413 protein-coding genes, 8 tRNA genes, 1 other RNA gene and 7 pseudogenes (2 of these 429 only partly in view) are annotated in these 456563 nt (G+C 71.3%); 269 read left to right on the forward strand and 160 right to left on the reverse strand.

Annotated features, from left to right (window positions below):
- From R2B67_RS25040 to pepN, 3 genes are all read right to left on the reverse strand, one after another.
- Window positions 1-612, reverse strand: the 5' portion of a protein-coding gene (locus tag R2B67_RS25040) for a S8 family serine peptidase (RefSeq protein ID WP_317821205.1). It extends 2697 nt beyond the left edge of the window; the window shows 612 of its 3309 coding nt (coding positions 1-612); its start codon is at window positions 610-612; the stop codon falls past the left edge of the window.
- A gap of 251 nt (window positions 613-863) precedes the next feature.
- The gene (locus R2B67_RS25045; RefSeq protein ID WP_317821206.1) at window positions 864-1961 is read right to left on the reverse strand and encodes a hypothetical protein; all 1098 of its coding nucleotides are present in this window, start codon (window positions 1959-1961) and stop codon (window positions 864-866) included.
- Between the two features lie 240 nt (window positions 1962-2201).
- Window positions 2202-4814, reverse strand: a complete 2613-nt coding sequence (gene pepN / locus R2B67_RS25050) for an aminopeptidase N (RefSeq protein ID WP_317821208.1) — start codon at window positions 4812-4814, stop codon at window positions 2202-2204.
- Window positions 4815-5004: 190 nt separating this feature from the next.
- On the opposite strand from pepN, the gene R2B67_RS25055 reads away from it, so the two are divergent.
- The 4 genes from R2B67_RS25055 (at window position 5005) to R2B67_RS25070 (ending at window position 9069) form a co-directional block, all read left to right on the forward strand.
- Window positions 5005-5655: a mycothiol-dependent nitroreductase Rv2466c family protein gene (locus R2B67_RS25055; RefSeq protein ID WP_018511453.1), complete on the forward strand. Its 651-nt coding sequence runs from the start codon at window positions 5005-5007 to the stop codon at window positions 5653-5655.
- An 82-nt stretch (window positions 5656-5737) separates the two neighbouring features.
- Window positions 5738-6085 carry a VOC family protein gene (locus tag R2B67_RS25060; protein WP_018511454.1) on the forward strand — a complete coding sequence of 116 codons (348 nt, stop codon included), beginning with the start codon at window positions 5738-5740 and terminating at the stop codon, window positions 6083-6085.
- A gap of 61 nt (window positions 6086-6146) precedes the next feature.
- Window positions 6147-7544, forward strand: coding sequence for an MFS transporter (locus R2B67_RS25065; protein ID WP_317821210.1), 1398 nt, complete (start codon window positions 6147-6149; stop codon window positions 7542-7544).
- Window positions 7534-9069, forward strand: coding sequence for a pyridoxal phosphate-dependent decarboxylase family protein (locus R2B67_RS25070; protein WP_317821211.1), 1536 nt, complete (start codon window positions 7534-7536; stop codon window positions 9067-9069). Before R2B67_RS25065 ends, R2B67_RS25070 begins: the two co-directional genes overlap by 11 nt.
- 64 nt (window positions 9070-9133) lie before the next feature.
- Here R2B67_RS25070 and R2B67_RS25075 read toward each other — a convergent pair whose 3' ends face one another.
- Both R2B67_RS25075 and R2B67_RS25080 read right to left on the reverse strand, forming a co-directional pair.
- Entirely contained in the window at window positions 9134-10036 is a 903-nt protein-coding gene (locus R2B67_RS25075) for a GNAT family N-acetyltransferase (protein WP_317821213.1), read from the reverse strand.
- Between the two features lie 408 nt (window positions 10037-10444).
- A complete protein-coding gene (locus R2B67_RS25080; protein WP_317821214.1) occupies window positions 10445-11986 on the reverse strand; it encodes an MFS transporter in 1542 nt (513 codons plus the stop codon).
- A gap of 104 nt (window positions 11987-12090) precedes the next feature.
- Here R2B67_RS25080 and R2B67_RS25085 point away from each other — a divergent pair, with 104 nt between their 5' ends.
- Window positions 12091-13035, forward strand: a complete 945-nt coding sequence (locus R2B67_RS25085) for a helix-turn-helix transcriptional regulator (RefSeq protein WP_317821215.1) — start codon at window positions 12091-12093, stop codon at window positions 13033-13035.
- Window positions 13036-13176: 141 nt separating this feature from the next.
- Here R2B67_RS25085 and R2B67_RS25090 read toward each other — a convergent pair whose 3' ends face one another.
- Window positions 13177-13818, reverse strand: a complete 642-nt coding sequence (locus R2B67_RS25090; RefSeq protein ID WP_018511460.1) for a superoxide dismutase — start codon at window positions 13816-13818, stop codon at window positions 13177-13179.
- 324 nt (window positions 13819-14142) lie between these two features.
- Between R2B67_RS25090 and tkt the strand changes: the two genes are divergently transcribed.
- The 3 genes from tkt to R2B67_RS25105 all read left to right on the forward strand — a co-directional run bounded on the left by tkt (window position 14143) and on the right by R2B67_RS25105 (window position 19252).
- Window positions 14143-16389 (forward strand): transketolase, encoded by a 2247-nt coding sequence (tkt, locus tag R2B67_RS25095; RefSeq protein WP_317821217.1) that lies wholly within the window; start codon window positions 14143-14145, stop codon window positions 16387-16389.
- Window positions 16390-16444: 55 nt separating this feature from the next.
- Entirely contained in the window at window positions 16445-17125 is a 681-nt protein-coding gene (locus R2B67_RS25100) for a Dps family protein (RefSeq protein WP_317821218.1), read from the forward strand.
- Between the two features lie 243 nt (window positions 17126-17368).
- Window positions 17369-19252 (forward strand): hypothetical protein, encoded by a 1884-nt coding sequence (locus tag R2B67_RS25105; RefSeq protein ID WP_317821219.1) that lies wholly within the window; start codon window positions 17369-17371, stop codon window positions 19250-19252.
- Between the two features lie 71 nt (window positions 19253-19323).
- Here R2B67_RS25105 and R2B67_RS25110 read toward each other — a convergent pair whose 3' ends face one another.
- On the reverse strand, window positions 19324-20766 hold the full coding sequence (locus R2B67_RS25110) for an amino acid permease (RefSeq protein WP_317821220.1): 1443 nt from the start codon (window positions 20764-20766) through the stop codon (window positions 19324-19326).
- A 181-nt stretch (window positions 20767-20947) separates the two neighbouring features.
- On the reverse strand, window positions 20948-22378 hold the full coding sequence (locus R2B67_RS25115) for an amino acid permease (RefSeq protein WP_317821222.1): 1431 nt from the start codon (window positions 22376-22378) through the stop codon (window positions 20948-20950).
- Window positions 22379-22690: 312 nt separating this feature from the next.
- Between R2B67_RS25115 and R2B67_RS25120 the strand changes: the two genes are divergently transcribed.
- On the forward strand, window positions 22691-23284 hold the full coding sequence (locus R2B67_RS25120; RefSeq protein WP_317821224.1) for a biotin transporter BioY: 594 nt from the start codon (window positions 22691-22693) through the stop codon (window positions 23282-23284).
- 18 nt (window positions 23285-23302) lie between these two features.
- Here the strand turns inward: R2B67_RS25120 and R2B67_RS25125 are convergent, their stop codons facing one another.
- Both R2B67_RS25125 and R2B67_RS25130 read right to left on the reverse strand, forming a co-directional pair.
- Window positions 23303-24631 carry an FAD-binding oxidoreductase gene (locus R2B67_RS25125; protein WP_317821226.1) on the reverse strand — a complete coding sequence of 443 codons (1329 nt, stop codon included), beginning with the start codon at window positions 24629-24631 and terminating at the stop codon, window positions 23303-23305.
- 125 nt (window positions 24632-24756) lie between these two features.
- On the reverse strand, window positions 24757-26196 hold the full coding sequence (locus R2B67_RS25130) for an amino acid permease (protein ID WP_030563688.1): 1440 nt from the start codon (window positions 26194-26196) through the stop codon (window positions 24757-24759).
- A gap of 261 nt (window positions 26197-26457) precedes the next feature.
- Between R2B67_RS25130 and R2B67_RS25135 the strand changes: the two genes are divergently transcribed.
- Window positions 26458-26946 carry a ribose-5-phosphate isomerase gene (locus tag R2B67_RS25135; protein WP_010062974.1) on the forward strand — a complete coding sequence of 163 codons (489 nt, stop codon included), beginning with the start codon at window positions 26458-26460 and terminating at the stop codon, window positions 26944-26946.
- Window positions 26947-27039: 93 nt separating this feature from the next.
- Window positions 27040-27858 carry an Fpg/Nei family DNA glycosylase gene (locus R2B67_RS25140; protein WP_317821233.1) on the forward strand — a complete coding sequence of 273 codons (819 nt, stop codon included), beginning with the start codon at window positions 27040-27042 and terminating at the stop codon, window positions 27856-27858.
- Between the two features lie 19 nt (window positions 27859-27877).
- Here the strand turns inward: R2B67_RS25140 and R2B67_RS25145 are convergent, their stop codons facing one another.
- A complete protein-coding gene (locus R2B67_RS25145) occupies window positions 27878-29113 on the reverse strand; it encodes a GNAT family N-acetyltransferase (RefSeq protein ID WP_317821235.1) in 1236 nt (411 codons plus the stop codon).
- 105 nt (window positions 29114-29218) lie between these two features.
- On the opposite strand from R2B67_RS25145, the gene R2B67_RS25150 reads away from it, so the two are divergent.
- Window positions 29219-30364: a PP2C family protein-serine/threonine phosphatase gene (locus R2B67_RS25150; RefSeq protein ID WP_164239136.1), complete on the forward strand. Its 1146-nt coding sequence runs from the start codon at window positions 29219-29221 to the stop codon at window positions 30362-30364.
- Window positions 30365-30503: 139 nt separating this feature from the next.
- Here the strand turns inward: R2B67_RS25150 and R2B67_RS25155 are convergent, their stop codons facing one another.
- Window positions 30504-31715, reverse strand: coding sequence for a cation:proton antiporter (locus R2B67_RS25155; protein WP_317821236.1), 1212 nt, complete (start codon window positions 31713-31715; stop codon window positions 30504-30506).
- Between the two features lie 226 nt (window positions 31716-31941).
- Here R2B67_RS25155 and R2B67_RS25160 point away from each other — a divergent pair, with 226 nt between their 5' ends.
- Entirely contained in the window at window positions 31942-32457 is a 516-nt protein-coding gene (locus R2B67_RS25160) for an HD domain-containing protein (protein ID WP_317821237.1), read from the forward strand.
- A gap of 53 nt (window positions 32458-32510) precedes the next feature.
- Here the strand turns inward: R2B67_RS25160 and R2B67_RS25165 are convergent, their stop codons facing one another.
- Entirely contained in the window at window positions 32511-33656 is a 1146-nt protein-coding gene (locus R2B67_RS25165) for an acyltransferase family protein (RefSeq protein WP_317821238.1), read from the reverse strand.
- 445 nt (window positions 33657-34101) lie between these two features.
- On the opposite strand from R2B67_RS25165, the gene R2B67_RS25170 reads away from it, so the two are divergent.
- Entirely contained in the window at window positions 34102-34296 is a 195-nt protein-coding gene (locus R2B67_RS25170) for a hypothetical protein (RefSeq protein WP_026241379.1), read from the forward strand.
- A 79-nt stretch (window positions 34297-34375) separates the two neighbouring features.
- On the opposite strand, the gene R2B67_RS25175 is transcribed toward R2B67_RS25170, so the two are convergent.
- Window positions 34376-34449 (reverse strand) — tRNA-Gly (locus R2B67_RS25175).
- A 166-nt stretch (window positions 34450-34615) separates the two neighbouring features.
- Between R2B67_RS25175 and R2B67_RS25180 the strand changes: the two genes are divergently transcribed.
- From R2B67_RS25180 to clpX, 5 genes are all read left to right on the forward strand, one after another.
- Window positions 34616-34692 (forward strand) — tRNA-Pro (locus R2B67_RS25180).
- Window positions 34693-34843: 151 nt separating this feature from the next.
- On the forward strand, window positions 34844-36226 hold the full coding sequence (gene tig / locus R2B67_RS25185; protein ID WP_073873516.1) for a trigger factor: 1383 nt from the start codon (window positions 34844-34846) through the stop codon (window positions 36224-36226).
- A 323-nt stretch (window positions 36227-36549) separates the two neighbouring features.
- Window positions 36550-37155: an ATP-dependent Clp protease proteolytic subunit gene (locus tag R2B67_RS25190; RefSeq protein ID WP_018511477.1), complete on the forward strand. Its 606-nt coding sequence runs from the start codon at window positions 36550-36552 to the stop codon at window positions 37153-37155.
- 79 nt (window positions 37156-37234) lie between these two features.
- The gene (locus R2B67_RS25195) at window positions 37235-37918 is read left to right on the forward strand and encodes an ATP-dependent Clp protease proteolytic subunit (RefSeq protein WP_026241380.1); all 684 of its coding nucleotides are present in this window, start codon (window positions 37235-37237) and stop codon (window positions 37916-37918) included.
- 158 nt (window positions 37919-38076) lie between these two features.
- Window positions 38077-39375 (forward strand): ATP-dependent Clp protease ATP-binding subunit ClpX, encoded by a 1299-nt coding sequence (gene clpX / locus R2B67_RS25200; RefSeq protein ID WP_161263655.1) that lies wholly within the window; start codon window positions 38077-38079, stop codon window positions 39373-39375.
- Between the two features lie 84 nt (window positions 39376-39459).
- On the opposite strand, the gene R2B67_RS25205 is transcribed toward clpX, so the two are convergent.
- A complete protein-coding gene (locus tag R2B67_RS25205) occupies window positions 39460-40509 on the reverse strand; it encodes a hypothetical protein (RefSeq protein WP_317821242.1) in 1050 nt (349 codons plus the stop codon).
- A 138-nt stretch (window positions 40510-40647) separates the two neighbouring features.
- Between R2B67_RS25205 and R2B67_RS25210 the strand changes: the two genes are divergently transcribed.
- The 21 genes from R2B67_RS25210 to R2B67_RS25310 all read left to right on the forward strand — a co-directional run bounded on the left by R2B67_RS25210 (window position 40648) and on the right by R2B67_RS25310 (window position 73353).
- Window positions 40648-43269: a valine--tRNA ligase gene (locus R2B67_RS25210; protein WP_317821243.1), complete on the forward strand. Its 2622-nt coding sequence runs from the start codon at window positions 40648-40650 to the stop codon at window positions 43267-43269.
- Window positions 43270-43555: 286 nt separating this feature from the next.
- Window positions 43556-45079, forward strand: coding sequence for a bifunctional tetrahydrofolate synthase/dihydrofolate synthase (folC, locus tag R2B67_RS25215; RefSeq protein WP_317821245.1), 1524 nt, complete (start codon window positions 43556-43558; stop codon window positions 45077-45079).
- Window positions 45080-45086: 7 nt separating this feature from the next.
- The gene (locus R2B67_RS25220) at window positions 45087-45458 is read left to right on the forward strand and encodes a DUF4233 domain-containing protein (protein ID WP_317821247.1); all 372 of its coding nucleotides are present in this window, start codon (window positions 45087-45089) and stop codon (window positions 45456-45458) included.
- Window positions 45459-45566: 108 nt separating this feature from the next.
- Window positions 45567-45980 carry a nucleoside-diphosphate kinase gene (gene ndk, locus R2B67_RS25225; protein ID WP_109165697.1) on the forward strand — a complete coding sequence of 138 codons (414 nt, stop codon included), beginning with the start codon at window positions 45567-45569 and terminating at the stop codon, window positions 45978-45980.
- Window positions 45981-46268: 288 nt separating this feature from the next.
- Complete coding sequence (locus R2B67_RS25230) at window positions 46269-47288, forward strand: rod shape-determining protein (RefSeq protein WP_015608503.1); 1020 nt, start codon at window positions 46269-46271, stop codon at window positions 47286-47288.
- Window positions 47289-47459: 171 nt separating this feature from the next.
- Entirely contained in the window at window positions 47460-48530 is a 1071-nt protein-coding gene (gene mreC, locus R2B67_RS25235) for a rod shape-determining protein MreC (protein WP_018511484.1), read from the forward strand.
- Window positions 48531-48541: 11 nt separating this feature from the next.
- Window positions 48542-49207, forward strand: coding sequence for a rod shape-determining protein MreD (gene mreD, locus R2B67_RS25240; protein WP_317821249.1), 666 nt, complete (start codon window positions 48542-48544; stop codon window positions 49205-49207).
- On the forward strand, window positions 49204-51423 hold the full coding sequence (gene mrdA / locus R2B67_RS25245) for a penicillin-binding protein 2 (RefSeq protein ID WP_317821250.1): 2220 nt from the start codon (window positions 49204-49206) through the stop codon (window positions 51421-51423). Before mreD ends, mrdA begins: the two co-directional genes overlap by 4 nt.
- Window positions 51423-52616: a rod shape-determining protein RodA gene (rodA, locus tag R2B67_RS25250; protein WP_109977676.1), complete on the forward strand. Its 1194-nt coding sequence runs from the start codon at window positions 51423-51425 to the stop codon at window positions 52614-52616. The genes mrdA and rodA overlap by 1 nt, the downstream gene beginning before the upstream one ends.
- 29 nt (window positions 52617-52645) lie before the next feature.
- Window positions 52646-54172 carry a CYTH and CHAD domain-containing protein gene (locus R2B67_RS25255; RefSeq protein WP_317821251.1) on the forward strand — a complete coding sequence of 509 codons (1527 nt, stop codon included), beginning with the start codon at window positions 52646-52648 and terminating at the stop codon, window positions 54170-54172.
- 52 nt (window positions 54173-54224) lie between these two features.
- Entirely contained in the window at window positions 54225-56153 is a 1929-nt protein-coding gene (locus R2B67_RS25260) for a TIGR03960 family B12-binding radical SAM protein (protein ID WP_317821253.1), read from the forward strand.
- Window positions 56154-56220: 67 nt separating this feature from the next.
- The gene (locus R2B67_RS25265; RefSeq protein WP_317821255.1) at window positions 56221-57363 is read left to right on the forward strand and encodes a phosphatidylglycerol lysyltransferase domain-containing protein; all 1143 of its coding nucleotides are present in this window, start codon (window positions 56221-56223) and stop codon (window positions 57361-57363) included.
- 124 nt (window positions 57364-57487) lie between these two features.
- The gene (locus R2B67_RS25270) at window positions 57488-58267 is read left to right on the forward strand and encodes a TIGR03936 family radical SAM-associated protein (protein ID WP_109977673.1); all 780 of its coding nucleotides are present in this window, start codon (window positions 57488-57490) and stop codon (window positions 58265-58267) included.
- A 235-nt stretch (window positions 58268-58502) separates the two neighbouring features.
- Window positions 58503-62771, forward strand: a complete 4269-nt coding sequence (locus R2B67_RS25275; protein WP_317821257.1) for an Rne/Rng family ribonuclease — start codon at window positions 58503-58505, stop codon at window positions 62769-62771.
- A gap of 331 nt (window positions 62772-63102) precedes the next feature.
- Entirely contained in the window at window positions 63103-64221 is a 1119-nt protein-coding gene (locus R2B67_RS25280; protein WP_317821259.1) for a DegT/DnrJ/EryC1/StrS family aminotransferase, read from the forward strand.
- A complete protein-coding gene (locus R2B67_RS25285) occupies window positions 64218-65237 on the forward strand; it encodes a Gfo/Idh/MocA family protein (protein WP_018511494.1) in 1020 nt (339 codons plus the stop codon). Before R2B67_RS25280 ends, R2B67_RS25285 begins: the two co-directional genes overlap by 4 nt.
- Window positions 65227-66810 (forward strand): glycosyltransferase, encoded by a 1584-nt coding sequence (locus R2B67_RS25290; protein WP_317821262.1) that lies wholly within the window; start codon window positions 65227-65229, stop codon window positions 66808-66810. Before R2B67_RS25285 ends, R2B67_RS25290 begins: the two co-directional genes overlap by 11 nt.
- The gene (locus tag R2B67_RS25295; RefSeq protein ID WP_317821263.1) at window positions 66807-68477 is read left to right on the forward strand and encodes a glycosyltransferase family 2 protein; all 1671 of its coding nucleotides are present in this window, start codon (window positions 66807-66809) and stop codon (window positions 68475-68477) included. The genes R2B67_RS25290 and R2B67_RS25295 overlap by 4 nt, the downstream gene beginning before the upstream one ends.
- Window positions 68474-69760, forward strand: a complete 1287-nt coding sequence (locus tag R2B67_RS25300) for a nucleotide sugar dehydrogenase (RefSeq protein WP_317821265.1) — start codon at window positions 68474-68476, stop codon at window positions 69758-69760. The genes R2B67_RS25295 and R2B67_RS25300 overlap by 4 nt, the downstream gene beginning before the upstream one ends.
- Before the next feature lie 135 nt (window positions 69761-69895).
- Window positions 69896-71221, forward strand: coding sequence for a glycosyltransferase family protein (locus R2B67_RS25305; protein ID WP_317821267.1), 1326 nt, complete (start codon window positions 69896-69898; stop codon window positions 71219-71221).
- Window positions 71218-73353, forward strand: coding sequence for a glycosyltransferase (locus R2B67_RS25310; RefSeq protein ID WP_317821269.1), 2136 nt, complete (start codon window positions 71218-71220; stop codon window positions 73351-73353). Before R2B67_RS25305 ends, R2B67_RS25310 begins: the two co-directional genes overlap by 4 nt.
- 10 nt (window positions 73354-73363) lie before the next feature.
- On the opposite strand, the gene R2B67_RS25315 is transcribed toward R2B67_RS25310, so the two are convergent.
- Window positions 73364-73978, reverse strand: a complete 615-nt coding sequence (locus R2B67_RS25315) for an acyltransferase (RefSeq protein ID WP_109977665.1) — start codon at window positions 73976-73978, stop codon at window positions 73364-73366.
- Between the two features lie 293 nt (window positions 73979-74271).
- Between R2B67_RS25315 and rplU the strand changes: the two genes are divergently transcribed.
- From rplU to R2B67_RS25375, 12 genes are all read left to right on the forward strand, one after another.
- Entirely contained in the window at window positions 74272-74592 is a 321-nt protein-coding gene (rplU, locus tag R2B67_RS25320; protein ID WP_018487143.1) for a 50S ribosomal protein L21, read from the forward strand.
- Window positions 74593-74606: 14 nt separating this feature from the next.
- Window positions 74607-74864, forward strand: a complete 258-nt coding sequence (gene rpmA, locus R2B67_RS25325) for a 50S ribosomal protein L27 (protein WP_015608479.1) — start codon at window positions 74607-74609, stop codon at window positions 74862-74864.
- Window positions 74865-75021: 157 nt separating this feature from the next.
- Entirely contained in the window at window positions 75022-76458 is a 1437-nt protein-coding gene (gene obgE / locus R2B67_RS25330) for a GTPase ObgE (protein WP_317821278.1), read from the forward strand.
- 365 nt (window positions 76459-76823) lie between these two features.
- Window positions 76824-78323: an SDR family NAD(P)-dependent oxidoreductase gene (locus R2B67_RS25335; protein WP_317821279.1), complete on the forward strand. Its 1500-nt coding sequence runs from the start codon at window positions 76824-76826 to the stop codon at window positions 78321-78323.
- Window positions 78324-78550: 227 nt separating this feature from the next.
- The gene (locus tag R2B67_RS25340; RefSeq protein ID WP_317821280.1) at window positions 78551-80686 is read left to right on the forward strand and encodes a CDP-glycerol glycerophosphotransferase family protein; all 2136 of its coding nucleotides are present in this window, start codon (window positions 78551-78553) and stop codon (window positions 80684-80686) included.
- 172 nt (window positions 80687-80858) lie between these two features.
- Window positions 80859-82100 (forward strand): glycosyltransferase family 2 protein, encoded by a 1242-nt coding sequence (locus R2B67_RS25345; RefSeq protein ID WP_317824956.1) that lies wholly within the window; start codon window positions 80859-80861, stop codon window positions 82098-82100.
- A gap of 175 nt (window positions 82101-82275) precedes the next feature.
- Window positions 82276-85038, forward strand: a complete 2763-nt coding sequence (locus tag R2B67_RS25350) for a CDP-glycerol glycerophosphotransferase family protein (RefSeq protein ID WP_317821283.1) — start codon at window positions 82276-82278, stop codon at window positions 85036-85038.
- 231 nt (window positions 85039-85269) lie between these two features.
- Window positions 85270-86388, forward strand: a complete 1119-nt coding sequence (gene proB / locus R2B67_RS25355) for a glutamate 5-kinase (RefSeq protein ID WP_317824957.1) — start codon at window positions 85270-85272, stop codon at window positions 86386-86388.
- Between the two features lie 127 nt (window positions 86389-86515).
- Complete coding sequence (locus R2B67_RS25360; protein WP_026241384.1) at window positions 86516-87007, forward strand: DUF8830 family protein; 492 nt, start codon at window positions 86516-86518, stop codon at window positions 87005-87007.
- 107 nt (window positions 87008-87114) lie between these two features.
- Window positions 87115-88398, forward strand: coding sequence for a glutamate-5-semialdehyde dehydrogenase (locus R2B67_RS25365; protein WP_317821284.1), 1284 nt, complete (start codon window positions 87115-87117; stop codon window positions 88396-88398).
- A gap of 147 nt (window positions 88399-88545) precedes the next feature.
- On the forward strand, window positions 88546-89109 hold the full coding sequence (locus R2B67_RS25370; RefSeq protein ID WP_317821286.1) for an SCO2584 family spore wall biosynthesis protein: 564 nt from the start codon (window positions 88546-88548) through the stop codon (window positions 89107-89109).
- A gap of 235 nt (window positions 89110-89344) precedes the next feature.
- Entirely contained in the window at window positions 89345-90517 is a 1173-nt protein-coding gene (locus R2B67_RS25375) for an SCO2583 family membrane protein (RefSeq protein ID WP_317821287.1), read from the forward strand.
- On the opposite strand, the gene R2B67_RS25380 is transcribed toward R2B67_RS25375, so the two are convergent.
- Window positions 90435-91571 (reverse strand): M48 family metallopeptidase, encoded by a 1137-nt coding sequence (locus R2B67_RS25380; RefSeq protein WP_109977658.1) that lies wholly within the window; start codon window positions 91569-91571, stop codon window positions 90435-90437. The two genes, R2B67_RS25375 and R2B67_RS25380, sit on opposite strands and share 83 nt — an antisense overlap.
- A gap of 112 nt (window positions 91572-91683) precedes the next feature.
- Between R2B67_RS25380 and R2B67_RS25385 the strand changes: the two genes are divergently transcribed.
- The 7 genes from R2B67_RS25385 to R2B67_RS25415 all read left to right on the forward strand — a co-directional run bounded on the left by R2B67_RS25385 (window position 91684) and on the right by R2B67_RS25415 (window position 95952).
- A complete protein-coding gene (locus R2B67_RS25385; protein ID WP_317821289.1) occupies window positions 91684-91836 on the forward strand; it encodes a hypothetical protein in 153 nt (50 codons plus the stop codon).
- An 84-nt stretch (window positions 91837-91920) separates the two neighbouring features.
- Window positions 91921-92082, forward strand: coding sequence for a hypothetical protein (locus R2B67_RS25390; RefSeq protein WP_018511513.1), 162 nt, complete (start codon window positions 91921-91923; stop codon window positions 92080-92082).
- A 38-nt stretch (window positions 92083-92120) separates the two neighbouring features.
- Window positions 92121-92738, forward strand: a complete 618-nt coding sequence (gene nadD / locus R2B67_RS25395; protein WP_063738414.1) for a nicotinate-nucleotide adenylyltransferase — start codon at window positions 92121-92123, stop codon at window positions 92736-92738.
- 19 nt (window positions 92739-92757) lie between these two features.
- The gene (locus R2B67_RS25400) at window positions 92758-94584 is read left to right on the forward strand and encodes an LCP family protein (protein WP_317821291.1); all 1827 of its coding nucleotides are present in this window, start codon (window positions 92758-92760) and stop codon (window positions 94582-94584) included.
- 74 nt (window positions 94585-94658) lie between these two features.
- Complete coding sequence (gene rsfS / locus R2B67_RS25405) at window positions 94659-95090, forward strand: ribosome silencing factor (RefSeq protein WP_030563602.1); 432 nt, start codon at window positions 94659-94661, stop codon at window positions 95088-95090.
- On the forward strand, window positions 95087-95740 hold the full coding sequence (locus R2B67_RS25410) for a histidine phosphatase family protein (protein ID WP_026241386.1): 654 nt from the start codon (window positions 95087-95089) through the stop codon (window positions 95738-95740). Before rsfS ends, R2B67_RS25410 begins: the two co-directional genes overlap by 4 nt.
- 139 nt (window positions 95741-95879) lie before the next feature.
- Window positions 95880-95952: transfer RNA gene (locus tag R2B67_RS25415), tRNA-Ala, on the forward strand.
- Between the two features lie 47 nt (window positions 95953-95999).
- Here R2B67_RS25415 and R2B67_RS25420 read toward each other — a convergent pair.
- Entirely contained in the window at window positions 96000-96503 is a 504-nt protein-coding gene (locus R2B67_RS25420) for a winged helix-turn-helix transcriptional regulator (RefSeq protein ID WP_109977656.1), read from the reverse strand.
- Between the two features lie 148 nt (window positions 96504-96651).
- Here R2B67_RS25420 and R2B67_RS25425 point away from each other — a divergent pair, with 148 nt between their 5' ends.
- Window positions 96652-97008, forward strand: coding sequence for a nuclear transport factor 2 family protein (locus tag R2B67_RS25425; protein WP_317821294.1), 357 nt, complete (start codon window positions 96652-96654; stop codon window positions 97006-97008).
- 34 nt (window positions 97009-97042) lie between these two features.
- Here R2B67_RS25425 and R2B67_RS25430 read toward each other — a convergent pair whose 3' ends face one another.
- On the reverse strand, window positions 97043-97429 hold the full coding sequence (locus R2B67_RS25430) for a nuclear transport factor 2 family protein (RefSeq protein WP_317821296.1): 387 nt from the start codon (window positions 97427-97429) through the stop codon (window positions 97043-97045).
- Between the two features lie 102 nt (window positions 97430-97531).
- Here R2B67_RS25430 and R2B67_RS25435 point away from each other — a divergent pair, with 102 nt between their 5' ends.
- The 4 genes from R2B67_RS25435 (at window position 97532) to R2B67_RS25450 (ending at window position 98702) form a co-directional block, all read left to right on the forward strand.
- A complete protein-coding gene (locus R2B67_RS25435; RefSeq protein WP_317821298.1) occupies window positions 97532-97909 on the forward strand; it encodes a winged helix-turn-helix transcriptional regulator in 378 nt (125 codons plus the stop codon).
- 106 nt (window positions 97910-98015) lie between these two features.
- A complete protein-coding gene (locus R2B67_RS25440; protein WP_317821299.1) occupies window positions 98016-98222 on the forward strand; it encodes a hypothetical protein in 207 nt (68 codons plus the stop codon).
- Between the two features lie 3 nt (window positions 98223-98225).
- On the forward strand, window positions 98226-98459 hold the full coding sequence (locus R2B67_RS25445) for a hypothetical protein (protein WP_015608461.1): 234 nt from the start codon (window positions 98226-98228) through the stop codon (window positions 98457-98459).
- A 170-nt stretch (window positions 98460-98629) separates the two neighbouring features.
- Window positions 98630-98702 (forward strand) — tRNA-Ala (locus R2B67_RS25450).
- A 66-nt stretch (window positions 98703-98768) separates the two neighbouring features.
- Here the strand turns inward: R2B67_RS25450 and R2B67_RS25455 are convergent.
- Together R2B67_RS25455 and R2B67_RS25460 are read right to left on the reverse strand one after the other, a co-directional pair.
- The gene (locus R2B67_RS25455; RefSeq protein ID WP_018511524.1) at window positions 98769-100346 is read right to left on the reverse strand and encodes an NADH-quinone oxidoreductase subunit NuoF family protein; all 1578 of its coding nucleotides are present in this window, start codon (window positions 100344-100346) and stop codon (window positions 98769-98771) included.
- The gene (locus R2B67_RS25460; RefSeq protein ID WP_317821300.1) at window positions 100343-101977 is read right to left on the reverse strand and encodes a ferric reductase-like transmembrane domain-containing protein; all 1635 of its coding nucleotides are present in this window, start codon (window positions 101975-101977) and stop codon (window positions 100343-100345) included. The genes R2B67_RS25455 and R2B67_RS25460 overlap by 4 nt, the downstream gene beginning before the upstream one ends.
- 420 nt (window positions 101978-102397) lie before the next feature.
- Here R2B67_RS25460 and leuS point away from each other — a divergent pair, with 420 nt between their 5' ends.
- From leuS to R2B67_RS25485, 5 genes are all read left to right on the forward strand, one after another.
- Entirely contained in the window at window positions 102398-105271 is a 2874-nt protein-coding gene (gene leuS / locus R2B67_RS25465) for a leucine--tRNA ligase (protein ID WP_317821301.1), read from the forward strand.
- Window positions 105272-105406: 135 nt separating this feature from the next.
- Window positions 105407-106198 carry a hypothetical protein gene (locus R2B67_RS25470; protein ID WP_317821302.1) on the forward strand — a complete coding sequence of 264 codons (792 nt, stop codon included), beginning with the start codon at window positions 105407-105409 and terminating at the stop codon, window positions 106196-106198.
- Window positions 106199-106369: 171 nt separating this feature from the next.
- A complete protein-coding gene (locus R2B67_RS25475; RefSeq protein WP_317821304.1) occupies window positions 106370-107215 on the forward strand; it encodes a DegV family protein in 846 nt (281 codons plus the stop codon).
- A gap of 466 nt (window positions 107216-107681) precedes the next feature.
- Window positions 107682-108569, forward strand: coding sequence for a ComEA family DNA-binding protein (locus R2B67_RS25480; RefSeq protein ID WP_317821305.1), 888 nt, complete (start codon window positions 107682-107684; stop codon window positions 108567-108569).
- On the forward strand, window positions 108566-111145 hold the full coding sequence (locus R2B67_RS25485; RefSeq protein WP_317821307.1) for a ComEC/Rec2 family competence protein: 2580 nt from the start codon (window positions 108566-108568) through the stop codon (window positions 111143-111145). The genes R2B67_RS25480 and R2B67_RS25485 overlap by 4 nt, the downstream gene beginning before the upstream one ends.
- Here R2B67_RS25485 and R2B67_RS25490 read toward each other — a convergent pair.
- On the reverse strand, window positions 111128-111628 hold the full coding sequence (locus R2B67_RS25490; RefSeq protein ID WP_317821309.1) for a pyridoxamine 5'-phosphate oxidase family protein: 501 nt from the start codon (window positions 111626-111628) through the stop codon (window positions 111128-111130). The genes R2B67_RS25485 and R2B67_RS25490 overlap by 18 nt on opposite strands.
- A gap of 81 nt (window positions 111629-111709) precedes the next feature.
- Window positions 111710-111955 (reverse strand): hypothetical protein, encoded by a 246-nt coding sequence (locus R2B67_RS25495; RefSeq protein ID WP_026241389.1) that lies wholly within the window; start codon window positions 111953-111955, stop codon window positions 111710-111712.
- A gap of 91 nt (window positions 111956-112046) precedes the next feature.
- On the opposite strand from R2B67_RS25495, the gene holA reads away from it, so the two are divergent.
- Entirely contained in the window at window positions 112047-113033 is a 987-nt protein-coding gene (gene holA / locus R2B67_RS25500) for a DNA polymerase III subunit delta (protein ID WP_018511533.1), read from the forward strand.
- Window positions 113034-113327: 294 nt separating this feature from the next.
- On the opposite strand, the gene rpsT is transcribed toward holA, so the two are convergent.
- A complete protein-coding gene (gene rpsT / locus R2B67_RS25505; protein WP_003969243.1) occupies window positions 113328-113594 on the reverse strand; it encodes a 30S ribosomal protein S20 in 267 nt (88 codons plus the stop codon).
- A gap of 228 nt (window positions 113595-113822) precedes the next feature.
- Here rpsT and lepA point away from each other — a divergent pair, with 228 nt between their 5' ends.
- Both lepA and R2B67_RS25515 read left to right on the forward strand, forming a co-directional pair.
- Complete coding sequence (gene lepA / locus R2B67_RS25510) at window positions 113823-115697, forward strand: translation elongation factor 4 (RefSeq protein ID WP_237325818.1); 1875 nt, start codon at window positions 113823-113825, stop codon at window positions 115695-115697.
- Between the two features lie 304 nt (window positions 115698-116001).
- Window positions 116002-117891, forward strand: coding sequence for an AMP-dependent synthetase/ligase (locus R2B67_RS25515; RefSeq protein WP_317821314.1), 1890 nt, complete (start codon window positions 116002-116004; stop codon window positions 117889-117891).
- A 119-nt stretch (window positions 117892-118010) separates the two neighbouring features.
- Here the strand turns inward: R2B67_RS25515 and R2B67_RS25520 are convergent, their stop codons facing one another.
- Both R2B67_RS25520 and R2B67_RS25525 read right to left on the reverse strand, forming a co-directional pair.
- On the reverse strand, window positions 118011-118649 hold the full coding sequence (locus R2B67_RS25520; RefSeq protein ID WP_317821315.1) for a dihydrofolate reductase family protein: 639 nt from the start codon (window positions 118647-118649) through the stop codon (window positions 118011-118013).
- Window positions 118650-118764: 115 nt separating this feature from the next.
- Window positions 118765-119739 (reverse strand): MerR family transcriptional regulator, encoded by a 975-nt coding sequence (locus R2B67_RS25525; protein ID WP_317821317.1) that lies wholly within the window; start codon window positions 119737-119739, stop codon window positions 118765-118767.
- Window positions 119740-119974: 235 nt separating this feature from the next.
- Here R2B67_RS25525 and R2B67_RS25530 point away from each other — a divergent pair, with 235 nt between their 5' ends.
- Both R2B67_RS25530 and hemW read left to right on the forward strand, forming a co-directional pair.
- Window positions 119975-122089, forward strand: a complete 2115-nt coding sequence (locus R2B67_RS25530) for a SpoIIE family protein phosphatase (RefSeq protein WP_317821318.1) — start codon at window positions 119975-119977, stop codon at window positions 122087-122089.
- The gene (gene hemW / locus R2B67_RS25535; RefSeq protein ID WP_317821319.1) at window positions 122055-123296 is read left to right on the forward strand and encodes a radical SAM family heme chaperone HemW; all 1242 of its coding nucleotides are present in this window, start codon (window positions 122055-122057) and stop codon (window positions 123294-123296) included. The genes R2B67_RS25530 and hemW overlap by 35 nt, the downstream gene beginning before the upstream one ends.
- A gap of 21 nt (window positions 123297-123317) precedes the next feature.
- Here hemW and R2B67_RS25540 read toward each other — a convergent pair whose 3' ends face one another.
- Both R2B67_RS25540 and R2B67_RS25545 read right to left on the reverse strand, forming a co-directional pair.
- A complete protein-coding gene (locus R2B67_RS25540) occupies window positions 123318-124139 on the reverse strand; it encodes a DUF3097 domain-containing protein (protein WP_317821321.1) in 822 nt (273 codons plus the stop codon).
- 83 nt (window positions 124140-124222) lie between these two features.
- Entirely contained in the window at window positions 124223-124954 is a 732-nt protein-coding gene (locus R2B67_RS25545) for an MBL fold metallo-hydrolase (RefSeq protein ID WP_317821323.1), read from the reverse strand.
- Between the two features lie 178 nt (window positions 124955-125132).
- Between R2B67_RS25545 and hrcA the strand changes: the two genes are divergently transcribed.
- From hrcA to R2B67_RS25580, 7 genes are all read left to right on the forward strand, one after another.
- On the forward strand, window positions 125133-126149 hold the full coding sequence (hrcA, locus tag R2B67_RS25550) for a heat-inducible transcriptional repressor HrcA (protein ID WP_018511542.1): 1017 nt from the start codon (window positions 125133-125135) through the stop codon (window positions 126147-126149).
- Window positions 126150-127289, forward strand: coding sequence for a molecular chaperone DnaJ (gene dnaJ, locus R2B67_RS25555; RefSeq protein ID WP_018511543.1), 1140 nt, complete (start codon window positions 126150-126152; stop codon window positions 127287-127289).
- A 132-nt stretch (window positions 127290-127421) separates the two neighbouring features.
- Window positions 127422-128495, forward strand: coding sequence for a nitronate monooxygenase (locus tag R2B67_RS25560; RefSeq protein WP_317821325.1), 1074 nt, complete (start codon window positions 127422-127424; stop codon window positions 128493-128495).
- Entirely contained in the window at window positions 128492-129235 is a 744-nt protein-coding gene (locus tag R2B67_RS25565) for a 16S rRNA (uracil(1498)-N(3))-methyltransferase (RefSeq protein ID WP_317821326.1), read from the forward strand. Before R2B67_RS25560 ends, R2B67_RS25565 begins: the two co-directional genes overlap by 4 nt.
- Window positions 129236-129310: 75 nt before the next feature.
- A complete protein-coding gene (locus R2B67_RS25570; protein ID WP_018511546.1) occupies window positions 129311-129670 on the forward strand; it encodes a histidine triad nucleotide-binding protein in 360 nt (119 codons plus the stop codon).
- Between the two features lie 37 nt (window positions 129671-129707).
- Complete coding sequence (locus tag R2B67_RS25575) at window positions 129708-130622, forward strand: ribonuclease Z (protein WP_317821328.1); 915 nt, start codon at window positions 129708-129710, stop codon at window positions 130620-130622.
- 68 nt (window positions 130623-130690) lie between these two features.
- Window positions 130691-131683: an adenosine deaminase gene (locus R2B67_RS25580; protein WP_109977637.1), complete on the forward strand. Its 993-nt coding sequence runs from the start codon at window positions 130691-130693 to the stop codon at window positions 131681-131683.
- Here R2B67_RS25580 and R2B67_RS25585 read toward each other — a convergent pair.
- Complete coding sequence (locus tag R2B67_RS25585) at window positions 131647-132996, reverse strand: MFS transporter (protein WP_317821330.1); 1350 nt, start codon at window positions 132994-132996, stop codon at window positions 131647-131649. The genes R2B67_RS25580 and R2B67_RS25585 overlap by 37 nt on opposite strands.
- Before the next feature lie 413 nt (window positions 132997-133409).
- Here R2B67_RS25585 and R2B67_RS25590 point away from each other — a divergent pair, with 413 nt between their 5' ends.
- The 8 genes from R2B67_RS25590 (at window position 133410) to era (ending at window position 140334) form a co-directional block, all read left to right on the forward strand.
- Complete coding sequence (locus R2B67_RS25590; RefSeq protein ID WP_317821332.1) at window positions 133410-134555, forward strand: carbohydrate kinase family protein; 1146 nt, start codon at window positions 133410-133412, stop codon at window positions 134553-134555.
- A 154-nt stretch (window positions 134556-134709) separates the two neighbouring features.
- A complete protein-coding gene (locus tag R2B67_RS25595; RefSeq protein ID WP_317821334.1) occupies window positions 134710-135774 on the forward strand; it encodes a PhoH family protein in 1065 nt (354 codons plus the stop codon).
- Between the two features lie 12 nt (window positions 135775-135786).
- Window positions 135787-136284, forward strand: coding sequence for an rRNA maturation RNase YbeY (gene ybeY, locus R2B67_RS25600; protein WP_237325805.1), 498 nt, complete (start codon window positions 135787-135789; stop codon window positions 136282-136284).
- Window positions 136281-137576, forward strand: a complete 1296-nt coding sequence (locus tag R2B67_RS25605) for a hemolysin family protein (RefSeq protein ID WP_317821335.1) — start codon at window positions 136281-136283, stop codon at window positions 137574-137576. The genes ybeY and R2B67_RS25605 overlap by 4 nt, the downstream gene beginning before the upstream one ends.
- Entirely contained in the window at window positions 137573-137929 is a 357-nt protein-coding gene (locus tag R2B67_RS25610) for an MmcQ/YjbR family DNA-binding protein (protein WP_317821336.1), read from the forward strand. The genes R2B67_RS25605 and R2B67_RS25610 overlap by 4 nt, the downstream gene beginning before the upstream one ends.
- Window positions 137930-138079: 150 nt before the next feature.
- On the forward strand, window positions 138080-138787 hold the full coding sequence (locus R2B67_RS25615) for a TRADD-N-associated membrane domain-containing protein (RefSeq protein WP_317821337.1): 708 nt from the start codon (window positions 138080-138082) through the stop codon (window positions 138785-138787).
- Window positions 138788-138893: 106 nt separating this feature from the next.
- On the forward strand, window positions 138894-139274 hold the full coding sequence (locus R2B67_RS25620; protein WP_317821338.1) for a cytidine deaminase-like protein: 381 nt from the start codon (window positions 138894-138896) through the stop codon (window positions 139272-139274).
- An 85-nt stretch (window positions 139275-139359) separates the two neighbouring features.
- Entirely contained in the window at window positions 139360-140334 is a 975-nt protein-coding gene (gene era, locus R2B67_RS25625) for a GTPase Era (RefSeq protein ID WP_380945419.1), read from the forward strand.
- A gap of 23 nt (window positions 140335-140357) precedes the next feature.
- Here era and R2B67_RS25630 read toward each other — a convergent pair whose 3' ends face one another.
- The gene (locus tag R2B67_RS25630; protein ID WP_018511558.1) at window positions 140358-140639 is read right to left on the reverse strand and encodes a protealysin inhibitor emfourin; all 282 of its coding nucleotides are present in this window, start codon (window positions 140637-140639) and stop codon (window positions 140358-140360) included.
- Between the two features lie 94 nt (window positions 140640-140733).
- Window positions 140734-141813: a M4 family metallopeptidase gene (locus R2B67_RS25635; RefSeq protein WP_317821340.1), complete on the reverse strand. Its 1080-nt coding sequence runs from the start codon at window positions 141811-141813 to the stop codon at window positions 140734-140736.
- 292 nt (window positions 141814-142105) lie between these two features.
- Between R2B67_RS25635 and leuA the strand changes: the two genes are divergently transcribed.
- The 4 genes from leuA to R2B67_RS25655 all read left to right on the forward strand — a co-directional run bounded on the left by leuA (window position 142106) and on the right by R2B67_RS25655 (window position 146537).
- Window positions 142106-143902 (forward strand): 2-isopropylmalate synthase, encoded by a 1797-nt coding sequence (gene leuA / locus R2B67_RS25640; RefSeq protein ID WP_018511560.1) that lies wholly within the window; start codon window positions 142106-142108, stop codon window positions 143900-143902.
- 205 nt (window positions 143903-144107) lie between these two features.
- On the forward strand, window positions 144108-144812 hold the full coding sequence (locus R2B67_RS25645) for a TerB family tellurite resistance protein (RefSeq protein ID WP_317821343.1): 705 nt from the start codon (window positions 144108-144110) through the stop codon (window positions 144810-144812).
- Window positions 144813-144898: 86 nt separating this feature from the next.
- Window positions 144899-145645, forward strand: coding sequence for a DNA repair protein RecO (gene recO, locus R2B67_RS25650; RefSeq protein ID WP_026241394.1), 747 nt, complete (start codon window positions 144899-144901; stop codon window positions 145643-145645).
- 61 nt (window positions 145646-145706) lie between these two features.
- The gene (locus R2B67_RS25655) at window positions 145707-146537 is read left to right on the forward strand and encodes an isoprenyl transferase (RefSeq protein ID WP_109977627.1); all 831 of its coding nucleotides are present in this window, start codon (window positions 145707-145709) and stop codon (window positions 146535-146537) included.
- Between the two features lie 81 nt (window positions 146538-146618).
- Here R2B67_RS25655 and R2B67_RS25660 read toward each other — a convergent pair whose 3' ends face one another.
- The 4 genes from R2B67_RS25660 to R2B67_RS25675 form a co-directional block, all read right to left on the reverse strand.
- Window positions 146619-147053, reverse strand: a complete 435-nt coding sequence (locus R2B67_RS25660) for a Fur family transcriptional regulator (protein ID WP_018511564.1) — start codon at window positions 147051-147053, stop codon at window positions 146619-146621.
- 65 nt (window positions 147054-147118) lie between these two features.
- Window positions 147119-148018: a metal ABC transporter permease gene (locus R2B67_RS25665; RefSeq protein ID WP_317821344.1), complete on the reverse strand. Its 900-nt coding sequence runs from the start codon at window positions 148016-148018 to the stop codon at window positions 147119-147121.
- Window positions 148018-148800 carry a metal ABC transporter ATP-binding protein gene (locus R2B67_RS25670; protein WP_317821345.1) on the reverse strand — a complete coding sequence of 261 codons (783 nt, stop codon included), beginning with the start codon at window positions 148798-148800 and terminating at the stop codon, window positions 148018-148020. The genes R2B67_RS25665 and R2B67_RS25670 overlap by 1 nt, the downstream gene beginning before the upstream one ends.
- Window positions 148801-148829: 29 nt before the next feature.
- Entirely contained in the window at window positions 148830-149849 is a 1020-nt protein-coding gene (locus tag R2B67_RS25675) for a metal ABC transporter substrate-binding protein (protein WP_317821346.1), read from the reverse strand.
- A gap of 177 nt (window positions 149850-150026) precedes the next feature.
- Between R2B67_RS25675 and R2B67_RS25680 the strand changes: the two genes are divergently transcribed.
- The 3 genes from R2B67_RS25680 to R2B67_RS25690 all read left to right on the forward strand — a co-directional run bounded on the left by R2B67_RS25680 (window position 150027) and on the right by R2B67_RS25690 (window position 152180).
- Window positions 150027-151409 carry a glycine--tRNA ligase gene (locus tag R2B67_RS25680; protein ID WP_237325792.1) on the forward strand — a complete coding sequence of 461 codons (1383 nt, stop codon included), beginning with the start codon at window positions 150027-150029 and terminating at the stop codon, window positions 151407-151409.
- Between the two features lie 132 nt (window positions 151410-151541).
- Window positions 151542-151745 carry a hypothetical protein gene (locus tag R2B67_RS25685; protein WP_161269031.1) on the forward strand — a complete coding sequence of 68 codons (204 nt, stop codon included), beginning with the start codon at window positions 151542-151544 and terminating at the stop codon, window positions 151743-151745.
- 177 nt (window positions 151746-151922) lie between these two features.
- A complete protein-coding gene (locus tag R2B67_RS25690; protein ID WP_317821351.1) occupies window positions 151923-152180 on the forward strand; it encodes a DUF6243 family protein in 258 nt (85 codons plus the stop codon).
- 94 nt (window positions 152181-152274) lie between these two features.
- Here R2B67_RS25690 and R2B67_RS25695 read toward each other — a convergent pair whose 3' ends face one another.
- Both R2B67_RS25695 and R2B67_RS25700 read right to left on the reverse strand, forming a co-directional pair.
- Window positions 152275-154161, reverse strand: a complete 1887-nt coding sequence (locus R2B67_RS25695) for an FG-GAP-like repeat-containing protein (protein ID WP_317821352.1) — start codon at window positions 154159-154161, stop codon at window positions 152275-152277.
- 85 nt (window positions 154162-154246) lie between these two features.
- Window positions 154247-154978 (reverse strand): hypothetical protein, encoded by a 732-nt coding sequence (locus tag R2B67_RS25700; RefSeq protein WP_026241395.1) that lies wholly within the window; start codon window positions 154976-154978, stop codon window positions 154247-154249.
- A 422-nt stretch (window positions 154979-155400) separates the two neighbouring features.
- On the opposite strand from R2B67_RS25700, the gene R2B67_RS25705 reads away from it, so the two are divergent.
- Window positions 155401-156498: a hypothetical protein gene (locus R2B67_RS25705; protein ID WP_317821354.1), complete on the forward strand. Its 1098-nt coding sequence runs from the start codon at window positions 155401-155403 to the stop codon at window positions 156496-156498.
- A 42-nt stretch (window positions 156499-156540) separates the two neighbouring features.
- Window positions 156541-157017, forward strand: a complete 477-nt coding sequence (locus tag R2B67_RS25710) for a hypothetical protein (RefSeq protein WP_317821355.1) — start codon at window positions 156541-156543, stop codon at window positions 157015-157017.
- 66 nt (window positions 157018-157083) lie between these two features.
- Here R2B67_RS25710 and R2B67_RS25715 read toward each other — a convergent pair whose 3' ends face one another.
- Together R2B67_RS25715 and R2B67_RS25720 are read right to left on the reverse strand one after the other, a co-directional pair.
- Window positions 157084-158625: an NHL domain-containing protein gene (locus R2B67_RS25715; protein WP_381073737.1), complete on the reverse strand. Its 1542-nt coding sequence runs from the start codon at window positions 158623-158625 to the stop codon at window positions 157084-157086.
- A gap of 206 nt (window positions 158626-158831) precedes the next feature.
- Window positions 158832-159296: a MarR family winged helix-turn-helix transcriptional regulator gene (locus tag R2B67_RS25720; RefSeq protein WP_317821357.1), complete on the reverse strand. Its 465-nt coding sequence runs from the start codon at window positions 159294-159296 to the stop codon at window positions 158832-158834.
- A gap of 30 nt (window positions 159297-159326) precedes the next feature.
- On the opposite strand from R2B67_RS25720, the gene R2B67_RS25725 reads away from it, so the two are divergent.
- A complete protein-coding gene (locus R2B67_RS25725) occupies window positions 159327-160391 on the forward strand; it encodes a GNAT family N-acetyltransferase (protein WP_317821358.1) in 1065 nt (354 codons plus the stop codon).
- Window positions 160392-160623: 232 nt separating this feature from the next.
- Here the strand turns inward: R2B67_RS25725 and R2B67_RS25730 are convergent, their stop codons facing one another.
- Window positions 160624-161577, reverse strand: a complete 954-nt coding sequence (locus R2B67_RS25730; RefSeq protein WP_317821360.1) for an SDR family oxidoreductase — start codon at window positions 161575-161577, stop codon at window positions 160624-160626.
- A 288-nt stretch (window positions 161578-161865) separates the two neighbouring features.
- On the opposite strand from R2B67_RS25730, the gene R2B67_RS25735 reads away from it, so the two are divergent.
- Window positions 161866-162708: a helix-turn-helix transcriptional regulator gene (locus R2B67_RS25735; RefSeq protein WP_317821362.1), complete on the forward strand. Its 843-nt coding sequence runs from the start codon at window positions 161866-161868 to the stop codon at window positions 162706-162708.
- A 98-nt stretch (window positions 162709-162806) separates the two neighbouring features.
- Window positions 162807-163535 (forward strand): alpha/beta fold hydrolase, encoded by a 729-nt coding sequence (locus tag R2B67_RS25740; protein ID WP_317821364.1) that lies wholly within the window; start codon window positions 162807-162809, stop codon window positions 163533-163535.
- Window positions 163536-163567: 32 nt separating this feature from the next.
- Here the strand turns inward: R2B67_RS25740 and R2B67_RS25745 are convergent, their stop codons facing one another.
- From R2B67_RS25745 to R2B67_RS25760, 4 genes are read right to left on the reverse strand one after another with little or no spacing between them, the layout of a single operon-like run.
- Entirely contained in the window at window positions 163568-163993 is a 426-nt protein-coding gene (locus R2B67_RS25745) for a hypothetical protein (protein WP_317821365.1), read from the reverse strand.
- The gene (locus R2B67_RS25750; RefSeq protein ID WP_317821366.1) at window positions 163990-164433 is read right to left on the reverse strand and encodes a hypothetical protein; all 444 of its coding nucleotides are present in this window, start codon (window positions 164431-164433) and stop codon (window positions 163990-163992) included. Before R2B67_RS25750 ends, R2B67_RS25745 begins: the two co-directional genes overlap by 4 nt.
- A 25-nt stretch (window positions 164434-164458) precedes the next feature.
- A complete protein-coding gene (locus R2B67_RS25755) occupies window positions 164459-164827 on the reverse strand; it encodes a hypothetical protein (RefSeq protein ID WP_317821367.1) in 369 nt (122 codons plus the stop codon).
- 49 nt (window positions 164828-164876) lie between these two features.
- Entirely contained in the window at window positions 164877-165140 is a 264-nt protein-coding gene (locus tag R2B67_RS25760) for a hypothetical protein (RefSeq protein WP_317821368.1), read from the reverse strand.
- A gap of 106 nt (window positions 165141-165246) precedes the next feature.
- Between R2B67_RS25760 and R2B67_RS25765 the strand changes: the two genes are divergently transcribed.
- The 3 genes from R2B67_RS25765 to R2B67_RS25775 all read left to right on the forward strand — a co-directional run bounded on the left by R2B67_RS25765 (window position 165247) and on the right by R2B67_RS25775 (window position 166644).
- Window positions 165247-166086, forward strand: coding sequence for a helix-turn-helix domain-containing protein (locus tag R2B67_RS25765; RefSeq protein ID WP_317821370.1), 840 nt, complete (start codon window positions 165247-165249; stop codon window positions 166084-166086).
- On the forward strand, window positions 166083-166292 hold the full coding sequence (locus tag R2B67_RS25770; RefSeq protein ID WP_317821372.1) for a DUF397 domain-containing protein: 210 nt from the start codon (window positions 166083-166085) through the stop codon (window positions 166290-166292). The genes R2B67_RS25765 and R2B67_RS25770 overlap by 4 nt, the downstream gene beginning before the upstream one ends.
- 145 nt (window positions 166293-166437) lie before the next feature.
- Window positions 166438-166644: a DUF397 domain-containing protein gene (locus R2B67_RS25775; protein WP_317821373.1), complete on the forward strand. Its 207-nt coding sequence runs from the start codon at window positions 166438-166440 to the stop codon at window positions 166642-166644.
- A 100-nt stretch (window positions 166645-166744) separates the two neighbouring features.
- Here R2B67_RS25775 and R2B67_RS25780 read toward each other — a convergent pair whose 3' ends face one another.
- Window positions 166745-166945, reverse strand: coding sequence for a hypothetical protein (locus R2B67_RS25780; protein ID WP_317821375.1), 201 nt, complete (start codon window positions 166943-166945; stop codon window positions 166745-166747).
- A gap of 130 nt (window positions 166946-167075) precedes the next feature.
- Between R2B67_RS25780 and R2B67_RS25785 the strand changes: the two genes are divergently transcribed.
- The 3 genes from R2B67_RS25785 (at window position 167076) to R2B67_RS25795 (ending at window position 168846) form a co-directional block, all read left to right on the forward strand.
- The gene (locus R2B67_RS25785; protein WP_317821377.1) at window positions 167076-167285 is read left to right on the forward strand and encodes a DUF397 domain-containing protein; all 210 of its coding nucleotides are present in this window, start codon (window positions 167076-167078) and stop codon (window positions 167283-167285) included.
- A 215-nt stretch (window positions 167286-167500) separates the two neighbouring features.
- A complete protein-coding gene (locus R2B67_RS25790) occupies window positions 167501-167935 on the forward strand; it encodes a hypothetical protein (RefSeq protein ID WP_317821379.1) in 435 nt (144 codons plus the stop codon).
- Window positions 167936-168123: 188 nt separating this feature from the next.
- Entirely contained in the window at window positions 168124-168846 is a 723-nt protein-coding gene (locus tag R2B67_RS25795; RefSeq protein ID WP_237325775.1) for a hypothetical protein, read from the forward strand.
- A 105-nt stretch (window positions 168847-168951) separates the two neighbouring features.
- Here the strand turns inward: R2B67_RS25795 and R2B67_RS25800 are convergent, their stop codons facing one another.
- Both R2B67_RS25800 and R2B67_RS25805 read right to left on the reverse strand, forming a co-directional pair.
- Complete coding sequence (locus R2B67_RS25800) at window positions 168952-169647, reverse strand: DUF2238 domain-containing protein (RefSeq protein ID WP_317821381.1); 696 nt, start codon at window positions 169645-169647, stop codon at window positions 168952-168954.
- Between the two features lie 150 nt (window positions 169648-169797).
- Window positions 169798-170934: a hypothetical protein gene (locus R2B67_RS25805; protein WP_317821382.1), complete on the reverse strand. Its 1137-nt coding sequence runs from the start codon at window positions 170932-170934 to the stop codon at window positions 169798-169800.
- A 208-nt stretch (window positions 170935-171142) separates the two neighbouring features.
- Here R2B67_RS25805 and R2B67_RS25810 point away from each other — a divergent pair, with 208 nt between their 5' ends.
- Window positions 171143-172099 carry a glutaminase gene (locus tag R2B67_RS25810; RefSeq protein WP_317821383.1) on the forward strand — a complete coding sequence of 319 codons (957 nt, stop codon included), beginning with the start codon at window positions 171143-171145 and terminating at the stop codon, window positions 172097-172099.
- Between the two features lie 25 nt (window positions 172100-172124).
- On the opposite strand, the gene R2B67_RS25815 is transcribed toward R2B67_RS25810, so the two are convergent.
- Entirely contained in the window at window positions 172125-172634 is a 510-nt protein-coding gene (locus R2B67_RS25815) for a pyridoxamine 5'-phosphate oxidase family protein (protein ID WP_317821384.1), read from the reverse strand.
- 167 nt (window positions 172635-172801) lie between these two features.
- Here R2B67_RS25815 and R2B67_RS25820 point away from each other — a divergent pair, with 167 nt between their 5' ends.
- Together R2B67_RS25820 and R2B67_RS25825 are read left to right on the forward strand one after the other, a co-directional pair.
- Window positions 172802-173062 (forward strand): hypothetical protein, encoded by a 261-nt coding sequence (locus R2B67_RS25820; protein WP_317821385.1) that lies wholly within the window; start codon window positions 172802-172804, stop codon window positions 173060-173062.
- A 46-nt stretch (window positions 173063-173108) separates the two neighbouring features.
- On the forward strand, window positions 173109-173645 hold the full coding sequence (locus tag R2B67_RS25825) for a 2'-5' RNA ligase family protein (RefSeq protein ID WP_317821387.1): 537 nt from the start codon (window positions 173109-173111) through the stop codon (window positions 173643-173645).
- A gap of 64 nt (window positions 173646-173709) precedes the next feature.
- Here R2B67_RS25825 and R2B67_RS25830 read toward each other — a convergent pair whose 3' ends face one another.
- The gene (locus R2B67_RS25830) at window positions 173710-176559 is read right to left on the reverse strand and encodes a phosphatidylinositol-specific phospholipase C domain-containing protein (RefSeq protein ID WP_317821388.1); all 2850 of its coding nucleotides are present in this window, start codon (window positions 176557-176559) and stop codon (window positions 173710-173712) included.
- Between the two features lie 188 nt (window positions 176560-176747).
- Window positions 176748-177143 carry a hypothetical protein gene (locus tag R2B67_RS25835; protein ID WP_317821389.1) on the reverse strand — a complete coding sequence of 132 codons (396 nt, stop codon included), beginning with the start codon at window positions 177141-177143 and terminating at the stop codon, window positions 176748-176750.
- 261 nt (window positions 177144-177404) lie between these two features.
- Here R2B67_RS25835 and R2B67_RS25840 point away from each other — a divergent pair, with 261 nt between their 5' ends.
- Together R2B67_RS25840 and R2B67_RS25845 are read left to right on the forward strand one after the other, a co-directional pair.
- Entirely contained in the window at window positions 177405-177764 is a 360-nt protein-coding gene (locus R2B67_RS25840; protein ID WP_317821390.1) for a hypothetical protein, read from the forward strand.
- Window positions 177765-177856: 92 nt separating this feature from the next.
- A complete protein-coding gene (locus R2B67_RS25845) occupies window positions 177857-178129 on the forward strand; it encodes a hypothetical protein (RefSeq protein ID WP_018511602.1) in 273 nt (90 codons plus the stop codon).
- 77 nt (window positions 178130-178206) lie between these two features.
- On the opposite strand, the gene R2B67_RS25850 is transcribed toward R2B67_RS25845, so the two are convergent.
- From R2B67_RS25850 to R2B67_RS25860, 3 genes are all read right to left on the reverse strand, one after another.
- Window positions 178207-179064, reverse strand: a complete 858-nt coding sequence (locus R2B67_RS25850) for a SigB/SigF/SigG family RNA polymerase sigma factor (RefSeq protein WP_317821391.1) — start codon at window positions 179062-179064, stop codon at window positions 178207-178209.
- Between the two features lie 148 nt (window positions 179065-179212).
- Window positions 179213-179650 carry an ATP-binding protein gene (locus R2B67_RS25855; protein ID WP_317821392.1) on the reverse strand — a complete coding sequence of 146 codons (438 nt, stop codon included), beginning with the start codon at window positions 179648-179650 and terminating at the stop codon, window positions 179213-179215.
- Between the two features lie 33 nt (window positions 179651-179683).
- Window positions 179684-179962 (reverse strand): DUF5133 domain-containing protein, encoded by a 279-nt coding sequence (locus R2B67_RS25860; protein ID WP_018511605.1) that lies wholly within the window; start codon window positions 179960-179962, stop codon window positions 179684-179686.
- A gap of 125 nt (window positions 179963-180087) precedes the next feature.
- Here R2B67_RS25860 and R2B67_RS25865 point away from each other — a divergent pair, with 125 nt between their 5' ends.
- Both R2B67_RS25865 and R2B67_RS25870 read left to right on the forward strand, forming a co-directional pair.
- Entirely contained in the window at window positions 180088-180654 is a 567-nt protein-coding gene (locus tag R2B67_RS25865; protein ID WP_317821394.1) for a DoxX family protein, read from the forward strand.
- A gap of 134 nt (window positions 180655-180788) precedes the next feature.
- Window positions 180789-181142 carry a PRC-barrel domain containing protein gene (locus R2B67_RS25870; protein WP_317821395.1) on the forward strand — a complete coding sequence of 118 codons (354 nt, stop codon included), beginning with the start codon at window positions 180789-180791 and terminating at the stop codon, window positions 181140-181142.
- Between the two features lie 113 nt (window positions 181143-181255).
- On the opposite strand, the gene R2B67_RS25875 is transcribed toward R2B67_RS25870, so the two are convergent.
- Entirely contained in the window at window positions 181256-184225 is a 2970-nt protein-coding gene (locus R2B67_RS25875) for a 3-keto-alpha-glucoside-1,2-lyase-like domain-containing protein (RefSeq protein ID WP_317821396.1), read from the reverse strand.
- Window positions 184226-184485: 260 nt separating this feature from the next.
- Window positions 184486-185301: pseudogene (locus R2B67_RS25880) on the reverse strand (MFS transporter); the annotation flags it as partial.
- Between the two features lie 126 nt (window positions 185302-185427).
- Here R2B67_RS25880 and R2B67_RS25885 point away from each other — a divergent pair.
- Window positions 185428-186066, forward strand: a complete 639-nt coding sequence (locus tag R2B67_RS25885; protein ID WP_317821398.1) for a hypothetical protein — start codon at window positions 185428-185430, stop codon at window positions 186064-186066.
- Between the two features lie 89 nt (window positions 186067-186155).
- Here the strand turns inward: R2B67_RS25885 and R2B67_RS25890 are convergent, their stop codons facing one another.
- The 3 genes and pseudogenes from R2B67_RS25890 to R2B67_RS25900 form a co-directional block, all read right to left on the reverse strand.
- Window positions 186156-186311 (reverse strand): hypothetical protein, encoded by a 156-nt coding sequence (locus R2B67_RS25890; RefSeq protein ID WP_317821399.1) that lies wholly within the window; start codon window positions 186309-186311, stop codon window positions 186156-186158.
- A gap of 42 nt (window positions 186312-186353) precedes the next feature.
- A pseudogene (locus R2B67_RS25895) lies at window positions 186354-186452 on the reverse strand (RHS repeat-associated core domain-containing protein); the annotation flags it as partial.
- A gap of 357 nt (window positions 186453-186809) precedes the next feature.
- Window positions 186810-190058 (reverse strand): RHS repeat-associated core domain-containing protein, encoded by a 3249-nt coding sequence (locus R2B67_RS25900; RefSeq protein ID WP_317824958.1) that lies wholly within the window; start codon window positions 190056-190058, stop codon window positions 186810-186812.
- Window positions 190059-190454: 396 nt separating this feature from the next.
- Between R2B67_RS25900 and dusB the strand changes: the two genes are divergently transcribed.
- On the forward strand, window positions 190455-191603 hold the full coding sequence (dusB, locus tag R2B67_RS25905; RefSeq protein ID WP_109977594.1) for a tRNA dihydrouridine synthase DusB: 1149 nt from the start codon (window positions 190455-190457) through the stop codon (window positions 191601-191603).
- 76 nt (window positions 191604-191679) lie between these two features.
- Here the strand turns inward: dusB and R2B67_RS25910 are convergent, their stop codons facing one another.
- A complete protein-coding gene (locus R2B67_RS25910) occupies window positions 191680-192435 on the reverse strand; it encodes a GntR family transcriptional regulator (protein WP_317821401.1) in 756 nt (251 codons plus the stop codon).
- 265 nt (window positions 192436-192700) lie between these two features.
- On the opposite strand from R2B67_RS25910, the gene R2B67_RS25915 reads away from it, so the two are divergent.
- The 8 genes from R2B67_RS25915 to R2B67_RS25950 all read left to right on the forward strand — a co-directional run bounded on the left by R2B67_RS25915 (window position 192701) and on the right by R2B67_RS25950 (window position 202845).
- Entirely contained in the window at window positions 192701-193879 is a 1179-nt protein-coding gene (locus R2B67_RS25915; RefSeq protein WP_317821403.1) for an ABC transporter substrate-binding protein, read from the forward strand.
- Entirely contained in the window at window positions 193879-194835 is a 957-nt protein-coding gene (locus R2B67_RS25920; RefSeq protein WP_317821404.1) for an ABC transporter permease, read from the forward strand. Before R2B67_RS25915 ends, R2B67_RS25920 begins: the two co-directional genes overlap by 1 nt.
- The gene (locus tag R2B67_RS25925) at window positions 194823-195731 is read left to right on the forward strand and encodes an ABC transporter permease (RefSeq protein ID WP_317821406.1); all 909 of its coding nucleotides are present in this window, start codon (window positions 194823-194825) and stop codon (window positions 195729-195731) included. The genes R2B67_RS25920 and R2B67_RS25925 overlap by 13 nt, the downstream gene beginning before the upstream one ends.
- Before the next feature lie 6 nt (window positions 195732-195737).
- A complete protein-coding gene (locus R2B67_RS25930; RefSeq protein WP_317821407.1) occupies window positions 195738-196901 on the forward strand; it encodes an ABC transporter ATP-binding protein in 1164 nt (387 codons plus the stop codon).
- Window positions 196898-197605 carry an HAD family hydrolase gene (locus R2B67_RS25935; protein WP_317821408.1) on the forward strand — a complete coding sequence of 236 codons (708 nt, stop codon included), beginning with the start codon at window positions 196898-196900 and terminating at the stop codon, window positions 197603-197605. Before R2B67_RS25930 ends, R2B67_RS25935 begins: the two co-directional genes overlap by 4 nt.
- A 365-nt stretch (window positions 197606-197970) precedes the next feature.
- Window positions 197971-200682 carry a pyruvate, phosphate dikinase gene (ppdK, locus tag R2B67_RS25940; protein ID WP_109977591.1) on the forward strand — a complete coding sequence of 904 codons (2712 nt, stop codon included), beginning with the start codon at window positions 197971-197973 and terminating at the stop codon, window positions 200680-200682.
- A gap of 557 nt (window positions 200683-201239) precedes the next feature.
- Window positions 201240-202277: an ArsR/SmtB family transcription factor gene (locus R2B67_RS25945; RefSeq protein ID WP_317824959.1), complete on the forward strand. Its 1038-nt coding sequence runs from the start codon at window positions 201240-201242 to the stop codon at window positions 202275-202277.
- A 157-nt stretch (window positions 202278-202434) separates the two neighbouring features.
- Window positions 202435-202845, forward strand: coding sequence for a VOC family protein (locus tag R2B67_RS25950; protein ID WP_026241404.1), 411 nt, complete (start codon window positions 202435-202437; stop codon window positions 202843-202845).
- Between the two features lie 82 nt (window positions 202846-202927).
- Here R2B67_RS25950 and R2B67_RS25955 read toward each other — a convergent pair whose 3' ends face one another.
- From R2B67_RS25955 to R2B67_RS25970, 4 genes are all read right to left on the reverse strand, one after another.
- Window positions 202928-204094 carry an alkaline phosphatase PhoX gene (locus R2B67_RS25955; protein ID WP_317821411.1) on the reverse strand — a complete coding sequence of 389 codons (1167 nt, stop codon included), beginning with the start codon at window positions 204092-204094 and terminating at the stop codon, window positions 202928-202930.
- 134 nt (window positions 204095-204228) lie between these two features.
- A complete protein-coding gene (gene nirD / locus R2B67_RS25960) occupies window positions 204229-204588 on the reverse strand; it encodes a nitrite reductase small subunit NirD (RefSeq protein ID WP_317821412.1) in 360 nt (119 codons plus the stop codon).
- Window positions 204588-207161 carry a nitrite reductase large subunit NirB gene (gene nirB, locus R2B67_RS25965; protein ID WP_317821413.1) on the reverse strand — a complete coding sequence of 858 codons (2574 nt, stop codon included), beginning with the start codon at window positions 207159-207161 and terminating at the stop codon, window positions 204588-204590. Before nirB ends, nirD begins: the two co-directional genes overlap by 1 nt.
- 1 nt (window position 207162) lies before the next feature.
- Window positions 207163-208395, reverse strand: coding sequence for an NAD(P)/FAD-dependent oxidoreductase (locus R2B67_RS25970; RefSeq protein WP_317821414.1), 1233 nt, complete (start codon window positions 208393-208395; stop codon window positions 207163-207165).
- Between the two features lie 146 nt (window positions 208396-208541).
- Between R2B67_RS25970 and R2B67_RS25975 the strand changes: the two genes are divergently transcribed.
- On the forward strand, window positions 208542-209333 hold the full coding sequence (locus R2B67_RS25975; protein ID WP_317821416.1) for a TSUP family transporter: 792 nt from the start codon (window positions 208542-208544) through the stop codon (window positions 209331-209333).
- Between the two features lie 69 nt (window positions 209334-209402).
- Here R2B67_RS25975 and R2B67_RS25980 read toward each other — a convergent pair whose 3' ends face one another.
- From R2B67_RS25980 to R2B67_RS25995, 4 genes are all read right to left on the reverse strand, one after another.
- Window positions 209403-210035, reverse strand: a complete 633-nt coding sequence (locus R2B67_RS25980; RefSeq protein WP_317821418.1) for a class F sortase — start codon at window positions 210033-210035, stop codon at window positions 209403-209405.
- A gap of 159 nt (window positions 210036-210194) precedes the next feature.
- Window positions 210195-210740, reverse strand: coding sequence for a GVDTG sorting domain-containing protein (locus R2B67_RS25985; RefSeq protein ID WP_026241407.1), 546 nt, complete (start codon window positions 210738-210740; stop codon window positions 210195-210197).
- A gap of 371 nt (window positions 210741-211111) precedes the next feature.
- Window positions 211112-211603 (reverse strand): DUF5990 family protein, encoded by a 492-nt coding sequence (locus R2B67_RS25990; RefSeq protein WP_317821421.1) that lies wholly within the window; start codon window positions 211601-211603, stop codon window positions 211112-211114.
- A gap of 77 nt (window positions 211604-211680) precedes the next feature.
- Window positions 211681-212505: an aminotransferase class IV gene (locus tag R2B67_RS25995; protein ID WP_317821423.1), complete on the reverse strand. Its 825-nt coding sequence runs from the start codon at window positions 212503-212505 to the stop codon at window positions 211681-211683.
- Window positions 212506-212580: 75 nt separating this feature from the next.
- On the opposite strand from R2B67_RS25995, the gene R2B67_RS26000 reads away from it, so the two are divergent.
- The 3 genes from R2B67_RS26000 (at window position 212581) to R2B67_RS26010 (ending at window position 214139) form a co-directional block, all read left to right on the forward strand.
- Window positions 212581-213204, forward strand: coding sequence for an NADPH-dependent FMN reductase (locus R2B67_RS26000; RefSeq protein ID WP_317821425.1), 624 nt, complete (start codon window positions 212581-212583; stop codon window positions 213202-213204).
- 84 nt (window positions 213205-213288) lie between these two features.
- Entirely contained in the window at window positions 213289-213630 is a 342-nt protein-coding gene (cutA, locus tag R2B67_RS26005; protein WP_317821427.1) for a divalent-cation tolerance protein CutA, read from the forward strand.
- An 8-nt stretch (window positions 213631-213638) separates the two neighbouring features.
- Window positions 213639-214139 (forward strand): gamma-glutamylcyclotransferase family protein, encoded by a 501-nt coding sequence (locus R2B67_RS26010; RefSeq protein WP_317821428.1) that lies wholly within the window; start codon window positions 213639-213641, stop codon window positions 214137-214139.
- Here R2B67_RS26010 and R2B67_RS26015 read toward each other — a convergent pair.
- Window positions 214102-216180: a molybdopterin oxidoreductase family protein gene (locus tag R2B67_RS26015; protein ID WP_317821430.1), complete on the reverse strand. Its 2079-nt coding sequence runs from the start codon at window positions 216178-216180 to the stop codon at window positions 214102-214104. The genes R2B67_RS26010 and R2B67_RS26015 overlap by 38 nt on opposite strands.
- 141 nt (window positions 216181-216321) lie before the next feature.
- Entirely contained in the window at window positions 216322-217119 is a 798-nt protein-coding gene (locus tag R2B67_RS26020) for a SanA/YdcF family protein (RefSeq protein WP_381073765.1), read from the reverse strand.
- A gap of 290 nt (window positions 217120-217409) precedes the next feature.
- Here R2B67_RS26020 and R2B67_RS26025 point away from each other — a divergent pair, with 290 nt between their 5' ends.
- The 7 genes from R2B67_RS26025 (at window position 217410) to R2B67_RS26055 (ending at window position 226238) form a co-directional block, all read left to right on the forward strand.
- A complete protein-coding gene (locus tag R2B67_RS26025) occupies window positions 217410-218261 on the forward strand; it encodes a sirohydrochlorin chelatase (protein WP_317821431.1) in 852 nt (283 codons plus the stop codon).
- A gap of 176 nt (window positions 218262-218437) precedes the next feature.
- Window positions 218438-219853 (forward strand): deoxyguanosinetriphosphate triphosphohydrolase, encoded by a 1416-nt coding sequence (locus R2B67_RS26030; RefSeq protein ID WP_317821432.1) that lies wholly within the window; start codon window positions 218438-218440, stop codon window positions 219851-219853.
- A gap of 136 nt (window positions 219854-219989) precedes the next feature.
- Window positions 219990-221249 carry an NAD(P)/FAD-dependent oxidoreductase gene (locus tag R2B67_RS26035; protein ID WP_317821434.1) on the forward strand — a complete coding sequence of 420 codons (1260 nt, stop codon included), beginning with the start codon at window positions 219990-219992 and terminating at the stop codon, window positions 221247-221249.
- A gap of 66 nt (window positions 221250-221315) precedes the next feature.
- Window positions 221316-221924, forward strand: coding sequence for a type II toxin-antitoxin system RelB family anti-toxin (locus R2B67_RS26040; protein WP_317821435.1), 609 nt, complete (start codon window positions 221316-221318; stop codon window positions 221922-221924).
- A 146-nt stretch (window positions 221925-222070) separates the two neighbouring features.
- On the forward strand, window positions 222071-222940 hold the full coding sequence (locus R2B67_RS26045) for a methyltransferase (protein WP_317821437.1): 870 nt from the start codon (window positions 222071-222073) through the stop codon (window positions 222938-222940).
- Between the two features lie 70 nt (window positions 222941-223010).
- Entirely contained in the window at window positions 223011-224954 is a 1944-nt protein-coding gene (gene dnaG, locus R2B67_RS26050; protein WP_317821439.1) for a DNA primase, read from the forward strand.
- 159 nt (window positions 224955-225113) lie between these two features.
- The gene (locus R2B67_RS26055) at window positions 225114-226238 is read left to right on the forward strand and encodes an RNA polymerase sigma factor (protein ID WP_109977574.1); all 1125 of its coding nucleotides are present in this window, start codon (window positions 225114-225116) and stop codon (window positions 226236-226238) included.
- Window positions 226239-226265: 27 nt separating this feature from the next.
- Here R2B67_RS26055 and R2B67_RS26060 read toward each other — a convergent pair whose 3' ends face one another.
- The 4 genes from R2B67_RS26060 to R2B67_RS26075 all read right to left on the reverse strand — a co-directional run bounded on the left by R2B67_RS26060 (window position 226266) and on the right by R2B67_RS26075 (window position 231873).
- Window positions 226266-228194: an ABC transporter ATP-binding protein gene (locus tag R2B67_RS26060; protein WP_317821441.1), complete on the reverse strand. Its 1929-nt coding sequence runs from the start codon at window positions 228192-228194 to the stop codon at window positions 226266-226268.
- A complete protein-coding gene (locus R2B67_RS26065) occupies window positions 228194-229927 on the reverse strand; it encodes an ABC transporter ATP-binding protein (protein WP_317821443.1) in 1734 nt (577 codons plus the stop codon). The genes R2B67_RS26060 and R2B67_RS26065 overlap by 1 nt, the downstream gene beginning before the upstream one ends.
- A 131-nt stretch (window positions 229928-230058) precedes the next feature.
- Complete coding sequence (locus R2B67_RS26070; protein ID WP_018511649.1) at window positions 230059-231504, reverse strand: FGGY family carbohydrate kinase; 1446 nt, start codon at window positions 231502-231504, stop codon at window positions 230059-230061.
- A 60-nt stretch (window positions 231505-231564) separates the two neighbouring features.
- Entirely contained in the window at window positions 231565-231873 is a 309-nt protein-coding gene (locus R2B67_RS26075; RefSeq protein WP_030564731.1) for a hypothetical protein, read from the reverse strand.
- Between the two features lie 182 nt (window positions 231874-232055).
- Between R2B67_RS26075 and R2B67_RS26080 the strand changes: the two genes are divergently transcribed.
- The 3 genes from R2B67_RS26080 (at window position 232056) to R2B67_RS26090 (ending at window position 232507) form a co-directional block, all read left to right on the forward strand.
- Window positions 232056-232128, forward strand: a tRNA-Asn gene (locus tag R2B67_RS26080).
- Between the two features lie 5 nt (window positions 232129-232133).
- Window positions 232134-232206 (forward strand) — tRNA-Asn (locus tag R2B67_RS26085).
- A 224-nt stretch (window positions 232207-232430) separates the two neighbouring features.
- A tRNA-Ile gene (locus tag R2B67_RS26090) sits at window positions 232431-232507 on the forward strand.
- Window positions 232508-232587: 80 nt separating this feature from the next.
- Here R2B67_RS26090 and R2B67_RS26095 read toward each other — a convergent pair.
- Both R2B67_RS26095 and R2B67_RS26100 read right to left on the reverse strand, forming a co-directional pair.
- Window positions 232588-234150, reverse strand: a complete 1563-nt coding sequence (locus R2B67_RS26095) for a site-specific integrase (protein ID WP_317821447.1) — start codon at window positions 234148-234150, stop codon at window positions 232588-232590.
- A gap of 3 nt (window positions 234151-234153) precedes the next feature.
- On the reverse strand, window positions 234154-234984 hold the full coding sequence (locus tag R2B67_RS26100; protein WP_317821449.1) for a helix-turn-helix domain-containing protein: 831 nt from the start codon (window positions 234982-234984) through the stop codon (window positions 234154-234156).
- Window positions 234985-235183: 199 nt separating this feature from the next.
- Between R2B67_RS26100 and R2B67_RS26105 the strand changes: the two genes are divergently transcribed.
- The 47 genes from R2B67_RS26105 to R2B67_RS26335 all read left to right on the forward strand — a co-directional run bounded on the left by R2B67_RS26105 (window position 235184) and on the right by R2B67_RS26335 (window position 272852).
- A complete protein-coding gene (locus R2B67_RS26105) occupies window positions 235184-235390 on the forward strand; it encodes a helix-turn-helix domain-containing protein (RefSeq protein WP_317821450.1) in 207 nt (68 codons plus the stop codon).
- Window positions 235387-235674 (forward strand): DNA-binding protein, encoded by a 288-nt coding sequence (locus R2B67_RS26110; RefSeq protein ID WP_317821452.1) that lies wholly within the window; start codon window positions 235387-235389, stop codon window positions 235672-235674. The genes R2B67_RS26105 and R2B67_RS26110 overlap by 4 nt, the downstream gene beginning before the upstream one ends.
- Before the next feature lie 13 nt (window positions 235675-235687).
- A complete protein-coding gene (locus R2B67_RS26115; RefSeq protein WP_317821454.1) occupies window positions 235688-236071 on the forward strand; it encodes a hypothetical protein in 384 nt (127 codons plus the stop codon).
- Complete coding sequence (locus R2B67_RS26120; RefSeq protein WP_317821455.1) at window positions 236068-236958, forward strand: DUF6907 domain-containing protein; 891 nt, start codon at window positions 236068-236070, stop codon at window positions 236956-236958. Before R2B67_RS26115 ends, R2B67_RS26120 begins: the two co-directional genes overlap by 4 nt.
- Window positions 236955-237182 (forward strand): hypothetical protein, encoded by a 228-nt coding sequence (locus tag R2B67_RS26125; RefSeq protein WP_317821456.1) that lies wholly within the window; start codon window positions 236955-236957, stop codon window positions 237180-237182. The genes R2B67_RS26120 and R2B67_RS26125 overlap by 4 nt, the downstream gene beginning before the upstream one ends.
- The gene (locus tag R2B67_RS26130) at window positions 237179-239749 is read left to right on the forward strand and encodes a DUF927 domain-containing protein (RefSeq protein ID WP_317821458.1); all 2571 of its coding nucleotides are present in this window, start codon (window positions 237179-237181) and stop codon (window positions 239747-239749) included. Before R2B67_RS26125 ends, R2B67_RS26130 begins: the two co-directional genes overlap by 4 nt.
- A gap of 346 nt (window positions 239750-240095) precedes the next feature.
- Window positions 240096-241706, forward strand: coding sequence for a DEAD/DEAH box helicase (locus R2B67_RS26135; protein WP_317821459.1), 1611 nt, complete (start codon window positions 240096-240098; stop codon window positions 241704-241706).
- Between the two features lie 14 nt (window positions 241707-241720).
- Window positions 241721-242026: a hypothetical protein gene (locus R2B67_RS26140; RefSeq protein ID WP_317821462.1), complete on the forward strand. Its 306-nt coding sequence runs from the start codon at window positions 241721-241723 to the stop codon at window positions 242024-242026.
- A gap of 96 nt (window positions 242027-242122) precedes the next feature.
- Entirely contained in the window at window positions 242123-242656 is a 534-nt protein-coding gene (locus R2B67_RS26145) for a hypothetical protein (protein ID WP_317821464.1), read from the forward strand.
- Complete coding sequence (locus R2B67_RS26150) at window positions 242653-243300, forward strand: zinc finger domain-containing protein (protein ID WP_317821466.1); 648 nt, start codon at window positions 242653-242655, stop codon at window positions 243298-243300. Before R2B67_RS26145 ends, R2B67_RS26150 begins: the two co-directional genes overlap by 4 nt.
- Window positions 243301-243340: 40 nt before the next feature.
- Window positions 243341-243577, forward strand: a complete 237-nt coding sequence (locus tag R2B67_RS26155) for a hypothetical protein (protein WP_317821467.1) — start codon at window positions 243341-243343, stop codon at window positions 243575-243577.
- A gap of 155 nt (window positions 243578-243732) precedes the next feature.
- Window positions 243733-244152 (forward strand): RNA polymerase sigma factor, encoded by a 420-nt coding sequence (locus R2B67_RS26160; protein ID WP_317821468.1) that lies wholly within the window; start codon window positions 243733-243735, stop codon window positions 244150-244152.
- Window positions 244149-244448, forward strand: a complete 300-nt coding sequence (locus tag R2B67_RS26165) for a hypothetical protein (protein ID WP_317821470.1) — start codon at window positions 244149-244151, stop codon at window positions 244446-244448. Before R2B67_RS26160 ends, R2B67_RS26165 begins: the two co-directional genes overlap by 4 nt.
- Complete coding sequence (locus tag R2B67_RS26170; protein WP_317821472.1) at window positions 244448-244828, forward strand: DUF6907 domain-containing protein; 381 nt, start codon at window positions 244448-244450, stop codon at window positions 244826-244828. Before R2B67_RS26165 ends, R2B67_RS26170 begins: the two co-directional genes overlap by 1 nt.
- Entirely contained in the window at window positions 244825-245727 is a 903-nt protein-coding gene (locus R2B67_RS26175) for a DUF2637 domain-containing protein (protein WP_317821473.1), read from the forward strand. The genes R2B67_RS26170 and R2B67_RS26175 overlap by 4 nt, the downstream gene beginning before the upstream one ends.
- Window positions 245724-246140 carry a hypothetical protein gene (locus R2B67_RS26180; protein WP_317821474.1) on the forward strand — a complete coding sequence of 139 codons (417 nt, stop codon included), beginning with the start codon at window positions 245724-245726 and terminating at the stop codon, window positions 246138-246140. Before R2B67_RS26175 ends, R2B67_RS26180 begins: the two co-directional genes overlap by 4 nt.
- Window positions 246137-246643: a hypothetical protein gene (locus tag R2B67_RS26185; protein WP_317821479.1), complete on the forward strand. Its 507-nt coding sequence runs from the start codon at window positions 246137-246139 to the stop codon at window positions 246641-246643. The genes R2B67_RS26180 and R2B67_RS26185 overlap by 4 nt, the downstream gene beginning before the upstream one ends.
- The gene (locus R2B67_RS26190) at window positions 246643-247251 is read left to right on the forward strand and encodes a hypothetical protein (protein ID WP_317821481.1); all 609 of its coding nucleotides are present in this window, start codon (window positions 246643-246645) and stop codon (window positions 247249-247251) included. Before R2B67_RS26185 ends, R2B67_RS26190 begins: the two co-directional genes overlap by 1 nt.
- 77 nt (window positions 247252-247328) lie before the next feature.
- A complete protein-coding gene (locus R2B67_RS26195; protein ID WP_317821483.1) occupies window positions 247329-247565 on the forward strand; it encodes a hypothetical protein in 237 nt (78 codons plus the stop codon).
- 272 nt (window positions 247566-247837) lie between these two features.
- Window positions 247838-248008: a hypothetical protein gene (locus R2B67_RS26200; protein WP_317821485.1), complete on the forward strand. Its 171-nt coding sequence runs from the start codon at window positions 247838-247840 to the stop codon at window positions 248006-248008.
- Between the two features lie 125 nt (window positions 248009-248133).
- Window positions 248134-249105: a hypothetical protein gene (locus tag R2B67_RS26205; protein ID WP_317821487.1), complete on the forward strand. Its 972-nt coding sequence runs from the start codon at window positions 248134-248136 to the stop codon at window positions 249103-249105.
- A gap of 376 nt (window positions 249106-249481) precedes the next feature.
- Window positions 249482-249799: a hypothetical protein gene (locus tag R2B67_RS26210; protein ID WP_317821489.1), complete on the forward strand. Its 318-nt coding sequence runs from the start codon at window positions 249482-249484 to the stop codon at window positions 249797-249799.
- 114 nt (window positions 249800-249913) lie between these two features.
- Window positions 249914-250402 carry a P27 family phage terminase small subunit gene (locus R2B67_RS26215; protein ID WP_317821491.1) on the forward strand — a complete coding sequence of 163 codons (489 nt, stop codon included), beginning with the start codon at window positions 249914-249916 and terminating at the stop codon, window positions 250400-250402.
- On the forward strand, window positions 250380-252113 hold the full coding sequence (locus R2B67_RS26220; RefSeq protein ID WP_317821493.1) for a terminase large subunit: 1734 nt from the start codon (window positions 250380-250382) through the stop codon (window positions 252111-252113). The genes R2B67_RS26215 and R2B67_RS26220 overlap by 23 nt, the downstream gene beginning before the upstream one ends.
- A 12-nt stretch (window positions 252114-252125) precedes the next feature.
- A complete protein-coding gene (locus tag R2B67_RS26225; RefSeq protein ID WP_317821495.1) occupies window positions 252126-253598 on the forward strand; it encodes a phage portal protein in 1473 nt (490 codons plus the stop codon).
- Window positions 253595-254566 carry a VG15 protein gene (locus R2B67_RS26230; RefSeq protein ID WP_317821497.1) on the forward strand — a complete coding sequence of 324 codons (972 nt, stop codon included), beginning with the start codon at window positions 253595-253597 and terminating at the stop codon, window positions 254564-254566. Before R2B67_RS26225 ends, R2B67_RS26230 begins: the two co-directional genes overlap by 4 nt.
- Window positions 254567-254642: 76 nt before the next feature.
- Window positions 254643-255344: a hypothetical protein gene (locus tag R2B67_RS26235; RefSeq protein ID WP_317821499.1), complete on the forward strand. Its 702-nt coding sequence runs from the start codon at window positions 254643-254645 to the stop codon at window positions 255342-255344.
- A gap of 41 nt (window positions 255345-255385) precedes the next feature.
- A complete protein-coding gene (locus tag R2B67_RS26240; protein ID WP_317821501.1) occupies window positions 255386-256333 on the forward strand; it encodes a major capsid protein in 948 nt (315 codons plus the stop codon).
- 21 nt (window positions 256334-256354) lie between these two features.
- Window positions 256355-256684, forward strand: coding sequence for a hypothetical protein (locus R2B67_RS26245; protein ID WP_317821503.1), 330 nt, complete (start codon window positions 256355-256357; stop codon window positions 256682-256684).
- A 1-nt stretch (window position 256685) separates the two neighbouring features.
- A complete protein-coding gene (locus tag R2B67_RS26250) occupies window positions 256686-257243 on the forward strand; it encodes a hypothetical protein (RefSeq protein WP_317821505.1) in 558 nt (185 codons plus the stop codon).
- Window positions 257243-257584 carry a hypothetical protein gene (locus R2B67_RS26255; RefSeq protein ID WP_317821507.1) on the forward strand — a complete coding sequence of 114 codons (342 nt, stop codon included), beginning with the start codon at window positions 257243-257245 and terminating at the stop codon, window positions 257582-257584. The genes R2B67_RS26250 and R2B67_RS26255 overlap by 1 nt, the downstream gene beginning before the upstream one ends.
- Window positions 257581-257922: a hypothetical protein gene (locus tag R2B67_RS26260; RefSeq protein WP_317821511.1), complete on the forward strand. Its 342-nt coding sequence runs from the start codon at window positions 257581-257583 to the stop codon at window positions 257920-257922. Before R2B67_RS26255 ends, R2B67_RS26260 begins: the two co-directional genes overlap by 4 nt.
- Window positions 257919-258329: a hypothetical protein gene (locus tag R2B67_RS26265; protein WP_317821513.1), complete on the forward strand. Its 411-nt coding sequence runs from the start codon at window positions 257919-257921 to the stop codon at window positions 258327-258329. The genes R2B67_RS26260 and R2B67_RS26265 overlap by 4 nt, the downstream gene beginning before the upstream one ends.
- A gap of 32 nt (window positions 258330-258361) precedes the next feature.
- A complete protein-coding gene (locus R2B67_RS26270) occupies window positions 258362-259333 on the forward strand; it encodes a phage tail tube protein (protein WP_317821514.1) in 972 nt (323 codons plus the stop codon).
- Window positions 259334-259436: 103 nt separating this feature from the next.
- Window positions 259437-259757 carry a hypothetical protein gene (locus tag R2B67_RS26275; protein ID WP_317821516.1) on the forward strand — a complete coding sequence of 107 codons (321 nt, stop codon included), beginning with the start codon at window positions 259437-259439 and terminating at the stop codon, window positions 259755-259757.
- 227 nt (window positions 259758-259984) lie between these two features.
- On the forward strand, window positions 259985-260164 hold the full coding sequence (locus R2B67_RS26280) for a hypothetical protein (RefSeq protein ID WP_317821517.1): 180 nt from the start codon (window positions 259985-259987) through the stop codon (window positions 260162-260164).
- Window positions 260165-260184: 20 nt separating this feature from the next.
- Window positions 260185-264567: a phage tail tape measure protein gene (locus tag R2B67_RS26285; RefSeq protein ID WP_317821518.1), complete on the forward strand. Its 4383-nt coding sequence runs from the start codon at window positions 260185-260187 to the stop codon at window positions 264565-264567.
- Window positions 264568-264574: 7 nt separating this feature from the next.
- Window positions 264575-265990 (forward strand): hypothetical protein, encoded by a 1416-nt coding sequence (locus R2B67_RS26290; protein WP_317821519.1) that lies wholly within the window; start codon window positions 264575-264577, stop codon window positions 265988-265990.
- 1 nt (window position 265991) lies between these two features.
- On the forward strand, window positions 265992-267146 hold the full coding sequence (locus tag R2B67_RS26295; protein WP_317821520.1) for a phage tail protein: 1155 nt from the start codon (window positions 265992-265994) through the stop codon (window positions 267144-267146).
- Window positions 267143-268072, forward strand: a complete 930-nt coding sequence (locus tag R2B67_RS26300) for a hypothetical protein (protein WP_317821521.1) — start codon at window positions 267143-267145, stop codon at window positions 268070-268072. Before R2B67_RS26295 ends, R2B67_RS26300 begins: the two co-directional genes overlap by 4 nt.
- Before the next feature lie 11 nt (window positions 268073-268083).
- Entirely contained in the window at window positions 268084-268710 is a 627-nt protein-coding gene (locus R2B67_RS26305) for a hypothetical protein (RefSeq protein WP_317821523.1), read from the forward strand.
- Window positions 268711-268723: 13 nt separating this feature from the next.
- Window positions 268724-270691: a right-handed parallel beta-helix repeat-containing protein gene (locus R2B67_RS26310; RefSeq protein WP_317821525.1), complete on the forward strand. Its 1968-nt coding sequence runs from the start codon at window positions 268724-268726 to the stop codon at window positions 270689-270691.
- Window positions 270692-270756: 65 nt separating this feature from the next.
- Entirely contained in the window at window positions 270757-271506 is a 750-nt protein-coding gene (locus R2B67_RS26315) for an N-acetylmuramoyl-L-alanine amidase (RefSeq protein ID WP_317821527.1), read from the forward strand.
- Window positions 271503-271844, forward strand: coding sequence for a hypothetical protein (locus R2B67_RS26320; protein ID WP_317821528.1), 342 nt, complete (start codon window positions 271503-271505; stop codon window positions 271842-271844). Before R2B67_RS26315 ends, R2B67_RS26320 begins: the two co-directional genes overlap by 4 nt.
- A gap of 15 nt (window positions 271845-271859) precedes the next feature.
- Window positions 271860-272069 carry a hypothetical protein gene (locus tag R2B67_RS26325; protein WP_317821529.1) on the forward strand — a complete coding sequence of 70 codons (210 nt, stop codon included), beginning with the start codon at window positions 271860-271862 and terminating at the stop codon, window positions 272067-272069.
- Complete coding sequence (locus R2B67_RS26330) at window positions 272069-272572, forward strand: hypothetical protein (RefSeq protein WP_317821530.1); 504 nt, start codon at window positions 272069-272071, stop codon at window positions 272570-272572. The genes R2B67_RS26325 and R2B67_RS26330 overlap by 1 nt, the downstream gene beginning before the upstream one ends.
- Window positions 272562-272852, forward strand: coding sequence for a hypothetical protein (locus tag R2B67_RS26335; RefSeq protein WP_317821531.1), 291 nt, complete (start codon window positions 272562-272564; stop codon window positions 272850-272852). The genes R2B67_RS26330 and R2B67_RS26335 overlap by 11 nt, the downstream gene beginning before the upstream one ends.
- Window positions 272853-273371: 519 nt before the next feature.
- Here the strand turns inward: R2B67_RS26335 and R2B67_RS26340 are convergent.
- The 3 genes from R2B67_RS26340 to R2B67_RS26350 are packed head-to-tail and all read right to left on the reverse strand — an operon-like array spanning window position 273372 to window position 275011.
- The gene (locus R2B67_RS26340) at window positions 273372-274223 is read right to left on the reverse strand and encodes a helix-turn-helix domain-containing protein (RefSeq protein WP_317821533.1); all 852 of its coding nucleotides are present in this window, start codon (window positions 274221-274223) and stop codon (window positions 273372-273374) included.
- Between the two features lie 25 nt (window positions 274224-274248).
- The gene (locus R2B67_RS26345) at window positions 274249-274779 is read right to left on the reverse strand and encodes a DUF6879 family protein (RefSeq protein ID WP_317821535.1); all 531 of its coding nucleotides are present in this window, start codon (window positions 274777-274779) and stop codon (window positions 274249-274251) included.
- On the reverse strand, window positions 274748-275011 hold the full coding sequence (locus R2B67_RS26350) for a hypothetical protein (protein ID WP_317821536.1): 264 nt from the start codon (window positions 275009-275011) through the stop codon (window positions 274748-274750). The genes R2B67_RS26345 and R2B67_RS26350 overlap by 32 nt, the downstream gene beginning before the upstream one ends.
- Before the next feature lie 608 nt (window positions 275012-275619).
- Here R2B67_RS26350 and R2B67_RS26355 point away from each other — a divergent pair.
- Window positions 275620-275916 carry a hypothetical protein gene (locus R2B67_RS26355; RefSeq protein ID WP_317821537.1) on the forward strand — a complete coding sequence of 99 codons (297 nt, stop codon included), beginning with the start codon at window positions 275620-275622 and terminating at the stop codon, window positions 275914-275916.
- Window positions 275917-276662: 746 nt separating this feature from the next.
- Here R2B67_RS26355 and R2B67_RS26360 read toward each other — a convergent pair.
- Window positions 276663-279509 carry an FG-GAP repeat domain-containing protein gene (locus R2B67_RS26360; RefSeq protein WP_317821538.1) on the reverse strand — a complete coding sequence of 949 codons (2847 nt, stop codon included), beginning with the start codon at window positions 279507-279509 and terminating at the stop codon, window positions 276663-276665.
- A 388-nt stretch (window positions 279510-279897) separates the two neighbouring features.
- Here R2B67_RS26360 and R2B67_RS26365 point away from each other — a divergent pair, with 388 nt between their 5' ends.
- The 5 genes and pseudogenes from R2B67_RS26365 to R2B67_RS26385 form a co-directional block, all read left to right on the forward strand.
- Window positions 279898-286299, forward strand: coding sequence for an RHS repeat-associated core domain-containing protein (locus tag R2B67_RS26365; RefSeq protein ID WP_317821539.1), 6402 nt, complete (start codon window positions 279898-279900; stop codon window positions 286297-286299).
- 14 nt (window positions 286300-286313) lie between these two features.
- Entirely contained in the window at window positions 286314-286601 is a 288-nt protein-coding gene (locus R2B67_RS26370) for a hypothetical protein (RefSeq protein WP_317821541.1), read from the forward strand.
- A 330-nt stretch (window positions 286602-286931) separates the two neighbouring features.
- Window positions 286932-287876 carry a hypothetical protein gene (locus R2B67_RS26375; RefSeq protein ID WP_317821543.1) on the forward strand — a complete coding sequence of 315 codons (945 nt, stop codon included), beginning with the start codon at window positions 286932-286934 and terminating at the stop codon, window positions 287874-287876.
- 407 nt (window positions 287877-288283) lie between these two features.
- On the forward strand, window positions 288284-288667 hold the full coding sequence (locus R2B67_RS26380) for a hypothetical protein (protein ID WP_317821544.1): 384 nt from the start codon (window positions 288284-288286) through the stop codon (window positions 288665-288667).
- 323 nt (window positions 288668-288990) lie between these two features.
- Window positions 288991-289239: pseudogene (locus tag R2B67_RS26385) on the forward strand (transposase family protein); the annotation flags it as partial.
- Here R2B67_RS26385 and R2B67_RS26390 read toward each other — a convergent pair.
- The 5 genes from R2B67_RS26390 to R2B67_RS26410 form a co-directional block, all read right to left on the reverse strand.
- Window positions 289239-289670 carry a hypothetical protein gene (locus R2B67_RS26390; RefSeq protein ID WP_317821546.1) on the reverse strand — a complete coding sequence of 144 codons (432 nt, stop codon included), beginning with the start codon at window positions 289668-289670 and terminating at the stop codon, window positions 289239-289241. The pseudogene R2B67_RS26385 and the gene R2B67_RS26390 sit on opposite strands and share 1 nt — an antisense overlap.
- Before the next feature lie 191 nt (window positions 289671-289861).
- Window positions 289862-292162, reverse strand: a complete 2301-nt coding sequence (locus tag R2B67_RS26395) for a hypothetical protein (RefSeq protein ID WP_317821547.1) — start codon at window positions 292160-292162, stop codon at window positions 289862-289864.
- A 37-nt stretch (window positions 292163-292199) separates the two neighbouring features.
- Window positions 292200-292697, reverse strand: a complete 498-nt coding sequence (locus R2B67_RS26400; RefSeq protein ID WP_317821548.1) for a hypothetical protein — start codon at window positions 292695-292697, stop codon at window positions 292200-292202.
- Window positions 292698-292926: 229 nt separating this feature from the next.
- On the reverse strand, window positions 292927-293268 hold the full coding sequence (locus tag R2B67_RS26405) for an STAS domain-containing protein (RefSeq protein ID WP_317821549.1): 342 nt from the start codon (window positions 293266-293268) through the stop codon (window positions 292927-292929).
- The gene (locus R2B67_RS26410; protein ID WP_317821550.1) at window positions 293265-293417 is read right to left on the reverse strand and encodes an ATP-binding protein; all 153 of its coding nucleotides are present in this window, start codon (window positions 293415-293417) and stop codon (window positions 293265-293267) included. Before R2B67_RS26410 ends, R2B67_RS26405 begins: the two co-directional genes overlap by 4 nt.
- 153 nt (window positions 293418-293570) lie before the next feature.
- On the opposite strand from R2B67_RS26410, the gene R2B67_RS26415 reads away from it, so the two are divergent.
- Complete coding sequence (locus tag R2B67_RS26415) at window positions 293571-294845, forward strand: MFS transporter (RefSeq protein WP_317821552.1); 1275 nt, start codon at window positions 293571-293573, stop codon at window positions 294843-294845.
- Window positions 294846-294850: 5 nt separating this feature from the next.
- On the opposite strand, the gene R2B67_RS26420 is transcribed toward R2B67_RS26415, so the two are convergent.
- The gene (locus R2B67_RS26420; protein ID WP_317821553.1) at window positions 294851-296242 is read right to left on the reverse strand and encodes a carboxyl transferase domain-containing protein; all 1392 of its coding nucleotides are present in this window, start codon (window positions 296240-296242) and stop codon (window positions 294851-294853) included.
- Window positions 296232-297707 carry an acyl-CoA synthetase gene (locus R2B67_RS26425; protein WP_317821554.1) on the reverse strand — a complete coding sequence of 492 codons (1476 nt, stop codon included), beginning with the start codon at window positions 297705-297707 and terminating at the stop codon, window positions 296232-296234. The genes R2B67_RS26420 and R2B67_RS26425 overlap by 11 nt, the downstream gene beginning before the upstream one ends.
- Window positions 297708-298047: 340 nt before the next feature.
- Between R2B67_RS26425 and R2B67_RS26430 the strand changes: the two genes are divergently transcribed.
- Together R2B67_RS26430 and R2B67_RS26435 are read left to right on the forward strand one after the other, a co-directional pair.
- Window positions 298048-300564: a PQQ-dependent sugar dehydrogenase gene (locus tag R2B67_RS26430; protein ID WP_317821556.1), complete on the forward strand. Its 2517-nt coding sequence runs from the start codon at window positions 298048-298050 to the stop codon at window positions 300562-300564.
- On the forward strand, window positions 300561-302729 hold the full coding sequence (locus R2B67_RS26435; RefSeq protein WP_317821560.1) for a ThuA domain-containing protein: 2169 nt from the start codon (window positions 300561-300563) through the stop codon (window positions 302727-302729). The genes R2B67_RS26430 and R2B67_RS26435 overlap by 4 nt, the downstream gene beginning before the upstream one ends.
- A gap of 68 nt (window positions 302730-302797) precedes the next feature.
- Here the strand turns inward: R2B67_RS26435 and R2B67_RS26440 are convergent, their stop codons facing one another.
- Window positions 302798-304030 (reverse strand): nitrate/nitrite transporter, encoded by a 1233-nt coding sequence (locus R2B67_RS26440; RefSeq protein WP_018511663.1) that lies wholly within the window; start codon window positions 304028-304030, stop codon window positions 302798-302800.
- A 138-nt stretch (window positions 304031-304168) separates the two neighbouring features.
- Between R2B67_RS26440 and R2B67_RS26445 the strand changes: the two genes are divergently transcribed.
- Window positions 304169-304600, forward strand: a complete 432-nt coding sequence (locus tag R2B67_RS26445) for an Lrp/AsnC family transcriptional regulator (protein WP_018511664.1) — start codon at window positions 304169-304171, stop codon at window positions 304598-304600.
- A gap of 56 nt (window positions 304601-304656) precedes the next feature.
- Here the strand turns inward: R2B67_RS26445 and R2B67_RS26450 are convergent, their stop codons facing one another.
- The 3 genes from R2B67_RS26450 to R2B67_RS26460 all read right to left on the reverse strand — a co-directional run bounded on the left by R2B67_RS26450 (window position 304657) and on the right by R2B67_RS26460 (window position 307902).
- Window positions 304657-306147 (reverse strand): GAF domain-containing sensor histidine kinase, encoded by a 1491-nt coding sequence (locus R2B67_RS26450; RefSeq protein ID WP_317821563.1) that lies wholly within the window; start codon window positions 306145-306147, stop codon window positions 304657-304659.
- Window positions 306148-306153: 6 nt separating this feature from the next.
- On the reverse strand, window positions 306154-307191 hold the full coding sequence (mreB, locus tag R2B67_RS26455) for a rod shape-determining protein (RefSeq protein ID WP_317821564.1): 1038 nt from the start codon (window positions 307189-307191) through the stop codon (window positions 306154-306156).
- A 144-nt stretch (window positions 307192-307335) separates the two neighbouring features.
- Window positions 307336-307902, reverse strand: coding sequence for a hypothetical protein (locus R2B67_RS26460; protein WP_317821565.1), 567 nt, complete (start codon window positions 307900-307902; stop codon window positions 307336-307338).
- Window positions 307903-308026: 124 nt separating this feature from the next.
- On the opposite strand from R2B67_RS26460, the gene R2B67_RS26465 reads away from it, so the two are divergent.
- The gene (locus tag R2B67_RS26465; RefSeq protein ID WP_317821567.1) at window positions 308027-308764 is read left to right on the forward strand and encodes an SCO2400 family protein; all 738 of its coding nucleotides are present in this window, start codon (window positions 308027-308029) and stop codon (window positions 308762-308764) included.
- A 35-nt stretch (window positions 308765-308799) separates the two neighbouring features.
- Here R2B67_RS26465 and R2B67_RS26470 read toward each other — a convergent pair whose 3' ends face one another.
- Window positions 308800-309225, reverse strand: coding sequence for a MarR family winged helix-turn-helix transcriptional regulator (locus R2B67_RS26470; protein WP_018511669.1), 426 nt, complete (start codon window positions 309223-309225; stop codon window positions 308800-308802).
- A gap of 117 nt (window positions 309226-309342) precedes the next feature.
- Here R2B67_RS26470 and R2B67_RS26475 point away from each other — a divergent pair, with 117 nt between their 5' ends.
- The 4 genes from R2B67_RS26475 to R2B67_RS26490 all read left to right on the forward strand — a co-directional run bounded on the left by R2B67_RS26475 (window position 309343) and on the right by R2B67_RS26490 (window position 312402).
- Window positions 309343-310362, forward strand: coding sequence for an NADP-dependent oxidoreductase (locus R2B67_RS26475; RefSeq protein ID WP_317821570.1), 1020 nt, complete (start codon window positions 309343-309345; stop codon window positions 310360-310362).
- A gap of 132 nt (window positions 310363-310494) precedes the next feature.
- Window positions 310495-310923: an organic hydroperoxide resistance protein gene (locus R2B67_RS26480; RefSeq protein ID WP_030564702.1), complete on the forward strand. Its 429-nt coding sequence runs from the start codon at window positions 310495-310497 to the stop codon at window positions 310921-310923.
- 97 nt (window positions 310924-311020) lie between these two features.
- Entirely contained in the window at window positions 311021-311797 is a 777-nt protein-coding gene (locus R2B67_RS26485; RefSeq protein ID WP_317821572.1) for an EI24 domain-containing protein, read from the forward strand.
- Complete coding sequence (locus tag R2B67_RS26490) at window positions 311794-312402, forward strand: LysE family translocator (protein WP_018511673.1); 609 nt, start codon at window positions 311794-311796, stop codon at window positions 312400-312402. The genes R2B67_RS26485 and R2B67_RS26490 overlap by 4 nt, the downstream gene beginning before the upstream one ends.
- A 10-nt stretch (window positions 312403-312412) precedes the next feature.
- On the opposite strand, the gene R2B67_RS26495 is transcribed toward R2B67_RS26490, so the two are convergent.
- Window positions 312413-312997, reverse strand: coding sequence for a TetR/AcrR family transcriptional regulator (locus R2B67_RS26495; protein ID WP_317821574.1), 585 nt, complete (start codon window positions 312995-312997; stop codon window positions 312413-312415).
- 187 nt (window positions 312998-313184) lie between these two features.
- On the opposite strand from R2B67_RS26495, the gene R2B67_RS26500 reads away from it, so the two are divergent.
- Window positions 313185-315701 (forward strand): glycoside hydrolase family 3 protein, encoded by a 2517-nt coding sequence (locus tag R2B67_RS26500; RefSeq protein ID WP_317821576.1) that lies wholly within the window; start codon window positions 313185-313187, stop codon window positions 315699-315701.
- On the opposite strand, the gene R2B67_RS26505 is transcribed toward R2B67_RS26500, so the two are convergent.
- The gene (locus R2B67_RS26505) at window positions 315689-316825 is read right to left on the reverse strand and encodes an amidinotransferase (RefSeq protein WP_317821578.1); all 1137 of its coding nucleotides are present in this window, start codon (window positions 316823-316825) and stop codon (window positions 315689-315691) included. The two genes, R2B67_RS26500 and R2B67_RS26505, sit on opposite strands and share 13 nt — an antisense overlap.
- A gap of 93 nt (window positions 316826-316918) precedes the next feature.
- Window positions 316919-317824, reverse strand: a complete 906-nt coding sequence (locus tag R2B67_RS26510; protein WP_317821579.1) for an SGNH/GDSL hydrolase family protein — start codon at window positions 317822-317824, stop codon at window positions 316919-316921.
- Between the two features lie 400 nt (window positions 317825-318224).
- Here R2B67_RS26510 and R2B67_RS26515 point away from each other — a divergent pair, with 400 nt between their 5' ends.
- Complete coding sequence (locus R2B67_RS26515; RefSeq protein ID WP_026241418.1) at window positions 318225-318719, forward strand: DUF3145 domain-containing protein; 495 nt, start codon at window positions 318225-318227, stop codon at window positions 318717-318719.
- A gap of 109 nt (window positions 318720-318828) precedes the next feature.
- On the opposite strand, the gene fabF is transcribed toward R2B67_RS26515, so the two are convergent.
- The 5 genes from fabF to R2B67_RS26540 all read right to left on the reverse strand — a co-directional run bounded on the left by fabF (window position 318829) and on the right by R2B67_RS26540 (window position 323730).
- The gene (fabF, locus tag R2B67_RS26520; RefSeq protein ID WP_317821580.1) at window positions 318829-320091 is read right to left on the reverse strand and encodes a beta-ketoacyl-ACP synthase II; all 1263 of its coding nucleotides are present in this window, start codon (window positions 320089-320091) and stop codon (window positions 318829-318831) included.
- A gap of 76 nt (window positions 320092-320167) precedes the next feature.
- Window positions 320168-320416, reverse strand: a complete 249-nt coding sequence (locus R2B67_RS26525) for an acyl carrier protein (protein ID WP_014045780.1) — start codon at window positions 320414-320416, stop codon at window positions 320168-320170.
- Between the two features lie 62 nt (window positions 320417-320478).
- Window positions 320479-321510 carry a ketoacyl-ACP synthase III gene (locus tag R2B67_RS26530; protein ID WP_018511684.1) on the reverse strand — a complete coding sequence of 344 codons (1032 nt, stop codon included), beginning with the start codon at window positions 321508-321510 and terminating at the stop codon, window positions 320479-320481.
- 13 nt (window positions 321511-321523) lie between these two features.
- Entirely contained in the window at window positions 321524-322441 is a 918-nt protein-coding gene (locus R2B67_RS26535; RefSeq protein ID WP_317821587.1) for an ACP S-malonyltransferase, read from the reverse strand.
- 89 nt (window positions 322442-322530) lie between these two features.
- Window positions 322531-323730, reverse strand: a complete 1200-nt coding sequence (locus R2B67_RS26540; protein WP_015608300.1) for a PucR family transcriptional regulator — start codon at window positions 323728-323730, stop codon at window positions 322531-322533.
- Between the two features lie 132 nt (window positions 323731-323862).
- Here R2B67_RS26540 and R2B67_RS26545 point away from each other — a divergent pair, with 132 nt between their 5' ends.
- On the forward strand, window positions 323863-324519 hold the full coding sequence (locus tag R2B67_RS26545; RefSeq protein ID WP_317821589.1) for a pirin family protein: 657 nt from the start codon (window positions 323863-323865) through the stop codon (window positions 324517-324519).
- Window positions 324520-324541: 22 nt separating this feature from the next.
- On the opposite strand, the gene R2B67_RS26550 is transcribed toward R2B67_RS26545, so the two are convergent.
- Window positions 324542-324847, reverse strand: coding sequence for a hypothetical protein (locus R2B67_RS26550; RefSeq protein WP_317821590.1), 306 nt, complete (start codon window positions 324845-324847; stop codon window positions 324542-324544).
- A gap of 76 nt (window positions 324848-324923) precedes the next feature.
- Here R2B67_RS26550 and R2B67_RS26555 point away from each other — a divergent pair, with 76 nt between their 5' ends.
- The 3 genes from R2B67_RS26555 to R2B67_RS26565 are packed head-to-tail and all read left to right on the forward strand — an operon-like array spanning window position 324924 to window position 325700.
- Window positions 324924-325268 (forward strand): hypothetical protein, encoded by a 345-nt coding sequence (locus R2B67_RS26555; protein ID WP_026241419.1) that lies wholly within the window; start codon window positions 324924-324926, stop codon window positions 325266-325268.
- 25 nt (window positions 325269-325293) lie between these two features.
- On the forward strand, window positions 325294-325503 hold the full coding sequence (locus R2B67_RS26560) for a hypothetical protein (protein ID WP_317821591.1): 210 nt from the start codon (window positions 325294-325296) through the stop codon (window positions 325501-325503).
- Window positions 325500-325700: a hypothetical protein gene (locus R2B67_RS26565; protein ID WP_109977548.1), complete on the forward strand. Its 201-nt coding sequence runs from the start codon at window positions 325500-325502 to the stop codon at window positions 325698-325700. Before R2B67_RS26560 ends, R2B67_RS26565 begins: the two co-directional genes overlap by 4 nt.
- A gap of 146 nt (window positions 325701-325846) precedes the next feature.
- Here the strand turns inward: R2B67_RS26565 and R2B67_RS26570 are convergent.
- A pseudogene (locus R2B67_RS26570) lies at window positions 325847-325996 on the reverse strand (Scr1 family TA system antitoxin-like transcriptional regulator); the annotation flags it as partial.
- 23 nt (window positions 325997-326019) lie between these two features.
- On the opposite strand from R2B67_RS26570, the gene R2B67_RS26575 reads away from it, so the two are divergent.
- Window positions 326020-326256 (forward strand): ATP-binding protein, encoded by a 237-nt coding sequence (locus tag R2B67_RS26575; protein WP_317821592.1) that lies wholly within the window; start codon window positions 326020-326022, stop codon window positions 326254-326256.
- Here the strand turns inward: R2B67_RS26575 and R2B67_RS26580 are convergent.
- Entirely contained in the window at window positions 326222-327037 is an 816-nt protein-coding gene (locus R2B67_RS26580) for a serine hydrolase domain-containing protein (RefSeq protein WP_317821593.1), read from the reverse strand. The two genes, R2B67_RS26575 and R2B67_RS26580, sit on opposite strands and share 35 nt — an antisense overlap.
- Window positions 327038-327183: 146 nt before the next feature.
- Here R2B67_RS26580 and R2B67_RS26585 point away from each other — a divergent pair, with 146 nt between their 5' ends.
- The 3 genes from R2B67_RS26585 (at window position 327184) to R2B67_RS26595 (ending at window position 329366) form a co-directional block, all read left to right on the forward strand.
- Window positions 327184-327723, forward strand: coding sequence for a hypothetical protein (locus R2B67_RS26585; protein WP_317824961.1), 540 nt, complete (start codon window positions 327184-327186; stop codon window positions 327721-327723).
- Window positions 327724-327831: 108 nt separating this feature from the next.
- A complete protein-coding gene (locus R2B67_RS26590) occupies window positions 327832-328338 on the forward strand; it encodes a MerR family transcriptional regulator (protein WP_043184951.1) in 507 nt (168 codons plus the stop codon).
- Complete coding sequence (locus R2B67_RS26595; protein ID WP_317821594.1) at window positions 328338-329366, forward strand: aldo/keto reductase; 1029 nt, start codon at window positions 328338-328340, stop codon at window positions 329364-329366. Before R2B67_RS26590 ends, R2B67_RS26595 begins: the two co-directional genes overlap by 1 nt.
- A gap of 80 nt (window positions 329367-329446) precedes the next feature.
- Here R2B67_RS26595 and R2B67_RS26600 read toward each other — a convergent pair whose 3' ends face one another.
- From R2B67_RS26600 to R2B67_RS26630, 7 genes are all read right to left on the reverse strand, one after another.
- Entirely contained in the window at window positions 329447-330676 is a 1230-nt protein-coding gene (locus tag R2B67_RS26600; protein ID WP_317821596.1) for an acyltransferase family protein, read from the reverse strand.
- Complete coding sequence (locus R2B67_RS26605) at window positions 330673-331734, reverse strand: alpha/beta hydrolase (RefSeq protein ID WP_317821598.1); 1062 nt, start codon at window positions 331732-331734, stop codon at window positions 330673-330675. The genes R2B67_RS26600 and R2B67_RS26605 overlap by 4 nt, the downstream gene beginning before the upstream one ends.
- A gap of 219 nt (window positions 331735-331953) precedes the next feature.
- Window positions 331954-332643 carry a response regulator gene (locus R2B67_RS26610; protein ID WP_018511697.1) on the reverse strand — a complete coding sequence of 230 codons (690 nt, stop codon included), beginning with the start codon at window positions 332641-332643 and terminating at the stop codon, window positions 331954-331956.
- Complete coding sequence (locus tag R2B67_RS26615; RefSeq protein ID WP_317821599.1) at window positions 332640-334010, reverse strand: sensor histidine kinase; 1371 nt, start codon at window positions 334008-334010, stop codon at window positions 332640-332642. Before R2B67_RS26615 ends, R2B67_RS26610 begins: the two co-directional genes overlap by 4 nt.
- 151 nt (window positions 334011-334161) lie before the next feature.
- The gene (locus R2B67_RS26620) at window positions 334162-335130 is read right to left on the reverse strand and encodes a DUF4429 domain-containing protein (protein WP_018511699.1); all 969 of its coding nucleotides are present in this window, start codon (window positions 335128-335130) and stop codon (window positions 334162-334164) included.
- An 86-nt stretch (window positions 335131-335216) separates the two neighbouring features.
- On the reverse strand, window positions 335217-336425 hold the full coding sequence (locus R2B67_RS26625; protein WP_317821600.1) for an alpha/beta hydrolase: 1209 nt from the start codon (window positions 336423-336425) through the stop codon (window positions 335217-335219).
- A gap of 148 nt (window positions 336426-336573) precedes the next feature.
- Window positions 336574-337230 carry a TetR family transcriptional regulator gene (locus tag R2B67_RS26630; protein WP_018511701.1) on the reverse strand — a complete coding sequence of 219 codons (657 nt, stop codon included), beginning with the start codon at window positions 337228-337230 and terminating at the stop codon, window positions 336574-336576.
- Window positions 337231-337345: 115 nt separating this feature from the next.
- Here R2B67_RS26630 and R2B67_RS26635 point away from each other — a divergent pair, with 115 nt between their 5' ends.
- Together R2B67_RS26635 and R2B67_RS26640 are read left to right on the forward strand one after the other, a co-directional pair.
- Window positions 337346-338965, forward strand: coding sequence for an MFS transporter (locus R2B67_RS26635; RefSeq protein WP_317821602.1), 1620 nt, complete (start codon window positions 337346-337348; stop codon window positions 338963-338965).
- A gap of 192 nt (window positions 338966-339157) precedes the next feature.
- Entirely contained in the window at window positions 339158-339589 is a 432-nt protein-coding gene (locus R2B67_RS26640; RefSeq protein WP_317821604.1) for a peptidase inhibitor family I36 protein, read from the forward strand.
- Window positions 339590-339666: 77 nt separating this feature from the next.
- Here the strand turns inward: R2B67_RS26640 and aceE are convergent, their stop codons facing one another.
- On the reverse strand, window positions 339667-342399 hold the full coding sequence (gene aceE, locus R2B67_RS26645) for a pyruvate dehydrogenase (acetyl-transferring), homodimeric type (protein WP_018511704.1): 2733 nt from the start codon (window positions 342397-342399) through the stop codon (window positions 339667-339669).
- A gap of 506 nt (window positions 342400-342905) precedes the next feature.
- Here aceE and R2B67_RS26650 point away from each other — a divergent pair.
- From R2B67_RS26650 to R2B67_RS26675, 6 genes are all read left to right on the forward strand, one after another.
- Window positions 342906-343343, forward strand: a complete 438-nt coding sequence (locus R2B67_RS26650; protein ID WP_018486931.1) for a DUF3052 domain-containing protein — start codon at window positions 342906-342908, stop codon at window positions 343341-343343.
- A gap of 195 nt (window positions 343344-343538) precedes the next feature.
- Window positions 343539-343997 carry a peroxiredoxin gene (locus R2B67_RS26655; RefSeq protein WP_317821607.1) on the forward strand — a complete coding sequence of 153 codons (459 nt, stop codon included), beginning with the start codon at window positions 343539-343541 and terminating at the stop codon, window positions 343995-343997.
- A gap of 138 nt (window positions 343998-344135) precedes the next feature.
- Window positions 344136-344711: a TerD family protein gene (locus tag R2B67_RS26660; RefSeq protein WP_018511706.1), complete on the forward strand. Its 576-nt coding sequence runs from the start codon at window positions 344136-344138 to the stop codon at window positions 344709-344711.
- 168 nt (window positions 344712-344879) lie between these two features.
- Window positions 344880-345455 (forward strand): TerD family protein, encoded by a 576-nt coding sequence (locus tag R2B67_RS26665; RefSeq protein WP_018511707.1) that lies wholly within the window; start codon window positions 344880-344882, stop codon window positions 345453-345455.
- Window positions 345456-345526: 71 nt separating this feature from the next.
- Entirely contained in the window at window positions 345527-346687 is a 1161-nt protein-coding gene (locus R2B67_RS26670) for a DUF475 domain-containing protein (RefSeq protein ID WP_317821609.1), read from the forward strand.
- A 134-nt stretch (window positions 346688-346821) separates the two neighbouring features.
- Entirely contained in the window at window positions 346822-347556 is a 735-nt protein-coding gene (locus R2B67_RS26675) for a TerD family protein (RefSeq protein WP_018511709.1), read from the forward strand.
- Between the two features lie 63 nt (window positions 347557-347619).
- Here R2B67_RS26675 and R2B67_RS26680 read toward each other — a convergent pair whose 3' ends face one another.
- Window positions 347620-348549, reverse strand: coding sequence for a TerD family protein (locus R2B67_RS26680; RefSeq protein ID WP_317821611.1), 930 nt, complete (start codon window positions 348547-348549; stop codon window positions 347620-347622).
- Between the two features lie 254 nt (window positions 348550-348803).
- Between R2B67_RS26680 and R2B67_RS26685 the strand changes: the two genes are divergently transcribed.
- The 4 genes from R2B67_RS26685 (at window position 348804) to R2B67_RS26700 (ending at window position 354145) form a co-directional block, all read left to right on the forward strand.
- The gene (locus R2B67_RS26685) at window positions 348804-349976 is read left to right on the forward strand and encodes an HpcH/HpaI aldolase/citrate lyase family protein (protein ID WP_317821612.1); all 1173 of its coding nucleotides are present in this window, start codon (window positions 348804-348806) and stop codon (window positions 349974-349976) included.
- A 102-nt stretch (window positions 349977-350078) separates the two neighbouring features.
- Window positions 350079-352586 carry a phosphoribosyltransferase gene (locus R2B67_RS26690; RefSeq protein ID WP_317824962.1) on the forward strand — a complete coding sequence of 836 codons (2508 nt, stop codon included), beginning with the start codon at window positions 350079-350081 and terminating at the stop codon, window positions 352584-352586.
- Entirely contained in the window at window positions 352583-353407 is an 825-nt protein-coding gene (locus R2B67_RS26695) for an HAD family hydrolase (RefSeq protein ID WP_317821614.1), read from the forward strand. The genes R2B67_RS26690 and R2B67_RS26695 overlap by 4 nt, the downstream gene beginning before the upstream one ends.
- Before the next feature lie 78 nt (window positions 353408-353485).
- A complete protein-coding gene (locus R2B67_RS26700) occupies window positions 353486-354145 on the forward strand; it encodes an O-methyltransferase (RefSeq protein WP_317821616.1) in 660 nt (219 codons plus the stop codon).
- A 35-nt stretch (window positions 354146-354180) separates the two neighbouring features.
- Here R2B67_RS26700 and R2B67_RS26705 read toward each other — a convergent pair whose 3' ends face one another.
- The 3 genes from R2B67_RS26705 to R2B67_RS26715 form a co-directional block, all read right to left on the reverse strand.
- The gene (locus R2B67_RS26705) at window positions 354181-354396 is read right to left on the reverse strand and encodes an FmdB family zinc ribbon protein (RefSeq protein WP_317821618.1); all 216 of its coding nucleotides are present in this window, start codon (window positions 354394-354396) and stop codon (window positions 354181-354183) included.
- A 70-nt stretch (window positions 354397-354466) separates the two neighbouring features.
- Entirely contained in the window at window positions 354467-355762 is a 1296-nt protein-coding gene (locus tag R2B67_RS26710; protein ID WP_237325687.1) for a hypothetical protein, read from the reverse strand.
- Between the two features lie 261 nt (window positions 355763-356023).
- Entirely contained in the window at window positions 356024-356824 is an 801-nt protein-coding gene (locus R2B67_RS26715) for a DUF4097 family beta strand repeat-containing protein (protein ID WP_317821619.1), read from the reverse strand.
- A gap of 264 nt (window positions 356825-357088) precedes the next feature.
- Here R2B67_RS26715 and R2B67_RS26720 point away from each other — a divergent pair.
- The 8 genes from R2B67_RS26720 to R2B67_RS26755 all read left to right on the forward strand — a co-directional run bounded on the left by R2B67_RS26720 (window position 357089) and on the right by R2B67_RS26755 (window position 364074).
- A tRNA-Val gene (locus R2B67_RS26720) sits at window positions 357089-357163 on the forward strand.
- A gap of 262 nt (window positions 357164-357425) precedes the next feature.
- Window positions 357426-360254, forward strand: coding sequence for a CDP-glycerol glycerophosphotransferase family protein (locus R2B67_RS26725; protein ID WP_317821621.1), 2829 nt, complete (start codon window positions 357426-357428; stop codon window positions 360252-360254).
- 172 nt (window positions 360255-360426) lie between these two features.
- Window positions 360427-360729 (forward strand): TraR/DksA family transcriptional regulator, encoded by a 303-nt coding sequence (locus R2B67_RS26730; protein WP_381073904.1) that lies wholly within the window; start codon window positions 360427-360429, stop codon window positions 360727-360729.
- A gap of 113 nt (window positions 360730-360842) precedes the next feature.
- The gene (locus tag R2B67_RS26735; protein ID WP_317821623.1) at window positions 360843-361484 is read left to right on the forward strand and encodes a GNAT family N-acetyltransferase; all 642 of its coding nucleotides are present in this window, start codon (window positions 360843-360845) and stop codon (window positions 361482-361484) included.
- 97 nt (window positions 361485-361581) lie between these two features.
- A complete protein-coding gene (locus tag R2B67_RS26740; RefSeq protein WP_073873920.1) occupies window positions 361582-361800 on the forward strand; it encodes a hypothetical protein in 219 nt (72 codons plus the stop codon).
- A 141-nt stretch (window positions 361801-361941) separates the two neighbouring features.
- Window positions 361942-362391: a DUF7144 family membrane protein gene (locus tag R2B67_RS26745; RefSeq protein ID WP_317821625.1), complete on the forward strand. Its 450-nt coding sequence runs from the start codon at window positions 361942-361944 to the stop codon at window positions 362389-362391.
- A gap of 1 nt (window position 362392) precedes the next feature.
- On the forward strand, window positions 362393-363775 hold the full coding sequence (locus tag R2B67_RS26750; protein WP_317821626.1) for a DUF1254 domain-containing protein: 1383 nt from the start codon (window positions 362393-362395) through the stop codon (window positions 363773-363775).
- Between the two features lie 62 nt (window positions 363776-363837).
- Window positions 363838-364074, forward strand: a complete 237-nt coding sequence (locus R2B67_RS26755; protein WP_018511724.1) for a DUF2277 domain-containing protein — start codon at window positions 363838-363840, stop codon at window positions 364072-364074.
- Window positions 364075-364104: 30 nt separating this feature from the next.
- Here R2B67_RS26755 and R2B67_RS26760 read toward each other — a convergent pair whose 3' ends face one another.
- The gene (locus tag R2B67_RS26760; RefSeq protein ID WP_317821627.1) at window positions 364105-364908 is read right to left on the reverse strand and encodes a DedA family protein; all 804 of its coding nucleotides are present in this window, start codon (window positions 364906-364908) and stop codon (window positions 364105-364107) included.
- Between the two features lie 202 nt (window positions 364909-365110).
- On the opposite strand from R2B67_RS26760, the gene R2B67_RS26765 reads away from it, so the two are divergent.
- Window positions 365111-365863, forward strand: a complete 753-nt coding sequence (locus tag R2B67_RS26765; protein ID WP_317821628.1) for a superoxide dismutase family protein — start codon at window positions 365111-365113, stop codon at window positions 365861-365863.
- A gap of 55 nt (window positions 365864-365918) precedes the next feature.
- Here the strand turns inward: R2B67_RS26765 and R2B67_RS26770 are convergent, their stop codons facing one another.
- The 3 genes from R2B67_RS26770 to R2B67_RS26780 form a co-directional block, all read right to left on the reverse strand.
- Window positions 365919-366368, reverse strand: coding sequence for a DoxX family protein (locus tag R2B67_RS26770; protein WP_317821629.1), 450 nt, complete (start codon window positions 366366-366368; stop codon window positions 365919-365921).
- A 114-nt stretch (window positions 366369-366482) separates the two neighbouring features.
- The gene (locus R2B67_RS26775) at window positions 366483-368162 is read right to left on the reverse strand and encodes an alkaline phosphatase D family protein (protein ID WP_317821630.1); all 1680 of its coding nucleotides are present in this window, start codon (window positions 368160-368162) and stop codon (window positions 366483-366485) included.
- A gap of 119 nt (window positions 368163-368281) precedes the next feature.
- Window positions 368282-368926 (reverse strand): HNH endonuclease family protein, encoded by a 645-nt coding sequence (locus R2B67_RS26780; protein ID WP_030564595.1) that lies wholly within the window; start codon window positions 368924-368926, stop codon window positions 368282-368284.
- 323 nt (window positions 368927-369249) lie between these two features.
- On the opposite strand from R2B67_RS26780, the gene R2B67_RS26785 reads away from it, so the two are divergent.
- Window positions 369250-369984: an ABC transporter permease gene (locus tag R2B67_RS26785; protein ID WP_317821633.1), complete on the forward strand. Its 735-nt coding sequence runs from the start codon at window positions 369250-369252 to the stop codon at window positions 369982-369984.
- A 16-nt stretch (window positions 369985-370000) separates the two neighbouring features.
- Here R2B67_RS26785 and R2B67_RS26790 read toward each other — a convergent pair whose 3' ends face one another.
- Window positions 370001-370663 carry an HAD-IA family hydrolase gene (locus tag R2B67_RS26790; RefSeq protein ID WP_317821634.1) on the reverse strand — a complete coding sequence of 221 codons (663 nt, stop codon included), beginning with the start codon at window positions 370661-370663 and terminating at the stop codon, window positions 370001-370003.
- A 189-nt stretch (window positions 370664-370852) separates the two neighbouring features.
- Window positions 370853-371974, reverse strand: a complete 1122-nt coding sequence (locus R2B67_RS26795) for a peptidoglycan-binding domain-containing protein (protein ID WP_455679990.1) — start codon at window positions 371972-371974, stop codon at window positions 370853-370855.
- A 249-nt stretch (window positions 371975-372223) separates the two neighbouring features.
- Here R2B67_RS26795 and R2B67_RS26800 point away from each other — a divergent pair, with 249 nt between their 5' ends.
- On the forward strand, window positions 372224-374356 hold the full coding sequence (locus R2B67_RS26800; protein ID WP_317821636.1) for an MDR family MFS transporter: 2133 nt from the start codon (window positions 372224-372226) through the stop codon (window positions 374354-374356).
- Between the two features lie 21 nt (window positions 374357-374377).
- Here the strand turns inward: R2B67_RS26800 and R2B67_RS26805 are convergent, their stop codons facing one another.
- A complete protein-coding gene (locus R2B67_RS26805) occupies window positions 374378-374866 on the reverse strand; it encodes a GNAT family N-acetyltransferase (RefSeq protein WP_317821637.1) in 489 nt (162 codons plus the stop codon).
- A 61-nt stretch (window positions 374867-374927) separates the two neighbouring features.
- Here R2B67_RS26805 and R2B67_RS26810 point away from each other — a divergent pair, with 61 nt between their 5' ends.
- Both R2B67_RS26810 and R2B67_RS26815 read left to right on the forward strand, forming a co-directional pair.
- Window positions 374928-376058 carry a serpin family protein gene (locus tag R2B67_RS26810; RefSeq protein ID WP_317821638.1) on the forward strand — a complete coding sequence of 377 codons (1131 nt, stop codon included), beginning with the start codon at window positions 374928-374930 and terminating at the stop codon, window positions 376056-376058.
- A gap of 132 nt (window positions 376059-376190) precedes the next feature.
- Entirely contained in the window at window positions 376191-378272 is a 2082-nt protein-coding gene (locus R2B67_RS26815) for a bifunctional glycosyltransferase 87/phosphatase PAP2 family protein (RefSeq protein WP_317821639.1), read from the forward strand.
- Between the two features lie 121 nt (window positions 378273-378393).
- Here R2B67_RS26815 and R2B67_RS26820 read toward each other — a convergent pair whose 3' ends face one another.
- Window positions 378394-379644 carry a cytochrome P450 gene (locus R2B67_RS26820; RefSeq protein ID WP_018511737.1) on the reverse strand — a complete coding sequence of 417 codons (1251 nt, stop codon included), beginning with the start codon at window positions 379642-379644 and terminating at the stop codon, window positions 378394-378396.
- Between the two features lie 325 nt (window positions 379645-379969).
- On the opposite strand from R2B67_RS26820, the gene R2B67_RS26825 reads away from it, so the two are divergent.
- Window positions 379970-381148, forward strand: coding sequence for a steroid 3-ketoacyl-CoA thiolase (locus R2B67_RS26825; protein ID WP_237325588.1), 1179 nt, complete (start codon window positions 379970-379972; stop codon window positions 381146-381148).
- Window positions 381149-381175: 27 nt separating this feature from the next.
- On the opposite strand, the gene R2B67_RS26830 is transcribed toward R2B67_RS26825, so the two are convergent.
- The 6 genes from R2B67_RS26830 to R2B67_RS26855 all read right to left on the reverse strand — a co-directional run bounded on the left by R2B67_RS26830 (window position 381176) and on the right by R2B67_RS26855 (window position 388355).
- Window positions 381176-382003 carry an ECF transporter S component gene (locus tag R2B67_RS26830; protein WP_317821641.1) on the reverse strand — a complete coding sequence of 276 codons (828 nt, stop codon included), beginning with the start codon at window positions 382001-382003 and terminating at the stop codon, window positions 381176-381178.
- The gene (locus R2B67_RS26835) at window positions 382000-383712 is read right to left on the reverse strand and encodes an ABC transporter ATP-binding protein (RefSeq protein WP_317821642.1); all 1713 of its coding nucleotides are present in this window, start codon (window positions 383710-383712) and stop codon (window positions 382000-382002) included. The genes R2B67_RS26830 and R2B67_RS26835 overlap by 4 nt, the downstream gene beginning before the upstream one ends.
- A complete protein-coding gene (locus R2B67_RS26840; RefSeq protein WP_317821643.1) occupies window positions 383709-384884 on the reverse strand; it encodes an energy-coupling factor transporter transmembrane component T in 1176 nt (391 codons plus the stop codon). Before R2B67_RS26840 ends, R2B67_RS26835 begins: the two co-directional genes overlap by 4 nt.
- Entirely contained in the window at window positions 384881-385612 is a 732-nt protein-coding gene (locus R2B67_RS26845; RefSeq protein ID WP_381073832.1) for an SCO2322 family protein, read from the reverse strand. The genes R2B67_RS26840 and R2B67_RS26845 overlap by 4 nt, the downstream gene beginning before the upstream one ends.
- Window positions 385609-386877: an SCO2321 family membrane protein gene (locus R2B67_RS26850; RefSeq protein WP_317821645.1), complete on the reverse strand. Its 1269-nt coding sequence runs from the start codon at window positions 386875-386877 to the stop codon at window positions 385609-385611. The genes R2B67_RS26845 and R2B67_RS26850 overlap by 4 nt, the downstream gene beginning before the upstream one ends.
- A 422-nt stretch (window positions 386878-387299) precedes the next feature.
- Window positions 387300-388355, reverse strand: a complete 1056-nt coding sequence (locus R2B67_RS26855) for a Strvi_7410 family MBL fold metallo-hydrolase (RefSeq protein ID WP_317821646.1) — start codon at window positions 388353-388355, stop codon at window positions 387300-387302.
- A gap of 199 nt (window positions 388356-388554) precedes the next feature.
- On the opposite strand from R2B67_RS26855, the gene R2B67_RS26860 reads away from it, so the two are divergent.
- Both R2B67_RS26860 and R2B67_RS26865 read left to right on the forward strand, forming a co-directional pair.
- Window positions 388555-390024, forward strand: a complete 1470-nt coding sequence (locus R2B67_RS26860; RefSeq protein WP_317821647.1) for an aldehyde dehydrogenase — start codon at window positions 388555-388557, stop codon at window positions 390022-390024.
- Complete coding sequence (locus R2B67_RS26865) at window positions 390024-390257, forward strand: ferredoxin (RefSeq protein ID WP_317824963.1); 234 nt, start codon at window positions 390024-390026, stop codon at window positions 390255-390257. Before R2B67_RS26860 ends, R2B67_RS26865 begins: the two co-directional genes overlap by 1 nt.
- A gap of 18 nt (window positions 390258-390275) precedes the next feature.
- Here R2B67_RS26865 and R2B67_RS26870 read toward each other — a convergent pair whose 3' ends face one another.
- The 3 genes and pseudogenes from R2B67_RS26870 to R2B67_RS26880 all read right to left on the reverse strand — a co-directional run.
- Window positions 390276-390608, reverse strand: coding sequence for a hypothetical protein (locus R2B67_RS26870; protein WP_317821648.1), 333 nt, complete (start codon window positions 390606-390608; stop codon window positions 390276-390278).
- Window positions 390609-390778: 170 nt separating this feature from the next.
- Window positions 390779-391285 (reverse strand): hypothetical protein, encoded by a 507-nt coding sequence (locus R2B67_RS26875; RefSeq protein WP_317821649.1) that lies wholly within the window; start codon window positions 391283-391285, stop codon window positions 390779-390781.
- Window positions 391286-391769: 484 nt separating this feature from the next.
- Window positions 391770-394346, reverse strand: a pseudogene (locus tag R2B67_RS26880) (RHS repeat-associated core domain-containing protein); the annotation flags it as partial.
- Between the two features lie 258 nt (window positions 394347-394604).
- On the opposite strand from R2B67_RS26880, the pseudogene R2B67_RS36070 reads away from it, so the two are divergent.
- Together R2B67_RS36070 and R2B67_RS26885 are read left to right on the forward strand one after the other, a co-directional pair.
- Window positions 394605-394667, forward strand: a pseudogene (locus tag R2B67_RS36070) (hypothetical protein); the annotation flags it as partial.
- 1 nt (window position 394668) lies between these two features.
- Entirely contained in the window at window positions 394669-394899 is a 231-nt protein-coding gene (locus R2B67_RS26885; protein WP_317821652.1) for a hypothetical protein, read from the forward strand.
- Window positions 394900-394923: 24 nt separating this feature from the next.
- Here the strand turns inward: R2B67_RS26885 and R2B67_RS26890 are convergent, their stop codons facing one another.
- Complete coding sequence (locus R2B67_RS26890; protein WP_317821653.1) at window positions 394924-395565, reverse strand: TetR family transcriptional regulator; 642 nt, start codon at window positions 395563-395565, stop codon at window positions 394924-394926.
- Between the two features lie 239 nt (window positions 395566-395804).
- Here R2B67_RS26890 and R2B67_RS26895 point away from each other — a divergent pair, with 239 nt between their 5' ends.
- The 3 genes from R2B67_RS26895 (at window position 395805) to R2B67_RS26905 (ending at window position 399002) form a co-directional block, all read left to right on the forward strand.
- Window positions 395805-397127, forward strand: a complete 1323-nt coding sequence (locus R2B67_RS26895) for a glycosyltransferase family 4 protein (protein ID WP_317821655.1) — start codon at window positions 395805-395807, stop codon at window positions 397125-397127.
- 73 nt (window positions 397128-397200) lie between these two features.
- Entirely contained in the window at window positions 397201-397932 is a 732-nt protein-coding gene (locus R2B67_RS26900) for a class I SAM-dependent methyltransferase (protein ID WP_018511751.1), read from the forward strand.
- On the forward strand, window positions 397929-399002 hold the full coding sequence (locus tag R2B67_RS26905; RefSeq protein WP_018511752.1) for a prenyltransferase/squalene oxidase repeat-containing protein: 1074 nt from the start codon (window positions 397929-397931) through the stop codon (window positions 399000-399002). The genes R2B67_RS26900 and R2B67_RS26905 overlap by 4 nt, the downstream gene beginning before the upstream one ends.
- 21 nt (window positions 399003-399023) lie before the next feature.
- Here the strand turns inward: R2B67_RS26905 and R2B67_RS26910 are convergent, their stop codons facing one another.
- Entirely contained in the window at window positions 399024-399317 is a 294-nt protein-coding gene (locus tag R2B67_RS26910) for a hypothetical protein (protein ID WP_015608233.1), read from the reverse strand.
- Window positions 399318-399457: 140 nt separating this feature from the next.
- On the opposite strand from R2B67_RS26910, the gene R2B67_RS26915 reads away from it, so the two are divergent.
- Together R2B67_RS26915 and R2B67_RS26920 are read left to right on the forward strand one after the other, a co-directional pair.
- Window positions 399458-400048, forward strand: a complete 591-nt coding sequence (locus R2B67_RS26915; protein ID WP_317821657.1) for a hypothetical protein — start codon at window positions 399458-399460, stop codon at window positions 400046-400048.
- Window positions 400049-400131: 83 nt separating this feature from the next.
- A complete protein-coding gene (locus R2B67_RS26920; protein WP_317821659.1) occupies window positions 400132-400911 on the forward strand; it encodes a maleylpyruvate isomerase family mycothiol-dependent enzyme in 780 nt (259 codons plus the stop codon).
- A gap of 19 nt (window positions 400912-400930) precedes the next feature.
- On the opposite strand, the gene R2B67_RS26925 is transcribed toward R2B67_RS26920, so the two are convergent.
- The 5 genes from R2B67_RS26925 to R2B67_RS26945 all read right to left on the reverse strand — a co-directional run bounded on the left by R2B67_RS26925 (window position 400931) and on the right by R2B67_RS26945 (window position 406398).
- Window positions 400931-401941 (reverse strand): LLM class F420-dependent oxidoreductase, encoded by a 1011-nt coding sequence (locus tag R2B67_RS26925; RefSeq protein ID WP_317821661.1) that lies wholly within the window; start codon window positions 401939-401941, stop codon window positions 400931-400933.
- 132 nt (window positions 401942-402073) lie between these two features.
- Window positions 402074-402928 carry a hypothetical protein gene (locus R2B67_RS26930; RefSeq protein ID WP_317821662.1) on the reverse strand — a complete coding sequence of 285 codons (855 nt, stop codon included), beginning with the start codon at window positions 402926-402928 and terminating at the stop codon, window positions 402074-402076.
- A 222-nt stretch (window positions 402929-403150) separates the two neighbouring features.
- Window positions 403151-404032 carry an N-acetylmuramoyl-L-alanine amidase gene (locus tag R2B67_RS26935; protein ID WP_317821663.1) on the reverse strand — a complete coding sequence of 294 codons (882 nt, stop codon included), beginning with the start codon at window positions 404030-404032 and terminating at the stop codon, window positions 403151-403153.
- A gap of 93 nt (window positions 404033-404125) precedes the next feature.
- Window positions 404126-404785, reverse strand: coding sequence for a class I SAM-dependent methyltransferase (locus R2B67_RS26940; protein ID WP_317821664.1), 660 nt, complete (start codon window positions 404783-404785; stop codon window positions 404126-404128).
- Window positions 404782-406398 (reverse strand): MFS transporter, encoded by a 1617-nt coding sequence (locus tag R2B67_RS26945; protein WP_317821666.1) that lies wholly within the window; start codon window positions 406396-406398, stop codon window positions 404782-404784. Before R2B67_RS26945 ends, R2B67_RS26940 begins: the two co-directional genes overlap by 4 nt.
- Before the next feature lie 204 nt (window positions 406399-406602).
- Here R2B67_RS26945 and R2B67_RS26950 point away from each other — a divergent pair, with 204 nt between their 5' ends.
- The 6 genes from R2B67_RS26950 (at window position 406603) to R2B67_RS26975 (ending at window position 414994) form a co-directional block, all read left to right on the forward strand.
- On the forward strand, window positions 406603-408927 hold the full coding sequence (locus R2B67_RS26950) for an acyl-CoA dehydrogenase family protein (protein WP_317821667.1): 2325 nt from the start codon (window positions 406603-406605) through the stop codon (window positions 408925-408927).
- Window positions 408928-408952: 25 nt separating this feature from the next.
- Window positions 408953-410143, forward strand: a complete 1191-nt coding sequence (locus R2B67_RS26955) for a lipid-transfer protein (RefSeq protein ID WP_317821668.1) — start codon at window positions 408953-408955, stop codon at window positions 410141-410143.
- A 181-nt stretch (window positions 410144-410324) separates the two neighbouring features.
- The gene (locus tag R2B67_RS26960; RefSeq protein ID WP_317821670.1) at window positions 410325-411806 is read left to right on the forward strand and encodes an MFS transporter; all 1482 of its coding nucleotides are present in this window, start codon (window positions 410325-410327) and stop codon (window positions 411804-411806) included.
- Between the two features lie 240 nt (window positions 411807-412046).
- Window positions 412047-412904, forward strand: coding sequence for an enoyl-CoA hydratase ChsH3 (locus R2B67_RS26965; protein WP_317821672.1), 858 nt, complete (start codon window positions 412047-412049; stop codon window positions 412902-412904).
- A gap of 31 nt (window positions 412905-412935) precedes the next feature.
- The gene (locus R2B67_RS26970) at window positions 412936-414012 is read left to right on the forward strand and encodes a Zn-dependent alcohol dehydrogenase (protein WP_317821674.1); all 1077 of its coding nucleotides are present in this window, start codon (window positions 412936-412938) and stop codon (window positions 414010-414012) included.
- 34 nt (window positions 414013-414046) lie between these two features.
- Complete coding sequence (locus R2B67_RS26975; RefSeq protein WP_317821676.1) at window positions 414047-414994, forward strand: 3-oxoacyl-ACP reductase; 948 nt, start codon at window positions 414047-414049, stop codon at window positions 414992-414994.
- An 88-nt stretch (window positions 414995-415082) separates the two neighbouring features.
- On the opposite strand, the gene R2B67_RS26980 is transcribed toward R2B67_RS26975, so the two are convergent.
- On the reverse strand, window positions 415083-415256 hold the full coding sequence (locus R2B67_RS26980; RefSeq protein ID WP_199784474.1) for a hypothetical protein: 174 nt from the start codon (window positions 415254-415256) through the stop codon (window positions 415083-415085).
- 111 nt (window positions 415257-415367) lie between these two features.
- Window positions 415368-416744, reverse strand: a complete 1377-nt coding sequence (locus R2B67_RS26985) for a hypothetical protein (protein WP_317821677.1) — start codon at window positions 416742-416744, stop codon at window positions 415368-415370.
- A gap of 212 nt (window positions 416745-416956) precedes the next feature.
- On the opposite strand from R2B67_RS26985, the gene R2B67_RS26990 reads away from it, so the two are divergent.
- From R2B67_RS26990 to R2B67_RS27010, 5 genes are all read left to right on the forward strand, one after another.
- Window positions 416957-417994 (forward strand): ABC transporter substrate-binding protein, encoded by a 1038-nt coding sequence (locus tag R2B67_RS26990; RefSeq protein WP_317821679.1) that lies wholly within the window; start codon window positions 416957-416959, stop codon window positions 417992-417994.
- A gap of 190 nt (window positions 417995-418184) precedes the next feature.
- On the forward strand, window positions 418185-419021 hold the full coding sequence (locus R2B67_RS26995; RefSeq protein WP_317821680.1) for a Nif3-like dinuclear metal center hexameric protein: 837 nt from the start codon (window positions 418185-418187) through the stop codon (window positions 419019-419021).
- Complete coding sequence (locus R2B67_RS27000) at window positions 419018-419761, forward strand: zinc ribbon domain-containing protein (RefSeq protein ID WP_199784477.1); 744 nt, start codon at window positions 419018-419020, stop codon at window positions 419759-419761. Before R2B67_RS26995 ends, R2B67_RS27000 begins: the two co-directional genes overlap by 4 nt.
- The gene (locus R2B67_RS27005) at window positions 419761-421110 is read left to right on the forward strand and encodes a bifunctional RNase H/acid phosphatase (RefSeq protein WP_317821681.1); all 1350 of its coding nucleotides are present in this window, start codon (window positions 419761-419763) and stop codon (window positions 421108-421110) included. Before R2B67_RS27000 ends, R2B67_RS27005 begins: the two co-directional genes overlap by 1 nt.
- Before the next feature lie 18 nt (window positions 421111-421128).
- Window positions 421129-421923, forward strand: coding sequence for a sulfite exporter TauE/SafE family protein (locus tag R2B67_RS27010; RefSeq protein ID WP_317821683.1), 795 nt, complete (start codon window positions 421129-421131; stop codon window positions 421921-421923).
- 27 nt (window positions 421924-421950) lie between these two features.
- Here the strand turns inward: R2B67_RS27010 and eda are convergent, their stop codons facing one another.
- Together eda and yaaA are read right to left on the reverse strand one after the other, a co-directional pair.
- Window positions 421951-422610, reverse strand: a complete 660-nt coding sequence (eda, locus tag R2B67_RS27015) for a bifunctional 4-hydroxy-2-oxoglutarate aldolase/2-dehydro-3-deoxy-phosphogluconate aldolase (protein WP_317821685.1) — start codon at window positions 422608-422610, stop codon at window positions 421951-421953.
- Window positions 422611-422694: 84 nt separating this feature from the next.
- Window positions 422695-423495, reverse strand: coding sequence for a peroxide stress protein YaaA (yaaA, locus tag R2B67_RS27020; protein WP_317821686.1), 801 nt, complete (start codon window positions 423493-423495; stop codon window positions 422695-422697).
- Between the two features lie 218 nt (window positions 423496-423713).
- Between yaaA and R2B67_RS27025 the strand changes: the two genes are divergently transcribed.
- A complete protein-coding gene (locus tag R2B67_RS27025) occupies window positions 423714-425162 on the forward strand; it encodes an RNB domain-containing ribonuclease (protein ID WP_317821687.1) in 1449 nt (482 codons plus the stop codon).
- Here the strand turns inward: R2B67_RS27025 and R2B67_RS27030 are convergent.
- Entirely contained in the window at window positions 425113-426024 is a 912-nt protein-coding gene (locus R2B67_RS27030; RefSeq protein ID WP_317821688.1) for a hypothetical protein, read from the reverse strand. The genes R2B67_RS27025 and R2B67_RS27030 overlap by 50 nt on opposite strands.
- Entirely contained in the window at window positions 426021-426776 is a 756-nt protein-coding gene (locus R2B67_RS27035; RefSeq protein WP_317821690.1) for a MerR family transcriptional regulator, read from the reverse strand. The genes R2B67_RS27030 and R2B67_RS27035 overlap by 4 nt, the downstream gene beginning before the upstream one ends.
- A gap of 173 nt (window positions 426777-426949) precedes the next feature.
- Between R2B67_RS27035 and R2B67_RS27040 the strand changes: the two genes are divergently transcribed.
- Window positions 426950-427519 (forward strand): Uma2 family endonuclease, encoded by a 570-nt coding sequence (locus R2B67_RS27040; RefSeq protein WP_317824964.1) that lies wholly within the window; start codon window positions 426950-426952, stop codon window positions 427517-427519.
- 39 nt (window positions 427520-427558) lie between these two features.
- Window positions 427559-427967, forward strand: an RNA gene (gene rnpB, locus R2B67_RS27045) — RNase P RNA component class A.
- Between the two features lie 86 nt (window positions 427968-428053).
- Here the strand turns inward: rnpB and R2B67_RS27050 are convergent.
- The 3 genes from R2B67_RS27050 to R2B67_RS27060 all read right to left on the reverse strand — a co-directional run bounded on the left by R2B67_RS27050 (window position 428054) and on the right by R2B67_RS27060 (window position 431281).
- A complete protein-coding gene (locus tag R2B67_RS27050; protein ID WP_317821692.1) occupies window positions 428054-429202 on the reverse strand; it encodes a Fic family protein in 1149 nt (382 codons plus the stop codon).
- A gap of 317 nt (window positions 429203-429519) precedes the next feature.
- Window positions 429520-430422 (reverse strand): glycosyltransferase family 2 protein, encoded by a 903-nt coding sequence (locus tag R2B67_RS27055; RefSeq protein WP_317821693.1) that lies wholly within the window; start codon window positions 430420-430422, stop codon window positions 429520-429522.
- A gap of 76 nt (window positions 430423-430498) precedes the next feature.
- A complete protein-coding gene (locus R2B67_RS27060; protein WP_317821695.1) occupies window positions 430499-431281 on the reverse strand; it encodes a GNAT family N-acetyltransferase in 783 nt (260 codons plus the stop codon).
- 152 nt (window positions 431282-431433) lie between these two features.
- Here R2B67_RS27060 and R2B67_RS27065 point away from each other — a divergent pair, with 152 nt between their 5' ends.
- Window positions 431434-432462, forward strand: coding sequence for a hypothetical protein (locus R2B67_RS27065; protein WP_317821696.1), 1029 nt, complete (start codon window positions 431434-431436; stop codon window positions 432460-432462).
- A gap of 37 nt (window positions 432463-432499) precedes the next feature.
- On the opposite strand, the gene R2B67_RS27070 is transcribed toward R2B67_RS27065, so the two are convergent.
- The 3 genes from R2B67_RS27070 to R2B67_RS27080 form a co-directional block, all read right to left on the reverse strand.
- A complete protein-coding gene (locus R2B67_RS27070; RefSeq protein ID WP_317821697.1) occupies window positions 432500-433384 on the reverse strand; it encodes a PhzF family protein in 885 nt (294 codons plus the stop codon).
- A gap of 142 nt (window positions 433385-433526) precedes the next feature.
- Complete coding sequence (locus tag R2B67_RS27075; protein WP_018511785.1) at window positions 433527-434006, reverse strand: lamin tail domain-containing protein; 480 nt, start codon at window positions 434004-434006, stop codon at window positions 433527-433529.
- Window positions 434007-434158: 152 nt separating this feature from the next.
- The gene (locus R2B67_RS27080; RefSeq protein WP_317821699.1) at window positions 434159-434914 is read right to left on the reverse strand and encodes an SDR family oxidoreductase; all 756 of its coding nucleotides are present in this window, start codon (window positions 434912-434914) and stop codon (window positions 434159-434161) included.
- Window positions 434915-435067: 153 nt separating this feature from the next.
- Here R2B67_RS27080 and R2B67_RS27085 point away from each other — a divergent pair, with 153 nt between their 5' ends.
- Complete coding sequence (locus tag R2B67_RS27085; RefSeq protein ID WP_317821700.1) at window positions 435068-436759, forward strand: alkaline phosphatase D family protein; 1692 nt, start codon at window positions 435068-435070, stop codon at window positions 436757-436759.
- 11 nt (window positions 436760-436770) lie between these two features.
- Here the strand turns inward: R2B67_RS27085 and R2B67_RS27090 are convergent, their stop codons facing one another.
- Window positions 436771-437766, reverse strand: coding sequence for a Gfo/Idh/MocA family protein (locus R2B67_RS27090; protein ID WP_317824965.1), 996 nt, complete (start codon window positions 437764-437766; stop codon window positions 436771-436773).
- Between the two features lie 89 nt (window positions 437767-437855).
- On the opposite strand from R2B67_RS27090, the gene R2B67_RS27095 reads away from it, so the two are divergent.
- Entirely contained in the window at window positions 437856-439277 is a 1422-nt protein-coding gene (locus R2B67_RS27095) for a multidrug effflux MFS transporter (protein WP_317821702.1), read from the forward strand.
- Between the two features lie 149 nt (window positions 439278-439426).
- On the opposite strand, the gene R2B67_RS27100 is transcribed toward R2B67_RS27095, so the two are convergent.
- Window positions 439427-440740 (reverse strand): hypothetical protein, encoded by a 1314-nt coding sequence (locus tag R2B67_RS27100; RefSeq protein WP_317821704.1) that lies wholly within the window; start codon window positions 440738-440740, stop codon window positions 439427-439429.
- Window positions 440741-440966: 226 nt separating this feature from the next.
- On the opposite strand from R2B67_RS27100, the gene R2B67_RS27105 reads away from it, so the two are divergent.
- Entirely contained in the window at window positions 440967-441965 is a 999-nt protein-coding gene (locus R2B67_RS27105; RefSeq protein WP_317821706.1) for a small ribosomal subunit Rsm22 family protein, read from the forward strand.
- On the opposite strand, the pseudogene ddaH reads toward R2B67_RS27105, so the two are convergent.
- Window positions 441962-442798 (reverse strand): annotated as a pseudogene (gene ddaH / locus R2B67_RS27110) (dimethylargininase); the annotation flags it as partial. The gene R2B67_RS27105 and the pseudogene ddaH sit on opposite strands and share 4 nt — an antisense overlap.
- A 273-nt stretch (window positions 442799-443071) precedes the next feature.
- Between ddaH and R2B67_RS27115 the strand changes: the two are divergent.
- Entirely contained in the window at window positions 443072-443743 is a 672-nt protein-coding gene (locus tag R2B67_RS27115; protein WP_317821710.1) for a TetR/AcrR family transcriptional regulator, read from the forward strand.
- Between the two features lie 152 nt (window positions 443744-443895).
- A complete protein-coding gene (locus tag R2B67_RS27120; protein WP_317821711.1) occupies window positions 443896-444642 on the forward strand; it encodes a bifunctional DNA primase/polymerase in 747 nt (248 codons plus the stop codon).
- 102 nt (window positions 444643-444744) lie between these two features.
- On the opposite strand, the gene R2B67_RS27125 is transcribed toward R2B67_RS27120, so the two are convergent.
- From R2B67_RS27125 to R2B67_RS27140, 4 genes are all read right to left on the reverse strand, one after another.
- Window positions 444745-445773 carry an SCO2278 family lipoprotein gene (locus R2B67_RS27125; RefSeq protein WP_237325530.1) on the reverse strand — a complete coding sequence of 343 codons (1029 nt, stop codon included), beginning with the start codon at window positions 445771-445773 and terminating at the stop codon, window positions 444745-444747.
- A gap of 130 nt (window positions 445774-445903) precedes the next feature.
- Window positions 445904-446740 (reverse strand): heme ABC transporter ATP-binding protein, encoded by an 837-nt coding sequence (locus tag R2B67_RS27130; protein ID WP_317821712.1) that lies wholly within the window; start codon window positions 446738-446740, stop codon window positions 445904-445906.
- Window positions 446737-447915, reverse strand: a complete 1179-nt coding sequence (locus tag R2B67_RS27135; protein WP_317821714.1) for a FecCD family ABC transporter permease — start codon at window positions 447913-447915, stop codon at window positions 446737-446739. The genes R2B67_RS27130 and R2B67_RS27135 overlap by 4 nt, the downstream gene beginning before the upstream one ends.
- On the reverse strand, window positions 447912-448988 hold the full coding sequence (locus R2B67_RS27140; protein WP_317821715.1) for a heme/hemin ABC transporter substrate-binding protein: 1077 nt from the start codon (window positions 448986-448988) through the stop codon (window positions 447912-447914). Before R2B67_RS27140 ends, R2B67_RS27135 begins: the two co-directional genes overlap by 4 nt.
- A gap of 151 nt (window positions 448989-449139) precedes the next feature.
- Here R2B67_RS27140 and R2B67_RS27145 point away from each other — a divergent pair, with 151 nt between their 5' ends.
- From R2B67_RS27145 to R2B67_RS27155, 3 genes are all read left to right on the forward strand, one after another.
- Window positions 449140-450621, forward strand: a complete 1482-nt coding sequence (locus R2B67_RS27145; RefSeq protein WP_317821717.1) for an HtaA domain-containing protein — start codon at window positions 449140-449142, stop codon at window positions 450619-450621.
- Window positions 450622-450711: 90 nt separating this feature from the next.
- The gene (locus tag R2B67_RS27150; RefSeq protein ID WP_317821719.1) at window positions 450712-452346 is read left to right on the forward strand and encodes an HtaA domain-containing protein; all 1635 of its coding nucleotides are present in this window, start codon (window positions 450712-450714) and stop codon (window positions 452344-452346) included.
- 78 nt (window positions 452347-452424) lie between these two features.
- Window positions 452425-453096, forward strand: coding sequence for a PhzF family phenazine biosynthesis protein (locus tag R2B67_RS27155; RefSeq protein WP_317821721.1), 672 nt, complete (start codon window positions 452425-452427; stop codon window positions 453094-453096).
- Between the two features lie 31 nt (window positions 453097-453127).
- On the opposite strand, the gene R2B67_RS27160 is transcribed toward R2B67_RS27155, so the two are convergent.
- Together R2B67_RS27160 and map are read right to left on the reverse strand one after the other, a co-directional pair.
- A complete protein-coding gene (locus tag R2B67_RS27160) occupies window positions 453128-453793 on the reverse strand; it encodes a biliverdin-producing heme oxygenase (protein WP_109977464.1) in 666 nt (221 codons plus the stop codon).
- Between the two features lie 205 nt (window positions 453794-453998).
- Window positions 453999-454856: a type I methionyl aminopeptidase gene (map, locus tag R2B67_RS27165; protein WP_317821722.1), complete on the reverse strand. Its 858-nt coding sequence runs from the start codon at window positions 454854-454856 to the stop codon at window positions 453999-454001.
- A gap of 59 nt (window positions 454857-454915) precedes the next feature.
- Between map and R2B67_RS27170 the strand changes: the two genes are divergently transcribed.
- Complete coding sequence (locus R2B67_RS27170) at window positions 454916-455173, forward strand: hypothetical protein (protein WP_317821723.1); 258 nt, start codon at window positions 454916-454918, stop codon at window positions 455171-455173.
- Window positions 455174-455260: 87 nt separating this feature from the next.
- Here the strand turns inward: R2B67_RS27170 and R2B67_RS27175 are convergent, their stop codons facing one another.
- A protein-coding gene (locus tag R2B67_RS27175) for an MFS transporter (protein WP_317821724.1) crosses the window boundary here: on the reverse strand, window positions 455261-456563 show its 3' portion. 5 nt of this gene lie beyond the right edge of the window; the window shows 1303 of its 1308 coding nt (coding positions 6-1308); its start codon lies off the right edge, out of view; the stop codon is at window positions 455261-455263.

Raw genomic sequence — 456563 nt, forward strand, 5'->3', positions numbered from 1 at the left:
GCCGTCGGCCGTCGGGTTCTTCTCGACGAACTCGACCGCACCCGTCTCGAAGGAGGGGTTGTACGGGTTGACGGCCGGGGTGTTCTTGTTCGGCGCCGTGTAACTGCCCGTGGCCTTGAGCTGCTTGGCCCCCGCGGCCCGGTCGCCCGAGGGCGTCGGGTCGTCCAGCTTGATCTCCTGCTTGAGATCGATGCCGAGCACGGACTTCAGCTTGGAGGCCGCCTCGATGGTGGCCTCGGCGGTGCCGGTCGGCACCGTCGCCCGTACGTACCCGAGCTTGTCGTAGGTCTGGCCGAGCACGGAGCCCTTGACGGCGTCCAGCTGCTCGGTGACCTGCTCGGTCGCCCCCGGGGTGGTGGCGACCATCATCGTGACGTTCTTCTCGCCCTTGGCCTCGGCCTTGGCCAGAACCTCGGCGTCAGCCTTGCCGAGCTTGTCGCCCCGGTCGCTCGTGGCGGCCGGTTTGACGGGTGCCGGTGCCGGGTCGTCGACGGCGAACACCGGCGCGGCGCCGGCGGCCGCGAGGGCGGCAGCCAGGCCGGCCGCGGCCGCTATGCGCGCGGCGCGTCTCGTCCCGGGTATGGAGCTGGGGGATTCCTTGGTCATCAGCATCCCTGTAATTGAAAGAGAGAGTCCGGAATTCGGTACCGGATGACCGCTCAGCCTGTCGTAAATGACAGGGCTTTGTGGAGAGTTGACGGAGACGAGACAGGTACATGGCATAGATCCGCCACCGGGGACGATGCGTCACGCGGGATGAATGAGGCCAAAGCGTCTGCTGGAACGGTTGATTCCGGGTCTGCGGTCCGGACCACGCGTCTGGTGGTCCGGACCAGTGGCACCGGGAACACCTCGCCCCCGGCTCACCGAGGCAGCACCACCAGGTACGCGGCCGGCTCCCGGTCGTTCGCCGCCATCAGTGCCGTACGCACCACCGTGGCCTGCTGGTCCATCGCCTCGCGCAGCTTCCTCGGGGTGAGGTGGACGACCGTGACCCCCAGCCGCTCCAGCCGGTCCCGCCGGGCGGCGTACGCGGACCACTGCGGGTCCTCCACGCGTCCCGCGCCCCGGTTCCCGCCCCGCCGCCCCTCTTCCGGCGCACCGGACCGGGGCGCCCGGGTGTCCAGCTCGACGGCGACGGCGAGATCCGGCCAGTACGCGTCGACCCCGCCCAGCTCCGGCCCGCCCGGCAGCCGCAGCTCCACGTTCCACAGCGGCTCCGGCAGCCCGTGCTCGCGCACCATCGCGTACAGCCGCTCCTCCGCCACCGCCCGCCCCGCCGCCAGCAGCGCCTCCACCGCACCCGCCACCGCCGGCCGCCCCAGCAGCTTCGCCGCGCTCAGCTCCCGCACCACGGCGGCCGGTTCGCTGTGCCCGGCCCGCACGGCCTCGGTCAGCAGCCGGCTCACCTCCTCCGCATCCCCCAGCCCCGCCACCGCGTCGGCCAGTGCCCGCTCCACCGGGGCGACGGGCACCCCGGCCAGCCGCACCGGCACGGGCGGCGCGACGGTCGCCCGCACCACCTCCACGAACCGGGTCGAGCGCAGCCGTCGGGTGCGCGGCACCAGGACGTCGATCCGGTGCAGCGCCCCGAGGTCCGGCACCGTGGCGAAGCCGTACAGCGCGAGCGCCGCCTGCCCGGTCACCATCGCCTCGCCGAACCCCGTGTCCGCGGGCGCCGGGACCGTACGCCGGGAGGAGACCGGCGGGCGGCCCGCGTACAACAGGGCGCCGTGCAGCCGCTCCTGGCCGCTGGGCGGGCCCGGGTGCAGCAGATAGACCCCGGGGAGCAGGTGCTGCCAGGGGCCGCCGAGCAGGCAGTGCGCGGACGTCTGCGCGGCGGAGACGCCCCGTGCGCGGAGCTGGGCCGCGGACAGGACGCGGTGCGTCACGTCCTGGAGGTGGTGCGGGGGGCGGGGGAGGCGCGGGGACGGAGGGGAGAGCGGGGTGTTCTGGGTCATGGTCGATGATTTCCCGCCGGCCGAGGGTGCCCTAACCCCTGTTACACGCCCGTCGACAATTCCGGACAACACCGCCCTAAAGTACGGGCGTTCGAGGACCGAAAAGGGCCGTCAAGCGGAGAATGGGGAGGGGGCGCGCCGGGCGGGTGTACGAGCGCTGCTTTCGCGCCGCGCACACACCTGCCCCGCGCGCCCCCTGGGGAACCCTGCGACGGCCCGCTGAGGGTCGCCCACGCCCGTCTACGCCCGAGCGTCGCACTCCTGGCCGCGCAGCACCCGCGCCAGGTCGTCCCGGGCCTCAAGGACCAGCCGGCGCAGCGCCGGAGCGGCCTCCGCGTGCTCGGTCAGCCAGGCGTCGGTCGCCGCGAGGGTCTCCGGGCTGTCCTGGAGTGCGGGGAAGAGCCCCTTCACCACATGCATGCCGATCTGGATGGACCGCTCCGCCCACACCCGCTCGATCACCTCGAAGTAGCGGCTCGCGTACGGGGCCAGCAGCTCCCGCTGCGAGGGCTGCTCGAAGCCCGCGATCGTCGCCTCGACCAGGGCGTTGGACAGCTTGTCCGACTCCACGACAGCCGCCCACGCCTGCGCCTTGACCGCCTCCGAGGGGCGCGAGGCCAGGCACCGTACGTGGTGGCGCTTGCCGGACGCCGTGTCGTCGCGGGCCAGTTCGGCGTCGATCGCCGCCTCGTTCGCCACCCCGTGGGAGGCGAGCGGCGAGAGGAAGGCCCAGCGCAGCTCCTGGTCGACCTCCAGCCCGTCGATGCGGGCCGTGCCGTCCAGCAGCCCGCCCAGCAGCTGGAAGTCCGCCTCGGAGCCCGCGACGGCCGCGAAGAACCGGGCCCACGTCAGCTGGTGCTGGCTGCCCGGCTCGGCTCCCCGCAGCTCGCGCAGCGCGCCCTCGGCCAGTGCCCGGCCGCCCTCCTCGCGCCAGGCGGGGGCGGCGTAGTTCACCAGCGCCGACTGGGCCCAGGCGTGCAGCATCTGGAGGACGCCGATGTCGCTCTCGCGCCCGGCGTGCGCCAGCACCAGCGCGACGAAGTCGCGGGCGGGCAGCAGGGCGTCCCGGGTGAGGTTCCACAGCGCCGACCAGCACAGGGCGCGGGCCAGCGGGTCGGTGATGGAGCCCAGGTGGTCGCGGAGGGTGGCGAGCGACCCCTCGTCGAAGCGGACCTTGCAGTACGTGAGGTCGTCGTCGTTGACCAGGATCAGATCGGGCCGCTCGGAACCCGCCAGCTCCTTCACCACCGTGCGCTCCCCGGCCACGTCCACCTCGGCCCGGGCGTACCGCGTCAGCTCACCCTCCGGCGTACGCCGGTAGAGGCCGACGGCGACCCGGTGCGGGCGCAGCTCCGGATGGGAGGCCGCGGCCTCCTGTACGACGACGATCTCCGTCAGCTTCCCGGCCTCGTCATACGACGCGACGGGCGTCAGCACGTTGACGCCGGCCGTCTGCAGCCAGGAGCGCGACCAGGCCGTCATGTCACGCCCTGAGGTCTCCGCCAGCACCGAAAGAAGGTCACCCAGGCGCGTGTTGCCGTACGCGTGGCTCTTGAAGTAGCGCCGCGCGCCCTCAAGGAAGGCGTCGCGTCCCACGTACGCCACGAGCTGCTTCAGTACGGAGGCGCCCTTGGCGTACGTGATGCCGTCGAAGTTCAGCTTGGCGTCCTCCAGGTCACGGATGTCGGCCGTGATGGGGTGCGTGGAGGGCAGCTGGTCGGCGCGGTAGGCCCACGCCTTGCGGTTGTTGGCGAAGGTGATCCAGCCGTTGGTGAAGCGGGTCGCCTCCGCCATCGAGAAGGAGCCCATGAAGTCCGCGAAGGACTCCTTCAGCCACAGGTCGTCCCACCACTCCATGGTGACGAGGTCGCCGAACCACATGTGCGCCATCTCGTGCAGGATGACGTTGGCGCGCCGTTCGTAGGCCGCCGAGGTGACCTTGCCGCGGAAGATGTACTCCTCGCGGAAGGTGACCATGCCCGGGTTCTCCATCGCCCCGAGGTTGTACTCCGGCACGAAGGCCTGGTCGTACTTCCCGAAGGGGTACGGATAGTCGAAGTTGTCGTGGAAGAAGTCCAGGCCCTGCTTGGTGACCAGGAAGACGTCGTCCGCGTCGAAGTGCTTGGCGAGCCCCTTGCGGCACATCGCGCCGAGCGGGATCTCCAGGGTGGTGCCGTCCTCGAACGTACGGCTGTAGTGGTCGGTCACGTAGTGGTACGGACCGGCGACGACGGCCGTGATGTACGTGGAGATCGGCTTGGTCTCCGCGAACCGCCACACCTCGCCCTCGTGCGACTCCTCAGCCCCGTTGGACCAGACCCGCCAGCCGTCGGGGGCGGTCACCTGGAAGCGGTAGGGCGCCTTGAGGTCGGGCTGTTCGAAGTTGGCGAAGACCCGGCGGGCGTCGGCCGGCTCGTACTGCGTGTAGAGGTAGACCTCGCCGTCCTCCGGGTCGACGAAGCGGTGCATGCCCTCGCCGGTCCTGCTGTACGCGCACCGGGCGTCGACCACGAGGACGTTCTCGCCCTCCAGGAGGCCGTCCAGGGCCACCCGGGCGCCGTCGAAGACAGCAGCGGGGTCGAGGGCCTTCCCGTTCAGCGTCACGGCGTCCACACCCGGCGCCACCAGGTCGGCGAAGGTCGAGGCACCCGCGCGGGCCGAGCGGAACCGGATCGTGGTGAGCGAGCGGAACGTACGCGGACCGGAGTCGCCGTCGCCCCCGCCGTCGCCCCCGTCGGCCCCCTCGGGCCCGTCGACGGCGGAACGCAGGTCGAGCTCGACCTCGTAACCGTCGACGGTCAGCAGCTCGGCCCTCTTCTGGGCCTCGTCGCGGGACAGGTTTTCACCGGGCACGGGCACTCCTTCGTGACGCGCGTCATGTGTCGTGTTCGAACCCATTGATCCTTGCACGCGTCCCCGGCGGCCGGTATCCGGTCAGGCCGTAGTGGCCGGTACGGGGTCGGCACGGGGCAGGCACGGGAATGGAAGGCCCCTCGGCGGCGTTCCCGCCCACAGCAGCAACAGGCCTTATCCGAGGAGAGAGATGTCCCAGAACACCCCCGCGAACGGCAAGACCCCGGCCGACTTCTGGTTCGACCCGCTCTGCCCGTGGGCGTGGATGACCTCCCGCTGGATCCTGGAGGTCGAGAAGGTCCGCGACATCGAGATCCGCTGGCATGTGATGAGCCTCGCCGTCCTGAACGAGGACAAGCTGGACGACGTACCCGAGGAGTACCGGGACATGCTGGAGAACAAGGCGTGGGGCCCGGTCCGGGTCGTCATCGCCGCCCAGCAGCTCCACGGCGACGAGGTCGTCGGCCCCCTGTACACGGCCCTCGGCACCCGCTTCCACAACAACGGCGAGGGCCCCACCCGCGAGGCCATCGCCGGTGCCCTGAAGGACGTCGGCCTGCCCGAGGACCTGCTGGAGTACGCCGACAAGGACACCTACGACACCGAGCTGCGCGCCTCCCACCAGGAGGGCATCGACAAGGTCGGCCAGGAGGTCGGCACCCCGGTCGTCGCCGTGCCCGGCGCCGACGGCGAGCAGGTCGCCTTCTTCGGCCCCGTCGTCACCCCCGCCCCCAAGGGCGAGGAGGCCGCGAAGCTCTGGGACGGCACGCTGCTGGTCGCCTCGATCCCGGGCTTCTACGAGATCAAGCGGACCCGCACGCAGGGCCCGATCTTCGACTGAGACCGGTCCTTCTGCCTGGTCGGGCCGGGAGCGCGGCCGTGCTCCCGGCCCGTTGTCAGTGGCGGCCCGTACGGTGAGGACCATGCGCTTCTCACCTGAGATGATCACGATCGACTGTCCCGACCCCCAGACGCTGGCCGCCTGGTGGGCCACCGCGCTGGGGGTGGACGGAACGCAGGACTACGGCGAGTTCGTCATCGTCCCGGCCACGCCGCTGGTCCTCGGCTTCCAGCGGGTGCCCGAGCCCAAGTCCGTCAAGAACCGGGTGCACGTCGACTTCGCGTCCCCCGACCGCCCGGCGGAGGTGGCGCGTCTGGTGGGGCTGGGGGCGACGGTGATCGGCGAGCACTCCATGCACGGTCTGGCGTGGAATGTTCTCCAGGACCCGCAGGGCAACGAGTTCTGCGTGGCGGACGAGGGCACGCAATGACCTGAGGGGTCTCCGGCCCACCCCTTGCCCGGCGGTCGAACTCTCGTTCATGATCTGCCCCATGCCGACCGAGAGCCGCCACGACAGCGGTACGGAGCGGGGTCCGGGAAGTCCGGGCAGTCCGGGCCCGCTCCTCCCGCGCCGGGTGCGGATCGGATACGGCCTCGGCTCGCTGTGCACCGGGACCTTCGCCACCGTGCCCGGCCTGATCCTGCTGTACTACCTGACCAACGTGCTCGCCGTCTCCCCGGCCCTCGCCGGGGCAGCGGTCTTCCTGCCCAAGGCCTGGGACGTCCTGATCAACCCGCTCGTCGGCGCGCTCTCCGACCGCAGCCGGCTGCGCGGCGGCCCGCGCCGCCCGTTCCTCCTCATCGGCGCCTGCACCCTGCCGCCGCTCTTCGCGCTGATCTTCGCCGCGCCCCCGCTGCGCGGCATGGCCGCCGCCGCGTACGTCGCCGCCCTCTTCCTGCTCGCCGCGACCGCCTACGCGGTCTTCCAGGTCCCGTACGTCACGATGCCCGCCGAGATCACCGACGATCCGGCCGAACGCCGCCGGGTGCTGAGCTGGCGGGTCGGCTTCCTGGGCGCCGCGATCCTGCTCTCCGGCGCGTTGGCCCCCGCCATCGCCCATGCGGACGGCGGCACTCCGGCGAGCTACCGGCTGATGGGCATCGCGGTCGCGGTCCTGCTCGCGGTGGGCATGTTCGGCGCCTGGTTCACCACCCGGTGGGCCCCCGCAGTGGCCCGCTCCACCGCCGAACCCTCCCTCCGCGCCCAACTGGCCGTGGCCCGCACGAACCGGCCGTTCCGCTTCCTGGCCGGCATGTGGTTCCTCCAGGCGCTGGCGGTGGGCGTGATGCTGGCGGGGGTCCAGTACTTCGCCACGTACACCCTCGGCTCACCGGGCGCCGTGACCCCGCTCTTCGCGTGCCTGATCGGCCCGTTGGTCCTGCTCATGCCGGTGTGGACGAGGCTCGCCCGGCTGCGCGGCGCGAAGTACGCGCAGGGCTGCGCCACCGTCCTGTACGTCGCCGGGGCGGCGGCCCTCGCCCTCACCGGCCAGGTCGGCAACGCCCTCGGATACGCCGCCGTCGCGGTCATCGGCATCGCCTACGCGGGCCTCCAACTCCTCCCGCTCACCCTGCTCGCGGACACGCTGGCCGCCGACACCGCCCGTACGGGCAAGCGCCGCGCGGCCACGTTCACCGGCCTGTGGACGGCGGCCGAGACGCTGGCGTTCGCGCTGGGCGCGGGCGTCTTTGCTTTGGTCCTGGCCCTGACCGGTTTCCGCTCCTCGGACGCCGACCACGAGGTCGCCCAGCCGGCCGCCGCGCTGACCGGCATCACGGCGGGTATGAGCCTGCTGCCCGCACTCCTCGCCGCCGCGAGCCTGTGGCTGCTCCACCACTACCGCGAGGACCCCGCCGACGCCCCGGAGGACGCCACCCGTGCAGCCTGACCCCGCAGCAAGCGCCCACGAGACCCCCGCGCTCCCCGCAGGCCGCCCGGCGGCGGAGATCCTCACCGAACTCAAGGCGCTGCGCACCGCCGACGCCCCCACCCGGGGCGGCCGGACCTTCGCCTACGTCTACGACGCCGGGCGCGAGGGCCTGGACGAACTGGCCGCCGAGGCCTACGCCGCGTACGCCACCGTCAACGGCCTGGACCCCACGGTCTTCCCGAGCGTGGCGCGCCTGGAGAACGACCTGGTGGGCGCGGCGGCGGCCCTCCTCGGCGCGCCGGCCGGAGTCCAGGGCACCTTCACCAGCGGCGGCACCGAATCGATCCTGCTCGCGGTCAAGACGGCGAGGGACCACGCCCGTTCGACCCGAGGCGTGAGTGACCCGCAACTGGTACTCCCGTCCACCGCGCACGCCGCGTTCCACAAGGCCGCCGCCTACCTGGGCCTGGAACCGGTGGTGGTCCCGGTGGACCCGGTGACGTACAAGGCCAACCCCACCGCCATGGCCGCCGCGATCACCCCCCGTACCGCCCTGGTGGTCGCCTCGGCCCCCTCGTACGCGCACGGGGTCATCGACCCGGTGGCGAGGATCGCGGAAGCGGCGGCCGGGCACGAGGTGCTGTGCCATGTGGACGCCTGCATAGGCGGCTGGCTGCTCCCGTACCTGCGCAAGGCGGGTCGCACGGTGGAACCCTTCGACCTCTCCCTCCCCGGCGTCACGTCCCTCTCGGTCGACCTGCACAAGTACGGTTACGCGGACAAGGGCGCCTCCGTGGTCCTCTACCGGGACGCCGAACTCCGCCGCCACCAGTACTTCGCCCACGCGGGCTGGCCCGGCTACCCGGTGGTCAACCCGACGGTCCAGGGCACCAAGTCGGCGGGCCTGCCGGCCCAGGCGTGGGCGGTGCTCCAGCACATAGGCGAGGACGGCTACACGACCTTGGCCGCCAGGGTGGCGGAAGCCTCCGACCACTTGCTGGAGGGCCTACGCACCACCCCGGACGTCCACATCCTCGGCGAACCGGAGGCGGGCCTGGTCGCGTTCACGGTCCTCACCCCCGCCACCCCCGACGGCACCGCCGCCACACCGGACCTGAGCCTCCTCCTGCACCTGGCCGACGAGATGCGCGTACGCGGCTGGTACCTCCAGCCCCAGCTCTCCTTCGACGGCCTCCCGCCCAACCTCCACCTCACCCTGACCCCCGCCACGGTCGACCGCGTGGACGCCCTCCTCACCGACCTGGCCACCGCCCTGACGACAGCCCGCACCCTCCCCCCGATCACCCCCGACCCGGCCCTCACGGACCTGGCGGCGACCCTGGACCCCGACACCCTCACCCCGGAGGACGTGGCGGGCATCCTGGCCTTCGCGGGCCTGGGGCAGGGGCCGCCGGGAGGGCCCGGCGCACTCCCGGAGAGGATGGCCCCGGTGCTGTTCCTGCTGGACACCCTGCCGGTCCGGCTGAAGGAACGGCTGCTGACGGAGTTCGTGGGGTCACTGTTCCGGCGGCACACACCGTGATCAGGCGGCCCGCGCAGCCGTTTCACTGCCGACTCACCCGAAGCTTTCCGGAACCTCCGCCGGATCAGACGCCGATCCGCTTTCGGTAGCGGACGTATTCGTTCTGGCGCCGGAACCCCACGCTCTCGTAGAGGTCGTAGGACCGGTGCGGATTCGCGGTCCCGGTGTACAGCCGGGCGGTCTCCGCGCCGTGCTCACGCAGGCATCGCAACCCGTCCAGCAGCAGAGCCCGCCCAAGGCCCAGACGTCTCGACTCCGCCCGAACGCTCAACTCTTCGACCTCGCCCACCGCGGGGTCCTGCCGACGGATGGAGCACAAGGCGACGCCGCCCATGTGCTCCCCGTCCCAAGCGGCCCGCCAGCACGTCGGATCCGCCGCGGCGAGGAAGCTCTCGAACGTCCACCTCTGGGTGAAGGCGGCATCCGCGTACGAATCGACGACCGTCTTCCAGGCCGCGCGATAGCTGCCCGGATCGACGGCACCCACGCGCATACCGGCCGGCAACCGTGTGCTGTCGGGGAGCTTGCGGAGCTCGGCCAGCTCCAGCTCCACCAGACTGAAGACGCGCCGGTAGCCGGTTGCGAGGAGCAGCGCCGTCGCATCCTGTTCCGAGGCCATGGCGTTCGCGCCGAACACGGCTGTCTGCGCCGTTCCATGCTGCCGCACAAGTTGGTGGATCCGGCCTTCTGTCCAGCTGAGCATGGCTGAACCGATGCCCTGGTTACGGTGGTTGGGTAGCAGGTAGCCACGGTGCAGGTACAACCACGTGCCGTCCCGCTCCCGCCACCACCTGATCGTCGCGTAGCCGATGACGCCACCGGCGTGCTCCACCAGGATCTGGTTCTCGGACGGGTCGTCCGACGCGGCGCACGATTCCGCGATCTCGGCCGCTGTCGGGAGTCCTTCCACGACCGAGCGGGCGTCGATCCGGTCCCGGTCCGCACAGCCCCGCCGCACAGTGGCCATCGCGCCGTGGTCTTCGTGGCCGCGACAGGGCCGGAAGACGTACCCAGGCAGGTGTTCCGGCGAGGCAACTCCGCTGCCGCTGTTCACACCCTCCCACCAAGCCCTTCCGTCACGTCGGACACGCAGTGCCGACCGTCGGTCAGCGAGCGTATGCCGTGCTGATCTGGGAGAGGAACTCGTTTTCCGTGGCATGGGCGGCTTCGCGTGAGGGGCCGGGCAGGGCCGACTTCATGTCTGCCGCAGATCACCGCTGCCGCGAAGCCGGATGCCGATTCCCTGCGCTTCGTGGCGGGGCCCCGGGGCTCATGGAGCGCCACCAGGCTCGGAGGAGGGAAGGGTGGAACGAAGGTCATCGTGGCAGTCCGGCCGGATCGGTGCCGGGTATTTTCCCGTTCAGGGCATGGCGGCCTACCTTGACCCGTCCGCGGTGACTGCCTCCGCCACGGCAGCCTTCGAGCCCTCGCCGCCCGGGCCGGCCTCCCCCTCGTCCTCCAAGGCTTTCGGAAGCCTGCGCAAGGTGACGAGGCCGAGGACGACATGGAGGAGGGCGGCGGTGACGGCGACCACGCGGAGACCGGTGACGAAGGCGTCCTTCGCCTGGTCGATCACCGCGGGCGCGAGGCCGGGGAGGCCGAGCGTCTCGCCGAACGTACCGGCCAGGTCAGGGCCTTGAAGGCGGAAGACGAGGACGGACAACGAGCCGAGCAGCGCGATGCCCAGGGCGTTGCCGAGCTCGTTGCTGGTCTCGGCGATCGCGGCCGCCGACCCGGCCCGTTCGGCCGGAACCGCGGCGACGGCCGTCTCGGCGACGAGGCTGAACGAGATGCCGTACCCGACCCCGGCGAGCACCGTGGACGCGATGTACCAGCCCACCCCGCCGGAGGACGCGACGGGCAGCAGCAGGAGCAGACGGGCGGCCACGAGGGCGTGGCAGGTGACGAGCGCCGTCCGCTTGCCGATGCGCGCGACCAGCATCGGCGTCACGATGCACGTGACGGTGAGCAGCAGGGCCCCGGGGAGGGCGAGCAGCGCGGCGCGCAGGATGGGGATCCCCAGTACGGACTGGAGGTAGACCCCCGACAGGTAGGCGGTCGCCGACCACGCGGCGAGCGGCAGAAGCCCGGTGATGATCGCGACGGTGAACACCCGGTCCCGGAACAGCCTGAAGTCGATCAGCGGATGCTCCAGCGTGAGCTGCCGCCGGACGAACCACACCAGCACCGCCAGGCCGGCCACTCCCACGGCCGCGACCGTCGCCGACCAGCCCTCCGCGGCCAGGTGCTTGACGGCGTAGATGCTCAGCAGGAGGCCGGCCACGGACTGCACGGCGCTCAGCACGTCGATGCGGCCCGCCCGCGAGGTCGCCACCTCGCGGAGCAGGAACGGGGCCAGCACCAGGAACAGTACGAGGACCGGAAGGTTGACCAGGAAGACCGAACCCCACCAGAAGTGGCTCAGCAACTGCCCGCCGACCGCCGGCCCGATCGCGAACCCGGCGGCGAAGGCGGCGGCGAAGATCCCGATCGCCTGGGCCCGCTGCCTCGGGTCCTCGAACAGTTCGCCGAGCACCGCGAGTGCCGAGGGCAGCAGCGTCGCCCCGGCCAGGCCCATGAGCGCCCGGAAGGCGATGAGCAGGTCGGGGCTCGACGCGAACGCCGCTCCCAGCGAGGCGAGACCGAACAGGGCCACCCCGCTCATCAGCAGCTTGAGCCGGCCGTACCGGTCACCGATGCCGCCGAAGGTGATGAGCAGGGAGCCCACGACGAATCCGTAGATGTCCAGCGTCCACAGCGCCTGCCCGGCGGTCGGCGCGAGGGCTTCGGTGACCTTCGGCATGGCCAGGAACAGCACCGAGCCGTCCATCGCGACCAGCAGAACCGGGCCGAGGATCACCGCCAGGCCGAGCCATGCCCGCGGACCGGGCCTGTGGATGTCAGTAGTTCGCTTCATGGGCACGAGCTTGGGATTCGCCATGACGCGCAGCCATCCCCACGCCATGGGTACACCTCGCAGGGATACCCAGGACCCCGCCGTGCCCTCCTACACTCGCAGCCATGGCCATGGAACTGGAGAGCCTCGGGACGTTCCTCAAGTCCCGCCGCGCCCGGGTCACACCGGAGGACATCGGACTTCGCACCTACGGCACCTCCCGTCGCGTCCCCGGACTCCGGCGGGAGGAGCTGGCCCAGCTCGCCGGGGTGAGCGTCGGCTACTACACCCGGCTGGAGCAGGACCAGGCCGGGGCCGCCTCCCGGCAGGTCCTCGACGCACTCGCCCGCATCCTCATGCTCGACCCCGCGGAGAGCGCCCACCTGCACAACCTCGCGCTCCGGCGGGCGGAACCGCGCATGGTCCGCCATCAGCGCCAGCGGCTGCATCCGCGGGTGCTCGCGCTCCTGGAGTCGCTGGGCCGCAACACCCCGGCCGTCGTCCTCGGCCGCCGGGGCGATGTGCTGGCGTGGAACCGCACCGGGCACGCCCTCACCGCCGAACACGTCGACTTCGAAGCGCCGCAGGACCCGGCGCGACGGCCGTCCGTCCCGCGGATGTTCTTCCTCGACTCCCACACCCGTGCCCTGCACGAGAACTGGGACGAACTCGCCCGGATCCATGTGGCCTACCTGCGGTTCACCGCGGGGCGGTACCCCACCGATCGCCGGCTGGCCGAGCTCATCGGCGAACTCGTCATGCGCAGCGACGACTTCGCCAGGCTGTGGGCCACCGGCGATGTCGCCGACTGCACCGTGGGCACCATGCGGATGCGCCACCCGACCGTCGGCAGGGTCAGCGTCGACTACCAGGTCTGGCTCCAGCCCGACATCCCCGACCACCGGCTGGAGATCTACACCGCCAACGACGAACCCTCCGCCGACGCACTGCGCCTGCTCGCCGACGGCCAGGGTTCGGACCGGCCCGGCGGGCACCGCTCGGACCGGCCCGACGGGCAGGGCTCAGGCGGGCACCTTCCCGAGGCCGTGCCCTCAGCCGCACCCCGGTGACCCGAGGCGCGAGGCGCCGCGCGGGGCATGGGAAAGCCCCCGCGAGTCACGTCCTCGCGAGGGCTTTCCGTTCATCCGCCTGCCGCGGTGAAGGTTGAGAAGACGATCACGAGGCAGGACGCATCAACCGCCGGAGCGGAGTCAGGGCGCGAGCAGCAGTACGTCCGTGCGCTCCTTGGCGGCCGCGTAACGCTTCGCCACGTCCTGCCAGTTGACGACCCGCCACATCGCCTCGATGAAGTCCACCTTCTGGTTCTTGTACTGAAGGTAGAAGGCGTGCTCCCAGGCGTCGAAGACCAGGATCGGGACCGAGCCCTGGCCCACGTTGCCCTGGTGGTCGTAGACCTGCTCGACGATGAGCTTGCCGCTGAGGGGCTCGTACGCGAGCACGCCCCAGCCGGAGCCCTGGGTGGTGGCCGAGGCCTTCGTCAGCTGGGACTTGAAGCCCGCGAACGTGCCGAACGACTCGGTGATCGCGTCGGCGAGGTCGCCCACGCCGTCCGCCGCGAGGGGCTCGCCGCCGCCGTCGCCGGTCATGTTGTGCCAGTAGATCGAGTGCAGGATGTGGCCGGAGAGGTGGAACGCGAGGTTCTTCTGGAGGCCGTTGATCGCGCCCCAGGCCTCCTTGTCGCGGGCCTCTTCCAGCTGCTCCAGGGTGTCGTTCGCACCCTTGACGTAGGCGGCGTGGTGCTTGTCGTGGTGCAGCTCGATGATCTGCGGGTTGATGACCGGTTCGAGCGCCGCGTAGTCGTACGGGAGTTCCGGGAGCGTGTACGTGGCCATGATGCGAGCCCTCCGACTGCTGGGAATGCCGTCCAGTTGTTATTGCAACCTATATGCAGGAGCAGGCTAACAGCAGGAAGGTTCCCGAGTTGATCAGCCCTTCGGCCTAGGACCTGCGGCCCCGCTCTTCGCTCCTTCTCCCGCAGGTCTTCCGCGCTTTGTCCCGCAAGGGTGATTTGCTCCTCCTGTCGTGCTGCGTACGCCATCGCAGGTTTGGACCCGTCGTTCCGGGGGACCCGGCCAAGCGGCCGGGCGTCGTCGCGGAGCCGGGGTCCGCAGGCGCGCCGCTCGCCGCTGACCGCCCCACCGATGCAGGAGGACTTGATGGCACCCCGCAATGCCCCCGACGCCCCCGATGCCCCGGGCGGCGGCCCCGACCGCGGCCGCGACCCGAAGCTGGCCCTGCCAGTCGCGGACGCGGCTGGCTGGGGCCCGCTCGACGTCCGCGCCGTCGACACCGTCCGGCTGCTGGCCGCCGACGCCGTGCAGAAGGCGGGCCACGGCCACCCCGGCACCGCGATGAGCCTGGCGCCGCTGGCGTACCTGCTCTTCCAGCAGGTCATGCGCCACGACCCGGCCGACGACCAGTGGCTCGGCCGCGACCGCTTCGTGCTCTCCTGCGGCCACTCCAGCCTCACCCTCTACATCCAGCTGTACCTGAGCGGGTACGGGATGGAGCTGACGGACCTGGAGGCGCTGCGCACCTGGGGGTCGAGCACCCCCGGCCACCCCGAATACCGCCACACCCGGGGCGTCGAGATCACCACCGGGCCGCTCGGCCAGGGGCTCGCCTCTGCCGTCGGCATGGCCATGGCGGCCCGCCGCGAGCGCGGCCTCCTCGACCCCGACGCGCCGGCCGGCACCAGCCCCTTCGACCACCACGTGTACGTCGTCGCCTCCGACGGCGACCTGATGGAAGGCGTCACGTCCGAAGCCAGTTCGCTGGCCGGGCACCAGGAGCTCGGCAACCTCGTCGTCTTCTACGACTCCAACCACATCTCCATCGAGGACGACACCGACATCGCCTTCAGCGAGGACGTGACCGCCCGCTACGCCGCGTACGGCTGGCACGTCCAGACCGTGGACTTCACCCGGACCGGCGACTACGTGGAGGACGTCGACGCCCTGCTCGCCGCCGTCGAGGCCGCGAAGAGCGAGACCGGCCGTCCCTCCCTGATCCTGCTGCGCACGATCATCGGCTGGCCCGCGCCCACCAAGCAGAACACCGGCAAGGCCCACGGCTCCGCCCTCGGCGACGACGAGGTCGCCGCCACCAAGAAGCTGCTCGGCTTCGACCCGGACGCCGACTTCACCGTCGAGGACGACGTACTGACCCATGCCCGTGCGGTACGGGAACGGGGCGCCGAAGCCCATCGCGCCTGGGAGCCCCGCTACCAGGAGTGGCGCACCGCCCACCCCGAGCGCGCCGCGCTCCTGGACCGGCTGCTGGAGCAGAAGTTCCCCGACGGGTGGACCGACAGCCTCCCCGTCTTCGACGCCGACCCCAAGGGCATCGCCACCCGCAAGGCCTCCGGCGACGTGCTGACCGCGCTGGCGCCCGTGCTCCCCGAGCTGTGGGGCGGCTCGGCCGACCTCGCGGGCAGCAACAACACCACCATGGAGGGCGAGCCGTCCTTCGTGCCCGAGGGGAAGCAGACCGGTGAGTTCCCCGGCAATCCCTACGGCCGCACGCTCCACTTCGGCATCCGCGAGCACGCCATGGGCGCGACCCTCAACGGCATCGCGCTCCAGAGCCTCACCCGCCCCTACGGCGGTACGTTCCTGATCTTCAGCGACTACATGCGCCCCGCCGTCCGCCTCGCCGCCCTGATGAAGCTCCCGGTCACCTACGTCTGGACCCACGACTCCATCGGCCTCGGCGAGGACGGCCCCACCCACCAGCCCGTCGAACAGCTGGCCGCACTCCGCGCGATCCCCGGCCTCGACGTCGTACGGCCCGCCGACGCGAACGAGACCTCCGTCTGCTGGCGCACCGTCCTGGAGCACCACGACCGCCCCGCCGGCCTCGCCCTCACCCGGCAGCCGCTGCCCGTCCTGGAGCGGGGCGAGGGCGAAGGCGCCTACGCTCCCGCCTCCGGAGCGGCCCGGGGCGGCTACGTCCTCGCCGACAGCCGCAAGGAGACGCCCGACGTCATCCTCATCGGCACCGGATCCGAGGTCCACATCGCCCTGGAGGCCCGGGAGTTGCTGGCCGCCGAGGGCCACGACGCGCGGGTGGTCTCCCTGCCCTGCCGCGAGTGGTTCGCCGACCAGCCGTACGCGTACCAGGACGAGGTCCTGCCGCCCGCCGTACGGGCCCGGGTCAGCGTCGAGGCAGCCGTCGCCCAGGGCTGGCGGGACATCGTCGGCGACGCGGGCCGCATGGTCAGCCTGGAGCACTTCGGCGCCTCGGCCCCTTACGAGCGGCTGTACGAGGAGTTCGGCATCACCCCGCGCGCGGTGGCCGACGCCGCCCTCGCGAGCATCCGTGCGGCGGCGGGCCCCGTCCGGCCCGGCGGCGAGCGCCCCGGCGCCACCCCGACCGAAGGCGGCACCGGCGACGCCGGTTAGACCGCCATCCCCCCACTCACCCACCCACCGGCACATCACCAGGAACAGGAGCCCCATGTCCCCCGCACGCACCCCCCGCTACACCGTCCCCGGCCTCGGCGTCGACGAGGGCCGGCAGGTCATCGACCTCCTGACGCTGCGCCTGCACGCGCTCAACGACCTCGCCCTGACGCTCAAGCACATCCACTGGAACGTGGTCGGACCGCACTTCATCGCCGTCCACGAGATGCTCGACCCGCAGACCGCCGCCGTACGGGACATGGCCGACGCGGCCGCCGAGCGCATCTCCGCCCTCGGCGGCGAGCCGCAGGGCACGCCGGGCGTTCTGGTCAAGGAGCGCACCTGGGACGACTACAGCGTCGGCCGCGCCGACGCCATCGCCCACCTCGGCGCCCTGGACCTGGTCTACACGGGGATCATCGAGGACCACCGCGCGGCGGTCGAGAAGGCCGGTGAGATCGACCCCGTCACCGAGGACCTGCTCATCGAGCACCTGCGCGGCCTGGAGCAGTTCCAGTGGTTCGTCCGCGCCCACCTGGAGAGCAGCTCCGGCTCCCTGTCGAACGCCGGCGCCGACACCGAGGAGGCGGCGGCCGCGGCCGCGTCACCGAAGCGCGCGGCCGCCAAGCGCACCCCGGCCAAGAAGACGGCGCTGCCCGCCCCCGCCAAGAAGACGACGACGGCGGCGGCCAAGAAGACCGCCAAGAAGACGGCGAGCAAGCGCACCACCCGCTGAGAACCTCCCCTTCACCCCGCCGCACACGCGTCCGCGAAGAGCGTGTGCGGCGGGCGGCGTAAGGGGAGACTTGTGCCTTACCTGGGACGGAACCGCCGACGTCAGGCCCCGGCCTCGAACCGGCCCCGGACCTGCCCAGGCCTGGACCTGCCCAGGCCTGGACCTGCCCAGGCCTGGACCTGCCCAGGCCCCGGACCGGCCCCGGCCCGGGTCCGTGCACCAGCCCTGGACATAATTGCCCTGGTGAACAGTCCTCCCGTGCCGCTGCCCGCCGAACACATACCCCCCGGCACCGCCGACTGGCGGACCCCCGACGCCGAGCGCTGGCTCGCCGCCGTGCCCGCCCGGTGGGCACACCCGCTCTGGGCGGTGCTGGCGCTGGTCGTCTCGATGTTCTGGTACATGGGGGAGGCTCCCCTCGCCCCCTGTACGTCCGCCGAGCCGTGCGGCACCGACTGGTCGGGGCTCGGGATGATGGTCGTGCTGGTGGTGACCCCGTACTGGGTGTGGCGGCAGCCCCGGCTCGCCCTCGCGGGGCTGGCGGCCGGGCTGGCGGGGTTCGCCGAGGACGGCGGCTTCACCGAGTCGTTCGGCGAACCGTACGCGCTGGCCTACCCCGTGGCCGCCGCGTTCACCACCGCCGGAATCGTCCACCGGCTCACCCTCGCCGGGCGGCAGCGGGCGCTGGCCCTGGAGGCCGCCGGGCCGGTCGCCCAGCGGCTGCCCGCCGCCGCGCTGACGTTCCGCCGGGGCCGGTTCTCCTTCGTCCTGGCCGCCCTGATGCTCGCCGCCGCCGGGTTCGGCTCCTGGCAGGCCCAGCAGGTCGCCGACGCGTACGAGGAGCGGGCCGCGGGCGCCACGCACCTGTCCGGCCTCGTCGTGGCCCAGGAGCAGGACGACGACGGCAACGACATCCTGAAGGTGGAGGCCGACGAGCGGACCCATCGCTTCGAGACGGCCTTCCCCGAGGACTTCCCCGAGGGCAGCCGGGTCGACATCGTGGTGGACGGCGACTGGGCGGCGCTGGTCGCGGAGCCGTACGACGCTTTCGGGTGGGAGACGCTGGCGCTGGGCGGCGCCGCCGCGGCGCTGGGGTTCTTCGCGAACGGCGTGGACGGGCGCACGCGGTCGGCGCGGCTGCGGCGCCGGCCGCTGCCGGTGCTGCGCGTGCTGGTGCGTGAGGGACATGAGGATGCCCGTACCTGGGTGTTCGCGGCCGACGACCGGCAGGGACTCCAGCCCATCCTGCACTTCCACTCGCTGCACGCCTTCGAGGAGGAGGAGGACGAGGAGGAGCAGAAGGAGAGTGACGAGGGGGAAGCGGACGCCGTCGACCTCACCAAGGTCAAGCAGATTCTCCGCGGCGACGACCCGCCCCCGCCGCTGCGGGAGGCCGTCCTGTACGGCGTCCCCTACGCCGGCGCCGAGGTCGCCCTCGCCGCGCGCCTCGACGCGGACGAGCCGGAGGTGCTGGCCGAGTGCAGCGTCACCGCCGTGAAGCCGGCCGTCCCGGGGCTGCTGGCGCGCGGAGCGAAGAGCCGTAGGCGGAAGAACGAGCGGCGGTCCGTCGAGGACATCGCCGCCACCATGACGCCCGGCCCGGGCCTGCGGGTGTGGAAGGCGCACGGCTTCTCGCGCGCCGTGGGCCTCTTCCTGCTGGTGGTGCAGGGCGGCGGCATCTGGGCCATGCTCGACGACGGGCCGTCGTGGTCCTGGCTGTGGCTGCCCGTGGCCCTGGCGTGGCTGATCTCGACCGTGGCGACGATGCTCATCTGGCGGATCACCGCCGACCGCGACGGGCTGTGGGTGACCGGGGCGTGGCGCGTCCGGCGGGTCGAGTGGGACGCGATCACCGCCGTACGCCACCACGAGGACGGCATCCGCATCGGCACGGGCAAGGGCCACGACAACGTCGACCTGGCCCCCACCGGCTGGGCGTGGCTGGAGCGCCGCCTGGGCCGTGAGCCGTATGCGGTGCGCGCCGCCGACGAGGTGCGGGCCCTGCACCTCGACCCGGAGCTGCGCCCGGCCGAGGAGGCGCCGGCGTCCCGGCAGGGCATGCCGGCCGGGCCGCCGCTGGTGGCCCTCTCGGTGCTGTGGGGCGCGGCGGTGCTGCTTCTGCTGTGACCGAAGACGCCGGGGCGGAGGGTCGCCCCCTGCCCCGGCTCCACACGTCCCCGGATCACAGCAGCGGGCGACTACTTCCGCTGCGCCGGGATCTCGGCCGCGTCACTGCCGCGGAGCCGCCGCTGACGTACGACACCGATCCCGATCAGCACCGCCGTCAGCGCCCCTGTGGCCAGCAGCTGGTCGCGGGTGTCCGGCTGGCGCAGCATCAGCAGGAAGATGCCCGCCATGCCCGCCAGGGCGACGATCGTGAGGACCGGGAAGAGCCACATCCGTACGACCAGCTTCTCGGGCGACTCGCGCTCGGTGCGGCGGCGCAGGATCAGCTGGGAGACGGCGATGAAGATCCAGACGACCAGGATCACCGCGCCGATCATGTTCAGCAGCCAGGGGAAGACGTCGTCCGGCCGCCAGTAGCTGAGCAGCACGCACAGGAAGCCGAACACCGAGGAGAACAGCACCGCGTTGCGCGGCACCCCGGAGGAGATCCGGCCGAGTACGGCCGGTCCCTGGCCCCGGGCGACCAGGGACCGGGCCATCCGCGAGGCGCCGTAGATGTTGGCGTTCATCGCGGAGAGCAGGGCGATGAGGATGACCACGTTCATGATCTGCGCGGCGCCGCCGATGCCGAGGTGGTCGAGCATCGCGTAGAAGGGGCCGACCTCGGCGACCTTCGGGTTGTCCCAGGGGACCAGGGTGACGATGACGGCCATGGAGCCGATGTAGAAGACCGCGATGCGCCACATCGCCGTACGGACCGCCTTCGCGACGCCCTGCACCGGGTTCTCCGACTCGGCGGCGGCGATGGTGACGGTCTCCAGACCGCCGTACGCGAAGACGGAGGCGAGGAGCCCGATGATGAAGCCGTCCATGCCCTTGGGCAGGAAGCCCCCGTCGCCGGTGAGGTTGGTCAGGCCGGGCGCCTTCGTGTCCGGGAGCACGCCGAAGATCGCCAGCAGGCCGAGCACCAGGAACAGGGTGATCGCGATGACCTTGAGCGCGGCGAACCAGAACTCGAACTCGCCGAAGTTCTTCACGGCCGCCAGGTTCGTCCCCAGGAAGACCACCATGAACAGGGCGACCCAGGCCCACTCGGGCGTCCCGGGCAGCCAGCCGCTGACGATCTGGGCGGCGCCGATGCCCTCCAGGCCGACGGCGACGCAGAGCAGGAACCAGAAGGACCAGCCCGCGGTGAACCCGGCCCAGGGGCCGATCGCCCGTTCGGCGTGCACGGAGAAGGAGCCGGAGGCCGGGTTGGCGGCCGACATCTCGCCGAGCATGCGCATCACCATCATGACGAGCAGCCCGGAGAGCGCGTACGCGACGACGATCGAGGGTCCGGCGGCGGCGATCCCGGCCCCGGAGCCCACGAAGAGCCCGGCGCCGATGACGCCGCCGAGGGCGATCATCGAGAGGTGCCGCTGCTTGAGACCGTGGGTGAGCGCGGAGTCCGCCGAGGCTCCGGTGGGGGCCGCGGAGTCAGCGGTGGGGGGAGACACGGAGGTCCGAGACATGGACAAGCTCTGTTCGCTAGCTGAGACAGGGGACGAACCCACAGTCTGAGCATCCGCACCGCTCACACGGAACGGGTGTCCGCTATACGGGCACGAGGCTCACACAAGGTGCACACGCGCCTACCGGCCGGTAAGAGCCGACCCCTTGCGTCCCGACCCATGCATCCCGACCCTTGCGTCCCTACCGGCCGGTCAGCGCCGACCCCTTACGCTCCCGCCACTGACGCCCCACCGCCACCAGCAGCACCAGCGCCGTCGCCCCCGCCGACCACAGCACCTGCGGCCGCGCGTCGGCGTCCGTCAGCATCAGCACCAGCACCCCCAGCAGCCCCGCCAGCGTCAGCCAGCTCAGATACGGGAACCACCACATCCGCAGCGCGAGCGCCCCCGGCGCCTCGCGCTCCAGCCGGGCGCGCAGCCGCAGTTGGGAGGCGGCGATCAGCGCCCAGACGAACAGGAGCACCGCGCCGACGGAGTTGAGCATGTAGAGGAACACGGTGTCCGGCCAGAGCAGATTGAGCAGTACGGAGACGAAGCCGAAGGCCACCGAGGCCAGCACCGCCCGCCGGGGCACCCCGCCCGCCTTCCCCGGGGAACCGCCCGACACCTTGAGCAGCCCGCGCGGCGCCTCCCCGCGCTCGGCCAGCGAGAACACCATCCGCGAGGAGCCGTACAGATTGGCGTTGAGCGCCGAGAGCAGCGCCACGAACACCACGATGTTCATGATCTGCCCGGCCGACGGCACCCCGATGGAGTCCAGCACCTTCACATACGGGCTCAGCCCGGCCTGCTGGGCGGTCCACGGCAGCACGGTCACGATGACCAGCATCGACCCGACGTAGAAGAAGAGGATGCGCACCACCGCGCTGCGCACCGCGCGCCCCACCGCACGCGCCGGGTCGTCCGTCTCGGCGGCGGCGATGGTGACGACCTCCAGGCCGCCGAAGGCGAAGACCACCGTCAGCACGCCGGAGACGACCCCGCCCCACCCGTTCGGCAGGAAGCCCCCCTGCCCGGTCAGGTTGGTCATCCCGACCGGGTCGGTGTCCGGCAGCCACCCGAAGACCGCCAGCACCCCCAGCCCCAGGAAGACCACGATCGCGCCGACCTTCAAGGAGGCGAACCAGAACTCGAACTCGCCGAAGTTCTTCACCGCCGCCAGGTTGGCCGCGGTGAACACGACCATGAACAGCAGCACCCACGCCCACGGTTCGACCGCCGGCACCCACCCGTGGGCGATCTGCGCGGCGGCCGTCGCCTCCACGGCGAGGACCACGACCAGCAGGAACCAGTACAGCCAGCCGACGCTGAACCCCGCCCACCGCCCGAGCGCCCGCTCCGCGTGCACGGAGAAGGAGCCGGAGGCGGGCATCGCGGCGGACATCTCGCCGAGCATCCGCATGACCAGCATCGCGAGCGCGCCCGCGATCAGATACGAGACCACGATGGCGGGCCCCGCCACCGCGATCCCCGCGCCCGACCCGACGAACAGCCCGGCCCCGATCACCCCGCCGAGCCCGAGCATCGTGAGGTGACGCTGTTTCAGCCCGTGTTCGAGGGGCTCGGCGGGGGCCGTGGTGGGCCCGGACGGGGTGGGGGGAGCCTCGTGCATGGTGTGCGGGTCACTCTCGGATCATTTATGGGGAACCTACAGTCTGAGCCTCCAAGGCCTCTCCCGCCAAAACGGACCACCCGCCGCCCCACCTCCGTGACGAGCATCACGCCCAGAGGCGATTGCGCGGGGACCTTTGTGCGAATCCCACCAACCCGTCAACCACCGCTTTGTGGGCGGCTGATGGTGATCGGTCGTTCACTGCTGGGCTAACGTCGGCAGCAGTCCCACCATCTGCCCCACCCCACATGCCCCACCCCACCTGCCTGGCGGAGCCGTCCCAGCCCGCCTGCCCTCACCCGCGGAGTCCCGATGAGCACTGCTGCCGCCCCCGTCCGCTCCGGAGCGGTCCTCGCCGACCTGCTGCCCGCAGCCCGGCACCGCTACGCCGTCGACGCGGCCCTCGTGCTGGGCGGCGCCGCCCTCACCGGCATCGCGGCGCAGATCTCCGTCCCCGTCCCCGGCTCCCCGGTCCCCGTCACCGGCCAGACCTTCGCCGCGCTCCTCATCGGCACGGCGCTCGGCGCCCGCCGCGGCTTCCTCGCCCTCGCGGTGTACGCGGTCGTCGGCATGGCCGGGATGCCGTGGTTCGCCGAGGGCACCTCGGGCTACGCGATGCCGTCCCTCGGCTACATCCTCGGGATGCTGCTCGCCGCCACCGTCGTCGGCGCCCTCGCCCGCCGCGGCGGCGACCGCTCGGTGCTCCGCACGGCGGGCACGATGGTGATCGGCTCCGCGATCATCTACGCCGTCGGCGTGCCCTACCTGGCGCTCGCCACCGGTATGTCCCTGAGCGCCGCCGTCGCGGCCGGTCTCGCCCCGTTCCTGATCGGCGACGCGCTCAAGGCGGCCCTGGCGATGGGCGCGCTGCCCGCCTCCTGGAAGCTGCTGGGCCGCCGAGGCTGATCCCGTCCGCCCGAAGACTCAGGCCCCGTACGGGCCACCGAAGAGGCCCGCCGGATCGTACTGGGAGACCAGACCGGCGAGCCTCTTCGCCGTTTCCGCCTCATGGAAACCGGCGGTACGGTCCCCGCCGCCGAAGGAGAAGTTCAGCGACCGCCCCAGGACGGCCGGCTCCAGCACCCGCCCCACCTCCCCGTACAGCGCGCGCACCGCGCCCACCTCCGTACCGTCCAGCGGCGACAGCAGCCGCAGCAGGAACCCGGCATCGCGGTACGGCACGGCGTTCGGGACCTCCGGCCGCGCGGCCAGCGCCCCGCCCAGGTGGTTGAGCTGCACCACGGTCATCATCGGCGCCCGGGGCCCGGCCAGTTCAAAGGCCTGTACGGTCCGCTCCGCGTCCGGCTCGCCGAGCACCGCACTGTCCCCGTAGTAGGCGTGCGGGAACGGCGGGTCGCTGTGGATGGTGTGGCTCTCGGTGTACGGCATCTCCCGCAGCGAGTCCGACAGGACCGCCGCGGGCCCCCCGAGCGCCCGCAGCGGCGCCACCAGCCGCTCGCCCTCCGCCACGTCCCCCGTGAAGGCGACCCGCACGGAGATCACGTACCGGCCGCGCAGCTCCTCGGGCAGCTGGGGCAGGTCCGGGTACACGAGCGCGGCCAGCGAAGACGTCAGGGTCTCCGGCACGGTCCGCGTCCACTCCAGATAGCCGCGTACCACCTCGCCCGCCGCCCGCGTCCCGTCGAAGGCGATCGAGCCGCCGTAGAGCCGCTCCACCGCCACCAGAGCGATCTCCAGGCCGGTCACCACCCCCAGCCGGTGCCCGCCCCCGCGCAGCCCCCAGAAGAGCTCCGGCTCGCGCTCCGGCGTGACCCGGCGTGCGGTGCCGTCGGCGGTCACCACGTCCAGCGAGCGCACGTGGTCGGCGGCGTACCCGAACTCCCGGGCCAGGATCCCGAGCCCGCCGCCCAGCGTGTAGGAGACGGCGCCCACGGAGGGGGAGGAGCCGTTGAGCGGGGCGAGCCCGTGCGGGGCCGCCGCCTCGATCACCCGGCCCCAGCTCGCGCCCGCGCCGATCCGGGCGGTGCGGCGGACCGGGTCGACGGTGACGGAGTCCAGGGCGCGGGTGGCGATGAGGACCCCGCCCTCGACGGGGCCGGGGAGGCCGTGGCCGGAGGCGTGCGCGGCGACGTGCAGCCCGCGCCCGCCGGCGTACGCCACGGCCTCCCGTACGTCCTCGGGCGTGGCGGCCTCCACCAGCCGGCCGGGCCGGATCGGGAAGCCGGTCTGGAAGGTGGGCAGGGGCTCGGCCCGCCCGTTGTGCCCGGCGGACCCTTCGGATGCGGAAACCATGAGGGAGGCTCTCCTTCGCTCGCGCTTTCGGCGGTACGAAGGAAAGCCTCCCCGAGATACCTGACACCTACAGTCATGTATCTCTCACGCGCGTGTCACTCACATGCGTGTCACTCACATACGTGTCACTCGGCGGGGGTGACCGCCTTGCGGCTGCGCGCCTCCCGGACCAGCGAGATGCCCACCACCAGCGCCGCGACCAGCAGCGACAGCACGACCTGCTCGCGGGCGGTGTCGTCGGTCAGCATGTAGACCAGGACGAAGGAGATCGCCGCGATCGTCGCCCAGGTGAGGTACGGGAAGAGCCACATCCGTACGACCAGCTTGCCCGGGGTCTCGCGCAGGATGATCCCGCGCATCCGCAGCTGGGTGAAGCAGATGACCAGCCAGACGAAGAGCGCGACCGCGCCGGAGGAGTTCAGCAGGAACGCGAACACCGTGTCGGGCCACTGGTAGTTGAAGAACACCGCCACGAAGCCGAAGACGACCGAGGACAGGATCGCCGCCTGCGGCACGCCGCGCTTGTTGACCTGGGCGAAGGACTTCGGCGCGTCGCCCCGCTCGCCGAGCGAGAACGCCATCCGGGAGGCCGTGTACAGGCCGGAGTTGAGACACGACAGCACGGCCGTCAGCACGATGAAGTCCATGACGTTGCCGGCCTGCGGGATCCCGATCGAGTCGAGGGCGGCGACATAGCTGCCCTTCTCCTGGATCGACGGGTCGTTCCACGGCAGCAGCGTCAGCACGACGAAGATCGAGCCGAGGTAGAAGACGGCGATACGCCAGATCACGCTGTTGGTGGCCTTCGAGACGGCCCGCTGCGGGTCCGAGGACTCGCCGGCGGCCAGCGTCACGATCTCACTGCCCATGAACGAGAAGACGACCATCAGGACACCGGTCAGGATGGCCCCGGGTCCTTCGGGGAAGAACCCGCCGCTGTCCGTCAGATGCGCGAGACCCGACCCCGGGTTGTCCGAACCGGGCAGGAACCCGAAGACCGCGAGGAAGCCGACGACCACGAACGCGGCGATCGCCACGACCTTGATCCCGGCGAACCAGAACTCGAACTCGCCGTAACTGCCCACCGAGACCAGGTTGGTGGCGGTCAGCACGACCATCACGATCAGCGCCCAGGCCCACTGCGGGACGCCCGGGATCCAGCTCTCCAGGATCTTGGCGCCGGCCGTGGCCTCGACGGCGAGCACCACGACCCAGAAGAACCAGTAGAGCCAGCCGATGGAGAAACCGGCCCACCGGCCCAGCGCCTGGTCGGCGTAGGCGGAGAAGGAGCCGGAGCTCGGGCGGGCGGCGGCCATCTCGCCGAGCATCCGCATCACGAGGACGACCATCAGGCCGACCATCGCGTACGAGATCAGGATCGCCGGTCCCGCGGCCGCGATGCCCGCGCTCGATCCCACGAAGAGCCCGGCGCCGATCACGCCGCCGATCGCGATCATCGAGAGGTGGCGGTTCTTCAGGCCTGCCTGAAGCCCGCCCGACGAGTCCGGCCGGTCCGGCTCACCGGGCTCCTGGCCCGGCTTCGCCAGCGTCGTCTGCGACGTCATGGGGGGATTCCTTACCTTTTCGAGCATGAGGGTGTGCCCTGCTCCGCCGTCGGATCGTGCCCGTGGGGTGTGCGAAGACAAGGCCACGCATTCAAGCCCGATACAAGGCGGAAGGGGAACCCCCTCTTTCGGATCGTTTGCCTGATCGTTGCCCGAGTGGTGTTCGCCACATGAAATCGGGCTCGAACCTGCGAATCATCGAATGAGGGTGTGCGACCCCGCTGACGGCTACCCGGCGGAGTTCGTGCCACACTTCGCACCATGCGCGTGTACCTCGGATCCGACCATGCCGGTTACGAACTCAAGAACCACCTCGTCGAGTGGCTCGGTGCCCACGGGCACGAGGCCGTCGACTGCGGTCCCCACATCTACGACGCCCAGGACGACTATCCGCCGTTCTGCCTCCGTGCCGCCGAGAAGACGGCCGCGGACCCGGACAGCCTCGGCATCGTGATCGGCGGCTCCGGCAACGGCGAGCAGATCGCCGCCAACAAGGTCAAGGGCGTCCGCGCCGCACTGGCCTGGAGCGAGCAGACCGCCGCCCTCGGCCGCGAGCACAACAACGCCAACGTCGTCGCGATCGGCGGCCGGATGCACACGGTGGAGGAGTCGACGAAGTTCGTCGAGATCTTCCTCTCCACGCCGTACTCGAACGAGGAGCGCCACACGCGCCGCATCGAGATGCTCTCGGCGTACGAGAACACCGGCGAGCTCCCCCCGATCCCGGCCCACCACCCGCAGCAGGGCTGACCCCGACGCCCACCTGTGCCGCCGGGTCCCGGACCCGGCGGCACGGCCATGTCACCGCCCGCCCTTCCAGAGGAACCACAGGAGCAGCCCGCCGTGCCCGAGGGACACACGATCCGCCGCCTCGCCCAGGACCACGCCGAGCGGTTCACGGGCGGGCCGGTCCGGGTGAGCAGCCCGCAGGGCAAGTTCTCCGACAGTGCGGCCCTCCTCGACGGGCACACCCTCACCACCACCGACGCCCACGGCAAGCACCTCTTCCTGGGCTTCGGCTCCTCCGGCTGGGTCCACATCCACCTCGGCCTCTTCGGCAAGCTCGGCTTCGGCACCGCCCCGCCCCCGCCGCCCACCGACACCGTTCGCCTCCGCCTGGTCAACGCGGCCCACCACGCCGATCTGCGCGGCCCCACCACCTGCGCCCTGATCACCGAGCCCGAGAAGCGCGCGATACACGAGCGCCTGGGCCCGGACCCGCTCCGCGGCGACGAGGACGGCGAGCGCGCCTGGCAGCGGATCTCCCGCAGCCGGACCACGGTCGCCGCGCTCCTGATGGACCAGAAGGTCATCGCGGGCGTCGGCAACGTCTACCGGGCCGAGGTCCTGTTCCGCCACGGCATCGACCCGTACCGCACGGGCAAGGACCTCACCCGCGCCGAGTGGGACGCGATCTGGGCGGACCTGGTGGAGCTGATGCACGAGGGCGTGCGGAACAACCGGATCGACACCGTCCGCCCGGAGCACCTCCCCGAGGCGATGGGCCGCCCGCCCCGCAAGGACGACCACGGCGGCGAGGTCTACGTCTACCGCCGGGCCAACCTGCCCTGCCACATCTGCGAGAGCGAGATCCGGACGGCGGACCTCGCCGCCCGCAACCTCTTCTGGTGCCCGCGCTGCCAGGACCCGGGCGGCGCCTGACCGCTCGGGCAACGCCTGCTCAGAACCCGTGCGGCAGCCACGGCTCCACGTGCCACGAGAACGCCGAGGAGACCTCCTCCACCGCTCCCGGCCGCACCTCCCGCACCCGCCCCGCCGCCGCGAGCGAGGTGAACGACACCCCGCCCAGATAGGCGGCGCCCAGCTCCCGTACCGACAGCTCCAGATCCGGCGCACGATCCGGCGCACGCCGGCACGAGGCACCGCCCTTCGCGTCCGCCACCAGATGCCAGCGCCCCGCGTTCCACGGGCAGAAGTCGTCCGCCACCTCCAGCACCACATCCACCGGCGTCCGGTACGCGCGCGCCTCCAGCGCCGCCCCCACCTCCACCAGCCGTACGTAGAGCGAGTCCTGCACCCGCGCCTCGCACCGCCGCACGTCGGACACCAGATGCATCAGCGGCTCGTCCACCGGCCGCGAGCCCGCCTCCACCGACGACGTCAGGTCGATGCCGAACAGGAACCGCCACAGCGCCGCGTACGACGCCGGATCCAGCGCCGCCAGATCCCGCAGCGCCACCGTCCCCTTCGGCCCCGCCCGGTCCCAGTCGGGCCGCACCCGGAACGTGGCGTACCCGGTCACCTCCCCGTCCCGCTCGGCCAGCACGCACTGCAACGGCGAGGCGCCCGCCCGGTCCTTCTCCGTGTCGATCACCGCGGCCTGCTCCCACTTCGGCTGCCGCACCGGCGTGCCCGGACGCTCCGCGGCGAGCCGCCCGTACACCTCCTCGCACGCGGGCAGGGCCGCCACCGGATCCGTGTACCGCACCCGTACCTCGTCGGTGCCCGGCGGCAGATCCAGCTGTACGCGGGAGGTGTCGATGTTCACACTCAGGGCCCGGGTCGCGGCCCCGTACCCGAAGCGCCCGTAGATGGCCGGTTCCGAGGCCGTCAGCACGGCGAGCGGCTCGCCCCAGGAACGTACGTCGTCCAACTGGCGCCGCATCATCGTCCGCAGCAGCCCGCGCCGCCGGTGCGTCCCCGAGACGCTCACCGCCGTCACCCCAGCCGTCTCCACCGCGGCCCCGCCGGGCACGGTCAGCCGGAAGCTGTAGGCGCCCGCCGTACCGACGCACACCTCCCCGTCCCACAGCCCGATGGACCGGTCGTGCTCGGTCAGGTCCTGCCAGAGCGCACGCGACTCCGGGGCACTCGCCACGCCCCCGAACGCACGCTCCAGACAGGCGAACCAGGAGTCCCATTCAGCAGGTCGCAGCACACGGAGTTCTGAAGTCATAGGCCATCCCTACCAGGGTGAGCGGAAGCGGACGACCCGATTTCGCGCGGATCGTCACCGGGGTCCCCCTGCACCGGAGGCGTCCGGGTGGATAGGGTCCCGGCAATGGCCCGTCGCGGAGGAGTGGACGACTTCTGGGCCCGGTGGCGCAGATCGGCGCACCGGGCCCGCATCGGGCTGCGCAGATCCGGGGTGGACTACTTCCGGGGCGACGGCTCCGACTGGATCGCGATGGCCGGTCTGCTGCTGACGATTCCCGCCATCACCTTCGCCACCATCGCCAGCCCGGTCTGGATCGACCCGGCCGCCCTCGCCCTCCCCATCGTCGCGGGCGGCCTCCTGCTGCGCCCCGCCAGCCTGCTCGGCCTGTACGCCACGGCCGCCGGCGCCCTGATCGTGGAGGCGCTCACCCTCGGCCCGTACCTGGACGGCCCGGCCCGGGTCACCCCCGGCACCGTCCTCGTGGTCGCCGCCTGCGGGTTCTTCGGTCTGGTCCTCGCCCAGTTCCGGGCCCGGGTCGGGGTGCCCTGGCGGCGCGGCGGCACCATGCTCTTCGACCTGCGCGAACGCATCCGGGTCCAGAGCGCCCTGCCCCGGCTGCCCCAGGGCTGGCACCGCGAGATGGCCCTGCGCCCGGCCGGCGGGCAGTCCTTCTCCGGGGACTTCGTCGTCGCGGCCCGCACCCACGGCGGCCGGACCCTGGAGGTCGTCCTCACCGACGTCTCCGGCAAGGGCATGGACGCGGGCTCCCGGGCCCTGCTGCTCTCCGGCGCCTTCGGGGGCCTGCTCGGTTCGCTGCCGCCGCACGGCTTCCTCGCCGCCGCCAACGGCTATCTGCTGCGGCAGGACTGGGACGAGGGGTTCGCGACCTCGATCCACCTGGTGCTGGACCTGGACTCCGGCGACTACGAGATCTTCTCGGCCGGTCATCCGCCCGCGCTCCAGCTGCACGCGGGCAGCGGGCAGTGGGAGGAGAAGTCGGGGGAGGGGCCGCTGCTCGGCGTCTACGACGGGGCCGAGTTCGACGCGGTCAAGGGCTCGCTCGCCCCGGGCGATGTGCTGATGCTCTTCACGGACGGACTGGTGGAGGCGTCCGACCGGGACATCGCCGAGGGGATCGACCGGCTGACCGGCGAGGCCGACCGCTATGTCTCCGCCGGCTTCGAGGGCGCGGCCTGGCATCTGATCGAGGCCTGCGCCAAGGACGTCAACGACGACCGGGCGCTCCTGCTGCTTTCGCGCAGGCACTGAGAGAGCCTCGGCGGCACCGAGAGAGCCACGGTGGCACTGAGAGGGCCTCGTCAACGGAGAGGTGCCCATCACCCGCGAGTGATCATGTGGTGATCGTCACTCACGGGTGCGGTGTACGAGGACACCTCTCCGTCTCCGTTCAGACCGACACCGGGATCTGCTCCTGATCCTTGTCGCCGTCCTTCCCGCCACCGTCCTTGCCGCTACCGCCACCGCGTCCGCCGGGCAGGATCCGCGCCAGCCAGTGCGAGCGTCCGGCCGCCAGCGGGGCGAGGACGGCGAGCAGGAGCACGTAGCCGGCGATGAACGGCGAGAGCCGGCTGTCGAGTCCGGCGGCGGCCGCCATCGTCGCGAGGATGAGCGCGAACTCGCCGCGGGCCACCAGCGTGGTGGCGATGTTGGCCGTGCCCTGGGAGCCGAAGTCGTAGATCCGGGCGGCGGCGAGACCCGCCGCCACGTTCATCGCGAGCGTCAGGACGACGGCCGCCAGCACCGGCCAGAAGACGCTCGGGAGGACGCCGGGGTCGATGGAGAGACCGAAGGCGAAGAAGAAGATCGCGCCGAACGCGTCGCGCAGCGGGTGGACCAGCTTGAGGATGCGCTCGCCGGAGGTGGTCGAGCCGAGCATGAGACCGACCATGAAGGCACCGATCGCGTCGGCGACGCCGAACATCTCGGAGACACCGGCGACGAAGACCGCGACACCGAGGAAGGAGATGACGAGGAGCTCGTCGTCCCTGGTGTTCATCAGCTTGCCGATGACCTTCGTCCCGAACCGGGCCGCCAGGGCGAGCAGCAGCAGGAAGCCGAAGGCCTTGCCGGCGTCGACGAGCATCGCCGAGAGGCTGTCCGCACCGGACAGGATCGGCTGGAGAGCGGCGAGGTAGAGGGCGAGGAAGACGTCCTCGACGACGATGATGCCGAGGATCGGCCGGGTCTCCGGGTTACCGATCCGCCCCAGGTCCACCAGGATCTTGGTGACGATGGCGGACGAGGATATGCCGAGCACACCGGCGAGGACCAGCGCCTCGGACGTGCCCCAGCCCAGCGCGAAACCGAAACCGAGACCGGCGCCCACGTTCAGGACCAGATAGGTCCCGCCCGCGATGGCCATCTTCCGGCCGCCCGTCCTGAGGTCGTCCATGTGGAACTCGAGCCCCAGGTAGAAGAGCAGGAGGACGAGTCCCAGCGCGGAGAGCATCTCCAGGTCGTGCGGGTTGGAGAGAAGCGTGTAACCGGGGGTGTGAGGGCCGAGAAGGATGCCGGCCAGGATGAACAGGGGGATCGTAGGCAGCCCGATGCGGCCGCCGAGACGGGCGAGGACGGCAGCGGCCAGGAAGGCGCCGCCCATGGCGAGGAGGGTGTCTGCGTGTCCGATGAGCCTGTTCCTTAGGGAGTAGGTCAAGAGGGCGTCAAGGGGGCGTCAATAAACCATCAGTAATTAGTTTACCGAACGATTGACTCTGCAACTATGAAGCCGTCGTATTGTCAGCTTTTGTCTGTTTGGGGCATGACGGGTCTTCCCGACAACGCCGCAGGCCGGAGGGGTTGTTGACGCGCCGCCGTAGAGTCGGGCCATGTCCGGCAACCATCTGAACCTGGCCCAGGTCGAGGCTCTTGCCCGCGAGGCCCATGCGACGCAGACCGACAAGGCGGGCCGCCCCTACGCGGAACACCTGGCAGCGGTGGCCGAGGGCGTGAGGGTGCGCGGCGGCAGCGACCGGCAGATCGCCGCGGCCTGGCTGCACGACGCGATCGAGGACGGCGCGCTCTCGGCGCGCTGGCTGGCGGAGGCCGCGCTGCCGCAGGAGGTCAAGGACATGGTCCTGGCCGTCACCAAGCGGCCGGGGGAGGAGCTGTCCGCGTACACGGCCCGGATCCTCGCCACCCCGGGCGCCCTGCTCGTGAAGGAGGCGGATCTGGCCCACAACGCGGATCCGGCCCGCCTGGCCGTCCTGGAGGAGCCGACGCGTACCCGGTTGACGGCGAAGTATGCGCAGGTACGGGGGCTGTTGGGGCTGACCGGCGGGAAGTCACCCTCGGACCGAAAGGATTCGGCCAACCCGGAAGCGCGCAACCCCGAAACACACTGATCCACCCGCGGCCCCCGCCGACGGGTGGATCAGGTACGAGGAGGGGAGCGGTTTCAGCGCTTCGCGGGATCCTTCCGGAACGCCCACTTCATGTCCGGCTCGGTGGCGAACTTCAGGGCCCGGGCCACCGGCGGCGAGCACATGAGCGTCACCGCGCCCGCGGCCACGACCGAGACGAACACCAGGCCGACGGGGCCGGAGAGCCAGGTGTGCCGGTCGAACAGGCCCGTGTACACAGCGCCCTTGATCAGGAAGCCGTGGAGCAGATAGCCGCAGATCGTCCCGGCGCCCAGCACCGTGAACCACATGTTCCGGCGCGGCACCCAGGCCAGGAAGCCGATGGTCAGCGCCAGGGCGCAGCCGAACAGGGCCAGCGACATCACCGCACCCGACCACCACGGGGCGTCCATCTCCTGGGCGCTGTTGGCGCGGTAGAGCCAGCCGAGCTGCATCCGCGGGGCGATCCAGTACGCGAACAGCAGCGCGCCCGCGAACAGCGGCAGGGCGAGCAGCCGCACCTCGCGGCGCCGGATCAGCTGGAAGTGCTCGGACTTCATCAGCAGGCCGAGGACGAAGAACGGCAGGAACTGGAAGACCCGCTGGAGGTCCAGGTCGTCGCCGATGTCGGGGGAGACCGAGGCCAGCATCGCGATGGCGAGCGCCACCGGCAGCGGATGGCGCAGGGTGAGCCAGATCGGTGTGGTGACCCGCCAGATGAACAGGGCGATCAGGAACCACGTCAGGAACAGCGGATCGACCAGGGTGATCGAGGTGTCGGGTGAGTCGTCCACGTACCGCTTGAAGAGCGAATAGGCCGTCTCGAACAGCACGTACGGCACGGCCACCCCGGTGATCAGGCGCTTCACCTTGGGGGACGACATGTCGAACGTACGGGAGAAATAGCCGGAGATGAGGATGAAGGCCGGCATGTGGAACGTGTACACGATCATGTAGAGCGCCCGGGTGGCCCGGCTGCCGTCCATCACCGGTTCCCAGGCGTGCGCCACCGCGACCAGGACGATGGCCAGATACTTCACGTTGTCGAAGTAGGGATCACGCCGCTTCGCCGCCTTCGGCGGGACTTCGGTGGGGGCCGGGGCGGCGTTCGTGGGGGTGGGCGTCTGCTCGCGTCTGGGCTCCGGCTCCCGGGTCGCCGGGGGGAGCGGGGCCCTCGTGAATACGCTCGGAGCTTGGAACATCTAAGGCACCTTAGACCCGTCGATTGCCACGCGTAAAACCGCGATGAGATATCGCGTGTTCCCGCCTATTCGCAGGTGAAACAGTCGAACACTGCCCGCTATGACACACTTGATCCCGCTTAAACAGGGCATATCGGCGGCGTGTTGAGCGAGTGAATTACGTCGCTACCCGCCGCTCGAATTACCTGTGAACGACCTGTGGGAACAGGGAGAAGATCACCGCGGCCGGAGTCGGTGAATATGCGGCCGCACGGATTTCGCGGCGGAGGTGCGGCTGCCCGGCGTGGAGCCCCCGTGAGCTGGGCAGGATGGCGGGATCCGGTCAGTGCGATCCGTCACCCGGCAGCAGACACCCGGGAGTTGGTGGCACGATGGACGCGACGGGGCGCGCAGTGGTGCACGTTTCCGGGCCGGCAAGGCGGACCGACCGAGGGTGTGATCAGACGTGGCTATTTCACTGTCTATGGTGCTGCTGTTCGCGGTCATCCTGGTGGTGCTGATCCGTGGGGGCTCCATCAAGCCCGGCCCCGCGCTCGTCGCCGTGCTGTTCGGGTTCTTCCTGGCGTCGACCGGCATGGCCCCGTCGATCAACAGGTTCATGAACTCGATAGCGGACACGATCAACCAGATCAGCTTCTGAGCCGGTCCGGCTCCCGCACGCGGGAAGCCCCGCACGCAAGAGGCCCGGTCCGACGGAGATATCGGACCGGGCCCAGGCGTGGAGCGGGCGACGGGAATCGAACCCGCGTAGCTAGTTTGGAAGACTAGGGCTCTACCATTGAGCTACGCCCGCGAGCGGTGCACCGCAGGTCCACCGGACCGCGGCACGGACAGCATCGTAGCGGGTCGGCGGCGCTCTCCGCACACCCGTTGACGCCGGCCGCCGGACCATCCTCCGCGCCCCTCCGCAAAGCGGCCGACGCACGGCTCCGGTGCATGTACCCTACGTGTCGCACCGACGGGGTGTGGCGCAGCTTGGTAGCGCGTCCGCTTTGGGAGCGGAAGGTCGTCGGTTCGAATCCGGCCACCCCGACCACCAGCAAGATCGCATTGTGGGAGTCCTCCCCCTTGCCGTTACTATGCAAAATGCGTGCCCGTGTGTCTGATGTACCGGGCTCGGTCCGCGAAGCCACCAATCAGGCGGCCCAGCAGAACCCCAAGAAGTCAGCCACCAAGGAGACCGAACCGTGAAGAGCGCCGTGGAGACCCTGAACCCGACTCGGGTTCGGCTCAGCATCGAGGTGCCCTTCGAGGAGCTCAAGGACAGCCTCGACGCGGCGTACAAGAAGATCAACCAGCAGGTCACGGTGAAGGGCTTCCGCAAGGGCAAGATCCCCGCCCGGGTCATCGACCAGCGGTTCGGCCGCGGTGCTGTGCTGGAGGAGGCCGTCAACGACGCCCTCCCGAAGTTCTACACCGAGGCGGTCAACGAGGGTGAGCTGAACGTCCTCGGCCAGCCCGAGGTCGACATCACCGAGCTGAAGGACGGCGAGCTGCTGGCCTTCACCGCCGAGGTTGACGTACGCCCCGAGATCGAGATCCCGGACTACTCCGGCATCGAGGTCACCGTCGACGCCCTTGAGGTCACCGACGAAGAGGTCGAGAAGGCCGTGGAGCAGCTGCGCGAGCGCTTCGCCTCCACCAACCCGGTCGAGCGCGCCGCCGCCGACGGCGACGTCGTCACGATCGACCTGGAGGCCAAGGTCGACGGTGAGGTCCTGGAGGACGGCGTGGCCGCGGGTGTCTCGTACACCATCGGTTCCGGCGAGCTCCTCGACGGCATCGACGAGGCCGTGACCGGCCTGGAGGCCGGTGGCGAGGCCACCTTCACCTCCGAGCTGAAGGGCGGCTCCGCCGAGGGCAAGGCCGCGGAGGTCACCGTCAAGGTCACCGCCGTCGCCGCCCGTGAGCTCCCCGAGCTGGACGACGACTTCGCCCAGATGGCCAGCGAGTTCGACACGCTGGAGGAGCTGAAGGCGGACAGCCGCAAGCGCCTGGAGACCACCAAGCAGTACGACCAGGCCACGCAGGCCCAGGAGCGCGTCCTGGAGGAGCTGCTGAAGCTCGCCGAGGTCCCGATCCCGGAGAAGCTGCTCGCGGACGAGGTCCAGACCCGCAAGCACAACCTGGAGCACCACCAGCTCGGTCAGATGGGTCTCGACCTCGAGAAGTACCTGGAGATCCAGGGCAAGACCCTGGAGGAGTTCGAGAACGAGACCTCCGAGCAGGCCATCAAGGGCATCAAGACCCAGTTCATCCTGGACGAGCTCGTCAACAAGGAGAAGCTGAACGTCAACCAGGAGGAGCTCACCGAGCACCTCATGCGGCGTGCTGCCTCCTCCGGCATGAGCCCCGACCAGTTCGCCCAGGCCGTCGTCGAGGGTGGCCAGGTGCCGATGCTCGTCGGCGAGGTCGCCCGCGGCAAGGCGCTCGCCGTCGTCGTCGAGGCTGCCAAGGTCGTCGACACCAACGGTGAGGTCGTCGACCTCGAGGACGACGAGGAAGAGACCACGGAGGCGGCCGCCGAGGCCACCACCGAGGACAAGGCCGAGGAGAAGAACGAGGCCTGAGCCTCGCCCTGATCCGACGCCGGCCACACGTTGACCGGCACGACGGGCCCCGGACGCACCACATGCGTCCGGGGCCCGTCGCCGTACAGCGTCCGTATGCCGTCCGCATTCCCCTCCGTACCGCCGTGCGGGCCCGGAACCCCTGTGCCCCCTGCGGACCTTGCGCTCCCAGCGAACAGTTGCGGAACCGGGATGGCGTTGTCCCACCTGCGCGTTAGGGTCCATGAAGAGGAAGGGTGGGGGAGTCCCTCACCCGCCCGGTACGAAGACGCTGAGACGGCCGGAGCCGTCAGAGACGAGCAGGTGGATACGTGACGAATCTGATGCCCTACGCCGCCGGAGAGCCGTCCCTCGGTGGAGGCCTCGGTGACCAGGTCTACAGCCGACTGCTCGGCGAGCGCATCATCTTCCTCGGTCAGCAGGTCGACGATGACATCGCCAACAAGATCACCGCACAGCTCCTGCTCCTTGCCGCCGAGCCCGACAAGGACATCTACCTCTACATCAACAGCCCCGGTGGTTCGGTGACGGCCGGTATGGCGGTCTACGACACCATGCAGTACATCCCGAACGACGTGGTCACCATCGGGATGGGCATGGCGGCCTCGATGGGCCAGTTCCTGCTCACCGGCGGTGCCGCGGGCAAGCGCTTCGCGCTCCCCAACACCGACATCCTCATGCACCAGGGTTCGGCCGGCATCGGCGGAACGGCCTCGGACATCAAGATCCAGGCCCAGTACCTGCTCCGCACCAAGACGCGCATGGCCGAGATCACCGCCCACCACTCCGGCCAGACCGTCGAGACGATCATCCGCGACGGCGACCGCGACCGCTGGTACACGGCGGAGGAGGCCAAGGACTACGGCCTCATCGACGAGATCATCACGGTCGCGTCGGGCATCCCGGGCGGCGGCGGCACGGGTGCCTGATCCGGTTCCCACCGGACCGGCAGCACCTCCCGCACACCTCTCGTACGCCGAGACCCCCAGCCCACAGAACGCCACCAGGATGGTGAACACCCACATGAACAACTTCCCCGGCGCCTCCGCGAGCGGCCTCTACACCGGCCCGCAGGTGGACAACCGCTACGTCGTCCCGCGCTTCGTGGAGCGCACCTCGCAGGGTGTGCGTGAGTACGACCCGTACGCGAAGCTCTTCGAGGAGCGCGTGATCTTCCTCGGCGTCCAGATCGACGACGCCTCGGCCAACGACGTCATGGCGCAGCTCCTGTGCCTGGAGTCGATGGACCCGGACCGCGACATCTCGATCTACATCAACAGCCCCGGCGGCTCGTTCACCGCGCTCACCGCGATCTACGACACGATGCAGTTCGTGAAGCCGGACATCCAGACGGTCTGCATGGGCCAGGCCGCCTCCGCCGCCGCCATCCTGCTGGCCGCCGGCACCCCGGGCAAGCGCATGGCGCTCCCGCACGCCCGTGTCCTGATCCACCAGCCGTCCTCGCAGACGGGCCGCGAGCAGCTCTCCGACCTGGAGATCGCGGCCAACGAGATCCTCCGGATGCGGACGCAGCTGGAGGACATGCTGGCCCGGCACTCGACCACCCCGCTGGAGAAGATCCGCGAGGACATCGAGCGTGACAAGATCCTCACGGCCGAGGACGCCCTGGCGTACGGGCTCGTGGACCAGATCGTGTCCACCCGCAAGACCACCGCGGGCGCATCGCTCTGACGTCGGTCTTTCCCCTTGGCACATTCCGTTTGCACGGTCTCGGCCGTGTGAACCGTGCCAAGGGGGGCCCGAACGGGGGCCCAGGCAAGGTACCGTCGGATAGAGGCACCAGGAGCCGCTGAACCAGGCGGTCTCCCAGGCGAAGGGGAAGCAACCTCGTGGCACGCATCGGTGATGGTGGCGACCTGCTCAAGTGCTCGTTCTGTGGCAAGAGCCAGAAGCAGGTGAAGAAGCTCATCGCGGGACCCGGTGTGTACATCTGCGACGAGTGCATCGATCTCTGCAACGAGATCATCGAGGAGGAGCTCGCGGAGACGAGCGAGGTCCGCTGGGAAGAGCTTCCCAAGCCCCGCGAGATCTACGAGTTCCTCGAGGGGTACGTCGTCGGGCAGGAGCCCGCGAAGAAGGCCCTCTCGGTCGCGGTGTACAACCACTACAAGCGGGTCCAGGCCGGGGAGAACGGCGGCGGCGCGGGCCGTGAGGACGCGATCGAGCTCGCCAAGTCGAACATCCTGCTGCTGGGCCCCACCGGCTCCGGCAAGACGCTCCTCGCGCAGACCCTGGCCCGCATGCTCAACGTCCCGTTCGCCATCGCGGACGCCACCGCGCTGACGGAGGCCGGCTATGTCGGCGAGGACGTCGAGAACATCCTGCTGAAGCTGATCCAGGCGGCGGACTACGACGTCAAGAAGGCCGAGACCGGGATCATCTACATCGACGAGATCGACAAGGTCGCCCGCAAGAGCGAGAACCCGTCGATCACCCGCGATGTCTCCGGCGAGGGCGTCCAGCAGGCCCTGCTGAAGATCCTGGAGGGCACCACCGCCTCCGTCCCGCCGCAGGGCGGACGCAAGCACCCGCACCAGGAGTTCATCCAGATCGACACGACGAACGTGCTGTTCATCGTGGGCGGCGCCTTCTCCGGACTGGAGAAGATCATCGAGTCCCGGGCCGGCGCCAAGGGCATCGGCTTCGGCGCCACGATCCGCTCCAAGCTGGAGATCCAGGCGAGCGACCAGTTCCAGGAGGTCATGCCGGAGGACCTGGTGAAGTTCGGGATGATCCCCGAGTTCATCGGCCGTCTCCCCGTGCTGACCTCGGTCCACAACCTGGACCGCGAGGCGCTGCTCCAGATCCTCATCGAGCCGCGCAACGCCCTGGTCAAGCAGTACCAGCGCCTCTTCGAACTCGACGGCGTGGAGCTGGAGTTCGAGCGCGAGGCGCTGGAGGCCATCGCCGACCAGGCGATCCTGCGCCAGACCGGCGCGCGCGGCCTGCGCGCCATCATGGAGGAAGTCCTCCAGTCCGTGATGTACGAGGTCCCGTCCCGCAAGGACGTCGCCCGCGTCGTCATCACCCCGGACGTCGTCCGCAACCACGTCAACCCGACGCTGGTCCCGCGCGAGCCGCGCACGATCGGCAAGAACGACGGCGGCCGCCACGAGAAGTCCGCGTAACGACAGCGCAGTTACGTACGCCGAAGGGGCGCCCGACCGGTCAACCGGCGGGCGCCCCTTCGGGGTTGAGGCAGACCGGGCGCGTCAGATCTTGGTGCGCGAGGTGTTGTAGAGCTTGGCGGCGAGGGCGGCCACCTCGTCCTGCGCGATGCCCTTGCCGGTCAGGGCACCGCCGACGTCCACGGCGACGACCATCCCGACGGTGCTGTAGTCGGCCCAGATGCAGACCGGGGTGATGACCTCCTTCGGCCCCTTCGCGAGGGTGCCGTCGGCCTTGTCGTTGATCGTCTTGAGGTCCTGGCACCGCATCAGTGCGCCGTCGAATCCGGCCGGCTTGACGTCCTTGGGGCTGCCGATGAGCGAGACCTTGGCGCCGTTGCTGCTCTCGCTCATCTTCTTCTCGGCGTCATTGAAGGAGTTGTTGATGACCTTGGCCGGGTCCTGGACCTCACCCCAGTAGCCCTGGAGCAGGAGCAGCTTCTGCGTGAGCGGGTTGTCCTTCGAGCCGCTCTGGTACTCCGTGCCGGCCTGCTGCGGGTCCTTGACGCCCGCGGCCTCGGCATCGGCCTTCGACTTCCCCGTCAGCGGACCGGACCGGACCGGCTTGGCCGGGTCCTTCGCGTAGTCGTCCACGGAGGCGGCGGGCGTCAGCTTGTAGCCCTTGGTGGAGTCGGCCACATCACTGTTGCTCGCGTTGCCCGAGGTGAAGAACCACACCCCGGCGCCGATGACCGCCAGCGCCAGCACGGACGCCCCCACGATCAGCCCGGTCTTCTTCTTCGGCTGCTGCGGCGGGTACGGCGGCTGCCCCCCGTACGCGGGCTGGCCGCCGTACGGCGGAGTGGGCGGCTGCTGCCCGTACGGGCCCGGCTGCTGGGGCTGCGGGTAGCCGTAGCCCGGCTGACCCTGCGGCGGGGTGCCGTAACCGGGCTGGCCCTGCGGCGGCGCGCCGTACGGGCCCGGCTGCTGCGGCGGGACGCCCTGGGGGGCCTGCTGGGGGTAGCCGTAGCCGGGCTGGCCCTGCGGGGGGCCCTGCGGCGGCTGACCGCCGTACGGCCCGGGCTGCTGTCCGTACGGTCCGGGCTGGCCCTGCGGCGGCTGCCCGCCGTACGGGCCCGGCTGGTTGTAGCTCATTGCGGTGTCCCCTCCGAAATTCCTTATGCGTTGCCAACATCCTGACGGAAGCCGCCCTGACATGGGTCATCGGCCCGGACACCGTTACTGAACCAATCCGTTTCAGTGCAGACCTGTGACGGCCCTAAACTGTCCCCCGTGACCGAGAACTCATCGCAGCAGCCAGCCAGCAACCCCGAACTGCCGACCCAGTACGCGCCGGCCGATGTAGAGGGGAAGCTGTACGAGCGCTGGGTAGAGCGTGGTTACTTCGAAGCCGACGAGCACAGCGACAAGCCGCCCTACAGCATCGTCATCCCGCCGCCGAACGTCACCGGCTCCCTCCACCTGGGCCACGCCTTCGAGCACACTCTGATCGACGCCCTCGTCCGCCGGAAGCGGATGCAGGGCTTCGAGGCGCTCTACCAGCCGGGCATGGACCACGCCGGTATCGCCACCCAGAACGTCGTCGAGCGCGAGCTCGGCAAGGAGGGCAAGTCCCGCCACGACCTGGGCCGCGAGGCCTTCGTCGAGCGCGTCTGGCAGTGGAAGAACGAGTCCGGCGGCCAGATCTCCGGCCAGATGCGCCGCCTCGGCGAGGGCGTCGCCTGGTCCCGTGAGCGCTTCACCATGGACGAGGGCCTCTCCAAGGCTGTCCAGACCGTCTTCAAGCAGATGTACGACGACGGGCTGATCTACCGCGCCGAGCGCATCATCAACTGGTGCCCGCGCTGTCTCACCGCGATCTCCGACATCGAGGTCGAGTACCAGGAGGACGACGGCGAGCTCGTCTCCATGACGTACGGGGAGGGCGACGAGACCATCGTCGTCGCCACCACCCGCGCCGAGACGATGCTCGGTGACACCGCCGTCGCCGTCCACCCCGACGACGCGCGTTACCAGCACCTGATCGGCAAGCAGATCAAGCTGCCGCTGACGGACCGCACCATCCCCGTCGTCGCCGATCACCACGTCGACCCGGAGTTCGGCACCGGCGCGGTCAAGGTGACCCCCGCGCACGACCCGAACGACTTCGAGATCGGCAACCGGCACGACCTGCCGTTCATCACCGTCCTCGACGAGCGCGCGGTCATCACCGTCCCCGGCCCCTTCGAGGGCCTGGACCGCCTGGAGGCCCGCTCCGCCATCGTCGCCGCCCTGCGCGCCGACGGCCGGATCGTCGCCGAGAAGCGGCCGTACGTCCACTCCGTCGGCCACTGCTCGCGCTGCAAGACCACCATCGAGCCGCGCCTCTCCCTCCAGTGGTGGGTCAAGGTCGCCCCGCTCGCCGAGGCCGCGGGTGACGCGGTCCGCGACGGCAAGGTCAAGATCCACCCGCAGGAGATGGAGAAGCGGTACTTCGACTGGGTCGACAACCTCCACGACTGGTGCATCTCGCGCCAGCTCTGGTGGGGCCACCGCATCCCCGTCTGGTACGGCCCGAACGGCCAGGTCGTCTGCGTCGGACCGGACGACGAGGCGCCCACCGGCGAGGGCTGGACCCAGGACAGCGACGTCCTGGACACCTGGTTCTCCTCGGGCCTGTGGCCCTTCTCCACCCTCGGCTGGCCCGAACGGACCGACAGCCTCGCGAAGTTCTACCCGAACTCCGTCCTGGTCACCGGCTACGACATCCTCTTCTTCTGGGTCGCCCGGATGATGATGTTCGGCCTGTACGTCAACGACGGCACCCCGCCGTTCGGGACCATCGTCCTGCACGGCATGGTCCGCGACGAGCACGGCAAGAAGATGTCGAAGTCCTTCGGCAACGTGGTCAACCCGCTGGACTGGATGGACAAGTACGGCTCCGACGCCCTGCGCTTCACCCTCGCGCGCGGCGCCAACCCCGGCACCGACGTGCCGATCGGTGAGGACTGGGTCCAGGGTTCGGCGAAGTTCTCCAACAAGATCTGGAACGCCACCCGCTTCGCCCTGATGAACGGCGCCACGATCGAGGGCGACCTGCCCCCGGTCGAGGAGATGTCGGTCACCGACCGCTGGATCCTCTCGCGGCTCAACAAGACGGTCGCGGACGTCGACGCGTTCTACGACGACTTCCAGTTCGCCAAGATCAGCGAGGCGCTGCGCCACTTCGCCTGGGACGAGGTCTTCGACTGGTACGTCGAGCTCTCCAAGACCACGTTCTTCGCGGGCGGCCGTCCGGCCGAGGTCTCGGGCCGGGTCCTCGGCGAGGTCCTCGACGTGATGCTGCGGCTGCTGCACCCGATCGTCCCGTTCGTCACGGAGGCGCTGTGGACCGCGCTCACCGGGCGCGAGTCGATCGTCATCGCCGAGTGGCCGGGCGACTCCGGCTTCCGCGACGACGCGGCCGAGAAGGAGATCGAGCTCGTCCAGCAGGTCGTCACCGAGGTCCGCCGCTTCCGTAACGACCAGGGCCTCCAGCCCGGCCAGAAGGTCCCGGCCGAGCTGACCCTGACTGGCACGGCGCTCGCCCCGCACGAGGCGGCCATCCGCCAGCTGCTGCGGCTCCAGCCCGCGGGCGACGGCTTCCACGCCACCGCCTCCCTCCCGGTCGCCGGGGCCACCGTCGCCCTGGACCTCTCCGGCACGATCGACGTCCCGGCCGAGCGCAAGCGGCTCACCAAGGACCTGGAGGCGGCGCAGAAGGAGAAGGCGCAGGCCACCGGCAAGCTCGGCAACGAGGCGTTCCTGGCCAAGGCCCCGGACAACGTGGTCGACAAGATCCGCGGCCGGCTCTCCAAGGCCGAGGCCGACATCGAGCGGATCTCCGCCCAGCTGGCGGCCCTCCCCGCAAGCTGATCAGCCAGGGGGCGTCCGACAATTCGGCGCGGGCGGGCGACGCCCGGCACGGCGCCTCGCGGCGTTGCCGAAAAGCCCTAGTAGCTCCGCTACGAGGACTCTCCGGAGCCTTGCGATGCACCGCACCTGACGCCCCCCGCTGATCCACGCCGAATTGTCGGACACCCCCTGCGCGAAGCCCCGCACCCCCGACCGACCGGGGATGCGGGGGCTTCCCCGTACCGCCGCCGGGGCAGTGAGCCGGGCGCTGCGCGCGATGTCGGTGCCCATCCGTAGACTGGGCCCCGTGAGTGAGCCCCGCCCTTCAGACCGGCACGACGCGTCCCAGCCCGACGACACCTTCGAGGAGATCGTCGGCGAAGAGACCCAGCGCGACCCCGACCTGGCGGTGATCGAAGCCGGGAGCCGCACCCTGCGCACCTACGGGGGCGCCCCTCAGGCCGATGTGGTCCCCGCCCGGCCCGCCGACCCCGAGACCGACCAGGCGCTCCGCGCGGTGGAGCAGGAGCTCGCCGGACGCTGGGGCGAGACCAAGCTGGAGCCCTCCGTCACGCGCATCGCCGCCCTGATGGACGTCCTCGGCGAGCCGCAGCGCGCCTACCCCTCGATCCACATCACGGGCACCAACGGCAAGACGAGCACCGCCCGCATGATCGAGGCCCTGCTCAACGCCTTCGAGCTGCGCACCGGGCGCTACACCTCGCCGCACGTCCAGTCGATCACCGAGCGGATCAGCCTCGACGGCTCCCCGATCGCGCCCGAGCGGTTCATCGAGACGTACGAGGACATCAAGCCGTACGTCGAGATGGTCGACGCCCAGCAGCCCTACCGGCTCTCCTTCTTCGAGGTGCTCACCGGCATGGCGTACGCGGCCTTCGCCGACGCGCCCGTCGATGTGGCGGTCGTCGAGGTCGGCATGGGCGGCACCTGGGACGCCACCAACGTCATCGACTCCACCGTCGCCGTCGTCACCCCGATCTCGCTGGACCACACCGACCGCCTCGGCACCACGCCCGCCGAGATCGCCGGGGAGAAGTCCGGTGTCATCAAGCAGGGCGCGACCGTCATCCTGGCGCAGCAGCCGGTGGACGCCGCGCAGGTGATGCTGAAGAAGGCCGTCGAGGTGGACGCCACCGTGGCCCGCGAGGGCATGGAGTTCGGCGTCACCTCCCGCGAGGTCGCGGTCGGCGGCCAGCTGGTGACTTTGCGCGGACTCGGTGGCGAGTACGAGGAGATCTTCCTCCCGCTGTACGGGGCCCACCAGGCGCACAACGCGGCCGTCGCGCTCGCCGCCGTCGAGGCGTTCTTCGGCATCGGCGCCGAGCAGGCCCGCTCGCTCGACATCGACGCCATCCGCAAGGCGTTCGCCGCGGTGGTCTCGCCCGGCCGGCTGGAGGTCGTGCGCTCCAGCCCGACCGTCGTCCTGGACGCCGCCCACAACCCGGCGGGAGGCCGGGCCGCGGCGGACGGCATCTCCGAGGCGTTCAGCTTCTCCCGGCTCATCGGCGTGGTCGGCACCAGCGGTGACAAGGACGTGCGCGGGCTCCTGGAGGCCTTCGAGCCGATCTTCGCCGAGGTCGTCGTCACGCAGAACTCCACCGACCGCGCGATGGACGCGGACGAGCTGGCCGCCATCGCCGTCGAGGTCTTCGGCGACGACCGGGTCCAGGTCGAACCGCGGCTCGACGACGCGCTGGAGGCGGCGATCACGCTGGCCGAGGAGGACGACGAGTACGCGGGCGCCGGAGTCCTGGTGACCGGATCGGTGATCACGGTCGGCGAGGCCCGGCTGCTTCTGGGAAGGGGCTGAGTCCCGGATGCGTACGCTCTGCGCCTCGACACTGCTCGGTGAGTTCTTCGTGATCGGCTTCGCCGGACTCGTCGCGATGAAGCTGGACGACGTCTCCCAGGCCACGGTCTGGACGGTCTGCGGCGCCGGCATGGTGCTGTCCCTGCTGCTCTGCGGGATGCTCGGCCGGCCCGGCGGCGTCCAGCTCGGCTGGGCGCTCCAGGTCGCGCTGGTCCTCAGCGGCTTCGTGGTCCCGATGATGTTCATCCTCGGCCTGGTCTTCGGCGGACTGTGGTGGGCCTCCATCCACTACGGCCGCAAGATCGACGAGGCCAAGGCCCGCTGGGCGGACCAGCAGGAGCAGCAGGCTCAGCAGGAGGCAGGCGGGGCCACGGCCTGATCCGTCGGCCGACGCGAGGGTGACCCTGAGTGAACCCGGGCGCAGACCCCTCCCCGTATCCCTGTAATCTCGCCTCACCGCACCCGTAGTGTCTGCAAGGAGCCGCACATGACTCAGCGCACCCTCGTCCTGCTCAAGCCCGACGCGGTCCGCCGCGGCCTGATCGGCGAGATCGTCGGCCGGATCGAGCGCAAGGCGGAGTGGCGGATCACCGCGCTGGAGCTGCGCACCCTGGACCACGACACGCTGGAGCAGCACTACGGGGAGCACAAGGGCCGCCCGTTCTACGAGCCGCTCATGGAGTTCATGGCCTCCGGCCCGGTCGTCGCCCTGGTGGCCGAAGGTGAGCGGGTGATCGAGGGCATCCGTACCCTGGCCGGCCCCACCGACCCGATCGCCGCCGCGCCCGGGTCCATCCGTGGTGACTTCGGCACGATCACCCGGGAGAACCTCATCCACGCCTCGGACTCGCAGGAGTCCGCAGAGCGAGAACTGAAGCTTTTCTTTCCGGGACTTTCCTGACCCGATCGGCCAAACAGCGCTGCATGCCTGGGGCGACCGAAGTAATTCGGTCGCCCTTCGGCATAGGGTTTGGGATCGCGGGAACGCATCCCTCCGACGTAACGTCACCATGGGTAGAACGGGCACCCGTTCCGCCTACACCGGCGAAGGACCCTCGCGCTGTGTCCGTGCATACGGCACTACGATGGAAGCTTCCACGCCCGCAGCGCCAACCTCGCCTACCAGAACAAGCCATCTTCGCTACCTGGGAAGGCCCGACGCATCCTCATGGGGAACAAGGGGAACTCAATGTCGTTCATCGGCCGTGACATGGCTATCGACCTCGGGACTGCCAACACGCTGGTGTACGTCAGGGGGCGCGGCATCGTCCTGAACGAGCCGTCCGTCGTGGCCATCAACACCAACACCGGCGGGATCCTGGCGGTCGGCTCCGAGGCCAAGAAGATGATCGGGCGCACGCCGGGCAACATCGTTGCCGTGCGGCCCCTGAAGGACGGCGTGATCGCCGACTTCGAGATCACGGAGCGGATGCTCCGCTACTTCATCCTCAAGATCCACAAGCGTCGCTACCTGGCCCGCCCCCGGGTCGTCGTCTGCGTGCCCTCCGGTATCACCGGGGTCGAGCGCCGCGCCGTCATCGAGGCATCGACGCAGGCCGGCGCGCGCCAGGTGCACATCATCGAGGAGCCCATGGCCGCCGCCATCGGCTCCGGCCTGCCGGTCCACGAGGCCACGGGCAACATGGTCGTCGACATCGGTGGCGGCACCACCGAGGTCGCGGTGATCTCGCTCGGCGGAATCGTCACTGCCCAGTCGATCCGGACCGCCGGTGACGAGCTGGACAACGCGATCATCCAGCACATCAAGAAGGAGTACTCCCTCCTCCTCGGTGAGCGGACCGCCGAACAGATCAAGATCACGATCGGTTCCGCGTTCGACCTGGAGAAGGACGAGCACACCGAGATCCGTGGCCGGGACCTGGTCTCCGGGCTGCCCAAGACGGTCGTCATCTCGGCCGCCGAGGTCCGCAAGGCCATCGAGGAGCCGGTCAACGCGATCGTCGACGCCGTGAAGACGACGCTCGACAAGTGCCCGCCCGAGCTCTCCGGCGACATCATGGACCGCGGCATCGTCCTCACCGGCGGCGGCGCGCTGCTGCGCGGTCTGGACGAGCGGCTGCGCCACGAGACGGGCATGCCGATCCACATCGCCGAGGACCCGCTGGACTCCGTGGCGCTCGGCTCCGGCAAGTGCGTCGAGGAGTTCGAGGCGCTCCAGCAGGTGCTGGACGCCCAGCCCCGCCGCTAGGACGGCCACGACATCACCCGATCCGGCGCGCGGACGCTGCGGCTCCGCCCGCCGGATCGTTGATATAGATCGTTGCTGTACACGTACTGAAGTACGCAGGTGCTGACGCACGGACAGCCACGTACACACACAGGCACGAACATTCCGACGAGGAAGGCACGGCCGCCGCACGTGAGGGACACACGAGAGAGCCGGCTGCTCCTGGTGCTGCTGATCGCCATCGCATTCGCCCTGATCACGGTGGATATCCGAGGCGGCGAGGAGTCACCGGTCGACGGCGCACGGCAGGCCGCGGCCACCGTCTTCGGGCCGATCGAGAACGGCGTCGCGACGGCGGTCGACCCGGTGGGCAACGCCATAGGGGCGGTACGGGACTCCGGCAAGCGACACGACCGGATCTCCGCCCTGGAGCAGGAGAACGCCGCGCTGAAGGCGAAGCTCGGCAGCGACGACCGCACCAACAGCCGCGTCCGCCAGCTCGACGCCATGCTGAAGAACGCGGGCGCCGGTCAGTACGGCATCAAGGGCGCCGAGGTCATCGCCATAGGAGCGGCCCAGGGCTTCTCCTGGACGATCACCATCGACGCCGGGGCCAACGACGGCATCCGCCGCGACATGACCGTCCTCAACGGTGAGGGGCTGGTCGGGCGGGTCACCACCGTCGGCCCGAGCACCGCGACGGTCCTGCTCGCCAACGACCCGGACTTCACCGTCGGCACCCGGATGGAGAAGACCGACGAGCTCGGCTTCGCCACCGGCCAGGGCTCCCGCCCGCTCTCGGTCCAGTTCCTCAACGGCAAGGCCAAGGTGAAGGCGGGCGACCGCCTCGTCACCTTCGGCTCCAGCAAGGACAAGCCCTTCGTGCCCGGCGTCCCCGTCGGCGAGGTCGTCCGCGTCGACCCCTCGGGCGGCGCGCTGACCCGGACCGTCTACGTGAAGCCGTACGTCGGGTTCACCAAGCTCGACATCGTCGGTGTCGTCGTCCAGGCCCCCCGCCAGGACCCGCGCGACACGGTGCTGCCCAAGGCGCCCGTCAAGGCGAAGCCCAAGCCCACCCCCACGGTCACCGTCACCGTCCAGCCCAACGGCGACCTCGTCGACGGCTCGGGCAAGGTCGTCGGCAACATCAACGAGAACGCGGGCGACGGCGCGGCAGCCGGCGACGCGGCAGGCAACCAGCAGGGCAACGCCCAGCAACCGGGCGGCCAGCAACCCGACAACGCGGCAAACGACCAGGAGTAGAGCTGATCCCCATGCGCCTCAACCGGACTCTGCTCTCCACCGCCCTGGTCGTCGTCGCCCTCGTCGTCCAGGTGACCGTCCTCGCCCGCCTCCAGCTCCCCGGCGCCGTCCCCGACCTGCTGCTCCTCACCGTCCTCGGACTCGCCTTCGTGTACGGGCCCGTCAGCGGCGCGTTCATCGGCTTCGGCGCCGGCCTCCTCGCGGACCTCGCGCCCCCCGCCGACCACGCCGCCGGGCGCTACGCCCTGGTGCTCTGCGTCATCGGCTACCTCGCGGGCCTCGCCCGGCCGGAGAACGGGCAGCTCAAGTCGGCCTTCGCTCCGATGGCCGTGGTGGTCGCCGCCGCGCTCGGCTCGACCCTGCTCTACGCGGGCGTCGGCGCCCTCGTCGGTGACACGGCCGCCCGCCATGTGGGCCTGGGCAGCCTGCTGTTCACCGCCGCGCTCTACGACCTGCTGCTGGCACCCTTCGTCGTGCCGCTGATCATGGCCCTGGCCAGACGCACCGAGAACGACCCGCTCTCCGAGGCGTCCGGCGGAAGCAACGACGTCGCCGCCGGCTGGCTCGCCTCCGGCACCGGGCTGCGCATCGGCAACCAGCGCGGCGGCCTGCGCGCGAAGGCCGCCCGCAACCGGGCCTCCCGCGCGGGACGCATCAAGGGGGTCAAGCGACTGTGAGCAACATTCCCGAGACCGGGCGGACCCAGCGGGTCCAGATCCGGCTCATCGTCATCCAGGTTCTCGTCTTCTCGCTGCTCCTCACCCTCGGCGGCCGCCTCTGGTACCTCCAGATCCGCAACGGCGACGAGTACACCGCCGAAGCCGCCGGCAACGGCGTCCAGCAGGTCGTCCAGCCCGCCGTGCGCGGCTCGATCCTCGACGCGCGCGGCGTCCCGCTCGCCGACAACGAGACCCGCCTCGTCGTCTCCGCCAGCCGCACCGAGCTGCTGAAGATGAAGGACGACGGCGTCGGCGTCCTCACCCGCCTCGCCGACGTCCTGGACATGAAGGCCCAGGACGTCCGGGACAAGGTCCGCCTCTGCGACTCCAAGACCCCCCAGCCCTGCTGGAACGGCTCGCCCTACCAGCCGATCCCGGTCACCGACGAGGCCACCACCCAGCAGGCCCTCCAGATCCGCGAGCGCGCCGAGGACTTCCCCGGCATCACCGCCGAACCCACCGCCGTACGCCGCTACGCCGCACCCGGCAAGGCGAGGACCGCGCAGGTGCTCGGCTATCTGTCGCCCGTCACCGACGAGGAGATCCAGAAGGCGCAGGACGGCCCGTCGCCGTACCTGCGCTCGGACCAGGTCGGCCGGTCGGGGATCGAGCGGACGTACGACAAGGAGCTGCGCGGCAAGGCCGGCGTCACCCGCTACGAGGTCGACAACCTCGGCCGCGTCATGGGCGAGGCGGAGAGCGACCCCGCGGTGGCCGGCTCCACCCTCGTCACCAGCCTCGACGCCCGCGTCCAGGCGGTCGCCGAGTACGAGCTCGCGCAGGCGATGAAGACCGTCCGCCAGGAGACCGACAAGATCACCGGCCGCAAGTACGAGGCCGACTCCGGCGCCGTCGTCGTCATGGAGTCCAAGACGGGCCGCATCGTCTCCATGGCCTCCCAGCCCGACTACGACCCCAACGACTGGGTCGGCGGCATCTCCGGCAAGCAGTACGCCAAGCTCACCAGCAAGAAGTCCAACTACCCGCTGCTCAACCGGGGCATCCAGGGCCAGGCGCCCGCCGGCTCCATCTTCAAGGTGGTCTCCGCGAGCGCCGCCGTCCGCGGCGGCCACGCCTTCAACGACCGCTACAACTGCAGCAGCTCCTACAGCCTCGGCAGCCAGACCTTCGCCAACTTCGAGTCCCAGGGCCACGGCCCCATCACCCTCGGGGACGCGCTCAAGTACTCCTGCAACACCGTCTTCTACCGCCTCGGCCACGAGGAGTGGGCCAAGGACGGCGGCATAAAGCCGAAGAAGGACGCCAAGAACTGGTTCTACACCACCGCCCGCGACTTCGGTCTCGGCGCCGAGACCGGCATCGACCTGCCCAACGAGGTCAAGGGCCGCATCCCGGACCGCCAGTGGAAGCAGGACTTCTGGAAGGCGAACAAGGACGCCTGGTGCAAGGAGGGCAAGAAGGGCGGCACCTACGTCCAGCAGATCGCGTACGAGAGCTGCCTCGAAGGCAACCAGCTCAAGGCCTACGACAGCATCAACTACGCCATCGGCCAGGGTGACGTCCTCGTCACCCCCATCCAGATGGCCACCGCGTACGCCGCCATCAGCAACGGCGGCACCCTCCACGCCCCCACCGTCGGCAAGGCCGTGATCAGCCCCGACGGCAAGTCGGTCCAGGAGATCAAGCCCAAGTCCACCGGCAAGCTGCCCGTGAACGCCCAGACCATCAAGGACCTCGACAAGGGTCTGCGCTCGGTGGTCGAGCCCGGCGGCACGGCGGCCTGGCGGTTCGGCGGCTGGCCGCAGGACAAGATCCCGATGCGCGCCAAGACCGGCACCGCGCAGGTGTACGGCAAGCAGACCACCTCGTGGTTCGCGACCTACACCGACGACTACACGATCGTCATGACGATCTCCCAGGGCGGCACCGGCTCCGGCGCCTCCGGGCCCGCCGTCCGCAAGATCTACGACGCGCTCTACGGCCTCGACGCCGAGGGCAACCAGGATATGAAGAAGGCCCTGCTGCCCAAGCCCCAGAAGGCGCTGCCGAAGATCCAGCCCGACGGATCGATCCACGCCCCGAAGATCAAGCCGTACAACCCCGTCCCGACCCAGCCCGAAGGCCAGGAGGCGGACCCGGAGAACCTGGTCCCGCAGCCGCCGGGCCAGCCGGGACTCACCGGATCACCCGCGATGACCGGGAGGCGACCCTGATGGCCGGTGGCTTCTCCGTATCCCGTTACGCCCCCGATCAGGGCTCCTGGGCCAAGCTGACCGCCCGCGACTCCGTCGCCCGGCGGCTGGACTGGCCGCTGCTCGGGGCCTCGCTCGCACTCTCCGTGCTCGGCGCGGTGCTCGTCTGGTCCGCGACCCGCAACCGCGACCACCTCACCCAGGGCGACCCGTACTTCTTCCTCCTCCGGCACGCCATGAACACCGGCATCGGCGTCGCCCTGATGATCGCCACGATCTGGCTCGGCCACCGCACCCTGCGCGGAGCCGTCCCGGTCCTCTACGGCATCTCGGTGCTGCTGGTCCTGGCCGTCCTGACTCCGCTCGGCACCACCATCAACGGCGCCCACGCCTGGATCAAGCTGCCCGCCGGGTTCTCCATCCAGCCCTCCGAGTTCACCAAGATCACCATCATCCTGGTGATGGCGATGCTGCTGGCGGCCCGGGTCGACGCGGGCGACCAGCCCCACCCCGACCACCGGACCGTCGCCAAGGCGCTGGGCCTCGCGGTCATCCCGATGGCCATCGTCATGCTGATGCCGGACCTCGGCTCGGTGATGGTGATGGCCGTGATCGTCCTCGGCGTCCTGCTGGCCTCCGGCGCCTCCAACCGCTGGGTCTTCGGCCTGCTCGGCGCGGGCGCCGCCGGAGCCGTGTCGGTCTGGCAGCTCGGGCTGCTCGACGACTACCAGATCGCCCGCTTCGCCGCTTTCGCCAACCCGGCGCTCGACCCGGCCGGCGTCGGCTACAACACCAACCAGGCCCGCATCGCGATCGGCTCCGGCGGCCTCACCGGCACCGGGCTCTTCGAAGGCACCCAGACCACCGGCCAGTTCGTCCCCGAGCAGCAGACCGACTTCGTCTTCACCGTCGCCGGTGAGGAGCTGGGCTTCCTCGGTGCCGGGCTGATCATCGTCCTGCTCGGTGTCGTCCTGTGGCGCGCCTGCCGGATCGCCCGCGAGACGACCGAGCTGTACGGCACGATCGTCGCCGCCGGCATCATCGCCTGGTTCGCCTTCCAGTCCTTCGAGAACATCGGCATGACGCTCGGCATCATGCCGGTGGCCGGTCTGCCGCTGCCCTTCGTCTCCTACGGAGGGTCCTCGATGTTCGCCGTCTGGGTCGCGATCGGGCTGCTCCAGTCGATCAGGGTGCAGCGACCCATGTCCGCCTGAATCCGGCTCACGGGGGTAGGTGTCCGTATATGGCGGACACCAAGCGCGAGATCGAGCGGAAGTACGAAACCACCGACGCCACCCGGCTGCCCGACCTGAGCCGGGTGGCCGGGGTCGGCCAGGTCGTCGAGCGCGGCGTCACGGAGCTGGACGCCGTCTACTACGACACCGCCGACCTCCGCCTCGCCTCCCACTCCCTCACCCTGCGCCGCAGGACCGGCGGGGCCGACGAGGGCTGGCACCTCAAGTTCCCCGTCGCCACCGGCATCCGCGACGAGCTCCACGAACCCCTCGCCGACACCCTGCCGCCCTCCTTCGCCGCCCTGCTCCGCTCCCGCCTCCGCCACACCGAACCGGCCCCCGTCGTCCGCCTGCTCTCCTCCCGCGACGTCCAGCACCTGAACGACCCCGACGGCACCCTCCTCGCCGAGGTCAGCGTCGACACGGTGCTCGCCGAACGGCTCGCGGGGGAGGGGACCGGCACCACCGCCACCTGGACCGAGATCGAGGTCGAGCTCGCCGACGACGGCGACCCCGCCTTCCTGGACGCGGTCGAGAAGCGGCTCCGCAAGGCCGGGGTGCGCCCCTCGGAATCGCCGTCCAAGCTCGCCAGGGCGCTGGCGGAGACCGCTCCCGTACGCAAGGAGAAGGAGCCGAAGGCGGACGACCCGCAGACCACGGGCGACCACGTCCTCACCTACGTACGCAAGCAGATCCGCACCATCGTCGACCTCGACCCCGCCGTCCGCCGCGACCTGCCCGACTCCGTGCACAAGATGCGCGTGGCGACCCGCAGGCTGCGCAGCGCCTTCAAGACCTACCGCAGGATCCTGGACCGCGAGACCACCGACCCCGTCGGTGCCGAGCTCAAGTGGCTCGCCGGTGAACTGGGCGTCGACCGCGACCAGGAGGTCCTGGACGAGCGCCTCACCACCCGGGTCGATGCCCTGCCCACCACGCTGGCCCTCGGACCGGCGGGCAGTCGGCTGACGGTCTGGTCGGCCGCCCGCCGCACCGGATCGCGCCGCCGCATCACCGACGTACTGGACGGGAATCGGTATCTGGCCCTCCTCGACACCCTGGACGCCCTGGCCGCCGACCCGCCCCTGCGCCCCGCCGCCTCCCGCGCCCCCGGCAAGGAGCTGCCCCGCGCGGTGCTCAAGGACTACAAGAAGCTCGCGCGCCGCATGGACCACGCCCTGGAGCACCCGCCGGGCCCCGAGCGGGACGCCGCGATGCACGAGGCCCGCAAGGCCGCCAAACGTGCCCGGTACGCGGGCGACGCGGCCAGGCCCGCCCTCGGAAAGCCCGCCAAGCGGTTCGCCAAGCGGGTGAAGGCCGTGCAGACCGTCCTCGGCGACCACCAGGACAGCGTGGTCGCCCGCGACGCCCTGCGCACCCTCGCGATCGAGGCACACGCGGCCGGCGAGACCACGTTCACCTGGGGACTTCTGTACGGGCACGAGGAGGCGGCCGCCGACGCGCGGGAGCGCGAGCTGCCCGAGGTGTGGGCGCGGGCCTCGGACCCCGTACTGCGGGCGGATCTGAAGCACTGAGACGCGGGGTACGCTTGATGGTCACCCCTGCCGGCTCACGAAGGTTCGCGAGATGTCTGCCGCATCGGTCTTCCCACAGCTCGAAGCTCTGCTCCCGCATGTGCAGAAGCCCATCCAGTACGTCGGCGGTGAGCTGAACTCCACCGTCAAGGACTGGGACAGCTGCGACGTCCGCTGGACCCTGATGTATCCCGACGCCTACGAGGTCGGGCTGCCCAACCAGGGCGTCATGATCCTCTACGAGGTACTCAACGAGCGCGAGGGCGTCCTCGCGGAGCGCACGTACAGCGTCTGGCCCGACCTCGAAGAGCTGATGCGCGAGCACAACGTGCCGCAGTTCACCGTGGACAGCCACCGCCCCGTCGGCGCGTTCGACGTCTTCGGGCTGAGCTTCTCCACCGAGCTCGGCTACACCAACATGCTCACCGCCCTGGACCTGGCGGGCATCCCGCTGGAGGCCAAGGACCGCACGGTGGACCACCCGATCGTCCTCGCGGGCGGCCACGCGGCCTTCAACCCCGAGCCGATCGCGGAGTTCATCGACTGCGCGGTCATCGGCGACGGCGAGCAGGCCGTCCTGGAGATCACCGAGATCATCCGCGCCTGGAAGGCCGAGGGCCGCCCCGGCGGCCGCGACGAGGTGCTCTTCCGGCTCTCGAAGACCGGCGGCGTCTACGTCCCGCGCTTCTACGACGTCGAGTACCTCCCCGACGGCCGCATCGGCCGCGTCGTGCCCAACCGGTCCGGCGTGCCGTGGCGCGTCTCCAAGCACACCGTCATGGACCTCGACGAGTGGCCCTACCCCAAGCAGCCCCTCGTCCCGCTCGCGGAGACCGTGCACGAGCGGATGTCCGTGGAGATCTTCCGCGGCTGCACCCGCGGCTGCCGTTTCTGCCAGGCCGGCATGATCACGCGCCCCGTGCGGGAGCGAAGCATCACCGGCATCGGCGAAATGGTCGACAAGGGCCTCAAGGCGACCGGCTTCGAAGAGGTCGGCCTGCTCTCCCTCTCCTCCGCGGACCACAGCGAGATCGGCGACATCGCCAAGGGCCTCGCCGACCGCTACACCGACGACAAGGTGGGCCTCTCGCTGCCCTCCACCCGCGTCGACGCGTTCAACGTGGACCTGGCCAACGAGCTGACCCGCAACGGCCGCCGCTCCGGTCTCACCTTCGCCCCCGAGGGCGGCTCCGAGCGGATGCGCAAGGTCATCAACAAGATGGTCTCCGAGGAGGACCTGATCCGGACGGTGGCCACCGCGTACGGCAACGGCTGGCGTCAGGTGAAGCTGTACTTCATGTGCGGCCTGCCCACCGAGACCGACGAGGACGTCCTCCAGATCGGTGACATGGCGGTCAACGTCATCGCCAAGGGCCGCGAGGTCTCCGGCCAGAACGACATCCGCTGCACGGTCTCCATCGGCGGCTTCGTGCCCAAGCCGCACACCCCCTTCCAGTGGGCCCCGCAGCTGAGCGCCGCCGACACCGACGCCCGGCTGAAGAAGCTCCGGGACAAGATCCGCGGCGACAAGAAGTACGGCCGCTCCATCGGCTTCCGCTACCACGACGGCAAGCCCGGCATCGTCGAGGGCCTGCTCTCGCGCGGCGACCGGCGCGTCGGCTCCGTCATCCGCGCGGTCTACGAGTCCGGCGGCCGCTTCGACGGCTGGCGCGAGCACTTCAGCTACGACCTCTGGATGAACTGCGCCGAGAAGACGCTGCCCGAGTACGGCGTCGACGTCGACTGGTACACCACCCGCGAGCGCACCTACGAAGAAGTCCTGCCCTGGGACCACCTCGACTCCGGCCTGGACAAGGACTGGCTCTGGGAGGACTGGCAGGACGCGCTCGACGAGACCGAGGTCGAGGACTGCCGCTGGACCCCCTGCTTCGACTGCGGCGTCTGCCCGCAGCTCGACCTGGACATCCAGATCGGCCCGACGGGCAAGAAGCTGCTCCCGCTGAGCGTGGTCAACAAGTAGCAGCTCCGTGACACACCGCAGGCCCGGCCCGGCAACCCCGGACCGGGCCTGACGCGTCATTGAGGGCATGGACGACAGCAAGCACCAGGAACTGGAACGGTACGAGCCCCACACCGCCCTGACCCGGCTGATCAGGATCCCCGTGCGCATCGTGGTGCTGGTCCTGGTGCTGCCCGTCCGCATGGTCTGGGACCTGCTGGCCGCCGGCTGGCACGCTGCCGACCGGACCCTGCTCCGCCCGCTGGGCCGGGGCCTGGCCTGGCTGGCCGACACTCTGGTCCTGACCCCGCTGTCCTGGCTGTTCACCAACGTCCTCACCCCGCTGGCCCTGGCCGTCACGTGGCTGGCCACCGCCCTCTTCATCTGGCCCTGGATCGGCCTGTGGCGGTATGTGGTCGTGCCTGGGGCGAAGTACGGGGTCGCGGTGCCGCTGGTGTGGCTGTACGGGACGGTTCTCACGCCGCTGGGCCGGGGTGCGGCCTGGCTGTTCACCACGCTGGTGGTCGGGCCGGTGGTGGGCCTGTGGCGGTACGCGCTCGTCCCGGCGGCCCGGTACGGCGTGATCGTGCCGCTGGTGTGGCTGTACGGGGCCGTCCTCACCCCGCTGGGCCGGGGCACGGCCTGGGCGCTGGACAGGGTGTGGCAGGGGACCGCCTGGGTCGTCGGCGAGGTCTGGAAGGGGATCGCGGCCACCGGGCGCGGGCTGGGGATCGCGGTCACCTGGCTGGTCATGACGCTGCTCGTCGCCCCCGGCTCCTGGCTGTACCGCCGCCTCCTCGCCCCGGTCGGCCGGGAGATCGCGGACGCCGCCGAGGTCGCCTGGCGGATCGCCGGGTACCTCTCCCGGGCGCTGGGCCGGGGGATCGCCTGGCTCTTCCGGCACCTGATCGGCGTACCGGTCGCCTGGGCCTACCGCACGGTGTGCACCCCGCTCGGCCACTTCGTCCGGGACGCCCTCTGGGCCCCGGCCCGGCGCGCCGCCCTCGAAGCGGGCCGCGCCGCCCGGTCCGCCCTCGCCACCGCCCGGGAAACCGTGCGGCAGGCCCGCCGCGACGCCTGGCGCGCCCTGGTCGGCGGAACGGCCGGCGCGCGGTCCGGGGAACCGCAGGGGGTGCCTGCGCGTACTCTGGGTAGTACAACGACTGTCCCCAGCGCGGCGCAGGCGCCCGAGACCTCCCTGCTGGACGAGAAACTCGTCAAGCAGGGGTGAGCCGGAGCGGCACCCCGGGGACCACCCCGTATTTCGTGGGCGGCGCTCCACAGCGCCCGCCCCGCACCGAGGAGAAGAACCACTGGGCAAGCGACAGCCCGAAGGCCCGCCGCCCGCACCGGCAGTGCAGCGCATCCGTTTGCGCTACACCAAGCGCGGCCGCCTCCGGTTCACCAGTCACCGCGACTTCCAGCGGGCCTTCGAGCGGGCACTGCGCCGCTCCGAGGTGCCGATGGCGTACTCGGCGGGCTTCACCCCGCACCCCAAGGTCTCCTACGCCAATGCCGCCCCCACCGGCACGGGCAGCGAGGCCGAGTTCCTGGAGATCGCCCTCACCGAGGCGCGCGACCCCGACCTCCTGCGTCAGCTGCTCGACAGCTCGCTGCCGGACGGTCTCGACATCACCGACGCGGTGGAGGCCCGCACCTCCGGCCTCGCCGAGCGGCTGACCGCCTCCGTCTGGGAGATGCGCCTCGACGGCGTCGATCCCGACGAGGCGCGCAGCGCCGTCGACGCGTTCAACGCCGCCGAGAGTGTCGAGGTCCAGCGCAAGGCGAAGAACGGCATCCGCACCTTCGACGCCCGCGCCGCCGTCGCCGACCTGCAGGCCCTTGATCCACCGGCTGATAGGCCCGGGGACAAGCCCTGTGCGATACTGCGGCTGGTTGTTCGGCACGTGACACCTGCCGTGCGACCCGACGACGTCCTGTCCGGTCTCCGCGCTGTGGCCGACCTGGCGCCGCCCGTCCCCGCCGCGGTGACGAGGCTGGCGCAGGGGCTCTTCGACGAGGAGTCCGGCACGGTGACCGACCCGCTCGCGCCCGACCGCGAGGCCGCCCCGACCGCACATCCCGCGGTCGCAGCAGCCGTCGCGACGGCGCCGGAAGGTGCAGGTTCCGCGTAAGGCGGTCGTTGTAGCGCAGCCCTCCGACTCGGGAGCCACCTGGGTCGGGCCGCGCACTGACTGACCCGACAAGACTTTCGCCAGGCCGTCCGCAACACCGCGGACGGAACCGGCGAGCCAGACATCAGCTCCCGTGCGGCGCCCGCGCCCCGGACGGCCCTGCCGCACCACTGCGGACCGTGGCCGGACCGGAATCAGACGCGGCGCCCGGGAGCGCGACGGGAGAACCGCCCGCATGCCTCAGCCGAACGAACCCGCGACCAACGGGAACAACGAAGAGAACACCCCCGGGGACAAGCTGCCGCCGCGCCGCAGGCGCCGCGCCGCTTCCCGCCCGGCAGGCCCGCCCGGCGCGGTCCAGGCGCCCGCCGCCGAGGAGACCGCACCGGCCGCCGTCGTGGAGACCCCGGCCACCGCGCCCGAGGAGACGGCCCCCGAGTCGGCCGCCGAAGCCGCGCCCCCCGCCCGTACGCGCCGTCGCGCCGTGCGCAAGGCGACCGCACCCGCGGGCGCTCCGGAGACCGCCGAGGTGGTCGCCGAGACCGTCGAGACCCCTGCTCCGGTGGCCGAGGCCCCGGCCCAGGCCGCCGAGACCGCCGAGGAGGCCCCGGCGCCGCGTACCCGCCGCCGCGCGGTCCGCAAGGCGACGGCTCCGGCCGGTGCCCCGCAGGCCGCCGAGGTCGTCGAGGTCGTCGAGACCCCGGCCGAGCCGCTCGTGGCGGAGCCGGAGGAGGACGAGGAGCCGGTGGCCGAGGCAGTCGAGCCCGAGGCCGCCCCGGAGCCGCCCGCCCCGCGCCGCCGTCGCGCCTCCCGCAAGGCCACCGCGCCCGCCGGTGCCCCGCAGGCCGCCGAGGCCGCTGTCGTGGTCGAGCCGGCCGCGCCCGCCGCACCCGTGGCCGAGCCGGCCGCCGAGGCCGCCGCGCCCGTCGAGCCCGCGGCCCCCGCCGCCGAGGCCCCGCGTGGCCGTACCCGCCGCCGTGCCTCCGCCCCGGCCGGCACCCCGCAGGCCGCCGCCGCCACGGATGCGGCCGCGCCCGCCCTGGAGCCGGTCCCGGCCGCCGCCGAGGCCGCCGAGCCCGCCGAGGAGGCCCCGGCGCCGCGCAGCCGCCGTCGTGCCTCCCGTAAGGCCACCGCCCCTGCCGGAGCCCCGCAGGTCACCGAGGTGGCCGAGCCGGTCGCCGAGGAGTCGGTGGAGGCCGTCGAGGCCGCCGAGAGCCTGCCCGCCGCCGTGGCCGAGGAGCTCGCCGCCGAGGCGGAGGAGGTCGAGGAGGCCGCCCCGCGCGGACGCCAGCGCCGCCGGGCCACCGCCGCCGCGGGCCGCCCCGAGTTCACGACCAAGGCCGAGGAGCCGACCCGCAAGGGCCGCCGCGCCACGCGCCCCGCCGTCGCCGTGTTCCAGGCCCCGGTCTTCGCCGAGCCGATGTTCCAGACCCCGGAGACGGCCGCCGCCGCTGCCGCGGCCGGTTCCTCCTCCCCGTACGACGAGGTCGACGAGGCCGAGGAGCGGACCGCCGAGGTCGCACAGGCCCCCGCGCCCGCCGAGGCCGCGCCGCAGGGCGGCTCGCGCCGCCGTCGCCGCCGCCGTGGCGAGGCCGCCGAGCAGCCCGAGCAGACCGCCGCCCCGGTGGAGGCGCCCGCCGAGCAGCCCGCCGAGGAGGCCCCCGAGGCCGAGGCGGACGAGCACGAGGGCGAGGACACCGACGAGTACGGCGACCGCCCCTCGCGCCGCCGCCGTCGCGGTGGCCGCCGTCGCCGCCGTGGCGAGGCCAGCGACACGGACGAGGCCGAGCAGCACGCCGACGAGGCGCCCGCCCCGTCCCGCTCAGAGGACGACCAGGCGCCGGCCCAGGTCCAGGAGGCCGACGAGGAGGAGGACGACGACAACGACTCCGCCGCCTCCGGTTCGAGCAGCAGCCGGCGTCGCCGCCGCCGTCGCCGTCGCAGCGGTGAGGGCGGGTCCGAGGCCGACAACGGCACGGACGACCCGGAGCGTACGGTCGTCAAGGTCCGCGAGCCCCGCAAGAAGGAGGAGCGCGAGCCGGGCACCGGCTTCGACGAGGTCCAGTCCATCAAGGGCTCGACCCGTATGGAGGCGAAGAAGCAGCGCCGCCGCGAGGGCCGCGAGCAGGGCCGCCGCCGCGTCCCGATCATCACCGAGGCGGAGTTCCTCGCCCGCCGCGAGGCCGTCGAGCGCGTGATGGTCGTCCGCCAGAGCGGCGAGCGCACCCAGATCGGCGTCCTCGAGGACAACGTGCTCGTCGAGCACTACGTCAACAAGGAGCAGGCCACCAGCTACGTCGGCAACGTCTACCTGGGCAAGGTCCAGAACGTCCTGCCGTCCATGGAGGCCGCGTTCGTCGACATCGGCAAGGGCCGCAACGCCGTCCTGTACGCCGGTGAGGTCAACTTCGAGGCGCTCGGCATGGCCCACGGGCCGCGCCGCATCGAGACCGCGCTCAAGTCCGGCCAGTCGGTCCTGGTCCAGGTGACCAAGGACCCGATCGGCCACAAGGGCGCCCGCCTCACCAGCCAGGTCTCGCTGCCCGGCCGCTACCTCGTCTACGTGCCCGAGGGCTCGATGACCGGGATCAGCCGCAAGCTGCCCGACACCGAGCGCTCCCGCCTCAAGACGATCCTCAAGAAGATCGTCCCCGAGGACGCGGGCGTCATCGTGCGCACCGCCGCCGAGGGTGCCAGCGAGGACGAGCTGCGCCGTGACGTCGAGCGGCTGCAGCAGCAGTGGGAGGACATCCAGAAGAAGGCGAAGGGCACCAGCGGCTCCAACGCGCCGACGCTGCTCTACGGCGAGCCGGACATGACCGTCCGGGTCGTCCGCGACATCTTCAACGAGGACTTCTCCAAGGTCATCGTCAGCGGTGACGACGCGTGGGAGACCATCCACGGGTACGTCTCGCACGTGGCGCCCGACCTCACCGAGCGGCTCTCCCGCTGGACGTCCGAGGTCGACGTCTTCGCGACGTACCGCATCGACGAGCAGCTGATGAAGGCGCTGGACCGCAAGGTCTACCTGCCCAGCGGCGGTTCGCTGGTGATCGACAAGACCGAGGCGATGGTCGTCGTCGACGTCAACACCGGCAAGTTCACCGGCCAGGGCGGCAACCTGGAGGAGACCGTCACCAGGAACAACCTGGAGGCGGCCGAGGAGATCGTGCGCCAGCTGCGGCTGCGCGACCTCGGCGGCATCGTCGTCGTCGACTTCATCGACATGGTGCTGGAGTCCAACCGGGACCTCGTCCTGCGGCGTCTGCTGGAGTGCCTGGGCCGCGACCGCACCAAGCACCAGGTCGCCGAGGTCACCTCGCTCGGCCTGGTCCAGATGACCCGTAAGCGGGTGGGCCAGGGTCTGCTGGAGTCCTTCTCCGAGACCTGTGTCCACTGCAACGGGCGCGGTGTGATCGTCCACATGGAGCAGCCGACGTCCGTCGGTGGCGGCGGCGGTTCCAAGAAGTCCAAGAAGCGCCGTGGCGGCGCGGGCCAGGACCACGAGCACGGTCACGAGCAGGACCACGGCCACGAGCACGGTCACGACGACGACGCGGCCGAGCCGGTCGAGACCGAGTCCGAGGCCGAGCTGGCCGCCGAGGTCGCCGCCCCGGTGGCGGTGGAGCCCGAGGTCACCGCGGACGAGGAGTTCTACGGCAGCCCGGCCGAGGCCGAGGCGGCGGCCTCGCGTGGCCGTGGCCGCCGTCGGGCGTCCCGCAAGGCGTCGGCCCCGGCCGGTGCCCCGAGGACCGAGGCGCCCGCTCCGGTCGTCGAGGCGGAGCCGGTCGCCGAGCAGGTCGTGGAGCCGGTCGCCGAGCCGGTCCTCGACACGCCCGAGCCGGCGAATGCTCCGGAAGCCCCGGTCGCCCAGGAGGCCGCCGAGGTGGCCGAGGCCGCGCCCCAGGGCCGTACGCGCCGTCGCGCCACCCGTAAGGCCACCGCCCCGGCGGGTTCGCCGAAGCAGGCCGAGTCGGCGGAGCCCGTACAGCCGGCCGAGCCCGCCACGGACCCGGTCGCCGTCGAGGACCCGGTCGTCGAGGTGCCCGCCGAGGCCCCGGCCCCCGTCCAGGAGCAGGCCCCCGTGGCCGAGGCTCCCCAGGAGGCCGCACCGCCGCGGGCCCGCCGCCGGGTGACCCGTAAGGTCACCGCTCCGGCGGGTTCGCCCACGGGCTCCCAGGAGGCGGCGGTCCTCGTCGTCGAGTCCGCGCCCGAGCCGAAGGGAGCCGAGGCCCCGGAGGCCGAGGCCGCCGAGGCCCCCGCGTCCGGTGAGCCGGACGAGGCGCCCGTGGCGAAGAAGACGGCCCGCAAGGCCGCCGCCAAGAAGGCTCCGGCGAAGAAGGCGGTGGCCAAGAAGACGGCCGCCAAGAAGACCGCCGCGAAGAAGACGACGGCGAAGACGGCCGCGAAGAAGACGACGAAGAAGACCGTCGCCGCCGAGCAGTCGTCGCCTTCCGTGACCGCCTCGGCGCCGTCCACCGACGGTGAGGCGTCGACCGGCTGACGTCTCCCGGCAATCGGCTGTTCATTGTCCGTGGCCCGTCCCGTTACTTTCGGGGCGGGCCACGGGCTTTGTTCCAGAACTGATGCAAGGGCGGTTAACGTTCCCGAAATCAGTTGTGAAATCCCTGATAATGTGATGGCGGCTGTTGGACTGTCAGAGTTCTTCGCAGAAACTACAATTGGTGACCGGTTCGGAGATCCACGGACCGGATCGGATTCCCCGGCAGGGCGTCGGCATCGTGCCGGTGGCGTTTCGCGCGGCCTCGTAAGACGTCCCGCACCCCAGAATTCTGCCCGGTAACGAGCTCTTGCGGTGTTCAAGGAGGACGTCCATGACGAGCATCAACGAGCAGCCGATCCCCGCTGCCCGTCCGGTCATCGGGGAAGACGAGATCGAGGCCGCCGTACGCGTACTGCGCAGCGGCCGGGTCGTGCAGGGACCCGAGGTCGCGGCGTTCGAGGAGGGCTTCTCGCGCCTGGTCGACGGGCGGCACTGCATCGCGGTCAACTCGGGCACCTCGGCCCTCCAGTTGCTGCTCCTGGCCCTGGGGATCGGCCCCGGCGACGAAGTGATCGTCCCCTCGTTCTCCTTCGCGGCCTCCGCCAACGCGGTCCGCCTGACCGGCGCCGACGTGGTCTTCGCCGACATCGAGCCGGGCGGCTTCGGTCTCGACCCGGCGGCCGTCGAAGCCGCGATCACGCCCCGTACCGCCGCGGTCATGCCGGTCCACCTCTACGGCCACCCGGCCGCGATGGACAAGCTCATGCCGATCGCGGACAAGCACGGACTCGCCGTCGTCGAGGACGCCTGCCAGGCCCACGCGGCGGCGCTGAACGGCACCCCGGTCGGCGCGTTCGGCGCGGGCGGCACCTTCAGCTTCTACCCCACCAAGAACATGCACGCCCTCGAAGGCGGCATGGTCACCACGGCCGACGCCGCACTGGCCCGTACGCTGCGCCTCCTGCGCAACCAGGGCATGGAGCAGCGGTACGCCAACGAGATCGTCGGCGCCAACATGCGGATGACCGACGTCTCCGCCGCGATCGGCCGCGTCCAGCTCGCCAAGGTCGAGGAGTGGACCGAGCAGCGCCGTGCCAACGCCGCGTACTTCGACGCCCACATCACCGCCCCGACCGTCACCACGCCGCCGGTGGCCGAGGGCGCCCGGCACGTCTACCACCAGTACACCGTGCGGATCCGGGGCGACCGGGACGCCGCGATGGCCGGGCTCACCGAGGCGGGCGTCGGCAACGCGGTCTACTACCCGACGCCGATCCACCGCCTCAAGCCGTACTGGGAGCCGGACCAGAAGGCGGGCCGCACCTGGGAGCTGCCGGAGACCGAGAGGGCCGCGGCCGAGGTCGTCTCGCTGCCCGTGCACCCCTCGCTCACCCGGAACGACCTGGAGCGCATCGTGACCGCCGTGAACTCCCTGGGGGAGAACCTGTGACCGCCGCACTGAAGGCCGGGCTCATCGGCCTCGGCTCCATGGGCCGCAACCACGCCCGGATCCTCGCCGGACTGGAGGGCGTCGAGCTGGCCGGTGTCGTCGAGCCGGCGGGCGACCGGAACGGCTGGGCGCAGGGCGCCCCCGTCCTGTCCACCGTCGACGAGCTCCTCGCCCGCGGTGTCGACTACGCCGTCGTGGCCTGCCCCACCGGCCTGCACGAGAAGGTCGGCCTCCAGCTCGCCGACGCCGGTGTCTGCGCCCTGATCGAGAAGCCGCTCGCGGACACCGTCGAGGGCGCCCGCCGCCTCGTCGAGGCCTTCGAGTCCCGCGGCCTGGTCGCGGCCGTCGGCCACATCGAGCGCTGCAACCCGGCCCTGCTCTCGCTCCGCGCCCGCCTGGAGGCCGGTGAGCTGGGCGACGTCTACCAGGTCGTCACCCGCCGCCAGGGCCCCTTCCCGCACCGGATCGCCGACGTCGGCGTGGTCAAGGACCTCGCCACGCACGACATCGACCTGACGGGCTGGGTCACCGGCCAGGCGTACACCTCGATCGCCGCCCACACCGTCTCCAAGTCGGGCCGCCCGCACGAGGACATGGTCTCCGCCGTCGGCCAGCTCTCCGACGGCACGATGGCCAACCACCTGGTCAACTGGCTGAGCCCGCTCAAGGAGCGGTTCACCTCGGTCACCGGGGAGCGCGGCTGCTTCATCGCCGACACCCTCACCGCCGACCTCACCTTCCACTCCAACGCGGCGGTCGCCACGGAGTGGGAGGCGTTGCGCGCCTTCCGCGGGGTATCCGAGGGCGACATGATCCGCTACGCCATCCCCAAGCGCGAGCCGCTCCTTGTCGAGCACGAACTCTTCCGCGACGCTGTGCGGGGGGAACCGGTCGACGTCTGCACCCTGCGGCAGGGGCTTCTCACCGTCGAGGTGGCCGAAGCCGTACTGGAGTCCGCCTCCACCCGCACCACCGTTACTCTCACGGCTCCGGACCGGACGGAACATGGCACCTGACATTCCTGATTTCACCGACTTCACCGCGATCCCCCGCAAGGCGGGTTCACGCGGTCGTATCGTCATGCTCGTCGACAACAGCGTGCACGGCGACTCCCGCGTACAGAAGCAGGCGAGCTCGGCGGCCGAGGCCGGCTGGGACGTCATCCTGCTGGGCAAGTTCTCCGGCAAGGAGGAGGTGCGGGCCTGGCAGCTCGGTGACGCCGAGGTCCGCCTCCTCGGGGTCAAGGCCAAGATGTCGACCCGCCCCCAGGACCTGCGCGGTGCTCCGATCCGCCGACCCCTGGCCTACCCCTCCGAACGCGTGGCCGAATTCCGTACGCAGCAGGTCAAGGCCTGGCGCGCCGACCTCCGGGTCCGCGGCGCCGCGCTCAGGACCGGCGAGGACCGGTCCCCGCTCGGGTCCGCCGGCGGCCAGGTGTGGCTGGCGGCGCGCCGGGGCGCGGCCAAGGCCAGCAGCCGCTGGGTGAAGCTGCGCTCGCGGCACACCAGGAAGCTGCGCAGCATCCGCAGGACCCGGTCCGCGGCCCTCGACAAGGCGACCACCGCCTTCTGGCTGACGACCATGGGGGACCGCGCGTGGCGGCGGCTCGACCCGAGCGTCTGGGACTTCGAACTGAGTTACGGGCCCGTCATCGACGCGCTGGAACCGGACATCATCCACGCCAACGACTTCCGGATGCTGGGCGTCGGCTCCCGCGCGAAGCTCCGTGCCCGCGCGGCCGGCCGGCCGGTCTCCCTGGTCTGGGACGCCCATGAGTACCTGCCCGGAGTGCGCTCCTGGGTGAACCAGCGGAAGCTGCCGGCGATGGTGGCGTACGAGCGGGAGCACGCCAAGTACGCCGACGCGGTGGTGACCGTCTCCGGAGGCCTGGCCGATCTCCTGAAGGAGACCCACAAGCTGCCCGAGCGCCCGGACGTGGTGCTCAACGCGCCGGAGGCGGCCGAGGCCTCGCGCTTCACCGCTCTGCCGGTCCCCGACCTGCGCGACCTGTGCGGCATCGGCCCGGACGTGCCGCTGCTCGTCTACAGCGGCCTCGCCGCCCGCCAGCGCGGCCTGGACATCATGGTGGACGGGCTTCCCGAGCTGCCCGGCGTCCATGTCGCCTTCGTGGCCAGCCACCCCGAGCTGCCGTACATCCGTACGCTGATGAAGCGGGCCGAGGAGCTCGGCGTCGAGGACCGGGTGCACGCCATGCCGTACGTGCCGCACTGGCAGGTCGTCTCGTTCCTGTCGACCGCTGATGTCGGCGTCATCCCGATCCACCACTGGCCGAACCACGAGATCGCCCTGATCACCAAGTTCTTCGAGTACTCGCACGCCAGGCTGCCGCTCGTAGTCAGCGATGTGAAGACCATGGCCGAGATGACCCGCCAGACCGGTCAGGGCGAGGTCTTCGAGGCCGAGAACGTCACCGACTACGTCCGGGCCGTCCGGGCCGTGCTCGACGCACCCAAGCGCTACACCGCCGCCTACGAGGTCGAGGGCAGGCTGGACGAATGGACCTGGGAAGCCCAGGCCGAGGTTCTCGACGGGGTCTACACCCGGCTGATGCGAGGTACGGCGAGATGACCGCAACACCCGACGTCACGGTGGTCGTCGCCGTCTACAACACCATGCCGTACCTCACCGAATGCCTGAACTCCCTGGTGGCGCAGACCATCGGCGAGGACCGGCTGCAGGTCGTCGCGGTGGACGACGGATCGACCGACGACAGCGGCCGCGAACTGGACCGCTTCGCGGAGAAGTACCCGGACGTCTTCACCGTGGTCCACCAGCCCAACTCGGGCGGGCCCGCGGCGCCGAGCAACCGGGCCCTGGAGCTGGCCACCGGCCGGTTCGTCTACTTCATAGGGTCCGACGACCACCTCGGGGAGGAGGCGCTGGAGCGCATGGTCGCCTGCGCCGACGCCAACGAGTCCGACGTGGTCGTCGGCAAGATGGTCGGCACCAACGGGCGCTACGTCCACCAGAAGCTGTACTCGGACAACCAGCCCGACGTCAGCCTCTACGACTCGGCGCTGCCCTTCACGCTCGCCAACACCAAGCTCTTCCGCCGCGAACTGGTGGAGAAGCACAAACTGCGCTTCCCCGAGGACCTCCCCGTCGGCAGCGACCAGCCGTTCACCATCGAGGCGTGCGTCCGGGCCCGCAGGATCTCCGTCCTGGCCGACTACACGTACTACTACGCGGTCAAGCGCGGCGACGCGAGCAACATCACCTACCGGGCGGACCACCTGGCCCGGCTCCGCTGCACGGCGCGCATCATGGACCACACCGCCGGACTCATCCCGGCCGGCCCCCGGCGCGACGCCGTCCTCAAGCGGCACTTCGAGTGGGAGCTGTCCAAGCTCATGCTCGACGACTTCCCCGCGCTCCCCCTCGAAACGCGGCAGGAGATCTGCGCGGGGCTGGCCGCCCTCCAGGACACCTACTTCACCGACACCCTGCGCGACGCGAGCGGCGTGAAGAGACGGGTCCGTCTCGGCCTCGCCCAGCGCGGCGCCGTGGCGGAGCTCACCCGCGCCATCGCGGACGAGGCGGAGCACGGCGCTCCGCCCTTCCTGCTGGAAGGGGACCGCGCCTTCGCGCCCTACCCGGGCTTCCGGGACGCCGCGATCGGTCTCGACGACCATTGGTACGAGGCGCGCGAGACGGTCTCGGGCAGACTCGCGGACGGTACGAAGCTGGAGTCGGCCGCCTGGGAGCAGGACGGGGAGGATCTCACCCTCGCCCTGAAGGTGCGCGTCGGCATCACCGGCGACACCTCATCGGCCGTCGTCGCCCTCGCCCAGGGCGCCCTCCCGAAGAGCGCCGACAAGGCCGGCGCCCGCAAGCTGCCCAAGGACGCCGAGCGCCCGGAGGCGGTCGGCGAGCTGACCCGGGAGCCCGCCGCCGACGGCACCGGCACCCTGCTGAGCGCCCGCATCCCGGTCGACCGGATCCGCGCCAAGCGGGGCGTACGTGTCTACGTCGACGTCGCGGGCACCACGTATGAGATCCCGGTCCGCACCGGCGGCCTGCCGATGCCGCTGGCTCGCCGGTGGGGGAGCACCACTCCCTACCGGGTCTCGGCCAACCCGAACGCGAAGGGGCGGCTCGTGATCACGACGGCCCTGCTGTGGGAACCCAAGCCCGACCTGGGCACACGGCTGCGCCGAACGCTGGCCGGGCTGAAGCGGAAGCTGTCCGGGGCGAAGCGGAAGCTGTCCCGGCTGAAGAGGAAAGTGTCCAGATGAACATCTGTGTAGTCGCGCTCGGCAAGATCGGGCTTCCGCTCGCCGTGCAGTTCGCCGCCAAGGGCCACCGGGTCATCGGCGCGGACGTCAACGAGAAGGTCGTCGAGCTGGTCAACGCGGCCACCGAGCCGTTCCCCGGCGAGCACGACCTCGACCGCCTGCTCAAGGAGACCGTCGGCGCGGGCCTGCTCTCCGCCACGACGGACACCACGGCCGCCGTCGCCGCGTCCGACGCCGTCGTGGTCGTCGTCCCGCTCTTCGTGGACGCCGAGGGCACCCCGGACTTCGGCTGGATGGACGCCGCCACCAAGGCCATCGCGGCGGGCCTGAAGCCCGGCACCCTGGTCAGCTACGAGACCACGCTGCCCGTCGGCACGACCCGTACGCGCTGGGCGCCGATGCTGGCCGAGGGCTCCGGCCTCACCCCGGGCGAGGACTTCCACCTGGTCTTCTCCCCGGAGCGGGTGCTGACCGGCCGGGTCTTCGCCGACCTGCGCCGCTACCCCAAGCTCGTCGGCGGCATCGACGAGGCGTCCTCGGCGGCGGGCGTCGCCTTCTACGAGGCCGTGCTCGACTTCGACGAGCGCGCGGACCTGCCCCGCCCCAACGGCGTCTGGGACCTCGGCACGGCGGAGGCCTCCGAGCTGGCGAAGCTCGCCGAGACGACCTACCGGGACGTCAACATCGGCCTGGCCAACCAGTTCGCCCGGTTCGCCGACAAGAACGACATCGACGTCAAGAAGGTCATCGAGGCCTGCAACAGCCAGCCCTACAGCCACATCCACCAGCCCGGCATCGCCGTCGGCGGCCACTGCATCCCGATCTACCCGCGGATGTACCTGTGGAACGACCCCGAGGCCACCGTCGTCCGCGCGGCCCGCGAGGCCAACGCCGCGATGCCCGAGTACGCCGTCGACCTGCTGGCCGCCGCCTACGGCGACCTGGACGGCGTCGGGGTCCTGGTGCTGGGCGCCGCCTACCGCGGGGGCGTCAAGGAGACCGCGTTCTCCGGCGTCTTCGGGGTCGTCGAGGCACTCAAGGCGCGCGGGGCGGTGCCGTTCGTCTCGGACCCTCTCTACACCCCTGAGGAGCTGACCGCCCTCGGTCTCGTCCCGCACGACAGCCACCAGGCCGTCACCGCGGCGATCCTCCAGGCCGACCACGCCGAGTACCGCGAGCTCGCCGCGGCCGATCTGCCGGACGTCCGCGTCCTGGTCGACGGCCGCCGCACGACGGACCCGGAGAAGTGGGCCGGCGTACGACGCGTAGTGATCGGTGGCTGACCTTCCGTAGACAACGGGGGCAGGGGTGAAGGCCTGCCGTGCTAGCGTTTTGACGTGTCTAACACCCCTGCTCCCCACCATGTGATTTACCTGGCGATCGGGTTTCCCCCCGCTGCGAAGAGCTGCGCCTACCGGATGCGTGAAACAGCCAACCAATTCGTCTCACAAGGCTGGGACGTCACGGTGGTGACCATTGCCGACGAGTCCTGGGAGCGGGACTTCGGCCTCGACCACACGCTCTCCGAGCGGGTCGATCCGCGCGTTCGCATCGTGAAGCTGCCGCTGGTGCGCGAGGACCTGGAAACCGATATCCGGAAGTTCTCCGAGGACCGCGCGCTACGGCCGACGCAGTGGACGGCCGCGTACCGCAAAAAGGGGATGAAGGAATTCCCCGAGCCGATCTACGGCGGCTGGAAGGCCGACCTGGAGAAAGCCGTCGAGCGGATCCACCGGGAGAGGCCCGCCGACCTGACCGTGGCGACCTGCGTGCCGTACGTGAACATGGCCGCGGCCCTGCACCTGTGGGAGACCCACAAGGTTCCGTACGCGATCGACTTCCGGGACGGCTGGTCCGTCGACGTCATCGACGGCGGCGAGGCCTTCACCGCCGACTCGCCCTCCGGCGTGTGGGAACGCAAGGTGCTCAGCCAGGCGCTCTCCCTGTGGCTGGTGAACGACCCGATCGCCGAGTGGTACCGGGAGCGTCACCCCGATCTGGCCGACCGCGTCCACGTCGTGCGCAACGGGTACGACGAGGACAGCGTCCCGGCCCGTACGCGCGTCCCCGACGCGGACGCCGGGCTGACCTTCGGGCACCTCGGTGTGGTGACCTCACCGCCCCGCATCCTCAAGGCCGTTCTCGACGGCTGGCGCATCGCCCGCGAGCGGGACCCGCTCGTCGCCCGCTCACGGCTGGAGATCCGCGGCCAGATCGGCTCCGGGGCGACCCGCGAGGCCAACGCCCACATAGAGCTGATCCGGCAGGCGCAGGCCCGCGGCGAAGCGGTCAGCTTCGGGGGACCCGCCCCCAAGGCCGAGCTGGCGGACATCTTCGCGAGCTGGGACGTCCTGCTCCTCATGATCATGGGCGGGAAGTACATGACCTCCGGCAAGGTCTACGAGTACGCCGCGACCGGCCTGCCCGTCATGTCCGCGCACGCGGTGGAGCACGACGCGACCACCGTGATGACCGGCCACCCGCTGTGGACGGGAGCCTTCGGCTTCGACGAGGAAGCGCTGGCCGCCGCATACTCCGGCGCCGCGAAGCTCGCGGTCGAGGCGAGCGACGAGGACCGGGCGGCGGCCAGGGCCCACGCGGCGCAGTACGCGCGAGCGGCCCAACTGGGCCCCGCCGTACGCCGTCTCATCCGCCAGGCAGTCCCGGCCCCCGAGGGGGACGGGAGCTCCACGACGCCGTCCACGGCCTCGGGCACCCACGAGGTGGAGGACCTCTCCGTATGACGCACGTACTGCTGATCGCCGGAACACGGCCGCAGGCCGCGGTCCTCAAGGCGTCGCTGGAGAAGTTCCGCGCGGCGGGCGCCACCGTCGAACTGGCGGGGCTCTTCGCCCCGGACGACATCGACCCCGGCCTCGAACTGACCCGGTTGCGCTCCCTGACCGAGGCGGCCGCCGAACGCGGCCGGATGTTCGAGAAGCGCGTGGCCAAGCTCTCCGGCCCGCGCCGCGTCTGGGCCTCGGCCGAACGCGACCGGCAGGTGCGCGGCTCCGGCCGCCGGGCCCACGTCCTGGTCGCCCTGGACGCCACCGCCGTCTACACGGTGTGGCGGCTGGCCCAGCTGAACCGCAGGGCCCACGCCGTCTTCGGCATCGCGCCCGCCCTCAAGGCCGTCGAGGACCGCCGCGAGCGGCCGCTGCACTACGCCGTGCGGGCCGTCACCCGGTCCGTACCGACCCCGGCCACCGCCGCCCGCACCACCAAGCGGGCCGCCCGGCGCGTGGCCGGCGGGGCGCTGCGCCGCGCCTCCTCCCCGGCCGTCCTGCGCACCTCGGTCGGCGCCAAGTCGTGGCGCGGTGCGGTGGTCGCGCCCAAGGTGCCGGACCGGCTGCGGGCCAAGCTGGCCCGGCGCGTCAGCCTGAGCATGTCCGAAGGCGGCCGCAAGGCCGGCGCCACCCTGGTGCTGAAGGACGCCGCCCGGCTCACCGCCGACCGGGCCCTGCGCGCGGACCTGCTCGCCGAGGCGGCCAGGGCCGACCTGGAGCGCGGCCACGACGACGCGGCGCTGCGCCGCTCCGCGTACGAGGCGGCGCTCGCGACCGCCGACCGGTGGTACGCCAAGGACGAGGCGAAGAAGGCCGCGGCCTCGCTCTCCTCGGCGCTCACCCTCGCCTTCCCCCGGGCCGTGCACTTCGACTCGCTGACCTCGCCGCTGGCCGAGGACCCGGCCGGCTATCTGGCACCGTTCCGCGCGAGCACGGCCTTCCAGGCCATGACCGCATCCCGCGGCCGTGCGGCACCCGCCGCCGCCCCACCGGCCGGCCGGCCGCTGCGGCTGCTGGTCACGACGTACTCCAACGCCAACTTCCTCCAGTCGATCCGCGACCGGTACGCCGACCACCCGGGCGTCGAGATCCGCTTCCTGGAGGTGAAGGAGGACGAGACGCTGCGACCGCTGGCGCGCGGCGCCCAGCGGATGATGGAGTACGCGCTCGGCGGCGCGGCCACCCTCGGCGAGCGGGCCGAGAAGGCGCTCCGGCCCCACCTGGACTGGGCGGACACGGTCTTCGTCGACTGGTGCACCAACGCCGCCGCCCTGTTCACGCTGGTGGACCCGGGCACCACCCGGATCGTCGTACGGCTGCACAGCTACGAGGCGTTCACCCTCTGGCCGCACCTGATGGACCTGGACCGGGTCGACGACCTGGTCTTCGTCGGGGACCACCTGCGCGACCTGGTCGCCGACTGCCTGCCGCGGCTGCGGGAGCCGGGCGCACCGGCGCTGCACGTCATCGCCAACGCCATGGACCTGGAGCGGTTCCGGCAGGAGAAGACCGGCGGCGACACCCGCTTCACCGTCGGCCTGATCGGGGCGGGCGTCGTCGCCAAGGACCCGCGGTGGGCCGTGGAGGTGCTGCGGCTGCTGCGGGAACACGACGAGCGCTACCGCCTGGTCGTCATCGGCGACGGACTGGACCGCAAGGCCAGCGCCGCAGCCCGCGCCTACGACGACCTGCTCCGGCGGGACCTGGCCGAGCTGGAGCCCACCGGGGCGGTCCAGCTGCTGGGGCGCACCGAGGACGTACCGGGCGCGCTCACCGGGATCGGGGTGATCCTCAGCAGCTCGGTGCGGGAGAGCTTCCACTGCGGCTTGGTCGAGGGCGCCGCCAGCGGCGCGCTTCCGGTGGTCCGCGACTGGCCGTTCTTCGCGGGCAAGGACCACGGCGCCCGGACGCTCTTCCCCGCCGACTGGGTGGTCGGCTCACCGAGGGAGGCCGCCGACCGCATCCTCGCGCTGACGGCGACGGAGGAGACCTGGCGCAAGGCGGGCGCCGAGGCGGCGGAGCACGCGCTGACGACCTGGGACTGGCCGGTGATCAGCCCCGGGTTCGACCGGCTGCTGCTGGAGGACTGAGCGGCAGACCTCAGGGGGCAGGCGTGATCGGCTGCTCCCTGAGGACCCCGTCCTCCTCCTCGTACACCGCCCCGCTCCGCGGGCACTCCCACACCCCCGGCTCACCCTCGCGGGCCACCAGGCGCACGCCGCTGCGGCCCACCCAGCCGATCCGCCGGGCCGGTACGCCCACGACCAGGGCGAAGTCCGGGACGTCCTTGGTCACCACGGCGCCCGCCGCGACCATCGCCCACCGGCCGATCCGTACCGGCGCGACACAGACGGACCGGGCACCGAGCGACGCGCCCTCGGCGACCTTGACGCCCACGGCCTCCCAGTCGCCGCCGCGCTTCTGCTTGCCGTCGGGGTCCACCGAGCGCGGGTACTGGTCGTTGGTGAGGACCACCGCCGGCCCGACGAAGACCCCGTCGCCGAGCTCGGCGGGCTCGTAGACGAGGGCGAAGTTCTGGAGCTTGACGTTGTCGCCGATGCGTACGCCGCTGCCGACGTAGGCGCCGCGTCCGACGACACAGCCCTCGCCGAGCTTCGCGCCCTCACGGATCTGCGCCAGCTCCCAGATGCTGCTGCCGGCGCCGATCTCGGCACTCTCGTCGACCTGGGCGGTGGGCTGGACCCTGTAGTTCACGGTGTGTGCCTTCCGGAGAGCTGACTGGCCCGGAAAGCATAGGTGTGGCCGCGGCTCCGGGGGAGCCGCAACGGGGCCGCCGACCCGGTTTGACCCCCACACCCCCGCCCCGTAACCTTGACCCTCGGTGTGTTCACTTGACGCGCCTACCCCTGAGCACATCCCTCCCGGTAACGGTCGGTGTTCGCGCCGTCCGCCAGGAGAGGCCGCTCATCCTTCCGGATCGCCCCGGGCCTCGGCCCGTGCGAGCGGCTGGCATCAGGGGATCCGTTCCGAGCGAGAGAGAGATCCGCGTGTACGCCATCGTGCGCAGCGGTGGTCGCCAGCACAAGGTAGCTGTCGGCGACATCGTTGAGGTTGACAAGATTTCCACTGCCAAGGTTGGCGACACGGTCGAGCTCTCGACCCTGCTCGTTGTCGACGGTGACGCGGTCACCAGCGACCCGTGGGTGCTCGACGGCATCAAGGTCACGGCCGAGGTCGTGGACCACCACAAGGGCGCGAAGATCGACATCCTTCGCTACAAGAACAAGACCGGCTACCGCCGTCGCCAGGGTCACCGCCAGCAGTACACGGCGATCAAGGTCACCGGTATCCCCGCGGCTGCGAAGTAAGGGACTGAGAACACATGGCACACAAGAAGGGCGCATCGTCCACTCGGAACGGGCGCGATTCCAATGCTCAGCGGCTCGGCGTGAAGCGCTTCGGCGGTCAGGCCGTCAACGCCGGTGAGATCCTGGTCCGCCAGCGCGGCACCCACTTCCACCCGGGCACGGGCGTCGGCCGTGGCGGCGACGACACGCTGTTCGCGCTGACCGCCGGTGCGGTGGAGTTCGGTACGCACCGTGGCCGCAAGGTCGTGAACATCGTTCCGCTCGCAGTCTGATCCTTTCGACGCGCGCGTAACGGCACACAGCACCTTCCGAGGGCGGATCTCAGCTTTCCCGGCAACCGGGGAAGCGGGTCCGCCCTCGGCGTGTTACGACAGAGACAATTCCGCATTTTCCTGCTGTACCTGCACCTGTTATCTGGAGGCACCAACCATGACCACCTTCGTGGACCGCGTCGAGCTGCATGCCGCCGCGGGTAACGGAGGCCACGGCTGCGCCTCCGTACACCGTGAGAAGTTCAAGCCGCTGGGCGGCCCCGACGGGGGCAACGGCGGACGGGGCGGCGATGTGATCCTCGTCGTCGAGCAGTCCGTGACCACGCTGCTGGACTACCACCACAGCCCCCACCGCAAGGCCACCAACGGCCAGCCCGGCGCCGGTGACAACCGTTCCGGCAAGGACGGCCAGGACATGGTCCTGCCCGTGCCCGACGGCACCGTCGTCCTCGACAAGGCCGGGAACGTGCTCGCCGACCTCGTCGGCCAGGGCACCACCTTCGTCGCCGGACAGGGCGGCCGCGGCGGCCTCGGCAACGCGGCGCTCGCCTCCGCCCGCCGCAAGGCGCCCGGTTTCGCGCTGCTCGGTGAGCCGGGGGAGAGCCGGGACATCGTCCTGGAGCTCAAGACCGTCGCCGACGTGGCCCTCGTCGGATACCCGAGCGCGGGCAAGTCCTCGCTGATCTCGGTGCTCTCCGCGGCCAAGCCGAAGATCGCGGACTACCCTTTCACCACGCTCGTCCCGAACCTCGGCGTCGTCACCGCCGGTTCGACCGTCTACACCATCGCCGACGTCCCGGGCCTCATCCCCGGCGCCAGCCAGGGCAAGGGCCTCGGCCTGGAGTTCCTGCGCCACGTCGAGCGCTGCTCGGTGCTCGTGCACGTCCTGGACACCGCGACGCTGGAGTCCGACCGCGACCCCGTCTCCGACCTCGACATGATCGAGGAGGAGCTGCGGCTCTACGGCGGCCTGGACGACCGGCCCCGCATCGTCGCCCTCAACAAGGTCGACATCCCGGACGGCCAAGATCTCGCCGACATGATCCGCCCCGACCTGGAGGCCCGTGGCTACCAGGTCTTCGAGGTCTCCGCCATCGCGCACAAGGGCCTCAAGGAGCTGAGCTTCGCGCTTGCCGGGATCATCGCGAAGGCGCGTGCCACCAAGCCGAAGGAGGAGGCGACCCGCATCGTCATCCGCCCCAAGGCCGTCGACGACGCGGGCTTCACCGTCACCCTGGACGACGAGGGCATCTACCGGGTGCGGGGCGAGAAGCCCGAGCGCTGGGTGCGCCAGACCGACTTCAACAACGACGAGGCCGTCGGCTACCTCGCGGACCGGCTCAACCGCCTCGGCGTCGAGGACGCCCTGATGAAGGCGGGCGCCCGGGCCGGCGACGGTGTGGCCATCGGACCCGAGGAGAACGCGGTCGTCTTCGACTGGGAGCCGACCGTGAGCGCAGGCGCCGAGATGCTCGGCCGCCGCGGCGAGGACCACCGCCTGGAGGAGCAGCGTCCGGCGGCGCAGCGCCGCCGGGACCGTGAGGCGGAGCGTGACGACGCGGAGAAGGAGTACGACGAGTTCGACCCCTTCTAGGAGGGCTCCGGCTCCCCCCGGGCACATCTGTTCCATGACCGGACGGCTCGACTCCGTATGGAGTCCGGCCGTCCGGAGGCCTCGGGGCTGTGGCCTCAGGGCGTGGCCTCGGAGCGGATATGCGGTGGTCCGGCCCTCCTGGCAGGTCGCTCAGGAGCGCCGCAAGGGCCGCAGATGTGCAGATTATGCAACATCTCTGTGGATCGGATCACGCGCGTACCGGACCCGGTCCTTCCAACCTCCCTGGCCAGAGGGTGAACTGCCGGTTTCCGCAGGGGGTGGGGCGGGCGGCGTCCACCTTGCGAGACGGTCACGGAGAGTGCGAGCATCGCGCTGTTCCCCCGTCATAGCAAGGTAGGTCGTCTGTGTCTGAGCCGCACGAAGCCAAGCCCCGGACCACCGCGGTCGTACTCGCCGGTGGCACCGGGCAGCGCGTGGGACTGTCGATCCCCAAGCAGCTGCTGAAGATCGCCGGCAAGGCGGTCATCGAGCACACGCTGACCATCTTCGAGAACGCCGAGGACATCGACGACGTCATCGTGCTCATGGCACCCGGCTTCGTACCCGACGTCGAGAAGATCGTCGCCAGGGCCCAGCTGACCAAGGTCACGCGGATCATCGAGGGCGGCAACACCCGCAACGAGACGACCGAGCGTGCCATCGCGGCCCTCGGCGAGGGGCTGGCCGAGGGCGAGGACCGCAACGTCCTCTTCCACGACGCGGTGCGCCCGCTGCTGTCACAGCGTGTGATCAGGGACTGTGTCGAGGCCCTCGACCGCTACCAGGCCGTCGACGTCGCCATCCCCTCCGCGGACACGATCATCGTGACCCGCACCCACGGTGAGGACGGGGAGTTCATCACCGAGGTCCCCGACCGCTCCCGGCTGCGCCGCGGCCAGACCCCGCAGGCGTTCAAGCTCTCCACGATCCGCAAGGCCTACCGGATCGCGGCGTCGGACCCCAACTTCCAGGCGACCGACGACTGTTCGGTGGTCCTCAAGTACCTCCCCGACGTGCCGATCTATGTGGTCGCGGGCGACGAGTACAACATGAAGGTCACCCAGCCGGTCGACGTCTTCATCACGGACAAGCTCTTCCAGCTCGCCTCCACCGCCGCCCCGCGCCAGGCCGACGAGGCCGCCTACCGTGAACTGCTCTCCGGCAAGACCCTCGTCGTCTTCGGCGGTTCGTACGGGATCGGCGCCGACATCGCGGCGCTGGCCGAGCGCCACGGCGCGAGCGTCTACGCGCTGGGCCGCTCCACCACCGGCACGCACGTGGAGAACCCGGACCACATCGAAGAGGCGCTCGCCAAGGCGCACGCCGAGACCGGCCGCGTCGACTACGTCATCAACACCGCGGGCGTCCTGCGCATCGGCAAGCTGGCCGAGACGGACAACGAGACGATCCAGGAAGCGTTGAGCGTCAACTACCTGGCCCCCGTCCAGATCGCGCGCGCCTCCTACAAGTACCTCGTCGAGACCCGGGGCCAGCTGCTGCTCTACACCTCCAGCAGCTACACCCGCGGCCGCGCCGAATACAGCCTCTACTCCTCCACCAAGGCCGCGATGGTCAACCTGACCCAGGCGCTCGCCGACGAGTGGGCGGGCGACCGGATCCGGGTCAACTGCGTCAACCCGGAGCGGACCGCGACGCCGATGCGCACCAAGGCGTTCGGCCAGGAGCCGGAGGGCTCGCTGCTCTCCTCGGAGGCCGTGGCACACACCTCGCTGGACGTGCTGCTCTCCGAGATGACCGGTCACGTCGTCGACGTACGGCAGCAGGACCCCACCGCCGAGGCCTCGGCGTCCTCCGGGTTCGAGCAGGCTCTGGCCCACGCGCTGGACCGTCAAGGGGATGTGTAATAATTCTTGACCATTGTGTGTATACGGGCCTCTGTCTTCGCTTAGCGCGACGACAGAGGCCCGTGTTCGTGAAGTCTTCTCTTCATACTTTCCCCTTTGCGTGAATCCGACCGGCACCCCCCTGGAGCAGGTTCCTCGTGATTTCGACAGCTATTCGCCTGGCCCGTGTGGGCAGCAGGTCAGAACTCGCGGCAGCGTTGCTGATGGGGCTGGGATACCCCTGCGTCATGCTCGCCGCGCTCCTTCCGAACATCTGGTTCTTCGCGGCGGCCGCGGCTGTCACCTATGCCGCGGACTGGTATCTGCACCAGCGGGGGAGCTATCTGATCAACCGGCTCGGCAAGGTGCGGGCCGGACTGTCCATCCGGTTCCTGCTGCGCCAGCTCATGCTCGTCCTGCTGCTGGCCCGGATGGGGCTCGCCGAGGAGCCGCTCTTCTACACGGCGGTCGCCTGCTTCCTGATCTTCTACGGCCTGCAGGCCCCGCAGGGCGCGGTGACCACCCTGATCCGGCTGCGCCGCACCATGCCGGTCGTCACCCGCAACGTGGACCTGCACTCCGTACGCATCCCGGACGCCCCGCCGAGCGCGCTGCTGCACCGCGCGGGCGAGAAGATGCTGCACCTCGACATCGCGGCGATGGCCGGCATCCTGATCGCCGCCGGGACCGGTGAGGACCGGATCGGCTACGTCGGTGCCGCGCTCACCCTGCTGCTCGGCTTCGTCTACGTCGTGGCGCTCATCCCGTACGTGCGGCGCAGCCGGCTGGTGCCCCCGGCCGCCACCGTGCTCAAGGCCGTCGACACCTGGCTGCGCGAGTACCAGCCGACCGTGGTGCTCTACTTCTCCGGCTCCAACGAGTCCGCCTACCAGGGCAACATGTGGCTGGACACGATGGCCCGCGTCGAGGGCCGCCCGCTGATCGTCATGCGCGAGCGCAACCTGGTCCCGCAGCTGGCCGAGACCTCCGTCCCGGTCCTCTGCGTCCCGGCGGGCACACACCTGATGAACCTGGACCTCTCCACCGCCCGGGTCTGCCTGTATCCGGCCAACGTCGGCAAGAACATCCACATCCTGCGGGTGCCGACCATGAAGCACGTCTTCATCGGCCACGGCGACAGCGACAAGCTCGCCAGCGTCAACCCGTACTCCAAGGTGTACGACGAGGTCTGGACGGCCGGCCGGGCCGGCCGCGACCGCTACGCGCTGGCCGACGTGGGCGTCCGCGACGAGGACATCGTCGAGGTGGGCCGCCCGCAGCTGGAGCCCATCAAGAGCGGGACGGGCGAGGTCGGCAACCCCATCCCGACCGTGCTGTACGCCCCCACCTGGGAGGGCTGGGACGACAACCCCGGCAACACCTCCCTGCTCCTGGCGGGCGAGAACATCGTGCGTCGGCTCCTCGCCGCCGACGACCCGGTCCGCATCATCTACAAGCCGCACCCCTTCACCGGTATCCGCAGCCGCCAGGCCAAGGCGGTCGACGCGAAGATCCGGGCGATGCTGGAGAAGGCGGCCGCGGAGCGCGCCGCCGAGCCCCGCTGGTCGGCGGAGGCCGGGCGGACGGCCGCCGAGCGGAGCGCCGCCCAGGCCGAGCTGGTCCGGATCAACGCCCGCCTCGCGGAGCTCGCCGTCGTCGGCCGGGCCGGCGGGGATGAGGCCGAGGAGTCGCGGGTCTCGCTCGCCGATCCCGCCCGTGAGGCGGAGGCGGCGCAGCTGCGGGCCGCGTGGAACGAGGCCTACTGGCGCTCCTTCGGCTGGTGGGAGCACCGTACGGTGGTGGGCGCGGAGCCCAAGCTGTACGACTGCTTCAACGAGTCCGACGCCATGGTCTCGGACATCTCCAGCGTGGTCTCCGACTTCATCGCGAGCGGCAAGCCGTACGCGGTCACCGACTCCGCGGCGCTCGGGGCCGAGGAGTTCAAGCGGCAGAACACCGCCGTACGGGCCGCTGTCATCCTCTCCAACAGCGCCGAGGAGCTCGACGAGCTGCTGGCCGCCGTCGCCGACCCGGCGGCCGACGCGCTGGCCGGGGCGCGCCGCGAGCTGAAGTCGTACCTCCTGGGTCCGGACGAGCCGACCTCCATGGAGCAGTTCAACGCCGCCGTACGGGCGCTCGCCGCCAAGGCCGAGGCCCGCAACGCCGGTGTCGCCCAGCGGCTCGGCGACCAGGCCATCGCCGTCCCGGACCGGGAGGCGGCCGCCGGTGACGGCGCCGTCACCGGCGAGCCGGAGGCACCGGCCGAGGCCGAGGCCGGCTCCGTGGCGGACCCGGACGCGGTGGGCGTCTCCGTGGTGGCGCCGGAGGCAGCGGTGGAGGCGGCGGCGGAGACCGCGGTCACCGAAGGGGCCTCGCCGCGCTGAGGCGTTCGCCGGCCGGACTGGCCGAACCGGGCTGTCCGAAAGGGACGCAACCCTGACCGCGACCCGTACGTCTCCCTGAGGGAGGGATGTACGGGTCGTTCGGCGTGTCGGTGCATAGCAGGTGCATAGTCGGACAATCCACCTTCTTTCGTGATGGAATCGACGGGTGCATATGGCCGACATGCCCAGGACGAACCACGAGCCCGATGTCAGTGTGATCATCGGAGCGTATGACGCGATGCCCTACCTGGTCCGCTGCCTGGAGTCCGTGGAGGCGCAGACGATCGGCGCCGGACGCCTGGAGATCGTCGCGGTCGACGACGGCTCCACCGACGGCACCGGCGCCTGCCTGGAGGAGTTCGCCGCCCGGACCGCGATCCCCATGCGCGTCGTCCGGCAGCCCAACTCCGGAGGTCCCAGCGGCCCGCGGAACCTTGGCCTGGAGGTCGCCTGCGGCCGGTACGTCTTCTTCCTCGACGCCGACGACTACTTCGGCGAGGAAGCCCTGGAGCGCATGGTCGCCATGGGGGACCGGGCGGGCACGGACGTGGTGCTCGGAAAGATCGTCGGCGTCAACCGCGGTGCCGCGAAGTCGATGTGGAAAGAGACGCTCGACCACGCCGACCTCTATGAATCCAACATCAAATTCACCCTGAGCGCGCAGAAACTGTTCCGGCGCGACCTCCTCGTACGGCTCGGTATGCGCTTCGACGAGCGGCTGAAGACGGGCGAGGACGCCCTGTTCACCATGGAGGCGTATCTCCGCGGCAACGGGGTCTCCGTCGTCGCCGACTACACCTGCTACTACCTGGTGGGCCGCGAGGACGGCAACCAGCTGACCAAGAAGGGCGACCACCGGCGCCGCTTCGACTCGGCCCGCGCCCTCATGGAGCTCATCGCCGGCCTGGTGCCCCCCGGGCCGCGCCGGGATTCACTGATGGTGCGTCCGTTCGTCATCACGCTGCTGCCCCAGTTCGGACCCGGACTGGTGAATCAGTCCGACGCCGTACGCCAGGAGAAGGCGGCCCTCGCCGCCCCCCTGATGGACGCCTACTGGACCCCGGAGGTCGGCCGTCGGCTCAAGGTCCACGAGCGGCTGCGGCTCACCGCCCTGGCCCGGGGGCGGCTCGACCTGCTGCTCGACATCGCGGCCTTCCTGCGGGACAAGAAGGAGCCCGAGGTGGTCCGCGAGGGCGACCGCATCCTGCTCGCGTATCCGCACTTCGCCAAGGCGGGCAAGCGTTCCGTGCTGCCGAGGCGCGCGTACGAGGTGACCGTCACCGAACGGGTCGGCGGCCGGCGGATCGAGCCGCCGCAGCCCGAACCACGCGTCTCCCTCGCCCGGCGCGTGGTCCGCAAGGCCCGTCGTACGGTGCTCGGCGCCCGGCGCGCACCCCGCGCGCACCGCGTCTGACCGGACGGGTTCCAGGGGCCCCCGCGCCGTCCGCGCGGGGGTCGAACGACCCGTTCGTGTGATTGGCGTCACGTCAATCGGGGGTGTATCCATGAGACCGCTGTTGGCGTCTCCTCACACCCCGTATTCCCGGGGTTCACCCTCCGTACGTCCACCCCCGGAAAGGCACTCCTCCGTGGCGTCCCCCGAAGCGATCCCCGAAGAGCTCAGCCGGCTCATGAAGTACTTCCCGGAGACCCCGGCCGAGGAGCGTCCCGCTTTCCACAGCGCGGCCAAGGACTTCCTTGACCGAGCGGCCCCCAAGATCGTCCGGCAGTTCTCGCCGATGGCCCGGGTCAAGTGGCACCTGGCGGCCAGCGGACGCGGCGAGGAGCTGGCGGAACTCCTCCACTACGAACGGGAGAACCCCGGCGCCTTCTCCGTGAAGGGCCTGCGGCGGGCCCGGATCGAGCTGCCCGGCATCGAGAGCTCCTCGCTGCCCTCCTCGGTGCGCAACTTCAACCGCAGCGAACTCCCCGTACGCGGCAAGCTCCTGGACCTCGCCTGGCAGGACGGCAAGCTCCTCGTCAAGGGCTACGCCTACATCCCCAACGTCCCCTCCGCCACCGGCAGACGCTCCCTGCGCGTCGCCGTGCTCCGCCGCCAGGGCAGTCGCTCCACCCTCCCGTTGCGCCTGCGCACGGTCGAGGAGCCGCGCGCCACGGCCGAGGCCAAGGGCGCCCTCCACAGCTACGACTGGTCGGGCTTCGAGCTCGGCATCGACCCGGGCCGGCTGCGGGCGCGCGGCCGGTGGCAGTCCGGCACCTGGCGCCTGGGCATCGGCATCCCGCGCCCCGGCGGCATGTCCGTGGGCAGCGTCACCAAGAACAGCGCGGGCGCCGCCGGACACAGCCTCACCCGCGTCCTGGACGACGGCGTCCGGCTCGTCGCCGGCTTCGACCGCAACCGCCTCAAGCTCACCGTGGACGTCGTCCCCGCCGAGATCGAGGCCCAGGAGGCCGACGGCGACACCCTCACCGTCACCCTCCGCTCCCGGGTGACCGCCCCCGCCGCCAAGGTCCCCACCGGGCTGCGCATCGACCACGAGCCGAGCGGCTTCACCACCGACCTGCCGCTCCGTCAGGCCGGCACCGGCGACGACGGCTGGTTCCGCCACACCGCCGAGCTGCCCCTCGCCGCCCTTCCCGCCGACGGCATCGCCCCCGGCACCTCCCGCAAGTACCGCACGCTCATCGTCTTCGCCGACGGCACCACCCGCCGCGCCACCAACGGCGAGAGACTGCGCACCGGCGTCCACCCGCTCCCCGACGGGCGCGAGCTGGCGATCCTCACCGACGGCGCCGGGAACTTCACCCCCCAACTGCGCACCGTCCAGCCGGTCGTCGACACCGTCGAGTGGAGCGCCGACGGCGAACTCGTGCTCTCCGGCACCTACACCGGCCCGGCCGAGCGCATGACGATGGTCCTGCGCCACACCGGCCGCAACGAGGACCGCCCGCTGCCCGTCACCTTCGCCGACGGCCGCTTCACCGCCCGCCTGCGCCCGGACACCATGCCCACCTACGAGGGCACCGTGCCGCTGCGCGCCGGCCGCTGGATGCCCCGTCTGCGCCTGCGCACCGAGTGGGACCACACCCGCGACCTCCCGGTCACGCTCCGCCCCGACCTCGTCTCCCTGCTGCCGCTCTCCCACCGGAGCGAGCACCGCACGTACACCGTGGAGCGCGTCGACTTCGACCGGCTCTTCGTCGAGTCGGGCCCCGTCCTCGGCCCCGAACTGCGCGCCGCCTACCGCCAGCGCCTCATGCGCGACGTCCACACCCCCGAGCAGCGCAAGCTGCCGCTGCGCGAGGCCGTGCTCTACAACAGCTTCGGCGGCAAGCAGTTCTCCGACTCGCCCCGCGCGGTCTACGAGGAGCTCAAGCGCCGCGGCACCGAGGTCGAGCACATCGCGATGGTCCACGACCAGCAGGTCGTCCTGCCGCCCGGCGTACGCGGCGTGGAGTGGGGCAGCCAGGAGTGGTACGAGGCGCTGGCCCGCAGCCGGTACGTCGTCACCAACGGCGGCATCCGCGAGTGGTTCGTCCGCCGCGAGGGCCAGGTCGTCGTCCAGACCTGGCACGGCACCCCGCTCAAGCGCATCGGCGCCGACCTCCTCGGCACCCCGAAGGCGAACCTGGCCTACATCGCGAGCCTCCCGCAACGCTCGCGCCAGTACAGCCTGTTCATCACCCCGAACGCCTTCACCACCCCGATCATGACCCACGCCTTCCGCCTCGACTGCGAGGTGCTGGAGGCGGGCTACCCGCGCAACGACGTCTTCCACGCCCCCGACCGCGCCGAGCGCGCCGGAGCCGTACGGAAGAAGCTGGGCATCCCCGCCGACAAGAAGGTCGTGCTGTACGCCCCCACCTGGCGCGACGACCAGCGCTACGGCGGCCGCCGGTTCAAGCTGGACAACCGGATCGACGTCGAGGCCGCGCGGCGCGAGCTCGGCGAGGACCACGTGCTGCTCTACCGCAAGCACCACAAGGTCCTCGACTCCATCCCCGGCGCCGGACAGGGCTTCGTCCACGACGTCACGTACTACCCGGACATCGCCGACCTCTACCTGATCGCCGACGTGTTGATCACCGACTACTCCTCGGTGCTGTTCGACTTCGCCCACTCCGGGCGGCCGATGCTCTTCTTCACGTACGACCTGGAGCACTACCGCGACACCCTGCGCGGCTTCTACTTCGACTTCACCTCCCGCGCCCCCGGACCGCTGATCAAGACCTCCGAGGACCTGGTCGACGCGATCCGGAACATCGACACGGTGAGCGAGGAGTACCAGGAGAAGTACGCCCGGTTCCGGGCCGACTTCTGCGAGCCCTCCGACGGGCGCGCCGCCGCCCGCGTGGTGGACCGGATGCTCGCCATCGGGGACGCGCCTTAAGGGGGTGTCCACCGGGCGAAACCGGCAGGCAGCGGGGGCGGCCGCTCGCGTACTGTGCGTGCCGGGGGCGGCACGCGCGCCCCTCACCGGACACCGGGGCGATCCAGAGCGAGGAAGCACGTGGCAGAGCAGAGGCCGTCGGACCGTACGGCGGCGGACGGCACGGCGTCGGGACACGGACTCCAGGACCGTACGGTGCCGGGGCGGGGGCCGTCCGGCAGGGCGGCGGCCGTGACCGGCGCCCGCAGGATCGTCGTCAAGGTCGGCTCCTCCTCGCTCACCACCGCCTCCGGCGGCCTCGACGCCGACCGGGTCGACGCCCTCGTCGACGTCCTGGCCAAGGTCAGGGACGGCGGCGAACGCGAGGTCGTCCTCGTCTCCAGCGGAGCCATCGCCGCCGGACTCGCCCCGCTCGGCCTGGTCCGCTGGCCCAAGGACCTGGCCCGCCAGCAGGCCGCCGCCAGCGTCGGCCAAGGGCTCCTGGTGGCCCGCTACACCGCCTCCTTCGCGCGGTACGGCGTCCGCGTCGGCCAGGTGCTCCTCACCGCCGACGACACCAGCCGCCGCGCCCACTACCGCAACGCCTACAGCACCCTCGACAAGCTCCTGGAGATGGGCGCCGTCCCCGTCGTCAACGAGAACGACACCGTCGCCACCGACGAGATCCGCTTCGGCGACAACGACCGGCTCGCCGCCCTCGTCGCCCACCTCGTCCACGCCGACCTCCTCGTCCTCCTCTCCGACGTCGACGGCCTCTACGACGGCCCGCCCGGCCCCCCCGGCGCCTCCCGGATCGCCGAGGTCACCGGCCCCGACGACCTGGCCGGCGTCACCATCGGCAGCGCCGGCAAGGCGGGCGTGGGCACCGGTGGCATGGTCACCAAGGTCGAGGCCGCCCGCATCGCCACCGCCGCCGGCGTCCCCGTCGTCCTCACCTCCGCCAGCCGGGCCGCCGACGCCCTCGCGGGCCGCGACACGGGCACGTACTTCCACCGCACCGGCCGCCGCTCCGCCGACCGGCTCCTCTGGCTCGCCCACGCCTCCACCCCGCAGGGCGCGCTCACCCTGGACGACGGCGCCGTACGGGCCGTCGTGGAGCGCCGCACCTCGCTGCTGCCCGCCGGGATCTCCGCCGTCGAGGGCGAGTTCAGCGCCGGCGACCCGGTGGAGCTGCGCGACCTGCGCGGCACCCCGGTCGCCCGCGGGCTCGTCAACTTCGACGCGAAGGAGATCCCCCAGCTGCTCGGCCGCTCCACCCGCGACCTCGCCCGTGAACTCGGACCCGCTTACGAACGTGAGGTCGTACACAGGGACGATCTCGTCGTCCTCACGCCACGCCGTACCCCCTGAATCGGCTGAAAGTCCCGCCATCGGGCAGGGACCTTTACCAAAACCGCCCCACACCAGGCCGTGGACTGGTCCACTTTGTAGCGGGGAAACAGGGGTCCGCACAGCAACACATCACAGGAGGCCGCCGGTGAGACGAGCGCGCCCGGGGGCGTCGCCCCGAGGCACGGGCAGCCGCGCCCTGACGAGTGTCGGAGCGGGGGCTGATTTCGACCGGAACCCGCCCCTGGGAGGCACCGCCGAACAGGAGCCGGTGACGGCGGAACAGGAGGACCGCCCGCAGTCGAAGCTGTGGCACATCACCCTCAGCGTCTCGGGCACCGAGATTCCGCTGGCGGAGGTCAGGCGCGGCCTGGAACAGCTCGCGCACGACCACCCCTTCCTGCTGACCAGCCGTTATGCCAACGACCACGCGGAGATCCGCTACTGGGAAGAGGCCCGCGACCTGCACGACGCGGCCGCGGTCGCCCTGCGGCTGTGGGGCGAACACCGCTCCAGCGCCCAGCTGCCCCCGTGGAAGATCGTCGGCCTCGAAGTCATCGACCGCGAGACGTACCACCAGCGCATCGCCGAGGGATACGGACCGCCACCCGCCGCCCCCGTCGGCGTACACCCCTACTGAGCCCCCCCGGGCGGGGCGTCCGCCCGGGGCGTCCGCCCTTCGGGTCGGCCGTCTCGCATCACGGGATACGTGCCGTATGCCCGCAGAGCGCGCATTACTCTGCGGGCATGACCACGCTCTCGCCCTACGACAACCTCTCCCCGGTCGCGCAGACCGCCTACCGGGCCCGCGCCGCCGCCGCAGATATCGCGCCACTTCCGCGCGCTGCCAAGGACGACGCGCTGCTGGCCATCGCCGACGCCCTCGAAGTGCGGACCGCCGAGATCGTCGAGGCCAACGCGCAGGACGTGGAGAAGGCCCGCGAGGCCGGTACGAGCGAGGGCATCATCGACCGGCTCACCCTCACCCCGGAGCGCATCCGCGCCATCGCCGCCGACGTCCGGGACGTGGCCGCGCTGCCCGACCCGGTCGGCGAGGTCGTGCGCGGCTCGACCCTGCCCAACGGCATCGACCTGCGCCAGGTCCGCGTCCCCCTCGGCGTGGTCGGCATCATCTACGAGGCCCGACCCAACGTCACCGTGGACGCCGCCGCCCTCTGCCTGAAGTCCGGCAACGCCGTCCTGCTGCGCGGCTCCTCCTCCGCGTACGCCTCCAACACCGCCCTGGTCCGGGTCCTGCGCGACGCGGTCGGCGGCTCGGGCCTCCCCGCCGACGCGGTGCAGCTCGTCCCCGGCGAGAGCCGCGACTCCGTACGGGAGCTGATGCGGGCCCGCGGCCTGGTCGACGTCCTCATCCCGCGCGGCGGCGCCTCCCTGATCCGTACGGTCGTAGAGGAGTCCACGGTCCCCGTCATCGAGACCGGCACCGGCAACTGCCATGTCTACGTCGACGCGGAGACGGACCTGTCCATGGCCGTCGACATCCTGATCAACTCCAAGGCCCAGCGCCCCAGCGTCTGCAACTCCGCCGAGACCCTCCTCGTCCACAAGGACGTCGCCGACGCCTTCCTGCCGCTCGCCCTGGACGCGCTGGCCGAGGCCGGGGTGACGGTCCACGGCGACGAGCAGGTCCTCGCCCACGCCGAGGGGACCAAGGCGACCGTGGTCGCGGCGACGACGGAGGACTGGGAGACCGAGTACCTGTCGTACGACATCGCCGCCGCGGTCGTGGACTCCCTGGACGCGGCGGTCGCCCACATCCGCCTCTGGTCCTCCGGCCACACCGAGGCCATCGTGACCACCTCGCAGGCGGCCGCCCGCCGGTTCACCCAGCTGGTCGACTCGACCACGGTCGCCGTCAACGCCTCCACCCGCTTCACGGACGGCGGGCAGTTCGGCTTCGGCGCCGAGATCGGCATCTCCACCCAGAAGCTGCACGCCCGCGGCCCGATGGGGCTGCCGGAGCTGACCTCGACGAAGTACATCGTCACGGGCGACGGTCACACCCGCTAGCGGCGCCCCGTGCGCGTACGCCGGGCCTGGCACACCGCCCGGCGTACGCGCACGGGTCAAGGACCGGCCGCATGTTCCCCATCTCGCCCACCGGACGACTTTCCGGAGCACCTGCCCAAAAGGTCCCGGCCCGGCTACGCTGATTCCGTGCCGGACGACGTGGGGGGCAAGCCGTTCCCGGACGGCTGGGAGCCCGACGACGACCGCGGGGGCGCGGACAAGGACTTCGCCTCCGTGGTGTTCGACGAGGACTTCGTCCGGGCCGCCGTCGTCCATGAACCCAGCGCCGTGGAGCGCCTCCTGGCCGCCGCCGAGGCCCGCGCGCAGGCGGACGCCGCCCGGGCCCGCCGCAGCCGCCGCCCCACGGACGGCGAATACGGCTCCCACGGCCGCTCCAGGGCCCCTCACGACCCGCAGGACCTCGATTACGACCCCGACGGTGACGACGACGCCGGACCCGGCTGCTACGGGACGGCCGGCTATCGGGGCGCCGCCCGCTGGCACCGCCCGGTCGCCTGGCTGCTGGCCCTGGTGATGGGCGTCGGGATGGTCGCCCTCGCCTTCTCCGCGGTCTACCGGGGCGCCTCGGCCAACCGCCAGGATCCGGCGCCGCCGCCCGTGACCAGCGGCGTGGACCAGCCCGGGGCGATTCCGCCGGCCGCCGTGGAGCACTCCCGCCCGACGGTCTCCGCCACCCCCTCCGTTCCCTGAGCGGCCCCGCGCCCGTCCCCGCACCGGGGTCACCGGCCCGGCCATCACCCGTACGGCGGTAGCCCCGGCCCCCACTTCCCGACGCTCTCCGCGTTTACGTCACCGCCGATCGACCTAGTCTGAACATGTGACCCCTCGCTTCCCGGGGGGCTTCCCGCTGCCGGACGCCCGGCGGCCGAAGCAGACCGTTGCGCGCCGGGCAGACCCGGTGGTGCGGAGACGCGGGAGAGACGTCATGACAGGCCGCTCAGAACCGCCGAACGGCCCGCCCGAGAACTCCGAGGGCGGCGAGGACGAGTACCGCTCGCTCGTCTTCGACGAATCGTTCATCCGCAGTGCCCGCATGCAGGAGTTCTCGGCCCAGGAGCGGATGGGCGAGCACGCCCGTGCCGTGCGGACGCTGCCGGAGCCGGTGCCCCCGGCCGGCCACGGCTCCCGGGCCGCCATCGTGCTGGTCGTCCTCATCGCCCTGGCCTTCGCCACGGCCGTCTACATCGGCTTCCGCAATCCCTATCCGCAGCCCGTCACCCGGCGGGCCGAACCGCTGCGGACCACCGTGGTGCCGCTGGCCCCGCGCGGCTCCGTCCCCGCCGGATCACCCGAGCGGCTCTACCGGTCCGCCCCCGTCTCCGGCTTCCGGGTCGGCGCGGCGGGCATCAACTTCCCCTCCGTACGGCGCACGCAGAACTTCTCGGACAGCCAGATCACCACCGCCCTCGCCATCGTCAAGGACTACCTCGTGGAGTCCTCGCTCAACCCGGACGTCCTCACCGGCCAGGTCCGCCGGCCCGTCGAGCAGCTCCTGGACCCGGACCAGCGGGGCCAGTTCGAACGGTCCATGAGCAGCCCCGCCGACGACGGGCTCCACGCCGCCACCGGCTGGCTGGTGCGCTTCGACCCGGCCCAGGTGGAGCTCGCGGACACCCAGGCCCGGGTCCAGGGCACCCTCGCCTACGCGGAGGACGGCGCGGGCACCCTGGAGGTCGTCGCGGACCACACCTTCACCTACGCCCTGCGCCCTGCCACAGGCCCCCGGAAGGAGGACGGCGCCTCGCTCTTCACCGTCCGCCGCGAGCTGACCTTCCGCTTCGACCGGGAGGACCTGCGGCTGCACCGGCTGGAGCTGCGCACCGCCCACGTACAGGCCGGGCCGCAGTCCTGCTCGTCCGGCGCGACGGGGACGCTGCGCCCCCTCCTGGCGGGGGAGCGGGCGGACGACCGGGGCCCCGCGGCCACCGACCCGTACGCCCCGGGCCGGCCCGCGGCGGCACTCTGCGGGACCCTGGCACCGCTCGGCCCCCCTGCCGCCGCCCCCGCAGCGGCCCCTACGCCTTCCGGGGCCCCTCCTCAGGTCCCTCAGTCCCCTCAGGACCCGCAGTCCCTCCGGGAGTTCCGCCCCCGTCCGTAGCGGTCGGGCCCGCACCGCCCTTGGCGGCCCCGGCACCGCCGGTGAACTTGTCGCGCAGCTTGCCGCCCAGGTCCCCGGCGCCCCCGGCGATGTCTCCGACCAGCTTCATCAGCGGGTCCTTGCTGGTGCGCACCGTGTCGGCGTAGTGCGAGGCCGACTCCCGGAAGGAGTCCGACACGGAGGCGTCCTTGTCCTCGTCGCGCCGGGGGTAGTGGCCGTCCATGATCCGCTGGAAGTCGCGGGTCTCCGACCACTTCTTCAGCTCGGCGGCCCGCACCGTGGTGAAGGGGTGCGTCCGGGGCAGCACATTGAGGATCTTGAGGACCGAGTCCCGCAGGTCCCCGCCCTTCTCGTACTCGTCGGCCTGGGCGAGGAAGGCGTCCACGTTCATCTCGTGGAGGTGGTTGCCACCGGCGATCTTCATCAGCCCGCGCATCGAGGCCTGGATGTCCTGGCCCACCAGCAGCCCGGCCCGGTCGGCGGAGAGCTCCGACTTGCGGAACCACTCGCGCAGCGCCGTCACTATGGCCATGATCGCCACGTTCCCCAGCGGGATCCAGGCGACCTTCACGGCCAGGTTGGTCAGGAAGAGCAGTATCGTCCGGTACACCGAGTGACCGGAGAGCGCGTGGCCCACCTCGTGGCCCACCACCGCCCGCATCTCCTCCTCGTCGAGCAGCTCGACCAGGCCGGTGGTGACCACGATGATCGGCTCGTCCAGACCGATACACATGGCGTTGGGCTGCGGGTCCTGCTTGACGTACATCGGCGGGACCTTCTCCAGGTCCAGGATGTAACACGCGTCGCGCAGCATGTCGTTGAGGTGGGCGAACTGCGCGTCGCTCACCCGGACGGAGTCGGAGAGGAAGAGCAGCCGCAGGCTCCGCTCCGGGAGCAGCCCGCTGAGCGCCTTGAACACGGTGTCGAAACCGGTGAGCCGGCGCAGGGCCACCAGGGCCGAGCGGTCCGCCGGGTGCTCGTAGGCCCGGGAGGAAATCCCGGGGAATCGCCTGCGTGCCCTGCTCGGCACGTTTTCGTGACTGCTGTCGGTCATGGGTGGCCCCCTGTTCGTACGAGACGTCGCTCGTCCCCCGGACAAAAACCAGCGTATGCGCTGGCGCTACGGTGTGCGGGGGGCTGTGGACAACTATGAGGAGCACCCCGAAATGCCGCATACCGCCATCACTCTCGCCGCCGCGTCCAGCGATCAGGGACCGGGAGCCACCCTTCGGATCGTGCTGCTGGCCTCGATCGTCGGAGCGGTGCTGCTCGCCTGGTTCCTGCTGCGCGGTTACGGCAACAACGATGACAACGACTGAGTCGGCGTGAGCGTGCCCAAGGCGCCCGCATACGATGTGCCCGACGTCTTCCTTCCGACTCACGATCGATAGGTCCTGCCGAAGATGAGCCTCACGAGCACCGCACACGAGCTGGTCACCCTTGCCTCCGGAGGCGAGGGCGGCGGCAACCACGAAAGCCTCAACCCCTACCTCGTCGGAGGCCTGGCCTTCCTCGCGCTGATGTTCCTGCTGTGGATCACCACTCGCTTCAACCGCGACCGCTGAGTCAGAGGCGTACAGCTGTGCCAGTAGGCTCTGCACGCATGGGAGAGCAGGAAGTGCCTACCGGCCCCGAAAAGCGCCGGATCGGCGTCATGGGCGGGACGTTTGACCCGATTCATCATGGACACCTGGTGGCGGCCAGTGAAGTGGCCGCCCAGTTCCATCTCGACGAGGTCGTGTTCGTCCCGACCGGGCAGCCGTGGCAGAAGAGCCACAAGACGGTCTCCCCGGCCGAGGACCGCTACCTGATGACGGTCATCGCCACCGCGTCCAACCCGCAGTTCTCGGTCAGCCGCAGTGACATCGACCGTGGCGGACCGACGTACACCATCGATACGCTGCGGGACCTGCGCGAGGTCCACGGCGACGCGGACCTCTTCTTCATCACCGGCGCCGACGCGCTCTCCCAGATCCTCACCTGGCGCGATGCGGAGGAGCTGTTCTCGCTCTCCCACTTCATCGGTGTGACCCGGCCGGGTCACGTGCTCACGGACGACGGACTCCCCGAGGGCGGTGTCTCTCTCGTGGAGGTGCCCGCGCTGGCGATCTCGTCCACGGACTGCCGTGAGAGGGTCGCGCAGGGGGAGCCGGTCTGGTACCTGGTGCCGGACGGTGTGGTCCGCTACATCGACAAGCGCCAGCTGTACCGCGGCGACTGAGCCACGGAGAGGGGCACCGGTGAACGACCGACAGAACCCGTACGGCCACGACCCGTACTACCAGCAGCCGCAGATCATCGGCTACGACGAGTACGGGCAGCCGGTGTACCAGCAGCAAGGGCAGCAGGGCGGACAGCAGTACGACCCCTACGCCGCCCAGCAGGGACAGGGTCAGGGGCAGAGCCAGGCCCAGGACACGGGGTACGGATACGACCCGTACGGCCAGACCCAGCAGCCCCAGGCCTATGACCCTTACGCGGGGCATCACCCTCAACAGGACCAGGGCGGCCAAGGCACCGACCAGGGCTACGGTCAGGGCGCCGACCAGCGCTACGGCCAGAGCCAGGGGCAGGGGCAGGGTTACGGCTACGGGGGCTACACCGACTACGGCTACACCACCGGTCAGCAGCCCGCCGCCGTCGACACCGGCCAGTGGAACATCCCGCAGCAGGCAGCCGCCCCCGCACCGGAGCAGGCACCGCAGCAGCACGCCCCGCAGCCGGCCGCGCGGCCCACGCGTGAGCAGGCCCCCGAGGGGGAGCCGGCGGCCGAGGAGGACCCCGCCGTCCCCGGGCAGCGCGCCCCCGCGCCGGACTACCGCACCGAACAGTTCTCGTTCATCGAGGAGCCCGACGAGGACTCCGAAGACGTCATCGACTGGCTGAAGTTCACCGAGAGCCGCAGCGAGCGGCGCGAGGAAGCGCGGCGCAAGGGCCGCAACCGGATGATCGCCCTGATCGTCGTCGCCGTGCTCGTGGTCGTCGGCGGGGTCGGGTACCTCTGGTCCGCCGACATGCTCCCCGGCCTCTCCGGCAAGGAGGAGAAGAAGTCGGTCGCCGTCGGCGCGCAGCAGCGCGACGTGATCGTGGTGCACCTGCACAACACCAAGAAGGGCGGCACGTCGACCGCACTGCTCGTCGACAACGCCACCACCAAGCAGGGCACCACCGTCCTCCTGCCGAACACCCTCGCCGTCGCCGGTGACGACGGAGCCACCACCACGCTGGGCAAGTCCGTCGACGACGACGGCAGGACCGGCACCAGGGAGTCGATCGAGACCCTTCTCGGCACCAAGATCAGCGGTACCTGGCGGCTGGACACCCCGTACCTGGAGATCCTCGTCGAGCAGGTCGGCAACATCGAGATGGACACCGACATCGATGTTCCCGACGCCAAGAAGGGTGCCGCGCCCCTGGTGAGGAAGGGGGAGGCACAGACGCTCAGCGGCCCGATGGCCGTCGCGTACGCCACCTACCTCGCGCCCGGGGAGGCCGAGGCCAAGCAGCTGACGCGGTTCGGGGACGTCATGCGCGCGGTGCTGCGCAAGATCTCGGAGGACCCCAAGGCCGCGACCGTGACCGTGGAGACGCTGGCGCAGGTCCTGGACCCGTCGCTGCCCGAGAAGGACCTCGGCGCCTCGCTGGCCAAGCTGGCCTCGCGGGCCAAGGTCGGCGACTACAAGACGGCGATGCTGCCGGTCCAGAACGACGGCACTCTCACCGACGCGGCCACCCGGAGTGTCGTCAAGGACATCCTCGGCGGCACGGTGAAGGCTCCCGAGGAGGGCGCGCCCCTGAGGGTCGCCGTCCGCAACGCCACCGGGAAGGCCGACGCCGGCGAATCCGCCCGGATCACGCTGGTCAACGGCGGTTACGCGTTCGTGGACAGCGGCAAGGCCGAGACCGCGGCCGAGTCCGTGGTGCTCTACCGCGGCGCCGGGGACAAGGAGAAGGCCACGGAGGTCGCCAAGACCCTCGGGCTGCCCGCCGTTGCCGTGAAGAAGGGCGAGCCGGCCGCGAACGCGGACGTGTCCGCCGTACTGGGGCAGGACTACAAGAGCAAGTAATCGTCGGCGGGAGGGGTTGTCGGCGGTCCGTGAGACCCTAGAGGTTGCATCCGACCGCCGACGAAAGCCTGCATGTGACCGCCACGGACCGCTCCATCGAGCTCATCAACGCCGCCGCTCAGGCGGCCGCCGACCGGCTCGCGCACGACATCATCGCCTACGACGTCAGCGATGTGCTGTCGATCACCGACGCCTTCCTGCTGGCCTCGGCCCCCAACGACCGCCAGGTCAAGTCGATCGTCGACGAGATCGAGGAGCAGCTGCAGAAGCAGCTCGGCGCCAAGCCGGTGCGCCGTGAGGGCGACCGCGACGCCCGCTGGATCCTCCTCGACTACGTCGACATCGTCATCCACGTCCAGCACAGCGAGGAGCGCGTCTTCTACGCGCTGGAGCGCCTGTGGAAGGACTGCCCGGAGATCGCCCTCCCCGAGGACGCGATCAAGACCCGCGGCAAGGCCGAGGAGCACGCCCAGCTCAACGGCAGCACGGAAGGTGACCAGAGCTGAACGGCAGCCGCAGCGGCAGGGGCCGCAAGATCGTCCTCTGGCGTCACGGCCAGACCGCGTGGAACCTGGAGCGGCGCTTCCAGGGCTCCACGGACATCGAGCTCACCGAGGAGGGCGTCGGGCAGGCCCGCAGGGCCGCCCGGCTGCTCGCCTCGCTGAAGCCCGACGCCGTCGTCGCCTCCGACCTCCGGCGGGCGGCGGCCACGGCCGCCGAGCTCGCCGCCGTCACCGGTCTCACCGTGGCCCACGACGCCGCACTCCGTGAGACGTACGCGGGTGAATGGCAGGGCCTGACGCACGTGGAGATCGTCGAGCGGTACGGCGAGCAGTACGCCGCCTGGAAGCGCGGCGAGCCGGTGCGCAGGGGCGGCGGCGAGCTGGAGACCGAGGTCGCCGACCGGGCCGCACCGGTCGTCCTGGAGCACGCCGAGAAGCTGCCCGCCGACGGCACGCTCGTCGTGGTCAGCCACGGCGGCACGATCAGGACGACGATCGGCCGTCTCCTCGGCCTGGAGGCGCACCACTGGGAAGGGCTCGGCGGGCTGAGCAACTGCTGCTGGTCCGTCCTGGGCGAGGGCGCGCGCGGCTGGCGCCTGCTGGAGCACAACGCCGGCACGCTGCCGGAACCGGTGCTCGGCGACGACGACTAGGGCCCTTCCGGACCCCTGTTCAAGGGCCGTCGCAGGGCCGTCCCCGGGCGGCCGCGGCCGGATTTCACTTTCCGGCAGGTCACAGGCTAAAGTTCTTCTTGTTCGCAGCGCGGAAACGCAGGGAAACACAGCGGACAGCGGGGCTATAGCTCAGTTGGTAGAGCGCCTGCATGGCATGCAGGAGGTCAGGAGTTCAATTCTCCTTAGCTCCACTCAAGACAGGTGAAGCCGGGCAGTTCATGATCCTCCTCGATGAGGGTCACGAACCGCCCGGCTTTCCTCGTTCTCCCGCGTAGCGCGCTCGCATCTCCTCGCCCGCCGCCGGGCCCGACCGGAACGCGAAACGTGGGTCCGACACCGACAGGCCGGTGACCGGGTCGACCGTCACAGGCTCCACCTCGCGGCCGGTGTCGGTGTCGACGAGCACCATCGCGCGCTCGGACGGCGCCAACTGCTCGTTCCGCCACGCGGCCATCGCCACCAGGACCGGCCGCAGGGAGCGGCCGAAGTCGGTGAGCACGTACTCGTGCCGGACCGGACGCTCCTGGTAGACGCGCTTGGTCAGGATGCCGTTGTCGACGAGCGTCCTGAGCCGGGTGGTCAGCATGCTGGAGGACAGCCCGATGTTGGCCTCGAACTGGTCGAAGCGCGTGTATCCGTCGAAGCAGTCGTGCAGGAGCAGGACCGTCCACCACTCCCCGACGTACGACATCGCCGTCGACAGCGGGCACTCCCGGTCCTCGACGCGGACACGTGCAGGCATGCGCATTCCTCCTCGCTCGTCGCTCCGGCCAGTGACTGCTAATCTAGCAGCCATGATGACTGCGAAAATAGAAGTGACTGCATCCGGCGTGGAGCGCGCCCCGCACCATGTGCCCCCGGCCCGCCGACCCCTCGCAAAGGAGACCCTGATGAACGACACCTTCACCGCCTACGACCCCGCGACGCTGCCCGCGCCGGTGGTCGCCTACCTCGACGCGCACGACGAGAAGCGCTACGCCGACGTCGCGGCCCTGTTCGCGCCGGGCGCGACCGTTCTGGACGACGGGAAGACCTATGAGGGCATCGAGGCGATCCGTGCCTGGAGCGAGAAGTCCTCGGCCGAGTACACCTACACCAGCACCCGGATCGGCCAGCGGACCGTCGACGGGAGCCAGGTGACCGTGCGGGTGCGGCTGGACGGGAACTTCCCCGGTGGCACGGTCGTCCTCCGCTACCGGTTCACGCTCCGTGCCGGGCTCATCGGCGACCTGGCGATCGAGGTCTAGGCACGTGCCCGGCCAAGATCCGCCGGGCACGTGCCTAGCCCCAGAACCGGTCCTCGGCGGCTTGGTCCTCGCCGATCAGCCAGATCTCCGCGATCAGGTCGCCCTCGACGCGGAAGACGTCCACCCCGTGCTGGTCGAGAGAGCCCGCGCCCTCGCGCTCGGCCGTGAACCGGACCGTCGTGGCCACCAGGTCGCCGCTCTCGGTCGCCGACTCGGTCTCCAGCGCGAACGTGCCACCGCTGAGCTCCATGAACCTGCCCAGGTGCGCCAGTACGGCCTCGGGCCCCACATGATCACCCGAGAGCTGGTTCGCGCCGGGCTGATGCCACACCACGTCCTTCGTCAGCGTGGCCGCCAGCGCCACCATGTCCCCGGCCGCCGCAGCCGCCCCGTACCGTCCCACCACGTCCATGGCCGACATGCTCTTTCTCCGCTTCTGTTCGACAGGCCTCGATAGGCTGAGGGCTCGGTGTGCCGACGGGGTGCGCGGTTACCTCAACGTCACCACGGAGGAGGGGCGCGCATGACACCGGAGTGGACCGTGTTCTCCGCCAAGTGCCCCTCACGCCGGTCGTTGGCGCGTATCGCGAACAAATGGACCGCGATGATCGTCGTCCTCCTCCACGAAGAACCCCTCCGCTTCGGTGAACTGCACCGTGCGGTGGAGGGCATCACCAAGAAGGTCCTCACCGATACGCTCCGGGCCCTGGAACGTGACGGCATGATCGACCGCGCCCTGCACTCCGACGGCCATACCCGCTACGAGCTCACCGATCTCGGCCGCACGCTGCACGCCCCCTTGAGGGCGTTGCAGGTCTGGGCGGAGTCCCATGTCGAGGATGTTCTCGACGCACAGGACCGGTATGACGCCGCCGCCGATGCCCGGACCCTCGCGCCCTGAGAGCGGGAACCTTCCCCGGGAGGCGGCGAGCGGGCTGACCCTCTTGCGGGGCCATGGCAGAATCGGAGCGCCGGAGGGGGCGACGGACCGATCGGGAGGGAGCGCGATGCCTGCGAGTCGCGAACACGTCCCCGACCTGCCCCTTGTCGCCGCCTCGTCCCCCGGCCCCGTAACGTCCGAAGATCGATCCCGGCTCGGCTGTCCGTCCTGCGGTTCGTCCCACGTGGCCCAAGTGCTGGGCGACAACGGAGGGCTGGGCGACAACGGAGGGGTCTCCTACGTGTGCACGGCCTGCGGCCACAGCTGGAGCTGACTGATGGGTGCACACAGGCGTAAGTGCGACTGGTGCGGGAGCGGTACGCCCATTGTCAGGGACATGGACCCGATCAACCCGGAGTACCAGTACTGGTGCGAGGAATGCGCCCGGGCGCTGATCATAAAAGGCGACCCCATCGAGACCTACCGGGAGCTGGAGGGGGAGCCGATCTACGGGCGGCTCCTGGAGGAGCACTGCACCCTCAAGCGCTTCTACTCCTTCGCCACGGCGTGATCCTCCAGTGGTCCTCCAGGAATCCTTCAGGCCTCTGACCTGGGGCTGACGGTTCAATCCTCGGGATAATTCGGGCATATGCGTGCGCACCGGAAACGATTTGGTGAAGCACCGGGGGGACCGTGTAATGTTCTCGATGTCGCCAGGGGAAACCGGGCGGCGGACAACAAGGGGCTATAGCTCAGTTGGTAGAGCGCCTGCATGGCATGCAGGAGGTCAGGAGTTCAATTCTCCTTAGCTCCACAAGTTCCAGACGAAGAAGCGGGCCACCCGATCCGGGTGGCCCGCTTCTTCGTTCGTGGTGCCCGGTCAGTCGCGTCCGCTGCCCAGGGCCCGCCGGGTGACGGCGGGCAGCGCGGGACGCTGCTCGGCGGCCGGCTGCTCGATCCGGAGCGCCAGCGCGGGGCAGCGCCGTACGGCCCGCTGGGCGCGCCCGCGCAGATGCATCGGGACCGAGGCGTCCGCCACCGCCGGATAGCCGTCAGGGCCCAGCCTGATGAGCTCGGGGACGATGTCCGCGCAGAGGCCGTGGCCCTGGCAGAGCGTCCAGTCCACCGCCAGCTTCTCGCCGCTGGGGATCGACTCCTCCAGGTCCTGGTAGCCGGAGGCGGGCAGCGGCAGCACACCGAGCGTCTCGCGCCCGCAGCCGCCGTCCAGGACATGGGCGGCGAGGTCGTCGGTGAACGCCGACAGCGTCGACATCAGGAACCGCGCCGAACCGTCCGGATGCTTGCACGCGCCCCGGCCCTTCACCGCCTGGGTCACCTCGCGCAGGGCCTCCAGCGCGGCGGGCCCACCGCCGTTCAGTACGTCGGAGAGTCCGCCCGCCGCCGCCGGAAGTCCCAGCTTGCACGGGCCGCACTGGCCGGCGGTCTCGGCGGCCAGCCAGTTCGCGATCCGGAGGGACTCGCCGAGCGGGCAGGTCTCCGGCCCGATCGGCAGGATCGCGCCCGCGCCGAGCGCGCCGCCGACGGTGGCCAGGGACTCGCGGGATATCACCGCGTTGTGGGAGGCGACCGCGTCGATCCAGTTGCCGTGGTAGCCGCCGGTCAGGACCCCTTGGGGCAGCGGCGGCGCTCCGGCCAGCTGGAGGATGTACCGCAGCGGCACCCCGGTGGGCACCTCGATGACCATGGGCCGCGCCACGGCGCCGGAGACGGTGAGCAGGACGGTGCCGGGTTCGTTCGGCAGCCCGGTGTGCCCGTAGCGGCGGGGGCCGATCCGGGCGGCGACGGCGAGCTGGGCGTACGTCTCCGCGTTCGACAGCAGCGTCGGGGAGCCGCCGACCCCGGTCTCCGCCGCCCGCTCACGCCGCCCCGGGGGCATGGCGGGGCCGCCGTTGGCCGCACGGATCACCGAGGACGCCTCGCCGGAGACCATGCGCTCCGGGGTGCGCACCACGCGGGCGCGCAACTGCTGGCCGCGCCGGTCGGAGAGGCCGCGCTCGGCCAGTGCCGCGCGTACGGAGACCTCGGTGGAGTTACGGGTGACGGCGACGACCAGCGTGCGCGCGCCGAGCGCCTCGGCGGCGAGCAGGGCGCCGTCCAGGATGAGGTGCGGGGCGCGGTTGAGCAGGACAGTGTCCTTGCGGCAGGCGGGCTCGCCCTCGCTGCCGTTGATCACGACGACGGGCCGCACCCCACGCCGGATGGACGCCTTCGCCACGGCCCGCATCTTCTTTCCGAAGGGGAACCCGGCGCCGCCCCGCCCGCGCAGGGAGATCGCTTCGGCCAGCTCGGCCAGCCGCTCGCCGGTCATCGGTTCGAGGGGTCCGTGCACTTTCAGGTGCATCGCGAGGTCGAGCCGCTCCACCAGGTCGAACCCGGTGGTCAGTTGCGGCAGGCCGACGACGCGGACCTCGGGAACGTCGGGGAGGGGGGCATTCACGGTCGGTCTCCTGCGGGTGCGTGCCACGGTTCGCCGGCCGGGGGCGCGGAGAACGGTCCGGCCGGCGGTTCGGCGCCGGTGCCGGGGGTGGGTGTGATGGGGACGGCTGGGGTGGGGACGGCTGTGTCGAAGGGCTCGGGCGCCGGAGCGGCCCGGTACGGGTACGGGGTTTCGTAGGAGGCTTCGTAGGACGGAGCGGGGGCGCCGGGCATCGGGACGCTGCCGGTCGGGACGTTGCCGGTCGGCGCGCTGTCGAAGGAAGCCGACGCGCTGTCGAAGGAAGCGGGCGCGCTGTCGAAAGAAGACGTCGGGTCAGCTGTGCCGTACGCCGGGGTGCCGTAAGGGGACGTCGTGTAGAGCGGCGACGTGTACAGCGGTGGTTCCTGCGGGGGCGCGTAGGTGTGCTCGGCTCCTTGCGGGCCGTGGTGGGCCTGCGCGGGCGGGGCGGGGGAGGGGGCGGGCCACCTGGCGCCCGGTGGGCGGGTGGCGTCACCGGCCTGGGAGACGGCGCGGTATCCGGCCGATATCCCCGGCCCGCCCGACGCTCCGGTCCCGGGCCCGCCCGCCGGCCCCATCCCCGGCCCGCCCGCCGACCCGAGCCCGGGCCCGGCCCCCGGTCCGCCCACAGGGCCGTCGGCGAGCCGGTCGGAGCTGCGGGGCGGCGGTTCGTACGCCGGGGGCTGGACCCCGTACAGCAGTTCCGTCGGCGCCTCGTGCAGCGAGCCGGACAGCGGTACGGGTGGGGGCATCGGCGGGGGCAGCGGCGCCGACAGGGTGCGCGGGCGCACCGGAGTGCCCCGGACCTCCCGGGCGGGGGCGCTCCACCCCTCGGGGTCCGCCGCGGGCGGCTCGCGGTCCCGGCCGGACTCCCGCTCCGCGCCCGGCCGCGAGGACCCGCGCAGCACCGGGTCCGGCAGGTCGAGGTCCGCGTCCGGGCTCATCAGCGCGGTGATCCGGTCGGTGATCCGGCGCTTCGTCGGGCGGGGCAGCAGTCGCAGGCACAGGGCGCCGGCGACCGCGGTGAGGCAGAGGCTGTACATCACGACGACCCAGGTGGCGGGCGCCCGGCCCGCGTACAGGCCGTGGACCAGTGCGGCGCACCAGGCCGGATAGGCCAGGGCGTGCAGCGCGCGCCACCGGCCCGCGATCCCGCCCGCCTCCCGGGGAGAACCCAGCGACTGTCCCAGCCGGGTGGCCGCGGGGGAGGGGTGGGCGAACGCGCTGCGCAGGGCGCCGGTCGCGGCCGTGACGACCATGAGCAGTCCGGCCAGCGATCCGAAGCCGATCAGCCCCGCCGTACCCGTGACCCCGAGGCCGAAGGGTATGAGGGCGCCGATCAAGGACACATGGCCGAGCGCGATCTTCACGGTGCCGTGCAGCAGCAGGAAGCCGAGCGCGGCGATGGCCGTGGCCCGGTGGATGCCCTGGCAGATGATCCGCTGGCGGGTGGAGAGGAACAGCCGGTCGGTGGCCAGCAGGCCCCAGGCGACGGCCGCGCTGAGCGACACCAGCGACAGGACGCCGGTGGTGAAATCCAGGGTGGCGCGGAAGCTGTCGCTCCCCGCGACGGCGAGCAGAGGGACGAAAACCAGGGCGGTGACAGTCAGGCCGCCCTGTACAGGCCGACTCATTCCGGGGCTCATGCTGGGGGATACGCGGATCTTGCGATGAGAGTTCAGAGAGTTCAGAGGGTTCATAGGGGCGACTCCGAATAGTTCGGCAAAGCGGTCCCGTTGCCGCATGCTAGGACGCCCCATACCAACCAGTACGGGCTTTGCTCGGTTGCCCTGATAGAAGCCGGTACGCCGAGTAACCCCGTCTCCGAGTGCTCCGCCAAGCCATGCGATGTCCGCCCACCGGCCGCTCCCCGCTACCCTCCGGGCCCGTGCGGTACCCTGACGCCATGCGTGCCGTACGCCTTCTGCTTAGCGAGCCGCGCTGAAGAATCCCGACCGGTGAGAACGCCTGGTCGGAGTCAGCGCGGCGTCCCCTCCTGTGCGAGGGGATTTTTCGTTTCCCGGCAGATGACGATCGATGGAGCTTTGAGGATCATGAGCGAGACGAATTCCGCTGCCGAGACGGCCGCGCCGCACCGCTACACGGCGGCGATGGCCGCCGACATCGAGGCACGCTGGCAGGACTTCTGGGACGCGGAGGGGACGTACGAGGCACCGAACCCCACCGGTGACCTGGCGGGCGACCCGGAGCTGGCCGCCAAGCCGAAGAAGTTCATCATGGACATGTTCCCGTACCCCTCGGGTGCGGGGCTGCACGTCGGACACCCGCTGGGCTACATCGCCACCGATGTCTACGCCCGCCACCAGCGGATGACCGGCCACAACGTGCTGCACACCCTGGGCTTCGACGCGTTCGGCCTGCCCGCCGAGCAGTACGCGGTCCAGACGGGCACCCACCCCCGGGCCTCCACCGAGGCCAACATGGAGAACATGAAGGTCCAGCTGCGCCGGCTGGGTCTGGGCCACGACAACCGCCGCTCCTTCGCGACGATCGACGCCGAGTACTACAAGTGGACGCAGTGGATCTTCCTGCAGATCTTCAACTCCTGGTACGACGCCGAGGCCGGCAAGGCCCGCCCGATCGCCGAGCTGGTCGAGCAGTTCGAGAACGGCACGCGCGCGACCCCCGACGGCCGTGAGTGGAGCGCGCTGAGCGCCGCCGAACGCGCCGACCTGCTGGGTCAGTACCGCCTGGCGTACGCCTCCGACGCGCCCGTCAACTGGTCGCCCGGCCTGGGCACCGTGCTGGCCAACGAGGAGGTCACCGCCGACGGCCGCTCCGAGCGCGGCAACTTCCCCGTCTTCAAGGCCAAGCTGCGCCAGTGGAACATGCGCATCACCGCCTACGCCGACCGGCTGCTGGACGACCTGGACGGCCTGGACTGGCCCGAGGCCATCAAGCTGCAGCAGCGCAACTGGATCGGGCGGTCCGAGGGCGCCCGGGTCGAGTTCCCGGTCGACTCCGCCGGCGGCATCACCGTCTTCACCACCCGTCAGGACACCCTGTTCGGCGCCACCTACATGGTGCTGGCGCCCGAGCACGATCTGGTCGAGCGGATCATCCCGGCCGCCTGGCCCGAGGGCACCCACCCGGTGTGGACCGGCGGGCACGCGAGCCCGGCCGAGGCCGTCACCGCGTACCGCAAGCAGGCCGCCGCCAAGTCCGACGTGGAGCGGCAGGCCGAGGCCAAGGACAAGACCGGTGTCTTCACCGGCGCGTACGCCACCAACCCGGTCAGCGGCGAGAAGGTCCCCGTCTTCATCGCGGACTACGTCCTGATGGGCTACGGCACCGGCGCGATCATGGCCGTACCGGCGCACGACGCGCGCGACTTTGCCTTCGCGCGCGCCTTCGAGCTGCCGATGCGCTGCGTCGTCCAGCCCTCCGATGACCGCGGCACCGACCCCTCCACGTGGGACGACGCCTTCGGCTCGTACGACGCGAAGCTGGTCAACTCCGCCAACGACGAGGTCTCGCTGGACGGCCTGGGCGTCGTCGAGGCCAAGGCGAGGATCACCGAGTGGCTGCAGGAGCACGGCGTCGGTGAGGGCACCGTCAACTTCCGGCTGCGCGACTGGCTGTTCAGCCGCCAGCGCTACTGGGGCGAGCCCTTCCCGATCGTGTACGACGAGGAGGGCATCGCCCACCCGCTGCCCGAGTCGATGCTGCCGCTGGAGCTGCCGGAGGTCGAGGACTACTCGCCGCGCACCTTCGACCCGGAGGACGCCGACACCCAGCCGGAGACCCCGCTGTCGCGCAACGCGGACTGGGTCAACGTCACCCTGGACCTGGGCGACGGTGCCGGTCCGCGGAAGTACCGCCGTGAGACCAACACCATGCCCAACTGGGCCGGTTCCTGCTGGTACGAGCTGCGCTACCTGGACCCGACCAACGACCGGCAGCTGGTCGACCCGGCGATCGAGCAGTACTGGATGGGCCCGCGCGAGGGGCAGCCCACCGGCGGTGTCGACCTGTACGTCGGCGGCGCCGAGCACGCCGTGCTGCACCTGCTGTACGCGCGCTTCTGGTCGAAGGTGCTGCACGACCTGGGCCACATCTCCTCCGCCGAGCCGTTCCACAAGCTGTACAACCAGGGCATGATCCAGGCCTTCGTCTACCGCGACGCCCGGGGCATCGCCGTCCCCGCCGCCGAGGTGGAGGAGCGCGACGGCGCCTTCTACTACGAGGGCGAAAAGGTCAGCCGCGTCCTGGGGAAGATGGGCAAGTCCCTGAAGAACGCGGTCACGCCGGACGAGATCTGCGCCGAGTACGGCGCCGACACCCTGCGCCTGTACGAGATGGCGATGGGCCCGCTGGACGTGTCGCGCCCCTGGGACACGCGTGCCGTGGTCGGCCAGTACCGGCTGCTGCAGCGGCTGTGGCGCAACGTGGTCGACGAGGAGAGCGGCGAGGTCACCGTCGTCGACACGGAGCCCGGTGAGGACACCCTGAGGGCCCTGCACAAGGCCATCGACGGGGTCGGCCAGGACCTGGAGGGGATGCGGTTCAACACCGCCATCGCCAAGATCACCGAGCTGAACAACCACCTGACGAAGGCGGGCGGCCCGCTGTCGCGGTCCGTGGCCGAGCGGCTGGTCCTGCTGATCGCCCCGCTGGCCCCGCACATCGCGGAGGAGCTGTGGCGCCGCCTGGGCCACACCGACTCCGTCGTCCACCAGGACTTCCCGGTGGCCGACCCGGCGTACGTCGTGGACGAGACCGTCACCTGTGTCGTCCAGATCAAGGGCAAGGTCCGGGCCCGCCTGGAGATCTCGCCCTCGATCACGGACGAGGAGCTGGAGGCGCTGGCCCTGGCGGACGCGGCGGTCGTCGCGGCGCTGGGCGGGGCCGGGATCCGCAAGGTGATCGTGCGCGCGCCGAAGCTGGTGAACATCGTCCCCGCGTAGCCACCTCGGTACGCGGTCAGGGCCATCCCCTACGGGCAGGTTGGGGGTTCCGAAGGAACCCTCGGCCTGCCCGTTCCGTTTACGGTGGAGGGGCGACCGCTACCGGCAGCCGCATCGAGACACCGAGGGGCATTCATGGAAGCCGTGATCACGATCCTGGCGCTGCTCTTCGTCGCGTTCATCGCGCTGGGCGTCTATGCGACCGTGAAGGCTGTCGGCGCGGCCAAGCGAGGCGTGGACCGCACGATCACCCAGGCCCGCCGCACGGTGGAGGACACCACGCTCCGGGCCAAGAGCTTCGGCCAGACCGGTGTCGCGGGCGAGCTGGCCCAGCTCCGGCTCGCCCTGCGCACCTCGATGCGCGCCACCCAGGACGCCCTGCACGCCGGGGTGGCCGAGGACTCCTCGCTCGCGGAGTCGGTGGACCTCTTCCGGCGGCTGAGCGCCCACGGCCTGGAGCTGGACGAGGAGCTGAAGCGGCTGGAGCGCGAGCCGGACCGGGCGACGGTCGCCGGCCTGCTGCCGCAGCTGAGGGAGCGCACCGAGCGGATCACGCATTCGGCGGACTCGCTGCGCTGGGCGGCCCGGGACCGCGCGCGGCAGTTCGCCGACGACGACCTGGACGCGCTGAACGCGCAGATCGACATCGAGGCGGGGGCCCTGCGGCACTGGACCGTGGAGGAGCAGCGGCCCGGGCAGGCTCCTGGAGCCGCCTCCCAGGGGCCGGGCGCCGGGGCGACGCGAGGGCGCGACGCCGGGGTGGACTGGCCCGAGCCGGCCGCCGGGGGCGGCAACAGCAGCACGGCGGACGAGTCCTGGGGCGGACCGGCCCGCGAGGAGGCCCCGCAGGCGATCACCGCGCCGGACCCGCACCTGCGGACGAAGTACCCGTGGCAGAAGTCGGCCAGGCCGGAGACGACCAACTGACGGCAGGCCGTCCGGGCGTTCAGCCGATGAGTGGGGGGGCTCATGTCTGATGGCTGCGCGGCTCATGTCTGATGGCTGATGGTGACAGGACGCGTTCCGAAGTGACCACGAATGATCGGAGGGCCGGGGCCGGGCTCCCGCACTCCCACCTCGGCAGGTAACCTCCGGCTCATGTCCCGCCATGTCGCTATCGTCACTGATTCAACGGCCTACCTGCCGCGCCGGACGATGGAACGGCACGGCATCACCGCGGTGCCGCTGACCGTCGTCCTGGGCGATCAGGCGCTGGAGGAGGGCACGGAGATCTCTGCCCGCTCGCTCGCCCTGGCCCTGCAGAAACGCCACTCCGTGACCACCTCGCGCCCCAGCCCCGAGGTGTTCGCCGCGACCTACCGGGCGGCGGCTGACGGCGGGGCCGAAGCCGTGGTCTCCCTGCACCTGTCGGCGGAGTTCTCGGGCACGTACGACGCCGCGCTGCTCGCGGCGAAGGACGCCCCGATCCCGGTACGCGTGGTGGACACGGGCATGGTCGCCATGGCCCTGGGCTTCTGCGCCCTCGCGGCCGCGGAGAGCGCGGAGGCGGGCGGCAGTCCGGACGAGATCGTGGCGGCGGCGGAGAAGCGGGCCGCCGGAACATCCGCGTATTTCTATGTCGACACCCTCGACTACCTCCGCAGGGGCGGCCGTATCGGCACGGCCCAGGCGCTGCTGGGATCCGCGCTCGCGGTGAAGCCGATCCTCCAGCTCGACGGCGGCCGGATCGAGATGCTGGAGAAGGTACGGACGGCGTCCAAGGCCATCGCCCGCCTGGAGGAGATCGTCGCCGAGCGGGCCGGTGAGGCGGCGGTGGACATCGCCGTCCACCACCTCGCCGCGCCGGAGCGGGCGGAGCGCCTGGCCGAGCGGCTGCGGGAACGGGTGCCGGGGCTGGCCGACCTCCATGTCAGCGAGGTGGGCGCGGTGATCGGGGCGCACACGGGGCCGGGGCTGCTGGGCGCGGTTATCTCGCCTCGGTGATCGCTCCGCGGTGACGACGCCGGAGCCCACGGACGGGTGACCGGGATATCCACAACTGGCCGGTTGTCCACAGGAATCGGGGCTGCTCAGCGGGTTCGGGCGGGTGTGCCTAACGTCGTGAGGCATGGCCCTTCGAACTTCTCGGGTGTCGATCCCCGACCACGCTTCTGCCGCCGCTGACCACTTGTCCGCCGCCGCCCCGCCTGCGGCCTCTCCGTCTTCGTTGCTGTCTGCCGAACGTGCCCCGGCACCGGCTTTCGGTGATCCGGCCGCAGGAGCGGCGGCCGCCGCCGAACGTGCTCCGGCGGGAGGGCGCCGGGTGCGGCGCGGTCCCGGCAGCCGTCCGAGCGGCCGGGCGGGGGTCCGTCCCGGCGCCCGGTCCGGCGCCCGCTCTGGCAGGCAGGGGTCCGCGCGGGGCCGTGCCGCCCTGGCCGCGGCGGCCGCGAGGCGCCGGGCGGACGCGCTGATGGCGGGTGGACCGGGTGCGGAGGTGGCTGCTGAGCCGAGTCCAGGTTTGGCTCCTGAGCCCGGTCCGGGTGTGGTTCCTGAGTCCGGTCCCGGCACGTACCCACTGTCTGATGACCGCGAGGGAGAGGGCGTCCAGGGCCGGACAGCTGGTCCCTCACAGGCCGGGCGTGTGGTGTCGGGGCTCTGGGACCGGGTGCCCTTATGGGTGCGGATCAGGTGGGGGATGGCGCCCCGGACGCTTGCGGCGCTGGCCCTGGTGCTGGTGGCCGCCGTCGGCCTCGCCGCCTTCCACTTCTGGTCCGTGCGTCCGCAGGGGGTGCGTGCGCCCGAGACGGTGGAGGCGGGGGCCGCGGCGGTGGCCGGGGATCCGTTACGGGCCACAGGCGCGGACCCGGTGCCCCGGCCGGTCGCGGGCGCTCCGCCTTCCCCTCCTCCCGAACCGGTCGGGGAGATCGTCGTGGATGTCAGCGGCAAGGTGCACCGCCCGGGCGTCCAGCGCCTGCCTGCCGGCTCCAGGGTGGCGGACGCGCTCCGGGCGGCAGGCGGGGTGCGCGCCGGGACCGATGTGACGGGGCTCAACCGGGCGCGCGTGCTCATGGACGGCGAGCAGGTAGCGGTGGGGCTGCCCCAGGCCCCGGCCGCCCTCGGCGCGACCGGCGGGGCGGCGGGCGCACCGGGGACGGCCGGTCCTGCGGCACTGCTGAGCCTGAGCGTGGCGACCAAGGAGCAGCTCGAAACCCTGCCGGGGGTCGGGCCCGTGCTGGCCCAGCACATCATCGACCACCGCACGGAGAACGGCGGATTCCGGTCCGTGGACGAGCTCCGGCAGGTCAACGGCATCGGTGACCGCCGGTTCGCCGACCTCCGACCGCTCGTGCAGCCATGAACGGCCCCGAGGCGAGTGTGGCCGACCGGGGCGCCACCGCCACCCCGAGCGGAGTGCCGGGGACGGCTCGGGTCCGGGAGGAGGGGCCGACGGATCTGCGGCTCGTCCCACCGGCGCTGGCGGTCTGGGCGGCCGCGGCGCTCGCGCTGGGACTTCCGGGACGTTGGGTGGCCGTAGGGGTGGTGGTCTGTGCCGTCGTGGCGCTCACGCTCCTGGCGGCCGCGTCCGCCGGAGGCAGGCGGGCCATCGTGCCCTCCGGACCCAGGCGGGCCGCCGCACCGTCCGGGGGCAGGTCGGCCGCGGCACCTGCCGGACGCAAGCGGGCCGTCGCGGCGGGAGCCGTGCTGCTCTGCGCGGCGGCGGGCGGGGCCACGGCCGGACTGCACGGCGCCGACGTGCGGCGAGGGCCCGTCCCCGGGCTGGCGCAGGAGCATGCGCGGGTCGACGCCGAGGTGCGGGTCACCTCGGACCCCCGGCCGACCCGCCCCGGCGTGCGGGGCAGCCACAGCACCCCCGCCATGCTCCTGCTCAACGCGGACATCACCGAGGTGGCCGCCCCCGACGGCCGCCGCACCCGGGTCCGTACACCTGTGCTCCTCATGGTCTCGCCCGGGGACGACCGGGCGAGGTGGCAGGAGCTCCTGCCGTCCACCCGGCTCCGCGTCGGCGGCCGCCTCTCACCCCCCGCCCACGAGGGTGAACGCCTGGCCGCCGTCCTGCGGGTGGACACCGAAGGGCCGCCCCGGATCACCGGGCCCCCGACGGCCGTCCAGCGCGCGGCGGGGGAGCTGCGCTCCGGACTGCGGGAGGCGACGGACGGTCTCGACGCCGACGCGCGGGCGCTGCTGCCGGGGCTGGTGGTCGGAGACACCTCCAGGGTCCCGCCGGAGCTCCATGACGCTTTCAAGGCAACGGACTTGACCCACCTGCTGGCGGTGTCAGGAGCCAATCTGTCGATCCTGCTCTTCCTCCTCATCGGCCCGCCCGGATCGGCGCTGAACAGCGAAAGGCGAGGTCTGGCGCCGAAGATGGGTATCTCCCTGCGGGGGACCGCGCTGATCGGCGGCGGGCTGACGCTCCTCTTCATCGTCGTCTGCCGTCCCGAGCCGAGCGTCCTGCGCGCGGCGGCCTGCGGTCTGATCACCCTGCTCGCCATCGGGACCGGCCGCCGCAGGTCCCTGATTCCCGCCCTGGCGGCGGCCGTGGTGCTCCTGGTGCTGTACGACCCCTGGCTGGCCCGGAGTTACGGGTTCCTGCTGTCGGTCCTGGCCACGGGGGCCCTGCTGACGCTCGCGCCGCGGTGGAGCGCGGCGCTCCAGCGGCGGGGGATGCCGGTCCGGTTCGCCGAGGTGCTGGCGGCGGCAGCGGCGGCGCAGGCGGTGTGCGCGCCCGTGGTGGTGGTCCTGGCCTCGCGGGTGAGCCTGGTGGCGATTCCGTGCAACCTGCTGGCGGAGTTCGCGGTGGCGCCCGCGACGGTGTTCGGGTTCGCGGCGCTGGCCGTCGCCCCGGTCGCCCCTCCGGTGGCCGAACTGCTGGCGTGGGTCGCGGGCTGGCCGGCCGGGTGGATCGCCTCGGTGGCCCGCACGGGGGCGGACCTTCCCGGGGCGGAGGCCCCGTGGCCCGGGGGGTGGGCCGGCGCCGCTCTCCTCGCGCTCCTCACGGTCCTGTCCGTGCTGCTCGCCCCTCGGCTCATCCGCCATCCCTGGCTCTGCCTTGCCGCCGCGCTGCTCCTGGTCCTGGTGGTGCTGCGGCCGGTCCCGCTGACCCGGATCATGACCGGGTGGCCGCCGCCCGGCTGGGCGTTCGCGCTGTGCGACGTGGGGCAGGGCGACGCGATGGTGCTCGCGGCCGGGGAGGGGACGGGTGTGGTCGTCGACGCCGGACCCGACCCCCGCTCGGTCGACCGCTGCCTGCGCGATCTCGGGGTCACCCGCGTCCCGCTCGTGATCCTCACCCACTTCCACGCCGACCATGTGAGGGGGCTGCCCGGCGTGCTGCGGGGCAGGGCCGTTGGCGCGGTCCAGACGACGAGCCTCGACGAGCCGCCCGAGCAGGCCGCGTTCGTCCGGCGTACGGCGGCCGCCGCTCGGGTCGCGATGGTGCGGGCCGTGCCCGGTGAGCGGCGTCGGGCGGGGCCGCTGGAGTGGCGGGTCCTCTGGCCGCGCGACGGCCCTGGAGGAGTGGTGAAGGGGGTGGGCGGGCCGAACGACTCCAGCGTGACCTTGCACGTACGGGCGGCGGGCGGGCTGACGCTGCTGCTCCTCGGCGACCTCGAACCACCGGCCCAGCGGGGGTTGCTGCACAGCCCGGCGGGGCTGCCCCGGGTGGACGTCCTCAAGGTGGCCCACCACGGCTCGGGCTTCCAGGACGCGGGGCTGCTGGACAGCGTACGGCCGAGGCTGGCGCTCATCTCCTGCGGCGCTGACAACCCGTACGGCCACCCCGCCCCCCGTACCGTCGACGCGCTCAGGGCCGCCGGGGCGCGGGTCCTGCGGACCGACACCGACGGGGCCATCGCGGTGACGGGGGCGGGCAAGGAGCTGCGGGCGGTGGGCCGTTCAGGAGGGGAGGGCTGACCGGTCGGCGGTGGCGGGGGAGGAGGGCTGGACCAGCCAGGTGCCGGAGCGCATCAGGTCACGGCCGGCCTGCTCGTTCTCCTCCCGCCAGGCCTGGACGGTGTGCGGGGTGATGCGGAGGTACACACACGGAGCGCTCTTCCGCGGGTCCCACCCGAGCTTCGCCGCGAACGCGTCGCCGTCGTCGGTGGGGAGGGCCGTCCCCTCGACGATCTCCGCCTCCCCCTTGATGAGCACCACATCGCGGGGGGTGCCGAGGGTGACCCTGATCGCGCCGGTGGGGGTCACGTTGACCGCCGTCGGGTTGGTCCTCCGGGTCGCCATGAGCAAGGTGGCCCCGTCCCACGCGAACCACAGGGGCACCAGGCAGGGGATGCCGTCCGGGGACGCGGTGGCCACCCATGCGTCCTGGTCGTCGCGGAGGCGGCCGAGGGTGTCGCGCAGGCGCTGTTCCGGGCTGCGGGGAGGTTCCGGGGTGATCATGGCCGTCACGCTAACCGCCGCCCGGTGCGGTGCGCGTCGGCCACGGGACCTAGGTCTTTCGCTCCCGTTCGGGCCCGGGTGCTACGGCTTCTCCAGCCACCCCTCGTACTCCGCCGCGAACTCGTCCAGCGAGGCAGGGTCCAGGCGTCCGGCCGGGTCCTCCACGACCACCAGCCACTGGGCGTCCTCGGCGTCGTCCTCGCCGGCCAGGGCGTCCCGTACGAGCTGGGGTTCCTCGGCGACCCCGAAACGGTCCGCCAGCTCCCCGGCCACCTCCTCCGCGGCGTCGCGGTCGGGCAGCACCAGTACATGTCTCACATCGCTCACCCGGTCATTCTCCGGTACGGGCATCTGTGCCCCCGACCCCGGGGCGGCGGGGCATCCGGGCTGTCAGTGGGGCATGGGATGCTGGATCGCGATGGCCACCAGGAAGAATTCCACCGACGATCCGCTCGCCCCTCTCACCCTCGCCGTGGGCCAGGAGGACCTCCTCCTGGACCGTGCGGTGCAGCAGGTGGTGGCGGCGGCCCGCGCTGCCGACGCCGATACGGATGTCCGTGATCTGGCGTCCGACCAGTTGCAGCCCGGCACGCTCGCCGAGCTCACCAGCCCCTCGCTCTTCGCCGAGCGCAAGGTCGTGATCGTGCGTAATGCGCAGGATCTCGCGGCCGACACGGTCAAGGACGTCAAGGCGTATCTCGGGGCGCCGGTCGAGGAGATCACGCTCGTCCTGCTGCACGCGGGCGGGGCCAAGGGCAAGGGGTTGCTGGACGCGGCGCGCAAGGCCGGGGCCCGGGAGGTCGCCTGCCCGAAGACCACCAAGCCGGCCGAGCGGCTCTCCTTCGTACGGTCGGAGTTCCGGACCCACGGGCGGTCCGCGACGCCGGAGGCGTGCCAGGCGCTGGTCGACTCCATCGGCAGCGATCTGCGGGAGCTGGCCAGTGCGGTGTCGCAGCTGATCGCGGATGTCGAAGGGACGATCGACGAGGCGGTCGTCGGGCGCTACTACACGGGGCGGGCGGAGGCGTCGTCGTTCACCGTCGCCGACCGGGCGGTCGAGGGGCGGGCGGCGGAGGCGCTGGAGGCGTTGCGGTGGTCGCTGTCGACCGGGGTCGCGCCGGTGCTGATCACCAGTGCGCTGGCGCAGGGGGTGCGGGCGATCGGGAAGCTGTCCTCCGCGCGGGGCGGGCGGCCGGCGGACCTCGCCCGCGAGCTGGGGATGCCGCCGTGGAAGATCGACCGGGTGCGGCAGCAGATGCGGGGGTGGACGCCGGACGGGGTGGCCTCGGCCCTGCGGGCCGTGGCGGCGGCGGATGCGGGGGTGAAGGGTGGGGGGGACGATCCGGAGTACGCCCTGGAGAAGGCCGTCGTCGCTGTTGCGCGGGCTGCGAGGGCGGGGCGGTAGCCCTCACGGTTCACCACTGGGTGCGGGGCTCTGGCGTGTCCGGTTCCGTCCTCAAACGCCGGACGGGCTGGAAGGAATACCCCGGACGGGCTGGAAATGCCCCGTACGCACGGAAGCCCCGCAGCGCTGATCTGGGGAGATCGGCGCCCGGGGCTTCCGGGTCACGCTCTTGGTGCGTCGCACCCGCGTGGCGAACGCAGGTTCGGTGTGCGGCGCGGGGTGCCGGTCAGGGGCGGGAGAGAGGGCCCGTCTGGTCCGTTCCGGCGGTCACATCAGTGAGCTTCGGGAAGAAGCTCAGGCCTGCAGGGAGGCAACCTTGGACGCCAGCGCCGACTTCTTGTTGGCGGCGGCGTTCTTGTGGATGACACCCTTCGAGACAGCCTTGTCGAGCTGACGGGAGGCGTCGCGGACGGCCGTGGTGGCCTTCTCGACGTCACCGGCAACGACGGCCTCGCGGGCCTTGCGGATCGCGGTCTTGAGCGACGACTTGACGGCCTTGTTGCGCAGGCGCGCCTTCTCGTTGGTCTTGTTCCGCTTGATCTGGGACTTGATGTTCGCCACGAAAGAGCCTTTTCAGGTTCGATTGGATCTACTAGGTGAGCCGCGCCGCTCGTGAGAGCCACGAGGCACAGCTGTCCACGGTAGCAGTCACCCTCCGACCGGCCCAAACCGGTCGCGGTCCCGCAGGCGTGGGACGATGGAGCCTACGTATCGATCCGACCGACGATCCGACCGACCCGACATCGACCCGAGACACGGCGTTCGGCGTCTCAAGAATCAGGACCCTGCGTGCCCGCGACTCCTTCCAACGTGCCCGAGCCGAGCCGTACCGACCCGGCGCTGATCCGCAATTTCTGCATCATCGCGCATATCGACCACGGCAAGTCGACCCTTGCCGACCGGATGCTTCAGCTGACCGGAGTGGTCGACCAGCGGCAGATGCGTGCTCAGTACCTCGACCGGATGGACATCGAGCGCGAGCGCGGCATCACCATCAAGTCCCAGGCGGTCCGGCTGCCCTGGGCGCCCAACACGGGCGAGGACACGGGGACCACCCACATCCTCAACATGATCGACACCCCGGGCCACGTGGACTTCACCTACGAGGTCTCGCGTTCGCTCGCGGCCTGTGAGGGCACGATCCTGCTGGTCGACGCCGCACAGGGCATCGAGGCCCAGACGCTGGCCAACCTCTACCTGGCGATGGAGAACGACCTCACCATCGTCCCGGTGCTCAACAAGATCGACCTGCCCGCCGCGCAGCCGGAGAAGTTCTCCGAGGAGCTGGCCAACCTCATCGGCTGCCAGCCGGAGGACGTGCTGAAGGTCTCCGCCAAGACCGGTGTCGGCGTGGACGCGCTGCTCGACCGGGTGGTGCGGGACGTGCCCGCCCCGGTCGGCGTCGCGGACGCCCCCGCCCGCGCGATGATCTTCGACTCGGTCTACGACTCGTACCGCGGTGTCGTGACGTACGTCCGTGTCGTCGACGGGCAGCTCAACAAGCGCGAGCGCATCAAGATGATGTCGACCGGCGCCACCCACGAGCTGCTGGAGATCGGGGTGTCCTCCCCGGAGATGACCCCGGCCGACGGCATCGGCGTGGGCGAGGTCGGCTACATCATCACCGGTGTGAAGGACGTGCGGCAGTCCAAGGTCGGTGACACGATCACCTCCCTGCAGAACGGGGCGACCGAGGCGCTGGGCGGCTACAAGGACCCCAAGCCGATGGTCTTCTCGGGGCTGTATCCGCTGGACGGATCGGACTACCCGGACCTGCGCGAGGCGCTGGACAAGCTCCAGCTCAACGACGCCGCCCTGGTCTACGAGCCGGAGACCTCCGCCGCGCTCGGCTTCGGCTTCCGCGTCGGCTTCCTCGGCCTGCTCCACCTGGACGTGGTCCGTGAGCGGCTGGAGCGCGAGTTCGGCCTCGACCTGATCGCCACCGCGCCCAACGTGGTCTACCGGGTCGAGATGGAGGACGGCACCGAGCACGTCGTCACCAACCCGAGCGAGTTCCCCGAGGGCAAGATCGACAAGGTGCACGAGCCGGTCGTCCGCGCCACGGTGCTGGCCCCCAGCGAGTTCATCGGCGCGATCATGGAGCTCTGCCAGGGCCGACGCGGCACCCTGCTCGGCATGGACTACCTCTCCGAGGACCGGGTCGAGATCCGCTACACCCTGCCCCTCGCCGAGATCGTCTTCGACTTCTTCGACCAGCTGAAGTCCAAGACCCGCGGTTACGCCTCCCTCGACTACGAGCCCACCGGCGAGCAGTCGGCCCAGCTCGTCAAGGTCGACATCCTGCTGCACGGCGACAAGGTGGACGCGTTCTCCGCGGTCACCCACAAGGACAAGGCGTACGCGTACGGCGTCCGGCTCGTCGCCAAGCTGCAGAAGCTCATCCCGCGGCAGAACTTCGAGGTGCCGATCCAGGCCGCCATCGGCGCCCGGGTCATCGCCCGTGAGACGGTCCGCGCCATCCGCAAGGACGTCCTCGCCAAGTGCTACGGCGGTGACATCTCCCGTAAGCGGAAGCTGCTGGAGAAGCAGAAGGAGGGCAAGAAGCGGATGAAGATGGTCGGCAACGTGGAGGTCCCGCAGGACGCCTTCATCTCCGTCCTGTCGACCGACGAGTCCGCCGGCGAGGGCAAGGGCAAGAAGTAGCCCCCGCGCCGACGCCTGCCGACGATCAGGCCGACGCTCGCCGATGAGTCGTCCGAAGGGCCCTCACACCGCAGTAACGTGCGGAGTGAGGGCCCTTTCGTTATGAAAGCGGCGGCTCGTTGCCTCTTACGTGGCGGACGAGTGCCCTCTACTCTGATCACGCATCGATGGTTACTCGCCAGTTAAACAAGCCGAACAAGCAGGTTGCGCAGCAGGACAGCAGCACAGGACAGCGACGCTCAGTCGCAGTAGTCGCAGGATCAAAGAAGCCGGTCGGAGCAATGCCGCAGGCCCGGAGGACGTCGTGAGCGACACACAGACCTTGATCGATAACCGGCCGCCCTCCGTGGCGGCCCTCTTCATCGACCGCGTGGCGGCGACCCCGGACGGGGAGGCGTACCGCTATCCGGTGCCGTCGGCCTCGGGCGAGGGCCCCGACGACTGGAAGTCGCTGAGCTGGGGACAGGCCGCGAAGCGGGTCTACGCGATCGCCGCCGGGCTCATCGCGCTCGGCGTGCAGCCCGAGGAGCGGGTCGCCCTCTCCTCCGCCACCCGGGTCGAGTGGATCCTCATCGACCTCGGTGTGATGTGCGCGGGCGCCGCGACCACCACGGTCTACCCCTCGACGAACGCGGAGGAGTCCGCCTTCATCCTGGCCGACTCCGAGAGCCGCATCCTCATCGCCGAGGACGCCGAGCAGTTGGCCAAGGCCCGTGAGCGCCGCACCGAGCTGCCCGACCTCGCCCATGTCGTCGTCATCGACCCGGCCGGCGTCGAGCCCGCCGAGGGCGACCCCGAGGGCTGGATCATCACCCTCGACGACCTGGAGGCCCGGGGCAACGAGCTCCTCGCCAAGACCCCGGACGCGGTCACCGACCGGGTCTCCGCCATCACGGCCGACCAGCTCGCCACCCTCATCTACACCTCGGGCACCACCGGCCGCCCCAAGGGTGTACGGCTTCCGCACGACAACTGGTCGTACATGGCCAAGGCCACCGTGGCGACAGGGCTGATCACCGCCGAGGACGTGCAGTACCTCTGGCTGCCGCTCGCCCACGTCTTCGGCAAGGTCCTGACCTCGGGCCAGATCGAGGTCGGCCACGTCACCGCGATCGACGGCCGCATCGACAAGATCATCGAGAACCTGCCGGTGGTCCAGCCGACCTACATGGCGGCCGTCCCCCGGATCTTCGAGAAGGTCTACAACGGGGTCGCCTCCAAGGCCCGCGCGGGCGGCGGCGCCAAGTACAAGATCTTCCAGTGGGCGGCCGGCGTGGGCCGTGAGTACGCCAAGGTCTCCCAGGACAACTTCCGCCGTACCGGCAAGGCGTCCGTCCCCTTCGCGCTCGGCGCCAAGCACAAGGTCGCCGACACGCTGGTCTTCTCCAAGATCCGCGACGCCTTCGGCGGCCGGCTGCGCGCCTGCATCTCCGGCTCCGCCGCCCTCGCCCCCGACATCGGCTACTTCTTCGCGGGCGCCGGCGTGCACATCCTGGAGGGCTACGGCCTCACCGAGAGCAGCGCCGCCTCCTTCGTCAACCCGGGCGAGGCCTACCGCACCGGCACCGTCGGCAAGCCGCTCCCCGGCACCGAGGTGCGCATCGCGGAGGACGGCGAGATCCTGCTGCGCGGCCCCGGCATCATGCAGGGCTACCACAAGCTGCCCGAGAAGACCGAAGAGGTCCTGGAGTCGGACGGCTGGTTCCACACCGGGGACATCGGCGAACTGTCGGCCGACGGCTACCTGCGTATCACCGACCGCAAGAAGGACCTGATCAAGACGTCGGGCGGCAAGTACGTCGCCCCGGCCGAGGTCGAGGGCCAGTTCAAGGCGGTCTGCCCGTTCGTCTCCAACATCCTGGTGCACGGCGCGGACCGTAACTTCTGCACCGCGCTCATCGCCCTCGACGGCCCCACCATCCTGAACTGGGCCGCCGAGAACGGCCTGGAGGGCAAGGAGTACGCGGAGGTGGTCGCCGCCCCGCAGACCGTCGAGCTCATCGACGGGTACGTACAGCGCCTCAACGAGGGCCTCCAGCGCTGGCAGACCATCAAGAAGTTCCGCCTCCTGCCGCGCGACCTGGACGTCGAGCACGGCGAGCTGACCCCGAGCCTCAAGCTGAAGCGGCCCGTCGTCGAGCGGGAGTACCAGGGGCTGATCGACGAGATGTACGCGGGATCGCGCGAGGCGTAGTCCGAAGGGCCGAAGCGCCGAAGCGCCTTGTGTACGCGGACGGGGTGGCCGGACACCGACGGGTGTCCGGCCACCCCGTACGCCGTCCATGGCCCGGTCGGCGGTCGTGAACGAGCGCGCTAGCTTCCGGTGCCGCGGTCCGGTGCGCTCATGTCCCCCGTCGCGGGAGTGCCGTCGGCCAGCCCGTACCGCAGGTACACCGTGCCCTTCGGGCCGGCTGCCGGTGGGGCGAGGAGCGTCAGGTTGGTGGGCACCGCGCCCCCGTCGAACACCTTCTTGCCGACGCCGAGCACGATGGGGTGCAGCCAGAGGTCCAGGCGGTCGAAGAGCTTCTCGCGCAGGAGGCTCTGCACGAGGTTCAGGCTCCCGACGACTTTCACGTGTTCGTGCCGGTCACGGATCTCGCGCACCGAGGCAGCCAGGTCCGGGCCGAGCAGCGTCGACCCGGCCCACGAGAGGTCGGGCCCGCCGCGGGAGGCCACGTATTTCGGGACGCTGTTGAAGAGCGTGGCGATCCCGTCGTCCTCGCCGCCCTCCTGGTGAGGCCAGTGGGCGGCGAAGATGTCGTAGGTCCGCCGGCCGAGCAGGAGGGCGTCCGTGCCCTCGTACGCTCCACCGATCTGCGCCTCGGTGACCTTGTCCAGCAGGGGCGCCTGCCAGCCGCCGAACGGGAACCCGAGCGGGTCCTCGTCGGGTCCGCCGGGCGCCTGCCCGACGAGGTCGAGGGTCGCGAACAGCTCGATGTGGATGAGGCCCATGGCGTGCTCCTGGTGAGTCGGTCGTCTCTCCAGGGGTAGACCCGCGGACGCCCGCAGGCTCATCGCCGCGACGGAACCCGGTTTCCCCACTCCTGGCCGCCGGCCGGCCCGTGGTTCAGGCCGTGGGTGTGTCCTGGGCCGCGAGCTGTTCGGCCAGTTCCATGCAGCGCAGACGGGCGGGGGAGAAGTCGTACGGCATTCTGCCCACCGCTTCGAACGCGCTCATGGTGCGCGCCCTCCGTCCGCCGGAACCGCGGTCGCCGCCCCCGTCGTCGTCCTCTGCCTCCTCCTCGTCCTCCTCCTGGTCGGTGGTGGCGGAGTCCCGGGCGTCCCAGGCCTCGAACAGGGCATCGTCGTCCCCGGCCAGACCGGACTCCTCGATGAAGGCATCCAAGGCGCCTTCGAAGGCGTACCGCTCGGCGGCCACCCGGGCCACCCGCGGATCGTCGACGGCAACGGTGTCGTCGAGCGCCTCCTCGGCGGCGTCGACGCGATCGGACTCCGCCCGCAGGGCGGGATGGGTGGCCAGGGCGATGAAACGGGTGGCCTGGACGGCTGCGCCCAAGGGGCCGAAGATCCGCTCCGTGACCAGCAGCGTGTCCAGCTCCCCCTGGCGCAGGGACCCCTCTGGCAGGCTCTTGAAACGGTCGGTCACGACATCGGAGAGCAAGCCCATGCGGCTGCCCTCGGCGCGCATGCGCTGCACGGCGGTCCGCTGCCGGCGCAGCACGGCCTCCTGGGCGGCGAGGGAGTTTTCCAGGCGTTCCAGGCTGAGCGCGATCCCGTCACCGCCGTCAACGTCACCGCCGCCACTGTCGCCGTGTTCCCGGTCGTCGCCCACGCTCTCCGTGTCCGCCGTGAGGGCGTCCCGGATGTCGTCCAGGGCGATTCCGGCACCGGCCATCCTGCGGATCCACAGCAGCCGGATCATGTCCTGGTGGCCGTAGCGGCGGCGCCCGTCGCCGCCCCGCTCGGGCTCGGGGAGCAGCCCGATCGCGTGATAGTGCCGGATCGCCCGCGGCGTCGTGCCGGCGAACGCCGCCGCGTCACCGATCTTCACCCGGCGCGGCGGGACGAAGGACAAGTGCATGAGCGGGTGCCTTTCCTCGGTGGAGCGGGGAGGGAACCCACCGGACCACATGCCGTTACGGCAGATGCAAACCCGTACACCATCGCGCGCCGCCACAGGGGCGCCGCTGTGGGGCCGTTTTCCGAAGCCTTGCGTTCGAACTGCTCGATTTTCTGCCCACTTCGGTAACTCGGTGCTTATGGGCGCGTCCGGTCTGTCACTCTGTCGGAATCAGCGGACCCGGAGGAGCGGCACCGTGGCACCCATCCCCTTGCAGCGGGACCAGCGGGACCAGCGGGACGCCGTGCAGCGCCCCGGCACCGCCCGTGCCGGGTACGCGCACGGCCCGCGTCTGGCCAGCCGCACCAGCCTGCCCGGAATACCGCTCGCCCCGTCCGCCGCCCGCCGGTTCGTGCGGGCGGCGCTCGCGGAGTGGACCGGGCTCGGGGTGCCCGCCGCCGTGGGCTTCAGCGACCGGCTGGCCGACGACGCCGTGACCGTCACCAACGAGCTGGTCACCAACGCCGTCGTGCACGCCGGGACCACGGTCGACCTGGTGCTCCGGCTGGAGGAGGAGGGCGGCGACGAGCCCTCGGCCGCCCTCGTCCTGGAGGTCACCGACCACCACCCGGCCCGCCCGGTCGGCGCCGACGAGCCCGGAGATCCCGGCCGTACGCGTACGGAGACCGAGGAACCCGCCGGCCTCCCCGACCCCGCCGAGTACGGCCGGGGCCTCCAGCTCGTCGCCACCCTCGCCGAGTCCTGGGGCATCACCTACCGCACCGGCCTCAAGACCGTCTGGGCCCGCCTCCCCGTCGACGACTGGAGCGGCCCGGCCGCCCCGCCCGACCAGGACTCCCTCCGGCGCGGCCTGCGCGCCGCCGAGATCCTCGCCCCCGCCGCCCGGCGCACCGAACGCGACGACGCGGTCTGGGACAGCCGGGGCGCCCCCGCCTTCCTCGCCGAGGCGTCCGACCTGCTCGCCGGGCAGCTCGACGAGGACCTGGTGGCCGCCATAGCGGGCCAGCTGCTGGTGCCCCGGCTCGCGGACTGGTGCGCGATCTGGCTGGAGGCCGAGGGCGGGGGACCGGGGGCCGAACCCCGGCTGGCCCGGGTCTGGCACAGCGACGAGACCGGTACGGAGCCCCTGCGCACGGCCCTGGAGCGGGAGCCGCTGCGCCTCCCGGCGGGCGTCGGCTCCGGCCCCGTACCCGTCCCCGTGCCGTGGTCCGCGCACCCCGCAGAAGAGCACCCGCCCACGGAAGAGCACCCGTCCACGGACGAGCACCCGCCCTCCGATGAGCACCCGCCCACGGACGAGGCTCCGCAGCCCGGCGCCCGCGACGGCGCCGCCCTCGCCTTCCGGATCACGGCGGCCGGCCGGGCGCTCGGCACCGTGCTCGTCGGCCGGGAGGGCGTCGCCCAGGTGCCGGACGCCGTCGCCTCGCTCATCGAGGACTTCGTACGCCGTCTCGGCCTCGCCGTCGGCGCCGCCCGCGCCTACACCCGGCAGGCCACCATCAGCCGGATCCTCCAGCGCGGCCTGCTCCCCAGCAAGGTCGCGGAGATCCCCGGCGTCACCAGCGCCCTCGTATACGAACCGAGCGACGACGGCGTGGTGGGAGGTGACTTCTACGACATCTTCCCGTGCCCCGGCGACCGCTGGTGCTTCGTCCTCGGCGACGTCCAGGGCTCCGGCCCCGAGGCCGCCGTCGTCACCGGCCTCGCCCGCCCCTGGCTCCGCCTGCTCTCCCGCGAGGGCTTCGGCGTCGGCGAAGTCCTGGACCGGCTCAACCGCCTCCTCCTGGACGACGCCATGGAGGCCGCCGAGGCCGCCGCCCTGATGGTCGCCGCCGCCGGGGGCCAGCAGCTCCACGACGGATCCCAGTCCCGCTTCCTCTCCCTGCTGTACGGGGAGGTCGTCCCGCTCCCCGGCGGCGGCGTCCGCTGCACGGTGGCCAGCGCCGGGCACCCGCTGCCGCTGCTGCTGCGCCCCGACGGCTCCGTACGCCCGGCGGCCGAGCCGCAGGTGCTGCTCGGGGTCGTCGAGGACGTGGCGTACGAGAGCCAGGTCTTCGATCTCGCGCCCGGGGACACCCTGCTCTGCGTCACGGACGGGGTGACCGAGCGGCGGTCCGGGCCGCTGATGTTCGACGACGGGGACGGGCTGGCCCGGGTGCTGGCCGGGTGCGCCGGGCTGCCCGCCGACGCGACGGCCGAGCGGATCCGGCGAGCGGTCCACGAGTTCGCCGAGCAGCCGCCGGACGACGACGTGGCCCTGCTGGTGCTCCACGCGGACCAGCACGCGGACTTAAGCACTTCAGGCGCGAGCGACAATGGTCGGTATGCCTTCCGTACTGCCCGATGGTGAGCCCGTACCCGACGACGGGGCGCTGCCCCGCCATGCCCTGGAAGGCGCAGCCGACCGTCCGCTCGGCTTCTACCTGCACGTCCCGTACTGCGCCACCCGCTGCGGCTACTGCGACTTCAACACCTACACCGCCACCGAGCTGCGAGGCTCCGGCGGCGCGCTCGCCTCCCGCGACAACTACGCCGCCCACCTGATCGAGGAGGTCCGCCAGGCCCGCAAGGTCCTCGGCGACGACCCGCGCCCGGTCCGCACGGTCTTCGTCGGCGGCGGCACGCCCACGCTCCTGCCCGCGGCCGATCTCGTACGGATGCTGGCGTCGATCAAGGAGGAGTTCGGGCTCGCGGAGGACGCCGAGATCACCACCGAGGCCAATCCGGAGTCCGTCGACCCGGCCTACCTCGCGGCTCTCCGCGAGGGCGGCTTCAACCGGGTCTCCTTCGGGATGCAGAGCGCCAAGCAGCATGTCCTGAAGATCCTGGACCGCACGCACACCCCGGGCCGCCCCGAGGCCTGCGTCGCCGAGGCGCGCGCGGCCGGCTTCGACCACGTCAACCTCGACCTGATCTACGGCACCCCCGGCGAGTCCGACGACGACTGGCGGGCCACCCTGGACGCGGCGATCGGCGCGGGCCCCGACCACGTCTCCGCGTACGCGCTCATCGTCGAGGAGGGCACCCAGCTCGCCCGCCGCATCCGGCGCGGCGAGATCCCGATGACCGACGACGACGCCCACGCCGACCGCTATCTCATCGCCGACGAGGCCTTCGCCGCCGCCGGGTTCGACTGGTACGAGGTCTCCAACTGGGCCACCACCGAGGCCGGCCGCTGCCTCCACAACGAGCTGTACTGGCGCGGCGCCGACTGGTGGGGCGCGGGCCCCGGCGCCCACAGCCACGTCGGCGGCGTCCGCTGGTGGAACGTGAAGCACCCGGGCGCGTACGCCCAGGCGCTCTCCGAGGGCCGGTCACCGGGCGCCGGGCGGGAGATCCTCGCCGAGGAGGACCGCCGGGTCGAGCGCATCCTGCTGGAGCTCCGGCTCCGCGAGGGCTGCCCGCTGGACCTGCTCAAACCCGACGGCCTCGCCGCCTCCCGCCGCGCGCTCACCGACGGGCTGCTCGACCCGGTCCCGTACGAGGAGGGCCGCGCGGTCCTCACCCTGCGCGGGCGGCTCCTGGCCGACGCGGTGGTGCGGGACCTGGTGGACTGAGCCCCCGGGCCCTGCCTGGGATCAGTCCGGGACGGCCGTCACGAAGTCGATCAGCTCTTCGACCCTTCCCAGCAGCTGCGGTTCCAGGTCCTTGTAGCTGTGCACCTTGGACAGGATGTGCTGCCAGACCGCCCCGGTGTTCTCCGGCCACCCCAGCGCCCGGCACACCCCCGTCTTCCAGTCCTGGCCGCGCGGTACCACCGGCCACGCCTCGATCCCCACCGACGACGGCTTCACCGCCTCCCACACGTCGATGTACGGGTGGCCCACCACCAGCACATGCGGGTCCGAGACCTGCGCCGCGATCCGGGACTCCTTGGAGCCGGTCACCAGGTGGTCCACCAGCACCCCGAGCCGGGCGTCCGGCCCCGGGGAGAACTCGTCCACGATGGCCGCGAGGTCGTCGATGCCCTCCAGGTACTCCACGACCACGCCCTCGATGCGCAGGTCGTCGCCCCACACCCGCTCCACCAGCTCCGCGTCGTGCCGGCCCTCCACATAGATCCGCCCGGCCCGCGCCACCCGGGCCCGCGCACCGGGCACGGCGACGGAGCCGGAGGCCGTACGGGAAGGGCGCACCGGACCACCCGGCCCCGGGCGCACCAGCGTGACCACCTTGCCCTCCAGCAGGAAGGCGCGCGGCTCCATCGGGAAGACCCGGTGCTTGCCGAACCTGTCCTCCAGGGTCACCGTCGGACCCTGGGCCGTCTTCTCGCAGCGGATCACCGCCCCGCAGAAACCGGTGGCGACCTCCTCCACGACCAGATCGGGTTCGGCGGGGACCTCGGGCACGGGGGCGGACCTCTTCCACGGCGGGGTCAGGTCCGGCTGATAGCTGCGCATGGGCAGACGATAATCCTCACCCCGCCCCGAAGATCGTCACTCCGCCCGAGAACCCGCCACCCACCCCGGGAGCCCGGCAACCCTCACCCCGCCTTGAACCGCTCCGCCAGCGCCGCCCGCTGCTCCCGGACGAACGCCGCGTCCACCACCGCCCCGTGCCCCGGTACGTACACCGCGCCCTCGCCGCCCAACTCCAGCAGCCGGTCCAGGGCGGCGGGCCAGCGCGAGGGGATCGCGTCCCGGCCCGCCTGCGGTTCGCCCGACTCCTCCACCAGGTCCCCGCAGAGCACCACCGGAGGCTCCCCTTCCGTGCCCGGGACCAGCACCGCGAGGTCATGGCCGCTGTGGCCCGGGCCCACGTTGGCCAGCAGCACCTGACGGCCGCCGCCCAGGTCGAGGGTCCACTCGCCGGTCACCTCGTGGTGCGGCACCACCAGCGTGTCCACCGCCCGGTGGGCCTCGTCCTCCGCCAGCCCGTGGTGCACGGCCGACCCGGTCAGCTCGTCCGCCGAACGCTTCAGCAGCGCGGTGATCCCCACCGCCCCGTACACCTGCGCCCCCGCGAACGCCGCCGTCCCCAGCACATGATCGAAGTGCGGGTGGCTCAGTGCGATATGCGTCACCCTGCGGCCGAGCAGCGCCTCGGCCTGCCCGCGCAGCTCGACGCCCTCGCGCAGGGTCGAGCCGGTGTCGTACAGGAGCACACCGTCGGCCCCGGCGACCAGCGCGGCCGTGGCATCCCAGCCCGGCAGGCGCCGCCGCCCGATACCGTGACCCAACCGCTCCCAGCCGAAGTCTTCCCACAACACGTCCATGGGGCGACGCTATCGGCAACGTCCCGCACGGCTCGGCGGCGGCGTGGCCGGTCGCCCTTGCCCCCGCCCCACCTCACCCCCGTACACTGACCGGTGGGTAGCTGGCACTCGTACGCACCGAGTGCCAGACGGATACCGGAGTGAAGACACCGGAGAACGACAGCTGGAGGTGTGCGCCATGCTCAGCGAACGCAGACTCGAAGTGCTGCGCGCCATCGTCCAGGACTATGTCGGCACCGAGGAGCCCGTCGGCTCCAAGGCGCTCACGGAGCGGCACCAGCTGGGGGTCTCCCCGGCCACCGTCCGCAACGACATGGCGGTGCTGGAGGACGAGGGCTTCATCGCGCAGCCGCACACGAGCGCGGGGCGCATCCCGACCGACAAGGGGTACCGCCTCTTCGTCGACAAGCTCGCCGGCGTGAAGCCGCTCTCCTCGCCCGAGCGCCGGGCCATCCAGAACTTCCTCGACGGCGCGGTCGACCTCGACGACGTGGTCGGCCGGACCGTGCGGCTGCTCGCGCAGCTGACCCGGCAGGTCGCGGTCGTGCAGTACCCCTCGCTGACCCGCTCGACGGTGCGGCACGTGGAGCTGCTCTCGCTGGCCCCCGCCCGGCTGATGCTTGTCCTGATCACGGACACCGGCCGGGTCGAACAGCGTATGATCGACTGCCCCGCGCCCTTCAGTGAGGCATCGCTCGCGGATCTGCGGGCCCGGCTCAACAGCCGGGTCGTCGGACGCCGCTTCGCCGATGTCCCGCGACTGGTGCGGGAGCTGCCGGAATCCTTCGACAGCGAGGACCGTGGGACGGTTTCCACGGTTCTTTCCACCCTCCTCGAAACCCTGGTCGAGGAGACGGAGGAGCGGCTGATGATCGGCGGCACCTCCAACCTCACCCGCTTCGGGCACGACTTCCCTGTGATGATCCGGCCGGTGCTGGAAGCACTGGAGGAGCAGGTCGTCCTGCTGAAGCTGCTCGGTGAGGCCACGGACTCAGCCATGACCGTACGGATCGGGCACGAGAACGCCCACGAGGGCCTCACGTCCACGTCCGTCGTCGCGGTCGGCTACGGTTCGGGCGACGAGGCAGTCGCCAAACTCGGCGTGGTCGGACCGACCCGCATGGACTACCCCGGAACGATGGGAGCGGTACGCGCAGTGGCACGTTACGTCGGACAGATCCTGGCGGAGTCGTAAGTGGCCACGGACTACTACGCCGTACTCGGCGTGCGCCGCGACGCATCTCAGGACGAGATCAAGAAGGCATTCCGTCGGCTCGCACGCGAGCTGCACCCGGATGTCAACCCGGATCCGAAGACCCAGGAGCGGTTCAAGGAGATCAACGCCGCTTACGAGGTGCTCTCGGACCCGCAGAAGAAGCAGGTCTACGACCTCGGCGGCGACCCGCTCTCCGCCAACGGCGGGGGCGGCGGCGCGGGCGGTTTCGGAGCCGGCGGCTTCGGCAACTTCTCCGACATCATGGACGCGTTCTTCGGAACGGCCTCGCAGCGCGGGCCCCGCTCGCGCACCCGGCGCGGCCAGGACGCCATGATCCGCCTGGAGATCGACCTCGCCGAGGCGGCCTTCGGCACCACCAAGGACATCCAGGTCGACACGGCGGTCGTCTGCAACACGTGCAGCGGCGAGGGCGCGGCCCCCGGCACCTCCGCCCAGACCTGCGACATGTGCCGCGGCCGTGGCGAGGTCTCGCAGGTGACCCGGTCCTTCCTGGGCCAGGTCATGACCTCGCGGCCCTGCCCGCAGTGCCAGGGCTTCGGTACGGTCGTGCCGACGCCGTGCCCGGAGTGCGCCGGTGACGGCCGCATCCGCTCGCGCCGCACGCTCACCGTCAAGATCCCGGCGGGCGTCGACAACGGCACCCGTATCCAGCTCGCCGGTGAGGGCGAGGTCGGCCCCGGCGGCGGCCCGCCCGGCGACCTGTACGTCGAGATCCACGAGCTGCCGCACTCGGTCTTCCAGCGGCGCGGCGACGACCTGCACTGCACGGTCACCATCCCGATGACCGCGGCCGCGCTCGGTACGAAGTGTCCGCTGGAGACCCTGGACGGCGTCGAGGAGATCGACATCCGGCCCGGCACCCAGTCCGGCCAGTCCGTACCCCTGCACGGGCGGGGCATCACCCACCTGCGCGGCGGCGGCCGGGGCGACCTGATCGTCCACGTCGAGGTGATCACGCCGACCAAGCTCGACGCGGAACAGGAGCGGCTCCTGCGGGAGCTCTCCAAGCTGCGCGGCGAGGAGCGGCCCTTGGGTCAGTTCCAGCCAGGTCAGCAGGGTCTCTTCTCCCGGCTGAAGGACGCCTTCAACGGCCGCTGAACCCTTTTCCGCCTTTCACCGCACCGCCCATCGGTTACCGACCGGTGGGCGGTGCGGCGTTCGGTGGGAGAACCGGTCAGGTCGCTCGCTGGCTGATTCGGCCCTGTGCGGCGGACATGGCACGATGCGCTCATGTCCTCCGCGTTGACCGATCTCTGCCGGTATCCGATCGTGCAGGCCCCCATGGCGGGCGGCGCTTCCGGACCCCAGCTCGCCGCGGCCGTCGCCGACGCGGGCGGGCTCGGGTTCCTCGCCGCCGGGTACAAGACGGTGGACGGCATGTACAACGAGATCAAACAGCTGCGCCGGCTCACCGGCGGCCCGTTCGGTGTGAACCTCTTCATGCCGCAGCCCGCCCTCGCCGACGCCGGCGCCGTGGAGGTCTACCGCCACCAGCTGGCCGGTGAGGCCACCTGGTACGAGACCCCGCTCGGCGACCCCGACGGCTGCGGCGACGACGGGTACGAGGCGAAGGTCGCCATCCTGCTGGAGGACCCCGTCCCGGTGGTCTCCTTCACCTTCGGCTGCCCCACCCGCAACACGCTGGACGCCTTCGCCAAGGCGGGGACGTACACCATCGTGACGGTCACCTCCGCCGAGGAGGCCCAGGCGGCCCAGTGGGCGGGCGCCGACGCCGTCTGCGTCCAGGGCGTCGAGGCGGGCGGCCACCAGTCCACCCACCGCGACGACCCGCAGGCCGACCACACCGGCACCGGGCTGCTCACCCTCGTCACCAAGGTCCGCGAGACCGTGCAGATCCCGATCGTCGCCACCGGCGGCCTGATGCGCGGCTCGCAGATCGCCGCCGTCCTCGCGGCGGGCGCCGACGCCGCCCAGCTCGGTACCGCCTTCCTGATCTGCCCCGAATCCGGCGCCCACCTGCTCCACAAGCAGGCCCTGACCAACCCGCTCTTCGTCCGCACCGAACTGACCCGCGCCTTCTCCGGCCGCCCCGCGCGCGGCCTGGTCAACCGGTTCGTCCGCGAGCACGGCCCGTACGCCCCCGCCGCCTACCCTCAGGTCCACTACCTGACCACCGGCCTGCGCCAGGCCGCCGCGAAGGCGGGGGACGCCCAGGGCATGGCGCTGTGGGCGGGACAGGGCCACCGGATGGCCCGCGAACTGCCCGTCGGCGAGCTGATCGAACTGCTCATCGACGAACTGGAGGCCGCTCGTACGGCCCTGAGCATGAGGAGCCCCCGGTGACCGCACCGGTCTTCGTCGTCGAACGGATGCCCGCCGGGCCGGAGTTCGTCCTGGACGGACCCGAGGGACGGCACGCCGTCTCGGTCAAGCGGCTGGAGCCCGGTGAGGACGTCGTCCTCACCGACGGGCTCGGCCACTGGGCGGAGGGCGTGGTCCGGGCCGCCGAGGGCAAGGACCGGCTGATCGTCGCGGTCGAAAGTCTGCACGAGGAGCCGGAGCCCACGCCCCGGATCACCGTCGTCCAGGCGCTCCCCAAGGGCGACCGGGGCGAACTGGCCGTCGAGACCATGACCGAGACCGGCGTCGACGCGATCGTGCCGTGGCAGGCCGGCCGCTGCATCACCCAGTGGAAGGGCGATCGAGGGGCCAAGGCCCTGACGAAGTGGCGCAGTACGGCACGGGAGGCGGGCAAGCAGTCCCGCCGGGTGCGCTTCCCCGAGGTGACCGAGGCCATGACGACCAAGCAGGTCGCCGCCCTCCTTGCCGGTGCCGACTTCGCCGGGGTGCTGCACGAGGACCGCGACCACGACAGCACCCCCCTCGCCACCGCCGAACTCCCCTCCACCGGAACGATCGTGCTCGTCGTCGGCCCCGAGGGCGGCGTCTCCCCGCAGGAACTGGCCGCCTTCGCCGAGGCGGGCGCCCGCCCCTACCGGCTGGGCCGCAGCGTGCTGCGTACGTCCACCGCCGGGACGGCCGCGACCGCGCTGCTGCTGGGGCGCACGGGCCGCTGGGGCTGAACAGGCCCCGGCCGCCGGGCAAGAGGCTCTAGCATGAGCCTTACTGATCACCAGCGAACGAGGAGGCCCGGCGCCATGGCGGGAGAACCGCAGACCGACTGCCTGTTCTGCAAGATCGTCTCGGGAGACATCCCGGCGACCATCGTCCGCGAGAGCGACACGACCGTCGCCTTCCGCGACATCAACCCGCAGGCCCCGACCCACGTCCTGGTCATCCCCAAGGTCCACTACCCGGACGCCGCCTCGCTCGCCGCCGCCGAACCGCAGATCGCCGCCGACGTGCTGACCGAGGCCGGAGCCGTCGCCGCCGACGAGAAGATCGACTCCACCGGATACCGGATCATCTTCAACACCGGCTCCGGCGCCGGCCAGACCGTCTTCCACGCGCACGCCCACGTCCTTGGCGGCCGCGGCCTCCAGTGGCCCCCCGGATAGCCCTTCCCGTACAGCAGCAGCGCAGGAGCGTTTCCCCATGTCCGTACGCGAGCTGGTGGTGCTCGGCACCGCCAGCCAGGTCCCCACCCGGCACCGCAACCACAACGGCTATCTGCTGCGCTGGGACGGCGAGGGCATCCTCTTCGATCCCGGCGAGGGCACCCAGCGCCAGATGCTCCGGGCCGGGGTCGCCGCGCACGACATCGACCGGATCTGCGTCACCCACTTCCACGGCGACCACTCCCTCGGGCTCGCCGGGGTGATCCAGCGCATCAACCTGGACCAGGTCCGCCACCCCGTCACCGCCCACTACCCGGCGAGCGGGCAGCACTTCTTCGACCGGCTGCGGTACGCCACCGCCTACCGCGAGACCGTCCGGCTCACCGAGACCCCGGTCGCCGGAACCGGCGGGGTCCTCGCCACCACGCCCTCGTACACGCTGGACAGCCACCGGCTCTCGCACCCCGTCGAGTCGTACGGTTACCGCCTCACCGAGCCCGACAGCCGCCGCATGCTGCCCGCCCTCCTCAAGGAGCACGGGATCGCGGGGCCGGACGTCGGCCGCCTCCAGCGTGAGGGCGCACTCGGCGGCGTCACGCTGGAGCAGGTCTCCGAGCACCGGCGCGGGCAGCGGTTCGCGTTCGTCATGGACACCCGGCTCTGCGACGGGGTGTACGCGCTCGCCGAAGGGTGCGACATGCTCGTCATCGAGTCGACCTTCCTCGACGAGGACGAGAAGCTCGCCACCGACCACGGCCACCTGACCGCGGGACAGGCCGCCCGGGTGGCCAAGGAGTCCGGCGTACGCCATCTGGTGCTGACCCACTTCTCGCAGCGCTACAGCGACCCCGAACTCTTCGAGACCCAGGCGCGGGCCGCCGGGTTCGACGGCGAACTCACCGTCGCGCAGGACCTGATCAGAGTCCCGCTCCCGCCCCGCCACCATCACTGAACCACCGCAGTCCGAAAGAGCCGCACCACCGTTGTGAACCCACCCAGCACCACCGTTTGCGAGACACCGTGCACCTCCCCAAGGCAGAACTCCACCTCCACATCGAAGGCACCCTCGAACCCGAGCTCGCCTTCGCCCTCGCCGAACGCAACGGGGTGACCCTGCCGTACGCCACCACCGACGAACTGCGCCGGGCCTACGCCTTCGACGACCTCCAGTCCTTCCTGGACCTCTACTACGCGCTCATGGCCGTGCTGCGGACGGAGGAGGACTTCACCGAACTCGCCGACGCCTACCTGGCCCGCGCCGCCGCCCAGGGCGTCCGGCACGCCGAGATCTTCTTCGACCCGCAGGCCCACACCGCCCGCGGCGTCCCGATCGGCACGGTCATCGAGGGGCTGAGCCGGGCGCTGGAGCGCAGCGAGGAGACCCACGGCATCTCCACCCAGCTCATCCTGTGTTTCCTGCGCGACCTCTCCGCCGAAGCCGCCCTCGGCACTCTCGACGCTGCCCGCCCGTACCTCCACCGGATCAGCGCCGTCGGCCTGGACTCCGCCGAGGTCGGCCACCCGCCCGCCAAGTTCCGCGAGGTGTACGAGGCGGCCACCGCGCTCGGTCTGCGCAAGGTGGCCCATGCGGGGGAGGAGGGGCCGCCGTCCTACATCCGCGAGGCGCTGGACGTCCTCGGCGTGGAGCGCGTCGACCACGGGCTGCGCTGCATGGAGGACCCCGAGCTGGTGGCGCGGCTGGTCGCGGACCGGGTGCCGCTGACGCTCTGCCCGCTCTCCAACGTACGGCTGCGCACGGTCGACACGCTGAAGGACCACCCGCTGCCGGAGATGATGGCGGCGGGGCTCCTCTGCACGGTCAACTCCGACGACCCCGCCTACTTCGGCGGGTACGCGGGCGACAACTTCGACGCCGTACGGGACGCGCTCGCCCTGGACCCGGAGCAGCTGCGCACCCTGGCCCGGAACTCCTTCGAGGCGGCCTTCCTCGACCACGACGAGGAGCGCAGGGCGCGCTACCTGTCCGAGGTCGAGGCGTACGCGTTCGACTGATCGGGCCCGCCGTCCGGACCGGCGGTCCGGATCGCGCTGCGCACCAGCCGCCTGCGCCGTACGCGGAGTTCGGTGACGGCCTGCTCCGGTGAGCCGAGCTTCGGCACGGCACCGGACAGGCTGCCGGTGGTGGCGGCCAGCAGCGCGGCCGGGGCGCCACCACGGCGGCGGACCGAGCCGGGCACCAGCGGCCGGCCACCGGTGTGCAGGGCCACGGCGGTCACCGGCGCGGCGACCAGGAGCGTTGCCGCGCCGAGGATCAGCCCCATCGCCGGGTAGCCGGCCTCCTCGGAGAGCACGCTGCCCAGCAGCGGGCCGCAGGCCACGCCCACGGAGGAGGCCGAGCCCGCCAGGACCGCCCAGCGGCCGCGTACGTCCAGGGAGGCGGCCAGACCGATCAGGTAGGAGAGGACCACCGGGTAGACGGTGTTCCACAGGATCTCGCCGGTCGCGAACGAGCCCAGGTCCCGGGCCGAGGAGCTGACCACGATGCTCCCCGCGATGACCACGGTCCCCAGCCCGATCGGCACCGCCCGGCCCACCCGGGCGCCCAGCACCCCGGCGCCCATGACGCCCAGCAGGCCCGCGCCGAGGGCGGCGGCGAACACCGCGCCGACGGTGACCTCGGAGAGCCCCACCTGCACCACGCCGATGCGGCTGCTGACGCCCCAGAGCGCGTTCTGCGCCATGGACCAGACGAGCATCCCGCCCGCCAGGACGAGACCGGAACGACGGTGCGGCAGGCGGCCGGTGATCCGCGAGGCGGACTCCTCGGGGGCCGTGGGGCCGTTCAGCCGGGTGGTCGCGGGCCAGACGAGCAGGGCGACCAGGGCGATCGCGGCGAACGGGAGCCGGTGGCCGCCGCCGAGGTGCGGGATCGTCAGATAGAGGGCGCCCGCCGTGGCGGAGACGGTGAGCAGCCCGAGCGAGGACGTCCGGTGCGGGTCGCGCTGTGCGGCGATCCCCGCCGCCGCGACCGCCGTCGCCGCCCCCGAGCCGAAGCCGCCGACCACCACGGAGGCCACCACGAGCGGCACGGACCCGGCCAGCGCCGCGGAGCCGTACCCGACGGCGGCCAGCACCAGACCGACGCGGGCCGGGGTACGGGACCCGTACTGCTCGACCCGGCCCGCCAGGGTGAACCCGGCACTCGCCGAGCTCAGCAGCAGAGCACTGCCGACCAGGCCCGCCTGGGCGGGAGTCAGCCCGAGATGGACGCTGAGGCGGCCGACGATGGTGGGGAGCAGATAGGAGGCGAGGTAGCCGGCGGTGAAGACGGCGACCAGCGGCCACGCGGCGCGGCGCGAGGACATGGGCGTTCCTGGAGACATGCCTGAGCAGGCAGGGGGAGGGGGAGAGGGTGCTGCGACGCGCGCAGGGCAGGGCAGAGCGATGCCCGGCGCACGGGAAGGGGAGAATGCGAGGGGGTACGGGGAAATACGGGAGATGCGAGACGTGCGGCTCTCATCGGACAACGTCCCCGAAGGTGCTCGCGGGGCAATTTGTATCAAGCGCTCCCGGCCGCCCGAAAGTCGCCCCGCCGTGATCTGGGTCACTTATGCGTTTATGCGCTCGGAAGCCGGGTAACAGCGCATGTTTATGCAGGTCAGGATGGCATGTCGGCCGGGCCCTCATCGGCGGGGGAGGCCCCGCCCCGGGCCCCGAATCGGGCAGACTGGCCGGATCTCACACTGTCCAGATCTGCCGCACGGCCGGGGAGCGCACGGTGAGCACTGACACTCCAGGGATCGACCCGCTGCAGGCGCTGCGCGCCCCGCAGGACCCCGCCTGCGACGTCTTCCTGACGGGCACGGTCTTCCTCGACATCATCTTCACCGGCCTCGACAGCGCCCCCGTGCGCGGCACCGAGTCCTGGGCCCGCGGCATGGGCTCCAGCCCCGGCGGCGTCGCCAACATGGCCACCGCGCTCGCCCGGCTCGGCCTGCACACCTCGCTGGCCGCCGCCTTCGGCGACGACCACTACGGCGAGTACTGCTGGGACGCCCTCGAACAGGGCGAGGGCATCGACCTGTCGATGTCGCGCACCGTTCCCGGCTGGCACTCCCCGGTCACGGTCTCGATGGCGTACGAGGGCGAGCGCACGATGGTCTCCCACGGCCACGAGGCCCCGGCCCCTTCGGCCGTCCCGGGCCAGGCGGGAGCGGGCCCCACGGAAGCCGCCCCCGCCGCCGCCCCCGACCCCGCCTTCCCCCAGTGCCCCCCGCGCGCCCGCGCCGCGATCGCCTCGCTCGTCCCGGGGCGCAGCGAACCCTGGGTGGCCACCGCCGCCCGGCACGGCGCGCTGATCTTCGCCGACGTCGGCTGGGACGAGACCGGCCGCTGGGACCTGGACGCGCTGCCCGACCTGGCGCACTGCGAGGCGTTCCTGCCCAACGCCGAGGAGGCGATGCGCTACACCCGCACCGACTGTCCGCGCGCCGCCGCCCACGCCCTCGCGGAACGCGTCCCGCTGGCCGTGGTCACCCTGGGCGCCGAGGGCGCGTACGCCGTGGACGGGCGCACCGGGGCCGCCGCCCAGGTGCCCGCCATCGAGGTGGAGGCCCTCGACCCGACCGGCGCCGGGGACGTCTTCGTGGCCGGCTTCGTCACCGGCACCCTCGCCGACTGGCCGCTCGCCGACCGCCTCGCCTTCGCCGGGCTGACCGCCGCCCTCTCGGTCCAGGAGTTCGGCGGCTCGCTCTCCGCACCCGGCTGGGCCGAGATCGCCGCCTGGTGGCAGCGCATCCGCACCCTCGACGACCAGGACCCCACCGCCCTGGAGCGGTACGCCTTCCTGGAGGAGCTGCTCCCCACCACGGCCCGCGCCTGGCCGCTGCGGCGCGCGGTCCCCACGATCGGCTTCCGCCAGTGAGCGGACAGCGGACTCCTCGTACACACGGCTCGTACACACGGCCGGTAAAAGCACTCTGCGTTGTCACTGCCAAGTCGTAGGCTTGGTGATCCAGAGGTTGTCGAGCAGCGACAGCCCTGCAACGGGAGGTATGCGCAGGCCCGAGGGCCGGCCCATGACTCAGACACCCACACAGCCGCAGGCGCGTGCCCAGATCCGGATCCCGGCCGCTCACCCCATGGTGATGCTCCTCGGATCGGGTGACTCGCTGTTGCGCGTGATCGAAGAGGCCTTCCCGGCGGCCGACATCCATGTCCGGGGCAACGAGATCAGCGCCACGGGCGAGGCGGCCGACGTCGCCCTCATCCAGCGCCTGTTCGACGAGATGATGCTCGTGCTCCGCACCGGAGCGCCGATGACGGAGGACGCAGTGGAACGGTCGATCGCCATGCTCAGGGCGGCCGGCACCGGCGAGGGAGACCCCCAGGGCGAGACACCCGCCGAGGTGCTCACCCAGAACATCCTCTCCAACCGCGGCCGCACCATCCGCCCCAAGACGCTCAACCAGAAGCGGTACGTCGACGCGATCGACCAGCACACGATCGTCTTCGGCATCGGCCCCGCGGGCACCGGCAAGACCTACCTGGCCATGGCCAAGGCCGTCCAGGCGCTCCAGGCCAAGCAGGTCAGCCGCATCATCCTGACCCGCCCCGCGGTCGAGGCGGGGGAGCGGCTCGGCTTCCTCCCGGGCACCCTCTTCGACAAGATCGACCCGTATCTGCGCCCGCTCTACGACGCCCTGCACGACATGCTCGACCCCGACTCGATCCCGCGCCTGATGGCGGCGGGCACGATCGAGGTGGCGCCGCTCGCATATATGCGTGGCAGGACGTTGAACGACGCGTTCATCATCCTCGACGAGGCGCAGAACACCAGCGCCGAGCAGATGAAGATGTTCCTCACCCGCCTCGGCTTCGACTCCAAGATCGTCATCACGGGTGACATCACCCAGGTCGACCTGCCGAGCGGCACCAAGAGCGGGCTGCGCCAGGTCCAGGAGATCCTGGAGGGCCTGGAAGACGTGCACTTCTCGCGTCTCACCTCCCAGGATGTCGTCCGGCACAAGCTCGTCGGCCGTATCGTCGACGCGTACGAGAAGTACGACAGCCGAAACGGTCAGCAGGACGGTCAGGCGGACGGCCGGGAAGACGGCCGACGCGACCGCCGTAAAGGGAAGTAGTCGCAGCGCACCATGTCGATCGACGTCAACAACGAGTCCGGAACCGAGGTCGACGAGCAGGCGATCCTCGACATCGCCCGCTACGCACTGGCCCGGATGCGGATCCACCCGCTGTCCGAGCTCTCGGTGATCGTGGTGGACACCGACGCCATGGAGCAGCTGCACATCCAGTGGATGGACCTCCCCGGTCCGACCGATGTCATGTCCTTCCCGATGGACGAGCTCCGTCCGCCGGCCAAGGACGAGGAGGAGCCCCCGCAGGGGCTCCTCGGTGACATCGTGCTCTGCCCGGAGGTCGCGAAGAAGCAGGGCGAAGAGGCGCCGACGCAGCACTCCATGGACGAGGAGCTCCAGCTCCTGACCGTCCACGGAGTGCTGCACCTGCTGGGGTACGACCATGAGGTGCCCGAGGAGAAGGCCGAGATGTTCGGTCTCCAGGCCGCCATCGTGGACGGCTGGCGCGGTGAGCACGGTCTCACCGGCGCGTCCCCGGCCCCCACCGTCTCGTGATCGCGCCCCTGATCACCGGCGCCGTCGCGCTGGTCGTCGTCGGCTGGCTGGCCGCCTGCGCCGAGGCGGGCATCGCCCGTACGTCGAGTTTCCGGGCGGACGAGGCGGTCCGGGCAGGCCGGCGCGGCAGCGCGAAGCTGGCGCAGGTCGCCGCCGACCCGGTGCGCTATCTCAACGTCGCCCTGCTGGTGCGGGTCGCCTGCGAGGTGTCGGCCGGGGTGCTCGTCACCTATGTGTGCCTGCAGAAGTTCCCGGAGACCTGGGAGGCGCTCGCCTTCGCGATGGGCGTGATGGTCCTCGTCAGCTATGTCGCCGTCGGGGTCTCCCCGCGCACCATCGGCCGCCAGCACCCGCTGAACACGGCGACGGCCTCGGCGTACGTGCTGCTGCCGCTGGCCCGGATCATGGGCCCGATCCCGCAACTGCTGATCCTCATCGGCAACGCGTTCACCCCGGGCAAGGGGTTCCGCAAGGGCCCGTTCGCCAGTGAGGCGGAGCTGCGCGCGATGGTGGACCTGGCGGAGGCGGAGTCGCTGATCGAGGACGACGAGCGCCGCATGGTGCACTCGGTCTTCGAGCTGGGCGACACCCTGGTGCGCGAGGTGATGGTGCCCCGCACCGACCTGGTCTCCATCGAGCGCTACAAGACGATCCGCCAGGCCCTCACCCTCGCCCTGCGCTCCGGCTTCTCCCGGATCCCGGTCACCGGCGAGAACGAGGACGACATCGTCGGGATCGTCTACCTCAAGGACCTGGTCCGCAAGACCCACATCAACCGCGAGTCCGAGGCCGACCCGGTCTCCACCGCGATGCGCCCCGCCGCCTTCGTCCCCGACACCAAGAACGCCGGGGACCTGCTGCGCGAGATGCAGCGCGACCGCAGCCATGTCGCCGTCGTCATCGACGAGTACGGCGGCACGGCGGGCATCGTCACGATCGAGGACATCCTGGAGGAGATCGTCGGCGAGATCACCGACGAGTACGACCGCGAGCTGCCGCCCGTCCAGGAGCTGGAGAACGGCTGCTACCGGGTGACCGCACGCCTCGACATCGGGGACCTCGGCGACCTCTTCGGGCTCGACGAGTACGACGACGAGGACGTGGAGACCGTCGGCGGACTGCTCGCCAAGGCGCTCGGCCGGGTCCCGATCGCCGGTGCCTCGGCCGTCGTCGACCTGCCCGACAGCCGCAAGCTCCGGCTCACCGCCGAGTCCCCGGCCGGCCGCCGGAACAAGATCGTCACGGTGCTGGTGGAGCCCCAGGAGAAGGAAGCGGAGACGGAGACGGTATGACGCCCGAGCGGCTGCGCGCCTTCTGCCTGGAGTTCAACGCGAGCGTGGAGGAGTTCCCGTTCGGCCCGGAGACCTCGGTCTTCAAGGTGCTCGGCAAGATGTTCGCCCTCACCTCGCTGGATGCCCGGCCGCTCACGGTCAACCTCAAGTGCGACCCGGACGAGGCGATCCGCCTCCGCGAGGAGCACCCGAAGGCCATCGTCCCCGGCTGGCACATGAACAAGCGCCACTGGAACACGGTGACCGTCTCCGGCGTCCCGGACAAGCTGCTGCGCGAGCTGATCGAGGACTCCTACGACCTGGTGGTCGCCGGCCTCCCGAAGGCGGAGCGGCTGAAGCTGGACCGGCCGTAGGACGTACGCGTACGACACGGGCCCGCTCCTCCCCCGTGGGGAGCGGGCCCGTCCACGTAACCCCACGCGGTCAGCCGCGCCGCACACTTCAGCAGGAGATTCACCGCGCCGTTCCAAGGATTCTGGGATGGTTGAGCCGTGGACCCGGCAATGATCGCGCTCATCTCGGCATCCCTCTCATCCCTTGTCGCCACTGGTGGCTCGCAGGCATACAGCACGTTGGTGAGCAAGGTGCTCAAACGGGACGTGGACACCGAGCGTGAACGTCTGCGCGCCGAGGTACTGGGTGAACCCACCGGCCCTGCGGACCCGTCAGCCACCGACGAGAAGAATGAGGAGGGGCCGCCCCTCAGCGCTGATCAGAATTTCGCGGCTCTGCTCATCGAGTACTACGCCTACGGGCTCACCCAGGCCCGTAGGAGTTTCATCGTCAGCCTGACGTGCTCGGTCGTGGGCGGACTTGTTCTGATCTCCGGCGTTGGCATGGCGATCTTCCGAGCTGAGAGTACCGGCGACCAGTACGCCGCCGTCACGGCCAGCGTGGCGGGTCTCGTGATGACCGTGATCGGCACCTTGTTCCACCGGCGTGCGGACCTGGCGCTGAAGCACATGGAGTCTCAGACCCAGTCGCTCCGGCAGGACATGAAGGTTGAACGGGACGCCGGTCAGGCGATCAGGCTCCTTGAGGACGTGGATGATCCGGCCCTTAAGGCTCATCTCCAGGCCGCGCTGATCCTCAAGTTCGCTGCCGCCAAACTCCCCGAGCTGACAGGTGTCTTGAAGACAGCCGAGCCCCTGTCGCCACCGAGCGTCAACGGGGCAGTCCCGCACCCGTCGTCGGAGACACCGGCCTTCTGACGTCCGTCGGGGAAACGGGAGACCAGGAGTCACGGGGGAACCGCCCCATGTACCCGGTGCCGGGGTGAGTGGATCAGCGCCGCCGGGTGCTTCGTATGCTCGTGCCATGACCGACAGCAGCGACAGCACTGACAGCACAGACACCGCCGCCCTCGACGCCGAGGACCGCAAGATCGTCACCCTGGCGCGCAGCGCCCGCGCCCGCAACGGGGTGGCCGAGGGCGCCGCCGTGCGCGACGAGACGGGACGTACGTATGTGGCGGGCACCGTGGCGCTGGAGTCGCTGAAGCTGAGCGCCCTGCAGACCGCCGTCGCCATGGCCGTCGCCAGCGGCGCCACCTCGCTGGAGGCCGCCGCCGTCGTCTCCGCCGCCGAGACCCCCGCCGACGAGGACCGCGCCGCCGTACGGGACCTGGGCGGACCGGAGACGCCGGTGTTCCTCGCGGGCCTGGACGGCACCCTGCGGCTGCGGGTCACGGCGGGCTGACGGGCCGGGCCCGCCCCTGATCGAGGCGGCCCTCCGGCGCGTCTCTACGGACCGCTGTACGGGAGTGCCGCCGCGATCGGGGAGAATGGTCGCCATGAGCGCTCGCCCGAACCAAGAATCCGCTGCCCCGCAAGCGGAGACCACCTCCCCCCACCGGGCCGGCTTCGCCTGCTTCGTGGGCCGCCCCAACGCCGGAAAGTCCACCCTGACGAACGCTCTGGTCGGTCAGAAGGTGGCGATCACCTCCAACCGCCCCCAGACCACCCGGCACACCGTGCGCGGCATCGTCCACCGCGAGGACGCGCAGCTGATCCTGGTCGACACCCCCGGCCTCCACAAGCCGCGCACGCTCCTCGGCGAGCGGCTGAACGATGTCGTACGGACCACCTGGGCCGAGGTCGACGTCATCGGCTTCTGCCTGCCCGCCGACCAGAAGCTCGGCCCCGGCGACAAGTACATCGTCAAGGAGCTCGCGGGGATCAAGAAGACCCCCAAGATCGCCATCATCACCAAGACCGACCTGGTCGAGTCGAAGGCGCTGGCCGAACAGCTCCTCGCCGTCTCCGCGCTCGCGGACGAGCTGGGCTTCGAGTGGGCCGAGATCATTCCGGTCTCGGCGGTCAAGGACCAGCAGGTCGGCCTGCTCGCCGACCTCATCGCCCCGCTGCTCCCTGAGAGCCCGCCGCTCTACCCGGAGGGCGACCTCACCGACGAGCCGGAGATGGTCATGGTCGCGGAGCTGATCCGCGAGGCCGCGCTGGAGGGCGTACGCGACGAGCTGCCGCACTCCATCGCCGTCGTGGTCGAGGAGATGCTGCCGCGCGAGAACCGTCCGGCGGACAAGCCGCTGCTGGACATCCACGCCAACGTCTACATCGAGCGCCCCAGCCAGAAGGGCATCATCATCGGCCCGAAGGGCCAGCGGCTGAAGGACGTCGGCACGAAGTCGCGCAAGCACATCGAGGCGCTGCTCGGCACGCCCGTCTTCCTCGACCTGCATGTGAAGGTCGCGAAGGACTGGCAGCGCGATCCGAAGCAGTTGCGGAAGCTCGGCTTCTGAGCCGCCCTACGGAGCGGCCGGTCTCACGCGCCCTCCTTCAGGACGCGTGAGACCAGCGTGCGCTGGGCCCCGGTCAGATCGGGGTCAGCGCAGTACACGGTGCGGTCCCCGACCGTGATCCGGTACCGGAATCCGTCCGGCACCCCGGACGGCGGCGCGTCCGGGGTGCCGGCCTCGGTGGCGGCGGCGAGGACCTCCTCGGCGAGCGACTCCCACTCCGCCGCGTCCTCCCGGCCCTCGGTGTCGACCTCATGGTGGCGGGAGATGCCGGCGAAGCCGCCGGTCCTGGTGACCTGAATACGCATGGGGTCCTGTCTAGCCGGGGCCGGGGGAACGCTCAAGGCCGCCTCACTCGGAGACGGTCACGCCCGCCTTGCTCGGTGAATGCTCAAGGCCGCCTCACTCCGCCGTCCGCACCCCCACCTCGGACCAGGCCTTCAGGACCGCCTCCTTCTCGCCGCGCTCCCCGAAGCGGGCGCCCGCCGCCGCGACCGTCAGCCGGGCGAACTCCTCGAAGTCCGCGGTGGCCGTCAGCTCGCCGCCGGTCAGCACGTCGAACCAGATCTGCCCGGCCCGCTCCCAGGCGTTGCCGCCCAGGGCGGAGGCCAGGAGGTAGAAGGCGCGGTTGGGGATGCCGGAGTTGATGTGGACCCCGCCGTTGTCCTCCTCCGTCTCGACGTAGTCCTCCATCGACGCGGGCTGCGGGTCCTTGCCGAGCACATCGTCGTCGTACGCCGTTCCCGGAGCCTTCATCGAGCGCAGGGCGTCCCCGCTGACCCGGGGTGCCAGCAGTCCGGCGCCGATCAGCCAGTCGGCCTGCTCGGCGCTCTGGCCCAGCGAGAACTGCTTGACCAGCGAGCCGAAGACGTCGGAGACCGACTCGTTGAGCGCGCCCGACTGGCCCTCGTAGCGCAGGTTGGCGGTGTACTGGGTGAGGCCGTGGGCCAGTTCGTGGGCGATGACGTCGATGGCGTACGTGAAGTCGAGGAAGATCTCCCCGTCACCGTCGCCGAAGACCATCTGCTCGCCGTCGAAGAACGCGTTGTTGTACTCGTGGCCGTAGTGGACGGAGCCGATGAGGGGCAGGCCCTTGCCGTCGATCGAACTGCGTCCGTAGGCGGAGAGCAGCAGTTCGAAGGTGGCGCCGAGGCCGGCGTACGCGCGGTTGACGCTGGCGTCCGAGGTGGGCTTGTCGCCCTCGTCGCGGACCTTGGTGCCCGGCAGGGATGTGCCGTTCTCGCAGTCGTACAGGGTGCGGTGGGGCTTGGCGGGGACCGCGCCCGCCGTGGGGGTGGCGGGCGCGGCGGCGAGGGCCGTCAGGCGACGGCGATCACGGCGGAGGGCGTCGGCCTCCAGGGTGCGGCGGGCCGGATCGGCGAGCCGGGCGTCGCCTGAGTGCGACAGCTTGTCGAGGACGTGGGGCGGCACGATGGTGCAGAAGACGGGGTGGAGCCCGTCATCGTTGGTTCGAGGCTGCATGAAATGACTGTGGCACTCCGTCACCGCCCTGTCACTGGTTGCGATGATGATTGACGAAATGGAGTGATGAGTCACCGTTTCCCCCTCATCGATGCCCGGTCCCGCATACTGATACGGACCGACACCCCGGGCCACCCTCGGCTAGGCTCGTCGCATCATGCGTTTCGGGCTGCTTCTCCTTAGCTGCCGCGGCGAGGGCCTGTAGTCGTAGGCCGACCCCCTCCCCGCGGAGTCTGGTGCTGCAGCGACACCGTCGGCCGACCCCACGTCGGACCCCGAGGAGCCCTACGCCATGACCACGCCCGTGAACCCCGCCGGTGCTGTGAACCCCGCCGAGAACGCTGTCGGCCGCCCCACCCCCGTCACCAACGCGACGCAGCTCCAGAAGCCGTCCGGGATGCCGGTCGACAAGTACCGCGGTTACGAGGCCGTGGACATCGCCGACCGCACCTGGCCGGACAACCGGATCACCGTGGCGCCCCGCTGGCTGTCCACCGATCTGCGCGACGGCAACCAGGCGCTGATCGACCCGATGAGCCCCGCCCGCAAGCGCGAGATGTTCGACCTGCTCGTACGCATGGGCTACAAGGAGATCGAGGTCGGCTTCCCGTCCTCCGGAGAGACCGACTTCGCCTTCGTCCGCTCCATCATCGAAGAGGGCGCGATCCCCGAGGACGTGACGATCTCCGTCCTGACGCAGGCCCGCGAGGAGCTGATCGAGCGGACCGTCGAGTCGCTGGTCGGCGCGCGCCGGGCCACCGTCCACCTGTACAACGCCACCGCCCCCACCTTCCGCCGCGTGGTCTTCCGGGGCTCGAAGGAGCAGGTCAAGCAGATCGCGGTGGACGGTACGCGGCTGGTGATGGAGTACGCGGAGAAGATCCTGGGCCCGGAGACGATCTTCGGCTACCAGTACAGCCCGGAGATCTTCACCGACACCGAGCTGGACTTCGCCCTGGAGGTCTGCGAGGCGGTCTGTGACGTCTGGCAGCCCGAGGAGGGCCGCGAGATCATCCTGAACCTGCCCGCCACCGTGGAGCGTTCCACGCCCTCCACCCACGCGGACCGCTTCGAGTGGATGTCGCGCAACCTGTCCCGCCGGGAGTTCGTCTGCCTGTCGGTCCACCCGCACAACGACCGGGGTACGGCGGTGGCGGCGGCCGAGCTGGCCATCATGGCCGGGGCCGACCGCATCGAGGGCTGCCTGTTCGGCCAGGGCGAGCGGACCGGCAACGTCGACCTGGTCACCCTGGGCATGAACCTGTTCTCGCAGGGCGTGGACCCGCAGATCGACTTCTCGCAGATCGACGAGATCCGCCGCACCAGCGAGTACTGCAACCAGATGGAGATCCACCCGCGCCACCCGTACGCGGGCGACCTGGTCTACACCGCCTTCTCCGGCTCCCACCAGGACGCCATCAAGAAGGGGTTCGACGCGATGGAGAAGGACGCGGCGGCCCAGGGGAAGACGGTCGACGAGATCGAGTGGGCGGTGCCGTACCTGCCGATCGACCCGAAGGACGTCGGCCGCTCCTACGAGGCCGTCATCCGGGTCAACTCGCAGTCCGGCAAGGGCGGTATCGCGTACGTCCTGAAGAACGACCACAAACTGGACCTGCCGCGCCGGATGCAGATCGAGTTCTCCCGGATCATTCAGGCCAAGACCGACGCCGAGGGCGGCGAGGTCACCCCGACGCAGATCTGGTCCACCTTCCAGGACGAGTACCTGCCGAACGCCGACAACGCCTGGGGGCGCATCCAGCTGCGTTCCGGCCAGACCACCACCGACACCGACGGCACGGACACCCTGACCGTCGAGGCCACCGTGGACGGCGCGGACACCGTGCTGACCGGATCGGGCAACGGACCGATCTCCGCGTTCTTCGAAGCGCTGCAGGCCATCGGCATCGACGCCCGGCTGCTGGACTACACCGAGCACACGATGAGCGAGGGCGCCAGCGCCCAGGCCGCCTCGTACATCGAGTGCGCGATCGACGGCAAGGTGCTGTGGGGCATCGGCATCGACGCCAACACCACCCGCGCCTCGCTCAAGGCGGTCGTCTCCGCGGTCAACCGCGCCTCCCGCTGACCCGGCCGGACGCCCCCTCGTACGGACGTCCGCTTTGACCCCGTACGTCAGCAGTCCCAGAACCCCGACCGCCCGCTCCGGGCGGTCGGGGTTCGGCCATATCCGAGGGTTGTGACCTCCGGGCTACTGACGCCACCTCACGCATGTGGCTAACATCACGTCCAACACACGGCAATGTTGCCGGAGCGTTACGGAGGTGTGCGACGTGCGGTCAGCCAAAGGACAACGCGCTCTGAGGCCGGTCCTCTGCGGCATCCGCACGGTCTGGGACGCCGTCGGTGACGGCGCCTTCTTCTGCCCCGGCTGCGGCGGCGACCGCAACTACCGCCGCCTGACCGGCCGCCGCCGGCTCACCGTCCTCGGCATCCCGCTGGCCGGGCGGGGCGAGACCGGGCCCGTCGTGGAGTGCGCCGCCTGCCGCGCCCGCTTCGCCCCTGACGCCCTGGACCACCCGACCACCACCCAGTTCTCCTCGATGCTCCGGGAGGCCGTCCACACGGTCACCCTGGCCGTCCTCGCGGCCGGCGGGACCACCTCCCGTACGGTCCTGGACACCGCCGTCGGGGTCGTCCGGGACGCCGGGCTCGACGACTGCACCCAGGAGCAGCTGTACACCGTGGTGGAGGTGCTCGCCGCCGACACCGGGTACGGCGGCCGGTCCGACCCGGCGGCCGACGCGTGCGGCGCCGCCCTCGCCATCGAGCTCCACGAGGTGCTGGCCCCGCTCGCCCCGCACCTGGCCACCGCCGGCCGGGAGTCGGTCCTCCTCCAGGGCGCCAGGATCGCGCTCGCCGACGGGGCCTACAGCCCGGCCGAGCGCGAGGTCCTGACGACGGTGGGCGGCGCCCTGAAGCTCCCGGCCGACGACACCGCCCGCCTGCTCGCCGCAGCCGCTCGCACGCCCTCCTAGGGCTCCCCAGGGCCTCCCAGGGCTTTCTGGAGGCGCACAGGCGCACAGGCGTACGGCCCCGCCCGGCTGTGCGCGACAATGGTCCCATGAGCTTGTTCCGGGACGACGGCGTCGTGCTGCGTACGCAGAAACTGGGCGAGGCCGACCGGATCATCACGATCCTGACCCGGGGCCACGGCCGGGTCCGCGCTGTCGCCCGGGGGGTGCGCCGCACCAAGTCCAAGTTCGGCGCCCGCCTGGAACCCTTCTCCCACGTCGACGTGCAGTTCTTCGCCCGGGGCAGCGAGCTGATCGGCCGCGGGCTGCCGCTCTGCACCCAGAGCGAGACCATCGCCCCGTACGGCGGCGGGATCGTCGCCGACTACGCCCGCTACACGGCCGGCACCGCGATGCTGGAGACCGCCGAGCGGTTCACCGACCACGAGGGCGAACCCGCCGTCCAGCAGTATCTGCTCCTCGTCGGCGGCCTGCGCACCCTCGCCCGCGGCGAGCACGCACCGCACCTGATCCTGGACGCGTTCCTGCTGCGCTCGCTCGCGGTCAACGGGTACGCGCCGAGCTTCGAGGACTGCGCCAAGTGCGGGATGCCGGGCCCCAACCGGTTCTTCTCCGTCGCGGCGGGGGGCGTCATATGCGGTGACTGCCGGGTCCCCGGGAGCGTCGTACCCTCGGCACAGGCACTCGAACTGCTGAGCGCGCTGCTCAGCGGCGACTGGGCGACGGCGGACGCCTGCGAGGCACGCCATGTCAGGGAGGGGAGCGGGCTGGTGTCCGCCTATCTGCACTGGCATCTGGAGCGCGGCCTGCGCTCGCTGCGGTACGTCGAGAAGTGACGCGGGCCCCTAGAGAGCGACGCGTTGTGTGAAGAAGTGACACAGGGAGACTGAGAACCTCATGGCAGTACGCGGGATCCTCGGCGGCCGTAACCGGCGCACGTACAAGACCCCCGAGCCGCACCCCTCGGGCGCGACGCCTCCGAAGATCCCCGGCGAGCTGGTGCCCCAGCACGTCGCCGTCGTGATGGACGGCAACGGCCGCTGGGCCAAGGAGCGGGGCCTGCCCCGCACCGAGGGCCACAAGGTCGGTGAGGGCGTCGTCATGGACGTCCTCAAGGGGTGCATCGAGATGGGCGTCAAGAACCTCTCGCTCTACGCCTTCTCCACGGAGAACTGGAAGCGCTCGCCGGACGAGGTGAAGTTCCTGATGAACTTCAACCGCGACGTGATCCGCCGCCGCCGCGACGAGATGGACGAGCTCGGCATCCGGATCCGCTGGGTGGGCCGCATGCCCAAGCTGTGGAAGTCCGTCGTCCAGGAGCTCCAGGTCGCCCAGGAGCAGACGAAGGACAACGACAAGATGACGCTGTACTTCTGCGTCAACTACGGCGGCCGCGCCGAGATCGCGGACGCCGCGCAGGCCATCGCCCGGGACGTGGCGGCCGGGAAGCTCGACCCGTCGAAGGTCAACGAGAAGACGTTCCAGAAGTACATCTACTACCCGGACATGCCGGACGTGGACCTCTTCGTGCGCCCCAGCGGCGAGCAGCGCACCTCGAACTACCTGATCTGGCAGAGCGCGTACGCCGAGATGGTCTTCCAGGACGTTCTCTGGCCGGATTTCGACCGTCGGGACCTGTGGCGGGCCTGCCTGGAGTACGCGCAGCGCGACCGCCGCTTCGGCGGGGCGCAGGAGGCGGCCGAGGCCGCGGAGGCCGCCAAGAAGTGACGTAGGACGGCCGCCAAGAAGTGACGTAGGGCGTAAGAAGGGCCCCTGTACGCGTACAGGGGCCCCTTTACGTTCGCGCGGTTACTTCTTGGCGGCGGCGCACTCCGCACACGTGCCGAAGATCTCGACGGTGTGCGCGACGTTCACATAGCCGTGCTGGGCGGCGATCATCTCGGCCCACTGTTCGACGGCGGGCCCTTCGACCTCGACCGCCTTGCCGCAGAGCCGGCAGACCAGGTGGTGGTGATGGTCACCGGTCGAGCACCGCCGGTAGACGGCCTCACCCTCGGTGGTGCGCAGGACGTCGACCTCGCCCGCGTCGGCGAGGGACTGAAGGGTCCGGTAGACCGTGGTCAGGCCCACGGAGTCGCCGCGGTGCTTGAGGACGTCGTGCAGCTCCTGGGCGCTACGGAACTCGTCGACCTCGTCGAGGGCCGCCGCCACCGCCGCCCGCTGCCGGGTGGACCGGCCGCGTACCGGCGCTGCGTTCGTGCCACTGATCGGCGCCGTGGCCACAGGTGCCTCCTCGTGTCGCCCGTACATGTGTCGGGCCATTGTGCCAGCCCGACCGGACGCCGCACTCAAACGCGCAGGTCGTCCGTTCCCCGGCGGGCCGCCGGTACCTCCAGAGTGCACTCCGCACCCTTCGCCTCGCTCGCCCGGGCCCGGCGCCGGGCGAGCGGAGCCGCGAGCGCGGTCAGCGCGACGAACACCGCGATGGCCAGCAGCACGATCGTCGCGCCCGGCGGGACGTCCTGGTAGTACGAGGTCACGGTGCCGGCCAGGGTCACCCCTGTGCCGATCACCACGGAGAGCACGAACGTCACCTTGAACGACTTGGTGATCTGCTGGGCGGCCGCCACCGGCACCACCATCAGCGCGCTGACCAGCAGCAGCCCGACGACCCGCATCGCGACGGTCACCGTCACGGCGGCCGTGACCGCGACCAGCAGGTTCAGCACCCGCACCGGCAGCCCGGTGACCCGGGCGAACTCCTCGTCCTGGCTGACGGCGAACAGCTGCCGCCGCAGCCCGACCGTGACCAGCACCACGAAGGCCGCCAGCACGCAGATCGCGATGACGTCGGACTCGGAGACGGTGGAGAGCGAGCCGAAGAGGTACGAGGTCAGATTGGCGTTGGAGCCGGTGTCGGAGAGGTTGATCAGCATGACGCCGCCCGCCATGCCCCCGTAGAAGAGCATCGCCAGGGCGAGGTCGCCGCGCGTGTGCCCGTACCAGCGGATCAGCTCCATGACGACCGCACCGGCCACGGCGACGGCGGTGGCCATCCAGACGGGGCTGGTGGAGAGCAGGAAGCCGAGGCCGACGCCGGTCATCGCGATGTGGCCGATGCCGTCGCCCATGAGGGCCTGGCGGCGCTGGACCAGGTAGATGCCGATGGCGGGCGCGGTGATGCCGACCAGGACGGCCGCGATGAGCGCCCGCTGCATGAAGGGGGGGTTGAGGAATTCGAGGAACATCAGGTCAGCAGTCCCGTCCGTACGGGCTCGGCGGCCGCGTGGGGGTGTACGTGGTCGTGGCCGGGCAGCGCGTGCTGGCCGAGCGCCTCCGGCGGCGGCCCGTCGTGCGTCACACAGCCGTCGCGCAGGACCACGGCCCGGTCGATCAGCGGCTCCAGCGGGCCCAGCTCGTGGAGCACGAGGAGCACGGAGGTGTTCAGGGCCACCTGCTCGCGCAGGGTCGCCGCCAGGATCTCCTGGCTCGCCAGGTCCACCCCGGCCATCGGCTCGTCCATGATCAGCAGCTCCGGCTCGGCGGCCAGGGCGCGGGCGATCAGGACCCGCTGGTGCTGCCCGCCCGACAGGGCGCTCACGGAGTCCTTGGCGCGGTCGGACAGGCCCACCAGCTCGATGGCCCGGTCCACGGCCGCCCGGTCCGCCTTCCCGGGCCACCGCAGCTTCGTACGGGCCAGCCGGCCCGAGGCGACGACCTCGCGGATCGTGGCGGGGACCCCGCCGGCGGCCGTGGTGCGCTGGGGCACGTAGCCGATCCGGCCCCACTGGCGGAAGCGCCGCAGCTCGGTGCCGAACAGCTCGACGGTGCCGCCGGTCAGCGGGACCTGGCCGATGGCGGACCGTACGGCGGTGGACTTGCCGGAACCGTTGGCGCCGAGCAGGGCGACGACCTCGCCGCGGTGCACGGTGAGGTCCACCCCGCGCAGCACGGGGCGCGCGCCGAGGGTGGCCGTGGCGCCGCGCAGGCTGACGACGGCCTCGCGGGTGCTGTTCTCACGCTCCGGCATGAGCGCCTCCGATCGGGATGTGGTGCGGGTCACTTCGCGCCGAGTGCTTTCTGCAGCGCGGTGAGGTTGGACTCCATGACCTCGATGTAGTCAGCGCCCTGGGACTTCTTCGTGATTCCCTCCAGCGGGTCCAGGACGCCGGTCTTGAGGCCGGTGTCCTTCGCGAGGGTCTTCGCGGTCTTGTCGCTGGCGAGCGTCTCGAAGAAGACGGTGGTGGCCTTCTCCTTCTCCGCGATGGTGTGCAGCTCCTGGATGCGGGCCGGGGTCGGCTCGGCCTCGGGGTCGATGCCCGCGATGCCCTGCTGGGTCAGCCCGTAGCGCTCGGCGAGGTAGCCGAAGGCGGAGTGGGTGGTGATGAAGGTCTTGGTGGCGGTGTTCTTCAGCCCGGTCTCGTACGCCGTGTTCAGCTTGTTCAGCTCGCCGACCAGGGCCTCGGTGTTCTTCTTGTAGTCCGCGGCGTGGTCGGGGTCGGCCTTCTCCAGGGACTTGCCGACACCCTTGGCGACCTCGGCGTACTTCACCGGGTCCAGCCAGATGTGCGGGTCGGCGCCGCCCTCCTCGCCGTGGTTGTGGCCGTCGCCCTCGGAGTGCTCCTCGTGGGCTTCCTCGCCCTCGTGACCGTGCTCTTCTTCGCCCTCGTGCCCGTGGTCGTGGCCGCTGACCTCGGCTCCGTGGTTCTCCAGCGTGGTGAGGGTCGCGGCGTCGACGGTGTTCTGCACACCGGACTGCTGGATCGCGTCGTCCACGGCGGGCTGGATGCCCTTGAGGTAGAGCACGTAGTCGGACTCGCTGATGGAGCCGATCTGGCGGGGGGTGAGCTCCAGGTCGTGCGGCTCGACGCCCGGCTTGGTGAGGCTGGTGACGGCGACGTGCTCGCCGCCGATCCGCTCGGCGAGGAACTGCATCGGGTAGAACGACGCGGTCACCTTCAGCTTGTCGCCGTTGCCCCCGTCCGCTGCGTCGGAGGTGGAGCAGGCCGAGAGAGCGGTCAGACCGAGGACGACTGCTCCGGCGACGGCGGTGGTGGGTATGAGGCGGCGTACGTTCATGACAGTCATTTTCAACAAAACTGGAAACGATTGTCAACAAGGTGGATGAGATGCCCGGAAGGTCACATAGCGGGGAGGCCGAAGATCGCCGGACCGCTTACCGATTTGATCCCAGGGGTGCGCCCGCCGGTAATCTGAAGCATTCGCCGTTCGTCATCGTCGTATGAAGAGAGCACCGTGGCCGCCGACAAGATCGACACCATCGTCAGCCTGAGCAAGCGCCGTGGCTTCGTCTACCCCTCCAGTGAGATCTACGGTGGTCAGCGCGCCGCCTGGGACTACGGGCCGCTGGGCGTCGAGATGAAGGAGAACCTGAAGCGCCAGTGGTGGCGCTACATGGTCACTTCGCGCGAGGACGTGGTCGGTCTCGACTCGTCGGTCATCCTGGCCCCGGACGTCTGGGTCGCCTCGGGTCACGTCGCCACCTTCTCGGACCCGCTGACCGAGTGCACCTCCTGTCACAAGCGCTACCGCGCCGACCACCTGGAGGAGGCGTACGAGGAGAAGCACGGCAAGCCGCCGGTCAACGGCCTCGCCGACCTCAACTGCCCCAACTGCGGCAACAAGGGGACCTTCACGGAGCCCAAGGAGTTCTCGGGCCTGCTCTCCACCCACCTCGGCCCCACCCAGGACTCCGGCTCGGTCGCCTACCTGCGCCCCGAGACCGCCCAGGGCATCTTCACCAACTTCGGCCAGGTGCAGCAGACCTCCCGCAAGAAGCCGCCGTTCGGTATCGCGCAGGTCGGCAAGTCCTTCCGGAACGAGATCACTCCGGGCAACTTCATCTTCCGGACCCGTGAGTTCGAGCAGATGGAGATGGAGTTCTTCGTCAAGCCGGGCGAGGACGAGGAGTGGCAGCAGTACTGGATGGACCAGCGCTGGAACTGGTACACGGACCTCGGCATGCGCGAGGAGAACATGCGCTGGTTCGAGCACCCGCAGGAGAAGCTCTCCCACTACTCCAAGCGCACCGCGGACATCGAGTACCGCTTCCGCTTCGGCGGCAGCGAGTGGGGCGAGCTGGAGGGCGTCGCCAACCGCACCGACTACGACCTCAAGGCGCACTCCAAGGCCTCCGGCACCGACCTCCAGTACTACGACCAGGAGGCCGGCGAGCGCTACACGCCGTACGTCATCGAGCCCGCGGCCGGTGTCGGCCGCGCGATGCTGGCGTTCCTGCTCGACGCCTACACCGAGGACGAGGCGCCCAACGCCAAGGGCGTCATGGAGAAGCGCACCGTCATGCGCCTCGACCCGCGCCTGGCGCCGGTCAAGGTCGCGGTCCTGCCGCTCTCCCGCAACCCGCAGCTCTCGCCGAAGGCCAAGGGCCTGGCGACGGACCTGCGCAAGAACTGGAACATCGAGTTCGACGACGCCGGCGCCATCGGCCGCCGCTACCGCCGCCAGGACGAGATCGGCACCCCGTTCTGCGTGACCGTCGACTTCGACACCCTGGACGACAACGCGGTGACCGTGCGCGAGCGCGACACGATGAAGCAGGAGCGCGTCTCCCTGGACCAGATCCAGGCGTACCTCGGCGCCCGGCTGATCGGCTGCTGACAACTCCCGTACGTGCGCCCGTAGGCGCGTGAGGCCCCCGGTTCCGGGTACGGAACCGGGGGCTTCGCCGTATCGGTCCACTCGGCCCGCTCGGTCCACCGGAGCCCCCGCCGCCGTCCCGGGAGGTACGCGATGCCGTCGATCACCAGCAGCAAGGTCACCAGATGGGACCAGCACGGCCGTGAACACGTCGTGCGGGTGAGGAAGTCGGGCATGTCACGCGAGCTGACGTGCTCCACCTGCGGCTGGCGCCGCTCGGCGCAGTTCCTGCCCTGGCTGAAGGCCCAGGAGCACCTGACCGAGGCCCACCAGGCGACGGTCGACCCGACGGCCTGAAAATCTGGTGCGGGGTGCTCCGGGCGCGGGGTACCGTTTCGGCATGTCTTCGTTCTTCCAGATCTACGAGTGAGAGCGCGGCGGGTGAGTCCAGCCCCCGCCGCCACGGGGACCGGCGCGACCGGCCCCTTCGACCTTTCCTGACTCACTTCTCATCACCACGAATGGGAGAACGCCGTGGCCAAGAGCCGCAACAACCTCCTCGGCGTCGGAGGACAGCGCAAGAAGCTGTCCCGCGCCGAACAGCAGGGCGCGGGTTCCGCGCGAGGGGCCGACCGCAAGGTGGCCGAGGACAAGAAGCAGGAGCTCGTACGGAAGATGCGCGAGCGCGCCGAGGCACAGGCGGCCGCCACCGCCGCCGAGCCGGGCGAGCAGTCCGGGCAGTCCGGGCAGTCCGGGCAGTCCGAGCAGGACATGCCGCCCGCGCAGAGCTGACGCACCCACGCACCGGGGCCCGTTCCGTACGGCGTACGTACGGAACGGGCCCCTTCGCGTACGCCGGTGAGCGCCCCGGCACACCGCCACGCGGCTACTGGGTCCTGAAGCGCCGGAAGAGGTTGCGGGCCACGTACACTCCCGGCCCGCCGAAGCCGACGATGTCTACGCGGCCGTCGCCGGTGATGTCGGCCAGGAAGCGAGGGTGGCGATCCACCCGCCAGGCGCCCGCCTCCTCGCCGTATCCGAAGCCCCGGCACACCAACTGCGCCTGTTCGAAACGGCCTTCGCCCACCGCGTGCGCCACCCAGACCCCCTCGTCGCCGAAGCCGACGATGTCCGGGGTGCCGTCCCCGGTCACGTCCGCGAGGAGGCGGAGATGCTTCCCGCCCGTCCATCCCTGGGCGCGCCCGAAGTCGTTCAGGACGAGCCGCGCGGGCTCGAAGGTGCCGTCGCCGCGGCCGTGGGAGACGACGACGCCCTGCGGGCCGAACCCGACCATGTACGCCGCGCGGCCCTCGGCGGCGCCGACCACGAACCGGGGGTACCCGTCGGCCGAGCGCCACCCCTGCTCGAACCCGAACTCGTCGAGTACGTACAGCGGTTCGGCGTACGTGCCGTCCTCGGCCTGGAGGGAGACCCAGACGCCGTCGTCGTGGCAGCCGACGATGTCGACCCGGCCGTCCCCGGTGGTGTCGGCCAGGAAGCGCGGGTGGCGGGCGACGAGCCATCCGCCGGCCTCCTCGCCGTGCCCGAAGGCCCGGACAGCCGGTTCGCCGGGGAGCGGCGCGAAGGTTCCGTCCTCGGCCTGGAGGGAGATCCACACGCCGTCGTCGTGGCAGCCGACGATGTCGACCCGGCCGTCGCCCGTGGTGTCGGCCAGGAAACGGGGGTGCTTGTCGGCCAGCCACTCACCGGCCTGCTTGCCGTGCCCGAACGCCTTGACGGCCAGGTCGCCGCCCGCGGGCGCGAACGCCCCGTCCTCGCCCCGGGCGGAGATCCGGACCCCGCCGGTGCACAGGACCACCAGATCGGGCCTGCCGGTGCCCGCCAGGTCCACGAAGGACCACAGGTCCGCCGCGTTCGGGGCGGTCGCCCCCTGGTGCAGCGGCTGCTCGTCGTCGAACGTCCCGTCGCCCCGCCCGACCGACGTCACGGCGCCCTTGGTGGGCCTGACGGCCACGATGTCGGCGTGGGCCGAGCCCGCCGTGTCGGCCAGCAGCCGCGCTCCGGACCCGGCCCAGGTGCCGGGCCCTCCGCCGGGCGAGGGGGTGAGCACGTCGGTCTTCCAGCCGCCCGCCTCCGGAGCACTTCCGTACGCTTCGAGGACCAGCAGCGGGTCGCTGAAGGAGGGGGCCGCGCCGGGTACGGGCCGCAGCGCGGCCGAGCGGCCCAGCCGCCAGGACTGCCGGCTGTTCCAGTGGCTCAGGGGCGCCCAGCGCAGGACGAGGTCGCTGGTGCGCTCGGGCTCGGCCGGGACGAACCGCCACCGCTGGCTCGCCGCGCCGTCGTCGTACGGGTTCAGGGTGATCCGGATCTCGTCCGGGCCTTTCCACCCGTCCTCCGGGTCGTCCGGCTCCGCCACTTCCTCCAGGTCGAGAACGGTGCCGTCGGCCACGCCCTCGATGAAGTAGAGACCCGCCTCGCCCTCGACGGGGACGACGTGCCACTGCTGGCCCTTCTTCCCGGCGGCCGCGTCCCATTGGCGGACCCCGCGGTCCGCGGCGGCGGGGTTGTCCAGCACCTTCCCGCCGGCCGCGTTGCGGATCACGTACGCCGGGTCGTCCTGCGCCGGCGTCACGGGAGTGAGCTGCCACAGGTCCGGGCGCGGGCCGTCGGCCCCGGCTCCGGCGTCGGCTCCGGCGGGGAAGTCGCGGACGACGAGGGTCCCGTCCGCGCTCGGCGCCGCCTTGGCGCCGAGTCTCCTCCCGGTGGCGGCGTTGACGATCTCCAGCTTCAGTTCTTCCGTGGGCACGGGCATCGTGGTGCCTCTTCCAGGCGGTGCGGACGCGGACGTTGACTCGGGAGTGGGCGGCGAGGGCCGCGGTGGCGGTGGTGGGCGCGGATCACGTGAAGACGTGGTGGTACGGGACGTTCCACTCGTTGGGCAGGCGCGGGTAGAACGTGTTGATGACCGTCCCGGTGAAGTCCCCGCCCCAGTTGTAGGTGAGGCGTGCCTCGCCGTTGGCCGTCACCGCGTGGTCCTTGAAGCCGAGGATCGCGTCGGGGTGGGTGATCGGCACGAAGGTGATCCCGCCCCAGGGGGTGACCGTGACGACCCAGAGCTGGGTGTCCTCGGGGGTGCCGTTCCTGCCGCGCCACTTCTCGCCGACCTTGCCGGGCAGGCCGACCTGGAGGGTGTCGGCGCCGCTCTGGGGGGCTTCCTGGTGGACGGTGATCCGTCGGCGCTGCGGCTTCGGTACGCCGTCGTCGCCGCGCCCGGCGTCGATCGGGGGCTGGGCCGTGCCCGGGGCGGGGGGCGGGGTCGAGACCTGGCCGGCGGCGCTCTCGATGAAGTACAGCGGCCGCTGCCCGAAGAAGCCGCCGGGGGTGATGTACCAGAGGTGGCCCTTCGCCTCCTTGGTGGCCGGATCGAGCGCGGTGGACAGCTGGACGCCCTTGTCGTGGCTCTGCTCCTTCAGCTCGGCAGGCCGCAGATAACCGCCGTTGAAGGCGTGGACCAGCATGACCGGCCGGGTTTCGAGCAGCGCCGCCACGATCGCGTTGTCATAGCTGTTCACCGCCACCGGGCCGCCGACCACCAAATTCGACATCGCCGTGCGTTCTTGGGTGTACATCGCGGAAACCTCACCTGTTCTGGAGATGGAGTCTGGAGATGGAGAACAACGTGTCGGGCACTCAGTGCAGTGGTTTATCACGCCCCCTGGTCGAGGCCGCAATGGACTCCGGTGAGAACGGCACGAAAAGCGAATGAATGACCGAGGCAAATGCACCTATAGCCGACAACGTTCGAGGTCGGAGGGGGTGGGGGTAAGAATGACGCAAACTGGTCGCTCGGGCGATCGAGGAGGGCTCAGAGTTTTCGTGAACCCTCTTTTCAGGACAGCGGCCGGAACGGAGCTCCCTCGATCGGGTGCGATGCGCGGGGATGCATTACGGAGAAATTGAGGCGCGTGCTAGCTTCGAATTCCGGGACATGCGCAGCCGCTTGTTTCCGCTTTCGCCTAGCGCGATCCGGCCAGACAGTCGAGGACGGGGAATGCCTTCCACCGCGTACAACCTGGTACCAGCCAAGCGCCAGCCGCTGACGAAGAAGAACCTGCGGGAACTGAACATCGAACAGACCTGGCAGTCCATCCTGGGCCACCCCAATCTGGTCTACGTCGACAACTACGGCGCCCAGCACAAGCCCGTCGGGTTCTCCCTCAACAAGTCGAGCTTCGGCTCCTTCCCCGGGTCCGCGCACCAACTGGGCTGGCTGGCCTACATGACCCTCGGGGAGCCGCTCATCGAGGAGCGGAGCAACATCGTCCAGCCCCCGCCGGACACGTTCTCCTCGCGCGCCTACGTCAACCGCAGTCAGACGTCGGAGATGTCGTTCACCGACTCCGTCGACTTCACCGTGTCGAACGGGGTCACCTGGTCGCTCCACGGGGACGCCAAGCTCACCTTCGGCGGCAGCGTCGGGGCCTCGCTCCAACTGCAACTCCAGAACCAGCTCCGGCTGGACCTCCAGTCGCAGCTCCAGGCGCAGTGCCAGAACGAGGTGGCGAACCGCAACACCGACACCGTGACCAACAAGAACAGCAAGGACAGCGTCGGCGTCGACAAGGCCCACGCCACCGAGACGTCCAACCGGAACGCCTCGTCGAACACCTCCACCAACACCGTGACGAACTCGGTGGGGTTCACGACGACCGGCAGCGCCACCGGGAACGCCTCGCTCAACGCCCAGTTGGCGCTGGGCATCGCGGCCACCGTCGGCGGCTCCTTGACCACCAGCTGGGCGTCGAAATCGCAGATCTCCGGCAAGGTCGAGCCCGGCTCCCGGGTGAAGACCCTGGTCACCCAGCGACGCGTCCGCAGGCTGTACACCTACGAGATCCCGGTGACCTTCTCCGGGCTGATCGCGGTGCAGTACGCGGTGCCGGTGACGGTCCTCTCGCCACCGCAGTCCTCCGCCTACCCGGGCCTGGCACCGGTCGTCGCCCGCGACATCGGTGACATCGACCTGGCGGCCGGCGGCTTCCGCATGATGGGCACGGCCGAGGTCGTCTCCGCGCTGGACGTCCATCACGCGATGTTCGACGGCGAGGACCTGAGCGACAGTCAGCAGACGCTGTACAAGAACCCGTGACCGGGCGGTGACACCGCCACACGACAACCAGGGGTGACGACCATGGTGTTCGACAACATCTTCGGCTCGGCGGGCAGGAGCGCGGGCCTCTTCTCCGTGACCACGAACGGCACCAGACCGCAGCCGGGTGCGGGCGTCGACTTCGAGGACGCCGACGACGACACGTACGACGACACGACCGCCAGCCTGTTCACCAACGGGATCCACGGCTCCACCTCACGCGCCAAGGTCGTGCAGGAGCAGTCGCCCGAGGCCCGGATCATCCTGGGCTTCCTCGGCTCCTTCGTCCAGGCCACCCAGGAATCGGCCGGGGCCCAGGCCCAGTACGCCCAGGACCCCGGCTCGGTCTCCTCGGCGGCCGCGGCCGGCATGCAGGAGGCGAGCGGGACGGTGGAGCAGCACAGCGGCCTCCAGAAGGACGAGGACCTGGAAGACAGGCCGAAGAAGCGCGACTTCGCGAAGCCGCCGAAGACCCCGGAGACCCCGAAGGCCGAGAAGCCGGAGGCGGAGGGCTCGTAAGGACTCGGAGGACGAAGGAGCGGAGGGGCGGAGGCGCAAGGCGCCTCCGCCCCTCCGCTCCCGGTCTCACGCGGGAAGCAACTGCCACTGCCGCTCGCGGTGGTCGCCCTCGGCGTTGTGCTGCCTGACCGCCGCGCGGGCGTTGGTGCCGACCCGCAGGAGCAGACCGCTGTTGCGGTTGGCGATCTCGAAGACCTGCTGCGCATCGCCGGCGGCGCCCACCGGGATCAGCCGCCACTGCTGGTGATGCGCGTCCGCGCCTTCGTACGCGCGCTGCGCCACCACGGCCCCGTCGCATTGGTGGGCCCCGCGGACCTCCAGGACCTTGCCACTGCGCACGTTCTCGAACGTGTACAGGATGTCGCCGTCCTCCTGACCGGCCGGGACCAGCCGCCACCGCTGGTGGTCGCGGGGAGCGGCGAGCGCCTGGCGGATCTCGGCCCCGTCGGCGGTGGACTCGCGCAGGACGCCCATCCGCAGCTTGCTCCGGACGTTGGCCCAGGAGGCGACGGTGCCGGAGTCGGGCATGCCGGCCATCCTCGGGGAGGCGATCTTCCGGATGCGGTGGTTGACGTGATCCACGATGTAAAGGGCGTCCACGCAGTCGACGGCGAGCCCGTACGGCTGGTTGAGCTGCGCGGCGGAGGCCGGGCCACCGTCACCGCCGTAGCCCGCGCCCTTCGTACCGGCGACGGTGCTGATCTGCCCGTCCGGCGTGACCTTGCGGACCCGGTGGTTCTCGAAGTCGGAGATGTACAGGTTGCCCGTGCTGTCCCGGGCGAGTCCGTAGGGCCGGTTCAGCTTGGCGGAGGTGGCCGGGCCGCCGTCACCGCCGAAGCCTGCCGAGCCGTTGCCCGCCACCGTGGTGATCTGCCCGTCCGGGGTGATCTTCCGGACCCGGTGGTTGCTCGCGTCGGCGATGTAGAGAGCGCCTGCGTCGTCCAGCACCAGCGAGTACGGGGCCCGCAGATGGGCCGAGACCGCAGGGCCGTCGTCACCGCCGTACGCCGCCTTCCCGGTCCCCGCGATGGTGTTGATCGTCCCGTCGGGGGTGACCTTCCGGATCCGGTCGTTGCCCCACTCCGCGATGTAGAGGGCACCGGAGTCGTCCACGGCCACCCCGAAGGGCTTGTTCAGCCGGGCCGAGGTGGCCGGGCCACCGTCGCCGCTGTGGCCTGCGGACCCGCTCCCCGCGACCGTGGTGATCTGCCCGTCCGGGGTGACCTTGCGGACCCGGTGGTTCTCGGCGTCGGCGATGTAGAGAGCGCCGGCCCGGTCCACCGCCAGCTCGCGCGGGCAGTTCAGCCGGGCCGAGGTGGCCGGGCCGTTGTCGCCGCCGTAGCCCGCGGTGCCGTTGCCCGCGACGGTCCTGACCTTCCCGTCGGTCGTGATCTTCCGGACCCGGTGGTTGCTGTAGTCGGAGAAGTAGAGGGTGCCGACGCTGTCGATCGCGATGCCGTAAGGATGCTTCAGGTGAGCCGTCACGGCGGGCTCGTTCTCCCCCTTGAACCCGGCGGCCCCGGTCCCCGCGACCGTACTGATCGGAGGGTCGGCGTCCTCGCCGTCGGTGGCTCCCGCGGCTCCCGCGCTGGCAGTGCTCATCGTCATCCCTTCGCCTCACCGCTCACCGGCCCGCCTGCTACGGACGGTTGTGGCTCGACTCCAGCAAGTCACAGGGGAGTTGTCGTTGGCAAGATCACTCCCGGGTGGTCCGCGCGGCGTACGTTGACAAGCGTGGCGAGTCGGCCACGTGCGCGGCCGATACGCGTCGACCGGTATGGACCGGCGCCCTGCCCCGTCTCCCGGGCAACGGTTCAGGGTGCCGCCGCCAGCTTCCGTGCGATCGCGCCGAGGGCCGCGAGCTCCTCCGGGTCGAGGCGGTCGATCAAGTGGCGGCGCACGGAGGCGACATGGAGCGGTGCGGCCCCGCGCAGGGTGTCCCAGCCGGTCGGGGTCAGCGCGAGGAGGCAGCCTCGGCCGTCGCTGGGATCGGGCGCGCGCCGGATCAGCTCGCGCGTCTCCATGCGGGAGGCGTGCCGGGACAGGCGGCTGCGCGACCAGCCCATCTTGGCGGCCTGTTCGTGCAGCGTGCTGGTGCCGTCCGGCCGCTCGGACAGCGTGCTGAGCACCTCGTAGTCCGGCTCGGAGAGGCCGAGCGCGGCCAGGTCGTGCGCGGTGCCGACCTGGACCGCGGTGACCATGCGGTGGTACGCGCGCCAGGCGCGCTCCTCGTCGTCGGAGAGCCAGTTGACCGGGGGCTCCGCCCCATTCGTTGACATGTAATCAATCTACCGGCTAATTTCGTTTCCATGACAACGAAACGGCTGCGCATCCTCGTCCTGATCTGCACCACCCGTCCCAACGCCCTCGGCCCCGCCGTCGGCCGGTGGCTGATCGACACGCTGGCACCCGAAGCCGAGCGGCTCGGCGCGGACCTCGTACCGCTGGCCATCGGCGATCTGGGCCTGCCGTTCCTGGACGAGGAGGAGCACCCGTCGACCGGCGTCCACCACCACGACCACACCCGCCGCTGGAGCCGGATCGTGGCCGAGGCGGACGGCTTCGTCTTCGTGACGCCGGAGTACAACTACGGCATGCCGGCCACGCTCAAGAACGCGCTCGACTACCTGAGCCCCGAGTGGGCCTGGAAGCCGGTCGGCTTCGTCAGTTACGGCCACACCTCGGCCGGCACCCGCGCGGTCCAGCACGCCAAGCAGGTGGTGACCACCTTGCGTCTGGTTCCGCTCGGCGCGACCGTCGCCCTGCGGATCGCGGACGCGCTGCGGGACGGCCGCCTGGAGCCCGAGGCGCGCCACGCGGACGCGGCCCAGGGCCTGTTGGCGGAGCTGGTCCGGGCGGCGCGCGCCCTGGCCCCGATGCGCGAGCGCGAGCACGCGGCCTCCGTCGAGGGCCCGCTGCCGGGTTCGTACGCACGCCGGCTCGGCCCGGACGACGCCGCGGAGGTGACCGTGCTCCAGCGCTGCTGCTGGATGGAGGAGGCCCTCGCCAACGACACGCTGGCCATCCCCGCGCTCCACGAATCACCGGCCGACGTGCGCGCCTGGCTGGCCGACTGGGACGCCACGGGCCTCTGGCGGGACGGCCGGCTGCTCGGCATGGTCCGCACCCGCCGCATCGCCACCGACCTGCACGTCGGACGGCTCGCCGTCGCTCCCGACCTGCGCGGCCTCGGCGTGGGCCGCTGGCTGCTGAGCCGGGCCGAGTCCACGGCTGAGGAAGGCGACCGCATCGTCCTGTCCACCGGTGCCGCCAGCCACCGCAACATCGCTCTCTACGAGCGACAGGGATACGTCGTGCTGCCCGGCACCTGGGAAGAGGGCGTCGTGGACCTGGTCAAGCCGGCAGCGGCCTGAACGACGATGTACGACGGAGGAGAAGCAGTGGAACAGGTGGACTGAATCGACATCCCGGCCGGGCTGGTGCGTTGCGGCACGCCCGCCGACGAGCTGGCGGCCGTGGCCCGGCGCTACGCGGACACCCACGTACCGGAGGCCTGGTACCGGAAGGAGGCCCCGCGTACGGAAATCCACGTACCGGCCCGCCGTGTAGCCGAGCCGCCCGGGCCCCTACCGGCCGCCCGGGCCTCTATCGGCCGGCCAGGTCGGTGAACCGTACGCCGGTCAGCTCCTCCGAGACCTCCCAGACCCGACGGGCCTCGTCGATGCCGGTGAGCCGGGAGTAGAGCTTCTGCTCGGCGGGCGGGCCACCCATGTGACCGGGGCCCTTGGGCCCGTAGAAGGCGCCGCCCCGGGAGTGGGGCGCGGTCCCCGCGTACAGGGCGGGCAGTTGGGCGCTCTCCACCGTGCCGACCAAAATGCCGCGCGCGGACAGGAACCGGATCAGCCGCACGCCCAGGGTGTCCTTGGCCCGGCCCAGCTCAGGCCGGGCGGCGAGCAGGCTGGTGGGCGCGATGCCCGGGTGGGACAGGTTGCTGGTGATGCCCCAGCCCTCGGCCCGGCTGCGGCGGTCGAGTTCGAGGCCGAACAGCCCGAAGGCGATCTTCGACTGGCTGTAGGCCTTCATGCCGTTGTACGAGCGGTCCCAGTTCAGGTCGTCCCAGTTGATCGCGTTCTGGTTGGCGGAGACGCTGATCTGCGAGGTCACCCGGGCCTGCCCGGCCCGCAGGAGGGGTAGCAGGCGGCCGACGAGGGCGAAGTGGCCGAGGTGGTTGGTGCCGAACTGTGTCTCGAAGCCGTCGGCGGTGGTCTGCCGGTCGGGCGGAGTCATGACGCCCGCGTTGTTGACCAGCAGGTGGATGGGCCGGCCCTCGCCGGCCAGGGAGTCGCCGAGCGCGGCGACCGATTCCAGCGAGGACAGGTCGAGCGGGCGCAGCGACACCCGGGCGCCGGGAGCCTGCCGCCGGATCGCGGCGAGCACCTTCTCGCCCTTGCCCTGGTTGCGGACGGGCAGGACGACCTCGGCACCGGCGGCGGCGAGGCGGGCCGCGATACCGAGCCCGATGCCGTCGCTGCCGCCGGTGACGACGGCGCGCTTGCCGGAGAGGTCGGGGAGGGTGAGGTCGGGGGTCGTGCGGGCCATGGGGGTCACTCCTCGTGGGGTCCGTGAGGCGGGGTCGCTTCCACGGTGACGCCGTCGCCGCGGCCTATCCAGGGCCCGCCGATCCGCTGATCGGCGGCCCGCTGTTCGACCGGCGAGGCGACGTTACGTTCCGGGTGAGGCCGGACTCCGGGGACGCGCCCGGCCGTATGGGGGGATCGACGATCCGTGGTTGGGACAGCCGCCGGACGCTACAAAGGAGGTGGGGGCGGACGACCGGGGGCGGGGGCGGACGACCGGGAAGACGAAGACACGGACCGGAGGAGAACAGTGGAGATCGACCGCGCGGGCCTGGCGGCTTTCCTCCGGCACCGCCGGGAGCTGCTGCAACCCGAGGACGTCGGACTCCCGCGCGGTCAGCGCCGCAGGACCGGCGGACTGCGCCGCGAGGAGGTCGCCGTGCTCTGCCACATGTCGACCGACTACTACGCCCGGCTGGAACGCGAACGCGGCCCGCAGCCGTCGGAGCAGATGATCGCCTCGATCGCGCAGGGCCTCCACCTCTCCCTGGAGGAGCGCGACCACCTGTTCCGCCTCTCCATTCACACCCCGCCCGTCCGGGGGACGACCGGTGAGCACATCAACCCCGGCCTCCTCCGCATCCTCGACCGGCTGGACGACACCCCCGCCGAGATCGTCACCGAACTGGGGGAGACCCTGCGGCAGAGCCCGTTGGGCGTCGCCCTCACCGGCGACACGACCCGCTACTCGGGCTTCGACCGCTCCATCGGCTACCGCTGGTTCACCGACCCCGCCACCCGCTCGCTGTACGTGGCGGACGACCACGACTTCCTCTCCCGGATGTTCGCCTCCGGCCTGCGTGAGCTGGCGACCCTGCGGGGCGCCGGCTCCCGCGCGGCCCACTGCGCCGAGCTGCTGCTGGACAGGAGCGAAGAGTTCCGCCGCCTCTGGGACCGGCACGAGGTCGGCATCCGTCCGCACGAGGTCAAGCGCTTCATCCACCCCGCGGTGGGCGTCCTGGAGCTGAACTGCCAACGGCTGCTGGACCCGGACCAGTCGCACAGCCTGCTCGTCTACACGGCGCCGCCGGGCAGCGAGAGCTACGACCGGCTGCGGCTGCTGTCGGTCATAGGGGCACAGGCGATGACCTGACCCGCCCCGAGCCGTCCTGTCGTCCCGTCCGCGTGGTGATCGGCGCCCTAAGGTGCGGATGGGAGGGGCGCGATCGAGGTGAAACGAGGCGGTCTGTCATGGGGAACTATGTGCTGGTCCACGGAGCCATGCACGGTGGCTGGTGCTGGCGCTCCGTCCGCGACCTGCTCTCCCGGGCCGGCCACCGGGTCTTCACGCCGAGCCTGACCGGGCAAGGGGAGCACGCCCACCTCCTCGGCCCGGACGTCGGCGTCGCCACGCACGTGGCGGACGTGGCCGGTCTCCTGCACTACGAGGACCTCAGCGACGTCCACCTGGTCCTGCACAGCTACGCCGGTGTCCTGGCGGGCCCGGTCGCCGAGCGGGCCGTCGGCCGCCTGGCCTCGGTCACCTTCCTCGGCGCGTTCCTCGTCCGGCCGGGCGAGTGTCTGCTGGACGTCGAGCCGCCCGAGACGGCCCAGCGGTACCGTGCACTCGCCGCTGAGAAGGGCGAAGGCCGGTACCTGCCCGCCGACGCCTCCTTCCTTGCCCAATGGGGCATCAAGGACGAGGAGTTGGCGGCCTGGGTGGCGCCCCGCCTCACCGCCTTCCCGCTGCGCTGCCAGACGGAGGCCGTCGACTTCGACCCGGCAGCGCTCGCAGCCCTTCCCACGTCCTACGTGCGCCATACCCGGCCGCCGCTGCCCAGCCTCGAACGGTCCGAGAACCGGGCACGAGCCGACGGCTGGGACGTCCACTCGCTGCCGACCGGCCACGACGTGATGCTCGAAGCGCCGGAGGCGACCGCGCGCCTGCTGACCCGTATCACCGAGCGCGGCAAGAGCTGACGGCCCCGGGGAGGCTGAGGCGGCTACCGGAATCAGGACCGGCCCCCGGTCCCGTCCTGATCACCCTCTCTGTCGACGTCCCCGCCCCTGAACTCCGGGAACAGACCGGGGTGATGGCCCATGAGGAGCCGGGTGACGGCGTCGTCGGTGGGGTCCGTGACGTGCCAGCTGTGGGCGGAGGGGTGCGCGGCGAACAGCTCGCAGGCTTCGTTACGGGGATCGAGCGCGGGACACCAGGGGAGAGGGACGAGGGTGGCGGGCCCGGAGCCCTTCCAGCGGACCCAGACGCCGCTTCCGGGCCGCCCGCCCTCGTCCCAGAGCAGGGCGGCGTGCCGGTCGTCATGGTCGTCGCCGAGTTCGCACAGGACGTGGCCGGTCTCGGGGCGCTGCCCGGGAGGCGCGAGGGCGACGAGGTGGTCCGGGGGCGGGAGGAGGGCGACGGCGGTGCACTGCATCATGGCCGGTGCCGCTTTCGTGGGCCGTCGGAGGCGTCGGTATCGGTATCGGCACCGGCCGCTCCGGCGATGAGGTCCGCGAGGGGATCGGTGATGTCCCAGGAGTGGCCGGTGGGATGGCCGGTGAAGAGCGAGCACGGCAGGGCGGCGTCGGTGCGAAGGTGCCGGAGGACGGCAGGGCACCAGGGCGCGGTGGTGATTCGGTGGGTGCGGTCGGTGTCGGTGCCGCTCCAGAAGAACCAGAGCGCGGGCCGGTCGGGGTTCTCGGCAGGGCACAGGAGTGCGGCGTGGTCGATGTCGGCGCGGTGATCGCCGAGTTCGCACAGCACGTAGTGGTCGAGCGTGAAGTCGTCGGGTGGGGTGTCGGGGCCGTAGGGCATGGTCACGAGGGCGGTGAGCACCTCGCTGAGGGGGAGCCGGGTGAGGGCGGTGCATTGCAGCACGGAGGCCTCTTCTGCGGAGGGGGAGCTACAGCGGTGTGGCCGGGGCGGTGTGCCATCCGGCGAGGGTGAGGTGGAGCCCGACGGCGGGGTCGGTGACGGTGAAGTGGAGCGGGAAGCCCGCTTCGAGGGTCCGTATCGCGTCGTCCTGGCGGTGCGCGTCGGTGGCCCAGAACCGCAGGCGTTCGGGCGCGTCGGAGCCGTGGAAGCGGACGGGCCGTACGTCGGCGGGTGACTCGTCTTGTACGGCGCTTCCGTGTCCGTTGGCGAGGCGGAGGGCTTGTCGGCGGAGCCATAGGAGGGCGAGGCGCCGGTTGCGTACGGTGACCCCGCCGAGAGAGGCGAACCGCTGCCCGACGATGATGGTGACCTCGGTGGCGTACCGTGCGCGCGTCACGAGGCCCGCCCGTGGTCGCCGCCGGTCGGGCCCCGGGTGAGGGGGCTGCTCACAGGACCTCACCCCGGCTGCGGGCGTTGGCGCGGGCGGTGCGGGCGCGGAGCTGCTCTATGGGGAGCGCGGGGCGTACGTGCCGGGGCTCGACCTCCCACTCACACCCGCCGCCCATGGGGCGGAGGGACCAGTAGCAGCCGGCGACCCCTCGGAACTCGCCGACGCGGTTGTTGCGGCTGGTGTCGACCAGGAGGGCGCCGGGGGCGGGGAGGTCAGGGGGAGGTTCCTGGGGATTCGGACGAACGTTCACGTCGTACACCTATCGCTCCACTCTGTAGCTGAACGGCTACCGGGGCGATTCAGAGTGACCTAACGTGAAATCCCCTTCAACTGGTTGGAGTTAAAGGAAGAGTTGGGAGTGTGGCGTGGCCAATATCAAAGAACTCAACCCCGACAGCAGTCCGCGGGCGGCCTTCGGCGCCCGTATCCGCAGGTACCGGGTGGATCGGGGATGGAGCCAGGACATGCTGGCTCCGAAGATCGGGTACTCCAGTCAGCACATCTCGGCGGTGGAAACTGTTCGCAAACCGCCAACTCTGCGCTTCGCGCGCAACTCTGACCAGGCATTTGGTACGACAGGCACGGCCGACTCGTTCGAGCGTGAGTACGCCGAGCTGCGGAACGGCTCGATGCTGGAGGGCTTCCCGGAGTACGTGGGGTACGAGGGCCGAGCGGTGGAGATCAGGTTGTTCGAGGTCGGCCTCATTCCCGGGCTGTTACAGACACCGGACTACGCGCGGGCCGTGGCCTATGGGGACGTGGAACGAGGCTCCATCACCTACGAACAAGCCGACGAGCGGGTCGCGCGCCTGGAACAGCGGCAGGCGGCCCTGGTGCGGCCGCAGCCGCCCATGATGTTCGTCGTCATGGACGAGAGCTGCCTCCACCAGGCCGTCGGCGGTCCGGAGGTCATGAACGCCCAGCTCCGACGGCTGGAGGAGATGGCCGCACGGCCCAACTGGATCATCCAGGTGGCGCCGTTCAGCCTCGGCGAGCGAAGGGCGTTCTACCTCCCGGTCAACCTGCTGACCATGGCCGACCGCTCTATCGTCGCGTATGCCGAATCGCAGGCGCAGGGCTATGTCGAGCGCGAAACCTCGGTGGTGGCAGCCATGTTCACGGCCTACCATCAACTCCAGGGCGAGGCGCTGTCGAAGGCGGCGTCTGTGGCCAAGATCAGCAAGCTGCGAAAGGGCACCCCGTGAAGACCGAATCCCCCCGTTGGTTCAAGTCCTCGTACAGCGCGAACGGCGGTAACTGCATCGAGGTGGCCGCCAACTTCGTCGCCTCGCAGGGCATCGTCCCGGTCCGCGACTCCAAGTGCGTGGACGGCCCGGTCGTCGACGTCCGTACCGCCGCGTTCTCCGCGTTCGTCGCGGGCGTGCAGGCCGGAACGTTTGACGCCGCCTGACCGCTGGCGATCCAGAACCGCCCCACCGTGCCGAGCATGGTGGGGCGGTCCTGCTGTCGGGAGGAGGCGTGCGCGCGGGGCCCTCTGGTGCTGCTCTTCGGGCTCGTGCATGGTGGAACTTCACGCTACGAAAGGGCTTTTCGCGATGACCGAGCACCCGCAGTGGTTCACGTCCTCGTACAGCGCGAATGGCGGTGACTGCGTCGAGGTGGCCGTCAACCTCGTCGCCGCGCGCGGCATCGTGCCGGTCCGTGACTCCAAGTGTGTGGACGGTCCGGTGGCCGACGTCCGTGCCGCCGCGTTCTCGGCGTTCGTGGCGGGCGTGCAGGCCGGGACGTTCGACACCGTCTGACCGCTGCCGGTCCAGAGCCGCCCACCGTTTCAGCCGCGGTGGGGCGTCCTGCCGTCCGGGCACGGCACAACTCTCGTAGCCGCTCTACGGCGTTGACGGATCATCGCGATGCCTCAGGCCGACCTGTCGACCTCATGGCCTGCCAGGTCCTGTGGGCACCGAAAAGGGCCGCCAGCACGGCCATCGCAACGAAAAGGGCGAACAGGAAAGGACTCTTGCGGTTGGCGGCGATCACCACCATGACGAGGCAGACCGCCCAGTCGGCCCAGGCCCGCTTCAGCGACGTCAACAGCAGCTTCATATGTGCCCCCTCGGTTCGAGAGGGTAGATTACATCCGGCCGCAGACTCGGCCCACGACCCCGTGAGGCCCTCTGGCGCCCGCCTTGCCGGGTCGGCCATGGTGGGGGTTCCTGCTACGGAAGGGCACCCCGTGATGACCGAATCCCCGCGCTGGTTCACGTCCTCGTACAGCGACAACGGCGGTAACTGCGTCGAGGTGGCCGTCAACCTTGTCACCGCGCGCGGCATCGTGCCGGTCCGTGACTCCAAGTGTGTGGACGGTCCGGTGGTCGACGTCCGTGCCGCCGCGTTCTCGGCCTTCGTCACGGGCGTGCAGGCCGGGACGTTCGACGCCGCCTGACACCGCTGCTGAGGTGGGTCGGGGGCATCTCCTTGAGCCCCTGACCACCCATGCCAAGATGTGCCGACGACTCACGGCGGCCGGGCTCCGCGCGGGGCTCCGGCCCGGCTGCCTTCCGGGCGTCGAGACCCTGTGGCGCCAGGGGAGCTGGACAGTCGCAAACCGTACGGGACGGTCCCGTACGGTTCACGCCCCCCTGGTGCAGGAGTACGCACATGAATGGCAAGCGCCGCCGACTTCTTCTGGCAGCCATCGACCCCATGCTCGAACCCGGTGAGCAGGTCGAGGTGACGACCATCGTGAACCTGAGTTCCGTCACCGTGCCCCGGACGGCAGGATTTGCGGCAGCCACGGCCATCCTGAGCGGCGGTGCCATGGCCGTCATTCCGGTGCCGACCCCCATGTACCTGGGGATGACCGATCGCCGCATCTTCATCTTCCGGGCGAACCCGACGTTCGCCCGGCCCGAAGAGCACCTGATGACGATTCCGCGCGCCGGTCTCGTCCGCTCGGAGATCAAGGAGCGGGTGCTCAACTCGTCCTTCGTCATCTCCTCGGCGGACAGTGAGCAAGGTCTGAAGATCGTCTTCCCGCTGGCCGGCCGCAAGGAGCGGAACGTGATAGCGGCCGCCTTGCCTCTGGCCGACTGACGACGGGGTGCCGGTTGTCGGCCACCGGCTCCGCCCGCGCCCCTCCCACCGGCCATGCTGGCCGAATAACGCCTCTTTCTCGTGGTGTCGGGAAAAGCGATAAATAGGTGAGTGATCTTCCGCTTTTCCTGGGTAGCCGGGCTCGTGAGGGCCCGGGGAGGCCTTCCACCATTCAGGGAGGGAATGCGATGAAGAAGGTCATCCTGGCCGCGGTTTCGGTTTCTCTGGGGGCGACGGTCCTGGTCGGTTGTGGCGGTGAGAGTTCCGATGACGCGTTTGACGGAAAGAGCGCGGACACCATCGCGGAGGAAGCGGTCAAGGCCACGCGGGACGCGAAATCCCTGCGGATCGTCGGAAAGGCGAAGCAGCCCGACGGTAATGAGATCGGCCTCGATTTCCGCGTGGACGACCAGGATCTCTGTACGGGCACCATGACCGGAAAGGGAGCCAAGGCCGATGTCGTCCAGGTCGGGCAGAGCGTCTACGTGCGGGGCGACGAGAAGTTCTGGCAGAACACGCTGAAGGGCAAGCCCGGCACCGAGAAGGTGGTCCAGCAGGTGCAGGACAAGTGGGTCGTCTCCGATTCGACACAGGCGGGGACGGAGGGGATGTGCGACAAGCAGGCCGCCCTCGCCCTGCTGGACAGTGACAAGTCCGAGCGCAAGGGAATGAAGAAGGGCAAGACCACGGAGGTCGACGGCACGCCGGCGCTGATCCTGGAGAAGGAGCAGAAGAACGGCGAGAAGATCACCATGTACGTGGCCACCGAGGGCGAGCCCTACGTTCTCAAGGCGGTGTCCGAGGGCGGCGAAGTGCCGAGCGAGACCGTGCTGAGCGATTACAACAAGAAGGTCGACGCACAGAAGCCCGCCGCGGAGGACGTGGTGGACCTGAAGAAGATCAACGCCTGACGCATTCCGCTCTTCAGGCGCGGCTTTTTCCTCCGGTCGGCGGGGGAGTTTCCGGACGCCGACAAAGGGGTGCTTCCACCGGCCGGTGGAAGCACCCCTTTTCCATCAGCTCGTGGTCGACCTCTCCCGGCTCAGACGGATGAGGGACCGGTCGTGGACGCGGCTGAGGAGCAGCAGGGCGCAGACGGCGCCGATGAGGGCGCAGAACATGTCCCACTGGGTGTCCCAGACGTCTCCCTGCGTGCCCAGGAAGGCGTCCGCGGCCTGGCCTCCCGTGACGGCCGCGAGCCATTCGATCATCTCGAAGACGGCGCTGAAGGCCAGGCAGGCGCAGACGATGAGCGGGGCGAGCCAGCGGCTTCCGCGCAACGGGGAGGTGCGGAGGAGGAGTTCGCGTACCAGGAGGGCCGGGACGAAGCCCTGCACGAGGTGGCCGAACCGGTCGTAGGGGTTGCGGTCCCAGCCGAGCCAGTCGCGCACCCAGTCCCCGACGGGCACCTCCGCGTAGGTGTAGTGGCCGCCCACGATGAGAACCAGGGCGTGCGCCGCCAGCAGCCCGCACAGCAGGCCGCTCAGCGGGAAACGGTGACGCAGCGCGATCGCCAGCGGCAGGCCCACCATCACCCACACCGTCTCCAGCAGCCAGGTCGTCGGATCGGCCGCGCCGAACCACGACGCGACGAGCGCCGCGCTCACCCCGATGGCGAGGAGGGCCGGCAGACGGCGCCGGGACGGCAGGCTCATGGCCGGGGCCGGGGCCGGGGCCGGGGCGGCGGGGGCCGTGGCGGGGTGGGCACTCATGGCCTGCTCCTCAAGTTCGGTGCGGGCCCCCACTCTCGGGCCCGGCCGGAACCTCGCTCATGAGTACGTGTACTCAAACCGCCCCGTCGCGTCGCCTCGGTCCGGGTGAGTCACCCGCTGGTCCGTACGACGATCGACGGGGCGGGATGCTCAGTGCTCGCTGTGGCCGTCGTCGCCGTAGCCGTAGTCCGGCTCATGGCTGGGTCCGGGCTTGGTCGGGGTGGGGGTGGGAGTGGGCGTCGGAGGCTTGGTGACCGGGGGCCTGGTGATCGGGGGTGTGGTGGGCGGGAGGGTGATCGGGGGGACCGTGACCGGCGGGACGGTGACGGGTGGGACGGTGACCGGGGGGATCGTGATGGGAGGGTCGGTCACCGGGGGAACAGTGATGGGGGGAACGGTCACCGGGGGAACGGTGACGGGCGGGATCGTGATGGGCGGTTGCGTGGGCGGCGGTGAGGTGACGGGTGGTGTGGTGACCGGCGGAGTGGTGACGGGCGGTGAGGTGGTGCCGTCGCAGGTGACGTCCACGTGGCCGAGCTCGACGTCGACGAGCGGCCCGTCGTACAGCTCCTGGCCCTCTTCGTCGCGCAGGACGCCGGTGATGGTGATGTCCAGGCCGGCCCGGGCGGAGCTCTGCGGCTGGTAGCCGCCGCCCGCGGGGTCCTCGATCTGGTCGTACTGGACGGTGAGGGTGGCCGTGCTGACCTCGTCGGTGCCCAGTTCCGCTCCGGTGAACTCCAGTTGGGTCGTTCCGGTGGGTACCTGGCGCCCCAGGACGCCGATGGTGTTGGAGTCGGTGCGCGCGTAGGCCAGGGCGAGCGGGCCGATGGGAGCGGGGATGCACTCGGCGTAGGCGTCCAGGGAGCCCACGCTGAGGTAGTCCCGGTCGTTCAGCGAGAGGGTGAACCCGGAGGCCTGCGCCTGTGCCCAGTTCCTCTCCGCTTCGGCGTTCGTCCTGGCGACCGCCTGGCCGCGTACGGTCAGGAAGTCCAGCACGCCCGACGGGTCGGAGAGGTCTCCGTTGTCGAGCCCCCCGTTCGGCGGGGAACCGGCTGTGCCGAAGACACCGGCGAAGGCGTCCAGTCCGGCGGCGGGTACGTCGGAGACGGTGAGGTCGGCCAGGACGCTGTTGGCCACGTCACCGTCGGCGGCACGGGCACCGGTGCCGGCCATGGTGAAAGCGGCGGCGGTCACGGTCGCCGCCGTGACCACGGCCAGCGCGGCGCGGAAGGCGGAACGCCGGACGCCGGGGTGTGCTCCGGGGCGGAGGGGAAGGGGGGTCGACATGCCCTAATGGGAGCGGATCAATGCCGCAAGTCGAGGGAACCACCGCCGAACAGGTGTGTTGAGCCGCGCGGTAGTGCTTCTCCCGAACGGGAGCGGTCAAGGGCCTCTTTTGGGCCGCATGGGGTTGGCAGGCCAGACTGAGGGTGGCCTCGCTCTCGCCAGTACGCCGGACCCTCCCGGTCCCTACCCCGCCCCGTCAGGAACTTCCGTGTCCCACGCCTCCGCCGCCCCTCCGGCTCCGTGCGCCGGTTCGCACCGCTTCTCCTCGGTGATCAGTCGCATCGCCGGGGAAATGGCCGGCCTCACCGACCACGGCAGCCCGGCCGACTACATACCGATACTCGCCGACGCCGACCCCCGGCGGTTCGGCATGGCGGTCGCGGAGCCGGACGGGACCGTCTACGGGGTCGGCGAGTGGCGGCAGCCGTTCTCGACGCAGTCCATCTCGAAGGTGTTCGCCCTGGCCCTGGCGCTCTCCCTGGACGGCGGGCAGCTCTGGCAGGGCGTGGGGCGCGAGCCGTCGGGCAACCCGTTCAACTCGCTGGTGCAGCTGGAGTACGAGAACGGGATTCCGCGCAACCCGTTCATCAACGCGGGTGCGCTGGTCGTCACCGACCGGCTCCAGGCCCTGACCGGGGACGCCGCCGGCCAGGTGCGGGACCTGCTGCGTACGGAGAGCGGCAACGCCGCCATCGACTTCGTACCGCAGGTCGCCGCCTCCGAGGCCGCCTTCGGGGACCGTAACGCCGCGCTGGCCCACTTCATGGCCTCCTACGGCAACATCACGCTTCCGGTCCCGGCCCTGCTCGCCGCCTACTTCCGGCAGTGCTCCATCGAGGCCTCGTGCGCGGACCTGGCCCTCGCCGCCGGGTTCCTGGCCCGGGGCGGAGTCCGGGCCGACGGGTCGGGGCTGCTGACCCGCAGCCAGGCGAAGCAGGTCAACGCGGTGATGCTCACCTGCGGGACGTACGACGCGGCCGGGGAGTTCGCCTACCGGGTGGGGCTGCCGGGCAAGAGCGGTGTCGGCGGCGGGATCATCGCCATCGTGCCCGGGGTCTGCACGCTGTGCGTGTGGAGCCCGGGGCTCGACAAGCGCGGCAACTCGGTGGCGGGCGTCTCGGCCCTGGACCGCTTCACCACGCTCACCGGGCTGTCCGTCTTCTGACGCGCCTACCGCCGTGCTGCCGGTCCTACTTGGTCCAGAACTGGCGTGGTGCGAAGCCCTCGCGCCGTAGCCAGTGCTCCGTATAGACGATCCGCTCGGCCTCGATCACGACGAGGGGGCCGGACGGGGGTTCGTCGAGCGAACGCGACCGTTCGACGTGGTCGGACTGCCAGCGGAAGGCCGGCCAGTAGTGGGCGAAGTCGGGGTCGTCCTCGGACAGCACGCGAGCCTGCCCGAAGAGCTGGGCCCCCCGGCTGCTGGCCTGTCCGACCAGCGGGGCGAAGATCCCCACCGATACGCGGGGATCGGCGGCGAGGTTCCTCATCTTCGGGGAGCCCGGAGCCGTACTGAACATCACCGCGAAGTCGAGGGAGAAGTACCGCACGGGTGTCGCGAGGGGGCCTTCCGGGCCCGCTGTCGCGATCACGCACATGTTCTGCGTCGACAGCAGGTTGCGTATGCGTTCTTCCAGGCGCTCACGATCGAGACGCTTCGTCGGCGACGGGCCGGCCAGCCACGGATTGGTCACAGGCATGATCGAGTCTCCCACGCCTCCCCACCCCCGGCGCCGCCCGGCTGCTGAGCCTTCACGTTGCCGATCGCCTCGCACCACCTGCGGACTCCGCAGCCCGCAAGCTCCAGACACCACGGGCCCGTCGACCGCCGCGGTTTCGAACAGTCTCCCGGGGGAAACCGGCCGCCATGGAGACCAACGGAACCACCGAAGAAGCGCCGGTGACCCAGGGGGACGAGCACCACGTCCTCCTCAGCGCGGACACCAACGGCGACGGCAAGCCCGACGTGTGGATGACGGACACCACCGGTGACGGCGTCGCGGATCTCTACCAGTTCGACACCACCGGCGACGGCACGATCGACGTGACCGTGGTCGAAGGCGCCGAGGAGCCCGGCACCGACCGGCTGGTGGTCGAAGGGGACGGCGGCCACCCGCAGGAGGTCTGAGGCCGTACGGAGGGCGAGCGCGGCACCACGACCGTACGCTGCGCTGGTGCACAGCATCGAGCTCCTGCCGGACGAGGCGACCGAGCGGGTCGTACGCCGCGTGTGGCGGTCCATCGCCGACGAGGGCCTCCCCAGCCAGGCCGGCCACCGCCACCCGACCAGCCGGCCGCACCTCACGCTCGCCACGGCGGACGCCCTGCCGGCCGCCACCCGTGGAGCGCTGGCGGAGGCGCTCGACGTACTGCCGCTGCCGCTCCACCTGACCGGGCTGTTGCGCTTCTCCGGCCGGAACAATGTGCTGGCCTGGGCGGTCCGGCCGGACGCCGCGCTGCTCGCGCTGCACGAGAGGGTGTGGCGGATCCTGCGGGAGGCCGACGGTGACGGCCGGTCCCATCCGCTGCTCGCTCCTGGCCGATGGGTCCCGCACATCACGCTCGGCCGGGGGCGCGGTGCCGTCTGGCCCGGGCCCGACGGCCGGTGGCTTCCGCCAGGGGCGGCGGCGGTAGCGGGACGGTGGGCCGAGGCCCGTACGTACGACTCGACGAGCCGGACGACGGACCGCATCGGCCCGGACGTGCGATGAGCCGGGTGTTCCAGGACGGAAGACGTCCTGGAACACCCGGCTCCGTACAAGGGCGTACGCCGACTCAGCTGCCGGCCGGCCTCGGCGCCACCACGCAGTTCGACTTGCCCGACTCCAGCGCGCCGTTGACCGCCGTCATGCAGAACTCGTAGTTCCACGTCCCGGGGACCAGGAACGCGATCCCGTGGTTCGTCTCCGAGATGACCGACTCGTCGGCCGCCGACTGGCTGCCGTTGTTGATGTTGCGGATCCACACCCGGTAGCCGGCCGCCTGCGGGGAGCCCTTCCAGCTGAGCTGGACGGTCGTCGCATCGGTCGAGACGACCTTCAGGCCCGTCGGAGCGGACGGTGTCCCCGCCCCGACGACGACGGGCCGGCCGACCGCGGGCAGCCCGCCGCCCGCCCGGTTCCAGGTCTGCACGGCCAGGGTGTAGCGGTGGCCCGGCTTCAGCCCGTCGAAGTGGAGGGCCTTGTTCCGCGTGCCCACCGTCTCGACGAACGCGCCCGGGGTGTCCCGGTCGTACGCGATCACGCCGTAGCGGTCGATGGAGTCGGTGTACGGTCCGGTCGGCGTGCCCCAGGCGAAGTCGATACCGGTCGCCGTGGGACGGGTGACGATGCCGACCGGACCGGCCGCCGTCTTCGGCCGGGCCGTGGCGCTCACGGTGGACGACCAGGCGGAGTTGGTCGCACCGCCGTCCGCACGTACCTGGTACTCCCACTTCTGGCCGTCGGCCACCCAGGTGGTGTCGAACCGGTTGCCGATGGAGCGCGCGGTGCTCCAGTCGGGCAGCCCGGCCAGACGGGAGCGGACCTCGTACCCGTACGCCCCGAAGACCTGGTCCCAGGTGACCACGATCCCGCTGTCCGCCGAGGTGGCCTTCACATTGCCCGGGGTGCCGGCCGTGCGGGCCGGGCCGGTGGTCGGGACGCTCGGGGCGGCGGAGCCGATGCCGAACTCCTTGTGCAGGGTGGACCCGAAGGCGCCCGCGATCTGGTACTCGCCGACGGCGTTGGGGTGCAGGCCGTCGTAGGCGGCGGGGCAGGAGGCGGGCGCGCAGTCGTAGGCACCGGCCCAGTCGACGAGCTTGACCGGCGAGGAGGACGAGTGCCAACGGGGGACGGCCTCGGCCAGCGCCTTGTTGTACGCGGTCGTCTTGGTGATCAGGTCGTCACGGCCGCCGATCTTCTCCCGCTGCGGGACGTTGGCCACGGCGAACTTGAGGTTCGGCTTGGCGGCGCGCGCCTCGTCCACCAGCTTCTTCATGCTGTCGAGGGTGCCGCCGGCGTCGCTGACGAACCAGCCCATGTCGTTGAAGCCGAGGCCCACCAGCAGCAGGTCCGGCTGGTACTTGGCGACCTGCTCCTTGATCAGGGACTTGTCCTGGGCCGCCTGCCGTCCCCAGACCGCGAAGTGGTCGCTGTCGAAGTCCTGCGCGTCCTTGGCGTACGCGCCGGAGGTCTTCGGTGGACCGGCCGCCGGTTCCGGCTCGCCCTGGAGGCGCGGCGGCTGCGGGGCGGACGGGGCGTCCTGGGGCTTCGTACCGCTGTACGGGCCCACGAAGTCGACGGCGATCCGCTGGTCGCGGAACCACTGCCACAGCCGGTAGCGCCAGGTGTAGTCCCCTTCGTGGCCCTGGGACATGGAGTCGCCGACGACCATCACCTTGCGGGTGGAGCCGCCGGTCTCGTTGCGGCCGATGATGTCGTCGATGAGCTTCCCGCCGGGGAAGTCCATCATCACGACGCCCATCCGGTCCAGGCCGGACCGGCCGCCGAACTTGTCGCCGCGGTCCGCGTGGAACTCCGGGCACCGGTCGTTCTCGCCCTGGAGGCACTGCCGCAGGAAGGAGTTGACCCCGGTCGCCGTGGGCGTGCCGCCCGCCACGGTGTAGGGGTGGGCGCCACCGCCCGTACCGCTGGTGTAGTTGATGTAGAGCGCGCCCGGCTTGTACGGGTACTCCTTCTCACCGGGCCGTGAGGAGTCCCAGGTGCCGTTGGTCTTCCGCAGGTGGGCCCGGACCTTCTCCCACTTGCCGGCGATGTCGCTGATGGTGTCGACCTCGTAGGCGTCCTGCACGTACTCCTCGTTGGAGCCGCCGGCCGGGTACGGCTGCTTGATCCCGTACCCGTCGTAGATGCCGCCCTTCGTGGCCCGGTAGCCCATCAGCACCACCTTGCCGCGCACTTCACCGAGCGAGGGGACCTGGCCGGCCTGGCTCTTTCCGGTCACCGACGGAGCCCAGAACAGGTCGCGCCAGGCGGTGGACTTGGTGCTCTCGTCGCCGGTGCCGGTGTAGGAGCGGCCGTCGAGGTAGGAGTCGAAGACCTTCTTGCGCCACTCGTCCGTACGGTAGCCCTCGGCGTCCTCGCAGCCGAAGGCACCGCCGTCGCACTCGGCCTTCAGATGCAGGAGCACCGTCTCACCGGGCTCGTCGCGCAGGAAGTCGCGGGTCGCGTTCAGGACGTCGGTGAAGTTCGCGTACTGGTAGGCGGCGCCGTGGTGGATCGTGAACTTCAGCCCCTCGTCGCCCTTGTCGACCCGGACCCGGATGTCGAGGGCCCGGATCCCGGCGCGGAACTGGGTGGTCAGCGTCTGCGCGCTGAACCCGTGGTTCTCCTGGGTCTGCGTGATGCTGGTGGCGATGCCTCCGCACTTCCCGGTCTTCGGGTCCCGCTCGCCGCAGAGCGCGAGACTGTCGTGGGTGCCGGGCACGGAGAGCCAGGACAGGCTGGTGCCGTCCGCGATACGGGACATCCAGTCGACGTTGGACGCGGAGGCGCTGGTGATGCTGTTGTAGGCGTCACTCGCCTGCGCGGGTGCGGCGGACAGGGTGAGCGTGGAGAGGGAGAGCGCCAGGGCGAGCAGGGCCCCGAAGAGGGTTCTCCGGCGCCTGGTCCGGCCTCGCGGCACTCGGTCGTCGGGTCTCTTCCGTGTCGTGAACGGGGACATCGGCACCTTGTCGGGGCGTGACCACGCGAGAGGTGATCATCGGATGGGACATCCCGAGTCTGGCAGCGCACCAGGACGGGAGGCCCGGCCCCGAGAAGCTGTAACCAAGATCACCTGATGGCCGATCAAGTTCCGGCTCAAGGTCACTTCTACTGGTCCGAGTTGGTGCGCGGCTCCGTGCGGTGGTCGAAGTACGCCCACGCGAAGATCCCCAGCAGCGCCACACCGCCCATGGCCGCATAGTGCACCCCGGTGGGCGCACCCCGGGTGAGGAATCCTGCGAGTCCCGCGGCCAGCGCACCGAACATCATCACCATACGGCTGGCGAAGTGCTGCTCCGGGGCGGCCATCATGCCCCCCTGGCGTTCCGAGAACAGGCCCTCCGCCGCTGCCTTCGCCGGGCGTTCGGCACCCCGGCGCTTCTTCGACCGGTACTCCAGTCCGTAGCCGATCAGCAGGTAGAGCACCATGATCACAGCGACGCCCGCCCAGTCGGACGGGTCGTCCGAACCGCGCCACGCCAGCACTTCCGGACCAGAGCTCATCGACGGCCCCCCATTTTTCCGTATCCGTACCGGCCCTTGTGCCCGGTCCGTGGCGGCGCATGTGAGGCAACTCCGGTGTGGCGCAAGGCCGTTCCGGAGGATTCCCGGGGGCGGGACCGGGCGGGGCGCGGATGCCCGGCAGGGTGCTGAGGGCTGACGCTCGCCGCCGTCTTCGTACTGCTGGCCGCGTTCGTGGTCGCCCTGGCCTGGTGGCAGACGCGTCGCCGGGCGGCGAGGCTGGGGCTCGGTACGGCCCGGTACATGAAGGTGGTCCGCCGGATCCGGCGCGGTGAAGTGCCGGACGATCCGACGGAGTTGCCGGCCGCGATCGACGCCGCGACACGGGCGCGGCGTTCGTTGGACCTCCAGGACAGCCGGTGGGTGGGGTGGCTGCTGGGGGGTCTCACCTTGCTGTGGTTCGTGACCGGCCTGCTCCACGCTTTCGACGGGCACTACGTGCGAGCCGGCTACAACCTCGTGCTGGCGGGGCTGTTTCTGGTCAACCCCCTCACCATGCGCCGACAGCGACGCCGCCTCGAAGCCGTCGAGCAGGCCCTGCGCGATCGCGGCCGTCCGAGCGACCACGGCACCGGAGGCCGCTCGCCTGTCGAGTCCAAGTAGTGGTGTCAGCGCGGAAGTTCGGGGCACCCGAGGTTCAGGCCGGTCCGCATCGGGATCGGGTCTCGGAGCGAGACGTCCCGAAGGAGTGGCAGATGACTACGCAGTACACCAACCAGCCGACCGGGCAGCAGCACCACGGCACGCCTCAGCGCGGGACGAGCAGCAACGTGCTCAGCATCATCGCGATCGTGCTGGGCGTGATCGGGTTCATCATCCTGCCGATCGTCTTCGCCCTGGCCGGTCTGGTGATGGCCATCATCGCCAAGACCGTCCGGCACGAGCGGCTCTCCACGATCGCCATCGTCGTCAGCGCCATCGGCCTGGTGGGCGGCATGGTCCTGGGTGCGGTCCTCAGCAGTATGTGATCGAGCGGGGTGACACCGGGAAGCCCGAGGCGGTACCGCCTCGGGCTTCCGTGCGTGTGGTCGAGCGCGGTCCGTCCTCAGTCGAGCATTCCGGCGCGCAACACCGCCAAGGTGCGCTTGAGGATGCGTGAGACGTGCATCTGTGAAACGCCCAGGTGCGCGCCGATCTCCGTCTGCGTCAGCTCCTGGCCGTAGCGCAGCCGCAGCACGGTGCGCTGGCGCTCGTCCAGAGCGGCCAGGAGAGGCGCGAGCGTGTGCAGGTTCTCCACGTGCTGGAGCCTGCCGTCCTGGTCGCCGAGCGTCTCGAACCAGCTCGGCCCGGTGTCCCCGGCGCCGCCCGCACTGGTGCCCAGGGGCGCGTCGAGGGAGTCGGCGGTGTAGCCGTTGGCCGCGATCAGGGCCTCCGCCACGTCGTCCTCCGGCAAGCCGAGATGGTGGGCCAGCTCCGAGGTGGTGGGGGCGCGGTCGAGACGCACGGCCAGGTCCTCGTGGGCGGCCTTGATGGAGGAGCGCAGCTCCTTGAGGCGCCTGGGTACGTGCACGGACCAGGTGGTGTCACGGAAGAAGCGCTTGATCTCGCCGTTGATATAGGGGAGTGCGAAGGCCGGGAAGTCCACCTCGCGGGACAGCTCGAAGCGCTCGATGGCCTTGATGAGGCCGATGGTGCCGACCTGGAGGATGTCCTCGAACTGCCCGGCCTGATGGGTGCGGTAGCGCCGTGCGGCGAACCGCACCAGGTTCATATGGATCTCGACCAAGGTGTTGCGGGCGTACTGGTGTTCGGCGGTGCCCTCCTCCAGTTCGGCGAGCCGCGCGAAGAGCAGCCGGCCGATTTCGCGGGAGTCCTCGGGCGACGGGGCCGGCCGGTCCTGGCCGGACAGAAAGTCGTCTGTCACGGCACGAGCGGCGGACGGATTCCCGGTGCGAACCTTCATCAAGCATTTCCTTCGGGTGACGACGAGAACACCTTCACATCGAAACCTAGCGGCTGCGGAGGGAAAACTTTCTGACGCCATCGGGAATGCGGAAGAGTGGGATGGAGTGATGAACGTCCGGGCGGACCGGAAAGGGTCAAGAGCGCCATCAGGGCCCGGAGAGCGGCACGGCCACGGTGATCGTCTTGCCGCCGGTGGGCAGGGTCTGGACGACGACCTGGTCGGCGACCTTGTTGATCACCCACCATCCCACCCCGGCCAGGCCGGTGCTTCCTGGAGAGGGTGCGCGCGGGCAGAGCGGAAGGATCTCCTCGCAGGTGTCGGTCACGGTGATGGTGACCTCGTCGCTGTGGAGGAGGCACACGAGGAAGCAGCCGGGGGAGTCCTCGGGGTGGTGGAGCACATGGCCCACGAGCTCGGAGGCGACCAGCACCGCGTCCTCGAACCCCGCCCGGTGCGCCCGGAGGTAGTAGCTGTCCGCTGAGCACAGCAGAGGGTGGAGAGCGAACTCCACTTCCCTGCGCGCCTCGGCCGCCGAGGCCGGGCGGCACACGTGACCGGCCGTATCGGCTTCGTTTCCCGTCACGGAGCGTCCACCTGGCTCTCTGCCTCGTGGCGCTCAGGGAGCCGAGGGGTGCGAGGCCGGACCAGGGGGCGTGTTCCGCTGCTCCGGAATCTGAAATGCGGGCTGCTGATCCGTCGGCGACGTCCGCAGGATGGCTTCCGCCGCGAGCAGAGCGTCCTGGACGGTCCGGGTGCCGGTGCTGACGCACAACGTGTACGTCACGTCCTCCAGGCTCCGTTGCAGCTCGTAGTGGGAGTCCTGGGAGTGCTCCAGCTGCAGCTCGTAGTACCGGGCCAGCAGCGTGCGAATCGTGTCCGGTCGAGGGAGCAACATGTGTCACCATCCGTCACATCGAGCGTGTCACAGCCCTTGTGCCCCCTGTGGCCGCCCTCATCCCGGCGATGTGCCTCGTACGCCCGGACGGGTGTGCACCGCCCCGGACAGGGCAGCCGACGCACATGCCTGTTCTGCGCAGAGTCGCCCGGCCCTTGCTGGCCACGAAGTTCATCCGTGACGGGTACACGGCGGTACGCCACCCCGTCCCCCGGGACTCCTCGGAGGGGACCGGCAACGATCCGCTCGCGGTGCTGGCCTCCCGGTACTCCTTCCTCCCGGACGACCCCGAGCAGCTCGCCCGCCTGCAAGGCGCGGTGCAGCTCGGCGCCGGGGTCCTCCTCGCGCTGGGGCGCGCGCCCCGATGGGCGTCGGCGGCCCTGGTGGTGACGCTGGTGCCGGCGGCCTGGGCGGCCTACTCCGACGGACCGGCCGGGGACCCCGACGAACGTGCGGCCCGGCGTGCCGAGTTGCTCGCGAACGTGTCCCTCGCCGGAGGCCTCCTCATCGCCGCGGCCGACACCCACGGCAAGCCCTCGCTCGCCTACCGCACCCGCCACGCGGCGGACCACGCGTCCGACGCCCTCGCCCACCGGGCCCACGCCGTCGCCGACCGGATCGGTGACGTGACGGACACGGCGGTGCACGGTGTGACGGGCTCTGTCGCGGCGGCCCGCAAGCACCTTCCGTGATCGCTCTGCCGGGCGTGCCGGGCACATGTTCGGGGCATCAGCCAGGTGACCCGACCGGTGAAGCATCCGGTTCCGGGACCCGTCGGAACACCGGCGAGAGGCTCCGGGCCGGAAGAGAGCGAGGAGACGTACCAGTGAGCGATGTGTGGGCGTTCGGACAGGACATCGGCTACGTCGCGGGGCAGCCGCTGACGGGTTTCAGCGTGGAGGCCGCCGACGGGGCCATCGGACATGTGGAGCGCCAGGAGGACACGCCCGGTATGCAGAACCTGGTGGTCGACACAGGGGTGTGGAAGTTCGGCCGGAGCGTGCTGATCCCGGCCGGTGCGGTGACCGCTGTCGACGCCGCGTCGCAGACGGTGAAGCTCGCGTCGTCCCGCGACGAGATCAAGGCGGCCCCCCGGTTCGCGACCGACAGCGAGACCACCGACCCCGCCTATCTGACGGAGGTCGGCGCCTACTACCTCTCCCTGCGCCACCGTCACTGAGCCCGAAGGACCGGTCCTGACGGGCGGACGGAGAGATACACGGAACGGAACGGTGCTGCCCCCTCCGGGACCGGAGGGGGCAGCACCATGTCACCGTGGACTGGACGCGGGCGTCAGAGCCGCTCGATCCAGATGTTGCGGAACCTCGGGTTCTCGCCGGGATCCCCGTGGTCCTGCAACTTGATGTGACCCGGAGCCGGCCCCTCCGGCCGGCCCGCACCGGTCGGCCCGGCGATGGCCACGTCGTTGTGGACCACCTTGCCGTTCCACCGCAGCGTCACCCGCGCGTCCTGCGTCTTCTTCCCGTCGCTGCCGAAGCGGGCGGCCCGGAACTCGATGTCGTACGTCTGCCAGGTCTTGGGCGCGGTCGCCGCGTTGACGTCCGGCGCCTTACGCAGATAGATCGACCCGGCGTCGTCCTTGGCGGGCACCTTCACCCCGAAGGACTCCAGGATCTGGAGCTCGTACCGTTCCTGGATGTAGACGCCGCTGTTGCCCCGTGCCTGCCCCGTGACGTCGGCCGGATAGTCCGGCTGGTACCACTCGGCGTGCATCCGGAAGTCGCCGAACGTCTCCTTCGTCCGGATGTCCCCGCCGTACGACTCCACGGAACCGTCCGCCACCGGCCATGCCGCCGGACCGCCGTTGTTCGACTCCCAGGCGTCCAGGTCCGTGCCGTCGAAGAGCGTGGTGCGCTTCGTCGGGGTGACGGTGAGGTTGTCGAGGTTCACATGGCCGTCGTCCCCGGGCTCGTAGGCGTACGTGATGGTGTTCGCGCCCTTGCGCAGCGGCACCGATTCGGTGTGGGTCGCCCACTTGTTCCAGGCGACGGTGGAGTTGAGCCAGATCTGCTTGTGGCGCTCGCCGTTGACGTACAGGGTCATCGACCGGGGCTTCGGCTCGGGGTCGGAGTTCTGCCCGTTGGCGTAGCGCAGGGCCAGGTCGTGCTTCCCCTTCTTGCCGGCGCGCACCGCGAAGGTGGTGCGGGAGCCCGGCTCCCAGTTGTTGTCGATGAAGCCGGTGCCGGAGTACCCGGAGTGGTTGTCGTTGAACTTGGTGCCGCCGGCCAGGGACGCGGACTCCGCCTCGTACACCGGCGGCGCCTTCGAGCCGTCGGGCAGCGTGTTGAGGCTGTACCACGCCTCGGTGCTCCACAGCTCCTCGCCGTTCTCGGCCGCGAACGGGCGCGGGGACTGCACGTGGACCACGTGGCCGGGGCGCAGGCCGTCCATCTTCAGCGTCACGGTCCTGCGGTCCGCGGAGAGCGTCGCCGAGGTGACGTCGAGGGTCTCCTCGTCGGCCTTCGGGCCGCCGTACCGCGGGGTCGCCACGTAACGCCACTGCTGCGCCCGGTACTTGGCGGACAGATCCTCGGCGGTCTCCTCGGAGAGCGGCTGGGTGTACTCGATCTCGAAGCCGCCGTCGACGGCGCGCATGGCCCGCATGTCGAAGGCCCGGTCACCGGTGAGCGTGAGCTTCTGGAGGCCGAACTTGAGCTTGCCCTCCTGGCCCCAGTTGCCGGAGTCCCCGATGCCGCCGGCGTAGACCGCCCCGTCCGGGCCGAGGCTGATCCGGTTGACCCCGGCCTCCAAGCCCTGCGTCATGCGGAACACCGCGCCCTGGTACTCGCCGCCGACCTTCTCCAGGTACGCCCGCTGGAGGCCGCCGTAGGTCACGTCCCCGAACACCATCTGCCCGGCGAAGGGGCCCGTGGGCAGGAGGAGGGGGTTGCTCGGCGAGTTGGAGATCTCGCCGTGCGGCAGCCACAGCACGGGCTCGGTCACCGGCTGGTCGTCGTAGACGCCGTCCGGGTTGGTGTGGTGGTTGTAGAAGGCGCCCTGCTCGATCCGGACCAGCTTCGACGTGGGCACGTACGCGCCCTGGTTGTCGGTGGCGAAGATCTCGCCCTGGGGGCCCCAGCCGAGGCCGTTCGGTGTGCGCAGCCCGCCGGCCACGTAGGACACCTTGCCGGTCTTCTTGTTGATCTTCAACGTGGAGCCGCGGTTGGGCACGTTCTGCGGGTCCTGGGTCGCGCCGCCGGGGACCATGGCGATGCCCGTGCTGACGTAGAAGTTCCCCTTCTCGTACAGCAGCCCGAACGCGAACTCGTGGTAGTTGCCGCCGAACGGCCAGGTCGCGATCTTGCGGTACTCGTCGGCGACCTCGTCACCGTCCTTGTCGACCAGTGCGGTCAGGCCGTTCTTCTCGGAGACGTAGACCGTGCCGTCGACGTACTTGAGGCCCATCGGCTCCAGCAGGTCCTCGGCGATCAGCTTCTTGGTCACCTTGGACGGGTCGGTGTTCCCGGTGACGTTGTCGAGCAGGTACACCTGACCGAGCTTGCTCTCCCGGCTGCCGCCCCAGGTGCTGACGGCCAGTCGGCCGTCGGGCAGCCAGTCCATGCCGGTGACCTGCGGTTCGAAACCGGCGGGCCGCAGGTCGGTCAGCGTGTAGTCGGGGTGGACCCCGGCCAGCGGCAGGCCGTCGCCCGGTGACTCGTCGATGCCCTCGCAGACCTTGCGGCCGGGAGAGGTGACCCGGGTGACGTCGGCGTCGGTGCTCAGTACCGAGGTGGGCACGGTGGAGAAGGCGCTCGCTCCCGGTGGCCGCCACTCCAGCAGGAGCCGCTGGTCGTACTCGCCGTCCCAGTGGTCGATCCGCAGCGCGTGGTGGCCCTCGGTCAACTCGACCGAGCCCTCCTTGGGCCGGGCACCGTGCTTGCCGCCGTTGTCGATGATCTGCGTACCGTCGATGATCAGCCGCGAGCCGTCGTCGCTGGTGATGCGGAAGTCATGCTTCCCGGCCGACTCGACGTCGAGGTACGCGGTGACCTCGGTGACGAACTTCCCGTCCATGCCGAAGTCCCCGGCGGTGGTCCAGTCGATCGTCGGCTTCAACTCGTCGACGTTGGGCGTCTGTCCGGGCTTGAGCGCGCAGAAGTCCTCCAGGGCCATCTGGACGTCGAACACCCGCATGGTCACGCCCGGTTCCTGCGGCGGTATGTCGGGAGGCTGTGCGGCTGCCTGGCCCGGGACCGCAGTGGCGAGGAACAGGGCGGAGACGAGTACGGCCAAACGCCGCATGGGCCTTCCTCCTTGAGGGCCGAGGCAGCCGGATGTCCGGTGGCCGACGGGCTGCCGTTCACAGTGAAGGGCAGCCTCGACAGAAAAGGCAACAGTCGGGTAAGCGCTTTCTGTTTTATCGTTGCAAAGATGACGGGCAGTTGATGGTCAACTGCCGTTGAGATCTATGCTGTTCCCGGCACAAAGGTGCTGGGCAGGCAGGCAGAAAGCGCTGTCATCCGGACGCGTGCTCTCAGCGCGCTTTCTCGACGCCGCCCCGCTCACGCGACCGTACGCGGCAGCCGCAGGCTCAGCCCGGTCGTCAGTGCCACCGCCGCCAGCTGCACCAGCAGCGTCACGATCAGCGCGTCCCGCATGCCGAGGCCCGGCACCAGCGCCAGGAACAGGGTGCCGAGCGTGGCCACCCCGAGGGCGAGGGCCGCCTGCTGCGTCGTCGTCATCACGCCGCCGCCCACCCCGGCCTTCTCCGGCGGTACGTCGGAGAGCACGATCCGGAAGAGTACGGGGAGTTGGAGGCCCTGTCCGAGGCCCGCGACGGCCACACCCGGCAGCAGGCCCCACAGCCCGAGGCCCTCCCACGCGGAGTGCACGGTCAGCACCAGCACCACCACGCCCACCGCCTGGATCACCCCGCCCGCCGTGACGACCCGGGTGCCGTAGCGGCGGATCAGGCGGGGACCGGCGAGCGAGGCCCCGAAGAACGCCAGGGCCATCGGGGCCAGCGAGAGACCGGCGGCCGCCGGGCCCATCCGCAGGCCCTGCTGGAGCGCCACCGCGATCACGAACATGAAGCCGCCGAAGCCGATCGAGAACGGCACCACCAGCGCCAGCCCCCGCCGCAGCGAGTCCAGCCGCAGCAGGCTCGGCGGCACCAGCGGTACGCGGCCCAGCCGGTCGGCCCGCCGCTCCACCCGGTAGAAGGCGTACGCGGCGACCGGGAACAGCCCCAGCGACACCCAGGTCCACAGCGGCCACCCGGCGGCCCGCCCCTCCGTGAGCGGGGCCAGCAGCGTCATCAGGGACAGCGCCAGGAGCAGCGTTCCCGGTACGTCGACGGGGGCGGGGCGGTCCAAACGAGGAGACCCGCACCCGGCTGGAGCGGCTGCACCGCATCGCTCTGGCCGCCGAGCTCAAGTAGCGGTGTCGGAGAGGAGGGCGTCGCTGCAAGGCATCGTCCCGGACCGGTCGGTAGGGTCGCGGACGTGCGTGATGTACGGGTGGTTCTGATCGGCGGGACGTCGAACGTCGGAAAGTCGACCGTTGCCCACGCGGTGGCGGAGAGACTCGGGTTCGAGGCCCTGAGCACCGACGGGTTGGCCCGGCACCCCGGGCGACCTTGGAGAACCCCGGAGCGGGAGGTGCCGGCCCATGTGGCCGAGCACTACGGATCACTTACGGTTGACGAACTGATCGCGTCTGTTCTCGGCCACTACGATCGACTGTGGCCCCGTATCGAAGAGTTGATCGCGACCCATGCGACCGTGGGGTGTGGCAGGACGGGCGTGGTTCTGGAGGGGTCGGCACTCTGGCCCGTCCACGTCGCGACGCTGCGGGTCCCGCGCACGGCCGCCGTGTGGCTCACCGCCGCCGACTCCGTGGTACGCGCCCGCGTTCACGCGGCGGGCCGCTACGAAGCGGCGACCGACCAGGAACAGGCCCTGATGGAGCGGTTCCTGGCCCGCACCGAGCGCTACCAGACACTCATGACCGAGGCCGTCGACAGGCTGGGCCTGCATCGCATCGACGCGGGTCGCGGACAGTCCGCCGGGGAACTGGCCGACATGGTGATCGCGGCAGCCGACGCGCAGACCGCGGTGGGTCGGCCACCCACCGGGCAGTGACCACGCGCGACGGTTGACGAGTACCGGGCCGCGCTCACCTGGCTCGAAGGCCGAATCCGTTCGTCAGGATGAAGACGCCGGCTATGACGCTAGCCGCGCCGTCCGGCAAGGACTCCTGCCAGTCCGCAACAAGCGGCGACGACGAGAACTATCGCAAGCCAGGTCGGCCCGGCGATCATCGCGATGACCGCTCCGATCGCCATCAGCAGACTCCCCACCGCGGCGATGATCTGCCCAGCTTTCACGCACATGTCTCCATTCCTGAGGCAGCACCGGCCGGAGGGGTCGGGGGTGGTGAAGCGGCCGATGTCGGGGTCGTAGTAGCGGGCGGCGAAGTGGTAGAGCCCAGTGGGGCCCTGGTGGCCGCCGGCGAAGCGGTAGGGCTGCGGGACCTGTTCGCCCGTGGTGGCGCGTTACGCGTCGCGAGGGGTGGTGCGGACGAGGTCGCGATGGACCGGGGCCGGAGGTGCGCGGCGGGCTTCCGGGCACCTCCGGCCCCGGAGGGCCATCCGTCCGCCAACAGACACAGAAGGAGATTCGTTGCCGGGGCAGACTGAAACGCGCTGGCTACCCCTGGCAACGAATGAGTCAGTCCACGGTGAGGATCCCTACGGTCACCCCTGCGATGATCGCCAGAACCCACAGTGCGATCTGAATTTTTCTACTGCGAGTCATTTCCGTCTCCAAGAATTCATGAAGGGGAGCGATCGGCCAGCAGTTGGAGCGCCTCGTCGCACCGTCGTTTAATCCGGAATGAATCCGCCGGTGGGGTCGGCACAGGCCCATAGATCGCCAAGCTCCTCCTTGAGGTCATTGCCGTCTTCATCCAGGACCGAGTTGATGGAGTAGCACGCGACTACGTAGCCGGGGGCCGGCTTCCCCCACTTCGCCACAGTCTTCGCGCCGTTGACGATCGGTGAGTACCAGGCGAGTCCGGTGGGGTCGATGCGGTTGACGGGGTCGCCTTCGGCGTAGAGGTAGGGGTTCTTCTCCTGGCCGGAGGGGTCGGGGGTGGTGAAGCGGCCGATGTTGGGGTCGTAGTAGCGGGCGGCGAAGTGGTAGAGCCCGGTGGGGTCCTGGTAGCCGCCGGCGAAGCGGTACGGCTGCGGCGCCTGCTCGCTCGTGGCGGCTCGCTGGACGCCGCGCGGGCTGTAGGAGTACGTGTTGACCTTCGTGCCGGACTCGTCGGCCAGGGCCACGACGCTGCCGAGCGCGTCGGTCAGGTAGTAGTGGTTCTTCCCCCCGCGGGTCATGGAGTTCAGCGTGCCCCCGGGTTCGCGGTTGAATCCGGTGTCCACGCCCGCCGTCGAGGTGGCGGAGAGGCCGAGCGGGCCGTTGTGGAAGAAGGTGTCGCCGAGCTTGATGCGCTCGGACTGGTCGGTCGAGCCGTACTGGCCCGCGTACGTCTTCCCGCCGGTGGTGATCGACGTCATCTGCGAGTGGTCGGACCACTTGATACCGGTGCGCGTGGTCTCCGGGGTGGAGGCGGCGGCGGTCTCGTTGCCGATCTGGTCGTAGGACCAGTTGGTGGTGGAGCCGTTCTTCGCGGTGATCTGCTGGGCGTCGTTGACGGTGTACGTGGTGCCGCGCGGGCAGCCCTTGTCGGTGCCCTGCGAGGTGAGGTTGCCGCCCAGGTCGTAGCAGTACTGCCACGAGGAGTTGAGCGTGGAGCCCTTGTTCTCCGCCGCGTAGGAGAAGCGGCCGGCGCTGTCGTACTCGTAGCTCGTCTTCGTCCCGGCGACCGTGTCGGTGGTGGTGCGGATCTTGGTGCCGTCGGTCGCGCCACCGGTTCCGTAGCCGTAGGTGTAGGCGAGGTCGACCAGGGTGCCCTTGGGGCTGGTGGCCTTGATCTTCTCCGGGCGGCCGGACTTGTCCGGGGTGACCGTGTGGACGGTGTTGCCGGGGTAGGTGGTGACCGTACGGACGTCGTTCTTGTTGTACTCGTACTTGGTGATCTTGCCCTTGGGGTCCTTCAGCTCGGTGAGCTTGTTGACCTTGTTCCAGGTGTAGTCGGTCAGGCCCGCCGGGTCCTGGTAGGTGTCGACGTTGCCCGCCGGGGTGTAGGCCAGAACTGTCTGCGAGCCGTTCTGCAGGGTCCGGACCGTCTCGCGGGAGAGCGGGTCGAAGGCGTACTTGATGACGCCCGTGCCGTCCGAGCGCTGGGTGAGGTTGCCGTCGCCGTCGTACTCGTAGGTGACGGCCTGGTAGTTGGAGGAGTCGACCTTCTTGACCCGGTCGCGGTGGTCGTACTCGTAGGTGATGGTGATGCCGCGGGCGTCCTTGGCGGTCGCCACCCGGCCGAGGTCGTCGTATGTGTAGGTGGTGGTGCCCAGCGGCGCGGGGGCCTTGGCCGTCTTCAGGTTGCCCTGGGCGTCGTAGGTGAAGGTGGTGGCGACGGACTTCGAGGCGGTCAGTTCCGTGGTGACCTTGCAGATCTGGCCCTCGAAGCCCCCGCAGGTCGGGGTGGCGGGGTTGTAGTCGAAGGACTGGTTGCCTCCGCCCGTACCCTCGACGGCGACGGACTTGGTGTTGCCCGCCGTGTCGTAGGTGTAGTCGGTCTTCTCGCCGTCCGCCGTCGTCGACCGACCGGGCAGGTCCGCGCCCGCGATGGTCTGGTAGCCCGTCACGGTGGCGGTCGCTCCGGTGGGGAGGGTGGAGCCGGTGGGGTTGTTACGGGAGTCCCACCCATAGGTCGTCTCGTTGCCGGGGGTGCTGCCCACGCCCATGGCGTCGGTCGCGGTGTCGATGTTGTGGTTCGCGTCGAAGGTCCGCGACCGGCTCTGCTGCAGTGCGTCGGTGACCTTCTCGATCTGGCCGTCCGCGTCGTGCTCGTACTTCGTCGCGTGGGTCTCCGGGTTGGTGACCGTCGTCGTACCGGCGTCGCTGTGTGAAGCGGCGGAGTAGGCGTAGCTCCAGGTCGGGCCGGTGTGGCCGGAGCCGTTCAGCTCGGTGGCCCGGAGCATCGAGGTGACGCGGTTCTCGTCGTCGTAGGTGAAGACCGTCACCCGGCCCTTGGGGGTGGTGATCTTCGTCAGGCGGCGCGAGGAGTCGTAGCCGAAGACGGTGGCCTTGCCCTCGGTGTCCGTCGTCTTCGCCAGGTCACCGGCCGGGTTGAGGTCGAAGACGGCGGTTCGGCCGGTGTGATCCTTGGCCTGCCACTGGTTCGGGTAGGTCTTGACCAGATCCACCCACCGCCCGGAGCGGGTTTCCGTGATCTTGAAGCCCTTGTGTTCCGAGCCCTCGTCGTGCTGGGTGACGGTGATGGCGCCCTTGTTCCGGTCCGTCACCTTCGTCAGGGTGCCGTTGGCGTCGTAGGTGTCCTTGGAGCCGGACTTGCGGTCGGTCAGGGTGTACGTGCCGTCCGCGCTCTTCTTCAGGTCCTTGGAGTACCCCTTCGGCGTGGTGAAGGTGCCGTCGGCGTTCTTCGTGAAGAACGCCGCGTCCCCGGTGGCGCCGTAGACCACCACCTCGTTCGTGAAGACGTGGAGGTAGCGCTCGTACTCCTGCCACCACCGCTGCGACACCTTGCCCCACGGGGCGTCCAGCGAGTTGTAGGTGCGGGCCAGCCGCAGCTTCTGGCCGACGCCGGCGACGTCGAAGTCGGTGCCGGCGAGCATGAGATTGCCGTTCGACAGGTTGATCCTCGCCACCAGCGAGTCCGTGACCCGGACATCGGAGATCTGGTGCCAGGGCACCGCACCCTGCCCCTCCGGTACGTACACGCGCACACCGGCCGACGAACGCGCCGCGGGAGACGAGGCGCTGTCACCCGCCTTGGCCCGCTTCTTCTGCGCCTCCTGCCAGGCCGTCTCCGCCGCCGACGGCGCGGACTGCTCCTCGCCGGCCGGCGGTCTGTTGGTGCCGACCTTGACCGGCGGTATGGACTCCGGATCGGCCTTCTTGCCCCAGACCGACCCCACTGCCGGGGCCGGGGCCGGGTCGCCACCCGGCGCGGCCAGCGCCGGGAGTGCGGAAGCGCCCAGCGCGGCCACGACCAAGGCCGCCGTCAGAGCACCTCTGTGAGATGTGCGAAATGTGCGAGATGTGCGAGCACGCCGAAACGGCGTGCCGGAAGCACGCGAAACCATGCGATCCCCCGCGGGATTCGTGGGCGCGGTGACCGCTGCGATCACCGGAGCGGCACACGCTGCCACGAGCCCTTCACGCGACACGAACAAGTTCTCGACCAGGAATCCGTAAACGTGCCAGAACAAGCCGACCTGCGCGCCCGGTACACCCCGGAAAGTTCTCCGCCGCGCCAACACTTTCCCTGTGGAAACTATTTGTGCCTCAAGGAAACGGGGCTGAAAATCGCCCCCCGCCGCCCCCTGCCGCCTACGCGGAAGCCCGAGCCCGCCACCCCCTCCGGCGTACGCGACAATGGAGCAATGACCACGCTCGCCCCCGCCCTCCCGCAGCTCCGCATCGGCCCGCACACCGTGCAGCCCCCCGTGGTGCTCGCGCCCATGGCCGGCATCACCAACGCCCCGTTCCGGACGCTGTGCCGGGAGTTCTCCGGGGGCAAGGGGCTGTTCGTCAGCGAGATGATCACCACGCGGGCGCTGGTCGAGCGCAACGAGAAGACCATGCAGCTCATCCACTTCGACGCGACCGAGACCCCGCGCTCGATCCAGCTGTACGGAGTGGACCCGGTCACCGTCGGCAAGGCCGTCCGCATGATCGTCGAAGAGGATCTGGCCGATCACATCGACCTGAACTTCGGGTGCCCCGTCCCCAAGGTCACCCGCAAGGGCGGCGGCTCCGCGCTGCCCTACAAGCGGCCGCTGCTGCGGGCCATCCTCAAGGAGGCCGTCTCAGGCGCAGGGGACCTCCCCGTCACCATCAAGATGCGCAAGGGCATCGACGACGACCACCTCACGTTCCTCGACGCCGGACGCATCGCCGTCGAGGAGGGGGTCACCGCTGTCGCCCTGCACGGCCGCACCACCGCCCAGCACTACGGCGGCACCGCCGACTGGGACGCCATCGCCCGGCTCAAGGAGCACGTCCCGGAGATTCCCGTCCTCGGCAACGGCGACATCTGGTGCGCCGACGACGCCCTGCGGATGATGCGCGAGACCGGGTGCGACGGTGTCGTGGTCGGGCGCGGGTGCCTCGGGCGGCCCTGGCTCTTCGCCGATCTGGTGAACGCCATGGAGGGCCGTGCGACCCGGCACGCGCCCACCCTGCGCGAGGTCGCGGACGTCATGGTGCGGCACGCGACGCTGCTGGGGGAGTGGATCGGCGACGAGGCCCGTGGCGTGATCGACTTCCGTAAGCACGTGGCCTGGTATCTCAAGGGCTTCGCGGTCGGCTCCGAGATGCGCAAGAAGCTGGCCATCACCTCCTCGCTGGAGGAGCTGGGCGGCCAGCTGCACGAGCTGGACCTCGACCAGCCCTGGCCCGACGGTGCCGACGGGCCGCGCGGGCGGACCTCGGGCAACAACCGGGTCGTCCTGCCGGACGGCTGGCTCAAGGACCCGTACGACTGCTCCGGTGTCAGCGCCGACGCCGAGCTGGACACCTCCGGCGGCTGAGTCCGTACGCGTACGAGTCCGTGCGTGTACGAGTCCGTACGCGTACGAGGCGGGCTGAGCCCCACCCCGAAGCCGGTCAGCCCCGCACGTCCGGGCCCGCCCGGCGCTCCAGCGGGGCCGCGCCCGCCGAGTTCATCACGTTGAAGACCACGCTGCCCGCCCGGTAGCGGTCGTCCGTCCACTCGATGGCCCGGCCCGCCGCCGTGTACGTCAGGTGGCGCTGGCGCAGCAGCGGGCTGGCCCGGCGGACCTGGAGCAGGCGCGCGTCCTCGCTGCCCGCCGCCACCGCGTCGATCAGGTGCTCGCCGTGGTGCGCGACGATGTCCGCCCGCTCCGCGATGCTGTCCATGATCGAGACGCAGTCCTCCGGCAGCTCCAGGACGGCCGGGGCCACCCAGTCCGCGTACACCGTCCGCTCCACCATCACCGGCTCCCCGTCCAGCCACCGCAGCCGCAGCACGTACAGCACCTGGCTGCCCGGCTCCGCGTCCAGGCGCTCGGCCTCCTCGTCGGTCGCGGTCCGCAGCGTGCGGGCCAGGATGCGGCTGGCGACCTCGCACCCCATCGCCTGTGCCCACTGCGCGAAGCTGTTGAGCTGCTGGAAGCTCTGGCGGCGCTCCTGGCGCAGCACCACCCGTCGCGCCCCCTGCCGGGAGCCGATCAGGCCCTCGGAGGCCAGCAGTGCCACCGCCTGGCGGACCGTGCCGCGCGAGACCTCCCAGCGGGCGGAGAGGTCGCTCTCCGACGGCAGCCGGGAGCCGAGCGGATAGGTGCCGGTGCGGATGGCGTGCCGCAGCGACTCGGCGATCTCCCGGTAGCGCGTAGCGCCCACACGTCCCCCTTGGCTTCATGTAAACCGTGCGTTGTGTACAGGTCCGCTCGTCGGTGACGGTCCTGCCGCTCACTCTAGCGTCGGCGTGACACGTTTCGATGCAAGGCCGTTATCTACCACAACCCCTGAATAGTAGGCTTTCCTCTTCCTGCCCTCTTGTGGCAGTGGACATGGGACGTTAACTTTCCCGACACCTGGCCCGGGCGAACTGGTGCCAGCTTGTATGAACAAGTGGCCCTCACGCTTCGCTCCAGGGAGACCTACCGTGCGCAGAGCCCGACCCTGTCCCCGTATCCGCGCCAACAGCCGTGCCGTTGCCGCCCTCGCCCTCTCCACCGCCGCTCTCACCGCTCTCACCGCGTGCGGCGCCGCGCCCGAGGAGGAGGGCACGACCGGTGCGAACGGGGTGAAGTCCACCGAGGCCGCCTCGGTCGCCGACTTCGGCGGGCTGGAGAAGCTGGTCGCCGCCGCCGAGAAGGAGGGCGAGCTCAACGTGATCGCCCTGCCGCCGGACTGGGCGAACTACGGCGAGATCATCAAGAGCTTCCAGGCCAAGTACAAGGTCAAGATCAAGAGCGAGAACCCCGACGGTTCCAGCTCCGACGAGATAGCCGCCGTCAAGTCCCGCAAGGGCCAGAAGCGCGCCCCCGACGTCCTCGACCTCGGCATCGCCTTCGCCCGCAGCGGCGCCGCCGAGAACCTCTTCGCCCCGTACAAGGTCGCCACCTGGGACAAGATCCCCGACAGCCAGAAGGACGCCGACGGCCGCTGGTACAACGACTACGGCGGCTACGTCTCCATCGGCTGCGACGCCGCCCGCATCAAGACCTGCCCCGAGACCTTCGCGGACCTGCTGAAGCCCGAGTACAAGGGCAAGGTCGCCCTCAACGGCAACCCGACCAAGTCCGGCTCCGCCTTCGGCGGCGTGTACGCGGCGTCCCTGGCCAACAAGGGGTCGTTCGGGGACATCCAGCCCGGCATCGACTTCTTCGGCAAGCTGAAGAAGAGCGGCAACTTCATCCCCGTCGAGTCCACCCCGGCCACCGTCGAGAAGGGCGAGACGCCGATCAGCATCGACTGGGACTACCTGAACGCCGGGTACGCCGACCAGTTCAAGGGCAAGGGCGTCGACTGGAAGGTCTCCGTACCGAAGGACGGGGTCTACGCCCAGTTCTACTCGCAGGCCATCAACAAGGACGCCCCGCACCCGGCGGCCGCCCGCCTGTGGATGGAGTACCTGTACAGCGCCGAGGGCCAGAACCTCTGGCTGAAGGGGTACGCCCGCCCGGTGCTGCTGCCCGCCATGACCGAGGACGGGACCGCCGACAAGGCCTTCGTGGCCAAGCTTCCCGCCGTCGAGGGCACGCCGACGTTCCCCTCCTCCGAGGAGCTCGACCAGGCCAACGCCACGCTCTCCGAGAACTGGGACAAGGCCGTCTCCTGATGACCCCCTCCCACCCGACCGCCGCCCCGGGACCCGGGGCGGCCCCCGCTGCCGGCCGGACGACCGAAGGCAGGAAGGCCGAAGGCAGGAAGGCCGGCGGCCGAACGCGCCGCCGCCGGGCGCCTCGCGCCTGGCTCGGGGCCCTCCCGCTGCTGGTCTTCGCCGGGCTCTGCTTCGGACTGCCCGCCGGCGCCCTGCTGTACGGGGCCATCACCCGTACCGACCCGGTCGCCGGGACCACCGAGTTCACCGGTGAGCACCTTCAGCGCTCGCTCCAGGGGCCCTACCTCACCTCGCTCACCGGCAGCGTCGAACTCTCCGCGCTGACCGCCGCCATCGCCACGATCTTCGGGGTGCTGATCGCCCAGGCCGTCGTCACCTCCCGGCGCGGCGCGCTGCGCGGCGCCGTGCTCACCGCCTCGGGCGTGCTCGCCAACTTCGGCGGCATCCCGCTGGCCTTCGCCTTCGTCGCCACCCTCGGCATCTCCGGTGTGGTCACCCAGCTCGGCCACCTCGACGCGCTCGGCTGGAACCTCTACTCCTTCACCGGGCTCACCGTCATCTACCTCTACTTCCTCATCCCGCTCATGGTGATCGTCGTCGTCCCCGCGCTGGACGGACTGCGCCCCCAGTGGCGCGAGGCCGCCCGCAACAACGGCGCCACCGCCTGGCAGTTCTGGCGGTACGTCGGACTGCCGGTGCTCGCGCCCTCGCTGCTCGGCGGGTTCGTCCTCCTCTTCGGCAGCGCCTTCGCCGCGCACGCCACGGCCGCCGCCCTCGTCGGCGGCTCCGTACCGCTGGTCACCCTGAAGATCGCCGACGCGCTCTCCGGGAACGTCCTGGTCGGCCAGGAGAACGTGGCGCTGGCCCTCAGCCTCGACATGATCGTGATCGCCGGACTGGTGATGGCGGTCTATCTGCCCCTCCAGCGACGGAGCTCCCGATGGCTGCACTGACCACCGCCGCCCCGGCCACCGAGGCGCCCGTCCCGGTGAAGGCCGCCCGCCGCTCGCGTCCGCGCTACTGGCGCGGGGCCGTCCTGGCGATCGCCGGGCTCTACTTCGTCACCCCGCTGCTCTCCTCGTTCGTCTTCACGGTCCACGTGCCGAACCAGGGCCTCACCTTCGAGGCGTACAGCGGCATCCTGTCCGCCGACGGCTTCACCGAGAGCCTGTTCCTCTCGCTCTCGCTCGCCGCCGCCACCATCGCTCTGGCCCTGCTGCTCGTCGTCCCCGCGCTCGTCGCGGTGCGGCTCGGGCCGCCCCGGCTGCGGGCCGTCGTCGAGATCATCTGCATGTTGCCGCTGGTGGTGCCGCCGATCGCCCTGGTCACCGGGATCGCCACCGTGCTGCGCTGGGGGCCCGACCACTTCTCGCGCACCCCGCTCTACCAGACCTTCCTGGCCGTGCAGAACGAGTCGTTCCCGGTGGTGCTGGTCCTCGCCTACACGGTGCTGGCGCTGCCGTTCGTGCACCGTTCGCTGGACGCGGGGCTGCGCGCCGTCGACGTACCCACGCTGGTGGAGGCGGCCCGGAACTGCGGGGCGAGCCGGTTGCAGGTGATCGTGAGCGTCATCCTGCCCAACCTGCGCTCCTCGCTCGCCGGGGCGTCGTTCCTGACCCTGGCGCTGGTGCTCGGCGAGTACACCGTCGCCTCGCTGCTGGGCTTCCGGCCCTTCGCGGTGTGGATCGTCACCGTCTCCGGTGCCGAGGCCCGGATGTCGGTCGCCGTCTCCCTGCTCTCCCTGCTCATCACCTGGGCCCTGCTGCTCGTCCTCTCGCGCGCCGGAACCGGGTCCTCCGCCACCACCGTCCCGGCCGCCGCCCCCACTCCCGTACCTGGCAAGGAGTAGCCACCCATGTCAGCCCTGCCCACCGCCGCCCCCCGTCCTGAGCCGGCCGAAGCCGGCGCCCGGGAGGGGCGGGCCGCCACCGGCGCCCGGGTGGAGTTCCGCTCCCTGCGCCGGGCGTTCGGCCCCACCGTCGCCCTCGACGGCCTCGACCTCACCGCCGAACCCGGCGAGCTGCTCGCCCTCCTCGGCCCCTCCGGCTGCGGCAAGACCACCGCGCTCCGGGTCCTCGCCGGGTTCGAGCAGCCCGACTCCGGCGAGGTCCTGGTCGACGGCGAGGACATCACCCCGGTCCCCGCCAACCGGCGCGACGCCGGGATGGTCTTCCAGTCCTACAGCCTCTTCCCGCACCTCAACGCCCGCGACAACGTCGCCTTCGGCCCCCGGATGAAGGGCGTCGCCACCGCCGAGCGGCACGCCACCGCGAACGAGCTCCTCGAACTCGTCGGGCTCCCCGCCCACGGCGACCGCTACCCGCACCAGATGTCCGGCGGCCAGCAGCAGCGCGTCGCCCTGGCCCGCGCGCTCGCCCTGCGCCCCCGGGTCCTGCTCCTGGACGAGCCGCTCTCGGCGCTCGACGCCAAGGTCCGGCTCACCCTGCGCGAGGAGATCCGCCGCCTCCAGCTGGCGCTCGGGATCACCACCATCTTCGTCACCCACGACCAGGAGGAGGCCCTCTCCATGGCCGACCGGGTCGCCGTCCTCAACGCGGGCCGCCTGGAGCAGTGCGCGCCCCCGGCCGAGCTGTACGAGCGCCCCGCCACGCCGTTCGTCGCCGAGTTCGTCGGCACCATGAACCGGGTGCCCGGGCAGCTGACCGGCGACGGTTCGGTGGCCGTCGCCGGGGCCACGCTCCCCGTCGACGGTGACGTTCCCGCAGGCCGGGGGCCGGTCGACGTCCTCATCCGCCCCGAGAGCATCGGTGTCACGGCAGACCCGGAGGGCACGGCCACGGTCGTCTCCGCCGCCTTCCTGGGCTCGGTCACCCGGGTCCTCCTCGACCTCCCGGACGGCGTCGCGGTCAAGGCCGACCTCGCCTCCCGGGACGCCACGGAGCTCGCTCCCGGGATACGGGCCCGGGTCGTCCCGGTCCGCCGCCCGGTGCTGGTCGTGCCCGTACGGGAGACGACGGCACCCGGTGCCGCGGCCTCCGGTGGCAAGGTGGACGCGTGAAGACGACCGCCCCCGCCGCCCTCCCCTCCGCCGTCCTCTTCGACATGGACGGCACCCTGGTCGACACTGAGGTCCTCTGGTGGGAGACGGCCCGTGAGGTGGCGGCCGGGCTCGGCCACCAGCTGAGCGACGCGGACGCCCCGGAGGTCGTCGGCCGGGCCGTCACCGACACCGCCGCTCATCTGATCGGCGTGACCGGAGGCGACCCCGCGGAACTCCCCGGCACCGCCGCCGAGCTGACCGACTCCTTCTTCCGCAAGGTCGACGCGGGCGCCCCGCTGCGCCCCGGAGCCGCCGCGCTGCTGGCCGCGCTGGAAGGCGCGGGCGTGCCGATCGCCCTGGTCAGCGCCTCGCCCCGGAGTGTCGTGGACGCGGTGGTCGCCGGGTCGCTGGCCGGGGTGGACTTCGCCTTCACACTGTCGGCCGACGACACCGTACGGACCAAGCCGCACCCGGATCCGTACCGGGCGGCGGCCGAGCGGTTCGCCGCCGACCCCGCCGCCTGTGTGGCGGTGGAGGACTCCCCGGACGGCACGGCCTCCGCCGACGCCGCCGGGTGCGCGGTGCTGGTGGTCCCGTCGCTGCTCCCGGTCGCCCCCGGGCAGGGGCGGACGTTCGCCCGTAGCCTGGAAGAGGTGGATCTCGGGGTGCTCGCCGACTGCCTGAGTCGTCCCCGGGACATCTCCGCGCCGTCCGAATCCTGAAATCCGGGGTCCGAAACCAGCGTGATTCACGCCACCCTTGATCGGCGGTGCGCTCAGATGAGCGTTATGGCGGTGGCTGCACTTCTGGAAGACCTGGCACTCAGTGCCACGTAACGGCGTTCGAGAAGTGTACTCAAGTGCGGAGTGTGCCGCTCACATGAGAGCTGAGGGTCAAGAAATGGCCATGCTGCCTTCAGGAGATGAACGGAGAGCCGCAGCCCGCCCGCCGGAGAGTTTCTTTAGATCTGCTGGCGGACGGGTGGTTGCGGCCGCATGACGACCAAGTGGACGTACCCATACACCTTCGATCTGGGTATGTTCCTGGCCGTCAGGGCAGCCACCGCGTCCTCGAGGAGTCGAGACCCGTGTCGGAAAACAAAGATCCTCAGAAGTTCGTCTACGACTTCACCGAGGGCAACAAGGATCTGAAGGATCTTCTGGGCGGCAAGGGTGCGAACCTCGCCGAGATGACCAACCTCGGTCTTCCCGTCCCGCCGGGCTTCACGATCACCACCGAGGCCTGCAAGGTCTACCTGGAGAGCGGGCAGGCGCCGAAGGCGCTGCGCGACGAGGTGAGTGCGCACCTCACCGCGCTGGAAGAGCGGATGGCCAAGAAGCTCGGCCAGGCCGACGACCCGCTGCTGGTCTCCGTCCGCTCGGGCGCCAAGTTCTCCATGCCCGGCATGATGGACACGGTCCTCAACATCGGCCTCTCCGACGCCTCGGTGGCCGGCCTCGCCACCCAGTCCGGTGACGAGCGCTTCGCCTGGGACTCCTACCGGCGCCTCATCCAGATGTTCGGCAAGACCGTGCTCGGCGTCGACGGCGACCTCTTCGAGGAGGCCCTGGAGGACGCCAAGGCGGCCAAGAAGGTCACGGTCGACACGGACCTGGCCGCGGCCGACCTGAAGAAGCTGGTCAAGCAGTTCAAGAAGATCGTCCAGGACCAGGCCGGACGCGAGTTCCCGCAGAACGCGCGGGAGCAGATGGACCTGGCCATAAACGCGGTCTTCGACTCGTGGAACACCGACCGCGCCAAGCTCTACCGCCGGCAGGAGCGCATCCCCGGCGACCTCGGCACGGCCGTCAACGTCTGTTCCATGGTCTTCGGCAACCTCGGTCCCGACTCCGGTACGGGCGTCGCCTTCACCCGCGACCCCGCCAGCGGCCACCAGGGCGTCTACGGCGACTACCTCACCAACGCGCAGGGCGAGGACGTCGTCGCCGGTATCCGCAACACGGTGCCGCTCGCCGATCTGGAGTCGATCGACAAGAAGTCGTACGACCAGCTCATGCAGATCATGGAGACGCTGGAGAACCACTACAAGGATCTCTGCGACATCGAGTTCACCATCGAGCGCGGCCAGCTCTGGATGCTCCAGACCCGGGTCGGCAAGCGCACCGCCGGTGCCGCCTTCCGGATCGCCACCCAGCTCGTCGACCAGGGCCTGATCGACGAGGCCGAGGCGCTCCAGCGCGTCAACGGCGCCCAGCTCGCCCAGCTGATGTTCCCGCGCTTCGACATCGAGGCGAAGACCGAACTGCTCGGCCGGGGCATCGCCGCCTCGCCGGGCGCGGCCGTCGGCAAGGCCGTCTTCGACTCGTACACCGCGATCAAGTGGTCGCGCTCCGGCGAGAAGGTCATCCTGATCCGCCGCGAGACCAACCCCGACGACCTCGAAGGCATGATCGCCGCCGAGGGCATCCTGACCTCGCGCGGCGGCAAGACCTCGCACGCGGCGGTCGTGGCGCGCGGCATGGGCAAGACCTGTGTCTGCGGCGCCGAGGACCTGGAGGTCGACACCAAGCGCCGCCGGATGACGGTGGGCGGCAAGGTCATCGAGGAGGGCGACCTCGTCTCGATCGACGGCTCCACCGGCAAGGTCTACCTGGGCGAGGTACCCGTCGTACCGTCGCCGGTCGTCGAGTACTTCGAGGGCCGGATGCACGCGGGTGCCGACGACGCCGACGAGCTGGTCGCCGCCGTGCACCGGATCATGGCGTACGCGGACCGGGTCCGCCGGCTGCGGGTGCGGGCCAACGCGGACAACGCCGAGGACGCGCTGCGGGCCCGCCGCTTCGGCGCCCAGGGCATCGGCCTGTGCCGCACCGAGCACATGTTCCTCGGTGAGCGCCGCGAGATGGTCGAGAAGCTGATCCTGGCGGACACCGACGACGAGCGCGAGAGCGCCCTCGCCGCGCTCCTGCCGCTCCAGAAGGCCGACTTCATCGAGCTGTTCGAGTCGATGGACGGGCTGCCCGTCACCGTACGGCTGCTGGACCCGCCGCTGCACGAGTTCCTCCCCGACATCACCGAGCTGTCGGTGCGCGTGGCGCTCGCGGAGTCCCGCAAGGACGCCAACGAGAACGACCTGCGCCTGCTCCAGGCGGTCCACAAGCTGCACGAGCAGAACCCGATGCTGGGTCTGCGCGGGGTGCGCCTCGGCCTGGTCATCCCCGGTCTGTTCGCCATGCAGGTACGGGCGATCGCCGAGGCCGCCGCCCAGCGCAAGAACGCCAAGGGCGACCCGCGCGCCGAGATCATGATTCCGCTCGTCGGCACGGTCCAGGAGCTGGAGATCGTCCGCGAGGAGGCCGACCGGGTCATCGCGGAGGTCCAGGCCGCCACCGGCACCGACCTGAAGCTGACCATCGGCACCATGATCGAGCTGCCGCGCGCCGCGCTGACGGCGGCCCAGATCGCCGAGGCCGCCCAGTTCTTCTCGTTCGGCACCAACGACCTGACCCAGACGGTGTGGGGCTTCTCCCGCGACGACGTGGAGGCCTCGTTCTTCACCGCGTACCTGGAGAAGGGCATCTTCGGGGTCTCCCCGTTCGAGACGATCGACAAGGACGGCGTCGGCTCGCTGGTGCGCAGCGCCGTGGAGGCCGGCCGGGCCACCCGCCCGGACCTCAAGCTCGGCGTCTGCGGTGAGCACGGCGGTGACCCGGAGTCGGTGCACTTCTTCCACGAGGTGGGCCTGGACTACGTCTCCTGCTCGCCGTTCCGCATCCCGGTGGCCCGCCTGGAGGCGGGCCGGGCGGCTGCGCAGTCGCGCGGGAGCGACAGCCGCTGATGCGGCACGTGTGACCAACTCCGGGGATTCATAAGGGAATTGGGCTGGGTCCCTCACCGGCCCGCCATCCCGGGACAGATCCCCGGAACACCGAGAAGCGGCGGCACCCTGTGCGGGGGTGCCGCCGCTTCGTCTTGCCCGCGGAATATGTGGTGGGCGCCGCCGGAAGGCGGACCATAGCGGAATGCTTGCTACCGATGTGTCGTAGCACACATTGCTTCGTTTAATGCGCAAAGAAATGGTGATGGCCGCCCGGTGGAGCGGAGGGGACCGGGGTGCGGTCCATGGATCCCCACCCATGGACCGCACCCGGCTTTACCCCCGTCGGGTACGGAGCCGCACCGCCGCCCGCCGCCGCCGAACACACAAAGCCCCCCACGGCCTTCACGTGCTCATCCGGCGGGCACCGGATGCGTACCCGACGTCGTACAGCTTTTCGGGTGAAGCGGAACGGGGCGAGACGTTTCACTTCTGGCCGAAACCCCGTGGTGACCTCCTGTGACGGTCCGCATACCCTTCGGTGGGGGCAATTGCGGATGCAACAGGTGGGGGCGGTAGTGCTGCGGATCCATGTGTCCAGGCTGGACCTTTCGCGGGTGCGGATGGCCACGAGACCGGACGCGTTGTGGGAAACGATTCTCAGTTTTCACCGGCTGAGGGACCGGCGGGCTTCGACGGTGTTCGGGAAATGGCGGACCGAAACGCGAGCTCGGTTGAATGGTGAAGCACAACTGCTGTCGGCGGTCGTCCCGCCCCGCGGCTATTTCCCGGATTTCCTGACGCCCTCGCAGGAAGGCGCCGAGCCTTTCGGGCTCGACGTGGGAATGGAGGCGCTGCGGGACACCCCCGCCGACCGCATCCGCCGCGAGCTGGACCTGATGGTGGCCGGACGGCGGCGGCAGCGGGGCGCACGGGGCCCCGGCTGCTCCGACGCCGGCGCGGGGCGGGTCACGGCCGCGCTGCCCGCCGCGCTCTCCGAGGGCCGCGCCGAACCCCTCGCCCGGCTCATCGGCGCCCTGCGGAGCTACCACGACGCCGCCGTCGAGCCGTACTGGCCGCACATCCGGGCCTCCGTCGAGGCCGACCGGGCCGTGCGGGGCCGCGCGCTCCTGGACGGCGGAGCCGACGGGCTGCTGGCGGCCCTGCCGCCGATGATCCGGTGGCGGGCCCCCGTGCTGGAGGCGGACTACCCCGTCGACCGCGACCTGTATCTCGACGGGCGCGGGCTGCTGCTCCAGCCCTCGTTCTTCTGCCGGGGCACCCCCGTCGTCTACCGCGACCCGTCGCTCCCGCCCGTGCTCGTCTACCCGGTCACCCACCCCGGCGCCCCGGAGTTCGCCGAGCCCGGACCCTGGCTCGGCCGGCTCGTGGGCCACACCCGCTCCGCCGTCCTGCAGTCCATAGGCAACGGCTGCACGACGAGCGAACTGGCCCGCCGGGCCGGGGTGTCCCTCGCCTCGGCGAGCCAGCACGCCTCCGTCCTGCGCGAGGCGGGCCTGGTCCTCACCCTGCGCCACGGCAGCTCGGTGCTCCACACGCTGACCCCGCTGGGCGGCTCGCTGCTGCGGGGCGGGGCGCCGCTCGCGCTGTCCTGAGGGGCGCCGCCGGGGGGCTCCTGAGGGGGCGGGCGGCCGCGAAAAGTCGGTGGAAACTCGTCGCGCGTACGGCGATGAGTTCCTGGCGGCCCCGCCGTCTACCCCTTCGACAGCGCCCACGGGGACAGCCCGAAGGACAGAGGAAGAGGCAACGACCATGGCTCAGATGATTTTCGTGAACCTGCCGGTGAAGGACCTGGAGACCTCGAAGGGGTTCTACGAGAAGCTCGGCTACGGCATCAACCCGCAGTTCAGCGACGACAAGACCGCGTGTGTGGTCATCAGCGACACGATCTTCGTCATGCTGCTGACGGAGCCGCGCTTCAAGGAGTTCACCAAGAAGGACATCGCGGACGCCTCGAAGACGACCGAGGCGATCCTCGCCCTGAGCGCCGACAGCCGCCAGAAGGTCGACGAACTCGCCGACGCGGCGCTGGCGGCCGGCGGGTCCCCGGCGGGGGAGACGCAGGACATGGGCTTCATGTACGGCCGCTCGTTCCAGGACCCCGACGGCCACATCTGGGAGGCCATCTGGATGGACGCCTCCGCCGTCGAGGGCCAGGGCTGAACCGCGGGGGCTGAACCGCGGGGGCTGAACCGCGAAAGGGTACGCCGGGGCCACGGGGGAGCCCCGGCGCACACGCGGCGCGTCAGCTGCGGAACGGCCCCGTCACCTCGTACGTGATGCCACCGGACGAACTGCCGCTGGTGCCGCGCTGCGAGGAGAAGTAGAGCCGCTTGCCGTTCGGGGAGAACGCCGGGCCGGTGATCTCCGAACCGGACTGGCCGGTGATCCGCAGGAACGGCGCCACGGTGTCGTTGGGCGTGATCAGGCAGATCTCCATGTTCCCGCCGTCCTCCGCCACGTACAGGTCGCCGGAGCCGGCCCGGGTGACGTTGTCGACCCCGGTCAGCGGGGCGGCGCCGCCCGTCACCAGCGAGTCGTCGTACGCCAGCGAGATCGACGAGGTGGTCGCGTCGTACGCCCACACCCGGTTGTCGCCCTTGGTGGTGAACCAGCAGGTGCCCGCCGCGTAGAAGCAGCCCTCGCCGCCGTTGAAGACCTTGGCGCCGGAGACCTGGTGGCGGGTCTGGGTCGAGGAGGCCGCCGGGTCCGGGACGTTGGCCCAGGTCACCGGCCCGGAGGTGCCCGTACCCGCCACCAGGACCTGGAGCGTGCCGCTCGACAGGTTGCCCCAGGTGGTGGGCCGGAAGCGGTAGAAGCGGCCGTCGGTCTCGTCCTCGGTGAGGTAGATGTACCCGTGGTCGGGGTCCGAGGCCGCCGCCTCGTGCTTGAACCGGCCGAGCGCGGGCCGCTGCACCGAGGCGTTCACGCCCCACGGGTCGGTCTCGTAGACGTACCCCCGGGTGACCTCCTCGCAGGAGAGCCAGGTGTTCCACGGGGTCGAGCCGCCCGCGCAGTTGTTGTTCGTCCCCGACAGGATGCGGTACGCGGACGTCACCGTGCCCGAGGAGTTGAAGCGCACGGCGCTCGCCCCGCCGCCGCTGCCCGAGGAGACCTCGGCGTTGGAGACGTAGATCCAGCCCGAGCCGTCGGCGTAGGTCGCCCCGCCGTCGGGGGCGCTGTGCCAGCGGTAGGAGGTGCCCGGCACGGTCTGGCCCGACCGGGCGATGATGCGGCTGGTGAAGCCGCTCGGCAGCTGGATGCCGTTGCCGTTGGCCGCCTGCAGTGCGCCGTACGGGCCGGGGGCCGGCTGAGCGGGTGCGGCGGAGGCGGCGCCGCGCCACAGGGTGCCGCCGAAGGCCGCCGCCGAGGTGCCGACCACCGCCGTGCGCAAGAAGGTCCGACGTTCCACGATCACTCCACGGATGAGTGAGGGCCCGCCGCTCCGGACGGACCGGCGGGTCGCGCGTCAGGACTGTAGGAGCGCTCAGTTGACGGGATGTCAATTCGTGGTGAACGGCGGGCGGATGGCGGCGGTCCGGGCCGTCACTCCACCCGTACCGCATACACCGGAACGGACACCTCCTCGTCGTCCAGGCACACCCCCGTCTCCAGGTCGAAGCGCTGCTTCAGCAGCGGCGAGGCTACGAACGGCCGCCCGCCCGCCGAACCGAGCAGCCCCCGGGAGAGGACGTACGCGCCGGTGAACGGGTCCCGGTTGGAGATCGCCCGCACCACCCCCGCCCGGTCCATGAACAGGGCCGCCTGCCCGCCGTCCGGCAGCAGCACCGCGACCCCGCGCCCGGGGCTCAGCCGGTCCAGGTCGCAGACGGTGAGCCAGCCGTCGGCGTGCGCGACCCGGACGACGGTGGCGGTCGCGGTGGTGTTCAGGGTTTCGGTGGTCATCAGGACGGGGTCCCTTCGAGAGTGCGGACGGCGAGCACGGGGCCCGCGAGCAGCTCCAGATCGGGCTTGATCTGGTCCCGCTCCGGGACGAACTTCACCGACGGGTCGGGGGCGTCGGGGGCGTTGACGAAGCTCACGAACCGCCGCAGCCGCTCCGGGTCGTCGATGGTCGCGGCCCACTCGTCGCGGTAGCCGGACACATGGTCGGCCATCAGCCTCTCCAACTCGTCGCAGAGCCCCAGCGAGTCATGGACGACGACATCCCGTACGTGCTCCAGGCCGCCGTCGATCCGCTCCAGCCAGGCCGAGGTGCGCTCCAGGCGGTCCGCCGTACGGATGTAGAACATCAGGAACCGGTCGATGAGCCGCACCAGTTCGGCGTCCGAGAGGTCCTGCGCCAGCAGATCGGCGTGGCGCGGGGTGGCCCCGCCGTTGCCGCCGACGTAGAGGTTCCAGCCGCCGGCCGTGGCGATGATCCCGAAGTCCTTGCCCCGGGCCTCCGCGCACTCCCGGGCGCAGCCGGAGACCGCCGACTTGAGCTTGTGCGGGGAGCGCAGGCCCCGGTAGCGCAGCTCCAGGTCGATCGCCATCTTCACGGAGTCCTGCACGCCGTAGCGGCACCAGGTCTGCCCCACACAGGACTTGACCGTTCGCAGCGACTTCCCGTACGCGTGCCCGGACTCGAAGCCCGCGTCGACCAACCGGGTCCAGATGAGCGGCAGTTGGTCGACGCGGGCGCCGAAGAGGTCGATGCGCTGGCCGCCGGTGATCTTCGTGTAGAGGCCGAAGTCGCGGGCGACCTCGCCGATCACGATGAGCCTCTCCGGGGTGATCTCGCCGCCGGGGATGCGCGGGACGACCGAATAGGAGCCGTTGCGCTGGAGGTTGGCGAGGAAGTGGTCGTTGGTGTCCTGGAGGGACGCCTGCTCCCCGTCCAGGACGTAGCCGCTGGCGCCGAGCGTCGGGGCGAGCGAGGCGATGACCGAGCCGACCGTCGGCTTGCAGACCTCGCACCCCTCCCCGCCGCGCGCCTCCTCGCGGCCGTGCGAGTCGAGGAGGGCGGTGAAGGAGGTGACGCCCAGGGTGCGGACGATCTCGTACAACTCGCTGCGGCTGTAGGCGAAGCAGCCGCACAGGCCGGTGTCCTGGCTCTGCGGGAGCAGCTGCCCGATCACCTTGACGCAACTGCCGCAGCCCGTCCCGGCCCGGGTGCACTTCTTCACCTCGGGCAGCGTGGTGTGCTCGCAGATCGCGCCCTTGCTCACGTTGTGGCAGGAGCAGATGACGGCGTCGTCCGGCAGCGCGGAGGGCCCCAGCACCACCGGCCCGCCCGCCCCGGCGGGCAGCACCAGCTGCTCGGGAGAGACCGGCAGGACGCTCCCCGTCATCGGCCGCAGGGTGCCGTAGTCGTCGGCGTCCCCGACCAGCACCCCGCCCAGCAGGGTGCCGTCGGCCCCGATGACCAGCTTCTTGTAGACGCCGGAGCGGGAGTCGGCGTACACCACGTCGAGCGCGCCCTCCGCACTCCCGTGCGCGTCGCCGAACGAGGCCACGTCCACACCGAGGAGCTTCAGCTTCGTCGACATGTCGGCACCGGTGAACCCGGCCCGCCCGCCGCCGAGCACCTCGGCCACGGTCTCCGCCATCTCGTAGCCCGGCGCGACCAGCCCGTAGACCCGCCCGTCCGACGCGAGCGCGCACTCACCGATCGCGAAGACGGCCGGGTCGGAGGTCCGGCACTCCTCGTTGACCACGATCCCGCCCCGCTCCCCGACCGCGAGCCCGCAGTCGCGCGCCAGTTGGTCACGCGGCCGCACGCCGGCGGAGAACACCACCAGATCCGTGTCCAGCGAGGACCCGTCAGAGAGCTCCATCCCGTTCACGGCCCCGTCCGTGCCTGCGGTGACCGCCTGCGTACCGACCCCGGTGTGGACGGTCAGTCCCATGTCCTCGATCGTCCGCAGCAGGGCCGCGCCGCCGCCCTCGTCCACCTGGACCGGCATCAGCCGGGGCGCGAACTCCACCACATGGGTGCGCAGCCCGAGCCCCTTGAGCGCCCCCGCCGCCTCAAGCCCGAGCAGCCCGCCCCCGACCACCGCGCCGGTCTGAGCCCCCTTGGCGTACTCCTCGATGGCGAGCAGGTCCTCGATCGTCCGGTACACGAAGCAGCCCCGGAAATCCTTCCCCGGCACCGGCGGGACGAAGGGATACGAGCCCGTCGCCAGCACGAGCGTGTCGTACGGGAACACCGCCCCGGACCGCGCGGTCACGGTCCGGGCCGTACGGTCGACGCTCTCGGCCGGGTCGCCGACGTACAGCTCGATCCCGTGCTCCGCCATGAACTCCGGCTCCACCAGCGAGAGTTCCTCGGGGGTCCGCCCGGCGAAGTACGAGGTGAGCTGGACCCGGTCGTAGGCGGGCCGGGGCTCCTCGCAGAGCACGACGATCCGGGCCCGCCCGGCGGCCGGGGTCAGCCCGCGCGCGGCCAGGGACTCCAGGAACCGCTGACCGACCATGCCGTGCCCGACGAGGACGAAGGTGGGGGTGGTGTTCGGGATGGTGGTGTCCGGCATCTCAGTGGCCTCCGTCGTCGGTGAGCAGGTGGAGCAGGGACATGGCGGGCGGCAGCGGTTCGTCGTCCTGCCAGGTGCGGGCGAGACCGGCGACCGCGCCGAGGTCGCCCAGGAGCACCCCGCCGGCCAGCCGGCCCTCCCGGAGGACGACCGTGCGGTACGCGCCCCGGGTGGCGTCGGACAGCCGGATCACGTCGTCGCCCGGCAGCGGACGGGCCTCACCGAAGGCGGCGAGATCAAGCGCGTCGGGTCCTTGGGTGCCGTGGGCGCGGCTCCCGGCGCGCAGGGAGAGCCGGGTCAGCGCCCGGGTCCCCTCGTAGCGGGCAGGCCGCCCGGCCAGCACCTCGGCCAGCACGTCGGCCTGCTCCAGCGCGGGTCCGGCCAGTCCGTAGAGCGTGGAGCGGTGCTCGGCGCAGTCACCGAGGGCGTGGATGTACGGGTCCGAGGTGCGCAGTTCGTCGTCGACCACGATCCCCTTGCGGACGTCGAGACCGGCGGCGCGGGCGAGCCCGGTCCGGGGGCGTACCCCGCAGGCCAGCACGGTGAGGTCGGCGGCGAGCTCGTAACCGTCGGCGAGCTGGACGGCCCGTACGGCTGGTGGTGAGCCCGGGCAGCGCAGCCCGCGGACCCGGCACTCGGTGTGCACCTCCACCCCGAGCGCTTCGAGGTGGACCCGGAGCAGGGCGGCCGCCTCCGGGTCGAGCTGGCGCTCCATGAGGTGCTCGCCCTGCTGGGCCAGCACCACCTGCGCGCCGCACTCCGCGAGCGCCCGGGCCGCCGACACCCCGAGGAGCCCGCCGCCGATGACGACCGCCCGAGCTCCGGGGCGTACGGCGGCGCGCAGGGCCAAGGCGTCGTCGAGCGTACGGAAGGGGTGGACCCCGTCCGGCAGGGTGGCCCCGAGCCCGCGCAGCGGCGGCAGCACCGGGTTGGAGCCGGTGGCCAGGACCAGGCGCCCGTAGTGCAGGACGCTGCCGTCGTCGCAGTGGACGAGCCGGTCGGCCCGGTCGATGCGGACCGCCCGCACCCCGCGCCGTACCTCGGTGGCGGGCAGCGCGATGACGTCCGGGGCGTACCGCCCGGCCAGCACATCGGCCAGCAGCACCCGGTTGTAGGGGGCGTGCCGCTCCTCGCCGACGACGGTGACCCCGGGGACCCGCGCGGCGAGCCGGGCACCGGCCATCCCGGCGCCGATCACCACGACGGGCGCGGCGCTCTCCGTCTTCTTCCTCATGGGGTCTTCTTCCTCATGGGCAGGAGCATGCTCGGCGGGTGTTACCCGGCCGCATCCCGCCGGTTTCCCGGGCGGAACCGTGCGCTCAGCGCCGCCCGGCGGCCCCTGTGAGAACGGCGCGCGGGCCTCCCTCTAATGTCGAGGACATGCCCGACATCACCCTCACCACCCTGATCCTGCTCTGCCTGGCCGCGGCCGCCGCGGGGTGGATCGACGCGGTGGTGGGCGGCGGCGGGCTGCTGCTCCTGCCCGCCCTGCTGCTCGGCCTGCCGAACGTACCGGCCGCCCATGTCCTCGGCACCAACAAGGCCGTCGCGATCGTCGGCACCTCGGGCGCCGCGATCACGTACGTCCGCAGAGCGCCGGTCCGGGTGGGGCTGGCGGTACGGGTGGGGCTGATGGCGCTCGCCGGGTCGATGGGCGGGGCGTTCTTCGCCGCCGGGATCAGCAGCGAGGTGCTGCGCCCGGTGATCATGGTGGCGCTGCTCGGGGTCGCCGCCTTCGTCCTGCTGCGCCCGTCCTTCGGCACGGCGGCGGCGGGCGACACCGACGCCCGGCCGGTCACCCGGGCCCGGATCGTCACCGCGGTCGTGCTGGTGGGCGGCGGGATCGGCTTCTACGACGGCCTGTTCGGCCCGGGTACCGGCACCTTCCTGGTGCTCGCGCTCACCGCCGTACTCCATCTGGATCTGGTGACGGCCTCGGCCACCGCCAAGATCGTCAACGTGTGCACGAACGCGGGGGCGCTGGCGATGTTCGCCTACCAGGGCACGGTCCTGTGGCAGTTGGCCGCCGTGATGGCCGTCTTCAACCTGGCGGGCGGGATGGCGGGGGCCCGGATGGCGCTGAGCCGGGGGAGCGGGTTCGTCCGGGCGGTGCTGCTCACGGTGGTGTTCTCGCTGGTGGCGAAGCTGGGCTACGACCAGTGGACGGCTTAGGAGCGGGTACGGGGACGTATCCGGGGCTCAGCGGAACGTGTCCCGGGCCCAGTGGAACGTGCCCCGGACTCAGCGCACATCGGTGAGATGGGCGTAGGCCACCACATTGCCCTGATAGCCGGTCTCCTTGGAGAACCCGCCGCCGCAGGTGATCAGCCGCAGCGAGGCGTGCGGGGACTCGCCGTAGACGCGCTGGTCGGGGAAGTCCTTGTTGTCGTACACCTCGATGGCGTCGATCGAGAAGACCGCGGTGCGTTTGTCCTCGCGGACGACCTCGACGCGGGTGCCCTTGGTGAGGGCGCCGAGGGCGTAGAAGACGGAGGGCCCCTCGGCGTTGTCGACATGCCCGGCGACGATCGCGGTGCCCTTGGCGCCGGGCGGGACCCCGCCGGCGTACCAGCCCGCGAGGTTGCGGTCGGTGTCCGGCGGGACGTCCAGGCTGCCGTCGGCACCGAGCCCCAGCCGCATCATCGGCGCGTCCACCGAGATGCTCGGGATGCGGATGCGGACCGGGTCGGAGGGGTGCAGCGGTTCGGCGACCGGGGAGCCGGGCTGGAGCTGGGGCCCGGCGGCGAAGGCCTGGGTGCTGGAGGGCTGCGGCGGGATCAGCTGGTCGCCGGAGCCGTTCTGGACGAGCCAGATACCGCACAGCACGGCGATGCCCACCAGCCAGCCCCTGGCTTTCTGCGCGCTCTGGGACACGTCGTCGTCCTCGTCAGCCTGATGCGTCTCGGATCGAAGGCGGGCCGGGCGCGCTCGGGGACGCGCCCGGCCCGGTCGGTGAGGCTGCCTCCGGGGGCCCGGCCTCCCGGGCCCCCGGGGCGCTGGTCCCAGCTGCCCCGGGCCCCTGGGCTGCTGCCCTCAGCTGCCCTCGGTGGACTCGGTCCGCCGGCGCAGCAGCCACAGACCGCCCACGGCCGCCATGCCGATCACGCCGACGCCGAGGGCGACCTGCGTGGAGTTCGGCTCGACGCTGCCGCCGACCCCGGTCCGCACATGGCCGGACGGGCGGTCGTGGTCGGGCCGGTCGTGCTTGCCGCCGCCGATCACCTTCAGGTCCCCGACGGCGTCCTTGCCGTTGTCGCAGGAGACGACGATCTCGTAGACGCCGGGCCGGGTGTCGTGCGGCACGGTGAACTGGCCGACGAGCACCTCCTTGTGCGTACCGCGCCGGACCTCGAAGTCCCCGGCGTCCAGGGAGTTCGCGTCACCGATGCCCGAGCCCTTGGGGCCGCAGGCGGTGGTGTTCACGGTGACCTTGGCGCCGGGGGGCGCGGTCGCGGGGGTGATCTCCAGCCGGCCGAAGTCATCGCCTGCGTACGCGGACGGGGCGGCGGTGAGACCGAGCGCTATGACGGTGACCGCGGCAGTGGCGGTACCGGTCATCAGGCGGGCAGGACTGCGCATGGGGATCCTCCGGGCAGACGGCGCGAGCAGTTGTGTCCTGCCCCCGACCTAACGGGCGGTCGCCGCCGCACGCCTTCTGACGCCAGGTCAGCTTTCACCCGTACGGACCGGCGCGGCACCCTTGCCGTCGGAGATCGCCGCAGGTCACGGCGGTGCGACTGGGCCGTTCGGTCCGTGCCGCCGGACCGGGTGCCGATCGAGTGAGACCCGCCGGGAAGGTGTGACCCACATCACACGCATGGGCTCGTGGGGCGCGGGCACACGCAAGACACCCCCCCCACGGGACGGATCCCCGCCCCCCACGGCACCCGCCCTCATCGGCCTACCCCCCTGAGTCCGGTGGGGGCGGTGTCGGATCCGGCGGGGAGGGTTCACCCGGTGCGCGCCTCACCGGCGCCCGCCCCAGCCCCAGCCCCCGCACTCCAGGAGATCGCCGGCGGCCGCACCCGCGCGCACAGCGGCTGCCCCTTCGCGTCGGTCAGCCCCAGCCGCCCGGTGAGCTGCCCGGAACGCGCGGCGGCTTCGAGGACCTCGGGCTCGATGTCGCTGAACATCAGCTTGGCGCGCCGGAACATGCTGAAGAGCCCGGCCTCGTCCACGGTCCCCCACGACAGATAGATGAACCGCCCGCCCAGCCGGTTCTGGATGTACGGCCCCGAGATCTCGACCCCGTCCGCCGTGGCCTTCGCCGTGCACTCCAGGGTCCAGGAGGCGGTTGGGGCGTCCCCGGGATGCAGACCGAGCAGCTCACCGGGCCGGTCCTTGCGCTGAACGCCGACGTGGATGTTCTCGAACCCGGGAAAGTCGGAGTCCGGCCCGCAGGTGCGGCCGGGGAGCGCTGAGGCCTCGATATGGATCTGCATGCTCCCCATGGTCCGTCACCGGGGCGGAGCGAGGGCGTCACGGTCGATTTTCGGCCAAGGTCGACCGCCGGGCAGGGTCAGAGAAGCTCCTCCGGCGCACTCGCGTACGCAGCCTCCAAGCGCCCCATCACCCCCTCCATCTCGCCGTCTCCGTCTCCGAACTCCACGGCATCGATCCGCCGCACGGGCGCCATCCCCTGCGAGTTGCAGATGAAGGCCCCCCGGTACGCGCCCAGCCCGTCCAGCGTCACCGCCCGCCGCACCGACGGCTCCCCGGCCGCCGCGAGGCCGCGCTCCAGCAGCGCCATGGTGATGCCGGTGAGCGCGGGGGCGTCCGGCCACACCACCGAACTCCCCTCCCAGAAGCCGATGTTGGTGATGGCCCCCTCGGTCACCACCCCGCCCGGCGCGGTCAGCAGGGCCTCGTCGAACCCGGCGCGCGCGGCGAGGATCCCGTAGTACGTCTGCCCGAACTCGCCCGGCCGCTTGATGTGCGGCACGGGCCGGGCGTACGGCACCGACATCAGGCTCCGGCCCCCGGGCGCCATCGCGGCGGGCTCGCGGACGGTGACCATCACCCGCGTATGGCTCTCCCCGGGCGGCAGGAACCCGTGCACCCGCACGGACGCCTCCCGCATCCCGGCACGGTCCAGGGCGCCCCGGATCAGCTCGCGCACCCGGCCCCCGTCCAGGGGCAGTTGGAACAGCTCACGGTTCGCGCCCTCCAGCCGTTCGAGGTGCAGCCCGAGCCCCCGCGCCCTGCGGTCCCGGACCTGGAGGGCGGTGAAGTGGCCGAACCCGAAGAGGGCGGGGACGCGGAGGTCGTCCTCGGTGGCGGGGTGGCCGTCCATCTCGACGTAGGGCAGTTGGATGGGGAGGGGAGGGGGCGGTGCGCTCGTCATGGGGCAACCGTAGATCGCGACATTCCCCGACGACGACTTGACCTCAACCAAGCTTGAGGCTGAAAGCTCGACGCCATGGACACCACATCCGCACCCACGACGTCCTCCGCCACGACGTCCCCCGCCCCCCTCAAGGTCGCCGTCATCCTCGGCAGCAACCGGGAAGGCCGCTTCGGGCCGGTCATCGCCGACTGGTTCCTCGGCCGGGCCGCCCGGTACGACGGCATCGAGACCGAGCTCATCGATGTCGTCACCGCCCGGCTCCCCGACGCCCTCTCCTTCAGCCCCGGCCCCGAGGAGGCAGCCAGGGTCGCGGCGGTCTCGGCACGGCTGGCGGCGGCCGACGCGTTCGTCGTGCTCACCCCCGAGTACAACCACTCCTTCCCCGCCCCGCTGAAGAACCTCATCGACTGGCACCGCGCCGAATGGCAGGCGAAGCCCGTCGCCTTCGTCAGTTACGGCGGCAGGTCCGGCGGGCTGCGGGCCGTCGAGCAGCTCCGCCAGGTCTTCGCCGAGATGCACACGGTCACCGTCCGCGACACCGTCTCCTTCCACAACGCGGGCGCCCTCTTCGACGACGCGGGCAACCACCGCGACCCGGCGGACGTCGACGCGGCGGCCAAGGCGCTCCTGGACCAGCTGGCCTGGTGGGGCAACGCCCTGCGCGACGCGCGAAACCGCCATCCGTACAGCGCCTGACCCCCTCCGGGCCGACAATCGGTGCACGGGCGGGAGCACCCCGCCGTCCGGGCAGGAGCCCGCCGTACTCCGAGGAGACCGACGATGACAGCGCCGCCGGCATGGCTGACCGTACTGACCACGACCGACAGCGAGGAGAAGGCCCACGAGCTGGCGCAGGGGGCGGTGGAGGCCCGGCTGGCGGCGTGCGCGCAGATCTCCGCGCCCGTCACCTCGGTCTACCGCTGGCAGAACGCCATCGAGTCGTCCGAGGAGTGGCAGGTGCTGTTCAAGACGGCGGCAGGGCGCTACGAGGATCTGGAGGAGTACCTCCAGGAGGCGCACGACTACGACACCCCCGAGATCATCGCGATCCCGGTGATCCGGGGCAGCGCCCGTTACCTCGGCTGGGTCACGGCGGAGACGGCTCCCGCAGCGGCCCTGTGACGGCGGCCATGAGCACCCTGGACCCCGGCTCCCCGCCCACCGACGAGCTGCCGTTCTTCGTGTACGGGACGCTGCTCCCCGGCGAACCCAACCACGACCTGTTCCTCCGCGGCCGTACGTCGGGGGAGCGGGCGGCCGTCCTGCCCCGGGCCCTGCTGTACGACGGGCCCGGCTACCCGTACGCCATCGACGGCCACGGCCGCGTCCACGGCACCCTGCTCACCGCGGCGCCCGGGGTGTACGGGGAGCTGCTCGGGCTCCTGGACCATCTGGAGGAGTACCTCGGGCCCGGCCACCCGCGCAATCTGTACGAGCGGGTCGTCCGCGAGGTCGAGCTGCCGGGGGAGGGGGCTCCCGGGACCCGCGAGGGTCAGGGACCTCCCGGGACCCGGGCCTGGGTCTACCTCGCCGCGGCCGCCGTCACCCGCTCCCTGCGCACCAGCGGCAGCGTCATCGCCGAGGGGCGGTGGGTCACCGGACGGCCTCCAGGCGGACCGCGCACACCTTGAACTCCGGCATCCGCGAGACCGGGTCGAGCGCAGGGTTGGTCAGCGTGTTGGCCCGGCCCTCACCCGGCCAGTGGAACGGCATGAACACCGTGTCCGCCCGGATCGCCCCGGTGATCCGGGCCGGCGCCACCGCCCGCCCACGCCGGGACGTCACCGCGACGGGCTCGCCCTCGGCCACCCCGATCCGCTCCGCCAGCCGCGGGTGCAGCTCCACGAAGGGCCCCGGAGCCGCCGCGTTCAGCTCGTCCACACGGCGGGTCTGGGCCCCCGACTGGTATTGCGCCACCACCCGCCCCGTCGTCAGCACCACCGGATACTCCCGGTCCGTCTCCTCGGCCGCCGCGCGGTGCACCACCGGCACGAACGAGGCCCGCCCGTCCTCCGTCGCGAACCGGTCCAGGAAGAGCCGGGGCGTCCCCGGGTGGTCCGCGTCGGGGCACGGCCAGAAGACGCCGTCCTCGGCCGCGATCCGCTCGTAGGTGATGCCCGCGTAGTCCGCCGCACCGCCCGCCGAGGCCCGCCGCAACTCCTCGAAGACCTCCGCCGGGTCGGCCGGGAACCCCTTGCCGTGGCCCAGCAGTCCGGCCAGGGCGTGCAGCACCTCCAGGTCGCTGCGCACCCCCTCCGGCGGATCGAGCGCCCGCCGCCGCAGCAGCACCCGGCCCTCCAGACTGGTGGTGGTCCCGCTCTCCTCCGCCCACTGCGTCACCGGCAGCACCACGTCCGCCAGCGCCGCCGTCTCGGAGAGGACGACGTCCGCCACCGCCAGGAAGTCCAGGGAGGCCAGGCGGCGTTCGACGTGCGAGGCGTGCGGGGCGGACACCACCGGGTTGGAGCCCATCACCAGCAGCGCCCGCACGTCCCGGCCCAGCGCGTCCAGCAGCTCGTACGCGCTCCGCCCCGGCCCCGGCAGGCTCTCCGGATCCACGCCCCACACCTCCGCGACATGGCGGCGGGCGGCCGGGTCGGTCAGCTTGCGGTAGCCGGGCAGCTGGTCGGCCTTCTGGCCGTGCTCCCGGCCGCCCTGCCCGTTGCCCTGCCCGGTCAGGCACCCGTACCCGGACAGCGGCCGCCCCGCCCGCCCGGTGGCCAGGCAGAAGTTGATCCACGCGCCCACCGTGTCCGTCCCCTTGGCCTGCTGCTCGGGTCCCCGCGCGGTCAGCACCATCCCGCTCTCCGCCCCGCAGAACAGCTCCACCGCCTCGCGCAGCCGTGCCACCGGCACCCCGCAGATCCGCTCCACCAGCTCCGGCCAGTGCGCCATCGCCCCGGCCCGCGCCTCCTCCCACCCGCGCGTACGGCTCCGTACGAACTCCTCATCCACCCGGCCGCCCGCCACCACCAGGTGCAGCATCCCGAGCGCCAGGGCCAGATCGGTGCCGGGGCGGGGTGCCAGGTGCAGGTCGGCCTGTTCGGCGGTGCGGGTGCGGCGCGGGTCGATGACGATCAGCCGGCCCCCGTTCGCCTTCAGTTCGGTGAGATACCGCAGGGCGGGCGGCATCGTCTCGGCGAGGTTCGACCCGACGAGGATCACGCACCCCGTCCGGGGGATGTCCTCCAGCGGGAACGGCAGCCCCCGGTCGAGCCCGAACGCCCGCTGGTGCGCCGCTGCCGCCGACGACATGCAGAACCGGCCGTTGTAGTCGATCTGCGAGGTCCCGAGCACGACCCGGGCGAACTTCCCGAGCGCGTACGCCTTCTCGTTGGTCAGCCCGCCCCCGCCGAACACCCCCACCGCGTCCGCCCCGTGCGCCGCCCGCACCCCGCCGAGCCCTTCGGCGATCCGCCCCAGCGCCTCGTCCCAGCCCGCCTCCTCCAGCTCACCGCCGGGCCGCCTCCGTACCAGCGGGGAGGTCAGCCGGACCCCCCGCCGCAGCACGGCGGGCGCACTCCGACCCTTCCCGCACAACGCGCCCCGGTTGACCGGGAACCCGGCGCGCTCCACCACCTCGGCCACCTCCGGGCCCGCCACCGGGCGCAGGCTCATCCCGCACTGGAGGGCGCAGTACGGGCAGTGGGTGGGCGTCTCGGTACCGGTCATGGGGCCCAGCCTGCGAGAGCGGTATTACGGGGACGGGGGCACCGGGTTACACCGCCGGAACGCCCCCCTCAGCCCGCCGCCCACCCCTCTGTGAGGTCCCAGCACCCCTGTGAGGCTCACGCGTCACGGCCCCGGCCCACGTCACGGCGTCGCCGACGCCAGCGCCTCCGTCACGCCCGCCTCCTGAGGTCCCAGGAAGCGCGGGTCGGGGCGGAACAGGGCGTCCAGGGCAGCCTTCCCCGACGCGGCCAGCTCCCGGGTGCCGCCGTAGTACCAGGTCGCGTCCCGTGGCTCGTCGACCGCGACCCCGTACGCGTCGATCCCGGCGGAACGGCACAGTGTGGTCGCCCGGTGGATGTGGAAGCCCTGGCTCACCAGCACCGCCCGGCCGACCCCGAATATCTTCTTGGCCCGCACGCACGAGTCCCAGCTGTCGAACCCGGCGTAGTCGCTGACGATCCGGTCGTCCGGCACCCCGCGCTCGGTCAGATACGTGCGCATCGCGTCCGGCTCGTCGTACTCCACCCGGCTGTTGTCCCCGGTGACCAGGACGACCTTCACCTTGCCCGTCCGGTACAGCTCGGCCGCCGCGTCCAGCCGGTGGGCCAGATACGGGGTCGGCCGGCCCTTCCAGAGCCCGGCGCCGAAAACCATGGCGACCTCCCGGGCCGGGGCGTCCGCCGTGGTCCCCACCCGCGCGTCGGCGCCCAGCCGCATCCAGGTCGCGGGCAGCAGCGCCAGCACGCAGAGAGCCATCAGCCCTTGCACGGCGAGCCGTCGGCCCCGACGGGAGCGCGGCAGCCGGAGCGCGGAGAGCCGGGGCAGCCGCAGCCACGGTCTGCGTCTCTTCGCGCCGCCCTCCGACGCGGGCCGCCCCCCTGACGCAGCCTGCGTCCCCGCAGCCGCCCGAGCCCCCGGCGTATCCCGCGCCCTTCGCATGCCGCGCATCCCTCGCACGAGAGCCCCCTCATCGTTCGTACCGTCGTTCGGTCCCACCCCACCTGACGAGCGAAACGCCCGAAAGGTTCGCCGACCGGCAGAAACGGGTGCAGGCCCCCGCCCCGCACACCGGCCACCACCCCGCCGTGAGGGGGCGGAAAACCTCCGTGACCCTCGCGCAACGGCCCGGCAACCTCGGCCCGGCACGATCGGGTTCATCACCACCCAGCCCGGCCCCCACCCGCGTCCCCGCCCCAAGCCCCGTCTCCCGGAACGGAACCCGCAGGCCCATGCACCGCACCCGCCCCCTCGCCGTGCCCCGGCCCCCCGCCGCGCCCCGGCCTTCCCCCTCCGAGGCCGCCCCGCCCGCCCTCCTCGTCGTCGCCCACGGCAGCCGCGACCCGCAGGCCCTGCGGACCGTTCTCGTGCTCCTGGACCGGGTCCGCGACCTGCGCCCCGGCCTCGACGTCCGGCTCGGCCACATCGAGCTGAACCAGCCGCTCCTCCCGGACACCCTGGACGGCCTGCGCGGGGCCGACGCCGTGCTCGTACCGCTGCTCCTGGGGCGCGGCCACCACGTCAAGCACGACCTGCCCGCCGCCGCGGCCGCCGCCCCCTCCGTACGCACCCGGATCGCCGCCCCCCTCGGGCCGCACCCTTTGCTGGTGGAGGCGCTGTACGGGCGGCTCGTGGAGGCGGGCTGGGACCCCGCCGACGAGGGGGGCCGCCGTGCCGCCGTGGTCCTCGCCGCCGCAGGGTCCCGCGACCCCGACTCCGCCCAGGACACACGGCGTACGGCCCGGATGCTCGCCGAGCGGCTCGGCGGGGTGCCCGTCGTCCCGGCGTACGCCTCCGCCGCGACGCCCACCGTCCCCGCCGCGGTACGCGCGCTGGCCGCCCGGGGCCGGCACCGTACCTTCGTCGCCTCGTACTTCACCGCGCCCGGCCGCTTCGCGAGCGCCGCCGCGAGCGCCGCACCCCGCACCGCCGCCGTTCCGCTCGGCGCCCACCCGGCGATGGCCCACCTCCTCCTCCACCGCTACGACCAGGCACTAGGGGGTGTCTTGTCGGTCAGGCCGGGCTCGCGTGCCCTGGCACCGCACCTCGCCGCGTTGTCGTCCCTCGCCATGGCTCCGCCATGACTCCCCCCTCCGCCTTGCGATGCACGGCACCAGACCCCGCTCCCTGATCCGGCCTGACCGACAAGACACCCCCTCTCCGCCACCGCGCCCTCCGAGATGGTGAGCTTGCTCGCTTCCGCCTGACTCCCCGGCCCGCTCACGACACGTTGTCCGCCCCGGTCGCTACTGTCGGGACCATGGACGGCACACAGGGCGCACGCGGGGCAGATCAGACACACGGCACACCAGAAACACAGGGCACATCCAGCACACCAGTAGCACCAGCCACACCAGCAGCACCAGGCACACCAGCCGCACGCAGTGAGCGCGTCACCGGGAGCGGCTACGGGCCCGCCGACACCGAGCGCTTCGACACCGAGCAGGACAAGCGCCCCGGCCGCACCGCCTTCCAGCGCGACCGGGCCCGGGTGCTGCACTCCGCCGCGCTGCGCCGGCTCGCCGGGAAGACCCAGGTGGTCACGCCCGGTACCCGCTCCCTCGTCTGGGACGCCAGCCCCCGCACCCGGCTCACCCACTCCCTGGAGTGCGCGCAGGTCGGCCGCGAGCTGGGCGCGGTCCTCGGCTGCGACCCGGACCTCGTGGAGACGGCCTGCCTCTCCCACGACATGGGCCACCCGCCGTTCGGCCACAACGGCGAACAGGCGCTCAACGACTTCGCCTCCGACTGCGGCGGCTTCGAGGGCAACGCCCAGTCGCTCCGGCTGCTGACCCGCCTGGAGCCCAAGCGGTTCGTCCACGACCCGCGCACCGGCGAGCTGGTCAGCGTCGGCCTCAACCTGACCCGGGCCGCCCTGGACGCCGCCACCAAGTACCCCTGGCCGCGCGGCGCGCACCCCACCGACCCGCACTCGGTCAAGTTCGGCGTGTACGCGGACGACCTCCCGGTCTTCGAGTGGGCCCGCAAGGGGGCGCCCGAGGGCCGCACCTGCTTCGAGGCCCAGGTGATGGACTGGTCCGACGACGTGGCGTACTCGGTGCACGACTTCGAGGACGGGCTGCACGCCGGGCACATCGACCCCAACTGCCTCTACGCCGAGCCGGAGCGCGAGGAGATCTTCGCCGTCGCCATCGGCCGGTACGTCCCCGTGGACACCGACCCGCAGGAGCTGGCCGAGGCGCTGGACCGGCTGATCGACCAGGAGTGGTGGCCGCACGGGTACGACGGCTCCGCCGTGGCCCAGGCCCGCCTGAAGGACGCCACCAGCCAGCTCATCGGCCGGTTCTGCACCGAGGCCGAGACCGCCACCCGCGAGCTCTACGGCCCCGGCCGCCTCACCCGGTACGGGGCGGAGCTCGTCGTTCCGCGCGCGGTCCGCAACGAGTGCGCGGTCCTCAAGGCGGTCGCCGACCGCTACGTGATGCAGCGCGCCGAGCAGGAGACCCTCCGCGCCGACCAGCGCATCGTCATCGCCGAGCTGGCCGCCGCCCTCACCGCCCGCGCCCCCGAAGGCCTGGAGCCGCACTTCCGGGCCCTGTTCGACCAGGCGCCCGACGACCACTCCCGTAAGCGCGTCCTGGTCGACCAGATCGCGGCGCTCACGGACGCCTCCGCACGATCCCTGCACGCCGCGCTCACAGCGCGCCGCGGCTGAGGGGCAGACTGGAGAAGAATGGAGAAATGACCACTGGGTGTGACCTGTCCGGGGCACACCCTCTTTCGCCATCACGCTGCGTGCGGGACGCTCGCAGCCGGAGGCGCCGCGCAGCACAGCACTGAGGAGGCATCAAGTGGTCGACGCACATCGGACATTCGTCATCGTCGGAGCGGGACTCGCAGGGGCGAAGGCGGCCGAAACGCTCCGCGCGGAAGGGTTCACCGGCCGGGTGATCCTCATCGGGGACGAGCGCGACCACCCCTATGAGCGGCCGCCGCTCTCCAAGGGCTACCTCGGCGGCAAGGAGGAACGCGACAGCGTCTTCGTGCACGAGCGCCCCTGGTACGCGGGCGCCGACGTCGAACTGCACCTCGGCCAGCCCGTCACGGTCCTCGACCGGTACGCGAAGACCGTGCAGCTCGGCGACAACACCGTCATCCACTACGACAAGCTGCTGCTCGCCACCGGCTCGGAACCGCGCCGCCTCGACGTCCCCGGCACCGACCTGGCCGGCGTCCACCACCTGCGCCGCCTCGCCCACGCCGACCGGCTGCGCAACGTGCTGGCCGCCCTCGGCCGCGACAACGGCCACCTGGTGATCGCCGGGGGCGGCTGGATCGGCCTGGAGGTCGCCGCCGCCGCCCGGGGGTACGGGGCGGAGGTCACCGTCGTCGAGTCGGAGCCCACCCCGCTGCACCAGGTCATCGGCCCCGAGCTGGGCCAGATCTTCACCGAGCTGCACAGCTCGCACGGCGTCCGCTTCCACTTCGGCGCCCGCCTCACCGAGATCACCGGCCAGGACGGCATGGTGCTGGCCGCCCGCACCGACGACGGCGAGGAGCACCCCGCCCACGACGTGCTCGCCGCGATCGGCGCCGCCCCCCGCTCCGCCCTCGCCGAGGCCGCGGGCCTGGAGATGGCCGAGCGGGCGCACGGCGGCGGCATCGCCGTGGACGCCGCGCTGCGCACCTCCGACCCGCACATCTACGCCGCCGGGGACGTCGCCGCCGTCGCCCACCCGCTGCTCGGCGTCCGGCTGCGCGTCGAGCACTGGGCCAACGCCCTCAACAGCGGACCGGCCGCCGCCCGCTCCATGCTCGGCCAGGACGTGACGTACGACCGGGTGCCGTACTTCTTCTCCGACCAGTACGACCTGGGCCTCGAATACTCCGGCTGGGCGCCGCCCGGCTCCTACGACGAGGTGATCATCCGGGGCGACGCGGGGAAGCGGGAGTTCATCGCGTTCTGGCTCAAGGACCGCCGTGTCCTGGCCGGGATGAACGTCAACGTGTGGGACGTGACGGAGACGATCCAGGAGCTGATCCGGGCCGGTCAGCAGCACGACCCGGAGGCGCTGGCCGACCCGTCGGTGGACCTGACGTCCCTGCTCTGACGGCCTGCCGGGAGCAGCGGATCACCCTGGGGCGATCCGCTGCTCCATGGGCATACGGTGGTGCGCATGGAGCACGGCACCGATGAGCTGGACAGCCTCGTACGCAAACGCATCCGCGCCCTGCGGGTGGCGCAGGGCTGGTCCCTGGAGGAGCTGGCCGGCCGGGCGAACCTCAGCCAGTCCTCGCTCAGCCGGATCGAGAACGGGCAGCGCCGCCTCGCCCTGGACCAGCTCGTCACGCTCGCCCGGGCCCTGGACACCACGCTCGACCAGCTGGTGGAGACCGCCTCCGACGACGTCATCATCAGCCCGATGATCGACGGCGCCCACGGGCTGATGCGCTGGCCCGTGAAGAGCGACCCCGGGATGACCGTCGTACGGCAGCGGATGACCGAGCCGCCCCCGGACAACCCGGCCCGGATGCGGGCGCACCCCGGCCACGAGTGGCTGGTCGTCCTCTCCGGCACGGCGGTCCTCATGCTGGGGCACCGCCGCTTCCGGGTGGAGACCAACCAGGCCGCCGAGTTCCCGACGATGCTGCCGCACGCGATCGGCGCGGAGGGCGGCCCGTGCGAGATCCTCGGCATCTTCGACCGTGACGCCCGCCGCGGCCACCTGCGCGACACCCGGCGCACCGGGAACGACTGCGTACCGGACCTGCCGCACACGACATGACGGCGCACGGCGTGTCTGCTCTCGTCGTGACGGCTTTCGTCGCGTGCGGCGCACGTCGTTGCGCGCCCGGCACAGCAGGCGGCCACCTTCTTGCCAATACCGGGAGACGCCGTGCCGCTGAGGCATACCCGTCCTACGGTGGCCACATGACCCACGCAGACGCACGCACCCACACCCACACCCACGGCAGCCACGACAGCCACGGCGAGGCGGAGATCCTCGACCTGGACGCCCAGGTCCTCGCCGAACACCTCACCGCCCTCACCGGATGGCTCCCCGTCCAGGCGCCGCCCCGCCGGATCGTCGACCTGGGCTGCGGGACGGGAACGGGCACCTTCGCCCTCCTCGACCGCTTCCCCGAGGCGCACGTCACCGCCGTCGACACCTCGGCCGCCCACCTCCAGCGCCTCCGCGAGAAGGCGTGCGCCCGGGGTGCGGAGGGGCGCGTACGGACGGTCCAGGCCGACCTCGACGCCGCCGACTGGCCCGACCTCGGCTCCCCGGACCTGGTGTGGGCGTCGGCCTCGATGCACCACATGGCCGACCCGGACCGGGCTCTGAAGGCCGTCCACGACCTGCTCGCCCCCGGCGGACTCTTCGTCGTGGTGGAGCTCTCCGGCTTCCCCCGCTTCCTGCCCGGGACCGCCCCCGAGGACCGGCCCGGCCTGGAGGAGCGCTGCCACGAGGCGAGCGACCGCTTCCACGCCGAACATGTACCCCACCGAGGCGCCGACTGGGGCCCGAAGCTGACAGGAGCCGGGTTCACGCTCGAAGACGAACGCACGATCACCGTGGACACCGGCACCACCGACGGCTCCCGCGGCGAGGCCGTCGGCGCCTACGCCCTCGGCAGCCTCCGCCGCCTGCGCCACAGCGTGGCCGGGGCCCTCGCGCCCGAGGACCTGGCCGCGCTCGACCGGCTGCTCGACACCGAGGGCCCCGGCTCGCTCCTGCGCCGCGACGACCTCGCCGTACGCACCGAACGCACCGTCTGGGCCGCCCGACGGACCGGCTGACCACGCGCTTCGGCCGGGGCGGAGCCCTGTGGGCGTCGGGGTTGTCGTCGCCCACCCGTAGACTTCATCCGTGGCTGGCAGGATCAACGACGACGACGTGAAGGCGGTACGGGACGCGGTCCCGATCGACTCCGTCGTGTCCGAATACCTCCAGCTGCGCAGCGCGGGCGGCGGAAACCTCAAGGGACTCTGCCCCTTCCACGACGAGAAGTCCCCCTCCTTCCAGGTCAGTCCCGGCAAGGGCCTGTTCCACTGCTTCGGCTGCCAGGAGGGCGGCGACACCATCGCGTTCGTGATGAAGATCGACCACCTCTCCTTCTCGGAGACGGTCGAGCGCCTCGCCGCCAAGGCGGGCATCACCCTGCGGTACGAGGAGGGCGGCTACAACCCCTCCCACCAGCGCGGCGAACGCATCCGGCTGATCGAGGCCCACCAGGCCGCCGCCGACTTCTACGTCCGCGCGCTGGAGAGCCCCGAGGCCGAGATCGGCCGGAAGTTCCTCGCCGAGCGCGGCTTCGACCAGGACGCCGCGACCCACTTCCGCGTCGGCTACAGCCCGGCCGGCTGGGACCACCTCACCCGCTATCTGCGCGGCAAGGGCTTCAGCGACAAGGAGCTGATCACCTCCGGCCTCTCCCAGGACGGCCGGCGCGGCCCCATCGACCGCTTCCGCGGCCGGCTGATGTGGCCGATCAGCGACACCGCGGGCGAGATCGTCGGCTTCGGCGCCCGCAAGCTCCGCGACGACGACAACGGCCCGAAGTACCTGAACACCCCCGAGACCCCGATCTACAAGAAGTCCCAGGTGCTGTACGGCATCGACCTGGCCAAGAAGGACATCGCCAAGGCCAGCCGGGCCGTCGTCGTCGAGGGGTACACCGACGTCATGGCCTGCCATCTCGCCGGGGTCACCACCGCCATCGCCACCTGCGGCACCGCCTTCGGCAACGACCACATCAAGATCCTGCGCCGCCTCCTCATGGACAACGGCAGCGCCCGCGTGATCTTCACCTTCGACGGCGACTCGGCCGGTCAGAAGGCCGCGCTGCGCGCCTTCGAGGACGACCAGAAGTTCGCCGCCGAGACGTACATCGCCATCGCCCCGGACGGCATGGACCCGTGCGACCTGCGGCTCGCCAAGGGCGACGACGCCGTACGCGACCTGGTCGAGCCGCGCACCCCGCTCTTCGAGTTCGCGCTGCGCCAGATCGTCGGCCGGTACGACCTGGAGACCCCGGCGGGCCGGGCGGCCGCGCTCGACGAGGCCGCCGCCGTCGTCGCCAAGATCAAGACCAGCAGTGTGCAGCGTGAGGTGGCGGTCCAGCTCGCGGGGTTCGTCGGCATCCTGGACCAGGAGTTCGTGGTCCGCCGCGTCGCCCAGCTCGCCCGCTGGGCCCGTGACAAGGGCGGCGACGGACGCGGCGACCCACGCGGCGGCCGTGGTCCGGGCGGCCCCCAGGACCGGCGCGGCGGCGCACCCCAGCACTCCGCCCAGGCCGTCCAGGCCCCCGCCGCCCCCTCCGGCCCCGCGCTCAACCTCCGTAGCCCCGCCCACCGCACCGAGCGCGAGCTGCTCAAGCTCGCCCTCCAGAAGCCCGCCCTGGTCTCCCCGGCCTTCGACGCGTACGGCGCGGACGAGTTCACCGCCCCGCCCTATGCGGCGGTGCGCCAGTGCATCGCGGAGGCGGGCGGGGCCGAACGCGGCCTCGGCGACAACCGCGAGTATCTGGTCGCCGTGATGGACGCGGCCCCCAACAACACCGTGCGCTCCCTCGTCACCGAGCTGGCCGTCGAGGTCTTCATGGGCCGGACGATCGACGAGACGTACGCCGGTATGCAGCTCGTCCACGTCCGGCTGCGCGCCGTCGACCGCCGGATCGACGAGGTGCAGGGCAGCCTCGCCCGCCTCGGCAGCAACGTGGCCCCCGACGACCTGGCGGCCGCGCAGAACGAGGTCTGGGTGCTCCAGCAGTACGCGCAGTCCTTGCGGGCGAAGGGCGCCGACGCGCTCTGAGCGCGTACCGGCCCTCCGGGACGGACCTCGGGAGCAGTAACCGGCCGGTGACCGACCGGAATCAAAAAGTCCCCGCACGCCCCTCGTGGCAACCCTGTGCCGTGCCCCACACTGGGGCTGCCAGAGTCATCCGGCAGCGATCACCTGGAGGTCGCCCCCGTGCAGACCCGGACCGTGTCGACCACGACCGAGCACATGTCGGCGATTCCCGTGCAGAACCGGGCCGTCCACCACCCGGAGAATCAGCCGGAAACCACGGCCGGCCCGCCCGCCAGGGCGCCCGAGGTGGTCCTGAGCGCACCCGAGGCCGTCATGGAGGAAGCGGAGCACGCCCCCGAACCCCGCGAGGCGCGGAGCCGGACGGACAGCGGCGGCCCCACCTCCGACCTCTTCCGGCAGTACCTGCGCGAGATCGGCCGCATCCCGCTGCTCACCGCCGCCGACGAGGTCGAGCTGGCCCGCCGCGTGGAGGCCGGGCTCTTCGCCGAGGAGCGCCTCGCCAACACCCCGGACCTGGACTCCCGGCTCGCCGGCGACCTGGACCGGCTCGTCGTCATGGGCCGCACCGCCAAGCGCCGGCTCATCGAGGCCAACCTCCGCCTGGTCGTCTCCGTCGCCAAGCGGTACGTGGGCCGCGGCCTGACCATGCTCGACCTGGTCCAGGAGGGGAACCTCGGGCTGATCCGGGCGGTGGAGAAGTTCGACTACGCCCGGGGCTACAAGTTCTCGACGTACGCGACCTGGTGGATCCGCCAGGCCATGTCCCGCGCCCTGGCCGACCAGGCCCGCACCATCCGCGTCCCCGTCCACGTCGTGGAGCTGATCAACCGCGTGGTCCGGGTCCAGCGCCGGATGCTCCAGGAGCGCGGATACGAGCCCACCGCCGAAGAGGTCGCCGGCCAGCTCGACCTGACGCCCGAGCGGGTCACCGAAGTCCTGCGCCTGGCCCAGGAACCGGTCTCCCTGCACGCGCCCGTCGGCGAGGAGGACGACGTCTCCTTCGGGGACCTCATCGAGGACGGCGACGCCGCCTCACCCGTGGAGACCGCCGCCTTCCTCCTCCTGCGCGAACACCTGGAGGCGGTCCTCTCCACCCTCGGCGAGCGCGAACGCAAGGTCGTCCAGCTCCGTTACGGCCTGGACGACGGGCGGCCCCGCACCCTGGAGGAGATCGGCCGGATCTTCGGCGTGACGCGCGAACGCATACGCCAGATCGAGTCCAAGACCCTCAGCAGGCTGCGGGACCACGCCTTCGCCGACCAGCTCCGCGGCTACCTCGACTGATCCACGCGACGGTTCAAGGCCGGCGGCTCAGTCCACCTCCGCCAGCGCCTCCGCGAACTGCGCCGCGTACAACCGCGCATACGCACCGCCGGCCGCCAACAGCTCCTCGTGCGTGCCCTGTTCCACGATCGACCCGCTCTCCATCACCAGGATCACGTCCGCGTCCCGGATGGTCGAGAGCCGGTGCGCGATCACGAACGACGTACGCCCATGGGCCAGGCGCGCCATAGCCTTCTGGATCAGCACCTCGGTCCGGGTGTCCACCGAGCTGGTCGCCTCGTCCAGGACCAGGATCACCGGGTCGGAGAGGAACGCCCGGGCGATGGTGATCAGCTGCTTCTCGCCCGCGCTGACCCCGGAACCCTCGTCGTCGATCACCGAGTCGTACCCGTCGGGCAGCGTCCGGATGAAGCGATCGGCGTGCGCCGCCCGGGCCGCCTCCTCGATCTCTTCCCGGCTGACCTCGCGCGCAGCGCCGTACGCGATGTTCTCGGCTATCGACCCACCGAACAGCCAGGTGTCCTGGAGCACCATGCCGATCCGCGACCGCAGATCGTCCCGGCTCATCTTCGCCACATCGACCCCGTCGAGCGCGATCCGCCCGCCGGTCACCTCGTAGAACCGCATCAGCAGATTGACCAGCGTGGTCTTGCCCGCGCCCGTCGGACCGACGATCGCGACCGTCTGCCCCGGCTCCACGCTCAGCGACAGATCCTCGATGAGCGGCTTGTCCGGGTCGTAACGGAAGGACACCTTCTCCAGCGAGACCCGCCCGGTCAGCTCCTTCGGAAGCTCACCGCGGACCGGGTCCGGACCCTGCTCCTCCGCGTCCAGCAGCTCGAAGACCCGCTCGGCCGACGCGATGCCGGACTGCACCAGGTTGGCCATCGAGGCGACCTGCGTCAGCGGCATCGAGAACTGTCGCGAATACTGGATGAACGCCTGCACGTCACCGATCGACAGCGTGCCCGACGCGACCCGCAGCCCACCGACGACGGCCACCAGCACATAGTTGATGTTCGAGATGAAGAACATCAGCGGCTGCATCAGCCCGCTGGCGAACTGCGCCTTGAACCCGGCCTCGTACAGTGCGTCGTTCTGCTCGGCGAAGTCCCGCGCGGACTCCTCCTGCCGCCCGAAGACCTTGACCAGGGTGTGCCCGGTGTACATCTCCTCGATGTGGGCGTTGAGCTTCCCCGTCACCCGCCACTGCTGCACGAACTGCGGCTGCGACCGCTTGCCGACCTGCGTCGCCACGACCACCGACAGCGGGATCGTCACCAGCGCCACCAGGGCCAGCAGCGGCGAGATCCAGACCATCATGATCAGGACGCCGACGATGGTCAGCAGCGAGTTGATGAGCTGGCCCATCGTCTGCTGGAGCGTCTGCGAGATGTTGTCGATGTCGTTGGTCGCCCGGCTCAGCACCTCACCGCGCTTGGCCCGGTCGAAGTACGACAGCGGCAGCCGCGCCAGCTTCGTCTGGAGGTCCTCCCGCAGCTGGAAGACGATCCGGTTGATCACCCGGATCGACAGCCGCGTCGCGACCAGCATCAGCGCCCCGGCCGCGACGTAGATCACCAGCACTGCCAGCAGCACACCGCCCACCGCACCGAAGTCGATGCCCTGCCCCGGCGTGAAGTCCACCCCCGTGAGCATGTCGGCCATCGAACCGCTGCCCTCCGCGCGCAGCCCCTCGATCGCCTCCGTCTTCGTCGTGCCCGCCTGCATCTGCCGGCCGACCACCCCGGCGAAGATCAGGTCGGTCGCCTGCCCGAGGATCTTCGGCCCGGCCACCGACAGCGCCACGCTGCCCGTCACCGCGCCGAGCATCAGCCAGAGCGAGGCCTTCTCCAGGCCGAACCGTCTCAGCAGCCGCTTGCTCGACCCCTTGAAGTCCATCGATCGCTCGGTGGGCGCGCCCCCGGCCATCATCCGTCCGCCCGGACCGGCCATTACGCGGCCTCCGCTTCCGTCAGCTGGGAGAGCACGATCTCCCGGTACGTTTCATTGCCGTCCATCAGCTCGTGATGGCTGCCGCTGCCCACGACCCGCCCCTCGTCCAGCACCAGGATCCGGTCGGCGTCGCGGATGGTGGAGACGCGCTGCGCCACGATCACCACGGTCGCCCCGGCCGTCTCGCGCGCCAGCGCCGCCCGCAGCGCGGCGTCGGTCGCGTAGTCCAGCGCCGAGAACGAGTCGTCGAAGAGATAGATCTCCGGCCGCTGCACCAGCGTCCGGGCGATGGCGAGCCGCTGCCGCTGACCGCCCGACACATTGGTGCCGCCCTGCGCGATCGGCGCGTCGAGCCCGTGCTCAAGCCCCTCCACGAACCCCTTGGCCTGCGCCACCTCCAGCGCGTGCCACAGCTCCTCGTCGCTCGCGTCCGGGTTCCCGTACCGCAGGTTCGTCGCGACCGTCCCCGAGAAGAGGTACGGCTTCTGCGGCACCAGGCTCACCGTCTTCGCCAGCAGCACCGGATCGAGCGTCCGCACGTCCTCGCCGTCGACCAGCACCTCGCCGTCCGTCACATCGAACAGCCGGGGTACGAGACCGAGCAGCGTGGACTTCCCGCTGCCGGTCGACCCGATGATCGCCGTGGTCTCACCGGGCCGGGCCACCAGATCCACGGCCCGCAGCACCGGCTCCTCGGCACCCGGGTACCGGAACTCCGCGCCCCGCACCTCCAGATGCCCGTGCCGGCGCAGCTCGGTGACGGGGGAGACGGGCGGCACGACGCTCGACTCCGTACCGAGCACCTCCTCGATGCGCTCGGCGCACACCTCGGCGCGCGGCACCATCATGAACATGAAGGTGGCCATCATCACGGCCATCACGATCTGCATCAGATAGGCGAGGAACGCGGTCAGCGCACCGATCTGCATCCCGCCGCTGTCGATGCGGTGCGCGCCGAACCACACCACCGCGACGGACGACAGGTTGACCACCGTCATCACGGTCGGGAACATCAGCGCCATCAGCCGCCCGGTCGCCACCGACACATCGGTCAGCTCGGTGTTGGCCCCCCGGAACCGCTTCTCCTCGTACCCGTCACGCACGAACGCCCGGATCACCCGGTTACCGGTGATCTGCTCGCGCAGCACCCGGTTCACGGTGTCCAGCCGCTCCTGCATCGTCCGGAACAGCGGCCGCATCTTCGCCACGATGATGCTCACCGAGATCCCGAGCACCGGAACCACCGCCAGCAGCACGGCCGAGAGCGGGACGTCCTGGCCGAGCGCCATGATGATGCCGCCGATACACATGATCGGCGCGGACACCATCAGCGTGAACGCCAGCAGCACCAGCATCTGGACCTGCTGGACGTCATTGGTGGTCCGGGTGATCAGCGAGGGCGCCCCGAACCGCCCGAGCTCCCGGGCCGAGAACGACTGCACCCGGTCGAAGACGGCCCCCCGCACGTCCCGCCCCAACGCCGACGCGGTCCGGGCCCCGTAGAAGACGGCCCCCACGTTGCAGAGCACCTGGAGAACGCTGACGGCGATCATGAGACCGCCGAACTCCAGGATGTAGCCGGTATCGCCCCGGACGACACCGTTGTCAATGATGTCCGCGTTCAGGCTGGGCAGATACAGGGTGGCGCAGGTCTGGAGCAGCTGGAGGAGGACCACCAGCGCGATGGGTTTCTTGTACGGGCCCAGGTGGGCCCGCAGGAGTTTTATGAGCACGCGTGTCTCTCGGAGTCGGCGAAGGGCAGAGGCCGACCAAGTTTCGCGTACGCCGTACTCCAGCGGCGAACCCTTTTCCCCAAACTCCGGTCAAGGCTGGAGCGGGTCCCGTCCTCCTACCGGCCGTCCTTCTACTGCGCCCCGCCGAAAGCCCCGGGATGGATCTGATCCCGAGTCGCCCCGTACTGCTGGCGCACCGCCCGCCCGACCGCGAGCTCCTCGCCCGGCTCCAGCACCTGGGCGGAGGCGCCCTGCCAGGCCGGGGGGGTGCGCGGGTCGAGGGTGCCCTGCGAGACCCCGAGCGCCCACGCCGCCTGCCGGGCCGCACCGAGCGCCGCGTACTGGGCGGGCTGCGGTACGACGACCTGCGTGCCGAACACCGCCGGAGCCAGTGCCTGTACGGCGGGCAGCTCGGCGGCCGCACCCAGCAGGAACACGCGCCGCACCTCCACCCCCCGCCCGCGCAGAACGTCCAGGGCGTCGGCCAGCGAGCAGAGCATCCCCTCGAACGCGGCCCGCGCCAGGTGCTCCGGCTTCATCGACTCACGCCGCAGTCCGCTGAGAGTGCCGGCGGTGTGCGGGAGCTGCGGGGTGCGCTCGCCTTCCAGGTACGGCAGCAGTACGAGACCGGAGGCGCCCGGCGTGGACTTCAGGGCCAGCGCCGACAGCTCCTCCAGCCCGTCCAGGCCGAGCATCTCGGTGGTCCCGCGCAACGCGCGTACGGCATTGGAGACATGGACCACCGGCAGGTGCATCCCGGTGGCGTCGGCGAAGGAGGTGATCATCCCGTGCGGGTCGGCGAGCGCCTCGTGGTGCACCGCCATCACGGACCCGGAGGCCCCCAGCGACACCACCGCGTCGCCGACGGCGACCCCGAGCCCGAACGCCGCGGCCATGGTCTCGCCGGTCCCGGCGGAGATCAGGAGCCCCTCCGGCGTGGTCCCGGCGGAGTCGGCGGGCCCGAGCACCTCGGGCAGGGCGGCAGGGTGGCCCAGGGCGAGCTCCACCAGATCGGGCCGGTAGGCGGCGGACCCGGCCGACCAGTAACCGGTCCCCGATGCGGCGCCCCGGTCCGTGGTCCGCCGGGCGGGCCGCCCCAGCAACTGCCACACGAGCCAGTCGTGCGGCTGCATCACGGCGGCGACCCGCTGCGCGTTCTCCGGCTCGGTCCGCGCCAGCCACCGCAGCTTCGCCACGGGCTGCGCGGCCTGCGGTACGGCCCCGACTGCCTCGGCCCAGGCCTGCCGGCCCCCCAGCGCGTCGACGAGATCGGCCGCGGCGACCTGCGCCCGCCGGTCGTTGCCGAGCAGCGCGGGCCGCACGAGGTTGCCCTGTCGGTCCAGCGGGACCAGCCCGTGCTGCTGGGCGGAGACACCGATGGCCTGCACACCTTCGAGCAGCCCGCCGGAGGCCGCCTCACCGAGGGAGAGCAGCCAGGCCTGCGGATCGACCTCGGAGGCCTTGGCCTCGACCGGGTGGGCGGCATACCCCTCCCGGAGCACGGCGCCCGAGTCCGTGTCGCAGACGACGATGTGAGTGAAGGCGGAAGAACTGTCCAGCCCCGCGACTATGCCCATACGGAGATTCTGCCGCACCGCGGGACTTTCCCGTAACAGCCGCCTTGTGCGACGGGCTTCCTAGGTGTTGGTCGTCCCCCAGTCGTCCTCGGCGCCGCCGTTCTGGCTGCTGCGCTCCTTCAGCGACCGGACGCGCTCGGCGACGGAGGCGGGCACCTTGTCCCCGACCTTGTCGCTGACCGAGTGGTACGCCTTGCCGGCGATGTCCCGGCCGCTGTGCGCGGCACTCTCGGCGGCATTGCGCACGGCGGGGTTCTCCGTGAACTGCCGGGCCGACTTCTTCAGCTGCTCGTAACGCTCGCGCCCGGCTCGCGTGCCGAGCACGTAACCGAGGGCCACTCCGGCGATGAACGTGAGCCGGTACCGCATGGCTGCCACCCTTCCTACGCTTGGTGCGACGTGTGCAGCCCGCCTACCCGCGAGCACCCGAGATCACCCCGGGCGATACCGATTGGCGGAGCACCCCCCTGCTTGCGCTAATGTATGTGTCGCAGCGAACGCGCGCCGCCCGGCAGCCGCCAGGCAGGTACGATTTCGAAGCAACGCAGCAATCCCCTGTAGCTCAATTGGCAGAGCAGCCGGCTGTTAACCGGCAGGTTACTGGTTCGAGTCCAGTCGGGGGAGCGCGATCCCCTGTAGCTCAATTGGCAGAGCATTCGGCTGTTAACCGGAGGGTTACTGGTTCGAGTCCAGTCGGGGGAGCGGAACGGAAGAGGACCCTTCGGGGTCCTTTTTCGCGTGCCCGTCCGGGACCGCCTGTGGAGCCCCCGCGTGACTCTTTCGGGTCTCTTCGATCTCCCCTGCAACCGGGCAGCACGCAGCGCCGTCCTCAAGATCAGGCGAAGTCGACCATCCGAAGCGAGAGATCGTATGACCGGCTATGCTGCGGCAGACGGTGCGCACACTTGTACGCGCCACGCCGAGACGGGGCGGTAGCTCAGCCGGTTAGAGCAGCGGACTCATAATCCGTCGGCCGTGGGTTCGAGTCCCACCCGCCCCACCACTGTGGTGACTGGCAGGAACGTTCCTACCAGCATCGGAGCGCCCCAACTGGTTTAGACCAGGGTGGGGCGCTTCGGCGTTTCAGGGCTCCTGCGTGAGCGGTGCGTGAGCGGCCGTGCCAGGAACCCCCGAACGGCGGGCGCGAGGAACGACCGACTCAGCCTTCCTCGCCACCTCCTGGTCGACCTGGGGCAGAAGGCTCGTATACGTGTCGCCGGCCAGCTGGATCGTCCCGTGCCGCAATGTCTCCTTGATGGCGTGCAAGTCGCCGCCGCCCGCGTGGATCAGCGTGGCCGCCACATGCCGCAGGTCCCGCAGGTTGATCGGCGGCAGGTCCGCTTCCCGGGTCAGCCGACGGAAGACGTCCGACACCTTCTCCGGGTGCAGCCACGTCCCGTCCTCCTGGACGAACGCCTTTCCGGTGTCCGTCCACGGCAGCCGCTTCTCCTCGTACACCGCCCGCTCCAGGGCCTGCCGCTGCCGGTGCTCGCGCAACGTCTCCACCATCGCCGGGCCGAGGGCGATGACGGCCTGGCTGTCCTCCGTCTTTGGGTCGCTCTCCACCGGAGTCCACCCGTCCTGAATGATCGTCTTCGAGACGCGCAGCGTGCCGTTGACGAGGTCGATGTCCGCCCACGCCTGGCCGACCGCCTCACCGCGGCGCAACCCCCGGAACGCGATCAGGGAGAACAAGGCGTACAGCCGGTCCTGCTCGGCGTGGTCGAGGAACTCGCCGACCTGGACGGGCGTCCACACCATCACCCCTGACGGCTTCTCACCCGTGGCACGCCACCGCTCGACGTGCTCGGCCGTCCACAGCAGAGCCTTCGGCCGCTTGCCCGACGCCAGCTCGACGTGCGAGGCCGGATTGAACGTCAGCATCTGGTTCGAGATCGCCGAGTTCAGCGCGGACCGTAGCGTCGCCCGGATGCGCTGCTGGGTCGCCGGCCCCGTCACCCGCCGGTATGGGGGCAGCGCGGCGAGCTTCTCGCGCTCGGAGGCCAGGCGCGCGGTCTCCGACTCCGGCGGCCGGGACCTCTTCCCCCATGTCGCCCGGCGCTCCTGCTCGCGCCGCTCCTCGTTCTCCGCCTCGATGACCTCGTTGTGGTCGTTGATCGCGTCGAACATCTCGACCAGGTGCCCGACGTTCAGCCGGTCCAGCTGGAGGTGCCCGATGCGGGGCCGAAGGTGCACGCGGATGTGGGAGGCGTACCCGGTGAGCGTCGTCTTCTTCCGGCGCTTCGCCTCCAGCCACTCGTCCAGCCAGTCGCCCACGGTGAGGCGGCTGGTGAGGGACTGCCCGGCACGGAAGCGGCGCCGGGTCTGCTCCAGGTCGGGCAGCGGCGCCTTCTTGTCCTTGCTGACGTTCTCCAGCAGATCTCCGATGCGGACCTGGCCGTCGGCGTCGTCACCGTCGGGGAGGTCGAGGAGCGCCCGGACCCGGTCGAGGTCCTCCTGCGCTTTCTTCGCGGTGTCGTACCCGGAGCGGGAGAACGACCGGCGGGTGCCGTCGCCGCGGGCGGGGAGTTCCTGGCGTACCGCGTAGACCCCGTGCCGGCGCGAGGAGAGCTGCGGGCACGTCTTGCCGAGGGCCTTGCCGTCATCGTCACGGCAGTAGCAACGGCGGTACGTCGAACCCTTCATGAGCTACTCCTCTTGGCCTGTGCGCTCGCCTTCCATCTTCCTCTCCAGTTCCCCCTCGCCGATCTTTTGCGAGAGTTCAACCACTTCGAGGGCAAGTTTCCTCAGTTCCGCGAGCACTTCGGCTGAAGTCGCGCCATCGAGCACCACGTCATCGTCGAATTGTGTGGCCTCTGCCCGGTTGGCGCGTCGCCTTCGGTCAGCTGCAATTTCCCGCTCCATCCTCGTCTTTCGAACCAGAGGGTCCATCGTCTCCGCGCGCACCCAGTCCGCCAGCGAGCCAGGTTCGAAGGAAGGCTCGAAGCCGTGCCCGTTGGCCGCTAGGTCAAGGATCAGTGCCTCAACAACCCGCTCATACTCTTCCACGAGTTTCGTTGAGGCTCCGTGATTCTGCGCCCGGCGTCCGAAGCGCAGGATGTCGCTGAGGCTCGCCCTGACCTGCCGGGGCAGTTGCGCAAGGATCACAGAGCGCGTGTAGGGCGAAGGTCGCTGCCTCAGCAGATTGACCGGGTCCGAGAGTTCCTCTCTGTTGAACAGATCTCCGTCATCAGCGAGCTCAAAGAGGGGCACGCTTTCCGTGTGCGCCAACGAGGGCTCACCGCCGTCGAGAACGTGTTCCATGCTGCCCTTGGCCCAGCCGAGGCCGGCCTCGATTAGTGAAAGCGACTGTGGCCACCGGGCGCGCGGCTCGCGCCCCTCCTCCGCCACCTGAATGCTCTTCTCGGAGACTCCCGAGATTTGAGACAAGGTTTTACGGCTGAAGCCCTGGGCTTCGCGCGACTCACGAATCTTCGAGCCCAGGCGCGTCCACGCTTCGGGGCCCCGCTTGGTTGCCACATCCACTCCTGTCAACAACTGGCATCAAGTACAGGTTACGACTGTGGCAGGCGCGGAGCCGCGTGTCCACTACGTCTTGGTGACGTAGCCGCACGTTCTGGCTACGTTGCCGCTCGTTCTGCCAACCTGATGGCTACGAAACCTGGAACATTGGCGTCAATGCTTGGCATCGAAGCCAGATGTGTCGTACTGTCCTGGCATGAAGACCAACGGACTTCTGATCCGCCGTAGGCGGGTCGAGCTGGGGCATGGGATGAACCGCTTCGCGGCCATCGCAGGCATCAGCGGACCCGCTCTCAGCCGCATCGAGAACGGCAAGCGTCAGCCGCGACCGGAGACCCTGAAGAAGATCACGGACGCTCTGGGCTGCCGCCCGTGCGACGTGATGCCGCAGGAGTCGGAATGACGGCGGCCCTCTCGGTCGCCGAGATCCTCGACCTGCCCGCGCTCGTGCCCCTGTGGCCGACCGTCGGGAAAGCGCTCGGCCTCGCCGAGTCCACCACCTACCAGCTGGCTGCCGAGAACCGGCTCCCCAGCGACCTGGAGGTCATCCGCCTCGGCCGACGCCGAGTAGTGCGGACCATCGACCTCCACCGATTCCTCGGGCTCATCCCCGGAAACAGCGAAACCGCCGGAGCGGTAACTCCAGCGGTTTCGAGCGAACGCCCCACCCAGCCGCGTGAACAGTAGAGAGGAAACGTCCATGGACATCTTGTCACAGGCCACCGACAGCCGACAGGCGACGCCCGGACAGGCGGAACCGGCCATCAGCCGGGCCACCGTCACCGTCGCGCAGATCATGAAACTGCCCCTCGATCAGGTCCTCACCGGCCTGGACATCCAGGTCATTGAATCGTCGATCACCGACGCCAACTTCTACGGCGGCGTCCACATCGGCAACGGCGGAAAGATCACCATCCTCACGTCGCCCGGCCGCGACCCGCGCATCACCGACACCCTCGTCCGGTACCTCACCGCCAAAACCTTCAACCTCGACGTCGCCGACCTCCCCGCCCCCTTCGGCGTCGAGTACACCGACATCACCGAGCAGGCCCGCAACGCCTGGATCAAGGCGGTCAGCGCATGACCGAGACCCAGACCTGCACGGTCTACCCCTGGTGCGCCGAGACCGGCAACCACACCATGCACGCCTCCGCCTACACCGAGGCGCCCACCCCCGACGGGTACGGCGACCGGGTTCTCCCCGCGAACGTCATGGCCGAGGGCTCCGGCCCGTACATCGGGTTCCTCGACCTCGACCTCACCCCCGCGCAGACCCGCACCCGGGTCGCCGAACTCCGCCGCCACCTCGACACCGTCGCCGCGCTCGCCGACATTGTCGACGGCCAGGCCCCGCTGGAGCCCGGCGCCGAGGCGTACAGCGTCACCGCGCCCGGGGCCACCGGGGCGCTCATCTTCTCCGAGGTGTGCAGCGTCCTGAACCCGGCCGCGGGTCAGCACTCGCACAGCCTCGCGGTCTACGCCGAGCCGTGGATGGACGTCGAGCTCGACGTCCCCGGGGCCGACCGGCTGATCACCGACATGGAGCAGTACCTGCCCCGGCTCCGCGCCCAGCGCAACCACCTCGCGGTCATCCTCGGCGCGGGCGAAGCGAGTTCCGTCACGATCGCTGACGGAACCCCCGGCCACTACCCATGGTGCAATACCGCAGCCTGCCTCACCCACGAGTACGAGGAGCGCGACGGCGGCGGCACGTACACCGAGCACATCGGGCACGAGACCGCCGTGACCGTGTCCGACGACGGGCACCCCGAGGACACCGTCACCATCGCCGTCGGGCTCGGCGCCGACGAGTCGTTCACCAGCGGCACCCAGGTGTACGTCAACGTCGGCGACCTCAACGGGCTCGCCTTCGACCCGGCCGGTGTCGACCAGCTCATCACCCAGCTCGACACCCTTACCAGCGCGCTGCGGACGATGCGCGGCCAGATGGACAGCGAGGCCCGCCCGTGACCCAGCGCTCCACCGTGGCGGCCCAGGACACCCTGGGCCGCCCGGCCCCGGGCATCAACGGCCTCCTCGTCATCGACGCCGAGAACATCCGCGCCCGCTACGACTGCTACCTCTGCCGCACCACCGAAGGCCCCGTCTACGGCACCACCGCCGTCACCGCCTTCACCGCAGAGATCCGCACCACCCACCCCACCCGCTGCGGCACCCGGGAGAACCGTTCGTGAACAGCACCACCGGCGCCGCCATCGACCGAGTCCTCAACGCGCTCTCCAGCAGCGGGCTCAACTACAAGGCGGCCGGCGGCGGCTACGAGGCGCAGTGCGGCAACCCCATGCACACCGACTCGACGCCCTCCATGTCCGTCCGGCAGGGCAATCTCGGCGCCGTCATCCACTGCCACGTCTGCGGCGAAGAGGGCAAGGACGACATCATCGCCGGGCTCGGCCTCACCAAGGCCGACCTCTTCGACCAGCCGCTGGAACGCCCCGAACGCCCCCAGGTCGTCGCCACCTACATCTACGAACAGGCCGACAGCACCGAGCACTACCGCCGCGACCGCCGCGAACCCGGCAAGGACGGCAAGAGCAAAGACTTCATGCAGTACCGCATGGTCAACGGGCGCAAGGAGTACGGGCTCAAGGACATCGTCCGCGTCCCCTGGCGGCTGCCGAAGCTCATCGAGGCGGTCAAGAACGGCACCGAAATCTTCTGGAACGAGGGCGAGAAATGCGTCCAGGCCCTGGAGAAGATCGGGAAGGTCGCCACCACCGCAGGCGGCGCCCAGGACTGGCGGCCCGGCATGGCCACCTGGTTCGACGGGGCCGCCAAGGTCACCATCATCGCCGACAACGACGAGCCCGGCATCAAGCACGCCCGCAAGGTGGCCGCCGCCCTCAAGGGACGCGTCCGGGAGATCCGCGTCGTCCGTGGCGCGGTCGACCGCCCCAAGGCCGACATCTACGACCACTTGGCCGCCGGTTACACCCTCGACGACCTGGTCGACATCCCCGATGAACCGACCCGGCTCCGGTCCGTTCCGAACCCGGCACCCGTCCCGCCGATCGAGGGCACCAGCGCCCGGCAGCCCGACCCGGAGCCAGAGCCAGCCGAGCGGCCGCGCGTCGGCTTCGACCTGAGCACCACCTTCGGACTCGCCGGGTGCACCATCCCGCGCGGGTACCGCATCACCGCCAAGGGAGTCGACCAGGCCACCGGGAAGGACGAGGCCCCCTGGTCCCGGTTCACCTACGCGCCCATCGTCGTCACCAGCGCCTACGAGGACCCCGACGGCGAACAGTCCGTCCAGCTGTCGTGGACCGACCGCGACCGCACGGTCTCCAAGGTCGTCGCCCGGGACATCGCCAAGCGCGGCCGTGAACTGGTCAAGACCCTCGGGTCTGCCGGGCTCCCGGCCATCGAGAGCGATGCCCGGCCCCTGGAGCGGTGGCTCGCCGAGTTCGAGGCCGCCAACACCCACGCCCTGCCACGCGAGATGCTCGCCCGCAACCTCGGGTGGCAGCCGGACGGCACGTTCGTGTCCTCGCCCGACACCGGCATCAAGCTCGAAGTCCGCTACGACGAGCAGCGGTTGCCCGCCCAGGCATTCCACACCTCCGGAACCTTGGACGAGTGGCGTACCGCCGTAGGACTCCTGGAACACCACCGGGTGCCCAGGGTCGTCATCGCCGCGTCCCTGGCCGCCCCGCTCCTAGGCCCGCTCGGCCTCGACTCGTTCACCGTCGACGTCTCGTCCCGCTCCACCAAGGGCAAGACGACGGCGTTGCAGTGCGGGTGCAGCGTCTGGGCCGACCCCAGCGAGAACGCGTCCGCGATCTCCAACTGGCGGGGCACCGTCTTCGCCATCGAGAAGCGGCTCAACCTCGTCCGGGGCCTGCCCACGTTCCTCGACGAGACCATGGCCGTCTCCGACGAGACCATCATCGACTACCTGCTCTACCAGCTACCGATGCAGAAGGGGAAGGACCGCTCCGGAGGGTACGCCGGCGCACTGCCCTGGCAGACGATCCTGCTCTCCTCCGGCGAACGCAGCATCCTCTCCTACACCCGCAACCAGGGCGCCGCAGCCCGAGCGCTGTGCACCACCGAGGCCCCGTTCGGGGAAGACGGTGACACCGCCCGGCATGTCCACGACGCCGTCTTCGCCAACTACGGCCACGCCGGACCCCGGTTCGTCGAGCTCGTCCGCAAAGGCCTGGCCCGCGAAGGCGGCCGGGACCGGCTACGGGCGCGCCACAAGGACCTCGCGGTGCAGTTCCGGGGCGACAGCGCCATGACCGGCCGCAGGGCCCCCATGGTGGCCGTCTTGGCACTCGCCGAGGCCATGGCCTGCGAGACGGGGCTGCTGCCCTACGACCCGCTGCCCGTCGAGACGTGGAACGAGATGTTCACGACGGGCGGGGCGACGGACAACCAGCCCGAGCTGGCCATGGACGTGGTCCGCGAGTACCTCGCCGCGCACTCCGCCGAGCTCTACCCCGGTTCCGGCCCGGACGATCGCCAGCCGGTCCGCGGATGGCTCGGCGCCGTGAAGCACCGGGAGAAGCGCACCCACATCGCGATCCTGCCCGAGCGGCTACGCGGCATCCTGCACGACGCTGACTACCAGCTCGACGCCGTGCTCGGCGGGTGGATCGCCGCGGGGTACCTGGTCGAGGCCATCGACCGCGGCCGGACCACCTACCGCCCCGTCGTGAAGATCGACGGGCGCGCCACCAGGTGTTTTCTCTTCACCCCCACCGCCCTCGGAGAAGACCTGAAGGAGGCGGCATGAGGCCGGTTACACGCCCCGGTTGCGTAGCTTACGCAACCGGCCCTGATGGGCATATGTGCAGCTCAGGGCCTTCATCGCGCCCCTCCGGGGGGAGTTACGCGGATCAGCGGAACATGGGCATGCATGCGCGTGCGCATGTGTGCGCAGGCGCGGGCGTGCGCACGGACAAGATGCGCCTACCTGCGCCTACCTGCTTTCTACGTTACTTACGTAACTCTTCTAGAAGTAGAGAAGAAAGAGCAGATCAGGGCCACAAAGCGCGGTTGCGCACTCGGTTACGCAGGTTGTAACCGGCGTAACCAGCCGCAGCGAGTGAACCCCACCACGCTGCGAGCCGAGGTGACCCATGCCTGAATTCACCCCCCGCCCCTACCAGGTCAAGGCCATCGACGCCCTCACCGCAGGATGGGCAGCCAGCGACAACAACCGGCTCGCCGTCGTACTCCCCACCGGCGCCGGGAAGACCGTGGTCTTCGCCAACCTCATCAGCGGCATGCTGAACCAGCTCAACGGCCGGCGCGCCCTGGTCATCGCCCACAGCAAGGAACTCATCGACCAGGCCGCCGACAAGATCCGGGCGGTCCGCCCCGACCTCCGGGTCGGCATCGTCAAAGCCCAGTACAACGACCACCACGACGTCGACGTCATCATCGCCAGCATCCAGACCCTGGCCGTCGAACGCCGCCGCAAGGCCATCCAGGACATCGGCCTGATCATCGTGGACGAGTGCCACCACGCCGCCGCCCGCACCTACATGGAAACCCTCGAACACTTCGGGGCGTGGCGCGGCGTACCCGTGGCCGGCTTCACCGCCACCATGACCCGCCAAGGCGGCGGCCTCGCCGAAGTCTGGGAAGAGGTCGTCTTCACCCTCGACATTCTCGACATGATCCGCGACGGCTACCTCGTTGACGTCAGCGGCAAGCGCGTCGTCGTTGAAGGACTGAACCTCGACAAGGTCAAGACCCGCAACGGCGACCTGGCCGACGGGCAACTCGGCCAGGCACTCGACGACTCCGGCGCCGCTGACGTCGTCGCCGACGCTTACAAGGAGTTCGCCTCCGACCGACCCGGCGTCGTCTTCACCCCCACCGTCGCCACCGCGCAGACGATGGCCGACGCCTTCAACGAGGCGGGGATCACCGCCGCGACGATCTGGGGCGACATGCCTAAGGAGGCCAGGCAGACGGCCCTCAAGTGGTACGAGAACGGCGACGTGCAGGTCCTCACCAACTGCATGGTCCTCACCGAGGGATTCGACGCCCCGTGGACGTCGTGCGTCGTTATCGCCCGCCCCACCAAGTCCCCGGGCCTGTACTGCCAGATGGTCGGTCGGGGCCTCCGCCTCCATGAGGGCAAGCAGAACGCCCTCGTCCTCGATGTCCTGGGCGCCTCGACCCGGCACAAGCTGGCGTCGATCGTCGACCTCACCGGCAAGGACGTCAGCGCACCGAAGGAGGGCCAGTCGCTGGGGGAGGCCTCCGACGAGGACGACCTGGCGGCGGCGGCGCTCGGCCAGGTCGAGTGGGAAGACGTCAACCTCTTCCACGAGTCGCCGGTCCGCTGGCTCCAGACCGACGACGGCCTCTGGTTCATCCCGCTCAAGGCCAGCACGTACCTCTTCCTGATCCGGGGCACCGAGCCGGGCACCTACCGACTCCGGTTCCACGACCCCGCGCAGGGCGTGCTCGCCCCAGGGGTGGACAACGAGTACCCGCTCGCCGAGGCCATGGCCTGGCAGGAGTCCCGCGCCCGGCAGCTGGTGAACCCCGCGTTCTTCGAGCGGGCCGCCCGCCACCGCGACCGCGCGCCGAGCACCAAGCAGCGCGCGTTGTGCCGATATAAGCGCGTCCTGGTCCCCGCCGGCAGTACAGCCGGAGAAGTCTCCGACCTCATCGACATCCACGAGGCCAGCCACGCGCTCCGTGGCCACACCCACGCGGCGCTCGCCGCATAGTCCGAGGAGAACCCGTGAACATCGACAAGGGCAACGTCATCAACATGATTCCGGCCACCCCTGACTGGGTCGTTGCGTTCAACATCAGCGAGCACGAGGGCAACGACGAGATCGTCTGCCCGGTCATCGGCTGGGCCACCACCGTCGAGGCGCATCTGCCCAACGGGCTGGTCACCACCTGCGTCGAGCCCGCGTTCGTGTGGGGCGACATGGTGTGGACGCCCGGCGAACTGCGCGAGCACACCCCCGCCCTCTCCGGCCTGGAGACCCGCCGCACCTGGGACATGCCCCTCACGCCGACGCCGGTCGTCGACGCCTAACTCGTAGACCGGCCGCCCCCTCGGGATTCGAGGGCGGCCACCACCCAGCATCCAAGGTGGTGAAAGTGTCACCACCTCGCCCCGAAGGAGACGCCCGTGACCGGCCGGCCCCTCGTCATCGGCCTCGACCTCTCCCTCACCTGCACCGGCGTCGCAGGCGAAGGATGGGCCGACTACATCCGCCCCAAGACCCTCCGGGGCCACCCCCGGCTCAACCACCTCGTGGACGAGGTGACCTCCTTCATCAAGAAGGCCGACCTGGTCATCATCGAGGGCCCCTCGTTCGGCGGGGGCGTGGCCCACCGGCACGAGGACCTGGCCGGGCTCCGCGTCATGGTCCGCCACGCCTGCTGGCGCCGCAGCATCCCCTACGCCATCGTCCCGCCGTCCTGCCGGGCCCTGTACGCCGCCGGGAAAGGCTCCGCACCCAAAGGGCTGGTACGGGACGAGGTCGCCCGCCGGTACGGCATCGAGCTCGACGGCGTCGGCCGCTACGACATGGCCGACGCGTACACCCTCCTCGCGATGGGCTTGCACCACCTCGGCCACCAGCTGGCCGAGGTCCCGGAGAAGAACGCCACCGGGCTCTCCGGGTGCCAGTGGCCCGACACGGAAGGACTCGCGGCATGAACCTGTGCCTGCTGTGCGACCAGCCCGAGCCGACCGGCAGCTACCTGTGCATCGGCTGCACGAAGGCCACCGAGGTGCGGGTCCAGTCGCTGCCCGCCTTGTACCGGGGCCTGGCCCCGTTCCTGGCGCCCGCCGGCGGTGTCGCCACGGCCCGGTCCGGGAAAGGCGGGCCCGCGCCGTTGCCGGTCAACGAGGACATCCTCGACCTGCGCGGCCCGGGCGGCATCGTCGGGGCCGCAGAGCGGTGGCTGGCGGACGTCCGCAGGGACCGTGGCCACACGGTGGCCACACCTTCGGGCGGGGTCGAGGGCCGCCTCCAGGCCGCCGTGACGGGGCTGCTGGCGAACATGCCGTGGATCGCGGTGTCGTGGCCGAACGCCGGGTACTTCGCGAAGGACATCCGCGACCTGGTCGACTCGGTGCGCACGATCATCGCCCCGACCCCCGCAGTGTCGCGCGGTCAGCGGCTCGGGCACTGCCCGGCCACCGATCCGTCCGGTGTGCTGTGCGGGGCGGTGCTGCACCTGAAGCCCGGGGCGAAGGCGGTGCGGTGCGAATGGTGCGGCACCGCCTACCCGCCCTACGTGTGGGCGCAGTTGAAGACGTGGATCACCGAGGACGCGAAGGCCCGTGATGCCGCGTAGCGCTGGACTATCACGGCCCCCCAGTGATACGGTTCGGGGGATGGAAGCGAAACCCTGGCGAGACCGGGTTCGCCTGGAGGAAGAGCTGCTCGAACAGCTCCAGACCAAGGTGAACGCCGCAGCCAAACGAAGGGCGGCAGCTCTCGCCGAGGGCGTCGCCGAACTCGGAAGCGTCTACGCAGTCGCCAAGGACCTCGGCAAGGGCTGGACCACCGTCGACCAGGCGATCAAGAAGCAGACCAGGCCCACTCGAAAGGGCCCCACCACAACCCCATAACGCAGAGCGGGAGCCGGCCAACAGCTCCCCCCGGTGCTCGAACACCGGAGGGGCGCGCGCATCGGCCGACTCCCTGACGCACCGGAGCGAGCGAACGCTCCGGCACTTGCCCACGAGAGAGATTGAGGCTCCTCATGGACCACCGGCATCTTCCCATGCCCGCGGCCACCGCCGCGATCAGCCCCATCGACCAGTTCACCGCCGCGTACCACCAGTACCGGCCCATGGTCCGCAACACCATCCTCGGCCGCCTCGACCAGTACGGGGCCCCCGACACCCACCTCGCCGAAGACCTCACCCAGAACACCTTCCTCGCCCTCCTCCGCTACGGCGACCGCATCACCGAGGTCCGCAACATCGGCGGCCTCCTCCGCGTCATGGCCCGCCAGTCCGTCAGCCACCACTACCGGCTCAAGCGGAACCAGAACGAGAAGCCCGCCGACACCGGCAGCTGGCAGTACGCCAACCGCAACCTCGGGGCCACCGCCGCCGGCTACTACGCCCCCACGGCCACCGACTCCGACCCGGACATGGACGAGGCGCTCCGCCGGGTCCGCACCGGCGGTGGGCGATGACGACCGACGCCTTCGACACCGCGCTGCGGCACCTCCTCACCGAGCCGTCCCGCGCCCAGCAGATCCTCACCGCCGTCGCGTCCGCCCTCCAGTCCGAGGACCCGTTCGAGGCCCTCACCCTCGACACGGTCAACGACTACCTGCACGGCGTCGCCCTCGTCCTCACCGACGGCCTGCCCGCCGTCATCGCGGACGAGGCCATCCAGCACGCCGCCCGGGCGCTCCCCAGCGTCTACGACCGGGAGACCGCCGACGCCTACGCGCTGCGCCTCCTCCAGATCGCGAGGGGCATCTGATGAGCGCCCCTCGCACCATCACCGTCCCCACCGCCGACTACGGCGATGTCCAGGTCACCGAACCCGACTGGTGCACCGCCGACCACACCGGCGAGGCCTACCGGGAGGACATCGAGCACTCCGGTGCCGAAACCCACCTCGTCGTCTTCACCCCCTGCCACGGCCCCGTCCGCGCCCTGCCCGTCGGGTTCCTGTGGCGGCCCTTCAGTCCCACCAACAACCAGATCATGGCCACCATCCACGTCGTGGACGAGTGGCACGAGTTCGACCCCGCCGCCCTGGTCCGCGCGGCCGACGCCCTCATCGAGCACGCCGCGACCCTCCGCGTGTACGCCCGCCAGCTCAACGAGCTCCAGGTCCACGGCGGTGAACCCCGGTGACCCGCACCGCACCCGACCGGGCGCTCGCCGCCGGGGCCGCCACCGTCACCGTGCTCCTGACCGCCGCCGCGTTCTGGCTCTCATACGAGCACCTCCACGACGTCGCCGACGCCAACGGCCTCGACGCCGAACGCGCCTGGGTCTGGCCGGCCACCGTCGACCTGTTCATCATCGCCGGGGAGCTCCTCATGCTCCGGGCCGCGCTCCGCAACCGGGTCGACGGCTGGGCCATCGCCCTCGCCGCGACGGGGTCGCTCGGCTCGATCGCCTTGAACGTGGCCGGGGTCGGTGACGGCGCCCAGCCGATGGAGTACGTCGTCGCCGCCGTACCCCCGACCGCCGCCCTTGTCGCGTTCGGCGCCCTGATGCGCCAGGTGCATGAGGCGCTCGCCGCCACGCGGCCGGTGGTCAAGGTGACCACCAGTCCGGCCGCCGTACCAGCCACCCGCCCGGTGCCCGAGGTGGTACCCGAAGGCGCCCGGCTGCTGCCGATCACGTGCACCAAGGTGACCACCCCCGAGCCGCCGCCCGTACCAGCCGAGCCGCCGACGGTCACCCTCGAACGCCTCACCCCCACCGCCGGGCAGGTGGTCACCCGGCCGGTCACCGTCGAAGAGTTCCGGCCGATCGCGTGGCCCGCCGACAGGTTCCCCCGTACCACCCTGGCGCTCAGCAAGATGACCACCGCCGTACCCGCCCAGGACCCCCGCCAGGTGGTCACCGTCCCGGTCACCATCACCCCGTCCGAACTGCGGAAACAAGCCCGCGCCCTCAACCGGCAGGTGGTCACCGAGACCGGGCGCCCCGTGACCATCGAACGCCTCCGCGACGAGTACGGGCTCTCCCGCCGCGACGCCACCGACCTCCGCCGCGAGATCACCGGGAGCAACCGGTCATGAGCACCCCCGGGAACATCCCGCCGCCGCCCAACTACCCGCCCACCTACACACCGGCACCCGCCTACAAGCAGCACCACCCCGCCACCGAACACACCCCGGCCAAACCCCGCTGGTTCGCCGGCGCCCGCCCGGTCTGGAACCTCACCGCCGCCGGCGCCGCACTCGCCCCCCTCTACGAGGGCTACAGCCTCGCCACCGGCGCCGGAACCCTCCTCACCGACATGGTCAACACCGGCCACCCCAGCGGCGCCTGGACCATCGACATCGCCGTCCTCGCCGCCACCGCCTACATCAACCACACCCGCGACGGATGGATCAGCCGCGTACTCCTCATCGCCGCGATCCTCGGCTCCGTCCTCACCCTGCCCTGGCTCAACACCATCCTGCGCCTCATGACTGGAGCAACCACGTGAACACCGCCCTCTCCGTCGGCGGCCTCGGCATCGGCCTCGGCGTCCTCGTCTGGTACCTCCTGCGCTGGTGGAACGCCCAGAAGACCGTCAAGACCGGCAAGGACTGGCGCAGCCTCACCCCCCTCGCCTCCGGCATCATCCTCGGCATCCTCGCCGCGTCCTGCGCCGGCGGACTCCTCGGAACCGTCGCCGGATGGGTCCGCAACCTCAGCAACATGGCAGGCGACAAGGTCATCAGCGGAGCCACCGGCACCGCCACCCAGGCCGTCGGCACCGCCGGAGTCCCCAACCTCACCCCCGGCGGCGCGATCATCGTCCTCGCCGCGTTCGTGTCCCTCTTCGCCCTGTGGAAGAAGGTGAAGGACACCAGCCGCAAGCCGCTGGTGTTCGGCAGCGTCGCCGGAGCCACCGTCGGCATGAGCCCCGGCATCGCCGGAACCCTCGCCCTCGCCCTCATCCCCCTCGTCAACGAGGCCGGGAACAGCCTCCTCGGGATCATCTGATGACCCCGCTCCAGCGCGCCGGCCGCCGCCTCGCGGACGGGCACCGCCGCCAGACCGCCCGTATCACCAGCTGGGTCACCGAGAAAGGCGAGTCGACGTCGACCGCCGCCCGATCCGCGGTCCTCATCGCCGCCGCCTACATCGCGTGGAAGGCCGAGGCCCGCACCCCCATCGTCCTGTGGGTACTCATCGCCGCCTGGGTCATCGCCGCCTGGAGGGCCGCCCCGAAGCCCCCCACCGCCACCCCGGAGACCCCCCGCGACGCCATCGTCCAGTGGCTCACCGAGACCATCGGCGACCGGCCCGGCATCCACCTCTACGAGCTCTACCCCGCAATGCGCCTCCTCCCCGGCATGGCCAGGCACGACGACACCGCTCTCCGGGGTGCCCTCACAGAGCTCGACATCCCCATCACCCGGAGCCTCACCATCGGCGACATCAAGGGCCGCTCCGGGGTCCGCCTCGCCGACCTCACCACCCCCCTCCCCCCTCCGGAAGAGCACCCCCTCTCCCAGGGAAAAGACGCAGGTGAGACCGGCCGCTCTACCCCCGAAGAGCAGGCCGAGACCGGCCCCTCTCCCGCCGAAGAGCGCACCACCGCGGCCTGACGCCTGCCCGATCCGCCCGGCACGACCGGGCGGTGAGGGGAGCCGGGACAGACCCGAGCCCCCCCCAGGAGGACCCCATGACCCAGTCCGACGACCTCGACATCACCATCAAGGGCGTCATCAACCTGCCCGACAGCACCGTCATCACCTGCCCCGAATGCGGCGCCAGCGAGGGGCTCACCCTGTACGGCAAGGTCGACGGCGCCGGCCGCCTCATGTGCCCCACGGGCCACCACTTCGACCCGCCCGCCCGCGTCGACGCCGTCGCACTGCTCGCCAACGCGGCCGCCGACCCGCGCTTCGAGCGCTTCTAGCCACACACCCCAGGGCGGCCGCATCACTGCCAGGCGACCGGCCGCCCCGGGCCCCATCCCGCACGGAGACAGGACCACGATCATGGCACTGGAGAAGACCATTAGCACCGCCGAGCTGGCCCGCCGCAACGCGCAGTCGCAGACCGCCCGCCAGGCCGAGAAGGCCGCTAAACCGAAGTAGCCCCCGCTGTCCGACCCGGGTCGTACGCTCGGCACACGAGGCCCCACCGCCATCCCCCGTCGGTGGGGCCTCACCCGTGCACACTGGGCACATGACCCTCGTGGACCTCTACGCCGCCCACGTAGCCACCGGCATCGCCGTCCCCACCCTCCGCAAGCGCCTCAGCCGCGGCACCCTCACCCGCCACGGCTACGACCGCCACGGCCGCGCGCTCATCGACCTCAACGAGCTCACCAACACCACGCACATCAAGGCCGCTTGACCAGCACCAACCCCAATGTCACACTGACCCCGTGTTCCGCATGTCCGGACATACACACAACCACTGAAAAGCCCCCGCAGCGGCCCCACGGCCCCGGGGGCTTCGTCTTACCCCGGGAGGTGACCATGCCCCTCCCCGACGGTGTCGAGACCATCACCATCACCAGCAGCCGCACCCACCCCGACGGCGGGCCCATGCGCGGCCGCGTCATCGTCCGCCCCGCACCGGCCGTCGTCACCAACCCGGACCTCGGCCACACCGTCCAGGGCGACGCCGAAGGTCGCTGGACCAACGGCGAGCTGTCCCTCACCGTCCTCGTCGCCGACGCCACCGGGTACGAACCCACCGGATACACACACACGGTCATCGAGGTCCCCGACGACGCACAGGGCCGCACCTACCCCGTACTCCTCACCACCGCCCTCGGCCCCACCATCGACCTCGCCGACCTCGCCCCCACCGAGCCCTACACCGGGGACTACGTCCTCACACCCGGGCCACGCGGCGCCAAGGGAGACAACGGCGACGACGGCCAAGACGGCGCCAGCGCCTACGACATCGCCGTAGCAGGCGGCTACATCGGCAGCCCGGCGCAGTGGATCGCCTCCCTCAAGGGCGCGAAAGGCGACCCGGGCACAATCCCGACCGGCGACACCGTCGGCGCCACCCGCTTCCTCGACAAGGCCACCGACAAACCCTTCACCTCGACCACGCTCCAAGCCGACGAGCAGCTCTCGTTCCCCGTGACCGCCGGCGGCCGATACGCCATCGAGGCCATGCTCGTCGTCACCGGCGACCCCGCCGCCGACCTCCTCCTCACCCTGGCCGCCCCACCCGGCTCCACCGGACACTGGACACCCGGCGGCATCACCCTCGGCGTCTCGGACGGCACCGGCAGCATCAGGCTCACCCGGTACGACCCCAACACCCCCATCGGAGTCGGCACCACCATCGCAGGCCTCATCGTCGCCCCCCTCGGCACCATCACCGCAGGCGCCAACGGAACCATCTCCATCCAGGGAGCCCAGGCCGCAGCCCACGCCACAGCCACCGTCCTCCGCGCCGGAAGCTGGCTACGCGTCACCCGCACGGCATAGCCCCCACCCAGGAAGGGCCCCACCCCATGCCCTCCCGCCCCCGTAGACCCTGCCCCATCCCCGGCTGCCCCCACCTCGTGACCAAAGGCCGCTGCCCCACCCACACAGCCCAGGCCGAAGCCCTGAGAGGCAGTAGCAGCGAACGGGGATACGACACGCGATGGGCAAGGCGACGTGCTGCCTACCTCTACACACATCCGTGGTGCCTGCTCTGCGGTAGACCAGCCACAGCAGCAGACCACCACCCTTTGTCACGCAAGGAACTGGTACGCCGAGGCGACCCTGATCCCGACGCGGACAAGCACCTGCGACCGCTCTGCGTGCCATGCCACAGCAGCGAAACAGCCAAGCACCAACCAGGAGGGTGGAACGCCCGATGACCCAACCCGAACCCACAGCCGCGCCCGTCTACGTCCGGATCGGCGATGGCCAGGACGCCGAGACCATCCAGATCGTCGCCACCTTCGCCCGCCGAGGCCGCGACCACCGGGACAAGGTCATCCGGAAGGCCGTGGAGGCGATCACCAGGGCCACACTGACCAGTCCCGACGACACCCCGGTGGTGATCCAGTACGAGGGCGAGCACGGCCCCGAGACCGTCCAGCACGGTCCCCGAGGCAGGCTCTACGACCTGTCCAACGAGGCCGCCCAGGCTGCTTGGCCCACGACACCCCCGCCCCACCCTGGGGGGTGACTCCCCCTGCCGCCTCCGGCAGCCCGCCGGGGAGGGCGGCTCGCGTGGTGGCCGATTGGGCCGTTCCTGTGGGTGACCGGCAACCGCATAGCGTGACGAGGGGTGGTGTTTGGCGTGGCCGTTCGTGGCGCGAAGCCGAAGCCGCACCTTCAGGCGGTGCGTGAGGGGACGTTCCGGGAGGACCGGCAGTCGGAGGGCGTGAAGTTCGCCCCGGTCGACCCGGTGGAGCCGGACTGGGAGCTGCACCTGCCGGGTGACGGGCCGGACGATGAGCTGGTGCGGGCAGAGGCCGCGGCCGCGTGGGCGCGGACGGTGCCGATGTTGGTCATCGCGGCCGGCCTGTCGAACACCCAGCGGGACACGGCGCTGGAGTATTGCGTGACGTGGGCCCGACTGGTCCAGGCGGAGCGGCACCTGTCGGTTGAGGGCCTGGTGGTGTCGACGGAGCGCGGCAACGTGAAGAACCCGTGGACCACGATTATCCACCAGTACCGGGCGCACTTCCGTTCGCTGGTCGGGGAGCTGGGGTTGTCGCCGGCGGCGGCCACACGGCTGACCCCGCCGGAGAGCGGGGGCGGCGATGACGACGGCGTGTTCGACTGACCGGCTGTCGCTGGAGGACATGTCGGACGGGCTGCCCGTACCGCGCGCGGCGCTGCTGGAACTGGGCCTGACCGATGAGGAGATCGGGGAGGCGCTGGAGTCGCGGCCGCTGACGGTGGCGTTTCACGCGGACCGGCAGGAGGGTGCCTGGTTCTCGGTGGAGGCGGCCGGGCGGGCGAAGCGGGCGATCGAGTCGTTCAAGCACACGAAGGCCCGGTGGGGCGGTACGCCGCTGAAGCTGGCCCCGTGGCAGGTCGTCTGGGTGATTGCCCCCGTGTTCGGGTGGCTGTTCTTCGATGAGGAGCTGCAGCGCGACGTCCGAGTGATCCGGTCGGCGTGGGTCGAGGTTCCGAGGAAGAACGGGAAGTCGACTCTGTCGTCAGGGGTGGCGCTGACGCTGCTGCTGGCGGACCGGGAGCACGGGCCCGAGGTGTATACCGCGGGCATCGACCGCGAGCAGGCCTCCCGCGTCTTCAATGACGCGAAGCTGATGGCGCTCTCCTCCCGCAAGGGCCGCCAGGCGGTCGACGCGAAGGCGGCAGTTCTGGTCGGCCGGCGCAACGGGGGCATCCTGCGGGCGCTGTCGCGGGTGGCTGAGGCGGCGCACGGGCTGAACGTGTCCGGCGGTGTGGTCGATGAGGTTCACGTCCACAAGTCGCGGGACCTGATCGAGGCGATCGAGACCGGTACGGGTGCCCGGGACCAGCCGCTGATCGTGTACATCACGACGGCGGACGACGGCGCCGAGTTCACGATCTACGACGAGAAGCACACGTTCACGAAGCGGATCGCCGCGAACGTGATCACGTTCCCGTCGCACTACGGGGTGATCTGGGCGGCCGCCGAGAGCGATGACCCGTTCGCCGAGGCAACGTGGCACAAGGCCAACCCCGGCCTGCGGTACGGCTTCCCGTCGATCAAGAGCATCCGGGACGCGGCGGACAAGGCGAAGACCACGCCGTCGGCGTTCCCCGGGTTCTGCCGCCTGTACCTGAACCGCCGCATGTCGATGAAGACCAAGTGGCTCCCGATGCCGCTGTGGGACCAGGGCAAGCCGGAGCTTTCCTCGGACAAGGCCCTCAAGCTGCAGGACGCCTGGGGAGGCCTGGACCTCTCCGCCGTGTCCGACCTGTCGGCGTGGGTGCTGGTGGTGAAGTCCCGTAGGCCGGGGATCGAGCTGGAGATCGTGCCCCGGTTCTGGGTGCCGGAGGGGCGCTTGGAGGAGCTGGAGCACCAGCTGCAGGTGCCGCTGAAGGAGTGGGCGCGGGACGGGTTCCTGACGCTGACCGAGGGCGACGCGATCGATTACGCGGCGATCGAGAAGCAGATCCTGGCGGACTCGCGGCGCTTCCGTATCAAGCGGGTGTCCTACGACCGGATGTTCACCGGCGGGTCGATCCAGCGCATCGAGGCCAACCATCGCATCGGGGAGGTCGTGCCGATCGCGCAGACGTACCTGGGGATGAGCCCGGCCGCGAAGGAGCTGGAGCGGCTCCTGATGGAGAAGGCGCTCCTGCACGCCGGGCACCCGGTGCTGCGGTGGAACGCCGACTGCGTGGAGATCATCCGCGACGGCAACGACAACATCCGCCCGGTGAAGCCGGACCGGGACAAGAGCTCGTCACGTATCGACGGGGTTCACGCCTTGGTCGGCGCGGTCGACGGCTACCTGCGCCGCAAGCAGATCCGTGACGAGGCGCTCAGCGCGTAAGGAGGTGCGGCCGTGCTGCTGGATACGGGGCAGGTCCTCTCCGAGGACGACGCGCCCGAGGAGAAGATCCGCAAGCTGAAGTCGCGGATCGACGCCCGGAAGGCGGACGTGGACGAGCGGAACAGCTTGTACCGCGGGGCCAGGCCTCTGCGGTTCGCGTCTCCGGAGTTCGATGAGCAGGTCGGCGGGCTGTTCGAGGGGTTCTCCGACAACTGGTGCAAGACGGTGCCGGACACCCTGCGCGAGCGCCTGGAGGTCGTCTCCTTCGAGGGCGAGGACGGGAACACCGACACCGAGGCGATGCGCGCGTGGAAGCGCACGCGCGCCCGGGTGGACGTGAACCTCGCGATCCTGGACGCCCTGGTCGTTGCCCGCTCCCATGCTCTGGTGTGGAACCCGTCCGGTGAGGAGTCGGACATCACGTTCATCCCCGCCGGAGAGGCGATCGTTGACTACGCGCCCGGCACCCGGAACGTGCGCCGTTCCGCGCTGCGGATCTGGTCGGACGGCTCCCACGAGTTCGCGACGCTGTTCACCCGGGCGTACAACGGTCGGCCGCCGATGGTCTACCGGCGTCAGCGAACCCTGAACGCCGGTGAGTGGGTAACCCGCACGATCGGCCTGCGCCGCTCCGAACTGCCCGACTTCGTGAACCCGATGGGCAACGAGATCCCCATTGTGGAGATCGCCAACCGGTCCCGGCTGCACGGCGACCCGGAGTCCGAGCTGGACGCGGTTGCCCCGCTGCAGGACGGCATCAACACCCTGTGGGCGCACCTGTTCACCGGCGCCGACTTCGCCGCCCTGCCGCAGCGCGTCGTGATGGGGATGGACAAGCCGGTCACGGACATCCTCGACGAGGACGGCAACATCCTCTACTCCGAGGACCTCCCGCTCGGGCAGTACTCCAAGGCCCGCATCCTGTGGCTGTCGAAGAACGGCGCCCAGATCGGCCAGTTCACCCCGGCCGACCTTGAGGCGTACCTGAAGGTGATCTCGCAGGCGGTGCGGCACATCGCCGCGCAGACCCGCACCCCGCCGCAGTACCTCCTGGGCGAGATGGCGAACATCGCCGCCGACGCCTTGGAGGCCGCCGAGTCCGGGCTCGTCGCGAAGGCGTCGGACCGGCAAACGTACTTCGGTGAGGACCTGCTGGAGGTCATGCGCCTGGAGGCACTGGCCGCCGACCAGCCCGCCCGGGCGGCGTCCCTGGCGATGGGCCGCACCGTGTGGCGCGACCCCCAGTACCGCTCGGTCGCCCAGTACGCGGACGCCCTGACGAAATACAAGGCGATCGGCGTGCCGGACGAGGCACTGTGGCGGATGATCCCCGGGGTCACCGAGGAGCAGGTGACGGAGTGGATTCGGATGCGTGACGCGCAGGCGCAGGCCGCCGCCGAGGCCGCCTCGGCCGCCCTGTCCGCGTTCGGCCCGAAGGACGGCGCCACCGAGGACGAGGGACCGGAGGACGAGGAGGAGGCGTGAGCGACGCAGCCGACTCCCGGTACACCCAGGTCCAGTCCCTCTCGCAGGCGGTCGTCGCGCAGGTCCGGGCGATCTGGTCGGGCCTGGACCCGGCGAACATCCTGGCGTCCCTCCAGGGCGACCGGGGCGCCGCGATCCTCCAGGCCGTGGTGGCCGGGCAGCTGACCGCGGCCCAGGGCGCCCAGCAGTTCGTGATGATGGCGATGGCCGCCCGCAACGCGGCCGCCCCCGCGCTGGCGGCGCTGGTCCCGGAGGCGTTCGCCGGGATCGCGTCGGACGGCCGGCCGTTGGCGACGCTGCTGTATACCCCGGCCATCACCACGTACACCGCGTATGCGGCCGGGGTGGGGGCGGAGGCGGCGGCGGTGGCGGGCATGAACCAGATGGCCCGGATGGTGTCGACGCAGATCGCTGACGCGTCCCGCTCGGCCACGATGGTGTCGATGGCCACGCACCGCCGGTGTATCGCCTACGTGCGGGTCGTGAAGCTGCCCGCGTGCGGGCGGTGCATCATCCTCGCCGGCCGCCAGTACTCCTACTCCACGGGGTTCCAGCGGCACCCGAAGTGCGATTGCGGGATGGACCCGATCGACATCGAGCGGTGGGGAGACGTCCCAGGACCCGAGGACCTGGTCGCGCAGATGTCGCCGGAGGAGCAGCGCAAGCGGCTCGGGGCTGCTGCGGTCGACGCTCTCGCGAAGGGCGCCGACCTCGGGCAGGTCATCAACGCCCGCCGGGGCATGCAGACCATGACCGTCCACGGGCGGAAGGTGCAGGCGACGACCGAGGGCACCACGCGGCGAGGCCTTGCGGGTAAGCGCCTGGCCGCCGAGGGCGCGGCCAAGATCCCCGGCCAGCGGTACAGCCGCTCCCGCACTCCGCGCCTGATGCCGGAGGAGATCCTGCGGCTGGCCGACGACCGTGAGCACCAGCTGCGGCTGCTGAAGAAGCACGGCTACATCTACTGAGCTTCCCGGGCGCGATGCCCGGGCGGGCGCGCGGCGCGATGCCGCGCGGACACCCACACATGCGAGGAGGAGCGCGATGCTCCACACCCGGAAGAACACCCTGCGCGCGACCGGTGGCGGCTGGGCGCACCCGTATGGCCACGGCCCTTTCTCCCCGTTCCTGTACGCCGACGGAGGGGACGGAGGCGGCTCCGGTTCCGGCGGCGACGGCGGTGACGGGGGCGGCTCCGACAACGGCGGCCAGGGCGGGGACGACGACAAGCTCGGCGAGGGCGGGAAGAAGGCCCTGCAGGCCGAGCGGGCGCGCGCCGACACCGCCGAGGCGCGCGTGAAGGAGCTGGAGGCGAAGCTCACCCGGAAGCCGAAGGACACCGGCGCGAAGCCGGAAGACAACGGCGATGGGAAGGGCGACGCGGGCGCGAAGCCCGTGGACGCCGAGGCCCTGAAGAAGGAGCTCCGCGAGGAGCTGGCCGTCGAGTCGAACGCCCGGATCGTCCGGGCCGAGGTGAAGGCGGCCGCCGCCGGGAAGCTCGCCGACCCGGCCGACGCGGCCCGGTACATCGACCTGACGAAGATCAAGGTCGGTGACGACGGGGAGCCCGACGCCAAGCAGGTCAAGAAGGCGATCGAGGACCTCCTGAAGGAGCGCCCCTACCTGGCTGGCAAGCAGCCGTGGGGCGACGTCGGTGGCGGCGGCCACGAGACCCCGCCGGCGGACGTCGAGCCGGGCCTGGGGCGCCTGCGCCACGCCTACGCCACCGAGTCCACGACCAAGTAACCCGGCCCGCTGCTGCGGGCCTCACCTGAAAGGGGCCCGCTGTGGCCGTCACTCTTGTCGAGGCAGCGAAGCTGTCCACGACCAGCCTGCAGAGGGGCGTCATCGAGACGTTCGTGCAGGAGTCCAGCGTGCTGGACCGCATCCCGTTCATGACGATCGAGGGCAACGCCTACGGGTACAACGAGGAAGGCACCCTGCCGGGCGTCGCGTTCCGTGCCGTGAACGAGGCCTACGTCGAGTCGACCGGCACCGTGAACCAGAAGAGCGAAAGCCTCGTCATCCTCGGTGGCGACGCGGACGTCGACAACTTCATCATCAAGACGAGGGGCAACCTCAACGACCAGCGCGCGACCCAGACGCGCCTCAAGGTCAAGGCCGCCAGCTACTACTTCCAGGACCAGTTCTTCAACGGCGACGTGGCGGTCACCCCGAAGGGCTTCGACGGGCTGAAGAAGCGGCTCGTCGGCGCGCAGGTCATCGACGCCGCCACCAACGGCATGGGCCCGGTCGCCGGCGGTCACGACTTCTTCGACGTCCTGGACCGCGGCATCGCCGCCGTGCCCGGCATCAACGCCTCCAACGGGGTCATCTACGCCAACTCCGCAGCGATCGCCCGGATCAAGTCGTCCGGCCGGCGGCTCGGCGGCGTGGACATGGTCCGCGAGGCGCTGACCCAGAAGATGGTGCAGACGTACAACGGGATTCCGGTCCTGGACCCGGGCCAGACCGCCGCCGGGGTGGACATCCTGCCGCAGACAGAGACGCAGGGCAGCGCGTCCGGTACCGCCTCCTCCATCTACATCGTCAAGTTCGGGCAGGACGAGGGCGACCGCGCCGTCACCGGGCTCACCAACGGCGGCGTCCAGGTCAAGGACCTCGGCGAGCTGCAGGAGAAGCCCGCCTACCGCACGCGCATCGAGTTCTACACCGGACTCGCCGTCTTCGGCGGCAAGGCCGCCGCCCGTATCCGCGGCGTCCTGAACGCCTGATCCCTGAAGGGACCCAGCCCCATGGCTACGAGCAAGAGCACCACTCCGCCGGAGGAGACCCGGCTGGACACCCACGTGGACGCCCCGTCCACCACGGCCCCGGGCGACGGGCCGGCCGACACCACCGACCCCGACGAGCGGGCCGTCTCGGCCACCCCGGACAAGGGGGCGGCCGCCCTGGCCGGGCACGGCACCGTGAACGCGGTCGTACCCGCGCCGAAGAAGGCCGCGGCGAAGCGGTCGGCGGCGAAGGACCGGACCGAGACGTACACCGCGCTGCGCCCGGACGGTGTGGAGGTGACCGTCGAGCGGAACATCGAGACGGGCGAGTCGTCGGTCAAGGACGGCTGAGGTGTCGACGCTGCCGCCGCTGGCCACCGTCGAGCAGCTGGAGGACTGGCTGCAGGTCCCGCGCGGCAGCGCCCCCGCCGACACCTGCGCCCTGGCGCTGCGGGTGGCGTCCGCGCTGGTCCGCATGGAGGCTCGCTGCACGTTCTCCCGGCGGACCGACACGGTGGCGCTGCGGATCGTGGACGCCCAGGTGCGCCTGCCCGGCCCGGTCGTCTCCGTCGCTGCCGTCCAGGTCGCCGGGCAGACCCTGCCCGCGTCCGGGTGGTGGCGCGAGGGCGACCTCCTGTGCCTCGATTCGCCGCCCCGCGATCCACGCCGCCGGGCTGTGGTGACCCTGACGCACGGGCCTCTCACCGTCCCTGACGATGTCCTGGGCGTCACCCTGGACGTGGCCTCACGCGGGTGTGTGAACCCGCTCAGCCTGCGCCAGGAGTCCACCGGGCAGCGGTCGGTGACGTTCGCGACGGAGACCCTGGCGATGTCCCTGGCCGACATCGAGAAGGACAAGCTGGCCCGCTACCGGGACCAGACCCCCGTCGCCCGCTGGGGGCGGTACTGATGTTCGGCCGCTCGGTCCTGATGGACCAGACCGTCGCGCACATCGCCCGCCACTACGGGGAGGACGACCGCGGCAACGAGCGCTGGATCGAGGCCGACCCGGTCGAGGTCGAGCACTGCTCGGTGCAGCCGCTGGACTCGGTCGAGTACCTCACCGCGGCCGCCGACCAGACCGTGTCCCGATGGCAGTTCTTCGGCCCGCCCGGCATGGGCCTGGCCCACACCGACCTGATCCAGGTGGGTGAGGACAAGTACGAGGTCGACGGGAAGCCGTCGGTAGCCAGGTCGGTGGCGTCGTTCCTCTCCCACACCACGGCGATCCTGAAGGAGTACACCGGATGAGCAGGCGCCCCAGGATCGTGTTCGATGAGCGCGGCCTGACCGAGATCATGCGCCACCCCAGGGTGAGGGCCGCGCTCAAGGCGAAGGCCGAGGAGATCGCCCAGCGGGCCAAGGCCATCGCGTCCGCCGAGATCGATGACGGGTTCGCGAACGAGATCCGCGTCTCCGAGGAGACCCGCCCCTCGGGCCGGCCGACCGCCAAGGTCGTCGCCGACCGTGAGGACGCAGCCGCCCAGGAGTGGGGGTCCACGAACACCGCCCGCCGCCGGGTCCTGGGGCGCGCCGCAGGGGTCACCCCGCAGACCGTCCTGCCGCACCGCGGGGACGTTCCGCAGTGACCCCCGAGGACGTCACCTGGGGCGACATCGAGCAGGCCGCCGCGCTCATCGTGCGCGCGGCCATCCCCGGGGCCCGGGTCGTCAACGAGCTCCCCGCCGACCTGGAGAAGAAGCTCCCGCTGGTGCAGGTGCAGATCCTCACCGGCGGAGGTGACGACCTGGTCACCGACACCGCCCTGGTCGACGTCGACACCTTCGCCGCGACCCGGACCGGGATGTGGGACCTGGCCCGCGAGGTGCGGGCCGCGCTCCTCGCCGCCGCGGGCAGCCACGTGCCCGGGGCCCGGGTCGTCATCGACAGCGTGGAGACCACCTCGCGCCCGGCTCCGGTCTCCTACGGCAACCCCGCGATCCGCCGGGCGGTCGCCACCTACGCGCTCACCAGCCGCGCCCAGGCGCCCGCCTGACCCGCGCACCCACCATCAGAAAGGGGCCCGCTATGCCGGCCGCTGACTTCACCACCATGGCGGACCTGCGCTCGTCGCTGATCCGCAAGGCACTGAGCTACAGCATCTTCGCCGCCGACGCCAACGCACCGGCACTCTCCAGCCCGTTCGACGGGAGCGGGGTACTGCAGACCCTCCCCGAGGGCTACAAGGCGGTCGGCTTCACCACCACCGACGGGATCACCTTCAGCGGCGACCTGTCGACCTCCGACGTCGAGTCCGGGCAGTCGGCCAGTCCGACCCGCTCCGACGTCGAAACCGACACCCAGACCGCCCAGTGGGTCCCGCAGGAGACGAACGCGGCGGCGGTGGCCCTGTACGACAACCTGCCGCTGTCGGGGGCCGAGGCCCTGGCCACGATCGGCACAACCACCTGGACCTGGTCCCGGCCCCTGACCCCGCCCACCCTGTACCGGCGGCTCGTGTTCATCGCCCGCGACCTGAACAAGACGACCGGCGAGGCCATCTACATCGTCCGCCACTTTCCCTCCGCGCTGCGCACGGGCCGGGAGGACGAGCAGTGGACCCGCACGGCGGAGATCGCCCGCGGCGTCACCTACCAGGCCTATGTGGACGAAGCCCTGGGCACCGACTCCCGGACGTGGATTGACGGGCCCGGCTGGCGGTCCCTGGCCCCGAAGTCCAACGAGGTCCAGTCGGTGGCGATCACCGGTGGCCCGACCGGCGGCACGTACACGCTGACGTACTCGGGGCAGACCACCGCGCCGATCGTCTACAACGCGACCGCCGCCCAGGTCCGCACCGCGCTGCAGGCCCTGTCCAACATCGGGTCGGGCAACGTCACCTGCACGGGCGGGCCGCACCCGGGCACCCCGGTCGCCGTCACCTTCGCCGGCGCTCTGGCGGGCACGGACGTGGCGCAGATGACCGGCAACGCCGGGTCCCTGACCGGCGGCACCAGCCCCGCCGTGGTGGTCTCCACGACCACGCCCGGCGGCGCGTGAGCACCGCCCGCACACCGGCACCGAGGCGGCGGCCCAGGGTGAGCCCTGCCGCCTCGGTGCCTTCACCGGCTCACCCACCGGCCACCCAGAAACGAGAGACCCCATGGCACCGAAGGTCAACCGCAAGAAGTACGTCCTGGCGGACGTGCACGCCCAGTTCGCCGAGGCGGTCGGCGGCGAAGAGGTCGAGTTCGACGCCCCCGGCGGACCGTACTCCTTCCCGCACCCGATGTTCGCCAACGAGGACTGGGCGGAGAAGGTCGACAGCTCGGAGAACGCGGCGGAGAAGGGGCGGGCGCTGCTCGGTGACGAGCAGTACGAGAAGTACAGGGCCGCCGGGAACAGCGACACCGACCTCGGGCTGCTGTTCCTGGCCGTCCAGCAGGACTCCTCCGACCGGATCAAGAAGCGCCCTACACGGTAGTCGACGTCCTCGGGCACTACCCCGAGGCCGTCGAAGCGGACCTCTGCCACCACTACGCCCCCCGCGACCCGATCGCCGAGTTCTGGCGGGGGGAGATCACCCTGCGCAAGCTACGGGTGCTGGTAGAGGGCCTGCCGCCGAACGGTGCGCTCGCCCGGGCGGCAACCAAGTCGTCATGGACAGCGACGGACTACCAACTCGCAGACCTCCGCGATCACCTGGGCCGTATGGAAGTCGACTTCCGCAACGCCAACCGGGTTGAGACTGCCGCACAGCAGCCCCACCCGGAGCCCGTGTGGCGGCCCGGGAACCCGACGCCGAAGCAGAAGGCCAAGGCCGAGGCCCGGGAGCTTCGCAAGGCGCGCGCGGGCTACCAGCAGATCGTGGACATGGTCCTGCCTACGTAGCACCGAGAAGGGGTGATCCGATGCCCCGCGCTGCTTCCGTGTGGCTGGACGTCATGCCGTCCATGGCCGAGTTCCGTCGTGAGCTGCGCCGGAACCTGGAGGACCCCGTTGCCCAGGCGTCCGCCCGCGCGGGCGCCCAGGGCGGCGAGGGCCTCATGGCCGGGATGAAGGGCAAGGTCCTCGCCGGGGCCGCCGCCGTCGGTGTCGCCGCCGGTGCGCTGCTGACGAAGGGCATCGAGGAGGCCGTCGCCAAGCAGAAGGCGACCGGCATGCTGAAGGCCCAGCTGGACCTGAGCGCGGCCGAGGCGCAGAAGGCGGGCAAGGCTGCGGGAAAGCTGTACGCGGGCACGGTCACCGAGACGATCGCCGACGGTGCGGCCGCCGTGAAAGCGATCATGGCGTCGGGGCTCGCCCCGGAGAAGGCGACCACGAAGCAGCTGGCCGCGATCGCGACCAAGGCCCAGGACCTCACCACCCTGTTCGAGATCGACCTCGCCCAGGGCGCGAACGCGGCCGGGCAGATGGTGAAGACCGGCCTGGCGAAGAACGCCACCGAGGCGTTCGACATCCTCACCCGCGGGTTCCAGACCATGGGCCCGAGGGCGGACGACCTCGCCGACACCTTCAACGAATACTCCACCATCTTCCGGTCGCTGGGCCTGGACGCGAAGGTGTCCATGGGCCTGTTCTCCCAGGGGATGCAGGCGGGCGCGAGGGACACCGACGTCGTCGCCGACGCCCTGAAGGAGTTCCAGATCCGGACGACGGACGGGTCCAAGGCCTCGGCCGAGGGCTTCAAGCTCCTGGGGATGTCGGCGAAGGACTCCACTGCCATGTTCGCCAAGGGCGGTGCCGGCGCGGCCAAGGGGCTCCAGACCGTCCTGGACAAGCTCCGGGCGATGCCCGACAGGGTCGACCGGAACGCGGCCGCGGTCGCCTTGTTCGGCACCAAGGCGGAGGACCTCGGCGACGCCCTGTTCGCCCTGGACCCGTCGAAGGCAGTGGGCGACCTGGGGAAGGTCGGCGGTGCGGCGAAGCGTGCCGGAGACGACCTGCGGGACAACGCAGGGGCGAAGTTCGAGGCGTTCAAGCGGCGCGGCCTCATGCTGCTCGGGGACGTCACCGCGAAGTACGTCCTGCCGCGCATCGAGGACTTCATCGAGTTCATCGACCGGGAGGCCGTCCCCGCGGTCCAGACGATCAGCGCCGGGTTCATGTCCGGGGTGCGGTGGGTGAAGGAGTACGGGGTGTGGTTCGCCCCGCTCGCCATCGCGATCGGCGGCGTCACCCTCGCCATGACCGCGTCCTCGATCGCCACCGGCATCACGATCGGCGTGCTCAGCGTCTACTCCATCGCGATCCGTACCGCCGCAGCGGTCACCCGCGCCTGGACGCTGGTTCAGGCCGGGTTCAACGCCGTCATGGCCCTCAACCCCGTGACGCTCATCGTGATCGGTGTGCTCGCCCTGGCCGCTGCGGTGGTCGTGGCGTACAAGAAGAGCGAGACGTTCCGCACCATCGTCCAGGGCGCCTGGGCGGGCATCAAGGCCGGGTGGGACGCGGTGTGGAACCGGGGCCTGAAGCCCGGGTTCGCCGGGTTCATGGTCGGCCTGCGGGCCGTCGGGGCCGCCGGGATGTGGCTGTGGAACAACGCGCTGAAGCCGGTGTTCTCCGCGATCGACACCGGGGCCCGGATCATGGCCACGATCATCGGGGTCGTCCTGGTCGTCCCGGCCGTCCTCGCGTTCCGTCAGCTCGGCTCGGTCGGCAAGTGGCTGTGGAGCAACGCGATCGGGCCGGCCTTCCGGGCGATCGGCGCCGGCGCGGTGTGGCTGTGGAAGACCGCGATCCGCCCACAGCTGCAGTCGTTCATGGCCGGGCTCCGCGCGGTCGGCGCGGCAGGCAAGTGGTTGTGGACCAATGCCCTGAAGCCGGCATTCAACTGGATCGTCGGCGGGGCGGTGTCCCTGTGGGCCGGGGTGAAGACCCAGGCCGGGCACATCATGACCGGGCTCCGGGCCCTGGGCGCGGTCGGCACATGGCTGTGGAAGAACGCGATCAAGCCCGCGTTCGACAACATCGGCAAGGGTGCGTCCTGGCTGTACCAGCAGGGCATCAAGCCGCCGATCGACAAGGCGAAGAGTCTGGCGAAGTCGCTGGGTGAGGCCTTCAAGACGGGGGCGGACGCGGTCGGGAAGGCCTTCACCTCGATCAAGGAGAAGGCGAAGAAGCCGATCGAGTTCGTCATCGACACCGTCTACAACAAGGGCATCCGGGGCGTCTGGAACGAGGTGGCCGCCAAGTTCGGCGCCCCGACACTGGACCGCTTTCCCGGGTTCGCCCGGGGCGGCGTGCTGGCCGGCCAGTCCTCGTACCGGCAGGGCGACGACCAGTTGGTCCCGCTGCGCCGTGGTGAGGGCATCGCGGTGTCCGAGGCGATGCGTGACCCCTACGAGCGGGCCCGGCTCCTCGCGGTCAACGACGCGGCGATGCACGGCCGGTCGCTGCGCGCGTTCCAGGGCGGCGGGTTCGCGAGGGGCGGCATCTTCGACTGGGTGAAGGGTGCCGCGTCCAAGGGCGTCGACCTGGCCAAGGCCGGTGTGGGGTGGCTGAAGGACGGGGTCAGGGCCAGCGCCGTCGCGGGGCTCGACGCGGTGGTGAAGCCCCTGATCGCCAAGATCAGCGGCAGCGCGTCCCTGTACCGGGACATGGTCACCCGCATCCCGAAGAAGATGATCGAATCAATCATCGGCTACTCGGGGCGCGCGGACACCGCGCTGGAGAAGGCGGGTATCGGCGGCAAGGGCTTCAAGTCGGCGCTCACGTGGGCACGGGCGCAGGCAGGGAAGCCGTACATCTGGGGCGGCGTGGGCCCGCAGGGGTTCGACTGCTCAGGGTTCCTCTCCGCGATCGAGAACATGATCCGGGGCCTGGCCCCGAACCGTCGCCGCTGGGCCACCGGAGCGTTCTCCGGCGCCACGGCCCCGTCCGGGTGGGTCCTCAACGCCCGCTCCCCGTTCCAGATCGGCATCACGAACGCCGGTGTCGGGCACACCGCAGGCACGCTGCAAGGTGTCAACGTCGAGTCCAGGGGCGGGGACGGTGTGGTCGTCGGGTCTCGTGCCCGGTCGGCCAACGCGGCGATGTTCACCCACCGGTACGGGCTGCGCGGGTTCGCCTCCGGTGGCCGGCCCCGTCCTGGCGAGCTGGCCTGGGTCGGCGAGCAGGGGCCCGAACTGGTCCGTTTCGGCGGCGGGGACACGGAGGTGTACGACACCACCACGTCCATGCGCATGGCGTCTGCGCTCGGCCGTCTGCGGGGGTTCGCCAAGGGCACCACGTCGGCGGCGAAGATGGCGGCCGCACGACGGGCCGCGGCAGTCCGGGCCGCAGCGACCAGGAGGGGGCAGGTCAAGGCCCGTGCCGCGATCGGTGGCGACCTGGCCGCGTTCAGCAAGAGCCTGACCGGGTCGGCCGCCGACATCGGGAAGGCCTCGGCCAAGCTGGCCCGGGACCTGGCCGCCGCCGGCGGCGCGGGCGTCCGCCTCTCCAAGGTGGTCAAGGCCACCACCGTGCGCCTGCAGGCCCTGGCGACCAAGCGCAACAAGGTGTCCGCACGGATCGCGGAGGCCAAGGGGTTCGCCAACGACAAGTCGAAGGTGATGTCCGACTTCCTCGGCATCGCCGCCCTCGGGGACGTCACCTCGGTCGGCGGTCTCATCGCCGGGATGAAGGGCAAGCAGGCCACCGCGAAGAACTTCACGGCCTCGCTCACCACCCTGGCGAAGCGGGGCGCGTCGAAGGAGCTGATCGACCAGCTGGACGCGCTCGGCCCGGACAGCCAGCTCGCCGGACTGGTCTCCCGAGCCTCCTCCGCAGACATCAAGCAGATCAACGCTTTGGTCAAGTCCGGGGGCGCCCTGTCGACGTCCTACGGCCGGACCATGGCCGACCTGATGTACGACGCCGGGAAGGGCTCGGCAAAGGGCTTCCTGACCGGTCTCCTCGCCGAGGAGAAGGCGATCCAGGACGCCATGGCCCAGCTCGGCGCCGGGGCCATCAAGGCGATCCGCGGCAAGAAGGGCATCGACGCCCGCTCACCGTCCCGCAAGGGCAAGGCCGCCGGCGCCGATCTGGGCGCCGGGGTCGTCGCGGGGATGGCCGCCATGGGCCCGCAGGTCGCGTCTGCAGCCGAGCGGCTCGGCCAGGCGGCGGTACCAGGCGGGCTGGTGCCGGTCACCTCACACCGGGCCGGTGCCGACCCGGTGGCCGCGCTGGACGGGGCGGCCATCGCCCTGGTCCTGGACGACGGAACCCGGCTCGCCGCGCACTTCGAGTCGCGGATCGATGCCCGGCTCAGCACCGCCCGGCGCACGGCGCGCGCGGGCACCAAGAGGAAGTAGGTGGCTCATGCCGATGATCGTGGACCCGGGCGCGCCGCTGGTCGTACCGCCCGCCCGGGTCACGTCTCCGGACGGGTACCTCGCGGCGACCGTGGACGAGCTGTGGGCGGGGGTGGTCCTCGCCTACAACGCGAACACCCCGCCGTCCGCGCGGAATCTGACGCTCAACCCGTCTCTGGAGGTGGACCTGGCGAACACCCAGCAGTACGCGGGATCGGCCAGGGAGCGGGTCACGACGGACTCCCGGTACGGCATCGCGTGCGCCAAGCACACGGCGGCGGGAGCCACCAGCGGGATGCAGTACCTGTGTGAGCCGGTCGCCGCCGGGGTGACGATCCGGGCCTCCGCCTGGGTCAAGGTCCCCGGCACCGGGACGACGGTCTTTTTCGCGTTCCGGGACGCGACCACGACGCACGGCACCGTCACCGCGGGGGTCCCCCCGGTGGCGGGGCAGTGGGTGCGGATGTCGGTGACGTACACGGTGCCCGCCGGGAAAACGGTGGACCGTATCGCGGTGGCCTACACCGCGCCGGCGGGCACGGTCTGGTACTCGGACGCGGTGATGATCCAGACCGGCGCCGGCAGCCCGAGCGAGTACATCGACGGGTCGCTGCCCGGCGGACAGTGGGAAGGCGCGGCGCACGCCTCCCCGTCGGTGCGGGTCACCGCACTGCCCGGCGCGGCCGCCGTCCGCCAGGTCCGCATCGTCCGCCAGGACCCGGGCGCACCGGCCCCGGTGCCGGTGCGGTCGGCGGACCCGGCGTGGGCGATCGGCGGCGCGGGCACCGCCTACGACCACGAAGCGCCGCTCGGGGTCGCCGTCATCTACACCGCCACCCCCCTCTACGCCGACGGGACCACCGGACCGTCCTCGTCCCTGGCGGTGACCGTGCCCGCCCCGGCGCCCGGGCAGGTGCGGGACGTCTGGCTCAAGAGCATCGACAACCCGTCGCTGTCACTGCGGGCCGTCATCGTCGGGCGCCCCGAAGCCACGGCGGCCGGCCGCCAGGACGTGGTCGACGTGCCCGGCTCCCCGTACCGGGTGGTCGCCTACGACCAGCACGCCGCCGAGGCGTACACCCTCACCATCGACGTCCCCCCGCAGGCCGTGGACCAGGTGCGGAGGCTGCTGCGGTCGGGGGTGCTGCTGCTGCAGACCCGGCCCGGGTACGTCACCCTGCCCGACGCGTTCCACGTCCCGGCGGACATCACCGGCCCGGTCTCCACCGGTCGCCTCGGCTCCAGCGGTGGCTACCAGTTCTCCTGGGCGGTGGAGCCGGTGGCCCGCCCGGATACGGCCGGAGCTCCGCTACGCATCCCCGGCTGGTCCTGGGACACGGTGGCGCAGCAGTTCGCCACGTGGGACGCGGTCGCCGCCTCCTACAGCAGCTGGGCGTCCCTCAGCACGAACGGGGTGACCTGACATGTTGCCGATCTCCGGCCAGGCCCTGGCGGCGGTGGCCGGGGCGGCCCGCCGGCCGATCCGGGCGGACTGGTCCAACGACGGGGGGCAGAGCTGGGTCCCGGTGCCGACGCTGGTGGGCGCCGAGGTGCGGCCGGACCGTACTGCGGAGTGCCGCTACTCCGGCACCGCCGCTCTGGCCGGGGTCCCCCTCGGCCCCTCCGGCGTCAACAGCGTGGTCACCCAGGTCCGCCTGTGGCAGGGGATTAAGGGGCCGCGGATGGACGTGGAGTGGATTCCCGCCGGGGTGTACGTCGTAGACCGGCTCACCCGGACCCGCCACGGGGCCGAAGTCGAGCTCCTGGGCCGGGAGGACGCGATCCGCTCGGCGGACCTTCCGGCTCCGCGCATGGTCGGCCCGGACTCCGCGCAGGCCCTGGCCGAGGTCCTGATCGGGGAGGCGTTGCCCGGGGTGCCGGTCGCCTGGCGGCCCGGCGTCACTGCGGGGACCCCGGTGCCCGCGTTCGTCATCGAGGAGGACCGGTGGGGCGCCTTGTCCGGCGGGCTGGACACCTCCGGGGTCGGGACCGGGATCGCGGCGGCCATGGGCGCTGAGGTGTACGCGGACGCCCGGGGCATCCCCACGTTCGCCCCCGTACCGACGCTGGCCGACCCGGTCGTCTGGCGCATCCCCTACGGCCTGGCCCTCGTACAGCCTGCCGAGCAGGAGACCTCCGAAGGCCTCGTCAACCTGTGGGCTATCAGCGGCGACGGTGGTGACGGCGGGGCGGCCATCGGCCCGGTCTACGTGTGGGATGACGACCCGGGCAGCCTCACCTACGCCGGACCCGACCCCGTGGGCGACCCGCTCGCCCCGCAGCGCGAAGGCCTGACCGGCGTCCGGATCAGGGCGGCCCGGTACGCATCGGCCCTGATCACCGACATAGCGCAGGCGCAGGAGGTCGGCCGCGCGCGGCTCGCCGACTCCCTCGGCATCCAGGCCTCGCTCAGCTTCACCTCCGCCTGCAACCCCGCCTTGGAGGCCGGGGACGTGGTGGAGGTCGAGGTGCGGCCCGGGGAGTGGCAGCGCCACATCATCGACTCCTGCCCCTACCAGCTGGGGGCCGCGTCCATGTCCTGCACCACCCGCACCACGGCGAGGAGGCTGGCGATATGACCTCACCCGCGTTCGAGCTCGGGCACCTCCTGGCCCCGCAGCCGCAGGCCGGGCTGCAGATCCGCAGTGCGCAGGTCGACGGCGTCACCGACCGCGGCGTGAACTTGCGCATCGGCGACGAGCTGCTGCTCGACGTGCCGTGCTCGGAGGGCTACCGCAACCGGGCGGCCGGGGACTGGGTCGCCGTCACCAAGAGTGCCCGGCCGGCCGTCGTCTGGCGGCTCGGCGACGACCCCGGGGAGACCACCGAGGCCGAGATCCGGGAGCTGGCCGCCGAGGTGGCCACCGATCTTCAGGTGGTCGGTGCCGTGTCCTGGGGCACCGAGTCGCCGCCCGGCACCGGGTGGCAGTCCGTCATCGGCACGTTCGTGCGCAAGGGGCCCGGCGGCAAGGCGGAGTATTACCACCAGCTCGCGGCCACGACCGAGCCACCGCCGCCGGCCCCGCCGGTCCGGCCGCCGTCCCCGGTCACCATCAGCCCGACCTCCTCGGGCACCTGGCGGGGCGGGCGCCCCGACTCCTACGCCTCGAACCCCACCCAGGGCGACTGGACCGGCCGCGGGAACCGGCGGGGCGGCTGGTTCTACGGCACGCAGATCGCCGCCGCCTGCGCGGGCAAGACGGTCTCCTCGATGACGGTGACCTTCACCCGGGCCCGCGGCTCCGGCGTCAACGCCAAGAGGCCCTTGCACGTGTACCTGCACGACTACACCTCCCCGCCGTCCGGTCAGCTGTCGCTCGGCTCCGACCCGGAGGACCTGCTGCGCCTGTCCGTCGGCTCCCGCGGCACCGCCACCCTGCCCTCCTCCTGGCGGACCGCGCTCGCCTCCGGCAGCGCCCGCGGCCTGGCCATCTACGCGAACGGGCGCACCGACTACCTGGCCGTCACCGGCGGCGCCCTGCGCATCACCTTCGCCGCACCCTAAGGAGCTCACCCATGCCCCAGCTCGGCTACGCCCAACTCCCCGTCCCGGCCGGAGGCGACGCCCCCGCCGGCCCGGGCGCGCTCGCCGCGCTCGCCGGCGCCCTGGACCCCCACCTCGTCCAGCACGTCGCCGACCAGGCCGAGCGCGACACCCTGTACGCGGCCGCCCCGATCCACACCCTGGTCAGCGCGAACAACGGGTCCCTGTGGCTGAAGACGGCCACCGGGAACGTGTGGGCGACGATCTACGAGCCGCTCCCGGCGTGGCGCACGATCAGTCTCGCCGCCGGATACGAGTCCGGGGAGCTCACCCCGCAGGTCCGCCGGGTCGGTATGGAGGTCCACGTGCGTGGCCGGCTGATCCGCACCGACGGCACGCCCTTCGCTATGGGCGGGGTCAAGGTGGGGGACGTTCCCGCCGACTGCAGGCCCGCGCAGCCTTCCACCTGGGCCGGTGGTGCGTCCCTGGCCGGGGACCCGATGACCGGTGTCGGCCGCATGGAGGTCCTCGGCAACAGCAGCTCCTCCGCGCTCGGCAGCTCCGGCGCCCTGTGCTGGTTCAGCCAGGACGGTCTCCAGGTCTCCGGCGGCACCGGCCCGTCCTGGATCGACCTCTCCGGCTCCTACTGGCTCGACTGAGAGGGGCCCCCAGATGCTCTACACCTTCGGCGGGAACCCGTCCGCCGTCCTCACTACGGCGGCCGGCGACATCATCCCGGACTACCCCGTCAACGTCCGCCGGGCGGGCAGCGGGGAGCCGATCACCGCCCTGTTCGAGGCCGACGGCACCACCCCGATCGGCCAGCTCCGCTCCAACCCGTCCGGGCACGCGCAGCCCGGAGCGATCCGCACCATCCGCATCGCCGACACCCGGGCGATCGAGTGGCAGTACCTGGACGGCACCGGGTCCCCGGTCCGCTGGTACGAGGCCGCCCGAGAGATCGCCCCGACCGCCCTGGACACCGCCGACGCCTCGGCCACCGCGTCCGGCTCCGCCCAGACGGCGGCCGCCGCAGCGGTCACCACGGCCGGCGCCGCAGCAGCTGCGGCGGCCGCCGCACAGGCCACCGCCGACGAGGCCCTGATGAACGCGGGGATGCCCGGCTGGTACGTCGTGGACGGTGCCGCCGACGGGGTCACCGACGACTTTCCCGCGATCCAGGCCGCCCTGGACGCAGCCCGGAACGCGGGCGGCGGGACCGTCCTGATCCCGCCCGGCTCCTACGCCTGCGCCGGGTCCCTGTGCGCCTACGACAACACGACCATCCGCGCCTACGGGGCCACGATCAAGGCGACCGGCGGCGGGGGGCTCCTCCACAACTACGCCAACACCAGCGAGAGCTGGGCCGGTTACGAGGGCCGCTCCAACATCGCGGTCCTCGGCGGCACGTGGGACGGCAACGCGGGCACCGGCCCCGGCCAAACCAGCGGCTTGCACGACGTGATCAGCTTCAACCACGCCCGGAACATCGAGGTCAGGGACGCGACGATCCTCAACACGTCGCAGGCGCATGCCTTGGAGTTCAACGCGATCGACGGAGGCCGCGCGATCAACTGCCGGTTCCTCGGCTTCGCCGACCTGAGCAGCGGCGGGACCAGACAGTTCTCCGAGGCGCTGCAGATCGACATCGCGGTCAGCGGGTCCACGGCGGTGGGCCTGTTCGACGGCACCCCGTCGAAGAACATCGAGGTCATCGGCTGCTACAGCGGACCGTCCAGCACGCTGGGGCCATTTGGCCGGTTCGTCGGCTCCCACACCATCCGCACGGGCACCTACTACGACAACATCACCATCCGCGGCAACGTGATCGAGGGCACCCTGTCCGAGGGCATCCGCGGGTACGGGTGGCGCCGCGCGGTCATTGAGGGCAACATCATCCGGTCCACCGGCAAGGCCGGGATCACGATGACCGTCCCCGACCCGGCCACCGCCGGATACGCGCTCACCCCCGACCAGGTCGTCATCGCCAACAACATCATCGACGGACCCGGCGGCGAGAGCGGGATCAGGGTCCTCGGATTCGCGACCGCCAAGCACTCCGGGGTGCGCATCACCGGGAACACGGTCAACGGGCGGGCCACGGGCGGCGCGAACGGGGTCCAGGTCGAGCACTGCCGGGCCCCAGGCGTCACCGGGAACAGCATCGACGCCATGGGCTCCACCGGTCTCTACGTCAACCAGTGCACCGACGCCCAGGTCACCGCGAACGCGATCACCTCGTCCGCGTCGAACGGGCTCAACCTGACCGACACCACGGGCGCGACCGTCAACGGGAACACGATCGTCGGCACGGCCGCGAACCACGGCATCACCGTCGGCGGGGGCGGCGACTCCCTGTTCTCCAACAACCACATCGCCGGGGCCGCGTCCGCCGCGATCCGCCTCTCGAACAACGCCGTGCGGTGCACCGTCACCGGCAACAAGATCCGCAAGGCGGGCGGCACGGTGACCACCGTCAACGGCATCAGCGCGCACACCAGCGCGACCGGCGCCGTCATCGCGGGCAACGACCTCACCGGCAACTCCTGGGCCGCCGGCGTCGCCCTGGTCGTCACCGGGACCGGCGCCGTACTCGACTGGGCTGGAGGCACCACCAGCCCCGGCCACAACCGCATCTGACCCACCCCTCACCCACCCGCCCCGAGCCACCCCGGCCCGGGGCTTCGTCATGTCTGGAGGCCGTCATGGCCCAACCACTGTCCGCCGCCGCGTTCCTCGCGGCCTTGCGCGCCGAGGGCGTGAAGGTCGTGGAGGTCGGCAACTGGCGGGCCCACAACCGCAACAGCAAGGGCGCGTGGGGTCCGGTCCACGGGGTGATGATCCATCACACCGTGACGAAGGGCACCGCGTCCACGGTCGCCCTGTGCCGCAACGGGCACTCCCAGCTTCCCGGCCCGCTGTGCCACGGGGTGATCGCGAAGGACGGGACGGTGCACCTCGTCGGGTACGGACGGGCGAACCACGCGGGTGCTGGTGACGGCGACGTCCTCGCCGCGGTCATCGCGGAGAAGGCCCTGCCTGCGGACAACGAGGCGAACACCGACGGCAACGCGAGGTTCTACGGCTTCGAGTGCGAGAACCTCGGCAACGGCTCGGACCCCTGGCCTGCGGTGCAGCGTGAGGCGATCGTCCGCGCCTCGGCCGCCGTGCTCCGCGCCCACAAGTGGGGCAAGGACGGGACCACCTCGGTGATCGGCCATGCGGAGTGGCAGCCGGGGAAGATCGACCCGCGCGGCCTAGCGGGCGGGATGGACGCCGTCCGGAAGGACGTGGCCGAGCGGCTCAAGCACCCGGCCAGCTGGTCGCCGAGCGCCCCGAAGCCGCCGACCACACCGAAGCCCCCGGCGCCGGCCCCGAAGCCCCCCACCACGGACGAGCGAATCGACGCTCTGGAGAAGCGCGTCACCGCGCTGGAGAAGAAGACCAGCGCATGATCCTCAACCTGACGCCGCACCCCATCCGGCTCTACTGGGGAGAGCGCGAGGACGGCAGCGACGACCTCGACGCGCACCTCATGGAGGTCTACGAGCCGGAGCCCACCCCGGCGCGGCTTGCCACGATCGAACTCGGCGGCGGCACCGTCTTCGAACTCGTCGAGTTCGGGCACGCCCAGAACCTCCCGCCCAAGCGAGACGGCTACCAGTACATCGTCTCCCTCGTCGTCGCCCTCGGCCTCGCCACACGGCGCAACGACCTCCTCGTCCCCTACCGCGAGGTCCGCAACGCCTCCGGAACCGTCATCGGCTGCCGCGCACTCGCGCAGCCCGTCTAAGGAATCGAGACCATCATGATCAGAATCAGCAACGCCGCGAAGGCCATCGTCGGTGGCCTGTCTGCCGGGGCGGCCGCCGCGGTCACCGCCGTGCAGGACCAGGTCGTCACCAGCGGAGAGACCGTGACGATCGTCCTCGCGGTGCTCGGCGCGCTGGGCATCACCTACGCCGTACCGAACCGGCCGGCCGCCCCGGAGCGGGCCACCCCCGGCCAGGGTCTCTGATGCGGGCCGCGGTTGCCCGGCGGCTCCGGGCCCGCCTCGGGTACCGCGGCGCCGCCCTCCTCGTCTGCGGATTCGGGTGGATCAACTACGGCGTGGGGCTCATCGACAACCCGAGGTTCGGCACCGTCCACGGCGTCAGCGCGCTGCTCTTCGGCGGGCGCATGCCGATCTCCGCCTGGGGCGTCGTCTGGATTACGTCCGGGGCCCTGTCGGTGCTGGCGGCGTTCCGGCCGGGGGCCCGGGACTGGTGGGGGTGGGCTGCCGCCGCGGGCCCGCCGGCCATGTGGGCGGTCGCCTACTCCGGGGCACGGGCGCTGTCGGAGTTCAGCCAGGGCTGGTACTCGGGGGTGACGTGGGCGGTCGTCCCGTCGCTGCTGCTGATCCTCGCCGCCGCGACCCGGAAGCTCCTGAGCCTGCGACGTCGTGTACGAGGCCTGGAGGCACGGCTGGTGGAGGCGGTGCAGACCGGCGGCAACCCGAACGGAGAACGGTATGGACACTGAGGGGCTGGGCGGGATCGCGGCGATCGTGGTCGGCGGCATCGTCTCAATCACCGTGGCCCTGATCTCCCGCACGCGAGGCGCCGATCCGGACCCGGGCGGTGGTACGGCGGGCGCACTGGAGGCGGTGGCGGAGGTATCCGCGCACCGGCTCCGGGTACTGCGGGCGCTCCAGCGATACGTGCGGCAGCTCCGCGCGCGACTGCTCGACCTCGGGGAGACCCCACCGGAGCCACCCGACCCGACCGACGCGGCCCTGATCCGGGGCGCGGAAGACGCGTGACCTGGCCCCCATCGCCTTCGCGGCGGTGGGGGCCTTTCGTGAGTTACCTTCCCGCCCCCTTGTCGTTCACAGCCCATGAACAAGCGCATCGCACTCGGCACTCTCCTTCTGACGGCCGTGCCACTGGGCGGAGCGGTAGTCAGCGCATCGCCCGCGAACGCTGGGGGGATCGGAGACTTCCTCAGCCCCTCCTTCGGTACGAGCTGCGCCAACCTCAACGCAGCGAACCAGCCGCATGGGCATACGTCTGGAGGGAGTGGCGGTGTGCAGGGGCTTATGGCCCAACTGCCAGTGCTTACGGCCACCAATCACTGTGGCGGTGCTGACCTGTCCCCCTCCGTCCAGGCAAACGACGCCCAAACCTGTGGTGTGGGGTTCGTCGCGGTGGCCGCGTGCCAGAAGAACGCGGACGACATCGCGACTGACTGAGGGTCGGGCCGCGACGAGCTTGCGGTCGCGAGCGTCACCCCAATGCCCCCACCGCCTCGCGGCGGTGGGGGCCCTTCGTCATGCCCGGGGTCAGCCGAGGGCATCGATGGCCTTCACGATGAGGGCGCGCGCCGGTGCCCCGTACACGGCGGTCTGCCGCAGCTCCTCGAACGCCTTCGCGTACACGGCGATCTCGCTCGGCTGGGTGATGCGGACCCGGGCCGAGACCAGCTCGACGGAGACAAGCGAGGTGTCGTAGACGTGGAACGTCTCGCGCGGCCACTGCTCGCGGTGGGCCGTCGCCGGGATGATGCCCAACGACACGGCAGGCAGGGCGCCGGCAGTGAGGAGGTGGCCGAGCTGGGCGGCCATCGCGTCGGCGTCACCGATCCGGTAGTGGAGTACCGCCTCCTCGATGAGAAGGACGAAGCGGTGGCCCCGCTCGTGGATGACGCGGGAGCGGTCGACGCGGGCGCGGGCGGCTTCGGCACTGTCATCGACGGGCAGGTCGCGGAAGCGGGCGCTCATCGCGAGGACGGCGGCCGCGTACCCCTCGGTCTGGAGGAGGCCGGGGACGAGCGAGGAGGAGTAGACGCGGAACAGCTCGGTCTGCCGGAAGAAGGTGACAGAGCTGCTCTGTAGCTGCTTGAGTCCGTGGCGGATCTGGTGGCGCCACTCGGTGTACATCGACTCGGCGTGCAGGGACTGGGCGATGAGGTCCTCGGCCAGGGCTTCCACCCCGGCCGTCCGGCACCATCGGCGGATGTCGCCCGCGGAGGGCGCGGTGCGGGCGTTCTCGATGCGGGACGTCTTCGCGTGGTGCCAGCCGCACCCGGCGGCCAGCTCGGTGACCGTGAGCCCGGCCCCTTTGCGGAGGTCGCGCAGTCGTCGGGCGACGACTTCGCGCGCGGCCTGAGCCGAGGAGGAGGGGGATGTGGTCATGTGCCGGCCTGTCCGGGTGCGGTCGTCAGCGGATGTCGTACTTGTCGTGCGGTACGCCCCGGTCCCACACGGCTTCGAACGCGTCGCTGCACAGCTTCACCGCTGCCGGGTCGGTGGTGTCCTCCGGGCCCTGGGAGGAGCCGTCGCCGGCGAAGTGGTTCCACCGGACGAGGCGGTCGTCGAAGAGCCAGAAGTCGTTGCCGGGCAGGGCGATGTCGGAGGCGCGGCGGCGGGGCAGCCACCGCACCTGTTCGCCAGCGGCGATGTTGGTGAAGGTGCCGGAGTGCTCGTAGCGGATGTAGTCGCTGACGGGCTCGGACACGATGCGGGCCCGGCGCACTGTGACGCCGCGGCCGACGGTGTCGGCGACCAGGTCGAGCCAGGGGCGCCACCAGGACATCCGATCGGCGGGATCGTGGCGGAAGCCGGCCTGCCACTCGGCAAACGGGCCTTTCTCCTTGTCGACGGCGTAAGCGTCCCGCATCTCCAGGTGGACGGCGGACCGTTCGCACTGGGCCAGGAGGTCAGCGAACCTGGTCGGCACGTTCGACGGCATCGCACGCCTTCCTGATCAGGTCCGCCATCCTTGCGGGGATGCGGACGACGGCTTCGGTGTCGGGGATTCCTACGGCGTGCCCGGGAAGTGTGAGGGCGGCGCACTCGGCTTCGAGTTCGGGGCTCGGCTTCCACCCCTGGAAGACGAGCTCCCCCTTCTCCTGGTCGACCCATACGGTCGGGCTTTCCTCGTCGCCGGTCTGTGGGTCGATTCCGATGAACTGTAACGACATGGGCTTCCTCCGGCTTGGTGGTGTGCAGTTGTGTGCAACACCGTCGGGCACGGGTGGGGGTGGGTCAAGGGGGCGTTGCGCCTGTGACACCCGCAGGGGTGGTTGTGCGCACAGATCTGCACACCGCTGGTGTGCGCGCACAGGGGCTCCCTACGGTCTGGCGTATCTCACCGACTGCGACGGGGGCTTACCCGTGATGACGATCAAGGTGTATGAGGTAAACCGCGACGGGACCACCCGGGTTGTGCGCGAGGAGGCTGAGGTCGTCCCCCTCGAACGGCCCGAGGCCACGCACCAGTTCCCCGCCTGCGAGTGCCCCGAGTGCCACAGCGGTGCGTCGTGAAGACGGCAACCGCGGAGGACACGGAGTACCGGACGCTCCTCGGTCACACGATCAGCTGCCCGACCTGCCGCGCCGACATCCCGTGCCCGACGGCTGCCCGTCTCCGCGCGGCCGTCCGCCAGGCCCGGCGCCACTGACTCCCGCCCCGACCGCGCAATCCCGGGCAGGACAGCGGCCGGAGCGGGTCACCACCCATCCATCAGGACGGAGGCACCACCATGCGTACCACCGACACCCAGCCTGCAACAGCCCGTGGGCGGCACCGATGACCCTCACCCTGTCCGACACCGACGTCCGTTTCTGCGAGGCCTGCTGGACGGAGCCGGTCACCGCGTCCCGTCCCGTGGCTGACGGGCAGCGCGACTTGCTGTGCGGCGGGTGCGCCGACGCGAACGCTCCGCGCCGCGTCGACCTGTTCCCGCCGCTCGGGGTGTACAAGCTGACCGCCCGGCGCATCGAGATGGGCAAGCACGGCAGCGGTTCCCCGCAGACCCCGCCCGACCAGGGTCCGCCGCTGCCGAACCCGAAGCCGACCCCGACACCGGGCCGCCCCCCGGTGTAATCCGCTTCCGCCCGGCGCACCCCCGTTGGCCGGTCGGATGGAGCAGCCCCTGCCTCTCGCGCGAGGCGGGGGCTGCTTCGCGTTCACCATTGCCGTGCACGGCGGGGTGCGGGACAATGGAATCCGTGCAGGTCAGCCAGCATGTAGCCCGTAGGGATTGCGTGAGCGGTGCGTGAGCGGAGGTCCCGCAGGCTCCCAGAATTACCGGAGTCTGCCAGCGTGAGGGACCGGCAGCACCCCTGATAGCCAGGGCATTCGGAGTCAGCCAGAGTGAGCCAGTCTTCAACCTGGCGACTCATAATCCGTCGGCCGTGGGTTCGAGTCCCACCCGCCCCACCGGGTTTCCCCAGGCAGAATCGTTCTGACCTGGGGAAACGCGTGTTTCGGGGCTTTTTTCGTGCGGTACTAGCTGCGCGCCGCGCGGTACCGCACTCGCTGTCGCAACGTGTCAGCGCATTCAGACGCGTCTGACCTGGCCTTTTGCGGCGGACGCCTGGGGAGCGTCGTGGCGCGGTCCCAAGGCCGTCGAGGGGCTGCCACGCTCCGCCACACGCTCGTCGATCTTGAGCTGGCGTCCCGGCATTTGCCGTGATCACCAAGTTCTTCATGCCGGCCTGCGAGCGTAAGCCTGCCGCCCGAGAGGCTGCTTCAACCGGACCACTGCCGTCTTCCGGCCGTCTCCCGGGGCAGCGCGGGCCGTTCCTTCGCGTTCGGGCCGCACCGCCCTGGGAGTCATCGGGGCAGGGTCAGGCGATGGACCTGATGGTGTGCCAGCCGCCGGATCCGACGAGGAGCGGCGGCTGTGCCGCGCCGGTTGCCCGGCCGGGGTGGAACATCAGGTTGCCGCTGCCCGTGACCAGGTGGGTGGACCACAGGTCGGTGACGCCGTCCCCGCTGGCGTCTCCGGTCGCGGTCATCAGCGGGTGGGTGGTGGCGGGCAGGCCGGTCGCGTAGGCGGTGCGGGTGGCCGGGTCGGCGAGGGAGAACGGGTCTGTTCCGCCGTCCGGGCCGGGCTTGCCCCGGTGGAGCCAGACCTGACCGCTGACGGTGTCGCGGGCGATCAGGTCGGGGTGGCCGTCGCCGTCGAGGTCGCCGGGGGAGACCAGGGTCATGTTCTTCCAGCCGGTGTCGGCGATGGGGTAGCCGTAGTCGAGGTTGCCCCCGGTGTAGCCGGGCAGGTACCACAGGGTGTCGCCGATCACGGCGGCGAAGTCGACCTTGGCGGCGTCGGGATCGGCGCTCATGTCGCCGAGGGAGACGAGCTGGTCGACGGAGGCGGGATCGATGTACTCGGGCTCGCCCGGCGTGGCGAACTGACCGACCTCCTGGCGGGTCTCCTCATCCACGCGGCCGAGGCCGTCGGTGGGGTAGAGCCACAGCTTGCCGTCGCTCCGGCGGGCGATCAGGTCCTCGTACCCGTCCGCGGTCCAGTCGCCGCGGTGGGTGATCAGGGAGCCTGCCCACTGGCTGGTCGTGGAGACGTCCATCCGGGCGCCGAAGCGGCCTTCACCGTTGCCGGGATAGAAGCGCAGGTTGCTGGTCGAGTCGACGGCGTAGAGGTCGGGGTGGCCGTCGCCGTTGAGGTCACCCGGCTTCTCGGGGATCCCGGGGCTGGAAGCGTAGAAGAGGTAGGCCTGGGTGTCGGACTTGTTGCCGGCCCCGTCGTGGCTGACGACGTACAGGACGTGGGGACCGGTGTGGGTGGGGGTGAGCCTGACCGTCACGGAACCGCCGGCCGATGACGGAGTGGCTTCGGTGGTGGGCGGGTTGCTGTTCAGCCCATAGGTGTACTTCACGACGTCGGAAACGCCCCCGGAGGCCAGGGTGAACGATCCTTCGGTCCTGGCCGGTGCGCCCCAGGTGCCGCTGTCACCGTTCGGGAACTCGGTGGAGGTCACGCCGGGAGGGGATGAGGGACGGCTGGAGTCGAAGCCGAACGCGCAGCCGCCACCGGCGGGGGTGTATCCGGAGGACGTGTGGGCGTCGAGGGCCGACACCTTCCAGGAGAACCGCCCCCCGGACCCGAAGCCCTCGTAGCGCTTGAGGTCGTTCTTGGAGACCACGGTGGAGGCCATACTGCCGGAGGTGACCTGGACGTCGCGGTTGATGACCAGAACCCCGTCCGCCGCGTCGTTGGGGTGCTTGCCGGTGGGCCACAGGTGGAAGCGCGCCTTGACCGTGCCTCCATCCGGGTCGGAGATCTTCGCCCTGAGGGTCACGTCCGTGTTGCCCAGGGTGACGTAGGGAGCGACGTTGCAGGCCGTATTCGTGCTGGTGGAGGGCGAAGTCTGCATGCTGGAGGGCGTGTTGGGCTTGCGGTTGTAGCTGATGATGATCTTGGGGTTGTTGTTGAACCGCTTCCAGGTGTAGGTGTCCGTCTCCGATGTGGAGCGCAGCCCGACCGTGATGTTGGCCCAGTTCCCCGCGGCGGCGCGCTCGGCGGCGACCTTCGCGTCGAAGTCGACCGCGCGGGCGTTGCAGCTTGAGTTGTAGCCGTAGGCGAAGGACTTGGTCTGCAGTTTGGTGGACCAGGAAGGCTGCTTGCTCCAGGTGGTCTCGTTCGATATGCCGCCGGTCAGCCACAGTTCGGTGCTGCGCCCGGAGCAGGACCAGGAGTACGTGTTGGTGATCTGGAACTGGGCGGAGAGGACCTGGACCCCGCCCAGCCCCTTGGAGTTGAGGCGGAAGAAGGCGCGGGACTTGCCGCTGGAGTCCTGCTCGTAGCCGACGCGCGGCTGGTCCTTGTAACTGCCGTTCCAGTTGGCGCCGTTCCAGTAGGAGGTGGAGGGGTAGCGGGAGTAGGCAATGGTCCACGCCTGCTTCGCGCCGTTGAAGTTCGGGTCGAGGTAGACCGGGTAGGTGGTGGCCTCCCCGTTGAGCAGATCCTGGTCGGGCGTCAGCGTCAGGGCGTCGGGCGAGAGAGTCAGTGGCAGGTCGGCGGACTGGACGCCGGGGTCGGACTCCTGGGCGAGGGCGGCGCGGCGGGCCGTGCCGGTGCTCGATGAGTCCCACATGCGCGGCGTCGAGGTGGAGAAGACCTCCTGACCCTGCGGGGTGACGGCGCGGAGGGTGTCGGACGCCTCGTCCTTCTCGACCCGCAGCCCGTCCGCTTCCAGGCCGTAGGTGATGGTCTTCAGACGGGGCTGCGCCGCGGCCTGTGCGTCCTTCACGATGAGTACGTGCCCGAAGCCGTCCAGCTTCGCCGAGACCGCCAGGTCCACACCGGGAAGGACCTCCGGGTAGGTCGCGGTGGGGCCGTCCAACTGCGGCTGCGGCAACGGGTCGGGCCACTTCAGGGTGACGCTGCGACCCTTGTCGGTGAAGGTGGCCAGCTCCCCGTCGCCACCGGCGGAGAAGGTGACTTCGCCGGGGGCCGCCTTGGGGGCCAGCCGGGCACCGCTGCGGTGCAGGTCGGTGTTGATCGCCTGCCACTGGCCGGCCCGCTTGACGCGCACCGGAGCGGTGTGCTCGGTGCGGCGCATGGTGCCGTCGGGCATGGCGTGGACCTCGCCGGTCTCCGTACGGGCGGAGGCGACTTCGACCGGCTCGCCCTCGGCCGTCGCGCGTGCGGACGCCTTGGCCTCGGCAGCCATGAGGGCCGTCGCTTCGTCAGGAACCTCTATGGGCTGCCCCGGTGAAGCGAGGGCGGGAGTCGTGCCTGAGAGGCAGGCGGCGGTGAGGAGGCCAGCGAGGAGCGCACTGGTGCGCCGCAGTCTCGCCCTGCCCGGTATGTGCGACATGTAGTCACTTTCTTCTGCTGAGAAGTCGATAGCCGCAAGTCACACAGGGGCATTCGGGCCCGTATGTGCATCTTGCGTGAAGCTCTCTGTGCGGTCCTTCCGGTCGCGGATCATCTCCGTCCGGGGAGTTGGCCGCACAGAGGCCAGTGATCTGCATCCAAAAGGAAAGGTCAAGGATTGACTTTACCTTCACATTAACTTTACATTGAGCGCCTCTCGGCGATCTTGTGAGGATTCCCTCGTGTACGTGGACACCACGCTGCCCAAAATTCGTTACCTGGCCCAGGTGCTGGTCACCATCGCCATCGTGACCATGGTGGCGCTTCTGGCCTCCCTGATCCCGGGCATGGATGTCGCCCAGGCCGCGGAGCAGAGAACCGAGCCACCGGGCGTACGGCACGAGAAGTCCATACCCGGCAAGGACTTCGTACCGGGGAAGCAGGACCGCTCCAGCGGCACGGACCGCAACTGGAAGGCACCCGAGGAGAGTTGGCCGACCGGCAAGCAGACCGAGCGGATCGCCGCGGCCTCGGCCAAGGGCAGGTCGGCCGCCGTCGACGCGGGGCCGGTATCGGTGCGGCAGGCGGATGGCGACCGGACCGAGAAGGTCGCCGACACCGGCCTCGTGGAAATCGAGGTCCTGGACCGGAAGGCCGCCGAACAAGCGGGCGTCAACGGGGTCCTGTTCACGGTGACTCCCACCGTTCCGCTTATGGCGAGCAGAGCCCGGTCCACGGTTGACGCACCACCCTCGGGTAAAGCCCAGGTCAAGTTCAATTACCGTGATTTCGAAGGCAGTTTCGGTGCCAACTGGGGTTCCCGCCTCGAACTGGTCGACACCGCCACCGGCGAGTCGCTCACCCAGCACAACGACACCTCCGCCCGTCAGCTGACCGGCGAGATCGACCTTCCCCAGGCCCGCGCGGGCAGCGCCGCCCAGCCGCTCGCCCTGGCCGCGGTGGCGCGAGCGGCGGGATCGGGCGGCGACTACTCCGCCACGTCGCTCTCTCCTTCCGGTTCCTGGATGGGTGGCTCTTCCTCGGGCGGCTTCTCGTGGACGTACCCCGTGGACGCGCCGGAGGTCCCGGGCGGACCGGAGCCGGAGGTCGCGCTGGGCTACTCCTCGCAGGCCGTCGACGGGCGTACCGCCTCGACGAACGCGCAGTCCTCGTGGATCGCCGAGGGCTGGGACTACGAGCCCGGCTTCATCGAGCGCCGATACCGCTCCTGCTCGGACGACCAGGGAACCGGTGCCAACAACCCCGGCCAAGCGGGCAAGACCGGGGACCTGTGCTTCGGTTCCGACCAGATGGTGATGTCCCTGGGCGGGACCTCGACCGAACTGGTCAAGGACGACCCGAAGTCACCCTCGGCCGAACCGGGCAAGGATGACGCCGAAGTCACCTGGCGGCCGGCGGACGACGACGGCTCCAAGCTGGAGCGCAAGACCGGCGCGGAGAACGGCACCCAGGGCGGCGAGTACTGGGTCCTCACCACCACGGACGGCACCCAGTATCACTTCGGCCTCAACAAGCTGCCCGGTGCAGCCGCCCAGCGCACCAACTCCACCTTGACCGTGCCGGTCGCGGGCAACCACGCAGGGGAGCCCTGCCGCGCCTCTGCGTTCGCCGACTCGTTCTGCGACCAGGGCTGGCGCTGGATGCTCGACTACGTCGTCGACCCGCGCGGCGACGCCATGTCCCTGTGGTGGGCCAAGGAGTCGAACCACTACGGCAAGAACAACAAGCCCGCCGGCGTGAAGTACGACCGCGGCGCCTACCTGAAGAACATCGACTACGGGCAGCGCGCCGACAAGCTGTTCACCCAGAACGCCGCCGCACGCATCACGTTCACCGTGGCCGAGCGCTGCATACCCGGCTCCGCTTTCACCTGCGCGGAGAGCGACCGGTCCCCGGCCAACGCCAAGCACTGGCCCGACACCCCGATCGACCAGCAGTGCAACGCCGGTGACCAGTGCAAGGACAAGAACTCCCCGACGTTCTGGTCCACCAAGCGCCTCACGAAGATCACCACCCAGGTCAACAACGGAGGCTTCAGAGACGTCGACTCCTTCACCCTGGACCAGAACTTCCCCGCCACCGGGGACGGCACCTCACCCGCCCTGTGGCTGAAGTCCATCGAGCGCACCGGCCACGGCCAGGACGGCACCACCGCGACCATGCCGAAGGTCACCTTCCGCGGTGAGCAGATGGACAACCGGGTCGACGGCTTCGAGGGCCTGGAGCCGTTCTCCCGCTACCGCATCCACGCCGTGGACACCGAGAACGGCGGCACGATCGGCGTCACCTACTCCCCGCAGCAGTGCAAGCGCGGCGGCACCATGCCCGCCAACGCGCACACCAACACGCTGCGCTGCTACCCGCAGAACTGGACGCCGAAGGGCGCCCTGGAGCCGATCACCGACTACTTCCACAAGTACGTCGTCACCCAGGTCCGCGAGGAGGACAACGCCACCGACGCCGTGGCCAAGGTGACGAGCTACGAGTACCTGGGCGGCGCGGCCTGGGCGTACGACGACTCCGAGAACACCGAGGCCAAGCGGCGCACCTGGTCGCAGTACCGCGGTTACGAGCGGGTCCGCACCCGGCTGGGGTCCGGCACCGACGTCAAGCAGCTGACCGAGAACCGCTACTTCCGCGGTATGCACGGCGACAAGCTGCCGTCGGGCACCCGCTCGGTGGAGATCGAGGACTCCGAGGGCGGCAAGATCGCCGACCGCCTGGAGTTCCAGGGCCAGTTGCGCGAGGAGATCACCTACGCCTCCGACGGCGGAGCGATCGCCGCGGCCACCAAGCTGACCCCCTCCGCGGTGAAGACCGCCGAGCGCATGCGCACCGGCACCACCCCGCTCCAGGCGTACATGGTCTCCCCGGTCAAGTCCGAGACCCGTGAACACGTCAAGGACGCCACCTGGCGGCGCAGCTCGGAGACCACCACGTACGACAGCGCCGGACTGCCCACCGAGGTCGAGGAGACCACCCCTTCGGGCAAGAAGGCGTGCACCCGGATCGAGTACGCCCGCAACACCGCCAAGCACATCCTCGACACCGAGTCCCGCGAGATCACCACTACCGGGGCGTGCGGTGCCCCCGGCGGCAAGGTCATCGATGACACCCGGTCCCTCTACGACGGCGGCGCGTACAAGGCCGCTCCGACCCGGGGCCTGGTCACCGAGGTCCAGGAGCTCAACGCGGCGGGCGACGGCCACATCACGGTCGACCGGACCGAGTACGACATCCACGGCCGGGAGACCAAGACCTTCGACGTCGAGGGCGACGAGACCCGGATCGCCTTCACCCCGGCCACCGGCGCCGTCCCCACCAAGCAGGTCGATACCGACCCGCTCGGCCACACCGAGACCACCGAGTTCGACCACCGGGGCCTGCCCACCGCGGAGATCGACGCCAACGGCAAGCGCGTCGACATGCGCTACGACCCGCTCGGGCGCCTGCTGAAGGTCTGGGACATCGACCGGAACCCGGCCACCCAGTCCCCGTCCGCCGAGTACGACTACACCATCCGGCGCGACGGCCCCACGATCGTCACCAACAGGACCCTGAAGGACGACGGCTCGTACGCCACGAGCTACGAGATCCTCGACGGTCTACTGCGCACCCGCCAGACGCAGGACGCCTCGGTCGGCGGCGAGGGCCGCATCGTGAGCGACACCTTCTACGACAGCGTGGGCCGTGCGTACAAGAGCAACGACGGCTACTTCAACGACCAGAACGTCGCCCCCAGCCTGCTGACCGTCGGCGACAACGTGGTCCCCTCGCAGACCCGGGCCGTCTTCGACGGCCTCGGTGAGGAGACCGCCGAGGTCACCTACCACTACGGGGACGAGAAGCTCCGCAGCACCACCGTCAAGGACGGCGACGCCGTCACCGTCACCCCGCCCAAGGGGGAGACGGTGACCACCACCTACCAGGACACCGACGGCCGCGACACCAAGCTGCGCGAGTACACCAAGGCAGACCTGTCCGCCTGGCAGGACACCACCTACAGCTACGACGACCAGGACCAGCTGACCAAGGTCACCGAGCCCGGCGGCGGTGAGCACACCTTCACCTACGACGCCCGGGGCCGACAGACCTCGGCAACCGATCCCGACGGCGGCACCACGCGCTTCGAGTACGACCGGGGTGACGACCTCACCACCGTCGTCGACGCCCGCGGCAACAAGCTGGTGACCACCTTCGACAAGGGCGGCCGCCCCACCAGCCTGCGCGAGGGCTCCGCGAGCGGCCCCAAGCGGGTCGAGTGGACCTACGACACCCTCGGCAAGGGCCTGCCCGTCGCCTCCATCCGCTACGACAAGGACGGCAACGCCTACCGCGACGAGGTGACGGAGTACGACGCCAACTACCGCCCCCGCACCACCAGGACCACCATCCCCGGCACGGCCGGGAAGGCCGCGGGCGAGTACACGTACACCTACGCCTACACGTCCACGGGCAACCTGTCCTGGGTCGAGCTGCCCAAGGTCGGGCCGATGGCCAAGGAACGCCTCGTCTTCCGGTACAACGGTGACGACCTGCCCATCTCCATCTCCGGCGCCGCCAACTACGTCACCGATGTCACGTACTCCAAGTACGGGGAGATCCTGCGCTCCGAGGCCGGACCCGCGGGCAAGAAGCTGTTCTCCACCTACTTCCACAACGACTTCACCCGCCGGACCGACCGCGTCGTCCACGACCGTTCCGTCCAGCCCGGACGTATCGACGACACCACCTACTCGTACGACGAGGCAGGCAACGTCACCGGTATCTCCCGCACCCCCGGTCCGGGGATGCCCGACGCGCAGACCGGCACCGACACCCAGTGCTTCGCCTACGACCAACTGCGCCGCATGACCTCCGCCTGGACGGCGAAGGAGAAGTGCGCCGCTGACGGCCCGAGCAAGGAGACGGTCGGCGGATCCGAGGCGTACTGGCAGTCCTACGCGTTCGACGCGTCCGGCAACCGCACCAAGATGGTCGAGCACGACCCCGCGGGGAATGTCGCCAAGGACATCACCCGCACCTACAGCTACGGTGGCGACGCGGGCGGCCCGAACCGGCTGAGGGAGATCACTTCCACCGGCGCCGACGGGACCACCAGGTCCACCTTCGGCTACGACACGGCCGGCAACACCACCACCCGCCAGATCGGCGGCACCACCCAGTCCCTGGCCTGGGACGTCGAGGGCAACCTGGAATCCGTCACCGCACCCCTGGAAGGCGGAGGCGAGAAGAAGACCTCCTACTTCTACGACGCCTCCGGCGAGCGCCTCCTGCGCACCGGCTCGGACGGAGCCACCACCCTCTACCTCGGCGAGACCGAACTGACCGTCAAGGCGGACGGAACCGAATCGGTGCAGCGCTCCTACGCGCACCCCGACGGCGCCACCACCGTCCGCTCCTCCGACGGCGGACGCGAGGTCCTCCTCGCCGACCACCACGGCTCCACCCAGGCATCCGTCGACATGGTCGCGGCGGGTATGCCGGTCACCCGGCGCCTGCTCACCCCGTTCGGCGAGGACCGCGGCGCGGCCCCGTCCACCTGGCCCGGATACCGCGGATTCGTCGGCGGCACCCGCGACCAGGACACCGGTCTCACCCAGCTCGGCGCCCGCCCCTACGACCCCGCCACCGGTCGCTTCCTGTCCGTCGACCCCATGGTCGACTACGAGCAGCCCGCCACCATCAACCCCTACGCCTACGCGAACAACGCCCCCGCCACCTTCTCCGACCCCGACGGCCTCTTCTTCCCCATCCTGATCGGCATCGCGGCCCGTATCGCGATCCAGGCGGCCATCCGCGCCGCGGCCCGCCGGGCCGCACAGATCGCCGCCCGCAAGGCGGCCGAGGCCCTCCGCAAGAGGCTCCTGGCCGAAGCCCGCAAGCGCGCCATCGCCGCAGCCCGGAAGAAGGCCGCCGCCAAGGCCAAGCGCGAAGCCGCCCGCAAGGCCGCCGCGGCGAAGCGCGCCGCCGCCAAACGGGCCGCACAGCGCGCCGCGGCAAAGCGCGCGGCAGCCCGCCAGGCCGCCGCCCGCGCCAAGCAGCGCGCACAGCGCGCGGCGGCGAAGAGGGCCCAGGCGGCCCGCGCAGCCGCCCGCAAGGCCAAGCCCAAGCCCCGGCCGCAGCCGAAGTCGCAGCCGAGGCCCAGGCCGAAGCCGTCGCAGAAGGCGAAGCCGGCTCAGCAGCAGAAGGCCAGTCCGAAGCAGTCGGCCGGCAGCAAGGCTCGTGAGGAGATCAAGAGCGAGGCCAGGGGGCAGGCCGAGGACGCCGCCACCTCCGCTCCGAGCAACGAAGGGCCTTCCGCTTGCAACGGGACTTCGAATTGCGCCATGCATCCGAATCAACCGGACAAGATCACCGGCTACGTATCGCACGGCCTGCACCAAGCAATTGGACGCAATGACGGTCGAGGGGTCAACCTGGAGAAGATGGTTGACGCTGTACGCGACCCGAAGAAGATCACCCATATGGTGGATCACAGAGGTCTACAATGGCGGTTCCAAGGGAAGGGGCGAGGTGCGACGGTTGTTCTCAACGAGTTCGGGAAAGTGATCACGACCTTCGGGAAGTCGCGCGGCCCTTGGATAGGAAAGCGTTCATCGCGCCCCAAGGACATGCATTGATTGATGGAGAATCTGTGGAGCATCGAGACGAATCCGCTGAAGTCACTCGTCCGGCCTGGTTCACCGGCGGGACGCGTCTGTTCAGTGATTTCATGCCCCTCATCAAGGAGGAACCGAAAATGCTGGCCATTTTCGGTACGGCAGAGCCGCCGAGCAGTCAGTCAATTCAAGAAGTGCTGGACTTTTTGTCCGACGAATTCATGAGGTCGGGCACGGGGCCTGATTGGGAACCGAATCAGCGCGGCCATCTCCTGGAGGACCTGATCGATGTCTTCAACGACCTGCTGCCTGAAGAGGAGTAGATCGTCCTGATCTCGGCGTCGAGGGGCCACTGACCTTCCCTCGATCCGGCAGCGATACTTCATCCCGACCGTTAGGGCGCGTTCCCTCACAGTCCGATGAATTTTCGGGCCGGGATGACCGCAGGGTTCCCGTCGACACCGGTCGGCTCCAGCCGGACGGCGACGGGACCGGCACTGATAAGGCACCGGCGTCGGAGAGGTACGTAACTCAAGGTATGACTGGACACAGCGGTGGCCTTTCAAGGCCGGGCCTTCCGCTGAGTTGCTCAAGACAAACATGAATGCGCTCCGGAGCGGTTCGTGCGATCTGGGCAAGTTCGGCAGACTGAAATGGCTTCGCCCGTGACGCTATGTTTCCTCGTCTCGAAGTATGGCGATCCCAGACGTAGTGGCTTGATTGCCGACTGGACTTCCTTCGAAGATGTCGGCAAGTCCTTCAATGGCGAAGTGCTGACGGCTGCCGAGTATCAGCGTGTGGAGGATTCCTACATCTCAGCCGTGGCTTCCCTGGCCGACGCGGTCCAGGCGGACAGGTTCGAGTTGAGGAACCTAGTTCTCAACGAGCCTCCGCCGACCTGGCTTGGCGCCGTTTATGACGGCTGCTCTGTTGATCGGCACGCTGCCTTGAGGTTGCTCAGGTGGATGCTCCGACATGGCTTGATCTCTTGCACCTTGACAAGTGGAGATATTCTGCGGGTGGCGGTCGAGACTGACTTCTATCTCTCGGTAGAGATCCAACCGGATGCGGCGGACTCTCTGGAGGAGGTGAAACGCCTAGGGTTGCATGCGGTTTCTGTGTCTTGGGACGAGGAAGAAAGCGATGCAACAACAGCGGTCTCCCGTCCGGCAGATGCTGAATTCTGGGAGGAGGTCGCGCAGAGCGTCAGGTTGTCGCGAGGCGCGACTGCAATCCTTGAGCGCTGGGCGGAAGGGTCCTGCGGCTATCGATGGCATCCAATTTTGGACGAGGACCCTTCGATAATCGCCAGATCCGTTCGGCCGCACTCCCTGGTTACGGCATATCTTGACGCACATGTTCAATGGGCCTCCCGGGGAAATCTCCTGCCTGCAATTGAGTCGGCCATCATGGCCGAAGAATTGCCGGTCGTGATCTTCTCGCGGTCGACCGGCGGAGTCTCGCCTGAAATTCTGGTGTGCAAGGAGGGCGCCGATCTACCAACCGAGGCGGAGGTCCCTCCGGGCGATGATTTCGGATTTTTCCTTTGGCCGGATGATGATTCAACCTCCATCCAGGCGGTAGTGTCGGGCGATTGAGGCCAATCCGCCCAGTAACTCAACTGACGTAGGGTCCGGGTGTTATTCGAAGGCAACGGCGACGGGCGCCTTTGGAGAGATGCTGGTGTCTCGCGATCTGGGCGTTACTCTGAGTTGTTGTCGGCGAGTTTCGGGGGCTTCCTGGAGATGCCAGTCGGCACCAGGCGCCGACTGGTTTTTCTGCACCCCGACAGAGCATTTGATTCCTGCCCCATGCATCATTGTGTGAGCCCGCAATCATGTCGGCTGCCGCCTGGCGAACTTTTCGACCGGTTTGTCGGCAGGGGCGAGTGGTCACGGGTGTCGGACGCTGTCCGGTGGTGACCTAGACGTGGGCGTGCATGGCGCCTATCGCGTCCGAAGCGCACGGGCGGGTTTGACCAATCCTCTCTGGAAGGAAGCAAAAGGTGAGCGATCGGTGGAAAGACCCAGAAGTTCTGCGGGGTGCGGTGAGCGGGGCGGAGGCGTTCAGCCTGCCGGCTGTGGACGCTGCGGCTGGGTCCTTCGAGGTGGAGTATGTGGTCACCGGAGCGGGCGTGAGCGAGATTTCCTACACCACAGGACCTGGCGACGCGGGCGAGGTGGTGGTCGAGGGGCCGCGTCTTCCCTGGCGCACCACGGTACGCATGGCGGGTGCGGAGGCTGTGCCGGTGCTGAGCGTCATGCTGAGCGAGGACGGGGGCCGGATCGAGAGTGTGATTCGTGTCGACGGTTTGGAGGCGATGCGATCGACGGCGGCCGGGGCTTCCGGGACGTCGGTGTGTGTCGCCGAGCCGGGCGGAGCGTGGTGACGCGAGGTCGGTCTCCAGTACTTTCCGCTCACGAATCGGCATGCGGATGCCGTTGCGTACCGCTCGGGCACGGTCGGCATCGCGCCACCCACTCGTCCTGAGCACGTGCCGCTGGTCGTGGGGGCTGCCTCACGGGGATCAGCCGACACCACCGACCGAAGCGCGAAGACGGGCCGGTGTGCGTGAAAACCGGCCAGTGAGCCTCTCAGGATGGCCACCGAGCAGGTGACGGAGCTGGTGTGCAGGCGGGGCCCGCAACGGACAGGGCTCCCGTGCCGTTGGGAGAGGTGTTCTACGTCTCAACCCACGGCCCAGGACGTCTGTTGGTTCTCTGCCTTGCCGCACTCGCCCTCCCTCACGCTCTGGTCGAGCGGGTCATGATGCTCATCGTCACCCGTGAGGGTGGCCGATGGCGCAAACTTCCGCCGCAGCAGAGGGCGCTCGTCGCGCTCGCGTACCTGCCCCACCACGAAACCCACGCCCGGACCGCCGCGGGCTACGGGACATCCGTCGGCACCGCCCGCGCCTACGTCACCGCCGTCACCGGCCTCCTCGCCGACCGGCGCCGAGGTCACCGGCAGGCTGCCGACCCCTCGACCGCCTTGGTGTAGGCGACGAGCAGTTTCTCGATGGCGTCCGGGTCGTCCACGCCCGATTCGCGGGTCTCGACCGCTATGTAGAGGTCCTGCTCCGGATGCCTCGCTACCTTGCAGGAAGAGACGGTCCTGCCGACGCCGGCTTCCCCGCTGTAAATGAAGCGTTCGTCTTCGGACATCTTTCCGTCCTTCGTGCCCGGGTACGCCGGCGCGACCGCCGCCGTGGTCTGCCCCTCACTCCACCAGGCCTGGGCGAGGCTGAGAACCAGCTTGCTGTCCACGTACAGGTTGCAGCGGATGGTTCCGCCGTTCGGCTTCTGGGTGGCCGAGGTGAGGGAGTCACCGCCGGGCAGCACTGCCTTCACCAGCGCGGGTTCCACGGCGATGCCGCAAGACGAGCTGGGCACGGTGTACGCCTTCTTGGGCGGTTCGTCGCCGGAGCACGCCGACAGGGTGGCAGCGAGAGCGACGGCGGCCGACAGGGGAACGACCCTGCTGGTGAACCGACGACGCCGAAGAGTTCCGCGGGCAGACAACGAGAGAAGCCTTTCGATACGGGAGCGGGGAAGGCGCGGCAGGCGTCGTCCCGGGCATGCGGTCAGATGTCCGTCTTCAAGTGGGGGTTCATTTGTTCGGTGTTCGTGCCGGCGGCCATGAACCCGTCCTGGGCGGCCCTGCGCGCCTTCTCGTCGATGCTGTTGTCCGTCAGGTCGTCACGGCCGTGCGCCTTCGCCGCCGCCTCCACGGCTTGCTCGGTGTATTCCGAGTTCTTCTCGACGCCGCTCTCCCACAATTCGCCCATGACAGGGCCGGCGTCGTCCTTGGCCTTCCCCTCGGCGTCCTTGAAGAGGGCGTCGAGGATCATGCTGCTCGCGGTGTCCGCCACACCACCGGCCACCGCGCCGCCGACCGGGCTGGCGACGAACGACGTACCGACGCCGATACCCGTCCCGATACCCCCCGAGATGGCGTTCTTCCACTGCGCCACGGACTGCTCGTACTTCTTGTCGGCCTCCTCGGCTTCGCCGGCGACCGCCTCTTGGCGGCCCATGGCGAGCGTGCCGGACACCTCGCCCGAACCGTGGGCGATCTCGTGGACGGCGAACTCCGGGTCCTTCGAGTAGACCTTGTCGGCCGGCAGATCCGGGTTCAGGTGGTAGTCCATCAGGTTCGCCATGTACACCTTGTTGGCCACCTCCACCGCCGCGTACCCCTCCGGGTTCTGGCCCACGGTCAGCAGCAGGGCGTTCACGTCACGGTGGTTGAGCGTGGCGGAGCTGCCGGCGACGGGGAACAGCCTGTCCGTCTCCCCGTCCGAGTCGTTCGTCATGGCCCGGTTGATGTCCGGCAGGTACTCCGAGGTGATCTGCCCGATGCTGTCGGACATGTAGTTGTGCTTCGTGAGCCTTTCGTTGTCCTCCGCGACGGAGGCCACGATCGACTCGAAGAGCTTGGTCTGGCCCTCGTTGTGGGCCGGAGTGTCCACCGTCGGCAGCTCGCCCGCCGGGTGCCCGGTCGTGGCGGCCTCCAGGGCGAGGGCGAGGTTGTTGCGGCCGGTGTTGTCGTCGTCGCCCTTGAGGTTGCTCTCCTGCGGCCACTCCCGCTCCTCGAACAGGTACTGGAAGTTGGAAAGCGGGACGTTCCCCTTCTTGCCGTTGCCGTCCGTGTCGCGCTCGAAGGGGGAGTCGTCCTTGGAGACATATTCCTCGTTGAAGAAGTCCGTCGCCGCGTCCGGGCTGTTGGACAGGCCCTTGAGGTAGCCGGTCAGCGGGTCGTCGCCGCTGTCGTCGCCGATGCGGTTGAGCCACGGGTCGATACCCAGGTGCTGCCACGCCATGTTGGCGTGCTCGCCGTTGCCGGTGAGCTTGCGTTCCGTCTCCATGAGCTTGGTGCCGTAGCTCTTGAGGAACTGGTCGTCGTAGTCGCCGGTCCGCATCAGGTTGCTCATGACCTGGAAGCCCATGGGGCCGCCGCCGTCCCGGCCGATGGGCTGGTCGCCGAGCTTGATCATGTTGCCCTTCCAGCTCGTCATGTCGGCGGAGTCGCTCTGGGTGGCGGTGGCGAGCGTCAGGCCGAGATTGCGCTGGAGGTCGTCGAGCTTGTCGAGCCGTTCGCGGCCGACGTTCGGGTTCACGACGGGGTCGTTGATGCCCTGCCAGAACTCCAGGGTCTTCTGCGGCCCGAGCTGTGTGGCGAACCGCTCGGCGAACAGCGGATCGTCCTTGTGGGTGGCCAGACCTTCGTTGATCTTGTCGATGTCGGCGGGGGTGAGGTCCTTGGGCTTCTTCGCCGCGATCTCGGCGAGATCCTCCGCCGCCTCGACGGCCGCCGCCGCGGAGTCGCGATCCTTGTAGCTGGCCTCCGAGAAGCCCATCTTGGCCTGGTCGGCTATCGCGGTCAGCACCTTGCTCGCCGAGCTGTCGCTCTCCGTGGCCTTCTGGAGGATGGCCTGGACCTCGTCGCGCAGCGCGGTGACATCGCTCTCGCTGTGCTCCGGAACGGACGTGCCCTTCGCCGCCCGGTCCGGGTGGATGTTCATCGTGACGGTGAAACCGCCGTTGCCGGTGGCGGTGACGGTCAGGTTCTTCTTCTGCCCGCGGCTGATGGCGCCTTCGAGGTCCTTCTTGTACTGCCGCAGCTCGTCCCGGGTGTCGCTGAGGATCTTGTGAATGGTGTTCGCCTGCGTGTGGGCATCGGCGAACTCTCCGGCGGTCTTGCCGACGAACTCCTTGGTGACCTGTGCGTTCATGCCGGCCCAGTCGGCTGTGTTGGCGGCCTTGCGCAGCCCGTCCTGGGCCTGCCCTTTCAGGTCAACGAGGTGCCGTACGAGCAGGCCCCAGTCCGAGACGGCTTCGTCGAGTGTCGCGAAGTTGGCGAAGCGCAGCGCGTCGAGGTCCATGAGGTGTCGTCTCTCCTGTACGTCTGTGGTCGCGCCGCTACTTCTTCGGCTCGTACGCCGGGTTCTTCTTGCCCGGCTCGCCGGCCCGCTCGTCGAATCCGGCGTCCAGCGTGGTGATGCTGCTCATCTGCCGGTGGATGTAGTGCTCGTCACCGGCGTGCACCTTCTTGGTGACCTGCATGTGGTTGGAGATATGGGCGCAGGCGTCCATGAGCGACTTCAGTTGCTCGTCCCACCGCTTCGACACATGCTTGAGCCCGGCGCCCAGCGCGAAGCCCTGACCGCTGAGGTCACCGGCGGCCTTGCCGCTGCTGGGAACGGCCACCCGGGCCTTGTTCCAGAGGTTGTCGTAGAGGCGGTGCGCCTCGCTGCCGATCTTCGTCAGATCGCTCTGGCCCACCTTCAGGTCGCCCGTCTGTCCGGGAAGCCGAGCGGCGGAGCCGCCGTCCCCGGGGTCGAGCTGGTTCAGCTGCATCCCGGTCGACTGCCGGTCGGCGGCGTCCGCCTTCAGCTGCTCCCACTCGTCCCATGCCATGGAAAACCCTTCCCCCGTGGACCTGTCGCCTTCCGTCGCGCCCGGTGGCGCCTCGGCTCCCGTTCACGCTAGCAACTCGCCAAGACCCTCACGGGGGCGGAGTGCGGATCCTTGGGCAGTGGTTGTGGATGTTCCGTGGAGGCCTCGGGAGTGGCCGGCTCCCTGCGGAGAGCACGCGCGAGGGCGGCGCCGAAGTGGCGCCGCCCTCGGTGGTTCAGGGGGTGGTGGATCAGGCGAAGCTCTTGACCGCATCGTCCTCGTCGTCGTACACCTCGAAGACCGTGATCAGCTGGGTGATGGCCAGGATGTCGTGGATCTTCGGGGACAGGTTCACCAGCTTGAGCTTCCCGCCCCGGTTGGTGGCCCTGGTGTAGGAGGAGACGAGCTCGCCGATGCCTGAGCTGTCGATGGCGGTGACGTTCGCGAAGTCGATGAGGATATTTGTCGCGCCGCTCTGGAGCGCGTCCTGCACGCCGTTGCGCAGCGCTTCGTCACCCACCCCGATGGTGATCTTTCCGGTCGGGGCGAGGATGGTGACGTCGTTCACGGTGCGGCGGTTGATCTGAGTCATGAGTGTCTGCCCTCTGTGTGGTGGTGCGGAAGACCCTCGTCGCCCACCGTGACGCGCACCCGGCCCTCCTGGGCCTCCCAGTCGAGCCGGACGCGCTTGGCGGGGTGGAGCCGGTTGCCGTGCAGGGCGGCCCGGTACTCCGTCGGCAACCTCGGCGAGGCTGTGCGGGGGCCCGGTGCGGATTCCGGGGATACCCCACCGTTCACACGGATGGGCCAGCTGCTTCCGGACATGCCCCCTTTGTGCCGTCCGCGCAGTGGGCCGCCCGGACGCCCCGGAAAGGGGCGTGGCTACCATCCCCTGTGACCGAAACCAGCGAACCACCTGTACACCGCACGCGGATATTCGCCGACCTCACCCCGCTGCGGTCCTCGCCCGACTACCGGCGGCTCTGGTTCGGCAACACCGTGTCCTGGATCGGGCAGGGCATGACCGCCCTCGCCGTGTCGCTCCAGGTGTACGACATCACCGGGTCCGCGTTCTCCGTGGGGCTCATCGGGTTCTGTTCGCTCGTGCCGCTCGTGGTGTTCGGGCTCTACGGCGGGGCTGTCGCCGACACCGTCGACCGGCGCAAGCTCGGGCTGTTCAGCGCGGCGGGGTCGTTCTCCCTGGCCCTCGTCCTGATGGCAGCCACCTTCGCGGGCATCGAGAACGTCGGCCTGCTGTACGCGATCGTGGCCCTCCAGGCCGTCTGCTTCGCGCTCAACGCCCCCGCCCGCTCCTCGATGGTGGCCCGGCTGCTGCCGCCCGAACAGCTGCCCGCCGCCAACGCGTTGAGCTCCATGACCAGTACGACGGGTGCGCTCGTCGGGCCGATGCTGGGCGGGCTGATCGTCGGCTGGTGGGGGTACCGCGCCGCGTACACCGTCGACGCCCTCACCTTCACCGCCTCCCTCTACGCGATGTGGCGGCTGCCCTCGATGCTGCCCGACCGGGAGGACCGGGAGGGCAGCGGGGCGCGTAAACGGGCCTCCGTGCTGGACGGGCTGCGGTTCCTGGGAGGCCGGCCCAACCTCCGGATGACCTTCCTGACCGACCTGTGCGCCATGGTCCTCGCCCACCCCCGGGCGCTCTTCCCGGTCGTCGCCATCGTCTGGTACGGAGGTGACGCCCGGACCACCGGCATGCTCGTCGCCGCCCCCGCGCTCGGGGCGCTCCTCGGCGGGGTGTTCTCCGGCTGGCTCGGCCGTGTCCGGCTGCACGGCCTCGCCGTCCTGCTGGCCGTCGGCAGCTGGGGCGCCGCCATCGCCGTCTTCGGGCTCACCCGCCACCTCTGGCTCGGGCTGCTCTTCCTCGCCCTCGCCGGGTGCGCCGACACCGTGTCCATGGTCTTCCGCAACACCATGCTCCAGGCGGCCGTCCCCGACGAGCTGCGCGGCCGCCTCCAGGGCGTCTTCATCGTCGTCGTCGCGGGCGGGCCCCGGCTCGGCGACTTCCTGGCCGGTTCGGTCGCCGACCTCGCCTCGCCCGCCGTGGCCGTCGTCGGCGGAGGTGTCGCGTGTGTCGTCGCCGTCTGCCTGCTCGCCCTGAAGTGGCGCGGCTTCGCCCGCTACGACGCCCGGGACCCGCAGCCGTAGCCCGCCTACCGGACGATCGAGCGGGCGATCCCCAGCTCCACCAGGTCCTGCGGGCGCAGGCGGAGCTGGTCGGCGGTGGCGCCCGTCTCGGCCGGGGGCCGCTTGAGGATCGCCGCCGCCGGCTCGGGGGCGATGACGGAGAAGTAACTGTCCGCCGTGACATGGGTGTTGCCCGGTGCCGCGAGGGCCAGCGCACCGCCCGAGCCGCCCTCGCCGATCACCAGCGTCGTCACCGGGACCCGGGCCGCCGCGATCGCCGCGAAGGTGTCCGCGATGGCCGCGCCCGCGCCCGCCCGTTCCGCCTCGGCGTCGTTGGCGGCGCCCGGGGTGTCGACCAGGGTGAGGACGGGGGTGCCGAGCCGGTCCGCGAGCCGGATCGTGCGGGCCGCCGCGCGGTACCCGGCCGGGCGGGTCGGGGTCCCGCACTGGGCGACGTACGCGACCGGCTGCCCGTCCGCCCGGAGCCCGAAGCCGGTCAGCAGCCCGGGGTCCGTACCGCCGCATCTGTCCCCGTGGAGGGGGAGTCGTACGGTGAAGTAGTCCGCCAAGTACGCCTCCGCGCGCGGGCGTTGCGCGGCACGGGCCCGCTCCACCGCCTCCCGGCCGCTCGCCGGCAGCCCGGCGGGGGAGGACGGCTGGGCGCGGGGGAGCGGGGCGGCGGGCGGTGGATCGTGCGGGGCGGCGGACCGGGGTGCCTCGTGTGCCTCTCGTGCTCCCAGCGCCCGCAGCCACCGCCCCACCGTCCCCCGCAGCTCCCCGGCCGGGACCACCGCGTCCACCTGGCCCGCCGCGAACTGGCCCTCGGCACCGTACGCGTACGGGTCCGCGTCCGGCGGCCGTACCCGGGACCCGGCGAACCCGACCTGGGCGCCCGGCAGGGCCAGCACCACATCCGCGCCCGCCCCCACGGTGGCCCAGCCGCCGCCGGTCGTGGGGTCGCGGACCACGGCGATCTGCGGGAGCCCCGCCGCCCGCAGCCGGGTGGAGGCGGCCGCCACCCGCTGGAGCTGGGTGAGCGCGACCATGCCCTCCTGCATCCGGCTGCCGCCCGTGGCGACGAGCGCGAGCAGCGGGAGCCGCCGGGACAGGGCGAGTTCGTACGCGGCTTCCAGACGGTCGCCCGTCAGCTGGCCCAACGAGCCGCCCAGGAAGCCGAATTCGAAGGAGAGCAGCACGCACTCCCGGTCGCCCACGACTCCCGTCCCGTACACCACGGACTCCTCCTCGCCCGTGCGCTCCGCCGCCCGCTCCCGCGCCGCGTCGTACCCCGCCCAGCCGAGCGGGCCGTCCGGCGGCAGGGGGCGCGGCTGCGGGCGGTGCTCGGTGAAGCCCGCGCCGTCCGTGAGCAGCGCGATGGCCTCGCGGGCCGTCATACGGGGGGCGGGCTCAGCCGGCATGGAGCGACCTCTTCATGATCTTGCCCAGGTCGTTACGGGGCAGCGCGTCCAGGAAGTGCACGGTACGCGGACGCTTGTGCGGGGCCAGCTGGCCCGCCACATGGTCCGCCAACTCTTCGGCCCGGGGCGGAGAGTCCGGGTCGGCCGCGACCACCCACGCCACGACCCGCTCGCCCAGGTCCGGGTCCGCCTCGCCGGTCACGGCCGCCTCCCGGACGCCGGGGTGGCCGAGGAGCACGTTCTCGATCTCGCCCGCGCCGATCTTGTAGCCGCCGCTCTTGATCAGGTCGGTGGCCTTGCGCCCGACGATCGTGACGTACCCGTCCCCGTCCACCGTGCCGACGTCACCCGTACGGAACCAGCCGTCGGCCGTGTGCGCGGCGGCTGTGGCGTCGGGCCGGTTCAGGTAGCCGGTGAACAGGTTCGGGCCGCGCACCTGGATCTCGCCGATCGCCTCCGGCCCCTCCAGCACCGTGCCGTCCTCCTCCACCAGGCGCAGCTCCACCCCGGCGAGCGGCGGGCCGACCGTGCCCGGGCGCGGTACGCCGTCCGCCCGGATCCCCGTGTTCATCAGGGTCTCCGTCATCCCGTACCGCTCGATCACGCGCCGCCCGGTCGCCGCCGCGATGCGCTCGTGGTCATGGACGGGGAGCGCCGCCGAACCGGAGACCAGCAGCCGCGCCCCGGCCAGCACCTTGGCAAGCTCCCCCCGTTCGGCGCCGCCCGCCGACGCGTCCAGCGCCTCGGCCAGCCGGTGGTACATCGTCGGTACGCCGAACAGCATCGTGCCCCCGGACCCCAGCTGCCGGGCCACCCCCTCGGCGGAGAACTTCCCCAGGTGGCGCAGGGCGCCGCCCCGCCGCAACGGGCCGAGCACGCCCAGGATCAGCCCGTGGACGTGGAACAGCGGCAGCGCGTGGACCAGGACGTCGTCGCCGGTCCACCCCCAGGCGTCCTCCAGCGCGTCCAGCGACGCGGCGATGGCCCGGCGGGGCAGCACGGCCCCCTTGGGCGGGCCGGTGGTGCCGGAGGTGTAGACGATCAGGGCGGGGGCCTCGGGATCGGCTTCGACCGCCGGGTGATCCTCCGTACGCTCGAACGCCCGCGCGTCCACCGTCACCCGCCGCAGCTTCTCCAGCGCCGGGGGCAGCGCGTCGTCCGGGCCCGCCAGGACGGCCGTGGGCTCGCTGTCGGCCAGGATGTGCGCCAACTCGGCGTCGCCCGTACGAGGGTTGAGCGGCACGGCCGGCACCCCGGCCCGCAGCGCCGCCACCACCGCGATCACGGTCTCGGCCGTCGGAGTGGCCCAGACGGCGACCCGGCCCGCGTCCGTGATCCGGGCGGCGAGGGTGGTGGAGGCGGCGGCCAGCTCGCCGTAGGTCAGGGTGAGGGCACCGAAGCGGACGGCCTCCCGGGAGGCTGCCGGGCCGGTGGGGGACTGGAGCGCAGGAAGAAGGAGGGTCACGCCGGGAAGCCTAGGGGCTCGGCGCGGACCTCGCTGGGACCCGGACGGTGATGAGGGCAGCGTCACCCCAGGTCGGGCTTCCGGAGCCCTCGGGTCGGGCTTCCGGGGGGCCCATCCCGCCCGCCACATGGCTGCACGGAGCACCGAGCCGCAATTTCGACACAGCATTGACAAATTAATTTCGCGTTGCCAGCATGCAAAAAGCCTGGCCCACAAGGACGTTGGAGCGCTCTCCGAGAGTAAGAAGCCGCCTGCGTCCCAGGCCCCTGCACGTCGCAAAGCGCGACAGCGCCTTGCCTGACAGACCCCACGTACCGTCAGGAAGGAACCACCCCACACCATGTCACCCGCACCCCCACGCTGGTCCAGATACGCCACCGCGCTCGCCGCCCTGCTGGCCACCGCCCTGGCCGTCCCCACCGCAACGGCCACGGCCGACGACCCCGACGCCCGCGCCCCACGCGCCGCCGCCGACATCCCCGCCGCCGACTACCAGCAGGTCCAACTCGCCCTCGGCCCGGCCGAACTGGGCGAGGCCATGTCCCTCGCCGTGCTGCCCGACCGGTCCGTCCTGCACACCGCCCGCGACGGCACGCTCCGCCTCACCGACGCGGCCGGTTCGACAAGGACGGCGGGCAAGCTCGACGTCTACACGCACGACGAGGAAGGCCTCCAGGGCGTCGCCGTGGACCCGGACTTCGCGGCCAACCGGTACGTCTACCTCTACTACTCGCCCGCCCTGGACACCCCGCCCGGCGATGCCCCCACCACCGGTTCCGCCGCCGACTTCGAGCCGTGGAAGGGTCACCTCAACCTCTCCCGCTTCGTGCTGAAGGCCGACGGAACGCTGGACACCGCCAGCGAGAAGGTCGTCCTGGAGGTCGAGAGCGACCGGGGCCAGTGCTGCCACGTCGGCGGAGACATCGACTTCGACGCCGCCGGGAACCTCTACCTGACCACCGGTGACGACACCAACCCCTTCGAGTCCAGCGGCTACGCGCCCATCGACGAACGCACCGACCGCAACCCGCAGTTCGACGCCCAGCGGTCCTCCGGCAACACCAACGACCTGCGCGGCAAGCTGCTCCGGATCAAGCCGACCGCCGACGGCGGCTACACCGTCCCGGCGGGCAACCTCTTCGCCCCCGGCACCGAGAACACCCGCCCCGAGATCTACGCGATGGGCTTCCGCAACCCGTTCCGGATGTCCGTCGACAAGTCGACCGGAGCCGTCTACATCGGCGACTACGGCCCCGACGCCGGAACCACCGACCCGAACCGGGGCCCCAGTGGCCAGGTCGAGTTCAACCGCGTCACCGAGCCCGGCAACTTCGGCTGGCCGTACTGCACGGGCACCAACACGCCCACGGAGACGTACGGCGAGTACACCTTCCCCAGCGGCCCCGCCGGAGCGAAGTACGACTGCGCGGCCGACCCGGCCAACAACTCCTTCCGCAACACCGGCCTCGCCACCCTGCCTCCCGCCCAGCCCGCCTGGATCCGGTACGCCGGTGACGCGGGCTCCCCGCCGGAGTTCGGCGGCGGCTCGGAGTCCCCGATGGCCGGACCCGTATACGACTTCGACCCCGGCCTCGACTCCGCCGTGAAGTTCCCGGCCTCCCTCGACGGCCGGTTCTTCGCCACCGAGTACGGCCGCAAGTGGATCAAGCCGGTCGAGGTGAAGGCCGACGGATCGCCCGGCGCCATCGACACCTTCCCGTGGACCGGCACCCAGGTGATGGACTCCGCGTTCGGACCGGACGGGGCGCTGTACGTCCTCGACTACGGGACCGGCGCGAGCAACCAGGCGCTCTACCGCATCGAGTACCTCGCGGGCAGCAACCGCTCCCCGGTCGCCCGGGCCGCCGCCGACAGGACCTCCGGGCCCACCCCGCTCGCGGTCTCCTTCTCCTCGGCCGGCAGCAACGACCCCGAGGGCGGAAACCTCGCCTACGCCTGGGACTTCGGTGACGGGTCCACCTCCACCGACCCGAACCCCGACCACACCTACACCACCGCCGGGACCTTCAACCCGACCCTCACCGTCACCGATCCCGAAGGGCTCACCGGCACCGCGAGCCTGGTCGTGACGGCGGGCAACACCGCGCCCACGGTCACCCTCACCACCCCGGCGGACGGCACCCTCTTCTCCTTCGGCGACTCCGTCCCGTTCACCGTGACCGTCAGCGACCCCGAGGACGGCACGGTCGACTGCTCCAAGGTCAAGGTCACCTACCTCCTCGGCCATGACAGCCACCGCCACCAGATCACCTCGAAGAACGGCTGCTCCGGCACCATCGACGTGCCCGTGGACGGCGAGCACGACAGCGCGGCCAACATCTACGGGGTCTTCGACGCCGAGTACACCGACGCGGGCGGGCTGACCACCCACAGCGACTCGATCCTCCAGCCCCGCCACCGCCAGGGCGAGCACTTCGCCGCCCACTCCGGCATCGAGGTCGCCGCGCACGGGCCGGCCGAGGGCGGCGCCACGGTCGGCTACACCGACGACGGCGACTGGATCTCCTTCGAACCGTACGTCCTCTCCAACGCCACCTCCGTCACGGCCCGGGTCGCCTCCGGCGGCGCGGGCGGCACCCTGGAGCTGCGGGCAGGTTCCGCGACCGGCACCCTGCTCTCCACCCTCACCGTCGACCCGACCGGCGGCTGGGAGAACTTTGTCGACGTGACGGCGGACGTGAACAACGCCCCTGCCGGACCCATCGAACTCTTCTTCGTCTTCAAGGGACCGACGGGTCAGGGCAGCCTCTTCGACCTGGACGCCTTCACCTTCAGCACGCAGGGACTCAGCACACAGGGATTCAGCACACAGGGAGCACAGGTGAGCAACCGATGAGACGATCCCGCATCCGCCGCCTGGCCTGCGCCGCGGCGCTCGCCCTCGGAGCGGCCCTCCTGAGCCCGGCCGCCCCGAGCGCGGCAGCCGCCGCTGACCCGTACCAGGTCCTGGTCTTCTCCAAGACCGCCGGATTCCGCCACGACTCCATCCCGGCGGGCATCACCGCCATCCAACAGCTGGGCGCGGCCAACGACTTCACCGTCACCGCCACCGAGGACGCGACCGCCTTCACCCCGCAGAACCTCGCCACGTACGAGGCCGTCGTCTTCCTCTCCACCACCGGCGACGTCCTCAACGACAGCCAGCAGAACGCCCTCAAGGGTTACGCCGACGGGGGCGGCGGCTTCGTCGGCGTCCACGCCGCCGCCGACACCGAGTACGACTGGCCGGAGTACGAGGACCTGGTGGGCGCCTGGTTCCAGAGCCACCCGGCGATCCAGGAGGCCCGCCTCACCACCGAGGACCACGTCCACCCGGCCACCGCGCACCTGGACGACACCTGGACGAGGACGGACGAGTGGTACAACTACCGCTCCAACCCGCGCGGAGACGTCCACGTCCTCCAGTCGCTCGACGAATCCAGCTACAGCGGCGGCGAGATGGCCGGCGACCACCCCATCACCTGGTGCCACGAGCAGCAGGACGGCCGCTCCTTCTACACCGGCCTCGGCCACACCATCGACTCCTTCGCCGACCCGGACTTCCGCCAACTCCTCCTGGGCGGTATCCAGTACGCGGCCGGAGCCGTCGAGGCGGACTGCTCTTCCACCGGGGACCCCGGCCCGGGCGGTGACAGCGCCGAGGCGGAGGCGTACACCTCCTCCTCCGGCGTCCAGGCCGCCCCGCACGCGGCGGCCAGCGGCGGCGCCACCCTCGGCTACATCGACCACGGCGACTGGGCGGGCTACGCCTCCCTCGACACCGCCGGAGCCACCGCCTTCACCGCCACGGTCTCCTCGGCCGGTGCGGGCGGCACCATCGAGGTCCGCGCCGGCTCCGCCACCGGGCCGCTCCTCGGCTCGGTGGAGGTCACGCCCACCGGCGGCTGGGACACCTTCACCGAGGTCACCACCCCCCTCACGGCCGCCGCACCGGGCGCGGGCCCGCTGTTCCTGCGGTTCACCGGGGGAGCGGGCGCCCTCTTCGACGTCGACCGCTTCACCCTCACCCGCACCCCGGCCACCGAGGACGAGGGCTCGTCCGACGTCCACCTCTTCTACTACCCCTGGTACGGCACCCCGGAAGGCCCGGCGGGCAACTGGCGCCACTGGCAGCAGGGCGGCCACACCCCGCCCGCCTCCCTCGGCGCCGACCTCTACCCCAAGCTCGGCCCGTACGACTCCGGGGACATCGCCGGGGCGGTCGACCAGCACATGGAGTGGGTGCAGCGGTCCGGCGCGGGCGTCATCGTCTACAGCTGGTGGGGGCAGGGGAGTTACGAGGACGGCCTCGCCCGTGACGTGATGGACGCCGCCGCCCGCCACGGCATCGAGGTCGCCTGGCACATCGAGCCGTACACCGGCCGCACCGCCGCCTCCGTCGTCGACGACATCGCCTACCTGGAAGGGAAGTTCGGCGACCACCCCGCCTTCTACCGGGACGCGGCCCACGGCGACCGCAACGCCTACTACGTCTTCGAGAGCCTGCGGATCCAGGACTGGTCGGCGCTGGACGCCGTCAAGGACACCGCCATCGTCCTCGCCCAGACCACCGACACCACCAAGGTCGCCCACTTCGGCGGGATCTACACCTACGACGGCATCGCCGGAGCCACCGCCCCCGGCTGGAAGCAGGCCGGCGACTACGCCAAGGCCAACGGCCTGGTCTGGGCCCCCTCGGTCGCCCCCGGCTACATCGACGACCGGGCCGTCCCCGGCAACACCACCCCCACCCTGGGCCGCGCGGACGGCGCCTCGTACGACCGTCAGTGGAACAACGCCCTGGACCCGGCGATCGGCGGTGACCCCACCTGGGTCTCCGTCACCTCGTTCAACGAGTGGCACGAGGGCAGCTCCATCGAACCGGCCGCCTCCGACCCGCCCACGGGCCACGGCTACGAGACCTTCGAGGGGGCCTACGGCAAGACCGGGGCGGCCGCCGAGACGGCGTACCTGGACCGGACCGCGTACTGGGCGGACCGTTTCGAACAGCGGCGCGGGTAGAGCCTGGGCCCACAGACGAACGGCCGCGTTCCGGCGGGAACGCGGCCGTTCTTCCCTGCCCGTGCACCTCACCCGTCGCGCTGGATGTTCCGCATCCGCCCGTACGCGTACACGCACCCCGCCAGCGCCAGATCGGACAGGAGCATGAAGCCGATCGCGTAACTGTCCTTGGCGCTGTAGATCGCCCCCATCACCAGTGGCGGTACGAAACCGCCGAGCCCGCCCATCGCGCCGACGATGCCCGTCACACTGCCCACCTTCGGCTGCGGGGTCACCTGCGAGACCAGGGCGAACACGCTGCCGCTCGCGGTGCCGAGCCCGGCCGCCATGGCCAGCAGCGCGATGGTGCCGACCGGATTCAGCGGCGGCTCGAAGGCCTGGACGACCGCCATCAGGGCCGCCAGCAGCAGCGCCCCGGCGGTCACCAGGGCCGGGTGGATCCGGTCCGAGAGCCAGCCGCCGATCGGCCGGAAGACGACCGTGACCAGCGCGAACCCGGCCGCCTTGGTGCCCGCCTCGGTCGGTGACATCTCGTACCAGGTCTTCAGGTACGTCGGCAGATAGACCCCGAACGCCACGATCCCGCCGAAGCCGATCGCGTACAGCGCCGACAGCTCCCAGGTCACCCGCAGCTTCCCGGCCTCGCCCAGCCGGTGCACCAACGTGTCCGTGGGGATCTTCCGGTCGGGATGGTCGCTGACCAGGACGGCGGCGAGCAGCGCGAACACCACCAGCGCGCCCGCGACCACGAGGAACGGCAGGTTGTCGCCGTGCTTCGCGATGCGCGGGGTGAAGTAGCCGGACAGCGCCACCCCGCCCATGCCCATCCCGAACACGCCCAGCGCGAACCCCCGCTTGGCGGGCGGGAACCACGAGTTGACCAGCGGGACACCGATCGCGAACGTCGTGCCGCCGAGCCCCAGCAGGAAGCCGACCGCGATCATCGCCCCGTACGAGTTCTTGGCCGGGATCAGCAGCAGCACCGGCACGATCGTCAGCGCGGAGACCAGCGGGAACATCAGCTTCGCGCCGTACTTGTCGGTCAGCGCGCCCACCGGGATCCGGCCGAGCGACCCGACGAGGACCGGCACGGCCACCAGGAACGACTGCTGGAACGAGCTGAGCCCGAGCCGGTCCTTGTAGTCGCCGGACATCGGCGCGATCAGGTTCCACGCCCAGAAGGTGAGGGCGAAGCCGATCGTGGCCATGGCGAGATTGCGGTAGGCGGCCGGGGAGGGCGCGGCAGCCGCCGGGGCGGAGGCGTCCGGGGGCTCGGGGGACTGCTTGACGGCGGTATCCACACGGCAAGTCAAGGCCGCGGGGGAGTGCACGGCCCGCCGGACTGCGCCGACCGGGCGACAGCGGCTTCCCGAGGCTCCTTTCCGGCTCCCCCTCGGCTCCCCTCAGCCGATATCGCCACAAGCTGGGACAATCGCGGTATGGATCGGCTGGACAGGGAAATCCTCGGCATTCTCCAGGAGGACGCGCGGATCTCGTACCGGGATCTGGGCGTACGCGTGGGGCTCAGCGCCAACGCGGCGGGCGACCGGGTCCGCCGCATGCGCAAGGACGGGGTGATCCGCGGCTTCACCGTCATCGTCGACCCGGCCGCCGACACCCGTTCGGGCCTGGTCGTCTTCATCGATGTGACGCTGCGGCTCGACACGACGAACGAGGAGTTCGAGCGCTCGGTGCTGATGCTGCCCGGGATCACGGAGGTGGTGCACGTGACGGGCGGCCACGACTACCTGATCCGCGCCACGGCGGCCGACCCGGTGGCGCTGGACTCGCTGCTGCGACGGCTGAAACGGGAGGCGGGGGTGGCCCACTCCACCACCCGGATCGCGCTGCGGGCGGCCCCGAAGCACTGACGGCGCCGCGCGCTGCGGGCGGCCCCGAAGCACTGATCGCACCTCCTCGGCGGTGCTTACAGCGGCGCCTCCCAGGTCACCGCCGCCGCCCCGCCCCACACCCCCTCGCCGTCCCCGTCATCGGCCACCACCAGACGCACCGCGCTCCGCCCGTCGGGCAGCCGCACCGTGGCGTCCACCGCCACATCGATCGCCGAGACCCCCGGCCTGCGGTGCGCGGCGGCCAGCGCCCCGCGCAGCGCGGCCAGCAGCTCCCGGCCCGTCTCCTCGCCCACCAGCGCGTCCACCGCCCCCGTGAAGTGCACCGACGGCGGGAACCCCAGCAGCGCCGCCGCGCCCCCGGTCTCCCGCAGCACCCGGCCCCGGAACGTGCTCGGGGCCTCGGCCGGCGGCTGCTGGAGGGCGAAGATCGCGGTGCGGACCTCCTGGATCGTGGAGTCCAGCTCGTCCACGGCCCGCCCGAGCAGCTCGCTCGCGTCCTCCTCCGTGACCGCACGCCGACGCGTCGACTCCAGCATCATCTCGGTCGCGAAGAGCCGCTGGACCACCAGATCGTGCAGGTCACGGGCGATCCGGTCGCGGTCCTCGTACACCGCGAGCCGCTCCCGGTCCGCCTGCGCGTCGGCCATCACCAGCGCCAGGGCGGCCTGCGAGGCGAACTGGGTCGCCAGCAGCCGGTCGACCGCCGTGTACGGGGGTGCGCCGCGCCGCCGGGGCAGCGCGAGGGTGCCGATGAGCCGGCCGCCGCTCTGCAGCGGCAGCATCATGCTGGGCCCGAACCGGGACCGTACGTCGGTGGTCATCCGGGGGTCGGTGGCGGAGTCGTCGATGAACACCGGCTCGCCGCCGAGCAGTTGGACCAGGACGGGGGAGCCGGGGGCGATGGTCGTGCCGACGATGCCCGCCGGGTCGTCGAGCGTGGAGGCGGTCACGATCTCCATCCCGCCCGCCTCGGTCGGCTGGAGGATCACCCCGGCCGAGGCACCGGCCAGCACCCGGGCGCTCTCGGCCACGGTCATCAGAGCGTCGGCCGCGTCCGTGCCGGTCAGCAGGGCCGTGGTGACGGCGGCCGCCCCCTCGATCCACCGCTCCCGCTGCCGGGCGCTCTCGTAGAGCCGGGCGTTGCCGATGGCGATGCCCGCCTGGGAGGCGAGGACGAGCAGCAGGGCCCGGTCCGTCTCCGAGAAGGGGCCTGAACTCTTCTCCGCCAGGCAGAGGTGGCCGAAGAGCTGGGTGTGCACCTGGATCGGGGCGGTGAGGAAGGCCGGGGCGGGCGGCGCCTTCCTTCCCTCCTCGGGAGGAAGAGCCGCCCGTCGCTCCGGCAGGAGGTGGCCGACGCGCTGCCGCTCCGCCTCGGTCATCCCGGTCGTGTACAGCGCCTCGGTCCGGTCCTGGTCGGGTTCCAGCACACCGAGGGCGCCGTAGCGGGCCCCGGTCAGGGTGGTCGCGGTGTCCACGATCTGCTGGAGGGTGGCCCGGAGCCCGAGGTCGCTGCCGATGCTGAGGACGGCCTCCAGCAGGAGCGGCAGCCGGCCGACGGAGGTCAAGGAGGCCTAACCCGCCAGCGGGTTCAGAACCATCGGCTGGATCCTGCCGTCCAGCATCGCGCCGAGGCCGAGCACCGAGCAGACGTCGGGCCGGTCGGCGATGTGCACCGGCATGCCGGTCGCGTCCCGGAGCATCTCGTCGAACCCCGGGAGCAGCGCGCTGCCGCCCACCATCATGATCCCGCGGTCCGCGAGGTCGGCCACCAGATCGGGCGGGCATTCGCGCAGCACCTTGCCGACGCCGTCCAGGACGGCGGTGAGCGGGGTGTGGATGGCCTTCCGTACGGCGGCGGTGTCGACCTGCACCGAGCGGGCCAGGCCGGTCGCCACGTCCCGGCCGTGGATCTCGGTCAGGGCGGGCCCGGTGAGCTGCAGGCCGTTGCCGTGCAGCGCCAGTTGCAGCGGGCGCACGGACTGGCTCGGCAGCATGAGCGCGTGGTGCTGGCGCAGGTACTGGATCACCGCCTCGTCGATGGCGTTGCCGCCGACCGGGAGCCGGACGGCCGTCACGATCGAGCCGAGCGAGAGCACCGCGATCTGCGTGGTGGCCGCGCCGCACGCCATGATCATGGTCGCGGTCGGCTGCTCCACCGGCAGCCCGCAGCCGGCCGCCGCCGCGATCAGCGTGTCCACCAGCTCGACCCGCCGGGCGCCGAGCCCGGTGAGCGTCTCCACCGTGGCGCGCCGGGCCAGCGGATCGGCCTCGTGCGGGATACAGGCGGCGGCGCGCAGCCGGGGCTTGCGGCGCAGCTGGCGGCGGAGCTTGTCGCCGAGCAGATGGCGCAGCATGCGCTGGGCCATCTCGATGTCGACGACGGATCCGCCGGAGACCGGGCGGACCACCCGGATGTATTCGGGGGTGCGACCGGTCATCTGCTCGGCGAGCACACCGACCGCGATGAGCGATCCCGTACGGGTGTTGACGGCGGCGACGCTCGGTTCGTCGACGACGAGCCCGAGCCCCTTGACGTACACACGGGTCCTCGCGGCCCCGAGATCGACGGCGATGTGGCAACGCTGCAACTGCTCAAGGCTGACGGTCACGGCAGGTTCTCCCGAGAGCACGGATGGGGGTACCGGCGGCAGCCGGCCTCTCATCGCATCGTCGCGTTCCCCACCGGGCCGCGCGCGCTGGGATGCGCCGTACGAGGGTGGTGAGCTGACGCCCCGACAGCTGACGGCAGCCCCTCAGCCGGGCAGCAGCCGCTGGAACAGCCCCCAGGTGAACTCGGCGACGTACGGCGCCCCGCTGCCCGGGTCGGTGACGGCCAGCGCCCACCGGGTCGGCGCGCTGCCCTCCCTCGGCCGCGCCGGGGGGAACGCCCGGGCCACCTCGTCCACGGTGCACGACCAGGGACGCAGAGACGGTACGGAGGTGAGCTCGGGGCCCGCCGCCCCCGGCGCCCGGACGAGCCACTCGTTCCACAGGGCCCCGCCCGGCGCGGCCATCACCTCGAACCTGAGGTCCGGCCAGAGCGGCACCGGCCAGAGCAGCGCCTCGCACTCCAGGTCGCCCACCCGGCGCTTCAGCGTCACCTCCGGCTCGCCGAGCACCGAGCGGTAGCGCCGCAGCGATCCCCGTCCCCGGGGCGCGCGGACCATGGCCTGCCAGCGGCGGTTGGCCTCCCGCATGTCGGCGAGCGAGGCGCTCAGCTCCTGCCGCGCCTCCTCGACCAGGCCGGGCTGGTGGTCGGCCATCCGGCGCAGCAGGACGAGCTGGAATTCCCGGGGGCCGAAGGGGGTGGGAGCGGTCATGCCGCCCATCCTCCCGCAGGTCAGGCGTATCGGACCGGCCGTCCGCGGAATCCCGTGTTCCTCACAGGATCCTCACCTGATCCGCTTCCTCCGCCGATCTGTGCACGCCTAATCTGCGGGCGCCATGGATTACTGCCACCCGTGCCGACGGCATCTCAACGGAGCCCTGGCCTGCGCCGGGTGCGGGACTCCCGCCGAGGCGCTGGGCCCCTTCGCGGTGCCCGCGCCGACGCCCACGGGCCACGCGCAGGACGCCCCCGCCGATGCCGCCGCGCCCGCACCCGCCGCCCGCTCGCGCCGGCGTGCGCGGGGCAGCCACCGCAGACGCGGCCGTACGGTGCTGCTCGCGGTGGGCGGCCTGGTCCTCGCGGCGGGCGCGCTGAGCCTGGCGGAGCTGGCCATGGAGCCGGGCCGGGACGACACCGCCGCCGACTTCGTGGAGGACGCGCCGCGCGACCCCGACGAGCCTGCCGTCCCGGACTCCGTCTCCGGCGAGCCGCCGCAGGATCCGGGCCCGGTCACGACCGGCCGGGGCAGACCGGTGGACCCGTCGCCGTCGGGCAGCGCGTCGGCGGCCGACCCGGCTGAGTCACCGGACCCCGGCGCCACGGCCGCCCCCACGGCCTCGAAGGACCCCGGCCCCGAGCCCGACGACGCGACCACCACCCCCGCCTCGCCCCCGGACGCCTCGGACAGCCCGCCGGCCGACCCGTCCGGGCCGGTCGAGCCGGAGGACCCGCAGGAGCCGCCGACCGTACCGGCGCCTCCGCCCCCGCCGGGTGACCCGACCGAGGACCCGGCACCCACGCCCTCCCCGACGCCGTCGCCGACCTGCACCCGCTTCCTGTGGTGGTGCACGTAGGGCGTCTCGTGTGCACGTAGGGCCTCTCGTCCGGATCAGGCCTCGCCCAGCATCCGCCGCAGCAGATCCCGCAGGACGGTCCGCTCCGCGTCCGAGAGCTCGGCCAGCGGCTCCCGGGCGAAGTTCAGCGAGTCACGCAGCTCCCGGGCCGTCCGCCGCCCCGCCTCCGTCGCGGCGGCCAGCTTCACGCGGCGGTCCACCGGGTCCGCCCGGCGTTCGACCAGGCCGCGGGTCTCCAGGCGGTCCACGATGCCGGTCACGTTCGACGGCTCGCACTTCAGCTTGACGGCGATCTTCCGCATCGGGGTCGGCTCCAGCGCGAGCAGCCCGAGGACCCGCGCCTGCGCCCCGGTGAGGGAGTGCTCGGCGGCGGCCCGGTCGTACTCCTCGTGGTAGCGCGCCACGACGGTGCCGATGAGCTCGACGACCTCAAGGGTCAGGGGGTCTGTGCGGGTGGCCATGCGCACCAGCGTACCGATTTACTTGACAATATGAAATATTTAGGTGCACGGTTGTTTCATGTCATGAAGCTTTCCCCCAAGGCTTCCCCCGTAGGACATTGAGGAGACCCCGAGCCCATGTCTGCAGCACTTCCCACGTCCAGCCGCGAATGGCACCTCGTCGCCCGCCCCCACGGCTGGCCCAAGGCCGAGGACTTCGCACTGCGTGAGGCCGCCGTGGCCGCTCCGGCCGAAGGCCGCATCCTCGTCCGCAACAAGTTCTTCTCCGTCGACCCGTACATGCGGGGCCGGATGAACGACGTGAAGTCGTACACCCCGCCCTTCAAGCTCGACCACCCGATGGACGGCGGCGCGGTCGGCGAGGTCATCGCCTCGAACGCCGAGGGGATCGCCGTCGGCGACCACGTCCTGCACGGCCTCGGCTGGCGCGAGATCGCCGACGTGCCCGCCAAGCACGCGGTGAAGGTCGACCCCGACCTGGCCCCGCTCTCCGCCTACCTCGGCGTGCTCGGCATGACCGGACTCACCGCCTACGCGGGCCTGTTCGACGTCGCCTCCTTCAAGGAGGGCGACGCGGTCTTCGTCTCCGGCGCCGCCGGTGCCGTCGGCAGCCAGGTCGGCCAGCTGGCCAAGCTCAAGGGCGCCTCCCGGGTCATCGGCTCCGCGGGCTCCGACGAGAAGGTCAAGCTCCTCACCGAGGAGTACGGCTTCGACGCCGCGTTCAACTACAAGAACGGGCCCGTCCGCGACCAGCTCAAGGAAGCCGCCCCCGACGGCATCGACGTCTACTTCGACAACGTCGGCGGCGACCACCTCGAAGCCGCCATCGGCGCGCTCAACGTGCACGGCCGCGCCACCATCTGCGGCATGATCGCGCAGTACAACGCGACCGAGCCGACTCCCGGCCCGCGCAACATGGCGCTGATCATCGGCAAGCGGCTGCGGCTCCAGGGCATGCTCGTCGGCGACCACGCCGACCTCCAGCCGAAGTTCGTCGAGGAGGTCGCCGGCTGGCTGGCCTCCGGCGAGCTGAAGTACCGCGAGACCACGGTCGAGGGCATCGGATACGGCTACGACGCGTTTGTCGGCCTCCTGCGCGGTGAGAACACCGGGAAGATGATCGTTTCGCTCGTCTGACCCGCCCCCGGGTCCGCCCCTGACCCGCCCCGACCCGCCCCCGGCCCGTTCCGGTCACGCGTTAGGCTCATCCCAGGCCGTCGCGATCGTGGGCGCGAGTCGCGGCGCACCAACAGGAGGAATCCTCACATCATGACCATCCAGAAGATCGACGTCGCCTACACCGCTGTCGCCACCGCCGAGAACGGCCGTGACGGCCGCGTCTCCTCGGACGACGGCCAGCTCGACGTGGTCGTCAACCCGCCGAAGGCGCTCGGCGGCAGCGGCGCGGGCACCAACCCGGAGCAGCTCTTCGCGGCGGGCTACAGCGCCTGCTTCCAGGGCGCGCTGGGCGTCGTCGCCCGCCAGGAGAAGGCCGACATCTCCGGCTCGACGGTCACCGCCTCGGTGTCCATCGGCAAGACCGAGGCCGGCGGCTTCGGCCTGGAGGTCGCCATCAGCGCGACCATCCCCAACGTCGACGCCGCCACCGCCCAGTCGCTCATCGAGAAGGCCCACCAGGTCTGCCCGTACTCGAACGCGACCCGCGGCAACATCAAGGTCGAGCTCTCGGTCGCCTGACCCGGCAGCAGCCTTCGCGCGTGAGGACCGTACCCCGCTCCGGGGTGCGGTCCTCGCCGTTTCCGTACCGCTTCCGTACGCCAGTACGCTGACGCCCATGAACGATCTCGGGTCAGGCTTCGGCTACTTGATGAAGGGCCAGCGCTGGGTCCTCGGGCACGGCCGGTGGTTCGGCTTCGGGCTGCTGCCCGGACTCATCACCCTCGTCGTGTACGCCGGCGCCCTGGTCGGACTCGGCTACGGCGCCGACGACTTCGTCGCCTGGGCCACCCCGTTCGCCGACGACTGGTCCTCACCCTGGCTCGGCCTGCTCCGCACCACGCTGACCGCGCTGGTCTTCGTCTTCGGCCTCTTCCTCGCCGTCATCACCTTCACCGCGGTCACGCTCCTGGTCGGCCAGCCGTTCTACGAGTCGCTCTCCGAGGAGGTCGAGCGCAGCGAGGGCGGCGAGGTCCACGAGTCCGGGCTGCCGCTCTGGCGCGAACTGTGGATCTCCGCCCGGGACTCCGTACGCATCCTGCTGCGCGTCGCCCTCTTCGGGATCGCCCTCTTCGCCTGCGGCTTCATCCCGGTCGTCGGCCAGACCGTCGTCCCGGCGATCGGCATCTGCGTCTCCGGCTACTTCCTGGCCGAGGAGCTGACCGGCGTGGCCCTCCAGCGCCGCGGGCTGCACCTGAAGAAGCGGCTCGGCCTGCTGCGCACCCGCCGGCTGCTGGTGCTCGGCTTCGGCGTCCCGCTCGCTCTCTCGTTCCTGGTCCCGTTCGTCGCGGTGTTCCTGATGCCGGGAGCGGTCGCCGGGGCCACCCTCCTCGCCCGCGAACTGGCCGACCCGGCCGCAGGCCTCCCCGCCACCCCGAAGGAGTGGGCCGTATGACCGAGCTGCTGGCCGTCGCCGCCATCACCGTCCTCGCCGTCATCAGCCCGGGCGCCGACTTCGCCATGGTCGTCCGCAACAGCTATCTGTACGGGCGCACCACCGGGGTCCTCGCGGCGGCCGGGGTCGCGGCGGGCGTCCTGGTCCACGTCACGTACACGATGCTCGGCGTCGGACTGCTCATCGCCTCCTCCACGGCCCTGTTCACCGCGGTGAAGCTCGCCGGTGCGGCCTACCTGATCTACATCGGCGTACGCACCTTCCTGGCCCGCGCCGACCTCGACGTCGACCTCACCGACCGGCCCGGGCTCACCCGCTTCGGGGCGCTGCGCAGCGGCTTCCTGACCAACGCGCTCAACCCGAAGACCACCCTGTTCGTCGTCGCGACCTTCACCCAGGTCGTCGGCCCGGAGACCGCCCTCTGGCAGCAGGCGGGCTACGGACTCTTCATGTCGGCGGCGCACCTCGGCTGGTTCGCGCTGGTCGCGCTCTTCTTCTCGCACTCCCGGCTGCGCGGCGCGATGCTCCGGCGCCAGAAGGCGCTGAACCGGTCCATCGGCTCGGTCCTGGTCGGCCTCGGCGTCACGCTGGGCCTGGCACGCTGAACCCTGAGGCTCACGGGGCCTCCGGCCCGCCCGCGCCCCGGAGCAGCCCCAGGAAGTCCCCGAACGCCCCCGGCATGTCCACCGCCTCCGGGTCCAGCAGCCACTGGTACTGCAACCCGTCCATCACCGCCACCAGCAGCACCGCCGCCCGCTCCGGGCTCAGCCCGCCCGGCAGCGTGTCGCCGTACTCGGCGCGCAGGGTGGCGGCCATGCCCGCCCGGACCTGGGTGTAGCGGCGGGTGAAGAACTCCCGGGCCGGGTGGTCCTCCGTCACGCTCTCGCCGAGCAGCGCCGAGAAGGTCTGCACGATCACCGGCCGCATCGCGTTGTACTCCACCAGCGAGCCCAGCAGCTCCAGCCGCCAGGCCCCGTCCGCCCCGCCCCGGCCGCCCGTGTCCCAGCGGTCCCGGTCCTCCAGCACCGCCACCAGCAGCGCCTCCTTGGTCGGGAAGTAGTGCAGCAGCCCTTGCTGGGTCAGGCCCACCCGCTCGGCCACCGCCCCCAGCGTCGCGCCCCGGTAGCCGCGCTCGGCGATCACTTCGAGGGTGGCGCGCAGGATCTCGGCCCGCCGCTCCTCGCTCCTGGCCCGTGCCATCGCCGGCCCCTTCCCTGCCGCCCGGCCTCACGCCGGTCCCGCTCACCAGAACCGTACGTCGTCACCGCACCCGCCACCTCGTAACGTAACGAAAACATAACAAAACCTACCGCGCTACCGGTGGGCGCGTCACCATGGAGGGCCCACCGGTCCACCGGACTCGACCACTCGACCAGGAGGTACGGCCGTGGCAGCCGCGTCCAGCACCAGCAACTCCAAGGCGCTCCGCCGGGAGGCCGTCGACACGGCCCTCGCCGCTCTCGGCCTCGACGACAAGGCGCGCCTGCTGGCCGGTCAGGACCTGTGGTCGCTGCCCGCCCTGCCCGCGATCGGCCTGCGCTCCCTGGTGATGTCGGACGGCCCGATCGGCGTCCGGGGTGTCCGCTGGACCGCTGCCGACCCCTCCATCGCCCTGCCCTCGCCCACCGCCCTCGCCGCCACCTGGGACCCGGGGCTCGCTCGCCGCGCCGGGAGGCTGCTCGCCCAGGAGGCCCGGCGCAAGGGCGTCCACGTGCTGCTCGCCCCCACGGTCAACCTGCACCGCACCCCGCTCGGCGGCCGTCACTTCGAGGCGTACAGCGAGGACCCGTACCTCACCGGCGAGATCGGCACCGGATACGTCCGGGGCGTCCAGGACGGCGGGGTCGGCACCACCGTCAAGCACTTCGTGGCCAACGACGCCGAGACCGACCGCTTCACCGTCAACAACGTGGTCGCCCCGCGCCCCCTGCGCGAGCTCTACCTCGCCCCCTTCGAGCGGATCGTCAGGAACGCCCACCCCTGGGGCATCATGGCCGCCTACAACCAGGTCAACGGCTCCACGATGACCGAGCACCGCTACCTCCAGAACGCCGTGCTGCGCGGCGAATGGGGCTTCGACGGCTTCATCGTCTCCGACTGGCTCGCCGCCCGGACCACCGTCGGCGCCATCACCGGCGGGCTCGACGCCGCGATGCCCGGCCCGCGCACGGTCTACGGCGAGGCGCTGGCCGACGCCGTCCGGGCCGGTGAGGTGGACGAGAAGATCGTCGACATCGCCGTACGGAACATCCTGCTGCTCGCCGCCCGCGTCGGCGCCCTGGAGTCCGCCCCGCCCGCTGTGGCCCCCGCCGATCTGCCCGCGCCCGTGGACGGCGAGGCGCTGGCCCGCGAGATCGCCCGCCGCTCCTTCGTGCTCGTACGCAACGAGGTACGTGACGGGGCGCGCAACGAGGTACGCGACGGGGCCCCCGTCCTCCCGCTGGCCCCCGGCACCACCGTCGCCCTCTCCGGCGCCCTGGCCCGGGACGCCCGGGTGCTCGGCGGCGGCTCGGCCCTGGTCTTCCCCGCCCGTGTGGTCTCCCCGCTCGACGGACTGACCGCCGCCCTCCCCGACGGCACGCTGACGTACTCCGTCGGCGCCGACCCCAGCGACGAACTGGCCATCGCGGAGGCGGGGTTCGACCTCACCGCCGTCTGCCGCGACGCCGACGGAACCGTCCTAGCCACCGTCCCGCTGCCCAGCGGCCAGATCCAGTGGATCGGCGCCGACCTGCCCGAAGGCGTTACCCACGACACCCTGGACACCGTCGAGATCACCGGCACGTTCACCCCGCGCGAGAGCGGCGAGCACACCTTCGGCACCCGGGGCACCGGCTCCTTCGCCCTCACCGTCGACGACCTCCCCCTCTTCGACGGCACCCAGGACCGCGCCCCCGGCACCGACCCGCTGGGCGCCTTCTTCAACGAGCCGGTCGAACGCGGCCGCCTTCCCCTCACCGCGTACACCCCCGTCCGGGTCTCCCTCAACCACCGCCCCGGCCCCGGAACCGGCCACCCCCTCAAGGGCGTCGCCTTCTCGCTCGTCCACCTCGCCCCGCTCCGCGACCCGGACGAGCTGATCGCCGAGGCCGTCGAGGCGGCCCGCGGCGCGGACACCGCGATCGTGGTCGTCGGCACCACCGAACGCGTCGAGTCCGAGGGCTTCGACCGCACCGACCTCAGGCTCCCCGGCCACCAGGACGCCCTGGTCCACGCGGTCGCCGCCGCCAACCCCCGTACGGTCGTCGTCGTCAACTCCGGCTCCCCGGTGGAGCTGCCCTGGCGGAACGAGGTGGCGGCGGTTCTGCTGACCTGGTTCCCCGGCCAGGAGGCGGGCCACGCGCTCGCCGACGTACTGCGCGGGCAGGAGGAGCCGGGCGGCCGCCTGCCCACCACCTGGCCCGCCACCCTGGCCGACGCCCCGGTCACCGCCACCACCCCCATGGGCGGCGAACTCCCGTACACCGAAGGGGTCTTCATCGGCTACCGCGCCTGGGAGCAGGCGGGCACCACCCCCGCGTACGCCTTCGGCCACGGCCTCGGCTACACGACCTGGGAGTACGAGAGCGTGTCGGCCACCCCCGACGCGGTCACCGTGCGTGCCCGCAACACGGGCCCCCGCCCCGGCAGCGACACCGTCCAGATCTACCTGGCCCCGGAAGCTGTTTCCGGCCTCCCCGAGCGCCCGGCCCGCTGGCTCGCCGGCTTCGCCCGGGTCACCGCGGCCCCCGGAGAGAGCGTGGAGGTCACGATCCCCGTCGAGCACCGCGCGTACCAGGTCTGGGACGAGGAGGCGTACGGCTGGCGGACCGTCCCCGGCACGTACGAGGTCCAGGCCGCCCGCTCCCTGGCGGACGTCCGCGCGACCACGACGGTGGAGGTCACCGACGGTCAGTCGAAGTAGGACTCCAGCGTCCCGCGCCGCCGCACGTCGAGGGTCGCGCAGTGGAAGGAGCCGCCGAACGGCGCGTAGTGCATCAGGTCGCACGGGATGGGCTCGAAGCCCCACCGTTCGAGCGCGCGCAGCATCCCGGTGTGGTGGCGTTCCGCGATGACGCGGGTCTCGTCGACCATGAGGATGTTCATGCTGAGCCACTTGCCGCACATCGAGGTCGTCCGGAGCACGAGCTCCTTGACGGGCTCCGGCTCGGGGGCGACGAGGATGTCCCAGGAGTCCAGGACGGCGGGCAGCCGGTCGACATCGATGTAGTCGGGGTTGACCAGCGCCTTGCCGGGCGCCAGCACGAGGAACGTCGTGTCGATGTGCATGGGCGTCCGGCAGCGGCTCTCGATCTCGTGGATGCGGTAGCCGGGGCCGAGATGGCGGCGCAGCCACTCGATGCCCATGCCGTTGGTGACGTTGGAGCGCGTCACGAACAGATCGCGCCCGGCCCGCACGAAGTCGGCCGCGTCGAAGACCGGCTCGAACTCGGTGAGGATGTACCGCATGGGCTCATCGGCCCCGGGGGTACGGAAGTCCTTCTCGAACAGCTCGTCCGTCAGCTGCGGCTTCGGCGCGGCGGTCCAGCGCGCCCCGCGCCGGAAGTAGTCCTTCAGGATCCGGCGGTAGGAGTGCGTCTCGAAGTACCGGCACGGCCACGCCATCGGGGTCTCGATGATCTCGTCGCCGATCACCAGCATGCTGTCGCGCGGGCAGGTGTTGCAGAAGCCCCGCGAGGCCCAGTCGGGGGTGGCGAACCGCCGCCGGTGGTCGACCGCGTCCGGACGGGTGACGGTGATGCCGAGCGAGTGGAGCAGCGAGACGAACCCGTCCAGCTCCTGCTGCGCGGGCTCGATCAGCCGCCGCGGGTATTTGTAACCGGCCGCGAGCCCCTGGATGCGGGCCGCCCACGGCGGGATGTTGCAGGAGACCACCGGATGGCCGGAAGGGATCGTCGCGTCGTCGAGCCGCCCGACGATGATCTCCTCCAGCGGATCCCACTCGTTGTGCGAGCTGACCGGTGAGGCGAGCGGGGCGGCGGCATCCTCGGCGGCCGGAGCACCGGGCCTCCGCTCCACTGTCGTCATGATCAACCACCCTCGGTCGCGGACCGGCACATCACGCTCCCCATGGTGAACGGGGGGAGCGGGTTCGCGCCACCGGTGGGGAGGGCGTGGGGCCTACGCGGGGGGTTCGGCGGCCGTGATGTTCCGGTAGGCGATCTCCGCCAGCCTGGCCTGGCCGTCGCGGCTGGGGTGGAACCAGTCCCACGGGCTCAGCTGAGCCCCGGTGAAGCGGAAGCCGAAGACCGCCCCGCCGTCGTACCGGCAGTGCCGGTCCTTCGCGCAGACGTCCCGCAGCACCCCGTTGTACGCCACCACCCGCTCCTGCACCGCGTCCCGCCGCGCCACGGCCGCGGGCCCCAGGTCATCCGCTTCCGCGAGCATCGACCGGCAGATCCCGAGGCTCCAGATCTGCTTGGCCCCCTCGTCCAGCCGCCCTGTCGACCAGAGCCGCTTCAGGTCCGGCACGCTGGACACGTACACCTGCGCCTTGGGCGCCCCGGCCCGCAGCTGCCGCATCGACGCCTCGAACGACGCCCGGAAGTCCGCCACGGGCGTCATCAGCCGCACCGAGTCCCGGCAGGCGTCGTTCGCGCCCATCATCACCGTGACCAGCTCCGGCCGCTCCTTCGCCGCCAGCGCCATCTGCTCCGGCAACTGGGCCATCCGGGCCCCCGACACCGCGTGGTTCCAGCTGCGGTCCACGGCCTTCGCCGGACCGAGCAGCCGGACGGCGAGACTCCGCACCAGGCTGTCGCTCCCGGTCGCCCAGGACACCTCGGGGCAGTCCGCCAGCGCCGAGCAGGCGTCGAAGCCCCGGGTGATGGAGTCCCCGACGGCGGCCACGGACCCGGGCTTCGGGTTCCAGCCGGAGGTGGGGGAGGGGGACGGCGACGCGGAGGGTGAGGAGGTGGTGGGCGCGTTCTGTGACACGCCGTCACCCGAACCCTCACCGCTGCATCCGGCCAGCGCCGCCACCCCGACGAACGAGAGCGCCGCCAGCGCGGCCCCGACGGTACGCATTCGAGGGCGTGTCGCACGCTCCGTCATTCGCCGTTCCCCTCCGGTCAACCCCTGGCTTATGCCTCTGGTCATGCCCCCGGCAAGCCCACGATCCCCCAGGTCGCGGGCGTGCGCGCCCTGCCGGGTGAAAGCCGGCGAATCAGGGGCCCCGGACCGACGGTACGTCACACGGACGGCCCCGGCGCACGGTAGCTTTTCCCCGTCGAACCAGTGGCACCGCTCCCGGCCTCGTCACGGCGGGTGGCTCCGGTACATTACGTCACGTCACACACTGTCCCTTTTCAGGAGATTAACTCCCGATGCTGTTTACTGATGACAACCTCGGGATCCGGCCGAAAAGAGGCGGTGCGGGCGCGAGGCCGCTGGGGAAGGCGTACCTCGTCCCACACGGGAGGTTCCGGTGACGACACGTGGAGTCCTGTACGTTCACTCCGCACCGCGCGCGCTGTGCCCACATGTCGAATGGGCAGTGGCGGGCGTCCTCGGTGTGCGGGTCCAGCTGGACTGGATCAGACAGCCGGCCGCGCCCGGCACCTGGCGGTCCGAATTCTCCTGGAAGGGCCGGGTCGGCACCGCGTCGCAGCTCGCCTCCGCCCTGCGCGGCTGGGACCTCCTGCGCTTCGAGGTGACCGCCGAACCGTGCCCCACGGCGGAGGGCGAGCGCTACAGCTCCACCCCCGGCCTCGGCATCTTCCACGCCGTCACCGGCATGCACGGTGACATCCTGATCCCCGAGGACCGCCTGCGCGCGGCCCTGGCCCGCTCCACGCGCGGTGAGAGCGACCTGGAGGTGGAGATCGCCTCCCTCCTGGGCAAGCCGTGGGACGACGAGCTGGAGTCCTTCCGCCACGCGGGCGAGGGCGCCCCGGTCCGCTGGCTGCACCAGGTCGTCTAGCTCCCGGGGCTCTGCCCCGGACCCCGCTCCTCAATCGCCGGAGGGGCTTGAAGTGCGGAAGCCCGCTCCCCGACAACCGGGAAGCGGGCTTCACCCGCAAAACCAGGGGTCACACGGACCGGAACGCCAGCACCACGTTGTGCCCACCGAACCCGAACGAGTTGTTGATCGCCGCGATCGGCCCCTCGGGCAGCACCCGCGGCTCCCCGCGCACGATGTCCGCGTCGATCGCCTCGTCCAGCTCGTCGACGTTGATGGTCGGCGGAGCGATCCGGTGGTGCAGCGCGAGCACGGTGGCCACCGTCTCGATACCGCCCGCGCCACCCAGCAGGTGCCCCGTCATCGACTTCGTCGCCGAGATCGCGACATGGTCCAGGTCGTCGCCCAGGACCTTCCGCAGCGCCTTGATCTCCGCGATGTCACCCTGCGGCGTCGACGTGGCGTGCGCGTTGAGGTGAACCACCTCGGACGGCTTGAGGTCGCTGGAGTCCAGCAGGTTCTGCATGGCGGCGGCGATGCCCCGGCCGGTCGGCTCGGGCTGCGCGATGTGGTGGGCGTCGGCCGACAGGCCCTGGCCCAGCACCTCGCAGTAGACCTTGGCGCCCCGCTTGGCGGCGTGCTCGGCCGACTCCAGGATGACGACGCCCGCGCCCTCACCGAGGACGAAGCCGTCCCGGCCGGTGTCGTACGGGCGCGAGGCCTTCTCCGGCTCGTCGTTGCTCTTCGACATCGCCATCATGTTGGCGAAGGCCGCGATCGGCAGCGGGTGGATCGCCGCCTCCGTGCCGCCGGCGACGACCACGTCGGCCCGGCCGGTGCGGATCATCTCGACGGCGTACCCGATGGCCTCGGCGCCGGACGCGCAGGCGGAGACCGGGGTGTGCACACCGGCCTGGGCGTTGACCTCCAGGCCGACATTGGCCGCCGGGCCGTTGGGCATGAGCATGGGAACGGTGTGCGGGGAGACGCGGCGTACGCCCTTCTCCTTCAGCACGTCGTACTGGTCGAGCAGGGTGATCACGCCGCCGATACCGGAGGCGATGACCGAGCCGAGCCGCTCGGGGGCGATGGTCTCGTCCTCGCCGGCCTTGGCGGTGAAGCCCGCGTCCGCCCACGCCTCACGGGCCGCGATCAGCGCGAACTGCGCCGAGCGGTCCAGCTTGCGGGCGAGCGGGCGGGGCAGTACGTCGTTCGGGTCGACGGCCGCGAGGGCGGCGATCCGGACGGGCAGTTCGGCGAAGCGCTCGCCTTCGAGAGGCTTGACGCCGGACCGGCCGGCCATCAGACCTTCCCAGGTCGATGCGGAGTCGCCACCCAGCGGAGTGGTTGCGCCGATACCGGTGACGACCACGGTGCGATTGGTCGAGTTCACTGGAAAATCTTCTCCACGTGTAGAGGGTCGTGAATCAGCGGCGCCACCGCCGGGTGGCGACACAGCCGGGCTGGGATCAGCCCTGGTGCTTCAGGATGTAGTCGGCAGCGTCGCCGACCGTCTTGAGGTTCTTGACGTCCTCGTCGGGGATCTTGACGTCGAAGCGCTCCTCGGCGGCGACGACGACCTCGACCATGGACAGCGAGTCGACGTCCAGGTCGTCGGTGAAGGACTTGTCCAGCTGGACGTCCTCGACCGGGATACCGGCGATCTCGTTGACGATCTCGGCGAGACCGGTGACGATCTCTTCCTGCGTGGCGGCCATCTTGGCGCTCCTTCGGTGGGTTTCTTCAGGGTTGTGCGTACGGACCAAAAGGTCCGGTGTGCCTAGGGGAGGGTAACGACCGTCGCGGCGTAGACGAGACCCGCCCCGAAGCCGATGACGAGCGCGGTGTCGCCGCTCTTCGCCTGACCGGTCGCCAGGAGCCGCTCCATCGCGAGCGGGATCGAGGCGGCGGACGTGTTGCCGGTGGACTCGATGTCACGGGCGACCGTGACGTGTTCCGGCAGCTTGAGGGTCTTCACCATCGAGTCGATGATCCGCATGTTGGCCTGGTGCGGAATGAAGACGTCCAGGTCTTCCGGGGCGATCCCGGCCGCGTCCAGCGCCTGCTGGGCGACCTTGGCCATCTCGTAGACGGCCCAGCGGAAGACCGACTGGCCCTCCTGCGTGATGGCCGGGAACTTGATCTCGCCCTTGGAGTCGAGCGGCAGCGTGGAGACGTCGCCGATGTGCAGCTCGTTCCAGGACACCGTCTGCTTGATGGTCTCGGACTTGTCGCCCTCGGAGCCCCACACGGTCGGGCCGATGGCCGGCTCCTGGGAGGGGCCGACGACGACCGCGCCCGCGCCGTCACCGAACAGGAAGGCCGTCGCGCGGTCCTCCAGGTCGGTCAGGTCGCTGAGCCGCTCCACGCCGATCACGAGGACGTGCTCGGCCGAACCCTCGACGATCATGCCCTTGGCGAGGGTCAGGCCGTAGCCGAAGCCCGCGCAGCCGGCCGAGATGTCGAAGGCGGCGGGCTTGCCCGCGCCGATCTTGTGGGCGATCTCGGTGGCGACGGCCGGGGTCTGCTTGAAGTGCGAGACGGTCGAGACGATGACCGCGCCGATCTGCTCGGGCGTGATGCCCGCGTCGGCGATGGCCTTGCCGGACGCCTCGATCGACATCATGGCCACGGTCTCCTCGTCGGAGGCCCAGTGGCGGGTGACGATGCCGGAGCGCGAGCGGATCCACTCGTCGGAGGAGTCGATCGTTTCGAGGATCACCTCGTTCGGCACGACCCGGGTCGGGCGGTAGCCGCCGACCCCGACGATGCGCGCGTACGGGGCGCCCTTGCTGGGCTTGATCTTCGACATGCTCTCGGGCTCCTTAGGCGCCCGCGTGCTCGGAGATGAGCGCGCGGGCCGCGTCGAGGTCGTCGGGGGTCTTGAGCGCGAGCGTCTTCACACCGGGCAGTGCCCGCTTGGCCAGCCCGGTGAGGGTGCCGCCGGGGCTCAGCTCGACCAGCGCGGTGACGCCGAGCTCCTGGAAGGTCTCCATGCACAGGTCCCAGCGGACCGGGTTCGCGACCTGGCCGACCAGGCGGGCGATGACCTCGGTGCCGGTGGCGACCGTGTGGCCGTCGGCGTTGGACACGTACCGCACGGTCGGGTCGGTGACCGTGAGGTCCCCGACGGCCGCGCGCAGCTTCTCCACGGCCGGGGCCATGTGGTGCGTGTGGAACGCGCCGGCCACCTTGAGTGCGACGATCCGGCGTACGCCCTCGGGCTTGTCGGCCTCCAGGGCGGCGATCTGGGCCGCGGTGCCGGCGGCGACGATCTGGCCGCCCCCGTTGACGTTGGCGGGGGTCAGGCCGAGCTTCTCCAGGTGCGGGACCGTCACGGCGGGGTCGCCGCCGAGCAGGGCCGCCATACCGGTCTCGGTGACCGCGGCGGCCTGGGCCATGCCGAGCCCCCGGGTCCGGACGAAGCGGAGCGCGGCTTCGTCGTCGATGACACCGGCGATCGCGGCGGCGGTGATCTCACCGACGCTGTGACCCGCGACGACGTCGGGGGAGGGGGCGTCCAGGGCCGCGGCCGAGAGCAGGCCGGCGGCGACCAGGAGCGGCTGGGCGACGGCCGTGTCGCGGATCTCGTCCGCGTCGGCCTGCGTGCCGTAGTGGGCTAGGTCGAGCCCGATGGCGTCGGACCACGCCGCGATGCGGTCGGCGGCACCGGGGAGGTCGAGCCAGGGAGTCAGGAAGCCGGGCGTCTGAGCGCCTTGGCCGGGAGCGACGAGTACGAGCACCCTCACACTCTCTCTTGTGGACGGCTCGGTACGCCCGTGGGGACAGGGACGAAGAACCGTCAGGGGAATTGTTGAAGTCCGACAAAAGTCTAGGACTGAGGATCCGCCGCGGCCAAGCGCCCCAGGATGAGAGCGATTCGGAGGGTGAACGCGGAGCGCACATCGGAGGGTGACCACCCGGTGACGTCGGTCACACGTCGTAGCCGGTAGCGCACGGTGTTGGGGTGGACGAAAAGCATTCGTGCGGCCCCCTCCAGACTGCTCGCCTGCTCCAGATAGACACTCAGCGTTTCCAGCAGCGCCGAACCGGCTTCCTCCAGCGGTCTGTAGATCTCCTCCACCAACTGGTCCCGCGCGGCAGGGTCCCCGGCCATCGCGCGCTCGGGCAGGAGATCGTCCGCCAGCACCGGGCGCGGCGCGTCCTGCCACGCCAGGCAGGCCTTCAGCCCGGCCGCCGCGGCCTGCGCGGACCGGGTGGCCGCCAGCAGGTCCGGCACGACGGGCCCGGCGACGACCGGCCCGGCCGCGTACGGCCCGATCAGGCCCTTCGCGACCTGGAGCGGGTTGTCGCTGCCGCCCGCGATGACGACGAGCCGGTTGCCGAGGACTCCGGTGAGGACCTGGAGCTTCGCGTGCCGGGCGGCCCGCCGGATCGCCTCCACGGTGAGCTCGCTGTCCCCGTCGGGGGCGGTGCCGAGGATGACGCAGACATGCTCGGGCGAGTTCCAGCCGAGCGCGGCGGCCCGGGACACGGCCCCTTCGTCGGCCTCCCCGGACAGCACCGCGTTGACGACCAACGACTCCAGCCGCGCGTCCCACGCCCCCCGGGCCTCGGCGGCCTGGGCGTAGACCTGGGCGGTGGCGAAGGCGATCTCCCGCGCGTAGACGAGCAGCGCCTCCCGCAGCACGGACTCGTCGCCCGGCGCGGCCACCTCCTCGATCGCGGCCTCCATGACCTCGATCGTCGTCCGCACCATCTCGACGGTCTGTCGCAGCGTGATCGCCCGGGTCAGCTCGCGCGGGGCGGTGCCGAACACATCGGTCGAGATGGCCTGCGGGGTCTCGGGATGCCGGAACCACTCGGTGAACGCCGCGATACCGGCCTGGGCGACCAGGCCGATCCAGGACCGGTTCTCCGGGGGCATGGCCCGGTACCACGGCAGCGATTCGTCCATGCGGGCAATCGCGTTCGCGGCCAGCCGGCCGGAGGACTGCTCCAGCCGTTTCAGGGTCGCGGCATGCAGGTGGGCGTCGTGGGCGGCGGAATGCTCAGGATCGGGTCGGGGCACGAGGACAAGACTGCCTTATCGGGCCGGTGGATCGGTGGGGCGGGGCGAGGGTCTCGCCTACTGGTCGGTACGGGGGTGGCTGCCCGGTGACCGCCGCTCCCGGAAAGGGAGCCACCGGGCTACCGTGGCCAGGTGATTTCCGTACACCGGTCCGAGGACCGCTACCGGGGCGGCGAGCCGGACGCCGGTATCGAGACCCGGCACGCCCTCTCCTTCGGCCCCTTCTACGACCCCGACAACCTCCGCTTCGGCCCGATCCTGGCCTGCAACGAGGAGCGCCTGGCAGCGGGCGCGGGATTCGACGAGCACCCGCACAGCCATACGGAGATCGTCACCTGGGTGGTCGAGGGCGAGCTGACCCACCGCGACTCGGCCGGCCACTCCACCGTCGTACGGGCCGGGGACGTCGCCCACCTGAGCGCCGCCGCCGGAGTCCGCCACGTCGAACGCAACGACGGTGAGCGGCCGTTGACCTTCCTCCAGATGTGGCTGGCCCCCCTGGAGTCCGGCGGCGAACCCGCGTACACGGTCGTCCCCGGCATCGCCGACTCCACCCCGTACGCCCTGCCGCAGGCCGGCGCGATGCTGCACGTGCGCCGCCTGACGGAGGGCGAGCGCACGGCGCTGCCGGACGCGGCTCGCCTGTACGTGCATGTGGTACGAGGCCGAGTCGCCCTGCACGGTGAGGAGTTGGGCCCCGGTGACGCGGCCCGGATCACGGACGCGGAGGGGCTGGAGGCCGCCGCGGTGGCTGGGGCGGCGGAGCTGCTGGTGTGGGAGCTGCGCTGACGGGGTTCGGTGCCGGGGCGGGTCAGAGGGCGGAAAGCCTCGTCCGCTCGTCCGCCAGCCTGTCCAGGTCGCGCATCGCCTGGCCGTGCGCGCTCATCCGCCGGCTCACCAGGCCGGTCGTGAACAGGGCCGTACCCACGAGGGACACGGGCACGGAGAGCCCCAGAACGGTCAGCGCCCCGGGAGGGGCCTCGACCGAATGGCTCGTCAGAAGCAGAACCGCGCACCACCCCCACAACAGGGCGGCCAGGACCAGGAGTCCGGCCCCCCAGTCGCGTATGCGGCGGGACTGCTCCCGGAATTCGAGGTCGTACGCCACTGATCGCATGGCGCACGAATCTAGCAAGCCCGCACGCGGTCGGCGGCGGCCCGATCAGCGACCTGTGTCGGTGCCAGGCGGCAGGATGTCCCCCGTGACCACCACCCTTGTCGAGATACACGTGCCGATGCTGCCGACGCCGGACCTGCCGGACGGCTCCTCCCCGTACCCCTGGATCGATCAGGTCGAGGATTTCCTGGTCGACCTTGAGGACGAGGGCGGTGTGGAAGTCCATGACGAGGGCGAGGAATACGGGGACGCCTACGTCTTCTTCGTCACCGGAGCCGCTGACGAAGAACTCTTGGCGGTGGCTTCGCGGGTGGCCACACTGCCCGGGGTGCCCGCAGGCGCGTTCGCGGTCGTCAGCGATGATGAGGCCGAGGAGTTCGGGCGGGGACGACGGGTGGCGCTTCCGTTGCCCGGGGTGTGACCGGAGCGGGATGGGGGGGCGAACGGTGAAGCTGTCCGATGTGCTGATCATCATCGGCGTTCTGGGCGTGGCCGCGGGGCTGGCCGCCCTGCTCGGGGACGGCTGGGCGAGCCAGGCGCTGCTGCCGCTCGCCGGGGGAGGGGTTGCCGTGTTCGTCGGGGAAAGGATCAAGGACCGGCGGAAGCGGCACGGCGGGGGCACGGCTCGCCGCCCCAGGTGGAAGGTCCGGCCGTGACCAGGAAACGGTCGGTCGTCGAGTCGCCGGTATATCTCGTGCTGATGGGTATCTACGGTCTCTGGACAGCGGCGAGTTCGGGGTCTCCGGTCTACCTCAGGGTGCTCGGAGGGGTGTTCGGAACGTTCTGCGTGGTGGCGCTGGCCGTCGATTTCGTCAAGGAGCGGCGGCGGAAGCGGGCGGCCGCCGACCTCTGAAAGCAGCAGCGGCGGTACGGGGGCGGCTCGCCTCCGTACCGCCGCTGCGGCCGCGTCGGTGCGAACGCGCCTCAGCGCAGCCCGTCCACGAACGCCTGCCAGGCGGGGGAGCCGATGGTGATGGCGGGGCCGGTGGGGTTCTTGCTGACCGTGTCGGGGTTGGCCGTCATGTGGCCGGAGATGAGGTCCTCGGTGTAGACGATGTCGGGGTTGTCATCGAAGCGCATGGCGGTGAACGAGCCAGCCAGGCTCGCGTGTTCACCGGCCTCGAAGGGCAGCACCTGAATCCGCATCCAGCCCGGCTGCCGACCGGGAGGGCGTGCGGGTGGAGGTCGCGGACAGCAGCCCGAAGATCCCGCTCGCGATCAAGCGCGACGAACTCGACGACGGCAGGCGGGGGCTGATTCTGGTCAATGCCGTCACCGACGACCGGGGCGTGATCAAGCGCTGGGACGGCACGGGGGAGGCCGTGTGGTTCGAGTGCGTCGACCGGAGGAAGTCGACGGGTGCCCGCGCCCGCTTCAGCTCGCGACCTCCGACAGGACCGCGTCCGTGAACGGGGTCCAGGCCTCGGCGGCCCACGGGCCGAAGGCCCGGTCGGTCAGTGCCACGCAGGCGACCCCGGCCACCGGGTCGATCCACAGGAACGTGCCCGACTGGCCGAAGTGGCCGAAGGTCGCCGGGGAGGAGGAAGCGCCCGTCCAGTGCGGGGACTTGGAGTCGCGGATCTCGAAGCCGAGGCCCCAGTCGTTCGGGCTCTGGTGGCCGTAGCCCGGCAGGACGCCCTTGAGGCCCGGGTGGACGACGCTCTGGGCTTCGAGGACCGTACGGGGGTCGAGGAGGCGGGGGGCCTGGACCTCGGCGGCGAAGCGGACCAGGTCGTCCACGGTGGAGACGCCGTCGCGGGCGGGGGAGCCGTCCAGGCTCGTGGACGTCATGGCCAGCGGCTCCAGGACGGCCTGGCGCAGGTACTCCGCGAACGGGATGCCGGACGCCTTGGCGATGTGGTCGCCCAGCACCTCGAAGCCCGCGTTGGAGTAGAGGCGGCGGTTGCCGGGCGGGGCCGTCACCCGGTGCTCGTCGAAGGCGAGGCCGCTGGTGTGGGCCAGGAGGTGGCGGACCGTGGAGCCCTCGGGCCCGGCCGGTTCGTCCAGCTCCACGGCCCCCTCCTCGTACGCCACCAGCGCCGCGTAGGCCGCGAGCGGCTTGGTGACCGAGGCGAGGGGGAAGCGGTGGTCGGTCGGGCCGTGCGTACCGAGGACGGTGCCGTCCGCCCGTACGACGGCGGCCGCCGCGGTCGGGACGGGCCAGGTGTCGATGATCCGCAAGCTCTCCATGGGACCGAGCCTAACGTTCGCGGAACCGGCCCCGTCACCGCGTCCGAAAGGTGACGAAGTCACCAACTCCCGCCCCCTCGGCCGACTACCGTGCGGAGGCAAGGCGCTGCGCACCGCAGCCGTACGAGGAGGTTCTCGTGTCCACTGTGTCATCGGCCTACGGCCCCCAGTACGCTCCCGCCGGCGATGTGGGCGCGGCGCTCATGCTGATCGACTCCCGGCTCCGGAGCATCCACGCGGGCACCACGGAGACCGACGCCGAACAGCGGGCGATGATGGCGCAGTTCACCGAGTCGCTGGGCCCCGGCGGGGCCGAGGACGTGCTGGACGGCGTCTGCACGCTGATCTACATGTACATGACGTGGCTGCGGAAGGCCCACGAGGACCACGACAAGGACGTCATCGAGTACGTGGTCCCGACCCTGGTCGCTTCGATGCGCATGATGCCCAAGAGTATCCGCCCCGAGGCCGTCCCCACCATGGCGGGCCTGGTCATCGCCGCAGGCACCGGCCTGAGCCCCAGCCTCTGGCGCAAGCAGTACGGGGACTGGACGCGGGCGGAGATGACGCCCCTGGAGGCCACCGCCTTCCTGCTCGCGGAGCACATCAACCGCATCGCCGACGACCCGAACTTCGCCACCCGGGTGATCACCGACGCGCTGACCCGTGCGGAGGACGAACTCTGAGCCCCCTTCCCGCTGATCCCTCCCGCTGTTCCTGCCGCTGTTTCCTCCCGCTGTTTCCTGCCTACTTTGCTTGCTTCGAGTGCACTCCAAGGATTTAGCGTGGAGGGCATGACGGTGATCGACGGAACCTCCCGGAGCACCCCCGCGACCGGCGCACCACCACGGGCGCAGCCCTCCTCGGGGGTGAACGCCTGCACGGCTCTCCCCAAGCCGCACCCCCGGCCCGAGGGCAAGGACAGCTACACGATCAGTGAGGTCGTCGCCTTCACCGGGCTCACCGCGCACACGTTGCGCTGGTACGAACGGATCGGGCTCATGCCCCACGTCGACCGCTCGCACACCGGCCAGCGCCGCTTCTCCAACCGCGACCTGGACTGGCTGGTCTTCGTCGGCAAGCTGCGGTTGACCGGCATGCCCGTCGCCGACATGGTGCGGTACGCGGAGCTGCTGCGCGAGGGCGAGTCCACCTTCGAGGCGCGCCAGGAGCTGCTGGAGTCGACCCGCCGCGATGTGATCACGCGGATCGCGGAGCTCCACGACACCCTCGCCGTCCTCGACCACAAGATCGAGTTCTACGCGGGCGCCCGCACGGCGCCGGAGAGGCACAGCGCCTGATGACCGACAACGACAGGAACACCATCGCCACCGCCGTCGTGCTGGGCGGCGAGGCCGGCCCGACGGTCGGCGTCCAAGGGCTCGGCTGCATGGGCATGAGCGAGTTCTACGGGGACACCGACGAGCTCTCCGCCCGGGACACCCTCGACGCCGCGCTGGAGGCGGGCGTCACGCTCTTCGACACCGCCGACGTCTACGGGCGCGGGGCCAACGAGGAGTTCCTCGCCCCCTTCTTCGGCGCCCACCGCGACGAGATCACGCTCGCCACCAAGTACGCCCTGGTGCGCTCCGACGACCCCGGCCACCGGGGTGTGAGCAACGACCCCGCCTATATCCGGACCGCCGTCGAGGCGAGCCTGCGCCGGCTGAACACCGACGTCATCGACCTCTACTACATGCACCGCCACGACCCGGCCGTCCCGTTCGCCGAATCGGTCGGCGCGATGGCGGAGCTGATCCAGCAGGGCAAGATCAAGCAGATCGGGCTGAGCGAGGTCACCGGCCCCGAACTGCGCGCCGCGCACGCCGTCCACCCGATCGCCGCCCTCCAGTCGGAGTGGTCCCTCTTCAGCCGGGACGTGGAGAAGAGCGCACTCGGTGCGGCGGTGGAGCTCGGCGTCACGCTCGTGCCGTACTCGCCGCTCGGCCGGGGCTTCCTCGCCGGCTCCTTCACCGATGCGGGCAAGGACCTGGGCGAGGGCGACTTCCGCAAGCACCAGCCCCGTTTCACCGGCGACAACGCCCGCACCAACGCGGCCCTGCTGGAGCCGGTCCACAAGATCGCCGCCGCTCACGGGGTGACGGCCGCGCAGGTGGCCCTCGCCTGGGTGCAGCAGCGGGCGCAGGTGCACGGCCTGACGGTGGTCCCGATCCCCGGCACCCGCAAGCGCAGCCGCCTCCTGGAGAACGTCGCGGCCACCCACCTGACGCTGACACCCGAGGAGCTCGCTCTCCTGGAGCCGATCGCGGGCCAGGTGGCGGGCGACCGCTACCCGGACATGAGCCTGACCTCGGCGGCGCGGGAGTAGGTTCGGCGGGGGCCGATGGCTCACTACGTGGTCATCAAGTGGTTCATGAAGTTCATCACGGCCAAGGGCCCGGGCCCCCCTCACGCCAGCCCCAGCGCGAACACCGCGAACCCCGCCGCCAGCACCCCCGCCAGCGCGCGGCGGGCGTTCGCGGCGCGGGTGCCCGCCTTCCACGGGGCGTCGAAGCGGCGGGTGTACCGGGCTATCAGCGCCAGCAGCCCCGCGAACACCGGCAGCCACACGATCCGGGCCAGCACCCAGCCCACCGTGTCCGGCCCGGTCGTCAGCCCCGCCACCGCCGCCGTACCCCCGTCCAGCAGCGAGGCCGGTACGGCGGCGGCCAGCATCGCGCTCTGGTGCCAGCACAGGATGGTCATCGCCGACAGGTTGACCACCACGACCGGCGCCCACAGCAGCGGCCTGCGCAACGCCCGCCCCAGCCGGTCCCTCACCAGGATCGCCGCCCCGCTCTGCGCCGCCGCCAGCGCCACCACCAGCAGCGACGGCGGGTGCGAGTTGGTCCGCACCTCACCGGGCACGCCCACCATCGACGCCGGGTAATGGAACGCCAGCAGCAGCACGGCGAAGAGCACCCCGCCCCCGACGAGCAGCAGCCGCGCACCCCGCTTCCCTATCCGCCCCTCGCCCCACGAGACGCCGAGCTGATAGGCGAAGAGCCACCCCGGCAGGATGTTCAGCACGCTCAGCCAGGACGGCATCCCCTCGGCGAAGGGCCCGTACCGCAGGAAGTCCACCACCGCGACCGACCCCAGCAGCGGCAGCGCCGCCCACCCGCCGAGCCTGCGCGCGAGGCGGACACAGAGCGGGGTGAGCGCGGTGACCACCGTGTACACCCCGACGAACCAGAGCGGCTGGATCACCAGCGTCGACCCCGTACGCAGGGTGTCGCCCGGGACGCCCAGCCAGGACAGCGCGGCCAGCAGCACCGCCCACACGGCGGTCACCCCGAGCACCGGCCGGCCGAGCCGGACCAGCCGCCCGCGCAGCCAGGCGGCCGTGGTCGAGGGACGGCGGTGGTAGGAGAGGACCGAGGCGTACCCGCCGACCAGGAAGAAGATCCCCAGCATCTGGAGCACCCAGCTGAGCGGTGCGAAGGCCCCGAACGTCGAGAGCGGGCTCGCGTTGTGCAGCCCGTCCGCGTCGAGCCGGAACCCGCCGAGCATCCAGTGCCCGAGCGGCACGGCGAGCAGCGCGAGGGCCCGCAGGCCGTCGATGGCCCGGTCCCGGTGGGCGGGGGTGGCGGCCTCGACGCGGGCGGCGAGCCGGTGCGTACGGGTACGGGTGTTCATCGGGCCGCTCCTTCCTCGGTGGCGGCTCCCCGTGCGATCGCCGCGAAGGCCCGCAGCGAGTCCGTGCCCGGGGCGAAGTAGCCGGTGTGGCCCCGGGCGTCGCCGGCCGGTATGCGGCGGGCCCCGAACGCCGGGTCCGTGGGGTCGGGCCCGTGGCCGAGCCCCGCGAACCGCACACTCGGCACGTCGTCGATCCAGTCGCTCGGGTCCTTCGCCGCCCACACCGTCGCCCGGGTCCGCAGCCCGTCCACGTCGTCGGCCCGCATCCCGGGGGAGCCGAGGACCACCAGGTCGGTCGCGGACAGGCGGTGGGCGGCGAGGCCGCAGACGACGGAGCCGTAGCTGTGGCAGAAGACGGCGGGCTCGGGCAGCCCGTCGGCGGTCAGCCCCTCCACGAACCGGGTCAGCCGCCCGGCGCCGGCCTCCGCGAGCCGCCCGGTCGCGGCGTCGACGCCCACGCCCACGGGGGTGGTGTACCCGGTCCAGGCGATGACGGCGGTGCCCGGACCGGCCTCCGTGTGCAGGGACTTGGCCATACCGGCGGGTGTCCCGTACACATCGTTCGCCCGGTCGAAGGTCCCGGCGTCGTTGTCCGAGCCGGGCACCACCACCGAGACCCGGTGCGCCGAGCGCAGGTCCCCGAAGACCTCGGCGACCTGGCCGCGCCCTCGCGGGTCGAACGCGAGGATCTGGCGGCCCGGCGCGGCGAGCGAGCGGTAGCGGGGGTCCTCGGCGGTGGCGAGGGAGAGGGCGTTGGCGCGGTAGCGCAGCTCAAGCGGGGCGCCGTCGAGATTGCCGACGACGGACGGGTGCCGAACGAGGAGCAGTTGGCGCTCCCGCTCGCTCAACCCGTCGAAGAAGGCGACAACTTCGGCGGGGTCCGCGCGCTCCGGATCGGGCAGCTCCGCCCCCAGCACCCGGTCCGCCCGCCACGACGTGGTGCCCGACGGCGGCCCGGTCAGCGCCTGCTGCGCATCCCCCGAGACCCAGCCCGCCGTCCCCGTCACCACGCTCGTAGCCAGTGCGAACGCGACCACGGTCCTCGCGTATCGGCGCATCGTGCCCTCCCTCTCCGCTGCCGCACCGAGCGGCGCGAACGTGAGGAAGGTAGGAAGAAGATGGGTGAGGGGGCGTCACACCGGGGGGCCAACTGCGAAGTGCTACTGGGGTAGGGGGTGGCGGAGACGGCTCCGTGCGAGGGGACGGCTCCGTACGACGAGGCGACTCCGTACGACGAGGCGACTCCGTACGACGAGGCGACTCCGTACGAGGAGGAGTCAGGCCCCCGCGTCCCCCGGCGTCACCAGCCCCGACTCGTACGCGAAGATCACCGCCTGCGCCCGGTCCCGCAGGTCCAGCTTGGCCAGCACCCGGCCGATGTGCGTCTTCACGGTCTGCTCGGCCAGCACCAGACGCCCCGCGATCTCCTGGTTCGACAGCCCCCGGGCGATCAGCTCCAGCACCTCCGTCTCGCGCGGAGTCAGCCCGTTCAGCCGCAGCGCCTGGCCGCCGCGCGTCGCCCCCGACGGCCGCTGCGCCGCGAAGTCCGCGATCAGCCGCCGCGTCACCGAGGGCGCCAGCAGCGCGTCGCCCGCCGCCACCACCCGTACCGCCGCGATCAGATCGGCGGGCGGGGCGTCCTTCAGCAGGAACCCGGAGGCCCCGGCACGCAGCGCCTCGTACACATAGTCGTCCACGTCGAAGGTGGTCAGCATCAGCACCTTCGGCCGGTGCACCACCCCGATCGGCGGGTTCAACAGCTCGCGGGCGGCGGCCAGTCCGTCCATCTCCGGCATCCGCACGTCCATCAGGACCACATCCGGGTGCTGGTGGCGGCTGACCTCCACGCCCTGCCGGCCGTCCGCCGCCTCGCCGACCACGTCGATATCGCTCTGCGCCGCCAGCAGCGCCGCGAACCCCGCCCGCACCATGGCCTGGTCGTCGACGATGATCACGCGGATGGTCACAGATCCTCCGGAGGCAGGGGCGTCGGCGGTGCGGCGGGCGGGGGAGCGGACGGCGCGGCGGTCGAGGGCAGCGGCATCCGGGCCGCGACCCGGAACCCGCCGTCGGGCAGCGGACCGGTGTCCAGCGTGCCGCCGGTCAACCGTACGCGCTCGCGCATCCCGACCAGCCCGTGCCCCGTCCCGCTCGTCTCCAACGGCGAAGCACGGGTGGCGGCGCGCTCGTTGACGACGAGCACGAGGAGGTGGCCGCGCTCCGGCGCGACGAGGACCCGGGTGCGAGCCCCGGGCGCGTGCCGCACGACATTGGCCAGGGCCTCCTGCACGATCCGGTACGCCGACAGGGCCACCGCCGGGGGCACCTCGCCCCGCCCTGAGGTCAGCTCCTTGCTGAGCGCCAGCTCCGCCGGCAGCCCCGCCCGCACGGTCGCCTCCACCAACTGCTGGAGCCGGTCCAGGCCGGGCTGCGGCGCCCGGTCGCCCTCGGCCCCCTCGCTGCGCAGCACCGACAGCAGCCGCCGCATCTCGCCCAGCGACTCCCGCGCCGCCGCCGCGATCGCCGTGAACTCCTCCTCGGCGGCCTTCGGCAGCCCGCTGATCCGGTACGGGGCGGAGTCCGCCTGCACGGTGATCACCGACATGTGATGGGCGACCACGTCGTGCAGCTCCCGCGCGATCCGGGTCCGCTCCTCCAGCAGCGTGCGCTGCGCCCGCTCGGCCTCGCTGATCGTCTCCTGCTCGGCGAGCCGGCGCTGTGCGACGCCCCGTTCCCGTACCGCCCCGCCGATCACCAGCACCACCCCGCCGAGGATCGTCAGCAGCAGGGCACTGCCGCTGCTGCGGTCCGGGGCGATCAGGTGCAGGACGGCTCCGGCGGCGCCCGTCACCGCCCAGACGGCGATCACGGTCCGCCGCGTCTCGCGCAGCCCGAGCGCCAGCAGCAGGAAGAGGTAGGCGACGATCACCGGCGGGGTCCACGGCCAGACGTCGTGCGGATCGGCGGGCTGCGCCAGCAGCACCAACGCGCCCAGGATGTCGGCGGGGAAGACGATCCACCACGCCTGGAGGGGCCGGTGGGCCAGCATCAGCAGCGGCGCCGCCTGGGCCACGCCGAGCGCCCCCGCGAGCGCGCCGGGCACGCCGTACTGCGTGGTCAGGTTGGTGATGGTGACCGGGATGAACGTCGCGGCCAGCGCGAGGACCACGACGTACGGAAGCAGCCGCTGCCACCGCTTCGGGGCGTGGGCCAGCAACGGCGTGGACGGATGGGACGCGTGGGACAGTCCGTGGGCGAGCTCGCGCAGATTGCGGCGGGCGGCGCTCAGCAGGCCGTCGGCGGGCGGCTGGGGCCCGGTGGGGGAAGTGGACATGACCGGGCCAGCCTAGGAGGACGACCGCCGCCGGGGCGTCATACCGGGGACTTGACCGCCCCCGGCCCGCCTCATACCGGGGTACGGGGTGGCGGGGCCGCACTCCGGGACGTACGGGGTGGCAGGGCTGGTCTCCGGTGCGTACGAGGCCTCACAGCTCCGCCAGCAGCTGTGCCTTCTTCGCGCTGTACTCGTCGTCCGTCACCAGTCCCGCCTGATGGAGTTCGCCGAGGTGATGGATCCGCTCGGCGATGTCCGCGGGGTCGCGCCGCCCGGCGTTCACCAGGACCGGGGCCGGGACGGCCGGCGCGCTCTGGGTGCTGCGTACGGATTCCAGTACGGCGGCGGCGAAGGGCAGCGACTCGTGCACCGGCCCGTAGCCGAGGCCGAAAAGGACCGCCGCCGGATCCTGGTCCGCCGGGGCACGGTTCACGGTGGCCGGGGCGCCGTCCACGGCTATGCCCGCCGCCTCAAGACCAGGGCTGACGGGCCGGTGGAGGTCGCCGAGGCTGCCGCCGGTGCGGTGGTCCGCCGGGACGGCCGCACGGGGCACCAGACGGAGATAGCCGTCGAGGCCCTCGGGGGAGCGCCACTCGATTCCGGCCAGTTCGCTCACCCGGTACGTCTGGTCACCGGCCTTCCACTTCGCGCTGGAGGCCCCCGTCCAGAACCACCGGAAGGAGATCCGCTCCCCGTCGAAGGCGGCCCGTCCGTCGTACGCCTTGAACTGCATCGGCGCCTCGGGGGCGGCCACCAGGAAACGGTCGGCGGGCTCGTCGGACGCGGGGCCCAGACAGGACCGCAGCTCGTCCGCGTAATACTCCGCGAGCAGCTCCCGGTCCGCCGGAAGCACCAGGCGGTAGGGGTCGCACCCCTCCTTCAGCTGCCCCGCGGCAGCCTCCAGGAGCGGGTCCGCACCCGGTCTCGGCACGACACGCAGCACCACCGTGTCCCGCTTGCCCGGGGTCAGCGTCACCGACGACAGCGCAGCATGCGGGATGCGGCGCTCCCGCAGGCTCTGCAGGAGCTTCGGCGTGCGGATACCCCGTTCGAAGCGGATGAGCACGGAGTCGGCGTCGAACTCCCAGGTGGCATGAATTCCGGCCAGCACATCACCCATGTGCCTCATCGTATGCGGCACAGGCTCGCACGTCCCCCCTCGGCGTAAGTCGCAATTAATCGGCTTGTCACGCGGCTCTACGCGCGTCAGCCTTCCCGGTCACCGGAAATACCACTGTGGCAAGCGCCATCGGCGGTTGCGCAGCTGACCGACCCGTAGGCGCCGACGCCGATCGCGGCGAAGTTGCCGAGGCTCTCGGTGCCGGGTTCGAAGTAGCCGCTGTGGCCGGCGGCGCCGGCCGCCGAGACCAGCCGGGCCCCGAAGGCCGGGTCGACCGGGTCCGCGCCGTGCCCGATGCCGCCGAACTCCAGGTGCGGCACGTCCTGAATCCAGTCGTCCCGGTCCCGCATCGCCCAGATCCGGGCGTCGGTGTCGAGCCGCGCGGCGCTTTCGGCCCGCATACCGGGGGATCCGGCGACCGCGATGTCGGCCACCCGGTCGGGAGCCTTGTCGGCGGCCACCCCGCACACCACGGAGCCGTAGCTGTGGCAGAACAGCGAGACCGTGGACGTGCCGGGCAACGCCCCCACCAGCGCGTTCAGCCGCAGGGCACCCTCCGTCGCGAGTCCGCCGAGCGCCGCGTCCATGCCGAGACCGGCCGGGGCGGTGTAGTCGGCCCAGGCGATGACGGCGGTACGGGTCCCGGGGGAGGCCGCGCGCTCCGCCCCGTACAGGGACTTCGCCATGCCGACGGGCGCGGAGTTGACGCGGTGGCTCCGCTCCAGGGTGAGGAGGTTGGTGTCGACGCCCGGGACGACCACGGAGACCCGGGAGGCCCGGTCGAGATCGCCGAACACCTCGGCGGCACGGCCGCGCCCGGACGGGTCGAAGGCCAGGATCTGGCGGTCCTTCGCGAGCATCGACCGGAAGCGGGCCGCCCGCCGGGCCGCCTCGCTGCGGCCGCCCTCCGCGAGCGTCTCGTCGTACGTACGCCGCTTCTCTACGGCCACCGCCTGCTTCAGGGCCAGCCGGTTGGCGTGGTAGCGCAGGGTGACCGGGACGCCGTTCAGGTTCCCCACGACCGTGGGGTACTTGTCGGCGAGCGACATCTGCTGCCCCGAGGTGAGCGTGGCGAAGAAGTGGGCCATCCGGAAGGCGGGCGCCCCGGCCTCCGGCAGCGGACGTCCCGCTATCCGGTCCCGCGCCCAGGAGGCGAGGGCCAGCTCACGCTCCCCGTCGGCCTGGTGATCCCGTACGGCGGACCAGCCCGTCGTCGCCAGCATCACGAACACGACCGCTACGGCGAGCAGCGCGCGCCATGCGGTCAGGGTGGGGGAGGAGTCGAAAGAAGTCACTGCGCCACACCCTAGGAGACGTGCGCGTACGACCGTGATTCAGGTGAGGTACATCACCCGGCTGCGAAGGATTCAACCGAACTTCTTCACGGACGGTCACGGCCGACCGCTGGCACTGTGGTCGCCGCCGTCCATCTGCGGGCCGTGGTCACACCGCCTGCCGCCAGTCCCCCGCCAGCGCCGGGACGAGCTGGTCCAGATACTCCTCGGTGAGGTCGCGCAGCGCCTCGACGCTCGAATCGTGGCCCTGGCCCCACAGCTGGCCGGTCACCCGCATCACTCCGGAGAACGCGGCGACGGCCACCCGGGGCCGCGGGTCCCGCTCCACGTCGAGCCCCTCGCGCTCCGCGATCAGCTGGGCGATCTGGTTCTCCAGGGCGATCCCGCGCCGCATATGGGCGGCGAGCAGGGAGGGGGTCGATTCGATCATCTGGTACGTGCGCATATGGAGGTCGACCGTGATGACCTCCTCGATCGCCTCACCGATGCTGTTCCAGGCGCAGAGCACCGCCCGGCGCATCGCCTCGAACGGGGCCTCGCCGGCGGGGCGGTCGCGCAGCTCCGCGATGAAGCGGGACTCGACCATCTCCTGTACCGCGAACGTGATGTCCTCCTTGCTCGCGAAGTAGCGGAAGAAGGTGCGCTGGGAGACGTCGACCGCCTCGACGATCTCGTCGACGGTGGTGCGTTCGTACCCCTGGGTGGTGAAGAGTTCGAGGGCGGCGCGCAACAGGGCGTCGCGGGTGCGCTGCTTCTTGCGCTCACGCAGTCCGGGCCGGGTCGCGGCTCTCTGCCCATGGGTCACGTACCAGTCCTCTTTTCCCTCGTTTGTCCAGGTCAGCTTACCTGTGAGCTACGCGACAGCTACTGTCTCGTGAATGCGTTTGTCAACTGTCAGCGGCTGTCACTAGTCTCCGCGTATGACTAGTCAGACCACCGTCGAGAAGGCGCCGCGGGAACCGGAAGACGGCCCCGTACCCGCCGCGGCCAAGGGGCTTCGCGGCCACCCCTGGCTGACCCTGTTCGCCGTCGCCATCGGCGTGATGATGGTCGCGCTCGACGGCACGATCGTCGCCATCGCGAACCCCGCGATCCAGAAGGACCTCGGTGCCACGCTCGCCGACGTCCAGTGGATCACCAACGGCTATCTGCTCGCCCTGGCCGTCGCCCTGATCACCGCGGGCAAGCTCGGTGACCGCTTCGGCCACCGCCAGACCTTCCTCATCGGCATCGCGGGCTTCGCGGCCTCCTCCGCCGCGATCGGCTTCTCCAAGGAGATCGGCCTGGTCGTCCTCTTCCGCGTGCTCCAGGGCCTCTTCGGCGCCCTGCTGATGCCCGCCGCGCTCGGCCTCCTGCGGGCCACCTTCCCCGCCGAGAAGCTCAACATGGCCATCGGCATCTGGGGCATGGTCATCGGGGCGTCCACCGCAGGCGGCCCCATCGTCGGCGGTCTGCTCGTCGAGCACGTCAGCTGGCAGTCGGTCTTCTTCATCAACGTGCCGGTCGGCATCGTCGCGCTCGTCTTCGGCCTGGTGATCCTCAAGGACCACCGCGCCGCCAACGCGCCGCGCTCCTTCGACATCCTGGGCATCGTGCTGCTCTCGGGCGCGATGTTCTCCCTCATCTGGGGCATCATCAAGGCCGGTGAGTCCTGGGGCTGGGGCGGCGCCTGGACCTGGTTCTTCCTCGGCCTCGCGATCGCCCTCTTCCTGGCCTTCGGCCTCTGGCAGACGCGGGTACGCGAGCCGCTCGTCCCGCTGGCGATGTTCCGCTCCATCCCGTTGACGGCCGGCGCCATCCTCATGGTGCTGATGGCGTTCGCCTTCATGGGCGGCCTCTTCTTCGTGACGTTCTTCCTCCAGGGCGTTCACGGCCTCAGCCCGGTCGACAGCGGTCTCCACCTGCTGCCGCTGACCGCCATGATGATCGTCTCCTCGCCGGTCGCCGGACTGCTGATCACCAAGTTCGGCCCCCGGGTGCCGCTGGTCGGCGGCATGGTCTGCACGGCCACCGCCATGTTCGGCATGACGACGCTCAGCGAGTCCACCGGCACCTTCGCCATGTCCCTCTGGTTCGCCCTGCTCGGCTGCGGGCTCGCCCCGGTCATGGTCGGCGCCACCGAGGTCATCGTCGGCAACGCGCCCCTGGAGCTCTCCGGCGTGGCCGGCGGCCTCCAGCAGGCCGCCATGCAGGTCGGTGGCGCCCTCGGCACCGCCGTCCTCGGCGCGGTCATGTCCTCCAAGGTCAGCTCGGAGTTCGCCGGCAACTGGACGGACGCGGGCCTGCCCGGCACGCCCGACCCGAAGCTGGAGGAGGCCGCCGAGTTCGGCATGGTCCCGGTGGACGCCCTCTCCAAGGCTCCCGGCATGACGCCGGACGTCATCGACACCATCGGCGGCGTCATCCACGACACGTTCATGTCCGGCATGGGCCTGGCCTTCACCGTCGCGGGCGTCGTCGCCGTCGTCGCGGCCGGTGTCGCCACCCTCACCAAGCGCGGCGCGAACGCCGAGGCGGGCGCCGGAGTCGGCCACATCTAGGCCCCGCCCCCGAAGAACGCGTCAACACAGCGCACACCACAGCCCCGCCGAATCCTTTCGGCGGGGCTGTCGCCTATCAGGGTGGCGTGGGCCGTCCGCCTCTTCCCCGGGCGCTTCCGCGCTGGTCAGGGTGGTCAGGACAGCGCCGCGCCACGACAGGGCGCGGCGCACGACCACGGGGGTTGATCCACCATGCGTACGACCACGCGCACGACCACGCGTACGAACCGCACGACCGTTCTCGCCGCAGGACTGGCCGTCACCGCACTCACCGCACTCATCCCGCAGGCGCTCGCCCAGGACCGGTCCCCGGTGCGCGCGCAGCCTGCCTCCGACGTCCGGCTCGGCACCTGCGAGGCGGGCCGGCTCTGCCTCTGGAAGAAGCCCGACTTCACCGGCGCCCGGCAGACGTACGAACTCTCCACCGTCGACATCGAGAGCTGCACCCCGCTCCCCAAGGGCGGCGACGCCCAGTCCCTCGCCAACCGCACCGGCCGGCCCGTCACCACCTACCAGTCCGCCGAATGCCAGGAGACGGGCGAGTTCGAGACGTACCCGGGTGGCGGGACCTGGCTGCCCCGCTCCCCGTACCAGGTACGGGCGTTCAAGATCTGGGAGAACTAGCGTCCGCGACCGGACACGCCGAAGGGCGGCGACGCACGCGCGTCGCCGCCCCTCGGGCCCCTACAGCAGCTCTACGGCTACGCGTCGCCGCCCGCCGCGCCCGGATCGGCCGCGGCCACGTCCAGGAGGTCGTAGCGGTCCAGCGCCGTCTTCAGGGCCGACCGGTCGATCTTCCCCTCCTTCGCGAGCTCGGTGAGCACCGCGAGGACGATCGACTGCGCGTCGATGTGGAAGAACCGGCGCGCCGCACCACGGGTGTCGGCGAAGCCGAAGCCGTCCGCGCCCAGCGACTGGTAGGTGCCGGGCACCCAGCGCGCGATCTGGTCCGGCACCGAACGCATCCAGTCCGAGACCGCCACGAACGGGCCCTCGGCCCCTTCGAGCTTCTTCGTCACGTACGGGACGCGCTGCTCCTCCTCCGGGTGGAGCAGGTTGTACCGCTCCACGTCCACGGCCTCGCGCCGCAGCTCGTTCCAGGAGGTGGCCGACCAGACGTCCGCCTTGACGTTCCACTCCTCGGCGAGGATCTTCTGCGCCTCGACGGCCCACGGGACCGCCACACCGGACGCCAGGATCTGCGCCGGGATCTCGCCCGCCTCGCCCTGCTTGAAGCGGTAGACACCCTTGAGGATGCCGTCCACGTCGACGTTCTCCGGCTCGGCCGGGTGCTGGATCGGCTCGTTGTAGACGGTGAGGTAGTAGAAGACGTCCTCGTTGGCTTCGCCGTACATCCGGCGCAGCCCGTCCTGCATGATGTGCGCGATCTCGTACCCGAAGGCCGGGTCGTAGGCGACACAGCCCGGGTTGGTCGAGGCGAGCAGCTGCGAGTGGCCGTCCGCGTGCTGGAGGCCCTCACCGGTCAGCGTCGTACGCCCGGCGGTCGCACCCAGCACGAAACCGCGCGAGAGCTGGTCGGCCATCTGCCAGAACTGGTCACCGGTGCGCTGGAACCCGAACATCGAATAGAAGACGTACACCGGGATCAGCGGCTCGCCGTGCGTCGCGTACGCCGAACCGGCGGCGATCAGCGAGGCCGTACAGCCCGCCTCGGAGATGCCGTCGTGCAGCATCTGGCCCGTCGGCGACTCCTTGTACGCGAGCAGCAGATCGCGGTCGACCGCCTCGTACTGCTGGCCCAGCGGGTTGTAGATCTTCGCACTCGGGAAGAACGCGTCCATGCCGAACGTGCGGTACTCATCGGGCGCGATCAGCACGAAACGCTTGCCGATCTCCTTGTCCCGCATGAGGTCCTTCAGGATGCGGACGAACGCCATGGTGGTGGCGATCGACTGCGTACCCGAACCCTTCTTCGCAGCCGCGTACGTCTTGTCCTCGGGCTGCGGCAGGGGCTTCGCGCGCACCACCCGGGTCGGCACATAGCCGCCCAGACTGTTGCGGCGGTCGTGCATGTACTGGATCTCCTCCGAGTCGCGGCCCGGGTGGTAGTAGGGCGGGTAGCCCTCGTCCAGCTGCTTGTCGGTGATCGGGATGTGCAGCCGGTCGCGGAACCGCTTGAGGTCCTCGACCGTGAGCTTCTTCATCTGGTGGGTCGCGTTGCGGCCCTCGAAGTTCGGCCCCAGCGTCCAGCCCTTGACCGTCTGCGCGAGGATCACGGTCGGCTGGCCCTTGTGGGCCTTGGCCGCCGCGTAGGCCGCGTAGACCTTCCGGTGGTCGTGCCCGCCGCGCCCCAGGTGCAGGATCTGGTGGTCGGTCATGTCCTTGACCATGTCGCGCAGCCGCGGGTCGTCACCGAAGAAGTGCTCGCGGATGTACGAGCCGGTCTCGGTGGCGTACGTCTGGAACTGGCCGTCCGGCGTGGTGTTCAGCTTGTTGACCAGGATGCCCGTGCGGTCCTGCGCCAGCAGCGGGTCCCAGGAGCGGTCCCAGACCAGCTTGATGACGTTCCAGCCGGCGCCCCGGAACTGCGACTCCAGCTCCTGGATGATCTTGCCGTTGCCGCGCACCGGGCCGTCGAGCCGCTGGAGGTTGCAGTTGACGACGAAGGTCAGGTTGTCCAGGCCCTCGCGGGCGGCGATGGAGAGCTGGCCCAGCGACTCGGGCTCGTCCATCTCGCCGTCGCCCAGATAGGCCCACACGTGCGACTTGGAGGTGTCGGCGATGCCGCGCGCCTCCATGTAGCGGTTCATCCGCGCCTGGTAGATCGCGCCGAGCGGGCCGAGGCCCATCGAGACGGTCGGGAACTCCCAGAAGTCCGGCATCAGCCGTGGGTGCGGGTAGCTGGACAGGCCGTTCGGGGCCTTCGACTTCTCCTGGCGGAAGGCGTCGAGCTGGGCCTCGCTCAGCCGGTCGAGGAGGAACGCGCGGGCGTAGATCCCCGGGGACGCGTGCCCCTGGAAGAAGATCTGGTCGCCGCCGTCGCCCTGGTCCTTGCCGCGGAAGAAGTGGTTGAAGCCCACGTCGTACAGCGAGGCGGAGGAGGCGAAGGTGGCGATGTGGCCGCCGACACCGATCCCGGGACGCTGCGCCCGCGAGACCATCACGGCCGCGTTCCAGCGGGTCGCGTTCAGGACCTTGCGCTCGATCTCCTCGTCGCCGGGGAAGAACGGCTCGTCCTTCGTGGCGATCGTGTTCACGTAGTCCGTGCTGCGCATCTCCGGCACGGCGACACGCTTCTCCCGCGCGCGCTCGATGAGGCGGAGCATCAGGTAGCGGGCCCGCTCACGGCCTCGCTCGTCGACGGCGGCGTCGAGGGAGTCGAGCCATTCCTGGGTCTCCTCCGGATCAAAATCCGGGACCTGGCTCGGAAGGCCGCCAATGATGATCGGGTTGCGATCGGATCCGGAAGCCACACTGTTCCTTCGCTGTTCGGTGGTGCTCTGCGGGGTCTGTTACGGGGAACGTACCCCCGGGTCAACTGCGTGTGCGCCGCCTCCATCGTGCTACCGCGAGGGCCCGAACGTCATCTCTACCGTGGGGTAACCCCGAGGTTCCGAAATTTCTCCGGCGGGGCACGAGTATGGGCAGTACGCGGCGGGGTACGGGCAAACCGCAACCTTACGCCCAACCCGTCCAAGCGTTCCCAAAGGCCGTTCGAATCCGATTGGCGGAGCGAAACGGCATAAGCTGAGGAAGGACGTAAACGGATGGGGTGACCTTGCGGAGCCCCGGAAGGACCGGCCCAGGCCCCGGAGAGACATGCCGGAGCTTGCGGTGACGTGGCAGGGAACGTCACCGTTTAGGCGGTCTCGCACGCCGGGTACTTGCGCGATTCGCCGGGCCCGTGTGGACTACGGCCTACGCCCCGCGCACGCGCGTGGCTGCAGCATTTTCCGAAGACATGATCAGGAGGCATCCCGTGAGCGCGACCGCGGACCACGCGGAGGAGCGGACCAACCCGGCAGCACGCCTGGGGTTCGAGCCCGGACAAGTGGTCCAGGAGATCGGCTACGACGACGACGTCGAGCTGGAGCTCCGTGAGGGCATTGAGGCCACTACCGGCCAGGAACTCGTCGACGAGGAGTACGACGACGTCGCAGACGTCGTCCTGCTCTGGTTCCGCGACGAGGACGGCGACCTTACGGACGCGCTGGTGGATGCCATTGGTCTGCTCGAGGACGGCGGTACGGTCTGGCTGATGACGCCGAAGACCGGCCGTGACGGATACGTCGAACCGAGCGACATCAATGAGGCTGCCCAGACGGCCGGTCTCGCCCAGACCAAGAGCATCAGCGCGGGCAAGGACTGGACGGGCAGCCGTCTGGCCACCCCCAAGGGGGCCAAGGCCAAGCGCTGAACCACTCGCTGGACCACCCGGGGCCCCCGACGGCGCTGAGCCGCCGTCGGGGGCCTTCGTACGTGCTCCGGCGGCCCGTGCGTAGGGTGGGAGTCACCCGGACGGCCGGACACGTGTGAACGGACACGACGGCCGCGTACGAACGGAAGCCGGGACGTGAGAGACGTGAGAAGCGACGGAAGGGCTGTGTGTTCCATGGCGATCGAGGTCGGTACCGAGGCCCCGGATTTCGAACTCAAGGACAACCACGGCCGGACCGTGCGGCTGGCGGACTTCCGCGGCGAGAAGAACGTGGTGCTGCTCTTCTACCCGTTCGCCTTCACCGGCGTCTGCACGGGTGAGCTGTGCGCGCTCCGCGACGAGCTGCCCCGCTTCGAGAACGATGACACCCAGCTGCTCGCGGTCTCCAACGACTCCATCCACACCCTGCGCGTCTTCGCCGAGCAGGAGGGCCTCGAATACCCGCTGCTCTCCGACTTCTGGCCGCACGGCGAGACCTCGCGGGCGTACGGCGTCTTCGACGAGGACAAGGGCTGCGCGGTGCGCGGCACCTTCATCATCGACAAGGCGGGCACCGTCCGCTGGAGCGTCGTCAACGGCCTGCCGGACGCGCGTGACCTGAACGACTACGTCAAGGCGCTCGAAGCGCTCTGAGACGATCTCCTGGCGGCGCCCGGCCAAAAGCCTGTTTTCGCCGGGAACCGGTCACTAGGATCCAATCGTTGATCCGATGCCAACGAACGACGGGGACGCTGGTGTCTGCCGGCCCCTGAGAAAACTACTGGAGGACTCGTGGGAGTCAGCCTCAGCAAGGGCGGCAACGTCTCGCTGACCAAGGCCGCGCCCAACCTGACCGCGGTCATCGTCGGTCTGGGCTGGGACGCCCGCACCACCACCGGCGGCGACTTCGACCTCGACGCCAGCGCGCTGCTGGCGAACGCCGAGGGCAAGGTCGCGGCGGACGGCAATTTCGTCTTCTTCAACAACCTGAAGAGCCCCGACGGCTCCGTCGAGCACACCGGTGACAACCTCACCGGTGAGGGCGAGGGCGACGACGAGGTCATCAAGGTGAACCTCGCCGGTGTCCCGGCCGACGTCGACAAGATCGTCTTCCCGGTCTCGATCTACGAGGCCGAGAGCCGTCAGCAGAGCTTCGGCCAGGTCCGTAACGCGTACATCCGCGTGGTGAACCAGGCCGACAACAGCGAGCTCGCCCGCTACGACCTGAGCGAGGACGCCTCGACGGAGACCGCGATGGTCTTCGGCGAGCTGTACCGCAACGGTGCCGAGTGGAAGTTCCGCGCCATCGGCCAGGGCTACGCCTCGGGCCTGCGCGGCATCGCGCAGGACTTCGGCGTCAACGTCTGAGCACCCGCACGCCTCAGCAGGACCGGGCGCGCAGCGCCGCGCCCACGCATCACCCCGTCCGGCGCCGCCCCGTGCGGCGCCGGACGCGCTCAACCGGGCGCTCTCCACGCCCGACCGCGGGCGTGGAGAGCGCCCGTAAAGCGTTTCCACGACTCGGGGAGGACACACATGGGCGTCACACTCGCCAAGGGAGGCAATGTCTCCCTCTCCAAGGTCGCACCCAACCTCACGCAGGTGCTGGTCGGGCTCGGCTGGGACGCACGCTCCACCACCGGAGCCGACTTCGACCTCGACGCCAGCGCGCTGCTGTGCCGGTCGGGCCGGGTGCTCGGTGACGAGTGGTTCATCTTCTACAACAACCTCACCAGCCCCGACGGCTCCGTCGAGCACACCGGTGACAACCTGACGGGTGAGGGCGACGGCGACGACGAGTCGGTCATCGTGCGGCTCGACCAGGTCCCCGCGCACTGCGACAAGATCGTCTTCCCGGTCTCCATCCACGACGCCGACAACCGGGGCCAGGCGTTCGGACAGGTCAGCAACGCCTTCATCCGCGTCGTCAACCAGGCCGACGGCCAGGAGCTGGCGCGCTACGACCTCAGTGAGGACGCCTCCACCGAGACCGCGATGATCTTCGGTGAGCTCTACCGCTACCAGGGTGAGTGGAAATTCCGTGCAGTCGGTCAGGGGTACGCGTCGGGGCTCCGGGGCATCGCTCTAGACTTCGGCGTCAACGTTTCGTAACGCCGCGCACGGCGCGGGGGAGCCCCGTACACACCGGGGGAGACCCTTACAAAGAACACGATGGGGTAGCAGTGGTTCTGAAAACCTTCGGCTGGTCGTTCGCGGTTACCGCGCTCGGCCTGGTCGCAGCCTTCTTCTACGGGGGGTGGCAAGCCTTCGGTATCGTCGCGATCCTGACGATCCTGGAGATCTCGCTGTCCTTCGACAACGCGGTGATCAACGCCGGAATCCTGAAGAAGATGAATGCCTTCTGGCAGAAAATCTTCCTCACCATCGGCATCCTGATCGCCGTCTTCGGTATGCGGCTGGTCTTCCCCGTCGTGATCGTGGCCGTGAGCGCCCAGCTCGGGCCGATCGAGGCCATCGACCTTTCCTTCAACGACCCCGAGCGCTACAAGGAACTGGTGACGGACGCCCATCCGTCGATCGCCGCCTTCGGTGGCATGTTCCTGTTGATGATCTTCCTCGACTTCATCTTCGAGGACCGTGACATCCAGTGGCTCCGCTGGATCGAGCGCCCGCTCGCCAAGCTCGGCAAGGTCGACATGCTGTCGGTCTGCGTCGCGCTGATCGTGCTGATGATCACCGCCATGACCTTCGCGACCCAGGCCCACCAGCACGGTGGCGGGCATGTGGACAAGGCGTCGACCGTCATGCTCTCGGGTATCGCGGGTCTGATCACCTACCTCATCGTCGGCGGGCTCTCCGGATTCTTCGAGGGCAAGCTCGAAGAGGAGGAGGAGCGCGAGCACGAGGCCGAGGAAGAGGCCAAGCGGAAGGGCAAGCCCGTCACCGGGGTCGCCCTCGCCGGAAAGGCCGCGTTCTTCCTCTTCCTCTACCTGGAAGTCCTGGACGCCTCCTTCTCGTTCGACGGCGTCATCGGCGCCTTCGCCATCACCAACGAGATCGTGCTGATGGCCCTCGGCCTCGGTATCGGCGCCATGTACGTCCGTTCGCTCACCGTCTACCTGGTCCGCCAGGGCACGCTGGACGACTACGTCTATCTGGAGCACGGCGCGCACTACGCGATCGGCGCGCTCTCCGTCATCCTGCTGGTGACCATCCAGTACGAGATCAACGAGATCATCACCGGCCTGATCGGTGTCGTCCTCATCGGTCTCTCCTTCTGGTCCTCGCTCCGCCGCAACCGGGCCATCGCCGCCTCGGGCGGAGGCCACGGGGACATCGGCGGAAGTCCGGGTTCCAAGGCCGAAGTCCGCTCCGGGGTGTGACCCGGTAGGGATTGAGGAACGCTCTCTGCGGGGCGGCCCACACGGCGACGGCTCTCCGGGATTCCCCCGGAACCGGCCCGGTGGCCGCCCCGCAGCGGTGTCGGGAACAGGTCGGGAAACAGGTGGGGGTTGGGATGGGATTCTTCGACGGCCTGTGGCCGGGGCGCGCGGCACAGTTCGACTCGGGCAACGGCACATCCAGCGCCATCGTGCTCTCGAAACGCAATGCCACGGTCTCGCTCAGCAAACAGGGCGCCCTCTCGGGCAACCTGAGGGTCAACCTGTCCTGGCGGATGCGTACATCGGACATCGAGGGCCGCTCGCGCCAGAGCGGCCGGCTGCGGCGCCCCCTGAAGCTCTTCCAGCCCGAGGTGGTCCAGGCGCACACCCAGGGCGTCGTCAACGTCGACCTGGACCTCGGCTGCATGTACGAGCTGACGGACGGCACCAAGGGGGTCGTCCAGCCGCTGGGCAACCTCATCGGCGATCTGAACAGCCCGCCCTACATCCGGCTCAGCGGCGACGACCGCTTCGGCGCGCCCTCCGGGGAGACGGTCTACGTCAACCTCGACCAGCGCGACCAGTTCAAGCGGCTGCTGTTCTTCGTCTACATCTACGACCGGACGCCCGCGTTCGACCGTACGCACGCCAAGATCACGCTCTACCCGGGCAACGGCCCCCGGATCGAGATCGAACTCGACGAGCGCGCACCGCAGGCCCGCTCCTGCGCGGTGTTCACCGTGGAGAACGTCAAGGGCGAGCTCATCGTGCGGCGCGAGGTGAAGTTCGTGTACGGATTCCAGTCCGAGCTGGACCGGCTCTACGGCTACGGCATGCAGTGGGGGCGCGGCTACAAGTCACGGACCTGAGCTACAAGTCACGGATCTGAGCCCGTCCGGACCTGAGGGCTCAGGTCCGGATTCCGGATGGGCTCAGGACCGGATGAACTGCGGCCCTTGCGGCGGCAGGACGAAGTGCGGGTCGGGCGCGTGGGCGGCGGCCGCCGCCGGCTGCGGATAGCCGTACGCGGGCGGCGCACCGGCCCCCTGCGGGTAGCCGTACGCCGGCTGGGCGTTCGCGGCGGGCTGCGGCGCGGCCACCGGAGGCACGGCCGGGGGCGCGACGGGCGGCGGGTAGCCGTAGGCGGGCTGCCGGTGCAGGACCGTGGCCTGGGAGTCGGGGTCCGGCGCGGAGGCCGTGTGCGTGGCGGCGGCGGAATCGGAGGCGGCGTGGGCGGGCGCGTGGGCGGCGGGCGGCTGAGCGGGGCCCGGGGCGGCTCCGGAGGGCTCCTCCGCACCGTCACCGGCCTCCGAATCGTCGACCGAGATCCCGAAGGCGGTGGCAAGACCGATCAGCCCGGTGGGATAGCCCTGGCCGACCGCCCGGAACTTCCATCCCTCGCCGCGCCGGTAGAGCTCCCCGCAGATGATCGCGGTCTCCTCCCCGGTCTCCGGCCGCACATCGAAGACGGCCAGCGGGTCCCCGTCGGCGAACGCCGCGTCGAAGAGGAGTATCCGCAGGTCAGGCACGCGCTGGAAGGCGTCGCCGTCGGTGGAGGCGGCGATGACGACCTGGTCCACCGACGCGTCCAGCCCGCCGAGGTCCGCCTCGACGGTGTCCGTGAGCCCCTCGGCGACACTGCGCTTCGGCAGCCGCCGGACCAGCCCGGAGGGGTGGCGGGGCTGGTTGTAGAAGACGAAGTCCTCGTCGGACCGCACACGGCCGGAGGTCCCGAGCAGCAGGGCGGAGGCGTCCACGTCGGGAACACCGGTCCCCGGGGTCCAGCGCAGCACGGCCCGTACGGCCACGGCGTCGACCGGGACGTTCGAGCCCTTCAGCATCGTGTGCGTCATGGGCGTCATCCTGCCTGCTGGCGGCACGTGCGGACAACGCGGGGGCGGCAAAGTCCCTGGCCTGTCGCGTCGGTGCCGGGCCGGAGAGGGGGAAGAGGGAGAGGGAGTGGCTCACCAGGAGGGCCGAACGGTACCGCGAGAAGAGGCGGCGTGAAGGGCGGGTAACCGGAAATTCATGTACATCGGGAACTGTTGACACGCGTCCGTACGTACTATTACCGGCCATACGTTGTCCGGCCGGTCAGGCAGTTCGGGGGAAACTCATGCGTCACTTCGGGCATATACCGCCCGCTGCCCGGGAGGGCCTGTTCTTCCAGGAGCCGTGTGAGTTCAGCGCGGCCTCGCCCGCGAGCCTGCTCTCCGTCGCCCTGGGCGCCACGCTCTACTCCCCGGCCACCCGGCCCACACTGGCCGACGATGTGATGAAGCAGGCCGGGCGCGGCGTCGTCTCCATGGTGCTGTGCCTGGAGGACTCGATCGACGACGCCGAGGTGGTCGAGGCCGAGGCCAACCTGGTCAGGCAGTTCGCGCAGCTCGCGGAGCGGGACGCCACGGACACCGGGCTGCCGCTCCTGTTCGTCCGGGTCCGTGAACCGGGCCAGATCACCGACCTCGTCGACCGGCTCGGCACCTCCGTCCGGATGTTGTCCGGTTTTGTACTTCCCAAATTCACCGAAGAGCGCGGAACGCTCTTCCTGGAGGCCCTGGCGGAAGCCGAAGCGGCCTGCGGACAGCGGCTGTTCGCCATGCCGGTCCTCGAATCGCCCGAGCTGCTCCACCTGGAGACGCGCGGCGAAGTCCTCCAGGGAATCGCGCGCTCCGTCGACAAGTACCGGGACCGGGTGCTCGCCCTCCGGCTCGGCGTCACCGACTTCTGCTCGGCCTACGGACTGCGCCGCGCGCCCGACATGACGGCGTACGACGTCCAGATCGTCGGCTCCGTGATCGCCGACGTGGTCAACGTGCTCGGCCGGGCCGACGGCACCGGCTTCACGATCACCGGCCCGGTCTGGGAGTACTTCCGCCGCCAGGAGCGCATGTTCAAGCCCCAGCTGCGCCGCAGCCCCTTCCTGGAGGGCAGCGCGGAAGAGCTGCGTACGGCACTGATCGAGCACGACCTCGACGGCCTGCTGCGGGAGATCGAGCTCGACCGGGCCAACGGCCTGCTGGGCAAGACCTGCATCCACCCGTCGCACGTGGCACCCGTCCACGCACTCTCCGTGGTCAGCCACGAGGAGTTCACCGACGCGCAGGACATCCTGCGGCCCGAGCGCGGCGGCGGCGGGGTGCTGCGCTCGGCGTATACGAACAAGATGAATGAAGTGAAGCCCCACCGGGCCTGGGCCGAGCGCACGCTCCGGCGGGCCGAGGTCTTCGGGGTGGCGAGCGAGGACGTCGGCTTCGTGGACCTGCTGGCCGCCGGCCTGACGAAGTGAGCGCGCGTGGCGGCGCGTGCCGATGACCGAGCGTGGCGGCGCGTGCTGATGACCGACGGTGATGAGCGCGTGCCGATGACCGAGCGTAGTGAGCGCGTACCGATGAGCGGGCGCGTCAGGAGAGAAGAGGCCGTGGACGTGGTGTGGTCGGGCGACTGGGTGGCCGAGCGGCTGGGAGTGGCCCTGGAGGGCGACGGGGAGCTCCACGAGCTGCTGGGCCTCGCCCTGCGGCGCAACCCCAAGCGGGCCCACCTGCTCGTCTCCAACGTGCTGGGCAAGCATGTGCCCCAGAAGCCCTCCGTCGTGTACGGGGCGGGGTACGGGCTCGGTGAGCGCGTACGGGCGCTCCTCGGCGCGGAGGAGGCCCGCCGCGCGGTGGTCCTCGGGTACGCGGAGACGGCCACCGGCCTCGGCCACGCCGTCGCGGACGGCCTGCGGGACGCCCCGTACCTGCACTCCACCCGGCGGCCCGTCGCGGGCGTCGCGCAGGCGGGCGGCTTCGAGGAGGCCCACTCGCACGCCACCTCGCACCTGCTGCTGCCGGAGGACCCCGAGCTGCTGGCCGGGGGAGCGGAAGCGTCCACTCTGGTGCTGGTCGACGACGAGTTCTCCACCGGCAACACCGTGCTCAACACCATCCACGCGCTGCACGAGACGCACCCGCGCGAGCGGTACGTCATCGTCGCGCTGGTCGACATGCGCTCGGCCGGGGACCGGGACCGGCTGACCGCCTTCGCCGCCGAGATCGGCGCCCGCGTCGACCTGGTGACCCGCTCCTCGGGCACGGTCACGCTCCCCGAAGGCGTACTGGAGCGGGGCCAGGCCCTGGTCGCGGACCAGGAGGCGGAGCAGGCGGGGCGCGCCGACGAGGCTGTCGCAGGGGTCGCCCCCGCCCCCGTTACCCGGGTCGCCCTGGACTGGCCCGCGGAGGTCCCCGACGGCGGCCGGCACGGCTTCACCCCCGCCCACCGGGCGGCGCTCGAAGCGGCGCTCCCGGGCATGGCGGAGCGGATCGCGGGCGCGCTGGACAGCGATGTCCGCCGCGTGCTCGTCCTCGGCTTCGAGGAGCTGATGTACGCGCCGCTGCGCCTGGGCACCGCCCTGGAAGCGGCCATGGGGTCCGGCGCCGAGATCCGGTACTCCACCACCACCCGCTCGCCCGTCCTCGCCGTCGACGATCCCGGCTACGCGATACGCACCCGCCTCGTCTTCCCGGCCCACGACGACCCGGCGGACGGCCCCGGCGACCGGTACGCGTACAACGTGGCGGGAGCGGGGTTCGACGCGGTGGTCGCCGTCGTCGACTCCACCGCCGACACCCCCGAACTGCACGCCCCCGACGGCCTCCTGGCCCGCCTCGCGGCCCACACCGGCCAGGTCCTCCTCGCGGTCGTCCCCTCGTACACCCCCACACCCGTTCAGGAGCCCGCCGTGCTGCCCGAGCCCCTCCGAGGCCCCGACTTCTCCAGCTACGCGCCCGAGGACGTCGGCTGGCTGCTCCAGGACCTCTCGGACACCGAGCTGGAAGCGCCCACCGAGGAGCGCGAGGAGGCGATCCAGAGCGGCGGCGCGCACTACGCGGAGTCGCTGCCCGTGGAGTACCAGCCGAGCGCCGAGTACCAAGCCCTGTTCGCTGCCGCCCTGGACGCCTCCGCCGCGCGCATCGCCCGTGCGGTGGGCACCGTCACCGAGACGGTCCTCGCCGAACGCGGCCCGCGCCCGGTCCTCGTCTCGCTCGCCCGCGCCGGAACGCCCGTCGGGGTCCTGATGCGCCACTGGGCCCGCCACCGGCACGGCCTGGACCTGCCGCACTACGCCATCTCCATCGTCCGGGGCCGGGGCATCGACGCCACCGCCCTGCGCTGGCTCGCCGCCCACCACGACCCGGCCGACGTGGTGTTCGTCGACGGCTGGACGGGGAAGGGCGCGATCACCCGCGAACTGGCGGCGGCGATCGAGGAGTTCGAGGCGTCGGGCGGACCCGGCGGCTCCGCGGGCCCGGCCGGCTTCGACCCGGAGATCGCGGTGCTCGCCGACCCGGGCGGCTGCGTCCGTACGTACGGCACCCGCGAGGACTTCCTGATCCCCTCGGCCTGCCTCAACTCCACGGTCTCCGGGCTCATCTCCCGTACGGTGCTCCGCGCCGACCTGGTCGGCCCCGACGACTTCCACGGCGCGAAGTTCTACCGCGAGCTGGCGGACTCCGACGTCTCCGGTGACTTCCTGGCGGCGGTGACCGCGCGGTTCGACGAGGTGGCGGACCAGGTCGACGCCGAGACCAAGGAGCTGCTCGCCGCCGACCGGGCGCCGACCTGGGAGGGCTGGGCGGCCGTCGAGCGGATCAGCGAGGAGTACGGCATCCACGACGTCAACCTGGTCAAGCCGGGCGTCGGCGAGACCACCCGGGTCCTGCTGCGCCGGGTCCCCTGGAAGATCCTCGCGAAGCGCGGGGCGGGCACGGACCTGACCCACATCCGGCTGCTGGCCGAACAGCGCGGCGTCCCCGTCGAGGAGGTCGACGACCTCCCGTACAGCTGTGTCGGTCTGATCCACCCCCGGTTCACGCGCGGTGCGACGGGCGCGGACGGCAAGGCGGTGCAGGGCGCATGAGCACGGCTTCTTCCACCACCCTCGTGGCGAGCGACCTCGACCGAACCCTCATCTACTCGGCGGCCGCGCTCGACCTGGCGATGCCGGACGCGGAGGCTCCCCGGCTCCTCTGCGTCGAGGTGTACGGCCACAAGCCCCTCTCGTACATGACGGAGACGGCCGCCGCCCTCCTCACCGACGTGGCCGGCTCCACGGTCTTCGTGCCCACCACCACCCGGACCCGCGAGCAGTACCACCGCATCCATCTCCCCGGCCCCGCCCCGCAGTACGCGATCTGCGCCAACGGCGGCCACATCCTGGTCGACGGGGTCTCCGACCGGGACTGGCAGCAGCGGGTGGAGGCGCGCATCGCCGACGAGTGCGCCCCCCTCACCGAGATCCGCGCCCACCTCGCCACCACCGCCGACCCGGCCTGGCTGCTCAAGGAGCGCGTCGCCGAGAACCTCTTCGCCTATCTGGTCGTCGAACGCTCCCTGCTCCCCGAGGAGTGGGTGAAGGAGCTCGCGGTGTGGGCGCAGGAGCGCGGCTGGACCGTCTCCCTCCAGGGCCGCAAGATCTACGCGGTCCCCGTGCCGCTCACCAAGAGCGCCGCCATGAACGAGGTCGCCCGCCGCTCCGGCGCCACCCGCACCCTCGCCGCCGGGGACTCCCTCCTCGACGCCGACCTGCTGCTCGCCGCCGACCTCGGCTGGCGCCCCGGCCACGGCGAACTGGCCGAGAACGACTGGCGCGCCCCGCACGTCGTGGCGCTGGAGGAGCGGGGCGGGGCCGCGGGGGAGGAGATCCTGCGCCGGTTCCTGGCGGCGGCTTCGGCCACGTGAGTCCGGCTGCGTGAGCCCGGCTGTGTGGGCTGCGTGGGTTCGGCTGCGCGACGGCGCCGGTTGGGGAAGGCTGGGGGCATGACCAAGGGCAACGAGACCACGATCACCCCCGAGCTGTACGCGTACATGCTGGCCCACAACCCGCCGCTGGACCCGGTCCAACGGGAGCTGGTGGAGACCACATACGCCCGCTTCCCCGACCACGCCGGCATGGTGTCGGCCGAGGAGCAGGCCCCGCTGCTCGCCTTCCTCGTCCGGCTGGTGGGCGCCCGGCATGTGGTGGAGGTCGGCACGTTCACCGGGTTCAGCGCCCTCGCCATGGCCCAGGCGCTGCCCGCCGACGGCACGCTGATCGCCTGCGACATCTCGGAGGAGTGGACGGCGTACGGGCGTGAGGCCTGGGAGAAGGCGGGCGTCGCGGACCGCATCGACCTGCGCATCGCCCCGGCCCTGGACACCCTGCGCGCGATGCCCGCCGAGCCGCACATCGACTTCGCCTACCTGGACGCCGACAAGGGCGGCTACATCGGGTACTGGGAGGAGCTGGTGCCCCGGATGCGGCAGGGCGGTGTGATCGCCGTGGACAACGTGCTCTTCCACGGCGGTGTCACGGACCCGCGGGCCACCGGGTCGGCGGCGGCGATCAAGGAGTTCAACGACCATGCGAGCGCGGACGCCCGGATGGACAGCGTGCTGCTGGCGGTCTCGGACGGCCTGACGCTCGCGCGCAAGAAGTAGCGCGCGAGCCTTTCCTGCTGGTTACGCGGCCGGGCTCAGCCGCAGCAACCGCCGCCGCAGCAGCCTCCGCCCCCGCCACCGGACGGTGCGGGTGCGGACGCGGCGGCGCCGCCCACGGCCACGGCGGAGAGCAGCTTGACCGTGTCGTCGTGGCCGGCGGGGCAGGCGGCCGGGTCCGAGGACTGGGCCATGGGACGGCTGAGTTCGAACGTGTCTCCGCAGGTGCGGCAGCGGAATTCATAGCGAGGCATGGCCCCAGGCTAGAGCCATCGCCGCCCGGCGGCTACGGCCTCAAGGGAGGGCGCGGGCTCAGGCGCTGGCTCAAGCGCCGGCGCCGCGCTCCTCGCGGATGTCGGAGACGACCCGGGCGGCGGTCTGCCGCACGGCCTCGGTCTCGGTCAGGAAGTGCCAGTAGTCGGGGTGACGGCCCTCAAGACCGGCGACGGCCCGGTCCAGCCGCGCCACCGAGTCGTCCAGCGGCCGGGCATGCCGGGGGTCGGGCGTGTGCCGGCCGGCCATGGCGAGGCGCTGCGCGTCCCGTACGGCGAACCGGGTCCGCTCGATCTCCTGCTGCGGGTCCTTCGCCACGGCGTCCAGCCGCTGCAACCGGTCCCCGGCGGCGGAGACCGCCTCGTCCACCGCGTTGAGCAGGGCCCGGACCGTGGAGAGCCGGGAGGTGGCGTCCGCCCAGCGCTGCTCGTCGCGTGCCTTCGCCGCCTCCGCGAGCTTCTCCTCCGCCTGCGTCACGTTGACGGCGGCCTGCTCCGGCACCGGCTGGAGGTCCTGCCAGCAGGCGGCCGAGAACCGGCGCCGCAGCTCGCTGAGGACCGGCTCCACCGAGCCCGCCCGCGTCGTCAGGGCCTGGGCGCGGGTCCGCAGCGACACCAGCCGCCGGTCGATCTCGGCGGCCCGCTCCGGCAGCCGCTCCGCCTCGGTCCGCAGGGCCTCCGCATCACGCAGGACCACATCGGCCCGCTGGAGCGTCTCGGCGACCCCGTGCTTTCCCGCGCCCTGGTTCAGCTTGGTCAGCTCGGGGGCGAGGGCGGCGAGCCGGGCCGCCAGCTCATCGGCGCGCAGCCCCGCCGCCCGTACGGCATCGAGCGCGTTGCTCGCGCCGAGCAGCGCCTGCCGGGCCCGCTCCACGGCGGGGGCGAGCCGGGCGAGCTGGGTCTCCGCACTGCCCAGCAGCGTCCCGAGCCCCTGGCCGAACCGGTCCAGCTCGCCCTTGACCCGTACGAGATCGTCCTTGGCCCGGGTCAGCTCGGTGCGGGCGCTGGCGGCGACGGAGGGCTCCAGATCGTCCCGGTCCAGGTCGTGGGCGTCGACGGCGGTGATGTAGGCGTGGCTGACGTCGTCGATGCGCCGTCCCAGCGCGGCGAAGTCCTCGGCCGCCTTGCGGCCACGGGGGGAGTTGTCGACGGCGTTGATCGTCTCGATGGAGATCTTGAGGTCGCGCTGGGCGGTGTCCAGCTCGTAGAAGGCCTCGGCCGCCGCGTCCCTGGCTGCCTGGGCCTCGGCACGCTGGCTCTCCCCACGCCCGCCGAACCACCGCCGCGTACCGCCCCCGGCGAAGGCGGCGGGCAGCGTGGCGACGAGCAGGGGCACGGGCAGCAGCACGAGGGCCAGAACATCCCGGAGCCCCTGGCCTGCCGGGCCTGTCCGCCTCCTCGGCGGCCTCCCGGGAGGCTTTCCGGGCGCTCGCCGCTCGCGGCTCCCGCCCCGGGCACCGGAAACGCTCTCGACGGCGGAACTCCCACCCGCTCCTGCCTCTGGCCGCGTGTGTGTCGCCGTCACATCCCTCTCCCGTGCTGTTCCGCCCCTGCCGGTACATTCTCCCACCAGGTAAGGACGAACACACGGGCCCGATAGTTCGCGGTTCTAGTTCGCTGTTCGAACCTTCACTTCCCCGTTGTCGCTGCGGGCCTTCACCACATGGGCGCTGCTCTCGCTGCGCGGCACCCCGATGGCGACCTCCCCGTTGTCGGCGCTCGCGTTCACCGCGTACTTCTGTCCGCCCTGCGGCAGATCGATGACGATGCTCCCGTTCTCGCTGACGGTGTCCACCAGATCGGGCACACCGCTGAACCCCAGCCGGATCTCCCCGTTGTCCGCGCGGGCGACCACGGACTTGGTGCCTATCCGCTCGGCGAGGACGGACCCGTTGTCGCTCTTGAGGTCTAGCTCTCCGCCGGAATCCCGTACGACGATGTCGCCGTTGTCGGCGGAGAGCCGCAAGGCGGCGTCGAACCCGGTCGCGGTGATCTCACCGTTGTCCGCGTCGGCCTTCACGGTCACCCCGCGCGGCACCTTCACCTCGTGGCGCGCGGCACAGTTGTTGATCATGGCGTCGCACTTCATCCGCAGCGTCAGGGTGTCGTTCTCCATCTTCCAGACGGGATCGGGCCCACTCCCCAGCACCACCCACCCGTCGACCTGCCGCTCCACCTCGACCTCGTCCACATCGGCCGGCACAAGGGTCACGTTCGAGTCCTCGGCGTCGATGGTCAGCGTCTTCCCCTGCAACGCGAACGACTTGCGCTCCACCGGCGCGTCCTCGACGTCGGCGCCCCCGCACCCGGAGAGAGCCAGCGCGAGTAGCGCGACCCCGCCGCCCACGGCGACTACGCGTCCGGGGACCCCGCCGCGCTTGCGGGTCGGTGCGCTGGTACGGATGTCCACGATGATCGGTCCCCCAGGAAGTACAGCCGGACGGTGCCACCGGTCGTCGCTGCCGGTGTCCGGTGTACTGCCAACCGTATGCACCGGGGCCCGGTCAGCGGCATCCGGAGAGCTACCGTCTCGGGGGTGGGGTTATCCCCCCACTCGATCCGGCCTTTGCACCCAGCCCCCGCGCCTAACCCCCGCGCCCAGCCCCCGCAGCTCGGGGCTCGTATCGGTTTAGGAGCAGGGGGCCCGGCCCATGTACGCTGTTGCCTCATCCACGGGTGCGTAGCTCAGGGGTAGAGCGCTGCTCTTACAAAGCAGATGTCGGCGGTTCGAAACCGTCCGCGCCCACCAGACGAGAACGCCCCCCGCAGCGAGCCGCCGCGGGGGGCGTTGACGGTGGTGAACGACGGCAGCCCCCGCAGCGTCTGCTGCAGCGTTCGCTGGTCCGGCCCCCCCCCGATACCGCTGCACCGATATCCAGCCTCTCCAGCCCCGACGGCTCCCAGCTGCATGTTTTTCGTACTGTTATCACGCGAAGTGTGAGGCACGCGAGCAGCTCGGTTAACGTGCGATGGCTTGGAGTTGACCAGCACGTTGTAGAGGGGCGTTACCCATGGCACAGTCTCTCGCCGATCTCACATCGGCAGGAGCGCGAAGGACCTTGCGGTTCTTTCCCGAGAGCTCGCAGGCGGAGCGCGAGGAGTTGCGTGCCACGGCGCGGCAACTGCTCGACACTCACGGTGAGAAGGTCCTCACCGGCCTCCGCCCGGCCGAGCGTGTCATGTGGTACCTCGCGTCCGAGGGGCGTGCCGAGGATCTGGTCGAGGTGGTCCGTGGCCAGCGCAGGGACCCGGGCGCCTTCCTCGTGACAGGTGCCCGTAGGCCCCGGCTGGTGCTGCCGGGCCTGCGGAGCCTTGCGCTGCCGGACCGGATCACCGCGCTCGAACGTCGTGACCTGAAGATGACCGCGCAGCTCACCTCGGTCGAGTGGCGCGGCGACGATCTGGTGTGGGGCGGGTACGCGTTCGTCGCGAACCTGCCGCGCCCGTCGGGCCGGGTCGGCCGGTTCGCGGTGCTGAAGAACGGAAAGACCGGGCGCCTCATCAAGCTGCGCCTGCGCCGTACCGAGAACGAGCAGGCCACCGTCGCCTCCGGGCAGGCGCTGCACTGCTACGACCGGACGGGCTTCGAGGTCGTCGTCTCCGCCCGTCGGCTGCGCGAGCTCGCCGGGCGTGGTGCCGGTCAGTGGTTCCTCCACATCGGGATACCGGGGCCGGGTGGGATCCACACCGCGCGGGTGCGCCAGCGCGACGCGGGCACGGCCGGGCACAACCAGGTGCGTCATCTGGCGGACGGCTCCCGTCTCGTGGTCGGGTTCACCAAGAATGCCGTGAGCATCACCGTTCAACAGCCTCCGGTCGAGGTCGAGTCGTGCACCGTCGCGGACGGCGAACTGGTGCTGGTCGCCAGGGCGCGGAGTGGCGCCGAGGTTCCCACCGCCGTGAGCGTCGTCGAGGGCGACACCGAGTTCGAGAGCCCGCTCACTCCCTTGTCGAGCTCGTCCGGCTCGTCCGGCTCATCCGGCTCGTCCGCTTCCGCTGACGCGTTCCGGCGCTACCGAGCGGTGTTCAGCCTTGACCGGCTGACCGCGAACGACCCGTCGGGAATCAAGTCCCGTCCTTTCAAGGTGGCCTTGAAGGGAGCCGACGGGCAGGACCGGGAGGCCCTCCTCGCCGAGGACTTCACGACCGGCCGGTACGCGCTTGCGCGCGGCCGTGAACTGTCCGTTCACCGCGACGAGCGTGGCCGGCTGATGCTGGCGACGCGACCCGTCCGACCCCTCGTCGACGCGATGACCGTGACGGCGGCGGGAGAGCTGGTGGTCGAGGGCACGTATCCCGGTCAGGAGGCGGCCAAGAAGAAGGTCATCCTGCGGCACGGCGTCCGCCTGGAGGAGAAGGAGCTGCCGGTCGAGATCGCCGACGGGCGGTTCACGGTCCGGATCGAGCCCGAGGCGACCCCTCAGGTGAGCGGCCCGGAGCTTCCCCTGTGCCCCGGCCGCTGGTATCTGTTCTTCCGCGACGCGGACGCCTGGGACAAGTCCAGGGACGTACCGGTGACCTTGCGTCCGGAGCAGGTGGGGGAGCTGCCCCTGCGCTTCAACGGCCCGCAGCGCGTCGGTGGGCAGCCGCGTGCCTTCACCGTCGACCGCCGCGAATTCGACCGCGTCTTCATCGAGCCGGAACGGATGCTCGGCCCCGATGAACACGGCGCCTACCGGCAGCGCATTCTGCGTGAGGAGTACTTCCCGCAGCAGCGTGAGCTCCCGTTGCGTGACGCGGTGCTCTACCTGAGTCTCGGGGGCAAGCAGTTCTCGGACTCGCCGCGGTCGGTCTACGAGGAACTGGTGCGCCGAGGGGTCGAGGTCGAGCACATCTGGATCCAGGACGCGGGGCTGCCCGAGATGCCGCCGGAGGCGGGGGTGGTGGGCTGGGGCAGCCGCGCGTTCTATGAGGCACTGGCGCGCAGCCGCTACGTCGTCGTCAACACGGCGATCGGTGACTGGTTCGTCACCCGTCCCGGGCAAAAGGTCGTGCAGACCTGGCACGGCACGCCGCTGAAGAAGATCGGCGCGGACCTGCTCGGCTCTGCCAAGTCGAACCCCGCCTATATCGCCGGCCTGCCGCACAGCTACCGGCAGTTCGACTTCGTGGTGTCGCCGAACGCGTACACCACGGAGATCATGAGCAGGGCGTACTGCATCGAAGGAGACATGTTCGAGAGCGGTTATCCGCGCAACGACGTCTTCTACGCGCCTGACCGTGAGGAGCGGGCGGCGCGGGTCAGGGAGCGGCTCGGTCTGCCGGAGGGCAAGAAGGTCGTCCTTTATGCGCCTACCTGGCGTGAGGACCAGAGGCACGCGAGCAAGCTGTACAAGCTGGATCTGCGGATCGACCTGGCGGCCGCGCAGGCCGAGCTCGGCGGGGATCACGTACTGCTCTTCCGTAAACACCCGAAGGTCCATGGCAGCGTGCCGGGTGTGGGGCGGGGCTTCGTGTGGGATGTCACGCGCTATCCGGACATCGCCGATCTGTATCTGGTGGCCGATGTGCTGATCACCGACTACTCCTCGGCGCTCTTCGACTTCGCGCACTCGGACAAGCCGATGCTCTTCTTCACCTACGACCTGGAGCACTACCGGGACACGTTGCGCGGCCTGTACTTCGACTTCACCACCCGGGCCCCGGGGCCGCTGCTGGAGACCTCCGAGCAGTTGGTCAAGGCCGTGCGTGACGTGGATGCCGTCGAGGCGGAGTACAAGGAGAAGTACGCCCAGTTCAAGAAGGACTTCTGCGAGCCCGGGGACGGTCTCGCGACGGCGCGGGTCGTGGACCGGATGCTCGCCGGCGGACCGCACGCCGCAGACTCGACCGACGGCTGAGCGTGGGGTGCGGTCGTGCGGTGCCTGTCGTACGGCATGGAATGGGCGCTCCCGGCCCGGCGTTGTGGAGTGGGTGACCGGTAACAGTCGTGGCGATGCGTACGTCCCGCCGCCCGAGCACGAAGCGGTACGGAAGCGGCTCGTGGCGGAACACGCCGACACGAGCGAGCGCATGGCGGCGCTGAGCCGTGACTTCGAGGCGATCGTCGAGGCGAACGCCCTGGTGGCCGTCGACGACGAGCATGATCCCGAGGGGTCGAGCACCGCTTTCGAGCGGGCCCATGTCGCCGCCCTGCTGGCGCAGGCGCGTGAGCACCTGGCCGAGCTGGACCTGGCCGTGGAACGGCTGGCGAGCGGCGACTACGGCCGCTGTGAGGTGTGCGGGGAGCCCATTCCGGCCGCCCGGCTGGAGGTACGGCCGGCGGCTACGACCTGTGTCGGCTGCGCGGACGGGAGCACGGCGCGTCGCCGTTGAGGGGTGCTCCATGATGGGCGCCGGAAAGCAGCGCGGCGGTGGCGGCGCCCCTGTGGGTGCGGGCACGCGGCAATGTGCGGGCACGCGGCAACGCGACGGGGAAAGGCACGACCATGGGGCAGACCCTTGCGGAGATCCTGGACGGGGCCGCGCGCGGCCGGTTTCCGGCGCCTGACGGGAGTACCACCGTGGTGGAGGCGCCGAGCGTGCGGGACAGCGGCGTGATCGCCTTCACCGCGCACTCGGTGGTGTTCACCGACGAGGACCCCGCGTGGATCCACGCGACCCTGGCGTCCCTCGACTGCGATGCGCTGGCGGCCACCATGCATCCGCGGTTCCTGCACGCGTTCCTGGAGCGGACCGGCCGGACCACCGACACGATCGACCTCCTCACGGTCGCGCCCGCTCTCCCCGGCGATCCACCGCTGGAGCTGCGGGAGATCACCGACCCGGTGCATCCCCGGGTCATGAGCGCACGCAGGCGGCGGGACGGGGTGCGGATGTGGACGGTCGACGGTGGGGTGCTGGTCCTCGGGCGTGGGGTGGCGGGGCGCTGGGAAGTGGCCGTCGAACTCGCCGAGAACGCCCGGCACCGGGGCCTGGGGCGGGCCCTGGCCACCGCCGCCCGGCATCTGGTGCCCGACGGCGAGCCCCTCTGGTCCCAGCAGGCCGCGGGCAACGCGCGCAGCATCAGGGCGTTCCAGGCCGCCGGGTTCCGGCCGGTGGGCTCGGAGGCGTTGCTGCTCGGCCGGTAGGCGCTCCCGCCCGTCACGCCTCCTCCCGGGATGCGCTCCCACACGTTGCGACTCCTCCCGGGATGCGCTCCCGCGACCCCCAAGGCACCGTGGAGACATGGCCGCGCACCCGCCTGTGATCGTCTATCCGCCCTCCGCGACCGGAGGGCGGCGGGTCACCGTGCACGGGCAGATCGTGGGGCTGGCGCATGGGCGGGGCGAGGTGGCCGCCCTGCTGCGGGCCGCCGGATTCGCGCCGGGGCCGGACCAGGCCGTCGAGCTGGACCGGCCGGGGCTGATCGAATGGCGCGGCGGCGACCTCGACACGTGGGAGTGACCCCGTGAGCCGTCACCCGAACGGGTGCGTCCAAGTGGCTCACCGGCCAGGCCTCAGGGAACGTCGAATCTGATCTGCACGCACCATCAGTGCAGGTCAGGACCGCAGGCACCGGCTGCCTGTCCCGGCCAAGGAGTCCCCATGTCCCAGCCCAGCGCACCTACCCCCGACAGCACCTCCCGCCCCGCCGCCGCATCCGGGGCCGACTCCGGCAACGCGTGGGCCGGCGGCGGGACGCTGTTCGCCGGTTTCCTGCTCCTCGTCGACGGTGTCCTCGGAGTGATCAAGGGCGTCGCGGGGATCGCCACCAACGATGTGTACGCGGCGGTCAACGACTACGTCTTCAAGTTCAACGTCACCACCTGGGGATGGATCCACCTCATCCTCGGCGTCGTCCTGATCTTCGTCGGCTGGGGCATCCTCAAGGGCGCGACCTGGGCCCGGGCCGTGGGCATCGCCCTCGTCTCCCTGAACCTGATCGCCAACTTCATGTGGCTCCCGTACACGCCGATCTGGGCCATCGTCACCATCGCCATCGACGTCTTCATCATCTGGGCCCTGTGCACCGACCGTTCCAGGCCGGCGTTCTGACGTGCCGGAGACCACCGGGACGTCACCCGACAGCACCGGGGGCGACCTCGTGGACCTCGCCGCCGAGGCGTACGTCTACGGGTATCCCCTGGTCTGCGACCTCTCCATGGTCGGGACCTCGCTCCGAGACGGGTTCGGCGCGCTCGCGGCCACGCCCTTCAACCGGTTCGCCCACTCCGAGCGCCTCGCCGACCACCGTACGGAGTTCGTCTCCGTCAACAACGACACCGTCTACTCCATCGCCCAGCTCGACCTGTCCGGCGGGCCGCTGCGCCTCCACGTCCCCGACAGCGGCGGTGCGTACTACGTGCTCCAGTTCGTCGACGCCTGGACGAACAACTTCGCGTACGTCGGCCGGCGCGCCACCGGTACCGGCGAGGGCGAGTGGCTGATCGTGCCGCCCGGCTGGGCGGGCAGCGTTCCCGACGGCGTACGCGGGGTCGTCGACGCGCCCACCTCCGTGGTGACCGTGGCGGGGCGTTACGCCTGCGACGGCCCCGGCGACCTGCCGCGCGTCCGGGCGCTCCAGGAGCGGCTCACGCTTGCCCCGCTCGACGGCCGGCCCCACCGCACCGGGCTGCCCGCGCCGGAACCCGGCGTACCGGAGGAGCTGCGGTTCTTCGAGGAGCTGCGGGTGTGGATGGCCGACTTCCCGCCGTCCGCGGCCGACCAGGCGTACCAGGACCGGTTCCAGCCGCTGGGGCTGCTGGAGGAGGGGCCCTCGCCGTACGCCGCCGCCTCCCCGGCCCTCGTCGACGCGCTGACGAAGGGGCTGGAGCGGGGACGGGCCCGGGTCGAGGGGGTCAGCCGGGCCGGGACGGGCGGCGGGGGCGGGAGGCCGGGCAGCTGGAACATGGACCCGCACGTGTTCGACTACAACCTGGACCACTTCGGCGTCGGCACCATCGACGCGCCGCAGTGGCGGATCGCCGACCGGGAGGCCTCCTACCTGGCTCGCGCGGTGGCGGCCAGGATCGGGCTGTGGGGGAACCACGGGTACGAGGCGGTGTACGCCCAGACCTTCCAGGACAGCGAGGGGCGGCAGCTGAACGGGGCGCACTCCTATCTCCTGCGCTTTCCCGAGCCGCCGCCCGTCGAGTCGTTCTGGTCGGTGACCATGTACAGCACCCCGGACTACTACCTCGTGGAGAACCCGGCCGGCCGGTACTCGATCGGGGACCGTACGCCCGGCCTCGTCCACGCGGACGACGGCTCGCTCACCCTGTACCTCTCCCACGACCGGCCCGCCGACCCGGCGCGGGCGGCGAACTGGCTTCCCGCTCCCGCCGGGGACTTCCGGCCGATGCTGCGGCTGTACACGCCGGGGGCCGCCGTCCTCGACGGGGGTTACGAGATCCCGGCCGTCGAGCGGGTCGAGGGGTAGGCACCGGTCGCGACGCCGGGCGACGCCGGGCCGTTGTCAGTGGTGCGGTCCACACTGGAGTCATGTGCCGCAGTATCAAGACCCTTCGACCGCCCGCCCTCCCCGAAGAGGCCACCGAGGAGGACATGCGGGCCGCAGCCCTTCAGTACGTACGCAAGGTGTCCGGCTTCCGCGCGCCCGCCGCGCACAACCGGGAGGTGTTCGACCGTGCCGTCGACGAGATCACCGAGGCCACGATGAAGCTCCTGGACGGCCTGGAGATACGGGGCTCGGCCGCCCGGAGCACCGTCGAAGGGTGAGCCGGGACGGGGCCGGGGCCGGAGAACGGCTCAGGGGGAGACCGGCGCCGGTGACGTGACGGGAGTGGGCGCGTTCGGCTGGCTGGGCACCGTGCTGGGCGTGGTGCCGGGGACGGAGTCCTGCTGGACGGGCCGGGGTCCTGTGACCGGGGCCGGTACGGTCGCCGGGTCACAGGAGTCCTGGAGCGGCTCCGCCGTGGCCGCCGCCGCGTCCCGCTCGGCAGCCGGGCGCTTCACGAGGAACGCGGCCAGTGCGCCCGCCATGAACAGGGCCAGCACCGAGACGGCCGTCCCGAACCAGGTCGACCCGAGCCACCGGCCCCCGAAGTATCCGAGGCCCACGCTGTAGCCCGCCCAGACCAGGCCCGCCACGGCGGACCAGGGGAGGAAGTCCCGCTTCCGGCGGTGAGCGGCGCCTGCCCCGAGGGAGACCACCGAGCGGCCCGCGGGTGCGAACCGGGCGATGACGACGAGCGCGCCGCCGCCCCGGCTCAGTGCCGCGCCGAGACGTTCCTGCGCCTTGGTGAGGCGGCGGGAGCGCGCGATCGCCCGGTCCAGCCGGTCGCCACCGCGCCAGGCGAGGCGGTACGCGACGAGGTCGCCGAGCACCGAGGCGGTGGCCGCGCAGAGGATGAGGACGACGAGCGAGGGCACTTCACCCGTCCCGTCGCCCGAACCGTTGACGCCGGTCGAGCCCGCGGCGGCCGCGGTGGCGGCGGTGATCACGAGGACACCGCTGGGCAGCAGGGGGAGAAAGACGTCCAGGAGCACCGAGACGGCGACCACCACGTAGATCCATGGGCTGCTGGTCAGTGCGCCCACACTCTCAAGCACCCGTCTACTCCCCGATCATGTCAACGCCGCGACGTCGCAGGGGAGCGGCATGGGCGGCAGGTTCAGCTGTACAGCGTACGCGTGAGGGTTCTGCGCAGATCGCTCAGGGTGGGGTGACGTTTACGCGGGTCGCGTACACCTTGCGGGCGGTACGGGCGTTAGGCAGGCCGCAACGACCGGTACGAGCGAGGAGCGGCAGCGCATGACGGCACAGGTGGATCGAACAGCAGAGGCAGCAGAGGCAGCAGGGGTGGCCGGGGCGGCTGAGGCAGCCGGGGCGGGCCGGGTGGCGCGGGCGCCGGGGACCGTACGGAGAAGGGTGCTGGTGGGCGCGGCCGCCCTGCTGATGCTCACCGGCGGTGCCACCATCGCCCACGGCGCGGCGGACGGCACGGACGGCGCACCCGCTCCGGACGGCGGAGGACACGCGGCCCACAGCACCGGCACCGGGGCCAGCACCGGGACGGGGGCCGGGGAGGCGGGGCCCGTCGGTGGTGCGTCGCGGAGCGGCGGGTTCTATATGCGGGCCGACGGGGTGTTCTCCCCGCCCGGCTCCTTCGTCCCGTCCGACGCGCTGACGTACGACACCGCCCTCGTCCCGGCCGCCGCGCGGATCGAGATCACGCAGTACGCCGACCGGACCAGCCACCGCGTCGGCACCCGGCTGCGCGGCCTGGTCCCGAACCGTGCGTACGGGATGCACGTGCACACCTCGCCCTGTGCGGCCGATCCGGCGTCGGCGGGGCCGCACTACCAGCACCGCGCCTCGGCCACCGCGGACCCGGTCAACGAGGTGTGGCTGGACTTCCGCACCGACCGGAACGGCAACGGCGAGGCGGAGGCCCGGCACGAGTGGGGGTTCCGGGACGGCGGTGCCCGGTCGGTGATCGTCCACGACGCGCAGGGCGGCGCGGGGAAGCGGGTGGCCTGCTTCACGGTGCCGTTCTCGTCCTAGACGCGCACGGAGGCGGGGGAGGACGGAAGACGGCAGTACGGGCGGTGCCGGAAGGTCAGGCCGAGACGCCGGCCGTGGCGGGCTCGCGGCGGGACTCCTCGGCGGGGACGCGCTCGGCGCGCGACCCGAAGAGCCGTTCCAGGGCGAAGGCGCCCGGGCCGGTGAAGACCAGCAGCAGGAACGCCCAGCAGAAGACGGCCGCCGTCTCGCCGCCGTTGCCCACCGGGGTGAGCGCCTCGGGCTGGTGGACGACGAAGTACGCGTAGGCCATCGAGCCGGAGGCGAGGAGGGCGGCGATACGGGTGCCGAGGCCGAGGGCGACCAGGGCGCCGCAGACCAGCTGGATCAGGGCGGCGTACCAGCCCGGCCAGGCTCCGGCCTCCGCCTCGCGGCCGCCGAACACGCCGAAGAGGCTGGAGGCGCCGTGGATGGCGAAGATCAGGCCGATGGCGAAACGGAAAAGGCCGAGCGCATAGGGCTGGGCACCGTTCAGGCGAGAGGTCATGGGGGGTGGGCTCCTTCGGTCTGGGTGGGGACGTGAACCGATTGAGCGCCTCAGGTTAGGGAAACCTCACTAGTACTTGCAAGTTCAACATTCTGGCGTATGGCTGAAAACTGACTAGGGCTCCTGGGTGAGTGAACGCTCAAGAACACTCACGAGCTGGTTGTCGCCGTCGACCGACTTGGCCTGGACCAATGTCAGCGCAGAGTTCCGGCCATGCAGGGTCAGCGTCATGAGCTGGTTGCCGAACCACGGGCCGCCCGCCCTGCTCCAGGTGACCGGCGACGGTTCCGTACGCCCGTGGCGGGTGAGCATCCGGCCGATGCGCCGGCCCACTCCGCTCCAGCCGAAGCGGAAGCCCAGCCGGATCGACCGGGGGACCGAGTTGTGCACGGGCGAACACGTCAGCTGGAGGACGCGGGCGTGCGGGGCGCCGCCGGGGGTGTCGGCGGGCCAGTGAGGTTCGGCGATGTAGGCGTGGTGCACGTCCCCGGACAGCACACATACGGTCGCCGGGGCGTCCGGGCCGCTCCCCACGCGGCGGAGCAACTCCGTGAACCGGCCGAAGGATTCGGGGAACGCGGCCCAGTGCTCCAGATCGGCCGCCCGGCGCACCTTCTCCCCGAAGCGTGCCCAGCGGCCACCGCGGGCCCCCGCGCTCAGGGCCGCGTTCCAGGTCTCGGCATCGTGGACGAGCGGGGGCAGCAGCCACGGCAGCGAGCTGCCGATCAGGAGATGGTCGTACGCTGCGGGGTCCTCCAGCACACGATCCCGCACCCAGCGGGCCTCGCTCTCGTCCAGCATCGCCCGACGCCCCTCGTCCAGGACGCGGGCCGCCCGGGTGTCCACCATCAGCAGTTGTACTCGGCCGAAAATGCGCTGGTAGCTCCAGCGGGTCCGGGCCGGATCCGCGTCGGTCTCGGCGGCGAAGCGGCGGAGGGTCTCGGTGCCGTCGGGGCAGGCCCGCACCGCGGCGTACACAGGGTCGGCCGCCAGCTCGGCGGGGGAGAGGTTGCCCAGGTGCTGGTAGACCCAGTACGACATCAGTCCGCTGACGATCCGCTCGTGCCACCAGGGCGTGGCGCGAATCTGCTCCTGCCAGGCGGCGCTGGTGTTCCAGTCGTCGATGACGTCGTGATCGTCGAAGATCATGCAGCTCGGCACGGTGGAGAGCAGCCAGCGCACCTCGGGGTCGCGCCACGATTCGTCGTACAGGCAGGTGTACTCCTCGTAGTCCGCGACCTCCGCGCCCGGCGGCTCGCGCAGATCACGCCGCATCGCGAGCCGCCGCCGCGTCGCCGCCGACGTCTCGTCCGCATACACCTGGTCGCCGAGCAGCAGCAGGACGTCGGGCCGCTCGGCGACCGGGTCGGCGGCGAGACGGGCGGCCAGGGTGACCAGCGCGTCCGGGCCCACGGGATCGTGCCCGTCGCCGGGGGCGGCGGCCCAGCGGCACGAGCCGAACGAGACCCGGACCCCGTGCCCCTCCGCCGCGGCCGCCCCCACCGGAGGCGTGGTGATGGTGCTCGGCGGAAGCCGGGAGTCCTCGGGCGGCCACACGCGCCGTTCCCCGACCAGCACCTCGTACGCGGTCGTGGTGCCGGGCGTCAGCCCGTCCACGACCACCAGGGCGTAGTGGTGCCCGCCCACCGCGAAGGTCGGGGACACCCCCGAGGCCCCGTCCGCGCACCGGACCTCCACGGTGCACGGACGGCTCACCTCGACCCAGACGGTCGCGGCGGAACCGGACTCCCAGTCCACGTACCGCAGCAGTGGCCCCAGACGCAGTCCGGTCATGTCGTGCCCTCCTCGCGCCTATGTCACGGATGGGCTCCGTAACGTACAGAACGACGGGGGAGGGTGCACAGGTTCCGGCGGCCGACGGCGGGGTCGGGGCTGGGGCCGGTGGGCGATTCTCAGCAGCCGTTCAGGGCTGTCTGGAGGGCGCTCTTCTCCGCCGAGTCCACGCTCAGGCCGTAGTAGTGCTTCACGTGGACCCAGGCGCGCACGTAGGTGCACTTGTACGCGGCGCGCGGCGGCATCCACTTGGCCGGGTCCTTGTCGCCCTTGGCCTGGTTGACGTTGTCGGTGACCGCGATGAGCTGGGGGCGGGTCAGGTCGTTGGCGAAGGACTGACGCTGGGCGTTGGTCCAGCTGCTCGCGCCGGAGCGCCAGGCCTCGGCGAGGGGGACCATGTGGTCGATGTCGACGTCGGAGGCGGCGCTCCAGGTGGCGCCGTCGTACTGCGAGTACCAACTGCCGCTGACCGCGGCGCAGGCGGCGTCCTGCTGGACATTCGTACCGTCGCGCTTGAGGACCACCTCGCGGGTGTTGCAGGCGCCCGACTGCGTGATCCAGTGCGGGAACTTGTCGCGGCTGTAGCCGCTGGACGAGCCCTCGGCGCCGACGGTGAGCTGGCCGAGGTAGGTGCGTGCGGTCGCCGCGCTGACCGGGGTGGGGAGGGCGGCCTGGGCGGTCGGGGCGGTGAGCAGGACGGAGGTGGCGGCGAGGGTGGCGGTTGCGGCGGCGACGGCCGAGCGACGCGCGTAGATACCGAACATGCGAACTCCCTTGAGGTGGGGGGTGCTTGGGCGGGCGGCATGCGGAGCCCGGCCAGCGTGGCGGCGCCAGGTTTCCTGGGGGTGGGCACCAGGTAACAGAGTGACGACATGTGCACGTCACATCAAGGGGTGTGACGGATCGCGTGGAGGTGAACCGACCGCCGGGCGTGGGAAGGGAGTTGCGCGACCGGGGCGTCCGCCGGGGGCGTGGGGAGGGGAGTCGGACGGCGGGGGCGCCCGTCGGGTGCGTGGGGAGGGGAGTTGGGCGGCCTGTGCGTTCGCCGACGGTATGACCGGGTGGCCGGCGGATCTATCGTTGCCAGGTGCTGCTTCCGGTCACGCCGGCCCTCGGGGTCGTCCTCGTCGCCCTGTTGGCCCTCGCCGCCGCCGTCGCCGCGTGGGCCCGGCTGGGCCGCTCGCGCGAGATCCTGGTGGCCGGGGTGCGGGCCTCGGGCCAACTCGCCGCGGTCTCCCTGCTCATCGGCTGGGTGGCCCAGCGGCTCGGGCCGCTGCTCGGATTCCTGGTGCTGATGTTCGCCGTGGCCGCCTGGACGGCGGGGCGCCGCATCACCCGTAACCGCACCTGGTGGTGGGCGGCCGTGCCGATCGGGGCGGGGGCGCTCCCGGTCGTCGGGCTGCTGCTGGTCACGGGGCTCGTGCCGGTCCGGGGGCTGGCGCTCATCCCCGTGGCGGGCATCCTCATCGGAGGGGCGCTCACCGCGACCGTACTCGGCGGGCGGCGCGCGCTGGACGAACTCGCCACCCGTCACGGGGAGGTGGAGGCGGGCATGGCCCTCGGGATGCTCGACCGGGACGCCCGGCTGGAGATCGTACGGCCCGCCGCGTCGGACGCGCTGCTGCCGGGGCTCGACCAGACCCGGACGGTGGGGCTCGTCACGTTGCCGGGAGCTTTCGTGGGCATGCTGCTGGGCGGCGCCTCACCCGTGGAGGCGGGCGCCGTGCAGCTCTTCGTCCTGGTGGCGTTGATGGCGGTGCAGGTGGTGGCCGTCGCGGTGGTGCTGGAGCTGGTCGCGCGGGGGTGGCTGCACCGGGGGTGAGGGGGTGTCCTGTGGCTCAGGCCTCGTGGATGTGCAGGCGGATCGTGCCGTCCTCGGCCGCCTCCACCCGGATCTGCGTCAGGTCCTCCACGTGGGCGTCCGGCGACAGGGCCGCCGCGCGCGGGCCGACGCCCACCACGCGCATCCCGGCCGCCCGGCCCGCCGCGATGCCCGCCTCTGAGTCCTCGAACACGATGCAGTCCGCCGCCCCGAAGCCCAGCTCCGCCGCGCCCTTGAGGAAGCCCTCGGGGTCCGGCTTGCTGGCGCCGACCTGCTCGGCGGTGACGCGGACGTCGGGCATCGGCAGTGCGGCCGCCCCCATCCGGGCCGTCGCGAGCGCGCTGTCGGCCGAGGTCACCAGCGCGTGCGGGAGGCCGGCGATCGCGGCCATGAACGCGGGGGCTCCGCCGATCGGGACCACGCCGTCGACATCGGCGGTCTCCTCGGCGAGCATCACCCGGTTGTCCGCGTAGTTCTCCTCGACGGGGCGGTCCGGGAGCAGGACGGCCATCGTGGCGTACCCCTGGCGGCCGTGGACCACCTTGAGGGCGGCCTCGGGGTCCAGTCCGTGCTTGAGCGCCCACCGGCGCCAGCAGCGCTCCACGACCGCGTCGGAGTTCACGAGGGTGCCGTCCATGTCGAGAAGGAGGGCGCTTGCGGTGAGGACGGTGGCCGACATCGGCTGGCTCCAGAGCGCGGGGGATGGTGGTGCGGTGACGCGGGTGTGCGGTGACGCGGTACAAGAGCAGCCCCGCCCGCCGGTCAGGGAGTGCGGGCGGGAGCTACTTTGTTCCACGAAGATACAAAAACCTGGGCCGGAAAGCCAATCCCGCGGGCCGGGCCCTGTCCGAGGGCCCGGTGCGGCCGGTCAGTCGCGGCCCTGTCCCGTCGTCTCCGCCTCCAGCGCACGCCGGGTCTCCGGCCCGTACACACCGGCCGGGTCGCCCTGGATCGCCTTGTACGACTGGTAGACCCGCACGGCGTTCTCCACCCGGTCGTTGAAGTTCCCGTCCGCGTCGCCGTGGTAGAGCCACACCTCCGCGAGCCGGTTCTGCAACACGGCCACCTGCGGGCCCTGGTCGCCGCGCCGCAGCGAGGAAGGGGCCAGCTCCGCGGGCGGCGCGGCGGACGGCGGGGGTGCGTCACCGGTCGCCGACGCGGACGGGGCGCCGGGGGTCGGCGTCGCCGGGGCGGAGGCGGTCGGACTCGGCTCGGCACTCTCCGAGGGTGAGGCGGAGGGGGACGGGGAGGCGGAGGACGCCGAGGGGGTGGGTGAGGCCGATGCCGTACGGGACGGAGCGGCCGAGGGGGAGGGGGACGGGGCCACGGAGGCCGCCGCCGGCTCGTCCGCTGTGTCCGGGGCGCTCGTCGTCGCCTCCGGCAGCGCCTCCTCCTGGCTCCCGTCCCGGTCGAAGAGCCCTCCGGCGAAGGCGGCCGTGCCGACCACCGCCGCCACGGCCGCCCCTACGGCCAGGGCCGCGAAGGGGCGCCTGCGGCGCGGCTGGACGGGGTCGGGGGCGGCGGGGGGCGTGCTGAAGTCTGGCCCCGTGGCGGTTGTCGGTCCCGCGCCGGGGTGTGTGCCCACGCCCGGGGAGGCGGTGCGGCGTCTGCTCTCGTCCGCCGCCGGGGGGTGGGTCGCGCCGGGCCCGGGGCCCGTACCCATGCCCGTACGGGAGTCCGCGTCCGACCCCTTACCCATGTCCAGGTGCAGCGGCATGGTGGTGGCCGCGTCGCCCCCGGCGCCCTGCCCGGACCCGCTGTCCCCCGCAACGACACCGGCCTCCGCGGACCCGTCGGCGCCGTCCCCCGCGGCATCACCGTCCCCCGCGCCGCCACCCTCACCCGCCGACGCGTTCCCCAACGTCACGTACGGCCTGATCCGCAGCGGGTCGAAGTCCTCCGCCGCCGCCATCTCCGCCGAGCGGGCGGCGCGCAGCTCGTCCCCCGTGAGCGGCGTCGCGCCCGTGTCCGTGCCGCACCGGCAGGGCACCCGGTGCTCCGTGCCGGGCTCGCCGGCCGTCCGTCTGCCGCACTCCGGGCATGCGTGTCCGGTCATCGTGGGTCCCCTCCCCTTGAACTGCCTGCGATTATGCAGCCCGCTCCGGCGAAGCCCAATGCCCCGCCGGTGCCCGACAGGCCATAACAGGGCGGAACGGCCAGGATGGGGGTGTAGTGGATCAGCGAAGTGCAGTGGATCGCGGCGAATCGCAGCGAATCGCAGCCGATCGAGGAGACGCCCATGGCCCAGCAGCTGAGCCCGCCCATGGTCCCAGGCGAGGGGCAGTCCCGCCGGACCGTCCTGGTGGCGATCGGCGCGCTGCTCCTCGGCATGCTGCTGGCGGCACTCGATCAGACCATCGTCTCCACCGCGCTGCCGACCATCGTCAGCGAGCTCGGCGGCCTCGACCACCTCTCCTGGGTGGTCACCGCCTATCTGCTGGCGGCGACGGCGGCTACCCCGCTCTGGGGCAAGCTCGGCGACCAGTACGGCCGCAAGAAGCTCTTCCAGACCGCGATCGTCATCTTCCTGATCGGCTCCGCGCTCTGCGGCATGGCCCAGAACATGCCCCAGCTCATCGGCTTCCGGGCTCTCCAGGGGCTCGGCGGCGGCGGGCTCATGGTGCTCTCGATGGCGATCGTCGGAGACATCGTCACCCCACGCGAACGCGGCAAGTACCAGGGCCTGTTCGGTGCCGTCTTCGGAGTGACGAGCGTGCTCGGGCCGCTGCTCGGCGGGTTCTTCACCGAGACCCTCAGCTGGCGCTGGGTCTTCTACATCAACCTGCCGATCGGCGTCGTCGCGCTGCTCGTCATCGCGGCCGTGCTGCACATCCCGGTCCACCGCGAGAAGCACACCATCGACTACCTCGGCACCTTCCTCATCGCCTCCGTCGCCACCTGTCTCATCCTGGTGGCATCCCTCGGCGGCACGACCTGGGCCTGGGGATCGGTGCAGATCATCGCGCTGGCGGTGCTCGCCGTCGTGCTGCTGATCGCGTTCGTCGCCGTCGAGCGGCGGGCGGCGGAGCCGGTGCTGCCGCTGAAACTCTTCCGGATCAGGACCTTCAGCCTCGTCGCCGTGATCAGCTTCATCGTCGGCTTCGCGATGTTCGGCGCGATGACCTACCTGCCCACGTTCCTCCAGGTGGTCCACGGCATCACCCCGACCATGTCCGGTGTGCACATGCTGCCGATGGTCCTCGGCATGCTGCTCACCTCCACCGGCTCCGGCCAGCTCGTCAGCCGTACCGGCCGCTGGAAGGTCTTCCCCCTCGCGGGCACCGCCCTCACCGCCGCCGGCCTCCTGCTCCTCCACCGGCTCTCCCCGGCCAGCTCCACCTGGGAGATGAGCCTCTCCTTCTTCGTCTTCGGCGCCGGGCTCGGCCTCGTCATGCAGGTCCTCGTTCTCGTCGTGCAGAACGCCGTCTCCTACCGGGACCTCGGCGTCGCCACCTCCGGCGCGACGTTCTTCCGCTCCATCGGCGCCTCGTTCGGCGTGGCCATCTTCGGCACCGTCTTCACCAACCGGCTCACCGGCCAGCTCGACAGCGCTCTCGCGGGGCGGTCCCTGCCCCCGGGCGTCGACGCCGAACGGCTGGCGGCCGACCCCCGCTCCATCCAGATGCTCCCGGCCGACCTGCGCCCCTCGATCCTGGACGCGTACTCCACCTCCATCACGGACGTCTTCCTGTACGCGGCCCCCGTCGTCCTCATCGCCTTCGTACTGGCCTGGTTCCTGCGGGAGGACAAGCTCCGGGGCTCGGTGACCGCCCCCGACACCAGCCAGACGCTCGCGTCCAACCCGGTGGAGCGTTCCTCGTACGACGAGTGCGCCCGCGCACTCTCGGTGCTGGCCACCCGGGAGGGGCGCCGGGAGATCTACGAGAAGATCACCGCGCGCGCCGGGTACGACCTGCTGCCCGCCGCCAGCTGGCTGCTGCTGCGGATCAAACGGCACGGCACCGTCGAGCCCGCCCGGCTCGCCGAGGTGACCCCCGTACCGCTACGGGTGATCACCGAGGCGGCCCGGCAGGTGGAGGGGCGCGGACTGGCCCGCCGCGAGGGACTCCAGATGATCCTCACCGAATCGGGGGCCGAGGCGGTCGTCCGGCTCTCCCAGGCCCGGGAGGACTCCCTCGCCGAACTGCTGGGGGACTGGTGGGGGCCCGAGCGCCCCACCGACCTGGTCAAACTCGTCGCCGAGCTGACCGCCGAGGTCAGCGGGTCCAGCAAGGAACGCCCGCACACGCCCGCGCCGCCCCGCGACCACGCGGCGGACTGGCACCACGACATCGACCACCCGGACCACCGGCGCTTCGGGGAACACGGGGAACACGGGGACGCCAGGGACCACCCGCACCACCGGCCCTGACCGGCCCGCCCCCGAAGCCCCTCACAGCTCCTTCGCGAACCACACCTCCGCGTACGGGTTGCGCCGGTGGAAGGCCGGCACCTCCCCGTAACCGTGCTTCGCATACAGCCCGCGCGCCTCGACCAGGTCGAGACGGGTGTCCAGCCGGAGCAGCCGCACCCCGAGCGCCCGGGCCTCCTCCTCGACCGCGGCCAGCAGCAGCCCGCCGCCGCCCGTGGACCGGAACGCCGGGCGTACGTACACCCGCGTCAGCTCCGCCGAACCCGGCGCGGCCTCCTCCGTCAGCACCAGCCCGGCGCAGCTCGCGGCCTTGCCCTCGTGGCGACCGACGACGAACCGACCGGTTGGCGGAGCCAGCAGGTCCGCGCCGTCGTCGGCCAGCCCCTCGGCTATCTCCGCGGCGGTGGCGGGCCGTTGCCAGTAGCGGCTCGCGACCTCGTCGTAGTAGTCGCGGCGCAGCGCGGTGGCGTCGGGGGAGTCGAATCGTTCGGCGGTCACGGTCCAGGTCATGTGCGGCATTCTTGCTCCCTCACGGCCGAAGGACGACGTGATTTACGTGCAGGGGGCACCAGTGAACCGACCCACCACCGACTCCACGGCGCGGGCTCTGTCCGTCCGCCGTCTCGCCGACCGCTGGATACGCGACGCGCTCGCCACCAGGAAGCCGGCCGACGGCGGCAGCTTCGTCTGCTCGCCCGCCGGACTGTGGCTGGCGCTCGCCGCTGTGGCCGCCGGGGCGCGCGGCGAGACCGCCCGGGAGCTGCGGGCGCTCCTCGGTACGGCGGACCGGGAGGCGGGGCCGGCCGTGACGGCGGCGGCCCGTGAGCTGGCGCTGACCGGCGCGCTGGGGGTGGCGACCCGGGTGTGGAGCCGGGTGCCGGTGGAGCGCGCGTACCGCGAGGCGCTGCCGGACGTCCGGTTCGACGACGGCGTGGACCCGGGGGCCGTCGACGCCTGGGTGCGTGAGGCCACGGGCGGGCTGATCGAGGCGCTGCCGCTGGAGGTCACCGCCGAGACCCTGCTCGCCCTCGTCAACGTCCTGGTGCTGAAGGCCCGCTGGGAGAAGCCGTTCGAGGGCTGGCTGACCCGCGACCGGCCGTTCACCGACGCCTCCGGCACGACCCGCCCGGTGGCGACCATGACGAAGGGCGTGCCGCTCGCCGATGTCCGGGTGGTGGACGGCACGTACGTCGTCGAGCTGCGCTGCACCGCCGGGGAGGGCGGCGGGGAGGGGGCCCGGGTCAGGTTCGTCCTGGGCGAGCCGGGCGCGAGCGCCGGGCAGGTGCTGCCCGCCGGCTGGGCGGACCGGAACACCGGAACCCACCCCGACACGGACCTGGTGAGCGTCGCCCTGCCGCGCCTCGCCCTCCGTACGCGCATCGCCGTCACCGGACATCTGCCCGCGCTCGGGGTCCGGCTGGCCACCTCCGACGCGGCGGACTTCTCCGGCCTCTCGCCCCTGCCGCTCACCATCTCCGACGTGGTCCAGGAGGCCGTGCTGAAGGTCGCCGAGGAAGGGGTGGAGGCCGCGGCGGTGACGGTGGTCGCGATGCGGGCCGGGAGCGCGGCCCCGCCGCCGCAGCGGGTCCTGCACCTGGCCTACGACCGTCCGTTCGGCATCGTCGTGCTGCCTGCCGACACCGACGTGCCGCTCTTCGCCGCCTGGCAGGCGGACACCCCCACCGGCCCGGCACCCGCCTGATCGTCTTTTCGGACAGACATTCTTCAGGACGAAAGCATGATGACAGTCAGGCAAAGAGGGGGTTGATTGTGTCTACCTCGTAGGGCAATGCGAGGCTTCATCCTGCGCTGCCCCGAGTCGAAGGGGCGGGGCATGGAACGGTGGGAGGGTCGGCGCAGCGTGACAAATGCGGATCACAGTGTGCGCGGTGGCGCGGTGGCGGACGCGATGACGAACACGGAGACGAGGACCGGGCTGACCCGGGTCCTGCTCTGGCTGGTCGTGGCCGTGCTGGCGGTACGGCAGATGGCGGTGGTGCTGCGGCAGCCGCCCGGCGAACGGCTCACCGATCTGGAGACCTGGATCGGGGAGAACGGCGTCCTGCACGTGACGGGCTCGCTCTACGACAGCGGCCGGTTCACCGGAACGCCCTTCGCCGGTCTGGTGCTGAAGCCGCTCACCGCGTCGGCCGAGGCGGCCCTCGGCATCGCGTGGACCTTCGGCACCCTGCTCCTGGTGGCCGCTCTCGGTGTCGTCGCCGCCCGGGCCCTGCCCGCACCGGTCGGCCGGCGTACGGCGCTGCTCGCCGTGCCCGTCGCGATCACCCTGCTCATGCTGTCGCTGCCGGTCCGCAACACCCTCCACCTCGGCCAGACCAGCATCCTGCCGGTCCTCCTGGTGCTGCTGGCCTGCTTCGTCGCCCGGGACCACCGGCTGCAGGGCGTCCTCGTCGGCTTCGCCGCCGCCCTCCAGCCGACGCTCCTCCTCTTCGCGGCTCTCCTCTGGCTGACCGGGAAGCGGCGGGCCTCGGTGGTCTCGGTGGCCGCCTTCGCCTTCTGCACGGCCGCCGCCTGGGCCGCGGTGCCGAAGGACTCGTGGACGTACTGGGTGCACCATGTCGCGGGCGCCGGGCTCGGTGAGCGGCCGGACAGCCTGGCCAACCAGTCCCTCCACGGCGCGCTGCTCCGGCTCGGCTTCGAGGGGCCGACGGAGATCGCCCTGTTCCTCGTCCTCGCCGCCGCGGTCATCGTCGTCGGCGTACGCCGCGCGGTCCGCTACGCCCAGGACGGGCAGTTGCTCCTCGCCGTCGCCGTGACCGGCTGCGTCGTCGTGGCCGTCTCGCCGACCGCCTGGCAGCACCAGTTGCTGTGGGTGCTCCTCGCCGTCGTCGGCAAGGTCGGCAAGCGCGCCTCCGACCGGCTGGTCTGGCCGGCCGTCGTGGTGCTCGTCCTCACGCTCCCCGGCAAGATGCTGCTGCCGAACGTCGGCCTGGTCATCCCCGTACGGGACAACGTGCTCCTCATCGCGGCGCTCGGCGCGGCCTGCCTCGCCCCGTTCCTCCTGCGCACCTCACCGTACTGGCAGCAGCCGATCCCCACCGACTACGCGAAACCGGTCGCCGCGCGCTGGAGACGCGTGCCGCTCCTGCCGTTCTGGCGCCGGGCGCTCCACCGCCCCAACCTCCTGCTGGAACTCCTGCTCATCCGCGTCGTCTACTCCGCGTACGCCCAGGTCCGCCTCGCCGCCACCGCGGGCCGCCCGATCGCCGAGGAGCACGGCCGGCAGATCCACGCCATCGAGCAGTGGCTGCACATCGACATCGAACTCTGGGTCAACCAGACGGTCGTGCAGATCGCCTGGCTGCGGGAGTTCTTCGACTACTACTACCTGACCTTCCACTTCATCGTCCCGCTGACGATCCTCGGTGTGCTGTACGCGCGCCGCCCCGCCGACTACCGCTGGGTCCGCTCCTCCATCGGCTTCGCCACCCTGCTGGCGCTCGTCGGCTTCTGGCTCTACCCGCTGGCCCCGCCCCGGCTCATGCCCGGCCTCGGCTTCATCGACACCGTCCACGGGGTGCAGGACTTCGCGAAGCCCGACTACGGGACGCTGACCACGGTCACCAACCAGTACGCGGCGATGCCGTCACTGCACTTCGGCTGGTCGCTGTGGTGCGGGGTGGTCATCGTGATGCTCGCCCCGAAACTGTGGATGAAGGCGCTCGGCCTGCTCCACCCGCTCTTCACCATCGCCGCGATCGTGGCGACCGCCAACCACTGGGTGCTGGACGCGGCCGGCGGGGCGCTGGTCGTCTCGCTGGGCTTCGGGCTGACGTATCTGCTGTCGGGGCCGCGGAAGGTGGAGGCCGGGGAGAAGCCGGGGGCGGCGGAACCCGTGAAGCCGACTGTGGAGCCCGAACCCGAACCCGTACGCGCCGAGGCGGTCGGCAAGTAGCGAACAGCCCGAAGGGGTGCCGGGACGACGTCCAACACCGTCCCGGCACCCCTTCGGCATGGATCGCCGCGTCCTTACATGGTCCGCCCGCCGCGCCCGCCCCGCCACTCGTAGAGGAACCTCAGGAGGGCGACGCGCTCACCTGAAGCTGCTTGATCCCGTTCAGCCAGGCCGACCGCAGCCGCCGCGGGTCCTCCAGCAGCCGCAGATCCGGCAGCACGTCCGCGATGGCGTTGAAGATCAGGTCGATCTCCATCACGGCCAGCGACTTGCCCAGGCAGAAGTGCGGGCCGCCGCCCCCGAAGCCGAGGTGCGGGTTGGGGTCGCGGGTGATGTCGAAGGCCTCCGGGGCGTCGAAGACCTCGGGGTCGTTGTTGGCCGAGGAGTAGAACAGCCCGACCCGCTCGCCCTTCCGGATCCGCTGACCGCCCAGCTCCACGTCCTGGGTGGCGGTCCGCTGGAAGGAGACGACGGGGGTCGCCCAGCGCACGATCTCCTCGGCCGTCGTCTTCGGCCGCTCCCTCTTGTAGAGCTCCCACTGCTCGGGGTGGGTGAGGAAGGCGTGCATGCCGTGGCTGATGGCGTTACGGGTGGTCTCGTTGCCGGCCACCGCCAGCAGGATCACGAAGAACCCGAACTCGTCGGAGGACAGGTTCCCTTCGCCCTCCGCCGCGACGAGCTGGCTCACGATGTCCTGGGCCGGGCACTCCTTGCGGGCCGCCGCCAGGTTCATCGAGTACGCCACGATCTCCATCGCCGCCTCGGCGCCGACCTCCTCGGTGATCGCGTACTCGGGATCGTCGTACGCGGCCATCTTGTTGGACCAGTCGAAGATCTTGGACCGGTCCTCCTGCGGTACGCCGATGAGTTCGGCGATCGCCTGGAGCGGCAGCTCGACCGCGATGTTCGTGACGAAGTCGAAGGAGCCGTCGGCCCCGGCGGAGGCGTGGGCGGTCTCCACGATGGACCGGGCCCGCGCCCGCAGCGCCTGCTCCAGCGAGCGCACGGCACGCGGGGTGAAGCCGCGCTGGACGATCTGGCGGACCCGGGTGTGTTCCGGCGGGTCCATGTTGAGCATGATGAGCTTCTGGACCTCGATCTGGTCGCGGCTGATCGTCTCGTTGAAGCGGATGACCGCGGTGTTGGTGTTCGAGGAGAACAACTCAGGGTGCGTGGAAACGTACTTGACGTCCGCGTGGCGGGTGACGACCCAGTACCCCTCGTCGCCGAAGCCGGAGATGTTGGCGGGCTGCGTGCACCACCACACCGGAGCGGTCTGCCGCATCAGCGCGAACTCCGGGTGCGGGACGCGGGCTTGGAGGAGGTCGGGGTCGGTGAAGTCGAACCCGTCGGGCAGATGGGGGCAGCGCATGGGCACCTCTCCACTCCGGATCTGGTGGCGAACCGTCCGACAGCCGCCCTTGCCTGGCGTTCCTGACGCTCCATCAGAATCTGCCCGCAAGGTAGTAACGAGTTCTACAAGTCGCAAGAGTCCTGGCCGGATCTGTTCCCCGTCGGGGGCCCGCACAGTCGATGTGCCGGAAGCGGGGGCGCGTGCGGGGGGTGTACGCGGTCGGTGCACGCCCCTTGCGCAGTCGGTCCCGCGTCACGAGACTGCATGCATAACTAGAACGCGTACTAGTTCCTTCCGTGGGCGCCGGGACGCCCCGACGGAAGGGCGAGGAGAGGACGAGCTCATGGCCGCGGAACCCGTCATCGTCGAAGCCGTACGCACCCCGATCGGCAAGCGTGGAGGCGCGCTCGCCAATCTGCACCCCGCCTACCTGCTGGGCGAGACCTACCGTGAACTGCTCGGCCGCACCGGCATCCAGGCCGACTGCGTCGAGCAGATCGTCGGCGGCACCGTCACCCACGCCGGGGAGCAGTCCATGAACCCGGCCCGCAACGCCTGGCTGGCCGTCGGCCTGCCGTACGAGACCGCCGCGACCACCGTGGACTGTCAGTGCGGCTCCTCGCAGCAGGCCGCGCACATGGTGGCCAACATGGTGGCCGCCGGAGTCATCGACGTGGGCATCAGCTGCGGCGTCGAGGCGATGTCACGGGTGCCGCTGGGCAGCGGGTCGAAACACGGTCCGGGCAAGCCCTGGCCCGACGAGTGGAACGTCGACCTGCCCAACCAGTTCGAGGCCGCCGAGCGCATCGCCCGCAAACGCGGCCTCACCCGCGAGAGGGTCGACGCGCTCGGCCTGCTCTCGCAGCAGCGGGCGGCCGCCGCCTGGGCCGAGGAGCGCTTCAAGCGGGAGACGTACGCCGTCCAGGTCCCCACCACCGAGGAGGAGCAGGCGGCCGGCCAGGGCATGTGGCGGCTGGTCGACCGGGACGAGGGGCTGCGGGACACCTCGATGGAGGCGCTCGCCGGGCTGAAGGCGGTCATGCCGAGCGCCGTCCACACCGCCGGCAACTCCTCCCAGATATCTGACGGGGCCGCCGCCATCCTCTGGTCCTCGAAGCGGATGGCCCGCGCCCTGAAGCTCAAGCCCCGGGCCCGGATCGTCGCCCAGGCCCTCGTCGGCTCCGACCCGCACTTCCACCTGGACGGTCCGATCGACGCCACCCGGGCGGTGCTCGGCAAGGCGGGCATGTCGCTGAAGGACATCGACATCGTCGAGATCAACGAGGCGTTCGCGTCGGTCGTGCTGAGCTGGGCCCAGGAGTTCGAGGCGGACCTCGACGGCCTGGAGAAGGTCAACGTCAACGGCGGCGCGATCGCGCTCGGCCACCCGGTCGGGGCGACGGGCGCCCGCCTGATCACCACGGCCCTGCACGAACTGGAACGCCGCGACAAGGAGTTCGCGCTCATCACGATGTGCGCGGGCGGGGCGCTGGCCACGGGCACGATCATCCAGCGGCTGTAGGCGCAGGGCACGTCTGGGGGCTTACGGCTACTCGAACCCCACCCGCGCGTCGAACGCCGCCCGCCGGGTCGCCCGCCGCAGCGCCTTCAGCAGCGTCGGGCCGACCGTCAGCGTCAGCACGACGGTGAGCACCGCCCGTCCCAGGTCCCAGCCCAGTGAGGTCGCCGCACAGTAGGCGAGGAAGCGCACCAGGTTCTCGGGGAGCGGGTCGCCCGCGACGAACGAGATGCCCGAGCCGAGACCCGGGATGATCGTCCACCCGTACAGATTCATGATCGTGCCGTACGCGAACGCCGCCACGGACCCGTAGACCGCGAGCATCGCCAGCTCGGCCCGGCCGCGCAGCCGGTCTGCGCCCGGCAGCAGCCCCGCGCCCATCGTGAACCAGCCCATCGCCAGCATCTGGAACGGCATCCACGGCCCCACCCCACCCGTGAGCAGGGCGGACGCGAACATGGTCACCGAGCCGAGCACGAACCCGAAGCCCGGCCCCAGCACCCGCCCGCTCAGCACCATCAGGAAGAACATCGGCTCCAGGCCCGCCGTCCCCGCCCCCAGCGGGCGCAGCGCCGCCCCGACCGCCGCCAGCACGCCGAGCATGGCGACGGCCTTGGCGTCCATCCCGGACTCCGAGATCGTCGCCACCACCACCGCGACCAGCAACGGCAGCAGCGCGGCGAACAGCCACGGCGCGTCCTGGGCATGCGCGAGCCCCGACCCGGCACCGGCCAGCAGCGGCCACCCGAAGGCGACCACCCCGACCGCGCTGACCAGCACCAGCGCGGCGACCGACTTCGGCCCGAGCCGCACGGGCCGGGGAGCCCGGTTTTGTACCCCCTCCGCCGTCACCCTCACGCGCCCGCCTCCAGCGCGCCGCGCACCTGGGAGACGGTCAGCCACTCCTGCGGGGCGAGGATCTTCGCGGTCTGCGGGGCGAAGGCGGGGGAGGAGACGACCACACGGCCGGTCGGGCCGTCCGCGACGACCTCCCCGTCGGCGAGGATCACCACCCGGTGGGCCAGCTCCGCCGCCAGCTCCACATCGTGCGTCGCCAGGACGATCGCGTGCCCCTCGGCCGCCAGCGACCGCAGGACGCCGACAAGCCGGCCCTTCGCCGCGTAGTCCAGCCCCCGGGTCGGCTCGTCGAGGAGCAGCAGCGGCGGGCGGGCGGTCAGCACCAGGGCGAGCGCGAGCGCGAGGCGCTGCCCCTCGGAGAGGTCGCGCGGATGCGTACCGTCCTCCACACCCGGGAGCAGCTCGGTGACCAGTGCCCGGCAGGTGCCCTCGGCCGCGCCCGCGTCCCGGTCGGCGGCGGCGCACTCGGCGGCCACCGTGTCCGCGTACAGCAGGTCGCGCGGCTCCTGCGGGACGAGGCCGACCCGGCGGATCATGGCGCGCGGATCGGTACGGGCGGGGGCCAGGCCGCCGACGCGTACGGAGCCGGAGGTGGGCTCGACCATGCCGACGAGGGCGCCGAGCAGCGTGGACTTCCCGGCCCCGTTACGGCCCATCAGCGCCACGGTCTCGCCGGGCGCCACGGTGAGCGTGACCCGCCGCAGCGCCTCGATCCGCCCGCGCCGCACGCCGAGGGACTCGACCCGGGTGACGGGATCGGCGGGACCGGGCGCCTCCACGGCCTTCGTACGACCCAGGAGTCGGGCGATCCGCCCGGGACGGGGACCGGGCGATACGGGAGGCGCCGCGATGGACACGTTCATGGAAAGCTCCGGAGGCCCGGGCGGTGAGGCCGAGGCCAGCCGTTCCCGCAGGTCACCGGCCCCGCGCCGAGCGTCCCGAACCGACAGCGGCAGCGGGTCCCAGCCCGCCAGCAGCCCCAGCTCGGCGACCGGCGGCCGGACCGGCGAGACGGCCATGATCTCGGCGGGCGCGCCCATCACCGGGGCGGCGCCCGGCGCGGGCAGCAGGACGACCTGGTCGGCGTACTGCACCACCCGCTCCAGCCGGTGCTCGGCCATCAGTACGGTCGTCCCGAGGTCGTGGACCAGCCGCTGGAGCACGGCGAGCACCTCCTCGGCCGCCGCCGGGTCCAGCGCGGACGTCGGCTCGTCGAGGACCAGCACCTTGGGGTGCGGGGTCAGCACCGAACCGATCGCCACCCGCTGCTGCTGGCCACCCGAGAGGGTCGCGATCGGCCGGTCCCGCAGCTCGGCCAGGCCCAGCAGATCGAGCGTCTCCTCCACGCGCCGCCGCATGACGTCCGGCGCCAGGCCCAACGACTCCATGCCGTACGCGAGTTCGTCCTCGACCGTGTCCGTGACGAAGTGGGCCAGCGGGTCCTGCCCCACCGTGCCGACCAGATCGGCCAGTTCACGCGGCTTGTGGGTGCGGGTGTCGCGCCCGTCCACCGTGACCCGGCCGCTCAGCACCCCGCCCGTGAAGTGCGGCACGAGCCCAGAGACCGTCCCCAGCAACGTCGACTTGCCGACCCCCGACGGGCCAACGAGCAGCACCAACTCCCCTTCCGGGACCGAGAGATCGACGCCAAAGAGCGTGGGCCGGTCCGTCCCGTCGTACCGCACGGAGACCTGCTCGAACCTGATCACGCCTGCTCCTTGCCGCGATGGTCGTGTTCTTCGAAGTCCCGGCCGCGCGAGGACGGCGGTACGGGGGCGACCAGCGCGGGCACCAGCCCGACCAGCACAGCAGCCGCGGGCCAGAGCGGCAGCACGGGCGCGGTCAGCGGGACGACCCCGGGGTGCAGCGCCTCCGGATCGAGCGAGCCCGCCCAGATCATCGCGGCCGCCACCACCGCACCCGACCCCGCCACCAGCCAGGCCCGCACGCCCCACCGGTCCGGCCGGTACCGGGTCCGCACCGAGCGCCGCCCGCCCAGCCGCAGCCCCGCCATCGCCGCGACGAGCCCCGCCAGCAGCACCGGCAGCCCGTACACGGCCCCCTGCGCGGCGAGCAGCCCGTACGTGCCGGCGCACACCCCGAGCAGCCCGCCGAGGGTGAGGACGTTGGTGGTGTGCCGGACGGCGGGCGGGACCTGGGCGGTACGCCCGTACCCCCGCGCGTCCATCGACGCGGCCACCGCCACCGACCGCTCCAACGCCCCTTCCAGCACCGGCAGTCCGATCTGCGCCACCGCCTTCACCCCACCGGTCGGCCGCCCCCGCAGCCGCCGCGCGGTGCGCAGCCGGACCACATCGGCGACCATGTTCGGGGCGAACGTCATCGCGACGACGACGGCGACCCCGGCCTCGTACAGCGCACCGGGCAGGGACTTCAGCAGCCGGGCCGGGTTGGCGAGCGAGTTCGCCGCGCCGACGCAGATCAGCAGGGTGGCCAGCTTCATCCCGTCGTAGAGCGAGAAGACGAGCTGCTCCGCCGTGACCCGGCCGCCGATCCGCACCCCCTGCGCCCAGTCGGGCATCGGCACCTCGGGGAGCGTGAACACGGTGTGCGAGCCGGGGATCTGCGAGCCGAGGAAGACGGAGAAGACCAGGCGCAGCGCCACGACGAAGAGCCCGAGCTTGATGAACGCCCCGTACGAACGGGCCCAGGGCGCGTCCGTGCGCCGGGCCGCCACCACGTACCCCGCCACCGCGACCAGCAGGCCGAGCAGCAGCGGGTTGGTCGTCCGGGAGGCGGCGGTGGCAAGACCCAGCGCCCACAGCCACCACGCCCCGGCGGGCAGCGCGTTGGAGCGGCCCGCCTCGGGCGCGTGCAGGGCACGGCGGAGCAGCCGGGCCGTCCCCGGGGAGCGGGTCATCGGCGCCGGCGGGCCTGGAACACGGCGGCGACGCCCAGCAGCAGGACGGCCCCGATGCCGAGGAGGAGACCGGCGGAGGGACCACCGCCGCTGTCCCCGTCATCCGCCGCCGGAGCCGAGGAGGCTTCAGGCGCGGAGGGCTTCCCGCTGCCGTCCTTCTTGCTGCCGTCGCCCGACACCTGCTCGCCGCAGCCGGACTTCGGGTAGCCGGAGATCGCGCAGATCATCGCGCTGCTGTCGTACCGCAGCGGCTTCGCCACCGAGGCGAGCGCCTCCGCGCTGCTGGCGTCCGGCGCGACCTGGGCACAGGCGGTGCGCAGCGCGGGCGGCTTCTCCCCGGCCGGGGCGTCCTCCGCCGTACCGGGGTCGATCACCAGGGCGACCCGCTTGGCGCCGCCCTTCGCCGGGGTGTCCGCGCAGATCGCCCCGAAGTCGGGGGCGCGGCGCGGCCGGTCGGCGTCGGCGGAGTCCTCGCTGACGGCGAACCGGAAGCCCTGGACCGTACCGTCGTCGGGGCGCACGAGGGACGGGCCCTGGGTGGCGTACGCCCAGCTCTTGCCGTCGCCCTCCCAGAAGGACCAGTATCGGTACCCGGCGGCCTGCGCCCCGCCGGCCCCGAGCAGGACGCCCGAGGCGGCGAGGAGGACGGCGAGGAGAGCGGCGACCGGACTCCGGAACAGCGCCGACGAGGTGCGCGTCACGGCCGGCGCCGACGAGGTGCGCGTCACGGCTGCTGCTTCTTCCGGCGCATGGAGAGCAGGAAACCGATACCCGCGCCGAAGAACAGACCGAGGCCGACCAGCCACCACAGGCCGAGCCCGCTGTCCTCGCTCTCGGTGCCGCTGGAGGGCTGCGGACCGGTCGGCGTCGGGGACGGCAGCGCGGTCACGGCCGGGGCCGGGCCGGTCGCGTTGAGCTGGGCGACCAGGTCGACCCCACCGAAGTCGCGGGCGTCGGCGGCGGTGGCGTGCGCGGCGAAGATCAGCTGCGCGGTGGCGGCGGGCCCGCCCTGCTGCGCCCAGTCCTTGGAGTTCTTCTCCAGCCACTCCACCGAGGCGGCGGCCTTGTCCTTGTGCCCGGAGGCGGCGAGGGCGACGACCATGTCCGCCGTGTTGCCGAAGTCGGGCTGCGGCTCGCTCTCCTCGGCGCCCGGCATCGGCGGCTGCTCCAGGTAGGGGGAGGCGGCCAGGGTCGCGGCGAGGTAGTGGGCGCCGTTCTGCGCGCTCTGCTCGGCGGTCAGGTCGTCGCCCTTCGTGCAGACGGGGTCCTTCACCGCGTTGGCGTCCCCGATGGCCATGCCCTTGCCCAGCAGCCCGAGCACGGCTGCGGCCGACGCGTCGTTGTTGGCGACGAGCTCGCCCTTCTTGCCGGGCTGGTAGGCGAAGGCGCCGCCGTCCTTCTTCCCGCACGGGATGGCGAGGGCCTGGAGCGCGGTGTACGGGGTGCTGCCGTCGGCGGTGGTGAGCTCGTTGATCGGGACGCTCGTACGGGCGAGGGCGCCGATCACGACGGCGGTGGAGTTGGCGTCGCTCGGGCTGCCCGGGTTGTACCCCCAGCCGCCGTCCTCGTTCTGCACCGACTTCAGCCAGTCGGCCCCGTTGTCGGCGGCGTCCCGGTGCTGGCCCAGCTCGACGAAGGCCTGGACGGCGGCGGCGGTGGCGTTGGTGTCCATCACGGTCGACGCGTCGCAGGGCGCGGAGGCGTCGTCCCGGTACGAGGTGAAGGCGCCGCTGTCGCACTGCTGCTCCAGCAGCCAGTCCACGGACTGCTTCGACGGCGTGACGTACTCGATCTTCTGGGCGAGGAAGGCCAGCGACTGCCGCCACACCCCGTCGTACGTGGGGTCCGTGGTCCCGTAGAGCCCGAGCGGCAACTGCACCGACGGGGACGGGCTCGGTGCGGCGACCGCGACGGGTGCGGCCGCGAAGGGTGCGGCCGCGCCCAGAAGAACGGCGGTGGTCGCGAGCGCGGCTGCGCTGCGGCGTACGGTCATGGCGGGCTGTGCCTCTCCTGCGGGGGCCGGCTCACCCGGGCGCACGAGGGCACCGGGCTCCGGCCCCGTATACCTCGACGGTGCCGGTCACCGGGGTTCCGGTGACCCTGGCCACCGGGTTCCCGGTGACCCTGGGGCCCGTGGTCACACTGCCCCCGGCCGCTCACACTCCGCCCTAGGGACGTTCCGGCTGCCGTCGCGCGGACGGCTCGGACGGTTCACGGCTGGGGCCGGCGCCGGTTCGCACCGGCTCCCCCCTGTACGGGCATGATGACGACCTGCCCACTCTACCGGGCCGTAGCGTCCCCGCTCGGGGCGGCAGACCGCAGGCGTCGTCCGGAGGGAGCAGCGCGCGGGCTCCTCCCCGCGCACCCACACGGCGATGCTCCCGGCGCACTCACACGGCGATGCTCCCGGTGCACTCACACGGCGATGTACGTGACCGGGTCGGCGCCCGGCACCGCCTCCGCGCGCCCGAGCTTCACCAGCCGCCGCAGATGGGACTCGGCCTCCGAGACGGCGATCGACCGCGAACCGTGCGGGATCTGCTCCCAGGGCCGGTTCCACTCCATCCGCTCGGCCAGCTGCCACGGGGTGAGCGGCGTGGCGAGCAGGGCGAGCAGCCCGGTCAGCCGCTCCTCGTGGTGGTCCAGCAGCTCCCGTACGCGTCCGCCCGCATCGGTGAACGCGTGCTGGTGGGCGGGCAGCACCTCGGCCACCCCGAGCCGCCCGATCCGCTCCAGCGAGGCGAGGTAGTCCCCGAGGGGATCGGTGACGGCGGTGTCGTCCGGGTCCTCGTACAGCCCGATGTGCGGGCTGATCCCGGGCAGCAGGTGGTCCCCGGAGAACAGCCGCCCGTGCCCCGGCAGATTCGCCGGATGCCGCTCCTCCAGATGGAGGCAGACGTGGCCCGGGGTGTGGCCGGGGGTCCAGACGGCCCGCAGCCGCCGCCCGGCGAGGGGGAGCAGCTCGCCGGGCACGATCTCCCGGTCCGGCAGGGCGGGGCGCAGCCCGGGCAGGGTCCGCAGCCGGCCGCTGCTGCGGGCGGCGAGCAGCGGGGCGAGGTGGTCGTCGGGCGCGCCGACGGCGGCGAGCTTGCGGGCGAGGTAGTCGAGCCAGGTGCCGGGAGCGGCCTCCCGGGTGCGCCGGACGATCGCGGCGTCCGCCTCGTGCATCGCGATCCAGGCCCCGGACGCCTCGCGGACCTGGCCGGAGAGCCCGTGGTGGTCGGGGTGGTGGTGGGTGATGACGACGCCGTGGACGTCGGTGACGGCGGTACCGAGGGCGGTGAGCCCGGCGACCAGGGTGTCCCAGGAGGCCGGGTCGTCCCACCCCGTGTCGATGAGGACGGGCCCCTGGTCGGTGTCGACGAGGTGGACGAGGGTGTGGCCGAGGGGGTTGTCCGGGATGGGGACCTTGATGCTGTGGACGCCCCCGCCGTGGTCGGCCACCTGGGCCACCTGCGTCACCTGAGTCATGGGCTCCCCATCTCTGCTCGGCGGGCGGCGCGAACTGCCCCCACTCTAACGAGAACTCGTTCCATTGGTAGCCCAGGCCAACCAAATCGACGCCTCCTGGGTACGGTTCACGCCGTGGACTCCTGGAACAGGAACTGGTATCAGTTCTGACGAGCAGTCAGTTGCGGTGCACGGGTTCGCTTCGCGGGAGGCAACGGCCATGACGGAACGTACGGAGCTGGTGGAACACGGAAAGCTGTTCATCGGCGGGGAGTTCACCGACCCGCTCTCCACCGGCGTCATCGAGGTGATCTCCCCGCACACCGAACAGGTCATCGGCCGCGTACCGCACGCCTCCGAGGCCGATGTGGACCGCGCGGTCGCCGCGGCCCGCCACGCCTTCGACGAGGGCCCGTGGCCCCGGATGACGCTGGACGAGCGGATCGCGGTGATCACCCGGGTCAAGGACGCCTTCGCCGTACGGTACGAGGAGTTCGCGCGCCTGATCAGCGCCCAGAACGGCACCCCGTACAGCGCGAGCGTGATGGTGCAGGCGCTGGCCGCGATGATGGTGTGGGACTCGGCGATCACGGTGGCGCGCACATTCCCGTACGAGGAGCGCCGCGACGGAGTCCTGGGCCCGCTCCTGGTCCGCCGCGAGCCGGTAGGGGTGGTGGCGGCGGTCGTCCCGTGGAACGTCCCGCAGTTCACGGCCGCGGCGAAGTTGGCCCCCGCCCTGCTGGCAGGCTGCACGGCAGTCCTGAAGGTCTCTCCCGAAACCCCGCTGGACGCCTACCTCCTGGCGGAGATAGCGGCGGAGGCGGGCCTGCCGCCCGGGGTCCTCTCCATCCTCCCGGCGGACCGGGAGGTGAGCGAATACCTGGTGGGCCACCCGGGCATCGACAAGGTGTCCTTCACCGGCTCGGTGGCGGCGGGCCGCCGAGTGATGGAGGTAGCCTCCCGCAACCTCACCCGCGTCACCCTCGAACTGGGCGGCAAATCGGCAGCAGTCATCCTCCCGGACGCGGACCTGGAGGCGGCGGTCGCGGGCATCGTCCCCTTCGCCTGGATGATCAACGGCCAGGCGTGCGTGGCCCAGACGCGCATCCTGGCCCCGCGCTCCCGCTACGACGAGATAGCGGAGGCGTTCGCGGCAGCGGCGGGCGCGCTGCGGGTGGGCGACCCGCTGGACCCGACCACGGAACTGGGCCCGTTGGTGGCGCAACGCCAACAGCAACGCTCCCTCGACTACATCAAGTTGGGCCAGGAGGAAGGCGCCAAGATCCTCACGGGCGGCAGCCGCCCCGCCTCCCAGGAACGCGGCTGGTACGTCGAACCGACCCTCTTCGGCTCGGTCGACAACTCCATGCGCATCGCCCGCGAGGAGATCTTCGGCCCGGTGATCTGCCTCATCCCGTACGGCGACGAGGCCGAGGCGGTCCGCATCGCCGACGACTCCCCGTACGGCCTCAGCGGCAGCGTCTGGACAGCCGACACCGAACGGGGCATCGACATCGCCCGCCGCGTCCGCACCGGCACGTACAGCGTGAACACCTTCAGCCTGGACATGCTCGGCCCGTTCGGCGGCTACAAGAACTCCGGCCTGGGCCGCGAGTTCGGCCCCGAGGGCTACGGCGAGTTCTTCGAGCACAAGATGATCCACCTCCCCGCCGGCTACCGGGAGGCATGATGGGCGACCGCTGGCACGTGGAGGTCGACCGCTCCGTCTGCATCGGCTCCGGCATGTGCGTCAACCACGCCCCGGACGCCTTCCACCTGGACACGGCCCGCCAGTCCCACCCGCAGACCGAGGACCGCGACGCCGGCGAACAGGTCCTCGCGGCGGCGGAGGGCTGCCCGGTGGAGGCGATCACGCTGACGCTGGTGGGGTCGGGGGAGGTGGTGTTCCCGCCGGAGGAGTGACCGCTTCGGGGTTGGGCGTCACACAAGTGGCCCCACAAGGTAGTCGTAGTGCTCAGCGTCAGGCTCCGTCAGGAGGTCGCGTCGTAGCTCACGGAGTGGCGCGAGATCATCGGCTTCCACCAGGCCGGACGCGGTGAGTTCACTGAGGGCATTGAGCTCACTCTCCCGACAGTCCCTCTCGGGTTCCTCTACTGCCGCCGATGAGAGGAGTGCTGCCACCACCCGGACCTCTCTCCGGTCGAATGAATGAACCCAGTCGCAGATCCTTTCCGATGCCTCTTCCCTTGCCTGTGGAGAGGGCGAAGAGAGGTCCCTGGCGATCCCGAGGAGATTACTGTTGCCGATGGTCATGCCGTTCCTCTGCTTAAGTCCGGCCAGCTTTAAAGCCCCTCATCCTCTGTCCCGGCCAGGAATCTCTGGATTTCTTCCTGGATGTACGGCGAGGTGTCCTCCAGCAGAAAGATCCCGGAGTGTGGCAACGAATCTATCCTCCCGCATATCTACAGAGTGGCGTGGTGCACTCAGGAGATGAAGTATCCCTCAAGCCGGTGCGCGAATTCTCGGTACCGAGCCTTCGCTTCCGAGGGTGACGGAGCAGACGGCATGAGGATTCCAGGGAGAAACGCAACGCGCCACATGCGGTAGGTGGAGTATGCGGCATCATTGGCATCCTTCCCCAGGAGTACTGCCGCGTTCATCAGAGCATGGATGATCGTCCTGGACGTGACCGCTGCGGGTTGTTGCCGGGATACAGCTGCACCCACCAGAGCGTGGAGCAAATGTGTCATCTGCAGGTCGCCGCCGGTTCGTACCATTCTCTGAAGGGAATGGGGCTCACCCAGCTGTGGCGAGAATTCTTCGATCCCTCCTGACCACAGGAGCAGCGATGGGGCCGTAATCTCGTGGCTCTGATGCCAGCCCAGCTCACCTACGATTGCCATCGTGGCCGCGCTGAATTTTCCAATTCTCTGAATTGCCGAGAGTGCCTGGTCGATTTCTTCTTGATGTCGGGTGACGAAATCGGTCACTGATGCAATTTCCCACGGTCGCTCTGGGTGAGAATCAGCAACTGTTCCTAGCTCTACGATTCCTCCCAGGGGTCCGAAGATCTCTCGCCCCAGTGATTCTTCCGAGATTCCGAAATGTTGGTTCATTACCCCTCAAAGCTTAGAATATTCCCATGAAATGCTGCGCTATCGCTTCCTGCTGTGGCAGGGCAGTGAGTTTCCTGTTCAGTACTTCTAGATCTTCGAGATTATTTACGAAGTACTCCGGAAGGTTTCCTGCAGGCCCTTCGTGAAGCCTCAGCCAAGAGGCTGCCTTTTCGGCCGGAACCTCTACGCGCACGATTGTTCCGCTCGGCCCAGCGTACTGCGTGGCTGCGCGCGTGAAGTCATCTGTCAAATATATTCCCGCGTTCGGTGTGTACTCTCGCTTTTCGCTGATTTTGGGATCGAGGGAGAACTCTTCTCCTTTCCATTCCCGTGTCCCATGGTAAAGCACCTTGTACGCTGACAGTCCGAGCGGATCAATTTCTCGGTGTGGATTTGGTACATAAGAGTTGGGGTTGCGGGCAGGGTCAAGCCCGAGTGGGTCCGGGGTGAGATAGCGGGAATTTCCCGCCTCATAGTACCGGTGAAGATTGTAGTTCAGTCCAGTTTCGACGTCGAACTGCTGACCGGGGAACCGGAGTGGGGTATATGCCGTGCTCTTTCTGGACCAGGCAGTCACTCCCCATAGAGTGCTGCGTGTGGACCAAGATGATTTTCCTGATTCGTCTACGAGATCCAGGACCGAGCCATTGCTTTCGGTGACGATGAGGAAAAATCGCTCATCAATCACCTTCTGCGGTGTGGCGGTGCTGATGATCTGCTCTGATTGAGTGATCGGTCGCAGCCCGTTATGATTCCAGGTGAGACTAATGGAATCTTGAGTAGCCTGAACTTCGGTCGACTGTTCGCACAGCGTGATCCCGTCCCAGGTGAAGGTCGTTTCCTCTACGACTGTGTGCCCGTCAGGTGACAGGTGCTGTTTGGTGATACGGCGCCCAAGAGCGTCGTATCTGTACTGCCATGCGGATCCGTCCGGCGCTTTCGCCGAACTCATGCGGTTCTCAGCATCCCACTCGTATCGCCAGGTTTCCGGCCTCCTTGAAAGGCGGGATTTCTGGCGGAGGGTGATGCGGCCCAAGGCGTCGTGTTCGTAGCGGATGCTGCCGGCACGGGTAATCGCTGTGCCTGAGTAGTCGCGGGTGCCTGTCGCTTCCTGCCCGGGATGAGAGTCGGGCCAGGAGGCTTCCGTCTGGTTGCCGGTTGCGTCGTAGGCGTAGCGTTCCGTCCAATTCGAGGCGTTGACCGCGATGACCCGGCCTGCTGCGTCGAGTTTGAAGGACTTCGCGCCGGCGAGCTGGTCGGTGAGCCCGATGAGGTGGCCGTCTGCGCGGTAGGTATAGTCGCGGGACTGCATACTGCGGCCTGCCGCTGTCACCTGTTGCGCGGTGAGGCGTCCCATGGGGTCGAGCAACGAAGCAATGGTGACGTGATCGCCCAGGTGACGGGCGACTTCCTGGCCCGCCGCGTCGTGTTCGAAGGTCAGGGTACGACCCGCCGTGGTGAGAGAGGTCTGACGTCCCGCCGTGTCGTAGGTCCATGTGCTGGTGGCCCCGCTTGGGGTGATACGGCGGGTGCGGCGGCCTAGTGCGTCATAGGTGTACGAGGTGGTCCGGCCGTTCACTGTCTCGGACTTGAGGCGGCCGTACTGGTCGCGGAGCCACGTGACGGTCGCGTCCGCGGTGACTGCCTCGGCGAGTTGACCAGTGAGGTCATAGGCGAAAGTACTCACGGAACCTGCCGCGTCCTTGCGGACGATGCGGCCCATCTCGTCGTGCTCGTAGCGGGTGACCTGACCGAGGGCGTCCGTGCGGGCGGTGAGCCGACCGGCCGCATTGCGTGCGTAACTGAGCGTGCGGTCATCGAAGTCGGTCTCGGATATCAGATGACCGGCCGGATCGTAGGCGTAATTCCACGTCAGGCCCTGAGGGTTGAGGACCTGGGTAAGGCGAAGTTCGTGGTCGTGGGTGAACTCGTACCGCACCCCGTCGGGGCCGGTACGGGCTGCCATGAGGTCGAAGTGTGTGTACTCGAAGCGGGAGACTGAACCCATGGCATCGGTGTGTGCCAGGCAGTTTCCCTCGCCGTCGTAGGTCCAGGACTGGATACTGCCGTCCGCGTCCGTGCGTTCGACGAGTTTGCCCTCGGGACTCCATGCGAGACGGGTGATCGCGCCGAGCGGGTCCGTCAGGACCACGGGACGGCCGAACCCGTCCCGTTCGATGCGCGTGGTGGCACCGAGCGGATCGGTGATCTCCGAGGGCAATCCGGCCGCGTTGCTGCGGATGCGGGTCGTGTTGTTCAGCGGGTCTGTAACAGAGGTTGGATGTCCCGCTGTGTTGTACGTCGTGCGCGTAACAGCGCCCGATGCGTCGATGATCGCGACCCGGTTGCCCCGATCGTCGTACTGCTGGCGGATCACCGTTCTGTCCGGGTTGGTGATACGAACCGGCAGGCCGAGATCGTTGTAGTCAGCGGTAGCCTCCTGCCCATCCGGTCGGACGACAGAGACAAGACGGCCCCGCGCATCGTACGTCGACCGGCTGACGTGCCCCAGCGGGTCGGTGACTGTGAGCAGTCGGTGGTAGGGGTCGCGTTCGAAGCGTGTGACTGCCCTCAACGGGTTGATCTCCGCCACGACCTGAGCGCGTTCGTTGATCACGAAACGTTTGGTGTGGCCCAGTGCGTCAGTCATGGACGTCATACGCATGCCCGTTTCAGGGTCCGTGTCGTCCCAGGTGAAGCGGGCCTCGAGATGGCCGTTCGTACCGGACTGATAGACGCAGCGGTCCAGGTCGTCGTACACGTACTCGTACCGGCTGCCGTTGGTGTCCGTCCACGCGGTGATGCGGCCCAGGTCGTCGCAGTCGAAGCGGAGAGGCCGGCCGGAAGAGTTGGTGACCGCTGTGAGGTGGCCGTCCGTGTAGCCGTAGCGCAGGATTTCCTGGTCGGTTCCGTCCGGTGCGGCGCCTGCCAAATGGCCCGTATCGGTACGTGAAGAATCCTCGCCACCCGAGCCGCTCGACCCGCGTCCCGCTCCCGCTCGCCGCCACGGGCGCACCGGCGCGGTTCTCGCCGCCGCCCTCCTCTGCGCCGCCTGGCTCGTCATGGCCGGCCCCTGGCGGTCGGAGCGTGCCGATGCCGATGTCCCGGCTCCTCCGAGCCCGAGTTCGCCTGTCACGGCCAGCGGTGTACGGGCCGGGACGTCATCGCCACCCGTTGCGGCATGCACCCCGACATGGTCAGCACCCACCGGCTCGCCCCCGGCCTCCGGGTCGACCTGCGGTACGAAGCCGGGTGCGGTGCGGGCTGGGCGCGGGTCTGGGGGGCAGCGCATCGGGGACGTCTTCACCGTCTCCGTGGCGGGCGGGGAGCCGCAGACACTCACCGTGCCGGACAAGTACGCGACCGGGATCCGCCTCCACACGCCCATGGTCGCCACGGACAGCCCGGACGCCCTGCGCGTCTGCGTCAGCCTCGCCCCGGTCGGGCCCCGGCAGCAGTGCTATCCGGCCGCGCCGCCGACCCCCTGAACCGCGGCGTCCGGGCGAGGGCCGTCAGCTCCGCCCGGGACCCGGCTCCGCCGTCAGGTCGATCAGGCGGCAGACCGTCTCGATGTCGATCTTGACCTGGGCGATCGACGCCCGGCCCGACAGCCAGGTGATCAGCGCCGAGTGCCAGGTGTGCTCGATCACCCGGACCGCCGAGAGCTGCTCCGGCGTCGGGTGTTCCAGGCCCATCGCGTCCAGGATGATCGCCGTCGTGAGGCGGGAGACCGTGTCCACCTCCGGGCTCACGCTGCGGTCCGCGAAGGTGAGGGCGCGGACCATGGCGTCCGCCAGGTGGGGTTCGCGCTGGAGGGCGCGGAAGGCTCGCATCAGGGTCTCGGCCACCCGTTGGGCCGCGTCGTCGCCGGCCGGGGGGCGTTTGCGGAGTGTGGAGTGCATGTGCTGGAGCTGGTCCTGCATGGTGGCGACCAGCAGGTGGATCTTGGAGGGGAAGTAGCGGTAGAGGGTGCCCAGGGCGACCCCGGCCGCCTCCGCCACCTCGCGCATCTGCACCGCCTCGAACCCGCCGCGGCTGGCGAGCTGGGCGCTGGCGTGCAGGATGCGGCGGCGGCGGGCCTCCTGCCGCTCGGTGAGCGGAGGCGTTGCGCGGTCCGTGGGTGGCTGCGCTCCCGGTCTGGCGTCCGCGGTCATGCTGTCCCCGTTCACGATCCATGGCGTTGGTCCCGCACCCGGGCGGACGAAGCGAACGCGTCCGGGCGCGCACAGCATGCCAGGGCCTCCGTCGTGGCGCGAATCACCTGATCCGGGCCTCACACCGTCGCTACCTGCCGGTAGATTCGATGCACGTCGAACGATCAAGTCTGAAACTTGTTCTAGATTAGCGCTACCGGTTACGCTCCGGCGAACACGCAGTCAGAAGGGGGCCGAGTGTGACCGCTGAGGCCATAGAGACGGGCCCCCGCACGGGCGACAGCAGCACCTCCGCCGGGGCCGGTGACCGGCCGCTGCGCATCGCGCTCCTCACGTACAAGGGCAACCCGTTCTGCGGCGGCCAGGGTGTCTACGTACGCCACCTCGGGCGTGAGCTCGCGCGGCTGGGGCACAGCGTCGAGGTCATCGGCGCCCAGCCCTACCCCGTGCTCGACGAGGGCGTTCCGCTCACCGAGCTCCCCAGCCTGGATCTGTACCGGCAGCCCGATCCGTTCCGTACGCCGAAGTGGGGCGAGTACCGGGACTGGGTCGACCTCGCCGAGGTCGCCACCATGTGGACCGGCGGCTTCCCCGAACCGCTCACCTTCAGCCTCCGCGCCCGCCGCCATCTCCTGGCCCGGCGCGGCGAGTTCGACGTCGTCCACGACAATCAGACCCTCGGTTACGGGCTCCTCGGCGACCTCGGGGCCCCGCTCGTGACGACGATCCACCACCCCATCACCGTGGACCGCAGGCTCGACCTGGCGGCCGCCACCAGCCGCCGCCGGCGCGCCTCCATACGCCGCTGGTACGCCTTCACCCGGATGCAGAAGCGCGTCGCCCGCAAGCTGGACACCGTCCTCACCGTCTCCGGCTCCTCCCGTGCCGAGATCGTCGAGGACCTGGGCGTACGGGCGGACCGGATCAGCGTCGTCCACATCGGCGCCGACACCGACCTCTGGTCGCCCGACCCCTCCGTTGCCGAGGTACCGGGCCGCATCGTCACCACCTCCAGTGCCGACGTCCCGCTCAAGGGCCTCGTCCACCTCGTCGACGCGCTCGCCAAGCTCCGTACGGAGAACCCCGCCGCCCACCTCGTCGTCGTCGGCAAGCGCGCCGAGGACGGGCCCGTCGCCCGGGCCATCGAGCGGCACGGGCTGGCGGACGCGGTCGAGTTCGTCAAGGGCATCAGCGACGCCGAGCTGGTCGACCTCGTGCGCAGCGCCCAGGTCTCCTGTGTGCCGTCGCTGTACGAGGGGTTCTCGCTGCCCGCCGCCGAGGCCATGGCCACCGGCACACCGCTCGTCGCCACCACCGGCGGCGCGATCCCCGAGGTCTCCGGCCGCGACGGGGAGACCTGCCTCGCCGTGGCCCCCGGCGACGCGGACGCGCTGGCCGGGGCGCTCGCCCGGCTGCTGGCCGACCCGGAGCTGCGCGCCCGGCTCGGCGCGGCGGGCCGTGAGCGGGTACTGGCCAACTTCACCTGGGCCCGGGCGGCCGCCGGAACGGCCGAGCTGTACCGTCAGGCGATCGCCGTCCGTCAAGCAGCGGCCCGCAGGTGACGGCGATCCCGTTCACCGGCTGCCGTAACCCGCTTCTCTGAACCCGTACCTCCGACCTCGAAGGCAGGCCCTCGTGCTGACCGTCGACTTCACCCGCTTCCCGCTCGCCGCAGGCGACCGAGTGCTCGACCTGGGCTGCGGTGCCGGCCGGCATGCCTTCGAGTGTTACCGGCGCGGCGCACAGGTCGTCGCCCTCGACCAGAACGGCGAGGAGATCCGCGAGGTCGCCAAGTGGTTCGCCGCGATGAAGGAGGCCGGGGAGGCCCCCGAGGGCGCCACCGCCACCGCGATGGAGGGCGACGCCCTCAACCTGCCCTTCCCCGACGACTCCTTCGACGTCGTGATCATCTCCGAGGTCATGGAGCACATCCCGGACGACAAGGGCGTCCTCGCCGAGATGGTCCGGGTCCTCAAGCCGGGCGGCCGCATCGCCATCACCGTCCCGCGCTACGGCCCCGAGAAGATCTGCTGGACCCTCTCCGACGCCTACCACGAGGTCGAGGGCGGCCACATCCGCATCTACAAGGCCGACCAGCTCCTCGCCCGCATCCGCGAGGCCGGGCTGAAGCCGTACGGCACCCACCACGCCCACGCCCTGCACTCGCCGTACTGGTGGCTGAAGTGCGCCTTCGGCGTCGACAACGACCGTGCGCTGCCGGTGCGGGCGTACCACAAGCTGCTGGTCTGGGACATCATGAAGAAGCCGCTCGCCACCCGGGTCGCCGAGCAGCTGCTCAACCCGGTCGTCGGCAAGAGCTTCGTCGCGTACGCCACCAAGCCGCACCTTCCGAAGGCGCAGGCGTGAGCACTCCCGAACAGACCGAGCACCTGGTCCTGCCCGGGGTCCTGACCGCCGCCGAGGCGGCGGAGACCGTCGCGGCCCTCCTCGCCGTACAGCGCGAGGACGGGGCGCTGCCCTGGTTCCGGGGCCACCACCTCGACCCGTGGGACCACACCGAGGCCGCGATGGCGCTGGACGCGGCAGGCGAGCACGAGGCGGCCGAGCGCGCCTACGACTGGCTGGCCCGCCACCAGAACGGCGACGGCTCCTGGTACGCCGCCTACCACGACGGCGACCCGCAGCAGCCCACCGACCGCAGCCGCGAGACCAACTTCTGCGCCTACGTGGCCGTTGGCGTCTGGCACCACTATCTCGCCACCGGGGACGACGCGTTCGTCGACCGGATGTGGCCGACCGTCTTCGCGGCGATCGAGTTCGTGCTCCGACTCCAGCAGCCCGGCGGGCAGATCGGCTGGAAGCGGGAGGCGGACGGGACGGCGGTGAACGATGCGCTGCTGACCGGTTCGTCCTCCGTCCACCAGGCGCTGCGCTGTGCGCTCGCCATCGCGGAGCGGCGCGAAGAGCCGCAGCCCGACTGGGAGTTGGCGACCGGGGCACTGGCCCACGCGATCCGCAACCACCCCGAGCGCTTCCTCGACAAGAACCGCTACTCGATGGACTGGTACTACCCGGTCCTCGGCGGCGCCGTCACCGGGGCCGAGGCCACCGCCCGCATCCAGGAGGGCTGGGACCGCTTCGTCGTGCCCGGCCTCGGGGTGCGCTGCGTCCTGCCCAACCCCTGGGTCACCGGCGGCGAGAGCTGCGAACTCGCCCTCGCCCTCTGGGTGACCGGGGAGTCGGACCGGGCCCTGGAGATCCTCCAGTCGATCCAGCACCTGCGCGCCGAGGGCGGGCTCTACTGGACCGGGTACGTCTTCGAGGGCAACAAGGCCTTCTGGCCGGAGGAGCTCACCACCTGGACGGCGGGCTCCCTGCTGCTGGCGGTGGCCGCACTCGGGGGGGACGAGGCGACCACCGCGGTCTTCTCCGGGGAGCGGCTGCCGGCCGGCCTGGAGCCGGACTGCTGCCGGTGACCCGGTTGTCGAGAGGCCGGATCAGCGGCGGATCCGGCCGGCTATGGCGTGCCCGATGAACAGGTAGACCACGGCCGCGAGACCGTAACCGGCCACGACCCGCGCCCACGCCGCGTCGAACGTGAACAGGTCGTACGACCAGCCCGCCAGCCAGGTGGCCGCGTCGTGCACCCACTGCACGAAGTCGTTGCCCCGGTTGGCGTCCAGCAGGTACATCAGGATCCAGAGAATGATGATGAAGGCCAGGATGTCGGCCACGACGGCGATGATCCTCGCCGCTGAACTGCTGCCAGAAGAACGGGTTCTGTAGGACATGGAACCCTGGTTACCGCTTTACCCTCAGTGAAACCCGAATGGCGGTACCGGGTGGCGGACCGTGCGGGGCCGGGCGAGTCTGGCGGCCGGGAGTGCCGAGGGCCGTCACTCCCCGTGACGCGCCCTGCCGGGAGGCCGCCGTGACCCGTTCCGTACCGCTTCGTCGGCCGCTGGTGGTGCTCCTGCTCGCCTGCGTCGTGCTGGTCTCCGCCACCGCGTGCGGGGACTCCGGTGATTCCGGCAGTGCGACCGGTACGGGGGTGAGCACCGGGGCGAGTGCCTCCGCGTCCGCCTCCGCCGCCAGCCCGTCCGCCTCCACCGAGAAGCAGCGGCTGGCCAAGACCCGCTTCGTGGCCAACGCCGGGCTCGCGGCCGGGGCGACGTACCAGTGGATCGTGAAGCCGTACCGCGCGGGCACCTTCAAGAAGGGGGCCGACGGGCGCACCTTCGCCCTCGTCAAGGCGGGGCTGGCGGGCGGGTTCGCGTACAACCGGCTCAAGGCGGCCGCGGAGAACGCCAAGGGCGACCCGCTGCTGTCGAAGGCCGTCGCCCCGCTCACGGCCGCGATCGAGTCGCTCCAGGGGATGGCCACCAAGCTCCGCAACGGTGAGGCGGGCGAGGGGGACATCGGGGCGTTCGAGAGCGTCATCGACAGCATCAAGAGCGCCGGGAAGGACGCGGGTGCCGAGGTGAAGGACAAGGTCCCCTCGACCTCGCAGCTGACCGGATAGCCGGATAGCCGCTGCTTGGCAGCTGCTCACGCGCGGTCGGTTATTCAGGTGATCAACTTCCGTGGCCCGGTTAGGGTCCCGGCATGACGCTTCTTTCTTACGACCGTTACTGCGACGAGATCCTCGCGCAGACCGACGCCCTGCGCGCCACCCTCAAGGGTGCGGATCTCACCGTGAACGTCCCCTCCTGTCCCGACTGGACCCTGCGGCAGCTCGTCGTGCATGTCGGCAGCGCCCACCGCTGGGTCGGGGAGATCGTGCGCGGGCGGGCCACCGAGGACGTCCCGGAGGAGAAGGTGCCGGGGGCCGAGGGGCCCGGGAGCGACGACCCGGCCGCGCTGGACACCTGGCTGGCCGAGGGCGCGGCCGCCACCGTCGCCGCGCTGCGGGAAGCCGGGCCGGACACCGAGGTGTGGACCTGGGCGTGGGAGCGGAGTACCGCGTTCTGGGCGCGGCGCGTGACGCACGAGACGGCCGTGCACCGGGCGGACGCGGCGCTCGCCGCGCGGGTCCCGTACACGGTCGACGCCGAGGTGGCCGCCGACACCATCGACGAGTGGCTGCGGATCGTCTCCTTCGCCCAGGAGGGCGGCGACCCGGAGGCGGACGAACTGCGCGGCGGCGGACGCTCGTTGCACCTGCACGCCACCGACGTGCCCGGGGCGGAGTGGCTGATCGAGTTCGGCGAGGACCGCTTCACCTGGCGGCACGACCACGAGAAGGCGACGGTCGCCCTGCGCGGTTCGCTCACTGACGTGATGCTCGTCTTCAACCGCCGCCTGGCGCCGACGAGCGAGCGGGTCGAGGTGCTCGGCGACGCGGAGCTGCTGGACTTCTGGCTGGAACGGTCGTCGTTCGGGTGAGCCCGGACGGCTAGGGCCTCTAGCTGTTCAGTTCCGCCAGGACCCGCAGCGTGTGCGGGTCCGGGGCGGTGACCAGCAGGTCCGTCACCGGGCCCTTGCGCCACTCCGCGAGCTTCTCCGCGATCCGGGCGCGCGGGCCGACGAGGGAGATCTCGTCGGCGAAGGCGTCCGGGACCGCCTGGATCGCCTCCTCCTTGCGGCCCTGGAGGAAGAGGTGCTGGATGCGTCGCGCCTCCTCCTCGAACCCCATCCGCCCCATCAGATCCGCGTGGAAGTTGCGGGCCGCGTGCCCCATCCCGCCGATGTAGAAGCCGAGCATCGCCTTCACCGGCAGCAGCCCCTCCGCCACGTCGTCGCAGACGTGCGCGCGGGCCATCGGCGCGATCATGAAGCCCTCGCGGAGTCCGGCGAGCGAGGCCGCGTACACGTCCGTGCGGTGCGGGGACCAGTAGAGGGGGAGCCAGCCGTCCGCGATCTCGACCGTCTGGGCGATGTTCTTCGGGCCCTCCGCGCCCAGCAGGACCGGGAGCGAGGCCCGCAGCGGGTGCGTGATGGGCTTCAGCGGTTTGCCGAGGCCGGTCGCGTCCGGGCCCGCGTACGGGAGGGAGTGGAAGCTCCCCGCCACCTCGACCGGAGCCTCGCGGGCCAGCACCTGGCGGATCACCTCCACATATTCGCGGGTCGCGGTCAGCGGGCTTCTGGGGAAGGGGCGCCCGTACCAGCCCTCCACCACCTGCGGCCCGGACAGGCCGAGGCCGAGCAGCAGCCGGCCGCCCGAGAGGTGGTCCAGGGTCAGCGCGTGCATGGCCGTCGCCGTCGGCGTACGGGCCGCCATCTGCGCGATCCCCGTACCCAGCCGGATCCGTGAGGTGTGGGCGGCGATCCAGGTCAGCGGGGTGAAGGCGTCCGAGCCCCACGCCTCCGCCGTCCACACCGAGTCGTAGCCGAGCCGCTCCGCCTCCTGGGCGAGGGCGAGATGGCCGGGGTCCGGGCCGCGGCCCCAGTATCCGAGTGCCAGTCCGAGCCGCATGGCGTTGCCTCCGGTTCCGTTGCCTCCGGCCGTAAGTGACGGCCCGTCAGTTCGGCAGTGTGAGGCATGGACTGTACGGCAGCGGCCCCCCGCCCGGAAGGGCGAGGGGCCGCAGGTGTCACGCGTGCGGGATCAGCCGCGCTGGATGCCCGTCGTGTCCTGGAGCACGCCGCGACGGCCGTCCTGCGTCTGGGCGATGAGGCCCTGGCCGCGCTGCTCGACCGCGAGGTACCAGGTGCCCGGCGCCAGCTCGGCGATCGGGTTCGGTGCGCCGTCCTCGCCGTACAGCGGGCGGGCCACCGGAACGGCGAACCAGAACGGGGTGAAGTCGCCCCCCGGAGCCGCGCCGCCCTGCGGGGCGGCCTGCTGGGCCTGGGAGGCCTGCGCCTGCGCCGGGTCGGCCTGACCCGGCTGACCCTGCTGGCCACCGGTCTGCGCCCCCGGGTAGCCGTACCCCTGGCTCGGCTGCGCGCCGTAGGGCTGCTGCTGGGCGCCCGGGTAGCCGTAGCCCTGGCCCGGCTGGCCACCGTACGGCGGCTGCACGGCCTGCGGCGGCTTCGGGGCGCCGACGAGCGGGGCCTTGAGTGCGGGGACCAGCGGGCCGGCGACCGTGGCCGCGGCGAGCACGAGAGTGCCCAGCAGGCCGAGGATCAGGCCGGCGCCGGCGTCGCTGACGTCGATGATCGTCCAGAAGGCGGTCCACAGCGCGAACACGGTGAACGCGGTCCCGAACTGGCCGAGGTCGAGCCCCACGACCTTGCGGGGCGACAGCCGGCCGACGATCACCAGCGCCGCGCCGATGATGCCGGCGAGGAAGACGCTCATCAGGAGCCCGAGCGAGTCCCAGGCGTTCGGGCTGCTGAACCGGGAGCAGTCCACGCCGGAGGGGCAGTCGTAGCCGGAGAGGTCGAGGAAAGAGGCGATGAACAGCACGACCGCTGCTCCGATCACCACGCCGTCGCCTCGAGTGAGGGAGCGGATATTCACGTGAAGGTCCTTAGTCGGTCGTCTCGTCGGGGCGGTCGTCGCTGCCGCCTCTGCGGCGGGCACGGCATGAAGCTCGGGGGTGGCTCCCCATCGTACGGATGAATCTATCGTCTGACCGGGCGGGTTGCGCCCGTGCCCGGTTCTTGAACAGTTATCCCCCCAATATCCCCGCAGACCCACCCCTTGCCCGCCGGGCGGGCCGTCCCCTTCAGGTGGTCAGGCCTACCCCTTCAGGTGGGCGGCGATGCCGTCCGCCATCCCCTGGGCCGCCTTCTGCCGCCAACGCGCGTCGGTGAGCAGGGCCGCGTCCTTCGGGTCACGCATATTGCCGCATTCCACGAAGACTTTGGGCACGGTCGACAGATTCAGTCCGCCGAGATCGTCACGGGTGTCCAGACCGGTGCCGCCGCCGATGTAATTGGAGGGGGAGCTTCCGGTCGTGCGGACGAAATGCCCGGCGATACGGGCCCCGAGGTCGGCCGAACTCTTCACGATCTTCGAGGTGTCCGCCCCGCCGCCCTTCACCGCCGCCGGCAGGATCACATGGAAGCCCCGGTTGCCCACCGCCGAGCCGTCCGCGTGCACCGAGACCACCGCGTCGGCCTTCGCCTCGTTGCCGATCCGGGCCCGCTCGTCGATGCAGGGCCCGAACGGCCGGTCGTCGTCGTGCGTCAGCAGGACCCGGGCCCCCTGCGCCTGGAGCAACTCCCGCAGCCGGTGCGACACATCGAGGGTGAAGCGGGCCTCCGCGTAACCGTCGTCCGTGGACGTGCCGGTGGTGTCGCACTCCTTGCGGCCGGTGCCGATGTCGACCTGCTCGTTGATCTCCTTGGTGTGCTCGCGGTTACGCGGGTTGTGGCCCGGGTCGATCACCACGGTCCTGCCGGTCAGCGGGCCTTGGGGGAGCGAGGCGGTGGGGGAGGCCTCCGGAGCGGCCGAGGCGGAAGCCGAAGCGGAGGTGGAGGCCTTCGCTCCCGCCCCGTCCGCCGTGTCCGGGGAGCCGCCGCATCCGGTGATCGTCGTCAGGCAGAGCGCGGCCAGCGCGGCGGCCGCGATTGGCGGGCGGGCGCGGCGGGTGGGGGGAACGCTGTCGTCGTACGGCACGCGGCGATGCTATCCGTACGGGGGTGACGCGCCCGGGTACGCCTCAGGGACCCGTGCCCGGGTGCGCCTCGGATCCCCGTGCCCCGGTACGCCTCAGATCCCCGCGCCCGTGCGCCGCAGCACCCGCAGCGAGTCCGTCACCGACACCTCGGTGAACGCCCCCGAGGCCAGCGCCCGCAGGTACACCCGGTACGGGGCCTGCCCGCCGTCGGCCGGGTCGGGGAACACGTCGTGGATCACCAGGAGGCCGCCCTCGGCGACATGCGGGGCCCAGCCGTCGTAGTCGCCGTTCGCGTGCTCGTCGGTGTGCCCGCCGTCGATGAAGACGAGGCCCAGCGGCCCGGCCCAGACCGCGGCGACCTGCGGGGAGCGGCCGACGAGCGCCACCACGTGCTCCTCCAGACCGGCCCGGTGCAGGGTGCGGCGAAAGGTCGGGAGGGTGTCCATCAGCCCGACCTCGGGGTCCACCACGCTCGGGTCGTGGTACTCCCAGCCCGGCTGCTGCTCCTCGCTGCCCCGGTGGTGGTCCACGGTGAGGGCGCCCACCCCGGCCGTCCGGGCCGCGTCGGCCAGCAGGATCGTGGAGCGCCCGCAGTACGTGCCCACCTCCAGCAGGGGCAGCCCGAGCGCCCCGGCCTCGGTGGCGGCCGCGTGCAGGGCGAGCCCTTCGTGGACCGGCATGAAGCCCTTGGCGCCCTCGAAGGCGGCGACCACCTCCGGGGACGGGGACGGGGAGGGGGTGGCGGCGGTCACGGGGTTCCTCCAGGTGGGGGCGGTTCTGCTGACGACGGCGCCCCATCGTGCCGTACGGTCCGGCCGGCCGTCGCAGCGGGGGCCGCCCGCACCGGGGCGACCGGGGCGTACGGGGCGACCGGGGCGACCGGGGCGGGCCCGGCGTCCGCGCTGCTCGCCAGCAGCACCGGGTGGCCCGACGGGCGCTGCGACGGCAGGAACGCCGCCAGCACCAGGCCGATCAGCACGGCCCCCGTGGCGATCAGGAACGAGATCCGGAACCCCTCCATCGACGGCACCTGCACCGGGCCCTGTGCCGAGCCCATCGTCACCGAGGTGTTGGCCAGCACCATGCCGATGACCGCGCTCGACACCGACGTACCGATGGACCGCATGAGGGTGTTGAGCCCGTTGGCCGCGCCGGTCTCCGACGGGTCGACGGCGCCGATGATCAGGGCGGGCAGCGAGGAGTAGGCGAGGCCGATCCCGGCGCCGAGGACGACCGCGATCAGCACGGTCTGCCAGGCGGCGCCGAGCAGCCCGAGCCCGGCCCCGTAACCGATCGCGATGATCAGCATCCCGAGCATCAGCGTGGACTTGGGGCCCCGACGGGCCGAGATCCGGGCGTAGAGCGGGGCGACGAACATCATCGTCACGCCCAGCGGGGCCACGCAGAGCCCGGCGACCACCATGGACTGCCCGAGGCCGTACCCGGTGGACGTGGGGAGCTGGAGCAGTTGCGGCAGGACCAGGGAGACCGCGTAGAAGGCGACCCCGACCATGATCGAGGCGAGGTTGGTGAGCAGCACCTCGCGGCGGGCGGTGGTGCGCAGGTCGACCAGGGGCGCGGGGGTGCGCAGTTCGAACAGGCCCCACAGCACCAGAACCGTGACGGAGGCGGCGAGCAGACCGAGCGTGGGGGCCGAGGCCCAGCCCCAGTCGCCGCCCTTGGTGATCGGCAGGAGCAGAAGGACCAGGCCGAGCGAGAGGCCGAAGGCGCCGACGAAGTCGAAGGTGCCGGGGGCGCGGAGCGGGGGTTCGGGGACGAGTGCGTACGTGAGCACCATCGCGAGCACGCCGAGCCCGGCCGAGCCGAGGAAGAGCGCGTGCCAGTCGGCGTGCTGGGCGACCAGCGCGGCGGCGGGCAGCGCGAGTCCGCCGCCCACCCCGATCGACGAGCTCATCAGGGCCATCGCCGAGCCGAGCTTCTCGCGCGGCAGCTCGTCGCGCATGATCCCGATGCCGAGCGGGATGGCGCCCATGGCGAAGCCCTGGAGCGCGCGCCCGACGATCATCACGACCAGGTCGTCGGTGGACGCGCAGATCAGCGAGCCGATCACCATGACGGCGAGCGAGGCGAGCAGCATCCGGCGCTTGCCGTAGAGGTCGCCCAGCCGGCCCATGATCGGGGTCGAGACGGCGCCCGCCAGCAGGGTCGCGGTCATCACCCAGGTGGCGTTGGCCGGGTCGGTGCTCAGCAGGACCGGCAGGTCCTTGATGACCGGGACGAGCAGGGTCTGCATGACCGCGACGGTGATCCCCGCGAAGGCGAGGACGGGCACGATGGGGGAGGTGCGCGCTTTCGGCGGCCGGGGGAGGTCCTCTGCGTGCCGTATCTGTTTCGTCCGTCGCATCCGTGGGGCCTCCCGGGCAGCCTCGACCACCCGGGCTCCCCCCAAGTGTGTGCATGGTGAACGCTTCCCTGGCGGGCCCTATTCCGGTTCGGGCCCCTCAACCTCCTGACGTGTCGTCAGATCTTCTGCCGACAGGCCTTCCGCCCAAGTGAAACGTGTTCTACTCTTGCGCCGTTCCAGTGGCTGCGACCGGCGAGGATTCGCATGGGCATCGGCACAGGTATCGGCATCGGCGCAGGTGTCGGGATCGGCACAGGTATCGGCATCACCGAGGAGCACCGTGCGCTGGCGCACTCCGTACGGGGGTGGCTGGCGCGGGCCGTCCCGCCCGGCGAGGTGCGCAAGCTCCTGGACGCGGGGAGCCCGGGCCCGTGCGGGGTGCGCCCCGCGTACTGGGAGGCGCTCGCCGGGCAGGGGCTGACCGGGATCCAGCTGCCCGAGGAGTACGGGGGCGGGGGCGGCGGTCTCCTGGACCTCGCCGTGGTCCTGGAGGAGGCGGCCTACGGGTCGCTGCCGGGGCCGTACCTCGCGACCGCGCTGACGGGGGCGGTGGTGCGGCGAGCGACGGGTGCGGGGGGCGGGGGGCTGCTCCGGGGACCCGCCGCCGGGACCGGGGACCTGGACCGGGGTCCGCTCCGGGATCTGGTCCGGGATCTGGTCCGGGGGCTCGCCGCCGGGGAGCGCACCGCCGCCCTCGCCCTCACCCCCGGCACCCTCACCGCCACCCCGGGCGAGGGCGGCCACCGCCTCGACGGGGCCGCCCCGCCCGTCCTCTCCGGCGAGGCGGCCGACCTGCTGCTCCTGCCCGCCGCCGACGCGTCCGGCGAGGTGCTCTGGTTCCTCGTGGACGCCGGGGCCGAAGGGCTCACCGTGCGCCCGCACCGCAGCGTCGACCCGACCCGGCCGACGGCGGAGGTGCGGGCCGACGCCGTCCTCGTACCGGCGCACCGGACCCTGCCCCTCGACTCCGCGCTCGTCCGCGACCTGGCCGCCGTCCTCCTCGCCGCCGACGCCTGCGGGACCGCCGCCCGGAGCCTGGACACGGCCGCCGAACACGCCCGCGTACGCGAGCAGTTCGGGCGGCCCATCGGGGCGTTCCAGGCCGTCAAGCACCTCTGCGCCGACATGCTCGTCCGCCTCGAACGGGCCCGCGCCCTGACCTGGGACGCGGCCCGCGCCGCCGACGAGGAGGCTGACACGTCAGGAGACGGCGAGGCGCGCGGGCTCACCGCCGCCCTCGCCGCCGCCACCGCGCCGGAGGCCGCGTACAGCTGCGCCAAGGACGCCATCCAGATCCTCGGCGGCATCGGCTTCACCTGGGAGCACGACGCCCACCTCCAGCTGCGCCGGGCCGTCCTCGCCCGCCAGCTCCTCGGCGCCGCCGGCACCCACCACCTGCGCGCCGCCCGCCTCGCCGAGGCCGGGGCCCGCCGCGAACTCGCCCTGGAACTCCCCGCCGAGGCCGCCCGCCACCGCGCCGACGCCCGCCCCCACCTCGCCGCCGCCCGGGGCCTGGCACCCCGCGAGGCCCGCCGCGCCCTCGCCGCCACCGGCTACGCCGCCCCGCACCTCCCCGCCCCGTACGGGCTGGGCGCGGGACCCTTACAACAGCTCGCGATCCAGCAGGAGTTGAGCGAACAGTCCATCCGGCTCAGCGACCTCTCCATCGCCACCTGGGTCGTGCCCTCGCTCATCGCGTACGGCACCGAGGCCCAGCGCGAGCGCTATCTGCCGGCCACCCTGCGCGGCGACCTCCAGTGGTGCCAGCTCTTCTCCGAGCCCGAGGCCGGGTCGGATCTCGCCGCCCTGCGCACCCGGGCCGTACGGACCGCCGAGGGGTGGCGGATCACCGGGCAGAAGGTCTGGACGAGCGCCGCCCGCACCGCCGACCACGGCATCCTGCTCGCCCGCACCGACCCGGACGCGCCCAAGCACCGGGGGCTCACCTACTTCCTGGTCGACATGAAGAGGGCCCGGGGCATCGACATCCGGCCGCTGAAGGAGATCACCGGCGAGGCCCTCTTCAACGAGGTGTACTTCGACGACGTGCTCCTGCCCGCCGACGCCGTCGTCGGCGAGGTGGGCGGCGGCTGGCGGGTCGCCCGCAACACGCTCGGCAACGAACGCGTCCACATGGCCGACCAGATGACCTTCGACAGCGGTCTTGAGGCCCTGATCGCGCGCTCGGCCGGGCTCGACGACACAACGCGTACCCGGATCGGCGCACTCGCCGCCGAGGCCCACGCCCTCGCCTGCATCGGGCTGCGCACCACCCTCCAGCAGGTCTCCGGCCTCGAACCGGGCGCCGGGGCCTCGGTGCGCAAGCTCGTCCAGACCGTCCACCAGCAGAAGGTCGCCGAGCTCACCCTCGAACTCCTCGGCCCGGCAGGCGCGGTGGACGAACCGGAGGCGGGGGAGCGGGCCCTGCACGGCTTCCTGATGTCCCGCTGCCTGACCATCGCGGGCGGTACCACCCAGATCCAGCTGAACGTCGTCGCCGAGCGGATCCTCGGCCTCCCCCGGGACTGAGCCCCTCCAACAGACAGGACGGCAGATGAAGGCCTACATCGTCGGCGTCGGCATGACGAAGTTCGAGAAGCCGGAGACCCGCGACTGGCAGTACTGGGACATGGTCCGCGAGGCGGGCACCGCCGCGCTGGAGGACGCGGGGGTCCGGTACGACCAGGTCGAGCAGGTCCCCGTCGGCTACTGCTTCCAGGCCTCCACCGCCGGGCAGCGGGCCGTCTACGAGCTGGGGCTGACCGGCATCCCCGTCTACAACGTCAACAACAACTGCGCCACCGGATCCACCGCCCTGATGCTGGCCCGGCAGTTCGTCGAGGGCGGCGCAGGCGACTGCGTCCTCGCCGTCGGCTTCGAGAAGATGGCCCGGGGCTCACTGGGCGGTGGGACCGAAGGCAGCGGGGACTTCGCGGCCTCACCCGTCGCCCGGCACTACGGGATCATGGCCGCCGCCCACGGCTTCGAGATGTCCCCGCCCACCGCGCAGATCTTCGGCAACGCGGCCCGCGAGCACATGCGGCGGTACGGGACCACGCCCGCGCAGCTCGCGGCGGTCGGGGCCAAGAACCACCGGCACTCGGTGAACAACCCGTACGCCCAGTTCCAGGACCCGTACACGGTGGAGGAGATCCTCGCCGCCCGTACCGTGCACGACCCCCTCACCAAGCTCCAGTGCTCACCCACCTCCGACGGCGCGGCGGCGGCCGTGGTGGTCTCCGAGCGGTTCGTCGAGGCGCACGGCCTGGGGGAGCGGGCCGTGGAGATTACTGCCCAGGCCATGGCCACCGACACCGACGCCTCCTTCGCCTCCGGCACCTGCATCGACGCGGTCGGCGCCCCGATGTCCCGGGCCGCCGCCGAGCAGGTGTACGCGGCCTCAGGCCTCGGCCCCGGCGATCTCGACGTGATCGAGCTGCACGACTGCTTCTCCATCAACGAGCTCCTCACCTACGAGGCGCTCGGCCTCTGCGGCGAGGGGGAGTCCGGCAAGCTCGTGGAGTCGGGGGCGACCACCTACGGCGGTCGGTGGGTGGTGAACCCGTCGGGCGGGCTGATCTCCAAGGGGCACCCGCTGGGCGCGACCGGGATCGCCCAGGCCGCCGAGCTGACCTGGCAGCTGCGCGGGGAGGCGGGCCCGCGCCAGGTCCCGGGCGCCCGCACCGGCCTCGCGCACAACATCGGGCTGGGCGGGGCGGCGGTGGTGACGCTGCTGCGGCGGTGAGGCACACCCGGAGGCCGGTGCTGCGGCGGTGGGGGCCCGGAGGGTTCGCCGACGGGGGCCGGAGGCCGGTGCCGCGAGGGTGAGGGGGCCACACCGGCAGTCAGGACTTCGGACCTAGGACGCCCCCGCCGCAGGATCTCCTACCGATACCCGATGTACGGGGCATCCACTACCTGCGACCATGACCGGCATGGCAGACGTCCCCGCACCCGCGCCCACCCGTACCTCCCGCTCCCGCATACCCACCGGCGCGTGGGCCGTCGTGCTCGCCGCCTGCACCGGCCAGTTCCTCGTCGTCCTCGACGTGTCCGTGGTCAACGTGGCGCTGCCCTCCATGCGCGCCGACCTGGGGCTGAGCCACAGCGCGCTCCAGTGGGTCGTCAATGCCTACTCGATCGCGTTCGCCGGGTTCATGCTGCTGGGCGGGCGGGCCGCCGACATCTACGGCCGGAAGCGGATGTTCCTCGTCGGGCTCGGCGTCTTCACCGCCGCCTCCCTCGCGGGCGGCCTCGCCCAGGAGGGCTGGCAGCTCCTCGCGGCCCGGGGAGCGCAGGGCCTCGGGGCCGCCGTCCTCGCCCCCGCCACGCTCACCATCCTCACCGCCGCCGTCCCCGAGGGCCCCGCCCGGACCAAGGCGATAGCGACCTGGATGGCGGTCGGCGCGGGCGGTGGCGCGGCCGGCGGGCTCATCGGCGGGGTCCTCACCGACGCCCTCTCCTGGCGCTGGGTCCTCCTCATCAACGTGCCCGTCGGCGCCCTCGTCCTGGTCGCCGCCGCCCTGTGGATCACCGAGGGCCGGGCAGGCGACCGCCGCCGCATCGACCTGCTGGGCGCCGTCCTCGTCACCGCGGGCCTCGCCACCGTCGCGTACGGCATCGTCCAGACCGAGGCCGTCGGCTGGACGGCCGCCGCCACCCTCGTACCGCTGCTGGCGGGAGCGGTGCTGCTGGCCATGTTCGTCCTGGTCGAGGCGCGGACGTCGGTGCCGCTGATCCCGCTGCGGGTGTTCGGCGTACGGGCCGTCTCCTCGGCCAACGTGTCGATGTTCCTGATGGGGTCGGCGACCTTCTCCATGTGGTACTTCATGATCGTCTACGCCCAGAACGTGCTGGGCTACTCGCCGTTGCAGGCCGGGCTCGCCCTGATGCCGACCTCGGCCGCCGTCATCATCGGCTCCAAGGCCGCGCCCCGGATCATGGCGCGTACGGGGGCCAAGAGCCTCGCCGTCGGCGGGGTGCTGATCACCGCCGCGGGCTTCGGCTGGCAGTCCGCCATGGGCGTCGACGGCTCCTACCTCACCGCGATCTGCCTGCCCGGCGTCCTGATGATGGCCGGTGCCGGGCTCGCCTCCACCCCGCTGGCCATCCTCGCCACCTCCGGCGCGGCCGCCGGGGACGCCGGACTCGTCTCCGGCCTGGTCAACACCTCCCGCACCATGGGCGGCGCCCTCGGCCTCGCGGTGCTGTCCACGGTCGCCGCCGCGCGTACGGCGGGCTCCGTCGACCCGGCCGAGGTCACCGCCGGGTACGCCACGGCGTTCCGTACGGCGTGCGGGGTGCTGCTGGTCGGGGTCCTGGTGATGCTGGCGTGGCTGCCGAACCACCGGACGCCCCGCGTACGGCAGGAGCAGGCGGCGAAGGTGAAGGCGCAGGAGCGGGTCTGAACAACCGCGTCCGGGGTCTGAGCGACCGCGTCGGGGGGCAGCGCATCTGACGTGACGTCAGCGGTCTTCCCAACTTCCTGGGGCTGCGTTATACATGGGCCATCGGCTAGAACGCGTTCTAGAACGGCGCGTCCTGCCGGTCCCCGCGCGGCCTCGGTGCGGTCGGCGGTGCGGACAGCCGCACCGAGGTCTCCACCGTCGGTCTCCCCGTCGGCCTCCCCGTCAAGGAGCGGCTACGCCATGCCCATCGATGCCCCAGCGGCCCTCGCCGCCGACCCCCGCCGAGCCGAGATCGCCTGGAACCACAAGGACGTCCAGCTCTACCACCTGGGCCTCGGCGCGGGGATCCCCGCCACCGACCCCGACGAGCTGCGCTACACCCTGGAGTCCCGGCTCCAGGTGCTGCCGAGCTTCGCCACCGTCGCCGGCGCCGGAACGGCCGCGTTCGGCGGGATGGGGGCGCCCGGCATCGACGTGGACCTCGCCGCCGTCCTGCACGGCGGCCAGACCGTACGCGTGCACCGGCCGATCCCCGTGGCCGGCCGGGCCGAACAGACCTCGAAGGTCGCGGCGGTGTACGACAAGGGCAAGGCCGCCGTCATCGTGCTGCGTACCGAGGCGAGCGACGAGGACGGTCCGCTCTGGACCAACGACGCCCAGATCTTCGTACGGGGGGAGGGCGGCTTCGGCGGAGAGCGCGGGCCGTCCGACCGCCTCCCCCCGCCGGACCGCGACCCGGACCGCACGGTCGAACGCCCGATCCGCGAGGACCAGGCGCTGCTCTACCGGCTCTCCGGGGACTGGAACCCGCTCCACGCGGACCCCGCCTTCGCCAAGCTGGCCGGCTTCGACCGGCCGATCCTGCACGGGCTGTGCACGTACGGCATGACCCTCAAGGCCGTCACCGACACCCTGCTGGACGGTGATGTCTCCCGTATCACCGCCTACCGCACCCGTTTCGCCGGAGTGGTCTTCCCCGGCGAGACCCTCCGCATCCGGATGTGGGCGGCCGGGGACGGCCGCGTCCAGGTGACGGTCACCGCCGCCGAGCGGGACGACGCACCGGTCCTCGCGGACACGCTCGTCGAACACTCCTGACATCTCCGACACTTCCGAGGGAGCCGAAACCATGCGCGCAGCCGTACTGCACGAGATAGGCCAGGAGAAGCTGGAAGTCCTCGACGACGTCGAGGCGGTGGGGTTCGGCCCCGGAAAGGTCAAGCTCCGCATCCGGGCCACCGGCCTCTGCCACTCCGATGTCTCCGCGATGAGCGGCATCCTCCCGCAGCCCGCCCCCTTCATCCCCGGCCACGAGGGCGCGGGCGAGGTCGTCGACGTCGGGGACGGGGTGAACGGCCTCAGCGCCGGCGACCGGGTCCTCGTCTGCTGGCTGCCCGCCTGCGGGGCCTGTCCGTCCTGCAAGCGCGGCCAGACCCAGCTCTGCCTCGCGGGCTTCATGAACGCGGGCACCCCCAACTTCAAGCGCCCCGGCGGCGACGTCTTCGGCTTCGCGGGCACCGGCACCTTCACCGAGGAGGTCGTCGTCGGCGCGGGCTGCGCGGTGCCGATCCCCGACGACGTCCCGTTCGCCATCGCCGCCCTGATCGGCTGCGGGGTCACCACCGGCCTCGGCGCGGCCATCAGCACGGCCAAGGTGGAGGCCGGTTCGTCGGTTGCCGTCATCGGCTGCGGCGGCGTCGGCATCTCCACCATCCAGGGCGCCCGCGTCCAGGGCGCCGCCCAGATCATCGCCGTCGACCCGGTCGCCTCCCGCCGCGAGGCCGCCCTCCGCTTCGGCGCCACCGAGGCCGTCGCCCCTGACGAACTGGCTGACGTCAAGCAGCGCATCACCGGCGGCGAGGGCTTCGACTACGTCTTCGAGGTCGTCGGCAAGTCCGCCACCGCCCGCACCGCCTACGAGCACACCCGGCGCGGCGGCACCCTCTGCGTCGTCGGCGCCGGGGCGATGGACGACCACTTCCAGGTCAACATGTTCGAGCTGTTCTTCGACGAGAAGCGCATCCTCCCCTCGATGTACGGCGGCGGGGACGTGCTGCGCTCCTACGAGCGGGCCATCGCGCTCTGGCGGGCGGGCCGGATCGACCTGGAGTCGATGATCACCCACCGGGTCCGGCTGGAGGAGGTCAACGACGCGTTGGACCAGATGCGGACCGGGGAGTCGCTGCGTACCTGCATCGAACTCTGAACCCGGTCCCTGAGCAACGACGTTGAGGAATGCCATGTCACTTCCCCTCCCGCTGGACGGGCTGTCCGCGATCGTCACCGGAGCCGGCCGAGGTCTCGGCCGCGCCGAGGCCCTCGAACTGGCCCGGCTCGGCGCCGCCGTCGTCGTCAACGACTACGGGCAGCCCGGCCGCGACGGCTCGGGCGAGGCGTCCGCCGCCCCCGCCGAGGAGGTCGCCGCCGAGATCCGCGCGGCGGGCGGCCGGGCGACCGCCCACCTCGGAGACGTCTCCGACCACGAGCAGGCGCGAGAACTGGTGGAGTTGGCGGTCTCCGCCTACGGAAAGCTCGACATCCTGGTCAACAACGCGGGCATCCTGCGGGACCGGATGATCTTCTCGATGAGCGAGGACGAGTGGGACGCGGTCATCCGGGTCCACCTCAAGGGCCACTTCAACACCACCCACTTCGCCGCCGCCCACTGGCGCTCCCGCTCCAAGGAGACCGGCGGCCCGGTCTACGGGCGGATCGTCAACACCTCGTCGGAGGCGTACCTCGCAGGCTCCGCCGGGCAGCCCAACTACGCGGCGGCCAAGGGCGGCATCGTCGGCCTCACCACCTCCACCGCGCTCGCCCTCGCCAAGTACGGCGTCACCGCCAACGCCATCTGCCCGCGCGCCCGGACCCGGATGACCGAGGACGTGTTCGCGGGCTTCCAGGAGCCGGCCGACGGCACGCTCGACGCGCTGGCCCCCGAGCATGTCTCCCCGCTCGTCGGCTATCTCGCCTCACCCGCCGCGGCGGGGGTCAACGGGCAGCTGCTCGTCGTCCACGGGGGCATGGTCGCGATCGTCGAACGGCCCAGGGTGGCGGCCAAGTTCGACGCGGCGAAGGAGACGTTCACCTTCGCCGAGCTGGACGAGCTGATCACCCCGTACTACGCGGACCGGCCGCCGAACGAGACCTTCGCGGCCGCCGAAGTGCTCGGCCTCAAGCGGGAGTAAGGGGAAACAGAAGGTGGGCCCGGGTGCATACGGCTGTTCGTCGCCGTATGCACCCGGGCCCACCTCATGCTGCTGCGCCAGCTACGGCTCAGGCCGCCCGGGATTCCTCCTGGGCGGGCCTGCGGTGGCGCCCGTGCGGCTGCACCGAGGTGTTCTCCATCGACGCACCCCCTCGGTGCTTTCCGGAACCGCCGGTCCCGGCCCCCTCCGCGTCGCCCCCCGGCGTGCGCGGCGTGGTCGTGTCGGTTCGGGCTTCAGACATCTGGGAAGTCACCCCGTTGTGATCGCTTACCTGTTACCTGTGTCGCATTACCTGTGTCGTACGTCGCACGTACGTTTTTGTGTTCCGCGGCTGCGTGGCCGGGCGCCGAGTTTAGTCAGGTGACGCTGTCCGGTGCAGAGGCGCCTGCCCCAACGGAACCGGCTTACACACGACAGGAGGGGTGACGGCGCCGGACGGTTCCGTTCCGCTCGCATCGCCGTCCGTCCCGTCCGTCCCGCCGGTCTCCGGGAGCGGTCCGTCGTCGCCCGGGGCCTCGATCCGGGCCACGGCGCAGGGCGTCGCCGCGTTCGCGTACGGCAGGTGCAGCACCCCGTCCCGGCTCCAGTAACCGGCCCCCGCCGACCAGCCCTCCGGCGCCGCGAGCTGGTGCAGCCGCCGCCCCTGCGGACGCCAGATCCCCACCCAGCTTCCGGCCGCCCCGTCGATGCGCAGGGCGACGGCGCAGCTCTCCGGCATCAGCATCTGCCCCGGCTGCACCGCGAACGGGGTCACCGCCACATCCGCCGGCCGTAGGCACTCCGGGAAACGCACGGGCAGACAGCTGCCGAGGACACCCCAGCCGAGCCGGTCGTGGCCCGGCGCGTCCGAGCGGATCAGCAGCAACCCGCTGTCCGGGTCGGCCAGCAGCAGCCGGTCGTCGCTCGAAGGGGCGATCTGGAGCAGTGGGGTCACCTCGCCGTTCCGCTCCAGGTCCACGGCGACCGCCTTGACCGGCCCGCCGCCCGGCAGCTGCCGGTCCAGGGCCAGCATCCGGCCCGCCCGGTCCAGCCAGACCCCGCCCGAGCAGTGCCCGGGGATCTCCGCGACCAGCTCAGGACCGAAGGCGCCGCCGGCCACCAGCCACAGCAGGGAGGAGTGGTCGCCCGCCGAGAGGCCGTACACGCTGGAGCCGTCCGGCGAGGGAGGCAACAGCGTCATCCCGTCGCACTCGACCGCGCCGAGGGTCAGTTCGCCGGTGGCGGGCCCGGTCGGGTAGAGCAGCGAGAACATCTGGCGGTCCGCCACCCGGCGCCGGATCAGCACCCGCCCGTCGGCCAGCGGCACCACCTGCGCGTCCGGCTCCTCGGGCTGGTGGAGCGGCAGCGGTACGGCGTAGGGCTCGGGCCCGTCCAGCGTCCAGCGCTCCGGGTACCAGGCCCGCTGCTCGCCCGGGGCGCCGGGCGCCGCCGTCAGCCGGGCCCCGTACGCGCCGTCGGCGGTCAGCGTGAACGTCCCCGGGGCGCGGGGAGCGCCGGCCCAGGGTGCGGCGGGCCCGGCCGGAGCCGCCCCGGCAGCCCCCTCCGGCCCGGCAGCCCCCTCCGCCTCCGCAGCCCCCTCCGGCCAGGCAGCCCGCTCCGGCCTGGCAGTCCCCTCCAACCCGGCGGACTCCGCGCCGACGGGTTCCTCCGGCTCGCCGGACTCTTCAGGGCCGGGATCCGCCGTCGTGGCGGCCCCGGCGGTTCCGCCCTCGATGGCACAGGCAGTCATGGACTCGTCACCTCCGGCTACGAAAGCTAGTTTTCGCACTTCCAGCCGAACAACACGAGCCACCGCACTTCACACATAAGGGTGGTGATGCCCGGATTCTCCTGAGCGGGAGGGGGTGAGTGTGCTGGCGCAGATGGCCGCGCCTATGGTGAGGCAGCCCTAACCAAACAGGCGTGCCCCCACGCACGTACGCGCACCAGCAGGAGCAACCGATGTCCCTCCGGCCCCGCGGTACCGCCGCAGTCGCCCTGGCGGTCGCGGCCGCCCTCTCCCTCTCGGCCTGCGGGAGCGGCGACGGCGGGGACACGGGCAAGGCCGACGCGGGCGGTGACAAGAAGGCGGCCGTCGCCACCGGCGGCAAGGACTTCGCGGACGCGGCGAAGAAGACGGCGGCGTACGGCACCGAGGCCGAGCCCGGCCAGTTCCCCCGTACCGTCACCCATGCCATGGGGAAGAGCGAGATCAAGGCCGCCCCGAAGCGCGTGGTCGTCCTCGACGTCGGCGAGTTCGACAACGTTGTTTCGCTCGGCCTGAAGCCCGTCGGCTACGCGCCCAGCGAGGGCGACGCGGCCATCCCCTCGTACCTGGAGAAGGGCGCGGGGAGCCCGAAGAGCGTCGGCACGATCAACAGCCTCAACCTGGAAGCCATTGCGGGCCTGAAGCCCGACCTGATCCTCGGCAGCCAGCTGCGCGCGGCCGACAAGTACGACGAGCTGTCCAAGATCGCCCCGACGGTGTTCTCCATCCGGCCCGGCTTCACCTGGAAGGAGAACTACCTCCTCAACGCGGCCGCCCTGGACCGCACCGAGCGGGCCCACTCGGCGCTGGCCGCCTACCAGGCGAAGGCGGAGAAGCTCGGCGAGGACATCGGCGCCGACAAGCCGACCGTCTCGATGGTCCGCTACATGCCCGACCGCCTCCGCCTCTACGCCAAGGCGTCGTTCATCGGCACGATCCTGGAGGACGTCGGCCTGCCCCGCCCGAAGAACCAGCAGATCGACGACCTCGCCACCGAGATCAGCCCGGAACGCATCGACGAGGCGGACGCCGACTGGATCTTCACCGGCGTCTACGGCGACGCCAAGGCGACCCAGCGCGACACCGCGCAGGCCAACCCGCTGTGGAAGAAGCTCGACGCGGTGAAGGAGGGCCGGGCCAAGGACGTCTCCGACGAGACCTGGTACCTGGGCCTCGGCGTCACCGCCGCCGGCCTGGTCCTCGACGACCTCCGCGCGGACCTGGTCAAGTAGTCACCTCCGCGCGGACCTGGTCAAGTAGTCACCTCCGCGCGGACCTGGTGAAGTAGTCACCTCCGCGCGGAGCTGGTGAAGTGACCGGGCGAGCGGGTTGAAGTAACGATTCGTGTCCGGCCGCCGGTCCTGGCGTACAGGTCCGGCGGCCCGGGGCGGCGGACCACGCCGGACAGGTAGCCTTTCCCCCGTGCCCCGTCTGTCTGAAGTCATCGCCGCCCTCGACGCCCTCTGGCCCCCCGAGCGGGCCGAGGGATGGGACGCGGTCGGCACGGTCTGCGGCGATCCGGACGCCGAGGTCGACCGGGTGCTGTTCGCCGTCGACCCCGTCCACGCGATCGCCGACGAGGCCCTGAAGCTCGGCGCCCAGCTGATCGTCACCCACCACCCGCTCTATCTGCGCGGGACGACGACGGTCGCCGCCGACACCTTCAAGGGCAAGGTCGTCCACACCCTCATCAAGCACGGCATCGCGCTCCACGTCGCGCACACCAACGCCGACACCGCCGACCCCGGCGTCTCCGACGCCCTGGCCGGCGCCCTGGACCTGCGCGTCACCGGACCCCTCGTACCGGACCCCACCGACCCCCACGGGCGGCGCGGACTCGGCCGGATCTGCGAGCTGGACCACCCCGAGACCCTGGCCGCCTTCGCCACCCGGGCCGCCGCCCGGCTCCCCGCCACCGCGCAGGGCATCCGCCTCGCCGGCGACCCGGAGGCGCTCGTCCGCACCGTCGCCGTCAGCGGCGGCTCCGGAGACAGCCTCTTCGACGCCGTACGAGCCTGTGGCGTCGACGCCTTCCTCACCGCCGACCTGCGCCACCACCCGGCGTCCGAGGCCGTGCAGCACTCGCCGCTCGGCCTGGTCGACGCCGCGCACTGGGCCACCGAGTGGCCCTGGTGCGAGCAGGCCGCCGCGCAGCTCGACGCGCTTTCCGACCGCCACGGATGGGACCTGCGGGTCCATGTCTCGACGCAGGTCACCGACCCCTGGACCACCCACCATTCCTCTGGAGCCCCCAACTGAACGCCGCGCCCGCCGACCAGATCCGACTCCTCGACGTCCAGGCCCTCGACGTACGTCTCGCCCAGCTCTCCCACAAGAGCCGCTCGTTGCCGGAGCACGCCGAGATCGAGCAGCTCAGCAACGACCTCGCCCAGCTGCGTGACCTGCTGGTCGCCTCCACCACCGAGGAGAGCGACACCACCCGCGAGCAGACCAAGGCCGAGCAGGACGTCGACCAGGTGCGCCAGCGCGCCGTCCGCGACCAGCAGCGCCTGGACTCCGGCGCGGTCTCCTCGCCCAAGGACCTGGAGAGCCTCCAGCGCGAGCTGACCTCGCTCGCCAAGCGCCAGGGAGACCTGGAGGACGTCGTCCTGGAGATCATGGAGCGCCGCGAGGCCGCCCAGGAGCGGGTCACCGAGCTGACCGAGCGGGTCTCCGCCGTCCAGGCCAAGGTCGACGACGCCACCGCCCGCCGGGACGCCGCCACCGCCGAGCTGGACGCCGAGATCGCCACGGTGACCAAGGACCGCCAGGTCGTCGCCGAGGTCATCCCCGCCGACCTGCTGAAGCTGTACGACAAGCTCCGCGCCCAGCAGGGCGGCGTCGGCGCCGCCCGCCTCTACCAGCGCCGCTGCGAGGGCTGCCGCCTGGAGCTGAACATCACCGAGGTCAACGACGTGAAGGCCGCGTCCCCCGACACGGTGCTGCGCTGCGAGAACTGCCACCGCATCCTGGTCCGCACCTCGGAGTCGGGCCTGTAATGAGCGCCGTTCGCCGGCTGGTGGTCGAGGCCGACGGCGGCTCCCGGGGCAACCCGGGGCCCGCCGGTTACGGCGCCGTCGTCATCGACGCGGCCACCGGGGAGACCCTCGCCGAGGCCGCCGAGTACATCGGCGTCGCGACCAACAACGTCGCCGAGTACCGGGGCCTGATCGCCGGTCTGACGGCCGCGAAGGCGCTCTTCCCGGACGCGGGGGCCGCCGGGCCGGACCTGGAGGTCCACGTCCGGATGGACTCCAAGCTGGTGGTCGAGCAGATGTCGGGGCGCTGGAAGATCAAGCACCCCGACATGAAGCCGCTGGCCGCCCGGGCCGCCGCGATCCTGCCGCCGTCCTCCGTCACGTACGAGTGGATCCCGCGCGCGCAGAACAAGCACGCGGACCGGCTCGCCAACGAGGCGATGGACGCGGGCCGCGACGGCCGGCAGTGGGAGGCGTCCGCCTCCACGGCCGAGCTGGACGCGCCCGCCCGCACCCCGCTGCCCGACCGGGGCCCGCCCGGCGACGCGGTGGCGGGAGCGGCGAGGGCGCGGGCGGCGCTGGCGGCCGCGCGGGGCGGGTCGGACGCCGGGACGCTGTTCGAGGTCGACGCAGGTGCCGCTGCTTCCGGAGCCGGAGCCGGATCCGGTGCCACGGCTTCGGAAGAGCCCGAGCCCACGGACGTCACCGCCGTCCCGAAGGTCGGCTGGGCCGCCGCCCCCGATCTCGGTGCCCCCGCCACCTTCGTCCTGCTCCGGCACGGCGAGACGCTGCTCACCCCCGAGAAGCGGTTCTCCGGCAGCGGCGGCACCGACCCCGAACTCTCCGCCACCGGCCGCGACCAGGCCGCCCGGGCCGCCGCCCACTTCGCCGCCCTCGGCACCGTCCAGGAGATCGTCAGCTCACCGCTGCGCCGCTGCCGCGAGACGGCGGCGGCCGTCGCCGACCGCCTCGGCCTGGACGTCCGCATCGAGGACGGCCTGCGCGAGACGGACTTCGGCGCGTGGGAGGGGCTGACCTTCGGCGAGGTACGTGAGCGGTACGGGGACGACCTGACCACCTGGCTCGCGGACCCCGAGGCCGCGCCGACGGGCGGCGGCGAGAGCTTCGCGGAGGTCGCCGAGCGGGTCGCGGCCGCCCGGGACCGCCTGACCGCCCGGTACGCGGGCCGCACGGTCCTGGCCGTCACCCACGTGACCCCGATCAAGACGCTGGTCCGGCTGGCGCTGGAGGCTCCGGCCAAGGCGATGTTCCGGATGGAGCTGTCGGCGGCCTCGATCTCGACCGTCGCGTACTACGGGGACGGCAACGCCTCCGTACGTCTGCTCAACGACACCTCACACCTGCGCTAGCGGGAACGAGGACCCGGCATGGACTGGCCGACCGGGCTGCTCGGGTTCGCCGCCGGGCTGCTGATCTCCGTGACGACCGCCCCGGTCGGGGTGTCGGGGGCGGTGTTCCTGCTGCCGGTCCAGGTCAGCGTGCTCGGGGTGCCCAGCCCGGCGGTCACCCCGACGAACCTGCTCTACAACGTGGTCGCCGGGCCCGGGGCCCTGCTGCGCCACCACAGGAGCGGCGGGCTGCGCGGGCCCCTGACCCGGCTGCTGGTCCTCGGCACCGTCCCCGGGGTCGTCGTCGGCGCGGTGATCCGGGTCTTCGCGGTGCCGGGCCCCTCGGTCTTCCGGCTGCTGATCGCGGTGCTGCTGCTCCCGCTGGGCGGCTGGCTCTGCCTCCGTACGCTGCACCGCGCCGCGCACACCGCCGCCGCCCGCGAGCCGTCGGAGGTGTCTCCCCGGACCATCACCCGCCTCGCCATGGCCGTCGGTGTCGCCGGGGGTATCTACGGGATCGGCGGCGGCTCGCTCCTCGGCCCGATCCTGGTCGGGCGCGGGATGCCGGTCGCGAAGGTGGCCCCGGCCGCGCTGGCCGCCACCTTCGTGACCTCGGTCGTGGGAGCGGGGACGTACGCCCTGCTCTCCCTCACCGCGACCGGCGACATCGCCCCGTACTGGTCGCTCGGCCTGGCCTGCGGCCTCGGTGGCCTCTGCGGCGGCTACCTCGGCGCGCGCCTCCAACCACGCCTGCCGGAGACGGCGTTGCGGCTGCTGCTGGGGGTGCTGGCGCTGGGCATCGGCGGCCTGTACGCGATCCAGATCGTGCGCTGAGGCTCTCACGCTCCGACGCTGAGGGTCTTACGCCCCGAGCGCCGCCGCCTCCGCCGCCAGCCGGGCCACCCGGTCCCAGTCCTTCGCCGCGATCGCGTCACCCGGCACCATCCAACTGCCGCCCACGCACGCCACGTTCGGCAGAGCGAGGTACGAGGGGGCGGAGGCGAGCGAGATACCGCCGGTCGGGCAGAAGCGGGCCTGGGGGAGCGGGGCGGAGAGGGCCTTGAGGTAGGCGGTGCCGCCCGCGGCCTCGGCCGGGAAGAACTTCATGTCGCTCACCCCGCGCTCCAGCAGGGCCACCACCTCGGAGGTGGTCGAGACGCCGGGCAGGAACGGCACCCCGGACTCCTTCATCGCCTCCAGCAGCGCATCCGTCCACCCCGGGCTGACCAGGAACCGGGCCCCCGCGTCGACGGTGTCCCGTACGTGCTGCGGCGAGATGACCGTGCCCGCGCCGACGACCGCGCCCGGCACCTCGGCGGCGATGGCCCGGATGGACTCCAGCGCTGCCGCCGTCCGCAGGGTCACCTCGATCGCCGGAAGCCCGCCCGCCACCAGCGCCCGCGCCAGCGGCACGGCGTCGGCCGCGTCGTGCAGGACGACGACGGGGACGACCGGGGCGAGGTCCAGCACGGAGGTGTCGGAGGGGGCGGCGGGCGGCGGCGAGGCGGGGGAGGAGGTCATGGGCCCCATCCTGCCGCGCGACGAGCGATCTCTGCAACGCCCGTTGCGGAGGATGCAATGGGACTCGGTGAGTCTTGGTGGATCTCAGTGGATCTCGGTCACCACCACATCGAGCGACCACGGCCGCCCGGCCCGGGCAGGGGCCTCGGCCTCCACCACGTACCCGAGATCCCGCAACGCGTCCACCAGCTCGGCCGGACCCTTGGGCCGAGCCCCCGCCGACAGCAGATCGCGGACCATCCGTCCCTTGGTCGCCTTGTTGAAGTGGCTCACGACGGACCGCTTCTCCACGCCGTCCACGATCTGCGACTGGAGCACCCGCACACTCGCCGTACGCGCGGCCACCTCACCCTTCGGCTTCCAGGCCGCGGCGTAGGCGGACGACCGGAGATCCAGGACGAGCCCGCCCTCGGCGGCCTCGGGCATGACGGCTTCCATGGGCGTACGCCAGTACGCGCCGAGCGCGCCGAGGCCGGGGAGCTTCACGCCCATCGAGCAGCGGTACGGCGGAATCCGGTCGCCGATCCGGACCGCGCCCCAGAGCCCGGAGAAGACCAGCAGCGACTTCGCGGCGCGGCGACGGGCGTCCGCGTCGAGGGTGGCCAGGCCGAGGGCGTCGTACAGGACGCCCGTGTACAGCTCCCCGGCCGGCCGGGTCCCGGCGGTCCGCAGCTCGGCGTTCTTCCCGATCTCGCCCCGCAGCCCCACGCTCAGCCCGAGCACCTCGCGCGCCTTCTCCTCGTCCGCCTGGCACAGCTCGACCAGCTCCTCCAGCACCGCCGCCCGCGCCTCGGCGAGCCCCGGCAGCGACAGGGACTCCGGCTTCAGGGGAGCCCCGCGCCCCGAGGCGGCCTTTCCTTCGGAGGGCGGCAACAGCACGAGCACGGCGGTTCTCCTTCGTACGCACGACGAGCGGTCCCGGCGCGCGTGCGGGCACTCCGGGGTCCTCGGTAAGGGTACGGGGGCGGGTACGGGCTCCTCGTACGGGAACGAGCCCCCCCCAGGACCGCCACGGCCCCGGCCACCCACGGCCCTGGCCAGCCATGCCGCGGCCACCCACGGCCCCGGATGCCGCCCGCCCCCTCCCGGCCTACGCTCGGTCCATGCCCCGCCGCCATCTGCGTATGACCGGAGCGGCCGACTGCTCGCTCGGGGCCGCGCTGCGCGCACTGCGCACCGAGCTCGACCTCTCCGCCGGCTTCCCGGCCGAGGCGATGGCCGAGGCGGAGGCGGCCGTGCGGGACCCGGACCTGTCGGCCCACGAGGACGCCACCGACCTGCCCTTCCTCACCATCGACCCGCCCGCCTCCACCGACCTGGACCAGGCCATGCACCTGGAGCGCCGCCGGGACGGGCGCGGCTACCGGGTGCACTACGCCATCGCGGACGTCGCCGCCTTCGTCCGCCCGGGCGGCGCGCTCGACGCCGAGGCCCACCGCCGGGTCACCACGCTCTACTTCCCCGACGGCCGCATCCCCCTCCACCCCACAGTCCTCTCCGAGGGGGCTGCCAGCCTCCTCCCCGGCGCCACCCGCCCGGCCGCGCTCTGGCGGATCGACCTGGACAGCGACGGGCGGGCCGTCGCCACCGCCGTGACCCGGGCCCTGGTCCGCAGCCGCGCGAAGCTCGACTACGCGGGCGTCCAGCGGCAGATCGACGCGGGCACCGCCGAGGAACCCCTCGCCCTGCTCCGGGACATCGGGAGGCTGCGCGAGGAACAGGAACTGGCCCGCGGCGGCATCTCGCTGAACGTCCCCGAGCAGGAGATCACCGAGCACGACGGCTCCTACGGCCTGGCCTACCGCGCCCCGCTCCCCGCCGAGGCCTGGAACGCGCAGGTCTCGCTCCTCACCGGCATCGCCGCCGCCCACCTGATGGCCGAGGCGGGCACCGGCATCCTCCGCACCCTGCCGATCGCCCCGGACGGCGCCGTCGCCCGGCTGCGGCGCTCCGCCCGCGCCCTGCGCATGGACTGGCCGCACCACGTCCCGTACGCGGAGGTCGTCCGCTCCCTCGACCCGGGGAAGGGCACCCACGCGGCGTTCCTCCAGGAGTGCACCACCCTGCTGCGCGGCGCCGGCTACACCGCCTTCGACCACGGCGACCTCCCCGACCCCGCCGTGCACGCGGCCGTCGCCGACCTCTACACGCACTGCACGGCCCCGCTGCGCCGCCTGGTCGACCGGTACGCCTCCGAGCTCTGCCTGGAGGCCACCGCGGGGAGGGAGCCCCCGGAGTGGGTACGGGAGGCGCTCCCCGCGCTCCCGACGGAGATGGCCGAGGGGACGCGCCGCGCGAACACCGTGGAGCGGGCCTGCGTCGACCTGGTGGAGGCGGCGCTGCTGGAGGGCCGGGTGGGCGAGCTGTTCGACGCGTACGTGGTCGATGTCGGGGACCGGAACCCGACCACCGGCACGGTCCACCTCCGGGACCCGGCGATCGTGGGCCGGATCGAGGGCGGTACGGCTCCGCTCCCGTTGGGGGAGCGGTTGCTGGTCCGGCTCACGCGGGCGGGCCCGGCGTCGAAGACGGTGCTGTTCGCTCCGGCGTGACCGGCCTCGGCGCGAGCGTGACGGGGGTGGCCGGCTTCGGCCCGAGCGCCGCGACGGCCGCCCGCGCATCGTCCGCATGGAACCGGAGCGTGCGCGCGCACCCGCGCCGCCCCAGCGGCCGGACGAACTCCACCGGCTCCGCCAACTCCACGGTCACCGTCGTCTGGCTCCCCACCGCCAGGTCGAGGACCCCGTCCTCACCGACCCGCACGAGCCCACCGCCGTCGTAGCGCCGCTCCACCCGGGCGGCGGTGATGAGCGATGCGGGCACACGCAGGTCGAACAGGGCGCCGTAACGCAGCCGCAGCGAACCGTCGGCCCCCACCACATGCGGCCGGGTCACGCAGGCCGCGTGCAGGGCGACGATGAGCACGGTCCCGTACACGCCGATCACGAGCAGGATCAGGTGGACCAGCGGCCAGGGGATCACCAGGGCCAGCACCACGGTCTCCAGGACGGAGGCGAAGAAGAACGCCCACATGGTCCCGGTCTGCGGTTCGGTGTACGAGAAGGGCAGCGCGCCCTCGGGGATCCGGTGCCGACGGCGTACGGCCCACACCCCCAGACTGTGCAGCGCCCGCAGCTCGTGCACCACCAGCCGCCGCACCGCCACCGGAACCACGGCACGCACCGCCGACAGCGCGGCCGCCCGCCGCCCGTCGCCGGCCCGCCGCCGGGCCGTGTACAGCGGCCACAACACGGCGGCCTCCAGCGCGAGCACGCCCAGGACGAGCGCCTCGGCCGCCAGCAGGACCGCCCCGGTGATCCGTACCCCGCCCACCAGGCAGACCGCCAACGCCAGTTCGGCGGGCAGCACCACCCACAAGGCGGCCCGAGCCGCCCGCAGAGCTATGCCTCTCACACCGACCTCCCTCGCGTAGCGCGGACCCGGACGGCCAGCGCTTCCATCACCCGGCGCACCACCTCGCGCTGCGCGGGCGGATAGTCCTCCAGCAGCACCCGCCCGAACCCCGTCGGCGACGGCTCCCCGTCCGGGATCATCGCCAGCACCTCGTCCGGTACGGCGGCCACCAGCTCGGCCGCCAGGGGCGCGATCCGCGGATCGTCCACCCCGGCCCCGGCCAGCTCGTCCAGCCGCTCGTACAGCGCGCCGACACCGGGGGCCTCGGCCAGCGGCCGCAGCGCCGCGTACAGCTCGGCCCCGGCCCCGCCGCCCGCCGTGTCCAGCAACGCCAGATGCTCCCGGTCCTTCGCCGCGGCCGGCGACCCGGTGGCGGGCGCACTCTCCAGGAGCGCGGCCAGGGCGGGCGAGAGCGGCCCGTCCGAGGTCGGCGGCGCCTCCAGCAACGCCGCCAGCACCTCCCGCCGCTCCCGGATCTCCCGCTCCTGCCGCGCCAGATCCGCGTCCAGCTCCCCGAGCACCTCGACCAGCTCCCGCCCCGCGTCATCCGCCAGCACGTCCCGCACCTCGTCCAGCGAGAGCCCGATCTCGGTCAGCCGCCGGATCCGGGCCAGCAGCACGACATCGCGGACGGTGTAGGCCCGATACCCGTTGGCCCGCCGGGCGGGCTCGGGCAGCAGCCCGATGTGGTGGTAGTGCCGAACGGCCCGGGAAGTGACTCCGACGAGCGCGGCGATCTCTCCGATACGCATGCGGCCAGTAGAAACCCTGACGCTGCGGCAAGGTCAAGCGCGGTTCCGCCGCCTCCGCCCCCTCTCCGTGGACTTGTGCCACGATCGGGGGAAGAACTCCCATCTCACGGACGGCTGGTCCCCCGATGTCCCAGTCTGGCGAGCGACCGAGGAAGGGGCGTGACATGACTGCCATGGCGCACGAGCCGCTCACGCAGGCGGAAGTCCTTCTGGAAGGCTTCCTGGCCCTGGACACACCGGAAGGCTTCCGGGCGGAACTGATCGAGGGGGAGATTGTCGTGACGCCGCCGCCGGACGGGGACCACGAGGACTACATCAATGTGGTCCTGAAGCAGGTGCTGAGGAAGTCCCGCACCGACATGGACTTCTCCGGGAACAAGGGGCTGAAGCTTCCCAGTGGTGGCGGCTGCCCCAAGAACCACGCCATCCCCGACGGCACCTTCGCGGCGACCGGGCGTCGGCTGTTCCGCGGCGCCGACCCCTGGATGCCCTGCGAAGGCATCGCCCTGGTGGTGGAGGTGACGTCCACCAAGCCCCAGGCCGACCGCGAGGCCAAGCGCCGCTGCTACGCGCGCGGCGGCATCCCGCTGTACCTGCTCATCGACCGGGACGAGGGCTCGGTGACGCTCTTCAGCGACCCGGAGGACGCCGACTACCGCCAGCACCTCACGATCCCGTACGGCAAGCCGCTCCCGCTCCCCGAGCCCTTCGCCTTCGACCTGGAGACCGGGGACTTCGGCTGAGCTGCCGATACGGCCCGGTAGGATGGCGGATACGGCAGACGAGTCGGCCGGACGGCCGCGTGGGGATCCTCGGATCCTCCCGAGGAACGTCCGGGCTCCACAGGGCAGGGTGGTGGCTAACGGCCACCCGGGGTGACCCGCGGGACAGTGCCACAGAAAACAGACCGCCCGGGGCTTCGGCCCCGGGTAAGGGTGAAACGGTGGTGTAAGAGACCACCAGCGCCTGAGGTGACTCAGGCGGCTAGGTAAACCCCACCCGGAGCAAGGTCAAGAGGGGGCGTTTCCAGGAATGGGACGGCCCTGCGTGAACGTTCGAGGGCTGCTCGCCCGAGTTCACGGGTAGACCGCACGAGGCCGGCAGCAATGCCGGTCCTAGATGGATGGCCGTCTCCCCGGCCGCCGTGAGGCGACCGGGCGACAGAACCCGGCGTAGAGGCCGGCTCGTTCTGCCGAAGGGTCCTCTGAACAGCAAATGCGCTGTTCAGAGGACCCTTTTGGGTAAATGGGCGGACTCTGGTCAACCCGCCCATGAGGCTAGGAGACGCCCTCGTAGGGGTCGCGGATCGTGTGACGGGCGGAGGCTGTGGCCAGAACGTCCTGCGGGTAACTGGAGCCGGGCACGTAGTAGCGGCCTTTGGTATTACCGACCGGGGTCAGCAGATCCCGGCGCATGAGGTGCTGCATATCGCGTTGGGCTTGTTGCTCGCTGATTCCCTCCGCCTTCTCGTAGCGGGAGCGGCGGACCCGGCCGGTCATGGCGACTTCGTGCAGGGCGGTGATCTGGCGTTCGGTGGCGCCGAGCACGTCCCGCTGCTCATCGAGCTGGATCCAGCACCTGTTGGAGCGGTTCACGCGGTGCTGCACACTCTGGGTCTGCTCGTGATAGGCGCGCAGGTTGAACCGTATCCACGGGGCGGTGTCCCGCTTCGGGCTGTAGACGGGGCCGCCGACCTCGCGGAGCACCCGGTAGTAGTCCCAGGTGTGACCGGGCATCCCCAACCAGGCCTCGATGGAGGAGAACTCAGGGGCGAGAACACCTTCTCGGGCGATCAGGAAAGTCTGCAAGGAGCGGGACATGCGGCCGTTCCCCTCGGCCCACGGGTGGATCTTGACGAGGTTGAAGTGGGCCATCGCGGCGCGGACGAGTGGGTCGGAGTCGGTGTCACCGGTGTTGAGCCAGTCCACCAACTCGCCCATCAGTGCGGCCACGTCGTCTTCGTGCGGGCCCTCGTACTCCGTGGCGTGGGGGTCGCCGACGGCGGTGATGAACACCGGTCCCCGCCGCCACTGGCCCGCAAGCTTGCGAGGGTGGTGGTGGCCCTGCAGCATCCAGTGCAGGGCGTTGAGCAGGCCCTTGCTGTACTGGAAATCGGGGGCGTCGTGCAGTGACTGGATGTAGGACATGGCCTGCTGATAGGCGACGGTCTCCGCACGGTTCGCCTCGGTGACGTCCACCTTCTCCTGCGCGTCATCCATGAGGTCGGCGACGTCGCGGGCATCGACCTCATAGCCCTCGATGGTGTTGGACGCGGCGATCGCCGAGGCGGTCAAATGGCGTCGCAGATCGAGGGTCCATTTGGTGGGGGCCTGCTGCACGGAGTGGCGCAGCGTGCTGCGCATGTCGGCGACCTCGGCCAGGACGCGGTGGTCGGCGGGGGAGAGGTGCGGCGTTCCGTACAGCATGACGTAATGATACCCAAACGGCGTCATTCTGTCGAAGGCTGGTGAGGGGGCCTACTGCGCGGTGGTCGGCGGCTCCGTCGGCCAGCGGTCCGTCAGTTCCTCCGCGTACACCTGCGAGAGCGGCTGCGGGCCCACGTACTGCTGGCAGTTGCACTGCCCCGCCTCGTAGCGATCTGCTGCGCGGGGTCATTGTTCCCCACCGGCACGGGGGAGGACAGGCGGCACGGAGAGCAGGAGTGATGCGCATGACGGAAAACGCGTACGACGTACGGACACGCCCGGCCACGGCCGGCCCGTGAGCCCGCCCCGGCGGCAGGTCAGATGATCGGCGGGCGGCCCAGCCGCGTCATCCGCCACACCGTCGACCAGCGCATCGGGTGCCGCTCGCCGCACGGGGTGCGTACCCCCTCCGCGAAGCCGCCCGCCCAGGCGCGCAGGCCCTTGGCGTCGCGGGTGCGGGCCAGGGTGAGCAGGGTCCAGGTGCCCAGGTAGGCCGGGACCAGGGGGAGGGGCAGGTTGCGGCGGGCGAGCCAGACGCGGTTGCGGGCCGTCATCCGGTAGTAGACCGCGTGCCGGGCCGGGCTCGTCTTCGGGTGCTGGAGCAGCAGCTCGGGGTCGTACTCCACCTTCCAGCCGGCATCCAGCGCCCGCCAGGCGAGGTCCGTCTCCTCGTGGGTGAAGAAGAACTCCGCGGGCCACAGACCCGTCTGCGCCAGCATCTTCATGGAGAACGCGTGGCCGCCGCCGAGGAAGGCCGTCACCGGACCGCCCCGCATCGGGTCGCCCGCCCGCAACCGGGGCACATGGCGGCGCTGGGTCTCGCCGGTCTCGTCGGCGATCCGGAAGCCGACGATGCCGAGCCGGTCGTCGGCGGCGAAGTGGTCCTGGACCCGCCGGAAGACGTCCTTGTCGACCAGGAGCCCGTCGTCGTCCAGCTCGATGACCACGTCCACGTCACCGATCTCGGCGAACCGGCGCAGCCCCTCGTTCCGGCCGCCCGGGCAGCCCAGGTTCTCCGGCAGCTCGATGGTGGTCACCCCGCCGTCGAGGTCCTCCAGGCCGGGGGTGGCGGTGTAGTCCGGCAGCTCCGTCCCGTTGCCGATGATCACGAGCCGGGTGGGCCGGACGTCCTGCATGGCGACCGACGCCAGCAGCGCCTCGACCGCCTGCGGGCGGTCCCCCATGGTCACGATGGATACGCCGATGCGTGGTGCGGACAAGTTCGGTACTCCTGGAGCTCGGCTGCCGTGCGGTTGCCGGTCGGCGGCGGTGCCCGCGATCGTAACGCCTCGGTGTTCAGTTCGAGGCCACCGCCCGGCCATCCACCGGCCCGTCGCTGTTCAGGAGCCCGTACACGGCCATGTCCCGGCGCTCGTCGCCCACCTGCTGCCAGCCGCGCAGCAGCCCCTCGTGCCGGTAGCCGACATCCACGGCGATCCGGGCGGACGCGGTGTTCCAGGGCTCGATGAAGAGCTGGAGGCGGGGGATGCCGAGGTCGCGCAGGGCCCAGCCCGTCACCGTACGCAACGCGGCGCGGGTGACGCCCTGGCCGCGCCCGTAGGGGACCATCCAGTACCCGATCGATGCCCGGCCCTCCGGCAGATCGCGCAGCCAGAGCCCGATGGCGCCCACCGGGCGCCGGTCCCGGGAGCGGACGATGGCGAACGGATACCCGGCACCCGTGGCCGCCCGGTCCCACTGCCTGCGGACGAACTCCTCGGCGGCCCGGTCCGAGTAGCGGGACGGGACCGTCGTGATGAGGGGGATGTACGGGTCCTGCGCGGCCTCGCGGATCAGGGGCAGGTCGCTCATCTCCCAGGGACGCAGGACGAAGTCCGGGCCCGCGGACATGCTCGGGACGGTCAGCGGATCGGGGCGGGGCGGGGCCTCCGCGTCGGTGCCGTCGGGGCCGGTGCCGGACCGGACGTCCGCGTCGGGGGCGGTGCCGGGGGGCGAGTCGCGTTCGGGGCCGTGGCCCGGGCCGGTTCCTGGGGGCGTGTCGTGTACGGGACCTGGGCCTGGGATCGTGTCGCGTACGGGGTCGGGGCCGGGCTGGGGATCAGGCGCGGGGGCAGCCATGTCCGCATCCTCCCGCTATCGGGCCGGTTCCGCCCGTCGGCTGGTGAGGGCCGCGGCGGTCCCGGCTGGGGTATTCGTCCGGTGAGGGCCGCGGAGGCCCTGGGCGGCGACCGGCTTCACGGTGCCCGGAGGGGCGTCGATAAAGTGCTGGAATGATATTCAGCAAGGCCGGGTTCGGGGGAGCGGTCGCGGACTTCGAGGCCGCGGTGGTGGCCCAGGACGCGAAACGGTCCGGCAAGGCGTTCGTCCGGCTGCAGGAGACCTTCGGGCAGGCCAAGGAGGCGGATCTGCTGGACGGCGGGCCGCGCCTCGCCGCCGTACTGGAGCAGGTCCCGCCCGGCCCCCGTGCCGTCGTCGCCGTCCTCGTCGGGGCCTGCGTGGAGCGCGGCGCGGACGCCGAGCGCTGCGCCCCTGGCGTACGGGCCGGGCTGCGGGCGGCACTTGAGGCCGCCGCCGCCTTCGCCGAGGCGTGGGCGGCGACCGGCGGCGGCCCGTTCCCCGTACCGGACGCGGGCGAGCCGGGCGAGGAGATCGTCGAGCGGACGGGGTTCGACGCGGCGGTCGGCTGGTGGACGCTGCCCCAGTGGGAGATGGCGGCCGTGGCGCTGCTGAACCACCGGGCCGTACGTGCCGGGGTCGGCGGCGGCGACCGGGATGAGCTGCTGCGGCTGCTCACCGCCGTGGAGCAGGCGTCCGGACGGCAGTTCCGGTCCCTCGGCCACGCCCTCCGGGTGCTGGACGACGAACCGCTCGTCGCCCTCCACCGGACCACCGGCACCGGCTACGCCCTGCGGTTCTTCGGCATCGGCGACAACTTCCAGCTGCACACCCTGCTCGCCGACGCGCTCATAGGCGGCGGCCATGTGGAGGGCCACGCCCCCTCGCCGCAGGAGGTCGCCGTCTGCCGGGAGACCCCGGGCCAGGTGGACACCGTGGGCTCCTTCGACCTGACCGCCCCGGACGGCGGCCGGCTCTGGAACGAGGGCGCCCCGGCGGACATCCCCGTGGTCGACGGCGTACGCCTGCTGGTGCTGGACGAGCCGTCCTACCGGCGGTCCTGGCCCGCGGGCCGCTTCTTCCCGGGCATGCGCGGGGACGTCATCCTGGAACGCGCCCTCGAACCGGAGGAGACGGAGCGCTGGTTCGCCCATGTCTTCCCGGCCAAGGAGCTCACCGGCTGACCCTGGCCCGTTCCGTACGGATCAGCCGATCAGCGGATCAGCCGATCCTGGTTCCCGTGCCGCTCACCCGGACCCGGTCGTCCCCGGCGCGCAGCTCCACCGTGAGGGTGCCGGGGCGGCCCATGTCCACGCCCTGGTGCAGGGTCAGGACAGCGGCCTCCGGGACGAGCCCCAGTTCCCGTACGTACGCGCCGAACGCGGCCGCCGCCGCCCCCGTCGCCGGGTCCTCGACCACCCCGCCCACCGGGAACGGGTCCCGGACGTGGAAGACCTCCGGCGCCTCGCGCCACACCAGTTGCAGGGTCGTCAGGTCGAGCCGGCGCATCAGCGCCTCCAGCCGGGCGAAGTCGTAGGCCAGGTCCGCGAGCCGCTCACGGGTCGCGGCGGCCAGCACCAGGTGGCGGGCGCCCGCGTAGGCGATCCGGGGCGGCAGGGCGGGGTCGAGATCGGCGGCCGGCCAGTCCAGGGCCGCCAGCGCCTCCGCGAGGTCCGCCGTGCCGATCTCCGTGACCTGGGGGACCACGCTGGTCAGGGTGGCCCGCAGCTCGCCGCCCTCCCGGACGACGGTGACCGGCACCTGGCCCGCGGCCGTGGCGAACTCCAGCGCGCCCGGTCCGTCCCGCTCGGCCAGCGCGACGGCGGTGGCGACCGTGGCGTGGCCGCAGAACGGCACCTCGGCCTTGGGGCTGAAGTAGCGGATGGTGTACGCGCCTTCGCCGGTCCGCTCGGTGAGGAACGCCGTCTCGCTGTAGCCCAGCTCCGCCGCGACGGCGAGCATCCGCTCCTCGTCCAGCCCCGACGCGTCCAGGACGACCCCCGCCGGGTTTCCGCCCTCGGGGTCGGCGGAGAAGGCGGTGTAGCGCAGGATCTCGGGGCGGTGGCCGGGGCGGTGGCCGGTGCCGTGACCATGATCAGGTGTCATGGAGCTGTCCAACTCTGCCGCCGCTCCCGGCATTCCCGCCGGGCTCCTCGCCGTACGGCTGCCGCAGCCCCCCGGACCGCGGCAGCCCCACCAGCACGGCGACCGGTTCAGCGACCGGTGCGGCGACCGGTTCAGCGACCGGTCAGTGGCAGTTCTTGACGCCCTTGTTCTTCGGCGTCGACTTCCCCCAGGAGCAGGAGTCCTGGAGCTTGCCGTTCGGCTTGATCAGCCGGGCCTTGTCGCCGGTGTTGTTCCAGACGTACGAGCCCCGGTTCCAGTGCACGGTGCCCGCGACGTTCTTGCCCTTGCCGGTGCGGACCTTGACGGTCTTGCCCGCGCCGATCGTGTAGCTGCCGAAGGTGTAGGTGTAGCCGGTGTTGTCCTTCACCTTGTAGCCCTTGAGCTGGACCTTCTTCTTGCCGTTGTTGTGGATGTTCACCCACTCGGCGTTGAGCGACTTCTTCGACCGGTCGTCCTTGCCGGGACCGTCGTACTGGATGGTGCCGAAGTGCAGCCCGCCCTGGTGGGCGGCCGCCGTGGCCGGTGCCGCCGTGGCGAGGAGCGAGCCGGCCAGGGCGGTGGCGGCGGCCAGGGCGATCGGCGCAGCGGTGCGTATGCGCATGCGGTGTTCCTTCTGTGTCGTCCAGGTGAAGGTGTAACGAGATGTGATCATACGGTCAGTGCGCGCTTCCTCACCCGGGAGTGAGGAAATCGGCAAAGTCGGTCCACCGAAGTCGTGTTCGTGCAGAAGTGATCACATCCGAAGCGTCCCCCTCACCCCCGTCCCACGTACGGCATGTTCGTCGCCATCACCGTCAGGAACGGGATGTTCGCCTCCAGCGGCAGCTCCGCCATGTGCACTACGGTCCGCGCCACATCGGCCGCCGCCATCACCGGTTCCACCGCCAGCTCACCGTTCGCCTGGAGGATGCCGGTCTGCATCCGCTCGGTCATCTCGGTCGCCGCGTTGCCGATGTCGATCTGGCCGCAGGCGATCCGGTACGGGCGCCCGTCCAGCGACAGCGACTTCGTCAGCCCGGTGATCGCGTGCTTGGTCGCTGTGTAGGCGACCGAGTTCGGGCGCGGCGCGTGGGCGGAGATGGAGCCGTTGTTGATGATCCGGCCGCCCTGCGGGTCCTGCTCCTTCATCAGCCGGTACGCCGCCTGCGCGCAGAGGAACGCCCCCGTCAGGTTCACGTCCACCACCGCCCGCCAGTCCGCCGCCGCTAGGTCCTCCAGCGGTACGCCGCCGGGGCCGAAGGTGCCCGCGTTGTTGAACAGCAGGTCCAGCCGGCCGAACCGCTCCCGTACGGCGGCGAAGAGCGCGCCGACCTCGTCCTCGTCGGTCACGTCCGTGGTGACGCACAGCGCGTCCGGGGCTCCGGCCGTGGCGGCCGTCTCCGCCAGCGGTTCCGCCCGCCGCCCCGCCAGCGCGAGCGACCACCCCGCGCTCGCCAGGGCGAGCGCGACGGCCCGCCCGATTCCCGAACCGGCACCCGTGACCACAGCGACTCGTTGATCAGTGTTCATGGCCCGGCAGCGTACGGGAGAGGTCGGTGCACAGGGCACGCGGTGCTCATCGACCCGCCATGCGGATGTTGTGCACGCGACAACGGCGCGTCGTGCGCCGGCGGTGCGCTGGATTCCGACAGCATCCGGCAGCATCCGGCAAGCGAGGGGCATATGACAGCCGCACAGACTTCTACGGCGCCCGGCCAGGGTGTCCGAACCGTCCGAACCGTCCGATCCGCCGAACTCACCACCGCCACCGGCCCCTTATCCCGGCCCGGAGGCCTGGACCGCCGCCGGCTGCTCACCGGGGCGGGAGCCGTCGCCGCGCTCGCCTTCACGATGAACCTGCCCGCCGTCGGCACGGCGAGCGCCGCCGAGCTGGACGCCCGCCGGATCACCGAGAACCCCTTCACCCTCGGCGTCGCCTCCGGCGACCCGCTCCCCGGCTCCGTCCTCATCTGGACCCGGCTCGCGCCCCGCCCCTACGAGCCCGCAGGCGGCCTCCCGGCGAGCCGCGTCCAGGTGGCCTGGGAGCTCGCCCACGACGAGGGATTCCGCCGCATCGTGCGGCGCGGATCGGTCACCGCCCACGCGGAGTTCGCCCACAGCGTCCGCGCCGACGTCCAGGGACTCGACCCCGGCCGCGGCTACTTCTACCGCTTCCGCACCGGCAGCTGGACCAGCCCGACCGGCCGCACCCGCACCGCGCCCGCCGCCGGGACCCGTAACAGCTCCCTCACCCTGGCCGCCGTCTCCTGCCAGGCGTACCACGACGGGTACTTCACCGCCCACCGCCACCTCGCCGCCGAGGACGTCGACGTGGTCTTCCACCTCGGGGACTACCTCTACGAGTACGCCGTCACCGCCACCGGCGGCGCCCGCAACTACACCGACCGCCGCCTCCCCGCCCACTACAACCGCGAGACGGTCACCCTGGAGGACTACCGGCTGCGCTACGCCCTCTACAAGTCCGACCCGGACCTGCGCGCCGCCCACGCCGCCCACCCCTTCGTCGTCACCTGGGACGACCACGAGACCGAGAACAACTACGCGGGCGACATCCCCGAGAACGACGTCCCGCCCGAGGAGTTCCTGCTGCGGCGGGCCTCCGCGTACCGCGCGTACTGGGAGAACCAGCCCCTGCGCACCCCGCAGCGCCCCACCGGCCCCGACATGCGCCTCTACCGCCGCCTCACCTTCGGCCGGCTCGCCCAGTTCGACATCCTCGACACCCGCCAGTACCGCAGCGACCAGGCGTACGGGGACGGCTGGCGCACCCCGGGCCCGGAGTCCGAGGACCCGACGCGGACGATGACCGGGGCCGCCCAGGAGCGCTGGCTGATCGACGGCTGGCGCGCCTCGGACGCCACCTGGAACGTCGTGCCGCAGCAGGTCACCTTCGCCGAGCGACGCGATGTGCCGACCGCCGCGTACAAGCTCTCCATGGACGCCTGGGACGGCTACCCGGCCTCCCGGCAGCGGGTGCTCGCCGGGGCGGAGTCGGCGGGCGTGGAGAACCTGATGGTGCTGACCGGTGACGTGCACGTCTCGTACGCCTTCGACCTGAAGAAGGACTTCGCCGACCCCGCCTCCCGGACCGTCGGAACCGAGATCGTCACCACGTCCATCTCCAGCGGCAAGGACGGCGCGGAGCGGCCCGCCAACTGGGAGAACCAGACCCGCGCCAACCCGCACATGAAGCACTACAACGGGCGGCGCGGCTACGCGGTCGTCACCCTCACGGAGAAGGAGGCGCGCGCCGACTTCCGTACGGTGTCCGCCGTCACCACCCCCGGAGCGCCGGTCACCACCGCCGCCTCCTTCGTCACCGAGGCGGGGAACCCGGGGCTGACACCGGCCTAGGGGGTGTCAGCTCACTGGTCCGCCGGGTAGCGGACGCCGATGCGGTCCCGTACCGCGTCGAGCGTCCGCATCACGGAGAGGGTGCCCTCCAGCGGTACGAGGGGGGACTCCGTCTCACCCGCCCGGACCGCGCGCATCACCTCGGCCGCCTCGTACTGCATGCCGGACAGGCCCTCCGGCCCGGGCCCCGAGGTGACCGTCTCCGGCTCCTTGCCGGGCCGGTGCAGTACAAAGCGGTCCGGGTGGAAGAAGTCGCGCGGGAGATCGATCCGGCCCTCCGTGCCGATGACGGTGGCCGCTGTCGGGTGGTGGCCGACGATCGAGCAGGAGAGCAGCGCCGTCGCGCCCGACTCCCAGCCCAGCAGCATGCCCGTGTTCAGGTCGACGCCCTCGGGGGAGAGCAGCGCGTCGGCCTGGATGCGGTCCGGCTCACCGAGGAGGAGGTGGGCGAAGGAGACCGGGTAGACACCCAGGTCCAGCAGCGCCCCGCCGCCCAGGTCCGGGTCGCGCAGCCGGTGGCCGGGGGCGAAGTCGCCCGCGAAGCCGAAGTCCGCCTGCACGGTACGGATCTCGCCGATCGCCCCGTCCCGCACCAGCTCGGTCAGCCGGCGGACCACCGGGTTGAGGTAGGTCCACATGGCCTCCATCAGGAAGAGGTTGTGGTCCCGCGCGAGGCCCACCAGCTCCTCGGCCTCCCGGCTGTTGAGCGTGAACGCCTTCTCGCACAGCACATGCTTTCCGGCCTTCAGCGCGAGCGCGGCCGCCGCGTGGTGCGCCGAGTGCGGGGTGGCCACGTACACCACGTCCACCGCGTCGTCGGCGACCAGCTCCGCCCAGCTCCCGTAGGCCCGGGCGATCCCGTGGCGCTCGGCGAAGGCCCGCGCCGAGGCCTCCGTACGCGAGGCGACCGCCACCACCTCGGCGCCCGGCAGCGCCTGTACGTCCGCCGTGAAGGTCGCGGCAATGCCGCCCGTCGCCAGAACACCCCAGCGCACCGTCTCGCCCATGCCCGCCACCCCGCCCAGCCCGAAAAAGGTATCGACCACTCCGGCCGAGCTGAGAGCATAGATGCGGATTCAACGATGTGGAGACGAGAATGCCGGACAGCGGCGGCAGCCGGGCCCAGCGAGAACACATACCCACCTCCGGGACCGGTCCCGGAACCGACAGCGCGCCGCTCACCCCGCGCGGGGACGCCGGCGCCCTCTCCGTCGACCCGGGTGCCCCGCAGGTCACCGCCCCCGCCGGCCTCCCGGCGGCCCCGGAGGCAGGCGGCCTCACCGCCCCCGCCGTCAAGGCCGCACGGCGCACCGGATTCCTGGTCACCATGGTCCTCGGCGGGCTCACCGCCCTGCCGCCGCTCTCCATGGACATGTACCTCCCGGCGCTCCCCGCGGTCACCGACTCCCTCGCCGCCCCCGCCGCCACCATCCAGCTCACACTGACCGCGTGCCTGGCCGGAATGGCGCTCGGCCAGCTCGTCGTCGGACCGATGAGCGACCGGTGGGGCCGCCGCAGGCCGCTGCTCCTCGGCATGGTCGTCTACGTCATCGCCACCGCGATCTGCGCGCTCGCCCCCTCCGCCGAACTCCTCATCGGCTTCCGCCTCCTCCAGGGACTCGCGGGCGCCGCGGGCATCGTCATCGCCCGGGCGGTGGTGCGCGACCTCTACGACGGCGTGGAGATGGCCCGGTTCTTCTCCACCCTGATGCTGATCTCCGGCGTCGCCCCGATCATCGCCCCGCTGATCGGCGGCCAGGTGATGCGGTTCACCGACTGGCGCGGCATCTTCGTCGTCCTGACCGGCGTCGGCATCGTGCTCACCCTCGTCGTCTGGCGGTGGCTGCACGAGACCCTGCCGCCCGGCAGCCGCCACACGGGCGGGGTCACCGACGCCCTGCGCACGATGCGCGGGCTGCTCGCGGACCGGGTCTTCGCCGGCTACATGATCACCGGCGGGCTCGCCTTCGCCGTCCTGTTCGCCTACATCTCCGCGTCCCCCTTCGTCGTGCAGGAGATCTACGGAGCCTCGCCGCAGACCTTCAGCCTGCTGTTCGGCCTCAACTCGATCGGCCTGATCGCCGTCGGCCAGATCAACGGCAAGCTGCTGGTGGGCCGGATCAGCCTGGACAAGGTGCTCGGCTTCGGTCTCGCCGTGATCGTGCTCGCGGCGGTGGCGCTGCTGCTGATGACCACGGGTGTGTTCGGTGAGGTCGGGCTCGTGCCGATCGCGGCCGGGCTCTTCGTGCTGATGTCGGCGATGGGTGTGGCGATGCCCAACACCAACGCCCAGGCGCTGATGCGGACCAAGCACGCGGCGGGCTCGGCCTCCGCGCTGCTCGGCACGTCCTCGTTCCTGATCGGGGCGATCGCCTCGCCGCTGGTCGGGATCGCGGGCGAGGACACGGCCGTGCCGATGGCGGTCGTGCAGGTGGTGTGCGCGGTGGCGGCGGTGGGCTGCTTCCTCGGGCTGTGCCGGCCGTGGCAGCGGGCGGGACGCGAGGCCGGCGGGCTGTAGCCCGCTGCGGCGGGTCGGTCCGTAGGCGGGTTGCGGATCAGCCGGGTCCGCTCCTGCGGGGTCGGTCCGCGGGTACCCGATCAGCGGCGTCCGCTCCTGCGCATCAGTCCGTACGCGGGTACCCGATCAGCGGCGTCCGCTCCTGCGCATCAGTCCGTACGCGGATACCCGATCAGCCGCGTCCGCTCCTGCCGGTCCGTCCAGCGGAACACCCCGACCCCGGTCGTCTCCAGACCCGGCAGCCGGGCGTTGCGCGACAGCTGCTCGACCGTCCAGTCCGCGAAGTCCACCGCGACTGGCAGCCCGCCCCCGGAGAGCGCCTCCGAGGCGTCGCGCGCGTTCTCCGCCCCGTACGCGATCCCGTCGTCCGTCACCGAGGCCAGCGCCAGATGGCTGGAGCCGTCCTCCTCCTCGAAGCAGTGGCCCCGGCCGCCCGCCAGGTCGAAGGCCAGGTTCCCGGCGATCAGGTGGTCGCCCGAGGGGGAGAGGACGGCCTGCGGGTAGCGCCCCGGTTTTATGGCGGGCCGGTGGCACTCGACCGAGACCAGCGGCTTGCCGGTCACCGTGTCGTGCACCGTCCACAGCTCGTGGGTGGCCGCCCGCTTGGCCTTCTTCCCCAGGGCCCACTTCGCCAGCACCCGGTCCCCGGCCACCGACGTCACCACGCCGCTGCCCCGGTCGGCGCCCCGGGGCGCCACGTTCCGGCTGAACCAGCCGCCGCGCACCCAGAACTCCCGGGCCCCGCCGACGAGCAGGCCCGCCGCCGTCTGCCCGTACACCTCGGTGAGCTGCTTGCAGGCCGGGCAGCCCTTGGGGTACTTCAGCTCGTCCGCGCTCAGCTCGGAGACCGTGCCCGTGATCGGGTCGACCAGCGTGCTGTTGGCCTTGCCGTCGCTGATCACGATCTCCGGGCCGTTCGTGTCGACGTCCGGGGCGCCGGACCACGGCACCTCGACGCGCTGCCGGGCGCCGTCCGTCACGTCGTACACGTCGAGGGAGACGAAGGTGGACGCCGGGGTCAGCCCGTCGCCGGCCTTCCCGTACGACCAGGTCACGAAGTACTGCCGGTCGCCCGCGGTGACCGTGGCGAGCCTCGGGTAGTGCAGCGGGTCCGGCGGCCGCCAGGCCTGGCCCTGCCAGCCCAGCCTCCCGGTGGCGGTGTCGACGGTGCGCAGCCGGTACCGGTCGCCGTTCAGCCGCTCCAGGTAGGCGAGGCGGCCCGTCGCGTGGGAGACGGCGACCTCGGGGGAGGAGCCGATGATCTCCCAGCCCCGGTCGGTGGCGTACTGCGGCGGGACGGTGAGCCGGGTGACCGGCCCCGCGCTCGGCATGACCCGCTTCACCGGGACGGCGTCCTTCTTTCCCTGGCTCTCCGGGTTGCCGCCGCAGGTGGCCAGGAGGAGGAGCAGGGCGAGGAAGACCACCCCGCCGACCAGGGTCAGCCGCACGGCCTTCTGTCTCATGGCTCCCCCGATGGACCGAACCCGGTCTCGTGGCCTCTTCCGGTCTCTTCCGGCCTCTTCCCGATCTCGCGCGGGCCAGCGTAGCAACCACCTTCTGACCGCGTGGAGTTCGCGGAAAACCTGTTCCGGACCGGTGACGCGGACCCGCCGCGGGGACCCCGTACCCCTCCCGGCCCGGGCCGAGCGGAAGGCGGCCGAGGCTTCCCCCGCCGCCTACAATTCGCCGGTGAACGTCACCCTCCCCACCGCCCAGTCCCTGCGCGCGGCCCTGGCCGGGCTGCTCGACGGGCTGCCGCCGAAGCAGGCCGCGCAGGCCGTCGACCGGCTGATCGCCAGCTACCGCGGGGAGACCCCGACCGGCGCCCCGATCCTGCGGGACCGCTCCGACGTCGTCGCGTACGCCGCGTACCGGATGCCCGCCACCTTCGAAGCCGTACGGTCCGCCCTCGACGCCCTCGTCGGGGCCGCGCCCGACTGGGCGCCCGCCACCCACACCGATGTCGGCGGCGGCACGGGAGCGGCGAGCTGGGCGGTGGCCGGGGCCTGGGAAGGGGCGGCGACCACCGTCCTGGACTGGGCCGAGCCCGCCCTCGCCCTGGGCCGCGAACTGGCCGAGGCATCCGGGGTGCCGGGGCTGCGGGAGGCCCGCTGGGAGCGGGCCCGGATCGGCGCGGCGCTGGAGCTGGCACCGGCGGACCTGGTCACCGTCAGCTACGTACTCAAGGAGCTGACCCCCGAGGCCAGGACCGGGCTGGTCGACGCGGCCGCCGGGGCCGGGCAGGCCGTGGTGATCGTGGAGCCCGGCACCCCCGACGGGTACGGCCGGATCATCGAGGCCCGCGACCGGCTGATCGCCGCCGGGCTGCGGATCGCCGCCCCCTGCCCGCACGACGACGCCTGCCCGATCGCCCCGGGCACCGACTGGTGCCACTTCTCGGCCCGGGTCAGCCGCTCCTCGCTGCACCGGCAGGTCAAGGGCGGCTCGCTCAGCCACGAGGACGAGAAGTTCAGTTACGTCGTCGCCACCCGCTTCCCCGCCACCCCGGCGCCCGCCCGGATCACCCGCAAGCCACAGCTCCGCAAGGGCCAGGTCCTGCTGGAGCTCTGCACCCGCGACGAGGGCCTGTCCCGCTCCACGGTCACCAAGCGCCACGGCGAGCTGTACCGGGCGGCCAGGGACATCGCCTGGGGCGATCCCTGGCCGCCGGAGGGCGGGGAGGGCTAACCCCGCAGCTCCTGCGTGCAGCACTTCACGCTGCCGCCGCCCTTGAGCAGCTCGCCCAGGTCCATCGGGACCGGCTCGAAGCCCCGGTCCCGGAGCGGATCCAGCAGCCCCGTCGCGGCCTGGGGCAGCAGGACGTGGCGGCCGTCGCTGACCGAGTTGAGGCCGAACGCCGCCGCGTCCGCCTCCCGGGCGAGCAGCGCGTCCGGGAAGAGCCGGCGCAGGACGGCCCGGCTGCCGGGGGAGAAGGCGTCCGGGTAGTACATGATCTCGTCCGCCGCCGCGTCCAGCACGCACAGCGCGGTGTCCAGGTGGTAGTAGCGCGGGTCCACCAGATCGAGGCCGATGACCGGCAGCCCGAAGAACTCCTGGGCCTCGTCGTGCGAGAGCGGGCTGGAGCGGAAGCCGCGCCCGGCCAGCAGGTAGGAGGCGGTGACCGCGAAGTCGCCCTCGCCCTCGTTGACGTGGTCCGGCTCCCGGATGTCGGTGAAGCCGTTCTCCCGGAACCACTCGCGGTGGGCCTCGGCCTCCTCGAACCGCTCCCGGTACGCGAACAGGGCGCCGAGCACCCGCCCGCCGATCACCGTGGCCCCGTTGGCCGCGAAGACCATGTCCGGCAGGTCCGGGCGGGGGGTGAGGAGCTCGACGGTGTGGCCGAGGGCGCGGTAGCGGTCGCGCAGGTCCTCCCACTGGGTCTGGGCCAGCGGCAGGTCGACGGGTTTGGACGGGTCCATCCACGGGTTGATGGAGTAGGTGACCCGGAAGTGCGTCGGGGCGCACATCAGGTAGCGACGAGGGATGGCGTCACGGTTCAACTGGGGCTCCTCGCGAACGGCGGCCGGGGCCGCGGAACGGTGGGATGCGCACGGTCTGCGCGTGAGCCCATGGTGCGCCGTGCGGGCGAGATCCGCAGTGGACCGATCGGGTGGTTCATCGGATCGTCCTGCCGGGGCCATCTTCCGGCCGCCCGGACACGGAAGCCGCCCGGACACGGAAGCCGCCCGGGCACGGAAGCCGCCCGGGCACGGAAGCCGCCCGGGCACGGAATGCGGGGCACGGGATCCGGGCAAGACGATACGTATCGGCTTGTCCAGCGCTAGATTGGCCGCATGGCACCCCACAAGGCACCCGACTCCAGCCGCCGCAGCGACCGCTCCCGCCGGGCCATCTACGACGCCGCCCTGGCCCTCGTCGGCGAGAGCGGCTACCGGCGTACGACGATCGAGGGTATCGCCGCCCGCGCCGGGGTCGGCAAGCAGACGATCTACCGCTGGTGGCCCTCCAAGGCGGCCGTCCTGATGGAGGCCTTCCTGGACCTGGCCGCCCGCGCCGCCGAGGAGGCGGCCCCGCAGGCCGGCGGCACGGGCGGCCACGCCGACGGCACGGACCCGCAGGCCGGTGCCGCCGAGTACGGCATCCCCGACACCGGGGACCTGGCCGCCGACCTCAAGCTCGTCCTCCGGGCCACCGTCGACGAGCTGAACGACCCGCTGATGGAGGCCCCCACCCGGGCACTGACCGCCGAGGGCATCGTCGACGCGAAACTGGGCGCCGAATTCGTCGAGAAGCTGCTCGACCCGCAGCTCGCGTTGTATGTCACACGGCTGCGGGCCGCACAGGAGGCCGGACAGCTCAGGCCCGACGCCGACCCGCGGATCGCCCTGGAGCTCCTGATCGCGCCACTGACCCACCGCTGGCTGCTCAGGACCCTCCCGCTCACCCATGCGTACGCCGACACGATCGTCGACTACGCCCTCGGCGGGCTGGCCCCTCGCTCATGATCCTTATCCGTTATGTGGCGACATCGGAAGTGATGGTGCTCACTCGGTGCAGTGGTACACGGGCCCGCTGGTGAACTCTGGCCACCCCCGCCGCCGGATGGTGCGACGATGGAGAGGCAACGCTGAGGTGAAATGCTGAGGTGAGGGGATAGATGGGCGCCGATTCCGGCCGTTTCCGCGGCACAGAGAGCAGGATCTCCCAGTGGCTGCGGCGACGTCCCAAATCACCGGGGGCCGAAGCCGATGAGACCGCCCGAGTGGCGCTGCTCCTGGCGGTCGCCGACGCGGGCATGCCCGTCGCCCCCGCCGCCCACCCCCTCGGATACCGATGTTCGTGCGAACGCATCGGCTGTCCCACCCCCGCCCGGCACCCCATCTCCTTCGCCTGGCAGACGCAGTCGACCACCGACCGTGCCCAGATCGAGCGCTGGGCCCGCAGCCAGCCGCTGGCCAACTTCATCACCGCGACCGGCATGATCCACGACGTGCTGGACGTCCCGCTCACCGCCGGCCGCAGCGCCCTGGAGCGTCTTCTCGCGGCGGGCATCGACGTCGGCCCGGTCGCCCAGTCCGGCGAGGACCGGATGCTCTTCTTCACCGCCACCCGCGGCACCCCCGAGGACGAGGACGAGTGGTGGCCCTGCGAGCTGGACTGCCACCCCGAGACCATGGACGCCCACCCGGGCCTGCGCTGGCACTGCCGCGGCAGCTACGTCCTCCTGCCGCCCGCCCGGCTTCCCGGTGAGCTCGACGTCCACTGGGTGCGCGGCCCCGAGCACGAGCTGCCCGACCCGCTGACCCTGCTGGAGACGCTCACCGACGCCTGCGCGCGCTATGCGGGCAGCGCCGAGCAGAGCGAGCTGGACCACGACTCGATCGCCTGGCCGCTGAGTCGTTGAGCTGTCACCGTCTGAGCTGTCACCGGCTGAGCTGATACCGGCTGAGCTGTTACTGGCTGACCTGTTACCGGGGGAGAGGGGGCCGGGAGCAAGGGCCCTCTCCTACTCGCCCTTCGCCGCGACCAGACCCGGCAGCCGGTTCAGCATCCGCACCCGGCCGCCGGAGTCGGAGCTCTGCCCGCGCGCCGGCACATGGACCAGCTGGCTGGAGATCCGCTCCTTGGTGAGGCTGTTGGTGACCTCGCCGGTCATCAGCGCCTCCACATCCGCGTTGACCTCCGGCTTCAGCCCCTTCGCCGTGACCTGCCGCTCGAAGTGCTTGCTGCTGAAGAAGACCAGCGCCCCGCCGTCCTCGGTGCGCAGCCCGAGCGGCCCGAACGTGGAGCCGGTCAGCGGCTGGTCGATGTACTGGTACGAGAACCCGGCCCGCCGGGTCGTCCGGCGCGTCTCGCGCCACTGCGAGGTCGCCGTGCTGGGGGCGAAGACGTCCGGGGTGCCCTTCTGCAGGTACTCCGTGTACGCGATGCTCAAGTCGGCCGGGGAAACGGTCAGTTCACCGCTCTGCGGCTCCACCGGCGTGGCGAGCCCGTCCTTGTCCCGGGTGAACTCCGGCACCTGGGACGGCGGGACGACCCCGAGATAGGACGCCTTCCACAGCGCGCCGGGGCCACTCCGTACGAACACCACCAGCCAGCGGGTGTCCAGCTTCCCGCCGTCCTCGTCCCGGTTGGAGTCGGTGTCCGCCAGGAACCAGCGCGGCCAGCCCGCCTTCTTCGGGATGATGTAGGTGGCGTCCGTCAACTCCAGCGGCTTGTGCGCCTTGTTGCCGCCGGGGCTGTACGTCTGCCGCGCCTTCAGCCCGGCCTGGTTGATCGCCCCGAGCGAGCCCGTCACCCGGTCCGCGTCCAGCGCCGGATCGTACGCCTTGTCCGCCGCGTTGTAGGCGGTGATGAAGTCCGTCAGGGCCTGGGCGGCCTCGGACTCCGTCGCCCCCGGCAGCACTTCCAGCTCGCCGTGCACGGTCACACAGCCGCTCGCGGTCACGCACAGGACCGTCGCCGTGGCGAGCGCCGCCGTCAGCCGGCCCGCCCTGGAGGGTGTCGTCATCCGTTGCTTCTGCGCCTTCTGCATCCGTCGCCCGCACTGACCGTCGAAACCCTACCGGGGCGGCGAACGGCGTGCGGGCGTGGTCCGGTTACAGCGTCCACACCGTGACCTGGCGGGGCCCAGGGCCCGGTGTTCGGGCGTCGACAACCACGACTCAGGGGCGTACGGGAACGACCAGCGGGGCCCCCGTACGCGGATGCGGGAACACCTCCACCGGCTGCCGGTACACCTCGCCGAGCAGCTCCCCGTCGAAGATCTCCCGAGGCGGCCCCACCACCGCGATCCGCCCCTCGTGCAGCACGGCCACCCGGTCCGCGTACGCCGCTGCCAGCCCCAGATCGTGCAGGACCACCACCACCGCGTCCCCGGCGGCGGCCCGCTTCCGGCAGATCCGCAGCACCAGCTCCTGGTGGCGCAGGTCCAGGGCGGCCGTCGGCTCGTCCAGCAGCATCAGCGGGGCCCGCTGCGCCAGCACCCGGGCCAGCGCCACCCGGGCCCGCTCACCGCCGGACAGCTCGGAGAACGGGCGCGCGGCGAACCTTGTCACCTCGGTGGCCGCCATCGCCGCCGCCACGGCCGTGTCGTCCTCGTCCTCCAGCTCCGTACCGGCCCAGGGCGCCCGCCCCATCCGTACGACGTCCTCCACCGGGAACGGGAAGGAGAGCACGGCGGACTGCGGCAGCACCGAGCGGCGCAGGGCCAGTTCGGGCGCGGTCCACTCGCCGACCGGGCGCCCGCCGATGCGCACCTCACCGCTCCCCGGGGCCAGGTCGGCGGCGAGCGCGGCCAGGAGCGTGGACTTGCCGGCCCCGTTCGGCCCGACCAGCGCCACCACCTCACCGGCGTGCGCGGCGATGTCGACGGCATCCAGCACCTGCCGCCCGCCCAGCCGGACCGAGACCCCGGTGGCCTCGACGGCGGCGGAGCCGGGCGCCACGGGCGAGGGCAGCTCCCGGCTCCGTACCGCGAACAGGTCTCTCAGCGTCCTCATGCCCAACCACCTTGCTTACGACGGGTCCTGCGCAGCAGCCAGAAGAAGAACGGGCTGCCGAAGAGCGCGGTCAGCACCCCGAGCGGCAGCTCGGCGGGGGCGGCCACGGTCCGGGCCGCGAGATCGCCCGCCACCAGGACCAGGGCGCCGCCCAGGGCGCTGCCCGGGACCAGGAAGCGGTGGCCGGGGCCGTTCGCCATCCGCAGCAGGTGCGGGACGAGCAGCCCGACGAACGAGATGATCCCGGCCACGGCGACGGCGGCGGCCGTCAGCAGCGCCACCACCAGCACCAGCGTGATCCGCAGCCGCTCCACGTCCACGCCCAGATGGCGGGCGGGCCGCTCACCGAGGGCCAGCAGGTCCAGCTTGCGGGCGTAGAACGGGGCGATGAGCAGTCCGGCCAGCGCGCACGGCAGAACCGCCAGCACCTTGGGCCAGGTCGCCTGGGAGAGCGAACCGAGCTGCCAGAAGGTGATCTGGGTGATCTGCGCGTTGTCCGCGAAGAAGATGAACAGCCCGATCAGCGCGCCCGCGAAGGCGTTGACGGCGATACCGGTGAGGATCAGCGTCACCACCTCGGTCCGGCCGCCCGAGCGCGAGAGCGTGTAGACGAGCAGGACGGTGGCGAGACCGGCGATGAACGCGAAGACCGTGATGGTCCAGTTGCCGAAGAAGGTGAGCCCCAGCGCGATCGAGGCGACCGCGCCGACCGCCGCACCCGCCGAGATCCCGATGACGCCGGGCTCGGCCAGCGGGTTGCCGAACACGCCCTGCATCAGGGCGCCCGCGCAGCCGAGCGAGGCGCCGACGAGCAGCGCGAGGACGACCCGGGGAAGCCGGACGTTCCACAGGACGCTCTCCCCGACCCGGTCCAGCGGCTGCCCGCCGAGGCCGATCCGGTGCTGGACCGAGGAGAGGACGTCCCCGATGGGGATGGAGTACGCGCCGATCGCGGCGGAGAGCAGACACCCGGCGAGCAGGGCGAGCGAGAGCCCGACCGTGAGCACGAACGCCTTGCTGCGCGGGGACTTGGGGGCCGTCTTCGGGCCGGCCGCCGCGCCGGGGTCCTCCTTGGTCAGGGCGACCTCGGTCCGCGGGCCCGCGGAGTCCGAACCTGCGGCCCCCGGGCCCGCGGACTCCGGCTCCCCGGTGCGTTCCTCGTACGAGGTGGTCACTGGCCCTTGCCGCCCTTCGGGTACAGCTGCTCGACGATCTCGGCGAGCACCCGGTCGGTGCGCGGGCCGTAGTTCAGCAGCACGCCGTCGTCGATCGAGACGACCCGGCGGTCCATCCCGGCGGGCGTCTCCGCGATGCCGGGGATCTTCACCAGACCGTCCATGCCGCCCACCGAGTCGAGCCCCTTGCTCATCAGCAGGATCGCGTCGGGCGCGGCCTTGGCGAGCGCCTCGCTGGTGATGGCGGTGAAGTCCTTGTCCAGCCCGGACGTCTTGCCGGCGTCGACCGCGCCCGCCGCCTCCAGCAGCGAACTCGCCCCCGACTCCGCGCCGCCCAGCAGATAGACGGAGGCCGAACCGCGCAGATAGAGGAAGGCGACGCGGGGCTTCTTGCCGTCCGCGTGGTCCGGGATGGTCTTCTGCACGGCCGCGATCCGGGACTCGGTCCGCTTCTTCAGTTCGGTGCCGGCCGCCGGTACGCCGAGCACCTCGGCGACCGTGTCGATCCGGCGTCCGACATCGGCGAGCTCCTTGGCGGGCTCGACGACGACCAGCGGGATGCCCGCGTCGCGGATCTGGTCGATCGCCTCGCTCGGACCGGTCGTGGTGTCCGCGAGGACGACGGTCGGCTTCAGCGAGAGCACGCTCTCCGCCGAGACGTCGTGGGCGCGGGTCACCACCGGGAGCTTCTCGGCCTGTTCGAAGGTGGCGGTGATGTCCCGGGCGACGACCTGCTTTCCGAAGCCCAGGGTGAAGACGATCTCGCTCAGCGACCCGGTCAGCGGCACGATCCGGTCGGTGGAGTCGACCGTGACCTTCGTGCCGTCCGCCGAGTCCACCGTCACCGGCAGTTTCGGCGCGGGGGCGGCGGCCAGCGGCTCGACCCGGTCCGCGTCGGCGGAGCTCTTGGCGCCCTTCGGCCCGGCCGATGCGGAATCGTTGCCTTCGCCGCAGCCCGTCAGCAGCAGGGCGAGGGCCATCGCGGCAGTGAGGGCGGCGCCCGCCCGGCCGCGGACCGGCCGTCCGGCGTGGCCCTGGGGGCCTCTCGGGCCGAAGTCCTGCGTGATGCGCACGGGGCACCGTCCTGTCGTTCCGCGGTCTGTGAAAGTGGTTCAGGTGTGACGTATGTGTCGGTGGTGTGGAGGTGCCGGAGGGGTTCCGGCGCTGGCTGCGAATACCTTAGGTTAGCCTTACCTTCACTTCTAGCCCTCGGAGGGGTCCCTCATGCTGCCGTCCAGATCCGCCCGCGCGCTCGCCGTCGCGCTCCTCGCGGTGCTGCTGGGAGCCCTGCTCCCCGCCACCACCGCGCAAGCGGCCAGCCGCACGGTGCAGGGCGGACGGCTGGACTGGGGCATCAAGTCCTCTTTCCAGAGCTACGTCACCGGCCCCATCGCCCAGGGCAGTTGGAGCCTGACCGGCGGCGCCGCCACGGTCGGCGGCAGCCAGTTCCGCTTCCACTCCGCCAACGGCTCCTACGACCCGGCGACCGGTGCCTTCAGCTCCGGTTTCTCCGGCGGGGTCCACTTCACCGGTCACAAGAAGGCCGACGGGACCAACGAGCTGGACCTCGTCATCAGCCGCCCCACCATCAAGATCAGCGGCGGCAGCGGCACGCTCTTCGCCGACATGGTCAGCAAGGAGCGGGGGACCGGCAAGGTGAGCAACCGCTCCCAGGTGCCGCTCGCCACGCTCGGCCTCGGCGGCATCAACATGAAGGGCGGCTCCACGCCCATCGCCCTCACCAACGTCCCCACGACGCTGACCGCGCAGGGCGCGTCCGCCTTCGCCGGCTACTACACCGCCGGCACACCGCTCGACCCGATCAGCCTCTCCGTGGACACCAAGGCCCCGGCCGAGCAGCCGAAGCCGGCCCCGTCCGCGACGAAGGACGAGGACGCCGGGAAGGCCGAGGACGAGAAGAAGAAGGACGCCGAGAAGGCCAAGGACAAGGAGAAGGCGGGCCGCTTCGAGGACGCCGCCGTCGACTGGGGCGTCCGCCGCACCTTCCGCGAGTACGTCACCGGCTCCATCGGCCAGGGCAAGTGGACGCTCGCCGACGGCGCCCAGGACGGTGGGGCACTTTTCCGCTTCCCGCAGGGCAAGGGCACGTACGACGCGAAGAAGCAGACGCTGGACGCGGACTTCGGCGGCAGCATCCACTTCACCGGCGCCCACGACCTCGACCTGAAGTTCGCCGGTGTCACGGTCGCCGTGACCAAGGGCGAGGGCACCCTCTCCGCCGACGTCACGAGCGCGGGCACCACCCGCAAGGACGTCCCGCTGATCACCTTCGCCGCCAAGGACTTCGCGCCGAAGGAGGGCCTCGCCGTCCTCACCGAGGTGCCCGCCACCCTCACCGAGGACGGGGCCAAGGCGTTCGGCTCCATGTACAAGGCGGGCACGGAGATGGACCCCGTCTCGCTCGCCGTCGCCGTCGACGACAAGGCCCAGCTGCCCCCGCTGCCCGACCTCGGCAGCGAGCCGACGGCCGCCGCCGAGCCCACCGCGAAGCCCTCGGCCGAACCCTCCGCCGCACCGGCCGCCGCCGCGTCCGACTCGGGCCCGGGCGCCGGCACGTACGCCGCGATCGGAGGCGGTGTGCTGCTCCTCGCCGCGGCCGCGACGTTCTTCGCGCTGCGCCGCCGCAAGGCCGGCCAGGCCCCCGACGCCACCTCCACGGGCCCCGACGCCCCCCAGACCTCCTGACGGCGCCCCTCATGAGCGCTTTACGGTTCCTCATCCCCTCCCCCCACGCCTCCCTTCCTCCCCCCCCGTTGCCTTAGGAGACCCACCGGCATGGCAGCAACTCGCCGCCCCATAGCCCTCGCAGCAGCCGTCGCCACGGCTGCCGCCCTGGGCGCGACCTTCGCCCTCCCGGCCTTCGCGGCCGACGGCGCCCGCGCCGAAACCACGGCCGACGCTTCCGCCGCCGGAGCCCCCGCACCGTCCGTCTTCCAGCTGGAATCGGGCACCTTGGACTGGGGCTTCAAGCAGACCTTCCGCAAGATGATCGGGGACGCCAAGGGCACCACCACCCTGGCCGACGGTGTCACCCAGAACGAGGACGGCACCTACAAGTTCCCGCTGGTCAAGGGTGAGTACAACCGCGGCAACCACGGCGTGACGTCCTCGTTCAAGGGCAGCGTGCACTACGTGGCGCGCGGCGGCGCGCTGGACATCAAGCTGTCCGACGTCAAGGTCCTCACGGTCGGCCAGAGCGGCACGATCGTCGTCGACATCACCGCCAAGTCCCCGGGCAAGGACGCGGTGGTCACCGAGGACGTGGCGCTGTCCACGCTCGACCTCAACGGCATCACCCCCTCCAACGGTGCCGACGGCATGAAGTACGCCGACATCCCGGGTGCCTTCACCGAGGAGGGCGCGGCGGGCTTCGCCGGCTACTACAAGAAGGGCGACCCGGTCGACCCGGCCACCCTGACGGTCAAGACGGCCCAGCCGCCCGTCGACCCGCCGGTGGACCCGCCGGTCGACCCGCCGGTCGACCCGCCCGTGAAGCCCCCGGTCAAGCCTCCCGTGAAGCCGCCGGTGAAGCCCCCCGTCGAGTCGGACCCCACCGACGCCGCCAAGCCCACCAGCGGCCCGGTCGTCGACGGCACCCTGGACTGGGGCCTCAAGAAGTCGTTCCGCTCGTACGTCGTCGGCCCGATCGCGCAGGGCAAGGTCGAGACGAGCGACGGTGCCACCGCCAACGCGGACGGCTACCGCTTCACCAAGGCCACCGGCCACCTCGACGCCGAGAAGAACAGCCTCGACGCCCAGTTCCAGGGCAAGGTGCGCTTCCTCGGCCACGAGACCGCCGGTGACTACAAGCTCGACCTCTCCCTCAGCAACCTGAAGATCGACATCCAGGGCACCACGGGCAAGCTCTTCGCCGACCTCTCCAGCAAGGACATGGCGACCGGCAAGGTCGACACCTTCACCGGTCTGCCCTTCGCCGACCTGAAGGTGCCCGCGGGCGCGCTCACCGCCAAGGAGGGCATCGTCACCCTCAAGGACATCCCGGCGACGCTCACCGAGGAAGGCGCCGAGGCCTTCATCGGCCAGTACAACAAGGGCGACGAGCTGGACCCCCTGAACGCCGCTGTCTCGCTCGACAAGGACGCCACGCTGCCCCCGGGCGGTTCGACAGGCGGCTCGTCTGGCGGCTCCACCGGCGGCTCCGGTTCCACGGGCGGCTCGGGCTCCACCGGCGGTTCCACCACGGGCGGCTCCACCACCGGCGGCGGCACGGTCGGCGGTTCGACCACCGGCGGCTCCACCACCGGCGGTTCGGTAGGCGGCTCCGGCTCCCTGGCCGCCACCGGCTCCGACGTCCCGACCGGCGCCCTGATCGGCGCCTCCGGCCTCGTCGTGGCGGCCGGTGCCGGCCTCGTGATCGCGGCGCGCCGCCGCCGTGGCGCCACCGCCTGATCAACTCCGCACCACCCGCGGGGCCGTGCCGGAAGGTACGGCCCCGCAGCCGTTCCCGGGTGGTGCTTGAATGCGCACGTGAACGACTACGACGTACCCCGGGGCATCGACGTCCTGCGGGTGTTCTGCGGACCCGACGGACGCCACGGCAACGCCCTCGGCGTCGTACGCGACGGACGCAGCCACCCCGACGAGGCGTCCCGGCAGCAGCTGGCCCGCCAACTGGGCTTCAGCGAGACCGTGTTCGTCGACGACCCGGAGCGCGGCCGGGTGGACATCCACACCCCCGGGCTCCGGCTGCCGTTCGCCGGGCACCCGCTGGTCGGCGCCGCCTGGCTGCTGGACCTGGAGGTCCTGGAGCTGGCCGTCGGGGATGTGTTCGCCCGCCAGGACGGGGAGTTCACCTGGATCACCGCCCGCCCCGAGTGGGCCCCGCCGCGCATGTTCCAGCAGTACGCCACGGCGGACGAGGTGGAGGCGCTGCCGGGACCGCCGCCCGGGGAGGGCTGGCTCTACGCCTGGGCCTGGGAGGACGAGGCCGCCGGGCGGGTCCGCGCGCGGGCCTTCCCGCGGCGCGGGGAGGGCATCGTCGAGGACGAGGCGACGGGCGCGGCGGCCCTGCTGCTCAGCGCGCACCTCGGCCGGGCCCTGAACATCACACAAGGACGCGGCTCCCAGATCCTCACAGCACCCGCGCCGGACGGCACGGTGGAGGTAGGGGGCCGCGTCCTGATGGCCGCCCGGGGCTGAACCCGGGCGGCGGCAGACTGCGGGGCGGGGGTTACGCGCTGAGCGGGAACACCTCGCCCAGCTCCCGGAAGACCGCGGTGTTCAGCGCGAAGGCGCGCTTGCACTCCTCGACGATCCGCTGCTTCTCCAGGTCGTCCGCGTTCACCGCGTCCAGCAGCTCGCGGTAGCCCCGCTTGAAGGCGGCCGGGTTGGTGATCTCCTCGAAGACGTAGAACCGCACGCCGTCGCCCTTGCGCTCGAAGCCCCAGGCCTTCTCCGCCTTGTCGCGGATGATCTGGCCGCCCGAGAGGTCGCCGAGGTAACGGGTGTAGTGGTGCGCTATGTAACCGGCGGGCCAGGTGCGCGCGCACTCGGTCACCCGGGCGGCGTACGCGGCGGTCGCCGGCAGCGGCTCCAGGCCCTCACGCCAGTTCTCCCCGCGCAGGTGCGCCAAGTCGCGCGCCAGCTCGGTGGAGCGCATCAGCTCGGGCTGGATGAAGGGCCCGGCGACCGGGTCGTTCCGCAGGGCCTCCGCGCCCTCCTCCAGCGCCTGGTAGACGAACCACAGCTGCTCGGTGTAGCGCGTGTACGCGTCGACACCCAGCCGCCCGCCGAGCAGGTCACCCATGAAGGTCGAGGTCTCGGCCTCGGTGTGCTGTTCGTGCGACGCGGTGCGGATGAGCGTCGAGAAGGGAGTGACGGTGGCGGTTGCGTCCAAGGCGGGCCTCCGGGGACCGAGGGGGACGGGAAGTCCAGAAACAGACGGAAATATCGGCAGGCGACCGCCGCAACGCTGCGGCGGCGCGTGCCGGTACGCCGATCCTCCTACTTAGGTTTACCTAAGTCAATTGGTTCCCGACTGCTTGTCGGTAAAAAAATACGCGACAAACCAGGGTGCGGCCCCTTTGCGGAATTTGTCCTGATTACGGCAGGGTGAGGATCTCCGCCCCGGTCTCCGTGACGACGAGCGTCTCCTCGAACTGCGCGGTCCGCTTGCGGTCCTTCGTCACCACGGTCCAGCCGTCCTCCCACATGTCGTACTCGTGGGTGCCCAGCGTCAGCATCGGCTCGATCGTGAACGTCATGCCGGGCTGCATCACGGTGGTGGCGTTCGGGCTGTCGTAGTGCGGGATGATCAGGCCGGAGTGGAACGAGGAGTTGATCCCGTGCCCGGTGAAGTCACGCACCACGCCGTAGCCGAACCGCTTGGCGTACGACTCGATGACCCGGCCGATGACGTTGATCTGCCGCCCCGGCTTGACCGCCTTGATGGCCCGGTTCAGCGACTCCCGGGTGCGCTCGACGAGCAGCCGCGACTCCTCGTCCACGTCACCGCAGAGGTAGGTGGCGTTGTTGTCGCCGTGCACCCCGTTGATGTACGCGGTGACATCCAGGTTCACGATGTCCCCGTCGCGCAGCACGGTGGAGTCGGGGATGCCGTGGCAGATGACCTCGTTGAGCGAGCTGCACAGGGACTTCGGGAAGCCCCGGTAGCCGAGGGTGGAGGGGTACGCGCCGTGGTCGATCATGAACTCGTGCGCGACCCGGTCGAGCTCGTCCGTGGTCACGCCCGGGGCGATGTGCTTGGCGGCCTCCTCCATCGCCTGCGCGGCGATGCGGCCCGCGATCCGCATCCGCTCGATGGTGTCGGTGTCCTGGACCTCCGGGCCGGTGTACGGCTTCGGGGCCGGCTTCCCCACGTACTCGGGGCGCCGGATGTTTCCGGGAACGGAACGGACGGGAGTGATCTCCCCTGGTACGAGAAGCGACTGGCCAGACATGCCAGCGAGTCTAACCAGGGGTCCCGGGGGCACCATGGCGATAAGGAAAGGAGCAGTCGATGGCCCTGTTCAAGAAGCGCACGGTCGGCAAGCCGGGCGAGTGGTACTACTGCCTGGAGCACAAGAAGGTCGAGGAGGGCCCGGAGTGCCCTGCCCAGAACCGGTTCGGCCCCTACACCTCCCGCGAGGCGGCCCAGCACGCGATGGACACGGCCCGCGACCGCAACCTGGAGTGGGACACCGACCCGAAGTGGCACGACGAGGACAAGGGCAAATCAAGCCCGCCCGGGGGCAAGCCCAGTCCGTCCGGCGATTGAGGACATCTTTCAGCCCGCCGGCGATTGAGGCAGCACCCTCCAGCCCCTCCGGCGTTTGAGGAGCGGGGTGCGGGGCGGAGCCCCGGGTCACCCCTCCACCCGGGCCTCCCGCCTCCGCACCGCATCCTCATCCGTCTCCGAGTCGTACCGCACCAACTTCGGCAGCGCAGCCGTCAGCAGCACCACCGACGCCACGCACGCCACCCCGCCCGTCCAGATCGCCGACCGGGTCCCGGTCCACCCTGCCATCGCCCCGGCCCGCACCTGCCCCAGCTGCGGCCCCACGCTGTACGAGAGCACCTCGATGCCCGCCAGCCGCCCCCGCAGCTCCTCCGGAATGGTCTGGTTCCAGATGGTCGAGCGCCCCAGCCCGCTCAGCATGTCGCCCGCCCCGGCTACGGCCAGGCAGACCAGCACCACCCACACGCTGGAGAACCAGCCCGCCGCCGCGATCGCCAGCCCCCACACCGCCGCCCCGAACACCACGAACAGCCCGTGCCTGCGCACCCGGGAGGTCCAGCCGCTGGTCAGCCCCAGCGCCAGCGAGCCCACCGAGCCCGCCGCGTACATCAGCCCCAGCGACCACTCCGCGTCCAGCTCGTCCGCCAGGAACGGGAAGATGGTGTTCGGGAAGGCGAAGAACATCGCTGCCAGGTCGATCGCGTACGTCCCCAGCAGCACCGGTCGGCTCCAGGCGTACCGCGCCCCCTCCACGATCCCGCGCAACGACGGCTTCGCCGCCTCCTTGGCGGGCGGCGCTGGGGAGAGCCGCAGACAGAGCAGCACGGAGGCGGCGAACGTGCACACCGTCACCGCGTATGCCGTCCCGTGACCCGCGTACGCCACCACCAGACCGGCCAGCGCCGGGCCAGCGATCGCCCCGATCTGCCAGCGCAGCGAGTTCAGGGCGGCCGCCGCAGTCTGCTGGGCATGCGGCACGATCCGGGCCATCAGGGAGTCCAGCGCGGGCCGCTGGAGCCCGGCCAGGGCGGCGACCCCGCCGGCCACCACGTACAGCGGCCACAGCAGCGGCTCCGGGAGCAGCGCGTTGACCAGCAGGATCGCGGCGAGCACGCCGAGCCCCGCTTCGGTGAGCAGGATGACCCGGCGCCGGTCCACGGCGTCGGCGAGCGCCCCGCCGTACAGCCCGAACACCACCAGCGGCACCAGCTCCACCGCCCCCATCGCCCCGACCGCGAGCGGCGAGCCGGTGAGGTGCTTGATCTGGAGCGGCAGCGCGATGAGGGCCATGAAGCTGCCGAAGTACGTGATCAGCCCCTGGATCCACAGCAGCCGGAAGTCGGGCGAGGAACGCCACGGCGAGAGGTCCGGCAGCAGGGCGCGGAACCGCGAGGGGGGAGACGGGGGAGGGGAGGCAGGGGGAGCTTCG

This window comes from Streptomyces cyaneofuscatus (assembly GCF_033109485.1).
Lineage (GTDB): Bacteria > Actinomycetota > Actinomycetes > Streptomycetales > Streptomycetaceae > Streptomyces > Streptomyces cyaneofuscatus.

What these genes read in the sequence shown, in the direction of transcription:
- R2B67_RS25790 (WP_317821379.1), top strand. Translation starts at nt 167,501, where the DNA reads ATGAATGGCAAGCGCCGCCGACTTCTTCTGGCAGCCATCGACCCCATG.
- R2B67_RS26705 (WP_317821618.1), bottom strand. Translation starts at nt 354,396, where the DNA reads ATGCCTCGCTATGAATTCCGCTGCCGCACCTGCGGAGACACGTTCGAA.
- R2B67_RS26985 (WP_317821677.1), bottom strand. Translation starts at nt 416,744, where the DNA reads ATGACTGCCTGTGCCATCGAGGGCGGAACCGCCGGGGCCGCCACGACG.
- R2B67_RS26725 (WP_317821621.1), top strand. Translation starts at nt 357,426, where the DNA reads ATGGCACAGTCTCTCGCCGATCTCACATCGGCAGGAGCGCGAAGGACC.
- R2B67_RS27075 (WP_018511785.1), bottom strand. Translation starts at nt 434,006, where the DNA reads ATGCGCATACGCACCGCTGCGCCGATCGCCCTGGCCGCCGCCACCGCC.
- R2B67_RS27170 (WP_317821723.1), top strand. Translation starts at nt 454,916, where the DNA reads ATGGCCCTGTTCAAGAAGCGCACGGTCGGCAAGCCGGGCGAGTGGTAC.
- R2B67_RS25375 (WP_317821287.1), top strand. Translation starts at nt 89,345, where the DNA reads ATGACAGGCCGCTCAGAACCGCCGAACGGCCCGCCCGAGAACTCCGAG.
- R2B67_RS26965 (WP_317821672.1), top strand. Translation starts at nt 412,047, where the DNA reads ATGCCCATCGATGCCCCAGCGGCCCTCGCCGCCGACCCCCGCCGAGCC.
- R2B67_RS26590 (WP_043184951.1), top strand. Translation starts at nt 327,832, where the DNA reads ATGACGGTGATCGACGGAACCTCCCGGAGCACCCCCGCGACCGGCGCA.
- R2B67_RS25620 (WP_317821338.1), top strand. Translation starts at nt 138,894, where the DNA reads ATGACCGACAGCAGCGACAGCACTGACAGCACAGACACCGCCGCCCTC.
- R2B67_RS26150 (WP_317821466.1), top strand. Translation starts at nt 242,653, where the DNA reads ATGAACCTGTGCCTGCTGTGCGACCAGCCCGAGCCGACCGGCAGCTAC.
- R2B67_RS25045 (WP_317821206.1), bottom strand. Translation starts at nt 1,961, where the DNA reads ATGACCCAGAACACCCCGCTCTCCCCTCCGTCCCCGCGCCTCCCCCGC.
- R2B67_RS26635 (WP_317821602.1), top strand. Translation starts at nt 337,346, where the DNA reads ATGACTAGTCAGACCACCGTCGAGAAGGCGCCGCGGGAACCGGAAGAC.
- rodA (WP_109977676.1), top strand. Translation starts at nt 51,423, where the DNA reads ATGGCCGGTGGCTTCTCCGTATCCCGTTACGCCCCCGATCAGGGCTCC.
- R2B67_RS26890 (WP_317821653.1), bottom strand. Translation starts at nt 395,565, where the DNA reads ATGACCGCGGACGCCAGACCGGGAGCGCAGCCACCCACGGACCGCGCA.
- R2B67_RS26015 (WP_317821430.1), bottom strand. Translation starts at nt 216,180, where the DNA reads ATGACCGGTACCGAGACGCCCACCCACTGCCCGTACTGCGCCCTCCAG.
- R2B67_RS26945 (WP_317821666.1), bottom strand. Translation starts at nt 406,398, where the DNA reads ATGCGACGGACGAAACAGATACGGCACGCAGAGGACCTCCCCCGGCCG.
- R2B67_RS26360 (WP_317821538.1), bottom strand. Translation starts at nt 279,509, where the DNA reads ATGGCTGCCGAGGCCAAGGCGTCCGCACGCGCGACGGCCGAGGGCGAG.
- R2B67_RS26960 (WP_317821670.1), top strand. Translation starts at nt 410,325, where the DNA reads ATGACCGGCATGGCAGACGTCCCCGCACCCGCGCCCACCCGTACCTCC.
- R2B67_RS26790 (WP_317821634.1), bottom strand. Translation starts at nt 370,663, where the DNA reads ATGTCGGCCACCGTCCTCACCGCAAGCGCCCTCCTTCTCGACATGGAC.
- R2B67_RS25700 (WP_026241395.1), bottom strand. Translation starts at nt 154,978, where the DNA reads ATGTACACCCAAGAACGCACGGCGATGTCGAATTTGGTGGTCGGCGGC.
- rpmA (WP_015608479.1), top strand. Translation starts at nt 74,607, where the DNA reads ATGGCACACAAGAAGGGCGCATCGTCCACTCGGAACGGGCGCGATTCC.
- R2B67_RS26445 (WP_018511664.1), top strand. Translation starts at nt 304,169, where the DNA reads ATGGATCGGCTGGACAGGGAAATCCTCGGCATTCTCCAGGAGGACGCG.
- R2B67_RS25930 (WP_317821407.1), top strand. Translation starts at nt 195,738, where the DNA reads ATGTCAGCCCTGCCCACCGCCGCCCCCCGTCCTGAGCCGGCCGAAGCC.
- leuS (WP_317821301.1), top strand. Translation starts at nt 102,398, where the DNA reads ATGAGCGAGACGAATTCCGCTGCCGAGACGGCCGCGCCGCACCGCTAC.
- R2B67_RS27070 (WP_317821697.1), bottom strand. Translation starts at nt 433,384, where the DNA reads ATGACACCTGATCATGGTCACGGCACCGGCCACCGCCCCGGCCACCGC.
- R2B67_RS26070 (WP_018511649.1), bottom strand. Translation starts at nt 231,504, where the DNA reads ATGGGCATAGTCGCGGGGCTGGACAGTTCTTCCGCCTTCACTCACATC.
- R2B67_RS25705 (WP_317821354.1), top strand. Translation starts at nt 155,401, where the DNA reads ATGCCTTCCACCGCGTACAACCTGGTACCAGCCAAGCGCCAGCCGCTG.
- R2B67_RS25265 (WP_317821255.1), top strand. Translation starts at nt 56,221, where the DNA reads ATGGACGACAGCAAGCACCAGGAACTGGAACGGTACGAGCCCCACACC.
- R2B67_RS25655 (WP_109977627.1), top strand. Translation starts at nt 145,707, where the DNA reads ATGGCAGTACGCGGGATCCTCGGCGGCCGTAACCGGCGCACGTACAAG.
- R2B67_RS25275 (WP_317821257.1), top strand. Translation starts at nt 58,503, where the DNA reads ATGCCTCAGCCGAACGAACCCGCGACCAACGGGAACAACGAAGAGAAC.
- R2B67_RS26315 (WP_317821527.1), top strand. Translation starts at nt 270,757, where the DNA reads ATGGCCCAACCACTGTCCGCCGCCGCGTTCCTCGCGGCCTTGCGCGCC.
- R2B67_RS25695 (WP_317821352.1), bottom strand. Translation starts at nt 154,161, where the DNA reads ATGCCCGTGCCCACGGAAGAACTGAAGCTGGAGATCGTCAACGCCGCC.
- dusB (WP_109977594.1), top strand. Translation starts at nt 190,455, where the DNA reads ATGACCACGCTCGCCCCCGCCCTCCCGCAGCTCCGCATCGGCCCGCAC.
- R2B67_RS26735 (WP_317821623.1), top strand. Translation starts at nt 360,843, where the DNA reads ATGGGGCAGACCCTTGCGGAGATCCTGGACGGGGCCGCGCGCGGCCGG.
- R2B67_RS26640 (WP_317821604.1), top strand. Translation starts at nt 339,158, where the DNA reads ATGCGTACGACCACGCGCACGACCACGCGTACGAACCGCACGACCGTT.
- R2B67_RS26800 (WP_317821636.1), top strand. Translation starts at nt 372,224, where the DNA reads ATGGCCCAGCAGCTGAGCCCGCCCATGGTCCCAGGCGAGGGGCAGTCC.
- R2B67_RS25720 (WP_317821357.1), bottom strand. Translation starts at nt 159,296, where the DNA reads ATGTCAACGAATGGGGCGGAGCCCCCGGTCAACTGGCTCTCCGACGAC.
- eda (WP_317821685.1), bottom strand. Translation starts at nt 422,610, where the DNA reads ATGACCTCCTCCCCCGCCTCGCCGCCGCCCGCCGCCCCCTCCGACACC.
- R2B67_RS27040 (WP_317824964.1), top strand. Translation starts at nt 426,950, where the DNA reads ATGGCGCACGAGCCGCTCACGCAGGCGGAAGTCCTTCTGGAAGGCTTC.
- R2B67_RS26110 (WP_317821452.1), top strand. Translation starts at nt 235,387, where the DNA reads ATGACGGCGGCCCTCTCGGTCGCCGAGATCCTCGACCTGCCCGCGCTC.
- R2B67_RS26475 (WP_317821570.1), top strand. Translation starts at nt 309,343, where the DNA reads ATGTCTGCAGCACTTCCCACGTCCAGCCGCGAATGGCACCTCGTCGCC.
- R2B67_RS25075 (WP_317821213.1), bottom strand. Translation starts at nt 10,036, where the DNA reads ATGGCCACTGTGCGGCGGGGCTGTGCGGACCGGGACCGGATCGACGCC.
- R2B67_RS26000 (WP_317821425.1), top strand. Translation starts at nt 212,581, where the DNA reads ATGGACACCACATCCGCACCCACGACGTCCTCCGCCACGACGTCCCCC.
- R2B67_RS26530 (WP_018511684.1), bottom strand. Translation starts at nt 321,510, where the DNA reads ATGTCGAAGATCAAGCCCAGCAAGGGCGCCCCGTACGCGCGCATCGTC.
- R2B67_RS25280 (WP_317821259.1), top strand. Translation starts at nt 63,103, where the DNA reads ATGACGAGCATCAACGAGCAGCCGATCCCCGCTGCCCGTCCGGTCATC.
- R2B67_RS26780 (WP_030564595.1), bottom strand. Translation starts at nt 368,926, where the DNA reads ATGTTCGGTATCTACGCGCGTCGCTCGGCCGTCGCCGCCGCAACCGCC.
- R2B67_RS26045 (WP_317821437.1), top strand. Translation starts at nt 222,071, where the DNA reads ATGACCCACGCAGACGCACGCACCCACACCCACACCCACGGCAGCCAC.
- R2B67_RS25595 (WP_317821334.1), top strand. Translation starts at nt 134,710, where the DNA reads ATGACTCAGACACCCACACAGCCGCAGGCGCGTGCCCAGATCCGGATC.
- R2B67_RS25090 (WP_018511460.1), bottom strand. Translation starts at nt 13,818, where the DNA reads ATGGCCACGTACACGCTCCCGGAACTCCCGTACGACTACGCGGCGCTC.
- R2B67_RS25080 (WP_317821214.1), bottom strand. Translation starts at nt 11,986, where the DNA reads ATGAAGCGAACTACTGACATCCACAGGCCCGGTCCGCGGGCATGGCTC.
- R2B67_RS26820 (WP_018511737.1), bottom strand. Translation starts at nt 379,644, where the DNA reads ATGCGCTGCCCCCATCTGCCCGACGGGTTCGACTTCACCGACCCCGAC.
- R2B67_RS25925 (WP_317821406.1), top strand. Translation starts at nt 194,823, where the DNA reads ATGGCTGCACTGACCACCGCCGCCCCGGCCACCGAGGCGCCCGTCCCG.
- R2B67_RS25845 (WP_018511602.1), top strand. Translation starts at nt 177,857, where the DNA reads ATGACTACGCAGTACACCAACCAGCCGACCGGGCAGCAGCACCACGGC.
- map (WP_317821722.1), bottom strand. Translation starts at nt 454,856, where the DNA reads ATGTCTGGCCAGTCGCTTCTCGTACCAGGGGAGATCACTCCCGTCCGT.
- R2B67_RS26655 (WP_317821607.1), top strand. Translation starts at nt 343,539, where the DNA reads ATGGCGATCGAGGTCGGTACCGAGGCCCCGGATTTCGAACTCAAGGAC.
- R2B67_RS25385 (WP_317821289.1), top strand. Translation starts at nt 91,684, where the DNA reads ATGCCGCATACCGCCATCACTCTCGCCGCCGCGTCCAGCGATCAGGGA.
- R2B67_RS25365 (WP_317821284.1), top strand. Translation starts at nt 87,115, where the DNA reads ATGACCACGCTCTCGCCCTACGACAACCTCTCCCCGGTCGCGCAGACC.
- R2B67_RS26975 (WP_317821676.1), top strand. Translation starts at nt 414,047, where the DNA reads ATGTCACTTCCCCTCCCGCTGGACGGGCTGTCCGCGATCGTCACCGGA.
- R2B67_RS26980 (WP_199784474.1), bottom strand. Translation starts at nt 415,256, where the DNA reads ATGTCTGAAGCCCGAACCGACACGACCACGCCGCGCACGCCGGGGGGC.
- R2B67_RS25560 (WP_317821325.1), top strand. Translation starts at nt 127,422, where the DNA reads ATGTCCTCCGCGTTGACCGATCTCTGCCGGTATCCGATCGTGCAGGCC.
- R2B67_RS26815 (WP_317821639.1), top strand. Translation starts at nt 376,191, where the DNA reads ATGGAACGGTGGGAGGGTCGGCGCAGCGTGACAAATGCGGATCACAGT.
- R2B67_RS26155 (WP_317821467.1), top strand. Translation starts at nt 243,341, where the DNA reads ATGGAAGCGAAACCCTGGCGAGACCGGGTTCGCCTGGAGGAAGAGCTG.
- cutA (WP_317821427.1), top strand. Translation starts at nt 213,289, where the DNA reads ATGACAGCGCCGCCGGCATGGCTGACCGTACTGACCACGACCGACAGC.
- R2B67_RS25160 (WP_317821237.1), top strand. Translation starts at nt 31,942, where the DNA reads ATGTCCGGCAACCATCTGAACCTGGCCCAGGTCGAGGCTCTTGCCCGC.
- R2B67_RS27010 (WP_317821683.1), top strand. Translation starts at nt 421,129, where the DNA reads ATGGACTGGCCGACCGGGCTGCTCGGGTTCGCCGCCGGGCTGCTGATC.
- R2B67_RS26910 (WP_015608233.1), bottom strand. Translation starts at nt 399,317, where the DNA reads ATGTCCTACAGAACCCGTTCTTCTGGCAGCAGTTCAGCGGCGAGGATC.
- R2B67_RS26690 (WP_317824962.1), top strand. Translation starts at nt 350,079, where the DNA reads ATGAGCGGGCGCGTCAGGAGAGAAGAGGCCGTGGACGTGGTGTGGTCG.
- R2B67_RS26870 (WP_317821648.1), bottom strand. Translation starts at nt 390,608, where the DNA reads ATGACCATCGGCAACAGTAATCTCCTCGGGATCGCCAGGGACCTCTCT.
- R2B67_RS26615 (WP_317821599.1), bottom strand. Translation starts at nt 334,010, where the DNA reads ATGTCCACTTCCCCCACCGGGCCCCAGCCGCCCGCCGACGGCCTGCTG.
- R2B67_RS27060 (WP_317821695.1), bottom strand. Translation starts at nt 431,281, where the DNA reads ATGGCTGCCCCCGCGCCTGATCCCCAGCCCGGCCCCGACCCCGTACGC.
- R2B67_RS26310 (WP_317821525.1), top strand. Translation starts at nt 268,724, where the DNA reads ATGCTCTACACCTTCGGCGGGAACCCGTCCGCCGTCCTCACTACGGCG.
- R2B67_RS25920 (WP_317821404.1), top strand. Translation starts at nt 193,879, where the DNA reads ATGACCCCCTCCCACCCGACCGCCGCCCCGGGACCCGGGGCGGCCCCC.
- R2B67_RS25435 (WP_317821298.1), top strand. Translation starts at nt 97,532, where the DNA reads ATGACACCGGAGTGGACCGTGTTCTCCGCCAAGTGCCCCTCACGCCGG.
- R2B67_RS26245 (WP_317821503.1), top strand. Translation starts at nt 256,355, where the DNA reads ATGGCTACGAGCAAGAGCACCACTCCGCCGGAGGAGACCCGGCTGGAC.
- R2B67_RS26550 (WP_317821590.1), bottom strand. Translation starts at nt 324,847, where the DNA reads ATGCGATCAGTGGCGTACGACCTCGAATTCCGGGAGCAGTCCCGCCGC.
- R2B67_RS26620 (WP_018511699.1), bottom strand. Translation starts at nt 335,130, where the DNA reads ATGGGTGATGTGCTGGCCGGAATTCATGCCACCTGGGAGTTCGACGCC.
- R2B67_RS25260 (WP_317821253.1), top strand. Translation starts at nt 54,225, where the DNA reads ATGTCTGCCGCATCGGTCTTCCCACAGCTCGAAGCTCTGCTCCCGCAT.
- R2B67_RS27085 (WP_317821700.1), top strand. Translation starts at nt 435,068, where the DNA reads ATGACAGCCGCACAGACTTCTACGGCGCCCGGCCAGGGTGTCCGAACC.
- R2B67_RS25290 (WP_317821262.1), top strand. Translation starts at nt 65,227, where the DNA reads ATGGCACCTGACATTCCTGATTTCACCGACTTCACCGCGATCCCCCGC.
- R2B67_RS25155 (WP_317821236.1), bottom strand. Translation starts at nt 31,715, where the DNA reads ATGGGCGGCGCCTTCCTGGCCGCTGCCGTCCTCGCCCGTCTCGGCGGC.
- R2B67_RS26490 (WP_018511673.1), top strand. Translation starts at nt 311,794, where the DNA reads ATGACCGAGCTGCTGGCCGTCGCCGCCATCACCGTCCTCGCCGTCATC.
- holA (WP_018511533.1), top strand. Translation starts at nt 112,047, where the DNA reads ATGGCCACCAGGAAGAATTCCACCGACGATCCGCTCGCCCCTCTCACC.
- R2B67_RS26200 (WP_317821485.1), top strand. Translation starts at nt 247,838, where the DNA reads ATGACCCTCGTGGACCTCTACGCCGCCCACGTAGCCACCGGCATCGCC.
- R2B67_RS25545 (WP_317821323.1), bottom strand. Translation starts at nt 124,954, where the DNA reads ATGGACGTGTTGTGGGAAGACTTCGGCTGGGAGCGGTTGGGTCACGGT.
- R2B67_RS26020 (WP_381073765.1), bottom strand. Translation starts at nt 217,119, where the DNA reads ATGCGAAGGGCGCGGGATACGCCGGGGGCTCGGGCGGCTGCGGGGACG.
- R2B67_RS25615 (WP_317821337.1), top strand. Translation starts at nt 138,080, where the DNA reads ATGATCGCGCTCATCTCGGCATCCCTCTCATCCCTTGTCGCCACTGGT.
- tkt (WP_317821217.1), top strand. Translation starts at nt 14,143, where the DNA reads ATGGCACCCCGCAATGCCCCCGACGCCCCCGATGCCCCGGGCGGCGGC.
- R2B67_RS25420 (WP_109977656.1), bottom strand. Translation starts at nt 96,503, where the DNA reads ATGCCTGCACGTGTCCGCGTCGAGGACCGGGAGTGCCCGCTGTCGACG.
- R2B67_RS25135 (WP_010062974.1), top strand. Translation starts at nt 26,458, where the DNA reads ATGCGCGTGTACCTCGGATCCGACCATGCCGGTTACGAACTCAAGAAC.
- nirB (WP_317821413.1), bottom strand. Translation starts at nt 207,161, where the DNA reads ATGCCGGACACCACCATCCCGAACACCACCCCCACCTTCGTCCTCGTC.
- R2B67_RS27095 (WP_317821702.1), top strand. Translation starts at nt 437,856, where the DNA reads ATGCCGGACAGCGGCGGCAGCCGGGCCCAGCGAGAACACATACCCACC.
- R2B67_RS25300 (WP_317821265.1), top strand. Translation starts at nt 68,474, where the DNA reads ATGAACATCTGTGTAGTCGCGCTCGGCAAGATCGGGCTTCCGCTCGCC.
- R2B67_RS26775 (WP_317821630.1), bottom strand. Translation starts at nt 368,162, where the DNA reads ATGACCGGACTGCGTCTGGGGCCACTGCTGCGGTACGTGGACTGGGAG.
- R2B67_RS25295 (WP_317821263.1), top strand. Translation starts at nt 66,807, where the DNA reads ATGACCGCAACACCCGACGTCACGGTGGTCGTCGCCGTCTACAACACC.
- R2B67_RS25345 (WP_317824956.1), top strand. Translation starts at nt 80,859, where the DNA reads ATGGCCGACATGCCCAGGACGAACCACGAGCCCGATGTCAGTGTGATC.
- R2B67_RS26430 (WP_317821556.1), top strand. Translation starts at nt 298,048, where the DNA reads ATGTCACCCGCACCCCCACGCTGGTCCAGATACGCCACCGCGCTCGCC.
- R2B67_RS26855 (WP_317821646.1), bottom strand. Translation starts at nt 388,355, where the DNA reads ATGACTCAGGTGACGCAGGTGGCCCAGGTGGCCGACCACGGCGGGGGC.
- R2B67_RS27005 (WP_317821681.1), top strand. Translation starts at nt 419,761, where the DNA reads ATGAGCGCCGTTCGCCGGCTGGTGGTCGAGGCCGACGGCGGCTCCCGG.
- R2B67_RS25490 (WP_317821309.1), bottom strand. Translation starts at nt 111,628, where the DNA reads ATGATCACCCCGGAACCTCCCCGCAGCCCGGAACAGCGCCTGCGCGAC.
- R2B67_RS25480 (WP_317821305.1), top strand. Translation starts at nt 107,682, where the DNA reads ATGGCGGGTGGACCGGGTGCGGAGGTGGCTGCTGAGCCGAGTCCAGGT.
- R2B67_RS25165 (WP_317821238.1), bottom strand. Translation starts at nt 33,656, where the DNA reads ATGTTCCAAGCTCCGAGCGTATTCACGAGGGCCCCGCTCCCCCCGGCG.
- R2B67_RS26040 (WP_317821435.1), top strand. Translation starts at nt 221,316, where the DNA reads ATGGAGCACGGCACCGATGAGCTGGACAGCCTCGTACGCAAACGCATC.
- R2B67_RS25520 (WP_317821315.1), bottom strand. Translation starts at nt 118,649, where the DNA reads ATGGGCCTCATCCACATCGAGCTGTTCGCGACCCTCGACCTCGTCGGG.
- R2B67_RS27025 (WP_317821687.1), top strand. Translation starts at nt 423,714, where the DNA reads ATGCCCCGCCGCCATCTGCGTATGACCGGAGCGGCCGACTGCTCGCTC.
- R2B67_RS25950 (WP_026241404.1), top strand. Translation starts at nt 202,435, where the DNA reads ATGGCTCAGATGATTTTCGTGAACCTGCCGGTGAAGGACCTGGAGACC.
- R2B67_RS25860 (WP_018511605.1), bottom strand. Translation starts at nt 179,962, where the DNA reads ATGTTGCTCCCTCGACCGGACACGATTCGCACGCTGCTGGCCCGGTAC.
- R2B67_RS25815 (WP_317821384.1), bottom strand. Translation starts at nt 172,634, where the DNA reads ATGCCTGTGACCAATCCGTGGCTGGCCGGCCCGTCGCCGACGAAGCGT.
- R2B67_RS26730 (WP_381073904.1), top strand. Translation starts at nt 360,427, where the DNA reads ATGGCGGCGCTGAGCCGTGACTTCGAGGCGATCGTCGAGGCGAACGCC.
- R2B67_RS26270 (WP_317821514.1), top strand. Translation starts at nt 258,362, where the DNA reads ATGCCGGCCGCTGACTTCACCACCATGGCGGACCTGCGCTCGTCGCTG.
- R2B67_RS25460 (WP_317821300.1), bottom strand. Translation starts at nt 101,977, where the DNA reads ATGAGTCGGCCTGTACAGGGCGGCCTGACTGTCACCGCCCTGGTTTTC.
- R2B67_RS25230 (WP_015608503.1), top strand. Translation starts at nt 46,269, where the DNA reads ATGTCGTTCATCGGCCGTGACATGGCTATCGACCTCGGGACTGCCAAC.
- R2B67_RS25195 (WP_026241380.1), top strand. Translation starts at nt 37,235, where the DNA reads ATGGTGAACACCCACATGAACAACTTCCCCGGCGCCTCCGCGAGCGGC.
- R2B67_RS26505 (WP_317821578.1), bottom strand. Translation starts at nt 316,825, where the DNA reads ATGACGACAGTGGAGCGGAGGCCCGGTGCTCCGGCCGCCGAGGATGCC.
- R2B67_RS27115 (WP_317821710.1), top strand. Translation starts at nt 443,072, where the DNA reads ATGGCACCCCACAAGGCACCCGACTCCAGCCGCCGCAGCGACCGCTCC.
- R2B67_RS26605 (WP_317821598.1), bottom strand. Translation starts at nt 331,734, where the DNA reads ATGCGCCGATACGCGAGGACCGTGGTCGCGTTCGCACTGGCTACGAGC.
- R2B67_RS26465 (WP_317821567.1), top strand. Translation starts at nt 308,027, where the DNA reads ATGGATTACTGCCACCCGTGCCGACGGCATCTCAACGGAGCCCTGGCC.
- R2B67_RS25220 (WP_317821247.1), top strand. Translation starts at nt 45,087, where the DNA reads ATGCGTACGCTCTGCGCCTCGACACTGCTCGGTGAGTTCTTCGTGATC.
- R2B67_RS26970 (WP_317821674.1), top strand. Translation starts at nt 412,936, where the DNA reads ATGCGCGCAGCCGTACTGCACGAGATAGGCCAGGAGAAGCTGGAAGTC.
- R2B67_RS25445 (WP_015608461.1), top strand. Translation starts at nt 98,226, where the DNA reads ATGGGTGCACACAGGCGTAAGTGCGACTGGTGCGGGAGCGGTACGCCC.
- R2B67_RS25340 (WP_317821280.1), top strand. Translation starts at nt 78,551, where the DNA reads ATGCTCGCCGCGCTCCTTCCGAACATCTGGTTCTTCGCGGCGGCCGCG.
- mreD (WP_317821249.1), top strand. Translation starts at nt 48,542, where the DNA reads ATGCGCCTCAACCGGACTCTGCTCTCCACCGCCCTGGTCGTCGTCGCC.
- R2B67_RS25110 (WP_317821220.1), bottom strand. Translation starts at nt 20,766, where the DNA reads ATGTCTCGGACCTCCGTGTCTCCCCCCACCGCTGACTCCGCGGCCCCC.
- R2B67_RS27125 (WP_237325530.1), bottom strand. Translation starts at nt 445,773, where the DNA reads ATGCAGAAGGCGCAGAAGCAACGGATGACGACACCCTCCAGGGCGGGC.
- R2B67_RS25665 (WP_317821344.1), bottom strand. Translation starts at nt 148,018, where the DNA reads ATGTTCCTCGAATTCCTCAACCCCCCCTTCATGCAGCGGGCGCTCATC.
- R2B67_RS26030 (WP_317821432.1), top strand. Translation starts at nt 218,438, where the DNA reads ATGGACGGCACACAGGGCGCACGCGGGGCAGATCAGACACACGGCACA.
- recO (WP_026241394.1), top strand. Translation starts at nt 144,899, where the DNA reads ATGAGCTTGTTCCGGGACGACGGCGTCGTGCTGCGTACGCAGAAACTG.
- R2B67_RS26920 (WP_317821659.1), top strand. Translation starts at nt 400,132, where the DNA reads ATGACGCTTCTTTCTTACGACCGTTACTGCGACGAGATCCTCGCGCAG.
- R2B67_RS25685 (WP_161269031.1), top strand. Translation starts at nt 151,542, where the DNA reads ATGCCGTCGATCACCAGCAGCAAGGTCACCAGATGGGACCAGCACGGC.
- R2B67_RS26340 (WP_317821533.1), bottom strand. Translation starts at nt 274,223, where the DNA reads ATGACCACATCCCCCTCCTCCTCGGCTCAGGCCGCGCGCGAAGTCGTC.
- R2B67_RS25995 (WP_317821423.1), bottom strand. Translation starts at nt 212,505, where the DNA reads ATGACGAGCGCACCGCCCCCTCCCCTCCCCATCCAACTGCCCTACGTC.
- R2B67_RS26165 (WP_317821470.1), top strand. Translation starts at nt 244,149, where the DNA reads ATGACGACCGACGCCTTCGACACCGCGCTGCGGCACCTCCTCACCGAG.
- R2B67_RS26135 (WP_317821459.1), top strand. Translation starts at nt 240,096, where the DNA reads ATGCCTGAATTCACCCCCCGCCCCTACCAGGTCAAGGCCATCGACGCC.
- R2B67_RS25775 (WP_317821373.1), top strand. Translation starts at nt 166,438, where the DNA reads ATGACCGAGCACCCGCAGTGGTTCACGTCCTCGTACAGCGCGAATGGC.
- R2B67_RS26665 (WP_018511707.1), top strand. Translation starts at nt 344,880, where the DNA reads ATGGGCGTCACACTCGCCAAGGGAGGCAATGTCTCCCTCTCCAAGGTC.
- R2B67_RS25820 (WP_317821385.1), top strand. Translation starts at nt 172,802, where the DNA reads ATGGAGACCAACGGAACCACCGAAGAAGCGCCGGTGACCCAGGGGGAC.
- R2B67_RS26435 (WP_317821560.1), top strand. Translation starts at nt 300,561, where the DNA reads ATGAGACGATCCCGCATCCGCCGCCTGGCCTGCGCCGCGGCGCTCGCC.
- R2B67_RS27065 (WP_317821696.1), top strand. Translation starts at nt 431,434, where the DNA reads ATGATATTCAGCAAGGCCGGGTTCGGGGGAGCGGTCGCGGACTTCGAG.
- R2B67_RS26860 (WP_317821647.1), top strand. Translation starts at nt 388,555, where the DNA reads ATGACGGAACGTACGGAGCTGGTGGAACACGGAAAGCTGTTCATCGGC.
- R2B67_RS26345 (WP_317821535.1), bottom strand. Translation starts at nt 274,779, where the DNA reads ATGCCGTCGAACGTGCCGACCAGGTTCGCTGACCTCCTGGCCCAGTGC.
- hrcA (WP_018511542.1), top strand. Translation starts at nt 125,133, where the DNA reads ATGCTCAGCGAACGCAGACTCGAAGTGCTGCGCGCCATCGTCCAGGAC.
- R2B67_RS26025 (WP_317821431.1), top strand. Translation starts at nt 217,410, where the DNA reads ATGCACCGCACCCGCCCCCTCGCCGTGCCCCGGCCCCCCGCCGCGCCC.
- R2B67_RS26095 (WP_317821447.1), bottom strand. Translation starts at nt 234,150, where the DNA reads ATGAAGGGTTCGACGTACCGCCGTTGCTACTGCCGTGACGATGACGGC.
- R2B67_RS26350 (WP_317821536.1), bottom strand. Translation starts at nt 275,011, where the DNA reads ATGTCGTTACAGTTCATCGGAATCGACCCACAGACCGGCGACGAGGAA.
- R2B67_RS26195 (WP_317821483.1), top strand. Translation starts at nt 247,329, where the DNA reads ATGACCCAGTCCGACGACCTCGACATCACCATCAAGGGCGTCATCAAC.
- R2B67_RS26210 (WP_317821489.1), top strand. Translation starts at nt 249,482, where the DNA reads ATGACCCAACCCGAACCCACAGCCGCGCCCGTCTACGTCCGGATCGGC.
- R2B67_RS27035 (WP_317821690.1), bottom strand. Translation starts at nt 426,776, where the DNA reads ATGCGTATCGGAGAGATCGCCGCGCTCGTCGGAGTCACTTCCCGGGCC.
- ndk (WP_109165697.1), top strand. Translation starts at nt 45,567, where the DNA reads ATGACTCAGCGCACCCTCGTCCTGCTCAAGCCCGACGCGGTCCGCCGC.
- R2B67_RS26700 (WP_317821616.1), top strand. Translation starts at nt 353,486, where the DNA reads ATGACCAAGGGCAACGAGACCACGATCACCCCCGAGCTGTACGCGTAC.
- R2B67_RS26400 (WP_317821548.1), bottom strand. Translation starts at nt 292,697, where the DNA reads ATGGCATGGGACGAGTGGGAGCAGCTGAAGGCGGACGCCGCCGACCGG.
- R2B67_RS26320 (WP_317821528.1), top strand. Translation starts at nt 271,503, where the DNA reads ATGATCCTCAACCTGACGCCGCACCCCATCCGGCTCTACTGGGGAGAG.
- nadD (WP_063738414.1), top strand. Translation starts at nt 92,121, where the DNA reads ATGGGAGAGCAGGAAGTGCCTACCGGCCCCGAAAAGCGCCGGATCGGC.
- R2B67_RS25570 (WP_018511546.1), top strand. Translation starts at nt 129,311, where the DNA reads ATGGCGGGAGAACCGCAGACCGACTGCCTGTTCTGCAAGATCGTCTCG.
- R2B67_RS26395 (WP_317821547.1), bottom strand. Translation starts at nt 292,162, where the DNA reads ATGGACCTCGACGCGCTGCGCTTCGCCAACTTCGCGACACTCGACGAA.
- R2B67_RS25305 (WP_317821267.1), top strand. Translation starts at nt 69,896, where the DNA reads ATGCGTGAAACAGCCAACCAATTCGTCTCACAAGGCTGGGACGTCACG.
- R2B67_RS25970 (WP_317821414.1), bottom strand. Translation starts at nt 208,395, where the DNA reads ATGAGGAAGAAGACGGAGAGCGCCGCGCCCGTCGTGGTGATCGGCGCC.
- R2B67_RS25540 (WP_317821321.1), bottom strand. Translation starts at nt 124,139, where the DNA reads ATGCGCAGCTATCAGCCGGACCTGACCCCGCCGTGGAAGAGGTCCGCC.
- R2B67_RS26205 (WP_317821487.1), top strand. Translation starts at nt 248,134, where the DNA reads ATGCCCCTCCCCGACGGTGTCGAGACCATCACCATCACCAGCAGCCGC.
- R2B67_RS26330 (WP_317821530.1), top strand. Translation starts at nt 272,069, where the DNA reads ATGCGGGCCGCGGTTGCCCGGCGGCTCCGGGCCCGCCTCGGGTACCGC.
- R2B67_RS25310 (WP_317821269.1), top strand. Translation starts at nt 71,218, where the DNA reads ATGACGCACGTACTGCTGATCGCCGGAACACGGCCGCAGGCCGCGGTC.
- R2B67_RS26765 (WP_317821628.1), top strand. Translation starts at nt 365,111, where the DNA reads ATGACGGCACAGGTGGATCGAACAGCAGAGGCAGCAGAGGCAGCAGGG.
- R2B67_RS26235 (WP_317821499.1), top strand. Translation starts at nt 254,643, where the DNA reads ATGCTCCACACCCGGAAGAACACCCTGCGCGCGACCGGTGGCGGCTGG.
- R2B67_RS27145 (WP_317821717.1), top strand. Translation starts at nt 449,140, where the DNA reads ATGCTGCCGTCCAGATCCGCCCGCGCGCTCGCCGTCGCGCTCCTCGCG.
- ybeY (WP_237325805.1), top strand. Translation starts at nt 135,787, where the DNA reads ATGTCGATCGACGTCAACAACGAGTCCGGAACCGAGGTCGACGAGCAG.
- R2B67_RS26120 (WP_317821455.1), top strand. Translation starts at nt 236,068, where the DNA reads ATGACCGAGACCCAGACCTGCACGGTCTACCCCTGGTGCGCCGAGACC.
- R2B67_RS25065 (WP_317821210.1), top strand. Translation starts at nt 6,147, where the DNA reads ATGCCGACCGAGAGCCGCCACGACAGCGGTACGGAGCGGGGTCCGGGA.
- R2B67_RS25475 (WP_317821304.1), top strand. Translation starts at nt 106,370, where the DNA reads ATGTCCCGCCATGTCGCTATCGTCACTGATTCAACGGCCTACCTGCCG.
- R2B67_RS25710 (WP_317821355.1), top strand. Translation starts at nt 156,541, where the DNA reads ATGGTGTTCGACAACATCTTCGGCTCGGCGGGCAGGAGCGCGGGCCTC.
- R2B67_RS25525 (WP_317821317.1), bottom strand. Translation starts at nt 119,739, where the DNA reads ATGCACTTGTCCTTCGTCCCGCCGCGCCGGGTGAAGATCGGTGACGCG.
- R2B67_RS25430 (WP_317821296.1), bottom strand. Translation starts at nt 97,429, where the DNA reads ATGTCGGCCATGGACGTGGTGGGACGGTACGGGGCGGCTGCGGCGGCC.
- R2B67_RS26510 (WP_317821579.1), bottom strand. Translation starts at nt 317,824, where the DNA reads ATGCGTACCGTCGGGGCCGCGCTGGCGGCGCTCTCGTTCGTCGGGGTG.
- R2B67_RS26685 (WP_317821612.1), top strand. Translation starts at nt 348,804, where the DNA reads ATGCGTCACTTCGGGCATATACCGCCCGCTGCCCGGGAGGGCCTGTTC.
- hemW (WP_317821319.1), top strand. Translation starts at nt 122,055, where the DNA reads ATGGTCGGTATGCCTTCCGTACTGCCCGATGGTGAGCCCGTACCCGAC.
- R2B67_RS25425 (WP_317821294.1), top strand. Translation starts at nt 96,652, where the DNA reads ATGAACGACACCTTCACCGCCTACGACCCCGCGACGCTGCCCGCGCCG.
- R2B67_RS26335 (WP_317821531.1), top strand. Translation starts at nt 272,562, where the DNA reads ATGGACACTGAGGGGCTGGGCGGGATCGCGGCGATCGTGGTCGGCGGC.
- R2B67_RS26180 (WP_317821474.1), top strand. Translation starts at nt 245,724, where the DNA reads ATGAGCACCCCCGGGAACATCCCGCCGCCGCCCAACTACCCGCCCACC.
- R2B67_RS26555 (WP_026241419.1), top strand. Translation starts at nt 324,924, where the DNA reads ATGTCCCCCGTGACCACCACCCTTGTCGAGATACACGTGCCGATGCTG.
- R2B67_RS26460 (WP_317821565.1), bottom strand. Translation starts at nt 307,902, where the DNA reads ATGACCGCTCCCACCCCCTTCGGCCCCCGGGAATTCCAGCTCGTCCTG.
- R2B67_RS25130 (WP_030563688.1), bottom strand. Translation starts at nt 26,196, where the DNA reads ATGACGTCGCAGACGACGCTGGCGAAGCCGGGCCAGGAGCCCGGTGAG.
- R2B67_RS25255 (WP_317821251.1), top strand. Translation starts at nt 52,646, where the DNA reads ATGGCGGACACCAAGCGCGAGATCGAGCGGAAGTACGAAACCACCGAC.
- R2B67_RS26260 (WP_317821511.1), top strand. Translation starts at nt 257,581, where the DNA reads ATGAGCAGGCGCCCCAGGATCGTGTTCGATGAGCGCGGCCTGACCGAG.
- R2B67_RS26955 (WP_317821668.1), top strand. Translation starts at nt 408,953, where the DNA reads ATGAAGGCCTACATCGTCGGCGTCGGCATGACGAAGTTCGAGAAGCCG.
- R2B67_RS26010 (WP_317821428.1), top strand. Translation starts at nt 213,639, where the DNA reads ATGAGCACCCTGGACCCCGGCTCCCCGCCCACCGACGAGCTGCCGTTC.
- leuA (WP_018511560.1), top strand. Translation starts at nt 142,106, where the DNA reads ATGACCACGCCCGTGAACCCCGCCGGTGCTGTGAACCCCGCCGAGAAC.
- R2B67_RS25985 (WP_026241407.1), bottom strand. Translation starts at nt 210,740, where the DNA reads ATGCGCAGTCCTGCCCGCCTGATGACCGGTACCGCCACTGCCGCGGTC.
- R2B67_RS26280 (WP_317821517.1), top strand. Translation starts at nt 259,985, where the DNA reads ATGGAAGTCGACTTCCGCAACGCCAACCGGGTTGAGACTGCCGCACAG.
- R2B67_RS25805 (WP_317821382.1), bottom strand. Translation starts at nt 170,934, where the DNA reads ATGTCGACCCCCCTTCCCCTCCGCCCCGGAGCACACCCCGGCGTCCGG.
- R2B67_RS25085 (WP_317821215.1), top strand. Translation starts at nt 12,091, where the DNA reads ATGGCCATGGAACTGGAGAGCCTCGGGACGTTCCTCAAGTCCCGCCGC.
- R2B67_RS26745 (WP_317821625.1), top strand. Translation starts at nt 361,942, where the DNA reads ATGTCCCAGCCCAGCGCACCTACCCCCGACAGCACCTCCCGCCCCGCC.
- R2B67_RS26355 (WP_317821537.1), top strand. Translation starts at nt 275,620, where the DNA reads ATGACCCTCACCCTGTCCGACACCGACGTCCGTTTCTGCGAGGCCTGC.
- R2B67_RS26485 (WP_317821572.1), top strand. Translation starts at nt 311,021, where the DNA reads ATGAACGATCTCGGGTCAGGCTTCGGCTACTTGATGAAGGGCCAGCGC.
- R2B67_RS26160 (WP_317821468.1), top strand. Translation starts at nt 243,733, where the DNA reads ATGCCCGCGGCCACCGCCGCGATCAGCCCCATCGACCAGTTCACCGCC.
- R2B67_RS25485 (WP_317821307.1), top strand. Translation starts at nt 108,566, where the DNA reads ATGAACGGCCCCGAGGCGAGTGTGGCCGACCGGGGCGCCACCGCCACC.
- R2B67_RS25115 (WP_317821222.1), bottom strand. Translation starts at nt 22,378, where the DNA reads ATGCACGAGGCTCCCCCCACCCCGTCCGGGCCCACCACGGCCCCCGCC.
- R2B67_RS25835 (WP_317821389.1), bottom strand. Translation starts at nt 177,143, where the DNA reads ATGAGCTCTGGTCCGGAAGTGCTGGCGTGGCGCGGTTCGGACGACCCG.
- nirD (WP_317821412.1), bottom strand. Translation starts at nt 204,588, where the DNA reads ATGACCACCGAAACCCTGAACACCACCGCGACCGCCACCGTCGTCCGG.
- R2B67_RS27080 (WP_317821699.1), bottom strand. Translation starts at nt 434,914, where the DNA reads ATGAACACTGATCAACGAGTCGCTGTGGTCACGGGTGCCGGTTCGGGA.
- R2B67_RS26275 (WP_317821516.1), top strand. Translation starts at nt 259,437, where the DNA reads ATGGCACCGAAGGTCAACCGCAAGAAGTACGTCCTGGCGGACGTGCAC.
- era (WP_380945419.1), top strand. Translation starts at nt 139,360, where the DNA reads ATGGTCGCCATGAGCGCTCGCCCGAACCAAGAATCCGCTGCCCCGCAA.
- R2B67_RS25745 (WP_317821365.1), bottom strand. Translation starts at nt 163,993, where the DNA reads ATGATGCAGTGCACCGCCGTCGCCCTCCTCCCGCCCCCGGACCACCTC.
- R2B67_RS26770 (WP_317821629.1), bottom strand. Translation starts at nt 366,368, where the DNA reads ATGACCTCTCGCCTGAACGGTGCCCAGCCCTATGCGCTCGGCCTTTTC.
- R2B67_RS25635 (WP_317821340.1), bottom strand. Translation starts at nt 141,813, where the DNA reads ATGCAGCCTCGAACCAACGATGACGGGCTCCACCCCGTCTTCTGCACC.
- R2B67_RS25145 (WP_317821235.1), bottom strand. Translation starts at nt 29,113, where the DNA reads ATGACTTCAGAACTCCGTGTGCTGCGACCTGCTGAATGGGACTCCTGG.
- R2B67_RS25190 (WP_018511477.1), top strand. Translation starts at nt 36,550, where the DNA reads ATGCCCTACGCCGCCGGAGAGCCGTCCCTCGGTGGAGGCCTCGGTGAC.
- R2B67_RS26675 (WP_018511709.1), top strand. Translation starts at nt 346,822, where the DNA reads ATGGGATTCTTCGACGGCCTGTGGCCGGGGCGCGCGGCACAGTTCGAC.
- R2B67_RS26290 (WP_317821519.1), top strand. Translation starts at nt 264,575, where the DNA reads ATGCCGATGATCGTGGACCCGGGCGCGCCGCTGGTCGTACCGCCCGCC.
- R2B67_RS25675 (WP_317821346.1), bottom strand. Translation starts at nt 149,849, where the DNA reads ATGAACGTACGCCGCCTCATACCCACCACCGCCGTCGCCGGAGCAGTC.
- R2B67_RS25630 (WP_018511558.1), bottom strand. Translation starts at nt 140,639, where the DNA reads ATGCGTATTCAGGTCACCAGGACCGGCGGCTTCGCCGGCATCTCCCGC.
- R2B67_RS25125 (WP_317821226.1), bottom strand. Translation starts at nt 24,631, where the DNA reads ATGGTTTCCGCATCCGAAGGGTCCGCCGGGCACAACGGGCGGGCCGAG.
- R2B67_RS25470 (WP_317821302.1), top strand. Translation starts at nt 105,407, where the DNA reads ATGGAAGCCGTGATCACGATCCTGGCGCTGCTCTTCGTCGCGTTCATC.
- R2B67_RS26950 (WP_317821667.1), top strand. Translation starts at nt 406,603, where the DNA reads ATGGGCATCGGCACAGGTATCGGCATCGGCGCAGGTGTCGGGATCGGC.
- R2B67_RS26190 (WP_317821481.1), top strand. Translation starts at nt 246,643, where the DNA reads ATGACCCCGCTCCAGCGCGCCGGCCGCCGCCTCGCGGACGGGCACCGC.
- R2B67_RS25730 (WP_317821360.1), bottom strand. Translation starts at nt 161,577, where the DNA reads ATGGCCCGCACGACCCCCGACCTCACCCTCCCCGACCTCTCCGGCAAG.
- R2B67_RS25800 (WP_317821381.1), bottom strand. Translation starts at nt 169,647, where the DNA reads ATGAGTGCCCACCCCGCCACGGCCCCCGCCGCCCCGGCCCCGGCCCCG.
- R2B67_RS27050 (WP_317821692.1), bottom strand. Translation starts at nt 429,202, where the DNA reads ATGCTGTACGGAACGCCGCACCTCTCCCCCGCCGACCACCGCGTCCTG.
- R2B67_RS25120 (WP_317821224.1), top strand. Translation starts at nt 22,691, where the DNA reads ATGAGCACTGCTGCCGCCCCCGTCCGCTCCGGAGCGGTCCTCGCCGAC.
- R2B67_RS25715 (WP_381073737.1), bottom strand. Translation starts at nt 158,625, where the DNA reads ATGACGATGAGCACTGCCAGCGCGGGAGCCGCGGGAGCCACCGACGGC.
- R2B67_RS26470 (WP_018511669.1), bottom strand. Translation starts at nt 309,225, where the DNA reads ATGGCCACCCGCACAGACCCCCTGACCCTTGAGGTCGTCGAGCTCATC.
- R2B67_RS26075 (WP_030564731.1), bottom strand. Translation starts at nt 231,873, where the DNA reads ATGCGGTACCGGCTCACGTTCATCGCCGGAGTGGCCCTCGGTTACGTG.
- R2B67_RS26695 (WP_317821614.1), top strand. Translation starts at nt 352,583, where the DNA reads ATGAGCACGGCTTCTTCCACCACCCTCGTGGCGAGCGACCTCGACCGA.
- R2B67_RS25390 (WP_018511513.1), top strand. Translation starts at nt 91,921, where the DNA reads ATGAGCCTCACGAGCACCGCACACGAGCTGGTCACCCTTGCCTCCGGA.
- R2B67_RS25585 (WP_317821330.1), bottom strand. Translation starts at nt 132,996, where the DNA reads ATGTCCTCGCGCCGCGCCGCGTGGCCGCTGGTCGCCGTCTTCACCGCC.
- R2B67_RS26480 (WP_030564702.1), top strand. Translation starts at nt 310,495, where the DNA reads ATGACCATCCAGAAGATCGACGTCGCCTACACCGCTGTCGCCACCGCC.
- R2B67_RS26925 (WP_317821661.1), bottom strand. Translation starts at nt 401,941, where the DNA reads ATGCGGCTCGGACTGGCACTCGGATACTGGGGCCGCGGCCCGGACCCC.
- R2B67_RS27090 (WP_317824965.1), bottom strand. Translation starts at nt 437,766, where the DNA reads ATGGGCGAGACGGTGCGCTGGGGTGTTCTGGCGACGGGCGGCATTGCC.
- obgE (WP_317821278.1), top strand. Translation starts at nt 75,022, where the DNA reads ATGACCACCTTCGTGGACCGCGTCGAGCTGCATGCCGCCGCGGGTAAC.
- R2B67_RS25740 (WP_317821364.1), top strand. Translation starts at nt 162,807, where the DNA reads ATGGGGAACTATGTGCTGGTCCACGGAGCCATGCACGGTGGCTGGTGC.
- R2B67_RS26580 (WP_317821593.1), bottom strand. Translation starts at nt 327,037, where the DNA reads ATGGAGAGCTTGCGGATCATCGACACCTGGCCCGTCCCGACCGCGGCG.
- R2B67_RS26755 (WP_018511724.1), top strand. Translation starts at nt 363,838, where the DNA reads ATGTGCCGCAGTATCAAGACCCTTCGACCGCCCGCCCTCCCCGAAGAG.
- R2B67_RS25100 (WP_317821218.1), top strand. Translation starts at nt 16,445, where the DNA reads ATGTCCCCCGCACGCACCCCCCGCTACACCGTCCCCGGCCTCGGCGTC.
- R2B67_RS25150 (WP_164239136.1), top strand. Translation starts at nt 29,219, where the DNA reads ATGGCCCGTCGCGGAGGAGTGGACGACTTCTGGGCCCGGTGGCGCAGA.
- R2B67_RS25795 (WP_237325775.1), top strand. Translation starts at nt 168,124, where the DNA reads ATGAAGAAGGTCATCCTGGCCGCGGTTTCGGTTTCTCTGGGGGCGACG.
- R2B67_RS26495 (WP_317821574.1), bottom strand. Translation starts at nt 312,997, where the DNA reads ATGGCACGGGCCAGGAGCGAGGAGCGGCGGGCCGAGATCCTGCGCGCC.
- R2B67_RS25380 (WP_109977658.1), bottom strand. Translation starts at nt 91,571, where the DNA reads ATGACCGACAGCAGTCACGAAAACGTGCCGAGCAGGGCACGCAGGCGA.
- R2B67_RS25725 (WP_317821358.1), top strand. Translation starts at nt 159,327, where the DNA reads ATGACAACGAAACGGCTGCGCATCCTCGTCCTGATCTGCACCACCCGT.
- R2B67_RS26990 (WP_317821679.1), top strand. Translation starts at nt 416,957, where the DNA reads ATGTCCCTCCGGCCCCGCGGTACCGCCGCAGTCGCCCTGGCGGTCGCG.
- R2B67_RS25575 (WP_317821328.1), top strand. Translation starts at nt 129,708, where the DNA reads ATGTCCGTACGCGAGCTGGTGGTGCTCGGCACCGCCAGCCAGGTCCCC.
- R2B67_RS25850 (WP_317821391.1), bottom strand. Translation starts at nt 179,064, where the DNA reads ATGAAGGTTCGCACCGGGAATCCGTCCGCCGCTCGTGCCGTGACAGAC.
- R2B67_RS26220 (WP_317821493.1), top strand. Translation starts at nt 250,380, where the DNA reads ATGACGACGGCGTGTTCGACTGACCGGCTGTCGCTGGAGGACATGTCG.
- R2B67_RS25875 (WP_317821396.1), bottom strand. Translation starts at nt 184,225, where the DNA reads ATGCGGCGTTTGGCCGTACTCGTCTCCGCCCTGTTCCTCGCCACTGCG.
- R2B67_RS27130 (WP_317821712.1), bottom strand. Translation starts at nt 446,740, where the DNA reads ATGAGGACGCTGAGAGACCTGTTCGCGGTACGGAGCCGGGAGCTGCCC.
- R2B67_RS27150 (WP_317821719.1), top strand. Translation starts at nt 450,712, where the DNA reads ATGGCAGCAACTCGCCGCCCCATAGCCCTCGCAGCAGCCGTCGCCACG.
- R2B67_RS26850 (WP_317821645.1), bottom strand. Translation starts at nt 386,877, where the DNA reads ATGACCGTACGCCGCAGCGCAGCCGCGCTCGCGACCACCGCCGTTCTT.
- R2B67_RS25060 (WP_018511454.1), top strand. Translation starts at nt 5,738, where the DNA reads ATGCGCTTCTCACCTGAGATGATCACGATCGACTGTCCCGACCCCCAG.
- R2B67_RS26840 (WP_317821643.1), bottom strand. Translation starts at nt 384,884, where the DNA reads ATGACCCGCTCCCCGGGGACGGCCCGGCTGCTCCGCCGTGCCCTGCAC.
- R2B67_RS26865 (WP_317824963.1), top strand. Translation starts at nt 390,024, where the DNA reads ATGGGCGACCGCTGGCACGTGGAGGTCGACCGCTCCGTCTGCATCGGC.
- R2B67_RS26405 (WP_317821549.1), bottom strand. Translation starts at nt 293,268, where the DNA reads ATGACTCAGATCAACCGCCGCACCGTGAACGACGTCACCATCCTCGCC.
- R2B67_RS25055 (WP_018511453.1), top strand. Translation starts at nt 5,005, where the DNA reads ATGTCCCAGAACACCCCCGCGAACGGCAAGACCCCGGCCGACTTCTGG.
- R2B67_RS25990 (WP_317821421.1), bottom strand. Translation starts at nt 211,603, where the DNA reads ATGCAGATCCATATCGAGGCCTCAGCGCTCCCCGGCCGCACCTGCGGG.
- R2B67_RS25205 (WP_317821242.1), bottom strand. Translation starts at nt 40,509, where the DNA reads ATGAGCTACAACCAGCCGGGCCCGTACGGCGGGCAGCCGCCGCAGGGC.
- R2B67_RS25440 (WP_317821299.1), top strand. Translation starts at nt 98,016, where the DNA reads ATGCCTGCGAGTCGCGAACACGTCCCCGACCTGCCCCTTGTCGCCGCC.
- R2B67_RS26255 (WP_317821507.1), top strand. Translation starts at nt 257,243, where the DNA reads ATGTTCGGCCGCTCGGTCCTGATGGACCAGACCGTCGCGCACATCGCC.
- R2B67_RS26740 (WP_073873920.1), top strand. Translation starts at nt 361,582, where the DNA reads ATGGCCGCGCACCCGCCTGTGATCGTCTATCCGCCCTCCGCGACCGGA.
- R2B67_RS26295 (WP_317821520.1), top strand. Translation starts at nt 265,992, where the DNA reads ATGTTGCCGATCTCCGGCCAGGCCCTGGCGGCGGTGGCCGGGGCGGCC.
- R2B67_RS26285 (WP_317821518.1), top strand. Translation starts at nt 260,185, where the DNA reads ATGCCCCGCGCTGCTTCCGTGTGGCTGGACGTCATGCCGTCCATGGCC.
- R2B67_RS26105 (WP_317821450.1), top strand. Translation starts at nt 235,184, where the DNA reads ATGAAGACCAACGGACTTCTGATCCGCCGTAGGCGGGTCGAGCTGGGG.
- R2B67_RS26680 (WP_317821611.1), bottom strand. Translation starts at nt 348,549, where the DNA reads ATGACGCCCATGACGCACACGATGCTGAAGGGCTCGAACGTCCCGGTC.
- R2B67_RS26300 (WP_317821521.1), top strand. Translation starts at nt 267,143, where the DNA reads ATGACCTCACCCGCGTTCGAGCTCGGGCACCTCCTGGCCCCGCAGCCG.
- R2B67_RS25840 (WP_317821390.1), top strand. Translation starts at nt 177,405, where the DNA reads ATGAAGGTGGTCCGCCGGATCCGGCGCGGTGAAGTGCCGGACGATCCG.
- R2B67_RS26420 (WP_317821553.1), bottom strand. Translation starts at nt 296,242, where the DNA reads ATGCCGGCTGAGCCCGCCCCCCGTATGACGGCCCGCGAGGCCATCGCG.
- R2B67_RS25780 (WP_317821375.1), bottom strand. Translation starts at nt 166,945, where the DNA reads ATGAAGCTGCTGTTGACGTCGCTGAAGCGGGCCTGGGCCGACTGGGCG.
- R2B67_RS25975 (WP_317821416.1), top strand. Translation starts at nt 208,542, where the DNA reads ATGCCCGACATCACCCTCACCACCCTGATCCTGCTCTGCCTGGCCGCG.
- R2B67_RS26170 (WP_317821472.1), top strand. Translation starts at nt 244,448, where the DNA reads ATGAGCGCCCCTCGCACCATCACCGTCCCCACCGCCGACTACGGCGAT.
- R2B67_RS26305 (WP_317821523.1), top strand. Translation starts at nt 268,084, where the DNA reads ATGCCCCAGCTCGGCTACGCCCAACTCCCCGTCCCGGCCGGAGGCGAC.
- R2B67_RS26595 (WP_317821594.1), top strand. Translation starts at nt 328,338, where the DNA reads ATGACCGACAACGACAGGAACACCATCGCCACCGCCGTCGTGCTGGGC.
- R2B67_RS25865 (WP_317821394.1), top strand. Translation starts at nt 180,088, where the DNA reads ATGCCTGTTCTGCGCAGAGTCGCCCGGCCCTTGCTGGCCACGAAGTTC.
- R2B67_RS26600 (WP_317821596.1), bottom strand. Translation starts at nt 330,676, where the DNA reads ATGAACACCCGTACCCGTACGCACCGGCTCGCCGCCCGCGTCGAGGCC.
- R2B67_RS26060 (WP_317821441.1), bottom strand. Translation starts at nt 228,194, where the DNA reads ATGGCCGGTCCGGGCGGACGGATGATGGCCGGGGGCGCGCCCACCGAG.
- R2B67_RS26375 (WP_317821543.1), top strand. Translation starts at nt 286,932, where the DNA reads ATGGCTTCGCCCGTGACGCTATGTTTCCTCGTCTCGAAGTATGGCGAT.
- R2B67_RS27100 (WP_317821704.1), bottom strand. Translation starts at nt 440,740, where the DNA reads ATGAGACAGAAGGCCGTGCGGCTGACCCTGGTCGGCGGGGTGGTCTTC.
- R2B67_RS26115 (WP_317821454.1), top strand. Translation starts at nt 235,688, where the DNA reads ATGGACATCTTGTCACAGGCCACCGACAGCCGACAGGCGACGCCCGGA.
- R2B67_RS25610 (WP_317821336.1), top strand. Translation starts at nt 137,573, where the DNA reads ATGACGCCCGAGCGGCTGCGCGCCTTCTGCCTGGAGTTCAACGCGAGC.
- R2B67_RS26825 (WP_237325588.1), top strand. Translation starts at nt 379,970, where the DNA reads ATGGCCGCGGAACCCGTCATCGTCGAAGCCGTACGCACCCCGATCGGC.
- R2B67_RS27120 (WP_317821711.1), top strand. Translation starts at nt 443,896, where the DNA reads ATGGGCGCCGATTCCGGCCGTTTCCGCGGCACAGAGAGCAGGATCTCC.
- R2B67_RS26325 (WP_317821529.1), top strand. Translation starts at nt 271,860, where the DNA reads ATGATCAGAATCAGCAACGCCGCGAAGGCCATCGTCGGTGGCCTGTCT.
- R2B67_RS26525 (WP_014045780.1), bottom strand. Translation starts at nt 320,416, where the DNA reads ATGGCCGCCACGCAGGAAGAGATCGTCACCGGTCTCGCCGAGATCGTC.
- R2B67_RS25670 (WP_317821345.1), bottom strand. Translation starts at nt 148,800, where the DNA reads ATGCCGGAGCGTGAGAACAGCACCCGCGAGGCCGTCGTCAGCCTGCGC.
- R2B67_RS26805 (WP_317821637.1), bottom strand. Translation starts at nt 374,866, where the DNA reads ATGACCTGGACCGTGACCGCCGAACGATTCGACTCCCCCGACGCCACC.